The following is a 461,373-nucleotide window of genomic DNA, read 5'->3' on the forward strand; positions in this document are numbered from 1 at the left end:
ATGTCAAAAAAAGAAATTTGGGGAAAAGTTCTTGAATTAGCTAAAGACGAATTGACAGAAGTAAGTTATAACACTTGGTTTGAGCCGCCAAAAACAAAATTGGTAGGAATCGAAGATTCTGAGGCCATTATTTTAGTGAATGATGGATTTATCAAAGAATTTTTGAAAAAACAATATACCGGTATTGTTGAAAAATTATTCGAAAATGCGATTGGGACGCCGCTTAAGCCAAGATTTGTCATTCAAAATGATCTGACAGCTGATGCACAACTTAAAACTGATGTGAAAGAACAAAATAATGAAAAAGAAGCCGAAATACCAAGCTTCCAAAACAGCAGCGAAGACCAATTCAATGCGCATAATACATTTGAAACTTTCGTTATCGGACCTGGGAACCGCTTCCCGCACGCAGCAAGTTTGGCAGTAGCGGAAGCACCCGCAAAAGCTTATAACCCGTTGTTCATCTACGGAGGCGTTGGTTTAGGAAAGACACATTTAATGCACGCAATCGGGCATTACGTCTTGCAAAATAATAAAGATGCGAAAGTCATCTATACATCCAGCGAGAAGTTTACAAATGAATTCATTAAATCAATCCGAGATAATGAAACAGAAAGATTCAGAGAAAAATACAGAAATATCGATGTGCTGCTGATTGACGATATTCAATTCATCCAAAACAAAGAGCAGACACAAGAAGAATTCTTCCATACTTTCAATGAATTACATCAAGCTGAAAAACAAATTGTCATCTCAAGCGACCGACCTCCTAAAGAAATTTCAAAATTAGAAGATCGTTTGCGCTCTCGTTTCGAATGGGGCTTGATCGTTGATATCACGCCGCCTGATTACGAAACACGTATGGCAATTCTGCAGAAAAAGTTAGAAGAAGAAGATGTCGATATTCCGTTAGAATCTTTAACTTATATCGCAAACCAAATCCAATCCAACATCCGTGAATTAGAAGGTGCCTTAACTCGTGTTATCGCCTATTCCAGATTACAAGGCGAACCGATTACAACTGAACTCACTGCAGAAGCACTTAAAGATATTATTCAAACACCGAAATCTAAGAAAATAACAATCCAGGATATTCAAAAAGTGGTTGGACAATACTACAACGTGCGACTTGAAGATTTTATTGCGAAAAAACGTACAAAATCCATCGCCTATCCGCGTCAAATCGCAATGTATCTTTCTCGCGAACTGACTGATTTCTCACTACCGAAAATCGGAGAAGAATTCGGCGGCCGCGATCATACAACAGTGATTCATGCGCACAGAACTATTCGTGAAGATATGGAAAAAGATACATTATTCAAGCAAGAAGTAGAAAATCTGGAAAAAGAAATTCGAAATCAGTAAACATTTTAGAAATTTACTAGCAGATCAGGGTAAAATTAAGTGAGACAACCGAGCTGTTATACTACAGAGATAAAAAGGTGATTGTGGACAATGTGCAGAAGTTGTACACATCATACACAGATTATCCACATGTGTATAACTTCTCACAGCAAGGTTTTTACAGGATTATCCACTTATCCACAGCCCCTACTACTATTACTACGGTTTTAAAACCTATATAATTAATTTATAAACGACTGGAAGGAGTTTAAAATTTATGATGGAATTCACGATTAAAAGAGACTATTTCATAAATCAATTAAATGACACGCTAAAAGCAATTTCACCAAGAACAACATTGCCTATCTTAACTGGTATCAAAATCGATGCGAAAGAAGAAGGTATCATTTTGACTGGTTCAGATTCAGAGATTTCAATTGAAATTTCAATCCCTAAAGAAGTCGACGGAGAAGAGATTGTCACAATTTCAGAAACAGGATCAGTCGTACTTCCTGGTCGTTTCTTTGTAGATATTATTAAAAAATTACCAGGCAAAGATGTTAAGTTATCAACAAACGAACAGTTCCAAACTTTAATTACATCGGGTCATTCAGAGTTTAACTTAAGCGGCTTAGACCCAGATCAATATCCATTGCTGCCGCAAGTTTCTCAAGATGATGCAATTCAATTACCAATCAAAGTCTTAAAAAATGTCATCGCGCAAACAAACTTCGCAGTGTCCACCTCAGAAACACGGCCAGTTTTAACTGGTGTGAACTGGTTGATTCAAGATAATGAATTAATATGCACTGCGACAGACTCGCACCGTTTGGCTGTAAGAAAATTAAAATTAGAAGATGAGGACATCGAAAATAAAAATGTCATCATTCCTGGTAAAGCTTTAGCTGAATTAAACAAAATCGTAACGGACTCAGAAGATGACATCAATATCTTCTTTGCTTCAAACCAAGTGTTATTTAAAGTCGGACACATTAATTTCATTTCAAGATTGCTTGAAGGACATTATCCTGATACTTCTCGCTTGTTCCCTGAAAACTATGAAACAAAAATTGAAATGAGCAACAGCGACTTCTATCACGCAATTGATCGTGCTTCATTGCTTGCACGCGAAGGCGGCAATAATGTCATCAAACTAAGCACAGGCAATCAAGAAGTTGAACTTTCTTCTACATCACCTGAAATCGGTACGGTTAAAGAAGATGTAGACGCAAATAATGTTGAAGGCAGCAGCTTGAAGATTTCATTCAACTCTAAATACATGATGGACGCATTAAAAGCAATCGATAACGACGAAGTTGAAGTAGAATTCTTCGGTACCATGAAACCTTTCACTTTAAAACCTAAAGATGACGATTCAGTAGTTCAATTAATTCTTCCAATCAGAACTTACTAGTCCGAAAATAAACAGTGACATTCACGTAAAAAACGGAAATCCTTTTTGCAGGGTTTCCGTTTTTTCGTGTTGAAAATGAAATATGGAGTTTAAATCAATTTTAAAGGCCCTCAGATGTCGCACAGTGAACTTTAAAAATGATTTGGATAAAAATATCGGGACAACAAAATTTTTCAATGTCACCTTTTAAAATGCAAAAAATGAGCAATAGTGAGGTAAAAAAATCAAGTTTTTGAAAAACAGCTGAAATTTTATTGAGATAAGCCTAGAAATCAACCTGTAACACATGAAATTTATTACAAAAAAAGGTATAATATATTAATGACCTTACAAAGAAATGGAGTGAGTGTGTTGACTGAAAAAATCATGGTTGAAGGTGACATTACTTTAGGACAATTCCTGAAAACCGAAGGCATTATCGAATCAGGCGGACAGGCAAAATGGTTTTTAAAAGATTTCGAAGTTTTCTTGAACGGCGAAAGAGAAACGCGTCGCGGAAAGAAACTTGAAGATGGCGATCAAATTGAAATACCTGAAGTGGGTTCTTTTGTAATAGCACATCAAGGTGACCAATGAAATTAAATGCACTCCAGCTTGAAAATTACCGCAATTACGAAGCAGTCGCATTAGATTGCCATCCTGATGTAAACATTTTGATTGGTGAAAATGCGCAAGGCAAAACCAATTTATTAGAATCTATTTACACACTTGCATTAGCTAAAAGTCATCGAACAGCTAATGATAAAGAGCTTATTCGTTTTGGTGCTGAGTATGCTAAAATAGAGGGTGAGCTGAGTTATAGACATGGCAAGATGCCGCTTACGATGTTTATAACTAAAAAAGGCAAAAAGGTTAAAGTCAACCACTTGGAACAACATCGTCTGACACAGTATATCGGACACTTGAATGTTGTTCTTTTTGCCCCAGAGGACCTGAATATCGTCAAAGGATCTCCGCAAGTCAGACGCCGCTTTATCGATATGGAGCTGGGTCAGATGTCTGCGGTGTACCTCAACGACTTATCCCAGTACCAGCGTATTTTGAAACAAAAAAATAATTATTTAAAGCAATTGCAAACGAAACAAAAGACGGATCGTACCATGATTGAAGTCTTGAATCAGCAATTTGCGCAATATGCTTTGAAAGTGACACTTAAACGTGCCCATTTCATTGCAGAATTGGAAACACTCGCACAACCGATTCATGCCAGTATTACTGACGACAAAGAATCTTTAGAGGTCAATTACCGTCCAAGCTTGAAGCTGTCTGATACTGAGGATGAAGCAGCGTTGTTCGAAGAGGTACTTCAACTGCTGGCAGATAATATGGACAGAGAGATAGAACGCGGTGTGGCACTCTACGGCCCGCATCGTGATGATTTAGGTTTCAACGTAAATGGGATGGACGCACAAACGTATGGTTCGCAAGGACAGCAGCGTACATCTGCATTATCAATCAAGCTGGCTGAGATTGAACTGATCAACAAAGAAGTCGGCGAATACCCTATCTTATTGCTTGATGATGTGCTGAGTGAATTAGATGACTCCCGTCAGACTCACCTGCTGAGTACAATTCAAGATAAGGTACAGACCTTTGTGACAACAACGTCTGTAGAAGGTATTGATCATGAAATTATGAAACATGCAAAACTTTACCGAATAAACCAAGGTGAAATTATCAAGTGATAGAAAGTGAAGGTGGAAGCATTGTCAGATGTGAACAACACGGAAGATTATGGTGCTGGACAAATACAGGTATTAGAAGGGCTTGAAGCCGTTCGTAAACGTCCGGGTATGTATATCGGATCTACTTCAGAAAGAGGTCTGCACCATCTCGTATGGGAAATTGTAGATAATAGTATTGACGAAGCATTAGCTGGCTATGCTGATAGAATCGATGTCGTTATCGAAAAAGACAACTGGATTCGCGTAGAAGATAACGGTCGCGGCATTCCAGTAGATATTCAAGAAAAAATGGGCCGTCCTGCAGTTGAAGTTATTTTAACTGTTTTGCATGCCGGAGGTAAATTCGGCGGCGGCGGATATAAAGTATCAGGCGGTTTGCATGGTGTAGGCTCTTCTGTAGTTAACGCACTTTCAGAAACTTTAGAAGTTTATGTACACCGTAATGATAAAGTGTATAACCAAGCTTATAAACGCGGTATTCCGCAATACGACTTGAAAGTTGTAGGAGAAGCGGAAGGTACAGGTACAGTGATCCGTTTTAAAGCGGACCCTGAGATTTTCACTGAAACAACTGAGTATCAGTATGAAATCCTTCAAAAACGTATTCGTGAATTAGCTTTCTTAAACAAAGGCATTCAGATTACATTACGCGATGAACGCGAAGAAGAGGTAAGAGAAGATTCTTATCACTATGAAGGCGGTATTAAATCTTACGTTGAATTAATCAACGAAAACAAAGAACCGTTATTTGATGAGCCTGTTTATCTTCATGACCGCAAAGATGACGTAGAAGTCGAAATCGCATTGCAGTACAACAAAGGCTTTGCGACAAACTTATTATCTTATGCCAACAACATTCATACGTATGAAGGCGGTACGCACGAAGATGGATTCAAACGTGCGTTGACACGTATATTGAACAGCTATGGTACAAAACAAGGTATTATCAAAGAGGATAAAGAGCGTTTATCTGGTGAAGATACACGTGAAGGTTTAACAGCAATTGTGTCTATCAAACACAGTAATCCTCAATTCGAAGGACAAACGAAAACAAAATTAGGCAATACGGAAGTACGCCAGATTGTAGACAGACTCTTCACAGAAGATATGGAGCGTTTCTTGATGGAAAACCCTCAAGTAGCTCGTATTATCGTGGAGAAAGGCATTATGGCATCTCGTGCCCGTATCGCAGCTAAAAAAGCGCGTGAAGTAACACGCAGAAAATCAGCACTTGAAGTGTCCAGCTTACCTGGTAAATTAGCAGACTGTTCAAGCAAGAACCCGGACGAAAGTGAAATCTTCATAGTCGAAGGCGACTCTGCCGGAGGGTCTACAAAATTAGGCCGAGACTCTAGAACACAAGCGATTCTGCCATTACGAGGCAAGATTTTGAACGTTGAAAAATCACGCTTAGACAGAATCTTAAACAATAACGAAATCCGTGCCATGATTACAGCATTCGGTACAGGTATCGGCGGAGAATTCGATATTACGAAAGCGCGCTATCATAAAATCGTTATTATGACAGATGCCGATGTGGACGGTGCGCATATCAGAACGTTGTTATTGACATTCTTCTACCGTTTCATGCGTCCGTTGATTGAAGCGGGATATGTATATATTGCACAACCGCCGTTATTCAAATTAACGCAAGGCAAACAAAAGTATTATGTCTTTAACGAACGTGAATTAGAGAAATTAAAATCAGAATTGAAACCGACACCGAAATGGTCAATTTCTCGTTACAAAGGTTTAGGGGAAATGGATGCCGATCAATTATGGGAAACTACAATGAACCCTGAACACCGCTCAATGCTTCAAGTAACATTGGATGATGCGATTGAAGCGGATATGACATTCGAAATGCTGATGGGCGATGTCGTTGAAAACCGCCGTCAATTTATCGAAGACAATGCAGTCTATGCAAACTTGGATTTCTAATCTTAAAAGTATGTATCACTGCAACAGCTACGGAATTAATAACTTAAGGAGGCAATCTTGATGGCTGAATATCCTGAATCAAGAATAATTGAACGAAATATTAGTAACGAGATGCGTGAATCGTTCTTAGACTATGCGATGAGTGTTATCGTATCTCGTGCTTTGCCAGACGTCAGAGATGGTTTGAAACCGGTACATCGTCGTATATTATACGGTTTGAACGAACAAGGAATGACGCCTGATAAACCGTATAAGAAATCCGCACGTATCGTAGGTGACGTAATGGGTAAATACCACCCTCACGGGGACTCATCTATCTATGAGGCTATGGTGCGTATGGCTCAGGATTTCAGCTATCGTTATCCTCTTGTTGACGGTCAAGGCAACTTTGGTTCAATGGATGGCGATGGTGCAGCTGCAATGCGTTATACCGAAGCACGTATGACGAAACTTTCTACAGAACTATTAAGAGATATCAATAAAGATACAATCAACTTCATTGATAACTATGACGGGACAGAAAGAGAGCCGGAAGTCTTACCGGCACGTTTCCCGAACCTCTTAGTAAATGGTGCTTCAGGGATTGCAGTAGGTATGGCAACAAACATTCCGCCGCACAATATGACAGAGGTCATCAATGGTATTTTAAGCCTAAGCCACAATCCTGATATTACAATTGCGGAATTGATGGAAGATATTACAGGTCCTGACTTCCCGACTGCAGGTTTAATCCTAGGCAAGAGCGGTATTCGCCGTGCATATGAAACAGGACGCGGTTCTATTCAAATGCGTGCACGTGCTGAAATCGAAGAACGCGGCGGCGGTCGCCAACGTATCGTTGTGACTGAAATCCCGTTCCAAGTCAATAAAGCACGTATGATTGAAAAGATAGCAGAATTAGCACGTGATAAACGAATAGACGGTATTACAGACTTGCGTGACGAAACAAGTTTGCGTACAGGTGTCAGAGTAGTTATTGATATTCGAAAAGATGCCAACGCAAGTGTTATCTTGAATAACTTATATAAACAAACACCGCTGCAAACTTCATTTGGTGTGAATATGATTGCATTAATCAACGGCAGACCGAAATTAATCAATTTTAAAGAAGCGCTAGTTGAATACTTAGAACACCAAAAAGTAGTTGTACGCAGACGTACAGAATACAATTTGAAAAAAGCCGAAGATCGTGCACATATCTTAGAAGGTTTAAGAATTGCCTTAGACCATATCGATGAGATTATTACGACAATCCGTGAATCAGAAACAGATAAAGTCGCAATGGAACGTTTGCAAGAACGCTTCGAACTTTCTGAACGCCAAGCACAAGCTATCTTGGACATGCGTTTAAGACGTTTAACAGGTTTAGAAAGAGACAAAATCGAATCTGAATATAACGATTTGATTGCTTATATTGAAGAGTTGAGAGAAATCCTTGCGGACGAAGAAAAATTATTGCAATTAGTACGTGATGAATTAATTGATGTCAGAGAACGCTTCGGTGATGAACGCCGTACTGAAATTCAACTTGGCGGTCTTGATCAAATCGAAGATGAAGACTTGATTCCAGAAGAACAAATCGTTATTACATTAAGTCATAACAACTACATCAAACGTTTACCGGTTTCAACGTACCGTTCGCAAAATCGTGGCGGACGCGGTATACAAGGTATGAACATGCTGGATGAAGACTTTGTCAGTCAGATTGTTACGATGAGTACCCATGACCATGTATTGTTCTTTACAAACCAAGGCCGTGTCTACAAACTCAAAGGTTATGAGGTGCCGGAACTCTCACGTCAGTCTAAAGGTATCCCTGTAATCAACGCAATTGAGTTAGAAAATGATGAATCCATCAGTACGATGATTGCGGTGAAAGACCTAGAAAAAGAAGATGCTTATCTTGTTTTCGCAACGAAAAACGGTATTGTGAAACGTTCATCATTAAGCAACTTCTCGCACATTAACAGAAACGGTAAAATCGCAATCAACTTCAGAGATGAAGACGAACTTGTTGCGGTACGTCTAACAGACGGCACAAAAGATGTATTATTAGGTACTTCTCGTGCATCGCTCATCCGCTTCAGAGAATCACTCTTAAGACCACTCGGCCGTACAGCAGCAGGCGTAAAAGGTATCTCATTACGTGAAGGCGACTTTGTTGTGGGACTTGCAGTTGCGAATGGCGATAGTGAAGATGAAGTGCTTGTAGTCACTGAAAATGGTTACGGTAAACGTACACCGATTGGTGAATACCGTCTTTCTAATCGCGGCGGTAAAGGTATTAAAACAGCGACAATCACAGAGAAAAACGGTGATATCGTTTGTATCACTACCGTAACTGGCGAAGAAGACTTGATGATTGTGACAGATCATGGTGTCATTATCAGAATCGATGTCAGCGATATTTCTCAAAACGGACGTTCAGCACAAGGTGTCAGATTGATTCGTCTAGGCGAAGATCAATTTGTATCTACTGTCGCAAAAGTTCAAGAAGAACCAGAAGATGAATTAGAAGGTACTTCTGACAGCGGTGCACTTCCTGGAGAAGACGAACCGACACCGACAGTCGAAGAACAAGTGATTGAATCAGACGATGACGACCGTACAATTCATACAGAAGTTGTCGATGAAACTGAAGATGAAGACGGCGAAAGAAAAGAAGTAAGACAAGACTTCATGGATCGCGTGAATGAAGATATTGAAAATGCGGATTCAGAAGATGAAGATAACGAAGAAGAATAATTTAAGTGAATAGATAAAGTAAAAGCTTTCTGCAAAACCCATCGGTTAAGCAGAAAGCTTTTTTATTACTATAAATTCATTAAGTTTAATCTTCTTTTTCTTCTAAACGTTTCATCGCATATGGAATTTCCGCTATTAAGTTTGATGGCGGTACTACATACATTTCTTTAGATAAATACTCGCCAACATAACTGTGTACATAAGTACCTGCTTTAACCGCATAGTTGAAATCATCGAATTGGCCGATGAAGCTAGTAATGATACCAGAAAGTGTATCACCCATACCGCCTGTTGCCATCGCAGGTGTGCCGATTTCTAATTTGTAAGTTTTATCTTTTAAATAGATTTCAGTACCATGCTGCTTTAAGACTACCGCTGTGCCGATTTGATCAACTGCTTCGCGATTACGTTCATAAGTTTGTTCTTCAATCGGAATACCGCTCAATCTTTCCCATTCCATTTGGTGAGGTGTGAATACGATATTACGGCAGTCCGGAATCTCTACTTTCAATTTACTCATAATAGAAATTGCATCTCCGTCAATAATCAAGTTTTGATGCGGTTGAATATTTTGGAGTAAGAATGTCATTGCGTTATTACCTTTGAAATCTCTGCCTAGTCCAGGTCCGATTAAAATACTATCTGAGATTTCTATCATTTTCGTTAACATTTTTGTATCGTTGATATCAATAACCATTGCTTCTGGACAGCGTGAATGCAGTGCCGCATGGTTAGTCGGATGCGTTGCGACTGTGATCAGTCCGCTTCCGCTGTATATACATGAACGAGCAGCCATAATAATTGCGCCGCCTAAATTCGCATTACCGCCGATTAAAAGAATCTTGCCGTAGTCCCCTTTATGGGTTTCATCTTGTCTTTTTGGAATAGTAACATCTGTTAAAATTTCCACCATAATCCCTCCATATTCCCTATCAATTTTGAATCTTAAGCTTCATAAATGGAGCTTTAGGTTTCTCGATGTGTTGATGGTTGCTTATAAAATTTAAGCACATCTCAATCCAATGAGATGAGCCTGTTAGTCCATATTTTTTACTAATTTCTTAATGCATTAGAATATACTATACCTATCGAATGGGTAAGTCAATACATATAATTTAAGTATTTATTAACATTCGGTAAGCATGCGTCATGACAAGGATGAGCAGTCTTCTATCATCTGCATTTCTGCTTCTAGTATCGGCTTTACGACTATGTTCAACTCATGAAAGTAATGAAGAAGTCAAAAGCTGTATTTTAGCTTGTTAAAATAGTGACGTATTAACACGCTACGGCTTTCGCTAAAGCTATTGTCCTACCCAAAATGTAAGCGTATACTTGTGATAATTGTATACATTTATTTTACTGAGGGGGTAATTCAATTGACATTAGAATTAAACGGAGCATCGCTCACAATTGAAGATATCAAGACATTTTTACACCAGCAAGATAAGGTAGCAATCTCAGCTGAAGCAATGGAACGTGTAAAGCAGAGCCGTGCTATTGTGGAGGAAATCATTAAAAATAAAGAAACGATTTATGGTATTACAACAGGGTTCGGCTTATTCAGCGATGTCTTAATCGACCCTGAGCAATACAATCAATTACAAGTGAACTTAATTCGTTCCCATGCTTGTGGAACAGGGGATCCGTTTTCGCATGATGTGGCATTAGTGATGATGGTATTACGTCTGAATACTATGTTAAAAGGGCATTCAGGTGTAACAACTGACTTAGTAGATCAATTGATTTATTTCATCAATGAACGTATTATTCCGATTATTCCGCAACAAGGTTCGTTAGGTGCATCAGGTGATCTAGCACCGTTATCTCACCTTGCATTAGCATTAATCGGAGAAGGCAAGGTCTTTTATCAGCAAGAAGAAAGAGACAGTAAAGATGTACTTGAAATGCTAGGACGACAACCATTAGAACTTTCCGCAAAAGAAGGATTAGCTTTGATTAATGGAACGCAGGCAATGACAGCACAAGGTGTCATCAGCTGTATTGAAGCGGAAAGCCTGGCATATCAATCTGAATGGATTGCGGCACTGACACATCAAGCATTAAACGGCATTACAGATGCTTATCGTCCAGAAGTACATGATGTGCGCAACTTCCCAGAACAAAGTGCAGTAGCGGATCGTATGCTGTATTGGTTAGAAGATTCTCAGTTAACTACACATCAAGGTGAAATCCGAGTTCAAGATGCGTATACATTACGCTGTATTCCGCAAGTCCATGGTGCCAGCTTTGAAACATTGAAGTTTGTGAAACAGCAATTGGAACGTGAAATGAATGCGGCTAATGATAATCCGTTAATCTTCCATGAAGATGATGAAACCTTAGTGATTTCAGGCGGCAACTTCCATGGTCAGCCTGTTGCTTATGCGTTAGATTTCTTAAAAGTAGCAGTCAGCGAATTAGGCAATATCGCAGAACGCCGCTTAGAACGCTTAGTTAATCCGCAATTAAACGGTGGTTTGCCTGCTTTCTTAAGTCCTGAACCTGGATTGCAAAGCGGTGCGATGATTATGCAATATGCGGCTGCAAGTTTAGTTTCAGAAAATAAAACATTAGCACATCCGGCAAGTGTTGATTCCATTCCATCATCAGCTAACCAAGAAGATCATGTTTCAATGGGTACAATCGGATCAAGACATGGTTATCAGATTGTGGATAATACGCGCAGAGTGCTTTCAATCGAATTAATTATTGCGCTGCAAGCAGTGGAACTGAAAGGCATCGATCAATTATCGCCGCGTTCGCGTGAAAAATATGAGACATTAAGAAACATTACGCCTTCTATTACAGAAGACCGTCAATTCCATCAAGATATCACGCAAGTTTCGCGTTATTTACAGCAAGCTGCGTATACTGATGCAGAATGCAAATAACATGAATTTTTCTTGAATTCAGAAAAATTTTATATTTGAGTTGCAATTTAAAATAGTATTTGCTATAGTGAAGTTAAGTTAATAAAACATTGTTCGCAGGATAAGTAGTCCTAAGTAATAATTTCAGAGAGCTTATGGTTGGTGTGAATAAGCAATTAAGGCTTAGCGGTGAATCTACCTGCATATGAGTGAACAACCGGTTTTAACCGTTATTTTAGTGAGAGTGCAGTGTGCATCAATTTTTGATACATACTGTTAAATAGGGTGGCAACACGTATACCACGTCCCTTGTAGGGGCGTGGTATTTTTTTATCTTTTTTTAAAGCTACTCTAAAATATTATTAATTTTTATTATTATACCCCTACACATATTTCGAAAGGATGACTTAAACATGTTAGATATTAAATTGTTTAGAAATGAAACTGATCGCTTAAAAGAGAAAGTAAGATTACGTAATATGGATCCGAAAATCGTGGATGAAGTATTAGAACTTGATGGCAAACGTCGTGAATTAATCGGTAAAGCAGAAGAAATGAAAGCTGAACGCAACCGAGTAAGCGGTGAAATCGCTGAGAAAAAACGCAACAAAGAAAATGCGGATGACGCTATTAAAGAAATGAGAGAACTTGGCGATAAAATCAAAGATATTGATACTGAATTACATGAAGTGGATGATGCGTTGAATTATAGATTATCTACAATCCCTAATATCATGCATGATGATGTACCTGAAGGCGAAACTGATGAAGATAATATTGAAGTTAAAAAATGGGGTACACCACGCGAATTCGACTTCGAAGCAAAAGCACACTGGGATTTAGTCGAAGAATTAGGTATGGCTAATTTCGAACGTGCTGCACGCGTATCTGGTGCACGTTTCGTCTTCTTAACAAATGAAGGTGCACAATTAGAACGTGCGTTAATGAACTACATGTTAACAAAACATACAACTCAGCACGGCTATACTGAAATGATGGTACCTCAACTTGTAAATGCAAATGCAATGTATGGTACAGGTCAACTTCCAAAATTCGAAGAAGACTTATTCAAAATTGAAAAAGAAGGCTTCTACATGATTCCAACAGCAGAAGTACCTTTAACTAACTTCTACCGCGAAGAAGTTTTACCTGCAGATAAATTACCAGGTAAATTCACTGCACAGTCAGCATGCTTCAGAAGCGAAGCGGGTTCTGCCGGACGTGATACACGTGGTTTAATCCGTTTGCACCAATTCGATAAAGTTGAGTTGGTACGCTTTGAAAAACCTGAAGATTCTTGGGATGCATTAGAACAGTTAACAAGCAACGCAGAAGCAATCTTAGAAGAACTTGAATTACCATATCGTCGTGTCATCTTATGTACAGGCGACTTAGGATTCAGTTCAAGTAAAACATATGACTTAGAAGTTTGGCTTCCAAGTTATGATGACTACAAAGAAATCAGCTCATGTTCTAACATGACAGATTTCCAAGCACGTCGTGCTAACATTCGTTTCAAACGCGACAAAGATGCTAAACCTGAATTAGTTCATACATTGAACGGAAGCGGATTAGCAGTAGGTCGTACATTTGCAGCGATTGTTGAAAATTACCAAAATGCGGATGGTTCAATCACGATTCCAAAAGCATTAGTACCATTTATGGGCGGAAAAGAAAAAATCGGCCCAGCAACAAAATAAATGGGATCATCGAGTAGTTGGAAAATGAATTAAGATGATCCAACCTCGTTCCAATATATATATTTACCTACCACATGGACGCTATGCCTTACCAACATAGCGTCCGATTTTTTATTTCCTAAACCATTATTTCCTGATAAAAAGCAAAAAACCGACTACCCTCTAAGGATAATCGATTGAAATAGAATAGATTAAAAATACTGTATTGAAAGGGTTTGTTAGACATCAAGGTGTCTAACTTCAGACAAACGGAAGTCTACCCTTTTACCTTTTGTTTTTGAGCTTCTGAACGCTGTGAAGTATCGACATATAGAAATGCGATCAATGCCATAATGCTCAGTGTAACGAATGCAAAACCTAATGGAATCAGAAAATTTCCAGCGTTTAAAAAGACAAACCCAGTGATACTCATTCTAATCAAGGCATGCAATACGAAACATAATATGCTTGTGAAAAACAGCGCAAGGCTGCTTCCTGCTAAGAAAACTTTCTGCATATTCCGCTGCTCCTTCTTAATATAAAATCTTCTTTGACATACTCATTATATCGTGGTTTGCAACATATTTCGATAGCGTTTTCGTGAATTAATATAAATTTAACAAATTTTTGTCCTTGCACAGAGTATGTTAAGCGCCTGTCATCAATTGCATGATACCGAAAATCAAAATAATAAGTGAGGCAATTGCGTTTAAACTCAGAGAAAGTACTATCATTTTCTGGCTTATGTATCCTTTTTCTTTCTTCGATTCTCGAACAGAAAGGATAACTGAAACGACTAACAAAAGTAGTACAATGACATATGTAATGATTGCACCGGCTGACATATAACGCCTCCTTTAAGAATTTAAAAAATATGTATTTTATTAATTTATACCTCATTTAAAATCAATAGAAACATTAGGGAATTCTATGTCTCAGTTATGAAAATAAAAAGTGAGAATCAAAGAAGACCGACAGGCTTAAAAACATATAGGATACCAGTGATATCAAGTAGGTGATTCTTGCCAACTATGTTAAAATAATTCTTATAGTTACTAAAGTATAGGAGTGGCGAATTTGTTTGCAAAAATAGACCTGAAGGCGACGCTTCTAGCGACATTAGCTTTGCTGATAGTTGCTGCAGTCACCTATTTTTTACCGGTTGCCGGAATCATATTATTCTTCGTTGCAACGGTGCCTGGGATAATTCTATGGCATAAGTCTATTATGTCATTCGGTGTTGCCGCGTTGATTACAGTTGTATTGGCTGTTCTTTTCGGAAGTCAATTGGTACTAAGCTATATCATCTTTATCTTGATCTTAAGCTTGGTTGTAGGCCAATTATTGAAAGAACGTACTTCCAAAGAACGTATACTCTATATCGCGACTACATATATGAGTATTATTTCATTAGCAGCGTTTATGCTGCTTCAAGTCTTTGAAAAGCTGCCGCTTTCACAAGTACTTGTGAAGCCATTAAAAGATCAGTTATATCACGCAATGGCAATGAGCGGGTTGGACGCTTCTTCACGCGGTGTATTTGAAGAAGGCTTTAGACAATTAGCAGTCCAATTACCAAGTTATGCTATCATTATCATTTTTATCATGATTTTGGTTAACTTAATTGTTACGTTCCCGATATTACGTAAGTTCAAAATAGCAACCCCAGTATTTAAACCGCTGTATGCTTGGCATTTTAAACGTGTGATTGCATATATCTACTTTGTAGTACTGTTGTGTGTCATGTTCGCAACACAACCTGGTACATTCCAAAGTATTGTTTTAAATATGCAAGTCATCTTATCGTTTATTATGTTCATTCAAGGATTAAGTTTTATCGCATTCTTTGCTAAAGTAAAACGATTACCGGCAGCAGTGGGTATATTATTAATGATTGTCGGATTTTTAATTACACCTATCATACCTATCGTAGGCCTTTTAGGTGTTGTAGATTTATGTTTCAATCTGAAAAGATTTATCAAAAAATGATTTGAGGTGATAGAATGAATCGTCAATCCACGAAGAAAGCACTGATGATACCTTTTTTGCTGATGGTACTGACTGCAATCGCATTAGTAGTTGTATGGTTTATCTTTAATCAATTGATTGCAGGTATTGCTTCGGCAGTATTGATTGTCATGATTATTATCAGTGCATTTGCGTTGCGCAATGCATTCTTACGGTTGGATAATTATGTAGATGATTTGAGCGGACAAATTTCAGCAGGAAACAGTATCGCGATTAAAAGCTTGCCAATCGGAATTATTGTCCTTGATGAGAACGAAGATGTAGAATGGATGAACCATTTCATGTCTGATCGGTTAGATCGCAATGTTATCTCAGATCCGATAAATGAAGTGTATCCTAACATTCTGAAGCAATTAGAAAAGACACAAGAAATCGAAATTACAGACGGCAGTTATCATTACCGCGTTCGTTATTCTGAAGATGAACATGTATTGTATTTCTTCGACATTACAGAAGAAGTACAGACTTATGAGTTATATGAAGAATCGAAACCGATTATTGCGACGCTGTTCTTAGATAACTACGATGAAATTACACAAAATATGAATGATACACAACGTTCTGAAATCAACTCAATGGTGACACGTGTTATCAGCCGTTGGGCATCTGAATATGACATTTATTTCAAACGTTACAGTTCAGACCAATTCGTTGCGTATTTAAACAGACGTATCTTAGCACAATTAGAAGAGTCGAACTTTGATATCTTGCGTAATCTGCGTGAGAAAAGTGTGGGCTATCGTGCCCAATTAACTTTAAGTATCGGTGTCGGCGAAGGCTCAGAGAACTTGATTGATTTAGGGGATTTATCACAATCAGGTTTAGACCTTGCATTAGGCCGCGGCGGCGACCAAGTAGCCATCAAACATATTAACGGCAACGTTCGTTTCTATGGCGGTAAGACTGACCCGATGGAGAAACGTACACGTGTACGTGCACGCGTTATCTCTCATGCGTTGAAAGATATTTTAATGGAAGGCGACAAAGTCATCATCATGGGGCACAAACGTCCTGATTTAGATGCTATCGGTGCAGCAATCGGGGTATCGCGTTTTGCGATGATGAACAACTTAGATGCTTATGTTGTCTTAAACGATGAAGATATTGACCCGACATTGCGTCGTGTCATGGATGAAATCGATAAGAAACCAGAATTGAAAGACCGCTTTATCACATCTGATGAAGCATGGGATACTATGACATCGAAAACAACATTAGTAGTTGTCGATACGCACAAACCTGAAATGGTCTTAGATGAGAACATCTTAAATAAAGCCAACCGCAAAGTGGTCATCGACCACCATCGCCGCGGCGAAAGCTTTATCTCTCATCCGTTATTGGTATACATGGAACCTTATGCCAGCTCTACAGCAGAACTTGTGACAGAGCTGCTTGAATACCAACCGACAGAACAGCGTCTGACAAGACTTGAATCTACAATTATGTATGCAGGTATTATTGTGGATACACGCAACTTTACATTGCGTACAGGTTCAAGAACATTCGATGCGGCAAGTTATTTACGTGCACATGGTGCAGATACGATCTTGACGCAGCATTTCTTAAAAGACGATATTGATACGTATATCAATCGTTCAGAATTAATCCGAACTGTGAAATTGCAAGATAATGGTATTGCGATTGCACATGGTTCTAATGATAAAATTTATCATCCTGTTACAGTTGCACAAGCTGCAGATGAGTTGTTAAGTTTAGACGGTGTAGAGGCATCTTATGTGATTGCCCGCAGAGAAGACGACTTAGTTGGTATTTCTGCACGTTCACTCGGTTCTATCAACGTTCAGCTGACAATGGAAGCATTGGGCGGCGGCGGACATTTAACAAATGCGGCAACTCAAATTAAAGGTGTAACAGTAGACGAAGCAGTAGAACAATTACAACAAGCCATAGATGAACAAATCAGTAGGAGTGAAGGATAATGAAAGTAATTTTTACACAAGACGTTAAAGGCAAAGGCAAGAAAGGCGAAGTAAAAGACGTACCAGTAGGTTACGCAAACAACTTCTTATTCAAGAAAAATGTTGCTGTGGAAGCAACACCAGGCAACTTAAAACAATTAGAACAGCAAAACAAACGTGCTGAACAAGAAAGAGAACAAGAAATCGAAGATGCAAAAGCATTAGCAAAACGCCTTGAAGAAATCGAAGTAGAAGTGACTGCGAAATCAGGCGAAGGCGGTAAATTATTCGGTTCTGTAAGTACTAAACAAATTGCACAAGCACTACAAAAACAACATGATATTAAAATTGATAAACGTAAAATGGAATTGCCTAATGGTATCCATGCATTAGGTTATACAAATGTACCAGTAAAATTAGACAAAACTGTCGAAGGTACAATCCGTGTTCACACAGTTGAACAATAAGAAAGATTTGGAAATAATCAGAGGTGTAATCAAAAATGGATGGAATGTATGAACAAAACCAGATGCCCCATAACAATGAGGCTGAACAATCTGTCTTAGGTGCCATTATTATTGATCCGCAGCTCATCGGGGAAACTCAGGGAGTCTTGCTTCCTGAGTCCTTTTATAGAGGCGCTCACCAACACATATTCCGTGCGATGATGCACCTCTCTGAGGAAAACAGCGAAATTGATGTCGTAACCTTGATGGACCAGCTGACATCAGAAGGGACATTGAGCGAAGCGGGCGGACCGCAATATCTTGCTGAACTGGCAAGCAATGTACCGACTACACGCAATATTGAATACTATAGAGAAATTGTCTATAAATTAGCCGCGAAACGTAATTTGATTCGTGTTGCTGATCAAATCGCAAAAGACGGCTATGATTCAGAACTTGAACTTGATGATATCTTAAGCGATGCTGAGCGTAAGATTTTAGAACTTGCCTCAACGAGAGAATCAGAAGGCTTTAAAGACATCCGCGATGTCTTAGGCCAAGTTTATGAAAATGCTGAAGAACTTGACCAAAACAGTGGTCAGACACCAGGTATACCTACAGGTTATCGTGATTTAGACCAAATGACTGCAGGCTTTAACCGCAACGATTTAATCATATTGGCTGCACGTCCCTCTGTAGGTAAGACTGCCTTCGCATTAAATATTGCACAAAAAGTCGCAACACATGAAAGTAATTATACGGTAGGTATCTTCTCGCTTGAGATGGGTGCAGACCAGCTTGCAACACGTATGATCTGCAGCTCAGGCAACGTTGACTCTAACCGCTTGCGTACAGGTACGATGACTGAAGAAGACTGGAACCGTTTCACAGTTGCGGTCGGAAAGCTTTCACGTACGAAAATCTTTATTGATGATACGCCGGGTATCAGAATTACAGACTTGCGTTCAAAATGCCGCAGACTGAAACAAGAGCATGGTTTAGATATGATTGTAATCGACTACTTGCAGTTGATTATGGGAAGCGGTTCTCGTATGTCAGATAACCGCCAACAAGAAGTATCTGAGATTTCAAGAACACTTAAAGCTATTGCACGTGAGTTAGAATGTCCTGTTATTGCACTGAGTCAGTTATCTCGTGGTGTAGAACAGCGACAAGATAAACGTCCGATGATGAGTGATATTCGTGAATCCGGTTCGATTGAGCAAGATGCGGATATCGTTGCTTTCTTATATCGTGATGATTACTATAATCGCGAAGATGGAGAAGAAGATGACGACGGCGGAATGGAACCTGTAACCAATGATGATAACGGTGAGATAGAAGTCATTATTGCGAAGCAGCGTAACGGCCCGACCGGTACTGTCAAACTGCACTTCATGAAACAATATAATAAGTTTACGGATATAGATTATGCACATGCAGATATGATGTAATTTGCTTTTGCAATACCGTAATTAAAGGAAAGACCAAACTTGTGTTTTGGTCTTTTTTTAATGGGTATTTGGTATATTGAAGTTTGTGCGAAAAAATATTTTTACGTACAATAAAATGATGTTTATGTTTAATGTACGGTTTTAAGTCGGTTTAAAAGGTATGTTTTGTCAATAAGTATGTGTAATAAAAATGGATGAAACTTCGTTGAAATATTGGTGTTACAAGCATTAAGGGTGTTTTATATGAAAAATGCTTTTTATGTGATTGCCAAAAAACTGTAATATTTAATGTTCGTTTTCTATTTGCATTACACGCTTACAATTGATAGAATATTGAATGGTTAATTGAGAATAACTTGGAGGTGCTCTTATGTCATCAATCGTAGTTGTTGGGACACAATGGGGAGACGAAGGTAAAGGTAAAATCACAGACTTTTTAGCGGAACAAGCGGACGTTATCACACGCTTTTCAGGCGGAAATAACGCAGGACATACTATCAAATTCGGCGGGGAAACTTATAAATTGCACTTAGTACCGTCAGGAATTTTCTATCAAGATAAACTTTCTGTTATTGGTAACGGTGTTGTAGTAGATCCCGTTGCATTATTAAAAGAGTTGGACGCATTAAACGAACGCGGTATTCCAACAAATAATTTGCGTATTTCAAATCGTGCACAGGTCATTTTGCCTTACCACTTATTACAAGATGAGTATGAAGAACGTCTTCGTGGTGATAATAAAATCGGTACGACTAAGAAAGGTATCGGCCCAGCATACGTTGATAAAGCACAAAGAATCGGAATCCGTATGGCGGATTTATTAGACAAAGAAACATTTGAAAGATTATTAAAAGCTAATCTTGAATACAAAGCTGCTTACTTCAAAGGTATGTTCAATGAAGAAGTACCTGCTTTCGAAGACATCTTCGAAGAGTACTATGCGGCTGGTCAAAGATTAAAAGAATATGTGACAGACACACCTAAATTATTAGATGATGCTATTGTCGCAAACGAACGTGTTCTATTTGAAGGGGCACAAGGTGTAATGCTGGATATCGACCATGGTACATATCCATTTGTTACATCAAGCAACCCGATTGCTGGTAACGTAACAGTCGGCGGCGGCATCGGACCTACATTCGTATCTAAAGTTATCGGTGTATGCAAAGCTTATACATCACGTGTCGGCGATGGTCCGTTCCCAACTGAATTATTCGATGAAGATGGTCATCATATCCGTGAAGTCGGCCGTGAATACGGTACAACTACAGGACGTCCGCGTCGTGTAGGCTGGTTCGACTCAGTAGTGTTGCGCCACTCTCGTCGTGTGAGCGGTATTACAGATTTATCTATCAACTCTATCGACGTTTTAACTGGTTTAGATACAGTTAAAATCTGTGTTGCTTATGAGTTGGATGGCGAAGAAATCACAGAATACCCAGCAAACTTGAACGCATTAAACCGTTGTAAACCAATCTATGAAGAATTACCAGGCTGGACTGAAGACATTACAGGTGTTCAATCATTAGAAGAACTTCCAGATAATGCACGCCGTTACTTAGAACGTATTTCTGAACTATGCGGTGTCGGTATTTCAATCTTCTCTGTAGGTCCAGACCGTACACAAACAAACATGTTGAAACTATTATGGTAAGACGATAAAACAAAGCATGATAAATGTATGAACTAAAAAAGATGCGAGACAGGAATTTTCTTCTTGCATCGCATCTTTTTTGATTTGAAATCATATATTTTAATGGATTTTCTTCTTACGGTGATGACCGCCGCGTACTTCAGAAACATTACCGAAGGATAAGAAGGCTTTAGGATCGATTTGAAGCACAACCTCTTTGAGTTTGGCTTCTTCGACACGTGTAATGACCGTGAAGACGACTTTGCGCGGATCGCCGGTATAAGCACCTTCCGCATGCAAATATGTCACACCACGCCCTAAACGGTCGTTAATGGCTTCTCCGATTTCTTTATAGTCATCACTGATAATCCATACAGCTTTTGATTCATCTAAACCGACTAAGATCAAGTCAATCATTTTAAAGGCAATGAAATAAGCAACAACACTGTACATTGCACTTTCCCATGTAAAGACAAAACCTGCGACTGCGAAAATAAAGAAGTTGAAAATCATAACGATTTCACCGACTGAAAACGGCAGACGGTTATGTACAAGAATAGACATGATTTCTGTACCATCCATACTTCCCCTGGCACGTATTACTAATCCGACACCGATACCTACAATGGCACCCCCGAAGATAGTAATAAGCAGCGGTTCTTTGACAACTGCAGGAATACCGCTTAATAACATTGTTCCTACAGATATGACTGTAATTGCATAAAGTGTGGACACTGCAAAAGTTTTACCGATTTGCTTGTAGCCTAAAAAGAAGAATGGCAAGTTAAGTAAGAAAATAAATATACCAAGAGACCATCCTGTTAAATGAGATAAGATAATCGAGATACCGACAATCCCGCCATCTAACAATTTATTTGGAACTAAGAAGAGCTCAAGTCCTACGGCTGTAAGCATTGAACCGATAGTTAAGAAAAGAATACGAATGATGATTTGTGTGAGAGACAATCTTTTTTCTTTCTTAGCATGACCCCCAGAAGTAGTAGATTGATTCATAATTTACCTCCTAAAATGGGTTATGTAAAAATTATACAAAAAATCTTTGAAAAAGCTTGTCTTTTTTAAAATAGCTGTGCTATAATCTATCTTGTGCTTAAAAAACGGCTCCTTGGTCAAGCGGTTAAGACACCGCCCTTTCACGGCGGTAACACGGGTTCGAGTCCCGTAGGAGTCACCATTTAAGGTCTCGTAGTGTAGCGGTTAACACGCCTGCCTGTCACGCAGGAGATCGCGGGTTCGATTCCCGTCGAGACCGTATAATGCTCACCCAATAGGGTGGGCATTTTTATTTTGCCTTTTTTAGGTAAAGGCAATGTAAATACAGAATGCGAAACTTTTATTTTATTTACACTTCTGATACAAAGTATTCAAAACACGATTTTAGTATAAAAAGTAAAGAAGTGCTACAATAGCATGAACACACATGAATCCTCTCTTTTTTAGACATTCCCCCATTTTTGAAACGCCTCAAATTATAAATGACTTCTTAAAATATTGTTTTATATGGAAATCAGGTCGTGGATTACGCTATAAATTTGATATGAAAAATAGAATTGGCGTGTAAAAAATGGTAAATTATATAATAGATACTTATGTCTAAATAAAATTATTCATGTACGATTATGATTAGAAATGAGGTTTAGGATTATGGCGAGAAAAGTAGTTGTAGTAGACGATGAAAAACCTATTGCTGATATTCTAGAATTTAATTTGAAAAAAGAAGGTTATGAAGTCTTTTGTGCGTATGATGGTAATGATGCAATCGACTTAATTTATGATGAAGAACCAGATATCGTACTTCTAGATATTATGCTTCCTGGCAGAGATGGTATGGAAGTCTGCCGCGAAGTGCGTAAAAAATATGAAATGCCGATTATTATGTTAACGGCGAAAGACTCTGAAATTGATAAAGTGCTTGGTTTAGAACTTGGCGCAGACGACTATGTCACAAAACCGTTCAGTACACGTGAATTGATTGCACGTGTGAAAGCGAACTTGCGCCGTCGTTATACACAGCCGGCACAAGAAGCAAATAATGCGCCGAATGAAATTACAATCAAAGGTATTGTGATTTATCCGGATGCATACTCTATTAAGAAACGCGGAAAAGATATTGAATTAACACATCGTGAATTCGAACTTTTCCATTATCTGGCTAACCATATGGGACAAGTAATGACACGTGAACATTTACTTCAAACTGTATGGGGCTATGATTACTTCGGCGATGTGCGTACTGTCGATGTGACAATCCGTCGTTTAAGAGAAAAAATCGAGGATGATCCGTCACACCCAGAATATATTGTGACACGCCGCGGTGTTGGATACTTCCTGCAGCAGCATGACTGAGGCGGCGTTGTATGAAATGGCTTAAACAATTTCAATCCCTTCACACGAAACTCGTGATTGTTTATGTCTTATTAATTATTATCGGTATGCAGATTATTGGTTTATATTTCACTAATAACCTAGAACGAGAATTAACGCAGACATTTAAAAACAATATTGCGCAGTATGCAAAACAAATCGAGATCAACGTGGAAAAGGTAAATGAAGAAGACCGTTCAGTCAACGCGCAAAAAGAGATTCAAAATCTGCTTAATGAATATGCGAACCGCCAAGAAATCGAACAGATCAACTATATTGATAAGAATCAAATCATTGTCGCAACGACGAAACAATCTTCTAATAGTATTGTGAATCAAAAGGCAAATGATACTTATGTTCAAAAGGCGCTTTCATTAGGACAAGCCAATGACCACACTATACTAAAAGACTACGGCAAGGGTAAACAGCGTGTATGGATTTACAACTTGCCTGTAAAGTCTTCTAAAGGGGTTATCGGCGATATTTATATCGAAGCTGATATCGATAATGTGTATGATCAGCTGAACAACTTTAACCAAATCTTTATCGTAGGTACTGCAATTTCCCTCTTCATCACTGGTTTGCTTGGGTTCTTTATTGCCCGTACGATTACAAAACCGATTACGGATATGCGTAACCAAACTGTAGAGATGTCAAAAGGGAATTATACACAGCGCGTGAAGATTTATGGGAACGATGAAATCGGCGAACTTGCATTGGCCTTCAATAACTTGTCGAAGCGGGTACAAGAAGCACAAGCGAATACAGAAAGCGAGAAACGTCGTTTAGACTCTGTTATCACGCACATGAGTGATGGGGTTATTGCGACGGACAGACGCGGCCGTGTACGTATTGTGAATGATATGGCCTTGAAAATGCTGGGCATGGCTAAAGAAGATGTAATGGGTTATAACATGTTAAGTGTGCTTAACCTAGAAGATGAGTTCGCACTTGATGAAATGCAAGAAAACAATAATAGTTTCTTACTAGATATTAATGAAGCTGAAGGTATTATTGCGCGTGTAAGTTTCAGTACAATCGTTCAAGATACAGGTTTCGTGTCAGGTTATATTGCTGTGCTGCATGATGTAACTGAGCAGCAGCAAGTTGAACAAGAACGCCGCGAATTTGTTGCGAACGTTTCACACGAACTGCGTACACCGCTGACTTCTATGAACAGCTATCTTGAAGCCTTAGAAGAAGGTGCTTGGCAAGATCCTGAGATTGCGCCGCAATTCTTATCTGTCACAAGAGAAGAAACAGTACGTATGATTCGTTTGGTAAATGACTTGCTTAACTTATCGCGTATGGACAATGATTCAGAACAAATTACCAAAGAGATTGTAGATTTCAACATGTTTATTAATAAAATTATCAACCGTCATGAAATGGCGGCGAAAGATGTGACATTTGTACGAGATATTCCTGAAGAGACCATCTTTACAGAAATTGACCCGGATAAGATGACACAAGTATTTGATAATGTGATTACCAATGCGATGAAATATTCGCGCGGCAATAAACGAGTTGAGTTTCACGTGAAACCGAACCCATTATATAACCGTATGACAATTCGTATTAAAGATAATGGTATCGGTATTCCGATTAATAAAGTAGATAAAATCTTTGATCGCTTCTTCCGTGTAGATAAAGCACGTACACGCAAGATGGGCGGTACTGGTTTAGGGCTGGCGATTTCAAAAGAGATTGTGGAAGCACATAACGGCCGTATTTGGGCAAACAGCGTCGAGGGTCAAGGAACATCAATCTTCATCACGTTACCGTGTGAAGTTATAGAAGATGGTGATTGGGATGAGGCATAAAGAAGCCGCAAAATCAGTCATACTTACACTTTTGGTGCTGATGAGTATTGTCTTAACGTATTTGATGTGGAATTTCTCACCGGACTTGGCGAATCTTGAAAGTCAGGATAATAAGAAAGATACACAAAATACTATCGGCAAGGCGAACTCTGAATCTATGGAGAGTGTGATAACACCTTATCAAGTGGTTATCTCTGATAGTGATCAATCTGAAGGTGCATTAGAAACACGCCATATGAATCGGAAAATTGTCAAAGTATTAAAGAACCAAGAAATTAAGAATGCTAATGAGGTGTATCATGCGCATAACTTGTTTATTCCAGAGTTGAGCGATCGCTTCTTAGTTCTTGATTTTTCTTATGATATGCCTTTATCTATGTATTTAGGACAAGTCTTGAATATGGATGCGAAGGTCTCAAATAAATTCAATTTCAACCGTTTGATTATCGATGCTGATCAAAAGAATACTGCAGTGATTTATGCAATCGGCAGTGATCATCATCATGTAATGCGTATGAATACATCGATTTCAAGCAAGAATGTGAAAGATTTAGAAGACAAGATTCAACCGGATTTATCACCTTTCGCAGATATTATTACGAATAAAAATACAATAGATGCCTCTACGCATATTTTCGCACCAGAGAAGCCTAAACACTTAAAGACATATCGTACTATCTTTAACCATATCAGTGTAGAAGCGATGAACTCTATTCTCTTTAATGATTCTGTCGTGGTACGCAGTACTAAGAGCGGTAGCACGACTTATAATAACAATACAGGTGTTGCGAGCTATGATTCTAAAAATGAATCGTATCGTTACACGAATCTGTCTGAAGATGAATCGAAATCTAAAAATATGTTGGAAACTATACCAAGTACATTTGATTATATTAATGCACATGGCGGATTCACAGATGATTTCCGATTATTTGATACAGATGAAACTTCTGGTGAACTCACATATCAAAGTTTCTTAAACGGTGTGCCTGTCTTTAATAAAAATAATTTAAGTACGATTCAAGTCGCTTGGGGAGAGAAAGGCATTTTCAGTTATGCACGTGCCTTGCTTAAAACGAATATCACTATCGACAGCGATGAAGATAAGAAAGACTTGCCAGGTGCTGAAACGGTACGTTCCAACCTTGCGAATAACCCGAATATCGACTTTAAGAAAGTAACTAACATGACGATTGGTTATACGATGAAAGATAAAGAGAAAGACGATATTGAGGTACAGCGCAACAGTGAATATGAACCGCAATGGTATATTCAATACGATGGTGAATGGCATGCTTACTCGAATGGAGGTCTTGAAGAATGAACTGGAAATACGCAAAGACACTCTTTATATTCGTGTTTATCATCATCAACATCATGCTTGCTATTATGTATGTGAATAAAATCAATAAATCACATATCAATGAAGCGGATGATAATAATGAAGTGGATTTCAGACAAGAAGAAATCAGTATTCCTAAAGAGCTGCCGGATGTCAGAGGGCTGCAAGTGCAGTTGGTGACAGGACGCTCAAAAGATTTTACGAACTATGCTAAGTCTAAAGAAGATATTAAAGCAACTGATGACGGGAAAGTGGCAGAAGGTACAATCGACCCAGCCATCAGCGTGAGTAATGATCAAGTCACAAGTCTGAAAATGTTCATGAAAAAGAACATTTATAAAGGTGAAGATTATCAATTATTCAGTACAGATAATGATGAAGAAGTCTTTGAACAAACCTTTAAAGGCTTGCCGATTATGAATAATGATAAAGCTATGGTGAAATTCAAAGTAGATGATGAGGACAAGGTAAGCAGTTATCGTCAAACAGCTATGAATGAACTTAGTGCATCTAAAGGTGAAAATAATGATGAAGAAAAAGTAATCAGTGCACGCAATGCCATTGAAGCGTTGTACTTCAATCGTTATTTAAAGCGTAATGATGCTGTGACTAATATTCGACTCGGTTACTACTCTGTCGTACGTGAAACTAACGTTCAAGTCTTCCAGGCAAACTGGGAAATCAAAGTGAATCACGCAGACAGCAATGAAACTAAAACTTATTATGTCGAAGCAACGTCTAAAAACCCTAAAATTATCGTAAGATAGTAATAACGTTAAAAACGTAGAGAAACCAAACATAAGCAGCAGTTAACGAAAGAAGTGTCAGTGGCTCATTGAAGCTATTGATGCTTCTTTCTTTGCGGAGAAGCGGATAGGTGAATATCCTAAAGTATAAATAAGATTATTTTCCTTAGTACAGTGGGCAGAAAGGTCATTTAGGTGTACAATAGATAGGTGAAATTTTTAATTTATGAGGTCCGGCACTGTTCGGCCACTCAAACGGCAGTATGACCAAGCCGTATCTTTAACAAAGCCTCAATAATTTGAGATAATAATAGAAATGTACTCGGAAAAACATAATAGAGAAATAGTGAGTAACTTAGAAAGGGTGAATCGCTTGATACGTATGAGCGTACTAGCGAGTGGCAGTACAGGCAATGCCACTTATGTAGAAAGTGATAAAGGTAGCCTGCTCGTTGATGCTGGATTAACCGGCAAAAAAATGGAAGAACTCTTCAGTAAAATCGATAAAAATATAGCGGATTTAAATGGTATTTTAGTAACACATGAACATGTTGATCATATTAAAGGATTAGGCGTGCTTGCACGTAAATATCAATTGCCTATCTATGCGAATGAAAAGACATGGCAAGCCATTGAAAAGAAAGACAGCAAGATTCCAATGGACCAAAAATTCATCTTCAACCCCTATGAAACACATTCTTTAGCTGGGTTTGATATTGAATCATTCAATGTTTCGCATGATGCGATAGATCCGCAATTCTACATTTTCCATAATGATTATAAGAAATTTACAATGATTACGGATACAGGATATGTTTCAGATCGAATGAAAGGCATGATCAGAGGCAGTGATGCTTTCATGTTCGAAAGCAACCATGATGTCGACATGCTGCGTATGTGCCGTTATCCATGGAAAACAAAACAACGTATCTTAGGTGATATGGGACACGTTTCTAACGAAGATGCGGCTATGGCAATGTGTGATGTCATTACAGGCAATACAAAACGTATTTACTTATCCCATCTATCACAAGATAATAATATGAAAGACTTAGCACGTATGAGTGTAGGACAAGTCTTAAACCATCATGATATTGATACAAATAAAGAAGTTTTATTATGTGATACGGATAAGGCAGAACCCACACCGATTTACACAATATAGTTGAAACATTAATAATATATTTTAAAGGGTGATATGCTCCCCCTATAGTAGACACTAAAAAAACAAAACTATAGGGGGAGCATTCTTATGTCTAAATATCTCGAAAGTGACATTAAATTATTTCTCTTAACATTTAGTTTAATAGATGAAGGTTATAGTTGTAATGAAGCTATAGAAAAGAGTGGTATAGAATTAAATCGTAAACAGGTGATGTTTAAATATCACCAATATAAAGTACATGGCGTTGAGGTACTATTACCAAAGAAAAGCAATAATACTTATAGTAAAGCATTTAAAGAAACAATTGTTCAGGAATACTTAACTGAAGGTGTTTCTGCTGTTGATTTAGCAATAAAATATAATATTCCAGCATATTCTACTGTTAGGGATTGGATAAAACGATATACTTTAGGAAAAGAGAATGTTTCATATTCTCTATTACTAGGGGTGTATTCAATGAAAGCGAGAAAAACAACGTTCGAAGAACGTGTAGAAATAGTAGAAGCATGTATTGAGTCAGAAAAAGATTATAAGAAAACAGCTTTAAAATATAATGTTAATTATGGCCAAGTATATAGTTGGGTTAAAAAATATGAACAATTTGGAAGTGCCGGTCTTGTAGACGGAAGAGGTAAAGGTAAGCCAACTCAGACAATGACTGATGAAGAACAAGCATTAGCTAAAACAAAAGCTCTTGAAGAAAGAATCAAATACTTAGAAATGGAAAACAAGATTTTAAAAAAGTTGAAGGAGAAAGAAAGAGAGCTGATCAATCGCCGTTTAGACAAATAGTTGAGTACCTTGTAATAGAAGACTTAAAAAATGAATATCCAATAACTCTGTTATGTAAGGTGGTTGGAATTTCTAGAGCCAGTTATTATAAGTGGAGAAAGAGAAGAGAATTTAAAACACAGCGTGAAATTGAAGATGAAATATTAATGAAAGAAATCTTGTGGATTTTCAATAAATACAACGGTTTATATGGTTATCGTCGTATTCGTATATATATCTGTTTAAGACTGGATAAAAAAGTAAGTCGTAAACGAGTATATCGTTTAATGAAAAAATTAGGTCTAAAATCTTGCATACGTGCTGCAAGAAAAAGATATAGACCCTCAACACCTACTATTACTGCAGAGAATTTATTAGATAGAGAATTTAGTGAAACGGAAGCTAACAAAAAATGGGTAACAGATGTGACAGAACTTATTTTAGAAAATGGAAGGAAATTTTATTTAAGCGCTATCAGAGATCTCGGAACAGGTAAAATTGTAAGCTATGATATAAGTTATTCAAATAACAATCAGCTGGTTTTTAATACTTTCAATAAAGCGTTAAAGAAAGTGAAAAATATAAGCGGCTTAATACTACATAGCGACAGAGGTTTTCAATATACAAGCAAACATTTTAAATTCTTGCTCGATGAGCAAGGTGTTATTCAAAGCATGTCACGAGTCGGACGATGCATAGATAATAGTCCAATGGAATCATTTTGGGGAATAATGAAATCAGAAATTTATCGCGGTAATAGACATTATAAATTCAAGGATATAAAAACTGCACGCTCGCAGTTTAAAGAATACATTGATTTTTACAACAATGAGAGAATTACTTTGGAAATGGAAAGATTAATTGCTTAACTTCTAACTAATGTCTACCCTAAATAATCTGGTAAAAGAAGTAGTGTGCGTAGCGCACCACTTTTTTTACCAGATCAAGCAAACGATAGTGCGCTAGGAGAATAAAAAAACTGTACAAACGAGATTTATCAACTCATTTGTACAGTAACTTAAAATTTGTTTATCAGATTCCCAATAAATTATTTTTTGTTTTTTTCCTGTCTACTTGACAGGGAGCAGTTCAGGGACTCTAGTGAAAAACTAGGGTCTTTTTTTATGATTTAGTGTTCATTTAGTAAAAAAGAACATGCTATAATTTTTAGGGTAGTGTGCACGTAGGGTAGTTATTCACAATTTCGTGTAAAGAAAGCGCGTAACTGTGAATAACTATGTAAGACCTACCTGCAAGTTATGCACAAAATAAGGTTGAGTTATCCCCATTTGTGCACAATCCACATAGAAATACCCACATTATTAACAGAGTTATCCACATATCTACAAGTTATGTACAGAAATGTGAGTAAAATCCACAAGAATAGCTATGAATTTATATACATAACGTACTAATTAAGACAGTAACCTGTGAATAGGTGGATATCCTGTGGATAACTAGAATAAGTTCAAAATAAAAAGGAGAATGTGATGAAGATTACAATACTTGCCGTAGGCAAATTAAAAGAAAAATACTGGAAACAAGCCATTGCAGAATATCAAAAACGCTTAGGAGCTTACACAAAAATTGAGATTGTGGAAGTACCTGATGAAAAAGCACCGGAAAATATGAGCGACAAAGAGATAGAACAAGTAAAACAAAAAGAAGGACAACGGCTGCTAGCTAAAATCAAACCGCAATCCACAGTTATTACCTTAGAAATCAAAGGCAACATGTTAACATCTGAAGGATTAGCTAAAAATATCCAGCAGCGCATGATACAAGGTCAAAGCGACTTTACTTACATCATTGGAGGATCTAACGGCTTACATCAAGACGTCTTAGACAGAAGCAACTATGCCCTCTCCTTCAGCAAAATGACATTTCCGCACCAAATGATGCGTGTCATTCTGCTAGAACAGGTGTATAGATCGTTTAAGATTATGCGTGGCGAAGCGTATCATAAGTGATACGAATACCATTATGGATTAAGAATATTGATAAACAATGTAGAGAAGTATAATATTTTAATAGATAAATAATAATTTATTAAGTTCGAATATTAATAATAATGACGTCGTGATAAATTCTTTAAATATTGCGGGAAGTCATATTTTAGTAGTTATGCAAGTGTTAGAGAGCGTTTTGATAAAAGAACATGGTAAGAAACTCATGGGAAAAATATTATGAAGAATTTTTGGAAATTATTTTGCACTTTTATCATTTTTTTGAGCTGATACTAAAAGAATTACTGAAAAAAGAACATGAATTACTACCTTTAGAAATACCAAGGAATTCAGAAACTCTGATAAAGATCATTAAAAATAAACCTTCATATGACAACAAAGTGCTGAAATTTAATAGTTTAACGTTTAGCTCATTACTTGAAAAAACTTAAAAATTAATTAGCTTAGAACTGGGAATTCACTTTGATTTTATAAGAAATCATAAAGCTTCTTTAGAATTATTTGAACGAAATAAGAAATGATATATGGCATAAAGCGCAAAATATGCTTAAGTATGAAGCGTATGATTTTTTAATTGGTAAGTATATATTACCGTTGGCAGTTGAGGTTCTAGATTGTTCAAATTATATGGAAAAGTATAAAAAGGATTATATCAGCAGATTTATATTCATATAAGCAATATATTTAGCACATTGTTCAAAGGCAGTGTGCTTTTTTGTTATAATTAAAGAAAAATTAAAGCGGGTGACAATCAAGAGTATTTGGGAGAAATATAGAAAAGAAGGTCAAGATCAATATATTCAGTTTTTAAAAGTATATGGTGATTTATCAAATCTTTTCAGACAGAAAAAAAGGAGATATGATACCATGCCTAGACTCTAAATTTCAAGAAACAGTTTATGAAAAATCATTCAATTCTAAAAACTATTTATCAATGGAGAAGACAGTATGTCAGAGAAAATAAGGCAGGGGTAGTACCAACTTTAACTGCTAATATGGGAACAGGAGGCCACAATGTTCCAATTATTCTTTCTGATAGCGGTATAAGAAAATTAACTCCTAGAGAAACATTTAATGCACAAGGGTTTCCAATGGATTTCAAGTTACCTGAAAATATGTCGAATGGGCAATTATATAAACAAGCTGGCAATAGTGTCTTGGTTCCTGTTGTAAAAAGAATAGCAACGAATATAGAGAAAGCTCTGGATACAGTTACAAAAAATGAAAAAATCAGCTAAAGAATTTTATGGTAAGTATTATGTAATGTATACAAGTATGAAGGATCGATTTACAGGGGAAAGTTATTTGGCAAAAGTTTTGGATAGTGAAGAAGAATTAGAAAGTTTTACAAAAGGAAAAGAAATTAATTATTTAACTAAAAATAGATTTAGCAAGTTATGCAGAATTCTTATTTTGTATAGTTAACAAACTTTTATTAGCCTATGTGTACAATCTAGTTTGAAGAGGGGATTAAATGAGCATAAAAAACATTGAAATTAATAATAACTACTTACCTTACGACCAAATAAATTTAAACTTTGAAAAAGGAAATGGTGATATAATTAGGGATTTTCTTGTATTTGGAAGGAATGGTAGCGGAAAGTCCACTATAGCAAAAGCTTTAAGTGAATACAAAAATAACCAAGATGGAGAGTTATTTAATGAATCATTACAAATAAAAGTTGATTATTTTGAAAATGAAAACCCAGAACCAAGATTTTTTATATATGATAACGAATTTATAGAAAATAAAATTAAATTCAGTGAAAATGAAAACTTAGAAGCCATTGTGATGTTTGGTGATCAAGAAGACTTAACAAATTTACTAACGAACAACGAACAAACCCTTGAAAGAGTTGCAAGGTTAAAAAATAAATATCAAAATTTTGTTAATGAATTCGATAGAAAAAGAGAGATGAATAAAGTGTTAAAGATATTGAGAGGAGAGGACAGTTGGTCTGAGAGAGCAAATAGAATAGAAGCTAAATATAAACAAAATAAACGGGTAAGTGAAGATATCTTACGAAAAATTTTACAATACGAAAATGATAATAGTATAGAAATATTATTTAATAAACTTAATGAATATCAACAGATAATAGACTCTTTTGCAGATGTAGATAGAATTAATGAAGTAGAAAGATATAATAATTTTGAATCAGTCTTAAGAGACGAAATTAATGAGGTACTATCAGATAAATCATCAATCAGTTTTTCAAAAAACTTAGATGAAAATATGGAAGAAATATTTGAAAAATTCGGGAATAAATACCTAGAAGAATTAGATGACTATTTACAAGAAAATCCCAAAATATGCAAAACATGTTTTAGACCGTTAGATGAAGATTATGTGCTGGTTTTAAGAGAAAAGATAAAGCAAGTTTTTGAAGATGATATTATTGAGCAGAAAATCCAAAATATTAATACCGTGATGGAAAAACTCCCGAGAAAGTTTCAAAGATTTGAAATACCCAATATAGAAACTAGTAAAATTAATAATTTATTAGATAAGCTTGAAAAAGAAATTTGTAATATTGAATCTATTTTAAACTTAAAAATAAATAACCTTACTAACGAATACTCTTTCGATGACAGTAAATATAATGAAATTATTGAAGAGATAAATGTGGAAATTGAAGTTGTCAATAATGAAATAAGAAACTTTAATAAGCAAATAGATGAGTTAAGCGATCATAAAACAAATTATAATAAAACTAACAATATGATAGCTTATTTAGAAGTGAAAGATGAATATAGAGAATATCTAGAAAAAGTTTCTAGAAATGAATTTAATGAATATATGTTAAATAAAACCGAAAAAATTTATGAAAGAAGGGAAGAGCAAAAGAATATTATTGAGACAAAGTTAAATAAAACAGAAATAGCTTTGAACAATATTAATAATGAATTGGCCCTTATATTTTTCGATAAACAGCGTTTAGTTCTTGAACCAAGAACAGGATATTACACTCTTTTAGTGAGAGGGAAAAATGTCCCATTATCTAAGCTTTCTACTGGTGAAAAAAATGTATTATCATTGGTTTACTTTTTTTCAATAATAAATAAAGATAAACGAGTTAGCGAGTTCTTTAAAGAACATATTTTTTTAGTGTTAGATGATCCAATTTCAAGTTTTGACTTTGAAAATAAAATTGGTATATATAATTATATTAGAAGGCAATTCAACAAAATTTATGAAGGTAATATAAAATCTCAAATTTTAATTACTACACATGATATGGAAGTCTATTTCAACTTAGAAAAAGTTTTCTCAGATATAGTATTAAGAAACGGGGAAAAGTTAGCTTCTAAAGTTAATAAGTATGTATTATCAGAAAAAGGTTTGGATTCAGATAAAAACAATAAACTGAGTAATATGTATAAAAATCAACTAAATTTAATTTACGATTTTGCTAATGGGAATGCAAATGAAGCAGAAACTAATATTGGTAACTCAATGAGAAGGGTTTGCGAAGCATTTAGTACGTTTAAATATCGCTGTGGAATTGATGAGTTGAGGACAGAAAGAATCATAATAGAAAGTATAAAGCCAGAAAAACTAAGCTTATTTTTTGAAAATTACCTTTTCAGACTAATACTTAACAATGAAAGTCATGAAAGCGATAATATTAAAGGTATAACTGATAGAAACATATTTGATTATTTGAACTTAAATGAAAAAGTAAAGACAGCAAAGTTAATCATTTTATTTTTATATAAACTTGATGAAGTTCATGTATTAAGACAATTATCAATTAAAAGCGAAAAACATGCAGAAATTAAGGAAAAAATGAATGAATGGGACAATGAACTTTTAGAATTATTGTAAAATCATAACTAATAAATATCTAGTGGTTATGAACTTTTAATAAAGGTTTATAAATTTAACTAGAGATGGTTATAATACTCACACTTAATTCAAAAAACAATCAGAAGTTTGTCAGTCATCTTGTTTTTGAAGGCATGACGCTTACTAAAGAATAACAGCAATTACTCATGGATGCTTTCAACAATAAAAAAGAAATCATTAATGAGTTAATTAGGAAAGTAGCATATTATGAAGAAGCGGATCATATTTGATTTTTGGTTTTAATATGTTCTTTAAGCTATGATCAACATAGGTTGTTTGTAGCTTTTTTGGTGCGCTCGGCATGATTAGCAACTTGATGGTGAAAGTCCATTACAGGCTTGGCAGTAGGAACTGTTAACGAAAGACAGGCGCCCCTCAAGGTGGGGTTATATCTCCCTTGTTGTGTAATATCTATTTGCATGAACTGGATAAAGAATTAGAGAAGCGCGGACATCGTTTTGTGAGATACGCAGATGACTTCGTCATCTTTGTTAAATCAAAACGTGCCGGACAACGTGTCATGGAGAGTATCACAAACTTTATCGAAAAGGACCTGAAATTAACAGTGAATAAGGATAAAAGTAAGGTAGGTTCTCCCACACGTTTAAAGTTCTTGAGTTGTCTGATAACGAAAATAAATGGCACTTGTCGTTTCAGACCCACTATGGAAGCAAAAAGAAATTTAAAAGCCAAATTAAAGTGGGTCACAAGAAGAAATAGACATGGCACATTTACTGAGATTATAACAGAAATCAACGCGATTACTAGAGGTTGGATAAACTATTTTGGCAGAGGTTTTGTTAAAAAATTTATCCGCGAAATGCAAGAGTGGTTAAACCATCGAATCAGACAATTTATTCTAAAGCGATGGAAGAAGGTCAAAACAAAATACAAGATGCTTCGAAAATACGGATTAGACCATAATGGTGCTATGCGCATTGCGAATTCAAGAAAGAAGTATTGGAGACTTTCAAACTCGCATGAGGTTCATCATGCGCTTACAAAAAATAGACTCTACAAGTAGGGACTAGTACCACTAGCCCGACTCGCAGAGTCTGCTTTCGCAAGATATTGAACCGCCGTGTACGGAACCGTACGCACGGTGGTGAGAGGACGAGTATTCAATTAATGATTACTCTCCTACTCGCTTCTACTTAAGATTCGTGGTTGATATTGTATTTTCGTTTAGAGTCATCTTTGAAAATTGTTTGAAGTATGTTGAATGAAGTGTTCCAATCGTCTTCATTCATTAAACGATTGATTAAATTTGAATAGTCTATTCGACTGATATGTGTGATTTGTTTAGCAAGTAATGCTTCGTTTTGAGAGGCAGTTAAGAAATCACCAACTTCATGGATATCAAAGTAAAAGCCGATTTCATCTTGATATTTTTGACTATCTTCTTGTAATAGTAAAATAGGCAAGTTTAAATGTGCATAATCAAAGATAGTTGATGAGTAATCAGTTATCATGACATCGCTGATTAAATACAGTTCTTGAATATCTACGAACTCATTGAAAAAGCAATGAATACGAGGATCTAGCTGATTGTATTTAGTACGCAAGTTAGAATCATTAGGATGGAGTTTAACGATGATTTCATAATCACTAGGCAAATGATCTAATAAAGCTTTCAAGTCTACACCTGTTATACTGCTGCGCTTATCTTTTCTCCAAGTTGGACAATAAAGTACGAATTTCTTATCCTTCGCATCGACTTGCAGGTATTTCTTTCTGATTCTTGTACGTTCCGCTTCATTATTATTTTTTATTAAATATTCATTCCGCGGTGCCCCTAACTGAAGGACTTTTAACTTTTTATTCTTCTCCAAATCAAACGCCGACTCCAGCAGCATCTTATTCGTCTTAGAAGAAGTTAATAAATAATCCCATTTCTTCATTCTTGGTTTGAAAGCACGAAACTGCGCTTTTCTTTCTTGTTCATCATTGAGGTTATTCACCATTTTCTTCAATGGGAAGCCGTGCCATGTTTGAACAAAGACCTGTCTTTTATCCTTGTCGACTCTATCCCAAGAATTGCCGTTCATAAAGACATATTTGCAGGATCTGAATGTTTTCATGTAGTTCAACGAACCGAAACGCACAGGTATAAAGCCGTGATTTCTGATTTCAATATCTACTAAGGCATTTCTAGAGCTGACAAATATCTTCTTATTATTAAATTGATTTTGAATTGCAAGAGCAATGTATTTTGGATCACCGCTAAAATTACTGCCGTGGAATGACTCAATGAAAACTCTGTCTGACTTAGGTTTGATTTTATCTAAGTTGCGCTCTATCATACCGTTCTTTTGAACGTTGTAGATTTTCTTCATTCCTTTTCTGACAATGGATTTTGAAGATACTTTTCTGACACCTGGAAGGTTCATCATTTTCTTTTATACATTTTTCCGCTTGTTTAAAAATTTAAGACCGTTCGTATTAAACCCTTTGATTTTGCGTTCTAATTTAATCGGTAAAAGCGAGCGGTTCGACATAGCCTTATTAAATAAGGTTAGATAATCTTCTGCGTATGTTTCTGGTTGGAAATCTGCTTTCATTGCGTTAACATCTTCTAGACGTTCAGCATTCGTATATTTATGTTCTAACATGCTTTTTAATATTGAATAGTCATGTTCAACTTCTTTTTTCATAAAGTGAACGTTATGGTATTTCTCATATATCGCTTGTAACACATTGTCATCACCTGGATAAATAAGTGCTTGATTACCCGTTGCCATAGCTTCTAATATGGAGTAGCCCAAAGTTTCATAAGGCGATGAGGAAACATAGATATAGGTTTGAGGTACCTTTTGATTTAAATGCACATTATCTTCTAAGTTATAGTAGTGAATTAAGTTTTGATATAAAACTTCAGAAGGACCATAACCTTGAATATAAAGTTGAATAGCCTTATCTTGTTTTATGTTAACGATGTAGTCCATCAGTTTAATGACATAAGAAATGTCTTTGATGCCGTCTTCAAAGCGGGATTTGATGAACAAGTTGCGTTTAGTATTGATAGGGTGTTCATTGATTTGAATATGCGCAGCATTGACATAGTAATGGAAAACCGATGAATAATGGAATCTATTGCTAAATGCTTCTTGTATTTCTTTAGTGCTTACACGTACCGCATCGATCGCATCTAAAGCTAAGTCTGCATCGTCCTCAAGATACCATAATGGTCCATGAACCTCTCCGATAATTTTTATGTTTTTATTGTGTTTCTTAACATCTCTTGCAATTTTGAATAACGACTCTCTTGTCAGAATTAAAATATCCGCATCTGATAAGGCTTTCGTTTCTTTATGTGATTTGATTTCAAGACGCTTAGGGTTAATATTTTCATGGATTACTAATTTCATAATCGCCTCATCTTCATAATGTAAGTAATTAAAATATGTAACATCGTGCCCTGCTTGTTGGAACGCTTTAATGAGATTGATATTGCTTCTGGTTGTACCGCCTTTAGCGAACAAATTAAAACCTAATATATTAACTTTCATACTGTACTCCTTTCTAAATGATCACCTAAAACTTATATCTTAACGAAACACAAATAACGATAGACAGCCTTTTGAGGTATATCTATCACCACTTTTTTGAACTTGAACCACGTTGAGTGGTGTATTTTATATTGTTGTTTTCGACACGTTTTAAAGTTTCTATGAAATAAACTTAAATCTGATGTGACTACTCAATGTAAGTTTTTGTTTCAAATGAAGTGAGAACAAAAACGAAGAATTTATCAATTACGGTTGTAAATGATAGCAGAAAAAGTAGTAAGGCTAGGGAAAACCAAAGTATATATTTCCCTCAATTATATGCCTTTTTCTCTTAATACTAGCACACAGTTAAAACAATATATAGGTTTGATTAAGATAATTTTAATTATTGTAAAGAAATAATTGAGGAATTTTAGTAAATGGTCAAATAATGACTAGCATTGAAAGTTTAGACATATTTTGTCTGTTTCATTTGTTTTAACTCATAAGCTTAACTTTTGAATAAACAAATATGGACATATCATTTCATTGTATGACAGAAGGACTAAAATATACGAGCAACAAAAAGATAGAACAAGTAAATAAATTGCTAACTAGAAGAAGCTAATAACGCATAATACAAGATCCATGGAACTCCCCCTTAAATTATCAATGAATTTAACGATACATACTTAGGTGTTTTAATCGAAAATAACTTTCTCACATTATCAGATTTTGTAAACCACAGTATGTTGAATTATTTTGCTGACTTCTAGTATTAGCCAACTTGCACAGTGAAATACTAAATTAAATAAAACCATTGTTAAGTGATGGTAAAAGACGTATCATAAGTGATGAATGATTCGAAAACCTTGGTAAAGGTGTGTATCTTGTTGCTGTTAAAAGGGGATTTACTCAAGTCAAACTCTTGTATATATAGGTGGATTATGAAACGATGAAATAGTACTCAGAAGAGGGAAATTCAAAATAAATATAATGGAGATTATAAAATGCCAGAACAATCAGCTGAAAAAACTTTAGAGGTGTTTCGACAAGGCTCAAAATTTTTAAATACACTTCAAGATGAAAAGCGTCAACAAATACTCATTTTATTATGTAAAGAGAAGGAGTTAACAGTTAAAGAAATCACAGATTCTTTACCTATTTCTCGTCCCGCAGTGTCACATCATTTAAAAGTAATGTTAGATGCTGGACTGTTATCGGTAAGACAAGCAGGTCTTGAAAGATATTATAGTTCAGATTTAACAGATGCTTTAGATTGGTTAAAGACATTAACACATGAACTTGAGATGAATATCAAAAAATAAAGCATAGGCAAAGTGCTTTATTTTTTACAAACTAGGTTTATAGGTTTAAACTTATGGTTATAAAAATACTAGATTTACTAATTTGTTTATATTCAATTTTAAAGTAAGGAGCCGATGGTCTATGAATAAAAAAGTAGTTTTAGAAGCAGCAGCAAAGAATTTCAGTGATGAAAACAAACCGCACCCAAGAATCTATGAACTTGATCCTAAAGACGGGCGTGAATTACTTGAAGAAGTACAATCTTCTCCTGTTGATAAATATGACGTAGATATAAAAGATACTGTTTTTAATACTAAAGAATGGGGAGAAGTACCTGTGCGTTTTATTTCTCCTAAAGGCAACAATAAAAAACTTCCAGTTATATATTACATTCATGGTGCTGGCTGGGTCTTTGGCAGTCGACACACACATGATAAATTAGTTAGAGAATTAGCAGTTCGTACCAATTCAGTGGTCGTATTCCCTGAATATACACTTTCGCCAGAAGCTAAATATCCAACTGCGATTGAACAAAATTATGATGTTTTACAACAATTACCAGATGTAGCAGAAGAAGAAAATCTGAATCTTGATAAGTTAACTGTAGCGGGTGATTCAGTTGGCGGAAATATGGCAACAGTTATGACAATTATGACTAAGCAACGTAAAGGATTACCTATTCAACAACAACTGCTCTATTATCCAGTCACAAATGCGGCCTTTGACACTGAATCATATAATGAATTTGAAGAAGGCTATTATTTAACACGAGAAGGTATGGAATGGTTTTGGAATCAGTATACAACTGATCCAAATGAAAGAGCAGAAATCACTGCCTCTCCATTACGTGCTTCAGTTGAAGAGTTAGAGGGCTTACCACCCGCTATGATTTTGAATGCGGAAGCGGATGTATTACGTGATGAAGGCGAAGCATATGCAAACAAATTAAGAGAAGCTGGCGTAGAAGTGACACAAATGCGTTTCCAAGGTATCATTCATGATTTCGTAATGGTGAATGTTTTAGACCAAACAAATGCTGCACGAGCAGCTATGGATGTTTCAACGACATGGATTGATAAAAAGAATAATCAATAATATACGAACAAATGATAGAGAGAATCGATTCATTGAGTTGATTCTCTCTTTTTTAATTAATAATAAGCGGAGTGGTTAAAATGCAGACAGTATTAGGTAGTAATGGACAAATTGGTCAAGAAATTGCAAAAGAATTATATAGAAATTTCACAAAAGAAATTCGATTAGTCAGTCGAAAACCTAAAAAAATTCATGAAACTGATGAAGTTATACCTGCAGATTTAATGAACTATGAAGAAGCATTAAATGCCATTGAGGGTAGTGAGATTGTTTATTTTGCAGTAGGCCTTCCTGCTGATTCACAAATGTGGGAAACGCACTTTCCCAAAATGATGGAAAATGTCATTAAAGCATGTCAAGTTACTGGTGCAAAACTTGCATTCTTTGATAATACGTATATGTATGAAAAAAATGCTAACGTGCAAAAAGAAAATAGTCCGTTTCTTCCAGTAGGACGAAAATCAAAAGTTCGTGCAGATATGGCTCAAATGGTATTAGAGGCAATTGAAGATAAAACAATTGAAGCAGTCATTGGGCGTGCACCGGAATTCTATGGACCAGATCGCACACAAAGTATTACAAATACATTAGTGTTTAATAGAATTAAAGCAAACAAAAAACCTATAATTCCAGTAAGCGCTTCTGTCCTAAGAACATTAATATGGACGCCGGATGCCAGTCGTGCGCTTGCATTGCTTGGAAATACTCCAGATGCTTATGGTCAAACATGGCATTTGCCTACAGATAAAAGTATTACTTATAAAACCTTAATAGAAATAACAGAGGCTGTAACAGGACAAACTATTAAATACATGATATTGCCAATAGGCGTGTTTAAATTTGGCAGTTTCTTTAATAATCAGGTTAAAGAATTGATGGAATTATTACCGAGATATAAATATGACAATATTTTCAGCTCACAAAAATTTAAACAAAGATTTCCTGAGTTTAAAGTGACAACATTTAAAGAAGGCATCGAGCAAGTCTTTCATCAATAACTAAAAGGCAGGGAAAAACATGAAGAAAATAATGATAGTCGATACATCAAGTGCACAATTTGGAGAAAATGATAAACCAACTAGGTTATGGTTAGGTGAACTTGTTCATTTTTACGACTACTTTAATAACGATAACTATCAGATTGATATTTATAATATAAAAGGCGGAGAAACACCTATTGATCCAGTCAGTTTAAAGCCTTTTGTTTTTGATAGCTTAACTAAGAAGTATTTTGAGGATCAAGCATTTATGGCATTATTACAGAACTCACCATCGATTAGTGAAGCGAACTCATTAGATTATAACGTAATCTATTTTACAGGTGGGCATGGTGTGATGTTTGATTTTCTTGATAACGAAGTGATTCAAAATGCGGTCAATGAGATTTACAATCATGGCGGTGTAGTTTCTGCAGTATGCCATGGTATCGCAGCTTTATTAAATGTTAAGGATAAGAAGGGCAGATACTTTATTGATAATAAAGCACTTACGGGTTTCTCAAATGTGGAAGAAGTCTTAGCAAATCGTAAACAACTCGTTCCGTTTATGTTAGAAACTGAATTGAAAAAAAGAGATGCAAAATATAGTAAAGCTAAACTACCATTTAGACCTTATGTGGTTAAAGATGACCGCTTAGTTACTGGTCAAAACCCGCAATCACCTAAGAAAGTTGCTGAGGCAGTAGAAAGCATACTTAAATAGCATACATCATCTTAAAGTATGCTTACGTCTATATTGCGATAAGCAGCCATTACAGTACAAGCGTTGCGTTGTTAACTATTTGCAGGAAGCATGTATGACAGTAAGTATCAGACAAACTTTCAACCAAACTTGGAAATGAATATCACTATAAAGAATCTTATAAGGTGGTATTTATTTTCAAGTTTTTTTGTGTCTTCCTATCTTTAATAACTAAATCAATCTTCCTAAAAGTAAAAGAGGATGACATAAAGAGACCCTATTATTAATCCGCCAATAAAGCTAATGATTAACCATTTTTTAATATTTCTTAACTCTGCTGCTGTTTTCCCTGTTCTTTTTTCTATCCATTTACCGTCTAACCATTTAACTAAGGTAAATACTATGGCTGTTCCTATAATGATTAAAAATGCAATTATATATTTCATAAAATACTCCTTTCCATGATAGATATGAATGATTTAAAAATAATAAAAATTTATATTCATATTGATTTTAACGAAAATCAATATACTATACAAGTAGTGGCAGATAATGAAAACTAATCGCAAAATCTTAAAGCAACCTTCTATAAAACATAGTGAATGATTGTATGACAAAAGCCCCTTGTGTGATAATTGTATTGAATAAATATCTAAATAGAGGAGCATAGAAGAGATATGGATTTTAATGAGAACAATATAGATTTAGAAACCATTATCAGAGACGAAGTCAACAAGTATTTATCTAGAGATATTGGAGAGCTTCCAGCAACGCAGCAAGCGCCGCTTGAACTTAGAAAGAAATATGAGTATATGGAAGTGCCAAGTGAAGGACGTAATATCTACGATGTGCTGAAAGATCTGAATAACGAAGTATTGAATTACTTATATCGTCCGAATCATCCTCGTTCTTTCTCATTTATACCAGGTCCTGCATCACGTTTATCATGGCTTGGGGATATTTTGAGTACAGCTAACAATATACATGCCTCGAACTTTAAAAATGCGACATTGCCGATTAATATTGAACGTAATTTAATCAATTATCTGGCAGGTAAAATCGGATATGAAATCAAGCCGGCAGGCGGTGTGTTTGTGTCTGGCGGCTCAATGGCTAATTTAACCGCATTAGTTGCGGCTAGAGATGCACAAATCAATATGGAGGACATTAAGAAAGCGACTGTCTACTTAACCTCTCAAACACATCATTCTGTCGGTAAAGCATTACATGTCGCAGGATTCTTAAAGAAAAATATCCGAAGAATTGATTATAACGAAGACTTCACAATGAATACGGATAGTCTAAAAGCTGAAATAGAAAAGGATATAGAAGCAGGTTATAAGCCTGCGATTGTGATTTCAACTGCAGGTACAACCAATACAGGGTCAGTTGATGACTTTACAACACTTGGAGATATCTGTGATGCATACAACCTATGGCTTCATGTGGATGGTGCTTATGGTTTATCTCACATCCTCTCAGATAAAGCAGAACATCTATTTAAAGGTGTAGAACGTTCCGACAGTGTAAGCTGGGATGCACATAAACTATTATTCCAAACTTACAGTTGTGCAATGGTTGTTGTGAAAGAAAAACAACATCTGCTTCAAAGCTTTGGTGAAGATGCGGAATACTTAGATGACATTGCATCTGACGATGATGTGATTGATCCTGAAATGTTAGGTATAGAACTTACACGACCTGCTAGGGCATTGAAATTATGGATCACACTGCAAGTTATTGGTGAAGATGAAATTATTAAACGCATTAAATACGGTGAAGATTTAGCTGAGTACGCTGAAAGCTATGTATCACAACTTGATCATTGGCGTATCGTTTCTCATGCCAATCTCTCTATTGTTAACTTCAGATATGAAAATGAAGATTTAACTGAAGCACAAAACAACCAGCTCAATAGTATGGCTGCACAAAAGATAGCAGATTCCGGCTATGCGGTAGCATATACAACAGTACTAAACAATCAACGTGTGATTCGATTATGTACAACAAACCCATTAACAACAGAAGATGACATTAAAGAAACTATCAATAGACTCAATCTCTATATTAGTGAGGTGCATCTATGAAAAATCCTAGAGATTTAACTTTCTCAAAGCTTCTAAGTAAGAAATATAAAGTTTCAGAACTTCTAACGATTTGTGAGAATTTCAACATACCTGTGAGTTCTAAGCTCAAAAAACAAGAAATCATAGATAAAATTGTACAACGATTTCATAATCATCCAGATGAAATGATCGAATCTAATTTAGATGAAGATTTGATTGAAATGGTGTGTACAATGATTGTTTCAGGACATAATTCGAGTGGCTTCTTAAAAGATCAGCTAAAAAGTTATTTTGTGTATGAAAATAACTATGGATTAATGGTGCCAAAAGAAGTAATAGAGGCATTTAAAAGTTATTTTGAAAAGCATGGTATCAGTGTTATTAAATTCTTGGTTAAGCGAGGCTATCAATTTGAAAATGGTGTCATTAATGAAAATCTTCATTATCAACTCCCGAAAACAAGCAGACATATTAATGGTATTGCAGAAACTTTAAAAATCGATGAAGTCGCGAAAAAAGAGTATATTCAATGGTTGGAGCAACAAAAAAACTTGTCTCCAGAAGGTATGTTTTTATTAAAAGGTTTAATAGGTGAGTATCAAAATTTTGAAGACTATCTGCGATTTGTGAAGGTTCCTGACTTTCCTCTGAATGAAGAGGAAGCAATGGATACAATGGTGAAGAAAATGTACTTTTTTGGTGGGTTAGCAGAAATGTATGGCATTGTACCTATATCTATAGTAGTTAGATTATACAATCAATTCTTTCAAACAACATATACAGAAAGAGAATGGATGGTTGCTTTCGAGGAGGCAATTGAAAAAAGCGATATTGCCTTTTTAACGGTGACTGACTTGGTGCATAGCATGTTAAAAGATGATTATTATCAAGATGAAGACTATATCGATTATGATTGGGAAGATGATGATTCAGTCTATGAAGATGGTGATGTTAACTTTTATTTTGAAGTAGAAGAAGCACGTGCACAGATTGAGTATTATTTGCCAAAAACATTACAAGAAGTCGTGCATCTTGGTAAATATCAATATGAAAACACACCAGAACTCATCTCGTTATTACAACAGCTGAAAAGTTATTGCACTAGGGATGCGCATTATAAGGCAGTGGATACAATAGATGCTGTGGTATTTTCACTTAGAACAGATTTGAATCAAGATCGAATTCAAAGCTTTGCGAAGTCTCTCATCATAGCGAAGGATTTTGAAGGTATCAGCGAAGATGCATTAATCATATTATTAACTGAAATCAAAAGTCATCTGCATCTTTGGAAGTATCGCGGCCATACAAAAGCATCATTTAAACAACATAATAACTAATATCATGAACTACAGAAAAAAGGATGGTAATCTTTTTGATTAACTCCCTGTAGAGCAGGCATTTAAAAAATGAAAGCTTTATAGGGAGTTTTCATATGTAAATATATCTAAATTAATATAATACTTCTGGCCAGGAATTGCACGATTATCGTGTAGTATGGAAAAAAGTTTAAAGATATTATAGGTAAAATAAAACAAGAAGAGGCTTTATGAAGAAGAGATTAGGCTTAATAGGGAGTTGGAATTATTTATACATACAATTACCAATTACTTTGATAACGAAAGAAGAATTGGGAGTTAAAAAGGCAAGACTCCTGTAGAATACAGAAATCTTGCCTTTGGAAAGTTAGCTTAACCAAAAAGTACAACGTTTTAGGTTCGCTACAAACTCTTAGTTACTTTTATTTCCTTAAGGTAAAGTCACATGTTCTTCATGAAATTTTTCATTCATCATTCCATCCCAAAAAGAAACTCGACCATCTTGTTCAACTAAGAAAGTATAAGAGCCATGTCCTGATTTATTGTTTGCAGGGATTTTCCATACACCTTCTCCTTGTGCTGAGAACTCTGGTTGCTGAAATTTAATTTTTGAAGCGTCTCCATCTTCACTTTGATTAATGGCAGCTATTAGATAATCGAAAACATTATCTCTGTTGACTCTTAAATGTGCAAATTCATCTTTATTAGTCATTCGTTGTGAAGAACCTTCGTGTACTTTAACAATCTCACTTCCGTCAGTAGCTTGTGTATCCTGTTTATTAGTTGTTGTTTCAGTTGATTGATTTATATTCTCAGTATTATCAGACTCATGTTCTGATTCATCATGTGTGTTGTCATCATTTTCTTTATCATCTTTTAATTGAGCTTCCAGATTCTTTTTCTCTAGTTCAACTTCTTGATACTTATTATATCCAAAGAAACCGGTAGCACCTATGATTCCGAGTATTAATACTAAGGATACAGTTATTAAAAGCTTGTTCATATTATAGTTCTCCTTGTTATGTTCGTAATATCGTTAGATTATTGATTATCCGCTTCCATAGCATTCGTTCTTCTCTCTCTTTGTTCAGCTTCATCATTAGTTAGTGTACTTGGATCACGTTCCATCAATTCTGCATTGTCACCAGAAAGATCTGCACCTGGTTCAGGTATTTCTCCTCTGGCAGCTTTTTCGTACATTTCTTTTTGTTTAGCATATTCAGCATCTGCATCAAAAGCGCTGTCTGATGATTTAGACGTACTTTGAGAAGGTGCTTGGTTATTTTGAGATGGAGCAGGTTGTGATTCTTGTACAGGTGGTTGTGAAGATGCAGTATCATTTTGTGATTGATTATATACTTCTTGTGTATTGCTTTCTTCACTATAAACTGATTCTGTATTATTTTCATTTTCTTCCTGTTCTTTTTTCTTTTGTTTCTCTTTTGCTTTCTTCTCTTTTTCTTTAGCTATTTTAGTTTCTTCTTTTTTCAGTTCTAAATCTTTATAACTGCCATAAGCAAAGACGATCGCAATTCCTAATGCAGCTACAAGCGCTACAATTCCTAAACTCACAAAAATCTTTTTCAATATACTATCTCCCATCTATTTTTCTTATTAGTATTAGAATAATCTATTTACCAACAATTTGATAGAAGTTTTTAATAAATAGTGTGCTTTTTGGATTGGCATAATAGAGATAGAAAATAGTAATTTTAAATTTTAAAAATGTTGATATTTTGATAAAAGTAGTTTTGTGCGTGAAATTAACATTAATACTATTAATCCTATTTTTGAATGAACATGGTAAAATGGTTTGGGGAGTATAGAGAGACTAATAAGGAGAAAAGATAATGAACAGAGATGAGACAGCATTATTAGCATTTCTAAAAGATATTGATTGTTTGAAAGAAGTAGAAAAGCATTCTAATCAGTTTAACTTATTTGAAGTACTAGGTGTTGTGGATACTGAAATACGTCACAGCAATATGCTCGCTTGGTTGTTGGATCCGAATGAAATTCATGGGCTAAATGATACGTTCCTAAAAGAATTAATTAAGCTTTATATCGATGGAACAGAAAGATTCAGTTCGAATCAAACGCTTTTCAAGTTATTGTTAAATGATTTTGAGGATGCCGTTGTTTTAAGAGAGTGGAGAAATATAGATATACTTGTTGTATCAGAACAAAATCAAACAGTGATTGTGATTGAGAATAAGATCTGGAGTAAAGAATCCAAACATCAACTCAAAAAGTATCAAGCCATTGTTGATAGAGAATATCCTGGCTATGAGCAATTATTTTTATTTTTAACACCAGAAGGTGATGATGCTAGCGATAGTGCGACATGGTCTAGCATTGCTTACAGTCAGATTTTAGATTGTATCCATGCAATCTTAGAAAGCAAAGCTAATATTATCAACCCTAAAGTAGTAGATTTTATTAATCAATACATCGGTATTTTGAGGAGGCACATCGTGGGAGATGAAACATTAGAAAAATTCTGCGGTCAGATTTACGCAAAACACAAGAGAGCATTGGATTTAATCTTTGAATATAAACCAGATATCTTAAATGACATTTCTAAGATGCTGCAAGAACATATTGCTCAGAATGATGAGTTGGTTTTGGATCAATGCAGTAAATCATATATTCGCTTTACGACTAAAAGTCTAGACAGAGTAATGCCGCTTAATAAGACCGAGAACAAATGGACACCTAGTAATAGAGTAGTTTTATACGAAATTGTAAACACTCAAAAGTTTACTGGAATATATTTATTGATAGGGCCTGCAGAAACAGAAGAAAGAACATTGGTTTTTGAAACCGCAAAACGATGCGAACATCTAAAAACAAGAAAGTTATCCAAAGAATATACGAGAATTTATTCCAAAAATTTCTATCGACGTAATGATAGAAGTGAAATGAGTCATGAAGAAATTTTAGAAAAGGTGCTTCAGGCTTTTGATAAGTTTATCCAAAGTGATATGAAAACGGTAGAAGAAGAGTTATTATCACATTATTCACGTCATGCGTGATGTATGGATTTCTTTATAAGTGATACTAGTCATAAAAATAGAAGCAGTGCACGGCACGCTTCTATTCTTATGGCTTATTATTGTATTTTCATTTCTAATTGATGTATCAGATGTGTAATCATCGTATTCAATGGTGTAGGGACATTGAGTGCTTGACCATAAGCTGCGACTTGTCCGTTGAGGTAGTCGATTTCAGTCAGACGGCCATTGTTATAGTCTTGATGCATAGATGGATAATGCAGACCTTGTGTCTCTTTAGGATAGGCCGCTTCGATTTTATTTAAGAGTTCTGCACTGTCTAATTCAACACCTTTTGCTTTTGCGACAGTTACGATTTCTTCAATTAGCGGCACAATCATTTGTCGAGATTCTGGATAACTGCCGAATTCGTAAATGGTCTTATCTAAGATCGTGCAGAGCGGGTTTAATACACTATTTAACGTGGCTTTAGACCAAATGGATTTAAAGACATCTTCGCTGATTTGAGCATGAAGTCCAGCTTCATTGAGTACATTTAAAATGAAATCTGTACGTGCATCTTTCTCTCCGTCAGCACGCTGCAAATCAATCGTACCGTTTCCTTCTAGTAACAATTGTCCAGGACCGCGCAGTCCAGCAGTCCACATTGTGACCGCAAGATAAATTTGAGACATCGGCACAAATTTAGATAGACGCTCTTCATGGCCTAAACCATTCATCATACTTAAGATAGCTGTTTCATCATGGATACAGCCGATCGACTGCAAGTGTTCAAGCATAGCTTCTGACTGCATGGATTTCGTCAAAATAACAATTAAATCAAACTGCTCATTCACATCTTTAGAAAGCACTGCTGGAATTTCAACAGTATACGTATCTGTTTCAGTTTGTACTTCCATGCCTTGTGCATTGATACGATTCACATGTTCTTCCCAGTTATCAATCAATGTCACGTCATAACCTGCTTCTTTGATAGAGACCCCGATGCGTCCTCCCATCGCACCTGCGCCAGCGATTCCTACTTTATACATAACGCTTCACCCCTAAAATAATAAAATTATCCTAATAATAATATTGTCATTATATATAAATACCCTACTATTATTTGAAATAACAGATGTTTCTAAGACAATAAGATAGTGAGAGGGTATATAGGTTTCGTTTTGCTTTGCCGTCTTAGAAATGAATTGCATATTCATTGAATAGTAAAATTTAGGAGTTAAAGTATTAAACACTGTTTGAAAGTATACTGAAACCGAGATTTATGACTTGTTTTATTTCATGTGAATAAACAAAGAAGCACCTATGCTTTGATTTAAGCATAGGTACTTCAAAGGTAATATATAAGATTTTTAAATGTGTTTATTCTTTCGGTATGAAGACTTCAGCTTCACTCTCTTTTGGATAATAATAGCCATGAGGCAGTGTCTGTAATTCGATTAAGCTACCCCAAGGTGTTTTGATATAGATTGTTTGATTACCTAGTGTATCTTCATAGCGTGTGTTCTCATGAGGTTCTGAGACAGGTTCTCCGCCGGCTTGTATGATTTGATGCAGTGCTTTATCAAAATCGTCTACATAAAAGGAAATATGGGTAAAACCAATGTCTTGCAAGGCACTTGGTTTGTGCTGATGAGCATTCACAAATTCAAACATTTCTATATTAGGACCGTTCCCGAAGACCAGCATGCGTTTTTTGATGATTTTAGCACCTTGTTCAAGGTCTAAAAAGCGTTCTACTGCTTTACCGCCTCTGAGCGGATCCATTTCTGTTTGACTGTCGTAAGCCACCTTACCGTCTAAACCTGCTTTAAAGAATTGTGTCGCAGCTTCTATGTCTGGTACCGTTAATCCAATATGATTAATCCCTCTTGTTATATCCATCTGACTTACTTCTTTCTAACATACCTTGCTTATATATTAGCCGTTTAACAGATTTCTATGCTTCGTGTGTTACTGCTCGAACTTTAATATACTGACCGCAAGCCCGATTAAAATAACACCTACTACATAATCAAAGATAGATTTAAAGAGCGGTTGATTAAATAATTTCTTAATGTGTGTAAATAAGAAGCTGCATAAAAAGAACCAAATAAAGACAATAGCGATAAAGAGTGCAGATAAGAAAATGATTTTCAAAGAACCTTCATCCTTAGTCACAAATTGAGGCAAGACTGAGATGTAGAAGAGGATAGCTTTCGGATTAAGTATGGTACTCATGAAGCCTTGTCTGAATGATTTAAACAAACTGATATGCCTGATAGGATAGCTTGAAGTCGTAATCTTACTGGTTTTACGTGCATTCAATATAGTTTTAACACCTAGATACGCAATATAGACGGCACCCAAGAATTTGATAGCTGTAAATGCATAATACGAACTCGTGAGTATAAAGATTAAGCCAAGAGCGGCGATGGATGAATAGACCACATGTGCACTCGATATGCCAAGGGCTGACATAATTCCATTTTTAGTACTGCCTTTCATCGTATTGGTCGCAACGATGAAGAAGTCAGGACCAGGAATAATAATGATGAGTAGTGAAATGAGTATAAAACTGATAAGCGGATCCATAATCGAGCACTCCCTTGAAAATAGTAATGCCTCTATCTTAGCATGTCTGTTCATTCTATGAGATAAGAAATTCGACGTCAGTGTCAATTGCGCATAAAAAAAGATGAATGACGTCCTTTCAGCAACATCATTCATCTCAAGTTTTGGAGGTTGATTATAAATGATAATTATAAAGATTCGTTTAGTGTATATAAGGGATGAAGTCTAAAGGCATCGGTGTAGCGAAACCAAGCATGATAAAGTCTTCATCACCAGTATTAGTCATACCGTGTGCCTCGCCAGGTAATGATACAATGATGTCGCCCGCTTTGATGGTTCTTTCTCGTCCGTCATTTGTATAGAATGTGCCTTCGCCTTGTGTCACGATCCATACATCATCTGCGTTTTGGTGGGTATGACATTGCAAGTATTGGCCGGGTTTCATGCACCAAACGGCACCTGCAGAATGTTCAGATTGATAAAAGACAGTTTTTTGTGCTTCCTCCTCTGAGAAGCGTGGCAAATCTTCCATGTTAAAAAAGCGTTGTTGTGTGTCGACCATTGGTTATCACTCCTATTTATTTACAATATAATCCGGTGTTGCGCCTGTGAGTGCTTTGACAACGTTGCCTGCCGCAATTTCAGCCATCATATCACGTGCTTCGAATGTCGCATTGCCGATATGCGGTGTAATCACAACGTTATCCATAGATTTCAGTTCTTCAGTAATCTCTGGTTCGAATTCGAAGACGTCTAATGCGGCACCTTCGATTAATCTGTCTTGCAAGGCTTTGACTAATTCAGCTTCATAAACAATCGGACCTCTCGATGCGTTGATTAAGTACGCAGTAGGCTGCATCTTTTTAATTTCGTCATAATCAATCATGTGGCGCATGCTTTCATTGTAAGAACAGTTGATTGTGACAAAGTCTGCTTGTTTCAACAGTTCATCTTGCGAAACATAGCGTGCACCGAGTTCTTGTTCCTTATCTTCATGACGTGATGGACCAGAGTACAGAATATCCATATCGAAACCTTTTGCGCGTCGTGCAACTGCAGAACCGATTTCACCCAGACCGATGATACCGATTGTTTTGCCTGATACTTCACGTCCGCGGAAGAAGAGCGGGGACCAGCCGTTGAAACCTTTTGTGCGGCATAATTGATCGCCTTCAGGGATACGGCGTGCTACAGCTAATAAGATACCCATTGTCAGGTCAGCTGTGGCATTAGTGGAAGCAATCGGTGTATTAGTAACATCGATGCCGCGTGCTCTTGCTGCTTGAATGTCAATATTGTTGAATCCCGCACCATAGTTTGCGATAATTTTTAAGTTCGGTGCAGCTTCAATGACTTTTTCGCTTACATTTGTGGATAATAAACTGATTAAGCCGTCTGCATCTTTAATACGTTCGATTAATTCGTCTTCAGTAATTAATTTGTCTCCAGTATACATATCTACTTCAAAATGTGCTTTCAGTTGATTTAATCCCGCCTCTGGAATCGCACCTGCTACTAATACTTTTGTCATACTCAATCGCTCCTTATATTTACTTTGTGAAAATATTCACAATATTTATCTTTAGCTTATCATGGAATTGAAATAATAGAAGTGCATAAAATGATAAATTCATTGCTTTAATTTGTACGAAATGAACAAAATGTATAAACGGTTGGAGCATACTTGATGAAAGATGTATCAAAATCGTAATAAAATCCAGTGCCGTATATAGAAGAGATTCGTTATGATGAAAGGGAACACCCATCATTTTTAGTACAGATACAGCGATACAAATGATGAAAGGACTAAAATGAGGAGCAGACAATCATGAAAAAGACATTATATTTAATCAGACACGGACAAACTTTGTTTAACAAGAAACACCAAATTCAAGGTGCATCAGATTCGCCTTTAACTGAATTAGGAAAACAGCAAGCCGCAAAGGCTAAGCTGTATTTTGATCAATTAAATCTGACAGACTATGCATTGTTTTCATCTACACAAGAACGCGCATCTGATACGTTAGAAATTTTATTTCCTGATGAACCTTATACCAGATTAAAAGGAATTAAAGAATGGAATTATGGTTTGTTTGAAGGGGAGTCGGAGCTGTTGAATCCTCCGCATCCAAATGGGGTAGTAGATTTGGGAGCTTTCTTTGCGACTTATGGCGGGGAAACTGTGGAAGAGGTTCAAACACGTACAGTAAAGACTTTGCATCAAGTTGTAAAAGAGACACCGCATCAAAATGTCGTAGCAGCAAGTCATGGAGATATTTTATTCCTATTTGCACATCATTGTTTGCCGGTAGAAGCGGTCAAACAAATCAAAATTACAAATTGCTGTATTTTAAAATTTGAATATGAGGATGAAACTTTTACGTTTGTGGAAGCTATTCATCCTGCTTAAGCAAAAGAAAACGGGTTGGATGCCTCTATCAGAAGTGTCCAACCCGTTACTATCCAGATTTATTATTCATCTATTTTATGTTGCTTATTCAGGTTTTAAGTCTAAAGTACCCATTTCTTCGCGCAAGTTATAGATTTTATCTGGTGTAACGTCTTCACCAAGCGGATCTACAACTTTTAATGTTGAGAATGTGCTGACCACTTGGCCGCGAATCATTTTAAGGTATTCTTGTCTCAATTCATGTTGTTCTTGTTTTTCTTCAGTACTTAGTGCTACTTCTTTTTCTTTATTTGCAAGTGTATTAATTCTATCTAATAGTTCCATATTGTTTGTTCCTCCTTGAAATCATTTGGTGGGAAATGCGGAATCACATAATCGCCCAATTCGTTCATAATATCTTGGTACGTTCTCTCATGTGTATCGAGTTTCAGCATGATGTGATTAGTACCGATTCGTTCATAAGCTTTCAACACGTTAATCAATGTGTTTCTGCCTAGTCTATAGCCGCCTTTAACGGGTTTGATTTTTTCGTTTGGATCTTTGGATAAATCTATGACTAATGGATGCATGAATGGTTTGAATTCATCGTTGTCATGCCATGCCTCTAATAAGGCTTTTTGAAGTTGGAATTCTTGAGGGTAGAACATCCAGCCATCCATATTTTCTTTAATCCAGTTCAAGTCTTGCTTTGCGTTGCCTGTCGCAAATATCGGTATGTGATGATGCTTCGGCAATACTTGCAGACCTGAGTCTTCGTATAACTCAAAGATAGAGTTCGAAATCTCTGGAGAATGTGCTTGCCATAATGCGTTTAAAGACGCGACTGCGTCTTTGAAGCGGATATGCAAGTCTTTCGTTTCGACTTTGAAAGCTGGAAACTCGAAAGAACGGTCTCCAGTCGCAAGTCCCATTAATAAGCGCTCGCCAGATACCAAGTCAAGAGTTGCTGCAGCTTTGGCTACATGAATCGGATGACGCAATGTCGCAACAATACTCGCTGTTCCGAGCGCAATCTTATTGGTTTTGGCACTGAGATACGTTAAGAATACAAACGGATCGTAGTTTGTGGTTACTTTGCCTAAATGCGGACTGTATAATGGATTGTCTCGTACAAATAGGCTGGTAAATCCTAAGTTTTCCGCAAGCTGTGCCAACTGGGCTTGTTGTTCAAACGCTAACGCAACTGAATCATTATCATCAAAAGGAATACTTAAACCTAAAGTAAGATGTCCTTTTTGAAAGGTGCGTTTAAAGCCGTTGTGTTGTTGAATTGTTGTCACGTCTATCCCTCCTAACTTGAGTAATTTGACAAATAATGATTGCACTAATCAAGTTGTCTACAATTATTCTATAATGTTTACATAAATTAATCAAACCTTGTGCTCACGCGGTTTATCAATTTAGTCAAAAATAGTCAAAAACATTGATTTGATGCACTTTTGGCTAAAATTTAAAAGATGAACAAAGTGTTATTTTGAGTTTTTTAGAGAAGATGAATGCATGAGATTTACAATAACTTCATCTTCATTTTGAGCAAATCATTCCTTTTGCAGGGGAGGGCGGTGTTAAAGTGAAACATATTAATAAACAAGAGGTGAGACTCAAATGAAAAAGATTTTAGTCGCAGTCACAAATGTTTCGAAATATAAAGATTTAGAACGTCCTACAGGCGCATGGCTTGGAGAAGTTGTACATTTCGCAGATGAGTTCTATAAAGCAGGTTATGAAGTAGATTATGTGAGTCCAAAAGGCGGATTTGTGCCGATTGATCCGGCAAGCTTATCTGAAGAATTCATGACAGATGTGGATTGGAAATATTATACAGATCATCAATTCATGACAAAGCTTAATCAATCATTAAAACCAGAAGAAGTTAATCCAGAGGACTATGAAGTGATTTATTATGCTGGCGGTCATGGTGTAGTTTGGGACTTTGAAAAAGATAAAGGTTTAATTGAACTAGCAGAAAAAATCTATTCAAATAACGGTTACGTTACTGCTGTTTGTCATGGTCCCGCAGGATTATTGAATATTAAAGACAATGGCCAAAATTTAATCAAAGGCAAAAAAGTCGCAGGGTTCTCTAACAGTGAGGAATCTCAAATGGGTGTGACAGAAAACATGCCATTCTTGCTAGAAGATGCCTTAAAAGAAAAAGGCGGAGAATATGAAAAAGGTGAAGACTGGTCATCATTCGTTGTCGCAGACGGCAGACTGATCACAGGTCAAAACCCTCAATCTGCACAACAAGTAGCGTTAGATACGTTAAAAGCATTAGGTCAATAAATTTCAGTGTACGTGAAATAAGACTACCCCGGTGCAGGGTAGTCTTATTTTTATGCGTATATAAGCTCTAAAACTGTGATTTTATTGTTTATAGGATACCGCTAGGTTCTTCAGGCAATACTTGGCCGCCATCGATAATCAATGCTTGTCCAGTAATGAACTTAGCTTCTTTAGAAGCGAAGAAAGCTACTGCATAACCTATATCTTCAGGTTCTCCTAATTCATGTGTCGGTATAATCTGGCGTGTACCTTCTAAGTAATCCTCGCCTTGAGCTTTTAATCCTTCAGTTAATACGTTACCAGGCTGTACAGCATTTACAGTAATGCCGTATTTTGCATATTCTAATGCGGCACTGCGTACAAAGCCGAGTTGTCCAGCTTTTGATGCACCGTAATGTGCCCAGCCAGGATAGCCGGTATTCGGACCTGTAACTGAAGAAGTCACGATAACACGTCCGTATTTTTGTTTTTTCATTACTTTTAAGACAGCTTGCGTCACAAAGAACGTGCCTTTTAAGTTGATATTTTGTACATAATCCCAATCTTCTTCTGTTAAATCTTCGATGTTGATTTGAGGATAAACGCCTGTATTTGAAGCTAGAATATCAATCTTTCCAAATTGATGAACGATATCCCCGACAACTTTATTTACTTGAGTTGAGTCTGTCACATCGAGTTTGAAGAATACACCATTGAGTGCTTCAGCTGTTTGTTTGCCGTTGGTTTCATCAATGTCCCCGATAATCACTTTTGCGCCTGCTTCTGCCAATGTTTCAGAAATACCTTTGCCGATTCCGTTTGCGCCACCTGTCACGAATGCGATTTGATTATTTAAACTAAACATGTACAATCACCTCTTACTTACTCATTACCCTAGGTCGTGTTCAACCATACGTGAATAAATAAAATAGTGACATTATCTTAAAATAAAGCATAAAAAAACAGCCTTCATCAAAAAATCAGATGGAAGGCTGTTGGTTCAATAGGATTAGTCAATGTTATTAAGTGCATTGATGACGTTGACCATATCATCATGAATGACTAAATCTGCATCATGATCATAAGATGTCGCATCTTTATTGATGATGACTAAGTTTTCACCTTCAAAGTTGGAAATTAATCCAGCCGCAGGCTGTACAACGAGTGAAGAACCTAAGACCACTAAAGTATCCGCTTGTTTGATTTTGCTTAATGCGCTGAACATTGTCATTTGATTTAACATTTCACCGTATAAGACAATGGCCGGTCTGAGCGGACTGCCGTCTTTCTTACTATGACGCAAGTTATGGTCGATGATATCGAATTTTGAGTATTGATCATTCTCATCATTGATACTGTAGAAAATATTTAATGTACCATGCAGCTCATCTACATTTTCACTGCCTGCATCGGTATGCAGACCATCAATATTTTGGGTAACAACACCTAAAGATTTATGTTCCGCTTCAAGTTTTGCGATCCATTCATGTACAACGTTTGGTTTTTTATCCGCAAACAATAAATACTTATGACAAAAGTCCATGAAGCCGTCTGGGTTACTTTGCAAGTAATCATGACTCAAGATATATTCAGGCGATAAACCTTGCTTTGCGATTTCATCATTTAAACCGCCGATAGAACGGAAATCAGGAATACCACTTGCGACAGAAATACCTGCACCTGTAAAGAACGTAATCTTATTAGAATTATCAAAGATGTCTTTCAACTGTGTTATTTTAGTATCCACGCTTATCACTCCATTAATTATTCAATACATCTCGTGTATTGATTTACTCACATTAATTCTAAGATTAAGGAAATGTTTAAGCAAGTTAGATAGAAAAGGGTAAAGTTAAAATATATATAATTAGTGTGATGTATAAATAGGTGGATTATGAAAAAATAAAATATGGAGGTGCGATATGAGTAATAAATATTGGGTTATACCGTGTAATGTAAAATCATATGATGTAATTGGTGCATTTAATAAGTTAGAGGTTATAGATTGGAAACAAAGTAACAATATGAAGTCAGCGCGACCAGGCGATAAAGTATTTATATATGCTAGTAAGCCTTATTCGGGGATTATGTATATGTGTATAATTCAAAATGTAAACAAATCAACTGAGTCTATGGAAGATAAAGAGTTTATGACTAATACTGAAAACTATGGAAATTATGGAAATTACATGGAATTAAAATTATTAAAGAGTAAAACACAAACTCCTATAACATTAAAAGAACTTAAAAAGTATGGATTAAAAAGAAATATTCAAGGGCCGAGATCCTTAAAGGATGAATTGCTTAAATTTATTTTAGATAGTTTTGATAATGAACAAAACACTGCTTCTGAAGAAAGTGAATTAGAAAATTTCTTGTATAAAGAAGGGAAACTCATAAAAAGTTATGGCACTAGATTTGAGAGGGACCAATCTCTAAGAAGAAAAGCTATAGAAACTCATGGTATGACATGCAAAGTATGTGGGTTTAACTTTGAAGAATATTATGGAGAATTAGGTAAAGGATTCATTGAAGTGCATCATACTAAGCCAATGTACATTACTAGAAAAGAAGTTAGTGTAGATCCGCAAACTGATTTAGTTCCACTTTGTCCGAATTGCCATAGAATGATTCATAGAAAGAAAGACAGACCTTTAGAAATCGATGAATTAAAGCAATTAATAGTTTCCTCTTTGAATGATAGGTGTAAACTAATATAATGATAGCTGCATAGTGATGAGGAAAGGTGAAGTGAATGAAAAAAGAGAGATACCCTGATTCAAATCATAAAAATAAGTTCAGCCATTCATTTAAATTTACAAGTGCTGTTGTATTGTTAAGTACGACGTTATTTAGTTATAACTTAACGTCCACACCTGCTGTGGCAGTGGAAAACCAAACAGATATTAAAACCACACAAGATACTAATGCAACAACACTTAAGTCGCGTATAGAAGAAGCGAAAAAAGAAATTAATCTTATTAAAACAATGAATGATAGAGATAAAGCTAAATTCAAAACAGATATCGATAAAGCAGAGCGTGTATCGCAAATAGACGCAATTTTAAAAGATGTTAAAGAAAAAGAAACACAACTTAAAGAAGATAAAGCAGCTTCTGATTTAACAAAAAATAATGAAACACAATCAAATACTTCTACTCACAATGAAAATCAAACAACTCAAGGTAATGAAGCAGCGGATGTATCAGACCGATTAGAAAAAGTGCGTGAAGATTTGAATCAAACTTCACAACAAGCACAAACAAGTGATCCAAGTACTTCATCTCAAGTGGCAGATGCTCAATTAAAGCAGGAAAAGGCCAATCAAAGTATTGATGCATTTATCTCAGATTTAGAAGCACTCTCTCATAAAGTTGATAATGGGAAACTAAATGATGGTGAAAGAGACCTTTCTGACAATGAGGACGATAAAGCGGATGAAGTGAACACACAAGCTTCACAAGCATTAAGTACTATTAGACATGATATTGATCGTGTGACAACTGCACGAGAAACAACGAAACAAGATTTAGACCAATATGTTCAAAATAAAGAGGCCAACTTGCAGGAACTGGAAAATAGATTAGCTGAACGCCATGAACTTTCAAAATCAAAAGCCGACCATCTCATAAATGAAATTGAAACGACTAAAGAAAACTTAAAACAACAAGATAGTATTGTCTTAGACCGTCTGCAATCTGCTTCAGATAAACGAGAAGCAGTGAAATCCATTATCGGCAGTACTGTGGATGAACAACAAACACAGTCTATACTTGATCGTATTGAAACTAAAGGCAAAACAGACTCACAAATTGCGAGCCAAGTCTTAAGTCAATTAGATGGACTCTCTTCCTTCTCAAGCGACAGCTTATTAGAATCTATGTTTGATAAAGCAGAAGATAAAGAAGCGTTGATTCAGACTTTATTATCTACGAAATTTGAACAACAAGAAGCAGCGGATAAAGCTTCAGAAATCATGCGCAATCATCCAAACAGTGCACAAATTGTACAACTGCTTAAACAACATTATGGTTCAGATGTTTCAGGCGACGATATTCTTGGCAATGTGATTGACCAAGCACATAATCAGCGCCAAGCAATTGAAACGATATTAGCTTCTAAATTCAACGATGCTAAAGCACGTGCATTAGCGAATATCATCGTAAAGAAAGAAGATAAGAAGGCTGAACTATTAAAATTAATGACTTCTGATATTGATCGCCATTTGAATCATTTACTCAAAGTAGATAATGATATCAGTCGATTGAAATCAGATGTACGCGGTATCTTTGATCCGTTAAAAGACACACCAAGCTTATTGCAGCTGTCTAAAGAAAGCGGATTGGATAAACCATTGCTTGGCAGTCATACAGGCCTATTCAGCGGACCGAGTCTCCTAGATAAACTGTTAAGCAGAGACAGTGTGTTGGATAAAATTCCTGATATTCCAAATCCTTCGCAAGGACGTGCTTTATCTTTAGGCAATCCGTCTGATGACTTCTTAAGCGGTTTATTTGATGATGACGGCAACTTTGATTTGCCGGCAGCGGGTGAAGTCGCTAAACGCTCAGCATTGCCGCTAGGTATTGCATTCGTTATTATCGGAAGCGGTATTACATGGTTTGTGAAACGCCGTAAAACGAAATCATCTTAATCATTCAATTCATTGAAGAAAAATCATTATAAATAACGCTCCATTCAAAGGACCAATTGCTTGGTTTTGAATGGAGCGTTTTATCTTTGGAATATTTTATTTTTGGCCTTCAATATAACTTAATTCAGATGCATCTTGTGCGTCTATAGTTCTGTAAGAAATAACGCCTAAACCTTGAACGTTAGATTCAGAAATAACAATAGAACCATCTGGATTAACTTTTTCCACAAAGGCTACATGACCATAGATACCGTCTGCACCTTGCTGGCCAGCTTCAAAGACCACTGCACTATGTGCTTTTGGAGCATCAGAGACATGGTAACCTTTACGTTCTGCGCGATTATTCCAATTACGCGCATCACCTAAGTCGCCGCTGATAGATTGATTGAATTGTGCCATACGATTATAGACATACCATGTACATTGTCCATGCGGATAAGGTGTGTTGCCTGTCGTTTCTTCAAACGGTTTAAAGTCTCCATGGCTTTTTGTCGTACTTGGCTGGTAGTCAGATAGGTTAGGCATCTTTTGTTTGTCGAATTGTGTTAAATCATAATGACGGATCAGACTGTTCAATTTATCCGCATAACGTGTATCCGTCGCATAAGTTGTAGCTAAGTGTCTTGTTGCGGCACGATAGCTTGAAGCTTCGCTTTTCCAAGTCGGCTGATAAATCGTCGGATTGCCGTCAATGCCGTTTTTAATTAACGCCGCATAGTCTTCAAGTGATTCTTTTTCACTTGGATAACTGCGAAATTGTGCAGAGATTTGATACATACTGCTTCCGCTGTCTTCAAGCGTATTAAAAGTCGCAGACTGTCCTTGGTACGCACCCTTAATACCAAATAAGTTATAATGCGGTGCACGTGCTAGACTGCTATTGCCTGAGTCTGATTCTAAAATTGCTTGTGCAATCATGACAGAAGCATAAATATCTTCATCTTGTCCGATTTGATGTGCATCTTTCGCAATGGATTTAATAAAGTCGCGTGTAGCTTTATTTTCGTTGACTGCGAAATCACCAGACTGTTCTGAGCGGTTTGATACATTAGGCAACAATTGGAAGGTCGCAGTTGTTCTGAGGTTCGAACGTCTCAAATCACCTTCAAACGATTGTGCAGGTTTTTGTTTATGTTTCCTCTCTGATTGAGAAGGCAATTGCGGGTTTTTATGATTTTCTTTCGACTGTTTTGAAGATGCTTGTGGCGATTTGGATTGTTGAGGTGTCTTAGGCTGTGCTTGTTTTTCTTTTTGCGCATCATAATCTGCTTTGCTTTGTTTCGCATCTTCACTGTATTGATCTAGTATCGATTCTAAGACACGGTCATCTGCTTGTGATTCTGACTCAGGTGCTTTTGTGTCTTCTTGAGTATCTTGCGTTGTATCACTCTCTGATGAAGTGCCTGTATCAGTACCATCATTATCCGGTGTTTCGGTTGGATTGGATTCTGAAGGTTCTTGTGTATCTTTATCTATAGTTGCTGAATCATCAGCAGCGTTGGAACCGGCTTCGTCTAGTTGCTGGAGAATGTCATTGTCATCTTGTGAGACATCCGGTGAAGTTTCAGAGTCAGCGTTGTTATTTTGTGTATTAGAGTCTTGTGTCTCATTAGAGGATTCAGATACATCGTTGTTGTCTGTATCAGTTTCAGGCGCTGGTGTATCAGAATCGGTATCTGGTTGGGATGCTGTTTCATCTTCTGATGGCTGTACTGGTGTTGTTTGATTGTTGGTATCTTCATTCATGAAGAAAGTTTCATTAGAACCATTGGGTGCTGGGTTAGACGTTGTTTCCTGTTTGGTTGAAGGCGCTTGGTCTGTTTCATTTTGGCTGCTTTGGAAGAAGCGGCTGAACCAACTATGGAAACGATGATTGTTTGTACGTTGTTCTGCTGGTTTAAAGAAGTCTAACGTATATTTATCATAATCGCTTGTAGGTGTATCAGTGTTAGTTGATGGTTTTGTCGTGTTTTTTTCTTGTGCATTGTCCGCAGCTTTTTGTGCTGACGCTGTTTCATCATGTGTGGACGCTTTAGATTTTGGTTCTGTTGTTTTAGATGATCCTTTTTCTATGTCATCATCATTTTCAGAAGAAGCAGCTTTTGAGTCATCTGCTTTATCTTCTGTATGTGAAGTGTCCGATGATTTTGGTGTGCTGCTTTTCGAATCCTCTTGTGAAACATCAGGTGCAGTGATTTCATCTGAAGCCGCTGTGCTGATATTATTCAAGGGGAAAGATGGAAGGAGTAATGAAGTCGAAAGCATACAGACGAATAATTTTTGTTTCTTCATGAAAATACCTCGCTTAAATATTATACTTTACTATGTACAAACTATCGTTTGACTTGGTACACTGGTTACAGTCTTATGGTAAGTTGACACCGATTAACTATTTGAGATATACCCTTTCTAATGAAGCCATTATATCAATTTATACAAAATAAACAAATAGTGAATTTGAATTAATGTTAGGTTTAAAATAGATACAATTTTAGAGGTGTATAAATGAAGAATGCAATCCAGCTGTTTCTGATGGATTTAAAGAAAATCATTAAAAACCCAGGTGTGCTGGTGATTTTAGGCGGTATCGCCATACTGCCGTCTTTTTATGCATGGTTTAACTTGGATGCGACTTGGGATCCGTACGGAAACACAAAAAATATAAAAATTGCTGTGGTTAATGAGGATAAAGGAGATAAAGTCAAAGGCAAACAGATTAACGTAGGCGACACCATTGTCGATACCTTAAAGAAAGATGATCACTTTGACTGGGAATTTGTCAGCCGGAAGAAAGCTGACCATGACTTGAGGATGGGTAAATATTACGCTGCGATGTACATACCTGATAAGTTCACCCATCAAATTACAGGAACATTGAGAAAAGACCCTCAACAAGCAGATGTAGAATATAAAGTGAACCAAAAACTGAACGCAATTGCGCCTAAAATGACAGATGCAGGTACCAGTGCCATTGTCCAAAAGGCGAATGAGAAGTTTAATGAGACCGTCACAAAAGCCTTGTTAGACGAAGCCAACCGCTTAGGTATCAAACTGGAAAAAGAAATACCGACGATTAACAAGATTAAAAAAGCAGTCGGAACAGCCAACGATTCTATACCGAAAATCAATGAGTTCGCAAAGAAAATCTTATACTTGGATCAAAACCAAAATCAGCTTGATGGCTACGCTGATAAGTTCAGAGGTTTAGACAACTATAAAGGCGATGTCTTAGATGCGGTTGATAAATTAAACCGAGTGAATGCGGCAGTACCGGCATTGAATGAGAAAGCAAAACTGATTCTCGCACTGAATGAATACTTGCCGAATATAGAACGCGCTTTAAATATTGCATCGAATGACGTACCGCAAGCCTTCCCGCGCATTAACCGCGGTGTCGATATTGCGAGCGAAGGGGTTGAGACAGGCAAACAAGGTCTCAATGAAGCACAAGGTTACTTATCAGCTGTAGAGCAACGTGTCGGCAGTTATCAAGAAGTGCTGGATAATGCACAAAACGTGAACCAAAATGTAAATCAAAACTTGCAAGAACGTGCTGATACAGCACCGCAAAGCATGTCTGCATCAAGAAATTATCAAACTGCTCAAATGAGTACGAACGATAATTCCAGCAACGATACATTCAATCAAAATGATGTCAGTGCAATGGAATCGTCTCTCTCAACTGCATTGTTATCATTATCCAAACAGGCAGAGCAGCAAGCAGAAAGCAGTCAAAAAGATCTCAATGCGATGGAAAATATCACGTATGGTATTTTAGCTTCTGATCAGCCTAAAGACTTTAAAGGACCTTTAGACAATATGACAGAACGTCTTGAAGTGACAAGCAAGACTAACCAGCAGCTGATTGATATTCTTTCAGAGTTAGAAGAAAGAGAACATGTGGATTTATCTCAAGAGATACAAGCGTTAGAAGCCGCAAACAACAGAGTCAATCACTTGATTAAGAAACAAAACCAATTAAGAGATGCCTTAGCGAACGGCAGTTCAGGTAAAATCGAAGCGGTGGATTTATTAAAAGAATTGCCGCGTGTGGATAGTGCATTAAGCGACTGGAGAAATTATATCCGCTCTGATTTGAATCAACGTCTCATCAATGTCTCTAATGAAATTATGTCAGTGTTGAATGAAGGCGAAACAAAACTATCTGCAGTACAGTCTAAACTGAATACGATTCATCAAGTTATCGATGAAGGACAATCTATCTTAAATATTGCCGGCGATAGAATCGACACGATTCAAAGTGCATTGCCGGGACTTGAACAACGTTATATGGATGCGATGGCAGTTGCACAGCACTACTATCCAGAGTTCAAGCAAGGTGTAGAACGCGCAGCATCATTTATCAGAAACGACTTGCCTGAGTTGGAACAGCAGCTGGCAGATACAACTGCAACGGTAAACCAAAATGTACCGACATTGTTTAGCCGTTATGATCGTTTAGTGGACTTGCTGAATGAGAATCAGCCGCAAGCTAAAGAAGACTTGCATAACTTAGCAGAATTTATCCGTCATGATTTGCCTGATATCGAGAAGGATATCGCAAAAGCCAATAAACTCTTTAATGAAATTGAAGATGATGACGCAGTAGATAAAATGGTGGATTTACTGAAAAATGACTTGAAGAAACAAGCAGATGTCATCGCCAACCCGATTAATATTAAAGAGAAAGATATTTTCCCTGTTAAAGATTATGGTTCCGCAAGTACACCATTCTATACAGCACTTGCGATTTGGGTGGGAGCATTGCTGATGGTGAGCTTGCTTACGACAGATAACAAGCACACTGCCATGACGCAGCAGCTCACAACGAGAGAGACATATATTGGCAAGATGGGACTGTTCTACCTTATCGGTATTATTCAATCCTTGATTGTGTCTATCGGGGACTTGATTATCTTGAAAGCACAAGTGGAACACGTTGGATGGTTTATCGGACTTTCAGTCCTTTCATCACTCGTGTTCGTATCGATTGTGTACACCTTGGTGTCATTACTCGGCAACCCAGGGAAAGCCATTGCGATTATTATGTTAGTCCTGCAGATCGCAGGCGGCGGAGGTACATTCCCGATTGAAGTCACGCCGGAGTTCTTCCAAATGATACATCCGTTTATGCCGTTTTCGTATGCGATTGATGCGATGAGAGAAGCGGTCGGAGGTTATGTACCTGAAATCTTAACGAAGAAGGTTATATTCTTATCCTTATTCGGTATCGGCTTCTTGTTAATCGGTATTATCTTTAAACCGATGATTGATCCTGTGATGAGAAAAGTAGCAGAAAAAGCTGAGAAAAGTGATGTTATGGAATAAGGTTGATATCAAAGGAGTCTGGGTCAAACCAGGCTCTTTTTGATTGCGTAAAATACCTAAATTAAGATGTAAACTACATGAGAATTAACAAATAATTTACTAAAAATTAATTTGAGTTGCTTAACGCTATCTGTGTATAATGTTACTAAAGTAATGGGAGAGGAGCGCGTTATGAACCAATCTGAAAATCAAATCATTAAAAGTTATAAAGAATTTTGGACACGTTTTGTCGATGTAAAAGGACGTTCTCATCGTCCAGACTATTGGCATCCGTTTTGGATTAACATGGTCATTTCAACTATCTTAGGGGTACTTTCAGGCGGAATATTAAGTTCTATCTTCGGTCTTGCGATTATGATTCCATCATTTACAGTGATGGTAAGACGCTTGCATGATACCAACCGTTCTATGTTATTTGCGATTATTTCATATGTCAGCGGTATTATTGTGATGGTTGCAATGTTTATATTCTTCTTCGGCGCGATTTTAGCAGCCAACGACAGCAGCGGCGCAGCATTAAGCATATTATTCATTTTAGGTGTGCTAGGCTTTATTGCGGCAATTGCGATTTCTATCTACGTTATCTATTTATTGGTACTGCCTGGGGATCAAGCACCGAATAACTATGGCAGCGGCGGCAGTAACCAAACATTGCCAGAAGAATCTGTGCAGCATGAAGTTCAAATTTAATCAGTTGAAATTCTAATATATTAATAAAAGGCAGCTTACCAAGCTCAAAGAGCAGGTAGGCTGCCTGATTTTGTCATACAAGAATAATTGAGTATAAGTACTTGTGCTATGTTATGCATTTACAACGCTGTGATACCGCCATCAATCACAAATTCTGAACCTGTAGAATAAGATGCTTCATCAGAAGCTAAGAAACAAACAAGGTTAGAAACTTCTTCAGGTTGTGCAATACGGCGCATAGGAATAGATTTCTCAAAACGCTGTACGGCTTCTTTTACATCTTCTTGTTCTAACATTGGTGTTTGAATGACACCAGGGTGAACGGAATTAACTCGAATATTAAATGGTGACAAAGCGCTTGCGGCAGCTTTTGTCATACCTCTGACCGCAAATTTAGTGTCCGTATAGCCGATTGCACCGCCGACTAGTCCGTTCATAGAAGAGATATTAATAATAGAACCATTTTCTTGCTGCTTCATAACACGAGACACGGTTTTAATACCTAGAAATACTGAAACTTGGTTGATATTCACAATTTTCATATAGTCTTCTAATGAGAGTTCTTCAATAGATTGATTATAAGTAATACCTGCATTATTCACTAAAACATCGATTTTATCCCACTGTTTCAATACCTGATCAACAACACGTTCCCAGTCTTCTTGTTTTGTGACATCATGTTTGATAAACAGGGCTTGTTCCCCTAAAGCTTCTGATGTTTTTTGTCCTTTTTCCTCATTGATATCAGTAATCACAACTTTAGCACCTTCTGCTATTGCTTTCTTGGCATGTACTTCTCCCATACCTTGAGCACCGCCTGTAATAATCATAACTTTGTCTGTAAGTCTTCCCATATAGAACTTCCTTTCTGTATTATGTTCTCACTATAAGTGTAAACTTCTAACTCAGCGAGTTCTAATGAAAAGGTTTACATAATCAGGTTGATTCAGAGTTGAAATCTGTCGTAAAGGATTGAATAGCTGTGTCAATAAAACGTCTTGAAGCTTTAGTGAGTTTTCTGTTTTTAGGGTAAGCAATAGCAACCGTATTATTGTATTCTTGAATATCGAGCTTGAAGTAATAGGCACTTTTATGAATGTTGTTGTTTTTAACACTTTCAGGTACAAGGGTAATACCTAAACCTTCACTCGCAAGTTTTAATGCATTGTCGATACTCATGGTTTCCATAACGATATGCGGTTCAATGTTGTAAGTATTAAAGAAATGATTCATGACTTTTCTTAATGTCATATCAGATTTCAGCACGATAAACTTTTGGCGATTTAAATCGCTGTAAGAAAATGAAAATTGATAATCTAGTGTTTTAATATTTTTGGTGAACATATAATCGTTTGGAATCAATAGGTAGATAGGTTCCTTATACAGTACTTCATAGTCGATATTTTCGTTATCAATGGGAAGAATCGTAAGGCTCAAATCAATTTCATGCTGTTCTAATAGTTTTTCGATTTGTTTTGCATTGTCTTCAATCAGCTTAACGTCGATACCCGGATTCATTTTGATGAATTTCGGCAAGATATTATATAAATTATGGGATGCAAGTATTGGATTGACACCGATTTTAAGGCGTCCTCTCTTCAGGTTTGAAATCTCTTGGAGTTCATTCTCCATTTGATGGAAAAGCTGTTGCATTTGTTCGAGATAAGAGAGATAACGTTCACCAGCATAAGTTAAAGTAATAGGTGTATTTGTGCGGTCGATCAGCTGCACGCCTGCTTCTTCAATATCTTTAACAAACTTGCTTAAATAGGGCTGTGAAATGAAGAGTTGTTTTGCGGCATGAGAAATACTGCCATAAGCAGCAATCGCTTCTAAATATTGTTTTGCATTTTCTTTATACATACGACCACTTCCTAACCAATGATTGATGTCTACTATAACTAAATTGTTATAGATTTGATAGTTAAAAGCGTATTGTACAAATCAGCATACACAAGAGAGAATAGAGATGTAACGAAGACCAAATAACGTATTAACTTTCAGATAAATATAAAAACAAGGAGAATGGATTTATGACAAAAAATGTAATTATTACAGGGGCAGCACAAGGTATCGGTTATGCTATTGCTAAAGCTTTTGATAGCGAAGGTTACCGTGTCTTTATATTAGATATGAGTCAGGAAAAAGCAAAAGAAGCGGCAGACAGCTTAAAAGAAGGTCACGCTTATACTGTAGATGTAACGAATGAAACACATGTCGAAAATGCAGTTAAAGATATTAATGCTAATTACGGCTCTATTGATGTGCTTGTTAATAATGCAGGTATTCAATATATTTCCGCAACAGAGGACTTCCCATTAGAACAATGGAATAAAGTACTGGGTGTCATTCAAACAGGCACATTCTTAATGACAAAACATGTATTGCCGTTTATGAAACAACAAAAACAAGGGCGTATCATTGTTATTTCATCTGCACATGGTGAAAATGCAGACCCATACAAATCAGCTTATGTCGCTTCAAAATTTGCTCAAATCGGCTTTACAAAATCTGTCGCATTGGAAACAGTTGATGACGGTATTACAGTCAATGCAGTCTTACCAGGACCTGTCCGCACTGCACTTATCGAAAATCAATTAGCAAAACTAGCTGAACAAGATCAATCTACAGAACAAGAAGCCATGGAAAAACACATTACAGGCAAAATGCCTATGAACCGTTTATTAGAACCAGAAGAAATTGCGGATACAGTTGTCTTTTTAGCTTCTGATAAAGCTTCTGCCATCACTGGAGAAACAATCAGTGTATCAGGCGGTATGAACGCATAATTGAGTTTATAAAAGGAGAAATGTATTGATGTCACAACTTATGGAACAACTTATAGGAACATGGAAATTAGTTAAATATCAAGATGTTGCTGAAGATGGAAGTATTTATTATCCATTTGGCGAAGATGCAACAGGGTTTATTATGTATAACCCTGATGGTTATATGTCAGCGCAATTAATGAAACAAGGCAGACCTGCTTATGCTTCAGGCGACCTTCATAAAGGTACAACAGAAGAAATGGCAACAGCAGCTGAAGGCTATCTTGCTTATGCAGGCAACTTTGAAATAGACGAAGCACATTCAACCATTTACCATACTATGTTAGTAAGTATGAATCCGACATGGTTAGGTGATACACAGCCGCGTGAATTCTCACTTGAGGATGATATCCTGACTATCGTGAATGGTAATAATCGTAACCAAAAACTTGTGTGGCAACGTGTGAAGTAAATATCAAGTAAAACAGACTGCGTATCTCAAGGGATAAAAAGATACGCAGTCTGTTTTGATACATATTAAGCTTTCAACGCTTTATCTTTATAAATAGCATAGCGTCTGACTAATTCGATTGTCATCATCCAAACAATATGACCGAATAATTCTGATAGATGTTCATGGAAAGGTTGATCCCAAGGTGCAGGAACGGTTTGAATTAAAGGCATAAGTACAAGGTGGAACCCGATCCAAACGATGATACCGAAGACAGCACCATACCCTGCATAAATCCAGCTGTATTTTTTCGCTAAGTAGATATAGATTAAAGCAATAACGATAGAGAAGCTATAATGTACGATAAAGCTGACCCAAGGCAGCATCTGTTCTGAAAATTGGTAAGTTTGATGTGTAAAATCAGGTGAGAAACCTAATTGTTGAAGCAGTTGTTGAGGGGGATTAGTCGCATTACGCTCTGGTGTACGCGGCGGAAACATGACTTCCCATCCTAATTTAACAATCCCTGATAATAATCCAGCAATGACTGCTGTATAAATAAATTGCAAAGTGCTTTTGTTACGTGCTTGGTGCATGTGATCTCCTCCTTTTGAATAAGAGTATAATAACATGATTAGATTGCCGGAAATATAATAACTTATAATTATTTTGGAGAATTATGAATTTTATGTGAAATATTGTACTTTATCTAAGTATTAGGTATTTCTTATGAAATGGCTTACACTAAATGTAATAACATGAGGAGGCGGTTAGAATGATTGAAAGACATATTAATTTAATTCAGCTCTTTGTGAATAATGCCAATCATTTTTTAACATCTGATGATGTTGCTGCCTTCTTAAACGCGTCTAACAGAACGATACGTAATGATATAAAGTATGTGAATGCAGTGTTTTTGAAAGACTTGATTGTAAGTGTGAAATCGAGGGGTTATCAATTAAACACTGAACTTTACAGCGTTGAAACAGTTGAAACAAAACTCAAAGCGTATACAGATAGAGATCATAAAATTCTTGTGACATTAGGTTATCAGCTGTTAATGAATGAAATGCAATTAACAACACATCAATTAGAAAGCGACTATCATCTTTCAAAGAAGGAAGTTCTAGATTATATCAGCCGCATTCAAGCGTGGTGCGAAAAGTTTGATGTAGCTATCAAATTAAAGCCGCGCAAAGGCATTGAAGTAGTCGGAAGTCAGACTGACCTCAACAATGCAATTTTGCATTTGAATCAGCTGTCTACACACAATCATCGTGTAGAAGCTTTGATTTTAAATGAACTGCCTAATGCACATGTACAAACCATCGCACAGATTATTAAAGACAATTTGAAGCTGTTTAAGATTAATACGTCAGATATCCAAATTGAACAATTGCTGATCCATTTGATTTTGATTATAAAGCGAAGAGGAAATGATGAATATTTAGGCGGTTTAAATCAAGAAGCTTTAACCATTGCCCAGCAAATTGTTGAAGAGATCAACCATAAACTCAGCTACACACTTAATAAGCAAACCACTCAATTGTTTTCTTTCTTTATCAGTTATCACTTCAATAAGTTTGATTTAGGAGTTCAAAAGCTGTTTATTGAAAGTTACATCAATCGAATGATAGAGCGTATGGAAGAACGTATAGGTGTTTGTTTCACTCAAGACAAAATACTAAGAGAAAACTTATATTCTCATTTTGGACGTACGTATTTAAGAATTATGAAACAAGTCTATTTAAACAATCCGCTTACGAAAGAAATCAAAACATTGTATCCTTTTATTTTCAACGTACTTTACGACATCGGGCAACAGATGTCAGAAGATGCCGGAATAGAGCTTTCAGAAGACGAAATTGCATTTTTAACGATTCATTTTCAATCTTCTATAGACCGTAATGAACAAAATCATTTAAATGTCGTCATTGCTTGTTATTACGGTATTGGTATATCTCAACTGCTTGCGACAAAAGTATCAAAATTAAACGAGCATATCGTTGTAAAAGATACGATTAGATTAGAAGAAATTGAACAATATGATTTCTCCGATATTGATTTGTTAATCACAACACATGATATCAAAATCAAACATTTGCCGAAGGATGCAGAACTGCTTCAAGTATCGCCGCTGCTCAGCGAAGATGATAAACATCAGTTGGAAAGGTTGACCGCTAAGAAGTTGAAACCTGCAATGAAAGCAGATGAAATAGCGGGTTTCAACTTCATAGTTGAAGCTGAGGGCGATACGCCGTTCAATATGGCTGAAATTTTTGAAAGGGCACAAATGATTCTAGGTGAGAATCATGCTGTGTTAGAAGGCTATATCGAGAGTGCTTTAGAACGTGAAAGAATGTCTTCCACATATATCGGTAATCAAATTTCTATTCCGCTCGGGAATCCTGAAAAGGTGTTGAAGTCTCATGTACTGATATTCAAAAGCCAAAAAGGGTTCTATTGGAAAGAACATCAAGTCAAAATGGTCTTCTTCTTAGCGACTACAAAAAATGATATTCAACTGACGAAACGCATCATTCAAACGATTGCACAGTTTGAAGGAAATGCAATGGATGAATTACTTTATTTAGATGACCAGCCATTCAAAAACAAATTAATACAAATGATTCAAGGATAATTGCCGGTAGTAACGGTAATTATCTTTTTTTATGCCTCTTTGTTACCGCTTACAATCAAAGTAAGGAGTGTGATTCGGATGAAAATATTAGCAATTACGTCTTGTCCAAACGGTATTGCACACACATATATGGCGCAAGAAAAATTAGAACAAGCAGCCAAAGAAATGGGTGTAGAGATTAAAGTTGAAACACAAGGCGGCGTAGGTGCTGAAAACGTATTAACAGCTAAAGAAATAAAAGAAGCAGACGGTATTATTATCGCAGCTGACAGACAAGTAGACTTATCGCGTTTTAATGGAAAACGTTTGATTAACGAAAACGTAAGAGAAGGGATACATCATCCTAAACAATTAATTCAACGCATTATTGATCAAGATGCACGTATTTATCATCACGAAGGTGCTTCAGATGATGAAAGTTATGAAGAAGAAGAGAAGAAAAGCGGCGTGCAAATGGTCTATCAACACTTATTGAACGGTGTATCTTTCATGGTTCCGTTTATCGTTGTCGGCGGTTTGCTGATTGCAATTGCTTTAACACTTGGAGGAGAACTTTCCGCAAAAGGTTTAGTTATTCCAGATGATTCATTCTGGAAATCTATAGAAAAAATCGGGGGCTTATCATTCAGCTTTATGGTCCCTATCTTAGCAGGTTATATCGCCTATAGTATTGCGGATAAACCAGGGTTAGTTCCAGGTATGATCGGCGGTGCTATCGCAGCTGACGGAAGTTTCTACGGCAGTGAAGCAGGTGCAGGATTCTTAGGCGGTATCGTAGCCGGATTTATCGCAGGTTATGTAGCAAAATGGATTAAAAATGTCAAAGTGCCGAAAGCTATGGCACCGATTATGCCGATTATCATTATCCCGATTTTAGCTTCATTAGTGGTCGGTTTAATCTTCGTATTTATTATAGGTGCACCGATTTCTGGTGTATTCACAGCGTTAACAGGCTGGTTGAAAGGCATGCAAGAAGCCAATATTGTCCTTCTGGCATTGATTATCGGTGCAATGATTGCCTTTGATATGGGCGGCCCCGTTAACAAAGTTGCTTTCTTATTCGGTTCAGCATTAATTGCTGAAGGCAACTATGCAGTGATGGGTATGGTTGCGGTTGCAGTATGTACACCGCCAATCGGTTTAGGTTTAGCAACATTTATTCAAAAACGTAAATTCAATAACTCAGAACAAGAAATGGGTAAAGCCTCATTCACGATGGGTCTGTTCGGTATCACAGAAGGTGCTATTCCATTCGCAGCACAAGACCCGCTTCGTATCATCCCTGCCAACATGATCGGCGCTATGGTCGCTGCAGCTATCGCAGCTTTAGGCGGCGTAGGAGACAGAGTCGCACACGGCGGTCCTATTGTTGCAGTTTTAGGTGGCATTGAGCACGTATTATGGTTCTTCATTGCTGTCATTATCGGTAGTTTAATCACAACAGCAACTGTATTATTGTTCAAAAAAATGGACCAGCGGCTGTACTTGATGGAGCAGGTGCAACAACAGAACTTTCTGATAATCAAGAGGCTCACACACAAACAGAGCCGGTACATGCAGACACAACTGTACAAGAAACAAAGGAAAACAGTGTTTTCCATAAAAGCTTAATCGAATTAACAAACAGTGAAATGAAACGTGATGATGTGATTGATCGATTAATCACAGAACTGAAAAATCAAAATTATGTTGAAGACTTTGATTCAGTTAAAACATCAGTATTAAAACGTGAATCTGAATCTACAACAGCTATTGGTATGAATGTCGCAATTCCGCACGCGAAATCAGATGCAGTCAAACAACCTGTAGTCGCAGTATTGCAAAACAAACACGGTGTGGACTGGGAAAGTCTGGACGGCACATTGCCTAAGATTGTGTTCTTAATCGTCGTACCGAATAACAGTAACGATACACATCTTAAGTTATTACAAAGACTTTCTAAAACACTTATGGACGACGCAACACGAGACAGATTGATTAATGCAGATACGAAAGATGAAATCTACGACATTTTAAAAGCAATATAAAGGATGATAATGTATGGCACTATTTTTAAAACCAGTATTTCAAGAACGCATTTGGGGCGGTTCGGCTTTAACACAATTTAATTACGATATTCCAAATGATTTAACAGGCGAATGTTGGGCAATTTCAGCTTTGCCTCACGGATCAAATGAAATTGAAAATGGTCCGCACCAAGGTAAAACGTTAGAACAAGTATGGGAAGAAGATAAAGCATTGTTCGGTAATGACAAAAGAGATAAATTACCGTTACTGACAAAAATATTAGATGCAAATGATAAATTATCTGTACAAGTACATCCTGATGATGCTTATGCACAAGCACATGGAGAAGGTTACGGTAAGACTGAATGTTGGTATATTTTAGACGCCAAAGAAGATGCAGAAATTATTTACGGTGTGAATACAGATAACCAAGAAGAGCTGGAACGCATGATTGATAATAAAGCATTTGATGCTTTGTTCCATAAAGTAAAAGTAAAACCAGGCGACTTTTTCTATGTCCCTGCAGGTACCGTTCATGCTATCGGAGCAGGTATTATGATACTTGAAACGCAACAATCATCAGATACCACATATCGTATCTATGATTATAATCGTAAAGATAAAAACGGCAATACACGTGAATTACACTTAGAACAAAGTAAAGCTGTCATTGATGTTAAACAAACTAATCCTAATACAACGCCGAAACATGAAACACGTAATGGACAAGCCTATACACAATTTGTTTCAAACACATTCTTCACCGTTGAGAAATGGGATATTAAAGGTGAGTTAACATTTGAAAAGCCTTACGAGTACTGCTTGGTCTCTGTGATTGAGGGAAGCGGAGAGGTTATTATAGACGGAGAAACAAGCAATATAGAAAAAGGCACACACTTTATCATTACCTCAGAAGATTTAGATATTACTTTTAAAGGTGACATGAGTTTAATAGTAAGTCATTCATGATTGGAGTTTATATTATCATAAGGCTAATAATAGTCGTTGAATTGAAGTAAGGAAAACAAAACCTCCTCGATCCTTTAATGGAGACATCGAGGAGGTTTTGTACTACAAAAATTCATTTGAATTTTGAAAGTATGTGTTTGTTGGTATAGTTGCTTATGCACTAAAGACTGCTATCAATAAAATGATAAAAACAACTCTTGTACTTATTTGCCAAGACAGTACAGAAGTTATAGAACTATTAAGGTTCGTTAAAGTTTCACAACTACCATTTGTGAGCCTTTAATTCAGAGCTTAGTAAGCTTCCGACTTACTAGGCTCTTTTAATATATTGTTATATAAATTTTGCGCAATGTAAGTTAAACATAAAAGAGTGCTTTATAAGGGATTAATGAAATTATTTGTAACATTTGTAATATTATTATAATCTGAGAGTGAGAGGTTATCAAAATACGAGGAGTGTTAATCATGAAAAAGGTGATTATAGCGACAGGAGTAACTTTGACAACCGTACTTGGCGCAAGCCTAGCATCCCCGATTGACGTTGGTTCTCAAGCAGCATATGCCGAAAGTGAACAACCTTATTATAACTACACGGGTTATGCAAGTAATGACTCAAGCTTCATTTTGGATCCGAATTTTAAGAGAGCTATTGAACACGATAATGTAACGTTCAATGGACACAAAATTGATTTCAGCGAAGTCCCTGCTGGTAATTTAACTTCTACAATGGTTTATGACCAAGTGTTATTTATTAAGAAAGATTCAGGTAAAGTAGTATCTGCAGAATTCCCAGGCCATAGCATCACAAAAGCACAAATTGAAGAGGTATACGGTCCGCCTACTCATTTCAAAACGGGTGATGCTGTAACTCAAAAAGACTCAGGCACTATGTTCTATAATTTAGCCGGACGCTATATTGCATTTGATGTACATGAAGGTCAGCTGACAAATGTTTATCTTAACCCGCAATATTATTTAATTGAATAATTTATCGGACGTTCGCACATAGATTAAGCGCCTCTCAAATGTTAAGTGAGATAAGAAGTATGCTTTTTGCTTCTTATCTTGCTTCTTTATTTGTCTATAGGCTTTAAAGTGCATTAAATATGTGTTTGCTCAATGCGTTAAGTTTCTTTATTCTCTTATATGTTGTTAAAATTGAAGTGTGTTATTAAGAACATTGAATAATTTTTTGTTTATGTTGGTAAGAGAGAGATGGAGGGATTATATGAGCAAAAAATTTATTAACGCAACTATTTACAAGCATGATGATGCTTCTGAAATTTTAGTAGAGAATGGCAAGTTCGCCGCAATCGGTAAAGACTTAGGAGAAGCGGATGAAGTGATTGACTTGAAAGGACGTTTAGTATTACCGCCTTATGTTGATTCACACTTGCATTTAGATTACTACTTTACTGGACAAGATCCTAAAATCAAAAATGAATCAGGTACGTTATTTGAAGCGATTGATTTATGGAATGATTATAAAAAAGGTACAACTAAAGAAGAAATGAAAGAACGTATGCGTAAAGCTATCAATGATGTCGGGACTGTACAGACCCGAACTTAACAGGCATTAAAGCTGCGATTGAAATCAGAGATGAATTAAAAGACAATATCACAATTCAAGTAGTCGCATTCCCGCAAAACGGTATGTATTCATTCGAAGAAGACGGCAAAACAGGCCGCGACTTAGTAGAAGAAGCGCTGCAGCTTGGCGCAGACTGTGTCGGAGGTATTCCGCATAATGAGTGGAGTCCTGAAGACGGAGCGGAATCAGTAAAAGAAATTGTGCGTTTAGCGGTTAAGTATGACAAACTCATTGACGTACACTGTGATGAAACAGATGATGCAGAAGCACGCTACCTTGAACAATTGAACGCAGAAGCAATGAAACAAGGTTATGGTCCATACACTACTGCATCTCATACATGCTCATTCGGTTCAGCGGATGTTGCATATGCATTCAGAATGATGGGCTTATTCCGTCAATCTGGTTTAAACTTTGTATCATGCCCAACAGAAAACTTATTCTTGCAAGGACGTCAAGATACGTATCCTAAACGCCGCGGTTTAACACGCGTGAAAGAATTTGTAGATAATGATATCAACGTTGCTTTCGGACAAGATTCAATTGTGGACTTATGGTATCCGGCAGGTTCAGGCAACCTTATGAATATCTTAGATAATGGTCTGCATGCGACACAATTAATGCGCGAACAAGACTTCCCGCGCAACTTTGACCTTATCACTTACAACGGTGCGCAATTAATGCGTATTGAAGATGAATATGGTCTAGATGAAGGCAAACCAGCGAACTTCATCGTCGTTGATGCGCCGACAGTATTTGAAGCACAAAGACGCCGTTCAGACTGCCTTGCTTCAGTACGTAATGGCGAATATCTCTTCAAGAGAGCTTTACCTGAATATGAAACTGAATTAGATGTTACACGTAAAACAAAATAAACATCGTTGATATAAAAATGAGTGGAACAGCATTGATTTGCTGGGCCACTCATTTTTTATGTTCATTTCAGTCTTTTGAATAGGATGTATAAAATCAGACAACCCAGCACAATACCCCCGATGATCGTAAAAATCCAAGTCAGAATGAGACCTGTATGAGATACAGGCTCAACTGTTACACTTGGCGGGTATGCACCTTTTAGAAATTGACGGGGATAATCTGCTTGTACTTTGTCATCCTTCACACTTAAATGATAGCTGTCTTTATCTTTAGGTACGACATCATATAAATCTTGCTTCACGTCGTATTGCTTGCCATCGATTTCGTGTGTGCCTTTACTGAGGACTTTGCGATATTCATAATGCTTCATCGCATCTTTTGTTAAGGCATTAGCCAGTTTTTGACGCGCATGTTTCGCATGTTCGCTTGGATAGGGCAGTACATTGAGGATGACAGTATTGATACGCAGATTGTTTTGTTTTGCGGTCAAAACTAAATTATAGCCGTTTTCGCTTGTGCCGGTTTTCAAACCTTCTGCACTGCTTAAGCCGTCTTTCGCATGCGGTAAAGATAAGTTAGTGTTCTTTAACTTCTTATGGTATTGTTCATCCGTTTCTAATTTAGAGTAATCTAAAACTTTCGTATGTTCTTTAATGAGTTGCTGAGCTAATACAGCAATGTCTTGTGCTGAGCTTTTAGAAGCTGTTTCATGTTTATATTTTTTCGGCGCAAATTGCTTCAGCAACTTATTATTTGCGCCGCTAGGGTTCGTATAATGTGTTTGATGCATTCCCATTGCTTTTGCTTTTTCATTCATCCGATTTGTGAAGTGTTCAATATCGCCGTCGATATGGTCAGCCAAGATTAACGATGCTGCGTTGCTGGATTCTAACATCACTTGTTTAAGCAGCTGATCAATCGTATAAACTTGGTTCTTTTTAACAGGGAAAGTTGTTAAATTCGGTAATTGAGCCATTTCTTCATACTCAGATGTAATTTTGACTTTATCTGTGAGGTGAATCTTGTGATTTTGAACATCTTCTAAAATTAAATAAACCGTCATTAATTTTGCGGTTGATGCAGGATCAAGTTGACGTTGTCCATTGTAATCGTAAAGAATTTGTCCTTGCTGCGTAGTCACATAAGCGCTCTTTGGGTTGTATTTTTTGTCTATAGATTCATGATAGTGTTTGGCAATTTCAACAGGTGTTTCTATTGCTTGTGCACTTTGTGAGATCGTCATTGCCCAAAGTATCAAAATCGAAAGTACAATCCCGATACCTTTTTTCAAAGTTGTTCTTCCCTTCATTTTAGTGTATATCTAAAACCTTACTATAATAGTCTAAAGGGCTCAACTGTCTTTAGATAAAATATAATAAAAGTTTACAAAATAAAAAGCACTTCCATTTCCTTAGAACAGAAGTGCCATATTTGTTCAGTTTATTTACCGTCTAAAGTGTAGAACGGGTTGTCGCTCACATTTGTGCCGCCTTTTAGCAACGCACGGTTTAAATGTAATGTTTCACCATTATGATTTAGTGTGAATTCACCTTTGACAATGATTTGGTTATCATCGCCGATAGAAATTTCAGTATGATTATGGTGTTCATTAGGTTTGCCGTCTTTACGGTTATATTCTAATGCGCCGCTTGGGCAAAGTTCTACAACACGTGCAATTTCATCTGCGCTCGCTTTGCTTGGGTCAATCCATGGGCGTATTTTCGTATCGAATACTTGTGATAAGTTCTTAACACATTCAGCTGCATGAATACAACGTGCAGGTTCAAAAGAGACATCAATGGCTTCGCTCGTATAATTTTTTCTCATGTTATCACTCCTAAATTGAAAGAAAATTCGTAATTTCAATATAGCACAGGTATACAAAAATAAAATTAATTTATCTGTGATAATAAATGAGAATTATAATCAATTGTATAAAATGGTTTAATCACTTGCTTTTAGGATGAATTGCACGTAATATCTAAGTAATTAAAAAAGTAGGGGGCAACCTAAATGACAGAAGTTAAACATGGCAAGAATAGATTTTATGTAGGCAACAGCGAAAATGACTTTCAAGCATTGATGACATATGTACCGACTAGTCCGGATATGTTTATTATTGATCATACTGAGGTATCAGAAGCACTGCGCGGGCAACGTGTAGGTTACGCGCTTGTAGAAGCAGCGGTAAATTATGCAAGAGAGAATGATATGAAAATCGTTCCTTTATGCCCGTTTGCGAAAAGCGTATTCGATAAAACACCTGAATATGCGGATGTATTAAAAAAATAAAACCAATGTATCGACACACGGAGAAATGATATACAAGGCAGTACTCATTCAAGATGGGTGCTGCTTTTTTTATGATTAAACAGTTAATAAGATCATAGATTTTTATCAGTTGACGCAGTAAAGAGACAAAGGTATTATATTAATAATTATACATTTAAATAAATAAAGATGAATTTAAGTCAGAAGGTGACACCATGAGCAAACTATTTCAAAATTATAAACGTGCACAAATTGAATTCGTGAAGGCAGAAGGCAATGTATTAATCGATACCGAAGGCAAGCATTATTTAGATTTTTCTTCTGGTATCGGTGTAACGAACTTAGGCTTTCACCCCTATGTAGAAGCAGCACTCCAACAACAAGCAGATCAGATATGGCACACACCAAATATTTACTTAAACCAACTTCAAGAAGAAGTGACAGAGAAGTTGATGGGTGACACAGAGTATTTAGCTTTCTTTTGTAATAGCGGGGCAGAAGCGAATGAAGCAGCTATCAAACTTGCACGTAAAGCGACAGGAAAACAAGAAATCATAACCTTTAAACAATCTTTTCATGGCAGAACGTTTGGTTCTATGTCTGCGACAGGGCAAGATAAAATCAAACATGGCTTTGGAGATGGTGTACCGCACTTTAAATATGCGGCATTTAATGATTTAGAAAGTGTGAAACAACTGATTACAACAGATACGGCTGCTATTATGCTTGAGCTGATTCAAGGCGAGTCTGGGATTATTATTGCGGATCAAGCTTTTGTTCAAGGCCTTGTACAGCTCTGCAAAGATAAGAATATCTTGTTGATTGTTGATGAAGTACAAACAGGAATGGGACGTACGGGTAAACTTTTCGCATTCGAGCATTATCATATCGAACCTGATATCTATACTCTCGCAAAAGGTTTAGGCAATGGTGTACCAGTAGGGGCGATGTTAGGCAAAGCTGAATTAGGACCAGCTTTTGATTACGGCAGTCATGGTTCGACTTTCGGCGGTAATAAATTAGCAATGGCCGCAAGTTCTGCGACATTAAATGTGATGAAATCCCCTGACTTTCTTGCGAAAAGCTTTGAAAAAGGCGAATACCTGAAAAGACAATTACAAGAAAAACTGAAAGATAAATCCTCTGTCATTGAAGTACGCGGACTGGGACATATGATAGGTATAGAGACAACACAACCCCTGAACGAAGCAGTAGAAAACGCAAGATCAAAAGGATTGATTGTACTCACTGCAGGCACTAACGTCATTCGCTTACTGCCGCCTTTAACTTTAAGCAAAGAAGAAATTGATCAAGGTATCCATATATTAGTTGATGTTTTAACATAACGAAGAAAACTGAGGCACAGCAGTTTGTAATTGCTGGTCTCAGTTTTTATTTCATCAGCTCTACAAATTTAAATAGAGATGATATGATGAAAGAGATAAAAAGGCGGCACATTTGCGTAAGCGAGTCTGTCAGCATAAGGGGAATAAGCACTCATGAAGAAAGTATCAATTAAAGATGTCGCAAAAGAAGCAGGTGTATCCTTAACAACGGTTTCGCACATTTTAAATCATAAACAAGAACGCTTTTCTCAAGCGACAATTGATAAAGTTTTAACGGCTAAAGATAAATTAAATTACATACCAAATAAAAATGCCCAACAATTAAGAGGTCATACGATTAAATTGATCGGTGTCTTAGTACCTAGTTTAACGAATCCCTTCTTTTCAGCTATTATGCAAAGTATGGAACAACATAAACCGGATTACGTGGATTTATTCTTCTTAAGTACTTCAGGCGACCATTTAGAACACAACATCAAGCATTTAGTCGAAAGAGGAATGGATGGTTTAGTTATTGCCCGTTTAATCGACCAGCCTGAAAGTATGAACAACTATTTAGAACGGCATAATGTACCTTATGTTGTATTGGATCAAAGTGAAGATAATGGCTATACCGATATTATTCGAACTGATGAACAAACAGGCGGTGCTTTAGCCGCAGAGCATTTAATCCACCTCAACCATCAACACATAGCTATCGTTCACCCTAATGAAATGATGTCGAATATGCAAGCACGTGTAAAAGGTTTCGAAGATTACTGCAAAACACACAATATTCCTATGCCGGTAAAAATAGAAACAAAATTATCTCCATCCGGCGGTAAACAAATTGCAGAACAAATTATCCAAAGCAATGTGACAGCTGTTTTTGCGATTAATGATGAAATGGCTATCGGTATATTGCGTGGTCTAAGAGAACATGGGAAATCTGTCCCTGAAGATATCTCAGTAGTAGGCTATGACAATATCAGTTTCTCACAATACATGACACCTGCATTGACGACTGTGGCACAACCGATTGCGTTAATAGGCGAAACTGCATTAAGACTGATTGTGAAGAAAGTTACGGACAAAGCACAAGGTGTAGAACGTGTTGAACTGCCGAATAAATTGGTAATCAGAGAAACAACCGATTATTTAAATGAATAATTCTTATTAAAGACGAGGCGCTTATTTTAATATAAGTGCACTCGTTTTTTATTGTGGCGAAAATCTTAAATCGATATGAAAACGTATACAAATGAGTAGAAAAGTGCTAGTATGTGATTAAAGTAAAACGTTTTACTAAAACGACATTCAGAAAAAAATAGAGGTGTTAATCATGAATATAGTCGCTTTGCTTATTGGTTTAGGACCGTTGCTTGGTTGGGGTTTATTCCCGACAATAGCTTCTAAATTCGGAGGTAAGCCGGTTCACCAAATCATCGGTACAACCGTAGGGACGTTGATTTTCGCATTAGTCTTTGCGGGTATTACAGCACAGCATTTCCCTACAGGCATGAATCTAATCTTTGCACTGCTTTCAGGTGCAGGCTGGTGTTTCGGACAGATTTTAACGTTTAAAGCATTTGAATTAATCGGATCATCCAGAGCTATGCCGGTCACAACAGCCTTCCAGCTTTTAGGCGCATCTTTATGGGGTGTATTTGCCCTAGGGAACTGGCCGGGTGTGACAAATAAAATTATCGGCTTTGTCGCATTAATCGTTATTTTAATCGGTGCACGTATGACAGTTTGGAGTGAACATCCAGAAGCACAAAACAGTGGACAGTTAAGAAAAGCAGTTGTCATTTTACTGATTGGTGAAATCGGTTATTGGCTGTATTCAGCTGCACCGCAAGCGACAGACATCGGTGGTAAAGCAGCCTTTTTACCGCAAGCCATGGGTATGGTTTTAGTCGCAGTCATTTATGGCTTAGTCTTTATCAAAAAGGACAATCCATTTAAAAACAAAATTACTTGGCTTCAAATTATTTCAGGTTTCTTCTTCGCATTTGCGGCTTTAACTTATTTAATTTCAGCCCAACCGGATATGAACGGTTTAGCAACAGGCTTTATTTTATCTCAAACATCTGTAGTACTTGCGACATTAACAGGTATTTATTTCTTGAATCAACGCAAAACCAAAAAAGAAATGGCAATCACAGTCATTGGTTTGGTTCTGATTTTAGCTGCGGCTACAGTCACAGTCTTTATTAAATAAACATGGAGGGAATAGAAATGAAGAAAACCCCTGTATTAAATAGTTATGTATCTCAAGCTATCGCAACAATCGGACATTATGATTTACTTACAATTAATGATGCCGGCATGCCGATACCAAATGATGAACGCAGAATCGATTTAGCAGTAACGAAAGCACTGCCGCGTTTCATTGATGTATTAGAAACAGTGTTGAGCGAATTAAAAGTTCAAAAAATCTATTTAGCTGAAGAAATCAAAACAAATAATCCAAAACAATTAAAAGCGATTAAAGGATTGCTTGAAGAAGATGTGGAAATTGAATTTATTCCTCATTCAGAAATGAAAGCATATCTGAGTCATCCTTTAAATAAAGGTAATATCCGTACAGGCGAAATCACACCATTTTCAAATATTATTTTAGAATCTAATGTGACTTTTTAGATAAGGAGTGAACACGATGACGAATAAAGTAGTAATTTTAGGATCAACGAATGTGGATCAGTTCCTAACAGTTGAGCGTTATGCCAAACCAGGCGAAACGCTTCACGTCAAAGAAGGACAAAAGAAATACGGTGGCGGTAAAGGTGCCAACCAAGCGATTGCGACAGCACGTATGAACGCAGATACCACATTTATTTCAAAAGTCGGCAAAGATGGTTTAGCAGACTTTATGTTTGATGGTTTCAAAGAAGCAGGTATGAATACTGAATATATTACAGAATCAGAAACAGCAGATACCGGCCAAGCGTTTATTACAGTCGATAAAGACGGCAGTAATACAATTTACGTCTATGGCGGTGCGAATATGGATATTACACCTGAAGATGTAGAACAAGCTGAAGCAGTAATTAAAGCAGCGGATTATGTAGTGGCACAATTAGAAGTCCCTGTACCGGCAATCATCCGTGCATTTGAAATTGCACGCGAACACAACGTTACAACAATTTTAAACCCTGCACCTGCAAGTGAATTGCCAGAATCACTGTTAAAACTCATCGATGTGATTATTCCGAATGAATTTGAAGCTGAAATTCTATCAGGTATTCCAGTGAAAGATGAAAACTCAATGGCACAAAATGCAGACTACTTCTTAAACTTAGGCATTAAAGTCGTTTTGATTACAATAGGTGCACAAGGTACGTATTACGCTGTAAAAGGCAACTCTGGCCTTGTAAAAGCTTATAAAGTAGATGTAGTAGATACAACCGCTGCAGGCGATACATTCATCGGTGCCTTTGTCAGTGCTTTTGATATGAAACAAATGAATCTAGAAAAGGCCATTGATTTTGCGAATAAAGCAGCTTCTTACACAGTTCAAAAATCAGGTGCACAGATTTCAATTCCATTCGCAAAAGATATTAAGTAGAGCTGTAAAAATCATTAAATTTAAAATCAACGTCTCTTTATACAATTAAAAGAAAGACGTTGATTTTTTATTTATCCCTAAAATTGATTTTATGCATAATGATATTTATCCAACTGATAAGCAGTATAGGTAGTGTCACAAGATTCAGAGCTTCTATGTTCAGCATATGCAGAAGCTGCTGTGGATCCACATCTAAGGCTATCTTAGATATTGATTGCGTGACGACTTGGTATAAAGTTAAATATACTAGAAGCCATTGAATAAAGTACTCTGCAATAGTAAGTACTAAATCGTCATGAAACCACTTTTTGAAAAACGCATGCATTATGAAAAATTCAATGATACTGCTTGCTAAAACAGATAATAAACCGAGGGTAAACAAACTATTTCCTAAATTAATGAATGAATCTATACCTATTATAATAAGCAAACCTAATATAAGTGATAGGCTAGAACTCACAATGAGTATGATGATTAACATTGATGATTTAATAAATACATGCTTGCGCTTTCCTAAATTTGCAAAGTAATCAATTAAGAAGAACATAATGATAATTAAAATGAAATTCAACCAATTCATGGATACATAACCTTTCTTGTCTGGTTCGTGGGTGTGTACAAATTGTAGTAATTTTCTGTATATGAGATAATTACAATCTGTAATATAAATATTATATAATGGAGAACAACATATGAACAATCAATTTCAACAAGAGTATCAAGGCAATTGGTTAAAATTTTCGTTTATCACAGTAGGACTCTTTATTTTAGGCAGCTTTATAGCTGCACCATTTTATTGGCTGATAGCACAAAACCCAGTGAAAGATATATTAATGGTAGCAATAGCATTTTTAGCAGAATCCTTATTATTATTGGTCTTTGTGTTAAAAGTTGAAAAAAATGATTTAACAACAATAGGGATTAAGAAACTGAATATAGGAAGTAACTTAATGAGAGGCGGCAGTTTTGCATTTGTGTTTATGTTGTTAATTATTGTTGGTTTAACAGCAATGCACATGATTGAACTGAACTTAAATATCATGCACGCAGCATTGATAGTAAATGTTCTTTTGACATTTCCAGCATTTTGTATTCAAGCAACGACTGAAGAACTTTTCTTTCGAGGGTACTTACAAACGAGATTAACCAAAAGATATGGGGATGTCTTTTGGTTAATCTCGTTTCATCAATTATGTTTATGTTAGTACATGTGACTAATCCTAATATTACGTTGATTGGTATCGCAAATATTTTCTTGGCAGGTATCTTTTTAAGTTTGGTTTATAGATTAGACGGATCTATATGGTCAGTTGCAGGTTTCCATATCATCTGGAATTTTGTACAAAACTCACTATACGGTATCAATGTCAGCGGTAATTCATTGGGATTGAGTATCATGAATACACACTATCTGAAAGACAACTATTTAACAGGAGGAAGTATGGGAATTGAAGGCAGTATTTTTGTAACTGGATGCTTTGTTATAATCATTCTCTACCTTGTTAGAAAAATAAAAGTACAAAAGATACAATCATAGTACTAAGTAATATAACGTCCTTAGACAGATAAAGCACATCTGTTTAAGGACGTTATTTATTTCTGCTTATCCATATATGAAACAAATAACAACTGTAAGCAGTGTGAGTACCGCAAATATCGCAAAACAAGCACAACATTTAAGCCAAGAACTGATTTGACTTGTAACGATGGATTTAAAGAGATAGTAAGCAAGTATCAGAATAAGGGGAATCAAAACAGGAAGTATGAAAAACCAAATACCTGTCCACACATTTTTGAAAATATGATCAAGGATATTAACAAAGGTATCTCCGCCGATCAGCACTGGAATTATAAATATCAATAAAAAGATAGAAATAACAAACCAGCATCCATTTCCCATACCGCTAGACCGATAATACAAGGCGTTATAATTACGTTTCGTACGAACTTTATTCAATTTCTTCATAGCTGTCTCCTCTTGGTGTGATTTGTATTTGATTATATCACTGTCAAAATGAAAAACGTATATTAATAATGTAATAACAATTATAAGTTTTATAAATATGGATTAAGATTATTTGAGTTTCAACACACGCTGCATATGCATATAGTACACTTTGGTAGATTTTACAGTCTATGAAAGAGGAGAAATAGAAATGAAGAAAAAGATTATCTCAATAGTTATACTTACAATCGGTGTGATGTTGGGTTATGGCAATTACATGCAAGCACAAAATCATACATATCCTAATGACTTAAAGTTGACGACACACAACGTTTATTTCATGCCGCGTGCACTGTATCCTAATTGGGGGCAAGTTCAAAGAGCACAGTTAATACCCAAAGCAGACTATATGCAAAATCAAGATGTTGTTATCTTGAATGAACTTTTTGACGAAACCGCATCACAAGAACTTAGAAATCAATTAAAAGAACAGTACCCGTACCAAACACCAACAGTAGGTAAAGACCAAAGCGAAGCATGGCATCAGACTTCGGGGAATTATGTATCAGCACGATTTACGAGCGGAGGTGTGGGGCTTGTCAGTAAATGGCCGATTGAACGTCAAGAACAACATATCTATACTACAAAAGGATGCGGTGCGGATGCATTAGCTAATAAAGGATTTGCCTATATTAAAATTAATAAAAACGGACATCCATATCATATTATAGGAACACATCTTCAAGCAGAAGATAGTACATGTTCTAAAGGAAAAGATAAAGAAGTCCGAGCGAATCAAATGAAAGAGATTCAGCAGTTTATTAAAGAAAAACAAATTCCTGAAAATGAAGCGGTCTTTATTGGCGGAGATTTAAATGTGATTAAAGGGACAGAAGAATATCAAGCAATGTTCCAAAACTTAAATGCAGCACAACCTACAAGTTATCAAGGTGTACAGTATTCTTGGGATACAAGTACGAATGGTATTGCAAATTATAATTATCCGAAACTATCGCCGCAGCATTTGGATTACATCTTGCCTGAAAAAAATCATGCACAACCTGACACTTGGAATCAAAAAGTACATCAAGAAAAATCTCCGAAATGGACGGTTAAGTCTTGGGGTAAAACATACGAGTACAATGATTATTCGGATCATTACCCCGTTTCAGCATCATCTGATTAATATAACGCGTTGATGAAACACTAATAAATGAGCCGTTTTTGTAGGAATGGTTAAGTGATATGAGAATGAATATAGAAATGCTAAAAAGTTGAACTTTGCAGGTTCAACTTTTTGCGTTTTTAGAAAATCAATTGGAATAAATACATCACAAAGAATGCGCCGATAATCGTCGCAATAATACTTAAAATCTTACCGATAAAACTTAAATGACTAACGATGATACTTTTAATAATGAAAATGGCGATAATGAATAGTACAGGATAAAAAATAAGATAAATAATAAATGAAATAACAGCCCATATACCGCCGAATACATTTTTAGTCAGATTCATAGCATCGCTGTCGCCAGTGAAAAAGCCGACAACCATTATAAAAATCAATAATGCAAAACCACTTGTGCAGCCGCATCCACAACCTTTTTCGGTGGGTTTGAAAATTAACGTACCATCACTTTTCTTATAGAGCTTTCCCTCTACTTCTTCCATATATAACCTCCTATACAATAGATAAAAATAATTATAACATGGTGCAATGCGTTATAAGTATATCTTTTGATAGTTTATTATTATGTTAAAGCAGAGGTAAAAGCATTTGTTGCTATATATAACAGATGATTATACATTCACTCATATGAACATATAGTCGAGTATTTGCCTATATGGATAAGGTTATTTTAATTTTATTAACAATTATCTTAATCCAACTTAATATTCTATTAATATCAAATATCTACAATCAAAGTATCATGCTGAAAAGCAGACCTAACTATAGACAGAGAGGCTGAATTGAAGATGAAACAACATCCATATCGTATAAGTAAATTAACTATCGGTACATCATCTATGATTGCTGCGTCTTTATTCTTTGCAGATCATCATGCGGCGCATGCATCTGGAAGTGCACCTGTATCATCTGATTCATCTGCAGCACAAGCTACGACACAATCTATAGCACAACCAGATTCATCTGGTGAAAGTACTGAACAAACAAGTCGTTCAGAAGCTGTACAACCTTCACAAGGTGTAGTACATACTCAAATAGAAAATAACAATCAACCACAGAATACATCCTCAATTAATAGTGGACAAACAAATAAAGAACAACCGCAAACAACACAAGCGCCAACAACTGATACATCTCAATCAGAAACAACACCATCAAAAGAAACTGAGCCTTCGCCTGCACAATCACCAGAACCAACACAAAACGAGGAACAAGCACAAGTTGCACCGCAAACAGAAACTGAACATCCAGTACAAAATACTAAAGAAACAGAAGCGGATACTGAAGAAGTGGTTCAAACGCAAGCACCGACTGAATCACAACAAACAGTAAAAGTTCCTGAAAATAATACAACAACACAAACTCCTAAAAGTACTACTTCATCTGTAACACCTGAGACTGCACCGACTGCACAACAACAGCCAGAACCCAAATCAACAACAAATACCCAGTCTCAGCAGCAAGTCAAGGCACCTGACCAAACAGCAACAACTCAAAATTCAGGGCAAGTACAATACAAGAATCAAGATCCGATTATTTTAGTACATGGCTTTAATGGTTTAGTGGGTGATAATGCGGCACCTTCCAGCGGCAACTATTGGGGCGGCAACCGTACAGATATTCAACAGGACTTGCGCGATAATGGCTACAACGTACATGAAGCTAATGTCGGTGCCTACAGCAGCAACTATGACCGTGCAGTTGAACTTTATTACTATATTAAAGGCGGCAGAGTCGACTATGGTGCTGCACATTCTCAGAAATACGGACATGAACGTTACGGAAAGACTTATGAAGGGGTTTATCCCCAATGGCAGCCTGGTCAAAAGGTACATTTAGTCGGTCATAGTATGGGCGGTCAAACAATTCGCCAAATGGAAGAGTTCTTACGAAACGGCAACCAAGAAGAAATCGATTATCACCAGCAGCATGGCGGTACGATTTCACCGTTATTCGAAGGCGGGAAAGGCAATATGGTGAGCTCAATTTATACAGTGGCTTCACCGCATAATGGGACACATGCGGCTGACCTTCTAGGCAACGAAGCACTGATTCGCCAAATTCTATATGATAATGCGAAATTGCAAGGCAATAAATATTCGCAAGTAGACTACGGGTTGTCTCAATGGGGGATGAAACAAGGAGAGAATGAATCGTATACAGACTATGTAGACCGTGTCAGAGCGAAAAGTAAAATTTGGACAACAACAGACAATGCTTTATATGACCTCACACGTGAAGGGGCACAAAAGCTGAATGAAAATACGACACTTAACCCAAATATTGTTTATAAATCTTATTCAGGAGAATCGACACGTCCAGGAATCTTAGACAGACAACGTTCTGATATTCATATGGCAACTTCTAAAGTATTGACTGGGAATGTCATCGGCAAAGTAGATGACAAAGAATGGCGTGAAAATGACGGACTGGTTTCAGTGATTTCAGCGCAGCATCCATTTAACCAAAATGCTACACCTATGACAGAACAGCCTCAAAAAGGCGTGTGGCAAGTCAACGCGCTGCAGCATGATTGGGATCACGGAGACTTTGTAGGATCAGATGCACTGGAATCGCAAATTACACCAGAAACGCTGCGTGCTTATTGGTTGGATATCGCAGATGAACTCGTTCAAAACGAAGCTGTAACGAGATAAACAGCATAAAAAACGCATAAGGAGGAACAAACATGACAGGCACACCTCAAGAATTATGGGAATCATTTGTAAGAATCATGAAAGTGTTATTCTCATAAAGTGTATGCGTATCGCTTTTTAAAAGGAGTGATACGCATTTTTTAATAAAAAATAAAAAAAGATCAACTTTAGACTTTACAAAGCGACTATCGCCTATTATAACTTAGTTAAGTTAACTAAACTAAATAAAAAAAGGAAGGCGAAAATAGATGAAAACAAATCAAGCAAATAATAAAAGCAAATCAGGAAAATTCAAATTCGGTCTTATTCTCTTAGTCATTGGTCTCGCTATGTATGGTATTGCTGCAATAACAGGGTTCTTACCTATTGATCTAAAATTGAAAGGTATATTGATTGCTGCAATTCTTATCATTGCAGAGGTCGTTAATATTGTTGCAATTATATTACTTGGAAAAGAAGTCGTTAAAAGATATAAAAGCAAATTGAATCCGAAAAATTGGTTTAAAAAGAAAGAAACAGTACAAATTTCAGATGAACAAGTGAATATTGAGAAAACAGATGAAGACAAATATAATGAAGATAACGTCGTTGTTTTAAATAAAGAAGCTAAAGGAAGTCGTATATATGGAACAACAAAACATCTCTCAAATAGAAAGTATAGCCCAGGAAATAACTAAAATAAATGAAGCCATTGCTATAGAATATGTACAACAAGAAAGAGATGCTGCAAAGTTTAATCTAAACAATAAGCAACATGTGATTATGACTATTTTATCTGAACATCCTGATATGAAACCTAGTGAGTTAGCACAACGTTTAGGTGTTTCTAAAAGTGCTATCAGCCAACAACTTCAAAAGTTAAAAACCAGAGACTATATTTATCTTTATAAAGATGAAAATGATAAACGTGTCTCACTGATTGGACTAGGAAAAAATGGTTTGGCCTATCAACAAAGTATTGACGACTATGTTCAATCATTTACAAGAAATTGCGCAGAACAATTCAGTTATGAAGAGTTGATTGAAATACGAGACGCATTAACCAAATTGCAAAAAATTATATAAAGTGAAGAGGTGATCTTCCAGAGGTTGCCTCTTTTCATTTGTCACAATTAATTTCAGAATAGTTAAATTATTATATTGACAATTCCGAGTAAGTTACTATAATTAAGGTTATTCAACAACCGGAGGCAGACATCATGATTAAAACAATAGGTATTTCCGCAAATATTCTCGTAGACCAAGACGGCATGTTCCCAGGCTATAAGCGCTGTTATGTCAATCAAGACTACATTCGCACCATCGTTAAACACGGTGCAGTACCGGTCGTCTTACCGGTCACTAATGACGAAGCTGTGATAGAAGCACAGATTAAGCTGATTGACGGCTTATTACTCAGCGGGGGACAAGATGTATCACCGCAGCTATATGACGAAGATCCGCAAGATAAATTAGGTGAAACGCTGCTGATGAGAGATGAGTTCGACTTTAAGCTTATAGAGAAGGCTAAAGAACGCTATATTCCGATTTTAGGTATTTGTCGTGGTGCACAAGTATTAAATGTGTTTCATGGCGGCTCGCTTTACCAAGATACAAGTTATCGCCCAATCCAAACCATCAGACACTGGCAGCCGAAGAATCCAACCGAAAAGACGCATGAAATCAGAGTCTTTCCTAAAACCAGACTGTCAGCACTGTTTCCATCTGGCAGATTTTGTGTCAATTGCTTCCATCATCAAGTAATTAATAAACTTGCAGAAGGTTTTGTGGTAATGGGGCAATCTAATGACGGCGTCATTGAAGCATTCGAATCTACAACGTATCCCTATATGGTCGGTATTCAATGGCATCCCGAAATGTTATGGCATGAAAGCAGTATGGACGATTTATTCAAAGACTTTATAAACCAAGTAGAAGGAAGATGACATCATGAAGAAATTAGGATTTTGGTCTATTGTCTTATTGGCTATCAACTCTATTATAGGTTCTGGTATTTTCTTATCTCCAGGGGCTGTCATACAAAAGGCAGGGAAGTACACGATTCTTGTTTATTGTGCAGCAGCAGTCTTTGCGGCAGTCTTAGCAATTACATTTGCGGCTGCGGCGAAGTATGTGAATAAAAGCGGTGCAGCTTATGCCTACGCCACTTCTGCCTTTGGAGAAAACATCGGTTTTTATGTCGGAATCACGCGTTTCATCGCAGCAAGTATTGCGTGGGGTGTCATCGCAACTGCAGTGGTCAAAACAGCCATTGCTATTTTCGGCGGGGACAATAAAAATTTTCTATCTGTAACGATAGGATTACTGATACTGATGGTGATTTTATTATTAATCAACATCACCGGCAACAAAGTATTTGAGTTCTTTAATAATTTATCAACTATCGGCAAATTAGCCGCATTAGTCACAACAATCATTGTCGGATTTATTATCGTTATTACAACAGGTACATCACACTTCAATGATATTAATCAACTTGTCGATACGTCTCAATTAAACACTTCTGCCTTTGTTATGGCGGTCATTGCGGCCTTTTATGCCTTTGTCGGCTTCGAAAGTGTTGCGAGCGGTGCCGAAGATATGAAGCAGCCTGAGAAAAACTTGCCGAGAGCTATTCCGCTTGCGATTTTGATCATCGCAGCGATTTACATCAGTATCATTTCAGTGGTAATGATGATTAACCCGACTGCTGTGCTTCACAGCAAGCATGTGGTATCTCTAGTGACGGTCTTCCAGTCACCAGTAATCTCTAACATTATTTTATATGGTGCTTTGGTTTCTATGTTCGGAATCAGTATTGCAGGTTCTTTTTCTACACCAAGAATCTTAGAAGCGATTGCGAATGAAAACCAAGTGCCTTCTTGGTTCAAACAAAGAACACGCTATGATTGCCCATTCAATGCTTTCATCACAACATTCTTAGTTGCACTGATTATCCCTATGGCATTCCAATACAATATGGTCAGTATCATTGTCATCAGTTCGATTTCACGCTTTATCCAATTTTTAGTTGTGCCGATCGGTGTCATACTATTTTATTACGGAAAAGCAAAAGGACAAGTATTGCCGAATGTATATAAAAGCAAATTTACAGATGTCATCTTACCAAGTATCGCAGTGGTACTTACTGTAATATTACTGACAAAGTTTGATTGGAAAGGTCAATTTTCAATAGTGGAACATGGACAAGCAACACCAAACTACTTTGCGATTATCGCAATGCTTATCGGCTATGTATTATTGCCATTACTACTCTTCATAGCGAACAAAAAATATCAAAAACAACATTAAAAAAATTCATCCTGACTCGTTCAATGAGACAGGATGAATTTTTGTTATTTTATTTTTTTATAAACGTAATCAATATCCTTCTGAATTCCTGCAGGATCTAAGCCGATTTCATAATTGTATTCTAAAGTTAATTTAGCATTAGGCGTATATTTAAAGTACAGTTCAAAGAAGTTTTCAATATCTAGAGTGCCTTCATGTAAAAACTGATGGCTATCATGATAACCGTCATTATTGTGAAGATGGTAGAATTTAATTTTGTCTTTAAGCTCTGAAATAACATGTTCTAAGTTCCATTGATTTGCATTTACATGGCCAATATCTATAAGTACGGGGTTATCATGTTTTTTACAAAAATCGATAAATTCATTCTCATCTAAAAGCATGTTATTTCTAGAGGACACACCAACATTTTCTATGAGAATATCAATGACTTTTTCTTTTGCAAGTTGCGAAATTTTTTCTAGTTCTATAGAGGCATTTTTCATCATGGCTTCTTTATTGTGTACAGCTGCGTTATTAATATGATAAACAATATCTTTAATACCTAGATCTTGGCAATGAGATAAAGCAATAAGAATTTGTTCTAAGCTGTATGATGAGTTATTGCTTAATTCAGAATGCTCAACATCAAATATTTGTTCATGATATGTTAAGAAACGATTTTCTTGTTTTGCTATTGTAAGAAGTTGCTGAGTATATGCTTCATTTTGGTTGTTTGCAAAAAGTTCAATACCTAAATCCGGATTATTCTCTAATAAAGTGTAGATAGGATCTAAACCACTTTCAATATACGTGTTGGTGCTTAAAATTAAAGTCATATTAAAACTCCTTTATATTTTTTTCTGTAATAGGATCAAAGAAATTAATTTGGTCTAAGTCAAAATTTAAAAATATGTTTTGTTCAGTCGGATTGTTGCTTGTCTTTACAATGATTTATTGGACACCGATATTTCCGATAACACTAAAGGCTTCGCCTAAGTTTTCAACATCATTTACTTGAAAAGGGATACCAGAAGGGGTATCGCTGATATTAATATGCTCAGGACGTATACCTACAAGGATTTCTTTGTTTTCGTATGATTTCAATAACTCCATTATCTTATTATTAATATGAATATAGATTTTATCGCCGAATTCGATTTTGTCGTTAATATATTTCCCTTTAATGATATTCATCGGGGGTGAGCCAATGAATTTAGCAGTGAAAACATTTTGGGGAGAGTTATATATTTTTTCAGGGGTGTCATACATTTGAATTTCACCCTTATTAAATAGCACTATTTTATCGGCAATAGACATTGCTTCTAATTGATCATGTGTAACAAAAATAAAAGTGTGTTTATAGATTTGGTGTAAGTGTATAAGTTCACGGCGTGCTGTTGTTCTTAAAAGAGCATCTAAGTTAGACAAGGGTTCATCTAATAAAAAATACTTTGAATTTTTTACAACTGCTCTTGCTAAGGCTACTCTTTGACGTTGCCCCCCTGATAGTTCATTTGGTTTACGAGACTTCAAGTGTGATAAATCTAATATTTTTAAAACTTTTTCTAAGCGAGAGGCGATTTCATTTGCTGCGACTTTATTATGTTTTAAAGCATAAGTAATATTTTGTTCTACTGTCATATGAGGGTATAGTGCATAGTTTTGGAATACCATAGCAACATCTCTATTACCTGGAGGTGTTTGCGTCATATTCTTACCATCAAATAAAATTTCTCCTGAAGTAACACTTTCTATACCGGAAATCATTCTGAGAATTGTTGATTTACCACAGCCTGATGGTCCTAAGAATACAATTCTTTCACCATCCTCAATTTTTAAATTTAAGTTTTTAATAACCTCTTGATTATTGAATGATTTATTGACATTTTTAAGTTCTAAAGTTCCCATTGTTCAACCTCCTATTTAATTCCACTCGATGTAAAGGTATTGATAATAAAGCGTTGGAAGATTAAGAATAAAATCAATGGCACAGCCATTGTAATAACGCTTAACGCCATAGCAACTGTAAAGTCAGTACCGCCTTCTGAACTTACGAAAAGTTGTAAGGCAAGCGGTAAAGTATAGCTTTCTTGGCTTTTTAACATTAAGTTTGGCCAAATGTACTCATTCCATGACAATATAAAGAACCAAATGCTTGTCGATGTTATAGCTGGTTTAGAAATAGGTAAAACAAAATCTTTCATTGTATGCCATACTGAAACGTTATCGAGTTCTAATGATTCTAATAATGGTTTAGGAATATTTCTCATTGATTGTGTCAGCATAAATATTCCTGTTGCATCTGCAAGTTGCGGAAGTATTACGCCCCATGGTGTATCTATAAATTGCAGACGCGCCATTATTATATAGTTAGGAATCATAGTTACTGTAAAAGGGATGAAGATTGTAGCAACTAATGAAATATAGGTGAACCTTTTATATCGGAAAGCATAAAATACAAGTGCGTATGCTGCTAGAAATGATATAGATACTTTCACAATAGTGATAACACTTGCAATTAGAAACGTATTAAAAGTTATATGGAATAATGGAATGTCGTGAAATAACTTTTCGTAGTTTTCTAATGTAAACGGAATAGGTATTAAGTTGCTGGCTGATTTATAAGCTACACTTAATTTCTTGAATGAGTTACTGATCGCAAACACAATAGGATATAGAGAAATAATGATAAACGCTATAAGCAATATATTTACTAAATACTTTTTAATTTTCATAATCGACCCTCCGTTCAACAACTGCAAATTGAATAACTAGTAATGCAAAGAAGATAATCATAGTTATTGTAGATATTGCTGCTGATGTACCAGTGTTATATAAAGTAAAGCCTTCGTGGAAAGCATGATAAATTAAGTTGCTGCTTTTATAATCTGGTCCGCCCTTTGTGATTACACTGATAGGGGTAAATACATATTGAAGTCCTTGCACAATAGTAAGTATTAAGATATAGAAACCTGTACCTGAACTCATTGGGAGAACAATATTTAAAAATATTCTTGATGGACGAATGTTATCAATTTTTGCTGCTTCGATAACTTCTCTTGGAATACCGATAATACTTGAATAAAGTACTAAGAAGTTATATCCGAATACTTTCCAAGCCACAATCAAACTAATGACGAAAATAACCCAGCCATTTGAAATTGCCCAGTTCGGCATTGTTAGGCCAAACAATCCTAAGAATTTAGCAAATGGTCCAGAGACAGGATTGAGTATCCATAAAAATACCATTGATCCAACAACTAATGAGATTACTGAAGGTATGAATAATGCAGTTTCATAAATTCTCTTTCTTTTTGTTGCAAAGTAATCAACTATAAAAGCGAATATATAAGTAACAACGGTGTTGAAAAATATGAGAAGCAATATATACATCAGTGTTTGAGCAGTTACCATATAAAATATTTTATTTGTAAATAAGTCGATATAATTATCAAAGCCAACAAATTTCTTTTCAGGCTTAATCATATTCCAATCAAAGAAACTGAGATAAACCGTATAACACAGCGGTATTATTGAAAAGATTAAAATAATGATTACAGATGGAGCTAATAGAAAATAGGGTATCCATGTTTTCTTCATTAAGTATCACCTCACTTATTATTTTCGATTTCTAAGTTGATAGAATCCTGTGTTTCTTTCATTGTCTTTTCGACAGGTGCATCATCACTTAAAATTCGATTTCGCATATCCAGAAGTTTTTGTTCGCTTTCTAAGCCAGTCGCATCAGGGAATGATGCCCATGGAACAACATTTGTCATTTGGCGAATAGCAGGTTTTATCATTTCGTTCTTCTTAAGGTATTCTTGCAATCCTTTTGGATTATCAATGACATTTTTGGTAGGTGGAACATAACCTGTTCCTTTAGTCCATGCACTGACATTTTCAACTTTGTATAGATATTTCATAAATTCCCAAGAAGCTTTTTGTTCTTCTTTAGTTTTATCTGTAATAGCTAACATTGCACCGCCTGCTGGTGTTTTCTTTTCTTTGCCTTTCCAACCTGGCATCTCAGTTGAAGTTACATCAAACGAGGCATTCTTTCCGATGTGAGTCTGTTTTGCTACAGTCGTGAATAGCATCCCTACATTACCGTTAACGAAGTTTTGTTGACCTTGTTCATCGTTCATATGTAGAGCAGTTTTATTTTTAACCATATCTTGCATATATTTGTATACTTCGTATCCTTCTTTATTAGCAAAGGCTGCTTTATTATCTTTAACAATATGACTGCCATTACTATCTACCATTGCTTGCTGTGCCCAGCTATCTGCAGGTTCTTGGATGAAGACACCATATTTATTTGTCTTCTTTTTAATGATTTCGGAGTATTCTTTTACGTCCTCCCAAGTTTTAGGTGTTTTACCTTCAAGTCCAGCTTTTTTGAAAATATCTTTATTAATAAACAAGACAGGGCTGCTGATTGAATACGGTAAACCTATTTGCTCTCCTTTATCATCTTGAGCAATCTTCAACATCTTTGGTTCAAAGTTTTGACTAATAAAGTCTTTATCATTAGGTGCTGATTCCTTAATTACTTTTGAAGGAGACGTGTACGGAAAATTATCTTTAAAATAATTTTTGAAAGACCATCCTACTTGTACAACATCCGGTGTGCGTCCACCAGCAGCTTCAGACTGCAAGTTTTGCATCAACCCTTTATACATTTCAGGATTATATTTAGCAACTACATGAACATCTTTACTTTGCTTGTTAAAGTCATCTACTAATTGCTTAACTGTTTTACCTCCTTGAGTTTCAGCATTCACATGCCAATATTCGATTTTTATTTTTCCATCTGCTGTTTTCTTTGGTTCATTAGATGTCTTACATGCACTTAGTAATAATGTAAGTGTCAGAAATAATAAAAATAACCTCTTCATTAACTAATCCTCCTAAAATAAAAATAGCCGAATAAGCATATAAAATATGCTTACTCGGCTCTCCAGTGCCATGCATTCACTTTTCAATTTTATTCTAGGACATCAATATTAATTGATTATCTTTCTGTGGTTAAGAATTTGTAAATTCTGTTTTCCACATATTAATATTTCCAGTAGAAACACCTAATGCACCATGTTTTAATGCATTAGTAATATAGTCAGATTTATCTACTAAACCACCCATTATAATGGGGATTTCTAGTTCTTTGGTGAATATATCTAATAGGAATGAGGTAATTACAGGCATAATTTCAATCATATCAGGTTGGGAGGTTTTACAGTATCTAAAATATTGTTTTTCATATCATGATCCGCCAAGAAAAAGCGTTGGATAACAAAAATATTATGCTTTTTCGCAGATTTAACATGACTGTTTTTAGTTGTGATTATACCATCTGGTTTGAGTACTTTTTTGATGTAATTAAAGCCGAAATCATCTAATTTCAAACCTTTAATTTTTTCGATGTGTATGTAGACTTTTATTCCTTCAGACTTATATAGCTTGATATACTCTTTGACATTTAAAAATTTACCGGTGAGTATAAATACAGCTTTCAAGTTATCTTTATATTTAATTGCTTTTTCTAAGTTTTTCTCAGTGGTGATAGCTGCAATGACAACTTTATTACGCTTCATTTTTGTCCTCCTAAATAAATAGTTGCATTATTTTATATAACCTCTTTACAGATTTATTATAAATGATACTAACTCAGTTTAATTGATAAATGACAAAAAAATAACCGAGCTTTTATGCTCAGTTATTTAATCGCTTGATAAATCACATCATCTACAATGATTTCAACATTCGGATGATTATGCAGGATAGAAGCAGGCAAGGCCTCTGTTGTTTCACCATGTATTAGTTTTTGGATCGCATCAATTTTCTTGTCTCCGAAAGCTAATAAAATAATGCGTTTGGCACGCATAATAGATGCAAGACCCATAGAGAGTGCTTGTTTAGGCACATCATCTAAATGTGCGAAATGCACACTGTTCGCATGTAATGTAGAAGGTGTTAAGTCTACGACCCTTGTTACACTATTAAATGGTGTGCCGGGTTCATTAAAACCGATATGTCCATTTTCGCCGATACCTAATATTTGAATATCAGGTTGGCCGACAGCTTTAAGTGCTGCTTCATAATCTTCAGCCTCTTGTGATAAGTCAGCTGCGCTGCCGTTAGGAATATAAATGTTTTCAGGATTCCACTGTTCATTTTGGCCGAAAAAGCGTTGGTGCATATAAGCATGGTAGCTGTGCAAATCTGTAGGTTTGGCACCGACATATTCATCTAAGTTAAAGGTTCTGACACCACTCACATCAATGGTATTAGCATCTAGTAAATCAGAAAGCTGTGTATACAATTCGGTCATTGTTGAACCTGTAGCTAAACCTAACACAGCATCTGGACGATGTTTGATTTGTTTCAAGAATTCAGTTGCGACATATTGACTGGCAAGTTGTTTATTTCTTAAGTTGTAAAGTTGCATTTCCAATCCTCCGGATAGTTGATTATTCTTTTGCGGCATTCACAAAGCGTTCTGTGATCTGTTTAGGACGAGTAATCGCACCGCCGACCACTGTGCAATGTACACCTAAGCTGCTGACAGCTTGATACATTTCTGGTGTAATGACATTGCCTTCAGCGATGACCTTTGCTTTAACATTATCTAACACTTCTTTTAAAAATGCGAAGTTATTCTCATACAAAATATGACCTTTTGTATAGTCTGTATAGCCGCGTAATGTTGTACCCACGTAATCAAAGCCGAGTTGATCAGCGTGCACAGCCTCTTCGACTGTAGAGATATCAGCCATAATTTCAACACCAGGTGCGTTATCTCGAATGTATGAGACAAGTTCTTCTAATGATTCTTTAGGACGTTCTTGTTTTGTCGCATCTAATGCGATGACTTCGCATTTGCTTTCAATCAGTTCATCGACTTCTTTAGAAGTCGCAGTAATAAATACTTTAGAATCTGGATAATCCCTTTTAACGATTCCGATAACAGGTAATGGGACTTCTTCTTTAATCGCAATGATATCTTCTTTTGTATTTGCGCGAATACCGACAGCTCCGCCTTGATAAGCAGCTAATGCCATTTTAGACATAATAAATGATGAATGTAAGGGTTCATCAGGCAAAGCTTGGCATGAAACGATTAATCCATGAGGTAACATGACAACACACTCCAAAAAATTTGTATTTGTAAAAGTATTAACTAAGGGTCGTTTGATTTACTCATATCATAACACTAAGAAAATTTTATTCAATTCTTTACTACCAATTGAAAAAGTTTTTCATGTATACTATAGGCAACTACTGTATGAAATGGGAGTGAAACCGTATGAAGTTTGAAAATCGTGTTCAACGCAGCCGCCATCTATTAACTAAAATGGATAAGAAAATCATAGAATTTATACGTACGAATGAATTAGACGATCGCTTCTCTACCATCAACTCGCTAGCACATGCTATCGGTACTTCTCCAGCAACAATCACGCGTTTCAGCAACAAATTAGAGTACAGCAATTTTCAAGATATGAAATTCAGCTTGCAGCATGAGAAATCTGAAAAAGTAGTCGAGAACGCACCGATTGTCCAACTCATCCACCGTTACCATCAAAGTATCATCCAGCAAACTGGAGAGTTTATTTCTGAAGAAAAGATAAAACGCTTTGCACATTATCTGAAGACAAGCAGACAAGTGAGCTATGCAGGATTAGGCAGTTCAGGATTAACTGCCAGTGAATTCTATTATAGAACGATGCGTATGGGCATCCGAGGCAACGTTTCAACAGATGCACATCAAATGAAAATTTCAGCATCATTGTTATCTTCCCAAGATATGTTTGTAGCTATTTCAAACAGCGGAGAAACACAAGAGCTTGCGGATGCGGCTGAAATTGCTCATAAACAAGGTGCCTTCGTCGCAGTAATTACTAACTATAAAGGCAGCGTAATTACCAAGCATGCAGATTTAGTATTGATTACTTCCGCGAAATCCAATATCAATGATGCCCGTTTTATTAACACACAAACTGCGACAACCTTCTTAATGGATATCATTTGCTACTTATTATTAAACGATGATTATATGAATAAGCTTTATCAGCGTACGCGTAATACAGTACTGGGAAAGGATGATAGGTAAGACTGAGAGTTGTCTGAATTCAGACAACCGGACCACTAACAAACCGCATGTTCTCAACGATTACAGACAATCGCTGTTACAACATGCGGTTGTATTTTATCCTTTAGATATCGCCCCGAATAACGCTGCGTTATTCTTAGTTTGAGTTGTTTGAAGACGTGCATGGCCATAATTCGGTGGTAAGAACTGATTGAGTTTAGGCTCGATATAGCGGATTAAATTTTCACCTTGAGAAGAGATGCCGCCTCCGATTAAGATTAAGCCTGGATCATAAATGATTTGAAGTTGTGCAATACCTTCTGCGACATATTCAGACCATTCTTCTAAAATGGCTTCTGCTTTCGAATCACCAGCTTTAGCCGCATCAAATAATTTTGGTACATCTGTACCGTGTTCAAATCCATGAGCAGCCATCAACTGTTTTAAAGCTGACGTTGAAGCACGTTGTTCAAAAGTTTTATTGTCAGATGCTCTATAAAGCAGATATCCGATTTCATTGGCACGATGACGTTCACCGCCATAAACCCCTAATTGTGCATGATAAAATGCACCTCCGATGCCTGTTCCTAGAGTCAGGCAGAAAATCGTATCTTCTTGGTAATCATGAAAAGATAATTCACCTAGTAACGCCGCATCTACATCGTTATGTACAGTAATGTCAGATGACAAGTCTGCTAAAGCCTTTTTGAAGTTCGTACCATCGAAATTTTGGATAGTCGGACCAGTATAGACAATCTCTCCTAAATCACTATCTACCACACCTGCACTTGATATGCCGATAGGCGGATCACTGAGTTGATGCTTTTCTATCAACTGTGCAATGAGGCGATAAACTTCATCGATAATGAATACACTTTGATTATCCGGTGTATCAATCTTTTTATAATCTGTTATTTCTAGTTGCTTATTAATCACAGCTGCTTTTATATTGGTGCCGCCGATATCTACAGCAATCTTATACATGGTTCATTCCTCCTCTGATTCACTTTCATTATATAGAGAGACCTCTCAAGGGTGAAAGTGCAGGCTCTATTTTGAAAATTATTTTCATTAGTTTAAGGATATTTTGTTAAAACATTTCAAAATGAGTTGTATAGCAAAATGATAGCGTTTACAATTGGATTTGTAAATGTATTATAAACAAAGGGGAATTTGTTGGAGTTTAAATAAATAGCTGATTGCTATAAATACTTTATTTGGAGGAGTTAAACATGGAAGATCATTTAAAAGGATTATACGCTGCGTTACTCGTACCGTTTGACGAGCAAGGACAAGTCAAAGAAGAGGGTCTGAAACAAATTGCGAAAAACGCAATTGAAACAGAGAACTTAGATGGTTTATATGTCAACGGCAGTTCTGGCGAAAACTTCCTAATTAACACAGAACAGAAAAAACAAATTTTCAAACTTGCACAAGAAGCTGTAGGTAATGATGTGAAATTAATTGCGCAAGTAGGTTCATTAGATTTAAACGAAGCTATTGAGTTAGGTAAATACGCAACTGAACTTGGTTACGATGCTATTTCAGCGGTTACACCTTTCTATTATCCATTCTCTTTCGAAGAGATTAAACAATATTACTTCGATTTAATTGAAGCGACACAAAACAACTTAATTATTTATGCGATTCCTGGCTTAACAGGTGTAGATATCAGCATCGAGCAATTCGGTGAACTGTTCAATCATGAAAAAGTAGTAGGTGTGAAATACACTGCACCGGACTTCTTATTATTAGAACGTGTCAGAAAAGCATTCCCAGATAAACTGATCTTATCTGGATTCGATGAAATGCTGGTACAAGCTGCCATTTCAGGTGTCGATGGTGCAATCGGTTCAACATACAATGTGAACGGCCGTCGTGCACGCCAAATCTTCGATTTAGCGAAAGAAGGCAAAATTGAAGAAGCTTACCAAATTCAACATGATACAAACGACATTATCGAAACAGTGTTAGGCATGGGTATCTATCCAACATTAAAAGAAATCTTAAAATCACGCGGTATTGACGGTGGTGTACCGAAACGTCCATTTGCGCCATTCAACGAAGAAAACCGCGAAGCATTAAATCAACTTATTGATAAATACAACTTATAAAACAGATTAGAAAACATTAAGGGGTGTTGTTTATGCAACAAGTGGGATTTGGGACATGGAACTGGGTAGCACTTATAGGCTACCTGGTTGTCATGTTGCTGATTGGTGCATACTTTACAAAACGTGCTGGTCAAAGTAAGGACAGCTTCTTTACAGCCAGCGGACGCTTGCCTTCATGGGCAATTGGTTTTTCTATCTATGCGACGACGTTAAGTGCGATTACGTTCATGTCGACACCAGAGAAAGCATTCTTAACAGATTGGTCTTATATCGCAGGGAACATTGCGATTGTCGCAATTATTCCGTTATTGATTATCTTTTACGTACCATTCTTTAAGAAACTGCGTGTTACATCTGCGTATGAGTACTTAGAAGCACGTTTTGGACCAAGTGTACGTGTTATCGGATCATTGTTATTTGTGATTTTCCATTTGGGACGTATTGCAATTGTGATTTATTTACCGACACTGGCAATTACTGCAGTAACGGATATTAATCCGTATTTAGTCGCAAGCTTAGTAGGGATTTTATGTATCCTTTATACCTTCCTTGGCGGTTTCGAAGGTGTGGTATGGAGCGACTTTATTCAAGGTGTTATCTTATTAGGCGGCGCATTGATGATTATTGTCATTGGTGCATTAAACCTAAAAGACGGCTTCGGCACAATTATGACGGATGCTTTAGCAGATAAGAAGTTATTAAGTGCGGATAACTGGAAGTTTAATTCAGCCGCAGCGGCCTTGCCGATTATCTTCTTAGGGAACATCTTTAATAACTTGCATCAGTATACAGCCAGTCAAGATGTGGTACAACGTTATCAGGCTTCTGACACAATGTCTGAGACAAAGAAATCATTATGGGTTAATGGTTTGCTGGCATTGATTTCAGCGCCGATTTTCTACGGGATGGGAACAATGATGTATTCATTCTATAGTCATGAAGCAGCGTTGCCGAAGGACTTTAATACATCTTCTGTTGTACCGTATTTCATCATTACGCAAATGCCGCCATTTGTGGCAGGCTTATTGATCGCGGCGATCTTTGCGGCTGCACAATCCACAATTTCATCAAGTTTGAACTCTATTTCAGCGTGTATTTCTGAAGATATCAAAAGACGTTTCTTCAGCAGAGGTTCAGACAAAGACGAAGTACGTTTCGCACGTTTAACAATACTGATTGCTGGTTTGTTAAGTTACGGTATTGCGATGTATTTAATCGCATCTAAATCTAACAACTTGTGGGATCTATTCTTACTTGTGACAGGACTATTCGGTGTACCGCTCGCAGGTATCTTTGCGGTAGGTATTTTCACAAAACGTGCTAACACATTCGGCGTACTTGTCGGATTATTCACAGGTGTTATTGTTGCTTACTTACTAAGAGGTTTCGGCGGTGCAAGCTCACCATTCTATGTATCTACAATTTCATTCTTCATCGCATTCTTATTCGGATACATTGTAAGTCTCTTTGTACCAGGGAAATATACTAAAGATATTACTGGTTTAACAATCTATGATAAAGATAAACCATCTACTTTTATTTCTAAGGTGGCAAAATCTAAAGCTGAAACAAAGGCAACAGTTGAACCTTCATAATTGAATAATAAAATATAATAAAACACGTGATAGATTTGCTGAATAGAAATCCATCACGTGTTTTTGTATTCTCAAATGATTAGGTTAGATTAACTGCTTATTTGAACAGGTCGTTAAAAGATTCAGCCATAGTAGGGTGCGTATAGATATTGCTGCCAAGTACTGTGTAAGGTACTTTTTGGTCTATCGCAAGTTTAACGATATTGATTATTTCTTCTGATTCTTTACCGTACAAGCTCACACCAAGAATTTGGTCTGTGTCTTTGTCGATAACTGCTTTGAAGAGACCGCGCGGGTCGTTATTGATTTTATGACGCGGAATTGTTTTAACAGGTACTTTAGTTTCGTATACATTGTAGCCTTGTTCTTCAGCTTGTTGAGTTGTTAAGCCGACTCTTGATAATGGCGGATCAATGAAAACAGAGTAAGGGACTGCTCCGCGGTTTTCTGTTGAGCGTTCTCCATTGCCGAAAATTTGGTCTTTCACGATTCTGAAGTCATCTAATGAAATATAAGTGAATTGCATACCGCCTACAACGTCACCTGCAGCATAAACATGCGGTACGTCTGTTTGAAGGTGTGTATTTACGACAACTTCACCGCGTTCTCCGACTTTGATATCAGTGTTTTCTAAGCCTAAATCTTCTGTGTTAGGTTTGCGTCCAGTCGCAAGCAAGACTGCATCCGCATCAAAATTACCTTTTGAAGTGTATACTATTGTACCTTTTTCACCATCTTCGAAACGTTCTGTTTCAGCGTGAAATACTAATTCTACGCCAAGATTAGTTAAGTTTTCTTTCACAAGTTCTACCACTTCTGGATCTTCTTTCGGCATAATATCTGAATGATGTTCAAGTACTGTAACTTTAACACCTAAGTTCGCAAACATTGACGCAAATTCAAGTGCGATATAGCCGCCGCCGATAATGACTAAGTTTTCAGGTTGGAAAGGCAAGTCCATGATACCTGCAGAATCATAAAGGTGTTTTGAATCTTTGATACCTTCGATGTTCGGAATGTTAGGTGTTGCACCTGTATTGATTAAGATATCTGTCGCAGTGATTGTTTCTGTCTCTTGGCCAGATTCATCTAAAATAGCAACTTCATTATTAGATTTAAATTGTGCACGTGCATCAATAACATCTACAGTAGGTTCATCTGCCAGCATATGGTAGTTTTTATTGTTTAATGCACTGACAACTTCGCGTTTTCTGTCAAAGGCTTCTGCGAATGAACTGCCGTTTAAACTGTCATGAATTAATGTTTTAGAAGGGATACAGCCCACGTTGATACATGTGCCTCCGTACATTTTTTGGTCTTTTTCAATGACTGCTACTTTTTTACCTTGTCCTGCTGAAAATTTTGCTAAAGTTTTACCTGCTTTACCAAAACCAATGACTAATAAATCATATTGTTTCATCATAATCCTCCTCAAGATTGTGTTAAACAGAAGCTAATGTTTCATGTAAAACATCTTCTACTGTTAATGTTTTGTAATAGTTCATCAACAATGCATGTTCTTGTTTGCGGTGTTTCTCCATCGTATTCGCGATTTCTCGGGAAATCTCGCAATCACTGTGTGTATTGCCGGTGAAAAGGCGGCCTTGTGAACGATCAGCTGTGAAGAGATTGAATAAGTCAGCTAAATTCGCTGAGCGGGTTGTTTCATTGGCTTGATAGCCGCCGTATTTTCCGCGTACAGTTTCTACATACCCATGTTCGATGAGCTTTCCGGTTACTCTGCGTAATTGGACTGGATTAATACAAATCAATTCAGATAAAGTTTTACTGTTAAAACGCTCGTCTGCATGTTTCGTTAAGAAAGCAAGCAGATGCACAGCAATATTAAATTCTAAGTTCACGTAGTTCACCTTCTTAATGTAACTTTTACAATTACATTTAAACACATAAAGCGCATAACAGGAAATATTCTGTTCATTTCCCTTAAAAAGATAGCTTTTAAAAAAATATTGCCCCCTTTTTTAAGCGTTTTTGATATAAAGCGGAAGATAATAGGGTAACGGACAATATGCGTCCATATGCTCATGTATATTATGGTCCAAGGAGCTGATAGAAGAGTGGACAAAGCGACGAGAGTATTAAATTTATTCATACGTTTAGTCAATGGAGAAACAGTACGTAAAACAGATTTATCTGATTTTGGTCATGTCGGCGCAAAATCGATTCAAAGAGATATTAATACGATTAATCACTTCTTTTATGAAAGTGAGTATTGGAACAACAAAAATACGAAAGTCGTATACAAACGCAGTATAGACGGCTATCGGTTGATTAATAGTTCTTACAGCCAAAGCAGTTTGGCATTAATGGGTCTGATGATTAAAATGATCAGTCTGACACCGATTTTGCATATTGATATTTATAAATTATTCTTAAGAGAAATCGACAATAACCGTATTGAAGACAGACGTATATTAATGGATGTACTGAATCGTTTTCAAATTCGCAAAGAAGCATTGCCGGGCATTAATATGATGAACATCCATAAAGCCCTATTAACTAAAAAGACAATGTGGATGAAATTAAATGATCGCAACATTGAAGTGAAACCTTTATCGACGATGTACATGCATTTTGATTATTGGTTTACATACGAATACAACAAAGAAATCTATACCGAAAAAATGCGCAATATTTCGAATTTAAAAATTACAGAAAATACGATAGGCGCAACACAGCAGCAAGGAATAGTCATTTTCGAAGTAGATAATTCAATCTGGGATATGTTCAGACAGCAGTTTGCGATAAGAGAAATCATCAAACGTACGAACAATGATACCGTTATCGCTTATGTCTCTTGTACAGAACGCGACGCATTTTATGCATCATATCAACTCGCACCGTTAGCACGTATGTTAGGACCGCAAATTTATATTGACCGTTTCATCGACCGTTTAGATACTATCAAAAACAGTTATGTCTCATGAGCAGAAGAAAGACATTGCGACGTGCTTAATTTCAATTGAAAGTTGATATAGGATAACGATATAGCAAGCATAAAAAAGGAAAGCGAGCGGACTCACTTTCCTGATTTATGATGCATTGAACTATTCAGGTGTATTCAAGTTGCCGATAGACAAGTAGCGTTTTTCTAAATAAGGTTCAATACCTTCAATACCGCCTTCACGGCCATAGCCGCTTTCTTTCACACCGCCGAAAGGTGCGTGCGGTGCAGAAGGTGCACCATCGTTCCAACCGACAACACCATAATTTAATTCATCGTTTAAATAGATGCCTGTGCGATAGTCATTCGTGAAGTAATAAGCAGCTAAGCCGAATTGTGTATCCCGCTGCGAGTGCTGGTGCCATTTTACGTGTAATCATTGCGGAAGGGAAGTTCCATGGGGTAATAGCACCCACAACACCTACAGGGCATTGTCTGACAATCACATCTTTGTCAGGTGTATTGGCCGAAATAGTTCTGCCATACTTATCCGTTCCTACAATGATATTCTTCGTTAAGCTCAATATAAAAAGTAATGATATTTAACCTACTATCACTGAAAAGGTTTTTAAAACGAGAGGTACCAATATAGAAAAAAGTAATGATATAAAAATAAAAAAGTTGTTACTGTTTTAAGGTACTTTGTAATTCAAAGAGACAAGCAGAAGGGGGTAAGAAAGGCTTCTTTTTGAGGTGTGTATATAAGAATGGAAGCGGACCAACCGAAGTCGATCCACTGCTTCCACATCATGTTATGAATGTAACACATGATGAACAGTGGCAATGAACACATCTTTAGAATAAAAATGTCGTTTAGCGCCTTTTGGAAAGAAAGGCACTATTGAGCCCTCCTCTATCCACTTTTCTAAAAGGGTTAAAGGAAAGCCAGCCTCCACCAATTCGTCTTCATCAGTAATCAGCTGATCCCAAGCAAAATTAATATCTCTAAGATCTACCTTACTTTCTGAAGTCAAATATTGTTCCAACATATCACCCTTTCTTCTCATAGTGTTTATGGATAGAGGGCGTCAGCTGGAAGAGACCTGCAGTGCACTAACTCTCCATAATACGATACCCGTTGTTATTAATTTTAAATTCAAAACAAAAAAATAAGTGAAATCAATACAGTGTTATTATATTGTTCAGTGCTTTAAGAAAGAATGGTTTTGTTTTGGAGTTGAATGTAATGACTTCGTATGCCGAGAGCATATAAAATATGAGATAATATACTTCAATCTTATTTGGGAGCAGGTGACAGACATGAGAATCGGAACCATATCAGATTTACATATAGATCGGCCATCAGATTATACTGAAGATGAATATGCAAAACATTTAGCATTGCTGGTGCAGCAAGAAAACTTGGATATGTTGATAATTGCGGGCGATATTTCTAATCACTATCAAAAGTCATATGCGTTTGTAAAACAGATGAAGGCTTTGACAGGGGTAGATATTCGCTTTATTCCGGGTAATCATGATTATTGGTCGCCTGAAGGGCAGTCTACCAAGGATATTCATACATTCTTCTTAAACCAGCCTGAACAGTTGATGGGACGTCCTTATATCATTAATGATGAATGGGCAATTGTAGGCAACAGCGGCTGGTATGATTATAGTTATGCGAATCCTAAATATTCATTAGAACATTTGGAGCGCCGCCGTTTTAAAGGTGCCACTTGGCAAGATAAAGTTCATGTGGATTGGGGAATGTCTGATATTGAAGTATTGCGCAAAGCGGCAGAATTAGCTGAAAAAGATCTGCGCCAAGTAGGTCGTCGCAATATCATTTTAGTCACACATGTAGTGACAGACCCGAGTTTTAAAGTCCCTATGCCGCATCTAATCTTTGATTATTTCAATGCTTATATCGGCACTTCTGACTTTGAACCCTTCTATCAACGTTATCCGATTCACTATAGTTTGATGGGGCATGTTCATTTTCGAGGTGAAATATCGAAAAACGGGGTACAATACAAATGTGTATCTTTAGGTTATTTTAGAGAATGGCGTTCAAAAGATATAGATAAAGAAATCCGTCATGCTTTGAAAATTATAGAAATATAGAGGAGCAGAATCATGGAGGATCTCTTAAGCTTTGCTTGGAATATATTAATTATTGCTTTCTTTGTGCCATATTTTCTCATTGCGGTCGGCGGAATGGGTGTTTGTATCGTGAAGTTAACAAAAATGTATCAAGCACGCTTCAGCCGTATCTTTGAAAAGTATGACAATCAAGGAAGTTTGTACTATTCAATTTTAGTCATTTCGATTGGTTTAGCATTCATCTCATTTATTTTACCGTTTTATTTAGCGGCACAATTTTTAGGTAATGCCTTATTGTTTATATTTTTCCTAGTCGGTCTCTACTTTATCTTTAAAAGGTACAAGAAGCGAAAGCAGTCTTAGCTTTTTGTGCCTTTTTGTTGTACATTTTACTGAAACAAAGTTGTAAGTTTAATCTATTTCAGTGTGGGAAAATCACAACCATGTCTTTCAATCATACATAGAAATACGTCATTTTTTGTGTTAAATATTTCAATTTGATGATAAAACTTTAACACACTTGCCTCAAAAAGGTGTCGTTTATCCTATCTTCACAATGCTTACAACTTAGTAATAGTCCGGTAATTATATTACATGCAAAATACATTTGTTTACAAAATAGTTGTACGTCTTTATTTAGTGAACAACCCGTGTTACCTTTACTCTTGTAATTTTGATTTATCGAAAAAAATTCTAAGGACGGGAGTTAGTTTACATTATGAATAAATTAGTCACAGCTACTATTGTAGGTTTGGGAGTTTCATCAGTAGGATTCATCAGCCATCACGCAGATGCGGCTGAAAATAATCAAGCAGCACCAGCACAAGCGCAATCACAAGCACAAACGCAAACACAGCAAACAGCAGATCAAACTAAAGGTTATTCATATGGCTCATACTTCACGAAAGATGCACAAGGCAATTACCACCACACATTGGATGGCAATTGGGACCAATCAATGTTCGACAATAAAGAATATCAATTTACATTAACTGATTCAGAGGGTGCAACACACTATTTCTACTTCCCTCAAAGTTTATTAAACCCTAACTATCAGCAAGACGATAATAACTATTCAGCAAATGTATCAAGCGAAGATGTACAAAAGAATGGTTATGACGCGAACCAAGCACCTTCATCAGAAGATATCGCAAATAATCCAAACAAAGCATCTGAAAACCAAAATGCTTCAAATACACAATATGAAAACACATATAACCAAAATCAAGGACAAACAAACGCACCTGAACAAAATGCGACAGCAAACAACGGACAAAATGTTCAAGCAGCACAAGCACCAGCATCTCAAAGCAATTCTGGTCAAGCGAATGTCGCACAAACTTCAGCACCGCAAGCAAATACTGGCGGTTCTACACAAGGTTCTGACCAAGCGCAGCAAACATCAGGCGACAGTGCACCAAGCACATCAGCTGACGGTGCAACTGCAGATGATGCAAGCTGGTTAACAAAACACCCTAAAATCCAACCGTATGGTCAATACCACGGCGGCGGTGCACACTACGGTGTAGACTATGGTATGCCTGAAAACACACCAGTTTACTCATTAACAGACGGTACAGTAACACAAGCTGGCTGGAGTAACTACGGCGGCGGCAACCAAGTTACAATCCAAGAGAAAAACAGCGACAATTACCAATGGTATATGCACATGAATAAATTAAATGTTCAAGAAGGTCAAGATGTGAGTGCCGGCGATCAAATCGGTTTATCTGGCAACACTGGTAATTCAACTGCACCACACTTACACTTCCAACGCATGCAAGGTGGCGTAGGTAACCAATACAGTGTAAACCCAGACAGCTACATCAACAGCCAAGCATAAGACAAGCTATAATTATCATTATTTAATACGTTATCTCTGGTAAAAGTTCTGGAGATAACGTATTTTTTTATATTTTTAAGCGCAAAACCCGCTTTTATTAATTTGAATATTCCGGAAACTTAATAGGTGTGATACAATATATCTGATTGTAAGCGATTGCCGACAATTAAATCATAATTAAAGGGGACACATCATGAATTTAGCACTATTAGGATTTGTTATGATTATTGTTTTTATGGCATTGATCATGAGCAGGAAAATGTCAGCGCTGGTCGCATTAATTATTGTGCCAGTTGTATTCGGATTAGTTGGGGGATTTTATGACACTTTAGGAAAAGATATTATTAAAGGATTAACGACTGTTGCGCCGACAGGGATTATGCTGGTATTTGCGATTTTATACTTCGGCGTAATGATTGATGCGGGATTATTCAATCCGGTCATCAGCGTTATTATGAAAGGGGTTAAAGGCGACCCTGTTAAAATAACTATCGGTACAGTAGCGTTAGCATCCATTGTTGCTTTAGACGGAGACGGCACAACAACGTTTATTATTACCGTAACAGCTATGCTGCCGCTGTATAAGAAAATGGGTATGAATCCATACATATTATCAACTTTAGCATTATTATCAATCGGTGTGATGAATATGACACCTTGGGGCGGACCGACTGCACGTGGGATTTCAGCGCTGCAATTAACAACAGAAGAGGTCTTTACACCGTTGATTCCTGTCATGATTGCAGGGATTATCTTCGCATTTTGTGCTGCTTATGTCTTAGGAAAGAGAGAACGCAAGCGTGTAGGGATTAAAAATCATTTGTCTCTGACACTAGAAGAAATGCATGTTTCCAATGAAAAGGATGAAGATGAAATTGCATTGCTGCGACCAAAACTCACAATCGTGAATACGTTTCTGACATTCGCATTGTTAGTCGCGTTAATCACCGATTTCTTGCCGATTCCTGTACTTTTTATGCTCGGCTTTGCAATTGCGTTAATTATCAACTATCCAAAACTGCAAGTACAAGCTGATTTAGTGAAACGCCATGCAGGCAACATTTTAGCAGTAGTCAGTTTAGTGTTTGCGTCTGGTGTATTCACAGGTGTAATGAGCGGAACGAAAATGGTAGACCATATGGCAAGTGCACTTGTGCATATTGTTCCGGATGCAATGGGAAATCATTTTGCATTGCTGACTGCACTTTTGAGCATGCCTTTCACATACTTTATGGCAAATGATCCGTTCTACTATGGTATCTTGCCGATTCTTGCGGAATCTGCACAACAATTCGGAGTAACTAAAGCCATGATGGCCAGAGCCTCTATCTTAGGTCAGCCGGTACATGTATTAAGTCCGTTATATGCGGCAGGTTATTTACTTGTCGGTATGATTGGTATTGATTACGGTACAAACCAAAAAATGGTATTAAAATGGGCTGTCGGTTCTTCTTTATGCATGATTATTGTTGCGTGTATCATTGGTGTGCTGGCGTTTTAATCAACTCAATAAATCAAAATGTTTTACGTGAAACTTTAAACACTTCAGGAAACTGAGGTGTTTTTTTATGTGTCATTTGAAAATTTACAGTTTCTTAAAACTGTTATTGTAGAAAACTTTCTGAAAGTTGAATATAATTGAGTTGCAAAAGTTTTGTCGGGGGATAGAATATGAAGAAAATCTGTACAACATGTAAAAATAAATTGAACTCAAATGAAAAATATTGTACAAACTGCGGAACAGCGGCATCGCACAATCAATTTTCTCGTTCGGATATCTTGCATTATAAACAAGATAACAGCAACTTGAAGACATTCGTATGGTGCAGTGTACTCGTTGTGGTATTCTTAGCTCTGATTGCAGGCTTAATCTATTGGTTTTTCGTATTTTGTTCAAACCAGATCGGACAAGCACAGCCGAAAGCATCTGCTTTGCCGAAAACACATAAGGTTAATGTAGATGTGAACTCAGCGCAATTCAGCCAAGGTTATATGCATACACCTAATACAGAGGGTTATGAAGGATTTGAACTAGGCGAAACTAAAAATGGAATAGAGAAAGAATACGGCATCTCTGAAGGTACGAAGACAATTGATGGGAAGAAAGCAGAATTATACGGTGATATTGGTATCAGCTACAATAAGGACAATAAAGTCAATCATGTGTATGTGGTTCCGGATAAAATGACTAAAGATGCATTTACGGATTTCCACAACGCTCCAGATGAAATTTCGAACGGCATTTGGTATTACGATTTAGATAAGTCCAACGGTTTTACTATCAAAGCCTATACATCTAAGCACCACATAGAAGCCATCGAAAACATCACGCAAAGATAACAATAGAGAGAATAAATCAATCATATCAGCGCCTTGAACACAGAACAGTTCGAGGTGCTTTTATTATGACAGGTCAGACTTCCGTTTGTCTGAAGGAAGTGCGTAGGGTGTCTTAACCAAACTCTTTCTATCCCATTTACTCAATTAATTAATACATTCTATTTCGTACAAATGATTAATTAATTGTAAATTTAAAATAAACCATACTATTTAGATAAGTATTTTGGTAAACTAATTTATTGTATAGATGAATTGCATTAGGAAATTTGTAGTAAAGTGTGGGAAGTGTATGAAAAAGAAAATATACATAGTCATAGGGTTTGTGCTGATGAGTATTTTAACTTTTGCATCACCACTCTACGCAATCACACAACCCTTGCCGGAATTGAATCGAGACCACTTATTTATTCAAGATCATGCCCATCTGTTAAGTGATGATGAAATTAAAGAAATGAATGACTTGGGTAAAAAGCTTGAACGAGAAACAGGTATTGAAATGTTGATGGTTACTATGGAACAAGTAGAAGAACCTAGACGTGATTATGCGCTGCGTTTATTACGCGGATATGGTGTAGGGAAGAAAGACATTAATAACGGGATAGTGATATTTTTAACTTTAGATGAGAAAAATGGTGCATTAGACCGAGGGGTAGAAATTCAAATCGGCTATGGTTTGGAAGGCTATTTCACGGATGCCAGGGTGGGGGCTATTATAGATGATTATGGTCTTCAAGATTTTAAGAAAGGCAACTATAACACAGGTCTTAAGAATATTTATCGTGCCATGTATGATAAAAGCCAAACCGGCTATAAACATACTGATAAAAACGAACCGCTCTCTGATAGTATCGCGGCTAAATGGCATTTTTTAACACAGCGCAGTTCCAGTTTTTATTGGGGACGTATTAAAGAGTTGCTGCTGTTTTTCCTTTTGGGTATTCTTTATCCATTATTTGTAGGTATTTTAACTATAAAAGATGATGATGATCACAAAGGCGGCAAAAGCGGAGGCGGACGCCCATCTGATACGAACTATTATGGAGGCTTTGGAAGTATTGGTGATACAGGGACTTCAGCTGGTTATTCATCCGGTTCATCTGGCGGATTCTCTGGAGGCGGCGGCTTTGGCACGGTTCCGGCGGCGGAGGAGGTGCTGGCCGTGGTTTCTAAAAATATATTGAGAGTGCTCATGATCACGTTGGTGTTAGGGTTGGGAACAACGTATATCGCTAGCAGTGAAACAGAGTATAAACCATTACCGATGCTTAATGAAGACCATATTTATGTACAAGATAATGCACATATTTTGACTAGAGATCAAATTAATCATCTTCAAAAGCATTCAAGTGAAAATAGGTATAACTATGATTTGATGGTTGTGACAGAGAAAGATTTAGAAGGCAGCAAGCCTGAAAAATATGCTAAGCGTATTTATGAAGCTTATCAATTAGGTCTCTACCATTCTGGTGATTCTACCGAACCGATTAATGCTGCGGTTATTCTATTTAACGAAGCATCACCTGATTCGATCACAATTTATGCTGACCAGCAGCTTAAACATTATTTTACAAAGCGTAAAACCAAAGCACTGGTTAAGCAGACCGCTGAAGAAGCTTTCGAAAATAAACAATATGGTCAAGGTCTGGTAAGACTCTACGATAAAGTAGAAGAAGAAATACCTGTGGGCATTGATAAAGCTGAAGAAAAAGGTCATACACTTCCAAAGTTTGAATATCGAAATGAGCCGACAGCTTCTGAAAAGTTATCTGCTGCGTTTTGGGGCTTTATCAGAAATGGTACATGGTTCGGTGCTATTACGGGAACACTTATCCTGTTAACTTCTTTTTTATCAAGCGGAAAAGGAAAAGAAAAGGAAGAAAAACAAGATACACATTCAAGACTTAAGAGAATGCGAAAACTATCTAAGAAGCGTGCTAAGCTTAGAGAAAAGCGTAATGAAGAACGAAAAGAATCAGGTAAATTGCATGGCAGTGATAAAAAATACTCTAACTCCATGCGTAATTATAAATAATAATAACAAGCAAAAAGGTTCCACACAGCTTTTCATTAAGCCAGTGGAACCTTTTAATCTATATATTATCACCAAAGGGTGTTAAGCAAATTGTGATATTAATCTATTCAATCGTTTAATTATTTACGTCTGATACCAATTTGACGACCGAGTTCTTTAGGTTGTTCTAATCCTTCTTTATCTACAAGTTCAGCTTCTTTTTCAATATTTTGTGCGATGTCTTCAGGGAATGGGGCAGGACGTCCTGAATTGGTATCAATGCCCATCAACAATACTTCATATGTGGCACAGATATCTTCTGCTTGGTCATATAAAGTCATGAAGACATGAAGACGTTTCGCATCATGGTCAATAAGTTGTACGGCTACTGTTAAGTCTTCGCCTTTATTGACTTCTTTTTGGTACGTTTCATGATTTTCTAAAGTGAATACAGTGTATTGGCGGCGTTCGATTTCTGATTCGCTTAAACCAACGTGTCCCAGGTATGCATCTGTCGCATTACTGAATACGCGGTTGTATTCCGCATCATTCATGTGATTGTTATGATCTAGCCACTCGTCTTTGACTGTTGTTTGATAAGTGAATAAACGCGTCATAATTTAGACCTCCGTAGATTGAGGTTGGCGTTTTTTCATACCTGGTGTTTCAGTAGGCCAATATTCTTCTGCAAGTTTTTTCACTCTTACTAAGAATTCGTTACGTTTTTGGTCAAGTTCTGACATTGTGTAGCCTTGTGAACTTGTTTCGCAGCCTTCTACAACTGCATTGTATAAATCAGTAGTAAGTTCTGGTGCTACTAATTTTGTCCATGGTTTTTTCAATGCTGGACCGAATTGTTTTAACATATGACGCATACCGCCGTTGCCGCCTGCTAAATGGAATGTCATGAATGGACCATATTGTGCATAGCGTAAACCAGCTGCGTGTGTGAAGGCTTTATCAACTTCTTCAGTTGTCGCAATACCTTCGTTAACAATGTGTAATGATTCGCGCCATAATGCTTCCATCAGACGGTCAGCAATATGTCCTTCGATTTCATTACGGACATGAAGAACATCCATACCGATGTCTTCGTACATTTCTTCTGCTTTGACTACAATGTCTTCAGAAGTTTCTTTGCCTGGTACAATTTCAACTAAAGGCAAGATATATACAGGGTGGAATGGGTGAGCTACAACAAGGCGTTCTGGATGTTTTAAGCCTTCTTGCAGTTCAGTCGGCATAATCCCTGAAGTACTTGAACCGATAATTGCGTCAGGGCGTGCGTACGTATCGATTTCTTTCAGTACGCTTGCTTTGATTTCTTCTACTTCCGGCACGTTTTCTTGGATTAAGTCTGCATCTTTCACAGCTTCATCCAAATGCGGTGTGAAAGTAAGATTATCAATAGACGCATTTTCTGCTAGGCCCATTTCTTCTGCGTAAGGCCAATTTTGTTTGATTTGTGCCATCATTGCTTCTTGTGCGCCTTCGCCTGGATCAGTTGCGATCACTTCGTGACCGTGTGCTAACATACGTGTAATCCAGCCGCTGCCGATGACACCTGTTCCAACTACTGCAAATTTCATTTTACTGGTCTCCTTTAGGTTGTTTTAAGTTATATTTTTCACGTGCTTCTTGCGGTGTCATAGGTTCCATATCGATACCTTTTAAGATTTCAACCGCTTTTTCCACTAATTCTTCGTTTGTCGCTTTAACACCTTTTGATAAGTAGATGTTATCTTCTAAGCCGACACGTACGTTGCCGCCGCGTTTAGCTGCTTCTTCAACTGTAGGCAGCTGCATTTTACCGATACCGAATGCTGACCAATGCGCATTTTCTGGTAAACGTGTTTTGAAGTATTCGATTGTTTCTGCATCATTATCTGCACCCCATGGAATACCTAGGCAGAATTGATACATAGGTTCGCCTTCGATTAAACCTTCTGAAACTAATTGGTTCGCAAAACGGATATGTCCGCTATCGAAACATTCTAATTCAGGTTTAACACCTGCATCTTTGATTAATTGAGCTTGACGGCGCAACCAATCTGTCGGGCTGATATAAACCATATCTCCGAAGTTGACACTGCCGCAATCTAGTGTACAAATTTCTGGAAGTAGTTCGCCTACCGGCTCATGACGTTCATCTGGAGTTTGGATATCTGAACCCTCGCCTGCTTGGTAAGGGTTTTGCATATTCGGGATGAAGTCGCCGCCTCCGCCTGCAGTAATATTAATAACAATGTCTTCATCTGCTTCGCGGATTAAACGAACAGCTTCTCTATATAATTCTACGTCGTGACTTACGCCGCCTGTTTCTGGATCTCTTGCGTGAATATGTGCAACTGTTGCACCTGCACGTGCACATTTAATTGCAGAATCCGCAATTTCTTGAGGCGTTACGGGTACGTTTTTGTTTTTTTCTGTAGTATCGCCAGCACCTGTAATTGCTGCTGTAATCATAACTTTTTTCATTGACACGATTCCCTCCGAGTTTTTTATTTTTTTCGAGTGGTCATTTCTTCAACGTTGATTAGTGTACCAACTAGACGGTTTTATTTCAACCCTATTGCTTAAGAAAAATAAAAAAAGAAGGACTCTTTCTTTGAGAGCCCTTCATGACAAGGATTAAACCGATTTTTTTATTTTGAACTTAATGCTTTCAGACGATCTAAAACAGCTTCGCGCATCTCGTCATCGATAGATGTTAGACCGAAAATATCAGAAAGCCATAGACCATCGACAGCTAAACGATAAATTGTTGCGTCTACCGGATCTAAACCATCTGCTTGTATATGGTCTTGCCATTCTTGATAGGTTGCTTGCAGCGGCGCAAGCAAATTACGATCGTTGCCTTGTGCTGCTAAGATAGCTGAAGTTACAGCTTTGTTTTCTTTACGATGTTTGCGTGTCGCTTCGATAAATGCTTGAAGCCATTTGCCTTGCTGGTCTCCATCAACATAACTTCTGACATTCTCTCGATAGAGTTCATTCGCATGATCGACTAAACCTTGAATCAAAGCTTGTTTGTTATTGAAATGATATAATAATCCGCCTTTGCTGACTTCGGCACGCTGTGCCACTGCATCTAACGTTAAGGCACTCACACCTCGTTCATTAACTATATCGGCTGCTGCACGTAATAACATATCTCGTTTTTGATGCTTCGCCATAATTTCACCGCTTTCTATTTTGATGGGTCATTTACATGTCGTTATTATTTATTTTAGCTTACTTCGTCAGAGAGACAAGTTAAACCTAAAAGAGTAATTGGATAACTGCGAGGATAATGAGCAGACTGATAATCCATTTCTGTACAAAATTCGGCAGTTTGCGGCCGACCATTAAACCAATCGGTGCGAAACAGACACTGCCGATAATTAAGAACATCGCATTGCCTAAAGGTACATATCCTTGAACCAGTTTGACTAAAAAGGCACCGATAGAAGAAATGAAGGCTATGACTATACTGTTTGCGACTACCGTATTCATAGGCAATTTAAATAAAGCCAGTAAGACAGGAATGATAATGCATGCACCGCCGGCACCGACAATACCTGATACAACACCGATACATAATCCGACAATCATCAGTAAATAAGGATTGAAATGAATATTGGCTTCTGCACGAGGCTGGACTTTAATAACCATTAAGACTAAAGCGAGCAAAGCAATACAGATATACACACCATTGATGACAGGCGTAGTCAAAAGGTTGGTGAAGATTGCGCCGATTACACTGCCTGTAATCATACCGCCGCCCATATAAAAGACAAGAGAAGGATGAAATTCAGGTTTGCGTATCGCACTTAATGAACCGCTCAATGTACTGAATAGTACTTGGCTTGAAGTTAAACCGGATGCGATATATGCACTATACTCCGGTGTACCGAACAACGGCGGAAGCAATAATATAGCAGGATAGATAATGATCGCACCGCCGATACCTGCAAGTCCTGATATAAATCCGCCGAACACACCAATCAATAGCATTAACACTACATGAATTAAAGTCATCGCTGCCAACCTCTGCACACCATTTTCATCATACGCCTCCAACAATCTCTTCATTCTTACATAAATTCAAGTCATTATGCAGTAACAATTTAATTATAGAGTAAAAGGTCAAATCCGAACAAACGTGTCGACATTACACACACTGACCTTGAACCAAAAGAGAACTTACAATTCTGTCACTTCATGTCATATCAAATCACTACTTTTAAAAAAGATACTGGTAGTATAAGGCACAGGGTTGAAACACCAGCCCTTTAATTTTAAAGAGAAAAGTGTGAGGAGCAGAAAGATTTTGAAACAAATAACAAAAAGAATTGATGAGTTAGACTACTTACGAGGCTTTGCGCTGTTAGGTATTATTTTAGTGAATGTATACGCAATTATGCATGTCATCCCAGATTTTTCACAAGCAGATATTGCCTATCAAAAGTTTCTAGATATTTTTATTGAGAATAAGTTTTTTGCGATATTTACGTTCCTATTTGGTATAGGCTTTTATATTTTCATGAATCGCGCAGCACAAAAGAATAAACATCCATATATAGTCTATATACGACGTATAGTATTACTGGGAATTTTCGGTTATTTTCATATGCAATTGCAGCCAGGAGAAGCATTACTGATCTATGCGGTATTCGGCGTTATATTAATCCCATTCTATCGTTTCAATCGCTATTTCAACTTAGTATCAGGATTGCTGCTGCTTTTAGCCTGTGTTGTAATCGGAGATAAATTAATAATGGCGCTCGCGTATTTCATATTAGGTTTAGCAACGGCACAATTTCAACTCATTCATAAGTTTCAAACCTTGCGCAAACAATGGGCGCTGTTGACTGCACTCTTTTTCGCATTTGCGATAGGGGCGCTGATCACATTGGAATATTATTACGTACTGCCTAGCTTTGATTTATATAAAGCAGCCGGCGGTACACAATTGCAACAGTATCCAGAATTATGGAATGCATTCCACCATGCGATTGTCGCGACTTCTCCTTTATTGACGGGATTCTATGTACTATTCCTCCTGACTGTACTGAACACCCGAAAAGGCAGAAAACTCTTAAGCCCGCTTAAGTATTATGGACGGATGGCATTAACGAATTATATTGGACAGACTTTATTCCTTTATGCAGCAGGGCATTTGTTCTTCAGCCAAGGTATTCACTTAATACACACATTGATTTTATGTCTCATGATTTATTGCATCCAAATTGTCTTCAGTGTGGTTTGGCTGAAGTACTTCACACTTGGACCTTTAGAATATATTTGGAAACTTGGTACTTACCTTAAGCCAATACGATTAATAAAGAAATAAGCTGATTGAAAACACCTTGAATTGTAGCGGTTCAAGGTGTTTTTTTCGATTACTGGCTGATTTTAAAATACGGTCGGACGATTTGAACAATTTCATCAGTTTTATTGAGATAATCCACATCTTTTTTCATGGCTATTTCAATCATGATGCCTAACACTGCATTTGATAAGAAAGTAAGAATCGTCGAGGTAGAGATACATTGCTGTTGAAGATAGGCATGATTGAGGTAGCTTTGCATCATTTGAATGAGCGAAGTTTCAATTCGCTTTAAAAATAAACGAGAGATGGAGCTTTTATATAACAAGACAAATTTTTCATGATGCTCATAAATAAACTGAAACCCAATTTCTATATTTGCTTTGAAGCTGTGTTTTCCATAATCCGAAGTTGCTGCTTGAAAGTCAGTGATATAGTCTTCAATCAGCTGTTCAATCACTTCGAATTTGTTGCTGAAGTGGTCATAGAATGTACGTCTTCCTATTTGGCATGAATCACAAATGTCTGTAACTGATAGCTGTTCGATAGATTGATGTTTTAGTAGTTCTAATAACGTTTCTTTAATAGTTTTCTTAGTTTTCATTGAACGCGCGTCCATAATTCACCTCTTGCCGCACAGATTTCACACATATGTGCGATAAAAATAAGTGTTATCATTTTATTAATATCATCTTACGTGTTTTCTTTACTATACTCATATCAAATCAAGCTAATCAAGGAGGATGTTTAAAATGAAAGCAGCAGTTTGGTATGGGGAAAAGGACTTGCGCGTAGAAGAAAGAAAGCTTAAGGATTTAAAACCAGAAGATGTAAAGGTGAAGGTCGCATGGGCTGGAATATGTGGTTCTGATTTACACGCATATTTACATCCGGATGCAGTACCGATTGATCGCGAACGTACATTAGGGCATGAATTTTCAGGGATTATTGAAGAAGTCGGTTCAGAAGTTAAGGATTTAAAGCCTGGGGACCGAGTATGTATTTATCCGATGTTATTTAATGAACCTGATAATGCAATGACTGAACGTTTTATTACCTTAGATGCAGTCGGTGCACAAATGGATGGCGGTTTTGCGGAATATGCGGTTATGCCTAAAAAGGCAGTATTTAAAATTCCAGACAACTTGCCTTTAGATCTTGCAGCTATGGTAGAACCTGCGGCAGTGTCTTATCAAGGTGTTGAAGATGCAGGTGTAAAAACAGGGGACGATGTAGTTGTATATGGAGTAGGACCTATCGGTTTATTTGCAATTGCTGCCGCAAAAGCTAAGGGTGCAAAGCGTGTTATCGCAGTAGATATTAATGCAGCACGCTTAAAAATCGCTAGAGAAATGGGCGCCGATGAAATTATCAATTCAAGTGAAGTCGACCCAGTTCAACTTATTCATACAATGATACCTGACGGTGCGGATGTGACGATTGAAGCGGCAGGTGTAGAAAGTGCATTTAAACAAGCGGCACATTCAACTAAAATCCGCGGTGTTATGATGATTGTCAGTTTCTATACGAACACATTAGATATCAGTATCCCGGAGAGTATTTTATTTACAGGAATTCAAGTGATGGGATCAGTCGGCTATACAAAGGAAACGTATGATAATGTTATTGATGCACTCGCAAGCAGACAGTTAGCAGCAGAACCGATGATGACACATCGTACTACTTTAGAACACATTACAGAGGACGGAATTGAATTGCTTTTAAATGACCCGACACAAGCTAAAGTATTGATAAGTATAAGCGGTATAAAATAATAAATGTCATAAGAAACAAAAATGCCAAGTCTTCAAATTGATTGAACGACTTGGCATTTAAGCTATGAGTTGGATTATCGCAAAGATAATTAAAATACCGATAATCCACTTTTGAGCACTATTCGGCAATCTCTTTCCAATCATTAAACCAATCGGTGCGAAGATAATACTGCCTATCATCATAGGTATCACACTCTCAATAGGAATATAACCTTGAACGAATTTGATAATGAAAGATCCAATTGAAGAGATAAATGCAATGACAATACTATTTGTCACTACGGTATTCATTGGTAGTTTAAAGATAACCAGTAAAACCGGAATAATAATAAACGCACCTCCAGCACCTACAATGCCGGAAATCAATCCAATCACTAATCCAAACACTATTAATAAACTGCGATTTAAGTGCGGCTTTTCTTGTTTAGGCTTCGCTTTAATGATGAGTAAGACCAAAGCAAGCAAAGCTACAAAAATATAGACGCTATTTACAAAAGCTGCATTGAATAAGTTTGCTGACAAAGCTCCGATGGTACTACCTGCTAACATACTGACACCCATAAAACTAATCAATTGTGCATTGAATTCAGAACTGTTCTTTGCTTTCCATGAGCCGCTCATCGTACTAAAGAAGACTTGACTAGACGCTAGACCTGATGCGAGATAAGGCGTATAACTTTCCATCCCGAATAGGGGTGGTAGTATTAATACAGCAGGATAAATAATAATAGCGCCTCCTCTACCTGCAATACCAGCCAACAGGCCTCCAAATCCTCCGATTAGCAGCATCACAATAACGAGAGTAAAGAACGCCATTACTTACTTTTCACTAACAAATTAATCGCTTCTTCAATCATCTCTTGAGAATCTTCGTTGTTATCTTCAGCTAGTTTGACACATTCTACTAAATTTTCGCTTAATACAATTGCCATCAACCGCTATCTAAAATGAATATGTTCGGTTTAGGCAATATTATGATGCGTTACATCATGAAAAAGAAAAATGTGGCGACCTTGCCATCGTTGATAGATCAAGCGATAGAACAAGATATTCAATTGATAGCGTGCACAATGAGCATGGATGTCATGGGCATTGAAAAAGAAGAATTACGTGACGAAGTGTCATACGGCGGTGTAGGCAGCTATATCGGTGACACACAAAACGCAAGCCATAACTTATTTATCTAAAGAGAGACAAAACACAAATAAGTAAAGGAGTTTTAGAATGTTTTTCAAACAATTTTACGATAATCAATTATCACAAGCATCATATTTAATCGGCTGTCAACGTACGGGAGAAGCGATGGTGATTGACCCGATTAGAGATTTATCAAAATATCTAGAAGTCGCAAGTCAAGAAGGATTCACTATCACAAAAGCAGCAGAAACACATATTCACGCAGACTTTGCGTCAGGCATTCGAGATGCCGCAAGTCGTTTAAATGCGGAAATTTATGTTTCTGAAGAAGGTGATGAAACATTAGGCTATCGCAACATGCCTAAACAGACGCATTTTGTAAAAGACCAATCAATCATCCAAGTCGGTAATATTGAATTGAAAGTATTGCATACGCCAGGGCATACCCCGGAGAGTATCAGCTTTTTGCTGATGGATAAAGGCGGCAGTTCAGAGGTGCCTATGGGGCTGTTTACAGGAGACTTTATTTTCGTTGGTGACATCGGTCGCCCGGATTTATTAGAAAAATCAGTACAAGTTGAGGGTTCTACTGAAAAAGGGGCTAAACAAATGTATGCGTCTATTCAATCAGTAAGTGAATTACCAGACTATATCCAAATCTGGCCAAGTCATGGTGCAGGCAGTCCTTGTGGTAAATCACTAGGTGCTGTCCCAACATCTACACTCGGTTATGAACGTGTAAACAACTGGGCATTCAATGTGAATGATAAAGAAGCATTTGTGAAACAACTCACTTCAGAACAACCTGATCCACCACATCATTTTGGTCATATGAAATATATCAACCAAATGGGAACAGACGTATATACACCATATGATGTGTATCCAAGTCTTGACTCAGACCGTCTCGCATTCGACGTACGTTCACGCTCAGCGTATCATGGTGGTCATGAATACGGCACAATCAATATTCCATTCGATAAAGGTTTCATTAACCAAATTGGTTGGTATCTTGACTACGACAAAGACATCGATTTAATCGGTGACCGCGACTTAGTACAACAAGCGGCTTACCAACTTCAATTAATCGGTTATGATCGTGTCGCAGGTTATCGATTACCGAAATATGATGTCATGACACCTTCTGTACACAGTGCAGACATGACAGGTAAAGAAGAAAATGTATTAGACGTACGTACAAATGATGAATGGGATGCAGTTCATCTTGACCAAGCGAAACACATCAAACACGGTAAATTACTAGATGCTGATGTTCCATTTGATAAAGATGCGCCAATCTATGTACATTGCCAATCAGGTGTACGTAGTTCAATTGCAGTCGGTATTTTAGAAAATAAAGGCTTCACAAATGTGATCAACGTAAGAGAAGGTTACCAAGCAATTCCTGATTCTCTTAAAAATAAGTAATCATTAATAGGTAAAATCTAGTCTAACCGAGCACTCGTTTAAGGTTGTTCGGTTTTTTCGTTGTTTTGACAGAGATAAAAGAGACTTGTAAGATAGATTAAAGTAAATAATGAAGAAAGAGTGAAGATTATGTCTCAAAAACGCAACGATTTATTAGCAGTCGCAGAACAATTGTTTTATGAATATGGATTCAACGGTGTCGGATTGAAACAGATTATTCAAGAAGCGAACGTTGCGACAATGACATTGTATAATCACTTTGATTCAAAAGAGAAGTTGGTAGAAGCGGTTTTAAAACAACGTGAAGCGCGCTATTGGGAATATTTAGATGAGTATACAAAAACTAAACAAGTACAACCTCTAACCTGTATTGTGAAAGCTCATTGTAAGTGGCTGAAAGATTATTCTTATAAAGGTGATATGTTCTTAAGAGCGATTGAAGATTACGCTGAAAGTAATCAAGACATTGTTTCTATTGCTAGAGGACATAAACAACGTTTATTAGATTATTTAGAGCACCTCACTGCAGAACAAGGATTAGAAGATCAAGAAGCATTAGCGATTCAATATGCATTACTATTAGAAGGCACAACTTCTATGACCGCATTAGTCGGTGTGGATAAAGCAACAGATCACGCATTACGTATTGCGGAGATGTATTTAAGGGAAGCAGCATACAAATAGAATTTAAAAAGATAAGACTTCAGTATTTAAAAAATGCTGATTTTCTTTTACACTAAAGTAGAATGAACGTTATATCCAAAAGGAGAGAAGTTTATGAGGTTTTCTAAGCTGATTATACCTGGTATTTTAATGATAGCTGTGACATATGGACTGGGTCGGTTCAGCTTTGGTTTGTTTTTACCAGATATTTCAAAAGATTTAAGTCTGACACCGACACAGGCTGGTTTAATTTCATCACTGTTCTATTTATCTTATTGTTTTTCCATTATCTTTGCGACATTTAAAACTGATAAAGTCGGGCCGAAAAATATGATTATGGCCGCAGGTTTATCAGTATTAATCGGACTTATTTTAATTGGTATCTCACCTAATTTAATGATTCTTGCCTTAGGTGTGTTATTTGCGGGTGCTAGTACAGGATTCGTCTCACCGCCTTATGGTTATGTGATTTCATTATGGATTAAATTAGAGGAACAAAGTAAAGCGAACACTTGGATTAACTCAGGTACAAGTATTGGTTTGATGCTTGCTGGAGTCACTGCAATGATCGCATTTTTAGATTGGAGAACGATGTATCTCTCCTATGCAGTACTCGCGCTTATTATGTTGATGTGGAACTTTATAATTATTCCAAGTTTAAATCAACCTCTTGAAATTTATACAGGTTCATTTAATTTATTAGATGTTAAAAATGGCAGTCGTATTGCTTTAGCTTCTACCTTGCTAGGTATTGCGACTGCACCATTTTGGACATTCTCTAAATCTTTCGTTCAAGCCACAGATCTTTATACAAACTTTCAACTCTCTATTTTCTGGATTTTAATTGGGGTCTTCGGCATTATTGGAGGTGTTTCAGGCAACATCATTGAGCAAAAAGGCATACGTTTTGCTTATAATTTAGGTGTGATTGCGATTTCTGCCGCATCCATTTTACTCGCACTTGCGCAGTTGTTATGGATTACACCTTTTATTGCCTCTTCTTTATTTGGCATTAGCTATATTTTCTTAACAGGTGTACTAATGGTTTGGGGCATTCGTGTCTATGTTAGAAATGCGTCAATCGGTATCGGCATTCCTTTCTTACTCCTGGCAGTCGGACAAGTAATCGGTTCTATCCTAGCAGGACCACTAATAGTTTTCCTAAACTACAAAGCAACCTTTGTTGTATTTGGTTTAATCAGTTTAAGCGCGCTATGGATTTATCCTAAATTTAAACTCAAAGATAACCCAGTGCCAGAAGCAGAATACAGTAAATTGCAAGAAGATAATAAACATGTGTTGAAAGATTTTGAGGAAGAATAAAAAAAGAGAGTCGTGCTTATATGTTAGGTGTATGCATATATACTATGATAATTATTTGCTTTTCAATTAAAGTTTGGTGTAAATATGAGTAATCTAAAAACCTGAAAGCAGTGATATAAGCTAAATCGTATATTTTAAAGGAGCTGTTATAAAATTAAAAAACAAGTGTTTTGTAGTGTTATTATAAGCTGAAAATTTTAAAAATGAGAATTGATGATTTTGATTGATATCATAGGCTTGGGTACTTAAGGCATCAAACTACTGTATATAATAGCCGAACATAAAATAATATGGGAGAATAAATGACTGTTCTTGTTTGATTAACTTGATTAATAAACATATGTTGATTTTAGAATGAAAATTTCAAAGCATAAAGTGTAATCAACTTTTTAATTCTAATATTTAACATAATATGATATACTTTTCGAGAATAATTACACTTCAACCAAAATATCAAAGTTCAAAATATCTTAAAATGTTGAAGATAGTGAGATTTGAATTGCATCAATTTATAAGGGACACAGAAAATAGAATGGAGTCATTTTGAATCGATAAAATTGTTGAAGTTGTATAGGTTTAGACAAATGTTTACTATGGTTAGTTCGAAGAGTATTGGAAATCTATAAAGAAATCTAAATGAGTAAAAAAATAACAATTATTAAGGATTGATGCTAGATAAAAAATTTTGATTGAAAATAAATATATAAAAGAGGATGTCAGTAATTACTTAATAATAAAAAAAGGGTATAAGTATGAGTTTTAATACTGAAAACAGAACAATTAAGGATATATTTCAACGAGCAGCTGAATATAAAGTACCAAGATACCAAAGAACTTATGTATGGAAAGTAAATAATTGGTCAGAGCTTTTAACAGATGTTACTTTTACAATTAACACAGATTCTGACGCTAATTGGTCTCACTTTCTTGGAACAATAGTTTTAAATGATAAAAATAAAAATTTGGGAACAGCTAAGGATCCAGGGGTGGATTATTATGAGATTATTGATGGTCAACAACGTTTGACTACAATCTTTATTATTTTTGCAGTTATTGTAAAACACTTAAATGATATGGATAATGAAGAAGCTGAAAACCGTGCTAAATTTATAAAAAATACTTATTTAACAACTTTAAAATCGACTAATGAAACAATTTCTAAAATTAACAATCCAGATTTTCATTCGTCACTCCTTTCAATCTTAGATTATATAAGCAAAGACTCAAAAGTAAAGCTAGAAAAGAGCAACAACACTCTGTATCATGTTTTTAACTACTTTGATGATTATATAAAAGAGAAAAGCTTTGAAGAAACAGACATGTTTTTAAACCAACTACTAAAGATTAATATTGTCGAAATTGTATCTGGAGAAGAAGAGGAAATTTATAACATTTTCGAAGTGTTAAATGCTAGGGGACAAAAGTTGAAACAAATGGAGTTACTAAAGAATCATATAATGAAATATGTCCAGCCTAGAACGGATGATTTTATTGATCACTCAAAAAACAAGTGGAATGATTTAATAGAAATCACCAAAAATTTATCGGATATTGACAGTTTGATTAATCATTTTTCAAAATGCTATATAAAAAAAGGGCAGAAAATATAAACTCTGTATACAAATTAATAAAAGAAGAAGTTAGCATAGATAAACTTTCTGGTCTGTTAGATGATTTACATGAATTTGCAAAATCTTATATGGAAGTTAATAAGGTAGAAAAATCTAATACGGCAGTTGAATATTTTAATATCAAAAGAAATCAACAGATTCGTTCTCTTTTAGCAACAATAAATCTTCTGAAGAATATAATAGATACAAAAAGTTATTGGAAGAGGTTGAAAAGTAAAATTAAAACCTGTATAAAACCTAAAATAATGAAAAAGAAACTAAGAGAGCCCTCAATGCACTGAGGCTCTCTTTTACATTTATTCAACTATATTTTAATCATTATAAGAATCACTAGTAGAGGTTAGAAGGTTGGTCCTTTGGTTATTTCGATACGCCAGTCATTTCCTGTGCCAATATGATAGAGTTTAGAAAATGAATTTTGGTTGACCGCAACGCCTATATTAACGAGTGAGTTAATGTAAACTAGAGGTTCACCAATGTTGACGTCCGCAAAAGAACGTACGAATTTCATGATGTTTTGATAGACTTTGTTTTCACGGTTATAAATGGTCACAATCAGGTTATCTCCATGGTGTATATCATTCTCTTTAAAGTAAGAAAGTGGAATGTTGGTCCATAGAGAGCCGAAGCGGATATCTAAGACATCAATATAACCGATGAGTGTATCGCCTTCTTGTCTAGAATCGTTGATTGGAAGCTGTTTGATTGAGTCTAAATCAATAGACTGGCCTAAATCTTCAAATTCAATTTGACCGGCAGCTAAGCGAGCGCCATTATAGGCATAAATATCACGACCATGGAAAGTATGACTTTCTTCAGAATGCGGTAAACGACTTTTGACTTCATCTATCGCAATGACTGATTAAATGCCTTCATAATGCAGTATATGTGTCAGTGAACCGTTATCTGGTGTAATGATATAGTGACCTGTTTTGGTCAAGCAAGCAATACTTCTGCGATCACTGCCTACACCAGGGTCAACGACAGAAACAAAGACTGTGCTTTTTGGCCAGTATTTCACAGTTTGGTAGAGACGATAGGAAGCCACCCAAATATCATAAGGTGGAATGTCATGTGTTAAATCACTGATGAAGATATTGTCACTGACCATACGTGCAACACCTTTCATTGCGCTGACTGCACCGTCTTCTATACCAAAATCTGATTGTAAAATTAAGTTGTTACTCATCTTTATTCTCTCCTCTAATGTGTGATTCTTCAGATGACGGACTTATTATTTAAAAAATCTGAAAACTTTAAACGTATGCCTATATTATGCCCTTTTCATATGAAAGTCAATCTCCTTTTAAAATACTAGGAATTCAATATAAAAATATGCTTAGTATTTAAATTTTCTCAGTTTTAAAACTGAGGAGGCGTTTAACTTTAATTGGTAATATTATTTTTAGTAGTACGTATAGGCTCAATAAAAAATCGATGAAAACACTTAAGGTTTTCACCGACTTTTTGTTTGAGACTTGATTTATTACTTGTTTTTAACTAGTTTACATATCGCCGATAGATAAATATTTCGTTTCTAAATATGGCTGAATACCTTCAATGCCGCCTTCTCTGCCATAACCACTTTCTTTCATACCGCCGAATGGGGCATGTGCAGCAGAAGGGCCGCCATCGTTCCATCCAATAACACCATAATCTAAATTATTATAGATGTAGAAACCAGTTTTATAATTATTAGTGAAGAAGTAAGCAGCTAAACCGAATTCAGTGTCATTCGCCATTTTGATTGCGTCATCTAAATCAGCATAAGCCATAACAGGCGCTACAGGACCAAATGTTTCTTTATGCATAATTTCCATATCTTGATTCGCATTTGAAATGACGACTGGTTTTAAGAAATTGCCGCCTAGTGATTCAATTTCATCCAATGAACGAGATAATTGTCCGCCTTTAGTTTCTGCATCTTTAATCTGATGAACGACTTTATCTACTCCATCTTGGTTGATTAACGGACCGACATCTACTCCTTTATCTAAACCGTTACCTACTTTTAATTCATGTACTTTTTGTATTAATTTATCTACATATGTATCGACAATATCCTCATGTACATAAATACGGTTGGCACAAATACATGTTTGACCGGCATTTCTGAATTTAGTTGCGATTGTTTGATCGACAGCATCATCAATATTTGCGTCTTTGTGCACAATTACGGGTGCTAGACCACCGAGTTTCATAGTGACATTCTTAACAGAACTAGCAGCGCCTTCAATCAATTTCTTGCCGACAGGTGTAGAACCTGTAAAGGTAATCTTTTGAATGATTGGACTTTCAGTAAAAATACGTCCAGCATCTTTACCAGATATAATAACGTATTGAATAACATCTTTTGGGATGCCTGCTTCATGTGCTAGTTCTACTAAACGGATTGTAGTCAGTGGTGTTTGTACCGCTGGTTTACATACAATCGTACAACCTGCAGCTAAAGCAGGTGCCATTTTACGAGTAATCATTGTGGCAGGGAAGTTCCAAGGTGTAATCGCACCGACAACTCCGACAGGGAAAGATTGAACAATGATCTTTTTTGAAGCGGAATTTGCTGGAATAGTACGTCCATATAGACGTTTTGCTTCTTCTGCATACCAATCAACGTAGGAACGTGCATAATCAACTTCACCTAGAGCTTCTTTTAAAGGTTTGCCGCCTTCTTTTGTAATCAGTTCAGCGAGTTCCTCTTTATGTTCATCAATTAATTTTGACCAAGCCCATAATTTCTCAGAACGTGTATGGGCATCTACTTCACGCCAAGATAGAAAGGCATCATGTGCTTTTTCTATTTGCTTATTCATTGTAGCTTCATCCGTATACTCAAGTGTTTCAATCACTTCATTCGTTGCTGGGTTCAAAACTTCTAATTTTGTCATTTTCTACCACCTTATTTTTCCTTTTTTGTACATAATATAAAATCGCTGCTATTCCATACCAAACAAAGACAATTAGCCATTCAGAAGGCCATATTAATGATGATGGCATTCCTGGTAAGTAAATAATGATGAACGATAAACTTAAAATAATTGCAATGACACCTATTGCTTTACCATTCTTGATTTTATAAGGTCGTTTTAAATCTGGTGCTGCTTTTCTTAACTTTAAGAAAGAGAGTGCAACCAATAAATAACCAATTACTACTCCAATACCCCCAGCGTCCACAATCCACACTATAGCGGGATAAAAATAATAGGGTGATTTATTTAGGCGCATTCCCCCAAACATTGCCACCAAGTTTAAGAATCAGTTATATGATTTTATCTAAACTGTTGAAAAGCAATAGAATTTGTAATTACTCTTCAGAAAAGCCATCAAATGATTAAAATAGAAGAATTCATATTCCAGTATAAATAAGTAAAGAAGCTATCAACTCAGAAAAGATGATAGCTTCTTCTTTGTTATTAAAAGAATTAGTAGTACCTCAATATTGCACTAAAACTTTTAAAAGTTATTTTATTTGTGATATTACATAGTCTTTAAAGCTTTCAGCGCTGTCTTTGTTGAAGTCGGTTAATTTAAATGTGCCGATTTCAAACGTTAAGTTCAATGTATCGTCTTCAAGTTCAATGGCTTTGATTTCATTATAAGCGATATTGCGGTAATAAAATTCTCCTGCCATATCTACATTTAAAATCAGACGTTCATTCGTTGCGACATACGCTGCTTCAAAGATTTTGATTTCACCATTCATCGGATAACCCATTTTACCTAAGACTGAAGCTTGCTGAGATTCAGTAGGGAACAGGTCATCAGGATTTACTTTATCTAAAATCATAAGCTACCTCGCTTAATTAGTATTACCTAGGAAATAACAGGTTTAGTCTTCAGCGTTTAAATCGATGCTGTTGATATCGATACCCATTGCTTTTGCGACACCTTTACCATAGTCAGGATCTGCTTTATAGCAATGACGGATATGACGTTCTTTGACTTCTAAAGTGACACCGTCCATTTCGTTAGCAGTGTTTTGGAAGATATGTTCTTGTTGTTCTGGTGTTTGTAAACGGAATAATTTACCAGGTTGTTCGAAGTAGTTGTCGTCATCTTCACGGAAGTCGTATTCATATGCTGGGCCATCTACAACATCCATAGGTGGACGTTTATAGCCAGGTTGGCTTTCCATTGCGCCTGTGCTGTTAGGATAGTAGTGTGTGCTGCCGCCTTGGTTGCCGTCTAAGAAGCGGCCTTGTCCATCGCGTGCGAATGGACATAAGTTTTCAACACCGACACCTTTAGGTTGGTTGACTGGGATTTGCCAGTGGTTCACACCTAAACGGTAACGTTGTGCATCTCCATAAGAGAATAAACGCCCTTGCAACATTTTATCTGGTGAGAAGTCGATACCAGGTACAATGTTAGTTGGTGCGAAAGCAGCTTGTTCTACATCCATGAAGTAGTTGTCAGGGTTGCGGTTTAATTCGAATTCACCCACTTCGATTAATGGATATTCATCTTTAAACCAAACTTTTGTTAAGTCGAACGGATTGTCTTTATGATTGCGTGCTTGTTCTTCTGTCATCACTTGGATGTACATTTTCCATTTAGGGAAGTTACCTTCTTCAATCGCTTCGAATAAGTCGCGTTGTGAAGATTCGCGGTCTTTCGCAATCACTTGTTCTGCTTCTTCAGGTGAGAAGTTTTTAATGCCTTGTTGTGTACGGAAGTGGAATTTCACCCAAACACGTTCGTTATCTTTATTTAATAAAGAATAAGTATGAGAACCAAAACCATGCATATGTCTGAAGCCTCTTGGAATACCGCGGTCAGACATTAAGATAGTTACTTGATGTAAAGCTTCTGGTAATGAAGTCCAGAAATCCCAGTTGTTTTGTGCACTGCGCATGTTTGTACGCGGATCACGTTTAACAGCGTGGTTTAAACTTGGGAATAATTTAGGGTCTCTGAAGAAGAAGACAGGTGTATTGTTACCTACAAGGTCCCAGTTGCCTTCATCTGTATAGAATTTTAATGCGAAACCTCGGATATCACGTTCAGCATCAGCGGCACCGCGTTCACCTGCTACAGTAGAGAAACGTGCAAACATCGGTGTTTGTTTACCGACTTCTGCGAAGATACTTGCATCTGTATATTGTGTAATGTCATGGGTTACTGTGAAAGTACCGAAAGCACCTGAACCTTTAGCGTGCATACGGCGTTCTGGAATTACTTCACGATCAAAGTGAGATAATAGTTCTAAGAAATAAACGTCTTGCATTAATAATGGACCACGTCGCCCGGCAGTTGCTGAGTTTTCACGGTCTCCTACGGGATGGCCGAATAAGCCTGTCAGTTTCGACTTGTCTTTACTCATGTTCAACACTCCTTATTTATAATAATTCTAATCTGATTGTACCATGTTAAATAAGATTGAGTAATTGAATCGGCTCAATACTTTGAATATTTTAACAACTAATTTTGAAAGGTTTGTGAATTCTCAACAAAATACATATAAAATTAATAAAAAGGGGTAAAATATAAATGAAGAGAATATACGAGGAGGGTTTTAAAATGACTTATAACTTTGAAGACCAAGGCAAAAAACCAGTTGTAGATAATATTGAAGGTATGACACTAGAAAATGAAAATTATCGTACTACAATTTGGACAGGCTCTAACATTCAAGTGACATTAATGACTATTCAACCCGGAGATGACATCGGTTTAGAAATCCACCACGGAATCGAACAATTCTTACGTATTGAACAAGGTAAAGGCTTATGCCAAATGGGACCAAAAGAAGACGATTTAAACTTTGAAAAAGAAGTAGGTCCAGACGATGCAATCTTTGTACCTGCAGATACATGGCACAACGTTACTAATAAAGGCGACGAACCATTAAAATTATATTCTATCTACGGCGGACCAGATCATAAATTCGGCACAGTGCATAAAACACATGAAGATGCAGAAAATGATCCGAACGAACATTAATCAAATTCAATAGCTAAATAATAAACACAGAACACTTCACTATGCTAGCAATAGTATAATGGAGTGTTTTTACATTCAAAGCAAAAGTGTAGGTATGTATTTGAACCTTAGAGCTAACCATGTTTTTATACATGATTGAACTAGTTTTCTAAAAGAATGTTGGTAGAGCTTGAGATGCTAAATCGCCCATTTAACAATTTTTTATTTCGTTAAGAGTTCATAGGTGCGTTGTTAATTAATCGACATATAAGAACGAAAAGTCAACACTTGGGGAATCTTTGCCAATATATTTTGTTATTTTGATAGGATATATTAGTAATTAAATTATTAGTAAAGGAGAAAGGTTGAAAAGAGAAAAGAATTTTTGGGCAAAGTAGTCTTAAGTACTGTTGTTCTAACTGGTACAGTTATCGCTCCTGTTTTAGAAAATAGTCACTTTGTAAAAGCTGAAGAACAACAAAAAGAGGAATTTGGCCAGTTGGAGAAAATTAATAGTTCTGAAGCTACTATAAAATTAAACAAAGGTTTTACATATGCTGTAAATGATAATGGAACGGCATCTATAACAAAAGTAGCAACTGGAGAAACTAAAAATCTTCCAAGTTCTGCTAAAGATATGAATGGAAAGAGTGTTACTTTGAGTTATATTAAATCTGATAAAGGCTTGAAGATGATGGTTATAGATGATAGTCAATCTGTTCAACTTTACGGTTGGAAAAAAGGGTTAAAATGCGGTTTAGGCACAGCTGGTGGTGCAGGGACTGTAGGTTTAGCTGGATTTGGAGTTGATGGTCCAGTGGGGGGCGGTTGTTGGAGCTGTTTCTGGTGGAATGAGTGGAGCAGCAGCATCTTGTTTTTAAGTTTAAGAGGTGATGAATTATGTTTAACAAACCTAAGATAGTTTACACGCCTACTTTTAATATTATTTTGATTATTGTAGGTATACTTGCTTTTTTATTGTTCAATTTTATTATTGAGACGAGTTTTATTATTAGTTTAATAATGCTGATTGTTCCTATAACAATCGCAGTGGTAAACCTAAAAAAATTTAGAGACACATAACAAAGGGGCTGTATTTATGTCCCAGCCCCTTTTCATACATAATTGCAGAAGTAGGATGAAATCTACTACTGCTAAAAAGATATATTACATTTTTTCGATATCATCAATTGGCGTATCTACTGCTTTACGTGCTCTGCGTACCGCATCTTCATCTGGTGCATTATATAGGCAGACACATTTTGACATGTCTTCGCATACATACGTACGTTGTAATTGAACTTCTGGTACTTCTTCATAGTGTACTGAGTTTTTTCTTTTACGCTCAAGGTACTGATCCATTGTAATACCTTCAGGGATATTCCAAGTAACTAAATAATCTACTTTTGCATCGCCTTTTTTGATTTCATCTAAATCCTTGTCTACCAAACGTACTTCTTTAATCGTTTGAGGGGAAATCGATGCACTTTTTAAATGTTGTGTTGCGGCCTTCTCATCATCAGCTTCTACAATGAAATAACCATGACTTAAATCTTCAGTTGCTTGTACTTCTACTAAAGTGGGCGCATTTGTTTGAGATAAATCTTTCACTTTGCTTTCTAACTCTTCTTTAGAATTGATAGGTGATAAATCAGTGGTTTCTAATAAATATAAAGAAATGAATATAACCTCCAAATTCGATATTGGATTCATAGTACAACAATTCTTATCAGAATACAAAGAATTGAACGGTGCAATTAAAATGAAGCTGTGATTTAGAATAATATAATTACATATATAGATAATGATTTAGGCAATACTAATGAATGCTTGCCAATCTAATTCATGTTCTACGTGAAACACATTTGGATTTTAATGTTCTAAACTGCAATAAGTTTGCTAGTATGAAAGTGAAGCGAATGAAATACGAGGAGCGAACGTGATGAAACAAAGTGTAATTCGATTAATGGGTACACGCATTACCTTGCAAATAGAACATCCAAAAGCTGAAGTGTTATTGTCACATGCTGAAGAAATGCTTAAAGATTATGAACGACGTTTCAGCGCAAATGACAATACATCCGATTTAATGTGTGTGAATCAAAATGCAGGGATTCAACCTGTCCAAGTAGATGAAGATTTATTCGAGTTGATTGAACAAGCGCTTGCGGTGAGTTTATCATCTAATTCAAAATTTAATTTAACAATTGGACCTTTGGTGAAGTTGTGGAAAATCGGCTTTAAAGATGCACAATTACCAAGTGACGCAGAGATTCAAGAACGTTTACAGAAAATCCAGCCTGAAAATGTTGAGCTTGATCATGAAGCACGTACAGTGTATTTAAAAATACCAGGTATGGAAATTGATTTAGGTGCGATTGCGAAAGGTTATTTCGCAGATCAATTAAAAGCATATTTTGTCTCTCAAGGGGTTCAAACCGGCATTATTGATTTAGGCGGGAATGTATTGACAATCGGCCACCCTTTAGACAAAGAGAAGTGGACAGTTGGCATACAGCAACCGGAATCGAAGCGCGGACAAATGATGGGCGTCATTGAAATAGAAGGGCAATCGGTAGTGACCTCTGGTATCTATGAACGCTATTTCTATAAAGACGGTAGACTCTATCATCATATATTAGATTCTAAAACAGGCTATCCAGCAGAAGGGGATATCGCAAGTATTACGATTGTATCTGATCAATCCATTGATGGTGAAATCTGGACGACTGTCTGTTTTGCAATGTCGATTCAACAAGCAATTGCGGTGTTGAATGAGATTCCCGGGATTGAAGCGGTAATCATCAGTAAAGAGAATGAAGTATTTAAGACACAACGAATGACACACCTAACGCTGTTTTAAATCATTATGCAGTCTGGCATATATTATAACTTTAATATCAGTTATACTATAAGAAAAGCAGAGAGAAGAAGTATGAATTTAAACAGGGGGTATATCGATGAATCAGTTAGTACAAAACACTTTATCGGCATGGGCATTAATTGAAACACTACAACCTGGTGAAGTCGAGGGCATAGATGATTACTTAAGTGAAACAATGTTTGAACAGCGTGAAAAGCAAAAGGTTATGCGTAAGTTTGAAACTTTTGAGCCGTTATGGGAAGCAGATAAATTTAAGTTGTCTGAACCACAAGCCGTAAAAGCACAATTACAATTTCAAATGTATCGTCATTGTTTTAGATTTGCGGAGATTGAAAAAGAACTTCAACAAATGTTCGATGAGGAAGAAGTCTACAATGAAAGTTCTAAAATTTGTTACGGCTATACGTTTATGGTAGATAATCAAGGTAAAGTATTGCTTGATACACTTTATGTTCCAATGCTTATGAGCGCGATGAAAAATATGACGAAGAACCCGAATGAACAAATAGAATCTGTTTACGGGGATCATTTTGAACGTTTCAAACATGAATGTGACGAGATATTGGGAGATAATGTGCTGACAGAAGTTAAGTTGAATCATATGGATAGAGTATATGAACAATATTTTGCACGCTATGAAACCCGATTTTCAGGCTTTTTTAAACATGCGACCGCTGTTAGAGTGGTTAAGCCTGGAGATCAAATGAATGAATTGAATAGCTTTTACTTAAGTGATATAGAACAAGCCAAACAAGCACCTAGTACAACACTTACTCATTACATTGAAGGTGTTGCAGATATGGATAAAATTGAAATTGATGAAAACAGAGAAGGTAATGAAGCTATCTTACAGCCAAAGTATTATCCAGATGGCAGATGGCCATCACTTGTTGAACATAGACTTTCACTGATGCAGCAAGTGGCTGTGAATCAAATTACCAGTGGTCACCAACATGTCAGCTCTGTCAATGGGCCTCCTGGAACAGGTAAAACTACATTACTAAAAGATATATTTGCCCATAACATTGTTGAAAGAGCTAAGGTATTAGCGGAATTATCTTCTCCTAGAAAAGCCTTTGAGGCAAGAAAAATTCATGAGACGGATGCTAGAAAAATGTATTTTTTAAAGGACTCCATTGCGCAATTCAAAATGGTGGTCGCATCTAGTAATAATGGTGCTGTAGAAAACATCACAAAAGATTTGCCTAAAATAGCAGAAGTGATTCGACAAGGCGAAGATTCTTCATTTATGGAATATGAGTTGGCTTATCAAAAAGAAGCCTCTAAATTAAAAGATTTCAGCAAAATTGCTGAAAATATAATTGAAGAACCTGCATGTTGACTGTTTTCAGCTGCGATGGGCAAAAGAATAAATATCGATGTAGCGATAAAACATGCTTTGAAGGATAACTCGAACAATTTAGTTCAATTGTTAAAAGAACAAGAAAAAGAGATGGATGTCTCTCGATCATGGGAAGAGGCTCAGAATAATTTTAAAGAGACTTTAGATAAAATTAAACAACTAAAAGCAGATATCGAAAAAGGTATACAGCTTAATCACAGCTATCAAGATGCCATTGCAACATCTAAGCAGCTACAAGCGAAAAAAGCACACCACCAACAGCTGCTTGAACAAATAGATGCTGAAACTGCTCAAAATAAAACCCATCTAGAAGAAACAGAAAATGAACTCCAAGAAAATAAAATGGAACAAGAACTTTTAAATCATACATTATCACAAGAAAAAAGCAACAAGTCAGCGTTAGATAAACTCGTAGGTTTTTTCAAAGGTGACACGAACCAAGATTCAAAAAATCCTGATCTAAGCGAAAGAGTCACAAAACTTATAGATGATAGAGATAGTCTTAAACAAAAGCAAAAAACATTTAAGCAACAGGCAATTGAGTTAGAAAAACAAAAGCAAAACAGCACATCAAATATTGCACAAATTAAAAAGCAAGAACAAGCCCAAGAAGATGCAATCCAACAGTATGAAACATTTAAAGCGCAACATAGCAGTGTGCAATTTTCTGATGATGCCTTTTGGGCGAAAGAGAATTATAAGGTTCGACAAGAAAAAGTGCTTAACACTTCAGATGAGCTGCAATTTTATCGAGGACTGTTGTTTATTCAAGCCATGGTGCTGCATAAATTAGTGCTGTTAGGTAATGTGAAATCAGTTCAAGCTGGACTTTGGGACTTTGAACGACGCTATGAATATATCAAGGATAAACCAGAAAAAGTACAAAATGCATGGAATGTATTGCACCTTGTATATCCAGTTATCAGTACGACCTTTGCGAGTTTTAGAAATATGTATCGTGACATGCCTAAAGACTTTATAGACTATCTATATATTGATGAAGCAGGACAAGCGGTACCTCAAGCTGCGGTTGGCGCAATGCAACGTGCACGACAGGTTGTGGCAGTGGGCGATCCGATTCAAATTGAGCCTGTAGTGACGCTTGATAACCATCTAATCGATTTAGTCCGTAAAGCGTATCAAGTGCCGGAACGATTAGTCAGTGCAGAAGCGTCTGTACAAAGCATTGCTGATAATGCCAATGTTTTCGGCTATTGGAAAGGAACAGATTCGGGTAATCCAACATGGATAGGCATTCCATTGTGGGTACATAGAAGATGTCTGAATCCTATGTTTGATATTAGTAATATCATTGCATATGAAGAAAAGATGGTACTTCCAGATTACATTAAGAAAAAGCCAGGACAAGCATCATGGCTTGATATCAAAGGTAAAGCAGGGCCAAAACAATTTGTTAAAGAACAAGGAGAAGCAGTGGTTAATTGTCTATTAAAAGACTGGAAAAAAGCTCTGCAAAATGGTGAATCTGCACCAAGTACGTATGTAATTTCACCGTTTACCAAAGTGAAAGATGAAATTAGAAAATCTGTACGCAATGCATTACAAATAGAAATTAATTTAGATAGAAAAGCAGCTAGTGAATGGGCGAAAAAATCAATTGGAACAGTGCATACATTCCAAGGTAAAGAAGCGGATAAGGTTTATTTTGTGACAGGAACGGACGACACGCAAAATGGTGCCATTAAATGGTCATGTCAAAAACCTAATTTGATTAATGTTGCTGTCACACGTGCTAAAAAGGAATTTGTGATTATCGGAGATAAGGAAAGAATAAGTAAACTAGAAAATTATGAAATTATTGCAGAACATGTAAATTAAACAATAGTGTATTAACGAAATTAAAAGCCAGACCCCAAATGTGAGGTCTGGCTTCATTTATAATGATGATTAATGACGTAAATCAATGACCATACGACCGTTGATTTTACCTTCTTCCATTTCTTTAAAGATATCTTGAACATCTTCCATTGGACGTGTTTGTGTTTTAGGAACAACTAAGCCTTCAGCACCGAATTGGAAAGCTTCTTTTAAGTCTTCGCGTGTTCCGACTAAAGAACCTACGACATGGATACCGTCTAAGACTAAACGAGTAATAGATAAGTCCATAGATTCTGTAGGTAAACCTACAGCAACAACAGTACCGCCGGCACGAACAGATTCAACAGCTGAATTGAAAGCTTGTTTTGCTACGGCTGTAACTACAGCAGCATGTGCACCGCCAACATGTTCTTGGATATATTTTTCTACGTTCACTTCTTTAGGGTTTAATGTGATATCAGCATCATATTTTTTCGCAAATTCTAATTGACTTTCATTGATGTCTACTGCGATGACTTTCGCATTAAATACTTTTTTCGCATATTGCAATGCTAAGTTGCCAAGTCCGCCTAAGCCGAATAATACTAACCATTCTCCAGCTTTGACACCTGATTCTTTAATTGCTTTATAAGTTGTAACACCAGCACATGTGATACTGCTGGCAGCTTCGCTTGATAAACCATCAGGAACTTTTACTGAATAATCTGCAGTGACGATACATTCTTGTGCCATACCGCCATCAACAGTATAGCCGGCATTTTTAACTTCACGGCATAATGTTTCACGACCAGTTGTACAGTATTCACAATGACCGCATCCTTCAAAGAACCATGCGACACTTGCACGGTCGCCTACTTTTAAACTTGTGACGCCTTCGGCTACTTCTTTCACGATACCAATACCTTCATGACCTAAAATTGTACCTGTTACATCACCGAAGTCTGCATGTGCGACGTGTAAATCAGTGTGACATACACCGCAACATTCCATATCTAATAAGGCTTCTCCATATTTCAAAGGGCGTAATGTTCTCTCAGTAACTTGGGGTTGATGATCTTTACCTACTACGATTGCTTTCATTTAGAAAACCTCCTTACTTAATCACTTTTATTATATATAGGTTGCAAGCAATGTAGTTGTAAGAAATAAGGCTAAATTAGCAACTTTCAATACAAGGTTAGAATAGATGTTTGGATGCAAAGGGAGTAAGTCAAAAGTAAATTTAAAGTGTGAAAAGGTACATGTATAAATTGAGGTGAAACGATGAATGGAATAAATTCATAGAATTGTAAAATTTGTTTGAATATTTATTTGTTAACGTTTTCACAAAGGGTGTTCTATGTTATACTCTCAGTGAAAGTAAAAGAAATGAAAAATTAAGAAAATAAAAAATGAATCACTTGATATTGGACAACTTTCTCATATGCGATGTATGAGAAAAAAATTTTAGGCTATCATGTGAAATAATTCACAAAAGGAGAAGTTGGCATGACAAAGTCTTTATTTGAGAAGGTTAAATTATCATCGGGAGCTGAGTTGGATAATAGAATTTTAATGGCGCCCATGACGATACAATCTGCTTACTTTGATGGATCGGTAACGGCTGAGATGGTTGATTATTATCAACATCGTTCCGGAAAAGTAGGGGCGATTATTGTTGAGAGTTGTTTCGTAATGGATAACGGACGCGGTTTCCCTGGCGCAATCGGTATTGATACAGATGAAAAGATTCCTGGGTTGAAACGTTTAGCAGATGCAATTCATGAGAAAGGTTCTAAAGCCATTTTGCAATTGTATCATGCAGGACGTATGGCAGATCCTAAAATCAACGGCGGAGCAACTCCGATTTCTGCAAGTCCTGTTGCGGCACTTCGTCCGAATGCGGCTGTACCGCGTGAAATGACACCGCTGCAAGTAGAAGATATGATTCATCAATTTGGAGAAGCGACAAGAAGAGCGATTGAAGCAGGTTATGATGGTGTTGAAATCCACGGTGCGAACACTTATCTCTTGCAGCAATTCTTCTCACCTCATAGTAACCGCAGAACAGATGAGTGGGGCGGAAGCAGAAAGAAACGTACACACTTCCCTATGGCGGTATTAAAAGAAGTTCAAAAAGCAGTGAAAGAAAATAATGCAGAAAACTTTATTATCGGTTATCGTTTCTCTCCTGAAGAATTAGAAGAACCTGGTATCCGTTTTGACGATACTATGTATCTGTTAAATACATTGGCAGAAGCACATCCAGATTACTTCCACATTTCTGCGAATAGCTATAAACGTACATCTATTGTAGATACAGCAGATAAAGAACCGCTTATCACTAAATATTTAAAATTACGCAGTGAAACATTAGCTGAAATTCCAATCATGGGTGTCGGCAGTATCGGACAACGTGAAGATGCGGAAGATGCATTAGCACTCGGCTATGATTTATTAAGTGTAGGTAAAGCTTATTTAGTAGAACCGCACTGGGCTGAAAAAGTTGAGAAGAATGAAAAAATCGAAGACTTTGTGGATATTCATGATCAGCGTACATTACACATTCCATCACCATTATGGAAAGTGATGGACTTCATGATTGTCGATAAAGAGGAAGAGCAACGTAAATATGAACGCTTAAAAGCACTTCAAAATAAAAAAGTTAAATATAAACCAGGTACGTATGAAGTCTTCGCAAAAGGTCATAATGCGAACTTGCCTATGAAAGTAGTCTTCTCTGAAGATAAAATCTTATCAATCGATGTGGATGACAGTAATGAGTCTGAAGGTATCGCAAATCCGGCGTTCGAACGTTTGCCAGATGAAATCATTAACGGCCAAACATTAAACGTAGATGTGATTTCAGGTGCGACAGTGACATGCGAAGGTGTAATTGAAGGTGTTGCTGAAGCGATTAAACAAGCAGGTGAAAACCCTGATGTCTTACGTGCACGTCCAAAACCAGTTGTAGAATGGTCTGACGAAACAATTGAAGAAACAACAGATGTTGTAGTCATCGGTACCGGCGGTGCAGGTTTAAGTGCTGCGGCTTCAGTATTAGAACAAGGCAAAGAAGTAATTATGCTTGAGAAATTCGCAGCTATCGGCGGTAATACGATTCGTACCGGCGGACAAGTCAACGCACCAGAACCATCATGGCAAAACCAATTCCCATCATTACATGGTGAACAAGAAACGTTAGAAGCGTTAATGAATCATGATGAAAATGATATTGAAGCAGAATATCTAGAAGATTTCCGTACATTGAAACAACAAATCAAGGATTATCTTGAAACTCAAAAAGAAGGACAAGATTACTTGTTCGACTCTATTGAATTACACCGTATTCAAACTTATTTAGGCGGCCGTCGTGCAGATAGAAACGGCAAAGTGATTACAGGCCGATATGATTTAGTCAAAACACTAACAGACAATGTTCTTGAATCAGTGAAATGGTTAACAGAAAAAGGTGTTCATTTCGATAGAACAATTGTAGATATGCCTGTCGGTGCTTTATGGCGACGCGGCCATAAACCGATGAAAGCTCAAGGCTTAGAATTCATTGAGTCATTAAGCGACTTTGTACGTAAGAATCATGGTCAAATTATGACTGAAACAACAGCAGATCGTCTGATTAAAGAAGACGGCAAAATTGTGGGTGTAGAAGCAACAAAACATAATGGAGCAAAAGTGAAAATCCACACACGTTATGGTGTTGTTATCGCCGCAGGCGGTTTCGGAGCGAATACGCAAATGATTCAACAATACAATACGTATTGGGATAATATTCCTGACGATATTAAAACAACAAACTCTCCAGCCATTACAGGTGACGGTATTAAGCTAGGTGTACAAGTCGGCGCTGACTTAGTCGGTATGGGCTTCTCTCAAATGATGCCGATTTCTGACCCTAAAACAGGCGCATTATTCACTGGATTAATTGTGACACCTTCAAACTTCGTCTTCGTCAATAAAGACGGCGATCGCTTCGTCAACGAGTTTGAAAGCCGTGATGTCTTGTCTAAAGCAGCACTTGATCAAAAAGACGGACTGTTCTACATCATTGCGGATGAAAATATTAAAGAACTTGCGATGAACACATCTCAAGATAAAATTGATAAAGAAATCGAAGAGAAAGTCCTTTATAAAGCAGATACGCTAGAAGATTTAGCGAAACAATTGAATATGGACCCAGAACACTTTGTACAAACGATTGAACGTTATAACGCATTCGTAGATAAAGGACATGATGATGACTTCAGCAAGAATGCCTTTGACCTTAAAATCGAACGTGCACCGTTCTATGCAACACCGCGTAAACCTGCGGTTCACCATACAATGGGCGGCTTGAAAATCGATACGACAGCACAAGTCATTGATATCGATGACCAACCAATCAAAGGCTTATACGCAGCTGGTGAAGTGGCAGGCGGTATCCATGCCGGCAACCGTTTAGGCGGCAACGCACTTGCGGATATCTTCACTTACGGACGCATTGCAGGACAAAGTATTATTAAAAACCACTAGGCGAGGAGGATACAACAATGGCATCAAAAAAGGAACAACAAGCATTTAAACCTGGAACTCAGCTGATCGTTGCGATTATATTATCCATCCTCACTTATTGGTTGTTCGCACAATCATTTCTAAACATTGTGCCGCATGTGCAAAAAGATTATCACATAGATATGACCGTAGTGAATATTGCGGTAAGCTTAACTTCACTCTTTACAGGGATATTTATTGTAGTTGCTGGCGGCTTAGCAGATAAGCTGGGCCGTGTAAAAATGACACGTATCGGGATTATCCTTAGTATCGTCGGATCCATCGCAGTAATCATTTCAAGTATCCCGGCACTCTTAATTATCGGTCGTGTTTTGCAAGGGTTGTCTGCGGCATGTTTAATGCCGGCAACCATTGCGATTATCAACCAGTTCTATCATGATGAGGAACGCCAAAAAGCATTGAGTTTCTGGTCATTCGGTTCATATGGCGGAACTGGAATCGCATCATTCTTTGCTGGTTTAGTAGCGACATTCTTCGGATGGAAATGGATCTTCGTATTATCTATCATTCTATCTTTAGTCGCACTGTACTTATTTAGAGGTGTACCTGAATCAAAAGAACCCGGCGCTAAAAATATCAAATTCGACGTTGTTGGAATTACCATCTTCTTGATTATGATGTTAAGTATCAACGTCGTAACAACACAAGGGACAAGAATGGGATGGTTAAACCCGATTACATTAACACTAGACGCAATCTTTGTAATTTCAGTGATTGTCTTCTACTTCTTTGAGAAACAAAAGCATCAACCGTTTATCGACTTTAGTGTCTTCTCAAATAAAACGTATATCGGGACAGTATCAGCGAACTTCTTATTAAACACAGTTATCGGATCACTTGCGCTGTTTAATATCTATGCACAAGCAGGGCTTGGCTTCTCAGGCTTAAAAGCAGGTTTCGTTACAATTACCTACTTAATCGGAAGTCTGTCTATGATTCGTATCGGAGAACGTTATTTACAACGTAAAGGACCAAGATTCCCTATGATGGCAGGACCTATCTCGATTGCGATTGGTATCTTATTAATTTCAACTGTATTCCTACCGGATATTGTATATATCATCGTGTCAGTGATTGGTTTCTTATTCATAGGTTTAGGACTTGGCTTCTTCGCAACACCGGTTCTCGATACAGCTTTAACAAGTGTACCTGCAGAAAAAGTAGGTGTGGCATCTGGTATTATCAAAATGTCATCCACACTTGGCGCAGCATTTGGTATCGCAATACTCACAACAGTGTACTCATCACTAGAACCTAACCATACACCCGCCTTTGCGGCAGGCGTAGCCTTTGTGGTAGGTGCAGCAGTCATGTTAAGTGCATTTATCGCATCGTTTGTGACGATACCAAAAGGAAAAAACAGATAAGACGAGTAGTTAACTTTGAAAAATTAAATAAAGTCTGAACAAGAAAAGAATTGTTAATCTGGTATAGGTTAGCAGTTCTTTTTGCGTTATGATAGAAACAACTGATTATTTTGTTTGGAACTTAATGTTAATTCTATAAAAATAAATATTAAATGGAGTGAGTAGATGGCAGAATTAACTTATGAAAATATTCATGATTTTTATCATAAACATAAAGGACAAGATAATGTAGAAGTGCTTCAGAGCATGTCACGCTTAGATTTAATCGGCTTTCTTGCGACATTTTACCAATTGAAAAATCAAGTCAAAGCTTTAGAAGATGAATATGAAGCTTTATTGATTGAAAATGAAGAACAAAAATCAATAATGGCATCAGATATTGAGCAAAAGTATCAACAAAGTAAGCAAGTTATATATGATGATTATGTAGAACAAAAACAAAAGGGAAGTTTTCTTCAATCTCATTTGAATCAAAATGGACTTTTAAAATCCTATTTATGGATAGCACTCATTAGTACAGTGATTACAACGATAGTAGGTTCTATCTTCATAAACTTTATCGTGGCGATGCTTGGAGGAAGACCTATATTGATGAAAGAAGCCTTTTTCCTTGTTGTGACAAGTTTAATTTATAGTTTTGTGATTAACTTGATACTCGTCATGACCCCATTAAAATCGAAACAGGATTGGCGTACCAAGCATCAAACAACGCTTTTGAGAGGGAGTTCGATTGTTTTAGCAGCAGTGCTTGCTTTCCTTCCGATGGTCGTCATTACAATAATAGGCGGTGAAGCTTCGGACATGATTAAGTCCTTTACACAAATTTTATTCATGTTTGTAATTGTGCCGCTATTTATTTTAAGTTGGCTATGCCACTATATATTAAGTCATATTGTACCTAAGCATAATGAAGGAGTAACACAGCGTTATTATAAAGAGGCAGCTAAACGCTATCCTGATAATCAGCTTCGAGAACAACTCACTGTCAATCAAAGCTTAGCACAATTAGATCAAGACTTTTATCAAACGCAACAAGATATTGAGACGAATCCTAAATTTAGTGAAAATCTACCTCAATTACAAGAAAAGCTAGACTTACTGTCTAACTTCATCCCAATTAAATTTCAATCTGATGAATTATTAGCTGAGTTAGTGGCACATTTAAGTGAAGGGTATGCGGAAAACTGGAAAGAGGCCATTAAAGAAGCAAGAAATGAATCACACCATAGAGAAATCAGCAGTTACTTAGCCTCTTTGCATGATACGCTCAATCGTTTCTACCAAGACTCCGTGCGTTACTATCAAAATTCTATGCGAAATCAGCAACAAATCAATCAAACGCTTCAAGGCACACAAGTCTTATTGTCAGAAGTCAATCAACAAGCAGCTGAAACCACTGACGCCATAAACCATTTACGTAACAAAATGGATAATAACCATCGTCAACAGCAAGCATTGATCCAGAACATTGACCAAGAAGTGATGCTTCTCACGTCAAATCGAAAAGTGCGTATATATTTAGTTTAACCAGCAATGTATTGATTAAAGTGCATTGCTGGTATTTTTTGTGTTCAATCTATATACCATGCATAAGAATGGGTAGTATGAAAGTAAAATACATTCAATAGGAGGGGTTCAATGTCTTGCACAACAGAGTTGTTGGAGGCTTTAGTAGAGTTTAATAGTGCGAATCAAGCTATGGCGAATAAGACAATCGATTTTTGCGAACAATGGCTGAAAGACAAAGGATTAGAAGCTGAAGTGCTAATCAATGAAGGGTATAAGATGCTGGTTTGTACAGTAGGTAAAGGTGAACAGAAGATAATTTTCAATGGACATGTGGATGTGGTAAGCGGTGAACCATATCAATTTCAGCCTGAAGTAAAGGATGACAAAATGTATGGACGCGGAACTGCAGATATGAAAGGCGGACTTTCTGCCATGATGGCAGCCATCACTGAGTTGAGTACATTAGACTTAGGCAATACCTCAGTTCAGCTGCATATTGTGTCTGATGAAGAAACCGGAGGTAACTTCTGTACTTCTTATTTAGTCGATAACGGTTATTTAGGCGACTTTGCGATTTGCGGTGAACCTACGCAATTAGGTGTAGGCTATAAAGCAAAAGGTGTTTTGCAAATGGATATGTTCTTTGAAGGCAAACCTGCACACGGCAGCAGGCCGTGGGAAGGTGACAATGCGATCATAAAAGCTTTTAAGACATATGAAGCTATAAAAGAACTGCCGTTCGCAAAAGTTTCGAGTGATTTATATGATGCCCCTTCAATCAATCTTGCTAAAATACTCGGCGGTGATGCTTATAATAAAGTACCGCAAAAGTGTGAGATGAATGTTGATATACGCTATTTGCCAGAACAATCCAGTGCAGAGATACTTGAAGAAATAAAAGAGATTACAGATGCCAACGTCAAGATTCATTATGAAGCTGTGCCGGTTAATAATGATATTGAAAGCAAGCCTATGCAGCTAATGCTAAGTTGTATCGAAGCAGCAACCCATTCTTCACCAAAAGTCTTCGGTCAGCATGGTACTTCTGATGCGGCTTATTATTTAAAACATGATGTACCAGCAATAGAGTTCGGACCTTCTGGTTCAGATTGGCATGGGGAAGGGGAGTATGTTGAACTGAAATCTATAGAATCATACCAAACAATTCTCGTTAATTTCGTACAAAGCTTCAGCCGAAAATAAAAAAGAATGAAAAAATCTTAGGAAATTAAAAACAGTATAAGCCTTGTCAAATCAACACTTGTTACACGACCGTCACTCTTACTTCAGACAAACGGCAGTCTGACCTTTGGGTTTAAAATATTACTCTAAGCTAAAAAAGGAAGTATCGTTACCTAAATATAGGTATTGATACTTCAAGCTTTGTTTGTATTAAAAAGAAGAAAGAGGAAGGTAGTTATATTTATGTGATTATTATTGGTAGAGCATTGGGTTAGTGGATATTAATAATTGTTGCATCGTTATTAGCAAATTTATTCAAGGTCTCACAATGAGACATAATTGTGGCACTGTCCATATTTTTACGTGACTTGTTTCTTTGGATTTTCTTTCGGATTATCGTGCTCAATTCTTGTTCTGATGAAGGTGTTTCAACATACTTATAAGCATTGCCGACGAATAGTTCACCTTCTCCCCTATGGTTAAAATAAATAATGTTTTCGATGAAGTCAGTTTTTAGTACACTTTGGCAAAATGTTGTAGATTTCATTACTTGTTGGAAGGGATGTCCATATTTTTTGAATTGAAATTGATTGTTTTCATTACAAAGTATAAAGGTCATATAACTATCATCGTTGTCAGTGAATAAGTATTTTTTCAAACCATCAAGATTATAGTCTTTTAAATTATCTTTGTGGAAGTTAAAGTAAATATCGCCTTTCCAATGTTTGGTTTCTATTGCAAAGAAACCATGATCACAGATGACAAAGTGATCTACTTGATGAATTTCTTCTTCATTTTCAACAATAATATTATTATATATTGCATAGTTTTTTATAAGCTTTTCTTCTTTTAAATTGAGAAATAACTTTTGCAGATGATTACTTGTTATTTGCTCTCCGATATTGAGTGATGACTGTAACAAGTGTTCAAGTGTTTTCACCTTTTTATTTAGCTGTGTGTTTTGCTGCTGGAGTGATTCTAGTGAATTGTTGTGCATAGGCATGTATTCCCTCCGTAGTTAATAGTATTATAGAAAAAGTTTTTTGCAATAGTGTTTAATTACAAAAGTACAATGATACAATAGGGGTTGCATACAATTATTTGACCATCTGATTTAGTTCAAAGCTATTATGAATGGGAGGAGTTAAAGTGTCAATACCAAAGCTGATTGGACATCAAACTGAAATTCTATATGTGCCAGATAATCAAAACATGGTAATTACTGGTAGTGCTGGATGTGGTAAATCATTATTAGCTATTTATCGTATTTATTGGCTCTCTAAAAAGTATCCAACAGAAAGCATAGTATTGTTAACCTTTAATAGAGCAGTTAACGATGATATGAATCGTAAACTAAAATACTTAGCAGAGCAATGGGGAGATGGGTTACCTCAGAATTTGACAATAATGACCTATCATAAATTTATGAGAGAAGTATTACAGAAATTAGTTGCAAATTACTCTGACAGATACTATGAATTGAACAAATACATAGGTTCAAAAAAATTGATACCTTACAATAGTAATAGGAATGTACAAATTAAAGCAGCATTAGAAAAAGTTAAAGAAAAATATAGTGATGAAGATGAAAGTACGTTTAATCGCCCATTACAAACATTTATTGATGAAGTAATTTGGCTACAACAAATGTCAGTGGATTCATATGAGATGTATGAAGAAATGGAACGCATTGGCAGAAGAGGGACACGTGTAGAGCGGTCTAAACGCAAATATTTTTATGAAGTATATGAAGCGTATTTAGGGATAAGACAAGAGGAAAATCGTTATTTTGATTTTGAAGATATTGGATCGATAATTTGTAAAATTATTGAAAAGCTCAAAGATGAACCTAATATTGAAACACTTACGAGTTATAAGTATATATTAGTGGATGAGTTTCAAGATTTTACTTCGGATATGTTGAAAACAGTTAATGTATTAAGTGATAGCACAGGAGCAATGGTTCTATTGGGAGATATTAATCAAGGTGTATTCGGAAAAAGGATCTCTTATAAGTCTTTAGGTATAGATATGAGGAGTTATAAAAAGTATCAGCTCAATCAAAATTATCGAAATAGTAAGCCAATTAGTGAGTTTGCATTGAAACTATCTCAATCTAAGTATTTTGATAAAAGTAATGAGTTCTATGCAGAGGCTAAACTAGGGGTTGGAGAAGGACCTAAACCTAAAATTATGAAGTACGATAACGAAAGCGACGAACTAACAATGATGTATCAGTTTCTTTCAAGTAATACCATTCAGCAGACGGATAGAAGTGTTTGTGTCATTTTACCAACAATCAAAGCACAAGAATTTACAGGTTATATGAAACATCATGGGCTAAATGTAGTGAGTGTTAAAGATAAAAATAAATTTGAAATAAGTAAATTATTCTATGGAACATATCGAGAAATAAAAGGTCTGGAGTTTGATATTGTCATTATGCCATTTTTAAGCGAATCTATATTTATTGAAAGTATTATGAATGACAACAAAGAACTTGAAATTGATAAAGATGATTGGGACTTAGAAGATATAGACGATGAAATTTTAGAGGCATATATTGCTCAATATTATGTCGGTGTAACGCGTGCTAAGGAAAAGTTAGTGATTATTCATTCAGGAAATAGAACTCCACTTATGCCTGAAGATTTATTTGGTGAATATGTTGAAGAATAGGAGGTAAAAAATGTTTGAATCAATTTTAAAAGAGCGTGAAATTACGAGATTATGTCACTTCACTAAATCTAAAAACTTACCTTTTATTTTAGGTGAAGGCATAGATAGTGACGATGGTATTCTAGCGAACAATTTTATATCTGATACTTCCTTTCTCGATAAAACAGATAAAGATAGATATGATAAGCATGAAGATTACATATGCACTTCTGTGCAGTATCCGAACTGCTATTATTTTTCATCAGTATTAAAGAGAAGTATTAATCAGATTTTTAATGAATGGGTTATTTTATTAATAGATCCAAAAGTTATTGATCAAACTACTAAATTTTGTTCGGTTAATGCTGCTACGAAAGGGGGAACATTAATAGAAAAGGGTCCTGAAGCATTAGAAAAAATGTTTGATGAAGTAGTAGTAGGAAAAACCGACTTTTATAGACCAGATAGTTATCCAGATAATACCCCGACTAATATACAAGGTGAAGTATTGGTATACAAAAAAGTAGCAAAAGAAGATATTATTGGACTTGTCTTTCCAACTGATAAAATTGCTGAGAATGAATGTTTACGGTTAGAACTTTGTGGTGTGAATATCAAAGATTATGATATTGTTTCGTCCAGCGATTTATTTGAAAAGAAAGAAGTGGTGAAATTATTAAAAAAAGGTGAGTTGCCTTATGAAAAGGTGATGAAAATAAGTAATCATGGCTGATAGATATGTATATTATATAGATAATCAAAGCTCGAAATTTATGAAAGAAAACATTACATTTCAATGGTATCCTGGATTTGCAAAAAAGCAAAAACAAAAGAGCGTGGTTAGTTTACACGAAGCATTTTTGTCATGTTTTCCTACCTCCAATGTACTTGAAGTATCGAGTAAATCTACAAATTCGGTGGGGGTTCAGGCAAGTGCATTCAATCTCAGTATTCAGACGGTAAAAGGACACACATTTACAGTTGAACAATTATTTCAATCTAGTAAAGTTTATAAAAAAGCAGGACGACACAACTATATGTTGAGAGACGGCTATACATCACGAGAGATGAAATTAAAATTAAAGCAAATAGACTCAAATGATGTAATGATTAGTTACCACTGCTTCGGAAGAGATTTCAAGTTGGAGCCCAAAACACTTTTCTATAATTGGTTATATGTTAATGCGTTAACTCAAAATGAAAAACTCGCTAATGAAATTCTAAAATATGATGCGTTTACTGATATAGAATTCAACCCTAAACGTTCCTATAATTGTCAGGCAGAAGCATGCTCTATTTATGTTTCACTTGTTAAAAGAGGTTTGTTAAATAAAGCATTAGAGAATTTGGAATCATTTGAAAGTGTTGTTTATGGTAAAGGTGAGTGAAACTGAAATTTTATGATGAAAGATAATGAAATAGACAAGTAAGACTACGGATCCTTATACAAAATGAGTGGAAAACATCGTATAAATTTAATCGATATAACATTTCTTTACTTTAAAGGAATTATGATAATTTTAGTAATCTAATTCCAAATAACTTTAATAGAAAAACACATTTGGATAACTTAAAAAGACATCCTGACATGGTCAAATAGTAGTTTGAACTGCTCCCTGTCAAGTAGACAGGAAAAAAACAAAAAATAATTTATTGGGAATCTGATAAACAAATTTTAAGTTACTGTACAAATGAGTTGATAAATCTCGTTTGTACAGTTTTTTTATTCTCCTAGCGCACTATCGTTTGCTTGATCTGGTAAAAAAAGTGGTGCGCTACGCACACTACTTCTTTTACCAGATTATTTAGGGTAGACATTAGTTAGAAGTTAAGCAATTAATCTTTCCATTTCCAAAGTAATTCTCTCATTGTTGTAAAAATCAATGTATTCTTTAAACTGCGAGCGTGCAGTTTTTATATCCTTGAATTTATAATGTCTATTACCGCGATAAATTTCTGATTTCATTATTCCCCAAAATGATTCCATTGGACTATTATCTATGCATCGTCCGACTCGTGACATGCTTTGAATAACACCTTGCTCATCGAGCAAGAATTTAAAATGTTTGCTTGTATATTGAAAACCTCTGTCGCTATGTAGTATTAAGCCGCTTATATTTTTCACTTTCTTTAACGCTTTATTGAAAGTATTAAAAACCAGCTGATTGTTATTTGAATAACTTATATCATAGCTTACAATTTTACCTGTTCCGAGATCTCTGATAGCGCTTAAATAAAATTTCCTTCCATTTTCTAAAATAAGTTCTGTCACATCTGTTACCCATTTTTTGTTAGCTTCCGTTTCACTAAATTCTCTATCTAATAAATTCTCTGCAGTAATAGTAGGTGTTGAGGGTCTATATCTTTTTCTTGCAGCACGTATGCAAGATTTTAGACCTAATTTTTTCATTAAACGATATACTCGTTTACGACTTACTTTTTTATCCAGTCTTAAACAGATATATATACGAATACGACGATAACCATATTTACCGTTGTATTTATTGAAAATCCACAAGATTTCTTTCATTAATATTTCATCTTCAATTTCACGCTGTGTTTTAAATTCTCTTCTCTTTCTCCACTTATAATAACTGGCTCTAGAAATTCCAACCACCTTACATAACAGAGTTATTGGATATTCATTTTTTAAGTCTTCTATTACAAGGTACTCAACTATTTGTCTAAACGGCGATTGATCAGCTCTCTTTCTTTCTCCTTCAACTTTTTTAAAATCTTGTTTTCCATTTCTAAGTATTTGATTCTTTCTTCAAGAGCTTTTGTTTTAGCTAATGCTTGTTCTTCATCAGTCATTGTCTGAGTTGGCTTACCTTTACCTCTTCCGTCTACAAGACCGGCACTTCCAAATTGTTCATATTTTTTAACCCAACTATATACTTGGCCATAATTAACATTATATTTTAAAGCTGTTTTCTTATAATCTTTTTCTGACTCAATACATGCTTCTACTATTTCTACACGTTCTTCGAACGTTGTTTTTCTCGCTTTCATTGAATACACCCCTAGTAATGGAGAATATGAAACATTCTCTTTTCCTAAAGTATATCGTTTTATCCAATCCCTAACAGTAGAATATGCTGGAATATTATATTTTATTGCTAAATCAACAGCAGAAACACCTTCAGTTAAGTATTCCTGAACAATTGTTTCTTTAAATGCTTTACTATAAGTATTATTGCTTTTCTTTGGTAATAGTACCTCAACGCCATGTACTTTATATTGGTGATATTTAAACATCACCTGTTTACGATTTAATTCTATACCACTCTTTTCTATAGCTTCATTACAACTATAACCTTCATCTATTAAACTAAATGTTAAGAGAAATAATTTAATGTCACTTTCGAGATATTTAGACATAAGAATGCTCCCCCTATAGTTTTGTTTTTTTAGTGTCTACTATAGGGGGAGCATATCATCATAGGAGTCGGGTGCTTTATTTTATGGAATTACTACATGTTTAAGGAGAGAGATTTGTAAGGAAAAAAGAGATGATAATTATTCAGGTAATGGAAAATATTATATAATTATAAAGAGTAAAGATTTAATGGTGAGCAGGCTAAAATATCTAGGTCTATACGGGATTAGACTTTCAAAAATAAGTTGAAAAAACTATAAGGAAAGTGTATGTTTTTAACAATGGTTAAGCTTAATTTACAGTTTGGATGAGGGCAAATGTATACTGGGTATTTTAATGTTATTTGCAAATTAGTCTCTTTGTTACTGCGTTGTCAAAATGAATATACCGAAAAGTTTTTAAATAATTATACTACTACTTACAATTTGAAAAAGTATTGTGTGTATAAAATTATTGATAAAAAGAGTGAAGAATATATTTTTGATTGGAATTTCCTAACTTATCTCAATGGATATTGTGATAAGTTAATAGAAGTACAAATTGAACTTGAAGAAGAAATTGGAAATCACTTCAAAATAAGTATAGATAGTAGAGTTAAGCAACCAGAATCAAGGTTGTCTAAACTGTTAGTGTATAGGTTTGAAAAGATGAAAAAGGAAAGACACCATTACGTAAATGTTTAAATGACTTGTTTGGATGCAGGTTAATTTTAGATATTTCTAATTTGGAAGATTTTTTTGAACAACTAAACAAATATTTAGATAAAACATTAAATATTAAAACAACCTATAATGATAAAAACGGGTACAAAGCTGTCCATATTTATTTACGTGGTGAAAATAACAAGTGTTTTCCATGGGAAATACAAATTTGGAATAGCAAAGATGAAGAAAGTAATAGAGAATCGCATAGTAAATATAAACAAGATTATTTAAAATGGCCCAAAATAGTAAAGGAAATAATTGTGACAAAGGAGGGAAATTAAATGTTTAAACATTTTCTGTTGATAATACCTGATCATAAACATGGACGTAGGGTTGGATGGCATAAATTAATCACCGCTGCGGATGACTATAAATATATAAAACACACTGTGCAAAAGATAACTTCTGAAGTAGGGGGAGCACAACTTGCGTCACATATAATCACTACAGATTCAGATGAAATTAGTTCTATAAAACAAAAAGACACGTTTTTTTCAGATATTGATTTTTTTGAAAATGAGGATGACTTTATAAATTATTATAAAAATGAAAAAGAACTTACTGCTAATGATGTGGCTAACTACATTTTAAGTTATGGGAAAAATATTACTCATTTGAAACTACAAAAGTTAACGTATTTGTGTTATGAGAATGTATTAAAAAAATTAAATTTCAAACTTTTTGATGATAATATATATGCCTATAAACTTGGTCCTGTAATTGATAGCATATATTCAAGGTATAGAAATGGTGGTAAAGATATATTAGATATTGAAGAGGATGATAGTATTTACCTTTCTGAAAGTGATTTGTTAATAAAACCGTCCCTAAGCAGAGTATTGTTTTCAGAGAATGGAGTTAAGGTTTTGCAAGTTATTGATACTACATTAGAAGAATATATTGATTATTCAACGAGTGCATTGGTAAATATTACCCATGAAGAAGGAACTGCTTGGAATAACACATATATAGAAGGCGTAAAGAATAACATAATATCTGATGAACAGATATTAACAAGTAGTAAATAAAGTGATTAAATTCATATTTGTAAAACCAGCTTCTTCTATATTGAGGAAGTATGGTTTTATTTTTTTCTAATTAGTCATTGTAGTACTTGGTATGGAAGACTACTTGGCGGTGAAAATTCGTTACAAGTTTGACAGTATGAGCTATTAGTGAATGACAAGGAAGTCAATCGTGAGGTAGAACCTAAAGGAAGCCGGACGCAAAGACTCGTACTGAGGAACAAAGACTTCATAGAGAAGCCTCATAAAAAGAAACATATTCCAAAAAATTGAAAAGGAATTTATAGAAGCGCCACAAGAGTTAAAGTATCTATTATATTTTAAGAAACTAAATCATAAAGAAACGCAAGAGTTGTATGAACTGATGAACAATATATTGTACAAATATAGTAAACATCCCATTTGAAATGAAGCAGTGTATAAAAGGAATAAGAAGGTATTGTTAGGAAATACGATATTTTGTCCGTACTTTAAAAAATTTGAGTTAATAAATAAGGCAGACGGCAAAAGATATGAAAAGAATGCTGCATCCTAAAACAATGTATTATACGCACATAAAGTACCCCCTAAAGCTGGATAATGCGACTTTAGGGGGTAAATTCATTTTTAGGAAATTTTCGAATCCTATTTAATAAATCTGATTGATAGTGGTACTTCATAGTCTTCGCCTTGATTCGTTTTAACAATAGCGATGATGGAATAAACTGTTGAAGCAATAACAAGAATCGGAAGGATGAGGAATCCAATCAATATGAAACAAAGCAATGTGGCTGCGATTCCGTAAATAAAATAACTGATAACGTAATTCCAATAGTTTTTACCTTGTTGATTGATGAAAGGAGATTCATCCTTTTTGATAAGCCAGATGATGAGCGGGCCGATCAATCCAGTGAAAATGTTTAAAAGCCATAGTAGCATGGCCATTGTTCGTTCTTCTTGAGGAACAGGTTGAAATGCATTTTTTTGTGTTGAACTGTTAATTAGATCCATATTCTTCACCTATATTTTTGTATTTGAGATGTTGAAGTCAGGTTTCTATCTCAAAATAATAATCTCACAGTAAAAATAGGTTGTACAGTTAAAATTAGATGGATTTAATGAAGTTTTCGTAAGTTTCGATTGGAAATTAAATTGGATAGATATAGATGAGCATGATATAGAGATACAAAAACATCGACCTTTTTACAGGCCGATGTTTTATTATGCCGTTTTCTTCTTGCGTTTCACGAACTTAAGTATCAATGGATAAGTGAGTGAAAGTATGGTCATGATTGTCAGTACGATACTAATCGGTGAACCAAAGAAGATATCGAATATGTTGTTGTTGCTGGTGATTAAACTTTTACGGAAATTTTGTTCCATATCTGATCCGACAATGGCAGCGAGTATTAATGGTGCCATCGGGAAGTCTAACAGTTTTAAGCCTAAGCCGAGTAAACCGAAGACTAATAAGATATAGAAATCTACGACACTGTAGCCTAGTGTATAAGTTCCTAAGTATGCGAGTACTAAAATAATCGGATACAAGACTTTAGGCGGTGTACGCAAGATTTTAAGTAATAAACCGATTAAAGCAATGTTGATGATGACTAAGAAGATGTTGCCGATGAACATGCTGTTGATTAATGTCCAAATGGTTTCTGGTTCATTCTCAAAGAGAAGCGGTCCTGGCTGCAGACCTAACATAATGACTGCCCCTAAAATAACAGCGGTTGTACCTGAACCCGGCACGCCCATTGTCAGTAAGGGAATCAAAGCACCGACAGAAGCGGCGTTGTTGGATGCTTCTGGTGCGGCAACACCCTCAATAGCACCTTTACCGAAGTCTTTGCCGTTCTTGTTGACTTGGCGTTCTGTAGAGTAACTTAGCATAGATGCTATAGAACCTCCGGCACCAGGTAAGACACCGATCACAAAGCCTAATGGACTTTGTCTTAACATAGTCCACCATGTACGTTTCCAATCTGTTTTAGTCAGTTTCATAGCGCCTAGTTTGGCATCAGGCGGCTTTAAAGCTTCTAGATGCATATAATTGTATAGAACTTCTGCGACTGCATAGACACCGATGATAACAACTAAGAAGTTGATGCCTTCGCTCAGGTGAGGAATGTCGAAGGTGAAGCGGTAAACACTTGTCTGTAAATCGACACCTACAGTACTGACCATTAAGCCGATGGCAGTCGCAATAAAACCTTTAACCATCTTACCAATTGAAAGTGAAACAATGGTTGATAGTGTAAATAAGAATAAGACGAAGTATTCTCTTGGTCCGAATTGAAGCGAGAAGTCGGACAGCGGTTTGGCGAGAACGATAAATCCGATAACTGTGACAATCCCGCCGATTAATGATGCTACTGCAGAAATCGTTAATGCTTTACCCGCTTCTCCATTCTTCGTCATCGGATACCCATCAAATGTGGCTGCGATTGCGGAACCATCACCTGGTGTATTTAACAAGATGGAACTGCGAGATCCCCCATACATCGCGCCATAATAAATCGCAATCATTAAAATCAAGGCACTTACCGGTTCCATACCAAACGTGACAGGAATCAAGACCGCAACTGCAGTTGCAGGGCCCAACCCCGGCAGCATGCCTACTATTGTCCCTAAGAAACCGCCAATCAATACCCAAAGCAAATTCATGGGGTGAAAGGCAGTTGTGAGACCCTCTAAGAAAGTGTTGATATCTCCCATATTGCTCCCCCTTGTCTTATGGTAAACTCACATCTAATAATTGCGAGAAGGTATACCATGTAATTCCTGAAAATACGAGCGCAACAATAATATTTTGAAGCCAGTGTTTCACCCCATTAATTAAAAACAACACGCCTCCTAAGAAGAGGATAGTCGAAATTAAGAAACCTAAGCGTTCGAATATTAAAGCATAAATAATAATCATCACAATCGTTGCGCCTAAACGAATCAGTGTTTTCTTTTGAAGTAATAAATCGAGAATCTCAAAGTGCTCATGGCGACGTTTATATTCTTGGAAGAAATAAATCACACTCATCACAATGAGCAGCGTCGCAATGAGTAACGGAAAGTACATCGGACTGTTCGGGTCGCCGATACGAGACCGTTGTACATTAAGTGTCAGTACCAGATAAATAATCCCTAATAATGTAAGGAGAATCGGTGGTAAAAGTCGTGCCATACAATGTCCCCCCCTTAAAATCCAGCATCTTTAATGAGCTGATCATATTTTTTACGTTGTTCTTTTAAGAACTTTTCAGATTCATAGCTGTCTTTATAGAAATTGTCCCAATCATTGTTTTTGCGTAAATCTTGCCATCCTTTAGAACGGACAACTTTGCGCATAGTCTTATCCCAATAAGCACGTTCTTCTTTGGTCATATCTTTTGTGCCCATGACACCGCGCCAGTGCGGGAAGACCATATCGACGCTTTGTTCTTGCCAAGTAGGTACGTCTTTAATCCCTTTAATACGTTTCTCTGATGAAACTGCCAACATTTTGAGTTTATGTACTTGATGCTGCTCTTTTACTTCTGATACTGCAGTAGAAGCTACATCGACATGTCCTCCCAGCAATGCTGTCTGTAAATCTCCGCCGCTTTTATAGACGAGGAAGTCTAATTGATCGACATCCACACCGTATTGTTTAGCAGCTTGTACAAAAGCAAGATGGTCATTGTTGCCAAGACCTGGTGCGACACCGATAGTTAAGGATTTCGGATCCTTCTTCAGCTTGTCCATGACTTCTTTACCAGAATTCAAATTGGATTTGTTAGAAGCTGTTAAGCTGATCCATTCTGTTGCTAATATAGCAATCGGTGTGAAATCATCTTCACTTAAATCGCTGAGCCCCAGTTCTTTGTTTGAAAGCAATAAACTAGAGTTGATTGCGATGGTATTCGGCGAGCGAGACTTTAAATATTGCCAACCGACTTCACCGCCTCCGCCAGGTTTATTAATCACGGTGATGTTTTGTTTTGTCAGATTTTCATCTAACATGACTTTTTGAATCGCACGAGCTGTTGTATCCCAACCGCCGCCAGGCGATGCTGGCGCAATAATCTCTACTGTTTGATTCGGAAAGTCTATAGAAGCAGACTGCTTTTCATCATCTTGCTTGCCGCAGCTTGCTAAAAGTACTGTCAAAATTAACACGAAGCACCCCAATCTTCGCATAAAAATCCCCCTTTGTTTAAAAATATTCAATTTTCTAATAATTTATCACAATTTTCAAAAATCAACAATAAAGCATAGATGTTTTTAATATATAAATATTAAAGAGGATAATTATGGAAATAGATATAAACTGAGACGGGGAATAATAAGTGTTGCTACAATACTGATTAGTGTTAATAAGCAATGTGCTAATAATTCCTTTTAAACATTCATGTAATCAATTAAATAATAGTCAAAATATTTTTAATGACGAATTGTGATTATCTTCTGTTTGTGTTTTAATTAAACAAACGCTTGTTTGAGCAAGCGGGAAGGGGATTTATAATTCAACATGAAAACCAGGAAAGAAAAACATAGAAATATAGTTTATTTCACTTCGGTAGGTATTATCCTGCTAGCAACATTGGTTGCGGGAATTTTCCCAAAACTCTTCGGTAAATATGCACAAAGTACGTATGACGTGATTGCAGGGACATTCGGCTGGCTCTTCTTAGTTATTATCGTTGTACTGGATATCTTCTTAATTTCGTTAGCCGTATCACGTTTCGGACGTTTCAAACTTGGCGCAGATGATTCTGAACCGGAATTCTCATTCATGTCTTGGATCGGGATGTTATTCTCGGCAGGACTGGGTGTCGGTATTGTCTTTTGGGGTGTTGCAGAACCTTTAACACACTTCTTGCATTCGCCATTCCCAGGAACAGTGAAAGATCAGTCAGAAGAATCCGCACGTTTAGCCATGGGCTATACATTCTTCCACTGGGGTATCTCTCAATGGTCGATTTTCGCTATGGCAGGTTTAGTAGTGGCTTACTTCCAATTCCGTAAAAAGCGTAACGGATTAATTTCAACAGCGATGGAACCGGTATTCGGTGAAGCGTATCCTAGACCTGTTCGTAATCTGATTGATATTTTAGCGATTATCGCAACAGTAATGGGGATTGCGACATCAATCGGTTTAGGTATTATGCAAATCAGCGGCGGTTTGCATCATGTATTTAATGTACCGAATACAAACGTAACCAAAGTTGCGATTACAGTATTAATGGTATGTATCTTCCTAGGTTCAGCTTTAACCGGTCTAAACCGCGGTGTGAAATGGTTAAGTAATATTAATATCGGCCTTGGTGCTATTTTATTAATCTTTATCTTAATCTTCGGAGACTTAAAATTCGTATTAGAGTCTTATACATTAGCTATAGGTGATTACTTACGTCACTTTATTGAATACAGTTTACGTGTGAATCCATATTCAGGAGAGAACGGATGGGTTCAAAAATGGACAGTCTTCTATTGGGCATGGGTCATTGCGTGGTCGCCGTTTATCGGTGGTTTCGTTGCACGTGTATCAAGAGGACGTACTATTCGTGAATTCGTTATCGGCGTATTAATCATTCCGCCATTAATTTCATTTACATGGATTGCAGGTTTCGGCGGTACTGCACTTAAGATCGCATTAACGCAAAATACTGGAATTGAAAAGATTGTAGATAAAGATTACTCAGTCGCATTGTTCGAGTTGTTAAAACAATTCCCAATCTCAGACATTACAAGTATTTTAGCAATCGCACTTATCTTCATCTTTATCGTCACAAGTGCCGACTCTACGACACATATTGTCGCAAGTATGGCTACGGGCGGTGTAGATAACCCGAATATAAAAGACAAAGTTATTTGGGGTCTGCTTATCGGTGCTATCTCAGTCACAATGACCATTGCGGGCGGACTGACAAGTCTGCAGACTGCATCACTTGTGACAGGCTTGCCATTCTCGATCATTCTGATACTCATGATTGTGTCTATCATGCGTGCATTGCGCAGAGAACACACGAAACACTTCCAAATGTCTTATATCGATGACGATACAGACTACTCTATTCCATTAGAGAAACGTGAAAAAGAAATCGAGAAAGAAGAAGCAGAAGCAGCCAACGACACAAAAACCAATGATAAAGAACAATAAATGCATTAACAAAAAGACGCTGAAAGCCTTTGAGGTTGTCAGCGTCTTTCTTTCTGGAGAGATATGGATAATCATTTCCTTCACCAATTAAGTTAAGTGAATGTTTGTTTATCATATACATAAGCAAATGCGGCAATATGGTTGTGATGTTGTTCAAAGTAAACACCTTGGATTTCAGGTGCTAAACCTGGAAATCGGTTGATACATTCTTCTAAAGCCAGAAAATAAGATTGTGCATGTTCGTTCCAAACTTCTCCTGGGACCACACAGAATATACCTGGCGGATACGGCAAGGCACCTTCAAGTGCAGTTTCACCTTTGATTTCGGAAACTTTGACCAGTTTGCTGTGACCTTTTTTGAATGCAATATTCGCTGCTTTAGGAGACATGTTTTGGACTGGAAAGTGTGCTTTCAAAAATAAAAATTTCTGAAGCTCTTTGGAATCATGAAACTTATACATATCATGCATTTCTTGGCAGAGTTGTTTAATTGTATAGCCGTTGTAGCGCTCAGCATAATGGCTGTACAATTCCGGCAATACTTCTTCTAAAGGTGCATCTGTATGAATATAGTGTTCGAATTGAAGCAGGCGTGTAATCAGATTATCGATTTTTATCTCATCTTCTGCAGGTGTCATCAAAAATAATATAGAATTCAGGTTGTTCTTTTCTGCTATAATGCCGTGTTCTTTTAGGAAACATGTTAACACAGCTGCAGGAATACCGAAGTCAAGGTAAGTATCGTTTTCTGTGTTGATACCTGGCGTTGTTAAGATTAATTTAAATGGATCAATAAAATATTGTTCTTTCTCATATTCAGAGAACCCATGCCATTTTTCTTCAGGTCGGAACTTCCAATAATCAATATTCGACATGATATTTTCAGTCGCTGCTTTTTCCCAATTTTTCCCATTTACTTTTTCTGGAATGAAAGGCTTGATTAATGAACAGTATTTAGCAATTTTTTTCCGAGCACTGATAGAAGTTTTTAAACATGATTCCCACATCTTGCGTCCTAAGGCGCCTTCTTGCATTTTGGCATTGATATCCAACGACGCAAATAAAGGATAAAACGGCGACGTTGTAGCATATTGCATATATGCGTTATTGAAACACTTATGATTAATGTAGCGATGCTGTCCTTTGATATGTTTATCTTTTTTATGAATCTGCGATGTTTGCGAAAAACCCGCTTGCTGCTTATGCACAGATTGTACGACAAAGATGCCAGGGTCATTTTCATCTAAGTCCAAAAGCAGCGGAGATGCATGTTTCATCAAAGGAATAAATTGTTCATATCCTACCCAAGCTGAATCAAATAAGATGTAATCGCATAAAGGACCGATTTTTTCTACCACGTCTTTAGCGTTGTAAATTGTACCGTCATACGTACCAAGCTGTATTACCGCAAGTCTGAAAGGACGCTGCCACTCTGCACGCTCCGGATCTATTTTTCTAACCTCTTCACGCAAGAAGTTTTCATCAAAATCTTTGATATTGATTCCGCCGATTAATCCGTAATGGTCTCTTGCCGTCTGCATGTAAACAGGACGACCGCCTTCTTTGACTAATGCGGAAGTATAGACTGACTTATGGTTATTGCGGTCGAATAAGATTAAATCATCCGGTGACACTGCAGATGCGACGGCGATACTGTTAGATGTTGTAGAACCACCCATAACAAAATAAGTTTTGTCTGCGTTATATACTTTAGCCGCATGCTTTTGTGCTGCTTTTGCAGGCCCTTCATGAATCAATAAGTCCCCAAGGTCTGTATCAGCGTTACACAGGTCAGATCTGAAAATATTCTCACCGAAAAAGCGATAGAATTGTCTTCCGGCAGGTTGTTTCAAAAAGTAACGTCCGCCTTGATGTCCAGGACAATCAAATTGTATATTCCCTTGTGAAGTATAGGCTTTCAATGCTTTGAAAAATGGAGGGAGCAGACTGCTTTCATAATGTTCGATGAGTGATTCGATTTTTCGATTATCGAAATCTCTATTGCAAGTATGTTTTCCATCTATAAAGTAAGCAATGCAATTCAAATGCTTTTCAATAAGGTTTTGTGCATGTGCTTTGACAATAATCAAAGGTATCGAAATTTCCTCGGAAATATATTGCTCAATCATTCGTTTGTCGTTGTCTGTTAAAATAAACGCTCCGACATCCGTATAATCAAAACTACAACTTTCTATATTGATTACTCGTCGTTTTGAATCAAAATGTGGTCTAGCACTTTTGCTTGAAGCAATCATCAAATTTTCCATTAAGTCACCTCCAAAAAGTGATCATGATTGAATTTCTGAAAATCATGTTATAACTGGGTTAATGAAAGTTCAATCATAGAAGTGCCTTTAAAAGTAATCTTAGTAAGTCGCTAATAAAAGAACAGGCTTGTTTATATTTTATTAATAGTTAGTGGCAGGGAAGTGTAGAAAATGCGTACTAAACATTCCATAAAATTTAAATGAAGCAGTTAAAATGCTTCGTATCACTCTTATAACTGTTACCTATTTCACAATCTTGTGACAATTTGAAAAATGTGGTTCAATTAAGAAAACGCTTTCACAAAGTTGACACATCTAGAATCGCATCTGAAAGAGAAATAAAAGGGGGATTGTGGAATGGTTACTTTTATTGTTTCAATCATTTTACTGATTGTAGGTTATTTCACTTATGGGAAGTATATTGACAAGATGTTCGGTCCTAAAGAGGCAAGACCGACACCTGCACATCATCAGCGTGATAATGTGGACTATTTACCGATGAAGACATCATCCAACTCCTTGATTCAATTACTGAATATTGCAGGGGTGGGACCTATCTTCGGTCCGATTATGGGGGCATTATACGGACCAGTCGCATTCTTATGGATTGTCTTAGGATGTATCTTTGCAGGAGCGGTACATGATTATTTAACGGGTATGATTTCTATTCGAAATAAAGGGGCACATTTACCGGAACTTGCGAGTAAATTCTTAGGCAAGGTGATGAAACACTTCGTCAATGTCTTCTCGATTTTATTATTACTACTCACAGGGACAGTTTTCGTTACAAGTCCAGCCTTATTATTACATAATTTAATGGATGGACGTATTGCGTTAGGCATCATTATCTTCGTGATCTTCGTATACTATATTCTATCTACGATTTTACCGATTGATAAAATTATTGGTCGTATTTATCCGATTTTCGGCGCCTTATTATTAATCAGTGCTATCGGCATGGGTTTTCGTTTAATCCAAACAGGCGCACATATTCCTGAATTAAGTTTGCAGAATATGCATCCGGATGGTGCACCGATATTCCCATTATTGTTCTTCACAATTACATGCGGTGCGTTATCAGGCTTCCACGCGACACAAACACCTATTATTTCACGTACGACAAACAATGAAAAGAACGGTCGTTTTATCTTCTACGGCATGATGGTCGCAGAAGGTGTCATTGCGATGATTTGGGCAGCTGCGGGTATGAGTTTGTTCAATGGTTACGAAGGATTACAAAGTGTATTAGCACAAGGTGAAGCAGCATTAGTAGTAAGTAAAGCTTCTCATTTATTGCTAGGATCAGTACTAGGTACAATTGCGGTATTAGGTGTGATTGTATTACCTATTACTAGTGGTGATACATCATTTAGAAGTGCACGTATGATTATCGCAGACTACTTGAAGGTTAATCAGCGTTCATTATGGAAACGTATTATGGTTGCGGCACCATTATTCGTAGTTAGTTTCGCATTGACACGTATTGATTTCACTATCTTATGGCGCTACTTCTCGTGGGCTAACCAAACAACTGCGGTTGTTGCTTTATGGGTAGGAGCAATGTATCTATTGCTTGCGAAGAAGAACTTCTGGGTTGCGGCAGTACCTGCTACATTCATGACTTGGAATATCTTTGTATATATTTTAAGTCAGAAAATCGGCTTCGGTTTAGATTTAACATTAAGCTATTATCTCGGAGCGGTACTGACTCTATTATGGGTCGCATACTTTATTTATCAATATAAGAAAGTGACATCCGAAGTAAAATTTGAACTTGATCATCATATTTCAAATCAGCATACACAAGTCGTATAAATAATCACCCCGCTTCTTAAAGAAAGAGGCGGGGTGACACTATATGACCAAGTAGTTTTAATTTTTGTAAAAAATGTTATTCTTTTGCATACAAACTCTATGTAATTGAGAATAAAACCATAAAATTTTCCTATGTCTTAATGTAAAATGACTGTTCATAACTTATAATGAAAAAATGAGAAAGTTGAATAGATGGTGGCAAATCTGATGAGAAGGAGGTGGTGCCTATGGGACCGCTGAATTCTAAAGAAAGGTTTGTAATATGAGTGTATTTGAAGCTATTAGCCTCATGATCATGTTCTGTGAACTACAGTTCGTAATCGTGACGTTCATTATTTCATATATCTCAAAAAACGAAAAAAAATAACCCATCTAATCAATTTTGACTGAGTTAGATGGGTAAACCTATTAAAGCAATGTCACCGTCTTTTTAACGGTCTCAAGCGTCGTGTAAGAGCACGGCGCTATTTTTAATACAATAGTATTATCCCATGAAATAGATTAAAAGTATAGTGAGAAGATAAAAGGATTTAAAACCTTTAGAAAATGAGCGTTGATAAAATGACGAGAAAATAAGTTGAATGAGCATATTAGAAGCAATCAGTTTAAAGGTAATAATCTGTGAAGTGCAGTTCGTAATCGTAAAGTCCATTATTTCATTGGACTTGAAAAATAAAAAAACCCATCTAATCAATTTTGACAGAATTTAGATGGGGAAAACTTGTAATTAATGTTACCGTAATTTTAAAGATCTCAAGCGTCGTGTTGGAGCACGGCGCTCTATGAATACAAAAATATAAAAATGAGTGTATTTGAAGCAATTAGCCTCATGATAATATTCTGTGAATGACAGTTCATAATTGTGATGTTTATTAATTCATTCATCTCAAAAAAAGACAAAAAACAACTCATCTAATCACTTGGACAGTTTAGATGGTTTAAAAATCCTAATAAAATGTCACCGTCTTTTTAACGGTCTCAAGCATCGTGTTAGCGCACGTTGCCTGTAACATGGAAATATTATCGCATAAAATAATTAAAAAGTATAGTGTTTTATCTATAAAATTTTAAATTTTTTGAATTCTATCTCTGACAAAATAGCGAGGTGAAGTACTAAACCTTATAATCTGTGATTCAATTTGTTAAGCTCACCATAGAAATAAGCACGTTCCCCATGTTGTATATAATCCAGACCTACTTCTTCTTCTGTTGTGCCTAATTCACTAAAGCGGCCAATAATCTTAGCAATAAGGAAGGTCATGATACCACTGAAGAGCAGTGTCACAGCGACTGCGATGAACTGTACAACAACTGCATACCAATTGCCTCCTAATAGCAGACCATCCGCAATTTTAGAATTGATTTGATGGGATTGAAAGACACCTGTCAATAAAGCACCGATAATTCCACCCATACCATGTAAACCAAAAGCATCTAAAGCGTCGTTGTAGTTGAGCTTGACCTTAATATAATTAATGGTGAAGAAACAACCTATACCGCCGATACCAGATAAGATTAATGCACTGATTAAATGGACATATCCCGCAGCAGGCGTAATGGTGACAAGCCCTGCCAGCACACCAGATAACATACCCACTAAGCTGGTTGTACGTTTAGTGAGGTATTCCATTGCCATCCAAGAAAGCGCACCTGCACTTGCGCCGAGTACTGTGTTAACGAACGCAGTCATCGCAATTGCATTGAATGTGTATGCGCTGCCTACATTAAATCCATACCAGCCCAGCCAAACCATGATGGCGCCGATTAAACTAATAACCAGATTGTGCGGCGGTCTTTTATCAAAGGTGCGTCCTGCGCCAATCATCATAGCTAATACAAGTCCGGAAACACCAGATGAAATATGTACAACCGTACCGCCTGCATAATCAATTGCGCCAAGACGATCAATCCAACCGCCGCCCCATACCCAATGCGCGACAGGACTATATACCACAATGACCCAAACAAAGACAAAAATGAGGTAAGGGAAAAACTTCATCTTCTCAGAAATCGAACCAGATAAGATTGAAACAGCAATCGTACAAAACATAAGTTGGAAAATCATAAATAAAGCAAACGGAATATGCGGTGAAAGTTCCGTTTGTGTTGAAAAGCCGACATGCTGCGCAAAGAAATATTGAAGTCCGCCGATCCATGATGTTCCTGGCGCAAAACTAAGTGTAAAACCTAATACAATCCAAGCAACAGTCACAACCACAATGGCAGCCATACTTTGCATAATCGTATCTAAAACATTTTTAGACTGCACTAACCCTCCATAAAACAAACTCAACCCAGGTGTCATTAACCACACTAAAAGCGTACATAAGAAAATAAATAAAGTATCGTTGATATTCATGATGTCTTCACTCCTTAAAAAGAGCATAGCGTGTCACACTTTAAAGTGCAAAAATAGGTGAGAAAAACTAACACGATAGGTGAGAAAATATGACATGGCAGTCTAGCGGGATGACTATAGAGACTTCTTTATACTATATGTAAACTTATATAAAATAAAAGTTTACAATTGTGATTACTCCCCTTATTCTATTAGTAGCGACTATAAAATTACTTACAAAAGAGGGTATTTATGGACTTTCATCAAAAATTAAAAAATATTCAGCAACAAGGAAATTTAAGAACTTTAAAAACAGTGGATCAGTTAAAAGGAAAATACATAACCATGGAAGGTCGCACTTTTATTAATTTCACTTCGAATGATTATTTGGGACTGGGTCAGTTACCACTCGCTCATACTGAAGGTTTTGAACGCTGTAATTTATCTAGTTCAAGATTAGTAAGCGGTAACGATAATTTGTATCAGCAAACTGAAGAGGCTATAGCTGATGCATTACCATTTGAAGCATGCTTAATAACAAATAGTGGCTATGATGCTAACCTTGCAGTGTTTAATATATTTAAGGGAGAAAATGTAATAGTTTTATCTGATGCGGCGAACCATGCGAGCTTGATTGATGGTATTAAATTAAGTGGTTTAAATAAAATGATTTACTCTCATTTGGATTACAAGGCTTTAGATCATTTTATAGATGACTTGCCTAATGATATGACGAAAGTGATCGTGACGGACTCGGTATTTTCAACTGATGGTGACAAAGCGGATTTGAAGGAATTATTTCAAATCAAAGAGCGCCATTCCAATATATTGTTGCTTGTAGATGATTCTCATGGCTTCGGATTAGGACTAGATTTAGATTATAGTAAGGTTGATATTTTAACTGCAAGCTTGTCTAAAGGAATGGGGGCTTATGGCGGTGTTATTTTATGTCCTTCTATTGTTAGAGAACTTATAATCAATACAGGACGTGCAGTGATTTACTCTAGCGGTTTGCCGGGAGCAGTATTGGTGCAACTTAAACAGAAATATCAGGCGTTATTAGATGCTGATAAAAGCAGAGGGAAGTTGAAGCGTCTTAGCGACTGCTTTAATGATTATTTCCAACCGTTATGGACGGAATCGATATTTACAGACACACCTATCAAAGCAATTGAATTTAAAACCCATGAACAAGCAGAAAATATTTATCAAACATTGTTGGATCAAGGCATACTGGTCAGTTATTTCCGTTATCCTACAGTTTCACTTCCGACCTTACGTATTTCATTGAACACATACATTGATGAGGCAGATATCAAGCAGTTGTTTAATATAGTTAAAGGGGTGGTGACACATGTATAGTGTGAAAATGCGTGCAAACCGACACGATATCCATATCAGCGGAGCAGAAACACTATGTGAAGCTTCAGAACTTCCAACTGTATTACAAACTTTTTATCAAAAAGGTTTCTTTCATCAGAATGGGCAGCCTGACTTTATGAACTTAAAGATTGAGAAGGTGACATCACCTGTTTTAAGACTGCCGGCACTCTCGATTATTGATGATAGCAACGCAGATTTAACACAACTATGTCGTCAAAACGGTATTACAGAGAAAGCCTTAAACCAAGGGTGGTCTTATATCAAAAATGCCACATGTTACAGAGGTGCAGTCATTTTATGTGCTGAAACAGGTAAGCGTCTTGATAAAACAAATGAACGTGGGGTACGTGCAACGCGATTTGCGTTCAAACAAAATAGTGAAGAGGCAACACTTAATGATAGAGTTCAAGATGCCTTAGCGATTGCGACGATATTGTCACATAATCCTAATGTAAGGGGAGAACTTTGTGTATCTGATGATTTACATTATACGACTGGTTATTTTGCGACGAGTCAAACAGGTTATCATCGTTTGCATCATTTAAAAGAAGATAATACCAGAGAGGGAGGAAGAGTGATATTTGCGGATGAAAATATTGATATTCAAGACTACATCCATTTCATAGAAGAGATACCTAAGCTAATCACTTATTCAGAAATACTTAAAACATAAAATCCGCAAACAGTCAGGCATACGTTTGGGTCGAGTAGGTACACACCTCCGAACAACTGCAAAAATATGCTAGGGTGAAATCAGAGGTTTATGGTAAAAAAGAGGCAAGGACTTGAATTTGTCCTTGCCTCATCTTTAATCTCTTATTGTGTGACTAATGCATCAAAGTTTTTAAGACGTCTTTCTTTTTCCTCATCGCTGATGTTGTGTTTTGCGACATAGCGATTACGTTCGTGCTGTGCACATTCTTTACAGCAAGCACCTAAATAACGGTGTTCGTTTTCTTCTGAAACTAAGATTTGTTTATTGCAGTCAGGGTCGCTGCAATTGATATAGCGTTCGCATGGTGTACCGTCGAACCATTCTTTGCCGATGACTGTTTTTTCTACTTGGTTGACATCTACACTGATACGTTCGTCAAAGACGTACATTTTACCGTCCCATAATTCGCCTTGTGTTTCTGGATCTTTACCGTAAGTTGCGATACCGCCTTCTAATTGTGCTACATCTTCAAAGCCTTCTTTAAGCAAGAAGCCTGAGAATTTTTCACAGCGGATACCGCCGGTACAATAAGTGACAATTTTTTTGTCCATGAACATGTCTTTGTTTTCTTTGATCCAATCTGGCAAGTCACGAAAACGTGTAATGTTCGGACGTACTGCACCGCGGAAATGGCCTAAGTCGAATTCATAATCATTACGTGCATCAATAACGATTGTATCATCGTCTTGTAATGCTTCTCTGAATTCAACCGGAGATAAATATTTTCCTGTTGTTTCGCGCGGGTCAATATCATTTTCTAAGTCCAGTGCAACAATTTCTTTTCTTGGGCGTACATGCATTTTCTTGAATGCATGGCCTTCTGCTTCATCAATCTTGAATGTAATATCTTTGAAGCGTTCATCTGCACGCATATGTGCAATATAAGCATCCGTATCTTCTTTTGTGCCTGAAAGTGTACCGTTGATACCTTCAGTAGACACTAAAATACGGCCTTTTAAATTATGTGCTTTGCAGAAGTCTAAGTGTTCTGCCGCATAAGTTTCTGGGTCATCAATAGTGACATATTTATAATATAATAATACTCTATAATCCATAATATGATACTCCTCAATCTTTCTATCTATTTCTCATTATAAAAGAAAAAGCCAAGACATAAATGATGCATAAGACCTATTTTTCTCTCACGAGTTTCATTTTTCCACTATGATAGCTTAACAAATAATTGTAAATATGCAATAAGTTCGTTTCGAAAATTAAAATATATATGCCTAATTAACCCTTTAAGCATAATCCGATTGGTTTCACACTTAACCGGGTATAATAAATATATGAACAACTTTAAATGAGGTGAATAAGATGGCTGAAATTAAACACAATAATAATAGATTCTATGTAGGCGATGAATCTAAACCAACTGCAGAAATGGATTATACTCCAAATGGTGATGTAATGATTATTACGCATACAGGTGTAGATCCAAGTTTAAGAGGTCAAGGCGTAGGCAACCAGTTAGTTCAAGCAGGTGTAAAATACGCAAGAGAAAACAATATGAAAATCGACGCAAAATGCTGGTTTGCGAAGAAACTCATTGAAGATAATCCAAACGATAAAGACTTATTAGTTGAAGAATAAATTTAATAGTCAGTATAATAGGCAAACATTTTTAACAGGTGTTTGCCTAATTTTAATGGGTTATATCAAGGAATTAAAGAGTGCCTGGGTTGTCTAGAATGTTTGATGAAACCTTGTATAACAAGTACTCGTAGTATTACCTGGGAAATAACATGGCAGTCTAAAATGAAGTGTCTTTAAGGTAGAGTGTGTACTGTCGAGGAAGCTGCAGGCAATAGAAAACGCACACCATGAAGATGTGCGTTAACTGTTATTTATGGTTGCTTTCTTGATTTTGATTTGAGCTTTGTGCAGGCGGTGCCTGTTGCGGTTTTGCTTGTTCAGGTTTAGCCGGCTCAGGTTTTGGTTCTGGTTTAGGCTGTGGTTTCTCTTCAGCTTTTTCTTCTTGTTTCGGCTCTGAATTTGAGTCAGGCTGTGCTTTAGGTTGCGGTGCAGGTGCTTGGTAAACAGGTTGTTGCTGAGGCTGTTCATAGTGCACCTGTTCTTGTGCTGCTGTATCTTGCTGATTGTCGTTTTGTTCTTCTTTTTTCTTATGTTCTTTTTCTGGCTGCTTTTTATGTTCTTTCTTATCTTTGTTTTCAAAGTATTTAGCCGCATCGATATTACTGCTGTGTTTATATTTATCATAAGCGATCATACCGCATATGATGATTGCGGTGATTAATAGCGCTGTTATTACTACTGCTGCGATTCTCTTGAAAGCTTGTAACATAACTGATTGTCTCCCTATATCTATAGTTTACTCTTGATGCATGGTGTAGAGCTACATGTTAATTTTATAGAATTGTTCAAGGTATTTCCACCTTTTTATATGTTCTTTAGAATGAGGTGTCAGATATAAAAGGTTTGAGAAATATATTTGCGTGTAAAATGAATAAAGAATGAAAAGGTAAGACGTTTAGAAATAGTACTAAGTGGTATAGTTTTTATATCAAACAATTCATAAAGTGAGGTTGATACAATGGCAGAAGTAAAACATGGTAATAACAAGTTCTATGTAGGAGATTCTGAAGCACAACCCGATGCAGAAATGACATATGTACCGACAGGAGAAGACAAAATTATTATTGACCATACAGGTGTAGGAGAAAGCATGCAAGGTCAAGGTGTCGGGAAACAATTAGTAGAAGCAGGCGTTAATTGGGCACGTGAAAATAATGTGAAGATTTTAGCGACTTGCCCATTCGCTAAGAAAGTCTTAGAAGAAACACCTGAATATCATGATGTATTGATTAAACACTAGACTGAAGGGTGTCTTAAAAGCCTATCATAACAACCTTTTGGGTTATAATTATAATAAAGCAGCGTCCTAGTTTTTGAAGCTTAGGACGCTGCTTTTTAACGGTCTAAATGTCTGTATAAAGTTGCTCGGCTGATATTGGTTTTAGCTTTGATTTCATCAAGTGTATATTGTTTCGACATGTACATTTCAATCGCATCTTTCAAGTTTTTATCATTACGTTTTGGACGTCCAGGCGACTTGCCTTCTCTAACATATTTTTCGATACCGAGACGTGTTCTGAACTTAACGACATCGCTTTGAAATTGGGTTAAATATTTTAAATGCGTATGGAAATTTTGATGAGTATTGCCTGTAAGTGCTTGATTAAGATTAATAACATACAAGGAGATGTGCTGCTTTTCAAGCAAGTCTAAAATATCTAAAAGCTGACGTGTTGAATCTGCCAGGATACACAAGTCAGTGACATATAACGTATCGTTTGGTTTGAGTGTAGTATGCAGCAGTTCATCTAATACAATGCGCTTTTTAGCTTCAGCATGCTTTTCTTCTAAGAGTTTATCGGTATAATTTTGGGTTTTTTGACATTGTACGGTACATGTATCATTGATTTCTACAGGACGGAGATAGCCGTATTTCATTATATTCACCTAACTTATAGTCAATTAGTTTCAAAAAGGGATAGAAATATGAAACTTTTCTGTTATACTTGCTTAGTAGTATTTCACGTAAAGGAGATTCATTATGTTTGAGACATTTAAAACAGAATGGCTGCAGCAGCCTGGCAAGAACTTTATGGCCGGCTTAGTTGTTGCTTTGGCATTAATACCTGAAGCGATTGCCTTTTCAATTATCGCAGGTGTCGATCCGATGGTCGGCTTATATGCCGCGTTTAATATTGCGACTGTTACGGCAATTGCAGGCGGACGTCCAGCTATGATTTCCGGCGCTACAGGTGCTGTTGCCTTAGTTGTTACACCTTTAGTACGCGACCATGGTTTAGAGTATCTATTAGCAGCCACTATCTTAATGGGGCTGATTCAATTTATCTTAGGCGTACTTAAAATCGGACGCTTGATGAAGTTTATTCCGCGTTCTGTCATGATAGGATTTGTAAATGCTTTAGGTATCATGATCTTCATGTCTCAACTTGAACATATCTTTGGTATTTCGATTCATACTTATATCTACGTTATTGTAACACTTCTCATGGTATATATCATTCCGTTGTTTAAGCGTATCCGCATACCCGCACCGCTGATTGCGATTGTCGTATTGACTGCGATTTATATGATATTTGGGTCTGATGTTAGAACGGTAGGAGATTTAGGCAATATTCAACAGAAATTACCGCATTTCTTAATTCCTGATGTGCCTTATAATTTAGAAACTTTACGAATTATTTTCCCTTATGCGCTCTCAATGGCGATTGTAGGGTTAGTAGAAAGCTTATTAACAGCTAAAATTGTAGATGACTATACAGATACGTACTCTAACAAGAACAAAGAGTCCAGAGGCCAAGGGATTGCGAACATCATCACAGGATTATTTGGCGGTATGGGCGGTTGTGCAATGATTGGACAATCTGGTATCAACGTACGTTCTGGTGCCAACAGTCGTCTTTCTACACTGACTGCAGGAGTCATGCTGATGTTCATGATTATGGTCTTAGGGGATATTGTAGTTAAAATTCCAATGCCCATTTTAGCAGGTATTATGGTGATGGTTTCAGTAGGTACAGTCGATTGGGGCTCTTTCAAATATATTAAGAATGCTCCGAAAACAGACGCTGTTGTAATGCTGCTGACCGTTATCATTGTCTTATTTACGCACAATCTTGCGATTGGTGTAGTTGTCGGGGTTGTCTTCAGTGCCTTATTCTTTGCTGCAAAGATATCCCAAGTGGACGTGCAGCAACATCAGCAAGGCGATCATGTACAGCTGGCAATTAAAGGACAAATCTTCTTTGTTTCGATTGATAGTCTGATGGGACAAATCGATTTGAATCAGCACCATAAGACAATCACGATAAATTTAAGCCGAGCACACTTATGGGACGATTCTGCAGTAGATGCGATTGACAATCTCGTAAATAAACTTAAGCACAAACAGAATCATGTAACAGTGGTAGGGTTAAATGCACAGAGTCATAAAATCATTAAAGAACTCAGCCAATTAAATCACAATCATTTTAAAGTCTGAAGCGCTTTGCTTCAGGCTTTTTCTGTGCGCATAAAAAACACAAAGCACCAAAGAAAAACTCTGTGCTTTGTGCAGTAAAATTATTAAATTTCTTTTAATTGGCGTTCGATTTCATCACGTTTATGTTCAAGGAAGTCAGGTAATGTCAGTTTGCTTCCTAAGTCTTTAACATCAGTATCTACAGTGAAGCCAGGTGCTTCTGTCGCAAATTCATAAAGAATTTTGTTGTTGCGGTAGTAGATGGATTTAAAGAAGTAACGGTCGATAATACCAGAGTTGTTGCCAGGCAATTGATCTAATTTTTCAAGTACCGTCTGCAAAGCTTCATCAGTCGGGATACTGACAGCGATATGATGGACATAACCGCGGCCTGGTTTAACACTTTCGCCTTGTTCTTCCACTAAGACAAAGTCGCTGTAACGTCCGCTTTGGTCAAGTGTATATACATTTTCATCGCTTGGGTGTGCTTGGTAGCCTAATACGTTTGTTAAGAAATCGATGGTAGGCGCTAAATTACGCAAATGCAATTCTACTGGCCCCATACCTAGAATTTGATGTTCGCTCGGTACATCTGTATATGGATTATAATGCCATACTTTTGGAATCGTATGGTCGCCGTTAACCATTAATACTAACTTCAAACCGTCTGGATCTTCAAAAGCTAAAGCCGGTTGGTTTAAATACGTTGTTGTTTCAGCATCTACATTATGCTGGCTTAAACGCTCTTTAAAGTATGTGATAGCAGCTTCATCTGGTACTAATAAAACTAAACGTTCAATACTGTTTGTACCTGAATGATGTTTGCCCAGCATACTCATTTCAAAGAATGTTAATAATGTGCCCGGTGCACCTGTTTCATCCCCGTAGAAGATATGATACATCGATGGATTATCTTGGTTTACAGATTTTTCGATTAAGCGCAAACCTAATACTTCTGTGTAAAATTGTTTATTTTCACGTGCATCTTTTGTGTACATTGAGATATGGTGATGTCCTGTAATCAGTGTCATACTATCCCTCCTGCTTATCTAGTATAATTATTATACTTACATCATACAATGTTTCTACAAATAAAGAAAGCTTTATGTTCTTCTACCCGAATTGTTAATGATATATGACAAAACACATACTTGAAGGGGTATACTTTGTCGCACCTCACTGTATCCGTCATAATGGAATTAAGACCAAAGAGAGATAGATGGGGTGAAAGTATGAACTTTGTGAAGATATCACTCATAGTCGCGTTAATGTGCTTATTAGCACTGATTGAGATGATAGCAGCCGCAACAGTCGGTTTAAGTTATATAGTCGCAATAGCCATTTCTATTGTAATGGTTATATGTATCATCATTATTATCATGGAGATACTCAAAGGCAGGAAGAAGTCCTAGCATATACATAACCTGATCGCTGACAGTCCGTCACTGCTGGCAATCAGGTTATTTTTCTGTAGAAAATGAAAGAAAGTACTCGCACGCGTAACAGTGTTATGTTACATTATTCCTAGGAGGATAATTATGACAGAACAATTAATCAGCAAAAAGGACTTGCTCGTTGAATGCGATATTACGTATGGCCAACTGTATCGCTGGAAAAGAAAAAAATTAATCCCAGATGAATGGTTTATTCGAAAGTCTACATTTACCGGCCAAGAAACGTTCTTGCCTAAAACGAAAGTACTTCAAAGAATCAAAGCGATTCAACAATATAAAAATGACTATGCTTTAGACGAAATGGCCAAGTTATTCGAAGTAGCATCTAATGAGCCTAAAGCAGAATACTGGGATAATGAAGCACTCATTCAAACATGGGCTGGTTTCTTTAAACAAGAAATCGGTGAAAAATTGTTAGCGCAATATCCGGAAGATACAGCGGTTTATGTCGGTACGATTTTAAACGAAGTCATTACACGCAGTATCTTATCGATGGATGAAGCACAAGCGCTGCAAGCATTCCTATTGGAATCTGCGCATAACAATAAAACGGCAGAGTTGTATATTTGCCGCAAGTTCGCAGTCACATTCTACTTGCTTGTGGAACAGAATACTCCTATTCAATTAGATAACAGTGTGAGAGTAATAGAAATAATCAGCGCAGAAAACTTATTTAAGAAAGAAGGCTAAACATCATGAATCAGTCTATCAGAGGTATGGGAAAAAGAATCCTGGAAGCACACACCTATGACACTATTTTATTGCTTGGCGAAATAACAATATTAAACGAAGCCATCATCAATGACATCAAACTTACTGGTGACATTACCGCAGCGGATAATGTGGAAATCCGCAACTTGAAGCTGCTTGGCGAAATGAAATGCGATAAGAATGTGCGTATTACGCAAGCATCTATTATCGGTAAAGTCCAGATCGCAGAGGATTTGGACTTCACTGATTTCAAAGTGAAAGGCGAAGTGAATGTTTCAGGGCGTTTGCGCGGAGATAATATCGATATTATCGGTATGCTTCAAAGTACGCGCGATTGTGAAGTCGATAATTTTAATGTGAACGGCAAAGCGCAGATTGAAGGTATGTTAAATGCGGATTCAATAGAATTCAAAGTACAAGAAGACTCTTATATCCGAGAAATCGGCGGGGACCAAATTAAAATTCTTGAACAAAACAAAGAGAACAGTAAGAAGTCGTTCATCACTGTTGTTTCCAACCAAAAGACACCCGCTTATCTGACGGCAGAAATCATTGAAGGAGATACGATAGAGGTGAATGCGGTCAAAGCGAAAATGATCAGAGGCGACCATGTGGTCATTGGAGATAACGTCGAAGTGGATAAAGTAGAATATACCAATTCGCTGGAATGTGCGCCGCATGCACAAGTCAAAGAGGTCGTAAAATTATAACATTATAGGTGAATTATCAAAATTCCTCAAAAAATATCAGAATAATTAGATTGTTGTTACTATTATTTTGATTATGTGCTAAAATAAATTTTTATTATCAAACTAATCGTTGGTTGACGGTTAGTTTTTTATGATTAGGGGGAATTATGATGGGATTTTCTACTGAACCGATATTAATATGGTTTGTGTTAGGCTACGGTTTATTAATGATCGTATTAGGTTTTATTTATTCAAAGAAAGTTGAAAGTAACGAAGACTTTATCCTTGCGGGTAAATCGTTAGGGCCTGTGGTGTTGATGGGGACATTGCTTGCGACATGGGTCGGCAGTGGTTCTGTAACCGGCGGTCAAAACTCATTAGCCTACAGTTTCGGCTTATGGCCGGCAATCGGCTATATGATTCCGAGTATTATCGGTATTGGGACGATTTACATAATCAGCTCTAAGATTAGAAACAACGGGAAGTACACAGTAGCGGAAATCCTTGAGATGAAATATGGTAAAGTCGCAAGTTATATAGCTGCAGTGATTATTATTTTAGCTTTCGTAGGGATTGTTTCTTACCAATATCAAGGTTTAGCGTATGTCTTGCATGTCTCAACAGGCATCTCTGTTGAACTTGGCACGATTATTGCGGCCGTGATTATTATCTTGCTCGCGACAATGGGCGGTTTAATGTCAGTCGCACCGACAGATGCCTTAAGTGCATTCTTGATTACTATCGCATTGATTATTGCGGTACCTGTCAGTATCGCAGTTGCGGGCGGTTGGGACAGCATTGTCAGCCATGTACCAGATACACATTTAGAGCCGATGGGGACATTAAGCTTCATGCAGATTCTCGGCTTCTATATTCCAATGCTATTCTTATTATTAGGCGACCAGAACATATACCAGCGTCTTGCTTCATCAAAGGACAATAAAGTAACGCGCGTCGGTACGATCGGCTGGGTTGTCGGCTTATTGATTGTAACACCATTGATTTCACTTCTTGCGTTTATTGCACGTTCGATTTTCCCGAAAATCGAACCAGGGATGGCTTTAATCGCACTGACAAGTCAATTGCCGATTGTGATTGGAGGCGTCTTGATTGCGGCACTTACTGCATTCATTACGACAACAGGAACTCTTATTTATTATCCGCTGCGACAAGTGTGCTGTATGACTTGTTCGGCGAAAACTTTAAACATAAACACGAAAATAAAATGCTGATGATGACGAGAATATTAGTGCCGGTTTTAGGTGTCATTGCATTCATGCTGACGATGTACTTCCCGTCAGTCTTATCTGTACAAATGTATGCTTATACTGTTTACGGTGCAGGTATTACTCCGGCATTGCTTGCAGTATTCATTTATCCGAAAGTCACAAAACTTGCTGGTTTAGCTTCAATGGCTGTAGGATTAGTCGCAACACTGTTTTGGGAGTTTGTCTTTGTTCAAAGTACAGGTATCAACTCAGCATTGATTTCTGTACCGCTTGCGATTATCGTCTTAGTAGTTGTGACACTATTTACTTCTAAAGGAGGCAGTCAAAGTGAACTTGAAACAACGCATTGATGCGTTTAGAAAGACTATGAAACAAGACAACATTGATTTAAGTATTGTGATGAATTTTGAGAATCAGATGTATTTCACAGGATTTAAAGCAGTTATTTATTCTAGACCGATCATCTTATTTATTTCCCAGGAAAAGATTGAAGTGATTGCGCCGAAGTTAGAAGAAAATCACTTTAAGGATAAGACAGGTATTCACTCGATTCATACGTATACTGAAATTCCGACAGAAGATGACACACCGACACGTTATCAAGATGTATTTAATGACTTGCTGAAACAATATGAAGAGGCAAAAACGATTGGTATCGAAACAGCTTTCTTGCCGGCGCAATTCTATACTGCTGTCAAAGCACATGATTTCGAAGTAAAAGATATCAGTGAAGCATTAGTTAAACAAAGAACGTACAAGTACGAAGATGAACAAGCAGCGATTCGCGACAGCGGTAAGATTGTCAGTGAAGCGGTAGCAAAAACAATTGAAAATACAAAAGAAGGTTTGACTGAGATGGATATCGATAACTTTGGGAACAGTTATTTATTTGATACCATTTCTCAAAATTATCCTGATGCTGAATTTGGATTCTTCGTCATGTCGCCTTCAGGTATTAAACGTTCTACAATGCCGCATACCTTCTCTAATACGAAAGCCATTCACTCGGGAGATGTCATTGTACACAGCCGCCAGTTAGAACTGAATGGGTATCGTGCAGAGTGCGAGCGTACTTTCTTTGCTGGTCAGCCTAATCCTGATCAAAAGAAAGCCTTTGAGACTATGGTGAAAGCACATAAAGCTGCATTAAATTTCATCAAAGTGGGTGTAACCGCAAAAGAAGTCGACCAAGCAGCACGAGATGTGATTGAGAAGGCAGGATATGGAGATTATATCAGCCACCGTACAGGACACGGCATCGGTATCGGGCAACATGAAGAACCATCGCTTCGATTTGATAATGACCTTGTTTTAGAAGAAGGTATGGTCTTTTGTGTAGAACCTGGTATTTATATTCCTGGAGTAGGCGGATTCAGACATTCAGATACTGTCATCTTAAAAGCTTCAGGTACTGAAGTTGTGACAGATTATCCGCATGACTTAGAAGATTTGATACGATAAAACTTAATATGTGAAACAAAAACAACACCTGCATATTGTTATGCGGGTGTTGTGTAATTTTGTTTTCAATTCAATCTTATTTTGTTCTTTCTCTGATTAATAAACCGAGAATTGTAAACGTCGTAACCGCAAAGACGATGTTCATAATAGATAAAATCTCAATTATCACAACATCTTTATCAAGACGTTCAAATGCATTGTTTTGAAGTTCTTGATCAGTAGTGAATGTTTCTTCGCTGATACGAGGATCGTCTGTTAAATCTTCTTTCATTCTCTTTTTAACAAAAGGCATAATCAGTTCCTCCTTTATTGCTAGTAACATTCCCTAATCACAAAAAGCAAAACTTTTTAAACGGTTTTTTCATTGCGCAAAGCACGATAACTGATGACGCTGCTGATAAGTCCGATGATTAAAATGACTGTCGCAAACAAGAGTGCTGCATTGTAATTTTCTGATTCTCCGATTAAGAAGCCGGAAACAAACGGCGCAATCATTTGACCGATACTATAAATCACAGTCAATGTGGCGATAAAGTTAGACTTGCCTCCAGTCTCAAGCATCAACATTTGTCCTTTAGACATGAAGAGTGTCGTTAAGCCTAAGAATGTACTGCCGAAAATCAGAGAACTGATAATCAAGCTGACAATGTGATGCGAGAATATCGGTAAAGCTACACTGATAATCTGCAGGCCGAAGGCCATGTAAGTAGCTTTGCTGTAATCGATTTTCTCCGCAATCATAGACCAAACTACTGTAGAAGGTATGGCACCTAAACCGACAAACATCCAGCTTAAAGCCGCATATTCTGAGAAAGCAGGGATTGTTTTAACAATCGCAACTAAGAAAGTACCTGTAATAATATAGCCCGCACCTTCACAGAAATAGGCGATAGAATACCAGCGCATGAAGGTCGGGTTAAGACGGACGGCAGTCTTCTTTTCTGTTTTGGCAGTGTCATTGACTTTGATTTCCGGGTTCTCTCTCATGAATAGAATAACTAAAAGACTTAGCACTAAAGAAACAAGTCCTAAGATAATCCAAGTCATTTGCCACGTGTCGACGTTTGTATAGAAGAATACGTAGATACTGCTGGTAAAGAGTCCAATCCCTACAGCACTGTACAATAGTCCGGAAATCCCTTCTTTATGTGCTTGTCTTAACGCTTCTAAGACAACATTAGAGGCTAAAACAAAGACTGTACCGCTGGTAATTCCTGCGATTAAACGAAGCACTGACCATAGGAAGAAGTTGGATGTAAAGCCCATGAAGATAGTGGAGAGCACGTTTAGTATCAAGTAGATTTTGACATCTACGACTTTGCTTTTGAAGATAAACCACATTGGAATAATGGCACCGATCAAATAACCTAAGTAGTTAATTGTCGCAAGTAATCCGGCACCTTTACCATCCATATGTACCGCTTGCTGCATAAAAGGAAGAATAGGCGTATAGGCAAAACGGCCGATTGCCATCACCACAAATAAAGATGCCATCCCAAGTAATAATTGACGATGTGCGTGCTGAGACATAATCGTCACCTCTCATTCTAGATAGTTGCCCCTATTATACGCCGAGTTCAACATTAATAATAATGATAAAACGTGATAAGTATGATAAGTAAAAGTTATCGTAAGGAAATGATAGATAAATCAAAGCATAAATAAAACGTGTTGCTTTCAAAATTGAAAACAACACGCTCTATCAGTGAAAGGGTTGAAAAACAACCGCTTATTTATTGTCATCTTTATTTTCGTCTTTTTTGTCGCCGCCGCCGAATTTATCTTTAGCGATTTCTTTACCTTTTTCAATGTACTCGTCTTTATGTTCGTTTAAGTGGTCTTCGCCTTTTTTCTTGATATCATCAAAATTCATAATCAAATTCCTCCTTAAAATTTAAGTACAGTAATATGTTACCCCGCCTCGAGATTGTGAAACATGTCGTTTTCGATTGATTACTTATTTTTCTTGTTAAGGTGTAGCAAATCTAGTTGTACTAAGAGAGGATCATGGTCGCTTGCACGTCCAGACATGTCTGTGAAATCAGAGTTTACATGAACCATATCTAATTTTGCGTGCGGTGCGAGATGATTAGATACGAAAATATGATCTAGCGTTTGTGAATTGCCTTGATAGACATACGAATAACGCTGGTTCATCGGCACAAAATTAACAAGATTGGTCATTTGGCTGCTTTCTAATGTTTTTAATGGTTTCGACCATTGGAAATCATTAAAGTCGCCAAGTGCTACTACATTTGCTTTAGGATTGTCTTGTTTTACTTGAGTGATAAAGTTGGAAACTGTTTTGGCAATAGCTGTACGTTGTGCTTCGCTGCCAAGGTTGACTGGCTGGCGTTTGCCGAATAACGCATCATCACCGTTTTTAGAGTTCCAATGGTTCACAATCGCAATGACTTGTTTGCCTCTGAATTTAAACTGAGCTGCTAATGGTTTGCGTGAATCTTGGAAAGCTTGATTATCCGGATCGATACGACCAGGGTTATGTGTTAAGTTGCCTTTTTGATATGAAACAGCAGTGTGCGCATCGCCTGCAGGAACTTTTGTATCGAATTTCACTCGATTTGGATTATATAAGAAACCGACACGGATGTTCGCACCTGGCTGACCGCCGTCTTGATTCATCTCCGGATCAATATTGACGTATTTGTATTCTGGACCGCCTGCAGCTTTAATGGCTGCGATAAGACGTTCATAAGATTGGTCGCCTTGAGGGCCGCCTTTTCCAGGGCCATCATTATCTTGAACTTCAGTGACACCGATAATATCAGGCTGCTTCATATTTTTGACAATACCGTTCGCAAGCTTTTGGGCTTTATCATCAGAAGATGATTTTACGTTATTTGAGAAATTCTCTAAGTTGTAAGAGGCCATCGTCAGCTTTTGATGATCAGGTTGAATCGATGTCGGCTGCGGTGCTGTAGTCCCTTTTTGATGTGCATTCTGCATAGTGCTTAAGTCGACATTGATTTTATAGTTTTGGTAGCCGTAGTTCATGTAGCCGATGATAGGGCCTTTGAAGCGATCGCCTGTTTTTACATCAAAGTCGCGTGCTTGATAATTATCGTACATTTTGAATGGAATACGCTGACCGTTGGCACTATTGTGTTTCAGCAAAATTCCGCCGTTTTGAGTTTCTTTTGGTTCGTTGTCTAATACTGTGAAGATGTCTCCATGTTCTTGCGGTCCGACAGCACGGACATCACCTGTCTGCACGCGCATACCTTCTAATGACTCATAATAGTCCATCGCATAACGGTTGCGGTCGAATGTTTTCAACTGATCATTTGCGGAGATGGCTTTAGGAACTTGTTTAATTGTGTACGGCTTAGGCAGAGGCTGATTGCTTTGTGCCACAGTGATTTTGCCGCCGCGATCATCACGGGCCACAATTTCAGTGACCGGCAAATCTGTATTCGCTTTATCGTTATAACCATCAATGGCATATTCATTGACTGTTCCGGTTACTTTAATTAAATCGCCGACTTTTACATCAGCTTTATGTTTGCCTGTATAAACGATAATACCTTCTGATGTGTTGGCATTGTTGTCTGCTTCGCTATCAGGTGTCTGCATATGAAAATAATGCTGTCCGCGCAATTCATATTGATAAGTAACAATTCCTTTAACGTCTTGGACTTTCTTATTGTTATAAGGGGAGTAGTGACGTTCTCCTTGAATGTCGTGAATTGCGACAGATTGCGAGGTAGTTTCTGCACTTGCATCATTTGGCATCAATAATAATGCCGCAAGTGCAGATGTAGATAGAAGAGTTATTAATTTTTTCTTGTGCATAGTGTGCCTCCAAAATATATGTATTTAATTGTAATTATATCAACGGTTCAATTAATTTATTGTTAAATTTGAGTAAATGTTTTTTGGAGTACACATATATTTAAATTGTGATGAACAGGGAAAATACTCCATATATAGATTATGTTGGAGGGTGATAGTATGGATTATAACTTACTAGGTAATTCGGGACTGAATGTCTCGAAATATGCTTTAGGCTCTGTACCGTTTTCTGCCACAAATGGATTTGAGAATGCGGGCGGTCTGACAGAGAAAGAAGTAGAATATTTTGTAGATTATGCGTTAGATCAAGGGATTAATCAGTTTGATACTGCAAATCTTTATGCTAAAGGCGATGCAGAATTGGCATTAGGCAAAGGTATCCGAAATCATCGTGATGAAATGGTCATCAGTACAAAAACAGGCTTCCCATTCAACGATAACCCGAATAATGTCGGTGCAAGCCGTTTGAATATTGAACGTTCTATCGATCATTCCTTGAAGCGTTTAGGCACGGATTATGTAGATTTATATTATGTGCATACATGGGATGGACAAGTACCGGTCGAAGAAACGATTCAAACGATGAATGACTTAATCAGAAAAGGTAAAATCCGCTACTGGGGTGTATCGAACTACAGCGGCTGGAACTTAGCCAAAACATATACGACAGCAGTAGAAAATAATATGGCACCGCCGATTGCGCAGCAAATCTATTACACACCTGAAGCGAGAGAAGCGGAATATGAATTACTGCCTGCAGGCAAAGAACTGGGTGTAGGCAATAGTATCTGGTCTCCATTAGGAGAAGGGTTGCTAACAGGTAAAATCACACGTGATAAAAAAGGCGAGCCGAATACACGCCAAGGCGACGGCTGGGCTGAACCGTATGTAAAAGATCATGAATTATTCTATCGTTTGATTGAACTGGTTCAAGAAATTGCGCATAATCATCAAGCAACAGTACCGCAAGTTGTACTTGCTTGGTTAAGAGAACGTCCGAATGTAGATTCGCTCGTATTGGCTGCACGTAATAAAGAACAGCTGCAAGAAAATATTGCATCTTATCAGTTGCAGCTGACAAAAGAAGAAATTCAAATGATTACAGACTTAACGACACCAGAACCGATTTATCCGTTATGGCACCGTGCAATGAATTCTGCACAGAGAGGTTCTGAAGCTGAAAAAGTCTATCTAGAAGAATATCAAAGATTGATGGAACGAAAAGACAACTTGGTAGACTAGAAAATTTCTTCTTAATTGGATAGACGAAAAGTTAAAAAGTATATTAATTATTATTAAAAAAGAAGTAAGGATTTTAAGCGGAGTATGGACGTATAACCTGAGAATTAGTATACTGATGTTAATAATTATATTGATTTTATAATTTTACTATTTGCTATTACAATTAAGGAGGAACACAATGATTAAACGTACAGGTGAACACGTTTTAACATGGATTGGTGTTGGGCTTACAGCCTTAGCAGTTTTAATGACAGGTTTAATGCTTCCGTTAATGCATAGCGAGGACTTTATAACAGGTATGCAAGAAGGCAGCACAGGGGATATAACTTATGAGGAAATGATGCAATCAGCAACAGTTCTTCAAGGATTTATAACATTTGCTTTAATCATCAACCTTATTGCCCTTGTTTTAGCAGTCATCGGCGGTATCTTTATCAGTAAGAAAGCAAAAACAGCTGCAACTTTATTATTGATTGCTGGTATTATTTCATTATTAGGTAACTGGATTTCAGCAATCTTATGGATTATTGCCGCAATTATGTTATTCAGCAGAAAACCGAAAAACAATTCATTGACTGAAGATGGTTATTATAACTACGATAAAGCCAATGCCATTGCACAAGAACGTACAAGCGAACAAACAAAAGAAGAAGATCCATACAAATATTAATACACATGAGCCGTCTCATAAGAGGCGGCTTTTTAATACAAAAAGGCAGAGCATATGTTGGTAGATGCTCTGCCTTTATTCTGTCATTATGAGATTAAATCATTTCTCCGCCGCCGCTGACTGGAAGATAGCTGCCGGTAATATAAGCACTGTCTTCGCTTGCATAAAATGCTACTGCTTTAGCGACGTCTTCAGGTTGTGCCAATCTATGGATAGGAATGCTGTTGGCATAAGCTGTTTTAGCTTCTTCTGGTGTATGTGCAGTCGCGTCTGTATCGACCATACCAGGTGCTACGATATTTGAAGTAATACCTGTATCTGCAAACTCTTGAGCGATATATTTCGCAAAAGCGTTTAATGCACTTTTAGACGTCCCGTGGGCTAAGAAGTCGTCCATCGGCTGATGGCTGAGACCGCTTGAGATATAAACCAGTTTGCCGTAGCCTTGTTCTTTCATAATGGGTACAACTGCTTTCGTTGAAGTGAAGGCTGCTTTTAATTCATCATCAGTTTTAGCAATAAATTCGTCCCACTCCATGTCTTCAAATGATTTGAAAGGGAATTGCATTCCAGCGTTATGTACTAGAATATCAACACTGCCGAACGTCGCTAATGCTTGTTTGACAATATTTGCGACATCTTCAGTATCGCGTGCATCGCCTTTGACTGCGATGGCTTTACCGCCGTTATCTTCAATGTCTTTAACAACATTTTCTGCTGCTTGAGCGTTGCTGAAGTAATTAATTACGACATTTGCACCGCGTGATCCGAGCAAACGTGCTGTTTGAGCCCCGATACCGCGGCTTGATCCTGTAATAATTGCTGTTCTGCCTTTCATATTTATCTCTCCTTTAAATAAAAGTTCGATATATTAATTGTATGGCTGCCTATCTATTTTCTCAAATTATCAGGTAATAACCTTAAGTATTAACGCTTTTGATACCAGAAGTATTTCTCGAAACGTAGAATAAATGCGACTAAGAAAATAAAGATAGTATGCCCGAGCATCCAAACAAAATAGTCGCTCCAATAAAATTGATATTTTGGATTTACAGACCAATTAATCAATGACAGATAAATGACCGCAAACAGTACAATAATAATTAAAATTCCGGCAGGATAGACATAAGAATCGCGTATGCCTTGAAAGACAACGTAAATCAATGTGGTGAAAATAATGTGAAAGATAAATTTGAAACAGAAATTCGCATATTCAAATACAGGGATAAAATCAACATTCAGCAGCAAATCTGCGAGTGAATGGGTATAAAATAAGTCAGTAAGGCTAAAGAATGCATATAAAGATACGGATAAGATGAGTATCGCAACAATATGATACAGTGTTTTCATAAGAGGTCACACCCTTTTGTATGTGTCAGGTGACATTGAGCGTACCATACTTTAGTGAATTTTGGAAAAATATTGTAGAAAGCAGTTGTTTAAAATGAAGGAAATTATATATCTTGCAGGTGGATGCCTATGGGGTGTCCAAGCCTATGTTAAAACCTTGCCAGGTGTGCTGGATACGGAAGCGGGCCGTGCTAACGGAACCTCAAATCAATTAGAAAGCGACTATGATGGTTATGCAGAGTGCGTCAAAACTACTTTTGATACAACACAAACCAGCGCTAAAAAGTTAACAGCACAGCTTTTTAAAGCAATAGATCCTTATAGTATAAATGCACAAGGAGAAGATACAGGACCTAAATACCGTACAGGTATTTACAGTGAAAATCCTGAACATTTAGCACAAGCTAAAGCGTATATTAATCAAAGAGGTGACACTGCCCGCATAGTAGTGGAAGTCTTGCCTTTAACCAACTACATCCCGAGTGCGGATGGGCATCAAGACTATCTGGACCGTCATCCAGAGGCCTATTGCCATATCCCGAAAGCATTGTTTCAACAACACAAAGACTAGGAAAAGTATTCACAGTCAGAATGCTTTTCCTAGTCTCAGAAACAAAATACATAATTGTTTAAGTTGTGATATAGTAACGTTAATTTAGTTTCACTGTTTAGAAAAAGAAATGGAGTAATCTATAAAGTCCTAAACCGAGAACTACAATAAGCACGATTAATCTTGGTTTGGTGAAGATGATGCTTTTTTTCTTCTTTTCATCTTCTTTAGGGTCATAGTTTCTCAGCTCTTCTTCAATTTCTTGGTTGATTTGATCTAGACTTTTATCATTATCTGTTGCCATTATCAAAAGCCTCCAGTTTTTTTGAAGTTATTAACTATACATTAAACCATAGGGCTTTGAGAATGCAAAATTATCATTTACCGGGGGTCATCATGTATACATTAGAAACGATTGCACAAATCTTAGAGACAGAACTGCTGGATGCACAAGGAAAAGCACATCAAGTGATAGATGATTTTGAATATCAAATGCTGCATGTTAAGTCGCCTTCCACAGCGTTTATTTCTATTAGCGAAGCGTCGTGGCAAAAGTACTTGAAGAAATCAAAAGTCATGCGAGAAGGCAATGCGCAAATCCCTAAGGATGTTTCAAATATTGGTTTAATAATCACTGAACAGTATGTAGAAGACTTAACACATAAGATTCCGCAAATTGTAGTGAAGAACAGTATTAAAGCGATGAAAACTTTAGCCTTGCACATTAGAAGCCGTTACCGTAATCCATTAGTTGCCCTAACAGGTTCTATGGGAAAAAGCTCGACACGTTTAATGCTAGGGGCAGAGTTAGCACCTTTAAACGTCCAACAAAATCGAGGCAACAGTAATACGAGAAGTGCCATTTATTTACATATGTGCAAATTAGCTTCTAATCCTGATATTGCGATATTTGAAACCTCTTTAAATGCGTTGAATAATCGCGGAAACATGGCGAAAGTATTAAAGCCGCACATTGCAATTGTGACAGGTATCGGTTCAGCACATTTATCGACAATCGGTTCGACACAAGAGATTGTAAAATTCAAATCGCGTATTTTTGAAGGGCTGAACGCAGAAGGTATTGCAATCTATAATGGTGACACGCTGCATCATGATGTATTAAGAGAGACGGCCGCAACCTATACAAAGCACGTCTATCGCTATAGCACGAAAGATGCGACAGCGGATACTTATGCTGAAGAGATAACACCTGTTAAAAAAGCAGTAAAAGTCACGACTAATGACGGTTATACATTTGAAGTGCCTTCTGTCAGTAAAGGGATGGTTGAGAATGCTTTAGCAGTGTTATTGACGCTCAAACATTTGAATGTGGATGTGAAAGAAAAGCTCAATCATTTAGCTCAAACACAACTCTTTAAGAAAGTTTTGGAATTCAGAACCGTGAAAAGCGATTATGAACAGGCGACAGTCTTAGATGATACACATAATGCATCTTTACCGGCGATGTTGAATGCGATTGATGCCTTTAATTCACAAAGCCCATTTTTTAAGGGGCATAAAATTATAGCGTTGGGTCAAATCAGTGATTTAGGCGATCAAACAGATCGTGTTCACGCTGAATTGGTACCAGCTTTGGAACAATCAGAAGCGGATTATATTTTATGTATGGATAAGCCTTTGCGTAAAGTGGTTAATAAGGTCAAAGGAAAGCATATTACATGGTATCAAAATCAGGATTTGATGCTGAAAGACTTATGCTATTTGTTAAATCAGGATGCATTGGTGTTGATGAAATCTTCTGTTACACAAACAGACTTCCCGAAAGTTGCTGCACGTCTGCAAGGTGCGTTTTTGCATTATGAGAGAAGCGGCGCAGAAGATGCTCATTTTACAGAAACAGCACGAAAAGGCCGTGCTTATGTCATTTATGATTTAGAAACAGGCGAAATAGCAGCGCAAGATAACATGAATCAATCTGCGACAATCGAAGGACTTGCGCCTATTCTTTATTACTTAGATGCGAAACAGCGTGGGATCAATAATTACCACCTTAACCTCAAACAATGGCCGACGAATAACCACCAATTCTATGAAGGGCTTGAAATGACATGGGAGGCTTTAGTTGAAGCTATGACAGATACACCGCACGCATCGTTAGTCTATCAATTAGCAGATGAGCTTTATGAAAGTCATAAAGCGAGAAAAGCTTATGTGCAGTCTGTCATTAAGCAATTGCGTTTAACGGATTCTGTTGCGATTAATTTAACAGGACGTTTTAGAATAAAAGAGCGTCAAAATTTCACGGTTCGTGATTTGTCAACTTTACTAAAACAATATGGCGCGCAGTTATATGATAATTCTAAGAGCGGTATAGTAATAGGCGAATATGGTAAACACGGTATCTTGAAAGAAGGAAATAACGCGATAGTATTTACGGGTTTGGAAAACGAAGATGAAGCACGTCAGCTTCTTCAAAAAGTCTGAAGTAACATTCAGGCTTTTGTTTTTCCTTATAATTTAAAAGCAGCCTAGTAAATAAGGAGTTGCGGATGATTTTAATTTATTACATATAAATAATAAAACAATCTAAATATTAAAGTCTTTAATCAAATCCGATTAATTGCATGTTATTAGTCTTGTAAAATTTAATTGTGTCTGTTCTGAAACAATTGTACCAAATTAATAAAATTGCGTTTATTAGTTGTGCACTTGTGCAATTGTATAAGGTACCACTTTTTAATTTTTTTAGGAGGGATTTTTTGAATAATCAGGACTTTTTCAAGAAACGTAATCGCTATTCCATTCGTAAAATCACAGCAGGGGCAGCCTCAGTTATTGTAGGGGTGACTTTATTTGCGAATGCGAATGAGGCAGACGCAGCTGAAACAACGACAAACACCAATGAATCAACAAATCCTACTACACAAACAAGTACATCAGCTGACACAGCACCAACGACAGATACAAACCAAACACAAGATGCACAAGCACCAACAGCTGACACAGCAGCACAACAAGACACTGCCGCTCAAAAGCCAGCTGAAACAGACACAACAACAGCGCCTACTGAACAGTCGACAGACACAACTGCAGATCAAACTGCATCAACAGATGCACAAAAACCAGCAGCTGATACTGCGGCTTCAGAACAACCAGCGCCAGCTGAAAATACTGCAACATCAACAGAACAGCCAAAAGCTGATACAACTCAAACAACAGAACAACCGACAGAAAAAACAGCAGAACAACCAGCAACAGAGCAGCAATCAGCTACAGCATCAAAAACTGATAGTGCTCAACCAGCAGCTGATTCAGAAACAAATACATCAACACCAGCAGAACAACCAACACAAAATACATCTACTACAAGTGCAAAAGAAACAGCAGCACCTGCAGCGCCGACTGAAGCACCAACAACAGAACCTTCAGTTGCGCCAACTGCAGATAATCAAACAACACAAGCACCTAATGCGGATCAAGCACCGGCAGAACAACCAACAGCAGAACAATTTACTGCACAAGCAGCACCGACAGATGCTGTAAACCAACAACCTGCTTATGATCCGAATGCAGCACAAGTTTCAGATGAGAACACTGCTGAAAATGCGACTTTAGGCGATACTTCTGGTCAAACAGATTTAGCAAACGCTTCTAAATCAGCACAAGACTATTCAAATCAAAAAGACAGTTCTGAAGCACTTGCGACATCACCTAATACAACCGCAAGATTCGCAGCACCAACATCTCAAGAAGGTACAGCTGCACAAACATATGCATTAGCAGCCGCAACACCAACAGGTACTAATGTAAATGATCAAGTACAAGCTTCAGACATTCAATTAAGTCCAAACACTATCCAAGCTAACGACAGTGAATCAACTGCAATGTCTGCGAATTTACAAGTAAACGATAGTGTCAAATCAGGTGACTACTTCGATGTAAAATTCCCGCAGTATTTAAACTATTACGGTAATACAACACGGAACACTGCAATTATTCCTGACTTAATGAATGGCGAGGAAGTAGTCGCTTCAGGTCAATTCAATGAAGCTGACAATTCATTGCGTTATACATTTACAGATTATGTAGATACACATGATAATGTGACAGGTAAATTCAATATTCCGTTATATGCTGACCGTCAACAAGCACCAACTTCAGGTACTTACCCAGTTACTACAACAGTTGCCGGCGAGCCATACAGCACAAATGTTGATATCAATTACAGAGTTTCTGATTCTCAATATCCATCTAACGTAGACTCATTCATCGTATCAGCGGATAACCAAACAGGTGATTACCAACAAGTTGTATATGTGAACCCTCAAGGCAAACAATCTTACAATGCTAAAGTGAACTTATACAACTACTGGCCGAACACTGCAGATGGTACACCAGCTGACAGTTCAGCACAATTAAATCCAAGCGTAACTAACTACAAAATCTATGAAGTAAGAAATGGTGAAACACTTAACCCAAGTTTCTACTTTGACGAAACAAATCCAAACTTCGTAGATGTAACAGACAGAACAGATGGACCATATAACTTCAATCCGCAATACTCAACAACAGCTGACGGCGGACAAATGTTAACATTAGATTTCAAAGACTTGCCATCAAACGGCAGCCGTTATGTCATTGTATTAAACAGTAAAGCAGAAGAAGGTTCATACCAAGAAATCAAAACAAGAGCAGAAATGGTTTCTGATGCGACAAACGATGGGCAAGGTCACACTTACTACACTTGGGACAACTACAACGTATACAATAGTGGTTCAGGCGACTTAATCGGTGACGATACTGATGCCGACGCAGATGCCGACGCTGATGCAGATGCAGATGCCGACGCTGATGCCGATGCGGATGCTGACGCCGATGCGGATGCTGACGCTGACGCTGACGCCGATGCGGATGCTGACGCCGACGCAGATGCCGATGCTGATGCGGATGCCGAGGCCGATGCTGACGCCGATGCTGACGCCGATGCTGACGCCGATGCTGACGCCGATGCAGATGCAGATGCTGACGCCGATGCTGACGCCGATGCGGATGCGGATGCCGACGCTGACGCTGATGCCGACGCCGATGCTGACGCTGACGCCGATGCAGATGCTGACGCTGATGCCGATGCGGATGCGGATGCCGATGCTGATGCCGATGCCGACGCCGATGCTGACGCTGATGCAGATGCCGACGCTGATGCCGACGCTGACGCTGATGCGGATGCAGATGCTGACGCTGATGCCGATGCCGATGCCGACTCAGATTACCCTAATGAACCAACTGAACCAGTAAATCCTGATGAGCCGGGTGAACTAGGACAACCGTCTGAACCAGGACAACAAGGTGAACCTGCTGGTCCAACGCCAGAACAAGGTGTTGAAAATGGTTCAAATGGTGAACAACCAAGCCATGCTGAAGGTAATGGAGATAAAGAATTACCTGATTCAGGTGAAGAAAATAATAATAAACAAGCTACTTTATTCGGTAGTCTATTCGCAGCACTAGGTTCTGCACTATTATTAGGACGCCGTAAGAAAGATAAGAAACAATAATTCTATTTGAATAGTGGGCTGGACGATGTCCGGCCCATTTATACATATTTAATAAGAAGGGGTTTGGCCATGATGATAAACAACGAGATTGAACAAGTACTACAAAAAGCAGATCAACAATTGTTAGGCAAAGATTATGTGTTTGTGAGTTTAGGCAATCCAAATATGAAAGCGGTCGTTAAGCTGTTGAAAAACTCCAACAATCTTAAAAGAGATATTGTGAAACAATATGATCAGTTTAAAAAGAAAGCTGGAAAATATCCTCAATGGGTCAAGATTGATTTTGTTTATCGTACGAGGGATATTGTATTTGAAGAGGTCAAACGCGATTTGGAGGAAACACGTCGTAATTATATAGATTACGGTATCGCTTATGACCAAAATTGGAATTTGGCTTTTATGGCAGAAGAAATCAACATCAATGCATTTGTCAGACCTACGAAAGATAAAAAGAAATTCTTCTTATCAGAAGACAATATCAATAATTATTTAAAAAAGTATACGAAACATAAGCAGTTTTATAAACATCAAGATTATGCTGGAAAGCCTATCACAACGTTTTATACGAAAGGCTATTTTATCGAAAATCATGAAGTGTATGAGTTAGGAGCAGAGGGACGAGAAAAAGGATTGCGTAAAGTAGATAATTTATCTCGTGAGATTGATAAGATGTTAGAAACTTCTACGGATCATTTAGTGAATGAATTACAACCTAACGGAAAATTCTTCTATGGCTACTTCCCGCACTTTGATAAGAAAATCAGCTTTTATAACAATTTGAGACATGCTTCATCTACTTATGCTTTGATGGAAGGACTGCATTATTTAAATAAAGACATCAGTGTGGCTGAAAAGGCGATAGATTATTTAATAGATAATTATTTGTTTGAACAAAAAGGCATAGCACATATTTTCGATGACACTAAAAACATCAATGAAATTAAACTAGGTCAAAATGCGGCGTTTATCTTTGCGGTCTGCGAGTATTTGAAAATCAAACCTGATAATGAGAAGTATTTAGAAGCAGCACAAAAAGTGGCAGAAGGTATTCTCTCTATGATAAATCAAGAAACGGCTGAAACGATACATGTTTTGCATTATCCAAGCTTAGAAGTCAAAGAACAGTTTCGTGTGATTTATTATGATGGAGAAGCCGCATTAGGATTATTGCGTCTCTATCAAATCGATAACAACGAAAAATGGTTAGATACTGTAAGAAGTATGTTTGATCGATTTATTAAAATGAATTACTGGAAGAACCATGACCATTGGTTAGGTTATTGTACGAATGAATTAATTCAAATAGACCCTAAAAAAGAATATATTGAGTTCGGAATCAGAAATGTTTCCAGCTATCTAGACTTTATCAAACATCGTATTACAACGTTCCCGACTTTCTTAGAGATGCTGATGGCGACGTATCATATTATTAGAAAAGCAAGAGAAAATGGATATGGAACACTTGTCGACCAACTCATCAATGTAGATGCACTCATGGAAACCATTCATACCCGTGCAGATTACCAGCGAACAGGTTATTTCTATCCTGAACTAGCAATGTATTTTAAGAACCCAAAACGTATCCTAGGTTCATTCTTTATCAAACATCATGGTTACCGTGTCAGAATTGATGACATTGAGCACTATATTTCAGGTTACGTTCAATATCAAAAAGTATTTAAAGAGAATGAATAATACGATAGGCCATGCTTCACAGGGAGGCATGGCCTATTTATTAAACTCCTAAATGTTCTCTGAACGTATGTCCTTCATATGATGTACGGTAGATTCCGCGCTTTTGCAGTTCTGGAACAATGAGATTGACGAAATCTTCTAAGCTTCCTGGCAGAGTTGGAGGCATGAGATTGAAGCCATCTGCGACACCTTCGTTGAACCAGTGTTCCATTTCATCGACGATTTCTTTTGGTGTACCGATCAGTGTGAGATGACCGCCGCCTGCATTAAGGTAGCCGAGCAATTCACGTACGGTCGGATCTGTATCGCGGATGATTTCTAAGACTGTTTCATATCTTCCGACAGGTCCTGTAAATTCTGAAACAGGGGGCAGTTCTGGTACTTTCTCATCTAATGCCCATTTAGAACAATCTTGTTGAACAAAGAAGCTGAGTTGATTTAATGCTGTTTCAATAGGAAGCAGGTTGTCTAATTCAGCTTTCTTCGCAAGTGCTGCTTCACGTGTTTCAGCGACATAAGTCACAAGACCTGGGAATACTTTAAGTTCGCGGTCAGTCTGTCCAGAGGTCTTAATTTCATCATCTAAACGTTGTCTGAACTGCTTTGCTTGTTGGATATTCCATGACACAGAATAAACAGCATCCGCATATTTCACAGCTAAAGCGACACCTTGTTTAGAGGCACCTGCTTGCATGGCAACGGGTTTGCCCTGAGGACTGCTTGGTGTAGATAGCGGGCCGCGTACTTGGAAATTGTCGCCTTTATGCTGGAATGGTTGAATGTGTTCAGCGTCAATCAGCTGATTGTTTGTGCGGTCATGTTTAAAGTCATTCACAGACCAAGATTCGAATAATTGATTCATTACTTCTGCGAATTCATCTGCGACCGCATAACGTTCAGCGTGATTCGGAAGTCCTTCCATACTGTGATTTTGTGCTTCGATATCTGTCATGGATGTGACTAAGTTCCAACCTACACGTCCGTTAGTTATATGGTCCAAACTTAAAAGCTGCCTTGCGGCAGTGTAAGGATTAGAGAACGTACTGGAAATAGTAGACACCAAACCAACATGTTTTGTGACTTGTGATATCGCTGTTAAGTTGACGATAGGGTCAAACCAGAATGCGGGCATGGTTGTGTCGTTATTTGCGGGAAAAGATTGATTATCCGCAAAGAAAACAGCATCGAAATAACCGCGCTCTGCGATTTGTGCGAGTGTTTGATAATATTGGATGGTTCCGATTTGTTCAATACTGGAATCAGGCATTAACCAAGTTGCCTGATGATGGCCAGTACCATATAATAATACGCCTATATGCAACTGTCTCTCTTTTGGTACAGGCATGTTGTTTCACCTCTTAGTTCATTGTTAAGCCGCCATCGACTGTAATGTTTTGTCCTGTAATACCGTCTGCTTGTTTTGAAACTAAATACGCCACCATATTTGCGACATCTTGCGGTGTCGTTACTTTGCGCAGTGGTGTAGTTTGAGCAATTAAATCAAAGACTTCTGGTGTTGTTGCGGAACTTGCATCGGTAGTTTTAAGCAAACCGCCGGATACTACATTCGCATTGATACCGTATTGGCCTAATTCAGCGGCGATATTGCGCGTAAAACCGATTAAGGCAGCTTTTGCAGTTGTATATTCGTGATAAGGAACAACTGGGTTTTGATATAAATTAGTACCGATAGATACGACAGTACCGCGTTGGCGTTCCATAAATTGAGGGATGACACTTTGAACGACATTGAACGCAGCTTTTAAAGTGCCGTCGATTTGTGTTTGATAGTCTTCCCAATCCATATCTTTGAATGCTTTTTGGGCAGTCGGATCAAATTTGAATCCGATTAATGCATTATTGACAACGCCGTCAATTTGACCGAAAGCTTTCGTACCTTCTTGTACTAAGCGTTCTACATCTTCACGCTTTGTGACATCTGCTTGAATTGCGACGGCACGTTCATTACCGATTTCTTCTGCGAGTGCTTTTGCTGCTGCTTCGCTTTGATTGTAGTTAATGATGACATTAAAACCTTGTGTGCCTAAAGTACGGCTGATCGCTGCACCTAAGCCGCGTCCGCCGCCTGTTACTAATATTGTTCTTGCCATAATCATTCGCTCCCTTTATGAAATTAGACATAAAAAAATACACACCTGCAAAACAGCTGTGCGTAAAAGAGCGAGACAAAATCCTATTATAAGACATACTACATTTGCCGCTATCTCACACTTTCCTACGCTAGTTTCAGCTAGATCAGGTTCAAAGGGTCTGAGGCAAGGCCTCATCTCAGTTTTAAAACGCCCCTAGTGCATTATTCTTGTCATTACACTCAATGTATCGAGTTTCATATAACGTGTCAAGAAAGTGTGGTTTTGTTTCAAATAGTAAAAAAGCATGAACAGAAATGTTATGATGAAATGGAATAAAAAATATGGGATAACCCTGCAGAATTGGAGTGAGTGGAATGTTCTGGTTAGGTATGTCATTCCCTTTATTAGCAATTATCTTTATTGTGTTCGCAGTACGTGAAGAAAAGCAGCGTAAAATAAGACAACAAGAAAAAGAAGCTAAATGGGAAGCACAAAAACAACAAGAAGCAAAAGCTCAAAATGAAACACAGCGTGTCGAAAATGAAACAAAATCTGAGACACAAACTACAGAAGAAACGACAACTTCAGACAACCAAAAATAAGGAAAAAAAGCTGACCGAAAATACAACGGTCAGTTTTTATATGTAATGGCGCACGACTGTTCCTAAAAATTAATACGACTATTCCTGATGGATTAGGTTATATAATTTAAAATAAGAAAATTCAGATAATAACTGAGTTGGGGGAATGTGTATGAAAGAAAAGGGACAGAAGCATTCAGAGGATCAAACGTCTAAATTCAAACTGAAGACACCGCACACCTATGCATTATTAATGATGATTATTGCGGTGGCTTGCGTGTTAACTTACGTTATTCCGGCAGGTGAATACAAACGTGTAGATAAGGGCGGCCAGACTTTAGTGGTCCCGGGGTCTTATCATGAAATTGCACAGCATGGTGTCGGCTTTTTGGATTTGTTCAGAGCAGTACCTGAAGGGTTATTGACTGGTGGAGAGATTGTCTTTTACATCTTCTTAGTCGGCGGTGCATTTGGAATTGTACATCGAACAGGTGCGTTTGAAAACGGCATTAACCGTGCGATTCAAGTTTTAGGTTCTTCAAAAATTTTGATGATTCCTTTAACCATGATTGGCTTCTCGGTATTAGGTTTCTCTATAGGTTTAGCCGAAGAAACGATTATTTTTGTGCCGATCGGTGTCTTGATTGCACGTACGTTAGGTTATGATGCGATGACAGGTGCAGCGATGGTCATATTGGGTGCTGCAAGCGGATTTATCGGCGGTATGCTTAATCCATTTACGGTCGGAGTGGCTCAAACTGTCGCAGAATTACCGATGTTCTCAGGTTGGGGTTTACGTTCAATTATTTACTTATTCATACTGGCCGCCGCAATTACATGCGTCATGTTGTATGCACGTAAAGTAAAACGCAATCCAAAGAAAAGTATTGTCTATGAACTTGAACAATCTGAAGGCAACAGTCATGAAGCAGTAGATTATGGCCGCTTTACCAAACGACAAGCACTCGCTTTATTAATGATTATCTTTGCGATTATTTTTAATGTCTATGGTATCTTTACGTATGAATGGAGCTTTAATCAAATGAGTGCCAATTTTGTACTGGCAGGTTTAATTGCCGGACTGATCAGCGGATTAGGCTTGAATGGCACATTCGATGCAATGATTGAAGGCATGAAAGACATTTTATTCGGAGCGATGATTGTAGGATTTGCGAAAGGGATTGTCGTGATTTTAGAACAAGGGAAGATTATTGATACGATTATTCACGCTATGACAACCTTGCTCAATGATGTCCCGTCATCTATTGTGATTATTGTCATGTTTATTTTCCAATTCTTCTTAAACTTCTTTATTCCGTCAGGTTCAGGCCAAGCACTGACAACGATGCCATTGATGGTTCCGATTTCTGATTTGCTGGATATTAACCGACAGCTGACCGTTTTAGCATTCCAGTACGGTGATTCCATCAGCAACGTCTTATTCCCGACTTCTGCTATTTTGATGGGAGCGTTGGCAGTCGCGAAGATTTCATATATACAATGGCTCAAATTTGCGTGGAAACTGATTTTGCTTTGGGGTATTATTTGTGCCGTCGCGATGTCGATTGCGTTGCTTGTCGGCTATTAGTAAAGAGAAAACGAACGATAGAAGAGGAGCATAGATAGTGAGTCAATATACAAAAGAAAAGCTGTGGCGCACCTACAAATATGAAGTCATGTGGCACAGTCAAAAGCAGTATCAGCTGATTCGCGATAAGATGAAAGAAAATATCAGTGAAGCGGAATTAGACAATTTGATCACAGCTGCTTTAGCTATAACACCGACCTCAGGGTCTGTCATCAATACATCTGATCATATGTGGGGATACTTTAAGAAGACTGCGGATGAAAAAGAAAAAGCACAGCACAAAGTACTCAAATCAGAGTATCTTCAAGGACAAACTACACAGGAAGATTTACTGCGATTTATCAGAAATCTTGCACAAAAATACGATAGTACTTACTTGTTGAATAGCTCATTTTTGAAAAAAGGGTGACAATCTTTCATTCAGTCATAAATATTTACACAAATGTACAGGTTATTAAATGACATTCACAGTGTTTTCAATTAGTATGAGACACAAGTTCAAAATATATAAACCCAGCAAAAACTGCGGAATAACTTTATAAATATCCATTTAGGGTATATATCCCTGTGATGAATATAGACAACAAGGTGTGATTTGAGTGGAACAATTAATAAATGAGGATTATGAATATTGCAGGCAAATTATGGAGGAGTACTCTAAGACTTTCTCTTATGCTTTTAACAGTCTGCCTGAGGCAGAACGTAAAGCAGTCTGGGCAATTTATGCCGTTTGTCGAATGATAGACGACAGTATAGATGAATATGAAGATCCAAAACGCTTGGATCAAATTCGCCATGATTTAGAAATGATTTATCAAGGCAATTCACAAGATGCAGCATTTCAAAGCAATGCTTCCGTAATGCGTGCATTTCGCGATACTTTACAATCTTACCCAGTCCCATTACATGCATTTACTACATTAATGGACTATGTACAAAGCGATTTGACGATGACTGCTTTAGAGACAGATGAGGAACTTTATGCCTATTGCTACGGTGTGGCAGGTACCATCGGCGAACTTTTAACGCCGGTATTAGCTTATGAAGCACATTATAAAACTGCCGATAAAGTTGGAATCGAACTCGGTAAAGCACTTCAAATCACTAATATCTTACGTGATGTCGGAGAAGATTTTGAGAACGACCGTATTTATTTAAGTGCAGAACGCTTAAAAGCTTATAATGTGGATTTGAAGGAAAACTTCGAACATGGTGTGACACAAAACTATATTGATTTGTGGGAAAGCTATGCTAAAGATGCAGATGCTATGTATGAGAATGCATTAAGTCATTTGGATTACTTCCATGAAGAAGCACGTCCGATTATTGAAGTGGCCGCAAAAGCGTATCGCGAAATTTTAGAAGTTGTACGCAAGAAAAAATATTCCTTGCATCAACGTGCATACGTCAGTCGTTTGAAAAAAGGACAAATTTATCGACGTGTCATGAAATCTTATAAATAATATAAAATCAGCACGCAATTCTAGGAGTTGCGTGCTGATTTATGCGTTTTAAAGTTTAATCAAACTCTACTAATTGAGGTACGTCTTCACTGTCGCTGTTCATTAGGCGAATCGAACGCGGCATGGCACGAATGACACAGAGTCTCGGATCAGACTTATTGTTGAAGAAGCTTTTATCAGATTCTTCCCAAATCCAATCAATGACATCAGGATCTTCTGTGACTTCTAAGTCTGCATAGATTTCTAAGAAACTGTGATTTTTAGTATCGTCATATCCTAGTAAAATATGTGCAACTGGATTATTTTCTATCTCTTCGATTTTCAATGAATCTCTGCTTGTTTTCGTATATAAGTCGAATTCTTGGTCATAGAAAATCATATAACGGCTGTCAGGTACATTTTCATGTGCAGTAGAAAGTACCCCGATACGGGATTTTTTCATGATATCTTTAATCTTTTTCAATACAACTTGTCTGTCCATTTTTCTTCACCTCGACATTTAAATACCCAAGAATAATGTCACTTAAAAGTTGTGTCATATAAGCATATTTTGTGATGTATTAAAAAGCGGATATAATGAAGTTAAGTAAGGAGGAAGCGGTATGGTTATTCATAAAGTAGTGATTGCGCCGGATGCATTTAAAGAATCATTAACAGCAGCAAACGCAGCGCAAGCAATCGAACAAGGTATGCGTGCGGTGCTGTCGGATTCAGTCGTATATGATAAAGTTCCGATGGCAGACGGTGGAGAAGGGACGATGCAGTCCCTGCATGATGCTTTAGGCGGTACATTTCATACTGTAAAGGTCATAAACGCAGCAGGCGGTATTATCCCAGCGACGTATTCATATGTCTCGCATACAAAGACCGCAATCATTGAATTAGCAGAAGCCTCAGGGTTAGAAAAAGTTCGGCGTACCAAGCGTAATCCTTTAATAACATCGACCTATGGAACTGGACAATTAATTGCGGCTGCACTTGATCAAGGTGCAAAAAAAGTCATTTTAGGGATAGGCGGAAGTGCCACGAATGACAGCGGAACAGGTATGATGAAAGCTTTAGGTGTAAAGTTTTTAGATGATTTCTCTCATGAATTGCCTGAAGGCGGTGCTGCGCTTGCACACTTATCGCATATTGATATGTCACAATTGGATCCGCGTTTAACAGATGTCGTTTTTGAAGTAGTATGCGATGTAGACAATCCGTTGCTCGGGCCGCATGGCGCAACTCATACTTATGCGAAACAAAAAGGTGCGAATACAGATGATATTACACAGCTTGAAGCGGCACTGTCTCGCTATAATCAAGTACTTATACAAACGTTTAATCATGACTATTCGACAGTTCCGGGGGCCGGTGCTGCAGGCGGAACTGGAATTGCTTTAGTCGCATTTTTAGCTGCACAACTATCGAGAGGTATTGATGTCGTTTTACATGAAACAAAGTTAGAACAAAGACTCTCAGATGCTGATGTTTGTATAACCGGCGAAGGCAAAATCGATCAGCAGACCATTTACGGCAAGATCCCGATCGGTGTCGCAAAAGCTGCCAAACAATTCGACTTGCCTGTATATGCATTGTGCGGTGTGACAGGAGAAGGGTATGAAGCGGTAAAAGCACATGGGATTGATACCGTCATGAGTATTACAGGATTAGATGATCGCCCGCAAAGTATAAAACCGCATCCTCCTATTCACAAACAAGATGCGATAGACCATGCTTTTGAACATTTAGAACAATTAGGGTATGAAGCAGGAAAATGGATTAAAGAGAACGCTGAATAAAAGGCGTTCTCTTTATTTTTTCTTAAAAATTTTGTAACCGATTACTTGTTGAGCATGCAAGTCTTCAGGAGAAAACAGAAGAAATGTACTCGAAATAAGATGGGAGTTTATTGTTGACATTGATTAACTATGCGTTTATTATTATAAAATGTACACGGGGTGTACAATTAAAAATAACAATATTGAATGAGAAAAATACAACGTGAAAGTGCAGTGATTAGCCTTTTGCGTTTAAAAATCAATAATAGTACATGGGGTGTACTATAAAAGGAGTAAGTAATATGTGGAATGAATTCAAATTCATTAAAAACAATAAGATGTTAATTGTCGCATTGATTGCGATTGGTTTATTGCCGCTGATATATGTGGCACTCTTCGTAGGTTCGATATGGGATCCTTATGATAAAACAGACAATTTGAAAATAGCGATTGTAAACGAAGATAAAGCCGCAGAGTTTCAAGGCAAACAAATTACTATAGGCGATGACTTAGTAGATAAGCTGAAAGATAATAAAGACTTTAAATTCCAAGAGACATCTAAAGCAACAGCAAAGAAAGAACTAAGAAAAGGTAAATCTATCGGGACGATTATTATTCCAGAAGATACTTCTAAGAATGCGACTACATTATTAAGCAAGCATCCTAAGAAAATAGAGTTAGAAACACAAGTCAATCCAGGCTCCAGTTATACAGGCAGCCAAGCAGCGCAAAAAGCGATTGATACTGTGACTAAATCGATGCAGAACAATGTAAGAGCGAAATATTTAGATGAATTGTTTGCGGCGAATAAAGAGTCCAAACAAGGTTATGCGGACACTTCTAATGCACTAGGACAAATGTCAGATGCTGAAGGGCAATTAATCGATGGTAATGAACAAGTTACTTCAGGTTTAAAACAAATGGCACCTATGGCAGGTCCGCAAGGCGAACAACTCGTTCAAGGCAATGAAAAGGTAACAAACGGTTTAGAACAGTTGAAACAAAATAACGATCAACTTAAACAAAAAATCGATGACGCAGTGAAAAAACAAACGAATGTCCACTTTGAAAACGAAAATGAAAAAGCGTTGAATGACATTGAAAAAGTCACAGAAAACAATCCGACTAAAGCAGACCATTATGGCGAAACAGTCTTGCCTTACATGGCAAGTGTGGGACTCTTTGTAGGTGCAGTTTCCTTTGCGGCTATCTATCCGTTGACGAAAACATTACGTAAAGAGACAGCACCATGGAAACAATTTACCGGCAAAGTATTACTATATGTCTTGCAAGGGGCATTCAGTGCATTAATGTTAAGTCTGTGGGTCATCTTCGGACTTGGTTTAGAGATTCAAAATCTAGGCAAATTCTTGCTTGTCGGTTTCTTATGGGGCATTTCATCACTCGCAGTCACATCGTTATTGGTCTTATTCTTAGACCGTGTCGGACTGTTCTTGTCGATGTTATTGCTAGTCTTGCAGCTAAGTTCGAGTGAAGGTATGTTCCCGATTGAAATGTCAGCCGCATTCTTTAGATTTATTCACCCGTTCTCTCCTATGTCTTATGCGATATAAGGTTACAGAGAAGCGATATTTACTAATGCCGGACACTTCAGTTTCGGTTTCGTGATGGCAGTCTTAGGCGGTATTGCCATTGGTGCGTTATTGATACAATATCTTGTATTAGTTTGGTTCAATAAACGCGGCAAACCTTTAATTCAAATGAAATTCAACTAATGATAAATCTGTGCAGAACGATTAGAATAATAAGTGAATGAATATATAGAGAACGGAGGCGCACCGATGAGTTACGACATGGAAGAAGCACTGACAAGGTTTGATATTTCCTTAATGAATATTAATAAAACTATTTCAGAAATGCTTCAAGAAGCAGGGCTTCAGTATACAGTATCTCGTGAACAATTAGAGGCATTGATTATTATTCACACGTACCGCAGGCTGACGATTAATGAACTTGCTCAAAAGCAAGGTATCTTTAAGACAGCCGCATCTAAAAGAATTTACAAGCTTGAGAAAATCGGATTGGTGCAGCAAGCACCTTCTGAAAACAAACGCATCAAATTAATGGAAATGACAGAAGAAGGCGCACAATTTCTTGTCGATGTGAAACGCAAAATGGCACACATTGTAGAAGATGCGTTGGATGGCCAATTAACTACAAAAGAAATTGTCCGCTTTGTCGATCAGCTTCAAATTATTGAGGAAGCTTTGAAACATCGCAGAGCATCATTATAAGGTGACAAGCATCGCAAGGGTATGATTGCGGTGCTTTTTTATTTATACACAATTTTATGGTGAATTCAATTGAAGTAATATGAATATACGTAACAAGATAGTATTCCTCAAAATTTTTGTTGTATTGCAAGGAATATGTTTATATAATAAATTTATTGATACTGGCAACAGTTGAAGAGGTGTAATTTAATTTAGGAGCTGTTTAATATTATGGGATTTTTTGGAATGCTTTTGTTAGTAGGTATGTCTATACTGATATTTAAAAAACTAATTTTTCTTTAATAATTTCAATTGGTTTATCAATAGCTATATCTATTGCATTATCAATCTTAATGGGAGTTTTTATTTTAATTGGTTTTTTACCAATGTTAGTTTTAATTGTAGTAGGAATAGGAACGGTTTATTTTCTTTATAAGAAACAAGAAACGGATTGGAAGAAAAAAGAATTTTCCCAATTATCTGCTGTGGAAATAGCAAGGGAAATAACCGAGTTTGCAACTCAAGGGGATATGGTTTTAGAGAATATTCCTATAAATAGAGCAGAATATTTTAATATGGATTCAAAACTTAAATACTCAGATGATGTATATCCGATTATTTATAATGCTCAACCTGCGAAAAATGAAATGACTTTTGTAGAATACGGATATCTTATCACTACTAATGAGTTGGTATATAAGTGGCAAGTAAGAAATAAAGAATCGAAAAATAAAAATGATAAATATACTTTCGAAAAACATTCTATCTCTATGTCAGGGTTGTATAAACAGTATAGTTTGTTCAATCACTTGATTTTATTTTATATTGATAATCACAAACCGATTATAATAAAAAACCCTCCAGTCATATTTGAAAAAGTAATAGATTATGTTATAGCTTCTGGTTGGAGTAAGCAGGCTGAATCTATTTTGCAAGATAAAGCTATTGATATAGAGAAAACTGTTGAACTGGAACAACAGATTGAAAAAGTTGAGAAATCATTTTTAGAATTGAAAAAGCAAACCCAACAAAAAGAGTGGAATAAAAACTTCATCAACGCTCAAACGCTTTCCTATGTAAAAGGGAATATTGGAGAAATAAATGCCAATGCTATAAATTCAAGGTTTAGCAAACAATCAAAAAATCCTAATGTCAGTGCGAAAGGTCATGGATTTGTAGGTGAACAGGCAGGAAATGTATATGACCGTCTTTTCTTAAAAAATGCTATTCCTTTAGGAACGAAAAGAGATACTAAAACTCAGCGTATCATAAAAAACGGTGCAGATAGACAAGTCAACAATATGCTAATACAAACTAAATTTTGTAAGACTGCTGGAAAGTCTATTGGTCAGGCATTTTACAATGATGGTCCGAAATATATAAACCATAAAACTGGTAAAATGATGCAAATAGAAGTGCCTAAAGAACAGTATTCTCAAGCAGTCAAAATTGTAGAGAAAAAAATAAGACAGGGATTAGTACCGGGAGAAACTAAAGCGACAGCTTCCAAAAATGCACATAAATATGTTAAAAAATCCCCAATGACGTATGAGCAAGCTCAAATTGCTACTACTAGCATCTTTGATAGACGTAGTCAATCGCTTATTGAGACTGGATCAAATGTTAAAAAAGAAGTTACTTTTAGGCAAAAGCTAATGTATTCTGCTGGTTTAGATTTTTTCACAGGGGCTACTATTGCATTACCTTCAAGTATTATCTCAGGTGTTTGGGTATATTGTTCATGCAAATGGAATGGTTTAGAAGAGGAAGATGCTAGGAAGCAAGCTCTAATGGGTACAATTAAACCTATTGTGTTCTCTGGATTTACTTATATGATTGCAAGCCAATTTGCAGGAAGCCATATCGGAAAAAATATTGGTGAGAAAGCTATTGCTTCAAAATTTTTGAAAAATATTAATACTGATGGTCAAGCTACTAAAATGATTACAGGCAGTACCTTAACATTAATAAGTGTAGGTGTCACTGTAGGTCCTGATGTTTATAACTTTTTAAGAGGCAGAATATCTTCAAAAAAAATAATTAAAAATACATTAACTTCAGGTATAGGTGGGGTAAGTGGATTAGCTGTAGGTGCTGCGTTAGGGTCTTTCGTACCAGTAGTAGGGACTTTTGTCGGTGGAATGGCAGGAAGTGCAATGGGTACAATGATTAGTAAAAAAGTTTTTGATGGCTTTATTGAAGACGATGCTGTAGCTATGCTCAGAATTGCAAAAGAAGAATTTATTCAAAACGTAATTTTTGCCGGGCTTACACAAGAGGAATTTAATAAGATAATGGAAGATACATTCTTAAAGAAAGATTTTGATAAGGTATTGAAGATTATGTATGCGAGTGGTGATGCGCGAGAGTTTATTAAAAAAACTTACATGGATTTAATTAGCCAAGCATATAGTGCCAGACCATTACCTGATGCGGAAGAAGTGGGTGATTATCTCAGAGAAATGTACACTGCTCAAGCAGAAATAGCTTAGTTTATTATGATTTTATAAATTTTAAAAATTAAAATACAGTTTATAAGTATCGTGCATTGTAAAAATGTTGCGATACTTTTTTGGTTTACTATAGATTCTATAAGATTCTTGAAAGAAGTATAATTATTAATAATGTAGTAACTATATCTCTCATTATCATTTATGGTATAAAGCTATAGTTGAAACGCAATCATTAGTCCTTTTATTGTGCGGGTATTATGCATTACACACCACTTTTAAAATCATAGAATATCAGTAAATAAGGAGTGAGTTGTATGTCTGAAATGATGAAAGCGATGGCAGTGAAAAAATACGGAAAAAATCCTGTAGAAATGATAGATGTTCCTGTACCTGAAATCAATGCAGAAGAAGTATTGATCAGGGTGAAAGCCGCAAGTATTAATCCGGTGGATTTCAAAATCAGGGACGGTAAATTAAAACAAGTGATGAAACATCAATTTCCGCTTATTCTTGGTAATGATTTAGCAGGTGTAGTGGAAAAGGTCGGTAAAGATGTGACACAGTTTAAAGTAGGAGATAAAGTATACGGACGTCCGGATAAAACAAAAATCGGGACATTCGCGCAATATTTTGCGATAGATCAGCATGATATAGCGTTGATGCCGAGTAATTTAGATTTCGTAGAAGCCGCAAGTATTCCGTTAGTCGGCTTAACAACGTATCAAGCCTTTCATGAGGTCATGCATCTTAAAGAAGGAGACAAGGTATTGGTACAAGCAGGTTCTGGCGGTGTCGGTACTTTTGCGATTCAGCTTGGACGTGTGATGGGCTTGCATGTCGCAACGACAGTCAGTGAAAAAGGTGAGCGCTTAGTTCATGAACTGGGCGCAGATGAAATCATCAACTATAAACAAACTAACTTTTGGGATGTATTATCTGATTATGACGGAGTGTTTGATTTGATGGGCGGCGAAAACCTGAAACAATCGTTTACCATCTTAAAACGCGGCGGTGCGATTGCATCATTAGTCGGCCCTCCTACTGAAAAGTTCACAGATGAATGGCATTTAGGTGTAACAAAGCGTGCAGGTATTTGGTTTTTATCAAGAGATGTGCGCAAGTGGGCCAAACAATACGGCGTGCATTATGAGTTCTTCTTAATGCATCCGAGCGGAAAGCAACTGCGTACGATTAAGAATCTGATTGAAGAAAATGAAATCAGACCGGTCATTGATCGTGTCTATCCTTTCCATGAAACACAAAAAGCCCTTGAATACTCAGAACAAGGTCATGCGAAAGGTAAAATTGTCGTTAAAATAGAAGACTGACCGAGACGTAGGGAAGTCTAAAGATAATGTAAAAGGCGCACCGCAATGGCGCGCCTTTTAAGTATGCTTACATGAATATTAATGTGATTAAAATAACTACACTTGCTGTAGCGTTATTGAGTACATGGACCATATAACTGTCCCAGATATTTTTGCGTCGGTGATAAGCAAGATAGAAACAAGCACCCATTCCCATATATAAGAAGAAGCCTATAATGTTGCCAGTGGCGTGGTTGAGTGAGAATATCGCAGAGGATATCAGCATCGGCCACCAAAATGAAAACTTAGAGAAGAGTGTTTCTTTGAATATGCCTCTGAATGTGATTTCTTCAAAAAACGGACCTACAAAAGAGATGTGCACAAGAAAGATAACTAAAGCAATAACGATGATAGGATTGCTGAAATCTTTCAAGTTTTGTACTTGCTGCAAGAGTGCTTCGTCATTAGGGGAACTTTGTTCCTTAAAGATCAATGCAATTAAAATCATGCAAACAGCGGTCCAAATGCGTGTCGCTATGAAGTATAAAATATTCCAAGCGATATCGACGAGACGAAGCGGTTTCATTTTTTCATAACCTTTTTTGTGGTAATACCAGACGAGCAGTAAAGCTACGAGTCCGGACCAAACAATATATAATGCGACCAATGCGATAAACGGTATAGCATTCATATTCGGTTTAGAAGCAGCAAAACCAACCATCAGCATCGCAACAATTGTAGGTGTTGTGCATACAAACATAAAGACAATCCACAAAATAATGTTTAACCAGCGTCTGCCTTTAGGACGAATATTGTCTGGATGATTGCGCTGCTTGGGTCTGTGCTGTTTGGGTTCAGATGGTGTTATGTAAGAGGGGTCAGAATGCTCGGATTCTGTATGATAAATATAATCGTTGTTTTGTTCGCGCATGATGCGACTCCTTTCTCTATCTAGTTACTTCAAGTCTATCATATGAAAAGTGTTTATCGGTAAGTCTAGCGCAAGTGGCTGTTTTTTCTTCTTAAGCGTAGATAAGTTTAAGATGAGCTGAAATAGAGAATGAATAAAAGTAAGCGTCTAGTTATTAAAAAAAGTTCTGTTAATCCCTAAAATCAAATAATTTATAAACAAAATGTTTTGGAATTTTGTCACAAATGGTTTAAGATAGATAAGTAAAGCAATGAAGGTCAAGTCATCTGATGACCGGATAATTAAAATGAGGAAGGTGGTTTCAAATGAGTCAAGAATCAAAAAACGTTATTTTGATTGGTGCAGGGGTCTTAAGCACAACATTTGGTTCATTTTTAAAAGAAATTCAACCTGACTGGAACATTAAGTTATTTGAACGCTTAGATGGTCCTGGGTTGGAAAGTTCTTATGATACAAGTAATGCTGGTACTGGGCATGCCGCATTATGCGAATTAAACTATACGGTAGAACAACCGGATGGTTCAGTAGATGTAGAGAAAGCAAAAGAGATTAATGAGCAGTTCGAGATTTCTAAGCAATTTTGGTCTCACTTAGTGAAAACCAATGCGATTGAAAATCCGCGCGAATTTATCCATCCATTACCGCACATCAGTTTCGTGCAAGGAATTAAAAACGTACAATTCTTGAAAAAACGTTATGAAGCGTTAAAAGATTTACCGATGTTCTCTGATATCGAATATACTGAAGATCGCGAAAAACTCGCTCAATGGATGCCATTGATGATGCATGAACGTTCACCGCATCTTGCGATTGCGGCAAGTAAAATCGATAAAGGTACAGACGTGAACTTCGGGGAATTAACGCGTAAATTAGCGAAAAACTTAGAAGCACATCCGAATGCGGAATTAAACTATCGTCATGAAGTTTTCTCATTCGAACAACGTGCTGACAAAAAATGGGAAGTGCAAGTCCGCGACTTAGATGCAGATACAGTTAAAACATATGTAGCTGACTATATCTTCATCGGTGCCGGCGGTGCAGCAATTCCATTACTTCAAAAAACACGTATTGAAGAAAGCAAACACTTAGGCGGTTTCCCTATCAGCGGTGCTTTCTTAGTCTGCAACAAACCAGAAATCGTACAGCAGCACGATGCGAAAGTTTACGGCAAAGAGCCGCCAGGCACACCGCCGATGACAGTTCCGCACTTAGACCGTCGTTATGTACGCGGAAAAGAAAGTCTGTTATTCGGACCATTCGCAGCTATCGGACCTAAATTCTTAAAACACGGTTCTAACTTGGATTTATTCCGCTCACTTAACCGCGATAACTTATTAACAATGGCTGCGGCGGGTGCGAAAAACTTATCATTAGTGAAATACTCAATCCAGCAAATGCTGATGAAAAAAGAAGACCGTATGAAAGAATTACGTCGTTTCGTTCCAGATGCGAAAGACGAAGATTGGGATTTACACATTGCCGGCAAACGTGTTCAAGTCATTAAAGATACAAAAGAACATGGCCGCGGCTTTATCCAATTCGGTACAGAAGTCGTACACTCTAAAGACCATACAGTGGTCGCAATGTTAGGTGAATCACCAGGGGCTTCAACTTCAGTGTCTGTTGCTTTAGAAATTATCGAACAAAACTTCCCAGACTATTTAGATCAATGGTCAGGCAAGTTGAAAGAAATGATTCCATCTTATGGTCAATCATTAATCGAAGATACGAACTTATTAAACAAAGTACGTAAAGCATCTGCAGAAACATTGGAATTAAATAAAAAATAAGATACATGCGCAGTATAAAGAAGCGTAGTTGTCTGTAATAGACAGCTCCGCTTTTGTTATGCAGAATTATATTTTTGAGAGAAAAGGGTGTATATTCAATTACCTACTTATATTCCCCGGATCGTGTAAGATAACCGTATTAATTTCAATTTTCAGAATTATTTGCACAATTGATTTAATTCTGTATATAATAACCCCAACTCGCATAAAACAGGGGGGACTGTGTATGAAAGAGAATGCAAAGAAAAAGGGGTTTATGGACAAATTTCTGGATATCATTGAGAAGTCGGGGAACAAACTTCCAGATCCAGTCGTTATCTTTATTTCATTATGTGTGATTATTTTAATTGCTTCGTTTATTACAGGGAGCTTAGGTGTAAAAGCGAAGAATCCGGCTGATGGGAAAGTCGTTGAAGCAGTGAACTTATTAACACCTAGCGGTATTGCGAAAATGATTTCTGAAGCTGTTAACAACTTCGCAACCTTCCCGCCGCTCGGCTTAGTACTGGTCGTTATGATCGGGGTAGGGATAGCAGAAAAGACAGGCTACTTTGAAACTGTGATGAAATACACAATTGAAAAAGCACCTAAACAAATTATTGTACCGGTGATTATATTTGTCGGGATTTTAGGGAACGCAGCCGGGGATGCAGCACCGATTGTATTGCCTCCGATTGCGGCGATGGTCTTTATTAAATTAGGCTATCATCCGATTGCTGGGCTGGTAATGGCTTATGCCTCAGCACTCGGCGGATTTTCAGCCAGTTTAGTCATCGGGATGACTGACGCATTAGTGGTTTCCTTTACAGAACCCGCAGCTAAATTGGTCAGCGACGCTGTCCATGTGAATGCGGCGATGAACTATTATTTCTTATGTGCTTCTACAGTATTAGTGTTAGTTGTGGCTTGGTTTGTGACGGTAAAAATTGTCATACCGAGATTCGGACATTACGAGAACCGTGTAGAAGAAGCTGAAGCAGATGTAACACCGCTTGAACGCCGTGCCATGATTTGGTCGAACATTGCTTTAGTTGTGGTATTACTTGTCATTGCGGCACTGACAATTCCAGAAAACGGTTTGCTGAGAAATCCGAAGACAGGCAGTATTATCAATGACTCGCCGTTAATGGATGGCATTGTACCGATTATTACGATTTTATTCTTAGTACCTGGTTTAGTGTATGGGTTTGTCGCAAAGACGATGCGTACGTCACGCCAATTTGCTGAAATGCTTGGCGAAGCGATGAGTACAATGGGACCATTTATCGTGATTGTCTTCTTCGCATCGCAGATGCTCGCATACTTTACTTGGAGTAATTTAGGAACAATCTTAGCCATCAAAGGCGCAGATGCCTTGCAAGGTCAAAATGGTGTAGTACTTATTTTAGGAGTCCTGATTCTTTCAGCCGGTATTAATATGCTGATGGGAAGCGCCTCTGCGAAATGGGCTATCTTAGCACCGATACTGATACCTATGCTGATGCTGCTCGGTTACCATCCGGCATTTACACAAACAATTTATCGTGTCGGGGATTCGATTACGAACCCGATTACACCGATGATGCCGTACTTGCCGTTGTTGTTATCCTTTGCACAAAAATACCAAAAGAATATCGGCTTAGGTACATTGATTGCAGGGCTTATGCCGTATTCTGTCGCATTCGGTATCTTTTGGACGTTATTGCTTGTGATTTGGTATCTGCTAGGTATTCCAGTAGGACCGGGCGGACCGATTCACTTGAAGTAAGGATGAGCTGTTAAGGGGGACAAATTATGAACTATGAACAATACAAAGATCGCATTATCGCATATCGCAGACATCTGCATGCACATCCTGAAGTCTCATTTCAGGAATACGAAACAGCCGCATTTATTCGCGAGCAGCTTTATAACATGGACTGCAAAGTGGTAGAACTGACTGAAACAAGTACAGTTGCGGTATTTAACGAAGGCAAAGGTAAAAAGATTGGTCTGCGTGCCGATATTGATGCTTTGCCGATGCAAGAACAACGTACCGATTTAGAATTTATGTCGCAAAACAAAGGGGTGATGCATGCATGCGGGCATGACGGCCACACTGCTGTATTACTCGGTGCAGCTCATTATTTTGATGAACATCGTGCTTCGATTCCAAATGAAGTCCATTGTATCTTCCAGCACGCAGAAGAACTGATTCCGGGCGGTGCGAGAGAAATGGTGGCGACAGGGTATTTTGATGACTTTGACTTTATATACGGCCATCATTTATGGACGCCTTTAGAATTAGGATTCATTGATATTAAAGAAGGTCCGGCCAGTGCCAACTCAGATATCTATCATATTACGATTAAAGGGCATGGCGGACATGCCAGTCAGCCGAATTTGGCATTAGATCCGCTAGTGCTTGGTGCACAATTCGTCAATAACTTGCAGACGATTGTTTCAAGAGATGTCTACCCGTTTGATCCGGTAGTAGTCTCCAATACTATCTTTCAAGCCGGTAATATAGGTGCTGAAAATGTCATCGCTGATAAAATCACACTTGGCGGTTCTGTCCGTACAACGAAAGAAGAAAACAGACAATTGGTTAAAAGACAAATGGAACGTCTGCTCGCAACGACATGCGAAAGTGTTGGTGCAACGTACAAGTTAGATTATCTTGTCGGTTACGATGGTGTTTATAATGACCCGGAAAAGACACGCTTTGTAAAACAATTAGCAGAAACTTATTTCCCAGGAAAAGTCGTCACGAAAGATCCGATGATGGGCGGAGAAGATTTTAGTGCCTTTTCTAATATTGTGCCGAGTACGTATGTCTTTATCGGTGCAGGCACAAAAGCAGGAGAATATGACAGACCGCATCATCATCCAAGGTTTGCTTTGAATGAAGATGCATTCGAAATGGCTTTTGATATGTTTGTGGAAGTGGCGAAACATTATAAATAATGTATGATAAGTCAATGTTTTTGTAACAAATATAAGGGTTTTTACAATTAATTAATATTTCACTTCACCTTGTAAAAACAATTAAACTATTTCCAAAATCTTATATATACATGATTAATAGGTTGTGTTACGATATAAATAACTGACAGGCTATTATGTGTGTCCTCAATACTTCAATGCTATTGAGGACTTTTTTTTATAGCATCTAACATCAATCATTGATAGGTATCTATTACTTTAATTAAAAACTTGAGTATTCTGATAAAATAAGTGTAGTTTATGACCATCAGTATAAATAATGAACCATGCGTTGAACTACTTGAGCCGCCATCTTTAAGGTGCTTGAGCGTTTGATATAAATATATAAATAAAAAGTACTGGAGGAGTAAAGTTGAAATTTACGAAATTAGGAATTTTTATTGGATTTATCGCATTATTTATTATTTTAGCCGGATGTCAAAGCCAAGAGGACAAAGAGAAAGAGTTTAAAAAGCAAACCAACCTATACATTGATAAACTAGCAAAAAATGTAGACAAAGTAGATAAAGCAGGTACAGATAACCCTGAGGACCATAAGAAAATCATCAGTGCTACAGACAAAGCGAATAAACAAATCAAATCTGACTTTAAAAAGTATAAAGAAGACTTCAACAAAGATGCATTAGATAATAAAGATAACAAGAAGATCTATCAAACTGTAAGCAACATCACAGATATCTATACACAGTCTTATGATAACTTGCACAAAATTTCAAAAGCAGAAGGCTTAGATAAAGAATCATTTGCGAAACATGCATTGAATGAATTTACCAATTCATATGTGGCATTAGGAACACAAATGAGCAACTTAGAGAAAAGCAAAGCGAAGAAAATTTTAAATGAAAAAGCGTATGACCACTTAAAGAGCACGATTGATCGTTCAACGAATGAAGTGGATACAGTAGCTAAAGGCTATGCGATGCTTCAAGGACAAGGATTTGATCTAAAAGCAGAAGATATGCCGAAGTTCGACGCTGTGAAGTATGGAAAATATCATAAAGACGGCGAAACGAAAGAAGTTTCTGCAGATAAATACAACCAACTTGCGGACAAAGCCAACAAAATCTATGACAAAGACTCGCAAGTACCGCATGTCGATAAAAGTGTGAATGAACTTTCATACAAACTCTTAGAAGAAAAATACAACTATGCAAAAGCAGTGAAAGAATTAGTCGACAGTTTATCAGAAGCAGCATAAAAATTTTGATATCAGAATGAAACACAGCCTCCGTACTGAATGCGGGGGCTGTGTTTGCCTTTAATATAATCTATACTTCAACTTTGAAATCTGTCACATTCGGAATATCCAATTCAGGATGTGCTTGCAAGTAATCAATAATAAGCTGTGCACCTTCAGTCGTGATCGATTTGATAATTTTATCTTCACTGAACATTGGATAGTTGCCGCCGCCGACAGCACGGTAATTATTCAGTACGACTTCATAAGTTTGATGCATAGCAATCGGCTGTCCTTGATGTGTCAAACGTGTAATACGTTCGCCTTTAGGATTGCCTGCTTTGATAGTATAGGCAATACCTGACCAAATATCATAATTGTAATGCTGAGGCTTGGGTTCAACATATTCAGGGTTCACAATGACTTCTTGGTCTTGTACTTCAAAGTATTCAGCTGTTTGTTCCAAAGCATCTTTAATATCTTGTCCGCTGAGCTTCAGTACATTGAACGTATTAGGGAAGGGATAGTTGTTTAAGACATCCCGCATTGTGACTTCACCTTTAAAGCCGCGCGATAAATCAAATAAGGCAGATGCCGCAATAGGAGCGTTGCTTGCTTCCATTAAGATGTAATTCAAGAAGTTAAGGTATGGATGCGGTGCAGTGCGTGCTTTAAATTGATCTTCAACGACCATATCTTCAGACAATAAAGTGATTGGTGCATCCAGCCATTGTTCAATATAATCGCTGAATTGCTGAAGCTCATCTGTCAGTACAGCCTTATCAGGATTATCATCAGTTAAAAGCTGCGCAGTCGCATGATGCACACCTTGATCATGGTAGTCTAAGACAATTTTGCCGACAGTATTGCCTTTAGAACCAGGCTGAATGACTGGGACACCGTGAATGACTTGTGCGATTTCACGATGCTGGTGGCCGGTGATTAAGAGGTCGATGTCGGTGTGGAAGCGGTCGAGCAATGCATAACCTTCATTTTCTCCAGTTAAGGCTTCCGTAGGTGCACCGCTTTCTAAATCTCTTTCAAACCCGCCGTGGTAACATACTGCTACAATATCAGATTTGGCTCTGACTTCAGGCAGCCACTGTGCCAATGTGCTTTTAGCACTTTCAAATGTCAGATTTTCAATGTATTCTGCTTTCTCCCAGTGCGGGATATATTGTGTAGTTAAACCAATCACGCCAATCGTTAATCCCTCTCTTTGTAAATACGTGACACCATGACCGGTGAAGGGTTCGCCGTTTTCTAAAATGTTCGCAGATAAGACTGGATAATCTAAATCCGCTAATGTGTCTTTGAGATAATTTAAACCGAAGTTAAACTCATGATTTCCGATTACACCTAAGTCAAAACTGAATTGATTATAAATCGCCGCCAGCTGTTCTGCAGATTCTCTTTCTTTCGCAAGATAATGTCCGATAGGCGATCCTTGAAGAAAGTCGCCGTTATCTATACGAATCGTGTTTTTGTACTGTGCACTATCTTCTTCTATGATGGCTTTGGTATGCAAGAGCCCCATCGGTAATCGTTGTGTCTTGTCTTGATAGTCAGTTGGAAAGAGATAGCCGTGTACATCGCTGACGATATAGAATGCAAGTTGTGTCAATGTAAAATCCCCCTATGTGCGTATCAGTTAATCGTTATAGATTGTGTTTTCAGGTTATGCGAACCTTGTTTTAAACGCAAGTGTGCAGACCCTGAAGCATCAGATATTGTTTGACCTTTCAATGTCAGTGTCGCATTGCCGTCACTGTCTGTTTGAACAGATTGTGCTGCACTATAACCTGGTGAAGATTGTGTGCCGAATGTCGCAAGCTGGCGTCCGCCATCTGCGTAAATACCGGCACGCAAATCTTTTAAAGTTTGGTTGGCAGGCTGATCTTTAAATTGAATTTTGATAGTAAATGTCTGTCCTGCTTGCAGCTGTTCAGGCACATCGAATGTAATGCCATTCGTATTGATAGATGTACTGCTTGTATCCTCATCTGGTGATGAAGGCTGTTCTTCTTTTGGAGTTTCAGATTGCGAGCCTCCATAGCTGCCAGCCGCAAAAGTTGATGAGTCGTACCATTTATAGCCTGCTTTAGGTTCTGACCAAGGTTCTTTTTGCGGTTCTGTTGATTGCTGTGGCTGTTCGAAATCTTTCAATGGTGTGGCTTGGTCTTTTGAAACACCAAGCGCTGTTATCGTTTCGGCATCTTCTTGTTTGCCGAGCCATGTTGTTAAGTTAGAGAGCAATTGCTGATTATCTGCTTCTTTAAAGCCGTCATAAGTTTTCTTTGTATCTCCGCTGTCTTCTCGTTTATATTTCGGTGTACTGTCTTCAACTAAAGATGAATCGCCGATGAATGCCGCTTTGCCTTTGCCGACTTTAGACACCGCGACATAAGGTCCTTCAGCTTTACCGCCTCTGGCATAGACACCTTGATCTACCGCATGCGACCATTTTTGTTCTGAAGATAAACCTTCAGGAGTATAAATAATACCTTTTGCTTTATCAGGGTCAGTAATGGCTAACGTTGAGCCTGCATGCATAGACACACTGTTGACATTATCTGTGATGCCCATCGCATCTTTGCCTGTTACCATATTTTTCGTTGTAAGATTATTTAAACCATTGTATCTAAAGCGTACACCAAAGTTTTCAGCTAACCAATCAGAACTGTTTACGCCTTGCATAGCCTCTGACTGCTTTTCATCTTGCAACATATCTTTGGTCATATCGTTGTATGCACCGCGGCGATAGCCGTTCATGGCTTCAGATGAATCAATTCGGTTCAAGTTGCGGTCTGCGTTATAGTGATCAGAAATGAAAATAATACTGCCGCCTTGTTTTGCAAAATCAACCATAGCCTGTTGTTCAGAAGATTTGAAAGGTGTATTCGCTTCAGGAATGACTAGAATCTTTGTATCTTTTAATTTTTCAGGCGTGATACTTGCCTGTCCGCGTAATTCTTTCACTTGATAACCTTTCTTTGCGATTTGGTTAGCATAATCAGAAAAGCCGCCGTCTAAGACCCAATCTGCCGCACCTGCGGTTTGGGCATGTGAATTATCCATAAGTACTTTGCCTTTTTCAGCTTCTCCGATAGTCGGTGCATCAGTTGTACTTTGTGCGTATGTATCAGGTGATGCACTGAGTAGTGTAGATGCAATTAAAACAGAACTTGCGACGTAACGATGGATTACTTTCAATTGAATGTTCCTCCTAAAATGGTTATGTATTTATTTTTATTTACTTGTCCTTTCATTATATTCGTAATCTTAGAAAGTTACATTGGATAAATTTAAGATTTACGATAACTTAACTAAAGTTTCAAATAATTTAAAGCTAATCAACATCGCATAAATTATTTACTCAATCTACACAAATATTGTGTTGTTTCTCACTTTAATTCACTCATATAATAAATGTGTAACACATCACAATACATATGGAGGAATGTTGAATGAGAAAGAAACATGCGTTAAAGTCACTCTTCGCTTTAATGATGGCAGTTATTTTATTCGTATCCGCTTGCGGCAACGGCAGTTCTTTAGACAATAAGAAAGAAAGTGATAAAGAGGGAGGCAGCGGGGATTACAAACCTAAAGAATTAACAGTTCAATTCGTCCCTTCTCAAAACGCAGATAAGTTGGAAGCGAAAGCAAAACCGTTAGAAAAATTATTATCTAAAGAGTTAGATATCCCAGTGAAAGTTTCAGTTTCAACGAACTACAATACAATTGTTGAAGCAATGAAATCTAAAAAAGTAGATGTTGGTTTCTTACCTCCGACAGCTTATACATTAGCGCATGATCAAAAAGCGGCGGATGTATTGCTTCAAGCACAACGTTTCGGAGTGAATAAGGACGGTTCAGATTCAAAAGAACTTACAAAGGACTATAAATCAGAAATTCTTGTTAAAAAAGATTCAGGTATTAAAAGTGTTAAAGATTTAAAAGGCAAAAAAATCGCGCTGCAAGATGTGACTTCAACTGCAGGGTATACTTTCCCGCTTGTTGAATTAGACAAAGAAGGCGTAAATGTCTTAAAAGACATGAAAGTTGTGAACATGAAAGGTCATGACCAAGCAGTCATTTCATTAATGAACGGCGATGTAGATGCGGCAGCTGTATTCAATGATGCACGTAAAATCGTGAAAAAAGACGAACCGAAAGTCTTTGACGAAACTAAAATTTTAAAATTAACTAAACCGATTCCAAACGACACAATCTCAGTGCGCAGTGATATGGATTCAAAATTCCGCGACAAACTGAAAAAAGCCTTTAAAGATATTGCGAAAACAAAAGAAGGACACAAAGTCATCAGTGAAGTTTACTCTCATGAAAACTACGTAGACAGCAAAGATGAAAACTTCGATATCGTTAGAGAATACGATAAAAAAGTAAAAGAAATGAAGTAAGCACAAAGCAAACAGATGTGCACTATCACACCATTTTAATGAGCGTATTTCAACGCAGTGAGGCTTGCAAGAGCACATTGAGTCCGTTGAATACGCTCGCTTTGTATTAAAGCGAGAAGGAAAGGAAATGAGTATGAGTCAAATTGAATTTAAAGATGTACGCAAAGTTTATAGTAACGGTCATGTCGGTTTAGACCGTATTAATTTAAATATTGAAAAGGGTGATTTCGCAGTCATTGTCGGATTGTCAGGTTCAGGAAAATCGACATTACTGCGTTCTATCAATCGGCTGCATGATATTACAGAAGGGGAAATTCTGATTGACGGCAAATCGATGACTAAAGCCAGCGGCAATCAACTGCTTGAAATGCGCAGAAATATCGGTATGATTTTCCAAAATTTCAACTTAGTCAAACGTTCTTCGGTGATGCGTAATGTACTCAGCGGACGTGTCGGCTATCATCCGACTTGGAAAATGATTCTCGGTCTATTTCCGAAGGAAGACAAAATCAAAGCATTAGAAGCTTTAGACCGCGTCAATATTTTGGATAAGTATAAATCACGTTCTGATGAATTATCCGGCGGGCAGCAACAGCGTATTTCTATCGCCAGAGCGTTATGCCAAGAACCTGCGATTATTTTAGCAGATGAGCCTGTCGCTTCATTAGACCCCTTAACAACTAAACAAGTGATGGATGATTTGAAACGTATCAATCAAGAATTAGGTATCACAATTATTATCAACTTGCACTTTGTGGATTTAGCACGTGAATACGGCACACGTATTATTGGTTTGCGCGATGGTCAATTGGTCTTTGACGGGCCTGTTGAGCGTGCAACAGATGAAGCCTTTAATGAAATTTACGGCCGTTCTATTCAAGACGAAGAGAAGTTAGGAGTGAATTAACATGGATCATGCGAAAGATTATGCGTCGATGTTAAATAACAAGAAATCGTTTAAGACGACTTTTAGTGCAGTCCTTGTACTCTTCTTAGTAATATGGAGTTTGAATTATACGGGATTTAGTATCGGTGATTTATTATACGGCTTGCCTCAAATCGGTGTCTTATTTACAGATATGTTTCCGCCGGATTTAAGTTATTTATCTCACATATTGAATCCAATGTTAGATACGATTCGTATGGCAATCGTAGGTACATTTATCGGTTCTATTATTGCAGTACCTATTGCTTTATTATGTGCCAAGAATATCTCACGTACGAAGTGGATTGCGATGCCGGCACGTTTCGTACTGAACATTGTGCGTACGATACCGGATTTATTACTTGCGGCTATTTTCGTTGCGGTTTTTGGGATTGGCCAAATTCCAGGGGTGCTCGCGGTAATTGTATTAACTATCAGTATCGTCGCAAAATTATTATATGAAGTTTTAGAAGCGATTGATCCAGGCCCTTTAGAAGCCATGACGGCAGTAGGGGCGAATAAAACCAAATGGATTTTGTTCGGTGTCGTTCCGCAGGCACTCGCTTCTTATGTGTCTTATGTATTATTCGCTTTTGAAATCAATATTCGTGCAGCTGCGGTACTTGGTTTAGTCGGTGCCGGCGGTATCGGTCTCTTTTATGACCAAACACTCGGCCTGTTCCAATACGATAAAACGGCAGTGATTATCTTATTTACATTATTGATTGTAGTCATTATTGACTTCATCAGTTCGAAAGTGAGGGAACAACTCACATGACGACAATGAGTAAAACAGAGTTATTGAACAACTACAGCAATAAGCAGAAGAAAATCAAATATACCTTAACAGCACTAGTGGTTGCGGCACTTTTGATTTGGGCTTTTGCCGGTATGCCGGCTTTAGAAATCAAAGACAAATCCCGGCAGATTCTCGGTTCTATCTTACAAGGATTAACTCACCCGGATTGGGGCTTTGTCTATCAAAAAGGCGGAGAAGACTTGCTTCATGGTTTGTTAGAAACCTTTGCGATTGCGGTAGTCGGAACAATATTAGCTGCGATTATCTGTATTCCTTTAGCGTTCTTAGGCGCAAAGAATATTGTCAAACTCCGTCCAGTCACAGGCACAAGCAAATTTATCTTAAGTATTATCAGAGTCTTTCCTGAAATTGTAATGGCTTTAATCTTTATCAAAGCAGTAGGACCAGGATCATTTTCAGGGGTATTGGCACTCGGTATCCATTCAGTAGGGATGCTTGGAAAACTCTTCGCAGAGGATATTGAAAATATCGATTTAAGTGCAACCGAATCGCTTAAAGCAAGCGGCGCAAATAAAATTAAAACATTAGTATTTGCGGTCATCCCGCAAATCTTGCCGACGTTCATGTCATTAATTCTTTACCGTTTTGAGTTGAACTTGCGTTCAGCATCTATCTTAGGCTTAATCGGTGCAGGAGGTATTGGTACACCATTAATCTTTGCCTTGCAGACACGCTCATGGGATCGTGTTGGAATTATCTTAATCGGCTTAGTAATCATGGTCGGTATCGTGGATTACATCTCTGGCAAGATTAGAGAGAAAATTGTATAAGTTAAATAATTATTGTGCGCTCAATCATTGCGGTTGAGCGCTTTCTTGCATTTAAGACACTATTTGAGGTCAGACTGAAGTTTGTCTGAAGGGACAAAGCGGGGTGTCTAAAAATACAAATAAAAAGACCACTCCCTAAGCCTAGGAAGTGGTAAGAGTATGTGGTTTTAAGTATCTTAAATTCTCTGATATCTATTTAATTGCTTTGTTCATAACCATAAACGTCTTGTGCTTGTTCTGAGGTGATGATGCCGTTTTTCAAATCGCGTGCGACAGCTTCTCGGCTGCGTGCTTTCGGATCGCCATAACCGCCGCCTGTCGCTGTGCGCAAGACTACTTTATCGCCTTTGTTTAACGGATATTGATTGTATTTGCCGTAAGGACCGTCTACTGTACCGTCTGCTTTGACGAATAAGAATTCATTGTTTGAGCCTTCATGACCTCCGTCTGCGCCCCATGTATTGCTTTTATGGTGGCCGAAGCTGCCTGTGAAGAATTGACCATCTGTCAGTGCTTTGTAAGTACGAATTGCACCAGAACCGCCGCGGTGTTTACCGGCACCTTTGCCGTCTGTACGCATTGAGAATTCTTCCACTTCAATCCCGTAAGTGTGTTCAGCAATTTCAACAGGTACATTAAAGGTTTGACCGTCAGAGATACAGAATTGACCCGTATCACCATCAAAGTCATCTGCTGCACCCCAACCGCCGACAGAAGGTTCGACGATTAAGAAATTCTCATCTTTTTCAGGCAGTTTGCCTCCCATAATGACTACACATACAGAAAGCAAGTGGCCTGCAGTTAAGCGTTTAGGTAAGACAGGTGCTAAGGCACGCCAAATCATTTCTGTACCGTATAACATAGATTCCCAATACATTGAGACTGGGGCAGGACGTTTTGCTGAAATAATAGACCCTTCGTCTGTGATGATTTTAAGTGGTCGAAAGGCGCCGTCATTCACTTCTTGTGAAGGATTTGTGATGGCTAGGAAGATGGTTCTGACTGCTGAAACAAGTCCAGTATAGGAACTGTTGATCGGACCTTGGACTTGCGGTGAGGAACCTCTGAAATCACAAATGAATTCATCATCTGTAATTGTCAATTTCAGCTGTACTGGAATTAAATCATCAGTAATACCGTCATCATCAATCCATTCTTCAACTTCATAGACACCGTTCGGCAGTTTGGCAATTTCTTTAAGTGTCAATGTTTCGCCTTGGTCTAAGAAACGATCCATGCTTTCTAAAATGGCATCTGTAGAATACTTTTTGCATAAGCCTTTAATCCGGCGTTCTCCTGTTTTTAAAGAGGCGATTTGCGCCCACATATCACCAATAGAGAGTTGCGGGAAACGTACATTGGATTCGATGATTTTAATAATCGCTTCGTTTTTAACTCCTTTATCGAACAGCTTGATACAAGGGAACTGCAGTCCTTCTTGATAGACTTCTGTAGAGTTGGTAGACATAGAGCCTGTATCTTTACCGCCGACTTCTGTCCAGTGTGCTTTGTTTGCGACAAAAGCAACCAGTTCGCCGTCTTCGAAAATCGGCAATACTAATCCGACGTCGCATAGGTGAGAACCTCCGCCGTTATAAGGATCGTTAAGGATAAAGACATCACCTTCATGAATATCGTCGCCATACGTCTTCAATGTTTCTTTGACCATAAACGACAGCATGCCGATAAACCCAGTGACACCATTGCCTAATGTCACGAGTTCACCTTTTTTATTCGTTAATCCACATGCATAATCCAATACTTCATAGATAATCGGACTCATAGATGTTCTTGCTAAAGCGATGAACATTTCTTCACCGGTAGAGATTAATGAGTCTTTAATCACTTCATACGTAAACGGATCTGTGTTATAGCTCATAATTATCGCCTCCAATGTGAATCAATAGGTTGCCGTATTCATCTTTGATTAACCGGTCATCAGGGTTAAGCGGGATTGTCGTAGATTTTTCTTCGATCACTGCAGGTCCTTTAACCGTTTCGTTAATCGGCAATTTGTCACGATCGTAAACTTTAACATGTTCCCAACCTGTTGCTTCGAAGTAGACATCGCGTTCTTCTTTAACAGGGTCGCCATGTGCAGCTTCGGCTTTTTTGATGACAGGTTTCTCGATTTTACCAAGCACTGAAATCTTAACATTTACAATTTCGATGCCATTACCTGGAAGTGTGTATGTGTATAACTGTTCGTGTTTTTGATGGAAGGCTTCAATAACTTTGTTTAAGTTGTCTTCTGTCAATGTGTCGAAAGGCACAGACACTTCTACTGGATGGTCTTGGCCTTGGTAGCGCATATCGATTGTTTTATAAACCACAATGTTGTTCTCGTCTACGTTTTCGTGCTGTAATGTTTCAGTGGCTTCGTCGATTAATGTTTGATACATTGAATTAATTTCTGAAAAGTCTAAATTTTGTGTGTTCGCAAGATAAGTTTGAGCATAGTCATGACGTAAGTCAGACATTAACATGCCCCATGAAGCGAAGACACTGGAAGCGGAAGGAACAATGACTTTTTTCACGCCTAATTCGCGTGCTAAGTCTTGAGAGTGCATAGGACCGCCGCCTCCGATTGCGACCATAGTAAAGTCTCTAGGGTCATGCCCTTTACGTACTGAAATCAATTTCAACGCATTCAGCATGTTGGAATTCGCAATTTTGATAATTCCCATGGCTGCTGTATCCAAGTCCACATCTAAGTGATTGGTAATAGATTGTTCGAATTGTTTTTTCAAGGTGCTGATCGGTGTATTGGTATCGAAGTTTTTCAAATCAAGACGGCCTAATAATAGATTGGCATCTGTGGTGGTAGGTTCTGTACCGCCTTTGCCGTAGGCAATCGGTCCAGGTTCTGCGCCTGCAGATTTAGGCCCGACTTTAATCGAACCGCTGTCATCGAACCAGGCGATTGAACCGCCGCCATTGCCGATTTCTACAATATCTACTACAGGCACCTTCATCGGATAACCTGCATAGTTATGCGTTTGTTCAAGGTGATAGTCTGTAGAGACTTTGACATGATTGTTTTCAATCAGAGAACATTTCGCAGTTGTACCTCCGATATCTAATACAATTAAATTCTCTTCTCCGATTAATTCTCCAAGTACGGCTGCGCCGAAAATACCGGAAACAGGTCCGGATTCCACCATGTTGATCGGTGCCCTTTTCGCATGTTCAAAAGTACTGGTACCGCCGTTCGACTGCATGACATAGTTGTTGGAACTATTGCTTTGTTCGGTAATATGCCGCTCTAAATTAGACAAATAGTCGTTTGCGATAGGTTTAACATATGCGTTCAGCACTGCAGTCGATGTGCGCTCATATTCTCGCCACTCATTATTCAATTCGGTGGAATAGGTAATTGAAAATTCTGGATGATAGCGATTGATATAGTATGCAATCGCACGCTCGTGGTCGTTGTTTTGGTAACTATGCAATAATGAAATTGCGACTGCTTTAACGCCTTCACATTTGAAATCTTGTAGAATTTCTTCAACTTCATCAAAGACCAGACCTGACGTAATTTCACCTTTATGGTTCATACGTTCAGAAACTTCTCTTCTAAGATGGCGTTCTACGAAGGGGTCGGGTTTCTTATAGCGTGCATTAAAAAGGTCTGAACGATTGCCGCGTGCAAGTTCTAAAACATCTCTAAAGCCTTTTGTCGTAATTAATCCTGTTTTGACGCCTTTCTTTTCTGTTAAAGCGTTGATTACGATTGTAGTACCGTGAATAAACATGTTCATATCTTTTAAATTCACTTTTGCTTGGTTGAGTACGTTGAAGATACCTTCTTCGAAGTTTTTCGGTGTTGTATCTGCCTTTCCTAGAATTAATTCCCCGTTTTTATTTAATGCGACTAAATCTGTAAAAGTACCGCCAATATCTGTTGCCACTCGCATAATAAATTCCCCTTTCAAGTTTGGAAGTTAAAACAGTTTCGGTGTGACTACACTTAATACTGTAGCTGGAGATTCTGATTCGTTACTGCAATAGTGTTTAAATCGAGAAGGGTAGTGAAGTACTTCTCCTTCTTTCACTGTGTACTTTCTGCTGTTGACATAAAACGTTAACTCTCCGGATATCATATAATAAAATTCTTCGCCCCCATGCATTGAATTCTCGCTGCGATCACCGGGTAGAAGTGTAATAATAAATGTTTCTAAGTTGCGATTTTCAAATTCGCTGGAAACGCGTTTGATTGTTAAATTAGAATGGTTAATGTTTAATGGCTTCATTTTCTGGGGTTGTACATGGAAGTCGTTATTCTCTGCTGGTGAAAAAAATGAAGTAATATTAACATCTAAAGCTTTTGCAATTTTGTCGAGTGATGTAATCGCGATTGATGATTCACCCCGTTCGACTTGAGACAAGAAACTCGTTGATAATCCTGTCAGAGTGCTGAGTTGTTTCAAAGTTTGCTGCTGTTGATTCCTAATGAGTTTGATTTGAAAACCAACTTCCTCAATCATTTGCTATCCCTCTTTCAGTTACAGTATTAGTGTAATTTTGTTTAATATTACCACAATTAGATGTATTTTCAACAAATATTCCGAATATTACAATTAATAAAACCGCATTAAGTACTGTGATGACAACGGTTGTGCTTGTTTAAATTTTTTACAATATTTTAGTTGATTTTTGGTTAAAAAGCAGGTCAAACTAAATTTTTTTCAAAAAATTTTAGTATTCGCTGTAACCACTGATATTTGAATAACGAACGAGGAAAAAACTTTTGAAAAAACCCTAAGAAAACGGGGGTTTTTGCCAATCTGAATTTGCGTAAAATCTTCATTGTGTTAAGCTAAGAAACATCTTTGCTAAAAAGTTAAAAGCAATTTTTTGAAAGGGAAAAAGGATTTCAGGTTAATATTTTGGTCAGGTAAAAGGTTCTCAATCCATAAAAAAGGGTATGAGAAAATAGCTTTTCTAAAAAAAGTTTCTCGAACAGTATTTTATACAACGTTACATAAACAAAGGACTTTGATTTAGGACATTGGGGGAAGTCTGTTTGAGAGACAGTTCAACATGGATTGAGCAGTTCGAGAGGGGCGAGTACATTTCATGTACTTTTCGAACGCTGATTGCTGATCAAAATAAAATTTCAGGGTGAATGGGGCTGTATGAAGTCATTCAAACACTTGGCTTCTAAGCTTTAAATGGATTCTGAACCTTGTCATTGCAATGCCTAAGAACGATCCGTACATTTTATTCCAATAATTTGAAAGGATGTTTATTTTAGACATGTTTACTTTAGGAGCAACATTGAGACAACAGGTACAACCAGACTGGCAGACTTATATCATGATTGGATTATACTTCTTAATCCTTCTTGTGATAGGGTATTACGGCTATAAGAAAGCTACAGGCAATGTCGGTGAATATATGCTAGGCGGACGCAGCATTGGGCCATACGTTACAGCACTTTCTGCAGGGGCATCCGACATGAGTGGTTGGATGATTATGGGCTTGCCCGGCGAAGTTTATACTACTGGACTTTCAGCCGCATGGCTCGCAATTGGTTTAACACTAGGTGCATACATTAACTACTTCGTAGTAGCACCGAGGCTTCGTGTATATACTGAACAAGCAGGAGACGCAATTACGCTTCCTGACTTCTTCAAGAACCGTTTAGATGACAAATCAAATATTATTAAAATTATTTCTGGCGGTATTATCGTCGTATTCTTTACCCTTTATACACACGCGGGTATGGTATCAGGCGGTAAACTGTTCAACAGTGCATTTGGAATCGACTATCGTTGGGGACTTATTATAATTTCAGTGATTGTTATTGCATATACATTCTTCGGAGGTTACTTAGCTGTATCGCTGACAGACTTCTTCCAAGGTGTCATTATGTTAATCGCAATGATTATGGTGCCGGTAGTAGCGCTATTGAAATTAAATGGATTAGATACATTCCAAACTGTCACAGACTTGAAACCGACAAACTTGGATCTGTTTAAAGGGACAACAATCATCGGTATTATCTCATTCTTCGCATGGGGCTTAGGTTACTTCGGTCAACCGCATATTATCGTGCGCTTTATGAGTATTAAATCAGTAAGACAATTAAAAACTGCGCGCCGTTTCGGTATCGGCTGGATGGCTGTCAGTTTAATCGGTGCAGTATTCGTTGGTTTAATCGGTATTGCATTCGTTAAAGATAAAGGCGTGGAATTAAAAGACCCGGAAACATTATTCATCTTGATGGGCCAAATCTTATTCCATCCGTTAGTGGGCGGTTTCTTATTAGCCGCAATCTTAGCTGCGATTATGAGTACGATTTCTTCACAATTATTAGTAACTTCAAGTTCATTGACTGAAGACTTCTACAAATTAATCCGCGGTGAAGAAGCAGCAAGAAAACGCGAAAAAGAATTCTTGATGGTAGGTCGTTTATCAGTACTGCTTGTCGCAATCATCTCAATTGCGATTGCATGGTCTCCAAACGACACAATCTTAAACCTTGTAGGTAATGCATGGGCAGGCTTCGGTGCCGCATTCGGTCCGTTAGTTGTAATGTCATTATATTGGAAAGGTTTAAGCCGTACAGGCGCAATCAGCGGTATGGTTGCAGGAGCAGTAGTAGTTATCTTGTGGATTGTATTCGCTAAACCACTAGGTGAAACTAACGACTTCTTCAACTTATACGAAATCATTCCAGGCGTGATTGCCAGCGTATTAGTTACAATTATCGTATCTAAATTTACTAAAAAACCAGCAATCGATGTTTCAGGCGACATTGATCGTGTGAAAGCAACGGTTGATAAACAAATGAAAGCTTAAGTGTTTATAAAATGACTCGGCAGATGTAATATCTGTCGAGTTTTTTATATCCCAGGAAATAATAACAAGCATTAAAAAGGCCCCGCCAAGAGGCAGGGCACATCATAAAGTTAATTTTGGTTATTTTCGTATTTCGCTTTTTCAGCGTCACGTAATTCTACGCGGCGGATTTTGCCTGAGTTTGTTTTAGGCAAATCTTCCACAAATTCGATGGCACGCGGATATTTATAAGGTGCGACATCGTATTTTACATAATTTTGAAGTTCTTTGACTAAATCATCGCTTGCTTCATAACCGTCTTGCAAGATAATGAAAGCTTTAACAATATTACCCCGTAACTCATGCGGACTTGCGACAACTGCACATTCTTTAACAGCCGGATGTTTTGTTAGAGAATCTTCAACTTCGAAAGGTCCGATTGTATAACCGGAACTGATGATAATATCATCTTTACGGCCTTCAAACCAGAAGTAGCCGTCTTCATCGATTTTCGCTAAATCGCCTGTCATAAAGTAATTGCCGACAACACGTTCGCGTGTACGTTCTTGATCTTTAAAGTAACCTTTAAAGAGTGCAGGCAAGTCAACGGGTACTGCAATATTTCCGACTTCACCGACTTTTGCAAGATTGCCGTCATCGTCGATAATCGTTGTTTCACTGCCGGGGATGGCTTTACCCATTGAACCTGGACGGCCTTCGACATCTTTAAGCAAGCCGATAAGCAAAGTACTCTCAGTTTGGCCGTAGCCGTCACGTACAGTAATATTGAAAGTATCTTGGAACTTTTCTACGACTTCTTGATTCAGCGGTTCTCCGGCTGATACAGCGTCATGCAAGTGTGATAGGTCATATTGGCCTAAATCTTTGAGTTTCGCCATAATACGGTACTCAGTAGGCGTACAGCATAACACGTTGATTTTGTACTTCTCTAGCAGCTCTAAATAGATAGTGCCGTTGAAGCGTCCGTTGAATACAAATGCTGTCGCACCAGAAGTCATTGTAGATAAGAATGGACTCCAAACCCATTTTTGCCAACCAGGTGCTGCAGTAGCCCAAACAATGTCATCTTCTTTAATATTCAACCAATGTTTCGGCGCCATTTGCATATGCGCATAGCCCCAACCATGCGTATGTACAACTGCTTTTGGATTGCCTGTTGTACCTGAAGTATACGGCAAGAATGCGACGTCATCACGTTTTGTCGGTGTGATTTCAAGCTCATCGCTCATTGTTTGTTTGCCGTCTTCGACGTTAATCCAATCTTCTTTGTGTTCCCCGATGATGAACTTAGTCAAGTCATCATACTCTTTAACGCCTTCAAATTCGTCTGCACCTGAAGCGATAGATAATACAGCATCTACTTCACCGTTCGTAATACGGTATTGCAAATCTTTAGTTCTAAGCATCTCTGATGCCGGGATTAAAGCAACACCTAGTTTTAAGGCCGCAATATAGACTTCATATGTCTCGATACTGCGTTCCATTTTGATTAATAAGGTATCCCCTTTTTTCAAACCGTTTTCTTTAAATAAGTTGCCGATACGGTTTGCGCTTTTAATCAATTCTTTATAAGTAACTTTAGTAGTTTCACCTGCATTGTTTTCAAAGATAATTGCTAATTTAGACGGATCTTTCGCATACATTTCAATTTCTGAAACGATATTAAAATCCTCAGGTGCTACCAAATCGGGTTTATTCATTCTTTACTCCTCCTAACACTAACGCACGTTTCCATGATTTTGGAAATAGAATACTTCTCCATTCTATCAATCTTCAGCTTATAAGATAAGTAAACCACCTTTTATTTTGCTTAGAAAACGTTTTCTTAACGTGTTTTAATGGTCTTATATCCTTATATGAGCAACGTTATAATCCTTTTGAATATAAATAGAAATGATTAGGGTTATCCGAGAAAATAATTATCGTTTGAATTCGACTAATAATGAAGGTTCTCAAAATATGTAAGTCAAAAGGCTGTTTTCATACAAAGAAGACACCCTCATAAAGAGGGTGCGCATCTTTAGGTATTGTATTAATTCGAAATATTTTGATAATTATTATGCTAAATTCGTATCGTTAGGCAAGACCGCTTTCTTTTTTCCAGCATCCGCACGCTTGTCCTTAGGCAATTTCACAATCTTGAAGCCAGTGTAAGCGAAGATGATAGAAATGATCGGTACTAAATAGTTTACAATCGCAAATGGTGCATATTCCATAACACCGACACCTAAAGTCGAAGCGATGAAAACACCGCAAGTGTTCCACGGTACGAAGACAGAAGTCAATGTTCCGCCGTCTTCTAATGCACGTGATAAGTTTTTCGGATGCAATCCTTTTTCATTGAATGTTTTTGCGTACATACGTCCTGGAACAATAATTGAAATGTATTGTTCAGAACAAGTGACGTTGGTACCGATACAAGATAAAATAACTGAAGTTAACAGTGAACCTGTATTCTTTGCCCAACGTAAAATGATACTGATTAATGAATCCAGCATACCTGAATATTCTAAGACCCCGCCAAAAGTCATCGCAACTAATGTTAATGAAATGGTATAGAACATAGATTCTAAACCGCCGCGGTTAAAGAGTTCATCTACCATTTTATTACCAGACTCCATTGTATAGCCCGTTTGCAGCGCTGTCAGTGCTTCTATTAAAGAACCGCCTTGTACAAAGATTTGTGCAAAGAAACCTAAGATAATACCGGCACAAATCGCTGGAATTGCAGGTACCTTCAACATAACTAAGACAATTACTGCTAATGGAATCAATAATAACCAAGGTGAAATCAAGAATTGATCTTGCATTGTAGTAAGGATTTTATTGATATTTTTCGGATTAAAGTTTTTATTTCCGTATTGCATACCGATAAAGAAGAATGCGACAAGAGAAATCAGTAATGCAGGTATTGTTGTAAACATCATGTGTTTAATATGTTCGAATAAATCTACTTTTGTCAGTCCTGATGCTAAGTTCGTCGTATCTGATAGAGGACTCATCTTATCACCGAAGTATGAACCGGAAATAACTGCCCCGGCAACCATTCCAGGATTGATTCCCATACTCATACCAATCCCCATAGAAGCAACCCCCACAGTTGCCATGGTAGACCAAGAACTTCCGATGGCCAGTGCGACAATCCCGCAAAGCAGTACAACGACCGCTAAGAAGAATCTCGGATCAATTAACTGCAACCCGTAGTAAATCATTGTCGCAACAACACCGCTGCCGATCCAAGAACCGATAATCAAACCGACTAAGATGATGATGACAATCGCAGGCAATGCGTGTCTGATCCCCTTATACATCATCTGTTCGACATCATCGAATTTATAACCATGCAGCATGGCTACCCCAATCGCAACCGCTGTCCCAATCATAAGCGGTATATGCGGTTCTTTCTTTAAGACTGCTACAGTAAATAGCATGACTGCAATCATCAAGCCTAAAGTGAATAATGATGGCCAAATACCAATGTGCTTTTTCTCTTTTTCTTCAACAACTTGTCCATTTTTCTCTTCTCCTTGCATAACATCAACCACGCCCCTTTTATATCTTTAGTGTCATAATACATAAATTTGAAATCGCTTTCAACACTAATATGGCAAGGGAATTGCCACTTCAAGACAGCCTTCTGTATTTTTAAGGAAAACACTGTCATTTCACAAAACGCTAGAAAGCTAGTTATATCAAGTGTTTTGATAATTCTGACAAATTTAAAAATGAATGAATTTGACACCATTTTAAGTGCTGAAAAAATTAAAATTATTTTTGATGTGTTCATGACCCTTTGAGAATTATTACAACATTTAAGATTTATGTAAATATAGTTTTGTATCTGCTTCTAATTATTATGGAGGACCAATTTAATGGTGATATTCAAATTATGTAAAATCACCGAGCTGAGATGTAATATATAGAAGCTGCAGTGAAAGGGGACTATAATAGTAGTAAACAAATGCTAAGTCAAACAACTAGGAGAAAATCAGATGATAAACTTGCTGACCATATCTTGTATAGAGCACATACTATCAATGTTCCAATTACCAATCTCCAATTACAAAAGGTTTGGTATTTCGCTTTAGGATATATAATTGATCAAGGTGATATCAATCTTGCAAAAGCAACCTTTAATAACTCACAATTAGAGGCTTGGTTGTATGGACCAGTGGTCCCAAAACTTTATGAAGAGTATCAAGAATATCGAAATAAACCCATTTCTGATAAAGGAGAAAACCATTCAGAATTTGAGAAATATGATAATATGATAGATAAATTAATCCGCTTTAACCCATTTGATTTAGTTTCAATGAGTCATACACATACACATTGGAAGAAAAACGAAAGAAACATTAGAGTTTATGGTAAACGCCCACAATACAAATTTGAAGATTTATTGGAAAGTTTTCATACGTAATGCTAATACAAACACTGAGTATAAACTTGGTGTTTTTTTGTTGCTATCTTCTTTCTTCTGAGAATCAGACTAATCTTTGAATGTCATCAACATATATACTTCCGCTTATTTCATTACTTCTCTAATTATTATTAATTCAGATTCATATATTTAAGTTAAAAAAATATGATTATTTAACGTCATAATGGAAAGAATAATAATGTTAGGAATGATCTTGTGATTGTTCTTATATGTTGAAAAGTAAGTGAGCCATATGGAAATGTAACAATTTCAAATTACAAGGGGCGTTGTCTATGACAAAGACTTTGAAAAATCCGTTGGTAGTGTGTGCAAGTGCAGTAGCGGCGATTGTGATCGGAATAATATTAATTGCACCTTCTGATGCAGGTGCAGCGGATCGTTATCAATCGATGACAGAATTACAGCAGCAAACACAAGAAGGTGTAGATTGGCAGATAGATACGAAACAAGGGACAAATAACACAGTCATTATGGCACCGCACGGCGGAGGCATTGAACCAGGGACAAGTCAAATTGCAGAAGAAGTAGCAAATAAAAACAATGCAAGTTATTATTCATTCCAAGGTATCAGACCGACGAATAATAAAGAGTTGCATGTCACTTCTATCCATTATGATGAACCTAAAGCACAAGAAATGGTGAATCAATCTCAAAGAACAGTCACAATCCATAAAACAGCGTACTCAGGAAATGATATTTATGTAGGCGGACGCGATGCACAATTACGCAACAATATTTCACAATCACTTACTCAAAGAGGATTCGATGTTGCACCTGCGACAGGTAATATTGCGGGACAAAGTTTAAATAATATTACCAATCAGAACCAGCAGCAAGCAGGTGTACAAATTGAATTGAATAATCAGTTTGCCAACCAGTTCTTCAAAAACGGCAATGTTTACCGACCTGAACGTGAAAATCCTGAAAACTATACTCAGCAAATGCATTCATTTACGGATGGTGTTAATGAAGGATTGAATCAATCGCAGCAATAAGAAGAACATGTAAAAGCAGTGTGTTGTTATCAGCACGCTGCTTTTACATGTATTAAGGCAAATACAAAAATCAATTGCCACAATACATGTCCTATCGTACTAACTTAGACAGTCTTATAATTCTTGTACCGAAAAATTGAGACGTGTATCATGGGCAGTAACCGAAATTATGAGCAAGGAGGCCAGGCGTATGACCAATCACGCCTACATAAAATGGATTGCCGCAGCAGTGTTAGTTATCGGTATCATCGTGATTATTATCGTGATGATGCTGTCGTACACTTCTCGTACAGGATGTGCCGCTGATAAATACAATTCTATGACAGATCTTAAAAGTGATACTGAGGAATGCAAAGATTGGGAGATAGAAACACGCAATGAAACCAACCCAACGGTGATTGCGGCGATACACGGCGGCGGTATCGAACCGGGAACGACTGAAATCGCAAGAGAACTTGCTGATCAAACAGGTTCTGGCTTCTATTCATTCAGAGGAATACGCTATGAGAATAACCGAGACTTGCATGTCACAGCTATTCATTATGATGAGCCGAAAGCACAAAAGATGGTCAGACAATCTGAACGTACCATTACTATTCATAAAGCAAGCTTGAGTGACAGCGATGTCTATATCGGCGGTCGCGACATAGCATTAAGAAACCGCATTGCACGTGTTTTATCTGAGAGAGGTATCTCAGTCACAAGAGCAGAAGGGAAGCTTGGCGGTAAGAACCCTCATAATATCGTGAATCAAAATAAAAATCGTGCAGGGGTTCAAATGGAGTTATCCAATCAATTTGTCAGAAACTTTTTCAAAGATGGCGATATGTCTAAAGCATCCAGAGAAGATTCAGACAACTGGACGTCTAACTTCTATGAATTTATTGACGGTATGGATGAAGCGTTAAATGAAAATGAATAATGAAAAGAGAGCAGTGAAGCTTCGTTAATAAACAAAGCGGCACTGCTCTTTTTAGTCGGTTAATCTTGAGAGTGAGGTTTTCCTTTTTTATAAACAAAACGTGTAAAGAAGATAGAAAGGATAATACCAGCTAAACTGATGAATAATAATAGGTAGAGATGCGGCGGTGTGTAAGACAGTTCAATCTGTTCTTGTCCTTTTTTAACAGGAATGACTGTTTGAATACCGTTGCCTTTTTTAACCTCTACATCTTCTCCATCAGCTTTGGCTTTCATACCTTTTTCGTAAGGTGTCGGTACGACGAGATAGCCTTTATCGTTTTTGTCTTTAGTGAATCGATAACCATGATCGGTTTGTTTGATTTTAACTTTATCTTCCTCTTTAGCGGCAGATTTCAATGTTTTATAGTCTTCGCCGTAAACGCCTTTTAATTGATATTTGTACTTGCCTTTTTGAAGGTTCAATCGTACTTTATCATCAGCTTTTACGCGAATCGTAATCGGGTTGACGACACGGCGGTATGAGTAGTTGAGTGAAGAACGCTGTTGTCTGGCTTCATTCAACTTCACTTTGTGCGGCTTGTCTGGTGATTTTAATTCCAGTTCCATCTCGAAATACAAGTCTTTGTATTTGTTTTTAATGTTATCAGGGACTTCATAATCAATACCGCCGTTTTTCTCTTTGACGTGCAGTGTATGGTCATCTGGTTCCCAATCTGCATCGTCGGACTGCTCTTTGATATCGTCTTTTAAGTTAACATTATGTTCAATGTCTGGTGTGGTTGTCTTAGGATGGTCTAACACAACACCTTTTAACATTGCATGTTCACGGTCAATCGGTGTTTTCAGTGATTGTTTGTCATACACTTTATCTGTGATGTGTGTGGCTGGATAATCAATGGTACTTTCTGAATGTTTGTATTTATGTTCATTGCCTTCGACGACTTTCTTCGTTTTGAAGCCGTAAGGCATAGTAGTGTCAGGCGGGTTCTTGAAGCGGTCTTGTACATTCCATAGTGCCATTAAGTTGGCGCGATTGCCTAAGAAGCGGTGATTACTGTTCTTATCAATCGGTTGCTGAATCTGCATGATGTTATCGTAATAGTCCAAGACATCTCCGTTGAATAAACTTGAATATAAAGCCACGCCTCTAAAGCCGTAAATCAATGGAGAGTTTTGTGCCGGGAATGAAAGGTATTCAATACGGCTGAACGGATCTTTGGTTTTCTGTAGATGATCAAACTGCTTTTGAAGCTTTTCGCTGTTGTAATTATCTTTCTCCATAGAGGCGATAGGGCGTTCATAAATGTCCATATGTGTATCATGATAGTTCTTTATCATTACGGCTTGCTGGATAAAGATTAAGCCGATCATGATATAAGGTGTATATTTCATTGTCAGCAGTTCTTTGTTTTGAAGCAGGACATACATAAACAGCATGATAATGAAAGTTACAATCATAAAGCTGTTATCGCCATCATAGTTGGTAAACATATACAGCATAACGCAAACACATAATGCACAAGTGATAACAAATTGCTTAATCGACACTTCAGCTAAGTGCTTAATGAATAACGCAATGAGTAAGCTGGATGAGAACCCTAACAGATAGATCCATCTTCTGGCTGGTAAGGAAAAGCCATTAAAGAAACTATCGAAATAAGGGGTCAATGAACCAATCAGCATAATCCAAGTGACAATCGCAGATAAGCGATAGAAATAATATTTATATAAGTTGAATGCGCATAGTGCAACAAAGGTAAGCATCGAAATCGTGATATAGAAACCATCTGAAAAGATATGGTATTTCTCTTGGAAATCAATGAACCATGAGAGTTTCAAATTAGGATTGATTTGACGGTCATTAGCCATGACACCTGAAACACCTGTGTAAAAACCGACGATACTGACCATTAAACTGAGTACAGCCGCAATAGCTAATACATAAACCTTTTGTACACGATTGACCACATCTTTGCGATAAGGCCAAATGATACGATAAAGGAAATAGAACCCTAATGTAATGAACTCATAATAACTGAAATAGAAATTAGAGAATAAAGTCAGTGCGACTGCGATAATAAATAATCCGATTTTACGTTCTCGAAAGAAGCGTTCCATCCCTAATAGAGATAGAGGGAAGAATATTAATACATCTCCGTAAAATGACCAAGTAAAGTTGAAATAAATGGTTACGACAGAGATGGCATACATTAAAGTCGCACAAATCGCAATCGTTCTCTTGTTGATAAGATATCTGAATAAGTAGTAACTGACCGCAACGGTTAAGAAGACACGAATATAACATAAGAAAATTTGCGTGCCTGCCCAAAACTTGATGTCATGTGTCGGCAGGTGAAAAAGCTGTTCGCCTATCCAAATGAAAAAGAAATAAATCAATATGATCGGTGATGTCGCATAGTAATAGGATAGACTCTTGGTATAATCACCGCCTAAACCAAATGACACATCATAGAAACTTCTAAAGTGTGTATATTGATGATACAAATACTTCTGAAAAGGAATTAACTGTGAAAATCCATCGCCTTTACCAGCAAAAGCCAGCCCTTTTGAAAATGAGTTGATGAAAAAAGGGATAAAGATGATGGTGGTCAGTGCTAAACTGGCCAGCAAGATTGCGAGTAATCGCAATGCCTTAGTTTTATGATCTTGTGAAATGGCGATGCTACCTCCTTTAAAATGAAAGAAGCGAGGTATGAGATACAATCTTGCCATTGCTTTACTCATTGCCTCGCTTGCTTTTTGTACATAATCAGGTGAGAGAGGGCAGGAAGTCCCGCCGTCTTTTGCACCTTATCTGATTTCTACGTCGTGTCCTGTTTCGACTTTTTTGTCTTTCTTGAAGTAAGTGGCACCTTGAAGACTTCCGAAGTTAGGGTTGTCTGAACTATTGACAGGTTTATAACCGAGGTCTTTGAAGTTTTTGATTTGTTCATCATCCATACCGTCTTCATAATACATTTTCTTACCATCGTTATAGAAACGCGGTTTCTCAATTGCTTTTTGCAGCGAGTCGCCGTTACGCAAGTAAGAAGATAAGAATTCATGTGTTAATGTCGGTACCTTGTTGCCGCCTGGTGTACCTGCACCTACGTAATAATCATCACCTACAACGATTGTCGGTGAGATATAAGAACGCGGTGATTTATGCGGCTCTCCTTTATTATCGCTTTTTGGCGCTGTTGAGAAGCGTTTCAGCGAGTTGTTTAGGAAGAAGCCTTGTTCAGTATACTTGCCGTTACCAAAGAAGTTATTCAATGTGTTCGTTGTACTTGTCATTTTGCCTTTTTTATCAATGACAACGAAGTGTGAACCTGCTGTATTGACTTGTCCTTGCAATCCGAAGTTGTTTTCTTGGTTTTTGTATTTGTTCGCACGTTTCAGTACGTATTCATCTTCAACTTTCTTCATGTCGTTAGGCACTTTATCGTTGATTAAATATCTGTTTTTGAAGTTGACGTTTCTTGCGTTGGCTACACTTTCTGCGAAGTCTTTCGGTGTATCTTCGCCATAGTTGCCGTTTAAGGATTGATCGATTTTCAATGCCTGTAATGATAAGAACCCGCTTGTCGGGTTAGGTGTGGTATAGACTTTATTGTTGAGATAGTCTGTAGAAATCGGTTGTTTCTTTTTAGTGCCATAGTCGTTAAAGTCTTTTTCTTCTAAGTTGCCGTCCGTTTGTTTAGCGATACTTGAACCCAGCTTTTTATAGAAGTAGTCGTCACCATGATCTCTGATGCCTTTTAAAGTATCTGCTAAGTCTTCTTGTTTTACAACGTCACCGCTGCTCACGACTTTATTGTCTTTGAAGAAAGGTGAGTCTTTATCGATGGTTGCGCTGTATTTTGAAAGAATTTTGGCTAAGTCTGTGTTGACTTGGAACCCATCCTCAGCTAACGGAATCACATAATTCAAGATTTTTTTCTCGCTCATTTTTCCCTCTTTGTCATGCATGTCGTGCATACCTTTAACAAAACCAGGTACGCCGACTTGGTCGCCGTTTTTGTAGTGGTAAGATGAAACGGCACTATAGTCGTATACGCTTGGTTTAGAGCCTTTCTTTCCATCATATGTCATGGAAGCCCCTTCGCCGCCTAAACCAGCAGCATAAGGCTCTGTTACTGCTAACGTATATGCAACACCATAGGCTGCATCGGCAGAGTTCCCGCCGTCTTCTAAAATTTTATTACCAACTTCTCTGGCGATTTTATTGTTCGTCGATACCCCATATTTTTTATCTGCGCTTTTATGGTTTTGCGACGCTAATTTGTTTTCATACAATTTATCTTTATCTACTGTATCTTCTTTGTTCACGAAGTAGAAGACCGTCGAAATGATAAGGGTGACTACAAAGATAACACCCAAAACCTTTTTGCTATAAATACTCATGGAAGATGACGCCTCCATTTAGACTTACTTTTTGTTCGATTTTAAGGTCTTGCTTTTCATATTTATCTAAAGGCTCGTTTGCGTTACTCATGATAATCATCAGAAAGATAGCCGCAATTACCAGCACGATTACACCATAAAGAATGTAATTTTTAACTTTCATATTGGTAACCTCCTTTAGTTTGTTTTAATTTGATCGACGGATCTGAGATACGGTTTGTTAATTTTTGTTTTTCAATGAAATTCATATTATCTTTCGTAATTTGGTCTCCTGATGTCTTAATCGGTGTGATCATGAATTTACTTTTATCTCCGTCCCATGATTGCTGTAATGCGAGTCCTTTTTTGTTCTCTGATAAGAACTTGTCGGAAGTCACATTACCGAGACTGTAGAAGATATCTGTATCTTTATGCTTCTCGATTTTTTGTACGACTGAGTTATGACCAACAACGACATCAGCGCCGGCATCTGCCAGGGCGTGACCGTATGTACGTTGACGGCTTGTAACGTTCGGCTCATCTGGGATACCCCAATCTACATTAACAATGACCATGTCATTATCTTTCTTTAATTGCTGGATTAACGGTACAAAGATTTTAGGGTCTAAAGCAATCGAAGTCGTCGCTTTTCTAGGGTCCATATATTTTGAATTCACATCTGTAAAGGACACACTGGCGATTTTCTTGCCTTTGACTGTCTTATGCGACACTTTACTGTTAATCGCATTTGAACCGTTACCCGTAATAAAGTTATAGCCGAAGCGTGAACTTGTCTGTTTCTCGATTTGTTTGATTTGTTCTAAATCAACAGAGTTGTTCGTTAAGTTTAAGTTTTTAAAGCCTTGATGTTTTAAGAAACTAATATTTCTCATGTTCTTTTTGATATTTTTTTTAGGATCCTCAGCAAAGTTATTCACATTCAAGCTTGCTGTTGAATAATCACTGTCTTCAATGATGTCTGAAATTGAACTGAACATATCATGCAAACTGTTTTGGCGGATATGTTTGTTTAAAGTGACGTTGCCGAAATAAGCAAGGTGTACATCGTCTTTTTTGTCTTTCGCAAATACGTCTACTTTATCTGTTTTGAACGTTACCATAAGGGTAATGAGCAAAACGAGAGCAATGACAGTGACACCAATCATATATTTAGAATTATGCTTTTTCTGGTTTTTAGACTTTTTTAGAATCCAATTCTCTATATTGAAAGGTTCTTTATTCGCCATAATGCATCTCCTTTTTATTTAATGAAGCTATATGCAAATAAAACAACGTAAGTCATGCAAGTCAGCAACATACATGAAGCTAATGTTGTAATTGTGCCTTGTTTTTGAATTGTATTTGCGATGATACCAGGAATGACGATACCGATACCGGATATCTGTATGACCTCAAATGGGGTCAGTGGATAAATCAAGTCGAATATGAACTTGATAATCATACCGGTTAAAATCATTGCTGCGAACTTACGACGACCGTATAGCAATGCAACTCTGCTAATACCGTGTGCAACGATGAAGTATGTTAAACAACTGATCAGAAGCACGGATAATAACATAATCGGCTGATCGAAGATTAATGCTAAGTAACCTGGAACAACCAGACCGGCTGGTGTAATCCCGAATTTCTCAGCGAATATCAAACTCAGCACGATGCCTACGAATAATGAAAAATACAACTCTGAACCTACCAAAATTAATCCAACCCTTCTAATAAATTGACAACTTTCTTACCATTGCCGTGTATATTTCCGACACAAAATACCAGTGCAGATTTTGATTCTTCAAAAATAGCTTGTTCTACTTCTTCGAACGGCTTCCCTTCAAAGTTCAAGTATTTCTTATCCGGGCGCTCATTCTTCATGACTTCTGTTACTAATTGCGTACTCTTACCGACACAAATCAATGTGTCGTAATCGACTTTAGTAATGAAATCTTCAGCGAAGAGTTTCGTGCGGTCTAATCTATCGCCACGACAGTTTAAGATAATGACTTTCTTTTCGTGAGGATATTTATAATCGATGACTTTCTGTAAGATGGCTTTTGAAGATTGAGGTTCGTTTGCCGCGAAGGCGTTAACGAAAATATTCTTCGTATCATTCTTGTGGTAATAATGTATATGAACAGCACCGCTGTCTGGCGGAGCATTCAGCATACCTTCAAGTGCTACTTCTTTGTTAGCACCGATTGCTTCAGCAACACCCATCGCGATTGCGACGTTATCTGGGAAAACAATGTAATCGAACTGACGAAGGAGGGACTCTTCTACTTCGTCTCTGTCAACGATAATCGTTTCTGTGTTGCGTTTGTCAGCAACCTTTTTGAAAAAGTCTGTGTAGTCGTCTTTCATGATGACTAATTTGCCGTTGTATGGAATCGTAGCTGTAAATGCTTCTGCCACTTCATCCAAAGTAGGGCCGAGTGTTTCCATATGGTCTTCCATAACGTTCACAATGACACCTACATTGGCACGTAATAACTTCTCCTGGAATGTGATTTGATAGTCAGGGTTAACAGCCATACATTCGTTAACGATAGCTTCGCCATTATTATCAATCACATTTTGAAGAATTTCTTTTTGCTCACCGATGTTAGGGCCTTGCGGCTTACGAACAACGGGATACTCTTTCTCATCAAACCAATACAGCATACGTGCATCGGTTCCTGTCGTCTTACCGATTACTTTGTAGTGATCTTCGCGCATAATGCCGTAAATCAAACGTGTAATGGTAGATTTTCCGCGGATACCGTTGATGTTGATACGTAATGGGATTTTATCAATACGTTTTCGATGTTTGCGCATTTCTAAGATGCCTAGAACCAAGATTAAAGCAGAAAAAATTACAACTAGTAACAACTATTTCACCTCATTCTTTTTTGTCCCCGAACAGATTAACATATTAGATTCTTAAAAAATACAATTTTACCGAAATGTAAAAATGTTTATAATCTGTTAATAATCGTTAATAAAAATAGTATTAATATTAGTAGTTGATAACTAAAATAGTAATTATCTAAATAGAGGGGGAATTCGGAAAATTTTATAATGACCATAAAGCAAGACACGACAATTGTTAACATGAGTCATCTTTACCTTCTGCCTAACAATTGTTTGACAATGGTAATATTTGTAATATATGTAATATATTTAGTGTATTTAAGAAAAATAATAGAAATAGTTTATAAGTATCAATTTATATTTACACAAAAGAGGAAAGAATTTTAGCGTGCAAGGCTTTAATTAGCTGCTATGTATTATGGCGTTAGATTCTATCGCAGACGATAAAAAAGGAGTCAGAAGATAAAAAATACCCGCGTACTTCTATTGAAATAAGCGGGTTAAATATTAAAAGAAAAAGAACATTAAGCCTAAAATCGCCAGGATGCATGCGAGTATTTTGCTTTCTTCAAAAATATAAACAGCGAAGCTGACTAACATGATAAGGCGTGAGCTTCTGAAGATGAAACTCGCACCAGGAATATGCATCAGGTGTGTACGATTTAAGATCATAATAATGAAGACGATTATCATAGCTATAATACCTAAGCATAATGTGATTTTCTGGTAATTTTTCATACGTTCGAAACGACTAAGTACGGCCATCGGTGTACCTCCTTTAAGATGTGAAAAACTGTGATATGTATGAATGTATTTAACCTATAAGATATACAAAGGATTAATGTTTTTCAATGCAATTTACATTAAAAATATATTAGTGCAATAATCCGCAAAAAACCTTTACATTTGCGTGTTTTACGTGAAACATCACTGATTTTGCATGATTTGAAGAATTTAGGGAAACGATTGGCATATCAAACTTTAAATGGCTTCACAGCATTTATATAGAGAAAGGGAATGAATATGGAAACTTTAAATTTAAAGGGCACCAACTTGCATTACCATAAACTCGGACAAGGACCTGTCTTAATATTAATTCCAGGTGCTAATGGTACTGGAGATATCTTTTTGCCGATGGCAAAAACATTAGCAGAGGATTATACTGTCATTGCGGTAGATCGCAGAGGTTTTGGACAAAGTCACCTTACAGCACCGCTGCTTGCAGAAGTCAGCAGTTCGAAAAGCGAATACCGTGTTAAACAAGATGCAAAAGATATTGTACGATTAGCAGAACATGAAAGCAAAGATGCGCCGGTTAATATTTTCGGTACAAGCACAGGCGCAATTATTGCGATGCACCTCTTGCAAGACCATCCATATATCGTGAAAACAGCAGCGTTGCATGAACCGCTTATCAATTCATTCTTGCCTGATGCAAAATATTGGCAAGATAAGAATCAAGCAATTGTAGAAACTGAAAATGATGAAGGCATGTCAGATGCGATGGAATTATTGGGAGAAACATTACGTGTTACATCTCTTGATCAAGAAATGATGACACAACCAGTAGAAGATGCGGAAGATGAAGTAACAGTACAACATCTGAAAGAAATGGAAAATTGGTTTGAATATGAATTGCGCCAATATACTGCATCTCAAGTGACAATCGAAACGCTGCGAAAACTGAAAGAGAAAATCATACTCTTAAACGGCACAAATGCCGCAGGATCATTTCCGCAAGAAGTGAACAATTATCTTGCGGCAGCATTATCCATTGAAATAAACAGAATGTCGGGCGGTCATCTCGGATATGTCCAAGAACCGCATGACTTCGCTGAAACACTTAAAAAAATCTATCAATAAAGCACATTCAATAATCTCGCGCTGTATCCATTAAGTGATACAGCGTATTTTTTATGTTCGTCTATTGTAATTTATAGAAAATATTTATTGACAAAAACAAATAATTAATTAATTATGATAAAAGTATTGTTGATTGATGATGGGTAATCTAAATATATAAGAAAGCGCTTGCGTAGTTTAACCTTGTGATGACAGTGTTATAGATATACAACTTGTGAGCAATTGTATGTTATAAACATACAATGTTTAATAATATGTACAATTAAATATTTCGTTTTACCATTATGATAAAGGTGTGAGGCAAAAGAAACTTCGTTTTAACTAGGAGGTCTTTGATTAGAAATGAAAGAAACAGCAATTTTAAAATCGCTTCACGTATGTTTAGGCATAAATGTTAAAGCATACGATTCTAATCTGAATGAGATACAGGAGTATACATCGAAGAAACACATAAGCCCGCAATATAATGAACTTGATCTTATTAAGTCAGTTGAGCGTGAGAAAGAGAGGCTGAATTGTTTTATTTTGACAGGCAGTTTAGATGAAGTATTTCTACTGCACTATTTTGAAGAAAAATATTATTTATTCGGACCGCTCAAAGTAAACTGCTTGCCGTCTGAGGATTGTTTTGAAAAGTATCTGAAAGACCAAAACATCAACATTAAATTTAAGCACGCAATCAATGATTATGTACAAGCGTTGAGAGTTTATTCACTTGAAGATCTTAAAGACATCATTAAATTGGTAGATTACCTATTTACACCAGACACAACCGACAAATCTTTTGAGCCTATACATAATTATGCGATGAAATTGCAGAAAATGTTGGATGAAGCAGGGCTGGAAAAATTATTCTTTATTGAAAATGACACTGAAAGAAACAAATTGGAGTATGAAAAGCAAATACTGAAACTAGTAAGACAAGGTTCGATGAAAAAGTTAAAAAAATCTCTGTCAGATTTGGAAGGAGGAATCATGCCTTTAAGCAAAAGAGATTCGATTCGCAGCGAGAAAAACTATTCAATCATTGTATTTGAAAAGTTATAACAACTTGCAATTGAATCAGGCATGGATGTTTTAGAAGCTACACGCACAAGAGATCAAATGATGGTTGATAATAAAGCCGCAAAAAGCTTCTCTGAAATTATGAAAGTTAGAAATGGTGCCATTGTCTTCTTTACTAAAAAGATAAGTGAAATCGTAGATGAAGAAATTTCACCATTTCTATCTTCTATACTCAGTTATATCAATAAGAACTTGTATAATGAGCTGACTATAGAATCTATCGCAAAGGAATTCAACATTAGCCAAACGACATTAAATTTAAATTTTAAAAATGAACTCGGAATGACAGTGAAGAAATATATCACTAAATCTAAATTGGAAGATGCTAAGAAATTACTAGATAGAAATCTAAGTATAAGTGAAATCTCCCAAATGTTAGGTTATGCCGATTCGTCTCACTTTTGTAAAAAGTTCAAAAAGGAATTTCAAATGACACCTACGCAATACAGAAGAAATACGAAATCTTAATTTTCAAAATTCCACAGTAATAGTACAGTTTTCACTATTAAATACAATATTTTTTATTTGGGTTTAAATATCATTAAATTAAGTCGATTAATTTGTAATTGTACGCAACTCATGATGTGAGTCCCCAGGGATGAAGAGAGTCTGTCTATTTCACTATAAAACCTTCTCCGACGTTCTTTTAGTACATAGCAGATTAGTTCGGCTCTTTTTTAGCATTATGGGAGTTATAAATATTAACAAAATTTTGCTATCGAAAGGGGTAATGACATGAACAAAAGTTCAAATGGGTTTGACGCAAGACGTCAAAACAAATATTCCATCCGCAGGTTCACGGTTGGAACAGCATCAATTATCGTAGGAGCAACATTATTATCCGGATTAGGTCAAGAGGCAAGAGCAGCTGAAACAACAGCAAACGACTCTAGTCAATCTACAGGCAGTACATCAGAACAGCCTAATACGCCAACAGATCAACCAACTCCAGATGCACAAACTACTCAAACAGAAACAACTCAAACAACAGAAACACAAACAAATACTGCAGCTCAAACAGAAACACAACCTGCAGAAACATCTAAGGAAACAGCACCGACGACTGCACCAGAAACTGCAGAACAACCAGCACCAACACAAGATGCAGCGCAACCAGAAGCTCAACAAACAGAAACAACTGCTGCAAAAGAAGCGGCACCAGAAACTGCAAATCAACCGGCACCAGAACAAGAGTCAGCAACACAAGAAGCACCAGCTGAACAACCGGTACCTGCTAAAGAAGAAACAGCAGCAAAAACTGAAGAACTGCAGTACAAGCACCAAAAGTACAAGAAACAGCACAAACTGAAACAGCACAAAAAGAAACGTCAACTGCTAACGAAACAGCAGCACCAGAACAAAATAACACAACAGCACCAGCAGAAAATACAGTGACAGAAACAGCGCCAAAACAAGAGAGTGCACCAGAACAAAATGTAACTTCAACACCGCAAGCAGATACTGTTGAAAACACAGCATTAACAGCAGCACCGCAACAACTTACAGCGACAGAACCGACTAATGCTGAAGTAACAGGTACAAATACTGATGCAGCGACACAACAATTAGCTGAACAAGCAGGTGTAACACCTCAAGACTCACCTGAAGTTGCAGCGGCTAAATTGTTGCAGCAGTCATCTCAAAATAAAGATGCAAACACAATTGAAACAGTAGCAGAAACAACACCAGTGTTAAGATCCGCATCAGCTTTCACTGCAGGAGCACCTAACGATACATTAGTGACGCAAACAGGTGCCAATGTTAATGATTTAGTAACTGTTTCAAATGCGCAAATCACTGAAACAGCAATTGATCCTAACCAAGGCGGTCACTTTGCTTTAACAGGAGATTACACAGTAAACGGTACGGTTAAACAAGGAGATTACTTTACTTTCCAATTCCCAGATAATGTTAATTTAGATGGCGCATTGGACTACACAGGCAATGATAATAAAATGGTCTTCTCTCTTGATTCTCCAGCAGGCTTTACTATTGCGGATGGTTCTTATGACACAAATACTAAAACATTAACATACACCTTTACTGACTGGGTGAATGGCAAAGACAACATTGCAGGAAGCTTTAATATTGCCCAATTCCCTGACCGTCAAGATGCACAATCAGTGGGAACTTACCCATTAAACTATGATTTAGCGGGAGAAGCATATAGCCCTGAAATCACTTATAATTATTCACCTGTAGATGAAGGTTTTGAATCAGCAAGCTTATCTTCTTCAATATCAGATGTGGATAACACGAATACAACAAATACGTTCAAACAAACGATTTATGTTAACCCTCAAGATAAAACTTTAAACGATGCTTTTGTAACTTTAGCGCCTAAAGAGGTAAGCAGTGCCATTATTAATACTACTGATTCAAAATTCCAAATTTATAAAGTGGATGATCCGAATACGCTGACAAACAGCTATTATTTCGATACAACAGGAAAACAAGATTTAGCAGCAGACTTCCAAAATGCTGACCAAATCCACACAAATCAAGATGGCTTAGTTCAAATTGACTTTGGCGCAATCGATTCACCATATGTCATTATTATGGAAACACCATTCGATACAACAATCGGCAATGAAATTACTACTAGAGACACTATCTATACTACAGACACTAATAACATCAAAAACAGCTACTATTGGGATAATGGTGTCATTGTATCTGATAGTTCAGGTACTGGTGACGGTACAGAACAAACATATCGTTTAGGCGACTATGTTTGGGAAGATACAAATAAAGACGGTATCTAAGATGCAGGTGAAAGTGCACTTCAAGGTGTTAACGTTACCCTTAAAGATGAAGGCGGCAATGTATTGCAAAATGCAGTAACTGACCAATACGGCAACTATTTATTTACAGACTTAGCAAATGGCAACTATGTAGTTGAATTTGCGACACCAGAAGGTTATGAACCAACAGTTCAAGGCGATGGTACGAATGCAGATGTTGATTCAAATGGTTTAGTTGCGAAAGCAACAATTCAAGATGGCGACAATCTAACAATTGATTCAGGTTTCTACAAACCAACACCAGTTCCAGCAACATATAACTTAGGCGACTACGTTTGGGAAGACTCAAATAAAGACGGTATCCAAAACTCAAACGAAGTGGGTATCGGAAATGTAACTGTTACTCTAACAAAACCGGACGGTACAACAGAAACAGCGACAACAGATGCACAAGGTAAATACAACTTTACTGGTTTAGAAAACGGAGAATATACAGTTGAGTTCACAGCTCCAGAAGGTTATGAAGCAACACTAACAAACGTTGGTGATCAAGCATTAGATTCAAACGGATTGAAAACAACAGCGACAATCAACAACGCAGACAATAAAACAATCGACTCAGGTTTCTACAAACCGACGGTTGAACCGACACCAGTTCCAGCAACATATAACTTAGGCGACTATGTTTGGGAAGACTCAAATAAAGACGGTATCCAAAATTCAAACGAGGTTGGTATCGCAAACGTAACAGTGACTCTAACAAAACCAGACGGTACAACAGAGACAGCGACAACAGACGCACAAGGTAAATACAACTTTACTGGTTTAGAGAACGGAGAATATACAGTAGAATTCACAGCACCAGAAGGTTATGAAGCAACTCAAACAAACGTTGGCGATCAAGCATTAGACTCAAACGGCTTGAAAACAACAGCGACAATCAATAATGCGGATAATAAAACAATCGACTCAGGTTTCTACAAACCGACGGTTGAACCACAACCAGAACCAGCGAAATATAATCTAGGCGACTATGTTTGGGAAGATTCAAACAAAGACGGTATCCAAAACTCAAACGAAGTGGGTATCGCAAACGTAACAGTGACTCTAACAAAACCAGATGGCACAACAGAAACAGCAACAACAGACGCACAAGGTAAATACAACTTCACTGGCTTAGAAAACGGAGAATATACAGTTGAGTTCACAGCCCCAGAAGGTTACGAAGCAACTCAAACAAACGTTGGTGATCAAGCATTAGATTCAAACGGCTTGAAAACAACAGCGACAATCAACAACGCAGATAACAAAACAATTGACTCAGGTTTCTATAAACCGACGGTTGAACCACAACCAGAACCAGCAACATACACAATCGGAGATAAAGTATGGGACGACAGCAATAAAGATGGTGTTCAAAACTCAAATGAAAAAGGCATTGAAGGCGTAAAAGTAACGTTGACAGATAAAGCAGGCAAAACAACAGAAACAACAACAGACACAAACGGAAATTACAAATTCACAGGTCTATACAACGGAGAGTACACAGTAACATTTGAAACACCAGAAGGTTACGAAGGTACAAAAGTAAATGTGGGAGACAAAGCATTAGATTCAGATGGATCAACAGTGAAAGTAGTAGTAGATAACGCAGACGACTTCACAATCGACAGCGGCTTCTACAAACCGACGGTTGAACCAACACCAGTACCAGCAACATACACAATCGGAGATAAAGTATGGGACGACAGTAATAAAGACGGTGTTCAAAACTCAAATGAGAAAGGCATTGAAGGCGTAAAAGTAACGTTGACAGATAAAGCAGGCACAACAACAGAAACAACAACAGATGTAAACGGAAATTACAAATTCACAGGTCTATACAACGGGGAATACACAGTAACATTTGAAACACCAGAAGGTTACGAAGGCATAAAAGTAAATGTTGGAGACAAAGCGTTAGATTCAGATGGATCAACAGTGAAAGTAGTAGTAGATAACGCAGACGACTTCACAATCGACAGCGGCTTCTATAAACCGACGGTTGAACCAACACCAGTACCAGCAACATACACAATCGGAGATAAAGTATGGGACGACAGTAATAAAGATGGTGTTCAAAACTCAAATGAAAAAGGCATTGAAGGCGTAAAAGTAACGTTGACAGATAAAGACGGCACAACAACAGAAACAACAACAGACGCAAACGGAAATTATAAATTCACAGGTCTATACAACGGAGAGTACACAGTAACATTTGAAACACCAGAAGGTTACGAAGGCACAAAAGTAAACGTTGGAGACAAAGCGCTAGATTCAGATGGATCAACAGTGAAAGTAGTAGTAGATAACGCAGACGACTTCACAATCGACAGCGGCTTCTATAAACCAGTGGTTGAACCAGAGAAACCGGAAGTGCCAGAAGAGCCAAATACACCGGAACAACCAGAGAAACCAGAAGTACCGGAAGAGCCAAATACACCGGAACAACCAGAGAAACCAGAAGTACCGGAAGAACCAAATACACCAGAACAACCAGAGAAACCGGAAGTACCGGAAGAACCAAATACACCGGAACAACCAGAGAAACCAGAAGTACCGGAAGAGCCAAATACACCAGAACAACCAGAGAAACCGGAAGTACCAGAAGAGCCAAATACACCGGAACAACCAGAACAGCCTGAAGTACCGGTACAACCAAATACGCCAGAAGAACCAAGTGAACCAGTTAAACCTTCAGTAGACACACCAGCGGTGTCTAAAGAAGCTGAACAACTTACAGCACCGGCTAAGGAACAACCAGCTAAAACGCAAGAAACTGAAGAATTACCTGATACAGGTAACTCAACTGGTAATGCAACATTATTCGGCGGACTATTTGCGGCATTAGGTAGTGTGTTCTTATTTAATCGTCGTAAAAAAGACTCAAAAGAAAATAAATAATTTGTTATGCCATATGTATAGTAAATTTCTCTCTAATTTTACTAATGCATAAGCAAAGCCTCCTTAGCGCACGTAAGTGTCTGCATAAGGAGGCTTCTTTTTAATGTAAATTCAATTCATCTGTATAAAGTGTTTCTGAGGCCCTTGGCAACCATGGTCTGCCGGACATAAATCCTGCATGTTTACCTTCAAATTCTGTGTTCATAAGTTCATCTATAGCTTGTCTTTGCCATTCTCTTTCTCTTTTAATACAAAACTTTTCGTGTTCACTCATTTCAAATTGGTAGAGCCATTCAGGAATAAATTTCTTCGGCTTTCTCTTTTTCGTTCCTGCATACTCATTGAGTTCAATCGTTATGGCTTTTTTCTCATAATAAAATGTGTCTTTCAAAAATATTAATTCAATGGGTGCTGCTTTTGGTAAAGGCAGTCCCAATTCTTTGTACTTTGCTAAAGCAAAACCTAAACAATCTTCAGCTGGCAGCATTTCAATCGGCGGCATTAATTCATGTAATGATTCTACATCGAAATCTATAAAGAAGTATTTTCCTTCAAGCTTTGGATCGTTTTTATAATAAATAGCGACATATGTGACTTTCATAAATAAGTACCTCTCTATCATTAGAATATTAGATGGTTTATGTTTATAGAGAGTAAGCAGTTTGAATTAGTGATGTAGTCATTATAAAAAACGAAAGCCGACGAGACAATCGACTTTCGTTTACATATAAGGTAAAATCATTGGTTTGTATTAAATAATGCCTTGCAGCTTCAAAACAATATGTGCAACTACTGCTGAGCCAACATAAGTTCCCATTAAAACAACCATTCCTACTACAATGGTCTTCCAGCCCAGTTTAGCAAAATCTGCCCAAGAGTTTCCTATAGAAATTCCAGCATAAGCAACGACAGGTGTAGCAAGTGCCATCAGCTCTACGTTATGTGTCCAACTAACAATGTAAGGTGCCGTCGGCACTCCAGGAATTGTTAAGATTAGTGCCAAAATCCCTATATAAGCAATGCTGGGGATATTAAGCGGTATTAATTGCTGAAGAATCATACCTATCAAAGCAATGCCCATTAGTGCAAGCACTCCTGGTACTGCCTTTGCAGGCATAATGTTTTGACCAATCCAATTACTGATCACTGCGATAATTCCAACAACTACAAGTGTCAAAGACCAATTAATAATATTAGATGTGAGTTTCATGAGTATCCCTCTTTTCTGGTACGTTTCGTTTAATCTTTGCTTTGAGTTTCATAACGCCATTGTAATAACGGATCGTTAACGGTAATGCGATTAAGATACCCATGCCCATGTATAATCCGGTTACTGATGTTAAAAGATTACTTACACCAGAAAAGGCTTTGATATCACTAGCATAAGTTGGAAACATTTCAATAATAGGACCTACTGCTGCCGCAGACATAACTCCGCTGCCGACACCTGTTGCCATAGCATAAGCCAATGGGTGTAGCGGAAGAACAGAAGCGATAAGCCCTGAAAAGATACTGAAGAAAATCGCACCGAAAATTGTACCAAAGATATACATAGACATGACACCGCGCCATTCAGGCGATTCGATGCCGAACTTCTCTGTGATCAAAGCCATGTTGGCTTCACGTCCGATTGAATGCGTCATACCAATTGATTCACGACGAAGTCCTAACATAATTGCTAAAGGCAAAGATAAGAAAATCGTTCTAAGGTTACCTAACTCCTGCAAAATCAAAGCAGGACCTGCCGCAATGATTTTCGGTAATGCAGGACCAGCTTCTGTACCAAATTTCGCAATTAGAATGGCCACCGAAATAAATACCATAGGTTCAGAATTCTTTGCCTGTTTCTTTTTGACTAAAGGAGTGAAATAAGCTAATAAACCTAAGACAACTCCATAAACTACAGGTAATAATAAAATTGATGTTACTCCAAGTGGAATATCGAACGGTCCGATGAGTTCACAAACAACAACAATGGCTAATACTAAAGTATGTAATCGCCAATCTTTCCAATAATGTTGTCTTTGATTCATAGTTATCTCCTCCTATTAAAATATATTCACAATAATCAGAATATTGCGTGAATGAACTCATTGTAACTCTATTGAGTGAGAAAGTGAAGAGGTAAAAGCATTAATTTTACTTATTTAGCAAAGGAAAATCAGTACATTATCCCGTAAAATAAGAATTGTATAATTAATAAGAGAAAGAGAGTTGATGAATTTTCAATAGCTGATTCAAATTTAAGGATGGAGTGTGATTTTCAAATGGGCGAATAATACTAAAATAGCAAACTAAAAATAGAAAATAGCAAACTAAAAATAGGTAATATAAAAAATTGATAGAGAGAGACAACAATGAAAAATCATAATGTTAACATAACAACTACTAAGAAAAATCAATATTCCAAAGCTGATACCTATCATAACAATATGGAGTATTTAACAGAATTAAAAGATTGTACTGATGAAAAGAGAAAGGCATGTTTGACTGAAAAGCTTATATACGTCAATCGCAAAAGTGTCTGTTATTTTGCAAGAAGGTTATTAAAACTTGCTAATGGAACGATAACGGATATAGACGATTTGATTTCAATAGGAAATATGGGAATCGTCTATACGATTGAGCGATTTGATATGGATAAAAAATATCAGTTTTCTAGTTACTTATTCAGCAATATCCACTTCTTGATGCTCAAGGCAATTTCAGCCAATAGAACAACTATAAAACTTCCAGCCGAAAAGATGACGAAACTCAACAAGATGAGTACTATTATGGTTCGAAATCCATACCTACTCTCAAATGAGTTAGATCAATTGCTTATCGAACAAATGAGAATAAGTGAAAATGAATTAATGGAGCTGCGAGGGTATTATCATACTCATTTTAAAGGGTTAATTTCTTTAGATGCAGAATATGAAAAAATTCAAGAAGAAGAGTGTATTGAACGTGCCTTAGGCTTTCTAGATATAGACTTAAGCCATTCAACTGAAACTACAGTCGTAAGTAAGATTATGTATGAAGATGTAGAACGCATCGCTAAAGAGAATCTAACTGAATCAGAATGGAAATTATTAGAAAGATACTTTGGATTAAACGGGTATGAAGCCACACCAACAGCACAAATCGCCCGTGAAGAAGGGTGCTCCAAATCCTGTGGCAGCTACAGAAAGAACAACGCTATAAGAAAATTAAAGAAGGCATTAAGACAAAAAGGATATTTTAGAAACTAACAGAATAATATAAGAAACAAGAGCCATGTACTTTATGTAAGAAATTACAGAAGTACATGGCTTTTGTGATTACAGAGATGTAATTTTAAGCAAGTAAATATTTGTAAGCCAAGATATTGGGCGATATAAATAACATAACTTTGATTGTGAAAGTGATGAAGGTTTATTAGATAAAGAAAAGTTACTAAAAATGTATTAAGGTTTAATTATTGAGTGAAAGGTTACATAGTCTACTAATTAGAAATAAAAAATGATAATATAGAGCACCTCATTACAGTAATATGCTTAAAATCAACAATAATTTACTACTAAGATGTTGAAATATAGTTTAAAATAAAAGATAGAAATGCATATGTTTGAAGGAGAGAATGAATTGGTTGAATTAAAAGAACTAGAAAAAATTTATTTTGGTCTTTAAGAAAAAATGGAATACATCTAAAAGCAACTAAAATTAGTAATGTCAATATAGTGGACTTCAATAAAGAAATTTTACAATTAAAAATGAAAAATAGCATTGATAATACAACTTTAGAAATAATGAGAAATATTAGAACAGGGATAGCAGATTTTAATAAATTTAATGACACTCAAAGCATTCAAACTATCAAAAATCAGCTAGACAGATTGATAAAATATACTAATAATAAATCTAGTATAGCTAGTGATCGCTTTAAAGAAATCATGAAACATCTAAGTGTTACTTCAAGAGAATCAATAGTAAACTCTCAGGCCTTTACAAAGTTTAATGAGTATATGCATATTGATAGACCAATAGGACAACGATTAATAAACACGATAAAAAAATTAAATGAAAAAGGATCAGGGATTGTTCTTTTAGTGGGCTCAGTCGGGGATGGTAAGTCACACTTACTTGCACACTTAAATAAAAACCATCCTGAACTATTGGACGGAACAACTGTTTATAATGATGCCACAGAGAGTGACAATCCTTATAGAACAGCTCAGGAGACCCTCATTGAAATATTTAAGAAGTATAAGAATGAAGATGGAAAAATAATAATCGCTATAAATATAGGTATGCTACATAAATTAACAGAAAGTCTTTCTGAAATTTCTGATATATCTTATTTAGGAGAGATAATTGAAGAGACAAATATTTTTTTAGAAAGTACGTCTGATCTAAATGAAAAAGATAACGAAGAAGTATCTGTTGTCTCATTTTTAAGTGAAAAGCCTTTTGAAATAGGCGAAAATGGAATCTATAGTGATTTTTACAATCAAGTAATGGATAAGGTATTTAAAAAAGAGCTAAACAACCCAATTTATGCTGCTTTTATTCAAGATGATGGCTTTAACAGGTCTGAAAGTTTATATAAAAACTACAAATTAATGTTAAACAAAGAAGTGCAAAGTGCAGTAATTCACCTACTCATAAAGATCCAAATTGAAAATAAAAGGATTATCTCAACCAGAGCACTTTTTAACTTTATACACGATATTATAGTTCCTGATAACAATAAAGAAAATAATAACCTATTAATGAACTTATTGTTTGAAAGTGCGGATAGATCCCCGTTATTAAAGTCTATAAGTAGCCAAGATCCAAGTAAGATTCAGAATTATAAGATAGATAAACTTAATGTTGAATTATATAATGCCTTAGATTTTTATGGTAAATGTCAACATTTCTTTGGTGACAAAGTATATAGCTTTATAGAAGAATATATCATGCTGATTGAAGGATTAAAGCATATAAGACGATTTAAAATGCTTATTAGGTTACATTACCTTTTTAATCATAAAGATTATGGATAATCAGGAATATATTGAATTTCTGCAATTGCTAAGGGATGTGGAAACAAATAAAGCCTCACAAAAATCGATATTGTTAAAGATCCAAAAAGCTATATATCACTCGAATGGAAGTCCGCAAACAGGATTTATTTACAATGAAAACTTTGAATTCAACTCTAAGATGAGAATAGGATTAGAACTGAAATATAAGCATGAATATATCAAAACAACTGACCATTATACGATTAAAGTTGGAATAAATGTTAATGGAAAAAGTATGGAAATAGTAATCGACTATAACCTATACAAACTTCTATTTAAAATTGAAAAAGGATATGTTCTTAAATCCAAGGATAAAAAAGATGCGGTAGTTTTTTCAGAATTTGTAGAGAATATTTTGAATAACTTAGTTTCTAAAGACAAAACAATTGTAAGTCTTGTAGAAAGTAATAAAAAATTTGAAGTGCAAAAAGGCTTCTTAGGATATGAAATTAAGGAGATAAGATAGATGGCAGAGTTAAGTGCACAATTAATAAACAAATTGAAGTTAATTGAAGGTAAACCTAGTTTCAAAAGAAATTTTCACAAGGATTTGACCCAGTGATAGGTGCTTTATCAAGAATAAGTATCGGGTGGAATCCGGTTTATTTAAAAGATGAATATACTATAGAAGATATTGCAGAAAACATTGACAGTGTCCAGTTAATCAATGGTGAGGAAATGGACGAAGACGAAAAGGTTCGATTTCTTTCGAATATGTTTGATCAATCTTATATAAAAGCATTTAATCATCCTTATCTGCTCAATTATTATGCTGTGAGTGAAAACAATGAAAAAAAGGGTGAAATCGACATTGCAAAATACTTATGTCGAATCTTTGACTTAAATAACCATAATGAATGGAAACAATTTATTAATGATCGGTCAACTTCTAATTTGGTTGAAGATCTATTAATAGATTCTCTAGGTGAAATGAATAGTACAGAGGTGGATAATAACTTTGTCGTAATTTCTGAAGATATTCTTAGAGAAAGGTTTGAAGATTTGTCTTATTTATTGAAACATAAGGATTTTGCTATAAAAAATATGAGCTTGTTTTTTGCATTTTATTATTTCCAGTTTTTAATGCAAACAGTGCTAAAAGTTGATCGACTTAACATCAATGATGATCGCGTTTTTGAGTTATATTACACATTAGACTCAGAAAAAATAACAAGTACAAGAATAACTAATAAAAGTGGCTTTAATTTATTGAAAAAAACATACAAAAACATTCAGGCTAATGACAACTTAATAGGATATTTGAACGAACTGATTGAAAGTAATGAATTTCACTCAATACAAGATATTAAAAATATGGAAGATAATCGTAAAGAATATCTAAATGCTGAGTTTAAAGAGTTTCTAGACAAATATAAGGTTTCTACTGATAGAAATGAAATCTTACCTTCTGATTTAGAAAGTAAAATTTCAATGTTTAGGGATTGGCTAGTCAAAGATCTTCCGAGTGAAACAGTATCTCGTTTTCCTAAACCGATTGAAGAGATAGGTGACTTATATTTCTTGAAACGTAGAGGGCAACTAGGGAAAGTACTGACACTTAGAAAAGAATTGATTATTTTGTTAACAGCATTAATAGTTAAAGATAAAAAAATGATTATAAGAGATGTATTTGTTGAATTTGAGAAACGTGGAGTATTTTTAGATAGATATTCTAAAGAAGAAATTATTGAGTTATATGAAAGAATGAATATTTTAGATAAGAAAAGTGACAGCGGGGAGGCTAAGTATGTCAAGCCAATACTATAATTTTTTAAGTGGTAAGCTCGTAGAATTTTTAGAACACAGTACCCTTAATGAAGGTGATAGGTATTATTTAATTTTAAATAGCGAGAAAGAAATTGAAAAATTGCAAAATGCAATCATCAATTCTGAGTCGAACAAATTAGAAACATTTCAAAGCGAAGAGTTTCAATTTACAACTGAAAGTATAGATGTTCAAGGGTTAAATGCGATTTTTGTATTTGCCAAACAAGGTGTGAAAAATGATTTCTTAGTAACTATTCGTAATAAAGTGTCTTTACAAGAGAAAGAATGGAAAAACTCCATAGTAATATTTGTGATAAACGAGGATCTCGATAGTATAACAGGGGGTGCATTTGATTTAGCTAAACAAGGTGCGCCCTTCCATACACGTACGTTGCGTAATAATTTAAAAAAGCAAGTTGAAAACACACAAAACAATCTAAAAGATCACGAAAAAATAATTATGAACTTTGTAATAGAAAATACCTTCGATGATGAATTGGTTAAATATACATTGATGGATTTTGAAGCGGTTTTCAGTATTATAGAACAAGGATCTATCAATAAAGAAAACTATCATCAACTAGGGCTTTTTGAAGATAAACAAATAGATACATTTGCCGATAAAGAGATACAAACACGACTAGAAACTAATAAAACATTATTTGACGATGTTAACTATTATCATGATCGAGGAAACCCAAGAGAAAGTTTAGAGGAGAACTTTGATCGAGACAGTGTCGTGAATGAACTTGCCAAAGACGACTGGTACGAAATGGATTTTGAAACTGTAAAAAACAGTAAAGAGGCAATGGACAAATTAAAAAAAGTTGATATGGATTATCTTGAAGAAGACTTTTTAAAACAATTTAAAAATATAGAAGTATGGGATAAACCAAAAGGAAAAACCAGAGTACAAAGAAGAGAACGTAGTATAATCATCTTTAAAAAAAAGCACAATAGAGAGAATAAAGCTTCCGTTTTCTAATAATATTAAAATAGATACTAATTCAATCATTAAACGTGGACAAAAACTCTTCAATCTTACGAACAACTCTAAAATAGAGATCGAAATGAAAGGTAACAAAAATAATATTATAATAAACACTGCGAACCTTAATGATAACGATGATTACTACCTGGAATTTAGCTATAAACATAAAAATAACACGTCTTTAACTTTTAAATTCAGAATACTTATCGTTAACTTTGAAAGTCATTTAATTGAAAAGCTAAGAACGAACTATACGTTAAAATATGATACAAAAACTAAAATGGTAGAAGTATCAGTAAAAGATGTAGAAAATGAGTTAGTATTAAATGATTCAGAATTTAAAGAAGCTGTTGTAAAAGAAAACGGTCAGGCATTTAACGTTGATTATACTAACGTATTTAAATTTAATGAACTGATTTCAGAAGATGAAACTAACATTTATATTCAGCTATTAATTAATAATGTCTTCTATAAGGTGAAGTTGAATGAGGTTACACAAAAGCCGGTTCCTGTTTCAGGAAGCTTTTTGATGAAGGAATTATATAATAAAAAAATCTCAATGGAAAATGAAAAAGGAAAAGTAATTCAAGGTAATAGTGAATACTATCCTTTTGCTGCTTTTAAAAAGATGCTGAACATTGAAGAAGAAATGATCAACAATGGTTTTATGTATGGAATACTAACTAGCGAAAGCTTTTATGGTGAGAGGTTGGATTTAAAACCTGAAATTATAGAAGCGTATGATAATTTAGTTGAGGAGATAAAAAAGAGAAACTCATTGCCTAGTTTAGTGTATTTGGATAACGAATTATTGGAAAGCGCTGAAAAATATTGTTCTTTATTTGAAAACGAGTTAGATGAATTAAGAGATAATGAAAAGATTGTTGATATTCAGACTCAAAACATTCATAAAGTTGGCATGATTAAGGGGAATGACTTGTTATATTTAACTCCGTTACATCCTTTGGTTCTTAGATATGAAATTCAAAAATCTAAAGCTATTCAAGACAACAAGTTACCTGAAAAAATTATAAAAAAATATAATCCAGCGGGGTTATTACCGTATTTTGTAGATGAAGAACATTATTATTTCTCAAATAATGAAGACGACTATCCTAGAGGTATCATTTATAAACAATACACTTCGAAAAGTAAAACAAATGCTGAAAAAATGAGTTTAATTATCAAGTCTAGATTAAATGATTTTAAGACACACTTCGAATATCTGTTTAATATAAGTGATGAATTCGCATTGAATACTAGGTTTATTGATGTAGATGACTATAAGATGATATTAAAAGGTGTATGTGAATATATCTTTAATGAATTCTCTAATAGCCAGTATATAAGCCTTATCAATCCGATAAATGTATTTATTGATAATACATCAGAAAATAGATTTAAGGATACTAACCGCAACAACGACATATTATTTGAAGAATTTTACAACATCAGTAATTATAAAGAATTAGTTGAAATGCTTGGAATCAAAGTACCGAGCAAAGTTAGAAATAATAATGAGGAAGAAGATGTTATAAAAGCATTAAAGGACAAGGTGAACATCTTCTTTAATCAAAATGATAATTTATTCCATATAACATTCCTGAATTTTGATCAAAAGCCACAATTTAGTATAAATGATTTTAATAAGTTGAACAGTTCTATTGCTAATAATGGATTGTTATCGGATCTGACGTATACAGAATTGGGAAATAGCTTTGTATCAGGTTTTGGTGTTAATGGTCTTACTTCACATAGCACACTAGTAAATAGTGCAAAACTTTGGAACAGCTTTGTATCAGGTTTTGGTGTTAATGGTCTTACTTCACATAGCACACTAGTAAATAGTGCAAAACTTTGGAACAGCTTTGTATCTAACAATCAGAATAAACGGTTGAATCCATTTAAGAAAAATGAAGTTATAGCAAATAATGTTATTAGTTTATCAGAGCAAAATCTACAACCAATATTTGATACATCAAACTGGGTTACCTTTATAGATCCTTCAGTAGATTTATCTTATTTTAATGATAGTGAACATGAACTATATGTTATTCACTACAATGATCAAACTTCATCGTTTAATTATGAGTCAATTACTGTTACGAACAACACTTCACAATATGAGAATGTATTGAAAGAGTTTTTAGCTAAGGTTAATGTTGATTTTAAACCTGAGAATATGGAGTCTATTATTCGTTCATTTAATATTTTAAACGGCGAGTGGTTATTATCTATTATAGGTACTCGAAATAGCCGCAGTCATAATGTTGATAATAAGGTAAGAGAAAAATTAAGCATAATTGCTGCCTATAAAACACTATTATCGCTACTGGATAAAAGTTCAATTACATGGATACCGGTCTCTTTAGAAGAAATCATCAGAGTAAGTAGACAACAAGGATTAGACGCGAGTACTGATATTTTTTCAGCAAAAGAGTTAAAACATAAAGGATCTATTTCTGATGATTTGCTATTTATTGGCTTTGAGATCAATGAAGAAAATGAAGGCGTATTTTATTTGCTGCCAGCTGAAGTGAAAGTAGGACAAAATGATTCTTCAGTTATGAATAAGGCATCAATTCAAGTGTCAGAGTTGTACAAGGTGTTAAATAAACAACTAATAAATGAAGATGAATTATCATTCACAAGAGATTATTATAGACTCTTTTTCGCTAATATATATTTTGGAAATTTGAAGAAGTTTATAGATAACGGTGTTATTCAAGATGAAAATAAGATTGAAATGCTACAACATAAAACAGATGTGCTAAATAATAAAATCCACTTCAGTAATACCTTTAACCATACAATTGCTAAAGGCGCAGCGGTATTCTTTACTGATGGTAATAGCTTTAGAAAAGTATTAAAGCAACCGAATAGTAATATTTTAGAATTGCATCTAACTGAAAGGGATGCATATATCGATGCTGAAAAAGGATATGAAGTCTTAAAAGAAGAAATCCAAATTGGTAAAAGAGGTATTTCATTAAACTTATTAGAAGAAAATATTGACTATAATAGAACGGAAAATGAGGATATAGAAGTTAGAGAAGAGAATGAATCACAATATCAAATAGATGATAGTGAGTCTGAATTAAAGACGACTAATCAAGAGACAGGAGATTCATCAGAAGACGTTAATGGAACTATCAAAAATGAATCTATGAACGATACTTTTATTCCTGATCAAGATAATCATGAAGAACTTGAAAATAGAGAACAAATTAATAAAGTTGATGGCAAAAGAATTTTATTAGGTAATATCCACGGTAGCACTGAACAATCTTATTGGGAATACGGAGATAAAGGTTTACCTAATAGACATCTGCTAATCAGCGGGAAATCAGGCCAAGGAAAGACATATTTTATGCAATGCCTTTTATATGAAATGTCCAAAAATAAAATTGACAGTCTTGTTGTAGATTATACTGATGGTTTCTTGATTCCGCAATTAGAGGATGAGTTTGTTGAAAAATTACAAGATCATCTTAAGCCTAAATATATTTATAAAGATAAATTACCAATAAACCCATTCAAACGTAATACTATTGATCTAGGCGGTTTAGTCGTCGAGGAAACAAATGATGATATTGCTGACAGAGTAGTTCAAATTGTCGATTTTGTATTTAGTTTAGGTATTCAACAAAGCAGTTTACTAAAAGAGCATATAAGAAGTGGTTTAGATATTTTTGATGAAGATCTTACTTTTGGAATAATTAAACAAAGACTATTAGATGATGAAAGTAACCATGCTTTGACATTGCATGGCAGAATAAGCAATTTGTTAAATAAAGATCCATTTGCTTATAAAGACAATGCATTCAGCTGGAAAGATATATTTAATTTCAATGGAGATGTAAATATTTTTCAGTTGAAAGGATATAGTCCAGAAATCCAAAAAATTATCACAGAATTCTTATTATGGGACTTGTATAATTTTACCGAAAGAGAAGGAAACAAAAACTATCCAATACCAGTATTACTGGATGAGATGCAAAATCTAAATCACAAAACTTCTTCGCCAACTACAAAAATTCTTAAAGAAGGACGTAAATTTGGCTGGTCATCTTGGTTAGCAACCCAATCTATTAGTTCTATTAAAAATGCTGGGGGAGAAACAGATGCATTATATAATGCGGCATTACAAATTCATTTCGCTCCACCAGAAGACCAAATAGTTAGTGTGAGTAAGACGATGGCAACTGATAAAAATACTAGGCAACGTATTGAAGAACAACTGGCTTCTCTAAATAAAGGACAGTGTTTAATTAATGGTTATGCTTTAATTAATAATGAGTTAAAGAAAGTTAATGAAGTGGTCGACATTACGCCTCTTGAAGAAAGATAAATAAAAAAACAAAATGAAACAGGGATGCGATCTTAAATAATACGCATCCCTGTTTTGCAATTTATAGGATTAACAAATATGGATTTTCAATATATTTAGCTAAAACTTTTAAGAATTCAGCAGCATCTGCTCCATCTAGCAACTGATGATCGAATGTTAAACTGAAAGGCAGACGCTGTATTTGTCTGACGTTTCCGTCTTGAATAACGACTTCAGATTGCATTGAACCGACTCCGAGAATACCCGCTTCTCCAACATTCAATATTGGCGTAAAGTACTCTATCTCGCTCGCTCCCATGTTTGTAATAGTAAATGTGGAACCTGATAATGCAATATCATCTGTCTCGCCATTTCTCACTTTATCAGCTAATGATTTAATTTCATTTGCTAGTGCTCCGATGCTTTTGCCATCTGCGTTTTCGATAACTGGGACCATGAGTCCGTCTTCTAATGAAGTAGCAATACCTAGATGCACTTCTTCAAATTCCTTAAGTTCACCACTTTCGTATCTGACATTGATTTTTTGATACTCTTGAAGGGCAAGTACAACAGCCTTAGCCAATAAAGCAGTGACTGATAGTTTTACTTCTTGTCCAGCGTCTTCTAACTCTTTTGATAACTTCTCTTTAAATGATAATAAAGCATCTGCAGTTACTTTTCGATGCAATGTAAGTTGTGCCGTTTGGTCTAAGCTTTGACGCATGTTTTGAGCAATGCGTTTACGCATAGGATTCAAACCTTCTCCAATAGAAGTAGAAGAAGCGGATGCAATGGCTTCAGATTCAGTTTGTTCAGCTTTTTTATCTAAACCATTTTCAAGTACACGCTGAATATCAAGTTTTGTAATTCTTCCATTTCCGCCTGTTCCTTTAATACGTTTGATGTCTAAGTCGTTTTTATCTGCCATATTGCGAGCAAGAGGGGAGATGAAAATTCGATCGCCTTGATTTTGAGTAGGTTGTTCATCTGCTTTAGATGATTGAACTTCTTTTTTATTCTTCTCTTTGTCATCAGATTCGTTTTCTGTCTTTTCTGTCTCTACCTTTTGATCTGTATCAGGTGAATCTTCAACAGTTTCACCTTCTTCGCCGATCACGCCGATAGGTGTTTTTACTTTTACGTCTTCGCCGGCTTGAGCAGTGATTTTTAATATTGTACCGTCAGCAGGCGCTTCGATGTCTTGTGTCAGCTTTTCCGAACTGATCGAGGCTACGATATCACCTTTGCTGACAACATCGCCTTCTTGTACATGCCATTCTTCAATTGTGCCTTCTTTCATTGTCATTCCAAGTTTTGGCATCATAATATTTGTGCTCATCTATTACACCCCCTTGGCTTAAGATTTTACTTGTTTTAAGTCTTCAATAAGTTCACTTGCTACATCTAACACTTTATCAACACTAGGAATATAAGCTTGTTCAAGGTTTTGTGCGAAAGGTACTGGTGTATCAGGTGCAGTAACCTTTTTAATAGGTCCGTCTAAATAGTCAAAGCCGATATCTCCAATGACTGAAGCGACATCGCCTGCAATGTTGCACTGAGGATTTGATTCATCGATTACAATTAAGCGTCCAGTTTTCTTAACAGAGTCTAAAACTGTTTCTTCATCCCATGGAGAAATGGAGCGCAAGTCGATTACCTCAGTTGAAACATTATCTTCAGATAATTGTTCTGCAGTTTCTAAAGCAGTTTGAACCATTTTACCAATAGCAACAATTGTTAAATCTTCACCTTCTTGAACTACATTGGCTTTACCGATTTCTACAGTATATTCTTCTTCAGGTACTTCGCCTTTCATGCTAAGCAGAGTTTTGTCTTCAGAAAAGACAACTAAATTATCATCTTGGATTGCTGCTGATAATAACCCTTTAGCATCATAAGGATTGGACGGTACTACGACTTTAACACCTGGTATACTAGCGAAAATGTTATAAAGTGTTTGAGAGTGCTGTGCTGCAGCGCCAGCACCAGCTCCATGAACTGTTCGAAGCACCATAGGGACTTTCGCTTTTCCTCCAAACATATAACGCATTTTTGCACCTTGGTTTAAAATCGGATCTAAGCCGAATCCGATAAAATCATTGAACATTAATTCAGCAATTGGTCGTAAACCAGTAGCAGCAGCACCGACTGCTGAACTTAGTGTGATATGTTCTGCGATAGGTGTATCAATGACACGATTTCTTCCATATTTTTTCACAAGACCTTTAGTTACACCGAAAACACCGCCGAATGAGTCATCGTCTTGCAAGTGGTCAACATCTGCACCGCCAGCAACATCAGTACCGATTAAAATAACATTTTCGTCTTGCTGCATTGCAGAATCAATGGCTTCATTAATGGCAGTCATAAATGTAATTTCACGTTTTTCACTCATTGTTAGTCCCCCTTTAACTTAAGCAAATACATCTTTGTATAATGAATCTAAATCAGGTAATTCACTGTTTTCACCAAACTCGACAGCGTCTTGTACTGCTTTCTTGGCTGCCTCTTCAATTTCATCTGCTTCGTCTTCAGTTAATAAGTCGTTTTCAATCGCATATTTACGGAATTCTTCAGTCGGATTACGATCAGCATTGCGGTCATCTTTGGATTTAACCTTTTGCTCATCACCTTCAAAGTGTCCGAATTTACGATATGTGTCGCATTCGATAAGCGTAGGTCCATCACCATTTTTAGCACGTTCGACCGCTTCTTTAGCAGCTTCATAAACTTCTACAACATTCATACCGTCTACATAGACACCGGGCATATTATAGGCACTTGCACGTTCGGCAATTGTTTCTGAAGCACTAGCGTATTTATGTGTTGTACCTTCGCCGAATTGGTTGTTTTCACAAACGAATATCACAGGTAAGTTCAAAATAGACGCAAAGTTTAATCCTTCGTGGAAGTTGCCTTCGTTGGCAGCACCATCACCGAAGAAACAGACTGCCACATTATTTTTACCTTGATTTCGAAGTGAGATACCAGCGCCAGTAGCTAAACCAAATCCGCCGCTTACGATACCGTTTGCGCCGAGCATACCTTTATCAATTTCGGCTACGTGCATGGATCCGCCTTTACCGTGACCTAAGCCATCTCTTTTCCCCATAATTTCAGCCATCATACCATTTAAATCGCATCCTTTTGCGATAGCGTGTCCATGACCACGGTGTGTACTTGTAATATAATCATCATCTTCTAACAATGACATGACTCCAGTAGCAACACCTTCTTCACCTACGTATAAGTGAACGAAACCAGGAATTTCACCTTTACCAAAGATTTCATGTACCGTTTCTTCAAAATTTCTAATTTCATTCATTGTCTTATAAATCCAGCGTGCTCTTTCTTTATCCATAACTAATTCCCCCTTATAGAAAATTACTGCTTATGAATTGCTTTCTTTAAGTAGTCATCTGCAGCTTCCCCCATAACTTCAAGCAAGGAAGGGTGCGGCTGAATCACTTGAGATAATTCTTCAATCGTTCCTTCTGAGACTTTGACACCTAGCAGCTCTCCGATTAATTCAGTAGCATTCGGACCTGTAATAAAACCACCTAGAATTTCACCATATCGAGTATCAATCACTAGTTGAATAAAACCGTCAGTTTCACCTTCAATCATTGATTTGGCATTACTTTGAAACGGGGCTTCAACAGTTTTAACTTGATAACCTTGTGCCTCTGCTTGTGATTGAGAAAGACCGACAGATGCAGCTTCAACGCGTGTGTAAATGCATCGAGGTATCATTTCCTTATTCACAGGGTTAGGTTTCAGACCAGCTATTGCTTCAACGGCTGTGATGCCTTCAATACTTGCGGCATGTGCAAGTTGATAACTATCGATCAAATCGCCTACAGCATAAAGGTGCGGAATACTTGTTTGATAAGTCTCATCCACTTCTATAAAGGACCCCTTATTACTTTGTTTTAAATTCAGGTTTTCAGCAACTTGAAGGTTAGACTTTCGTCCGGTTGCTACTAAGAGAGTGTCAAAATTTACAGAGTCTTGATGCTCTAATTCAATTTGGCTTTGAGTAACTTTACTAATATTGCATTGCGTTAATACATTAATACCTTGGGATTCTAAATGTGCTTTTAAAATAGAACGGATTTCATCAGTTTCAGTAAGTAAAATATCATCAGCAATTTCAATGATTGATACTTCGACACCAAGGTCTGCCATTGAGGATGCGATTTCAGTTGCGATCACACCGCCACCGATGACAGCTAATGATTTAGGAAGTGATTGCATGTTAAAAATAGTGTCGGTAGTATGATATTTCACTTTATCTAAGCCGGAAATAGGAGGAACAAAAGGAGTACTGCCAGTCGCAAGAATAATATCTTTGGCCTGGAGCTTTTGGTCATCTACGTGAATAGTAAGGTCATCATGCACAATTGCTTCACCTTTAATAAGGTCAACTTCGTTTGATTTAAGCAGATGTTCAACACCGCCTGTTAGTTGTGAAATTACTTTCTTTGATCTAGAAGATAACTTTGAATAATCAATGTCTAATTTCCCAGTGTTAATACCCCAGGAGTTAGAAAGATGAATGTTATGAACTTTCTTACCATATTCTAAAAGTAATTTAGATGGAATACAGCCTACGTTTAAACAAGTTCCCCCGTAATATTGTTTTTCAACGATTGCTGTTTTTAATCCCAATTGTGCTGCACGTATTGCTGAAACATAACCGCCAGGACCAGCACCAATGATCACTAAATCATATTGCTTCAAATTATCGCCCCCCTTTAAAACAAATAAATAGAAAAACATAAACTATAAATGTAAGCGCTTACTTAGTTTAAGTTTATTCTACTTAATGTATTCGCAATATTCAAATAATTAACATTGGAAACAAAAATAATTTTTAATGTTGAAGTTAGTAAGCGTTAGTAAATTCATTTATCTTTAGTATATACATTAATTTAATATGAAATTATTGCTATAATGGCATCAATAATAGCAGTCAAAAAAGTTTGTGTTGCGTAAGTATGAAGGTTTGAAACAGAAACAATAATTTATCATACAGGTGGGATGAACATGAAAGAAATGGTTAGAAAAGCGTTGAAATTAAAGAAGGAAATTTTAGATAGATCAATTAGTTCAAAAAAACAATGGGATAAAGGAGAGGAATATAATAATCTGGTTGAAACGCAATTACCAGAATATATAAAGAAGAACTTTAATGTTGAAGATAAAAAGATAGGTGGTAGTGCTGGTACAGGGAGGTATAGTAGTGTCCCTTGGATTGCAATTTTTAATCCTGAAATAAGTACTACAACACAAGAAGGTTATTATCTCGTCTATTTATTCCATCCTGAAGGTAAAGGGGTTTATCTTGTTTTAGAACAAGGATGGAAAGCGATAAACAAGATATATAACAAAACAGCAAAAGAGAATGCACTTGTGTTATCTAAAGAAATGCTGAAATATGTTGAGGATAACGATTATAAGGAAGGGAGGTTTTATTATAGTGAAAATGGAGATAGCACATATGACATTACAAAAGGTCTTCCATCAGGCTACGCACTTACATCAATTATTTATAAATATTATGCGTTTGATGAATTAGATAATGAAGAGCTACATCGAGACTTAAATAATTTTATTGACATATATGATGATCTAGCGAAGAAAGTTACAAGGGAATTTTATGATTCAATGCTTTACGGATTAAATGAAAAAGCAGAGGAACAAAAGATAAAACAAATAAGAGAAAAAAACAAAAATACGACTTTAGCTATGGTTGATCCTCCTACAACAACGAAATACAGTAAAAAGAAAAAGGTGAGTGCCAAGAAAGTTAAAGATAGTGAAATAGAAGAAGCTAACAGAGAACAAAAATTAACGGGTGATATAGGGGAAGAACTAGCATACAAGTACTTTAAACAATTAATAGAAGATAAAGTAAAAGATGAAGAGAAAAAACAAGAGTTTTATAAACTTATAGATACTTCAATGGGTAAGAATCATGGTGCTGGTTACGATATGGAAGCATTTGATCCATTTGATATGAAAAATCCAACAAAGAAATATATAGAGGTTAAAACAACTAAATAAAAAGATAAAACTGAGCCTTATTATATATCTCTAAATGAATTATTCTCTATTTACGAAAACCCCGGTGACTATCTTATATTACGTATTTACGATATAGAAAGCGATCAACCACAGGCTTTCATTGTAGATCCTTATAAAAATCATAGTGAATTTAAAGATGTTCAAGATATGATAAGTAAAGTGTTTGACGCAGAGGCGATACAATATAAAATCTTCCGAACATACGATGATTAAATTTTTCCATTTATGTTATAAGAATGCATATCACTTACTTTTATTGAAAATCAATGAGTGAAAATGATATATTCCATGTTTGTAATTGTGCAAATAAAGGTTTATAACCATTGTATTCCTCTTTATCGACAACTATAATTATCTTAAATACCATTGTAGTAAATCATTACTACAATAATTACACGGTGCGATAGGTGATTAACATGAATAGGAAACGGAAACCTATAGTAAGGAACATAGGGTATTCGATGCGTGATTTGAATGATTCTGTGAATACGTGGAGACAATCTGATGATGAGAAGTATCTGTTGAGTTACCCAACTGTCTATATTATCAATAGTCAGGAGAAAAAAGATGGTTTTAAGGTATATGTAGGGGAGACGTCTGATATAAGAGGACGTACCTCGACTCATATTAATACGGATGCGAGAATGAAAGAATATTGGTAAGACTTTTCATTATCGTTAACTTCAAATATGTATGTGATCGGTCATTATTATTTCAATAAGTCTTTAACATTGGATATAGAGAATCGACTAATGCAATATTTATCAAGTGTTCAAAGTATCGAAAAAATCTTTAATAGTAGAACGAATCAGCAGAATGAGTATTATACTTCTGATCAATTAGATACGATTTTTACAGATATTTGGAAAGAGCTTAACAGAGAGAATGATATCCTGTTTCCGGTTGAAAGTATTATTAGAGATTCAGCGATATTCAAAGCTTCTCCATTCCATAAATTGACGCGAGAACAAAATATAGCGAAAGAAATGATTATAGGGAAGATTAAAGTAGCGTTACATAATCATTTAGAAGAACAGTTAGTGCTGGTAGAAGGTGAAGCGGGGTCTGGTAAAACAGTATTAATGAGCAGTTTGTTTTTTGATTTAAAGCGTGATGCTTTAGAAGAAAATGACAATCAACCTTTGAATGTTTACTTGCTTGTAAATCATGATGAACAATTAAAGGTCTATCAAGAAATCGCTAAGAAGTTAGGACTTTATGATGAGAAAGATAAGAAACATGCTATTGTAAATAAGCCTACGAGTTTTATTAATCAACGCAGCCCAGAAGATAAGGTTGATGTTGTAATCGTGGATGAGGCGCATTTATTATGGACACAAGGCAAGCAATCTTATCGCGGTAAGAACCAGCTCAATGATTTGATTGAACGTGCTAAGGTTGTTGTTGCGGTATTTGATAGAAATCAAATCTTAAGTACTGAACAAGTGATAGAAGCAGATCAGTTAGAAAAATGATTAAGGAAACTAAAGCAAATAGTAATCACATACAGCTTAATAATCAAATGCGTATCAATAGTAACGAAGACACTGTCAATTGGATTCGCAGTCTTATAGATAAACAAAGCATAAATAATATTCCTGAAGATGAAAAGTATGACCTTAAAGTATTTGATCAACCTATACAGCTAGAACAAGCGATACGAAATAAAGCTCGATCTCAAGAATCTGGTATTTCACGATTACTTGCGACTTATGACTGGAAGTATAGCAGCAACAAGCCTGAAGACTCGGATTATTGGCGTGTACGTATTGGTGAATGGAGCATGCCTTGGAATAGTCAACTTAAAGTCCAAAAACGAGAAAAATCTTTATCTTGGCCCGAGCAAAGTCAAACTATCGATGAAGTAGGTTCAACATTTACCATACAAGGTTTCGATTTAAATTATGCAGGTGTGATTATTGGTCCGTCTGTGAAATTCAGAGATGGAAAAATTATTTTTGATGGTTCAGAGAGTTATAATAAAAAAGCAACTAGAAATAGAACACTCTCAGATAATACTAAAGCTAAATTCACAGAAGAATTGCTTAAGAATGAATTAAACGTCTTATTAACACGCGGCGTTAATGGCTTATATATTTACGCAGTTGACGAAGCCTTGCAAAACGAACTTAAACGTGCCGCAAACGGAGGTATAGACCATGAATAATGCAGAACAACTGATTCAAGAAATTAATGATTTTCGCAATGCACGTAATTGGCGTCCTTTTCATAATGAAAAGGATTTAGCAATTTCATTATCGCTGGAAGCTTCTGAGCTTTTAGAATTGTATCAGTGGAAACAACCTGAAGAGGTCAATGATACAAAACGTGAGCGCATAGCAGAAGAACTCGCAGATGTTCTCATTTACAGTTATATGATTGCGGATAATCTGGATATGGATATCGATGACATCATCAGACAAAAGCTGAAGAAGAATGCGATCAAGTATCCTGTTGAGAAAAGTAAAGACTCAAATAAAAAATATACTGAACTATAGAAGTGTGGACTGCTCGAAATTTCAACGAGCAGTCCTTTCATTTTTAATTTGATTGGTTAGTCTCTAACTGCAAGTTTCAGAGTTTTAAAGAACATTTCTTGTTCTAAATACATCATGTGGCAGTTAATAGCTGTTTCAGCAGATTCAATACTTGCATAGACCATCGGGCATTCGTTCTTGCGCTTGATTTCATTGTTTATTTTTTGCGCATTGTTGCTTGTAAGGGTGTAGTTTTGATTAGGTCTTACAGGTAATGAAAGATATGTGAAACAATCCTCAAAGTGGCGATTTAATAGCGCGATGCCTGATTGATATTGTGGTTGACCGTCGGTCAACTGAATCAGTTCTTCTTTCAATTGGACATTGATAGCGTAATCCGTTCTGTGATGGTACAGTGCAGTGACCAGTTTATGTGCCCGTTTAGATACATCAGGCAGATTCGGGTCTGTAGGCTGATCTGTATTCAATTGCTTATCAAACTCAGTTTTGATTGCAGTACGCATTGCTATCGAACAGATTTGATATTTCATCTTCGGATAGTAAGTTTGTGCAGCTGCTTTTAAATCATCAGATACACCGCCTGAAAGCAACAGGGGTTCATTCAGCCCTCTATCAAAGAGTTCTTCAAACAGAGACTTCCATACCTTTTCTTCTGTCTCAAATGAGAGACGTGTAGTTAAGATGCTTTGTCGGCCATTCTTATCGATACCTGTGATTGTATATAAATTAGCAAAGTCGATTTCGTCACCTTTAAACACAGGGACTTTAAGCATATCAGCATGCAAGAAGTAGTAGTGTGATTCAGAATATGAACGGCAGCGCCAAGGGGCAACCACAGTGTTCAAATGGTCTTTCATTACTTGGACAGCATCTTTAGTAACTGATGCACCCCAAAAGTTGAATATCGCATCATGTGCTTTGTTTAAAGTAAGGCCATTGACGTGATTATCAAGCAAGTACGTCAGCATCACCGCATGCGGCAATTCATAATTGTGCATGATTTCTGGATCGAATACAGTATAAAGGTGTTCTGGTACCTTGATATCTAATTGACCGATTTTAGTAAAATATGCGGACTTAAACGATGCTTTCTTTAGCTTTGTGACGTTAATAACTTCTGAATCAAGCTTTTGGATAATATCAAAAGGGTATTCTTTTTGCAGATATGTGAGCATTATTTTAAGACATTTCTTATCCTGCAATTCTAAATTACTATTGTCTATTGCATTTGTTAATGCAGTGAATTGATGGTAGGGATGATCATATAAACAATTCGCATTTAAAAATTCATCTAGTTTGTCTTTGTCTTCTACGAAGTCATAATCTAAAAAATGATAATTAAAATTCATAATAAACACCCCGAGGCAAGTTTTTTTCTGTTACGTTTAATGAATTGCATAATAATTTATTAAGAAGGTGCTGCTCTAAAAACAGCGATATAAGCAGAGTAATACTAGAAAGCCCTAGTAAAAGTAAGTATTTAAGCGGCTGCAAATAACAGAAGTTATATTTGCGGATACGCTTTATAAAATTTTTAAAATCTTTAATCATAAATCAGTACTCCTTTCTTGGATGTTGTATATTGTGTCGTTACTGACACGAATTTTAGTATTTATTTGAGCACTGTTATTAGTCATCTTAGCTATGAACACAAAGATGTATGACTCACAAGAGAAAAGAAGATTGTTAAAGAGGAGTTTTTAGCTTCCCTCATGAGATATTCGAATTATAGAATGATTTTTAAAGCTTGTAAATACTTTTTTAAAGAAAAAATTAAAATAGTTTGACAATTCTAAGTGGTAAACATTGAATGAACCCTTTAAACATAAGGGAAGTGCATTGTTTGAACTTTTGAAGAAAAATTACGAGTGAAAGCTTCTGAAACTTTAAAATTATACAACGAGATATGTTCCATAATTTTGATTTTTAGTACATATTGTAAGCAATAAGTGTAAATATTTTGTTAATGAGACAAAAGCGTTATTAAACTCGATACAAAAATTAAAATATTAGATTGACAAAAGAATTGTGGTAATGCTAAGATTTTAGCATGCAGTTTCGAAAGAAACTACATATCCACTACTAGTATTAAGTTTTTCTTAATGCTAGACATTCTATTCTGAGGGTCTGATCACAAGGCATCTGCTTTGTGATTGGGCCTTTTTATTTTGTCTATGAATATAAAAAAGCCGCCCAAGCAGGGCGGCAGCCAGAAAAATAGGCCTACTGTATAAGGACTTAAGAGCGAGACAAATTGACAGCAGCAGGTGAATTTTCTGGTTTATTGAAATAGGATTACAGGATTAACTAACGCATATGTTAGTACCTCGCTCTTAAGATAAGCAAAATTATATATTAACTTTTGAGGCATGTAAAGAAATTTTATCAAAAGGATGTACTAAAAAATTTCTAATTATATATTTATAAAAATGTGGTAAACAATAAATAAGTTATCTTTATAACAAAAGTAACTGCGTTACTAATTTAGTAACAAAATACTGAAAAAAGTCTTTTGAAAGCTGATGTAAAGCGATTTTGTAAATGTATCGATTGTGGGTATTTCTTAAACTTGATCGCCTAGAAATTGCGGTGAAATGTAATGTTTTTAATAAAACCTATAAAAATTTTAAGATTTTTGTTGACTATCAAAAAAAGAGGTGTTAATATTTATCCATGCACAAGCCCAGTGCTTGCAAAATAGAATCTCAAACAAAGATTAAAGTTGGTGTTTGTAAGGCCAACATATCCCAACTTATGTTTGCATACACAGAAGGTTAAGGCTTGTGCAAGATTGAATCATCAAACAAGAAAATAGTAACTAACTTCATGAGGTTTGACAGTAAGATGATCAATCAACTATTTGTTTATCGGACAGCTGGTAAAAAAATAACTTATGAAAGGCAATCTATTTCATAACGGTTATGTTATTTCCAGTTAAAAATCCAGTTGGACATAAACACGCACACATCTATTAGTCACTTAGAACTCGAAAAGTATATGATTTTTTGTAAAACAGACATAGAAACATTACAGAACGCAGTTGTAGAAAGAGAGAACATAACTACGATGAAATGCCTGATAGATAAATAAAGGCTGATCATAATTATATGCAACTAGAAACATGGATGCAGAAAAGATAAAGAGGAAAACTGCATTTCAAAAATTATATGATTGATCACAGCGCTTTCTCCTGTGTATCAGTCATCCAACTGCTAGGCTTTATAGTATGAAAGATAGAGAATTGCTGTAAAGCCTATCCCAATTTAACATTTGATTTCAAAGCAGCATTTTAATGGTTGGTGCTGCCTGAAAGAAATCAACTGATACAGGTCCCACTTCACACAGAACTACTAAGTATTCAGACAGGATGTAAATTCTATATTTAGTTCTACAGATTTTTCCAACTAGGTTAACGCAGTATTTTTTCCAATTAAGATACTGCGTTGGCCGCTATAATTGCTCTAAAGATGTAAACTCTACATCAGCCCTTAGGAAGGGATTTTTGTTGCTTGCATAGCATGCATACACATAATAGTTGATTCTTTTCTTTATGAGGGGAGCAGTGTTCAGCTGTTCCCCTTATATAGTTTTATTGTGCTTATAGAGATAAGCATTTTGAATTAGTGCATCACTTTCACTACTTTTTTCTTTAAAATAAATTGAAGCCTGTTGCTTAAATTAAGCAGCGGGCTTTTATTATGCCAAGTTATATGTAAAATGCAGATAAAAAAGGTGGATAGGGGATAAAATTACGAGTTTCTTCCTATATAAATGTAAAAAGCGGAGATTCTTTCGAACCTCCGCTTAGATTTAAGGTATAATATTTTTTATCTTTGGTTATGAATAAATCAATACTTGTGTTACTAACATGGCACCACCGAATACCAGTACGAATACTACAACCGGCCATACAAATCGGAACCAGTGAGAGTATTTCATATCAAGCATTTGCAATGTAGCCATTACAAGTCCAGTTGGTGCTAAGAATAGCATTGCGTATTGTCCGAATTGGTATGCAGTAACAATAACGAATCTTGGAATACCTACTGTGTCCGCTAGCGGCGCAAAGATAGGCATAGATAGTACTGCTAAACCAGAAGATGACGGTACGATAAATCCTAAGAAGAAGAAGATTATTAATAAGATAATGATAAAGATCGGACCGCTCACATGAGATACGATATCAGAAGAGAATTTCAAGATAGTATCTGAAATTAAGCCTTCATTCATAACAAGGTTGATACCGCGGGCTAAACCGATGATTAATGATACACCTACTAAACTTGATGCACCGTTGACAAAGGCATCGACGGTTCCTTTTTCTCCTAATCCATGTTTACCCATACCGGCAATGAACATGATGATGATTGTGACAGATAAGAACATTGCGGCCATAACAGGGAACCACCAACCTTGTGTCATAACGCCCCAAACCATTAATGGGAATGGGATAACGAACAAGATTAAAATGATTTTTTTACGCCATGTAAATTGATCCGCGTGTTCGTCTTTACCCATAACTGACCATTGTTCATTAAATTTATCTCGGTCTTCATATGAGTAAGATGCTTTTGGATCTTTCTTGATTTTTTGAGTATACCAATATAAGTATCCGATAACGAATATGGCACCGACAATACAACCTGCTAAACGCCAATACAATCCTTCTGTAAATGTAGTACCTGCAGCGTTAGAGGCAATTACTACAGAGAATGGGTTGATTGTTGAGAACGTAGTTCCGACGGAACTTGCCAAGAATATGGCACCCACACAGACGATAGAGTCATAGCCCATGGCTATAAAGATAGGCACCAGTATTGGATAGAAGGCGACGGCCTCTTCCTCGATACCACATAAGGTACCGCCTAGAACCATGAGGATAGATACCATAAATATGAGCACAAACTCATGTCCTTTTGTTTTCTTCGTTAGGGCTAACAGTCCAGATTCGAATGAACCGCTTGCGCTAACGACCCCAATTAATCCACCAAGTACAAAGATAAATACCATGATATCTACGGCTTCGATTGTACCGTGTACCATTGCATTTGTGATTTGTGCTGGTCCTGCTGGATTTTGTTCTAATCGTTCATAAGTATCAGGAATGGAAATCGGCTTGTTAATTGCGCCGGATTCAAACTGCTCGATATTGATTTTAACTCCGAGTTTATCCAATTGTTCTTGTGTACCAGGTACTTTCTTAATTTCTTTCTGAGGATTCTCGATTTTCAACTGATCAGAACCAGGCTCATAGGAAAGTTTAGAATAGGCACCGGCTGGAATGAGCCAAGTTGCGATGACTGCTACTACTGTTAAAATGAATAAAATGGCAAAGGCGCCAGGCATTCGCAGTTTAAATTTTTTCTTTTTAGGTGGTTCAGTTGATTCTTTTGCAGCATTCATTTCATTTGCATGATCCATACTAATCATCTCCTTATAAGCAAAGGAGCGAAAAATGCAGCTAGTATATTTAAAGATAGAATAGAAAGACAAGATGCATTTTTTGTCCCTTACTATTAATCGCTTTTCAAGCTATGCTTAAAAAGCAGTGTTAAATTTATATTCAAACGTTATTCAAGCAGGGATAGTGTGAGGTGCAGTTATCATATTAACTGAGTGTAAGAATACTCTTTTTTAAAACGTAAAATTTTTTTGTCAGTGATGAGAACTGACAACCTAATACCTATTTGCGATAGAATATGAATATAAATTATGTAATGAAAATTTATAAAAAAGCCTGAACAAGTTGTAACAAAAGTTGAATTGTTCAATCGTGTTCAGGCAATTTTTATAATCAATTTAATATACTAATCACTTAGTTGTAAGTGAAAATGGTCTACTTCTTGATCACTGTACCCACTTTGCCTTCTAATGCAGCATCTAGATTTTCTAGAGAAGTGATGAGTACTTCGCCTTCTGGGTTCTTTTCAATAAATTGCAGAGAAGCTTCAACTTTAGGTAACATACTACCTTTTGCGAATTGACCTTCTTCAATATATTTTTCCATATCAGAAGTTGTGACTTCAGTTAATTTTTCTTCGTTTTCTTTACCGAAGTTGATGAAGATATAATCAACTGCAGTTAAGATAATCAATTTATCAGATTTGATATGTGCTGCAAGAATAGCACTTGATTTGTCTTTATCGATAACTGCGTCTACACCTTGTAAATCACCGCGGTCGTTTTTAACAACTGGGATACCGCCACCGCCGCCGGCGATAACAAGAGATCCGTTATTGATTAAGTCTTCGATACTTGGTAATTCCACAATTTCAATCGGTTGAGGTGATGGTACCACTCTGCGGTAACCGCGACCTGAGTCTTCTACGAATGTGTAATCACGTTCTTTAGAGATTGTATCTGCTAAATCTTTGTCGTAGAATTTACCGATTGGTTTTGTTGGGTTCTCGAAAGCTGGGTCTTCTTTAGATACAACTGTTTGTGTGACTAAAGTCACAACAGGTTTTTTGATATCTAAATTGTGTAGTTCGTTTTGTAAACTTTGTTGTAGTTGATAACCAATGTAAGCTTGACTCATTGCGCCGCATTCTGGGAATGGGAAAGCTGGACCTTGATCATGTTCTGCCGCAAAGTTTAATCCTAGGTTGATACTGCCGACTTGCGGTCCGTTGCCGTGACTGATGACTACTTCGTGCCCTTTTTGAATCAATGCGACAAGTGATTTTGATGTGTTTTTCACTAGCTCTAATTGTTCTTGTGGGGAATTGCCTAAGGCATTTCCGCCTAATGCTACTACGATTTTAGCCATGCTTTATGTCCTCCTTATCCAATATCTCCTAGAGTTGCTACCATTACAGCCTTGATAGTGTGCATACGGTTTTCAGCTTCTTGGAATACTACTGAGTGTTTGCCTTCGAAGACTTCGTCAGTTACTTCCATTTCTTTTAAGCCGAATTTTTCGTAGATATCTTTACCGACTTTAGTGTCAGTGTTGTGGAATGATGGTAAGCAGTGTTCAAAGATAACATGAGGGTTGCCAGTTTTTTCGATCATTGCTTGGTCCACTTGGTAAGGTTTTAATAATTTAATACGTTCTTCCCAAACTTCATCAGGTTCACCCATAGATACCCAAACGTCTGTGTAAAGAACGTCTGATCCTTTAACACCTTCGTCAACGTTGTCAGTTACTAAGATTTCGCCGCCGTTTTCTTTAGCGATATCTTTACAACGGTTTAATAATTCGTCAGTTGGGTTTAATTCTTTTGGACAAACTAAGTTGAATTTCATACCCATGATTGCTGCACCTTGCATTAATGCGTTCGCAACGTTGTTGCGTCCGTCACCAACGTAAGTGAAGTTGATTTCATGGTAAGGTTTTTTCAATACTTCTTTAGCTGTTAAGAAGTCAGCTAATACTTGAGTAGGGTGATCTTCGTCTGTAAGACCGTTCCATACTGGAACACCTGATTCTTTTGCAAGTACTTCAACAGTACGTTGAGAGAATCCGCGGTATTCGATGCCGTCATACATGCCGCCTAAAACGCGTGCTGTATCTGCTGCTGTTTCTTTTTTGCCCATTTGAGAACCAGTTGGTCCTAAGTAAGTAGTACTTGCACCTTGGTCTGCTGCTGCAACTTCAAATGCGCAACGAGTACGAGTTGAGTCTTTTTCAAAAATTAATGCAATGTTTTTTCCTTTAAGCGTTTGCTGTTCGATTCCAGCGTATTTAGCTCGTTTTAAATCTTCGGATAGGTTCAATAGGAACTCCATCTCTCTGTTTGAAAAATCTAATAATGTTAGGAAATGTCTGTTTCTTAAGTTTTGCATTCTAATACAACTCCTCTATGTGATTGATTTCACATTAATTGTAAACGCTTTCCATTGGTTTCGTCAATGCAATGTTGCACAATTATTATAAATTTATCGTTAAATTTGTCAGAGAAGTTACCATTATGCATTAGGTAACTTCAAACGTGCATTTATCGCAAATGCAAAAAGGAAATTATTCATTAAATTGTATGAATAAATATCCCGCTTTTATATGTATTTCCTAATAGAAAAGTCTTAATCCTAATTTCTACAAAAATTACAAATTTACACAGTCATATTCACACAAACCTTGCAAGATACATGGGTTATAGCGTTTAAATCACGCTAAATTTATTATTTCTTAACAAAAACTCAAAAATAGATTGCTTTGTGTTAAAAGTATTATAAAATGTTGTTATACAGATAATTTGATGTCGAATACATTAGCTATCTAAGAATTTTTACAACTAAATACAGAGTGGAGAGAGACAGATGAAGAGACTTTGGTTTTTATTGGTAAGTGTATTATTTTTATTAGCAGCCTGCAGCGGCGCAAAGTCTGAAGAAAAGACTGAAACAACAGAAAGCAGAGGAAAGGCAACAGAACAAATGAAAACTTTCCGGGTGGGTCAAATCGTAGACGCCGACGGCGTCGATGTACGTGTCGTTAAAGTAGAGTACATTAATGATTATGATGAATACAGTGCACCTGAAAACGGCAAAGCATTAAAAGTAACTTTGAAATTTAAAAATAACAACAGTGATCAAGTACTTGTAGATTCAAGTGCATTTACAATGAACGTCAGAGGAGAAACTTATCCTGATTGGTATGGCGGCGACGGTACAGACGGTATGTTCTCACATCAATTAAATCAAGGTAAAACAGCTACAGATACATTAGTATTTGATGTGCCGGACGCAAAAGTCTATACCTTAGAGATGGATACGTACTTCAAAGACAGCAATGTAAAAGCAAAATGGAATCTGCATCAAGCACTTATCAGAGAAGGCAAATCACATGACAGCGAGACAGAAGCAGCATCAGAAGAAAAACCTTCTAAAACAAAAGATGATTCTGAAGATTATCCTTATACAGCAGAAGAATACAATGCATTAGTAGATGAGTATAATGCACTGACAGATGGAGAAAAAATGAATCATGTGACACGTGGAGTAACCAATAAAGAATACAATGATTTAGCAGCACGTGTTGAGAAACTCTATGAAGCATTAGGTGAAGAATGGGAAAAAGAATATCAAAAACAATTAGATCGCGAAGAAGCCGAATGGCAAAAAGAACAAGACCGTCTCGATAAGGAATTCGATGCGGAAATGAAGCACCAAGATGAGGCTTATCAACGTGAAGAAGCTGCACGTCAAAAGCAAGAAGAAGCCGATCAACGTGCTTATGAAGCTGAAATGAAACGTCAAGATGAACAAGCCGCAAGAGAAGAAGAAGCAATGAGAAGACAAGAAGCTGAACTTCAAAGGCAAGAAGAAGCTGCAGCTGAGTCAGAAGAATATTAGTGTAAATGAATATGCAAGAAAGAGCTGCCGAAGTAGGCAGCTTTTTTATGCTTTAAAAGATGCGAGTGTTATTTATTAAACGATATTGCTTTGATATACTAATCTAACTAAGACTAGAAAGAAGGTAACTTATGCTGTTTTTATTCTTATTAGGTTTGGCAGCTGGTATGGTTGTACCGGTTCAAACATCTATTAATACAAAGCTGATACGATTTACACATTCGTCCTTTTATTCATCAGCGATTTCATTTTCAGTAGGGGCTATTTTCTTACTGTTAGTTAATTTAATCGTGACACCGAGTCACTTTACGCCGAGCTTTTTTGCCAATCAATCTTTGAATTATACATGGTTTGTAGGCGGATTGTTAGGTGTTATATTTTTAACAGGAAATTTATTGTTATTTCCGCGTTTAGATGCATCGTTAACAGTGATTATTACCATTGCCGGACAAATTATTATGGGAGTTATTATAGATACTTTCGGATGGTTTAATGCGGATGTTCAGGCATTTACATTTTTAAAATTCGTCGGTGTCTTACTGTTATTTATCGGCATTATTGTGATGAATTATGTGCGTAATAAGCAGAAAACTGAACCTTCAGCAATGGTATTGCCATGGCTGGTTATCGGCTTTATGTTCGGATTTGCGCCTCCGATTCAAACCGCGATTAACAGTCAGTTAGGTCAGCAAGTACATAGTTCGCTGTTTGCTTCGCTTATCTCATTTTGTATTGGTGCGATTGCACTGATAATCATTACAGCGTTTGTAAATCGTTCATTTAAACTTTCAAAATTCGAACCGAATATCGGCAAGATTAAACCGATTTATTTTATCGGCGGTATATTAGGTGTGGTATTCGTAACAGCCAATATTATTTTAATGCCGCATCTTGGCGCTGCACTGACGACCATTGTCGGAATGCTTGGTCAAATGTTAATGGGTGTGATTATTGACCACTTCGGTATATTAGGTGCGAAACAGAATAGAATCAATGCCCGTAAAATTGCAGGTATTATTTGTATTTTTATCGGTATCATTTTACTGCGTTTCTTTTAAAGACAGTTGAATATTAAGACATAAGTATAGCCCGGGAAATAACGACTTCCCGGGCTTTAGTATTGCTTATTTTTTCTTTTTCTTCTTAGCAACGACTTTTGTATTTTTAGGCTTTTTATCTTTGCCTTCTTTTTTCGCTTGTTCGCGTTTAATACGTGCCACTTCTTCATCTGCGACTTTACTGTAATATCTATTCGCAAAGAACATTTGAACAATCATAAAGATGGCACTGACTGACCAATAAAGGCCAAGTGCAGATGCTGATGTTAATGAAATATATACGATGAAGATAGGTGAAATGATCATCATCATATAACCCATTTGACGTTGTTCTTTAGGCATGTTCTCTAAACTTACAAGTGATTGCAAGAAGTAAAGTACACCGGCAATAATCGTAATCCAAATATCTGGTTCAGTCAGTTTGAACCATAAGAAGTTCGGATGATCTAAAATGCCGCCTTGAGATGGCCATTTTAATGCGACATATAAACCGAATAGTACAGGCATTTGAATTAAGATTGGAAGACAGCCTAACATGTTTTTCATCGGATTGATGTCATATTTTTTATAGACTTTCATCATTTCTTGCTGTGCTTCCATTTTTTCTTCTTGTGTACGCGCACGTTTAACTTTTTCTTGTGCTTCTTTCATATCTGGTTTTGCAAATTCCATCACTTTACGCATGATTTGACCGTTCTTAGTTTGGCTTAACATAAACGGAAGCATTACCAAACGAATCACTAAGACAATGACGATGATTGCAAGTCCATAGTTATTGTTAAGGTTATGACCTAACCAATGCAGCAACTGATCCATTGGTTTTGCGAATGTGTTAAAGAAGAAACCGTCTCGGTTGGAACTCTTCGAATAATCACAACCCGCAAGCAGTACCGTCGTGAGTGCAAGCAACAGTATGTATTTGATTTTCATATTTCTCTGCCTTTCTCTCTTTAATTGAAAAATAATCAGGACTTATTCCCTAGAAACTCATTGAAAAAGCAACCCGCTCTCAGGTTGCATCTCGCATTTACACTATATCATGTACACTTACAAGATATAATCCTAACATAGAAAGTGATGCGATTAAAGAGAAGAAAGACAGCTGTTTATTCCTTGCTGGCTTTCGCTTGTTTTTCACGTTTTTCTTTTTCAGCTTCAGCGACTGCGGCACTCCAAATAATAAGATTTCCAACAAGTGTTAAGACAAAAGCACCGATGATTAAAGGCGTATTAAATGGAATATGCAGCGGCATAATTATCAGCAATAAGTAGTAAATCAATCCTCCGATAATGATTTGTCCAAGCAGATTAAATATACGGCTAAGCATAGTAGGTGCGTACATAATCATTATTGATGGAATGTTGAAAACACTGTAAACCGCATAACAAATTAATATCATTTCGCCTATTGCCAAAGTAGAAGTGTCAATAATTTTTAAAAACGGAATAACGGTAAGTATATGTATAAACGCAATGAAAAAGTAAATGAATGCCAATGTTTCTATTATCGATTCTATGAGATTTTTCAATAAATTAATAATTGGGTTTAAATCAGTTAAACGATTCATTTCATAGATATAATCAATTGAAAAATTGAGCAGAAATGATATGACGAGAATGATGATAAAAGCAGTCGATACTTGTCCAGTGAATAATTGGCCTAGAAATTGGATGCCTGTTTGCCATGCCTCATTCATCTTAATATGACCTCCTGTTTCTTTGTATGTTATCAGTATATATGTAAATTTAAACCTAAATCAATTGTTATTTTATTCAGTTTATCTATATAGGTATTAATCAGTTGTTTGAAAATTTATAAGAAGTTAAATCTAGACAAGTCAAAGCTTTATATTTTAAAGGTACATTGAAACTGGAGGTGGAGTTATGAAATCAATACTTTTAAAATCAAGCTGCGCCATCGGCGCAATGTTCATGTTGCTGCCAAGTGGCCAAAGTCACGCACAAGTTGATCAATATGAAGTGAAGGTGTATGCGAAAGCAGACAAAATTGTGAAAGATAATCGTCATATTCAACACGACATTTTAGAACAGTTAGGTTCAGAAGATAAGGATGAAGACTTCTCTGTACAATACATAGATGACGCAAAGCGTACAAACTATGGTCAAAACATCACTTATCGTGTCAGAAAATCCGAAGAAGATACAGAGACTAAACTACAGTATAAGAAACGTTATCCCATCATGAATGGCGATGTAGAAAGTGCAGTATCTAAAGCAAAGCAAGACGGCTTTCAAACAGATGAATATGAAGTAGAGTATGGAGAAGGCAAGCAAACATTAAGTGCTTCTAACGAAGCAAAAGTCAGCTTAGGCAGTCAATTACCGGATGTCTCAAAAAGTTTAGAAGTGTTGCAAGCGAATGCTAAATCACCGTTTAAATCATTGCTTCAATTTTCAAATCCGTCACTTATCGGTCCTGTTCATTTTGAACGCCATAAAGGAAATATAGGTGGCAATGAAGTGAAGATTGAAAACTGGGATATCGGTTCAAACAATGTCGTTGAAATCTCTTCTAAAGTATCAAGTGAATCAGAGGCTAAAAGCGTTCAGCAATCTATCATTCATAAATTAGATACAATGGGTATTCACGAAACTAACGATCAATTAAAGACAGATATGATCTTTTTAAATTATTAAAGATTAACGCTAAACGGCATAACAAAGGTATTAGATGTATAGAGGTAAGGCTTCCCGGTCAGTGACGTGAGACTGACGGGAGGCCTCTTTTTATTTTAGTTGATACAACAATGAAATGAAGTTTTGAATGATAGGAGTAATGACACGGTCAGACTTATAAGCGATTGAAATATGACGTTCTGCCGGTGCATCCGGAATCGCTTTGCTGATGATATTAGGGTGTGCCACAGCACTGGCACTTAACAAACTGATGAAGTGTGAATCTCGAATTGTCTCGATAATACTGCTCATGCTGTTCGACTGCATGACGGGATACAGCTGGATGAGATTTGTATGTTTCCATTCATCAATTTTTTCTTTAGTAGAACCGCTGCTATGAATAATCAGCGGATAGGATTGAATATCTGAAACGGTGATTTCAGGTTTGTCGGCTAACGGGTGCTGCTGATCCATGACTAGCATTAACGGATCTGAAAGCAGTCGTTTGATTTCAATATCATGGTCTTCAAGTCCGCTCTCAGAAATCACCGCAATTTCTACATCTCTATGTTTTACTTTTTGTATGGTATTCGGTGCCGTATCGACTTCTAGTTGAATATCGATATCCGGATAACGTTCCATAAATGCTTTTAAAGTTTGAGGCAAAATCCCATAAATCGGTGCGTGACTAGCGCCGATTCTAAGTGTTCCTCTCTTAGAAGTATTATAGTCTCCTAATATGTTTTCAGTTTCCTCAACTAACGCTAAAATTTTAATGCTGTTTTGATACAGTATTTGACCCGCTTGTGTTAATGTAATCAGCTTTCCCTTTTTATGATAGAGCGGCACATGATGTGCAGCACTTAAATTCTTTAAATGAAACGTCACAGTAGGCTGTGTGATATTCAGCTTCTCTGCGACCACATTCACATTTTGATCTTCAACGAACTGTTTAAATATCATCATTTGCTTAATATTCATCATTAGTCTCCTCTATCTATGTAGTGACATCACAATATATAAAAAGACATAGAGAAACTCTATATCAATATACATACTACATTGAAAATATTGATAGTTTGTTAATGCTGTATTTAATATGCATTAATATCTGTTGTTTATAGTTGGCATTGAAGAGAGGTGAAAGCAGTGGCACTTGAAATTCGTCATTTGAAAAAAGCATTTGGTACTCAATCGGTTATTAAAGGTGTGGACTTAGATATTGCTGAAGGTGAGTTTGTTGCTTTGCTTGGCGCATCCGGCAGCGGTAAAACTACATTACTGCGTTTAATTGCCGGCTTAGAAAAAGCAGACAGCGGACATATTGAACAAAACGGTCGTGTCTTCTTTTCAAATCAAGACAAAAACATCAGTCTGGTTCCTTCACGCCGCAATATCGGAATGGTCTTTCAAGACTTTGCCTTATGGCCGCATATGACAGTCTTTGAAAATGTTGCCTATCCTTTACGAGTTAAAAAAGATACCAAAGGATTAAAACAATGTGTCAATGAAGTCTTGAAAGAAGTTCATTTAGAAGGTTATGGGAAACGTAAAATCCATGAATTATCCGGCGGACAGCAACAACGTGTCTCTTTAGCACGTGCGATTGTTTCAAAATGCGAACTGATATTAATGGATGAGCCCTTATCTGCTTTAGATGCAGGGCTGCGAGAAGATATGCGTCTGTTAATACAGCGCTTAGTGAAACAATACAACATGACCGCAATATTCGTAACACATGACCAATACGAAGCTATGACTATGTCAGACCGTATCGCAGTCATGCAAAACGGCACAATCGAGCAGTTTGATACACCGGAAAATTTATATGCACATCCGAACACCGAAGCAGTCGCACGCTTTATAGGAAAAGGGACATTCCTAAAAGGCACATTATCCGAACAGAATATGCATATTGACCAGACAGCGCTTAAATTGCCGGTGAACCATACACAAGGAACAGGGCGCAAAGGTTTGCTACTTAGACCAGAACACATTTACAGAGCACAAAAGGGTTATGAAGCTGTAATTGCTACAGTGAGTTATACAGGTGAACGTTATGAATATACCGCATACATAGAAGGTGTCACGGTTATGTTTTACGATGACGCCTACTTTGATGAAGGTGACAAAGTGACTTTGCAGTTTAATATATCGCAACACTATCTCATTAATTTGGAGGAGAAATAAAAATGAAACGTATTGTACAGTTCAGTATCGCAGTGATCGCAATGGTGTTTATACTCGCAGGTTGTCAAAATAAACCAGAAGGAGACAAAGCACAATCATCAGAAAGTAAAGATTCAGGAGACAGTAAGGACAAACTTGTACTTTATACTGCAGGTCCTGATGCATTAGTAAAAGATATGGTAAAAGACTTTGAGAAAGAATCAGGCAAGAAAGTTCAAGTATATCAAGGCACAACAGGTGAAATCTTAGGACGTATAGAAGCAGAAAAGGATAATCCGAAAGCAGACGTCGTTCAGTTAGCTTCATTACCTGCAGCGCTGGATTATAAGAAACAAGACAAGATTGAACCGTATAAAGTTAAAAATGCTGATAAGCTGTATCCAGATTGGCAAGACAAAGAGGGTTATTGGTACGGTATCGGCGGCAGTGCACTTGGTATCTCTTACAATACTAATAAAGTCAAAACAGCACCTAAAGATGTTAAAGACTTATTAAACAAAGAATATAAAGATGCATTAGCGATTCCGAACCCATCTGAATCAGGTACTGCTTTAGATATGTTATCTATCAAAGTTCATAACAATGACAAACAAGCATGGAGCGACTACCAAGCATTAAAAGATAACGGTATGAAATTAGCGGGTGCGAACAAACCTGCACTTGAAACAGTAATCAAAGGCGAAAATAAAGCTGTCTACGGCGGTGTAGACTATATGGTCTATAAAGCGAAGAAAAAAGGCGAACCTGTAAATATTACTTTCCCAGAATCAGGTACTGCAATTTCACCGCGCCCAGCATTCATTTTGAAATCATCACAACATAAAGAAGCCGCAAAAGCGTATATGGATTATGCGACAGGTGAAAAAGGACAAAAACAAGTTGATGCGCACTTCTTGATTCCAAATGATAAATCAGCGCATAAGAATAAAGAGACAAAAGCACGTGAAGACATCAAAGAATTGAAATACGACTGGCCATCATTATCAGGAGAAAGCGAAAAAGTACTTAAAAAATTCATGAGCATGATGAAAGGTTAAAACAAAGTGATGAAAAGGTGGTCCAACCAGCAAAACAAACAGACATTGTTTTGTTGTTGTACCGCCTACTTTTTTACAGATTGGAGTAATAGAAAGTGAAAGAACCGCATTCAAGTTTTGCTGAAAGCCGAGGTATAGCACAAAGTATGAATCGCCTGCTTGCGATTGTTATTTTAGTGTGTTTAATTGTCATGCCTTTATGCATGATTTTGATTAAAGGTTTTATGCCGAGTGCTGAAGCGGGATTTCTAGATAATATAAAACAATTAGTTCAAGCAGACAATTTAAAGATATTGTGGAATTCTATCATTTTGGGACTTGCGGTCGTTGTCCTTTCTACGCTGATCGCATTGCCTTTAAGTTTCATTATGGTAAAGACTGCATTAGCACGTCATCAATGGCTGGATATATTAATTATGATTCCATTTATGACACCGCCGTATATCGGTGCGATGGGATGGATGCTGACAATGCAGCACAATGGCTTACTAGAACAGTTGATTCCAGGTATTGATAAGGTCACGCCGTTGTTCTTTTCATTCTTTGGGATGGCATTGATTATGAGTTGTCATTTAGCACCTTTCTTGTATGTCATTCTTAAAAAGGCGCTATTAAATCTTCAACAGTCTCAAGAAGAGGCCGCATTAATTTACGGCGGCTCATTTATGTATCGTTTTCGCAGAGTGATGCTGCCGATGTTTGTTTCTGGCTATAGTATGGGCGCTTTATTAGTCTTTGTGAAGACCATCGGCGAGTTCGGTACACCGGTCACAATGGGGAATCGTATCGGCTATGCTGTATTAACTTCTGAAATTCATCATAGCGCATCGATATGGCCGATAGACTTTCAACATGCCGCATTATTGTCTTCGCTCTTATTAGGTGTCAGTATGACCGTTTGGGCTTTTCAAACATGGTTTCAAACACGTACTGCAGTTGCTGGAGACAGTGGCAAAGGCAGAAAGACGATGCAGCAGTCTAAAAGCAAATGGGATAGTCTCCTTTACGGTATTGTAGGGCTATTGTTATTCATGATGATTGTGATGCCTTATGCCAGTATTATTGTAAATGCCTTTGTGAAACAGTTATCTAGAGGATTAAAACTGCATAATATTACCTTAGAAAACTTTGTATTAGTTTTATCAGGCAATGGCGGTATTGCACTGTTGAATAGTGTCATGCTGGCTCTAGCAGCCGCAACTATTGCGAGTGCATTAGGATTATGGTTTGTTTTAGCATCTGAACAAACAAAAGCCAAAATACCATGGAGCAGTAAGTTGATCGACTTTTTTAGTTTATTACCGAATACAGTACCAGGCATTATTGTAGTGATAGGTTTGATACTCTTTTGGAATAACGCTAATAACCCGATACCTGCGTATAATACGATTGCGATATTAGTGATTACGTACACTGTGCTTTATATTCCGTATGCCGTTCAAAATATCAAGAATGTGAATCAAACTATTGGCAAGAATTTGATGGAAGCGGCTGATATGAGCGGCAGTACAGGCTGGACACGCTTTAGAACGATTAAGTTTCCATTATTATTACCTGGCATTATTTCAGGATGGATTTTAATCTTTTGTATTTCCATGCGTGAACTTGTCGGTTCATTAATGTTGAGGCCGCCGAATACAGATACATCTGCGACTTATATTTACCGACAATTCGAACAAGGCGAATCGGCACAAGGGATGGTCATGGCCTTATTATCTGTCGGTATTACGTCAGTCATTCTTATTTTGATGGATATTTGGCAGAAGAGAAGGGAGCGTTAAGTATTGCATAAGAGATTATTGGCCGCTTCAGACATTCACGGCCATGGCGCATCCTTAAAACTGCTCTTAGACAAAGCACAATATAACCCAGGAAATGATCAACTGGTATTATGCGGAGACTATGTTAACAAAGGACCGGATTCTGAAGGTACGTTAGCCTTGATTCAACAGCTCCAGCAAGATGGCGCCATTGTCTTGCTCGGGAACCACGAATTGCAGTGGTTAGCTGATATGCAGCATATTGAACAAGCCATGCATCATAAACTGGCTATGACTTATCAGCGCCTCCAACAAGATGGACGCAAATTAAAATGGCGGCCGCTGATTGAATCATTCCAAACTTACTATGAGACAGCAGACTATCTCTTTGTTCATGCAGGTATCGCACCGAATATTCCTATCACATCCCAAACACCTGTACAATTGACCGGGTTCTATCATAATGCCTTTGTTAATTATATCCCTGGCAAAATAATGATACACGGTCATGTACCTACCTTCAGGAAAGTAAATCAAAAAGGCATCATCTATAAAACAAAAGACGCCATTAACATAGATACAGGGGCAGGGCATGGCGAATATTTAACATTATATGATGTGACGAATGATAAACAATATAGGGTAAAGTTAAAAAAGGTATCAATTTGAGATACTTTGAACTCATGTTATACTAAACAAAAAATTGGAGGGCTTATCATGGCAAAAATCAGCCAAAGACAAGCAATGCAAATCGGCAAAATCGTTTTTCGTATTGTGCGTAAAATCATGAATGATCGTAAAGGTCGTCGTTAATCTCATAAATGATATATCACCCGCTCATTTCAAACTCAGAAGTGTGCGGGTGATTTTTCTATTTCACCGCAAAAAGCAGAAACCATTATGAAAAAAGGGGCAATTTTTTTCGGAAAGGTATTAAAATTTTGATGCATTATGAAAAAAACAGCCCTTTTTTTCGGAAAGGTGTATAATAATAAAAAATCGTATAGAGGTGGTAATTTTGAAATACAAGCCCTTGAAGACAATATTCCATATGGAAAATGAACAAAAATGTAATGAAGCTTATCAAAGCAGATTGAATCATTACGCTACAATTACTTTTGAGATTGCCATTCACCCTATAAGAGATCAAAAACAACTGCTTGATGTGAAATATCCTTTGTTTATTTGTATGACTAAAGAAATACTAAGTAAAACTGATGAAATCTACCGCAATGCATTAAAAATCGAAAGACTGACACATCGATTGCCTAACATCGCACTGCGCTCATATGTTCGCAAGTTATTATTAAATGAACTGCAAGGTACCAACGAAAAAGAAAATATCAAAGTTTCTAAAAAAGAGTTGGCATACATACTTAATAATCCACAGACAATTAAACAAAATAAACGCTTTATCGGACTAGTGAATCAATACAAATTATTAGGCGATCCGGACATATTAATAGAACAAGTTGAAGATTTCAGAAAGGTCTATGATGCACTTTTATCTAATGATATTGAAGCGGATAATCAACCTGACGGCCAATACTTTAGAGCGAAAGGGATTGGTGTGCATGATACATCTAGAGGTAAATGGCTTCACAGAAATGAATATGATGAGCAGGCAATCCATGAATTTTTAGAAAAGCTGTTGAATATTTTGTGTGATAAGACGCTGCCTGATTTGGTAAAGATAATGGCAACGCATTATATGTTTGAGTACCTCCATCCATTTTATGACGGTAATGGACGTTTAGGGCGATACTTGTTGGCAAAGTTGTTGCATGACAATTTAGATGAGTTATCTGCATTAACGTTTTCATATACTGTAAATAGAAATCGCAAGGCATATGACAAGGCTTTTGAAGCAACATCTGAATATTATAATAAAGGTGATATGACATGCTTTGTATTAAGTATGTTTGATTTACTGATTAAAGGACAGCAGCGTACATTATTTGAACTCAATCAAAATCTTGAGCTTTTAAATAAGTTGTATAAAGCGTTGCAAAAAATGGGGTGTGAAAAAGAGGAAAGACAGTTCTTCTTTGTATTGCTGCAAGACAAAATATTCGGTACACAGTATTCCCGTTTGAGTTTAATTGATTTAGCTGATGTATTGAAGATTTCAAGACCGACGCTTAATAAGCTGATTCAAAAGCATGAAAATGTATTAATCAAGCTACAGTCTAGACCTGCAGTATATGAACTAGACGATGCATTCATTGAGCATTTATCAGCTCAAGAATAAAACTAAATTAATGAATAAACAGCGCTTCCACTGGTTTTTAGTGAAAGCGCTGAATTTCTTTTATTTATTATTTTGAGAAGATGTTTTGTCAGAAGTTGAATGCAGGATTTCTGAACGGTTCACTTTAGGGGCTAAAGTTAATCCTAAAGCTTTACGTTCTCTGTTAGCATCTTTATAGAATGAAATGGTCATTAATATGACTACAATACTGAATGGGAGAGCTGAGATAATCGCCGCTGACTGCAAAGCATCTAAGCCTGTTTCGCCGCCGGCTAATAATAAGACGTAGGCGATAGCTGAAAGTGCAAGTCCCCAAACAATTTTAACGAAGCCTGCAGGTGTTAAATTACCGTAAGATGTCTGCATACCTAAAACGAAAGTTGCGGAATCGGCAGAAGTGATAAAGAATGAACCGATTAATGCAAGTGCGACAATGGATAGGATAATACCCATAGGCAATTCATTAAAGATACCGAACAGTTGTGTTTCTGGCGGCAGCTTGAAGATTTCTTTATGCTCTTGTCCAATACTAATACCTGTTAAGCCGAATACACTGAACCAGAAAATACTGATAACTGTAGGGACAAGCAGTACAGCAATAACGAATTCTCTGATAGTACATCCTTTAGAAATACGTGCGATGAAGACACCGACGAAAGGACTCCAACTCATCCACCAGCCCCAATAATAGACAGTCCATGTCTGCATCCAGTCATGCTTTTGCTTGTTTAACGGTGCAGTATCTAAACTGTTGAAAATCAATGTATTTAAATATTCACCTGTGGCAGAAGTCATGAGGTTCATAATCAGTAATGTTGGACCTACAATAAGCAAGATAGCGAATAATATTGCGGCCAGCAGCATATTCAAGTTGCTTAAGAACTGAATACCTTTGCTTAATCCGCTCCATGCACTGTAGAGGAACAACACTGTCACGACTGCGATAATAATCCCTTGAACTAACTTATTGTTCGGAATATTAAAGAGGTAGTTCAAACCTCCGTTAATCTGCATTGCGCCGACACCTAATGAGACTGCTACACCGATAATCGTCGCAAAGACTGCCAACACATCGACAATTGCACCTGGTGTGCGGTCGACACGATTGCCGAGCAGCGGGCGCAATGTAGTAGAGATCAAACCGACTTCGCCTTTACGGAATTGGAAATAAGCTAAAGATAAAGCCACAATACCGTAAACGGACCAAGGGTGGAAACCGTAATGTAAATAGCTTGCACGTAATGCATCCGCAAGTGCAGCTTTGGTTTCAGCCTTTGCGGTAGGCGGTGTTAAATAATGCGAAATAGGTTCAGAAGCGCCGTAGAACACCAGTCCGATACCCATCCCGGCACTAAATAACATTGCGAGCCAAGATACTGTACGAAACTCAGGTTTATCAGTGGGTTTGCCCAATTACAATTTGCCGATCGGGCTGAAAACTAAGAAGACACAGAAGATGAAAATACCAAAGAAGATAAGCATGTAATACCAGCCGAAAGTTTCGGTAATCCATGCACCGAGTGCACCTGAAACGTTACCGAATTGGTCTGGGAAAACCGCCCCGATTAAGACTAAGAAGCCGACTAAAATCGAGGCATACGTAAATACCGGAGAAAATGTTTTTTGTTTATGTGTTGTATCTTTCAATTGTTTAGCACCCTTTCTATCTTTGATTATTAAACAAAGTAAAGACGTTATACATACTATCATAGTCCACTGCTAAGTCAAAAAGCGTCACGTCAGACGACACAACGCTTATTTCTCAGCTTTATTCTCTTCAATCGCCTTTTTGATTTCAGCGATACATGCATCCATATCTTTGAAGACTTCGTGTTTTTCCCAAAAGCGCAAGACGGTGTAGCCCATGTCTTTGAGCTGTTGTGTGACTTCTTGGTCGCGTTCCATATTGCGCTCGATTTTCGGTATCCAGTAATCACGATGGGTATGGATACGTTTTTGTTTTTGATTTTCCCAATCATAGCCGTGCCAGAATTCTCCGTCCACAAAGACTAGTACATTGTATTTAGTAATGGCTATATCTGGTTTGCCTGGAAGTTTCTTATAGTTTTTGAAGTAACGGATGCCCTCATGCCATAACGCTTTTGCGAGTTGTGTTTCTGCTTTGCCTCCGGTTGCGCGAATCTTAGACATCATTTTTGAACGATAAGCTTTAGATTCTGTCATGCTGCATCACCTCGCTTATAGTGTTCCCGTTCTCGGCTATGGTTATGCTGCTAAGTGAGATGCATCATTTGGTAGCCGATTCTCGGATGTGTTTGAATCAGCTTTTTATCATTGTATTCGGAAGCATCAATCGCAAGTTTCTTTCTGAGCGAAGCCATATGGACACGTAAAGCCGCCATTTCAGTTTTATTGACATAGCCATAAAGTGCTTTTAACAGTGTTTGGTAGGTCAGTACTTTGCCGACATGATGGCTTAAGACATCCAGCAATTGGAATTCGTTAGGTGTCAGACGGACTTCTTGTCCTTCTATAAAGACCGTTTTAGCGTTGAAGTCGACATAGAGAGGACCGTTTTCGAAGCGGTCTTCGATTTCTTCGTTGCGGTTATACATCCGCAAGACCACACGAATACGTGCACGCAATTCATCAATACTGAAAGGTTTAGTCATATAATCATTGGCACCGCGGTCTAAGGCTTCGACAATGATATGTTCTTCATGTCTTGCACTGATGACAATAATCGGTATATCTGATTCTTTACGGATATTATGAATGACATCTAAGCCATCCATATCCGGCAATCCTAAATCTAATAGAATCAAATTCGGATGTTCTGTACGGATTCTGAAATCGACTTCTTTGCCTTGTTGGGCTTTGACGACTTTATAATAGTCCATGGTTAAAGACACATCGATCAGATGCAGTATTGATTCATCATCTTCTACAATCAATACGGTTGTATTCATGGTTCCACCTTCTCACTTTGGTTGATAGGTAATGCAAAATAAAAGATACTGCCATGCGGCTGATTTTCTTTATAATGCAGCTGACTGTTGTGCTGCTTGAGAATCAGCTGGACTAAATAGAGTCCTAACCCTAAACTATCTTTCTTATTATCTTTAAAGTAATCTCCAGAATAATAAGGTTCAAAGATTAATGCACGTTCTTTCTCATGAATACCGACGCCATTATCATACAGCGCAAATTCAATGCGCTCTTCCTTTTGTACGACTTTTAAAGTCACTGGCTGACTGGCTTGTGCATGTTTAATCGCATTATCTGTCAGATTGAACAGGACCTGCAAGATTAATTTACTATCGATATCGATGAGTTCAATAATATCTTCTGCTTCAATCTGAACTTTTCTGCTTTGGTGTCTGCGCCCCAAACCTTCTTCATATTCTTCAATTAATTCATCTACAAGGTAAGGATAACGCAAGACTTTGATTTCAGAGCTCTCTAACTTCGTTAAAGATAAGATGTTGCTGACGAGGGTGTGAAGATATTGTGCCTCTTCATACGATGCACTCAGCAGCTGATCTGACTCTTGTGCTTTCATATTATCTCTATGATACAACATCATATCCAAGTTGCCGATAATCGAAGTAAGCGGTGTTCTGATGTCATGCGAAATAGAGTGCAAGAAGTTAGAACGTGTCGTTTCTCGTTCCGCTTTAATCATAGATTGCCGTGTTTGTTTTAAGAGATACACATTCTCTACAGCCAGGGTCAAATCATTAATCATCGACTCTAAAATAGAGTTGTCATAAGCATCTACTTCATCTGTGTCTGTGAAATGAATCGAGATAATGCCTTTTACCGGTGCGGTACCGATAGGGATACACATGGCTTTACTGCCAGGAAATGTATCGGTTAGCCGGCCGGCACGTTTTTCATTTTCAATCACCCAATCTAAAGTTTCAGTATCTGACAAGTGTTGTATATCTTTTGAGCCGAAGGTCGCTTGAGACACAATCCGTTGTTGTTTCACTTCGAATGCTGTGACGGTTTGATTGAGCAGCTGATGGATCTGTTCAGCAGAGACATTCAGTAATTGTTCAATAGTATAAGACTGTTTAATCGTCTGGTTGAAGTGCAGCATTGTATTCGTACGGTAGAGCTGGCGTTCTGTCAAAGTGTGCTGATACTTTAAATTCTTCAACAAAGCACTCGTCAATAAACTCGCAAAGATACTCGTCGCAAAAGTAATCGGATAAGCGAAGCGATACATCTCTAAAGTAAAGCGCGGTACGGTAAAGAAATAGTTGAAGACAAACACATTTAAAATCGAAGCCGCAAACCCTATGAGATAAGACTGTGTCCAAATCGATAATATGATAATCCCGATGAGGAACATCAAGAGAATAATCGTACTCGACTCGCTTTTATCAAAGGAATAGACCCACATACCGATTAAGACGCAAAGTGTTTGAATGACAATCATTTTGAAAATATCAATCGACCATCTCGTTGTCGGCGCAGTATTGGTTTGAAGCTTAGGTTTAGGCTTGGTGCGTACATACTTAATCGGAATAATTTCTATCTTATAATGATGCGGCTGTTCTGTCAGTGCATCTAATAATGACTTCTTAAAGTAATCCTTCCATTTTGGTCGTTCTGCTTGACCTAAGACCAGTTTTGTTACATGTGCATGTTCGCACCAATGATTAAGTTCTGAAGCAATGTTTTGTGCATACAGCACTTTGATTTCTGCACCTAATGATTTCGCAAGCATTAAATTTTTATGTGCATGGTGTCCCGGCTGCTGGTCTGAAGACTTCTCAAAGATATCAATATATATCGCGGTGAATCTCGCATGTTCTTTGTAGGCTGCTCTGCGCGCTTCTCGGATGACGCCTTCATTATAAATACTGCCGCTGACTGCCACTGCGATATGCGGTGTGACGTCTGTATGTTTGGTTTTATATCTTTGTTCCTTCTGACTCATAATATCTGCGACAGTACGTAAAGTTAATTCACGCAGCTCTGTTAAGTTTTCATACGTAAAGAAATGCGAAAAAGCAGTTTCCAAACGTTCTTTCTTATACACCTTTCCAGCTTTCAATCTTTGTATCAGCAAATCTGGAGAAATATCGACCACTTCAATAGCATCTGCCGACATAATGAATTGATCAGAGACCCGTTCCTTTACTTGAACGCCTGTCATTAAGGAAATCTGTCCGCTTAAGCTTTCTATATGCTGAATGTTGATAGTCGTCCATACATCTATACCTTGGGCTAAAATTTCTTCAATATCCATATAACGCTTCAAATGCCGATTCTTTGAGACGTTGGTATGGGCGAGTTCATCAATCAATACAATATCCGGCTGTGCTTCGATAATCGTATTAACATCTACATAATTAAACGTATGACTGCCGAATTGATGCGAACGTGTTTCGATTTGCGGCAGCTGTTCAGCCAAACGGCTGGTTTCAATTCTTTGGTGCGGTTCAATATAACCGATTTTAATATCAATACCGTCATGATAGGCATCAATACCATTCGATAACATTTCATATGTTTTTCCTACGCCTGGGCTGTAGCCTAAATATAATGTCAGCTTGCCGCGTTTGATGGACTCTTCTTGCATTCTGACTCACCACGCTTTTGTTTATTTTATCTATAGTATATACAACTTTTGACAGACCTCACGTCTTTGTTCTTCATCTTTATAACTTCTTTATAACTTTCCTGAAACGTTAATACTTCCGTTATACATTGCTTGGTAAACTTTGGCTTGAAAGTAAGGAGGGACGACAAATGGGAGGAGTACTTGTCGCGGTGATTATCGCGCTTATTGTGTATTTATGCTATGCGCTGTTGTACAGTGAAAAATTTTAATTAATGAAAGAAGGTCAGTTTGAGATGAGTATCGTTATCTTTATAGGTGTCTTCATTGCGTTGACATACATCGTCAGCAGATATCTCTATTCTGTCGCACTGGTGACACCCTCAAAAATGGATAAAGTATTTCAGCCGATTGAACATGTGATCTACCGCATTATCGGCACAAAGCTTGAACATATGTCAGGCAAAACTTACATTAAACACTTTTTAATTGTGAATGGGTTGATGGGTTTAATTTCATTTTTATTCTTATTAGCTCAGCAATGGCTGTTTTTAAACCCGACCCATAATATGAACCAATCCGTATCACTTGCCTTTAATACTATGGCATCGTTCTTAACCAATACGAACTTGCAGCACTATGCAGGTGAAACAGGTTTGACGTACTTAACACAAATGTGTGTCATTACTTTCTTAATGTTCACATCTGCAGCATCTGGTTATGCGGTATGTATTGCGATGTTAAGACGATTAACAGGCGTGACGGATGTCATCGGCAACTATTATCAAGATATGACGCGCTTTATTTTACGCGTACTGATTCCGTTTGCGTTTATCATCAGTTTATTCTTAATCAGCCAAGGCACACCGCAAACGTTAAAAGGCAATTTGGTCATCGATACACTTTCTGGTGTAAAACAAACGATTGCCTACGGTCCGATGGCTTCCTTGGAATCGATTAAACACTTAGGTACGAACGGCGGCGGTTTCTTAGGTGCTAACTCGTCTACACCGTTTGAAAACCCGACTTATTGGTCTAACTATGCGGAAGCATTAAGCATGATGTTATTACCCGGGTCATTAGTATTCTTATTCGGACGTATGTTGATGAAAGATAAAGCGCATATTCATAAACATGCATGGATGATTTTCATCGCAATGCTTGCGATGTTTATCGGCTTTTTAAGTTTATGCTTATTCGCAGAATATGCAGGCAATCCGATCTTGCATCAATTAGGCATTGACGGCGGCAATATGGAAGGGAAAGAAACACGATTCGGTATCGGGCTTTCTGCACTCTTCACAACGATTACGACTGCCTTTACAACTGGAACAGTCAACAACATGCATGACAGTTTGACACCGCTTGGCGGTTTAGTACCGATGGTACTGATGATGCTGAATGCTGTGTTCGGCGGTGAAGGTGTCGGACTGATGAACATGATTATTTATGTGATGTTAACCGTATTTATCTGCAGTTTGATGATTGGGAAAACACCAAGTTATTTAGGCATGAAAATTGAAGGCAAAGAAATGAAATTAATCGCGCTATCATTCTTAGTGCATCCGCTGCTGATTTTAATCTTCAGTGCACTTGCCTTTGTGGTACCGGGCGCACAAGACACGATTACAAATCCATCGTTTCACGGTGTATCGCAAGTGTTGTATGAATTTACATCTTCTTCTGCGAACAATGGTTCTGGCTTTGAAGGTTTAGGAGACGATACAACATTTTGGAACATTTCTACAGGGGTAGTGATGCTGCTGGCACGCTTTGTTCCGATTGTGCTGCAACTGTTAATTGTTTCAAGTCTAGTCAGTAAGAAGACGTATCAAAACCAGCATCAAGATGTACCGATCGACAATGTCTTTTTCAGTGCGGTACTGATTATCTTTATTATCTTGTTAAGCGGTTTGACATTCTTGCCGGACTTATTGCTTGGACCTATCGGAGAACATTTATTACTGCATGGATAACCATGACGATGAAGAGATAAGGAGGAACATACGATGGCACAATCCGCTCAAAGTATGCAAAAGGATTTGATGAAACAAGCCTTTAAAGAAAGTTTCGTCAAAATGAATCCTAAATATATGATTAAGAACCCGATTATGTTTGTAGTTGAAGTAGGAATGGTTTTGGCATTTATTTTGATTTTTGTACCAGATTTATTTGCACAAGAATCTGTATCGCGCCTTTATCTGCTCAGTATCTTTATCGTTTTATTACTGACAATTTTATTTGCGAACTTCTCAGAAGCACTCGCAGAAGGCAGAGGGAAAGCACAAGCCAATGCATTGCGCCAAACGCAAACCAATATGACTGCACGCCGTATTCAATCTGACGGCAGTTACGAAACGATTGATGCATCTGATTTAAAGAAAGGGGATATCGTCCGTGTTGAAACGGGAGAACAAATCCCGAATGACGGCACAGTCATCAAAGGTATTGCGACAGTCGATGAATCGGCAATTACAGGGGAATCTGCGCCTGTCATCAAAGAATCCGGCGGCGATTTCGACAATGTTATCGGCGGTACAGTGGTCGCATCTGACTGGCTGGAAGTCGAAATTACATCTGAACCTGGTCATTCGTTCTTAGATAAAATGATTGGACTGGTTGAAGGTGCAACACGTAAGAAAACACCGAATGAAATTGCATTGTTTACGCTGTTGATGACCCTGACAATTATTTTCTTAGTGGTAATTTTAACGATGTTTCCGCTTGCGAAGTTCTTACACTTAGATTTATCTATCGCGATGCTGATCGCATTAACAGTCTGCTTGATTCCGACAACCATCGGCGGCTTGCTTTCTGCGATCGGTATCGCCGGAATGGACCGTGTCACACAGTTCAACATTTTAGCGAAAAGCGGGCGTGCTGTAGAAACATGCGGTGATGTCAACGTCTTGATTCTAGATAAAACTGGAACAATTACTTACGGCAACCGTATGGCAGATGCTTTTCTGCCTGTAAAGACATGCGATTATGAACGTTTAGTCAAAGCAGCTTATGAAACATCTGTCGCAGACGATACGCCTGAAGGCAAAAGTATCGTTAAACTCGCATACAAAGAAGGCATTGATTTACCGCAAGAAGTCGGCGAATATCAGCCGTTCAAAGCAGAAACACGTATGAGCGGTGTCGTCTTCAGTGATAGAGAAGTCTATAAAGGTGCACCGAACAGTATGTTAAAGCGCGTAAAAGATGCTGGCGGTACGATTCCGCCGGATATCGAAAGTATCGTGAAATCTGTCTCTAAAAAAGGCGGTACACCGTTAGTGGTAATCGAAAATACAGAAATCTTAGGGGTCGTTTATTTAAAAGACGTGATTAAAGAGGGACTCGTTGAACGTTTCCAGGCTTTACGCAACATGGGGATTGAAACAGTTATGTGTACCGGAGACAACGAATTAACAGCCGCAACTATTGCCAAAGAAGCAGGCGTTGATCGCTTTGTGGCAGAGTGCAAACCAGAAGATAAAATCAATGTTATCAGAGAAGAACAAGCCAAAGGCCATATTGTCGCAATGACGGGGGACGGTACGAATGATGCACCGGCACTGGCTGAAGCGAATGTCGGGCTTGCGATGAACTCTGGAACAATGAGTGCCAAAGAAGCCGCGAATTTAATCGACTTAGATTCTAACCCGACAAAACTTATTGAAGTGGTGATGATCGGCAAACAATTATTGATGACACGCGGTTCATTGACAACGTTCAGTATTGCGAATGATATTGCGAAATACTTTGCGATTCTACCGGCAATGTTTATGGCTGCAATGCCGCAAATGCAGCACTTGAACATTATGCAGCTGCATTCTCCGGAATCAGCGGTATTATCTGCACTGATCTTCAATGCATTGATTATTGTATTGCTGATACCGATTGCGATGCGCGGTGTAAAATTCAAAGGCGCATCTACACAAACGATTTTAATGAAAAATATGCTGGTCTATGGGCTTGGCGGAATGATTGTACCGTTTATCGGTATTAAACTCATAGATTTAGTCATTCAATTCTTTGTATAGGAGGCAATTGCCATGCATGTATTCAGAAATAGTTTAGGACTGGTCATCATGATGCTGCTGCTGTACGGTTTTATCTTTCCGTTAGCAGTAACCGGGGCAGGACAAGTACTCTTTAACGAACAAGCCAACGGCAGTCTGGTAAAGCAGGATGGTAAAGTGGTCGGCTCGAAATTAATCGGCCAACAATGGACAGAAGCGAAATACTTCCACGGCCGTATCAGTGCTGTGGATTACAATATGGATGAAAAAGCAGTCAAAGAAAACGGCGGACCGGCTTCAGGCGGTTCCAACTTCGGCAATACGAACCCTGCATTAAAAGAACGTGTTGAACAAACTATCGATAAAGAAGGCAAAGGGCTGCCTGTAGATGCAGTGACTGCTTCAGGTTCAGGTTTAGACCCGGATATTACGGTTCAAAATGCGAACAGACAAGCAGAACGTATTGCTAAAGAACGTAATATTTCACCAGATAAAGTCAAACAAATTATTGAACACCACAAACAAACGTCGCCTATGGCAGACCCATATGTGAACGTCTTGAAAATGAATATCGCATTAGATCAATTAAAGGCATAGGAGATGATGCATATGTGGATAATCAGTACGCTGATCTTATTTATCATAGTCCTCATTTTAGTCATTGATGATTTAAGAAAGACAGATGATCTGCACGCAAAGGATTACGAGCTGGAAATGATTGAAAAAGGCTTGATTGCTCAAAAACAATACTTTGACGAAAGATAAACGCACTTACATCAAAGGGGGTGGTGCTTTATATGTGAGATGAGATTTTATCGTACTGTGCAAAGCACAGTAAAGGAGGCGATGATGTCCTGATAAACGCTTGATAGGAAAACATACTGAACAATACCTAACATCCAAACTGTTCAGACAACCTATAAAGATAACACATTTTTTCAGTGCATAAGACTTCATGTTCCTCCCCTAAAAAAGCATGAAGTCATAATCCCAAAATAAAAATAAACTTGTTATGAAAGTAAACTCTATTCAATTCTATCCAATCCTTACAGCCGGTACGCTGCTAAAACAGCTGCCGGCTGTTTCTTGTACACTTAAGCATACATAACTGTTTAAAAGTAAAGCAGATAAAAAGACTGGGCAGGCAATAAAACGACTTAGGCACTAAGCCCCAAAATCAACTGTAATAGGATTATACTCGCCTTATCCAAAAGCGGAGGTGAACTTCATGTTAGAAAGTATCATTGCGATTATTAAACAAATTGTTGCACAATTCATTTCTGGCGGAAAACAAGACATTCATTAAGCTTTTTGTTCATTACGGTCGTCTTACTGATTTCAGTAAGGCGGCTTTTTCAATTATTAAGGGTTGAGAAATAGGGTAGAGGAAACTTAAGCGTAATATTGCAAGTTTGTACGTATGCATGTAAGAGACAACCTTAAATTGTTGAATGAAAGTAGTGATAGATATGGATAAGTCAGCTTTAGTACTTGGCGGCGGCAGTCATTATGCGATAGCTTGGCAGATTGGCTACTTGAAGGGGATGTCAGACTGCGGCATTGAATTAAGAGATGTGAAAGAAGTAGTGGGAACTTCTGCAGGGGCGCAAGTCGGTGCATTGATCACCTCTGATTTGCATTGGAATACGATATGGGAAGAACAAATCGAACAGCCGATTCAAGAAGATTCACCGCTGGCAGACGAAGCCATGGCACAGCTGCAGCAAAAAATAAGAACGATTGCACAAGACGCAGAAACTGAGACAGCATGGGTAAATGGATTAAGCACTTTATCCAAGGCTGCACACCCTGACATCACACAAGCAGAGCGTTTTGAAATGATTCGCAAGCGTTTAGGCAGTGCGTCATGCGAAACATGGCCGAAAGCCCTGCATATTGTAACAACGGAATCAGAGACCAATGCACGTCATCTGTTCTCTTTTGATGAAGGAGAAGATTTGATTAAAGCAGTCACTGCCAGTTCTGCTTTCCCGGGTGTTTGGGCACCGGTTGAGATGAACGGCAGACATTATTATGACGGCGCCTCATATTCTGCAGAAAATGCAGACTTGGCAAAAGATGCCAAAACGGTAGTCATTTTAGCTGCGGATTTGCCGATTGCCTATCCTTATGCTTTAGATGAATTAGTGGATAAGATGCGTGTTAAAGGACAGCGAGTACGTGTAGTGACACCGGATAAGCATGTTAAACAAATATTAACAGACTTTAAAGAAAATGCGATGAATCCTAAACTTAGGACTAAGATTGCTGAAGCAGGTGCGAAACAAGGTTATAATGATGTGGATGCTATGTACCAATTTTGGAATCAACATTAATGAGGAGGTAGAACAGTGACACAATTTACTGATCGATTGTATCAACGCGTTGAGCCTATTTGGGCATCTTATATGGAACATCCTTTTATCAAAGGATTGGCAGATGGTTCTTTGGATGAGGAGAAATTCAAACATTGGTTAAAACAAGATTATATTTACTTAATTGAATATGCACGCTTATTCGCAATCGGTGCAGCAAAAGCAACCGATTTAACGATGATGTCGACATATGCACAATTAATGGACGGTACGTTGAATACCGAAATGAATCTGCATCGCAACTATGCCAAATCATTCGGCATCAGCGAATCAGAATTAGAAGCGACAGAGCCTGCCGAAACAACAACGGCTTATACAAGTTATATGCTGAATATGGCGCAAATCGGCGGTGTTGAAAATGTCATTGCGGCTATTTTGACGTGCACATGGAGTTACAACTATATCGGCTTGAAACTCGATGAACAAGATGCCGCAAAAGATCACCCGCTGTATCGAGAATGGGTAGATATGTATGCATCAGAGGAATTTACACAATTCAAAGAAGACTGTGTACAATTGATGAATCAAGTGACAGAGGGACGTACAGAAGCGGAACTTCAAGCTTTAGAAGATATCGTCGTACGTACAAGTTACTATGAATATAAATTCTGGGACATGGCAGAACATCTTCAAAAATGGGATGTCCCGGTAAAATAAAACAAAATAGTTTTAATGATGACTCTTATGCTCAATGGCTGACGCTGTTGAGCATTTTTTTTGCATGTTGTTACGACAAGCAACTTTAAATGTAAACTAAATAATAAAATAAGTTTACATTTAAGAAACAGAGTACTAAAATAACTTTTGAGGTGATTAACATCAAGACAAGAGATTTAGTATTTATCAGTTTATTTACAGCACTTACGATCGTTTCAAGCATGCTGCACTTTACATTAGGGCCGATTCCCTTCTCGCTTCAAATTGTCACTGTCTTTATTGTGGCGCATTTGTTCAGTGTGAAAATCGCATTTTGGAGTCAGGCTTTGTATGTGGTGATGGGCTTGCTCGGGCTGCCGATCTTCGCAAGCGGTGGAGGGCTTTTTTATGTAATGAAACCGACGTTTGGATTCTTAATCGGTTTTGTCGTTGCGGCTTTAGTGATGGCCATACTGAAACAAAAATGGACACAACGCAATTTTGTGACAACGTTTCTGATTAATTTAGCAGGAACTGTGATTATCTATGTGTTCGGATGTGTTTATTTTTATTTCATTATGAATTTTGTATTACATACACCGATAACAGCAAGTCAGACTTTCAGCGGAATCGTCTTGCTCAGCGGTCCTGGAGACATCATTTTAGGTGCGGTATCAGCGGTATTGATTTTACGTTTAGAGAAAGTAATGAAAGGAGCTGGCATTCGTGAAGGTCTTCATCACTAGTACAGGTACAGATGCAGGCAAGACTTATGTGACTTTATTGCTGTATCGTGCTTTATCAGCGCATGGTTATCATGTCGGTTTGTATAAACCTTTTCAAACCGAAGAACAAGCAGACGGGACGTATCCTGACTTAGAAGCATATCGCAAAGTCAGCGGTTTAGATTATGAGACGACTTCGTTGTATCGTTTCCATGAACCGGTATCTCCGCACTTAGGATTTAAATTAGAACCCCATCAGCAACTCAACAGATCAGCTGTCATAGAGAAAGCCGATCAGCTTGCGGCACACTTTGATGTGGTGCTGATTGAAGGTGCAGGCGGTCTAGGCGTACCGATTTATCAAGACCAAGATACATTTTACATGACCGAAGATTTAATCAAAGATACTGCAAATAAAGTGATTAGTGTGGTACCGTCTCAACTCGGTGCCATCAGCGATATCATTATGCATCAGTATTATTTAACAGCGCATCATTTACCAGAGAATATTTTGATTATGAATCGTTTCAGTACTTCTATGATTGCTCAAGATAATTACGAAACATTAACCCGATATTTAGCACGCCCTATCTACACATTAAGCGAAGGGGCAGAAGTCCGAGAAGTGTCTGAGGCCCTGATAGAAACTATAATGAAAGGTGAAGTGTCATGAATAAACAAGCATTAATTCAAGCAGACCGTGATTATGTCTGGCATCCGTTTACGCAAATGGGTGTGTACCGCGAACATGATCCGATTATTATTGAACGCGGAGAAGGCAGTTATTTATATGATATTGATAATAATGCCTATTTAGACGGTTATGCCTCTTTATGGGTCAATGTCCATGGGCATAACCATCCGAAATTAAATCAAGCAATTACAGAGCAACTAGGAAAAATTGCCCATTCGACGTTGCTGGGCTCTTCTAATGTACCTTCGATAGAACTTGCGAAGCGTTTAGTTGAAATTACGCCAGAGCGATTACAGAAAGTCTTCTATTCTGATACAGGCAGTGCCGCAGTGGAAATTGCGATTAAGATGGCGTATCAATATTGGAAGAATTTAGATGCAGAACGTTACGCTGAGAAGAAGAAATTTATTACGCTGAAGAATGGATATCACGGCGATACGATCGGTGCGGTCAGTGTCGGAGGAATTGATACGTTCCATGCGATTTTTAAAGATTTAATCTTTGAGAATATTCAAATCAGCTGTCCGTCTTTATTCCAATCAGAGTATGAAACAGAAGCGGCGTTAGTTGAAGGTTTAGTAGAGGAAATCAGAACTGTCTTAGAGCATCATGGCGATGAAATCTGCGGCTTTGTGTTAGAACCTTTGATTCAAGGCGCGACAGGAATCTATGCCCAACCGCCGCATTTTATCAAAGCAGTGGAACAACTTTGCCGAGAATATAATATCTTATTGATTGTGGATGAAGTAGCGACAGGTTTTGGCCGTACGGGAACGATGTTTGCGTGTGAACGTGCAGATGTGAACCCGGACATTATGTGTCTTGCAAAAGGTATCACAGGGGGATACTTGCCGCTGGCCGCAACGATGACTTCTCAAGCTGTGTATGATGCCTTCATAAGCAATCGCCACGCAGATAAAACATTCTTCCATGGCCACACATATACTGGCAACCCTGTCGTATGTGCTGTGGCGATTGAAAGCTTGAATCTGTTTGAAGAAACACATTTAATCGACCATATCAGTAAGACATCCGCGTTACTAGAAGACAATCTGAATGCTCTTAAAACATTAGATTATGTCGGGAATGTCCGCGGTTACGGTTTGATGTTCGGTGTAGAATTGGCAGACCCGTCAGATCCTGCACAACCGCTTGCGATTCCAACGGTGGAACGCATCATTCAAACGTGTAAGGAAAATGGTTTGATGATTCGTAATTTAGAAAATGTAATTACCTTTGTGCCGGTCTTGAATATGAGTTTATCTGAGATACAAAAGATGACAGATATCTTTAAAGCCGCATTAGCGCAAGTATTAGAAAACCAAACCGTTTAAAGAATAATTCTGTACATAAATGCCGTAATCTTTCGTTTAGATTGAATCCGCTTGATAAAGTCTATAAGGTTAGAGTAGATAGAGAAAATCAAGGAGGAAGTTGCGTGAATAAAAAAGAATTATTCGATATGGCGTCTACACCTGTCAATGCGCCGACGTATTCTAAAGTAGATGTGCATTTTCGAAACCGCGAATTTTTAAACATTGTATATAGAACAGATATAGAGAAATTGAAAGCTGTAGTACCGGAGCCGTTAAAGGTGACAAGTGATTTAATTAAATTTGAAGTCATCGATATGCCTGATAGTACAGGACTTGGCTCTTATACAGAATGCGGACAAGTGATTCCGGTCGAGTATAACGGTGAACAAGGCGAGTATTACTTAGCGATGTATTTAAACAACCAGCCTGCGATTGCGTTAGGCAGAGAGTTGTCGACGTTCCCTAAGAAATACGGCGAACCAAGACTTTATGTCGATAATGACACATTAGTCGGTACATTGGATTATCATTCATTACGTGTGGCACAAGCGACGATGACGTATAAATATCATCCGATTGAAGAAGCGGAAGCAAAAGAGCTGATTACAAAACCAAGCTTTATGCTGAAACAATTGCCGAACTATGACGGGACACCTAGAATTTTAGAAATGACACGTTCTCAAATTACAGATATTCAAATTAAAGAAGCATTCAGAGGCGATGCACGCTTGCAACTATTTGAACATGTCAATGCACCGTTAGCAGACTTCCCAGTCAAAGAAATCGTAGATGCACAACACATTCTTGCAGACTTAAGATTAGGCAAACCAGAAGTTGTACATGATTATTTAAATGAATAATAAATAGATTAGGAGAAATGAGACACGAGGTCTTGTTTCTCCTTTTACTTGTTATACAGATGATAAGTGGACAGTATGTGTCTACCATTAGAAATACATATCTTTGTTGTGTTCGATTAGGGTATAATGCAATTAAGTATCGAAAAATAGAATATACGAAAGCAGGGGACATGTATGAAATTCAGATATATAGGTGCAAGTCTTGCCGCGTCTGCATTATTATTGACGGCATGCGGACAAAAGGAACAAAACGAAGATACAAAACAAGAAGAAAAATCAAATCACAACCAAGATAGTTCAAACCAGCAAGAACAAAACAATCACAATGAATCAGACAGTCATGAGAACAATAATGACACACAAAATGAATCTTCAAAAGAATCATCTTCTAAGGAAAAATTCAGTGATTTGAATACCAACAGTAAAGAATATTTAGCACGTGTTTGGTTAGGTGTGTTAGAGAGTTATCAAGATGGCGGCAGTGATTTTGATTCCATCACAATTGACCATTTAGATGTATCTGGTCAGCATATGTATAACCAATATACTGTACGTTATGACGAAGGAACATATGTATTAGCAGCTACTCCGACAGCTGCCGGTCATGTCGTATATAAAAACAATGGAGACGGCACAGTAACGATTTATCCTGTACCGAGCCATTTCCAAGATCGCCGCTGGATAGAGCCTGGATACAGCCGCAGCGAATCACAAAGTATTATGAACCAAGGCAAAGTAGTACCGCTTTATGATGGCGATGATGCATTGGTACATCAAGTAGAAGGCTGGATCAGCGACGGCACAAAAGTACCTGAGTCTAATGCGGGCATATTGAAACAGAAACTTCTGAAAGTACTTCTGATGAAGGTACAGTAACACGCGAAAATGTAATTGATAAAGTTGAAGAATATGAAGGTCATACATTAGACACCAGCACGTATACATTCAAAAAACCTGAAAAACGCAGCGACGGCGGTTGGGGCTTCTCTATTTTAGATAAACAAGGCAACCTTGTCGGTTCTTATATCATTGATGCGGACGGTACTGTGACAAAGTATGATGAAAACGGCGATGAAGTGTAAGCATGCTTCATCATCAAAATAAAGAATGATAAAAAATAATGAAACAAAAAGCAACGAGACAAAACACTCCCCTATGGTTAATATTAAAACCATAAGGGAGTGTTTTATTCATATTAATAAAGTTTGATGCTGCCGCCATCTACCATAAGTGTTTGACCTGTAATGTATTGAGAATCGCTGCTGCCTAAAAATACCGCAACAGGTCCGATATCTTTTTCGACATCACCGAATTTTTGAAGCGGAATGCCGTTAACTACCTTTTCATAATACTCAGGGTTGTTTTGTCTCCACTGGTCGACACCTTCAGAGTAAGCAATTGGAGAAATAATATTGGCGTTGATACCGTATTCACCGAATTCGTTAGCTATCACACGTGTGATGCCTCGAATCGCTTCTTTTGCGGCAACATAAGCACCTTGATTTTTATCTCCTTTCATCGCTGCACCAGAACCGAAGTTGATAATGTTTCCTTTAGTTTCTTTTAAATAAGGAATTGTCATCTGGCATAAATGAAATGTCGCAAAAAATCCAGTGTTGAATGATAAATTCAAGTCGTCTTCTGTGATATCTAAAAAGCTGTTCATGCGAGATGCGTGTGCATTATTAACCAATATATCAATCTGATGATATTTCTCTATTGTTTGATCTACACATGTCTGCAGCGAGGCTTTATCAGTTAAATCTGTTTTGATGAATGTTGTTTCATAGCCTTGCTGGTTTAATTCCTCGCTTAAGTTTTGTCCTTTTTCTTCAGCGATATCCGCAATCACTACACGTGCATTTTCCTTTGCATATGCACGGACAATACCGGAACCTATACCGCCTGCGCCGCCTGTCACAATTGCTACTTTATTTTCTAATTTTGCCATTTAAGATAACCATCCTTTGAATATATTTTTTCTGTGTGCATCTGATTACGTTTGTTTACTGAGTTATCTTAGGTGTGTCTTAATTGTTTTCATTTAATTTTTTGACGTGATTAAATAGTTTGTTTTGAATGTTTAACAGTTGCTCGACTTCTTCTTCATTTAAAACAGAGTAGATTTCTTGGTTCATTTTTTGACCTTGTTCTTGAGCTTTGTTTAATAATTTTTGTCCATTTTCTGTGATGGAAATTAAGAAGACGCGTCGATCATGCGGGTGTGCTTTACGTTCTACATAGTGGTTGCGTAGTAAGTTGTTGATTAATTTAGTGACTGCACCAGATGTATAGCCTAACGAATGTGCAATATCTGTCGGCTTTTGAGGTCCTTCTTTTTCTAACTTCGACAGCACTAGAATTTGAGAAATATTTACATTTTCATCAAATCTTTTGATAAAGAGTGTCATAGTGGCAGAATTCAAAAGGTCTGAATGATGAATGAGTTCAAAAAAATTGTTGTTTGTCATAATCTCTCCTCAGTTAAAGTATTGTATAATATTATTATACCGGTAAGATACTTACTGATAAACTATTTAGGCATATGGTTACGATTTGATTGTTTTTGCGAAAGCGAATGAGATGATATTAATCACTAACATAAAACAGGAAGGTTTTCACTTTATAATCATGAAAACCTTCCTGTTCTGCGTTTTGAATTTTTAATTTGAACTTCTGTATTATTTTCGGTATTGATTGAAATCAATGATGTTGCTCTGTGATGGGTGATTAGATTTATTTTTTTTGTGTCGTTTTGGTTGTTTCGGTTCATCATCATGAAGTTCTGATAAGAATTGGTCTAATTCATCTTGAGAGGTGATTTTACCGTCTAAAATAGCATTCATGACTTTGGCATCATCTGAACCATCGTCTTCAAATGCGAGTAATTCTTTAACGACTTCGCGCATGTCTTCATCTTGTCCTGCTTCTGAGAATGCCGCAATGGCACCTTCGATATTTTTAGGCATCTCTGAAGTGAGTGCGTTCAATTTCTGCATTTTATTAATTTCTTCAAGGATTTCTCGGTCGTCAGGATCGATGTAATCTAATGGATCAATATTGTTTTGTTCGAAATAATCGACTAAGAATTCAAAGATATCAATCGGCATATAAAGCACACTATAATCCCAGTCAGCAGCAACCATAAAGACGTCTAAATCCAAGTTTGATACATGCGTAAATGGAATGACGTTGCTTCCTTCCACAATAAAATAAGCAATTAAGCTGCGTGCATCTTCAGTGAGATAATCGAAACGTTCGAAAGGATCCTCCATGAAGGCATCCTCAATCAATTCAATTAATTCATCACTATTGCATTTTGAGAAACCTTTGATTTTAAAGTTGCGGCAGATTTGTTTGAGTTCTTTTACTGTGAAGTCGCATAATCTGAAAGGCAAGTGATAAAGTCCGTATTCTTGTCTTGCTTCATGAAGCTCCTGCATTTCTAGAATTGCATCTTCTTCATCGTCATCTAACTGCGGTAAAGGCTTGTATTGACTATTAAGTACATATTGGTTGTAATTATTGATGAAATCAATATCTACAAACCAGCCTTCATCATCTAATGGAAAGATAAAATTGGTCGCTGATAATAATGGCATGTATCTGGCATCTTTCTCAGAGATTACAGGTACTTCTATTTGATTGGAAAGAATGAAATCCAGTACTTGTTTTTCTTTTTTATTACTGTATTTCGCATAATCAGCGAAAATTTCTGCTTCAGTCATTTGCATAGAATCTTCTTTTTTGTAGTTCGGATTTTTAATTTGTATTGCGTAAAGGAGTCGGTCGTAATTATCATATTTATCAGAGAAGTCGTACATATATCTGTCACCTCATGCGTTAATTAATCTTATTTATCTATTTTATACTAAAATCAAGATGATAACTAATAATTCTATCATTCAATTTTACCATAGTGATGTTCAGCTTTTAATGTTGATATGATGCTTTTTAAAGTACTTGCTGAGGATGAAATAGATATCTTGCGGGACACTGATCATGTGCTTCTTTTTATTGTAATTGACCATAAAAGCATCATCGATGGCAGAAGGTACCGGGCCTTTTAGACTGACCGCATTATGTTCATGAACAAAGAACAGCGAAAGCAATGCGACGGCTTCATCATCTTCTAATAAGATATCCAGCATTTCATCAGGCTCTTCGTAGAACGTTTTAGATATCATTAAGGCAATTTCATTTTTTCTGGTGTTCGCAAAACCATGAATATGATATTTTCTGCAAATATTCTTAAGTTCAGGCAAACTATATTTTCTTGTCATAATTTGGGCGATTGTTAAATATTCTTGAAGCATGTCTCTATCCTTTCTTCAATGTTACATCTAGACGAATGTGCGGATGATTCATATAGGATTGTACCGCAGGTTATGGTACATTAATGAATAAGAATTATAAAATGAAGGAGAACTTCAATGGATGTTACAACATTTGTCTATGTATTGATTATAGTCATCAGTTTTCTGGTAACGAACGCGATTTCAAACCGATTTATCAAAAACCGTTCCAATACTGGACTGTATCTTTTAAAACGCGTCGGTATTTTCATGGCTGTCTATCTTGTATTATTTACAATCTATTTTATCTTATTCCAGCCTAAATTCTAAAGTAATCTGCGGGGTGCTAAGTTAATCTTAGTACCTTTTTTAATACGACTGCATCTATGTAAAAGCATAAGCCAAGGCTGCCCTCGGCTTATGACTCATTTCCTAAGTGTTTCGTATATCTCTTTTTTATACAGGACGTACTGTGACTTCATTAACATTGACATGACCTGGTTGTGTTAAGGCATATACAACAGCATTTGCGATGTCTTTAGGTTCTAACATTTTACGGTTGCCCCAATCTGTATCGCTTGTCATTGCAGTGTCTACCATACCTGGTGAAATGCTTGTAGAACGGATACCGGTTTTAGCCAGTTCTTTTTCTAAGCCCTGTGTAATAGCGTGAACAGCTGCTTTTGTGGCACTGTAGAGTGCACTTGTCTTACTGACTTCAAATCCCGAAATTGAAGCAATATTGACAATGTGTCCGCTGGATTGTTTTTGGAAGTGGGGCATGACTGCGTTGATTGCGTATAGTGTACCTTTAAAGTTCACATCAATCATGTCATCCCAAGCTTCTACTTGTCCGTCTGTGATTTGCGATGATTTCATTTGTCCTGCACTGTTGACTAAGATGTCTACTTTGCCGAATTCTTCTACAGCTTGTGCAACGGCACGATCGATCTCTTCGCGTTTTGTGACATCTGCACTGATGATTTCAAAGTTCTTCGCACCTGCTTTTCTTAATTCAGTAGAAACCGCATCTAATTTGTTTTCATCACGTGCAACAAGTACGACCGTTGCGCCTTCATTTGATAGTTTAAGTGCGATGCCTTTCCCGATACCGCTGCTCGCACCCGTAACTACAGCGACTTTCTTGTTTAATTCTGTCATGAGTAAATCCGCCTTTCTCTCTCTTATTTAACTACACTTTAACATATTCCCTTAATTGTTCTGTGTATAAGCATTGTGTACACATAAGAAAGACTAAATAATCCGAACATTTGAAAACTTTCAAACCCTGTTTTGATTAGGTTAGAGATATGTTAGATTAAATACGGTGTTGGAATTTATTACATTTCTAGTGTAGAAAATGCGATTAAAAGCATCCTTTCATAAATATTTCTTCAAAAATGTAAACGTTTTCTAAAAGCATAATGAAACTAGATAGATTTTGGTATACAATGAAATTATGTTTAAATTATGTGCAATTTCAGCAGAGTGGGCTGCTGAGAATTGAAGTAAATAGAGTTAAGGCATATCAATAGAGAGAGGGGAACAAAAATGCTATTGCTTACGATTCTTCAATTCATACTCAACATTTTCATCGCTATCGTTGTCGTGGGATTGTTGATTTCTGGATTGGTTTTGTTAATCAGAGATAAGCGCCAGCAACAACACAGTGTCCTAAGAAACTACCCTGTGCTTGCACGTGTGCGCTATTTCTTCGAAAAGATCGGACCTGAGCTGCGTCAATATTTATTCTCAGAGGATACGAAAGGCAAGCCGTTTTCACGCAGACAATATACGGATATTGTTAAAGCGGGTAAATACAAATCGCGTATGGCAAGTTTTGGGACATTAATGGATTATGAAGATGGGTTCTTCATTCAAAATACAATGTTTCCGAAACAAGCAACTGAAATGCGTATCGATCAATCGAACTTGATTTCTACTTTCTTGTATAAAGTAGATAATGAACGCTTATTCGACCGTGAAGAACATCGCGAATCGGATGAAGTTGATCCTTATTACCTTTCAGATGAGGATGCGGTGGTATTAGGCGAAGGCCTCAAACATCCTTATGTGGTAAAACGTTTAGTCGGTCAATCTGGTATGAGTTATGGTGCACTCGGTAAGAATGCGATTACTGCACTTTCAATGGGATTAGGACGTGCAGGGACTTGGATGAATACCGGAGAGGGCGGTTTGTCTGACCACCATCTTAAAGGCGGCGGAGATTTAATTTATCAAATCGGACCAGGTCTATTCGGTGTACGTACCGCTGACGGAGATTTTGACATAGACAAATTCAAACAAAAAGCGGGCATGGACCAAGTGAAAGCCTTTGAAGTGAAGTTGGCACAAGGGGCTAAAACACGCGGCGGTCACATGGAAGGTGCTAAAGTAACAGAAGAAATCGCAGAAATAAGAAGTGTAGAAGTCGGTAAAACAATCAATTCACCAAACCGTTTTGAATTCATTCATAATTATGATGACTTGTTAGATTGGATTATGCAGCTGCAAGAAGCAGGACAAAAACCTGTAGGATTCAAAATTGTAGTCAGCCGTGTATCAGAAATTGAAGGCTTGGTTAAAACAATGAAAGAACGTAATCAATTCCCAAGTTTCATTACAATTGACGGCGGTGAAGGCGGTACGGGTGCCACTTATCAAGAGCTTCAAGATAGTGTCGGCTTGCCGCTGTTTACAGCACTGCCGATTGTGACAGGTATGCTTGAGAAATACGGCATCCGCGATAAGATGAAAATCTTCGCATCAGGCAAATTGGTGACACCAGATAAAATCGCAATTGCACTCGGTCTAGGAGCAGACTTAGTCAATGTAGCGCGCGGTATGATGATCAGTGTCGGCTGTATCATGAGTCAGCAATGCCACTTGAATACATGCCCAGTCGGTGTTGCGACAACCAACCCTAAATTAGAGCGCGGTTTATTTGTAGACGAGAAGAACTACCGTGTCACAAACTATGTGACAAGCTTACATGAAGGGTTATTTAACTTAGCAGCGGCAGTCGGTGTCAATAGTCCGACTGAAATTACGCAAGATCATTTAATACTTAAAAACAAGAGCGGCGACCTTCAATCGATATATGATTATAAACTTAAACTGATTGAAGCTTCATAAAGATAATCTATAACTGAAGCGTTATGTCTATTAAGCGACATTTTCCATGAGATGTAAGTGGAAAATGTCGCTTTTTGTATGGGACAATATTCCATGGCAAACGAAATAATCCAATGTACTATCCGCCAGTCGACTGATTTTACTAGATTTAACACTTAATTAAACTGGAATCAATCTTTTTAAGGCACAGTTGTGGTATGATAAATTGCATTATTTAAAAATGGGAATGAAAAGACGGTTTTACATAGAGGAGATGAAATATGTCACATAAAACAAAACTAGTGATGATTATAACAATGCTGATGGGCGGATTTTTCGGTTTGTTGAACGAAACTTTGCTTGCGACAGCATTGCCGAGTATTATGAGAGATTTCAATATTGAATTTACACAAGTACAGTGGTTAACGACTGCTTTCTTACTTACAAATGGTGTAGTTATACCGTTATCAGCGATGGTTATCCAGCGCTTTACAACACGCCAAGTCTTCACGACGGCGATTTTAATCTTTTTAATCGGAACAATAGCAGCTGGATTCAGTCCAAACTTTACAGTGCTGTTAATTGCACGTATTGTACAAGCACTTGGCTCAGGTATGATGATGCCATTAATGATGACAACAATCTTGGATATTTTTGAACCGCATGAACGCGGAAAATATATGGGGATTTTCGGTTTAGTGATTGGTTTAGCACCTGCAATCGGACCGACATTGTCAGGTTACTTAGTAGAATACTTTAATTGGCGTTCATTGTTCCATGTTGTAGCGCCGATAGCGGTGCTTACTTTCTTGGCCAGTTTAAAATTTGTGATTAACGTAGGAACCACAAAGAAAGTACCGATTGATGTATTATCGATGATACTTTCTGTCTTAGGTTTCGGCGGTTTATTATACGGTACTAGTTCAATTTCAAGAGACGGCTTTGATGATCCGATCGTCTTAACAACGATCATCGGCGGTTTGATTTTGGTGGTCATCTTTATCATCAGACAAACACGTTTAACGACACCGCTGCTTGATTTCAGAGTCTTTAAAGAAGGCCAGTTTGCGGTAGGTATATTGATAATGGCCTTTGTGATGATTGCGATGATTGGTTCAGAAACAGTATTACCGATTTTCGTACAAAATATTATGGGCAAGCCGGCACTTGAATCCGGACTTATTTTATTGCCGGGTGCGATTGTAATGGGAATTATGTCTGTCTTGTCTGGCTTTCTATTTCAGAAATTCGGTGCCAAAATACTTGCGATTATCGGTTTATCGATAGTTGTTATTACAACATTGTACTTCGTCTTTATGGATGGCGATACATCTTCAGGTATGCTGGCAACGGTTTACGCTATTCGTATGGTTGGTATTGCTTTAGGTTTAATGCCTTTAATGACGCATATTATGAATCAGTTGCCGATGCATTTGAATGCGCATGCTTCTTCAATGACGAATACCGTACAACAAATTGCGGCATCTATCGGTACAGCCGCATTATTCACGATCATGAGCCATTATGCTGAAGCATTCAAACCTGATATGGCAGATTATCAAGGTATGGGCAAGAAGGCTGTGATGCAAGCTGTGCAGCACGATGCGTTATTGAATGGTTATCATGCAGCCTTCTGGTTTACAGTAATTATTGCGGTGATTAGTTTAATCAGTGTGTTCTTGTTAAAAGGCAAGAAAGCCGCAGATGCCGCATCACCGCTTACTTCAGAAGAACAACATATGCAATAAACGAAAATATTGAAATAATGCTTTATTACAAGTCTTGGATGTGTACTTACAATGTATCCAAGACTTTTTTGTTTGTTATTGAAATGAAATTGCTTTAATTGTTTTATCAGAATATTTTCGCAACTCCATACAACAGGTAATGTTTCATGATAGAATAGTTCAAAAGAGAGACAAAGGGGATGTAGTTTTATGACAGTACAAGATTATCAAAATGCGACACCAAAAGAGATTCGCGACGCCATTGCGAAAGGGGAAATCACAGGGCATACGAGCGGTATGGCTAAGGGGTACATTCAAGCGAATGTGGTTATTCTGCCTGAAAAGTATGCATATGATTTCTTGAAGTTTTGTTTTAAGAATCCTAAGACATGTCCATTATTAGACGTGTCAGAAGTCGGGGAGAAACATTTTACGAAGTATGGAAGAGAAGCGGATATCACACAAGACGTGTCATTATATCGCGTGTATCGAGATGGAGAGTTAGTTGAAACACCGACAGATATCGGACATGTCTTTACAGAAGATATGGTCAGCTTCTTAATCGGATGCAGTTTTACGTTTGAACATGCGCTGCTTGAAGCGGGTATTCCTATCCGCCACATTGAAGAAGGACACAATGTGCCGATGTATATTACAAACATTCCAGCAGAACCAAGCGGCCGCTTTGACGGTAATATTACTGTAAGCATGCGCCCTATGACAATGGCAGAAGCAATTAAAGCGACAGAAATTACAACACACTTTAAGAACGTACATGGTACACCGATTCATATCGGAGATCCGAAAGCAATCGGCGTGACGGATTTGGAAAACCCTGATTTCGGCGAACCGGTTCAGTTTAAACCAGGTGAAGTGCCTGTATTTTGGGGATGCGGTGTTACTCCGCAATCTGTCGCATTAGATGCCAAACCAGAACTCATCATCACACATGCGCCTGGTCATATGTTTATCACAGATGTTAAAGATAGCGAATTGAGTGATTAAGGGTAAAAAAATAGATGTTGCTTAGTGGTTCATACAATCATTTAACTAACGGGATATGGTATAATATTTAAAAATATTGGAGGAGGCAACGCCATGATCAAACGTATTGCACTTAATAAACAAGTGTTTAATGCGTATATTCAAGAAGCAAATGTGCCTCTCTCCGCTATTAAAGAGAAGGTTGAAAAGATAGATGACATCATGAGCGGAGAGATTGACCCAACATTTAATCAGCTTATCAAAATAGCGAAAATTATAAATGTACCCGTTGGTGCATTATTGTTGAATGAGAAAATGACTGAGCCGAAAGAAAGATTGGACTTTAGAGTGATTCAATCGAAAATGGAAGAAAATAAAAGCGAAGAGCTTAAAGCAACAATACAAGAAATGCGAATGAAACAAGCGTTTTTAAAAGAAGAAATAGAATATGAACTTCCGTGTATCCATCTTTTTAAAGCACAAACAGATGTACTTCAAGTTGCACATGAAATTCGTAAAATTTTAGATGTTCCAAAAGATTATATGGGACAAGCAAAGCCTGATGCATTTAACTATTTCAGGGAAAAAATCAATCGAATCGGAGTTTTTGTTTTCTTAAATGGAAAAGTAAAAGACAACACACACCGTCCGCTCAATATTAAAGAATTTAGAGGCTTTGTATTAAGCGATAAACAGGCACCGATCATCTTTATTAATCAAACAGACACTAAAAACGGACGTTTGTTCACATTGATTCATGAACTGGTTCATTTGTTTGTAGGTAATGAAGGTATTTTCAATAGCGATGCATTGGAAGAAAGTACGCAATCATTCGAAGCATATATTAATAAAATCACAGCTGAACTGCTTGTACCTTTAGCCGTATTTGAGAAGATCAAGACAAATGATATTCATATTCTAGAAACAATATTTCCAGTAAGTCAATATGTCTTATATAGAAGATTATTAGATACAAATAGAATAAGCCGCACCGCTTATCAAGTTGCTGTAAAGGAACTCGAAGAGGCATATACAAAAGCACAAAAGAATAAAAAGCTTAGTTCTGAATCCGGCGGAAACTTTAATAACAACCTGAAGTACAGAATGGACAGTGTCTTCTTCAGATATGTCGACAATGCTTTAAAACAAAATAAAATTTCTTATACTGATGCTTTTCAGTTAGTAGGTGTTGGTTATAAGGGATATAAATTTTTGGCAAAATAAATATGAATACTTAGTGAAGTCTTAGTTGAAAAACTAAGGCTTTTTTCTTTTTGATATCACAAAATCAGCAACGGATAAAATTGTTATTGTTCCACTTTTAATTTATATTACCTATTTTGTATCTATATACATTTTATGACAATTTGCGAGTTTATTACATAATAAAATCGATTGTAACAGCAATGAAAGCGCTTAACCTCTAGGATAGTTAAATTATATAAATATTCTGATTATGTTTAAAATTTAAAGTTTGTTAAAAAAATAACAAAATCAATTTGACTTTATAATATTTTAGAGGTACATTCTATGTGAATAAATTCACAAGTAGAGATGATCATGGAAATTGGTATTATCAAGGAACTAAAACCAGGTGAAGGACGTGTCGCGTGTACACCCGAAAACGTTAAAAAAACTTGTGTTAGAAGGACACCGTGTTGTGGTTGAATATAATGCTGGTACAGGCTCTGGATTTGATGATGAACAGTATAAAAGAGCAGGTGCGTTTTTAGTGGATCATGAAGAAGCTTGGCAAGCAGATTTAATTGTGAAAGTAAAAGAACCGGATGAGAAAGAATTCCGTTATTTTAAAGAAGGACAAGTGATTTGGGGTTTCCAACACTTAGCATCATCTAAAGCAACGGTAGAGGCAATGAAAGAAGCAGGTGTCACAGCAATCGGCGGCGAAACTATTGTTAAAGATGGACAAGCTCCATTACTTGCGCCTATGAGTGCGATTGCCGGCAGACGCTCAATGTTGATGGGTGCGTATTATTTAGAAAAACAACATGAAGGAGAAGGTATTTTAATCTCAGGTATCGATGCCATTGATGGTATTCCAGCGGGTAAAGTGGTTATCTTCGGCGGAGGTTCAGCTGCAGTAAACGCTGCGACAATCGCATTGGGCTTACAAACAAATGTATCGATTATTGAGTTGAAAGATGAACGTATTGCATGGCTGAAAGACCACTTTAAAGGTGAAAAAGCCGAAGTGATTAAATCGACAAAAGAAAATCTAGCTGAAGAAATTAAAACAGCTGATGTCTTTATTTCAACTATTCTAATCCCTGGTTCTAAACCTCCGAAACTTGTTACTAAAGACATGATTCAATCTATGAAAAAAGGATCAGTGCTTATTGATATTGCGATTGACCAAGGCGGAACAATTGAAGGCATTAAACCGACAACAATTGATAATCCGGTGTATGTAGAAGATGGAAAAGTATTTTATGCAGTACCTAACCAACCAGGTGCAGTTCCAAGAACTTCTACAATGGCACTTGCTTTAGGCAATATTGAGTACTTATTAGAAATCAGTAAAAAAGGTATAGCACAAGCGATCAAAGATAATCCAGTTCTAGCATCTGGCGTCAATATATACAGAGGTCATATTACTAACGAAGGTTTAGCACAATCTCACGATATGAAATACGAAGCACTTAGCGATGTTATTGATTGACTAAATAAAGAAATGGAGTGTTAAGCATGACAGTTAACAGTGCAATTATGCAAACAGAAAAATATTGCAACATTCACGATATCAAAGAAGCCAAAATGAAAATACGAGATTATGTACGTAAAACGCCTTTAATACAATCTATGTTTCTAAGCAATAATGTGACACATGGCAATGTCTATTTAAAATTAGAAAACATGCAATTTACAGGTTCCTTTAAATACAGAGGAGCACTTAATAAAATCTTGCATCTCACAGATGAACAAAAAGATAAAGGAATTATAACTGCTTCAGCTGTCAACCATGCACAAGGATTAGCTTTAACAGGTAAATTACTAGACATCAAAACAACAGTGATTATGCCTGAAGAAGAACCTATTGCGAAACAAGAAGCAACCCGCGGTTATGGTGCAGAAGTAATTTTAAAAGGTGAAACGTTTAATGACTCTCGTTTGTATATGGAAGAACTTGCAGAAGAAACAGGAAAAACGATTGTTCATCCTTATGATGATAATGAGGTAATGGCTGGTCAAGGTACCATTGGTCTCGAAATTCTGGATTCAATTTGGAATGTAGATACAGTGATTGTTCCTGTCGGCGGCGGACTTATTTCTGGAGTAGCGACCGCTTTGAAATCATTTAATCCGTCTATTCATATTATCGGAGTACAATCAGAAAATGTACATGGTATGGCTGAATCAGTAAAAGAAGGACATATCGTATCGCAATTTACTAATCATACGATTGCAGATGGCACAGAAGTCGCAATACCTGGAGATAAAACATATGAAGTAGCAGATAAGCTGGTAGATGAATTTATCTTAGTCAGTGAAGATGAAATTTCAGATGCAATGCGTCATTTAATGCAACGTGCAAAAATTATCACAGAAGGTGCAGGCGCATTACCTACAGCAGCACTTATCAGCGGTAAGATTGATCCGAAATGGTTAAAAGACAAAAATATAGTAGCACTTGTTTCAGGCGGAAACGTAGACTTAACACGTGTTTCACATATCATCGATACTTTGCTTAAACCAGCAGATACAAGTGAAGGTGTAGTCGGCTAACTTAATATAAGCAGAACGGAGGTACCCCAATGAATAGTGACAAAGCCTTAAAGAAAAACATAGGTTTTTTTGCTGCCCTTTCACTGGTGATGGGGTCTGTGATTGGTGCAGGTGTCTTCTTTAAAGTATCGAGTGTAACAGAAGTGACAGGTTCTACAAGTATGGCGATGCTTGTTTGGTTCTTAGGCGGACTTATTACAATCTGTGCAGGGCTGACAGGTGCTGAGCTTGCTGCCGCAATTCCAGAGACGGGCGGTCTAACAAAATACATCGAATATACTTATGGTGATTTTTGGGGCTTCTTATCTGGATGGGCCCAAGGCTTTATATATTTTCCAGCTAACGTAGCAGCGTTAGCCATCGTATTTGGTACACAAGTGATTAACTTATTTCATCTTAACGCATTTTATTTGATTCCTATTTCAGTTTTGAGTGCATTATCGATTTTGCTCATTAACTTGTTAGGTTCAAAGGCAGGCGGCTTGCTTCAAACAGTGACATTGGTGATTAAATTAATCCCGATTGCATTGATTGTAGTGTTTGGCTTCTTTCAAAGCAGTGAAGTTTCCTTTTCATTGTTCCCAGTAGTAAATGGAACATCATCAGGATGGTTTGAAGCCATAGGAAGCGGTTTGCTAGCAACAATGTTCGCATATGACGGATGGATTCATGTTGGTAATATTGCCGGGGAAATGAAGCATCCTAAGAAAGATCTGCCTGGCGCAATCGCATTAGGCATCGGCTTGATTATGGTAGTTTATCTGCTTATCAATGCTACGTTCTTAATGACATTGCCTATTGATCATATTATCGGTAATTTAAACGCCGCAAGCGATGCATCTTCTATATTATTTGGTGCTAATGGCGGTAAATTAATCACAATCGGCATTTTAATCTCCGTATATGGAACAATGAACGGTTATACAATGACAGGAATGAGAATTCCTTATGCTATGGCACAACTGAATCAACTTCCTTTTAAACGTGCATTCTTAAGTCTGACACCATCAGATACACCTTGGTTAGGCGGTGTCATCCAACTGATCGTGGCTGTAGTCATGATGTTATTAGGCGCATTCGATACAATTACAAACATGTTGATATTTGTGATTTGGACATTTTATTGTATGGCGTTTCTCGCAGTTATTTTGCTTAGAAAGCGAAAACCTGATTTGCAACGTCCTTACAAAGTACCGTTATATCCGGTTATCCCAATTATCGCATTAGCTGCAGGTGTATTCGTATTAATTAATACGTTGATGACTCAACCTGTATTAGCAATGATTGGTATAGGGGTAACATTGATAGGTATTCCTATTTATTACTATAAAAAGGCTAAAGTATAAAGTTCTAGGCATCTGAGGCTTTGAGTGATTGAAGCTTCGGATGCTTTTTCTTATATCTTGATAAACTCTCAATGTAAATCCATACAAATACTTTATAAGATATTTATAAAAAGTGTGAATAAAGTGTAAAAATGTTTTGCTTAAAAGGTGCGGGGAATTGTAGGAGTAAGACATGATTTTTGAGGAGGTTTTTTGAAGTGAGCGAACACAAAAACAAAAAGCAAGAGCAGTTGGATCAATTCAGAAAAAACCATCAAGATGAAGCAATGACGACGAATAATGGTACAAAAGTCAGTGAAGATGAATTAACATTAACCGCTGGTGAAAGAGGACCGAGTCTACTTGAGGACTTCCATTTCCGTGAAAAGATTATGCATTTCGACCATGAGCGTATTCCAGAACGTGTTGTACATGCGCGAGGCTTTGGTGCACATGGTGAATTCGAATTATATGAAGATTTATCTAAGTATACTTCTGCGGATTTCCTAACGAATACAGATAAAGTAACACCTGTATTTGTGCGTATTTCTACTGTACAAGGTTCAAAAGGTTCACCGGATACTGTACGAGACGTACGCGGTTTTGCGACGAAATTCTATACAGATGAAGGTATCTTTGACTTAGTAGGGAACGATATTCCGGTATTCTTCGTTCAAGATGCGATTAAATTCCCTGACTTAATTCACGCAGTAAAACCTGAGCCAGATACTGAAACACCGCAAGGCGGGTCAGCACATGATACATTTTGGGACTTTTTCGCAGAAAACCCTGAAACATCACATACTGCAGTATGGGCAATGAGTGACCGCGGTATTCCTAAGAATATCAGACAAATTGAAGGATTCGGTGTACATACATTCCGATTAGTCAACGCAGAAGGGGAATCTTTCTTTGTTAAATTCCATTGGCGCCCAACACACGGCTTAGAATCATTAGTATGGGATGAAGCACAAATCTTGCAAGGTAAAGATATCGACTTCCATCGCAAAGACTTGCATGAATCTATTCAAAAAGGCGACTATCCTGCATGGGAATTAGGCTTGCAGATTATTAGAGAAGACCAAGAGTTCGACTTTGATTTCGACATCTTAGACCCTACTAAGATTTGGCCGGAAGATGAAATTCCAGTTAAAGTTGTAGGTAAAATGACATTGAACCGCAACGTAGATAATGTGTTTGATGAAATAGAACAAGTCGCATTTCATCCAGGTCATGTAGTACCAGGTATCGACTTCTCAAATGACCCGTTATTACAAGGCAGACTATTCTCTTATACAGATACACAAATTTCTCGACTTGGCGGACCGAACTTCAACCAGATTCCAATCAACCGTCCTGTAAATAAAGTACGTAATAATCAACGTGATGCGATGCATCAAATGAATATTCATGAAGGTCAGACTTCTTATCATAAGAACAAATTAGAAGGCAATTGTCCGTTTACAAGTTCTAAATCTGAAGGCGGTTATGAACATTATCCAGAAAAAGTAGAAGGACATAAAATCAGACGCCGCAGCGACAGTTTCAAAGACTATTATTCACAACCAAGATTATATCTGAACAGTTTAACGCAAGCGGAATATGATCATACTGTAGACGGCTTCTCATTTGAAATCGGTAAATGTAAAAGCATGGACGTACGTCAGCGTGCAGTGAATCAATTGAATAAAATTGACAGAGAATTAGCTGAACGTGTTGCGGCGAATGTCGGTGTTGAAGTACCAGAAGAAAATGAAGAAGTAAAAACAGATAAGCAAGACAGTCAATTAACAATGGAAAAATATGATATTCCATTACCTGGCCACTCTGTCGCTATCTTAATCAATGGCGATGTGGATCCAGAAACATTAAAATCTTATGCGAAAAGTGCAGCGGATAATCAATTGAACTATGCATTTGTCGGCAAGCAGCAAAAATCATTATCAGAAGATATTTCTGTGAATGAGACTTATGATACTGCACATGCGACATTATTCGACAGTCTGGTTATATTATCAGATGGTTCAGAGCTTGAACCAGAAGCAGAAGAATTTGCGGCACTTTCTTATAAGCATAAGAAACCGATTCTCTTTAATGAAGCAGCTTCAAAAGTATTGCAAGATAAAAAAGTGAAATTAGATGCGCCTGGTGTTATCGTTTCAGATAATCCAGAAGATATCTTAAAAGCATTCAAACAATATCGCTATTGGGATAGAGCGTAAGTTAATCATTTGGTCCTCGGTGTAACAGCCGAGGGCTTTTTTATGTTTAAGCAGAAAATATCATGTGTTATAAATTGTTAATTGAAACAATATAAAGCATTAGACTTTCACTAAATTTTCATTTTTGACGATTGTGTTACACTGCACAGCGGTGAAGAATCATGATAAACTAGAGTATGTTATTTTTTTCACAAGAAAGAGAAATTAAGTGAGGCGTTAACATGTTCTTGTTTATTTTAGAAATTATCATTATGATTGCCGCGATATTACTCGGGCTGCGTGCAGCAGGTGCATTAGGCTGCGGTATCTTTGCGATTGTGGCGCAATTGATCATGATTTTTATATTTGGATTACCACCGGGTTCTGCGCCGGTAACTGCAGTCTTGATTATATTATCTATCGGTATTGCCGGCGGTACATTGCAAGCAACGGGCGGTATTGATTATTTAGTTCATTTGGCATCAAAAATTATTGAACGTTTTCCTAAGTCGATTATCTTTATCGCACCGATGATTGTGTTTCTCTTTGTATTCGGAATCGGAACAGCGAATATTGCTTTATCGCTTGAACCGATTATTGCGAAAACCGCAAAGCGTGCAGGTATTCAGCCAAAGCGTCCTTTAACAGCCTCAGTACTGACTGCGAATTTGGCTTTATTATGCAGTCCTGCAGCTTCAGCGACTGCCTATATTATCTCCGTTGTCGCAGTGTCCGGTATTACCATGGGCAAATACTTATCCATCGTCTTGCCGACAGCACTGATCAGTATGTTAGCGCTGAGTGTTTATTGTACAGTCGTCGGCAGACGCAAACCGCATCCGAGTCAATTTGCGGAACAGCTTTTAGAAGAGATAGAAGATACAGAACCGCGCCCTGAATTTACAAAAAGAGTGAAAATCGGTGTAGCAGCTTTCTTAACAGGAGTTGCGTGTATTTTATTCTTTGGTATCTTTTCAGATTTTGTCCCTTCGTTCAAAGTGAATGGAGAGACGGTTAAATTAGAAACAACAGAGATAGTACAATTGTTTATGTATGCGAGTGCCGCAATCAACTTAGTGCTGATTAAATTGAATACAAGAGACATTTTAAACGCACACATTACGCAATCAGCGATTGGCGCACTCTTTGCGGTCCTCGGCCCCGGCTGGTTAGGTGCGACAATTTTCAGTGCACCGAGCAACCAAAAGATTATGACCCAGGAAATAGGGGGCATTATTGAACAAGTCCCATGGCTGGTCATTATTTTAGTCTCCATGGTGACGATGATAGTGATATCGCAATCTGCGACAGCTTCGATTATGCTGCCGATATTGATGAGTATCGGTGTGCCTCCGATGTACTTTATTGCGATGGTTCAAACATTAAACGTAAACTTCGTGATTCCGGCACAGCCTACATTACTCTTTGCGGTAGATCTAGACGAAACGAAACAAACACGACCGACCAGCTTTATTCTTCCGGGCTTCTTTGTTATTACAGTTTCGATTATAGTCGGTTTCACATTGAAAGCTCTTTTGGGTTACTAACAGATAATTGCATGAAAAGCATATAAACATAAATATAAGCGCGCAATCACTTTTAAAGGTTGCGCGCTTTTGGTTTGCTTATTGTCCTAACATCTTTTTCATTTGTTTCACGGCCATTTTAGTTTGTTCTGCTTTCGGCATAGATTGCATCATGGCCATTTGTTTTTGCTGGCTGCTGGAATCTTTTTGTTTCGCTTGCAGCTGTTTTAATTGTTCTGGCGATGCTGCAACCCATTCATCTTTAGGCAAGGTAATGATTGTAGTTTCTTTAATCAATGCTTTGCGGTCATCGCCGAAGCTCATCAATGCTTGATAGAAATCATTTTCGAATACCCAAGCTGTTGTTTTGGTTTTGACTTCAGGCTGTTTGACGTCTTTAAGTTGATACGTCGCTGATTTTTTCACAGTTTCCACTTGCTTCTCTTTGCTGAAGTCAGGTTTGAAATGAGCTTGTGCTTTCTTTTGATCTTTGTGATCGCGATAAATCAAAACATAATTGTTTGTATCTTTGCCGAGTTCTTTCGCAATCATTAGATTAGCAGGGTTTTGTTTATCACCTGCAGAGTAAACATTATGGTGTACTTTAGTTGTTGTGACTTGTTTCATGCCGAAGTGATGATGCAGGTTCATACCGATTAAGATACCTTGAATCAGTAACAAGGCCATTAACAGACTGCCTATCGCAATACGAACAGTTTTCGGCTTGATAAACATCCAAGCGAGGAAGACAGCAAGTGTAAGTATTATTAAGATAATCATTTTGTTTCCTCGCTTTCTTTAGAAAGATTGTTGCCTAAGAATGGTACCAGCGCAAGACCAAGAATTGCGAAGACTAAACCAATCGCAAAGGCAGTATTGAAACCGTCAATCATCGCATGTTGGAATTGACGCATGAATTCAAACGGGTCGGTATCTTTTAAAGATGCTTTCGGCTCGTTGTTGTTAATGATGTTTTGTGTCACAGATGTTAATAATGCAACACCGATAGAAGATGCCATTTGACGTGCAGTGTTATTAACTGCTGTACCGTGTGTTCCGACTTCTGTAGGAATCGAATCCATCGCAAAAGCAGTGAGCGGCATCATAATCAATGCAATTGAGAATATGCGGATAGCATATAACACTGTAATAAGTGTTGTCGATGTTTCGCCAGATAAAAAGGCGAAAGGAATTGTAGATACACTAAGGATAAAGAAACCTACAAATGCTAAACGTTTCACACCGACTTTATTGTATAAAGCACCTGAAATCGGTGAAGTGATACCCATTAAGAGTGCACCAGGCAATAAAGTCAAACCTGCGACAAGCGGTGAGAAACCATGGATATTCTGCAAGTATGTCGGCAGCATCATTTCTACACCAAACATAGCCATTGTGATTAATACAATGCCCAATGTGGCGAAGGTGAAGTTTCTGTTTTTAAACACGCGCAAGTCTAAGAATGGATCTTTCATTTTCAATTGACGCACTACAAAGAAGGTCAAGATGAACAGACTTGCGATAATCGGCAAGATGACCCACCAAAAGCTGCCCCATCCTTCTGAAGCCACGTTTGAAAAGCCCCAAAGGAACAGGCCGAAGCCGAATACCGATAAGATAAATGATGGAATATCTAATTTTAGTTTTCTGTTAGGAATAATATCTTTCATTAAGAAGATACAAAGCACTAGTGCAATGACCATCACAGCGATCGGAACGATAAAGATATTTCTCCATGAATTGCTTAAAGTCAGACCTAAAATAATATGGTCCTTATCTAAAATCCAACCGGCAAAAGTTGGGCCGATGGCGGGTGCTAAACCAATCGCAAGACCTGTGAGTCCCATTGCGACACCACGCTTTTTCGGCGGATACATATTAATAATCAGCATTTGCATCAGCGGCATCATCATGCCGACAGAGACAGCTGAAATAATACGGCCGACTAAGAATACGAACCAATAGTGATGACTGCTGGGTGCTAAAGCGGTAATTGCTAAGCCGATTAATAAAATACTATATGCTAGGATATGCAGTAATTTTGTAGGGAATCGTGTTGCGAAGAACGCAGATAATGGAATCATGACACCATTTGCGAGCAAGAACCATGTTGTGGCTTGTTGTGCTGTTGCGAAATCTATATCAAAGTCGTGCATAAGTGTCGGTAACGCTGTGCCGAGCGATGTCTGCATTAACACACCTGAGAATGTGGCCAGCAGCATAGTCACCATAATCAACGTCGGGTTATAAGGTTTGCCATGTATATCGACAGGGCGAGTTGAGTGGTTTGAGGTCATATTTTCCTCCTGATTAATTATTATTCAAAAATTGACGTTTTCCAATATAACACCTCACCTTGAAGATAAAAAGTACACATTGTTACAAAGTGTCCAAAATAGGACAGTCTATTTGATTTTGTGTTATATTGAATGCAAATGGAGGGGTGTGCATGCCTTACGCTAGAAAAACGAATCAAACCAAACGAAAGATTAAAGAGGCGTTGATTCAATTAATGAAACAAACACATTTCGATTTGATTGCGATTCATCAGATTGCGGAAGCGGCAGAGATCACACGCAGTACATTTTATCGGTATTATGATGATAAATATGAACTGCTGGAGGAAATTGAGGATGAAGTTATCCAAAGGCTGAATGAACTGCGCAAACAATTCAAATCGAAAAGCGACGGTACTGAGTTTTATGAAAAAGTATTAATCAAAGAAATGTTTGATGCACTGTATCCTTATGCGGATACAATACATCTTTTATTAAGTTTCAATACCCATGCCAGCTTTGAAATGAAGTTGAAGAATGATATGAAACAGCGCTTTGATATCATTCGTCAAAATACAAAGCTGACTAAAGTCGAAAGAGACTTGCTGAAAGAATATATTTTCAACATGTTTATTACGACTTTCAAATATTGGGCAGGACATAAAGAGGAAGTGACTTCTGAAGAAGTTGCTGACATCATTATTAAAGTACAATGGAACGGCTTTAAAAATATTTTAGAAGACAGTCAAAAACAACAGCGTTAAATCTGATCACTTCCATAGATTAATTACCGCGTAACTGCGTAGTGGGCGCCAAGCTTCAGCGTAAGCAAGGCGTTTTTTCTTGTCTTTACGTTCAATCTCCGGATAAATGTCTCGCATACGGTTGATGACACCGATATCTGTTTCTAAGAAAGCATCAGGATAACCTAAAGCACGCATCGCAATGGCATGCATAGACCAAGGACCAATACCTTTAATGGCAGATAATTGTTTCATGATATGTTCTGCTTTCATGATGGCATCGTAATTAAGTGCACCGCTTTGCCAAATCGGCAGAGGTGCTAAAGCAATTTCACCGGATTGAACAGCTTTTGCGACTGCCTCGATAGTTGCGGCACGGCGACCGGTTATACCTAAAGGACCAAGTACATCACCAATGCCCGTACCGCCTTCTAAAAGGTTTTGTCTGCCGGCTTCAATGATAATTGAAGCATTTGGAAAGAGGTATTGCAGATGAGGGTGACCGTAATTAAAAGGTGTCCCAAGATGTTTAACCAAACGTCCTGCTAAAGTGGTTGCGGCACTGACAGTAATTTGCTGGCCTAAAATGGTACGCACACTTACTTCAAAGCCGTCCATACCGCCAGGTAAACGCAAGTGCGGATCAATCCATGGTTCTTTGAGTTCTGTTTTAATAACTTCTGGATTGAAATCTAAATCAAACAGATGACGCAGGCGTATAAGAATATTACACAATTCGGGATAACAGCTGGCACTCATTTCGACTTTTAATTGGTTATGTTCGAAATCGTGTGTAACTGAACCCCATCCTTTAAGCGAAACATGATATTCAGACTGCGGAATAAGCAGTGTACGCGCATAAGAAGATGCATCCGCAAATTCTACACCTGGTATTGCACGGCGTTCTAAAAATGCAAGCAAAGTTTCCCATAAATACGGTGGATGATAGAGCAGATGTATTGTAAAGGTATGTTGATACCAGCTTTCATGGGCAGGGATAGTGATATAAGGATTCTCTAATATTTTAAGTATATCTATTATGAAGTTTGTTTTGAGATGCATCATCGAAACCTCCTTAGAACCATACTATGTGATACTGCATGGTCTAAGCAAAGGTTTTGAAATCATGTCGCAAAAGTTTTAGTGTAAATAATGTTGGTGATGGATATTATCAATTTGCATGTACGTCAACCAACTCATAACGAAGGAGAAGTACCCAAGTTCGGCTGAAGGGACTGGTCTCGAAAACCAGCAGGAGTCGAAAGGCTCGCAAGGGTTCAAATCCCTTCTTCTCCGCTGTATAACCGCTAGTCCAAGGTTGGATTGGCGGTTTTTGTGTACTGTGAATAAAGAGAAAAATAAAAAAGTTCCAGAAACTGCGTATGCAGCTTCTAGAGCTCAGTAAAAATATTATTTATTATCTGTATTTTTTTGTTTTCTTCTGAAAGCAAGGAGACCAAACAATGTAATTATTGAACCAAATAATGTTGTGTTTGTATGGTTATTATCTGAACCTGTTTCAGGTAAAGCTTTTGCTTCAATATGTTTAGAATTTGATTTACCTGTTGTTTTAGGTTTTGATTTTTCACCTTTCACTACTTGTGATTTTGTAATCTCATCAGCTTTATGCAAGATATTAGCTGAATGTTTTTTAGGTTCTACTCTGTCTTTTGTAACAGTTTGAACTTCAGGAGCCACTTCAACAACAGGAACTTCATGTTTAACAGGAGGTTCAGGCTCTGTAGTAACAGAAGTATCAGGTTTCGGCTCAGGCACCACATTGACAACAGGAACTTCATGCTTAACAGGAGGTTCAGGCTCTGTAGTAACAGAAGTATCAGGTTTCGGCTCAGGTACCACATTGACTACAGGAACTTCATGTTTAACAGGAGGTTCAGGTTCTGTAGTAACAGAAGTATCAGGTTTCGGCTCAGGCACCACATCGACTACAGGAACTTCATGTTTAACAGGAGGTTCAGGTTCTGTTGTATCACAAGTATCAGGTTGAGGTTCCGGAGTTACAGGAATTACATTAGGTGTGTATTTAGCAGTAACTGGTGTACCGTTTTTATCCACACGTTTCACTTCAACACCTGTACCGTCGCCTTTGAATTGAGGTTCCGGAGTGAAAGTTACTAGACCGTTTTCATCGATAGTATAAGTACCTTCGTCAGGAATTGTAATATTTGAAACTTCTTCACCTGTTTTTGGATCAACCAATTTAGGAACAACAGTATTGTCGATAGGGACTGCAGGGTCTCCACCTTCAAATGTCGGAGTACCTGTTTGAGTTTGACCTTGAACACCTGTTGAATCAACCGGCGTACCAGTTGGTGTAACCGGAGTCACCGTAGGTGTATAAGTTGTTTGAACCGGTGTACCGTTAGTATCTACACGTTCAACAGAAACCGGAGTGGCTTCACCTGTAAACTGAGGTACTGGTTGGAATGTCACAGTGCCATCAGGGTTAGCAGTATAAGTACCTTGATCCGGAACAGTGACAGAGCTTACTTTTTCATGAGTAGTCGGATCAACTAATTTCGGTGGAACACTTTCATTGATTGGCACACTAGTATCGCCGCCGTTAAAAGTAGGTGTACCTGTTTGCGGTTGCCCTTGAACACCAGAAGTCACAGCAGGTTCGGCCGTAGGCGCTACAGCAGTAACCGTAGGTGTATAAGTAGTTTGAGCCGGCGTACCGTTAGTATCAACACGAACAACAGAAATAGGAGTTGCTGTACCAACAAAACCAGGATCTGGAGTAAAAGTAACCGTACCATTATCATTAGCGGTATAAGTGCCTTGACCTGGAACAGTGACAGAGTTTACTTTTTCATGAGTAGTCGGATCAACTAATTTCGGTGGAACACTTTCATTGATTGGCACACTAGTATCGCCGCCGTTAAAAGTAGGTGTACCTGTTTGCGGTTGCCCTTGAACACCAGAAGTCACAGCAGGTTCGGCCGTAGGCGCTACAGCAGTAACCGTAGGTGTATAAGTAGTTTGAGCCGGCGTACCGTTAGTATCAACACGAACAACAGAAATAGGAGTTGCTGTACCAACAAAACCAGGATCTGGAGTAAAAGTAACCGTACCATTATCATTAGCGGTATAAGTGCCTTGACCTGGAACAGTGACAGAGTTTACTTTTTCATGAGTAGTCGGATCAACTAATTTCGGTGGAACACTTTCATTGATTGGCACACTAGTATCGCCACCGTTAAAAGTAGGTGTACCTGTTTGCGGTTGCCCTTGAACACCAGAAGTCACAGTAGGTTCTGCTGAAGGTGTAACTCTAGTAACAGTTGGAATATATACGCTGTCCATTGTATTAGTTCCATTAATACCTTTGTTTATATTTTCTAAATTATTCGCAACTGTATTACTATCCCAGCCTGAAGTATTGCCGTTTAAATCTGTGCCTCTAAGAACAATACCTTTAGCAGTTCCAACAAATGAAGGTTCTGGAGTAAATGAGACTGTGCCGTCTGGTGCAACATCATATTTTCCTTCACCTGGTACTGTTAATGTAGATACAAGATTACCTGATGAATCTACTATTTTTACAGGTTGATTAGTATCAATAGCATTTTCTTTTGGCCAGTCACGCTCAACTTTTCCGTAAGCTGTGAAATCAACTTTTGCAGATTGTGTTTGGCCTTGCATGCCTGTAGTTTCTTCTTTTTCACCTCTCGGAGGGTGTATAACTTTAATTTCAAAGTCTTCAACTTCACCAGAATAGGCTACACCCACTGGTTTTAAAATTGAATCTTTTGCAAGTGATGTTCTTACACGAACTCCTAAATAATCCAAATCTGTATTTGTGATTTGCGGACTATTTTTAAATACTAATTTAATAGTTGAGCCGTTTGCCCCAGTTCTAGGAACTGTAACAACTTCAGAAGCTTCTCCTTCATCAAAGACACCATTGTTATTAAAATCAACCCATCCACGTACAAAAGATGTGTCGTTATTGCCTGTATTAGCAATGACATCAAGCGTATGTGTTTGATTAGATGCAAGGTAATTGAAATAATTATTATTTTGACCAGTAAGTTCTTGTTCTCCTTCATCTGGTCCTGATGAAGAAACAGGTGTGTTAATATCATCTGTTTTCCATGGTTCTTTCACTTTATTAGGTGTGTCAATGTCAACATCTGCTTTAACAGTACCTAAATAAGGTTGACTGACAGTGCCGTTTTCTGTGATTGCATGAACTGCTTCACCATATGATGAAGGTGCATCACCTTTATCTAATACAACAAAACCCATTTGAACTGTTTGAATACCTGCTGTATTAACGAAGAAAGATACTTCTGTAGCATCAGTAGTTAATACAATAGGTACACTGTTTTGATCTTGTCTTGTTTGGTTAGGTCCAAATACTTGAGTGCCAAGACCGCCAAAGTTAGGATCTGGTGTAGCATAGTATTGTCCTTTTCCATAACCACCTTTATCAACCGCATTAATAAATTCTTGATTGTCCTTAGAAAGCGGAATGTAGTTATGTGTATTATAAATGTTTCGTACATTAGCAAATAACTGCCATCCTGTACCATTAGTAGTATAGATAAGCGATTCAGTGCCCTTAGCTTCTTCGCCATCTGACATGATGATATTTGCAGGTACTTCAACTCCATCTAATGTAACTTTAACGTCAAAAGTTGCCCCAACATTACCGTAGTTTTTATTAGAACTAAAGTTTGTTAGGTGCGAACCAGTATCAACACCTGCGCGTTTCAAATGAGACCAATAAGCGTCTTGTGGAAATAAAACAATATGCGCAGGTTCACTTGGAACATATTCACTATCTTTTCTAGTGATATTTATTGCATGTGGGTCATAACCACTTTCTGGATCACTTTCTGCTCTACGAGCATAGATAGGTGTTGCTTGGAAAGGCTGCAACGATTTGACAGTAGCAGTTACTACTAAACCAGGCATGATTTCTTTTTGAAATTGGGTCCCAACTTTCAAAGCGATTTGACCTTCAGGTGTCGTCTCAGCATTTTTAATTGAAGATTTATCTGAGAAATCCAACCATGTAATTTGATGGTTTATATTTTTAATTTGATCCTGTGACAGCACTGGTAATTCAGATGAATTTTGAACACCGGTTTGCGTTACTGGATTTGGACCAATCATGTCGTCAGTAGCATTTAAACTTGAGCCAGGTACACCATCTTGAACGCTTCTTGTAGTATATTGGTGACCTTCACCTTGATCTGTATTTGCTGTGCTTGAAGTTTTAGATTCTGATGGTGCAGGTTGTACAGTAGTTTTCTCTGACGTTTGCTCTACTGAAGTTGAATTATCAGTTGTTTGAACTTTTGATGGTGCTGCATGAGTATCGGTTTGTCCTGTAGTTTGATTATCAGTTTGAGCAGTAACAGGTTGGCTTTCAGTATTTTTAGGTTGCTCAGCTGCTTTTGTTTGTACAGCATTACTTTCTGGTTGAGCAGTTGCAGTGTCAGAAGGTGGTGATTCTACATTTGCTTTAGTTGTGTTTGTATTAGAAGTATCACTTTCGGTGCTTGCACTTGCATCGTTTGAAATGCCTAAAAATAATAAACTGCTGACTAAAATTGATGCTGTTCCTACAGTAAATTTTCTTATCGAATACTTGTTGAGAATATTCGGAAGAAAATCTAAAGGTTTATTATTTTTCTTCATAATTTTTTTCCCCCTAAAATTATTTGGCGCAAATTGAATTTGCATGAATGTTTAAAGCTGATTTTAAGAGCATCAATTCTTTAGGCAGCTTTAAGTATTAGCGCGATTTTAATAATTCAAAATAACTGAACAGATAGGGAGAGCAATAGAGAGTTCAATGCACATAACGAATTTTATGTGGATAGTGTAACTCCGAATATCGACTTCAATTGACAGTGATTTGTTTTATTACTAGATGTGCTTTTCTAGGTGTCTATCTTATCTGATTTAAAACGTGCTTTATGCTCAAAGCGAGGTGAATAATCAGAAACAATATTATTACTCAAGTAACGCCCATCCAATTACGTTTATCAACTTTGAATAGTGTGACATTACCGAACAATAATAGATATCTACAAAATAATAGTATCACACAATATTAATTAAGTCTTTAATTCTACATTAAACAATAAAAAATATATATCATAAAATAACTTCAGGTAATACAGCTCTTGATATAAGTGTTGTGAGAACTATAAAATGGGTAGAAAATGAAAAATTTTGTACTAAAACGTGCAAAATTTTGTTATAATAATTCAGTATGTATTATACAAAAAATGATACACAACAATTTGGCGTTATGAAGTACAAAACTTATTACTAAACGGAGGACATCATGAGAAAACGAAACAAACGTTTAGACTTCTTGCCGAATATTCATAACAAATATTCGATTAGAAAATTTACAGTAGGAACGGCATCTATTTTATTAGGGACCACATTAATTTTTGGGGCTAGCCGTGATGCAGAAGCAGCTGAAGAGAACGGTTCTCAGCAAGCAACAGAACCAGCAGAAAATTCAGCAAATCAAACTGCAGCACCTGCCGAACAAAATACGAAAGCTGTAACTGCAGAAGCTAAACCAGAACAGTCTAGCACAGAAAAAAACCAGAAGTTTCACAACCTAGAACAACAGTTGAAACAAGCCAAAAGACTAGTACGACACAAGCTGTAGCAGAACAAAAAGAAGTTGCTGTAAAAATAGAGCAGCCTCAACAAAATACTGCAGCACATGCAAACACAGAAACTACGCATGCTGCAGAAAAGAAAACAACTACAGAAACAAATGACAATTTAGTAAGTTCTAAAACTAGAACAATTCCAAGTGAAGAATCTGAAAATGTAAGTACAAGATCGATAAAAGCAGAGTCTATAGATTTTACAATGATGAATGATGGGCAAAAAGCACCTGTAGAATTTGTAGAACAATATTTGCATACATCGGACAAACAAGGATTAGTACGTCAATTATTGGCAGACAACTATGGTCCAAATGATGTAGACGGTATCATGAGTAAAATTAACGTAGACTATAATACAGTTTCTGCGGAAGATTTATTCCAAGATATTTTACGAGCTGGTATTGAGTATGCAAATGAACAAACTTCTAAATATACTGTTTATGCAGTAAGAGCAGCAGGGACAGAAACAAGTACGGCTACCACTAATAATGTTACTTATCCCTACGTAGATAATACATCAAATGTAACTATTCCAAAGACTGGGACTGCTGCGGAAGTAGTAGGTGCGCTAAAAGCAAGTGTGCAGATTCCTGATAGTGGCAGAACTATTGTTGGAAATGGAACAACCTATGCTGGTCAGAAACCAGCCCGCTATGAAGTTACAGCAACGCCAGACAAACAACACAGAGTGATTAAGATCCGTGTAAAATACACTGTTACTGGTGGGACAGGGACTCATGTTGTTGATTTTGGAGGGCTGACTTTAGGTAATGGTTTTGCAAAACAAGCGGAAATTCCATATGTTTTTACTCAATTTGGAACTACAAATAGACATGGATCGGGAACTCCATTATCTGATCGTTTGATTCTTGGCGCAGCTAAACCAGGATATCCTGAGGGTTATGCAATGCGTTCTAGACCAACTATTACTGAGGCCATGATTCAAAATGGTGGCTATGGTTTGCTTGAATTTTCTTTGCCAGTTAAAAATTGGAATGGCGATTTGAGTATATCTGCTTTTCCAATGATGTTCTCGCAAAATATGCCATATGCAGACACACCGGATCCATTCTCAACTGATAACTATTTCTATAAAAATATGGAAGTTGTATTAGATAAGAATCCAGATGCTAATATAAGACACAAAACCGCAACAATTACAGAGCCCATCCCATTTATAACGGATTATGTAACAACGGATGCATTAAATGTGGGACAACAACGTGTTCAATCAGAAGGTGTACTTGGTGAAAAAACATATCAGCAATCAGATGTTTTGTATAAGGGACATTTGATTAGTCGCGCCACTGATGTAGGCTCAATCACACGTCAACCAGTAAATAAAGTTATTGAATTAGGTGTGCGTCAACCGGCTAATACACCGAGCTTGTTGTTACCGCCAGTTGTAGATCCTAAATTATCAGGAGCTCAAATAGTAACTGGTCAAGCAGTACCTAATGCACATATTACGTTATCAGTAGGTCCAACAACATATAATACACAATCAGATGGTAGAGGAAACTTTACTCAAAATTTAAACACCCCATTAAGAGAAGCAGATATTGTATCAGCAACTGTTACTAAAAATGGTACAACAAGTTTACCTGGAAAAATGATTGTACCTCGAGATGGACATACTCCTAACATAAGTACCACACAAGTTCGAACTACTCAAAATGGTAAACAGGGTACATTATTAACAATTTTAAATGCAGAAACGAACCAACCAATCAGCAGTGTGTTTATTCCTGATGGAGCGACTGGTCCAAGAGGTGATCGAGGTCAAGCAGGGTCAAATGGTCGAGACGCAACACCTTTAACAGTAACGAGAGAAGAAAAGGATGCACACGGTAATACAGTTGTTCATTTCAGCGATGGTCATACAGCAACAATCTCTAAGGGGGATACAGGCGCACGCGGTGCCCAAGGTTCTAAAGGAGATAAGGGCGACCGAGGCTTAACAGGTGCAACGGGAGCGAATGGACGAGATGCTGCACCTTTAACAGTATCAAGAGAAGAAAAAGATGCGCATGGTAATACAGTCGTACACTTCAGCGATGGTTCACATGTGACGATTTCTAAAGGTGATGTTGGTGCAAGAGGTGCCCAAGGAGCAGCGGGCCGAAACGGCACATCGGTAACAATAACAAATACGAGAACAATGCCGAACGGCAATGTTGAAGTGACATTCTCAGACGGACACAAAATAGAAGTGCCGAAAGGCGCCAAAGGAGATAAGGGAGATAAAGGCGATCGAGGCTTAACAGGTGCAACGGGAGCAAATGGTCGAGACGCAGCACCTTTAACAGTAACGAGAGAAGAAAAGGATGCCCATGGCAATACAGTTGTTCACTTCAGCGATGGTCATACAGCGACAATCTCTAAAGGAGATACGGGAGCTCGAGGTGCACAAGGTGCCAAAGGTGACACTGGCTTAACAGGAGCCCAAGGTCCAAAAGGAGATAAGGGCGATAAAGGTGATCGAGGTTTGACCGGAGCAAATGGCCGAGATGCAGCGCCGTTGACAGTAACGAGAGAAGGAAAAGATGCACATGGCAATACAGTTGTTCACTTCAGCGATGGTACAAAAGTAGTTGTACCTAAAGGCCAAGATGGAACTAATGGTACAAATGGCACATCTGTCACAATTACAGATACTGCAGTTCAACCAGATGGATCTACTAAAGTCACATTCAGCGACGGTCATGAAATCTCTATTCCAAAAGGTGAAAAAGGAGATAAAGGTGACGCTGGTGCAGCCGGTCAAGACGGCACATCAGTAACTGTTGAAAGTACAACAGTACAACCTGACGGTTCTACGAAAGTAGTCTTCAGTGATGGTAAATCAGTTGTAATTCCTAAAGGCCAAGCTGGCGCAGATGGCACAAATGGTAAATCAATTACAGTTGAATCTTCAGCTCCAGATGAAAATGGCAACACTGTTGTTAGATTCAGCGATGGTTCATCTGTCGTTATTCCAAAAGGTGCTAAAGGTGACACAGGTGCAGCAGGAGCACGAGGCGAAAACGGTACAAACGGTCAATCGATTACGATTACTGGTACAACTCAAACTCCAGAAGGAACTGAAGTCACATTCAGCGATGGTACTAAAGTTGTTATCCCTAAAGCACAAGATGGTGTGAATGGTAAAGATGGCAAATCGATTACTGTTCAAACTTCAGAAACAACACCAGAAGGCAATACAAAAGTAACCTTCTCAGATGGATCTGTTATTACGATTCAAAAAGGTGCTAAAGGTGATACAGGTGAAGCCGGGGCTCAAGGTGCAGCTGGTACAAATGGTATTGATGGTAAATCAATCACAGTATCAAGTACTAAACAAACACCAGAAGGTAATACTGAAGTTACATTCAGCGACGGTTCAAAAGTAGTCATTCCTAAAGGCCAAGACGGCACAAACGGTACGAATGGCACAAATGGAACATCTGTCACAATTACAAGCACGCAAGTTCAACCAGATGGTTCAACAAAAGTAGTCTTCAGTGACGGTCATGAAGTTTCTATTCCTAAAGGTGAAAAAGGAGATAAAGGCGACACTGGTGCAGCTGGACATGATGGAACATCAGTAACAGTAACAGGCACAGAGGTTCAACCAGACGGATCTACTAAAGTGACATTCAGTGATGACACAACAATTACTATTCCAAAAGGAGACAAAGGTGATGCAGGTGAAGCTGGAGATAAAGGTGCAGATGGTAAATCTATCAGTATCTCTAGCACAAAAGCTGTTCCAGAAGGAACTGAAGTCACATTCAGCGACGGCACAAAAGTAGTCGTACCTAAAGGTCAAGATGGCGTTAACGGTCAATCGATTACTGTTCAAACTTCAGAAACAACACCAGAAGGCAATACAAAAGTAACCTTCTCTGATGGTTCAGTAGTTACAATTCAAAAAGGTGCTAAAGGTGATACGGGTGAAACAGGTGCCCAAGGTGCAGCTGGTACAAACGGCATTGATGGTAAATCAATTACAGTATCAAGTACTAAACAAACACCAGAAGGCAACACTGAAGTCACATTCAGCGACGGTTCAAAAGTAGTGATTCCTAAAGGCCAAGACGGCACAAATGGTACGAATGGCACAAACGGAACATCTGTCACAATTACAAGTACTCAAGTTCAACCAGATGGTTCAACAAAAGTAGTCTTCAGTGACGGTCATGAAGTTTCTATTCCTAAAGGTGAAAAAGGAGATAAAGGCGACGCTGGTGCAGCTGGTCAAAACGGTACTTCAGTAACTGTATCAAGTACAGAAGTACAACCAGACGGATCGACTAAAGTGACATTCAGCGATGGACGAGAAATTTCTATTCCAAAAGGTCAAAATGGCGCAGACGGAAAAGCAATTACGGTTAAATCAACATCAACTGATCCAGATGGAAATAAAGTTGTGACATTCAGTGATGACACAACAATTACTATTCCAAAAGGAGATAAAGGAGATACAGGTGCAGCCGGCACAAATGGTGTTGACGGTAAATCAATCACTGTTCAAAGCACAGAAACAACACCAGAAGGTAACACGAAAGTTACATTCTCAGATGGTACAACAGTAACTGTTGAAAAAGGTGCTAAAGGTGATGCTGGGGATACTGGCGCAACAGGTGCGAACGGTAAATCAATTACTGTCACATCAACAGCTCCGGATGCGGAAGGCAATACAGTTGTCAACTTCAGTGATGGTACTTCAATCACAGTACCAAAAGGTGCTAAAGGTGATACGGGTGAAACAGGTGCCCAAGGTGCAGCCGGTACAAATGGTGCAGATGGAAAATCAATCACTATTACTGGTACAACTCAAACACCAGAAGGCAATACTGAAGTTACATTCAGTGACGGCTCTAAAGTAGTTATTCCTAAAGCAAAAGACGGTGTGAATGGTACATCAGTTACTATTACAAGCTCAGAAGTACAACCAGACGGCTCAACTAAACTTGTCTTCAGTGATGGTCATGAAGTCACTATTCCAAAAGGCCAAAAAGGCGATAAAGGTCAAGATGGCACTTCAATCACTATTACAAATACAGAAGTACAACCAGATGGTTCTACTAAAGTAACGTTCAGCGATGGAAGAGAAATCACTATTCCAAAAGGTCAAAATGGCGCAGACGGCAAAGCAATTACTGTTAAATCTACAGCTCCAGATGCGGACGGTAATACAGTTGTGACATTCAGCGATGACACAACAATTACAATCCCTAAAGGTGCAAAAGGTGATCGTGGTGAAACAGGTGCTCAAGGTGCAGCTGGCACAAACGGTACGGATGGTAAATCAATTACTGTTCAAAGCACTGAAACAACACCAGAAGGTAATACAAAAGTTACATTCTCAGACGGTACAACAGTAACTGTTGAAAAAGGTGCCAAAGGCGATACAGGTGAAGCTGGCGCAACAGGTGCAAACGGTCAATCAATCACTGTTACATCAACAGCTCCGGATGCGGAAGGCAATACAGTAGTCAACTTCAGTGATGGTACTTCAATCACAGTTCCAAAAGGAGCTAAAGGAGACAAAGGAGATACAGGCGCAGCCGGCACAAATGGTAAAGATGGAAAATCAATCACTATTACCGGCACAACGCAAACACCAGAAGGCAACACAGAAGTGACATTTAGTGACGGTACAAAAGTAGTTGTTCCTAAAGGAAACAAAGGAGATAAAGGTGAAGACGGTACATCTGTCACAATCACAAACTCTGAAGTACAACCAGACGGCTCAACTAAAGTTACATTCAGCGATGGTCGAGAAATCACTATCCCTAAAGGTGAAAAAGGCGATAAAGGCGATACTGGTGCAGCAGGTCAAAACGGAACTTCAGTAACAGTAACAAATACAGAAGTTCAACCTGACGGTTCAACGAAAGTAGTCTTCAGTGACGGTAAATCTCTAGTTATCCCTAAAGGTCAAAATGGTGAGGATGGTCAATCTATTACAGTAAGATCAACAGCACCAGATGCGGATGGTAATACAGTTGTGACATTCTCTGATGGCTCAACAATCACTATCCCTAAAGGCGTTAAAGGAGACAAAGGAGATACAGGTGCAGCCGGCACAAATGGTGTGGATGGAAAATCAGTCACTATTACTGGTACAACGCAAACACCAGACGGTAACACAGAAGTAACGTTCAGCGATGGCACAAAAGTAGTCGTTCCTAAAGGAAACAAAGGTGATAAAGGTGAAGACGGTACGTCTGTCACAATCACAAACTCTGAAGTACAACCAGATGGCTCAACTAAAGTGACGTTCAGTGATGGCAGAGAAATCACTATCCCTAAAGGTGAAAAAGGCGATAAAGGTGACGCAGGTGAAAACGGAACTTCAGTAACAGTATCAAGTACAGAAGTTCAACCTGACGGTTCAACAAAAGTAGTCTTCAGCGATGGCAAATCTCTTGTTATTCCAAAAGGTGAAAAAGGTGATGATGGCCAATCAATCACAGTAAGATCAACAGCACCAGACGCTGATGGCAATACAGTTGTAACATTCTCAGATGGTTCACATGCTGTGATTCCTAAAGGAGATAGAGGTGCAGATGGTACTTCAGTAACTATTACAGGAACTGAAACATTACCTAGCGGTGATATCAAAGTTACATTCAGTGATGGTCATGAAATTATCGTTCCAAAAGGTGCGAAAGGCGATGCTGGTCAATCTGTTACAGTCGTAAGACATTCTAAAACTCCTGAAGGCAACACAGTTGTTGATTTCAGTGACGGCAGCAGCATTACTATTCCAAAAGGCGACAAAGGCGATAAAGGTGAAGACGGTACATCTGTAACAGTCAAAGATTCACATCCTGATGCGGATGGCAACACAGTTGTAGAATTCAGCGATGGCAATACTATCACAGTCTTAAAAGGCAAAGATGGCAAAGACGGTAAAGATGGCAAATCAATTACTGTAGTCGGACAAAAAGTTGATCCAAACGGAAACACAATCGTTGTCTTCAGTGACGGTCGTGAAATCACAATTCCAAAAGGCAAAGATGGTGCATCAGTATCTGTAAAAGATTACCACTTTGACCATGATGGCAATACAATTGTTGAGTTCAGCGACGGTAATACAATTACAGTCTTAAGAGGTAACGACGGTCTTGACGGTCGTGATGGCCGCGACGGCAGAGATGGACGTGATGGCAGAAACGCAGTACCGACTCCACCTGCATATATCGTTAATAACTACATTGATGCATATAACACAAATGTAATCATCTTCAGTGATGGTCAACGTGTTGAAATTCCATGCAATGCTTATGGATATCCTGTTGCAATTGTAGGATATAACCATGATGCAATTGGTAATGTGGTATTACAATGTGCAGATAATACAAGAATTATCGTACCTTGTACAAAACCAGTCACACCAAAAGTGTCAATTCCAATGATTCCATTGGTACCAGCACAACCAAGTGTTCCTGTACAACCACAAGTACCTGTAACACCACAAGTACCAGTAACACCGCAAGTACCTGTAACACCACAAATACCGGTGGCACCGCAAGTACCAGTGGCACCGCAAGTATCAGTGGCACCGCAAGTACCGGTGACACCGACAACAAACAGAAATAAAAATGTACCAACAGGTACTGTTGAAACTACTCCAGTACAACCAAAATCTGTTGGACATACACATTACGTGAATGTGGGTCAAAAAGATACGAATAAATTTGCTGGTAAACACCTTGAACATAAAGTGGTTTATCACAATGTAGAACAACCTAAAGCAGCACCAGTACAACAACCAGAAAAATCAGCGCAATCATTACCTGATACAGGTTCTGACGAAACAGCACCATTATTATATGGTTCATTGCTTGCTGGTTTAGGTGCAGCATCAGTACTTGGATCAAAACGTCGTAAAGATGAAGAATAATACTATGATTTGAGTATAAAAGGAATCAGGCTTCGGCCTGGTTCTTTTTTAATAGTGAATGAAAACGCTTTCTTATTTTAGGATTTTTGAATTGAATAAATTTAAGTAACTTTCTGAAAAATAATGTTGACTTTTTCACTCAGTGTTTGTAAGATATGGAATATAAATGAATTGAATATAACTCTTATCCAGAGAGGCGGAGGGACAGGCCCTGTGAAGCCTCGGCAACAGAATTAATGATGATCATTAATAACTGTGCCAATTCCTGCAGTGAGATACTGTGAAGATGAGACGAGCCGATATATTATATCCCGAGGACTTGTTTCATTAGTCCTCGGGATTTTCTTCTTTTGGAATTATCACAAATTAAGAAAAATTCATTCATTTCAAATTATTAGAGGGGGATTTACCTATGATTGAGTTCAAGGATGTCAATAAAACATTCCGTAAACGCTCAACAAAAATTCAAGCTTTAAAAGATGTCAGTTTCACTGTAGAACGACAAGAAATTTTTGGGGTTATCGGGTACAGTGGTGCAGGTAAAAGTACTTTAATCCGACTAGTGAATAAGCTTGAAGATGCAACATCAGGAGACATTATTGTAGATGGTCATAACATTAATCAATATAACAAAAAAGAATTGCGCAAAGTTAAAAAGAATATAGGAATGATTTTCCAGCATTTCAACTTGCTTAATTCTAAAACAGTATTCAATAACGTAGCAATGCCGCTCATCCTTGAAGGCAAGAAGAAGCAATACATACAAGCAAAAGTCGAAGAAATGCTTGATTTCGTAGGGTTAGCTGATAAAGGGTCACAGTATCCTAATGAGCTTTCAGGCGGTCAAAAGCAAAGAGTTGCGATTGCACGTTGCATTAGTGACGGATCCTAAAATCTTGTTATGTGATGAAGCAACAAGTGCGTTAGACCCTGCAACAACGGATTCGATTCTGCATTTGTTAAAACGCGTCAATCAAACATTTGATGTCACAATTTTGTTAATTACACACGAAATGAGTGTGATTCAACAGATTTGCGATAAAGTTGCGGTAATGGAACAAGGCAGTGTTATAGAACTCGGCAGTGTCTTAGATGTTTTCAGCCATCCTAAGACAAAGACAGCTAAGAGCTTCGTCTCAACCGTTATCAGTACAGATATCAGCGATAAAATGATTCATCAATTACCAACTGATGATAATAATTATTTAGATGTCAAAGTGTACTTAGAAGGTTCGCAGCTTGGTCTCTCAGTGATTCAGACATTAATTAAAGATTTCAAGCTGGATGTGAATGTTATCTATGCATCGATGTCAGACATTCAAGATACTTCAGTGGGTTATCTGACATTACGAATTAAAGGTTCAGATGAAGAAAAGCAACGTGCCTTTGATTACTTGAAGCAAAATAATATTGAATTTGAGGAGGTAAAATAACATGCTCGGTTCAACTTTAGATTCTTCTCAATTACTTGAAGCTTTATATCAAACACTGCTAATGGTTTCTATTTCGTTAGTTATCGGTGCATTAATCGGTATTCCATTAGGTGTGTTACTAGTTGTCACAAAGAAAGACGGCATTTGGGAAAATAAAGTAATTTATCATGTTCTTAATCCGGTGATTAACGTACTGCGTTCTGTACCTTTCATCATCTTATTGATTGCGATTGTACCATTCACGAAATTAGTTGTAGGTACATCAATCGGAACAGCAGCTGCAATAGTACCGCTTACTGTTTATGTAGCGCCCTATATTGCAAGACTCGTTGAGAACTCATTGCTTGAAGTGAGTTCAGGTGTGATTGAAGCAGCGAATGCGATGGGAGCATCTCCTATTCAAATTATCCGCTACTTCTTATTACCAGAGGCATTAGGATCATTAATTTTAGCATTAACCACAGCAATTATCGGTTTAATCGGAGCTACTGCGATGGCAGGTGCTGTCGGAGGCGGCGGTATTGGTGACTTAGCTTTAGCTTATGGTTACCAGCGTTTCGATACAATCGTCATTGTGATTACAGTCATTATCTTAGTTATTATGGTTCAGCTGATTCAATCTCTAGGGAATGTATTAGCTAAGAAAATCAGAAGAAATTAATTTAAAAAGGGGCAATTCGTTCAATGAAGAAATTATTAGTACTAGCAATCGCATTTGTCGTTATTCTTGCGGCATGCGGGAAGAAAGATGATAACAAAACAGTTACAGTCGGTGTAGCATCTAACGAAACAAAAGTTTGGGATAAAGTCGCAGAATTAGCGGAAAAAGATGGTATTACAGTAAAAGTAAAACAATTCTCAGATTATAACGTACCGAACAAAGCGCTGAACGATGGGGATATCGATATGAACGCATTCCAACACTTTGCATTCTTAGATCAATATGAAAAAGCTAACAAAGGTACAAAGATTACGCCAATCCGTACAACAGTATTCGCACCATTAGGTATTTACTCTAAAAAAATCAAAGATATTAAAGAACTGAAAGACGGAGCTAAAGTGATTATTCCTAACGACGTATCTAACCAAGCACGTGCGTTAAAACTTTTAGAAAAAGCTGGCTATATCAAACTTTCTAAAGACTTCGGCTTAAAAGGCGGAATCAAAGATATCGTTGAAAATAAGAAAAAATTAGATATTAAAGCAGTAGATGCGCAACAAACAGCACGTGCATTAGACGATGTGGATATTTCAGTTATCAACAATGGTGTAGCAACTAAAGCTGGTTTAGATGCGAAAAAAGATCCAATCTACTTAGAAAGTGATGACGCGAAAGCTTCACAACCATACATCAACATTATCGCTGTTAACTCTAAAGACAAAGATAATAAAACATTGAAAAAAGTTGCGGAACTTTACCACTCTAAAGAAGCACGCAAAGCATTAAAAAAAGAAACAAAAGACGGTGAAATCATCGTTGACTTAAAACAAGATGAAATCAAAAAAATCAGTGATGATTTGAAAAAATAAATTAATCTAGTTTTCTTGAAAGCATACTTAATTTAGGTATGCTTTTTTTTTATCTGGTATCTTATTGATAAAGATATTTTAAAATCTAAAGATTAAAGTAATTAAGGGACAGTAAATGAAAAGGGATATGCAGTATAAACTAAGCCATAGCTAGTTTTAAAGGTCGTAATCTTTATTGAGTGCGACCTTTTTTTAATGTTATAGGGAAATCCCTGATTTTGTATTTAATTTTAATTAATTTTTGAAAAGTATTCAATTCTGAACAACTTTGTTATATGATAGTTAGGTTAATTCTCACAAGAGAACCCCTTTAACACACACTTCGCAAACGACCCTTTTTGTTTGCATTTCACTTTTAACTACACTTTTTATTCACTTTTATATCCATTTTTATGATTTATCTTGCGTTATTTTATCAACTTAATAGGAGCAGCAACTATGGACTGTACATACAATATTTTTACTTCAACTTTTTGTAATTTCGAATTAATGCATAACAGCCAGTACATTACAGTATATTTTGTGATAAGCGGCAGAGCAAAAATGATCATGGATGAAAGGAAAGCTGAGTATTCGGCAGGAGATATCTTTATCACTACGCCGGAAATGAGAGTCTCGCATATCCAAAGTATTAAAGGCAGTATTATTTGTCTGTCTATTAATAAAATCCACTTTAATAAATACTATTTAAGAATCTCGGGGAAAATCAAGAAAACACATGAAATCAAATGCGGCATGAAGAAAGCTATGCTGAACTATATTCGTTATGTGTATGAGGAAGATCTGCTGATGGCAGATATTAATGTCATTAAACTGATTAATTATATGCATATATATTATAGTGAATTTGATAGTTATATATTTAACTTCACGAGAAATGAAATAATAGTTAAAGCGATTACACATATTAATAATAACTATAAAGCACCTTTGGCATTGGGGGATGTTGCACAATGTTTATTTGTGAACAGCAGCTTTCTTTCGAGAAAGTTTAAAGCTGAAATGCGCATGGGTTTTAGTGAATATGTCAGACGCATCAAACTTTATCGTTTCGCAGAAGACTTGCTGGTCAGCGGTAATGAAAAAGAACTGTGGAAAACGTATCATTTTGCTAGTTACCGTACCTTTTTGAAGAACTTTAAATCGCAATTCAACATGACACCGACAGAGTTTATATTGCAATCAAAACAATGCAAAATCGAAGAAAAAACAGTAACTGAAAACATTTACAAACAAGCTTTAGAATATTTAAAAGAATAAATAAAACTAAATAATAATCATATTCTAGTTGGTTACACTTTTTTACTTTAGACATACACTATTTTTACTATTCATTTGATGTTCATCTTTTTTTGTCGAAAATACGTTAATATAAATTTTGTTCTCTTAACGAGCAACAGTTAAGGGATGAAAATAAAGTCATCATTTTCAGCATATAGACAAAGATACAACGGAGGAACCATCAATGAAACAACAATCAAAGAGAAGACTTGATTTTCTGCCGAATAAGCAAAACAAGTATTCAATCCGTAAATTTACGGTAGGCACCGCTTCTATCCTCGTAGGAGCAACATTCTTGTTTGGACTCAGCCATGAGGCGCAAGCAGCAGAAGAACAAACACCAAATGACGTTACAGTACAATCTCAATCTGTAAATACACATTCAAACAATGAATCAGCGTCTCAACCATCCCAAGAGACATCTGATACAGCAGCCGTTACACCGCCCGTAACAACAGAGGCCCCTGCTTCTGAAACAGCTGCACCAACAAATCCAAATGCAACACCAACTACATCACAAGAATCAACTTCACAACAAAAAGCTCCAACATCAGAAACGAATGAAGTTTCAACTCAAACAACAACCGCTTCACAAACAACACCAACATCATCAGAATCAACACCAGTTGTCGAACAGCAACCAACTTCAGAAACAATCGCGAAACCGCGTACAAGACGTGCTTTAGAAACTGCAGATACATTTGAAAGTATACCTGCACCTGTAAACAATGAAACATATAACGGGAAAATTATTGATTATAGTGGCGATTTAGTTAAGAAAGTAGAAAATCCAGGAAAAACCGTTGCTCCGGATTACATCAACTTTTCTCCTAAATTTACAAACTATGATAGTAAATCATACTCGTTCTTAACAAATGGAACAAACGTAACAAGCAAGAAGCTTACAAATACAAATGATGGAGCTATTCATGCTTATTTAGGTGATTACATTACTTTAAATAACACAAGCCCAGAAGCTTATGTATATATCAATAATGTGGGTATAGCAGATGGTCATAAAGTAGATGCATTAGTTCATGTTACAAGAGATCAAGCTTCAACAAACTTTCCGACTGATATTAGATATTTCTTCACTTCAGGACGTGATATGTTGTCTATGACTTCTCAAGACGGAGGAGGCACAACAGCAAATATTAAGTTCTTGCAAAACATTGAAGAAGCAAGACTTGATGAATTTTACAATACGATTCAAAATGGAACATCGATTTCTTCAGTGGTTGATGGTTTAAATGCATTGAATAGCGAAGCACATCCAGTCAGCGGGTTACTTAATATTTATGATTTAGATGATTATGATAGAAACAAAGCAGTTGATGTTAGAAAATCTGTAACATTCAATCGCAATGAAATTAATGAACTTTATGTAAGTAATCAACAACCATTTCCTGCTACAGCTAATTTAGAGTTGAAAGATGGGAAAATAATTATCTCTACTGGTGAACAGCCAAGAGGCGGAGTAGAAGAATATCCTAACCGAGTAACAGCCACATTCCAAGACAAGAGTGAACTGACATACAGTATGACAGGAAGAAATGCATCAGGGACTGCTTTTCATGTTAAAGGAATTTTGTTAGTTCCGATTCAACCTTATACAACACAAGTCGTTAATCCGGTTAACGGAACAGATGGAAAAGTTACAGTTACTCAGTATATCCCGACAAGAGAAGTGTCTCAACCTGCTACTTTACCATCAAAAGTAGAAATTTCAGCAGAGTTTCCACAAGGCATTAGTGCAACGGCACAGCCGAACACAAGTGATTTCGCAGCTTCGCAGAATGGTACGAATAAAGTGATCTTAACCAGCACTACACAAGCTTTATCTAAACCAAGTTTTTATGACCACACTTATGTGCTTCCAATTACTTTAAAACATGAATTAACAGTTAATGATATCAGTTCAAATTCAGAAAAGTGGTTGAAATTAAAAGAATATTACGATGGTGATGTTTTAAATGTTCCTGTGAAATGGTCATTTGATAATGGTGATAAACAGTGGGATAACCTTACAACAGACCATTCAACAGTACCGTTAAAACTTTCAGACGAATTAAAAAGGGAAATCGATAAACAAATTATGGCAGAAGCAACAGCTTCAGTTGAAGAAGCGAAGATTGCACATGCACAAGCTAAAGAAAAGGCACAAGCGATTGTTTCAGATCAATTAGTGAACAGCAATGAAGCAACAGAACTTCAAACAAGTATTCAATCAGCAACAGATAAAAAATCAATTGCACAAGAAAAAGTGAATCAGCTGCCAGAACGTTTAAAAATACAATTACAAGCAGAATTAGATCAACTTACTCCAATTGCAGTACCGGATATCAATGATAAAAATAATAACAATATCAGCGATGAACAAGATGAGCTGATTGCACAAGCGGAAGCATTGATTGCGGATGCATCCAAAGCGGAAGAAACAGCAAAATCAGCATTAAATCAATTAAATGCTGATAACGCGATTTCACCAGAAGACAATACTCAGCTTACTCAATTGCAAAATGACTTTACAGAGAAAAAACAAGCAGCAAAAGATAAAATCGCATCTATTCAACAGCCGCATCAAGGTCCATTAACTGAAAAGCTAAACAAACTCTTAGGTATTCATGTACCAGAGGTTAATGACAGAGATGGTAACGGAAAACCGGATGACTTAGATGCTCAAGAGCAGAAAAATACAGATTTGCTTAACGCAGCAGCTGATTTGGTAGCTAAAGCGGAAGAAGCAGACAAAACAGCTCAAACAAAACTTCAATCAGCGGTTGATAATAATTTAATCACACCAGAAGAAAGTACAGACTTAATTTCAGCAAAAGATAATGCAGCAGCGACAAAGGCAAAAGCAGAAGAAGCGGTACATGCGTTACCTCAAGATATGCAAAATTCATTATTAGACCGTTTGAATAAATTACATGGTATTGAAGTACCTAGCATCAACGATAAAAACAAAAATGATATTCCAGACACTCAAGATGAATTGATAGAAGCAGCAAAACTCTCAATTAAAGAAGTGCAAGATGCAGATGCAACAGCGAAATCAGAACTTGCGACAGCACAAGCAGATCAATTAATTAATCCAACAGAACATAGCAACTTAGACAGATTGCAAAATGGTTTTACTACTAAGAAACAATCAGCAACAGATAAAGTGAATGCAATTGATCCAAAATATCGCAAAGATTTACCAGAACAACTTCAAGCATTAACAGGTATAACAGTGCCAGAAGTGAATGATGCTAATAGCAACGGCAAACCTGATAGTGAAGAACAACAAGAACAACAAGATGTAGCATTGCAAGCAGCAACAGATTTAGTAGAGAAAGCAGAAGCAGCAGATAGAGCAGCGCAAGAACAACTTCTATCAGCAAATGACAATAACTTAATTACACCAGAAGAGCATACAAGTTTAACAGCAGCTAAAGATAGCGCATTAACAACAAAGACAGCAGCTGAAGCAGTTAAAGCATTACCTCAAAATGTACAAGAATCATTATTAGAGCGTCTGAACAAATTACATGGTATTGAAGTGCCTAGTATCAATGATAAGAATAGTAACGGTATTCCAGACGATCAAGATGCGTTAATTAATGAGGCGACGAAAGCTTATGAATATGCAAAAGCAGGAGAAGACATCGTAAAAACCGAACTTGCCAAAGCACAAGCAGACAGTGTGATTAATCCTGAAGAACACACAATGGTGGGTGCATTACAAGATGCATTCGGTCAAAAGAAAGCAGAGGCAGAATCAAAGGTTAATGCAATAGATGAAAAGTATCGTGGTGAATTGCCGGAAAAAGTTGCAGCATTAATAGGCGTAACAGTACCGGAAGTGAATGATGCTAATAGCAACGCCAAGCTTGATAGCCAAGAACAACAAGAGCAAAAAGCACAACAAGAAGCAGCATTGCAAGCAGCGACAGATTTAGTAGAGAAAGCAGAAGCAGCAGATAGAGCAGCGCAAGAACAACTTCAATCAGCAAATGACAATAAATTAATTACACCAGAAGAGCATACAAGTTTAACAACCGCTAAAGATAGCGCAGCAACAACAAAATCAGCAGCAGATGAAGCAGTTAAAGCATTACCTCAAGATGTACAAGAATCATTATTAGAGCGTCTGAACAAACTACATGGTATTGAAGTGCCTAGTATCAATGATAAGAATAGTAACGGTATTCCAGATAATCAAGATGAGTTAATCAAAGCAGCAGAACTTTCAATTAAAGAGGCACAAAATGCAGATGCCTTAGCTAAATCAGAACTTGCGACAGCACAGGCAGATCAAGTAATTAATCCAACAGAGCATAACAACTTAGATGAATTACAAAATGATTTTACTACTAAGAAACAAGCAGCAACAGATAAAGTGAATGCGATTGATGAAAAGTATCGCAGAGATTTACCAGAACAACTTCAAGCATTAACAGGTATAACAGTGCCAAAAGTGAATGACGCAAATAATAATGGTCAATCTGATGATGCGGAACAAGCAGCACTCGATACATTACTTGCAGATGCAAAGGCAGCACTAGAGAAAGCTAAAGCTGCAGATCAAGCGGCGAAAGCACAATTAAGCGAAACGGAACAAGATCAAGTGATTAATCCTGTTGAACACGAAGGTTTAGAAGCAGCGAAAACGACAGCAGCAACTACGAAGTCAGAAGCAGCAGACAAAATCAATGCATTACCAGAAACATTACGAGCACCGCTTCAAGCAGAATTAGATCAACTTAACGGTATCACTATCCCTAGTATCAATGATAAAAATACAAATCAAATCCCAGATGATCAAGATGCATTAATTGAAGCAGCAAAAGCAGCTATCCAAGCAGCCGAAGCAGCAGATGCTTTTGCAAAAGCAGCATTGAATAAAGCTGATGAAAACCAAGCTATTACACCAGAAGAACATCAACAACTTTCAGGTTTGCAAGCAGACTTTGTTCAAAAGAAAGCAGCAGAGCAAGCAGTCAATGCAATTAACGAAGCCTTCCGTGGAGTATTACCTGGGAAATTAGCAGCATTAACAGGTATTGATGTTCCAGAAGTGAACGATGCTGACAGTAATGGCAAACTTGATGCAGCAGAAGCACAAGAACTTCAAGATGCATTACAAGCAGCAACAGAATTAGTAGAGAAAGCAGAAGCGGCAGATAGAGCAGCGCAAGAACAACTTCAATCAGCGAATACAAATGATTTAATTACACCAGAAGAACATACAAGTTTAACAGCAGCCAAAGACAATGCAGCAACAACAAAATCAGCAGCTGATGAAGCAGTTAAAGCATTACCAGAAGCAGTAGAAGGACCATTGCTTGAAAGATTGAATCAGCTTCATAACATCCAAGTACCAAGTATCAACGATGAGAACAACAATAATATACCAGACAACCAAGATGAATTAATTAAAGAAGCAGAAGTATCACTTAAAGAGGTACAAGAAGCGGATGCTTCAGCCAACTCAGAATTAACAAAAGCACAAGCAGACCAGGTCATTAATTCAACAGAACATGACAACTTAGACGGATTGCAAAATAATTTCACAACTAAGAAACAAGAAGCAGAAGAAAAAGTGAATGCGATTGATGAAAGATATCGCGGAGGTTTACCGCAACAACTTGCAGCTTTAAATGGTATTAATGTGCCTTCAGTCAATGATGAGAATTCAAACGGTATTGAAGACAGCATAGACAGCTTGTTAGCAGATGCACAAAAATCAATTGATGCAGCGAAAGAGATGGCAGGTCAAGCACAAGACAAACTCAACGAAGCTAAAGCAGATCAATTAATTAATCCTAAAGAGCTAGAAGCACTTACAGGTATTAAGAATTTAGCGGAAGCGAATAAACAAGCAGCACAAGCTAAAATCAACAACTTGCCTCAACAATATCAAGCACCGTTGCAAGCACAATTGGATCAAATCAACACAATTGCATTACCTGAAGTCAACGATAAAGATGCGAATCAAATCGATGACCACACTGATGAACTTAAAGCTGCAGTTCAAGCTTTAGTAGATGAAGCAAAAGCCGCAAATCAAGCTGCACACCAAGAGAAATCAGATATCGAAAAAGATAACTTGGTAACACCTTTGGAACAAGCACAATTAAAAGATAAAGCGCGTTATGCAGCAGAAGCAAAACAATTAGCACAAAGAGCTGTGGATATGATTTCAGAAACATTGAGACCTGAATTCCAAACACAATTAGATGCGTTAATTCCAGTTGAAATGACAAACATTAATGACCAAAATTCAAATGGCATTAATGATGTACAAGACCGATTGATTGAAGATGCGCAAAAAGCAATTAAAGCAGCACAAGATGCAGAAGCAGCAGCTCAAATCGGATTAAACGCTGCATTAGACAATGAAGTAATCACTGATAGCGAACAAAACATTTTAGATGCACTTCAAAAAGATTTCGCAGCTAAGAAAGCAATTGCACAAGAAAAAGTAGGTTTAGTCGAGGATGCTTTAAAAGGTGATATGCCACGTACATTAGAGCAATTACACGGTATCACTGTACCTGAAGTCAATGACAAAAATCATAACGATGTTGATGATGCTTTAGATGCAGCACTGCAGGCATTGATTCAAAAAGCAGAAGATGCAAATCAAGATGCGCATAAACATTTAGCAGAAGCGAATACAGACAGCTTAATAACACCAAAAGAATATGAAGCATTAGTTTCAGATCAAACAAAAGCTGATACTACTAAAGAAGAAGCGGTTGCGGCAGTCAAAGAAAGCCATATTCCAGAAACAGTTAAAGCAGAATTGCTAGAGGTATTGGCACAATTAGACAACATTGATGTACCGAAAATCAATGACGCAAACAACAACAAGATTGCTGATGATGTAGATGCACAATTAGCCGAAGCTGAGGAATTAGTGAAAAAGGCAGAAGCATTGAATGAAGCAGCACAAAATGAATTGGCAAAAGCAGAAGCTGACCAATTAATAACACCATCAGAACATCAAGCATTAACACAACAACAAGTATTATTTGAAGGTGCAAAAGCTGCGGCAGAACAATGGGTTGCTCAATTACCAAAAGGATATCAATCACAATTCGAAGCACGCCTAAATCCGCTTCACGGCATCAACATTCCAGACATCAACGATCAAAACAGCAACAACATCAAAGATTCAGATGATGCTGCACGAGCAGAGGCTGAAGAATTTGTGAAGGTCGCTCAATTAATGGATACGAAATTACAAGAAAAATTAAAGGCTTTAACATCAGATGCATTAATCAACCCAGAAGAATACGCTCAATTAGCACAACTCAATGCAATTTATGAAGATGTTAAAGAACAAGCAGCAGCTAAAGTCAGTCAATTACCAGCAACACTAAAAGGCGATTTACCATCGATTTTAGCATCATTAAAAGGTATTGCTTTACCTCAAGTGAATGACAAAAATAATAATGATATTGATGATGCAACAGATCAAAACATCAATGAAGCAAACGTTGCGTTAGAGGCAGCAAAAGCAGCGGATAAAGCAGCAAAAGCAGCTTTCAACGAAGCAGTGTCTGACAACTTAGTTACACCAGAAGAACAAGCAACATTGAAGGCACAACAAGCTAACGCCCAAACTACAAAAGCAATAGCCCAAAGTAAAGTTGAACCATTGCCAACAGAATTAAAAGGCAGCTTAGAAGAAGAGTTAGCACAACTTACAGGTATAGATGTACTGGAAATCAATGATGCGAATGCAAACGGCACAAACGACATCCAAGACCAATGGTTGAATGATGCAATAGAAGCAGTCAACACTGCTAAAGTTGCAGATCAAACAGCTAAAGCACACTACAACGAAGCCGTTACAGACAACTTAGTTACACCAGAAGAACAAGCAACATTGAAAGAGCAACAAGCCAACGCCCAAAACACAAAAGCAATAGCCCAAAGTAAAGTCGACAGCTTGCCAACAGAATTAAAAGGCAGCTTAGAAGATGAGTTAGCACAACTTACAGGTATCGTTGTACCAAACGTAAGTGAACACCATGTATCAGAAGCATCATCTGAAGTTTCATCAGAAGTAAACCATGATGCAGCATCAGTAAATACAGATGAAGTTTTGAATACAGACAATCATCATACTCCAAGTGAAACATCTGAGGTTCATAATCAAAGCGAAAATACTCATGTGAATCAATCAAGCAAAGACACTGATACAAATGAGGAAACAGTCACAAAAGAACTTGTCCAAGTTGAAACTGGCAACAATGAAGCTGCAGCGGTACATGAACAAGTGAAAACTGAACAATCAACTCAGTTGAACTTAGATAAAAATATATAAAAAGATAGTATTCAAGCAGGAAACAATGATCGTGTTGTGAATACTGCTGCTGAAATCACACATCAAGAAGTACAAAACAACAACACTCACACATCAGAGAAAGCAACAAAAGTTGTGAAACCAGCATCATCTCAATCAAAACAAACATTGCCGAAAACAGGAAGCACAGCTTCTAATGGTTTATTATTAGGCGGTATTGTCGCATTAATCGGTGCTGCATTCGTATTAAGAAATCGCCGCAGTACAAATGAATAAGTGGATTTAATAAGCAAGTGGAAGTCGTACTCTTTATGAGTGCGGCTTTTTTTATGTAGGTCATGTATCAAAGGTAATGGTTATTTTAAGTTTATGAAGGTGTTCGTATAGTGAAAGAAGAGGATAAAACAAAAAAAGCCGAGATACAATTAAGTATCTCGACTTCTATAAGTAGCGGAGAAAGAGGGATTCGAACCCCCGCGAGCCGTTAAGCCCCTGTCGGTTTTCAAGACCGATCCCTTCAGCCGGACTTGGGTATTTCTCCATACGTTTTTAACACAAGATTTATTATATAGCAGAATAGGGAGAGCGTCAATAATTTTTTTAATAATCCTTACAAAAAATTGAAACCCTGTTAATCTAGTTTTCATGTAAAGGAAAATAGAAGAAAATGCATGAACGTTTTGGAAAAAGTTGTAAAAAAACAGTCAAATTAACATAAAAACCATTCAATTATCTGAAGATTTAGTTTATTATTATAGAGTGAAGCATAAACTGAAACAATTATGTTTAAAAGCTATTTTATCCCTCTAAAAATAGTGGTTGAAACTTCATTTCTCTCACTTGATTCACTTTCAGCTTTTCCTTTTGATTTAAAACTATCCAAAACACATATTGATAGGAGGAACATCATTGGATTACAACTATTATGTTTTTACGGCGCCGATATGTATAAAAGACTGCGCACGTTATGACGAATACTTTAATATCTACTTTGTTTTATCTGGTAAAGTTATCGTAAACAAACTCAATCATGTATTTCATTACAGAGCTGGGGATATCTTTATTCAGGCACCTAACTTCACATCTCCCGAAATTGAAGTCAAGAAAGGAAAAGTCGCATGCTTATCTATTCATAAAGTCTACTTTGGACAAGTCTACTTAAAAGATGTACCGAAAGTCGAAAGCAATTTTGAAGTTTATAACTTCATTAAACGCGACTACATTGATGCATTACGATTGGTATATGATAAGAAAATGGTAAAGGCCAATACTGTCATATTAAGATTGATTAAATACTTGCGCGTCTATGTGGAAAATTTTGATAACTGTCTCTACGGCATTACGAAACACTCAACCATTAATAAAGTGATTCGCTACGTCAATAATAATTTCCACGAACCATTAAAGCTGTCTAGTATGTCCGCAAGGTTTCATGTCAACCATAGTTATCTTTCGCGTAAATTCAAACAAGAATTGCATATGACTTATCAAGAGTATGTGAACAAGGTGAAACTCTATAATGCGGCAGAGTATTTAGCATTGAATACTGATGCCATATCGATGCTGGAAACGATGTGGGAAAAATATGCTTTTGCCAGTCAAAGAGCTTATCTTGGCCACTTTATCAATCAGTTTAAACTGGCACCTGAAGAATTTTATATCAAAGCACGCGAAAAACGCCTTAAAGATCAAGAACTTACAAACAAGGTCTATCGAGAAATTATGAAATTTATAGATTAGCAGTGCCTATTAAAAAGTGTGTACATAATGTACCGCTTTTTATTTTTGCCTTTTATTTAAAATAATTAGTAAACAAGCAAGGTACACGTGCTATGCTTATGGATAAGGGGTCTTATAGTTCTATCGCAATTAGAGTCAAATTAAATAAAATCTTAATTTTATTTGGTGAGTGATAGGGTATAAGTTACTAATGAAATGCGAGAACTAACCAAATGGGGGAATAGTTATGAAAGTAAATGTAGCAGATTTTTTAACAAAGCGCTTATCTAAACTAGAAAGCAACTTTAAAAATTACAGTGACGATATGGCGTATTTAACTTTAACAACGCGCAGTGATAATGCTTTGAAAGATTTATTAGCGATTCAAACTTTGCGTAACGCAAAAACAGAAACAGTCGCAAGAGAAATCGCAAGATTAGATTTAGCTGTCTTAGATCAAAATGAACTGACAGACATTATTAAATTAAAATCAGTCTTTGCGCATGATTTCGAACCGAATACTAATGCACAAGTATCGCCGGCTGTTCAACAGATTCAACGGGATTTAAAAGATAACCTTAATAAATTAGTCAATCCGCCGAAATCATGGACATATACTGTAGCTGAAAAAGCAAAGCTGCATTACGCGGCAGTTTATGTTGATGTACAAGCTGATAAAAACTTTGAATTACCGGAAACTAAAGCTGCATTCTTAAAACAATATCCAGAATTAAAAGCTGCAGATTTAGTTTATAAGAGTATTCAAAATCATGCGCACGAACGCGATCATTCGATTGAAGAAATTGTAGACGCACCGCTTCAAAACGAAGTCTTTGAACCTATCTTAACTGAACACACAGAACTTCAAATCAGAAAAGGCGACATCCGTACACTCTATGTAGGCCATTACAGCGACTTCAAAGTCGCAGTTTACTTGCAAGTGTTTGAAATCGGTCAGTATCTTGATGAAGAAGAGCCTGAACCAGTCAAAGAGATTGAAACAATTACTGCAGATGAAGCAGGCAATATTGTGACGACAGATGAAGCGAAAAAAGAAAACACACAAGCAGACACAGCTGAACAAAAAGAAGAGGCACAAGAAGCACCAAAAGAAGAAACAAAAGAGAAATCAGATAAGAAAAAGAAAGACAAAAAAGAAGATAAGAAATCAGACAGCAAGAACAAGAAGAAAAAAGACAAAGACAGCAAAGATAAAAACAAAAAGAAAGATAAAAAAGACAACAAGAAAGAAGATAAGAAAAAGGACAAAAAGAAAAAAGATAACAAGAAAAAAGGCAGTAAGAAGAAAAAGTAAGCCATATAATAAGAATATCCGCCTTCAAGTACATGCTTGAAAGCGGATATTTTTAAGTGCGCTCGGCATGATTAGCAACTTGATGGTGAAAGTCCATTACAGGCTTGGCAGTAGGAACTGTTAGCGAAAGACAAGGGTGTCGATCGCGAGGTGGAATCTGAAGGAAGTCGGACGCAAACACTCGCATTGACGAATAGAAACATCATATCAAGGCTTATGCGAACGGATGAGTTTGCTTAACAAAACAAAGTCCGATACTGCCCGAATTCGTATGAGTAAATGATGCAATGACATGAGTGGAAAGTGGTTAATCTTACCCGAGGAGGTCTCATAAGCGATTCTTCGAATCGTAGTAACAACGAATTATGAGAAGTCAGCAGAAGTCATAGTAGGGAAAATGTACCGAAGGACTGAACAATATTAAATACAAAGTAAAGAATGGAGGTTATAGATTTACGAAGTACCGAAAACAATGCAAATTGGCAGTCTGTGGAAGATAAGTAGTGGAACGAAAAAGATAAGCAGATGTGTACAGTAAATCTTAGTTGATATGAAAGAAATGTATCGTGAGACTCCATCACTGATGGAACTTGTTGTAAGAAAGAACAACATAGAGAAAGCAATCAAGAAAGTTGTTAAAAATAATGGCTCTCCTGGAATCGATGGGATGAAGGTTAAAGAGTTACATGCTCACTTCAGAGAATTCTATCCACAGATAAAAGGAAAACTGCTTAACGGTACGTATAAACCGCAAGCAGTTAAGAAAGTAGCCATTCCAAAACCGAATGGCAAAAAGAGAATTCTTGGAATTCCCGTCGCAAGGGATAGAGTTATCCAACAAGCAATCAAACAAGTTATCGAACCGATGATAAATCGCCAGTTTTCGAAACATAGTCATGGGTTTAGACCAAATCATAGTACAGGTACTGCATTAAAACAATGTATCCAATACTATGAGGAGGGTTATCACACAGTCGTAGACTGTGACTTAAAACAATGTTTTGACACGTTGAACCATGACAAATTGATGTACTTGTTTGAACGCTTTATACAAGATAAAGCTATCTCTAAATTTATCCGCAAAAGTTTACAAAGCGGGTCTGCAGACCTGTCTGGCGAATACGCAGAAAGAAAGACAGACGCCCCTCAAGGTGGGGTTATATCTCCCTTGTTGTGTAATATCTATTTGCATGAGCTGGATAAAGAATTAGAGAAGCGCGGACATCGTTTTGTGAGATACGCAGATGACTTCGTCATCTTTGTTAAATCAAAACGTGCCGGACAACGTGTTATGGAGAGTATCACAAACTTTATCGAAAAGGACCTGAAATTAACAGTGAATAAAGATAAAAGTAAGGTAGGCTCTCCCACACGTTTAAAGTTCTTGAGTTGTCTGATAACGAAAATAAATGGCACTTGTCGTTTCAGACCCACTATGGAAGCAAAAAGAAATTTAAAAGCCAAATTAAAGTGGGTCACAAGAAGAAATAGACCTGGCACATTTACTGAACATTATAACAGGAATCAACGCGATTACTAGAGGTTGGATAAACTATTTTGGCAGAGGTTTTGTTAAAGGATTTATCCGCGAAATGCAAGAGTGGTTGAACCATCGAATCAGACAACTTATTTTAAAGCGATGGAAGAAGGTCAAAACAAAATACAAAATGCTTCGAAAATACGGATTAGACCACAATGGTGCCATGCGTATTGCGAACTCAAGAAAGAAGTATTGGAGGCTTTCCAAAACGCATGAGGTTCATCATGCGCTTACAACAAATAGACTCTACAAGTGGGGTCTAGTACCACTAGCCCGACTCGCAGAGTCTGCTTACGCAAGATATTGAACCGCCGTGTACGGAACCGTACGCACGGTGGTGTGAGAGGACGAGTATTCAATTAATGATTACTCTCCTACTCGATTGCATTGAATGGCTAGACGGTGATTTTGTCTTTTTCGGATTGCTTGCGCTATTCAAACATTGGGTTCAAGATGAACAGAGAGTAGATGTAGATACATTGATCGCATATATCGCGAAGCTTTCCTTTAATGGACCGCTGCGCTTGATTGCATCTGATAATATATAGAATAAGTATGAAGGAGGGATACCATGCATCAACTTTATGCCATAGGAGAAGCCTTGATTGATTTTATTCCTAAAGAAAGAGATGCCAAATTAAAAGAAGTGACGCAATTTGGACCGCAAGTCGGCGGAGCACCTGCGAATGTCGCAAGCTGTGTTGCTAAATTAGGACGACATGCTTCGCTCATTACACAAGTAGGAGAGGATGCTTTCGGCGAAAAGATTATCGATACCTTAACTGAAGTAGGCGTCGATACACGTTATATCCTTCAAACCAGCCAAGCGAATACTGCTTTAGCTTTTGTGAGTTTAACTCAAACAGGAGAACGTGATTTTGCCTTTTACCGTAAGCCTTCAGCGGATATGCTTCTAAAAGCAGAACAAGTACAAGATATCCATTTCGATAAAACAGACATCTTGCATTTCTGTTCTGTTGACCTTGTACCGAGTGCAATGAAGACAACGCATGAAGCGATTATAGAGAAAATGATAGAAGACCAAGGTACAATAGTATTTGATCCGAATTTACGTTTCCCGCTTTGGGATTCAAAAGAAGAATTGAAACATACTGTTCGTGCCTTTATACCGAAAGCCCATGTTTTAAAAATTGCGGATGATGAACTTGAATTTATTACCGGTATAACTGATCAAGAAGCAGCCGTACAATCTTTATTTGAAGGTAATGTGGAAATTGTGATTGTGACACAAGGCAAAGACGGCGCATCCTTATATACCAATGCAGGAAAAGCAGCTGAACATCCAGGTTTTAATATTGAGGTCAAAGACACAACTGGTGCAGGCGATGCTTTTATCGGTGCGATATTATACCAATTGCTTGGAAACAGCCGTGAAGAGTTAGCGGAATCAGCACATGATTTCATCAAGTTTGCTAATGCAGTCGGTGCATTGACGACAATGCATTATGGTGCGATAGGAAGCTTGCCGGAATTATCAAAAGTAAATGCATTTTTAGAAGAACACTAAACACCATTGTTAGCAACCGTGTTTCAGATAAACCGCAATCTAATTGAAATCGATCATAAAATTTGGTAAGATTTAGTTGTAATAAAATAGCCCCCAGTCATGTAGGACTGAAGGCTAGAGTAAAGGCTCACAACGCACGATTGTGATTACCAAACGAACCTTATAGGAGACTAGTTATGTTGCCGCATAGCTAGTCTTTTTTGTTGTTCTTTTTGCTGATAAGGAACTTGATAGCCGTTGTTAACACTGCAATTTGAACAATTGAGGAGAAATTAATTGTGAGCTCATGGATAATAATCTCCATCCACATCACCTCACTTTCATTACCAATTCAAGGCACGTGAGGTACTCACAATAAAGTAAGGCGACCTTTACTCATAAACTTATTTTAGCATTTTACGAACACGTTTTCAAAGAAAAATACGAACAAATGTTCGATATAAATCTTAGCACATTAGTTCAGTGTCTGCCAAGTGATAAGAAAAGCCTCCGTCCTTTTTCAGAACAGAGACTGATATAGTGCAGAGCAGTATATTTTAATGATTTGTCTTAAATAAACAGATTATGTTTGGCTTGTTCTGTATCCCCGATGTACGTACCGACACCGCCGATTTGAACTTCAGGACGCAATTCTTCACGTTTGATGCCCATTACATCCATACTCATTGTACATGCGATTAGTTTAATATCATTTTCGATGGCTTTATCGATGAGTGACGGCAGAGAATCTACATTCTTTTGTTTCATGAGTAATTTCATCATGAAGCGGCCGAGTCCGAACATATTCATTTTAGATAAAGGCATGCTTTCTGGACCTTTCGGCAGCATCATATCAAAGAGTTTTTCTAAGCCTTGTTTCTTCACTTTAGGTGCGTCTGTGCGTTTTAAAGCATTTAATCCCCAGAAAGTGAAGAAGATAGAGACATCTCTGCCTGCAGCACGTGCACCGTTAGCAATAATCAGTGCAGCTAATGCTTTATCTAGTTCTCCGCTGAATAACACAATGGTTGTGCCGTTGTCTGATTCATGGACAGTCATGTCTTTAGATTTCTTTTCTCCTTTTTCAATTACAGCTGTTACTTTTTCATTGTTAGTGTTTAAGTTAATCAGATGATGGCCTGTTTGTTTGACCCAGCTTTGAATATCACTCGCAAAACCAGGGTCTGTTACTGTCGCTTCGATTTGCTGACCTGGGTTCAGCTGTTTGATTTCTCTGCTTAAATTCATAATCGGACCAGGACATTGCAAACCGCTGTAATTTACTTGCTTGCGATCAGGCTGTATAGTCTTTGTATCTTCAGATACTGCTTGTTGAGGCGTATCTGTCTCATTTGTATTAGTGTTGTCAGGTGTGTGTTTAGCTTCTTGTTGTTCGCTGTATGCTTGGTAACCGCCGTTTAGATTCACGACTTCAAAACCGCTGTCGCTTAACATTTGGCTGGCTTGCTGGCTGCGTTTGCCGGCTTGGCAGTAAATATAATAAGTTTTGCCTTGGTCTAACGGAAATTTTGTATTCAATTTCGATAGCGGATAGTTTAATGCATCTTCAATATGACCTGCTTCGTATTCGTCTGCTTCCCTTACATCTATGAGTTGTCCTTGAGCACCCATTGCTTGTAAATCTTCATCTGTTAAATCAGTAATTTGAACCGTCTTAAATCGTACCATCCTAGCATCTCCCTTTAAGTTCGTGTTGATGTCATTGTACAAAGAATAGATGAAAATTCACAACAACATGCCTAAAACTCTGTGGTATAATGAGTAATATTATACTATGGGAAGTGATGCATATGAAAAAACATAAAATATTAATTTTAAACAGCTTGGCAGTCCTCACCGTAGTACTCATCTCCATTCAGTTATTAGACTTGTTCAAATTTATTACTATCAAAAATGCACTTTCCAATCTGTTGAGTGATCTCGTGATAGTGTTGATCGGCACACTCTTTTACAGCAGGCGCAAAAACAAATTTGCATTGGCGATCATTATCATTGGGTTATTCGGGTGTGCTTTAGCTCTGATTGAACTCTTGCTATAATGAAGTTAATTGTCAGAAAATACATAATGAGAAGAATATGAAGTAAAGGAATGTATAGAATGTCCACGTATAATAACGATTACGAACACCTGCTGTTTTATTTTGCCTACAAAACATTTATCCATACTGCGGATGAGATCATAGAGAAGAAAGGTATGAGCCGCCAGCATCATCGCTTCTTATTCTTCATCGACAAAGTACCAGGGATTACCATCAAAGATTTGCTTAAAAGCATGGAAATTTCTAAACAAGGCAGCCACCAAACACTTAAAAAACTAAAAGATGAAGGTTTAGTCATCGAAAAGAAATCTCAAACAGACGGCAGAGTCAAAGAACTCTTTGTGACTGATAAAGGTCATAACTTAGTTACTGAAATCAATCAAGCCCAAAATGATTTACTTCAAAGTATCAAAAGTAAAGTCGGTAATAACTGGAATGCGATGATGGAAGAACTCGCAAGCAAACGTCCCGGCTTCCAAGAAGTAAAGTATTTAAAAGGGGATTTAGAAGAATAACGTTGATATAAAGGGAAGTATCTGTATGATATGCGGTTGCTTTCGTTAAAAAGGATACATCATTAAAAAGCAAAATCCGCACCTTTTATCAAGAAGGCGGATTATATCATGAAAAAGCAATAGACTTTGGCGGCGCGGTCGGCAAAGAAGTTTTTTAACATCGATACAAGTTTATAGAATAATTTAAATGTCTTGCGATTTCGCAAGGCTTTTTATTTGGCCATTTGGTAATATTTCAACGTATTAGATTGAAAATTGCGACTTATATAAGTCAACTTTATTGACCGAATTAATGTAAATAAGTTATTCTAGTAGTGTATTAGAAATAGAGACAAAGGTGGAATGAATGATGAATAAACGTGTAGGGGAGTATTTAATGGACTGCTTGAGCGCCGCTGGAGTAGATAAAGTATTCGGCGTTCCTGGCGATTTCAACTTAGCATTCTTGGATGATATTATCAGCAGAAAAGATATTGAATGGATTGGTAATACAAACGAATTAAACGCAAGTTATGCGGCTGACGGTTATGCACGTATGAACGGTTTAAGTGCAATGGTCACAACATTTGGTGTAGGTGAATTATCTGCAGTGAATGGTGTTGCAGGCCCTTATGCAGAACGTGTACCTGTGATCGCAATTACAGGTGCACCGACACGTGCAGTTGAAGAAGCGGGCAAATATGTCCACCATTCACTTGGCGAAGGCGAGTTCGACAACTATCGCAAAATGTTCAAAGAAATTACGACAGCACAAGGCTACATTACACCTGAAAATGCACAAACAGAAATTCCGCGCTTAATCGATGCGGCATTAGCTGAAAAACGACCTGTACACTTGCACTTGCCGATTGATGTGGCAATGAGTGAAATCGAGGTTGAAGCAGCATATGAATTACCAAAACGCCAATCAGAAGATGTCTCAAAATATATTGATATGGTCAAAGATAAATTAAACAGTGCATCACAACCTGTGATTATTGCAGGACATGAAATCAATAGTTTCAAACTGCATGAAAAACTAGAAAAATTCGTGAACCAAACACAAATTCCAGTTGCACAATTGTCACTCGGCAAAGGTGCTTTCAACGAAGAAAATCCTTATTACATGGGTATTTACGATGGCTCTATCGCAGAAGAAAACATCAGAGACTATGTAGATAACAGTGACGCAATCTTAAATATCGGTGCGAAAATTACCGATTCAGCAACTGCAGGCTTCTCATACAAATTCGATATCGATGATGTAGTGATGTTAAATCAACACAACTTCAAAATGAATGATACAGAAGCTAGTGATGTAACATTGCCTGGTTTATTAGACGGCTTATTAGAAATGGATTATGTGAATAAAGCAGATTATCCAAAATATGTACGTCCAGAAGAAGGCAACTACACATTATCAAATGAACCATTAACACAAGAAACTTACTTCAAGATGATGCAAGACTTTATTGCGCCGGATGATGTGATTTTAGCTGAACAAGGTACTTCATTCTTTGGTGCTTATGACTTAGCATTATATAAAAACAATATGTTCGTAGGCCAACCATTATGGGGCTCAATCGGCTATACACTGCCGGCAACATTAGGTACGCAAATTGCGGATCAAAACCGCCGCAACTTATTACTCATCGGTGATGGTTCATTACAATTAACAGTACAAAGTATTTCAACAATGATTCGCGAACAAATCAAACCTGTATTGTTCGTCATTAATAACGATGGTTATACGGTTGAACGTAAAATTCATGGTGAAAACGAACCTTATAACGACATCTTTATGTGGGATTACAAAGCACTGCCAGCAGTATTCGGTGCTAAAGATGAAGTGAAAATCCATGATGTTTCAACAAGCGAAGAATTGAAAAAAGCATTTGAAGCGATTAATGCTTATCCAGATATGATGCACTTTGTGGAAGTGAAAATGGGTATGCATGATGCACCGCACAAATTAGAAGCAATCGGTAAAGCTTTCGCAAAACAAAACAGCTGATCAACTCACAAATTTAATATTGATTAAAGCATCAATACACTGCACTTTTTCCTCGGCTCTTTAGAGAGTCGGGGATTTTTTGTCTGTTTTCAATGAATCAGACAGAAACGTTGTACTTTTTGAGAGGATTTCGGTCTGTTCTTCAATAATATCGAACTTTTTAAAAAGAATATTTATGCATTATTTTGGTATATTAAGTTCATTCGATTCGTTAAATTTTAACTTAACAGTGCATGATTGACGCTATTGATGCATGTCTCACTTGTGTGAAATATATATTTATTCATTCTGAGCCAAATATTTATCTGCATGAATTTGCATTTTTATAAATAATTCGTTACTGTCTTTATGTAACGTTCGAAAAGAAGTTTGAGTGAATTGATTGTAAAAATGGTGGTTAATGATCAAGTGCATCAACTTCAATAAATTAAATAGGGAGTGCAAGACTAGTGCAAAAAGCTAAAAAACAAAACAAAGCTAAAAAGTCCCAGATTATGGACTGGACGACGTTTTATGGTACGGTCTTTATTTTGCTTTTAGCAGTTGTTCCAATGATGGCTTTTCCAAAAGCCAGTCAAAAAGTAATTACAGACATTAACGCCGCAGTTTCAGATTCATTAGGTGCGGTTTACTTATCTCTAGGTTTAGTTGTATTAGGGTTCGTGCTGTATATTGCCTTCGGAAAATACGGCAATGTAACTTTGGGGAGAGCCAGCGATAAACCGGAGTTCGGCAACTTTACTTGGGCTGCGATGCTGTTTTGCGCCGGCATTGGTTCAGATATTTTATATTGGGGTGTCATTGAATGGGCATTCTATTATCAAGTACCGCCGCATGGCGGAAAAGGTATGACAGATTCTGCGTTAGAATATGCGACAATGTACGGCATGTTCCACTGGGGCCCGATTGCGTGGGCAATTTATGTCTTACCAGCATTGCCGATCGGTTACTTGGTATTCGTTAAGAAAAAGCCTGTTTATAAAATCAGTCAGGCATGCCGTCCTATCTTAAAAGGACAGACAGAAAAGCTGCCGGGTAAAATTGTAGATATTCTCTTTATCTTCGGTCTGCTTGGCGGTGCCGCAACATCATTAGGGCTAGGTGTTCCGATGATTTCTGCAGGAATTGAACGCTTAACTGGTATTGATGGACAAAATATGGTGCTGCGTTCAGCAATCTTAGTAACAATTACATTAATTTTTGCGATCAGTTCTTATACAGGACTGAAAAAAGGGATTCAATACTTAAGTGATGTCAACGTATGGTTGTCATTCTTACTCTTAGCCTTTGTCTTTATTGTCGGACCGACAGTGTTCATTATGGAAACGACAGTAACAGGCTTTGGGAATATGTTGAAAAACTTCTTCCAAATGGCAACATGGTTAGAACCCTTCGGCGGTATTGACGGTCGCAAGGAAACCAACTTCCCGCAGCAATGGACAATTTTCTATTGGTCATGGTGGGTAGTTTATGCACCGTTTATCGGATTATTCATTGCTCGTATTTCTAAAGGACGCACATTAAAAGAAGTGGTTTTAGGAACAATCATTTATGGTACTTTAGGCTGCGTATTATTCTTTGGTATTTTCGGGAACTATGCAGTGTACTTGCAAATTACACATCAATTCGATGTCATTCAATTCTTAAATGCTAACGGTACTGAAGCGACAATCATTGAAGTCATGCATCAACTGCCATTCCATAATATTATTGTGGTGCTGTTCTTAATTTCAGCCTTCTTATTCTTAGCCACAACATTTGATTCAGGTTCATACATCTTAGCATCTGCTTCTCAAAAGAAAGTGATCGGCGAGCCATTACGTGCAAACCGCTTATTCTGGGCATTTGCTTTATGTTTATTACCATTCTCATTAATGTTAGTCGGCGGACAGCGTGCACTGGATGTCTTAAAAACAGCATCTATACTTGCCAGTGTGCCGCTGATAGTAATCTTCGTCTTTATGATGATTTCCTTTATCATCACCTTGTCGCGAGATCGGATTAAGCTGCAATTAAGGGCAGAACGATTAAGAAAAGCAGAACATCGCTTACTGAAAATCAATCAAATCGCAGAAGAACGAGAAGAGGCACAATCGACAAACAGTAAAGAATAGACTGATGAAGTATTCATCATATAATTAAAACGGCCCGTACGCATTGGATTTTTGCGTACGGGCCGTTTTATGTTCTGCAAGTTGTCTCAGAACCATTATGATAAATTTTTAGGCTCGGGAATTGGGAAATATTTAAAGATTTCACCTGTACGAATTGCTTCGTTGATTTGAGATAGCCATTCGTAATAAATACGAGAGTGCTCAAGCTGGTCGCAAACCTGTTGCGCATAAGCTCTTGTCTCTTCATCAACATCATCAGCATTTAATACGTCGTGAATAATTTTTTCAGCTTCATCAAGCGAAGCCATATTGACATTGATTTCTCGCGAGAACTTTACATCAAAGAAATGTCTGAAGAACACAAAGAAATCTTTCTCTGCCACAAAGTGCTGTTTGCGGCTGCCGCGTGTAAACTGCTGCTTCACTAAATCATATTCTTGAAGCCTTTTGACCCCTGTACTCATACTAGGCTTGCTCATCTGCAATTTCTCACGCATTTGATCTAATGTCATATTATCTTCAAAGACCATAGTCCCGTAAAGGTTGCCGACACTGCGATTAATGCCGTATAAATCCATCGTTTCGCCAATCGCGCTGATTACTAAATCTTTAGCTTCTTCGATGGCGTGTTCATATTGATTTGAACCTGTCATAACTTAAACCTCCGTCCACTACATTTATATTCATTTTAGAGTTAATTCGCTGATTCGTCCAATATTGATAATTGATACGTAGACAGCTGAATTATCATGTTACTGCTATTTGCGCACAATGCTTAGTTTGCATTTGCAATTATACATAATTTCATAGTTTGACATGTTCTCTTATTCCATGCTAACATAAACTTTGTAAAATTAGTTAAATAAAAATTTAACAAAGTTAACGGAGGTCGAAATGATGGAACTTGTAGAACGTTTATCTCGCCAGCAATTTATTGATGGTGAATGGGTAGACAGTGCAAATAAAGCCACAAGAGAAATAATCAATCCTTATAATCAAGAAGTAATCTTTGAAGTCTCAGAAGCCGCACCAGAAGATGCAGAACGTGCAGTGAAAGCTGCGAGACGTGCTTTCGATCAAGGTGACTATGCGAATGAAACAAGTGAAGTCAAAGGACAAAAAGTCAGAGCAGTCGCTGATAAAATTAAAGAAAACAGAGAAGAATTAGCAAAACTTGAAACATTGGATACAGGCAAAACTTACGAAGAATCCTTAGCAGATATGGATGACATTCATAATGTTTTCATGTACTTTGCAGGTTTAGCAGATAAAGACGGCGGTGAAATCATCAATTCACCGATTCCAGGAACTGAAAGTAAAATTGTGAAAGAACCAGTTGGGGTGGTTACACAAATTACACCTTGGAACTATCCGTTATTGCAAGCTTCATGGAAAATCGCACCGGCACTTGCGACAGGTTGTTCATTAGTGATGAAGCCAAGCGAAATCACACCACTAACAACAATTCGTGTCTTTGAATTAATGGAAGAAGTCGGTTTCCCTAAAGGTGTTATCAATTTAGTATTAGGTGCCGGATCAGTTGTTGGCGACGTATTATCAGGTTCTCCTGAAGTCGACCTAGTATCATTTACCGGCGGAATTCAAACTGGTAAACACATTATGAAACAAGCAGCGAACCATGTTACGAATGTTGCATTAGAACTTGGCGGCAAGAACCCTAATGTGATATTCGAAGATGCAGACTTTGATTTGGCAGTAGACCAAGCACTAAACGGCGGTTACTTCCATGCCGGACAAGTTTGTTCAGCAGGTTCACGCATCATTGTTCAAAATTCAATTAAAGAGAAATTCGAAAAAGCATTAGTAGAACGTGTTGAAAAAATCCGTTTAGGCAACGGCTTTGATGACACAACAGAAGTCGGCCCGTTAATTTCAGCTGAACATCTGGCTAAAGTAGAAGGCTACATGGATGTTGCAAAAGAAGACGGCGCAACAATTGCGACAGGGGGCAAACGTCCAACAAGAGAAGACTTGAAAGACGGTTTTTTCTTTGAACCGACAGTGATTACAAATTGCGATACGTCAATGCGTATTGTACAAGAAGAAGTATTCGGACCAGTTGTGACAGTAGAAGGATTCGAAGATGAAGCAGATGCTGTGCGTCTTGCGAATGATTCTATCTACGGTTTAGCAGGTGCAGTGTTCTCTCAAGACATCGGTAAAGCACAACGTGTTGCGAACCGTTTACGTATGGGAACAGTTTGGATTAACGATTTCCATCCTTACTTTGCACAAGCACCATGGGGCGGCTATAAACAATCAGGTATCGGCCGTGAACTTGGCAAAGAAGGTTTAGAAGAGTACTTGGTTTCAAAACATGTATTAACGAACTATCAACCAGAACCAGTGAATTGGTTTAAAGGATAATAATTTTAAATAAAGCGAGAATACAGGCAAAGCAGAGGTACAAGTCCTCATATTTGCCCCTCTGTTCTCGCCATTTTTATGACAAATCATGGATAAAAAGGAGAAAGAGCTATGACGAAATCGTATGATTATGATTATATTATTATCGGCGGAGGCAGTGCCGGTTCAGTATTAGGCAATCGTTTAAGTGTGAACAAGAACAATGAAGTATTGGTATTAGAAGCAGGACGCAGCGACTATTTCTGGGATTTGTTTATTCAAATGCCGGCAGCGCTGATGTATCCATCAGGCAATCGTTTCTATGACTGGATTTATGCGACAAACAACGAACCGCATATGGGCGGACGCCAAGTTGCACACGCCCGCGGTAAAGTATTAGGCGGATCAAGTTCAATCAACGGTATGATTTATCAGCGCGGCAATCCTATGGACTATGAAAAATGGGGTGCGCCAAAAGGTATGGAAACATGGGACTTTGCGCATTGCTTACCATATTTCAAACGTTTAGAAACAACATTCGGTTCTAAGAAAGATGACAAATACCGCGGCCACCATGGTCCAATCAAATTAAAACGCGGACCGGCTAAGAATCCGTTATTCCAAGCATTCTTCGATGCTGGGGTACAAGCAGGCTACAATAAAACACCTGATGTGAATGGTTTTCGTCAAGAAGGTTTCGGACCTTTCGACAGCCAAGTGCATAACGGCCGCCGTGTATCAGCTTCACGTGCTTACTTGCATCCGGTAATGAAACGTAAAAACTTGCATGTGAAAACACGTGCATTCGTTACAAAACTGAACTTTGACGGCAACAAAGTAACAGGCGTTACTTTCAAACGCAACGGTAAACTTCATACTGTTACAGCAAAAGAAGTGATTTTATCAGGCGGCGCATTCAATACACCGCAAATACTTCAATTGTCAGGTATCGGTGATTCTGAACACTTGAAATCATTAGGAATTGAACCGCGTATCCACTTGCCAGGTGTCGGCGAAAACTTTGAAGACCACTTAGAAGTGTACATTCAGCACGCAGCGTCTCAACCAGTTTCAGAACAACCGAGCTTGAATCCGTTGAAGATGCCTTGGATTGGTCTGCAATGGATCTTCAGCCGTACAGGCCCAGCCGCAACTAACCACTTTGAAGGCGGAGGTTTCGTACGTTCTAATGATGACGTGAAATATCCAAACTTGATGTTCCACTTCTTGCCGTTAGCTGTACGTTATGATGGACAAAAAGCAGAAACACAACACGGTTTCCAAGTACACGTCGGACCAATGTATTCTAACTCACGCGGCAGCTTGAAGATTAAATCGAAGGATCCTTTTGAACATCCAGACTTTGTCTTCAATTACTTATCAACTAAAGAAGATGAACGCGAGTGGGTAGAAGCCATCCGCGTTGCGAGAAATATTTTATCTCAACCAGCATTAGCACCTTATAATGCAGGAGAAATCTCACCTGGACCAGAGGTACAAACAGATGAAGAGATTTTAGATTGGGTTCGCCGCGACGCAGAAACGGCATTGCATCCATCATGCAGTGCGAAAATGGGACCTGCTTCAGATCCTATGGCAGTTGTCGATCCGTTAACAATGAAAGTACACGGCATGGAAAACTTGCGTGTTGTGGATGCATCAGTAATGCCTACAACAACAAACGGCAACATTCATGCGCCAGTATTAATGATTGCTGAGAAAGCTGCAGATATCATTTTAGGCAACACACCAATGGAACCTGAATATATGGATTACTACCAACATGGCAAGCATGACAAAAATGCGGGTACAGTATAATATTACTCATTTAGAGGTTTTCTACTTTGTAGAGAACCTCTTTTTTTAAATTTATAAAAACTTTTTTTCAGATTTTAAAGTAATCTAACAAATGTTTGGTAAAAAACCTTGAATGCCTTGTCATTTCTAAATTTGCTGAAATAGTGTTTATAATTACACGTTTGTACAAATATTAAGTTATTGTAAATTTGCTTTAGTAAAACCTAATAATTATGAAAAGTTTGTTCTATTTATGCAATGATTATTCAGAAATTTTAGACTTGTCAAATAAATCTAGTAGACATTGATTTAGAATGTTGTATAATTGGTTCATGGTTACTAATTGCGAAAAGAAAATAAAACTAAATAAAATCAATTATGCTTAATTCGATAGAAAGCAACTTGGGTTTGTGTAATGATTTTGATTTAGCAAAATTGACAGTAACCGTTTTATTTAAAAGTAAATAGGGGGAAATTTCATGAAGAAATTGGATTTTTTACCTAATAGACAAAACAAGTATTCTATCCGTAAATTCACGGTAGGTACTGCGTCTATCTTATTAGGAACAATCTTGATTTCCGGGGCAACTGAAGAAGCAAAAGCTGCTGAAACAACAGATACAGGCAGCCAAACATCAACTTCTGATACTACCGGATCAACTGACACTTCAAGCACACAAGCTGCAGAAACAGGGGCACAAACGACAAATACACAAACTGAGTCAAATATTCAACCTACCGATAGTTCGAAAGAGGCATCGTCTTCTACAGAAACACAAGCACCATCATCAAGTACTTCAGGTACAGCAGATTCTACAACTGCACCGAAAACATCAGATGCACCGACAGCTGATAGTACACAAACAACTGACAATTCAACATCAGCTACACAAGCACCTGATGCTGCGCCAGCACCAGAAACTAAAGCGGACGCAACTAACGACCAGTTGGCAGGCGACACTGCAGCTGATACATCAAAAACACAAACTGATTCAGGATCATCAGCGGATACAGCTCAACCATCAACCGACCAACCATCAGGTCAAAATGATACATCAAATACAACTGCACCTGATTCAGCTTCAGGTACAACTTCAGGCACAACTGAAGCACCAAAAGCAGATGCACAAGCACCATCAGGCGACTCAACTACAACGTCTCAAACTACTGAAGCGCCAAAAACAGATGCACCAAAAACAGATGCACCAAAAGCAGATGCGCCGACTGGTACTACTGACAATACAACGTCAGAAACACAAGCACCAGAAGCACCAACATCTTAAAGCAATACAACACAACAACAATCAGGTACAGCTGACAGCACGCCGACATCAGGCACACAAACTACATTATCAGCACCAGAATCTGGTCAAACAACAGCACCTGATACAAGCACTGTAACTTCAGCGCCTTTAGCGCAAGATGTGACGTCTGCATTAGAAGGCAGCACAGATCAATCAAAAGCGTTAACTGATTACTTAGCGACTGAAAACAACTTGTCACCAGAAACAGCACAACAAGTTGTGGATGGTATGAATGTTGATTTAGCAAGTGCATCTAACGAAGAAATCTCAAATGCATTGATTTCATCATACTTGCTTAATTCACAAAATGCGCCTGGAAGCGAACCTTTAGCAGATGCTTCAACATTGCAAGCACCAGCTCAAAGTTCACAAACTTCACCAACAGGTACAACAATGTTCCGTTCATTAGCAGCGGTACAAGAACCTGCAACACAAGTTGGAACTTGGGATGAATATGTTGCAGCGATGAACGATACTTCAGTATCTAACATCCAGTTGACAGGTGATATTACTGCGAACAAACTTGGTTCTTTAACTGCAGGTACTGGACGCAGCGTGACAGTTGACGGCGGCGGTTATACATTAGACACTGCTAACTATTACTTGAACGCACCAGTTAACAGCGGCAACTGGGATATCAAATTGCAAAATACAAATCTTAAAACGAACATTTCATAAGGATTTGTAAACTTTGCGCCAAGCACAACAACTCAACATACATTAACTTTAAGAGATGTGACACACACTGGTAAGAACATTATTAATGACACGAATATTAATAATAATGTGACAGTCAACCTTGAAGGCAATGTAACATCTACAAGTACAGATAATGTGGTTGCGAATGCGACAATCGGTGCGAAGAATATCAACATTGCACCTTACGCGACTGTAGATATGACACGTACTGGCTTAGGAAGTGCTTTCCAAGCATCAGATAACGGTTCAATCACTACAGGTACAGGTTCAACAGTGAATGTGGACGTTTCAGCTTCAAATCCATGGGGCGTTTCAAACGGCAACACTGCATTCAAATCAGGCAACAATGTCACTGTTCAATTAGGTGACGGCTCAACTACAAATGTTACAGGCCAAAATATCTTTGATTTCGGCAACGGCGGTACTTTAAATACAGGTATCGGTTCAACAGTGAACGTTGACCAAAAAGGTAACGGCAACATTGTGAACATGGGCAAAAACAGTACATTTGAAGTTGCACAAGACTCTAAATTCATCGCATACTCTGACGGACACCGTATCGGTAACTGGGAGCAAGATAACTTAATCGGTTTAGACGGCAACTCACAAATCTTAGTTGATGAAAATGCGACATTGTTCTTAGATGCGAAAAACCATCAATGGAACCCTGATACGCAAACACAAGTCGGCGCTTACAACGACTTAGTGAACATTAACGCAGTAGGTGATGAAACAGCATTACTACACGTTAAAGATAACGCAACATTAGATTTGCGTACGGATAACTGCAACTACTATGCAGAGATTATTTCAATTCCTCTAGGCGGTACAAACCCAGACCGCAGATATATCTTTGATGATGCATACTATGTGAACTTGCAAAAAACAAGCAAAGTCACAAGCGGTCAAAGTGCGAATGGTGAAAAACCAAACTTAATCTTTATGGATCCAGGTTCACCAGGTTACTTCCAATGGAACGGTTCATACATTGCGAAAACTTGGGATCCGTTACACTTCAGCGATCCTAACCAACACGCTGATGCGGATAACGTATGGCAAGATGTTGTTGACTTAAGAGCAGAACAAGAAGGTTTCTCTACAGGTGTTCCGACTTATAATGAGCAAGAGTCTACATTAACAAGTACTACAGGTACACCATTATCTGAATTAAACTTAAACTATGCACAACGTTTAGTATTAATCAGTAACAACTCAACAAACCCTGAAGCTGTTCCGCCAGAAACAACAACAGAAGTGATTCCTCCGGGAACAACTTATCAGCCAAATCCAGATCCGACACAACCAATCGGAACTGAAACAGTTATTACACCAGGTACGCCAGGCGAACAAACTGTTACAACTGAACCAGGTAAAGATCCAGTTGTAGTCGTAACAACTCCGCCGCAAGATGAAGTAGTAGGTGTAAATAACCAAGAAGTTGCGACAACACCGATTCCGCATGACACAACGTATGTAGGTGTAGAACAACCAGTGGGCTATACAAATGTACGAACACCTGGTCAAGACGGTTCAACAACAACGACAACTACGTACACAGTTGATCCTAATACTGGCGAATTAACTAACCCAGTTACAGATACAACAACTGTAGATCCAGTAACACAAGTGAATGAAGTAGGTACTCAAGAAGTTACAACTGAACAAGTACCATACACAACACTTATTCGTGAAAACCCTGAATTACCGCAAGGTACACAAGTTGAAGTACAACCTGGTATCACAGGCGAAACTCAAACAACTACAACTTATACAGTAAATCCAACAACTGGCGCATTGGAAAACCCAACTTCTAATACGGTCACAACAGTTGAAAAACAAGACCGCATTATTGAAGTAGGCGTAGGTACAACTGCAGTTGTGACGAACCCGATTCCGCTAGAAACAACATACGAACCAAATCCAGATCCGAACCCTGAAACAGGTACAACAACTGTTATCACACCAGGTCAACCAGGTGAAGAAACAGTAACAACTGAACCAGGCAAAGACCCTGTAACTGAAGTAACAACACCACCAGTAACAGAAGTTATCGGAGTGGACAACGAAAGTTCAGTAACAACACCGATTCCGCATGATGTAATCGACCGTTACAACCCTAACTTACCTGTAGGTTCAAAAGATGTATTAGTACAACAAGGTAAAGATGGTTCAACAACAACGACAACTACGTATACAGTTGATCCGAATACAGGTGAATTGTCTAACCCAGTAACAAATACAACGACTACTCCGCCAGTAGATCACATTACAGAATACGGTCCGGTTGAAGGCGGCACAGTATACCAACCAGATCCGAACTTACCAGTTGGCGAAACAAGCACAACACCAGGTACACCTGGAGATCCGAACGACCCTAATAACCCGCCGACAGATACAGTAGTGAATGTAGGTAACGTTCAAACTGAAACAACACCGATTCCGCATGATGTAATCGATCGTTACAACCCTAATTTACCTGTAGGTTCTAAAGACGTATTAGTACAATAAGGTAAAGATGGTTCAACAACGACAACAACAACTTACGATGTGGATCCTAAGACTGGAGAGTTAATCAACCCTCAAACAACAACTGAAACAACACCACCTGTAGACCACATTACAGAGTACGGTCCAGTTGAAGGCGGCACAGTTTATCAGCCAGATCCGAACTTGCCAGTTGGCGAAACAAGCACAACACCAGGTAAGCCAGGAGATCCGAACGACCCTAACAACCCGCCGACAGATACAGTAGTGAATGTAGGTAATGTTGAAACTAATACAACACCAGTACCGCATGACACAACGTATGTAGGTGTAGATCAACCAGTAGGTTATACAAATGTACAAACACCTGGTAAAGATGGTTCAACAACAACTACAACAACTTATGAAGTGGATCCTAATACTGGCGAATTAACTAACCCAGTAACTAATACAACAACTGTAGATCCAGTAACACAAGTGAATGAAGTAGGTACTAAGCAAGTTACAACTGAACAAGTACCATACACAACAATCACAAGAGAAAACCCTGACTTGCCAGCAGGTACTCAAATTGAAGTACAACCTGGTATCACAGGCGAAAATGAAACAACAACTTATACAGTGAACCCTGAAACAGGTGCACTGGAAAACCCAACTTCAAATACGGTAACTAAAGTTGAAAAACAAGACCGCATTATTGAAGTAGGTGTAGGTACTACTTCTGTAGTGACGAATCCGATTCCGCCAGAAACAACGTACCAGCCAAATCCAGATCCAAACCCTGAAACAGGTACAACAACTGTTATCACACCAGGTGAAGAAACAGTAACAACTGAACCAGGTAAAGACCCTGTAACTGAAGTGACAACACCACCAGTAACAGAAGTCGTTGGTGTAGATAACGAAAGCACAGTTACAACACCGATTCCGCACAAAGAAATCAACCGTTACAATCCTGATTTACCAGTTGGTTCTAAAGATGTGTTAGTTCAAGAAGGTAAAGATGGTTCAACAACAACTACAACGACTTACGATGTAGATCCTAAGACAGGAGAGTTGACGAACCCTCAAACTTCAACGACTACAACACCACCGGTAGACCGCATTACAGAATACGGTCCAGTCGAAGGCGGCACAGTTTACAAACCGGATCCGAACTTACCAGTTGGCGAAACAAGCACAACACCAGGTAAGCCTGGAGATCCGAACGACCCTAACAACCCGCCAACAGATACAATCGTACATGTCGGCAATAAAACAACAGAAACAACACCGATTCCTTACAACACAATCGACCGTTATAACCCAGAATTACCTGTAGGTGCGAAAGATGTAGTAGTTCAAGAAGGTCAAAACGGTTCTACAACGACAACAACAACTTACGATGTAGATCCTAAGACTGGCGAATTAATCAACCCACGTACAGAAACTTCAACAACACCAGCAGTTGACCGCATCACAGAATACGGTCCAGTCGAAGGCGGCACAGTTTACAAACCGGATCCAAACTTACCAGTTGGCGAAACAAGCACAACACCAGGTAAGCCAGGTAATCCAAATGATCCGAACAACCCGCCGACAGACACAGTGATTCACGTTGGTAATAAAGTAGTGGAAGAAAATGATGTACCATATGAAACAATCTATCAAGATAATCCAAACTTACCAGTTGGAACTGAAAGAGAAATTCAACCAGGTATTACTGGCAAAACTCAAACAGTAACAACTTACGATGTGGATCCTAAGACAGGTGAATTGATTAACCCGCGTACTGAAACAGTAACTGTGACAGATAAACAAGATCGCATTATTGAAAGAGGTACAGGTCAACCAGCACCTGAACAGCCTGGTGAAACACCTAACCAACCAGAAGTTCCTGGTGAGACACCAGAACAACTAGAAGCACCAGTTGAAACACCAGAACAACCAGAAGCACCAGCTGAGACACCGGCACAACCAGAAGCACCAGCTGAGACACCAGCACAACCGGAAGCACCAGCTGAAACACCGGCACAACCAGAAGCACCAGCTGAGACACCGGCACAACCAGAAGCACCAGCTGAGACACCGGCACAACCAGAAGCACCAGCTGAAACACCGGCACAGCCACAAGCACCAGCAACACAAGCACCTGGCAATGACGTAGCTCAAGATGAGTCTGTCCCAACTCAATCTCAAGAACGTCAAGCTGCCAAATCAGATAAAGAAGCTTTACCTGATACAGGTCAAAATGAAAACAAAGGTGCATTATTCGGCTCACTATTCGCTGGATTAGGCGCATTGTTCTTACTTGGTAAGAACCGTCGCCGCAAAGACAATAAATAAGTCCCAAACAGCTTACTGTCAAAAAAATGTAAAAGAAATTTCAAAACTCCTATAGAAATATGAAATTGATACTGGCGTCCCTCTTAAATGAGGGGCGTTTTTTGGTTCTTCATCTTTTATGGTGGGAAGGTAAAACTTCCCGCCTTTTTCGATACACAAAAAGCGCAATTGCCTCTATAATTTAAAGTGACCAAACCCAAATTAAAGGAGACAAGTGCGCCTATGTGTAATGATACATTAGAAATACTAAGAATAAAAGATAAAAATATCAAATCTGTTAGCCAAGATATTGATGTAATAGTAAAAGGAAAGAAGTCTACGGTTGTTAATGCTGTACTTACGTATAAGCCTTCGGCTTGTCCTTGCTGCGGAATTAAAAATGAAGGACAAATTCATAAGCATGGTAAACGAGTTTCTCGTATTACCTTGCTTAAAACTCAAGGCTATAATACATATCTAAACTTAGCCAAACAGCGCTTTAAGTGTTTAGAGTGTAATACAACTTTTACTGCTGAAACTGATGTCGTAGATAAGACACGATTTATTTCTAATTATGTGAATCAAAAAATAATTGAAGAAGCCACGAAAGTCAAAACAGAAATAGATACTGCAGAAGACAACTGTGTTTCTCCATCTACAGTACGTCGTATTCGAAATAAAGCAGTCAATACTTTACTTATCAAGCCTTTCGATAATCTACCTGAACATTTGGCAATCGATGAATTTAGAAGTGTAAAGAGTGTGACTGGCTTAATGAGTTTTATATTTATTAACAATGACACACATGAAGTTCTAGATGTTTTAGAAAACAGAACTTCGGGTTATTTAAAAGCTTATTTTGAACGCTTTGATCGAAAAAATAGACTTAAAGTTAAAACAATCACTATTGATATGTTTGAACCCTATTTATTCTTATTTAAAAAGCTCTTTCCTAATGCATCTATAATCTTTGATAGATTTCATATCGTTCAGCACATGAATAGAGAGTTAAACTTCTATCGCAGAGAAGTAATGAATCGTTATAAAGACAAAGATGGAAGGGAATACCCTGTTTTAAAGAACAAATGGAGGCTTCTTTTAACAGACAAACGTAAACTCTTCATGATGGATGGTATTTGGGACGGTTCCTTTAGATGTTATAAAAAAGGTTATGATCTAGTGAATTTTATGCTTCAAACAGATGAAAAGTTAAAAAATTCATACGAACTAGTACATGATTTACGCGAAAGTTTAAAATTATGTAATTGGAAAGATTTTATCAATCGTTTGAACGACGTTGATAAAAACTCAATCAGTAAAAACATATGGAAAGTAGTAACATTTTTTAGAAAGCATCAAGAAATACTTCGAAATACGATTTACAATCCCTTATTAAATAACGGTGCAATAGAGGGTATTAACAATAAAATAAAGTTAATTAAGCGAATTTCATATGGATACAGAAGCTTTAATAACTTAAGAAACCGTATAATGCTGGTATTTAGTTTATTTAAAAACAAAAAGAAAAAGACAACCAGACCCGTACATCGGATGGTTGTCTAAATGATAGAATTCGAAGAATTCCAATCAAAATTAAGTTCTTTAAATTATTCACCCACCACAAATGGTGGAGAACCCGTTTTTTTGATGTTTAATAAGGAAGTTTCTTCAATTATTTGTCATTAATTTGTATGTTTAGTTTTATTAGTGTGTGATAAAAGAAGATATAAGGATAAGTACAACCTGTTTGCCAAATATTAAGATTTTGTTCAACATTGCTAAATGCAATATATACTTATAGACATTTATTGAGTAACAGGTATAATTATTACAATTAACAAAAATTCAAGGGCAGCATCGTTTTTAAACAAAGGGATAAAGTTAAGGTTTTTTAATCATGAGGAGGAATTTTTTCTATGAAAAAATTAGATTTTCTTCCTAATAGACGTAATAAATACTCTATTCGTAAATTTACGGTGGGTACGGCTTCGATACTATTAGGAACAATGTTGATTTTAGGCACGAATGATGAAGCAAAAGCTGCGGAAACAAGCAGTTCTAGTTCATCAGGCAGTGATTCAAGTACTGGCAGCGGCAGTGAAGGTTCAACTGATCCGACCGCAACACCAACAACAGACAGTGCATCAACACCTGAACCAAAGACGCAAACTGCGCCATCAGATACAACAGTGCCGGCAGAAAGCCAACCAGCTGCAGAGAGCCAGCCAACAACAGAAGCACCGACGACTGAAACTGCGCCATCGACTGGTACAGAGACAACACCGGCTGAGCAGACACCGGCAACAGAAGCACCGGCTGGTGAAAGTTCGGCAGGCACATCTGAACCTACACCTGATACGGCAGCACCAACGCAAGAATCAAATTCAACAACGACAAAAACACCAGCAACAGAAACAAATTCAAATACGACAGCACCTGTTGCTTATGACACGATTTATCAAGAAAATCCTGACTTGCCTGTAGGCGTTCAAAATGAATTGCAAGCAGGGATTACAGGGGAGACGACAACAACGACTACGTATACAGTTAATCCTGAGACAGGTGCGTTGTAAAATCCGACATCTGCAGATACGACTACTATCGCAAAACAAGATCGTATTGTGGAAGTAGGTACAGGTACAACTGTAGTTACAACAGCACCGATTGCGCCGACAACAAGCTATGTAGCTGACCCGAATCCAGATGCTGGTGCAGGGGATCAAACAGTAGTCACACCGGGTACACCAGGTGAAGCTACAACGACAAAAGAACCAGGTCAAGACCCAGTCACAGAAGTGACAACACCGCCGGTAAATGAAGTGATCAGTGTCGATAATGTAGACACAGCAACAAGTACGCAAAGCTTTGACACTATCACACGTTATAACCCGAATTTACCAGTCGGCAGTACCAATGTGATTGCACAACAAGGTCAAGACGGCGTAACAACAACGACAACAACATACGATGTAGATCCGAATACTGGCCAATTATCGAATCCGCAAATTTCAACACAAACAACACCGCCAGTAACACAAATTGTGGAATACGGTCCAGTCGCAGGAGACACGGTCTATCAAGCAGACCCAAGCTTGCCTTATAATCAAACGACGACGATTGAAGGTACACCAGGAGATCCGAACGACCCGAATAACTTGCCTACTGATACTATTATTAAAGTCGGCAACACAACACATGAGGTTGCGCCGATTCCATATGATGTTGAATATGTAGGTGTCAGTCAGCCGACAGATTATACGAATGTCAGAACAGAAGGACAAGCAGGTTCAACTGCGACAACAACGACGTATGATGTCGATCCGAATACAGGTGCCTTATCTAATCCAGTCACAACGCTTCAAACAGTACCGCCGATTACACAAGTCGTTGAAAAAGGTACAGTTCAAGTTACGACTGATACGGTAGCTTATGACACGATTTATAAAGAGAACCCTGATTTGCCTGAAGGTACACAAAACGTTGTACAACAAGGTGTAACAGGACAAACACAAACGACAACAACATATACAGTTAATCCTGAAACAGGTGCGTTGGAAAATCCGACATCTGATACAGTGACAACGCAATACAAACAAGATCAAATCATTGAAGTCGGTACAGGTGTCACAACAAGTACGACATCTCCAATATTGCCTGAAACTATTTATCAAGCTAACCCAGATGCAGATGCGGGTACAGGCGACTTAACAGTCTTGGTACCAGGACAAGAAGGGGTTGCGACAACGGTAAAAGAACCAGGCAAAGAAGCAGTAACGACAACAACGACTGAACCGGTGAATGAAGTGATTGGTGTCGATAATGTGGACACAACAACAAGTACGCAAAGCTTTGACACTATCACACGTTATAATCCGAATTTACCAGTCGGCAGTACCAATGTGATTGTGCAGCAAGGCCAAGATGGTGTGACAACGACGACAACAGTTTATGATGTGGATCCGAATACAGGACAATTATCGAATCCTCAAGTTTCTACAACGACGACACCGCCAGTCAGCCAAATTGTAGAATACGGGCCAGTCGCAGGCGGTACAGTTTATCAGCCGGATGCTAATGTTCCTTACAATCAAACACAAACGGTTGAAGGAACACCAGGCGAACCGAATGATCCGAATAACTTACCGACAGATACAATTATTAAAGTCGGTAATGTACAAACAGATGTGACACAACAACCGTATGACACAACGTATGTTGGGGTAAATGAACCGACAACATACACGAATGTACAAACGCAAGGTCAAGACGGTACAACAATCACAACTACAACTTATACTGTGAACCCTGAAACAGGCGCACTTGAAAATCCAGTCGATACCACAACAACGCTTGTGGAAAACAAGACCAGATTATTGAAGTCGGTACAGGTGTTACAACATCTACGACGACGCCGATACCTCCGTCTACAACATATCAAGCCAACCCTGATACAGATGCTGGTGTAGGTGATCAAACAATTGTGACACAAGGACAACCGGGCGTTTCTACAACTGTGAAAGAACCAGGTCAACCAGCGGTTACTACAACAACGACAGAACCAGTGACAGAAGTGATTGGTGTCGATAACGTGGATGTAGCTGAACAGCCGATTCCTTTCAATACGATTGAACGTTATAATCCGAACTTGCCTGTCGGTACAACCAACGCAGTCGCACAAGAAGGACAAAACGGTGTCACAACAACAACGACAACATATGAAATCGATCCGAATACAGGCGCATTGTTGAACCCTGTTGTTGAAACGACACAAACAGCACCGACTGACCGAATCATTGAATACGGTCCTGTCGCAGGAGAAATTATTTATCAGCCAGATCCAAGTCTTCCAATCGGGCAAACAACGACAACAGAAGGCACACCAGGCGACCCGAATGACCCGAACAACTTGCCTGCAGATACGATTGTTAACGTTGGCAATGTGGATACAGCAACAACAGTATTACCGCATGACACACAATATGTCGGTGTTACTCAACCAACCGGCTATACTAATGTACAAACAGCAGGTATAGATGGTGCAACGACGACAACAACAACGTATACAGTAGATCCAGCAACAGGAACTTTAAGCAATCCAGTTGCAGCATCAACAACAACTGAACCTGTGACAGAAGTGGTTGAAATCGGTACACAACAAGTGACAACATCAGATGTTCCTTATACGACAATCTATAGAGAGAACCCAGATTTAGCACAAGGTACACAAAATGAAATCCAAGCGGGTATCATTGGGCAAACACAAACGACAACGACTTATTCTGTGAATCCTGAAACGGGCGCATTGTATAATCCGATCGCAAATACAGTGACTTTAACAGAGAAACAAGACAGAATTGTCGAAGTCGGAACAGGTGTGACGGTGACAGAAACAACAGTGATTCCGCCGCAAACAGTGTATGAAGCAGCACCGAACCCTGACCCAGGCGCAGGAGATACAACAGTCATCACACCAGGTGCTGCAGGAGAGTCTACGACAGTCAAAGAACCAGGACAAGACGCAGTCACAACTGTAACAACACCGCCGGTTAATGAAGTGATTGGTGTCGATAATGTCGATACACAAACAACAACATTACCGTTCGATACACAATATGTAGCAGTAGATCAGCCGATTGGATATGAAAACGTTGCGACAACAGGTCAAAATGGTACAACAACGACGACAACGACATATCAAGTGGATCCGAATACAGGTGCGTTGATTTATCCAACGACAACCACAGCAACAACTGAACCTGTGACACAAGTGATTGAAATCGGTACGAAACAAGTCACAGTGAATGATATTCAGTACGATACGATTTACAGAGATAACCCGAACTTGCCTGTAGGAACTGAGAATGAAGTCCAAGCAGGTGTGGTTGGACATGAAGAAGTGACAACAACGTACAGCGTGAATCCGACAACTGGATTATTAGAAAACGGTGTATCTGTAACGACAACATTAGTTGAAAAACAAGACCGTATTATTGAACGCGGTACAGGTGTGACAACGACACAAACAACAGAAATTCCGCCGAAAACAGTATACGTTGCTGATCCTGACAGTGATGCAGGTATTGGCGGTACAACTGTACTGACACCTGGACAAGCTGGTTCTCAAACTGTAACGACAGAACCAGGTCAAGCACCTGTGACACAAACAACACCTGCAGTCGATCAAGTGGTGGGTGTCGATAATGTGGATATCAATACAACAACAGTGCCGTACGATACACGTTATGTAGGTGTCAATGAAGCGGTCGGCTATGAAAATGTATTAACACCGGGACAAGATGGTACCACTACAACGACAACCACTTATGAGGTTAATCCAGATACCGGCGAATTGGTAAATCCGCAAACTGCGACATCCAATACACCAGGTACGACACAAGTCATTGAAGTCGGTACAACGCAAGTGACGACAGATGAAGTGAATTTCGAAACGATTTATGTAGAGAATCCAGACTTGCCGCAAGGTACACAAAATGAAGTACAAGCAGGCATTGTCGGACAAACACAAACAACAACGACTTATACAGTCAATCCTGAAACAGGTGTATTATCTAATCCGACAACGAATACTGTCACAACAAAAGAAGCTCAAAATCGTATTATCGAAGTCGGTACAGGTGTGACAACATCTACAACAACACCGATTGCGCCGACAACAAGCTATCAGCCGCAGCCGGATGTGACACAGCCGATTGGCGAACAAACAGTGATTACTCAAGGTGTGCCAGGAGAATCGACAACAACGAAAGCACCAGGACAACCTGCAGAAACTGTGGTAACAACACAACCGGTTAATGAAGTCATCGGTGTCAATAACGTGACGCAAACAGAAACAGAAATTGCGTACGATACGATTGAACGTTATAACCCGAACTTGCCGACAGGTACAACAAATTATATTGCACAAGCAGGTCAAAACGGTTCCACAGTTGAGACAACAACATATGAAGTCGATCCAAATACAGGTGCGTTATCTAATCTGACAACACAAACGCATACGATTGACCCAGTGACACAAATTGTGGAATACGGTCCAGTCGCAGGCGGTACGATTTATCAACCTGATTCAACGTTGCCGGCAGGACAAACATCAACAGTGCCAGGAACACCAGGCGACCCGAATGATCCGAATAACTTGCCGACAGATACAGTAGTTAAAGTAGGTAATGTGACAACAGAAACAAGTCCAGTACCATACAACACACAATATGTAGCAGTGGATCAGCCGACGACTTATACGAATGTACAAACACCAGGCGTTAATGGTTCGACAACAACAACGACAACGTAAAAAGTAGATCCAAAAACTGGTGCACTGCAAAATCCAGTCACTACAACGACAACATCACCCGCAACAACACAAGTGATTGAAAAAGGCACAATTCAAATTGCGACAACGGATATTGCATATGACACGGTTTACAGAGAAAATCCAGATTTACCAGTCGGTACGCAAAACGAAATTCAAGCAGGTATTGTCGGAACAACACAAACAACAACGACATATCAAGTGAATGCAGGTACCGGCGCATTAGAGAATTCGACATCTGAAACAACAGTCTTGCAGAGTGCGCAAACAAGAATTATCGAAGTAGGTGTCGGTACGACAACAACTACAACAAATGAAATTCCGCCTAGCACGAATTATGTCGCAAATCCAAATACTGACCCAGGCGCTGGCGACCACACAGTATTAACACCAGGTGTGGCAGGCGAATCAACAACAACGAAAGTACCAGGTCAAGATCCGGTTACTGAAGTCACTACACCTGCAGTAGATGAAGTGATTGGTGTCGATAATGTAGATACACAAACAACGACACAGCCTTATGACACAATTGTGCGCTATAATCCGGATTTACCAGTCGGTACAGTGAATCAAGTAGTTCAAGAAGGACAAAACGGTACAACGACTATCACGACAACGTATGAAGTTGATGCAACAACAGGTACACTGTACAATCCGCAGACAACTGAAAGTACAACAGCGCCAGTGAATCGTATTATTGAATACGGTCCGGTTGAAGGTACTGTAGTTTACCAGCCGGATACTAGCCTGCCGTATGGCGAAACTGAAACAATTCCAGGTACACCAGGCGACCCGAACGACCCGAATAATCCGCCGACAGAAACAGTAGTGAAAGTCGGTAATCAGATGACCGAAAGTAGCGTATTGCCGTTTGATACACAATATGTTCCGGTTACTGAAGCGGTCGGTTATGAAAATGTGAAAGTCGCAGGCCAAGAGGGTACGACAACAACGACAAAAGTTTATGATGTAGATCCGCAAACAGGTGCATTATTGAATCCGATTGTCACAACGAATACGACACCTGCAGTGACACAAGTCGTTGAAAAAGGTACGACACAAGTCGCTACATCTGATTTACCGTATGAAACAGTTTATGTAGAAAATCCGAACTTGCCTGAAGGTACGCAAAATGAACTTCAAGCAGGCAGTGTCGGAACAACACAAACAACAACAGTTTATACGTTGAATCAAGATACAGGTGCACTTGAAAATCCAACTTCAACAACCGTGACAACACAAGAAGCGAAACAACGTATTATCGAGGTCGGAACAGGTGTCACAGCATCTACGAAAACTCCGATTGCGCCGACAACTTCATATGAAGCGAATCCAGATGTTACGCAGCCTATCGGCGAACAAACGGTTACAGTACCTGGACAAGCAGGAGAAACAACGACGACGAAAGTACCAGGTCAAGAAGCGGTGACAGAAGTGACGCTTCCAGTTGTAAATGAAATCATCGGTGTCAATAACGTTGAACGTTCAGAAACAGAAGTACCGTATGACACAATTATCCGCTACAATCCGAGCCTGCCTGTCGGCACAACAGATTATGTGGCACAAGAAGGTCAAAACGGTACAGTCACAACGACAACAACGTATGAAGTAGATCCGGAAACAGGCGCATTATTGAATCCAACAACACAAACGACAACGATTGATGCGGTGAATCGTATTGTGGAATACGGACCAGTCGCAGGCGGTATTGTTTACCTGCCTGATGCGACATTACCAGCAGGTCAAACTACGACAGTTCCCGGACAACCAGGCGATCCGAACGACCCGGATAACTTGCCGACAGATACGATTGTGAAAGTCGGCAATGTCACAACAGATACTGAACAAGTGCCTTACAGTACAACTTATACAGGTGCTGCACAGCCGACAACGTATACAAATGTAGCAACACCTGGTCAAACAGGTACAACTACTACGACAACAACGTATACAGTAAACCCATCAACAGGTGCGTTAAGCAATCCGCAAATCACAACGACAACAACACCGCCTGTGAATGAAGTGGTTGAAAAAGGTACAATCCAAGTCGCAACAACAGACAACCCTTACAATGTGATTTACCGTGAAAATCCTGACTTGCCTGTCGGTACACAAAATGAAATTCAACCAGGTATTGCAGGATTGACAGAAACAACAACGACTTACACAGTGAATCCGCAAACAGGAGAATTAGAACACCCAATCACAACAGATAAAGTCTTAACAGAAACACAAGACCAAATCATTGAAATCGGTGGCGGCACAACAGCGGCAACAACAACTGAAATTCCTCCTGAGACAACATATGTCGCAAACCCAGATCCGAATGCCGGAACAGGAGAGACTAATGTGGTGACACCAGGTGTACCAGGCGTCTCAACTACAACGAAAGAACCTGGCAAAACTGCAGTCACTGAAATCACAACGCCGGCAGTGAATGAAGTTATCGGTGTCGACAATGTGGATACGACAACACAAACAGTTCCGTATGACACAATTGTCAGATACAACCCTAACCTGCCGGTCGGTACTACAGATCATGTGGCGCAAGAAGGACAAAACGGCACAATCACTACGACAACAACGTATGAAGTCGACCCAGAAACAGGCGCTTTAAGCAATCCGCAATCTGAGACAACAACAGTGAATCCGACACAGCGTATTGTGGAATACGGACCAGTCGCAGGCGGCACAGTGTATCAACCAGATACAAGTCTGCCATATGGCGAAACTGAAACGATTCCAGGTACACCAGGGGATCCGAATGATCCGAATAATCCGCCGACAGAAACAATTGTGAAAGTGGGCAATATGGCGACTGAATCTGAACCGATTGCTTACGACACACAATATGTACCTTCTGACCAAGCTGTCGGTTATGAAAATGTGGTAACGCCAGGACAAGACGGTATATTGACGACAACAACAACGTATGAAGTCGATCCGGTTACGGGTGCTTTAATCAATCCAGATGTCACATCATCTAAAGTACCGCCAGTCACTCAAGTGGTTGAAAAAGGTACAACACAAACAACAACGAATGATGTACCTTTCGAAACGATTTACAGAGAAAATCCTGACTTGCCTCAAGGTACGCAAAATGAAATACAAGCAGGTGTGACAGGACAAACAGAAACAACAACAACGTATACAGTAAATGCTGAAACGGGTATATTAGAAAATCCTGTTTCAAATACAACAACACGCACGCCAGCACAAAACAGAATTATCGAAATCGGTGTAGGAACGACATCTACAGTCACAACAGAAATCCCGCCAGAAACAACTTACGAACCGAAACCAGACCTATCACAACCGATTGGTACACAAACAGTGACAACACCAGGACAGCCAGGCATTGAAACAACAACGAAAGCACCTGGCAAAGAAGCGGTTACCGAAATCACTACACCGCCAGTTAATGAAGTTATCGGAATCAATAATGTTGAACAGACAACGACAGCGATTCCATTTGAAACGGAAGTTCGATACAATCCAAACTTGCCTGTCGGCACAGTGAACCATGTTGCACAAGAAGGGCAAACAGGTACAAGCCAAACAACGACAACGTACGAAGTCGATCCAACTACAGGTGCATTAATCAATCCGACAACAAAAGAAACAATCACACAAACACCGGTGAATCGCATTGTAGAATACGGCCCTGTCGCACCTTCTGTAACTTATAAACCGAACCTTGATTTACCAGTAGGCGAAACACAAGTTATAGAAGAAGGCACACCAGGCGACCCGAATGATCCGAACAACCTGCCTAAAGACAGAGTTATCAGTGTCGGAACAAAAGTGGTAGTCGTAGAAGATATACCATTTGAAACAATCTACAGAGATAATCCGAACTTGCCGGTCGGCACAGAATACGAAGTTCAAATCGGTAAGACAGGTCAAAAACAAACAACAACAGTTTACGGTGTAGATCCTAAGACTGGAGAACTGATCAATCCGGATACAACATCTATTATCGTGATTGAGAAAACAGACAGAATTATTGAACGCGGTACAGGTGCAGTACCTGAACAACCGGAAGAACCGGGTACACCGGAACAACCAGAAGTACCAAGTACACCAGAGCAGCCATCTGCACCAAGTGTGACACCGCCAAGTGAAAGCGAAGGCACTATCGATACACCTAAAGTACCAACTGAACCTCAAACAACTGAGCAACGGACAGAGGTGCAAGAAGGGCATGTTGAAAAAGAAGGCACACCTTCAAAAGATGACCGTAAAGTAAAATCTAAGGGTGCAGGCAGTGTAATCGTGAAAGCGAAAGATAAGGTATTGCCTGATACTGGTCAAGATGATGTGAAGAAAACATTATTCGGAACATTATTTTCAGGACTAGGTGCTTGGTTGTTATTCGGCAAACGCCGCAAGAAAGATAATAAAGACCAGTAAGATAATAGTAGTAAAATCGAATAAGTAAGCTGAGGCGTCCTTTGTATTCAAAGGGCGTCTTCTTTTTTGTGATATTGGAAAATGGTGTGCGGTTTTGTTAATTGCATGTAAAGTTTGTTAAGTGAATATTGATTTTATAATTAGTTTATTAATGTCATGTAATTCTAAATTTAGGATTGTTAAATAATAATTTTGATTACGAATATTGCTTGAATACTTTTTAGTTGGTGGATTATACTGTTACTAAATTGGAACATAATATCTAATCAGAATATTTGCGGAGTTATTACGAAAATGAGTACAAATCTTAATAAAAGAGACAGATTTGAAAACAGTCGCTGATATATGTACATAGATATGAAGCACCTCATTGGCAAATGTTCGGAGTATTATTTCTTCTTATTGTTTGCAAGAGATAATAGTTAGAGGATAAAGGAGAAGATAGATATGCAAATACCATTTAGCCCGCCACAAATTTCTGAAGAGGCAATTGAAAGTGTCGTTGAAACATTAAGAAGCGGATGGATCACAACGGGTCCTAAGACACAAGCATTTGAAGAGGCTTTGACTGACTACATGGGAACATCAGGTACAGTCGCAATGAATTCTGCGACAGCAGCTTTAGAAGTCACGTTACGTTTGTTAGGCATCGGAGCGGGTGATGAGGTGATTACATCAGCGTATACGTATACAGCTTCAGCATCTATCATTGCGCATGTTGGTGCGAAGATTGTATTAGTCGATACGCAAGAAGACTCATTAGAAATGGACTATGAGCAGTTAGCATCTAAAATCACTTCGCGTACAAAAGCCATTATTCCTGTAGATATTGCAGGACAATTGTGCGATTATGATAAAATTTTTGAAATTGTACAACGCAAACAAGACTTGTTCAGCACTGAAAATCCTGTACATGCTTTATTAAACCGTATTGCGATTATTGATGATGGTGCACATTCATTTGGTGCGAGAAAAGGTACAAGATGCAGCGGCAGTTTTGCGGACTTCACTACGTTTTCATTCCATGCGGTGAAGAACCTGACAACAGCTGAAGGCGGTGCCGTGACTTGGACGAGAGATTATGAAGCAGATGGCTACAATCTGCCGAAATTGTTCAAAACATCTATTCTGCACGGCCAAAGCAAAGATGCGTTATCTAAAATGCAAAAAGGCAACTGGGAATATGACATTACTGAACTTGGCTATAAATTTAATATGACAGATATTAATGCGGCAATCGGATTAGATCAGCTGAGCAAATACGAGGATAATTTATCCCGCCGTAAAGAAATCGTACGTTTGTATGAAGCGCATTTGAATCCTGAATTTATTCAGACATTAAAGCATTTTGATAATGATAAAGAGTCCAGCTGCCACCTTTATATCACTTGGATAAAAGGCGCAACTGAAGCACAGCGCAACGATATTATTCAGCGTTTGGCAGAGCAAGGCATCGCAACGAATGTACACTACAAACCTTTACCGATGTTTTCAGTGTACCAAGCCTACGGCTTCAATATTGAAGACTATCCGAATGCTTATGCGCACTATGTTAACGAATTGACGCTGCCATTATATCCGCAGCTGACAGATGAACAAGTAGAATTTATCGTTCAGCAAGTCAATGAAGCAGTCGGCGGGGTATTAGTATGAAGAAGGTCTTAATTTTAGGTGTGGCACCTGTACAAGCAGAAGCGATTGAAAAGCTGAATGACTTAGGTTATGAAACACATGCGATTGCGATGAAGAAAGATGGTCCAGGTGCAGATCAAGCGGATTACTTCAGCGAAATTAATATCATTGATCAGCCAGCAGTCAAAGCGTATATCACTGAACATGGTATCGATGCAGTATATTCTGTCGGTTCTGATTTAGCAATGCCTGTCGCTAATCAATTATCTGAAGCATTGGATTTACCGCATTTTGTAAGCTATGAAACAGCTTATGCTTGTAATCATAAAGATGAAATGCGTGCGCAGACAAAGGGGATCAAAGGGTCTGTACCTTTTGAAATTACTACAGATCCAAAGCATCAAACACAAATAGACTATCCCGTGTTCGTCAAACCGACAGATGGTCAAGGCCAACGCGGTATCACGCTTGTTGAACAGCCATCAGATTTACCGGATGCGATTCAATTTGCGGTGGAGCATTCAAGAGAAGGTGCGGCAATTATCGAACGTTATATTGATGGGTATGAAATTTCCGTCAATGGTTATGTTGTTAATGGGAAGCTGGAATTTACATTAGTATCTATGCGCGAAACTTGGCCTAAGCATCCAGGATTGATTCATAAGCATATTATTGATCCGGATTATGATTATCCGCTGGATTCCATTCAACAAGCTATCCAAGCACATCTTGAAACTTTGAAGATAGATAATGGACCCGTCTATGCGCAAGTGAAAGTCATGGATGATGAAGCATTTATTATTGAAATCACACCGCGCTTTGATGGTTGCCATATGCATAAATTAATTCAATACTATAATCAAGACGAATTGCTGGAAAAGACATTCAAACATTTGCTGGATGGAGAGACACCAGAATTCATAACGCCGTATACGGTACAGCCGATTGTGCTGGAATTCATGTGCGAAACGCCGAATCAAGCGATTGATTACGACCAATTCACTACACCGGATGGGACATTAGAAAGTTATCGCTATTATCATCAAGGCGACCACATCCGCCCGGTCAATGGCGTCTATGACAAGGTAGGTTTTTATATCTATCCTCTTAAAAAGGAGGACAATTAAATGGCATTCAGAATTACAGGCGGGACAGGTTTATTAGGCAGATACTTCACAACATTGCTTGAAGAAAAAGGCGAAGACTATACAGTATTGTCTCGCCAAGGCAATGATGATGCACAGCGTATTCAAACAGATTATACAAAAGGTTCGCTTGAAATGGTCTTTCAAGAAGGCGATGTCATTGTACATTTAGCCGGAAACAGAGGTCCGACCGCTGAAATCAGCACGTATACATCCGAACTTCAAATGGCGCAGAATATTTTTGAAGCCGCAATAGCTAAAAAGTGCCGGCACGTTATTGTCGCATCTTCGATTTCAGTGTACGCAGATGAAACAACACTGCCGTGGAAAGAGTCAGATGCGAAACAAGATGTGCCTAAATCATTGTACGGTTTAAACAAGGGGTATGTTGAGGCACTTGCGGCGTACTATAGAGAACGTAAGCAGCTCAATACGACTTGCCTGCGCTTCTCGCATTTATTCGGTGCGAATGAAAAGAATAATTATATGATCAATTATTTTATGCGCTTGGCTTGTTTAGGCAAACCATTGACAGTGATGGGAGAAAGTACAGTGCCGCGTGAATTCTTATATGCAAAAGATGCTGCACAAGCCATTTGGCAAACTGCAGTACAACCGCCGTCATCCTTAGTCCTTAATGTCAAAGGCAGCGAAGCTTTAACCAACTTAGAAGCAGCCCAGCAGATTAATGAAGCCTTTCATAATCAAGCCGGCATAGAACGTAAAGATGAAGATGTGCCTGATTTCTTTACACCGTCTTATATGGATGGGACAAAAGCACAGGCTGAAATCAGCTTTGTGCCGCAATATAGTTTCTTACAGGCGCAGCAAGAAATTTATCAAGAAATGGAGCGACTAAGCGATGAGTTACCAGAAAAATATTAAAAGAATCCTGGATGTAGCTTTGTTTATTGCGTTATTGCCGATACTGATTGTTGTCGCATTGCCTGTCAGTCTTGCGATTAAGAAAGAAGATAAAGGCAGTATTTTATATAACGGGCAACGCCTGGGTGTAGGGATGCTGCCGTTTAAGATGCATAAATTCAGAACGATGAAAGAAAATGCTGAAGATATCAGAAACGCAGACGGCAGTACGTTCAACAGCGACCAAGATCCGCGTGTCACAAAGATTGGACAATTCTTGCGTAAATCAAGTATTGATGAATTACCGCAATTATTGAATGTGTTAAAAGGCGACATGAGCTTTGTCGGTCCGCGTCCAAGTCCGTTAGGCAATGAACACCGCTACCCGGATTACTATAAGACAAAGTTTCATGTGAAACCCGGTATTACTGGCTTAACACAAGCGTTACTGCGCAATAGTGCATCAATGGAAGAACGCATGCGTTTAGATGCTTTTTATGCTGCGAATGTAAGCTTTACAATGGATGCGTTTGTGATTTATAAGACGATTTCAACTGTGCTGCTTCAAAAGAATATTAATCAGAAGTAAGAAAGGAATAGAACCCATGCGAAAAGAATTGATTCTGTTAACCAATTACTTCCCGTATTATAAAGGCGAGGAGTATTTAGAAGAAGAAATAGATTATCTTGCTGAAGCATTTGATCATATCATTATTATTCCCACAATGGTCAGCCCTAAGATGAAGTTAACACGCGAAGTGCCGGATGAGGCAACGGTATTAGATTTGCCTTTTCCGCAAGGTTTAAAAGATAAAGCGGTCAATTTTTTCAAAACAGCACCGAATATTCTGCTGAAACATCATCGTGTGTTAGGCATCGGTGAAAATGCTGGGTCTTTAAATCCCTATAAGTGGATGTACAATCTTTATTTCGAAGCGAGAACAGATGCTATCTATCAAGATTTAGTACGTTCGCATCTGCTGCCTGAAAATAACGGCACTACGCAATTGTATATTTATAGTTACTGGTTTTATATTACAGCCAATTTAGGTGCGAAGCTGAAACATGATTATTACGGCGATGCATCGATTCCGTTTATTTCCAGAGGCCACGGCTATGATGTTAATGATTATATTAAACCTTTCAGCTTCTTGCCGATGCGCCAAAGCATGCTGGCACGTGTCGATGCACTCTTTCCTGTTTCAGATACGAGCACACGCTACTTGAGAGAAAAGTTTCCGAAGTATGCGGATAAAGTCGAAACAAGACGGTTAGGAGTCGGAGAAGGGGACTTCCAAGTCTCAGAACGCAAGCCTAACTTGTTTGTCAGCTGTTCCACAATCCGCAAACTGAAACGCTTAGATGTCATTATCGATGCACTCGCACAATTAAGCGAAAAAGGTTATGACTTTAAGTGGGTACATATCGGAGACGGCCCTGATGCTGAAAAGATTGCGGAACTGGCAAAGGAAAAATTAAAGCCCGAACAATATGAATTGATTGGGCGCTTACCAAACGTTGAAGTCAGAAAATGGTATCATGACCATAACCCGACACTGTTCTTGAACACGTCTGAATCTGAAGGTGTGCCGGTGTCTGTAATGGAAGCGATGGCGAATGCGATTCCTGTCGTTGCGTCAGATGTAGGCGGTACGTCAGAAATTGTAAAACCTGAACAAAATGGTTTGCTGATCAGCGACGCTTTAAATCCAGATGATGCAGCTGAAGCAATTGAATATTTCATCAACCTTTCAGATGAAGCATATTACAATTATGCACAAGGTGCGTATCAATCATGGCAGACACTCAGTGATTCTGAAACATTATATACAGCGTTTGCACATGCATTGGCACAAAGGTAACGCGAAAGTACGGCGATACAGTACTTGGAGAGGCAGGTTGGGATAATTGGTGGAAAGAAGTCTATGCATTTTTGTGAGATGTATCAGAACTACACCTATGACACAACGAGAGACAAGACTTTAATGAGGTAATCAATCACAAATAAGTAATGAATGAGTGAGTAGGTGGAAGTTTGGTCAGATTATTAAGATGGAGCATACTGGGCATTGCGGTAATTATGCTCGCCTTGGGCATTATTTTCTCGAATATTACGCTGTTATTCAGTGCGCTCTTATTATTTTTTCTGAACAATATCATATATGGATTGGAATCCTTCAACCAGCGGGTCATCTTCTTTATGTTTAATGTGACCTTCTTTGTCTTCTTAATGGGAAGAATGGTCGTAAGCAAACTCTTCCATTATCATGAGAAAGACTTTAAGTTGCTGGGAACATATTTTACAGATCAATCCATTATCTTCAATATTTTAATCATGTTGAGTTTAAGTCTGTTTTGTCTTTTCTTAGGCTATGCACTGTTAGATCGCGAAGTACATCGCGGATTCGATCAGTTCCAACCGATAGAGACAAAGTATAAACAAAATATCAGAACCATCAGCTTGTTTGTGTTTGCGGTTGCGATTGTCTTCAAATTGGTTTACTTAGCTGAAGCTATTCAAGCATCACAAGCACAAGGGTACTATGCATTCTTTTCTAACTTTAAGTCTAACTTGCCAGGCGCATTTGTATTAATCAGCAGAATGTTCCCGGTCGCATTCTTTATCTACCTTGCGACTTTACCGGCAAAGAAGAAAGCATGGCTTGCGATTGCGGCCTTTTTGCTTGTGGATAGTTTATCCGTTATGACAGGTTCAAGATCTGACTTTATGCTGGATGTGCTGATACTCTTTATCTATTTCTGTTACCGCAACCGTTTGGCTAAAGATACACAGACAGACAAATGGTTCGGCAAGAAGACGATTATTACAGGTGTCGTATTGGCACCGATTTTGCTTGCGGTTATGAACTTTGTCGGAAACAACCGCGGCGGTACTAAAACAGAAGGCGGTTTCTTTGATGCATTGCTGTCATTCTTCTTCTCACAAGGTATCAGTGTGAATGTTATCGGTTATACGATTGAAAAAGCTAAAGAAATTCCAGATAAGATTTATTCCATCGGTCCTTTGACAGAATATGCGGTATTTAATATTTGGGGCAATTTGACGGGCGGCCAAGGCGGTTGGTCAGGCCAATCTGTTGAACGTGCTTTAGACGGCTACCAATATTCTCATACTATTTCCTATGTCATTATGAAGGATTTGTATTTAAAGGGTGTAGGCTATGGTTCAAGTTTCGTTGCGGAAACGTATCATGATTTCGGTTATGTTGGCATGATGTTTGCGAGTTTGATAATCGGGATTCTCATCGCTTTATTTACACGCATGCTTACTGCTAAACATATTATGTTTATTGCGGCAGCACTGATTATGGCGCGTATGATGTTATTCATTCCGCGTGCAAGTACTATCGCATTTATTATTGATACTTTTTCACCCGCGAACATTTTCACAGTGATTGTCATCTTTGGTTTAGAACGTGTCTTGCGTCCGTATCTCAATCGACGCCGCAATCACCGTAAACAGGAGTTATGAGTATGAATCAAAGAAGAGCTGGAGCGGTTTTATCCTACATATCTATATTCGGAAATATTTTAGTCGCAGTACTGTATACACCTTTCTTTATCAGAACACTCGGCACTTCGGAATATGGATTGTATAACTTAGTATTATCTTTCTTAGTCTATTTGAATATTATGGACTTGGCGTTTGGTAATACCATTGCGAAATTCCTATCGCAAAATCGAGTGAAAGGCTCGAAAGCACAAGAAGCACGTATTCTTGGTAATATCTTGAATATCTATTTCTTGTGTTCATTAATAGTCGGATTAATGGGTATCGTGCTGTACTTTAATGCAGAGGCAGTCTTCGGCAATGCTTTAGCACCTAAGCAGCTCTCTGAATTAAAGCTGATGTTAATCTTTATTATCATCAATATTATGATTTCATTTTATCCGGGTATCTTTAACGGTATTTTGCAAGCATATGAATACTTTGTAATCGCAAAGAGTATGCTGCTGATTCGTGTCGTGACACCATCGATTTTAGCGACACCTTTCTTATTGATGGGCTATGGTGCCGTTACGATTATTTTAATCACTTTAATCGTGAACTTTGCATGTATTTTCTTAGGTATGATTTTATGCAAACGCAAAGTCGCTATCCGCTTTGATTGGAAAGGTGCACTCTCTATCTCGCACTTAAGCCAACAGAAACAATTGAATCTGTATTTAGGTTTAGTGTTGTTTTCAATTGCTATCGAGCAATTAACACTGAATTCAGGACAAATGATTTTAGGTGCGATTAACGGTACTGTCGCCGTCGCAATATATGTAATTGCCGTACAGTTTGTTAAGATTTTCCAACAGTTCGCAACTTCTATCAATAACGTCACGTTTCCAGGGTTTTCAATGCTGGTTGTAGAAGGTGCAGATAATGATCGATTATTGAAACAAATGGTTAGAATCAGCCGGATTCAGTTAATCGTTCTATCCTTTATTCTATCTGGATTTGTGATTTTCGGTGAGAATTTCATTGTCATTTGGGCAGGACCTGATTTTCGTCCAGCTTATATTATGACAGTACTCTTAATGTTTACGATTACGTTCCAACTTTCGCAACTGCCGGCTGTCAGTATTATTCAAGCACATAACCGCCAAACATTTCGTTTCATTGCACTTGCGGTCACACTTGTTTTAGCAATGGGTGCCGCCGCATTATTAGCACCGAAATACAGCGGTTACGGTGTATCGATTTCGATTGCTGGTTTCAGCTTTATCGGCTATACGCTGATTATGAACTGGTATTACCACTATAAAATCGGTTTGAATATGTATCGTTTCTGGTTTGAAATGGGTAAAATATGGCTGCCGATGTTAATTGTGACAGCGATATATTATTTCATTTATCAATGGATAGCGGAAGCATTAGGCAAAGGTTTAGTAATTTTAGGTATCAATATCATTATATATTCTATGCTGTATTCGGCAGTCTTATGGCTCGTGATTATGAATCAAAGTGAGCAGCAGATTGCAAAGAATATCTTGAAGCGTTTTAAACGCAAATAAGCATAATTTATTAATTTCATAGCTGTTATGACAAATGAAAAAGGTCGTTGTAAGTACAGTACTGCAACGACCTTTTGCGACCTGGAAAACCGATTCATCAGAACATGCTTTTCAGAACTTGTATGAAGTGAAGCGCATAACAGATATACCAGATACCTGAGATGCATAAGGCAAATGCGATGGCGGCTAAACCGTTTTGAATCCATTTGCTTGGAATTAAAGTGAAACAGCGGGTACGGCCGTTCCAATTAATGTTGAAGCGGTTGAAGTACACAATGAACAAGAAAGGCATTGTGACATACAGCGCTCTAAACATAGGACTCAGCAACAAACCTTTCAAAGCATCTTTTTGCTGACCGGTTATCCGGTTATGCAGCTGATGCAAGAAGGCATCCGGTTTTGTTTGACCGAAACTTTCCAGCCACCAATCCGCAAAGAAAATCGCAAAGCATCCGATAAAAGCAGAAAGTACAATCACCAGACGGATGACAAAATCAGCCCATGGGCGTTTGACAGCGGATGCTTTCAAAACGAGACGCTGTGTCAAAAGGAGCTGAATCAAACAAAGCAGGCATCCGATGGCACAGGCTGCTGCGCTATATTCTAACGCAAAGAAACTATGATAGAGTTTCGGCAATAAGGCATTAGGTTTATGTAATAACAGTATCAGTGTCCCTAATAATACTGTGTTGATCAGCACAGTATAAAATAAAAAGGCAGTTATCCATTTCATAATACGCGTTTCGCGCCGGATGAAGTATAAATCCAAAATAGTAAAGATAAGGCCGATGAAGAGATATAAACTGATTTGTATAATCATGATGTGTTGGCTCCTTATAGGTTGAAAATGATGTTTTTTAGTTGACTCTATTGATAATAAATAATTTTACTATTAAAAACAAAAATTGTCAGTAAGGAAGTGTTCCCGGTATGAATTTCACTTCAGTATTTGATTATATTAAAACAACAAGGAGCATGGCATCATGAATTTTTTAAAACAGCAAAAACAATATGTCATCATTATTTTAATTGCAGCTTTTTATTTTGTATTTGCGTCAGTGATTCCATTAGCACAAGACGATTGGGAATGGTATGTGACGGGATTTGATCAATGATTCAATCGTCATTTTGAGGATTTGAATGGGCGCTATATCGGTAATATATTAGAAATTTTAGTCGTCAGAAATTTATTGCTGCGGATGGTTGTGTATACAGTCGTCTCAATGCTGGTATTATGGATGATTTTGCGGCTGATACATAAAGATAACAGCCGTGCTTTTTTAGTCATGACCTTTACAGCGTTATTGTTGATGCCGAATCCGATTTTCAAACAAACATACGCTTGGTTTGCCGGATTCAATAACTATGTGACCAGTGCATTATGTGCTTTAGTAATTTTAGGCATGGTGATTCAAATTGTGACCTATCGCGGCCAGCAGCCTAAGCATTACCAAAAGATTGAACTTATTTTGTTTTATCTCGCTTGTCTTGCAGGACAGTTATTAATGGAGTCTGTGACACTTTATAATATGGCGATTATCGGTGTGGGATTAATTGTATATTGGATGATGTATCGTAAAATCAATACTAAGTTATTAATAGGATTAGGCTTTGCTTGTATTGGATCAGTCATCATGTTCAGTAATCCGAATTATTTAAATATGTTAAGCGGCAATACGTCTTATCAAAAAGTAGGGGCTGCGACGTCGCTGTCTGATAAAGTGATAGAAACGATGCTGAGAACGATTCCGTATCATGGCTATTTCACGAGTGGAGTTTTCTTAACGGTACTGGCTTTGGTATTGCTTTATGTCCTTTACCATAGTCCGAAGTTTTTGAATTTGGCAGCGCGCTATAAAATCATACTGACACTTGGAATTGTATGTTTTACGGTTTATAAATACATTGTTTATGACGGCTTTAAACTGACTGACATGGTACATGTGCCATGGATTGCTTTGTTGAACAGCAGTGTATGTTTGATTTACTTTTGTGCAATAGCAATCGGTGTTTACTTTGTCGGTTTGCCGAGACCGGCGTTATTGACGGTATATTTTTGTTTCGCCTCGATTGTTATAGTGGAACTGCCGTTATTTGTTGTTTCTCCGGTCGGACCAAGAAGCTTTTATTTTGTCTATTTATTATGGGTGATTGTCTTACTGACATTGTTGAAACAAATACATCTGCCGATGCGAAGAACCACTGTGATTTTCGGCAGTATCGCATTGGTTTCGAGTCTCTTATTCCTAAGCGTCTTTTCATTTATGACCTATACGAATCATCAACGTATTGAAAAGCTGAAAGATGAAGCGGCACATGCACAAAAAGGACAAGTCATTACTGTCGAAAACTTGCCCTTTGAAGCATATACGCAGCATACTTCGCCATGGTCTGAAGAAACACAGCGTGTCTTTAAACAATATTGGCACATTCCAAATAAGGTTCAATTGAAGTTTGTGCCTTATGGTGAAACGTACAAACAAGAGAAAGAAGAAAAGATAAAGAAAGCAAAAGAACAAAAGCAAGCTGAACAAGAAAAGAAGCAAGAATAAGAAAAGAAAATGAAATAAAGATAAAAATCAGAACGCATGATGATGAACAATGTCATAATGTGCGTTCTGATTTTTTTATTGTTTTAACTTGATATTGACGAGTTGGTTAAAGATTTTATCGAGCTTTTCTGGATACTCCATAGAAAATAAGCTGCAGTTTTCATCGAAATCGCTTTGATAATTCCATTCTCCGATAGCTGTAATCACTGAATCGAAGACACGTGCGACAAGTTCAATCGGGACTTCATTCGGAATTTCGATTTTATCTTCGTTATCGATAATATCTTGGCGCAATTTTTGAATAAATAAAGACGTGACCGTTTCAAAGAATTCTTTGTCATGACGCTGTTTAATATCGATTTTGTCTACAGGGTGGCTCATGAAAATATTGAGTGATTGGAAAGGCTGTCTGATACGTTCTCGGATGTCTGTTTCAAAGTAGTCTTGTGTAATATCATTCATCAAATAGGTTAATAGGTCGTATTTATCATAAAAGTGCTTATAGAAAGTAGTGCGGTGAACCAGTGCTGTTTGGCAGATCATATTTACAGTGATATTTGAAAACATCTTCTCTTCAAGCAATTGAAAGAGTGATTGGGATAATGCACGTTTGGTTTTTATAACACGCAAATCATTTTGATTCATAAATAATCTACATCTCCTTTATCTTGTTGTCTAAGTATATAGAACAGCTGAATTATAGCTAGAAATTTATAGCTCAGCCTGTACAATATGAATTATAAATATACTACTGTGTAGAATAAACTATACTGTATATTTAAGAGGGAGGCAATGAATTGGCAAATTTTCTTTATAAACTCGGGTCATTTATCGCAAAGCATAAATGGTGGGCTATAGTCGCATGGATTGTAGTCTTGTTGGCTGTTATCGTACCGATGACATTCAACGCGCCGAAATTTGATAACGATATCAAAATGACCGGGCTGAAATCGATAGATACGAATAAGAAAATTGAGAAGCATTTTGATATAGATAGTGAAAAAGCAACCATACGTGTTGTCATGAAATCTCATACTAAAGACGGCATCGTTAAAGAAGGTGTCATGAAAGATGTGAAACAAACACTAGATGACATCAAGAAAGATGACAAGCATGTTGAAAAAGTTGCAGATCCTTATAAGAACAAACAAATCAGTAAAGATAAAACGACCTTGTTTACAGACATTCAATATGATTTGAGCATGACATCCATTGAAGACAAAAACATAGATAAAGTCAAAGATCACTTAGATGATTTAAAAGATAAACATAATATACAAACTGAATTGACAGGCAATGGTATGAGCGGCAATGTCGAAGTCGGCGGTATGTCAGAAGTAATCGGTATTGTTGTAGCGTTTATTGTGCTTCTGATTACATTCGGTTCCTTTGTCGCAGCAGGTCTGCCGATTATTTCTGCGGTCCTTGGTTTAGTCACAAGTGTCGGTATTATCGGCTTTATGACGCACTTTACAGATATACCGAATGTCACATTGACGTTGGCAGTAATGATAGGACTAGCAGTCGGTATCGACTATGCACTCTTCATCCTCTTCCGCTACAGACAAATCATTAAAAAGGAATCCAGTGTTCCTAAAGCGGTCGGTTTAGCACTAGGGACAGCCGGCGGTGCTGTTATTTTCGCAGGACTGACTGTCATTATCGCAGTCTGCGGTCTTGGTTTAGTCGGTATTAAGTTCTTAGGTATTATGGGTTATATGTCTGCGATCAGTGTACTCTTTGCGGTCTTAAGTGCATTGACACTGGTACCTGCATTGATCAGCTTATTCCATAAATACATTCATCCTAAAGTAGAAGGACAAGGCCGTAAATCAGCAGATACCGGCTGGTCTAAATTTATAGTCAAAAGTCCATTAGCTGCAGTGCTGATCGGCTTGATTATTTTAGTTACGGTTTCTGTACCTGTATCGCATATGCGCTTAGGAATTCCTGATGACGGTGTTAAACCTGAAAGCACGACACAAAAGAAAGCTTACGACATTATGAGTGATAAATTCGGAGAAGGCTTTAATGGTCAAATTCCGATGATTATCAATGTGAAAGATAAAAAAGATGATCCGCAAGCTATGCAGAAGGATTTAAAACAGCTTATGGGCGATATCAATGATATGGACAATGTGGAATTAGTTTCACCGCCGCAAATGAGCAAGCATAATGACTATGCTTTAATTACAGTTATTCCAAAAAATGGTCCGCAAGCCAAAAGTACAGATGACTTAGTAAAAGATTTAAGAGATTATAATGATGATGCAAAAGATAAATATGGTTTCTTAACTGAAATCTCAGGTACCAATGTAATCAACATTGATATGTCTAAGAAACTTAATGACGCAATTCCAGTCTTTGCGGGCATTATTGTCTTATTAGCATTTGTATTATTAATGCTCGTCTTTCGTTCGATTATTATTCCGCTTAAAGCGGTACTCGGTTTCATCTTATCCTTAACTGCCACACTCGGCTTTACGACATTAGTGATGCAAGACGGCTTTATGAAAGAACTATTCGGTATTCATGAAACAGCACCGGTATTGGCCTTCTTGCCAGTCATTGTTATCGGTATATTATTCGGACTTGCGATGGACTATGAAGTATTCTTAATGTCTCGTGTACATGAAGAATACAGCAGAACCCGCGATAATGAGCATGCGATCAAAGTAGGATTGAAAGAAAGCGGTCCGGTTATCATTGCTGCAGCCTTGATTATGTTCAGTGTCTTCTTAGCCTTTGTGACACAAGAAGATGTGATGATTAAAACAATGGGTATGGCTTTAGCCTTCGGGGTACTGTTTGATGCCTTTGTGGTAAGGTTGATGATTATTCCGGCATTGACATTACTATTTGGCAAAGCCTCATGGTATCTGCCGGCATGGCTGAACCGTATCTTGCCGAAATTCGATATTGAAGGACATGCTTTATCATCTATGATGACACATGAAACATATATGCCAAAACAGTCATCGCAAGCGCAGCATAATTCTGCAGTAATGTCTCAAGCATCCTCTCAAACACACGAACTTTACAATGCATTGCGTCAGCAATCCAACTCAGATGATGTGTTATATGCGGCGTTGTTAATGTATGCGAAAACGCATCATAAAGACATTTATTATAGATTTGCGGGTGCGTCGGATACAGCACATCCTAAACCGACAGCAGCACCGAGCATGAACAAGGATTCACAAGAGCAGCAAGCACTATATGACTTGCTTCAAAGTCAGAACCGAAATATCAGCGAGATGAACACAATCATTAAACAATTCATGGACAAAGATAATCACAAGCATTAGAACAAGAAGAATGCCTTGTATAAATCAAACCATTTTATTAAAAGCTGGCCTTTGCAGGCCGGCTTTTTTTGTGTTCGTTTCAAAACTTAATAGCATCATGATATAATTCTTTTTAAAATATCATTGAGTGATCAAGAAAGAGAGAAGGATACTATGCTATATACAATCACTTCAACTTTGCCTCCGGATCATGGCGGCAGGACGAAAGCATTGTTAAAGAGAATTAAGTTTCTCTATGAAGAATTAGGGATTCAACAAACGATCTTAACGACGAATTACAACATAGAATATCCACAAGTATTATCAGAATTCAGAGCACAGGGGACTTTGAATTCAGCAACCGAAGTTATTAATATTTATGACTGGCTGTCTGGCTTTAATTTGTTTAATATTCCAAAAACACGCTTTAAACGTGAATTTAAATATGCTGAACAGCCGGTTCGTTTATCTGGTTATACCTCTAAGGCGAATAAAAAAGGCGACGTTGTGCGTTATTATGATGCAAAGACAGAAACATTTTTAATGTATCGCAAGTATTACCAAGACTCAGATGTAGTGAAGTTTGAAGATATGATGTCGCCAGATACGAAACATAAGCTGATCCGCTATGAATATAATCCGTACGGTTATTTGCATAAAGAAAGCCGCTATGCAGCCGCAAGCAATATAAAAGTTTCAGAAACACTGTATGATTTGGACGGCAATGCTTATTGCCAAAAATTCTTTGAAACCAGCAAGCCGCATCAAGCACATACGATTTTGCTGCTGCATCAAGGGCGTATTACGCATAGTTTCAAATCAGATAAAGCACTCTTTGCTTATTTCTATAATGCGTTATTCAAAGACGGGGATATTGTCTTTAATGACGCGCGTTTGCTTGATCGTCCGCTGCTTGATACACAACATGATATTAAACGTTTAATGGTCTTTCACAGTACGCATTTAACAGAAGAAGGGAACATAAAAGGGTCATTCAAAACAGCACTTCTGAATCCTCAGCACGTCGCTTATTATTTAGTGCTGACAGAGCAGCAGAAAGCAGATATTCTTGCTGAAACTGATGTGCCGAAAAATCAGATTGCAGTTATGCCGCACTTTATCGAAGCGAGTGAACTGAAGGAAGTTGAAAGGAAAGATCAGTTTGTTTATTTAGGGCGTTTCTCTAAAGAAAAACAAATCGACCATATTGTTAAAGCATTTAAAACCTTTAAAGATAACGGTTATTCAACAAAATTGAAGCTTTATGGTGCAGTGCCAGGGGCAGAACGTGATAGAATTGAACAATGCATTAATGACAATCAGCTGGAAACAGAGGTTGAAATCAAAAGTTTCACGTCTGACCCGAATCAAGTCTTTCGCGAATCGCTGGCATCCTTCTTAACAAGTACGTATGAAGGTTTCGGTTTAGCGATGATGGAAAGCATTAATGAAGGGTGTCCGGTGATTGCTTATGATGTCCGTTATGGTCCGAATGAAGTGATTATCGACGGCGAGAACGGGTATTTAATAGAGCCCAATAATATAAAACAATTAGCACAAGCAATGATGCAGGCAGCAGATCAGCCGCTCAAAGCTGTGCACACGCGGGAAAAGTTGACGCCAGAAGCCGCAAAAAATAATTTTGAAGCATTGTTCCAAGCTCTGGTAAAATAGAAAACGTGTGAAAAAAATAATATGCATCACAAAACGTTATGCGTAGAAATGTGACAGAACACATAGATAAAAAGTAAGGAGTTCCTAATACCATGAATGAGTTAACGGTAATTATCACATACTACAACAAAGAAGAGTATATTCAAGCTTGTATCGACAGCTTGAAACACCAACGCAATCAAGATTTTGATATGATTATTGTCAATGATGGTTCTAATGATGGTTCTAAAGCTATTTTAGACGAAGCATTGAAAGACTATGACAAGAACGTTCAAGTTATTGATTTTGACAACAACCAAGGACATGCCCATGCACGTAATGTCGCAATGGAACATGTACAAACACCCTATTTTATGTTCTTAGATGCGGATGATGAATTAGCATCTTATGCGATTCAATATTATCTTAAGCACGTGAACGGCTTAGATGCACTGATTGCGCCGATTAATAACTTTACATTGAATCAGCCGCAATATATTGATCAGAATAAAATCAGATTAGAATATATGAACACGAAAACAAACCCGAATTCATTCTTAAGAAAGAACACTGCATGTAATATTTTATTCAAAACATCGATTGTACGTGCACATCACATTGAATTCGATGAAAGTTTGAAGACATATATTGATAATTCATTTGTTGTGAATTACATCAATTATGCAGAGCGCTTTGTGCGTATTTTAGGTTTCCCATTCTACTTCAGAGGGGAAGTTTATGATCCGTTTGAAACTGAACAGCTGACGCAGCAAAGTTTTGATCAGTTATTCGAAGATTATGCGGATGCCTACCTTCAAACAATAAGCAAAACCAAAAATAAAAAAGTACGCCAATTTATGACTAAGAAATTGTCTTCTCGAATCCGCAAAGGTTTCGACCCTGCGAACAGAGAGAATATAAAGCATTACAAAGCGCATCAAGATACGTTGATTCGTCTTGCGAAAAAATCAAAATGGTCATTGTTAAATGAAGGCGGCACATTATTTAAAATAGAAATGCTTGCTTTGATGCTTAATCAGCCTGACTTTGCCTATTCATTGAATAAATACCGCGGTATGCTGCGCCATGTAAAAAATATTGTACTGAGAAATAAAAACAAAAACCGTTCGATGTATCAGTTAACAGACCAGCAAGAAAATGTGTCTGATCAAACCATTGTATTTGAAACATTCGGCGGTAAGAATTACAGCGATAGTCCAAAATATATTTATGAATATATGCAGAAGTATTATCCGTACTATAACTATGTATGGGTATTGAAAAATCCAGATAAAACTTATGTGCCTGGTAATGCACAAAAAGTTAAAAAAGGTTCAAAAGCATACTATGAAGCGTATTCTAAAGCACGTTATTGGGTCGCAAATGCCAGAACACCATTGTATTTGAATAAAAAAGCGAACCAAACTTATATTCAAACATGGCACGGAACACCTTTAAAACGTTTGGCAAATGATATGAAAGTCGTACGTATGCCGGGTACAACAACACCTGCTTATAAACGTAATTTCAGAGAAGAAACAGAACGTTGGGATTATTTAGTTTCACCGAACCGTTATTCTACTGAAATCTTTGAATCAGCATTCTGGATGGATAGAGAACGTATTCATGAAATCGGCTATCCGCGTAACGATGTCCTCGTGAATCGTCATGATGATAAAGCATATATCGAAGAAATTCGCGAGAAACTTAATATTCCTGAAGGTAAAAAAGTTATTACGTACGCTCCGACATGGCGCGATGATGAATTTATTAAAAAAGGCAAGTATACGTTCCAGCTTAAAATCGATTTAGAGAACCTTTATGAACAGCTTGGCGATGACTATGTCATCTTATTACGTATGCATTATCTGATTGCGAATGCCTTAGACTTAACAGGTTATGAAGACTTTGCGATAGATGTCTCTAACTATGATGATGTTTCAGAAATCTTCTTGATTTCAGATGCCTTGATTACGGATTATTCATCTGTGATGTTCGATTACGGTATCTTAAAACGTCCGCAATTCTTCTTTGCCTATGATATTGAAAAATATGATAAAGGCTTGCGCGGTTTCTATATGGACTATAAAAACGACTTGCCGGGTCCTATCTGTACAGATCCGCATACCTTAGCAGAAAGTTTGAAAGACTTGCCGAAAGTTCAAGCACAATATCAAGATAAAATCGATGCATTCTATAATCGTTTCTGCAGTATTGAAAACGGTCAAGCATCAAAATATATCGGCGAAATGATTCATGAAGGAATTGAGAAAGAATAGTCATCAGCATAAAACTGTCCATTCGGGAAGTTTTTTTGCGTTGATATATCTATTTGAGGCTATAGTAAGTATGAGGTGAAAGTTATGAGCCGCACGAAAACAAAAGTTATCTATACAATCGGGCATTCTAATCATGATGAGGCTGCCTTTTTAGAGATGCTGCAAGCGCATGATATTAAGGTTTTAGCGGATATACGTGCATTTACAAAGAGTCGCAAACATCCGCAATTTAAAGATGACAATATGAAAGCATGGCTGAGCAAAGCAGGCATCGCTTATCAGCAAATCCCGTTATTAGGCGGACGCAGACAGCCGAGTGAAACAGCGGATGGCAGAATGAATCCTTTCATAATTATGCCGATTATACGTTAACAGATGATTTTAAATCTGGTATTCAAGCATTAGAGGAAACTGCACAAAGCAAACCTGTTGCATATATGTGTTCAGAACATCATCCTGCACGCTGTCATCGTCTCATCGTCAGCAACTATTTAGCTGCACATGGCTGGGATGTGTATCATATTATGCAGAATAACAAGGGAGAAATCATCGCAACACCACACAAGCTGGGACAATGGGGCGCAATGCCGATTCTTGAAGATGACGGTGAAGTAGTCTATCCAAAGGAAACAGATTAAAGCACTCGTGTTTAGACAGGTTATGCCTGTCTATTTTTTATGAAAAAATTAAAAAATTGCTGCAATTGTGTGGCAATCTTTTATAAAAAATGAGATCCTGCATATAAGTAATGAAATATTTATGTGAGCGGAGGATACATATGAAAAAGTTAATCAGAGTTGTAGGTGCAGTGATAGAACACCAAGGTAAAATTTTATGTGCACAACGCAGTAAACAAATGAGCTTGCCGTTATTATGGGAATTTCCGGGCGGTAAAATTGAACAAGGCGAAACAGATATTGAAGCGTTAAAACGTGAAATTCAAGAAGAAATGAAATGTGATTTAGAAGTAGGAGAAAAGGTAACTACTACCACACATGAATATGATTTTGCGATTATCGAATTGACAACGTATCGTTGTACTTTGCAGAAAACAATGCCGACATTAACTGAACATAGCCAAATTCAATGGCTGGCACCTGCGGATTTACATCAATTAGAATGGGCGCCAGCAGATATTCCTGCAGTCGACTTGCTTGTTGAACAAGGGTAATGCTTATGGAACATTTAATTGATGATTTGACCCAATCGCTTCATAAAGGGTTTATTGATCGTTCTCTTGTACATCAAGGACATCATGTACCGAAACTGGTACTTAATAATCGAGAAGAGAATGTCCTGGCAACACTGATTGATGAGCTTGAAAAATGTCAGTTGTTTATGATTTCAGTCGCCTTTATTACCCCAAGCGGTCTGCAAAGTCTGAAGTCGCATTTGCTTGATATGGCACAACGCGGAGTTAAAGGTAAGATATTAACGTCCAATTATTTAGGTTTCAACACTCCGAAAGTGTATGAAGAATTGATGAAACTCGATAATGTCGAAGTACGTGTGACAGATGTCTCAGGTTTTCATGCGAAAGGTTATATTTTTGATCATGAGGCTTATTCTACATTAGTCGTAGGAAGTTCGAATCTAACTTCTAATGCTTTGAAGGTCAATTATGAACATAATATTTTATTATCTTCTCATCAAAACGGTGACTTAGTCCATAAAGTGAAAGACCAATTCAATGACTTGTGGGAAGAGAGTACGCCTTTAACAGAAACTTGGATTGACGCATATCGAGACGTCTATCAGCCCCAAATGACCCAACGTTTGTTTGAAGAAAGTCAGAAACAAACGCTGTTAGAAAATAGAATACATGAAGCAGTTAAAATCGAACCGAATCTGATGCAGGTAGAAGCATTGAAAGGGTTAGATGCAATGCGTGCACAAGGAGAAGATAAGGCACTGATTATTTCTGCGACAGGAACAGGTAAGACGATTATGTCTGCGTTAGATGTCCGTGCATTTAAGCCTAAGCGTTTTTTATTTGTTGTGCATAGTGAAACCATCTTAAATGATGCATTGGCAGCGTATCGCAAAGTGTTGGCAGATGAAAATGAAGCGGACTTTGCGAAATTGACAGGGACTGAGAAGCATTTGGATGCGAAGTATTTATTCGCGACAGTTCAAACGATGTCAAAACCTGACATCTATCAACAGTTTGACCCAACAACCTTTGATTACATTGTCTTTGATGAAGCACACCGTTCAGCAGCTGCTACATATCAACGAATTTTCCATTATTTCACACCGAAGTTTATGTTAGGTATGACAGCGACACCTGAACGAAGCGACGATTTAAGTGTCTTTGCGCAATTTAATCATAATGTGGCATATGAAATCAGACTTCAAAAGGCACTAGAAAGTGAAATTTTATGTCCATTCCATTATTTTGGTGTTTCAGATTATATTCAAGACGGCCAAGTTGTGAGTGATAATACGAAAGATTTGAAGCTGTTAGCATCTGAAGACCGAGTGAAATATATTTTAGAGAAAACACATTATTATGGATATTCTGGTGATGAATTAAAAGGCTTAATCTTTGTCAGCCTCAAAAAAGAAGCAAAAGCTTTAGCACAAAAGTTAAATGACAAAGGCATACCGACAGAAGCCTTAACCGGTTCAGATTCGCAAAAACATCGTAATGCAGTGATTCAGCAATTAAGAGATGGAAGCTTGAATTACATTATTACCGTGGATTTGTTTAACGAAGGGATCGATATTCCTGAAATCAACCAAGTCGTGATGTTGCGGAGTACGCAATCGAGTATTATCTTTGTTCAGCAACTCGGACGCGGTCTGCGCAAGAGTGCGAATAAAGATTTTGTGACAGTCATTGATTTCATTGGAAACTATAAAAATAACTATATGATTCCGATAGCACTGTCAGGTGACCATTCCCATAATAAAGATAGTTATCGAAAATTCATTTCAGACTATGCACCATTAAAAGGCGTTTCAACAATTAATTTTGAAGAAGTTGCTCAAAAGAGAATTTTTGATTCGATTCAATCTGCGACTTTAAATAAGAAAGCTATGATTTTACAAGCATTCAATGAAGTGAAAGCACGCATTGGTCGTACGCCAAGTTTAATGGATTTCATTCATCAACATTCGATTGATCCAGAAGTGATTCTTTCGAAGTATGGGAATTATGAACAATTTCTAGTGGAGAAAACAGATATTCCCACAAGAATCCCTGAAAATGCCTCTAAGAATTTGACTTTCATTTCTCAAGAATTAGCGAAAGGTTTGAAGAATACTGATTATATAGCACTAGAGTTGTTGATGAGCCAAGATGAAAGTTTTGAACGTTTAGTTGAAAAGCTTCAACATAGAGATAGTGAAATTGAAGAAGCGGATGTGCGTACCAGTTTGAAGGTATTAGATGAAACTTTCTTCAGCAAGAATATAGATAAAAGATATGGCACACCGATGGTTGAATGGGATAAAAAGACTAATCTTATCGGCCTTACCGAACCGTTTAAAATGAACTTGAAAAATGAAGCCTTTTGTCATCACGTCAATGATTTGATCGAAGTAGCCCAATATAAACATAAGCATGTCTATCAAAATCAAAATGACTTTATCTTGTATGAACGTTATTCGAGAAAAGATTTTGTGAAAGTGATGAACTGGGATAAAGATGAGTCTGCAGTTATTAACGGTTATAAACAAAAACATCATACATTGTCGATTTTCATTACGTATCACAAAAGTGAAGATATCAGCGACAATACAGCGTATGAAGATCAATTCATTAATCAAAATGAGCTGAAATGGTTCACGCGTTCACCAAGAAAGTTAAGTTCTGATGAAGTTCAAAAAGTAATGCGACACCAAGAACTCAATACACCAATGTATCTTTTCGTGAAGAAAGAAGACGGTGAAGGAACAGACTTCTATTATTTAGGTAAAGCTCGCTTTATGCCGGGTACTGAAGCACAAACGAAGATAACGGATGGCAAAGATGTAGTCACAATGCATCTTGCTTTAGATACGCCAGTTCGAGATGATATTTACCGTTATTTAGTTGAAAAATAAATGAACAAAGCCCGAGAGTATGAAATAAGTTTTTATTTTGTACCTTGGGCTTTTAGCATGAAAAAAGCGAACCTCATAAGAGATTCGCTTAAACAGTCTAACTGTTAATTATGCTTTGTTTACAGATGCATCAAAGATAGAATCGATAGCATCTTGTAATTTACTGTTGAATTCTTCGTCTGATTGTTTAACGTTCAAGTCAGTCACTAATGCACGAGAGAAGCTTGCGATTAATCCGTCATTTTGTTTTAAGATTTTGTTTGCTTCTTCACGGCTGTAACCGCCAGATAATGCAACAACGCGTACCACTTGAGGGTGGTCGATAAGTGCTTTGTAAGTGTTGGCTTTAGTAGGAATTGTTAATTTCAACATTACAAATTCGTCTTTGCTTAAGTTATCTAATTCAGCTTTGATAGCTTCAGCTAAGTTCGCTTCGATAGCTTCTTTGTCTTTTGAATGAATGTTGACTTCTGGTTCGATGATAGGTACTAAACCAGCCGCAATGATTTCTTTTGCAACTTCGAATTGTTGTTTAACAACTTTTTCGATACCTTCTTTGTTGTTTTCTAAAATGTTAGAACGCATTTTAGTACCGAAGATATGACGTTCGTTAGCACGTTTCAATAATTTGTCTAAGTCAGGAATAGGTTTCATGACTTGAACGCCTTCGCTTTCTTCAGCTAAACCTTTGTCGACTTTCAAGAATGGAACAATGCCTTTGCTTGCTAAGAAATCACCTGTGTATTGTCCTTCGATTTCACGATCCATTGTTTGTTCGAATAAGATAGCTCCTAAGATTTTGTCTCCGTTGAAAGCAGGTGAAGTGATGATGCGTGTACGCATTTCATGTACAAGGTCAAACATTTCGTCGTCGTTTGAGTATTCATTTTCTTCAACGCCATAAGCTTTAAGCGCTTTAGGAGTACTTCCACCGCTTTGGTCTAATGCTGCGATAAATCCTTTACCATTTTTAATTTTGTCAAATTGTTCTTGGTTCATTTATTGACACTCCTCTTTTTCGCATTATGCTATATCTCTTTCATCTATAGTATGGTAAAAATCAGCCGATTTCGCAAATGCTTCAACTCACATTTGAAAAATAAATCACAAAGATACAAATTATCCTAAAATTTATAACAAAGAAGGACATAATGCGTCTTAGTTATATTCAATCAGAGTGAAATTAAGTTACAATGAGGACAAGGGAAAGTAGAAAGGGTGAAGCAGATGCGTACAATTGAAACTTTGTTTGCAGGCGGTGTTGAAACAGTAGGCCATGCGGATGCTGTGAACAAATTAGAACAACAATGGATGACTGCTGCATTTAAAAAGCCGATGAAAAATCCGGTATTTTTGACTCATACTGGATTAGAAGGCGATGATGTCGGAGATAAGAAACATCATGGCGGGCCTGAAAAAGCCTTGTTTGCTTATAGTGTAATACATTATGAGAAATGGAGAGAAGAATATCCTGATACAACATTCGACGCAGGAACGAATGGAGAAAATGTATCGGTGTCTGATATGGATGAAACAACGGTTTGTATCGGGGACATTTATCGTGTCGGAGAAGCACTCGTACAAGTGTCGCAGCCGCGCAGACCTTGCTGGAAGCCGGGACGCCGCGTCGGCTGGATAGAGTTCGGCAGCCGTATTCAAGAGACAGGACGTACAGGCTGGTATTTCCGTGTCTTAGAAGAAGGACGTATTCAACAAGGCGATACATTTGAATTAGTAGAACGGCCTTGTCCAAAATGGTCGATTGCTGAAATGAATGATGTCTTATATCATCACACGGACAATGTGCCTTTAATGCGTCGTTTAATGGAATGCAAATACACACCAGAATCATGGCAGCACGAATTAAAGCAGCTGATTGAAGGTCAAACTGTGGACCATACACCGAGATTATATGGACCTAACATTTAATTGATAGACAATAAAAGACACATGCGCCAAAAAATGGTCGCATGTGTCTTTCTTTTGCAGGTTAAAACCTGTCCGTATCACCGAAAACGAAGGGGAGACAATAGACGGTGATACGTGTGTGACAGGTTAATGTTGTGATTGGCAGTGATTGGATAGGTTAAAATTATCCAGTGTGGTTGCACGCTAACATCTTCAATTAATCATTGGGCTTTGATCTGTGCAACTTTCTTATGCCATTTTTTTATGGAACATCGAATGCCATTTCATTGAGGAGGGTTATTACTCAACGATAGGACGAATGTACCTGTTTTGTATCAAATATGAGCTTTCTTTTTTGCATAAAATCGGGCTGTGGTATTTTATGCAATGTAATTCGTATCATTGATTTATATGGGTTTTTCTAAATCATCCAAGGACGGTTATTCGGAACACGCCGTTTCTGCTGGGTTGGGAGTTTATCTTTAGAAACAATTCGCGGTTCCTGACCGGCTTCGATTCTCTTTTTTAATTTTGAATCAATCTTTGAAGTATGAAATGGGACAAAGACGCGTTTTGCATCTTGATGGCAGTCAGGGCAAACTGCAAAATCATGGTTATCATTCATAGATTGATTTAAGGTAAATTCTCCGTGATCAGGACATGCATAAGTGTAATTCGGCATTACTCATCAGGCTCCAAACTCGGGACGATATCATCTTTAAAGATTTCACGCGGGATTGCGATGGTACAACATGCGTTCGGAACGTCAACGATACCAGCAACAGTACCTTGAACGGGAGCAGTTCCTAACAACATGTAAGCTTGTTCGCCTGTAAAGCCGCGTGTTTTCAAGAATTCAATAGCATTTAAGCACGCGTTGCGATATGCAGTATTCGCATCGAGATATTGCTGCTTGCCGCTGAATTCATCTACCGAAATACCTTCGAATACAATGTAATCTGTGTAATTCGGCATAACTGGTCCAGGTTTGAAAGCTGGGTTTTGTTTGATTTGATATTTTTCCATGCCGTTTTTAATCACGTTGACACGTAAATCAATCCATCCCGGCATTTCAATTCCGCCGCAGAATGTGATTTCGCCGTCGCCTTGCGAGAAGTGCAGGTCGCCTACAGATAATTTCGCGCCTTCAACGAAGACAGGGAAATATACACGCGAACTTTAGATAAGTTTTTAATATCGCAGTTACCGCCATTTTCTCTTGGTGGGACGGTTCTTGCGCCTTCTTTAGCAACACGGTCGAAATCTTTACCTTCTAACGTACCAAGCACTACAGCATCTTCTTCCGGTAAGTTGGCTAATACCGGTTCTCTGTTCGGATCTGTATCTACCAATGCTTGTTCACGTCGGTTCCATTCATCCAACATTTCTTGTGATGGCGCAACGCCGATTAATCCTGGGTGGATTAACCCGACAAATTCTACGCCGGGTACGTGACGACTTGTCGCATAAATACCGTTGAAATCCCAAATGGACTTTTGAGCATTCGGATAATGGTCGACTAAGAAACTGCCGCCATTCGTTTTATCGAAAATACCGTTAAAGCCCCATTCATGTTCTGGGAATGCACCGATATCTAAAATATCAACGACTAACAAATCGCCAGGTTCTACGCCGTTTACATATACGGGACCGCTTAATACATGTACACGGTTTAAATTGACGTATTTGATGTCGCTCGGGTCGTCATTGTTTGAAACTTGACCATCGGTCCAGTCCAAACACTCCATACGAAATGACTCTCCTGGCTCAACTGAAAATGCAGCCGGAATATCCGGATGCCATCGGTTGTGTCCGGGATGCGCTTGCTGATCCATTTTCTTATTCAAATCCACACTAAATAATTTCTTAGGCATATGCCTACCCCCTTGCCGAAATAATTTGTGACTGAATGATTCTGACTAAAATTACTATTCCCAAAAAGTTACATTTTAAACTAAATATTCAGAATTTTTGTAAAAGTTTTTAATGTTTTGTTAAGAACAGGGTGAATATGAAATAATAAAATCGAAAATAAAAAGAAGAAGGTGACTTCCTTGAGAAAGGTAATGCGTTATGGTTTGGCAGGCTTGTTTGGTTTAGCAGGAATCATGCACTTCGTACGTTTAGAAGGTTTTACACGTATTGTGCCGAAGTATTTGCCTTTACGCAAAACAGCAGTAGTTGTGACAGGCATCATCGAGTTATGGATCAGTGCAGTACTGTTCATCAAACGCCCAAGTCAGAAATTCAAACAAGGCATAAATGCCTTGTTGCTTGCGGTCTTTCCGGCTAACATCTATATGGCACGCAAACAATTGCCGCTAGGGGATATACAGCCGCCTAAATGGGCACTTTATAGTCGTTTGCCGTTACAATTTATTTTAATGGCAATAATCCGCAAACTATAAATCAGGCTTCATCTTGCTTAAGTGCAGGATGAAGTTTTTTTATATTGCAAATTATTTTTAGAATACGCTTACATACGCATGGTTGCTAATCTCGACGGTTTTTCATAAAATGACGCGTTCACAAAAGTGTTGGAAATTGAAAGGAAATAAATAGAATTTCGTTTACTCTTTGAGGAAATTAAGCTATTCTGTTTGCGAAATAATTCACAAATTAAAAACAATCGGATTTGAACTTTGAGGAGGAATCGAAATGACTGAATCAACACAAGCTCAGAATGAAAAACCAGAAACAGAAGTGAACCTGACACAACAAATGATTGATACGCTGGCAGATAACGGTCAGCGTGCGTTGCATCAATTAGCAAAGTTGAATCAAGAACAAATTGATAAGATTGTACATGCGATGGCAATGGCAGCTGTGGATAAACACATGGAAATAGCCAAAGCAGCATACGAAGAAACAGGACGCGGTATCTATGAAGATAAAGCAATCAAGAATCTCTATGCTTCAGAGTACATTTGGGAATCTATCAAATACAACAAGACTATCGGTGTCATCAAAGAAGATGAACAACGCGGTTTAACGTATGTCGCATCGCCGGTAGGTGTAGTGTGCGGTGTAACACCGACGACCAATCCGACTTCTACTACTATTTTCAAAGCGATGATTGCGATTAAAACAGGTAATCCGATTGTATTTGCTTTCCATCCAAGTGCGCAGCAATCTTCAACACTTGCGGCAGAAGTAATTTATGAAGCAGCACTCAAAGCAGGTGCGCCTGAACATGTTATCCAATGGATCACACAACCTTCATTGGAAGCCACTAAATTATTAATGAATCACGATAAAATTGCGTTAGTGCTTGCGACAGGCGGCGCTGCGATGGTGAAATCAGCTTATTCTACAGGTAAACCGGCCTTAGGTGTAGGACCTGGTAATGTACCGGCCTATATTGAAAAGTCAGCGAAAATCAAACGTGCTGTGAATGATGTAATTGTATCTAAGACATTTGATAACGGTATGATTTGTGCATCTGAACAAGGGGTTATCGTAGATAAAGCAATTTATAACGAAGTGAAAAAAGAATTTGAAGCCCATCAATGTTATGTTGTGAAGAAAAATGAATTACCTAAACTCGAAAGCATTGTCATGCGTGAAGATCGCTGTGCAGTCAATGCGAATATTGTAGGAAAACCTGCCGCAGAAATCGCAGCGTCTGTCGGTATTAAAGTACCAGAAGGAACAAAAATGCTGATTGCGGAACTTGAAGGTGTAGGTCCTGATTATCCATTGTCTCGCGAAAAATTATCTCCTGTACTTGCGATGGTAAAAGCAGAGAATCGCGAAGAAGCGTTAGAATTATGCGAGAGTATGTTGAATTTAGGCGGTTTAGGACATACTGCAGTAGTGCATACAGAAGACGAAGCACTTCAAAAAGCTTTCGGTATTCTTATGAATGCATGCCGTGTATTGATTAATTCACCATCAGCTGAAGGCGGTATCGGCGGAATTTATAATGAAATGATTCCATCTTTAACCTTAGGTTGCGGTTCTTATGGACACAACTCTGTTTCTCATAATGTTTCTGCAGTCGATTTGATTAATGTCAAAACAATCGCTAAAAGGAGAAATAATATGCAATGGTTCAAACTGCCATCAAAAATTTACTTTGAGAAAAATTCGCTTTTGTATTTAACACACATGAAAGACATTGAACGTGTCATGATTGTAACGGATGCAGGCATGGTAAATTTAGGTTATGCCAAACGTGTACAAGAAGTGCTTGCGAGCAGAACAGACGTGCCTGATGTACGTATATTCAGCGATGTAGAACCGAACCCTTCTACGAATACAGTATATAAAGGTTTAGAACTGATGATTGAATTCCAGCCAGATGTCATTATCGCAATCGGCGGCGGTTCTGTAATGGATGCCGCTAAAGGCATGTGGGCATTCTTTGAACATCCGGATTTATCATTCTTCGGCGCTAAACAAAAATTCTTAGATATCCGCAAGCGTACGTATAAAATTTTACCGGCACAACGTGCACAAATGGTTTGTATTCCGACAACTTCTGGTACAGGTTCAGAAGTGACACCGTTTGCGGTCATTACTGACAGTGATACACATGTGAAATATCCTTTAGCAGATTATTCATTAACACCGGATATCGCAATTGTAGATTCGCAATTTGTGTTAAGTGTACCGCGTTCAGTGACTGCCGATACAGGTATGGACGTATTAACACATGCGATTGAATCTTATGTTTCTGTGTTAGCCAACGACTATACAAGAGTCTTAAGTCTTCAAGCGATACAAATTGTCTTTAATTATTTGAAAGCTTCCGCAAATGACGGCGATCCTGAAGCACGAGAAAGAATGCATAATGCGTCTACTTTAGCAGGTATGGCCTTTGCGAATGCGTTCTTAGGTGTCAGTCACACTATCGCACATAAAATAGGCGGAGAATATAATATTCCGCATGGACGTACCAATGCGATTTTATTACCGCATGTCATCAGATATAATGCGAAAGATCCGCAAAAACATGCGTTATTCCCTAAATATGATTACTTCAGAGCAGACGAAGATTATGCGGATATCGCACGCTTCTTAGGATTAAAAGGCAAAACAACAGAAGCTTTAGTCGAAGCACTTGCCGATGCAGTTTATGAATTAGGCCAAAGTGTCGGTATTGAAATGAACCTTAAAGCCCAAGGTGTGACACAAGAAGTGTTAGATGCGACAGTAGATCGTATGGCAGAACTTGCATATGAAGATCAATGTACAACAGCGAACCCTAAAGAACCATTAATCAGTGAATTAAAAGATATTATTATCACAGCTTATGATTATCAAAAATAATTAAGACCACACGACTAAAATTCAATGATGTATTTCTAAGCACGCGCCTTTTTAAGAGGGGCGTGCTTTTTATATAATTATTAAGTTTGGAACTTTGTTACAAAATAAAGTTATTTATATGCATATATTGTAATGTTATTTCATATGTGTGATAATGTAAGCGATTTCATAAATGTTTGCTTCTATTTTTGGGGTACATGGATAATGAATGAATCTAAAAAGAGGTGAATCAAATGGAATTAGGTTTTTCTGTATATTTAGGAGAACCCTTTGATGAAGACTATATTGAAACAATGCTAGATCAAGGCTGCCGTTATATTTTTACGTCGCTACAAATCCCTGAAGAAGATGAAAAAGTGTATTTAACACGCTTAGCACAATTGGCACAAATCAATGCGCATCGTGCACGTATTATTGCGGATGTGAATACAGATACATTAGCACGTCTGGATCTTTCTTTAGAAGACCCGCAAGGGATTGAAGATGCAGGTATTGATATTGTGCGTTTGGATGAGGGTGCAGAGCTTGATGTCTTGGCAGAATATGTGGAACAAAAACATGCGGTGATGCTGAATGCGAGTACGGATGCTTTTCGTATTTTAAGAGCGCTGAGCGACCGCGCCATCTCACAAGAGAACATTCTTGTAGCGCATAATTATTATCCGCGACCTGAAACAGGTTTAGACCGTTCTTTTTTTCAGCACATCAATGAACGCTTAAAAGGTGCATTCCCGGAAATTCAAATTATGGCATTTGTGCAAGGAACAAAACTGCGAGGTCCGATTTATCGCGGCTTGCCGACGCTTGAAGCCCATCGCAATATGCATCCTTTAGCCGCTGCAGCGGAACTTGAAAGTGATTTATGCGATATCGCTTGTATCGGTGATAGTCAAATCGATGCCTTTTTAATTAAGCAATTCAATCATTACGTCAAACAACGAAAAGTGTTATTACGTACTGACTTAAATCAAGAGAGTCCCTATTTAGGTACGTATCATAACCGTTTAGATGTTGCGCGTGATGTGGTCAGAGCAGAAGAAGCACGACGTCAATTTAAAGATGAAGTCTTGCCGCAAAATGCCGTAGAGCGTCCGACAGGTACCATTACTTTAGATAATCATCTGTATGGCCGTTATATGAATGAGCTTCAAATTACACGTACAGATTTGCCGGCAGATGCGGCAGTAAATGTCTTAGGGCATATTGAGCCGAAAGATATTGATTGTCTCAACTTAATCGCATCCGGTACAACATTTCAATTAATAGGAAGAGAGGAGGAAGACCATGGACTTTAAGAAAATGACAACAGAACAGCGTAATGAGAAAACAAAAAACTTAGATCAATTAAGCACATCAGAGTTTGTGACCTTGATGAATCAAGAAGATCAGATTGTGGCACAAGCAATTGCACAAGAACAGGATTATATCACGCAGGTGATTGATAACGTGATTGCTTCTTTTAAACGAGGCGGACGTTTGATTTATATGGGTGCAGGTACCAGCGGACGCTTAGGTGTTTTGGATGCGGCGGAGTGTGTACCGACGTTCGGTGTTACGAGAGATGATGTTATCGGTTTGATTGCGGGCGGTTCTAAAGCTATGACTGAAGCGATTGAAGGTGCTGAAGATAATTTAGGGCTGGGTGCACAAGATTTGCAAGAAATCGAATTGACGAAAGATGACATCGTGATTGGGTTAGCCGCAAGCGGCAGAACACCTTATGTTATCGGCGGTTTAGAATACGCACAGTCCGTCGGTGCCAAAACAGCAGCCATCGCATGCAATAAGGATACGAAAATCGGAGCGATAGCTGATGTCGCTATCGAAGTGGAAGTCGGCCCTGAGATTTTAACAGGTTCGACACGCTTGAAATCCGGTACAGCACAAAAGCTGGTCCTGAATATGATATCGACAGGTGCCATGATCGGTATCGGCAAAGTGTATGAAAATTTAATGGTAGATGTTAAACCTACGAATGAAAAATTGAAACAGCGTGCTTTCAATATCATTTCAGAAGTGACAGGTGCCAGCGAAGAACAAGCGAAGCAGCTCTTCTACAGCAGCAGAGGCAATGTTAAAGCTGCGATAGTTATGGGGCTGCATGATATTAAATATGCGGAAGCATTAGATCGATTGAAAAAGGCAGATGGTTTTATCAGAAGGACTTAAGGAGCGTGAAACGCAATGACAAAAGAGAGAAAGATTGCCGAGGAAATATTAAAGCATGTAGGAGGTAAAGAGAACTTAGAACGTGTGATTCACTGTATGACACGTGTCCGTATGAATATTATCGATTATTCAAAGGTCGATATCGAAGGTTTAAAAGCTATTGATGGTGTCATGGGTGTAGTTGAAGATGATACCCTTCAAGTCATTGTCGGACCCGGTACAGTGAATAAAGTGGCTAATGAAATGAGCGAGATGATCAAAACACCATTAGGAGAAGATATTTCGCATCATGCACATCAATCTGACAAAGCGCGCGTAGAAGAAGAAGCGATGCTGTTTAAAACGCAGATGAAAAAGAATCAAAAGCAGTCTAAATGGAAGAAAGTACTGCGTACGATTGCGAATATCTTTGTGCCGTTGATTCCAGCCTTTGTCGGTGCAGGACTTATCGGCGGGATTGCGGCTGTATTGACGAACATGTTATCAGCGGGTGTGATAGAAGGCGCAGTATGGAAACAGCTCACTTTAGTATTTGATATTATCAAGAGCGGTTTGCTTGCGTACTTAGTCATTTATGTCGGTATTAATGCAGCACGAGAATTCGGTGCGACTCCAGGACTAGGCGGTGTTATCGGCGGTACGACGATGCTGACAGGGATGACGCCTGAACAGCCCCTCCATAATATCTTTAACGGCGAAGCATTAGCGCCAGGACAAGGCGGTGTGATTGGTGTTATCTTTGCGGTTTGGCTGCTTGCGATGGTTGAGAAGCGTCTGCATAAAATTATTCCGAATGCGGTGGACATTATTGTCACACCTACCATTACCTTATTGATTATGGGTCTGGTCACAATTTTCTTAATCATGCCGATAGCAGGTGTAGTATCTGAAGGGCTATTAGGCATTATCAAGTGGGTATTAGATATCGGCGGTGCCTTCAGCGGCTTTATTCTCGGTGCGACATTCTTGCCGCTCGTAATGTTCGGCTTGCACCAAGTGCTTACACCGATTCATATTGAAATGATCAACCAAGATCATGCGACTTTCTTATTGCCGGTACTTGCGATGGCAGGTGCAGGACAAGTCGGCGCAGCTTTAGCGTTATGGGTGAAATGCCGTAAGAATAAGAAAATTATCCGCTTATTAAAAGGCGCATTGCCTGCAGGTATTTTGGGCATCGGAGAACCATTGATTTATGGTGTGACTTTACCATTAGGCCGTCCGTTTATTACAGCTTGTATCGGCGGCGGTATCGGAGGTGCAGTGATCGGAGGCATCGGTCATATCGGTGCGGTCGCAATCGGGCCTAGCGGACTATCATTGATTCCGCTGATTTATGATAATATGTATCTCGGTTATATCGCAGGGATTCTTGCAGCGTACGCAGGCGGTTTTGCGGCGACTTATTTCTTCGGGACAACGAAGGAAATGACAACACCACAAGAAATTGATGATTAGGACGTGAAACAGATGGCCAGTGAACAAATATTAATTTATATTCAAGAACATATGACGCAGCTGACAAAACAAGAACAGTTGGTCGCAAAGTATATGGTTGAAGCACCAAAAGCGGTGCTTGCTATGAGTGCACAAGCCATCGGACGACAAACAAAGACCAGTTCTGCAACAGTGATCCGCTGTGTGCATAAATTAGGGTTTAAAGGTTTAGTAGAATTAAAACTTGCGCTGTCGCGTGATTTGCCGAAGCATCAAGAAAATGTCTATCAAGAAATTGCACAAGATGCATCGCCATCTGAAATAAAACGAACGCTTTTTTCTAGAGCGGAATATACATTGAAAACCACAGAAGATTTATTGGAAAACCAAGTGCTGAATCAAGCAGTACAGCGCTTGAGACAATGCAAGAAACTGGTGGTCTTCGGTGTAGGCGCCAGCCATATTGTCGCGGAAGACATCTTTCAAAAGTTTACACGTGCAGGCATGCATGTCGTACAGAGTTCTGATGCACATATTATTGCGACAGTTTTGGCAGGCGGAGATGATGAGACACTTATGATAGGCATATCGAATTCAGGACGTAATCAAGAAACATTGCGCTTAGCTGAAGTTGCACAACACTACGGTGTGCCGGTCATAGGTATGACGAGCGGATTAGATTCAAAGCTAGCACAGGTTTCTGATATTTGTTTAGCACATGGTGCGAGTTCTGAGCGGAGTTTGCGTTTAGCCGCAACAAGTTCGTTGATTGCTCAGTTAATGACAGTTGATACATTATTTTATTCTTACTTGTCAAAAGACTATGCATCGCATTTAGAACATCTGAGTCAGACACGTGAAGCGGTTGATTTATATAAACATGACGAATAAGGTATGATGGCAGTAATGACTAGAGCGAAAGGAACGAGAGAGATGTATGCTTTAGAAACAGACCAAGCTGTACTGCGTTATGACATGATTGGACAAGGGCCTATCTTGCTTTTTATTCCAGGTGCCAGCGGTATCAATGACAGTTATATAGAAGGAGCACAAGCATTGAAACAAGATTATACAGTCATCCTGCCTGATAGAAGAGGCTACGGCGCAAGCGAACTCACTGCACCGCTGCCGGCTTCTATTGCGAATCCGAAAGATACGTATCGGCTGAAACAAGATGTGCAGGATATGAAGGCTATCTTGGAGTCGATAACAGATCAGCCTGTGACAGTCTTTGCGACAGATACGGGTGCTGCAGCGGCACTGCAGTTTGCACTGGATTATCCAGAATGGATAGAAACTTTATTGCTTCATGAGCCTTTAAATGTGTCAGTTCTGCCAGATGCAGAAGCTTATGCATCACAGGCAGAACAAATCGTACGGACTGCTATGATTGAAGGTGTACCCGCTGCGATGCGTCAATATGAAAGTATGGTACAGTCCACGCAAGCGGATATGAACGTACTGGTAGAAAATACAATTGCACCTTGTGCAGTTTGTTCACCAGATACTGCACAATTACGAAGCAGGGCCTCTACTGAAATCTGGCTTCAATATGAATTACGACAGTACATGAATTACTCGTTTGTTTTTACACAAGATAAAGCGTTAGCTACAAACATTATCGTGGCACAAGGAGAAGATTCGAAAGGATCGCTAGGTTATGAAGCAGCGCGTTATTTCAGTCACGTGTTAAAAGCACCGATGGTACAAGTCCCAGGCGGACATTATGGTTATGCACAACAACCTGAAGCATTTGCACAAGCTGTCAAAGCGTTATTAACGAAATAATAGATTTAAAAGACTTTTGCGGATGCGAAAGTCTTTTTTACATTCAAAAATAAATTTGAATGTAAAACTTGAAAGTGCTATGCTATATTCAAATCCAGATTTGAATGAGGTGGAGAGATGTTTCAAACCGCATTGACTGCGGTGGTACTCTATACCGCCACAGCCTTAGATTTATTGGTCATTTTATTAATTTATTTTGCACGTGCGCATACGAAAAAAGAATACAGAGATATTTATATCGGACAGTTTCTCGGTTCAGGCGCATTGATTGTTATTAGTTTATTCTTTGCTTTTGTCTTGCATTATGTACCTGAAAAATGGATGTTAGGTCTATTAGGTTTGATTCCATTATATTTAGGAATTAAAGTTGCTTTGTTTGATGATTGCGAAGGGGAAGAACGTGCGAAAAAAGAATTGGATGAAAAAGGGATGTCGAAACTTATAGGAATTGTCGCATTGGTGACACTTGCCAGCTGCGGCGCTGATAACATTGGATTGTTCGTCCCTTATTTTGTGAGTTTAACGCTGCCTAAGCTGATTGTGACACTGATTGTATTTGTGATCATGATTTACTTGCTGGTCCTTTCAGCGCAAAAGTTGTCAAAAGTACCGGGAATAGGAGAAACGGTTGAAAAGTATAATCGTTGGATTATGGCTGTCATCTATATTGGTTTAGGCCTATATATCATTATTGAAAACAGAACCATTCAAACATTATTAAGTTTCATTTTCTAGAAAGCGAGTGAAATAACTTGGCAGAAGATCAATGTGAGATTAAATACGTGCATGAAGATAAAGTCAAAGACGCAAAAGCTTTTCTGAATACACCGCATACTTTAGAGGTGCTGGATTTATTCAGTGCTATCGGAGACAGTAAGAAGCTGACCATTCTATTGGCTTTGTTTAAAGAAGAAAGGCTATGTGTATGCGATATTGCGACGTTATTGAATATGAGTATTGCGTCTACTTCTCATCATTTGCGTACTTTGTATAAAAAAGACATTGTTGCTTTTGAGAAAGAAGGAAAGATGGCTTATTACAGCATACAAAATCAAGCAGTTAAACAGTTATTACAATATGCATTAGCCTTGGAAAGTGATTAACAGAACTGCACATTGGAGGTTATGCAGCGATATAACTTCCAGTGTGTTTGTTATAAGATGAGCTATATATGCAAAATTAAGCATATTGTGGAATGTATATAATATGAAACAGCACGCCTTAACAATGTAATTTGTTAGGGCGTGCTGACTTTAGTTAAAAGTTAAATGAAGTCGTTAAGATTGTTCGCGGTCTTTCATTTCACTTTCCCACCATAATGCATCTTTAGGATTCTCTACTACATTTTGGTATTCAGATTGTGAAGCGACGTTCGGGTAAGAACCTCTTAATGATTTGTTGGATGTAGATTTGAACATTAAACCGAAAATAATCAATCCTAATACGTTGATGAGTGTCAGATAGTATGACGGCGCAATGCGTTGTCCTGTTGTTTCGACAAGCAGTGACAAAATAAATGGTGTCAAACCGCCGAAGATTGCGGCACCGATATTATAAACAAGTGATAATGAACGCAATCTGATTTTAGTATAGAACATGCTCGGCAAGACTGAAGGCATCACGCCTTCAAACGTTGACATGAATAAAGCGATAAGCATTAGTCCAGCAATTATCATTGGTATCGATGGGTTGGTCATCAGCCAAAATGCGACAACAGAGAATAAACTGTAGCCGATTAAGCCGAACATAACGGTGCGTTTGTTTCCGATTTTGTCGCTGTACCAGCCGAAGAAGAAGACAAACGGAATCATCACGGCCATTGTCAGTGTACTGAGGATACTGCCGACAGTACCGCCAAGGTAGATAGTTGAGTTTAGGAATGACGGCATATAGGACAGAACCATGTAGTTTGCGACATTTAAGAATGCGACGCCTGTAAAGGCAACAATGATGTCTTTCCAATAATATTTAAAGATGTCCTTGTAAGTATAAGTTTGTTCTTGTTCATCTTCGAGCGATGTTTCATAAGCCGGACTTTCATCCAAGTGTGTACGAAGTAACACACCGACAATGCCGAGCGGAGCTGCGATGATAAATGGAATTCTCCATCCCCATGAAGCCATTTGGTCATCTGTCAGTAACGAATACATAATCCCTGCAAGCGCAGCAGCGAGAATATTACCGGCAAGTGTGCCGATTTCAAGACCGCTCCCGAGTTTGCCTCTTGCACGGTCAGGTGAAGTTTCTGCGATATAAGTCATCGCACCTGCATATTCGCCTCCAGTTGAAAATGATTGAACTAAGCGCACAATGAGCAATAAGATAGGTGCCCATATCCCAATGCTGTGCTGGGTAGGCAGCAGTCCTAATACCAATGTTGACCCGGCCATCAAGATAATGGTCCAAGACAATACAGCTTTTCTTCCGTGTTTATCTCCGACATGGCTGAAGAAGATACCGCCGATCGGCCGGACGATAAACGCAAAGGCAAAGACTGCGAACGTTGAAACGAGTTGAATTTCTTTTGGCATATTACCGAAAAAGTTAGCACTGATTATCACGGCCATCTGTGCGTATAAACCGAAATCAAACCATTCAATCGCATTGCCGATGCCGGTTGCGACAACACTTTTCTTAGCTTGACTTGAGTCAACGCGGTTAATATGTTGTTTGTTAAATTTCATCTCTTTTCCCCCTCTTTAAGTCCCTTAGTTATAGCATAGCCTATACCGTTAAGTGTAAACGGTAACATTTATTTCCTTTCAAGTCAGTACCACAAGCAGAGATAGCACATAACTTTTAAAAACATTGATGTAATGGGGTTTTAAGAGGGTAGAGGGGTCTGACTTCAGACAACCCGAAGGCTTATCTTGTAGAAAAAGATAAAGAAAAAGAATCAAGACACAGTTGATCTTGATTCTTTCAAGTGATTATTGCATATGATTGCGCTCTTTAAAGAGTGCTTTTCTCATTTGCTGTCTTGCGCCATATGTGCTTTCACGTACTAATTTTTCGTTGCGCATACCTGCACCGATTGCGCCTGCGATGGTTGAAAGTGAAGCTGCGAACCATGCGATAGAACAATAAAGTGTGAAAGGTGCTGGATGCGAAAGCTCTAATGCATTGCCTAAAAAGCTTGGCGGCAATAGTATCAGTGATGCGATTAAATAGATAATAAGCAAGGTAATATAATAAATCAATACTGATGTCGTAAGTGTCGTCAATGTGGTTAAGTTATACAGCCTGGTTATTAATTTATTTTCACTATAGCGCTCGCTTTCCCATAAGTTATGAGCCAATATAATCCAAAGAATCATACCGAATACCGCAAGCAAGGACATAATCGTCAATCTTAATGCGGTAAAGGTATTGCTTAGCTGCCACATTGTAGAGAAGATCAGTCCGGAAGCACCTGTCGTAAAGGCGATAGCGATAACACTGTTCATACTTTTCATTAATCGCAACGGGTTGTTCGCAAACGTCATACCGCTTAATAAACGGAAATACCCTGAAGCTTTTGAAGCGACAATATAACGAATGTGCATCGTATGCGTATCATCGGTATAAGTTCTCAACTTTCTTAAGTTGGAGAAAGGGAAGATGTTGCGGTAAGCATCTTGATGATTTTCATGATTATTATTTTGATTCGGATGGTCGCGAAACAGAACATTGATTTCATGTATCACGGTAATGACGGTTTTTTCTAACCGTTTTGTCAATGGACGCCATCCGTATGCAGGGATAGAAATAATACTTGCGCCGTTTTCTTCGTTGATATCGACGGCTATAACAGATTCGTTATCATGAAACAGAGGCAAATCCGTTAAGCTGATAATATAATGCCAGTTATATTTATCTAAGAAGTCTTCTGTTTTTTGGTATGCTAAATCAGCTTCTTCAGCTGAACCGGTCAACTCATCAACAACGACTTCGATTTTCCATTGGAATTGCGAAGAGATATTATCCTGCAGAAGTTGAGGCAAAGTATCCACAAGTTTGCGCGAAAGCTGATTTGCGATACCCGGCGCTGCGACGATACCCACTACAAGCTCTTGCATAAAATGCGTCCTCCTTTCTTAATTATGAGATTGTGATTGATTGTTTGTATCATCTGATGAATAGTAATTGGAAGCTTCCCATCGTTTAGCTTCTTCGTAACGTGCACGTTGACGATAAGAATAAGTCATTGCACGAATCTTTTGTTCGTTCTCTACAGATGCACCGAGTGCACCTGCTAAGAATCCAAGCGACGTCACAAACCATGTCAGATATAAAAACTGAGCTATCGTACGTGTACCTTCGTTGGATGTACTCATGTTATATAAATCATTAGGCACGAACAATGCGACACTGATCATTAAGAGTGCAAATAGAATTAAATAACTTAATACGATAATAATGAGCAGTGTAAACACCGTTGTGATGTTATAAACAGTACGATAGGTTCTTGTCGTCATTGTAGTAGGATATTCCCATAACGAATGGGCGTACATAATCCATAAGACCATACCGCCGATGGCCAGCGTGGTCATGAAAATAAAGCGTAAATTAGAATATTCAATACTCAATTGCCAAGGTGTTGAGAAAATCGTCAAATAAGTTGCGGTCGCAAAAGAGAGTGAAATAATCTTTTTGAAATTGGGGATTTCTTTCCAAGGCTGATTCGCTCTGATCATTCCTGCTAAGAGTAAAATCCAGCTGATTATCAGAGGACTTAAGATAAATTTAGTCGTAGTTTTAGAATGAGAGGTTTGATCGCCTTCTTCTTGTTCATCCTCCGTTAACATATCATTTTCTTGTTTTTCATCCAGTATCGTATGTTCGGGTTTGATGCGGGTGAATAAAGACAAGTTCAAATTGCGTTTGGTTTTATCTTGTTCATTATGGTAAAGATAAACTGTTTCCGCAAAGTAAAGCAGACATTGTTTAAGCTTTTGTTTTACCCTGATGAAACCTAAGGCAGGTATCGAAACCAAACCTGTTCCCATCGGTTCATCTAAGTTTCCGACAACTACCTTTTTCCCTTCTACAATAGGTAAATCTGTTACGACAATCGCATAGTCCCATTGATGTTCATCCTGTATGGATTTCGCAAAGTCTAAACTCTTATTAACGTCTTCCGCTGAACCGATGAGCGGATTTTCGACACATTGGAAATTCCAAGTGATGTCTTGTTCTAGTGCTCGGTTCAAAGTAGAGGGAAGATCAGCTGATAGTTTTTCGGATAACTGCATAGGAAAACTAGGTGCCGCAATGATACCGACTTTTATTTCAGTCATGTGCTGCCTCCTTTCTATTTAAAAAGTGTAGAAAGTGAAATTTAATTTTATTTCATTTCAAATTTCATTATTATTAACTTCCCATATAAATGCATTATAAAACCTAGTAAAAAGGGGATTAAGCTAAGAAATAAGCGTTGAGCGTATTATATAAATTGTGTAATATATAATTAACAAAATGTATTGGAGGGTAACATCATGAAATTACATCATTTGATGACAGGTTTGCTTGCTTTTGCAGTTTTATTAGCCGGCTGCGGCCATAAAGAAGATACACACAAGCAAGCAGATAATCAAAAAGAACAATCAACCGAATCCAAGTCACAAGACACAACATCTAATGACCAAAACCAAACTAACAAAGACGACAATACGAAACAAGAGAAAAAAGTTGTAGTTAAAGAAGAAAAAACAGAAACACACACAAAAGAAACAACAAAAGAAAAATCAAACACAGACCATCAAAAAAGCGAATCTGACAAACAAACATCTGAAAAAGCCGACACATCGTCACAAAACAATAATGAACCATCTTTAGAATTCAAAGGCAAAGCCAAAGATCCTGCACAAATTTTTCCTGGTGCTGAAGCGGCAGTAGATCGTAAACACGTTGCGATGATGTTAATGGATGGCAAATTAAACAAGAAATTTGTGACAGCTGGGGATTTAGATCGTAAATCTTACACAACAGTGGATGGAGAAGAAAAAAACTTTGCTAATTTTATACTCTTCAGTTCTGGATGGGTTCCTCAGTTAAAGAACAGTCCCAATGGTATGTATTACTACTACTTGATACCGCAGAAAGAAAGCGAAAAGCGTATACTAGTGGGTATTAGCAATGACGAGATTGTAATCAGAACATCAAACATCAGTGATCAAGACGGCATGGCGCAAAACTTTGACCTTGATTATAATGGTTTCACTCAACAAGCAGACACACAAATCTTTAAAGTGAAAGATTTAGAGAAAAAGAACTTAAATCAAGCTAAATTAGACGCACTGACAAAACATGTTTACCAAGTAACACCGCATACTTTACAGTACGTACCTGAAAATTAAGGAGATAAGCCATGAAACAACTAAGAATCATCACCATTGCAAGTTTGTTAGTGTTATTACTTTCAGCGTGCGGACATAAAGACGAAGAGAGTAAACAAACAGAAAAGCCGAAACAAGAAAAACAAGAAACTCAAACAACTGATAAAGATATAGCGAAAGCTGAAGACAGTAAAAAAGAAGAGGAAAAGGAAAATGTTAAACAAGAAACAAAGACAGAAGCTAAAACAGCTGATGTACAAAAAACAGGACCTTTAACACAAGAAGAAATAAAGCATAATGTAGCTTTGATGTTGTTAAATCCTAATTTGGAAGAACATTTTATCAGCGGCCAAGAACTTTTAAGCGGAAAGTATAAAGGTTCTGAACGCGCTCAAATACATGTGTTTAAAATTAATGAAATACGATTACTGCAAGGTGGAGAATTTAATACAACAGTGAGTAACGCACCTGAAGGTATGTTGTTTTATGAGTGTGATCCATATGCAGGTCCTTTTGCGGTTAAAATAGGTGTCTCACGTGATAAAGTTGCGATTGGGGAGGACATTCAGGATTAGCAAATTATCCGCAAGATGTCGCATCAGGTTATATAACTGAATATAAAATTTCTGATTTGGAGAAACAAGGGATTCCTAAAGCACAAGTAAATGCAGTGGCGAGCAAGATTGTGTTGGGTAATAATGAGAGTCAACCAATTATAAGATTAGATTAATAGAAGCGGGCTTCGGCTCGCTTTTTTGTTTTTTGAAAATAAGTAAATGTGAAAAAAATTTTAAAATTAGGCTTTCTGTCTTTAATGTTACTTAAATATGAATTATAATATTTATGTATCATTAGGATATTTAAATTAATTGAGGGAGTGGCTGCTTTTGGAATGTGTGTTGCCTATTAAAGATAAAGCACAAATTGAAGCGATGTGCCGAACGTTGTCAGAGCATAATCAGCGTGATTATTTATTATTTCGTTTAGCGATACATACGGGTATCAAGATCAGTGCGTTGATTGATTTAAAGGGGTTAGATGTTATGGAGAGTGACTCCAACTCAGCGATTATCAAAGTTTGGCCGCATGAAAAAGAATCTGAAATTGTAGTGCCGCTTTCTGAACATTTGTGTGAAGCGTTGGCACGTTATATAGAATCTGAATGTATCGGTCCTGAAGATTATTTGTTTAAGTCTGCGAAGACAAAGCGCGCTTTATCTCGCCAACAAGCTTATCGTATTATTCATGATGCCGCTGTCCGCAATGGTCTTTCTCATATCGGTTTGCAGTCGCTGCGCAAAACGTTTGCTTATCATGCGTATCAATCAGGTACACCACTTACTGTGATACAAAAATACCTCGGTCATCAGACGTTGTCTGAGACACTTAAATTTATAGATATTCCTAAACAAGAACGTACGATTACGATTCAATTAGATATTTAGAACGATAAGAAAATCAAACTCACAAATAGAAAGGAGTCTTATTTCTTATGAGCCTCATTTGGCTGTTTGCCTTTATTATCCTCATTATGCTTTTAGTGCTCATTACGAATTTACCCAGCCGCTCGGCTGGATTAACCACAGCCTCAGAGCAGGCGCCAACAGAAATTACACATAATACAAGTAGATATCGGACGTTATTAAGCAGACAAGCAGGGTGGGTTGCTTTGTTTGCGCCGTTAGTCAGTGCAATATACTTTATAACTCAGCTTCCTCGTGTTGCATCGGGCAAGGTATTAGAAGTGGTTATACCTTGGATGCCTTCCATCGACGTCAATTTCACTTTTAGATTAGACGGATTATCACTGATATTTGCTTTGCTGATAACGATCATCGGTACAGGTATCGTATTATATGCCAACGCATATCTTTCTAAAGCACATGATGATTTGCCTAGGTTTTATGTTTATTTGCTGATGTTCATGTTTGCGATGTTAGGGGTAGTGTTAGCAGATAATACTATATTGCTGTACGTGTTCTGGGAATTGACCAGCATTGCTTCATTCTTGCTGATTGCTTATTGGTATAACCGAAAAGCAAGTCAAGCAGGTGCGATGAAATCCTTCTTAATTACCGTTTTCGGCGGTATGTTCATGCTGGTCGGTTTTATTTTAATGTTCAACATTACAGGGACAAATACGATTTCGGAACTTGTTCAAATTCCGATGCGTCAAATGTTATATCAGTCTCCTTGGTTCCCCTTAGCAGTCATTTGTATATTAATCGGTGCATTTACTAAATCTGCTCAGTTTCCGTTCCATATTTGGCTGCCGGATGCGATGGAAGCACCGACACCTGTCAGTGCCTATCTGCATTCCGCAACGATGGTAAAAGCCGGCTTATACCTGCTTTTTCGTTTTACACCTATTTTAGGATATGAATCATGGGTTGCTTATATTGTGATTACCATCGGTATTACGACTTTGCTGGTCGGTTCTTTTGTAGCCGTCGGCCAAAGAGACCAAAAAGGTTTGTTAGCGTATTCTACTATCAGTCAACTCGGCATGATTATGTCGATGGTCGGATTCGGAATGCTGGCATACAGTTATCATGCACAAACCTTCCAAGCTTTCTATGTAGTGAGTTTATTTGCGGGACTTTTCCATTTAATCAACCACGCAATGTTCAAGAGTGTGTTGTTCATGGGTGTCGGTATTGTCGACCATGAGACAGGGACACGTGATTTAATGCGTTTAGGCGGATTGCGCAAAGTACTGCCGGTTACTGCAGTCATGATGACAATCAGCGCCATGGCAATGGCAGGCTTGCCGTTATTCAATGGTTTCTTATCAAAAGAAATGTTCTTTGCGACATTAGTAAGTGCCAAACAGCTTTCTGTCTTTGACCAAGTCTTTGCGACAGTGACTCTGATTATCGGAGTTATCGCAAGTATCTTGACGTTTATTTACAGCTTGCGTTTGGTTAAAGATACATTTTTCGGAAAGTTGAAGAAAGATCAGCTGCCGCAACTGCCGGACCATGAACCATTAGGTCTTTATATTGCGCCGGTGGTCATTACATTAGGCATGCCGTTGTTCTTTATCATTCCTAACGTGTTAGGTACGTACTTGATTGAGCCTGCTTTACGCGACATAGGCCAAACAGATTATGTATCAAAATACATTCCGCACATTACGGCATGGCATGGGTTAAGTCCTGAGTTATGGATTACACTTACGATTTATGTGCTGGGTGTCTTGTTATTATGGCGTACACGTTGGATGAAGGTATATAACAAAATTCCAACCGGCTTATCCATCAATAGTTTGTATCAAGGCATGTTAAATGTCAGTGAACGTACAAGTAAGTTCGGTATGCAAGGCATGATGAATAACAAACTGAACCAATACTTGCATGTTATTTATTTCATGTTCTTCTGTATGATAGCTTACGGATTGATTCGAGTAGGGTGGATTAATGTGGAAGGTTTTGAAATCAAACCTGTCACATGGTTTGAAATCTTAGTTGCGGCAAATATTGCCTTTTTATCAATTGCGCTGGTTTTCCTGCGCGAACGAATGGCTATGATTATTATCAATGGTGTTATCGGTTATACGATTGCGATTGTCTTTGTGCTGATGAAAGCACCGGACTTAGCGATGACACAGTTAGTTATTGAGACCATCTCAACGATTTTATTTTTGCTGGTCTTTTATCATTTGCCGAACGTCAGACGAGATAAAGCACATAAAGGCAAAGAAGCACTTAAGCTGGTTATTGCATTTTTAATGTCAGCGTTTGTAGTGACGTTTGTGATTATTGCCCAGCAAGAACAAGCTTTCCAAAAGATTTCCAGCTTCTATGAAAATAGTTATAAGCTTGCTGGATCTAAAAATATCGTCAATGCGATATTAGGAGATTTCAGAGCATTAGATACTATGCTTGAAGGTATAGTGATTATGATTGTCGGTTTAGGAATTTATTCCTTGATTAAATTCAATATTAGAAAGGGTGATTCAAATGAAAGAAAATGACATTGTATTAGAGACCATCTCGAAAGTCGCAGTCTTTATTATTTTAACGTTCGGTTCTTATATCTTTTTAGCCGGACATGACAATCCAGGCGGCGGTTTCATTGGCGGCTTAGTATTCAGTTCAGCCTTTATCTTAATGTTTTTAGCTTTCGATGTGAAAAAGGTTGTACGGTCACTGCCGATCGACTTTCGTGCTGTAACAATTTCTGGTTGTTTATTATCTATTGCTACAGCGATTGCGCCTATTTTCTTTGGTCACCCTATGCTTTCGCATGAAGATATTTATGTAACTCTGCCTTATTTAGAGAAGATACACCTTTCGAGTGTGACGTTGTTTGAATTTGGTATTTTGTTAACAGTGGTCGGTTCAATCACAACGATTATGCTTGCGATAAGTGGTGATAAAAGTTGAATATTATACTGATTACCATTATCGGCATTTTAACTTTTGCAGGCACGTATATGATTCTATCGAAAAACTTAATCCGTATTGTTTTAGGCACTGCGATTTATACGCACGTCGCAAACTTAGTCATATTGGCTATGAGCGGTTTTGATGGAACGAATGTCCCGATTATTAACGGGGAAGGCAAGAACTATGTGGATCCTTTACCGCAAGCATTGATTTTAACAGCGATTGTAATCGGTTTTGCGGTAACAGCTTTCTTATTAGTGTTGGTGTACAGAACTTATAAAGTGACGAGAGTCAACCGAATTGAGGCATTGCGCGGTGAGGATGATGATGTTGATGAATAATTTATTGCTTATACCGTTGCTGCTGCCTTTAGTTACCGGACTCGTACTGTTCTTCTTCAAAGAACGTTTAATGGTCACAAGACGTATTGCTATCACTGTACAAGTGATTAATACACTGATTTCTGTGTATTTATTAGTGTATGTTTACCAACATAACCCGCTGGTCATCAACTTTGGTGATTGGCAGCCGCCATTCGGTATCCAGTTTGTCGGAGATACATTAGGACTGTTTTTCGTGATGATTGCGAACTTAGTAGTCACAGTAGTGATTTTCTTCGGCTTTGGTAAACGCGAACATTTAGCCAACCGCTATTTCCTGCCGTCATTCATTTTATTTATGTTAACAGGTGTGGCAGGCAGCTTTTTAACAGCAGATATTTTCAACTTGTATGTCATGTTTGAAATCATGCTGATTTCATCATTTGTGTTATTAACACTTGGGCGTACACTTGAACAATTGCGTGCCAGTGTCATTTATGTAGTGATGAACGTAGTAAGTTCATGGTTCTTCTTAATCGGTATTGCTTATTTATACGGCACATTAGGTACTCTGAACTTTGGTCATTTGTCGATGCGTATTTCAGAGAGCGGCCAACCTCCGGCGATGACTATGGTCGCTATTATTATGATCTTTGTCTTCGGAGGCAAGGCAGCACTCGTAATGTTTATGTGGCTGCCGAAAGCTTATGCGGCACTCAATACCGAGTTAGCAGCACTGTTTGCGGGATTAATGACCAAAGTCGGTGTTTATGCGTTGATACGTGTAATGGTCTTGCTCTTTGATCAGCAGCCGGATGTGACACATCAATTAATGTATTATAATGCGATTATCACAATGATTATCGGCGCAATCGGTGTGTTAGGGTACGAAGATGTGAAGAAAATTGCGGCGTACCAAGTTATTTTATCTATCGGCTTTTCAGTATTAGGCATTAGCGCACTTAATGAGGCCGGTATCACAGGTGCCATTTTCTATGCAGGCCATGACATGATCATTAAAACACTGTTATTCCTTGTTATGGGTATCTTCGTGGTGATTTGCCAAACAAGAAGCTATAAAGAAATGGGCGGTTTGATTCACACCCATCCGTCTTTAGGTATTGTGTTGTTTATTCTTACGCTATCGATTGGCGGCGTACCGCCGTTCAGCGGATTTCCTGGGAAATTATTGATTATCCAAGGCGCACTTGCACAAGGTTATGTTGCAGGTGTAGTGGTGATGATTATTACCAGCTTGATTGCCATGTATAGTTTGCTCAGAGTATTCTTCTATATGTATTTTGGTCGAGAAGGGATGCCTGTAGTGCAGAAACAAACTATTTTACCGCATAAAATCGCAGCGATGCTGCTATTGACCATTGCGACGATAGTGATGGGGTTTGGTGCAGAATGGTTCTTAGATATTGCCCATCAAGCAGCAGGAATGAATTTAAATCCAGGTGATTATCAAGAAGCGGTAGTCCCTCATTTGGAGGTGGACTGATGTTAGCCCAATTAACGTTGAATATATTAATCGCGATTTTATGGACACTTTTCCAAGACGAAGATAAGTTTCATTTATCTACATTTATTTCAGGATACATCATCGGTATTATGATTGTGTATTTGATTCACAGGTTCTTCTTTAAACGCGTATTCTATTTAAAGAAAGTTTGGGTCATCTTCAAATTCATAGTGGTGTATAACGTACAGTTATTGATTTCCAGTCTTTCAACGATTGTATACATTTTATTCAAGTCGCATGATATGAACCCGGGATTATTGATTTATGAAACATCTTTAAAACGAGACTGGGCGATTACTTTATTAACATTACTGATTATGCTGACGCCGGGATCATTAGTGTTGAGGGTGTCGCCTGACGGCAGTCGTTTCTTTATTCACGCGATTGATGTTTCAGAAAGAGACAAAGCTATTTTGACGAAACAGATTAAGAAATATGAACGTTTGATATGGGAGGTGCTCAAATGATTGAAATCATAATAGATTGGATGATTCGTTCGGCCTTGATTATCTTTGGAATTGCGGTGATTATCTCATTGATTCGTGTCATCAAAGGACCGACAACACCCAGCCGCGTTGTCGCATTTGATAGTATCGGTGCGATGATTATTTCGATTGTAGGTTTATTAAGTATCGTATTAGACAGTTTGAGTTTCTTAGATGCGAGTCTAATCATTGCGATTTTGGCCTTCTTGAGTACCATCGGTATATCACGCTTTGTAGAAGGGGGACGAATCTTTGATAATGAGCGAAATCGCTAGTTTATTTGCTGCTGTCCTTATTCTGCTAGGCTCTATCGTTGCTTTAATCAGTGCGATAGGTATTTTGAAATTCAAAGACATCTTTTTAAGAGCACATGCCGCAACTAAGAGTTCGACATTATCTGTGCTGTTATCATTAATCGGTGTCTTTATCTACTTTTTATTTACAAGAGATTATTTCAGTGTCAGAACACTGTTAACCATTCTCTTCTTATACATGACATCACCTGTAGCAGGTCAAATGATTGTACGCACAGCGTACAATGTCGGTTCCTATATGTATATGAAAGACAATACACAAAAAGGCGCATCATTAAATATTGCTTATAACAAAAAAGAAGCCGCAAAGAATCGCAAACTACGTGCAGAGCGCAGACGTAAAGCAACCGAAGCATTCAAAAAGGGCGATCGACAACCGACCATACGCTATAAGAAAATGGACGACTGAAAAAGTCGTTCATTTTTATTTTTCATGCGTATGTTTCTCTTTTTGTGCTTTATCTTTGCGATAGAAATAGCTGTCAATCAACAGATAACCGCCGAACACAATTACTAAAAAAATTACAGTACGGATACTAAAGTGATAAGACTCTGTTATCAGAAACAAGGTAAACCATAATAGAAACCAAATTGCTTTGAGATAAAATTTCTTTCTCTTCATCATTCAACCTCCATTTCATGTTGAGTGTATCATATAAATTTATTGTATAAAGACGGCTGTCTGGGACTAGAAAAATATGAGTTGCTGCAGCAATGAAGTGAAGACAACACTATATGTTAGAGGATTAATTATTAAAATATCTAATAGAGGTACAATTTGATGTGCAAATAAGCACAAAAAGCGTATAATAATAATTGTTAACAGATTATTCAGAATTATAATAAACCCCTTGACTTTGTGAAATAATTCACATAGAATACTAAGTGAGATAAGAATTAATCAAATTTATCAATTTTTTTAGAATCGAGGAAGTAATTATGACAAAAATTAAATTTTTCGGTACACGCGATTATGAGAAAGATGTAGCTTTAAATTGGGCAAAAGAGAATAATGTAGAAGTTTCATTCTCAGATGACTTTTTAAGCTATGATACTTTAGATCAACTTGAAGGTTTTGACGGTGTAACAACAATGCAATTCGGCAAATTAGAAAAAGAAGCCTATCCTAAACTAGAAGAAATGGGTATCAAACAAATCGCTCAACGTACTGCAGGTTTTGACATGTACGACTTAGATTTAGCTAAAAAACACGGCATCATCGTGTCAAACGTTCCTAGCTACTCTCCTGAAACTATTGCTGAATATGCGGTAGCAGCAGCACTTAACTTAGTGCGTAAATTCCCGCAAATTGAAAAACGTGTTCAAGATTACAACTTCACTTGGGAATCTTCAATTATGGCGAAACCTGTTAAAAATATGACAGTAGCAATTCTTGGTACAGGGCGTATCGGTGCATTCGCTGGTAAAATCTTTGCTGGATTCGGCGCTAAAGTCGTAGGCTATGATTTATATCCAAATGATTCATTAGATTTCTTAGAGTACAAAGATACAATTGAAGAAGCAATCAAATATGCAGATATTGTTTCATTACACATGCCGGCTTCTAAAGAAAACCACCACATCTTCGATAAAGAAATGTTCGCTAAATTTAAAGACGGCGCAGTATTAGTCAACGCAGCACGTGGTGCAGTTATCGATACTGAAGCTTTAATCGATGCTGTTAACAGCGGTAAATTATCAGGTGCAGCTGTAGACACTTACGAATTCGAAATGCCTTACTTCACATTTGATTGGACAGGTAAAGCATTAGAAGATGAAACGTTCAAAAAATTAATCGAAAACGAAAAAATCCAATTAACTCCGCATATCGCATTCTTCTCTGATGAAGCGGTAAGAAACTTAGTTGAAGGCGGATTAAACGCAGCTTTAAACGTGATTACAAAAGGCGACACACCTACACGTTTAAACTAATCAATCGTGAGTCGAGGTTATTTTAATATATAGGGTGAATCAGTATATGCTGGTTCGCCTTTTTGTTATACATAAAATAAATCCCCCTCTGCAATTTGAGCAGAGAGGGTGAAGTTAATCGTTTTAGTTGTTGGAATGATAGTTTTTAATACCGCGATTTTTAAAGTTGCCTGCTTTATAAGCAATCCATAAAAGGATGAGCCAGAATGGAGAGAAGTATAAAGCAATTCTCGTATCTTCAGCAAGGAATAATACCGCAATGACAATCACGAAGAAAGCAAGGGTACAATATGATCCGGTAACACCGAAGAAGTTTTTGAATTTTGATTGGGCATGCAATTCTGGATGCTGTTTACGATATTTGATATAACACACTAAAATGATAGTCCAAATAAAGATAAAGAAGATAGTCGCAACTGTTGTTACAACTGTGAATACAGTATCTGGAATCACATAGTTTAATAAAGCAGCCAAGAATAATACCACACCAGAGAAAATCAAGGCATTATAAGGTACACCATGACGGTTGGCTTTACCGAGTGATTTCGGTGCGCTGTCTGATACAGCTAAACCATAAACCATACGGCTGTTACTGAAGAGACCGCTGTTTGCGGCACTTGAAGCTGAAGTCAAGACCACAAAGTTGACGATACCTGCCGCTGCTGGGATACCAGCTAATACAAACAAGTTAACGAAAGGACTTTCTTTAGGATCTAATTTATCCCAAGGTGTGATACTCATAATTACCATTAAACTTAGTACGTAGAAGATGATAATACGAATACCGACACTGTTGATGGCTTTCGGCAAGTTATGTTCAGGATCTTTGGTTTCACGTGCTGTGACACCGACAAGCTCAATACCCACAAAACTGAATACTGCCATTTGGAAGGCAAGCAAGAAGCCCATGACCCCGTTAGGGAAGAAGCCGCCGTGTGAATAAAGGTTAGAAAAACCGCTTTGAATATGGTTCGGTGATTGGAAACCTGTAAAGATAAGGTACAATCCGATTACGATTAAGAATAAAATCGCAATGACTTTAATAATCGCAAACCAGAATTCGACTTCGCCATACGCTTTAACCGTCATTAAGTTCAAAGCCAGCAATAAAATAACAGTGACAATGGCAGTTAAGTACGGCGGAACATTCGGCCACCAGAAATTAATATATTTGGTTACGGCTGTGATATCTGCGATACCTGTTGCGACCCAGCAGAACCAATAAGTCCAACCGGTGAAGAAGCCGGCCATATGGCCTAAGTAATCTTCAGCAATGTCAATGAAGGAATTGTATTCGCTGTTAGACAGCAGCAATTCGCCTAATGCACGCATCATAATGAATAAGAAGAACCCGATAATGATGTAGGCTAATAAGATAGATGGTCCAGCTAACGCAATGCTTTTCCCGGCCCCCAAGAAGAGTCCTGTACCGATAGCGCCCCCGATGGCAATCAGTTGAATGTGCCGGTTTGTCATACTGCGTTTTAAATCATTGTTTTCCATGATGTTACACCTCTTTGTAGTTTATGCAGAGAATGGATGGCGTGCAGGAAAACTGCTCAGCTGCATTTCATCTATTTTCTTTTTATGTTGCACGGAATAGAATCTGTGTATGGAAGTATTATACACTAACTTTAATGAGATGCGTGTCTATTTTTAATTTTTTCTAAATATTATGTAAATGAAAGCGGTTTAAATTTTAATTTTTTCTTATTGAAGACCTTTCACAGCGCTGAAATAGGGTAATAGTGTTATGAATCGTACTTTGGGAGAAAAGTTGAATTCGAGTGAATCAGACAAAAAGGAGAATGTCACAGTGAAGAAAATCGTATCCTCACTTATCGCAGCACTCTTAGTGTTTTCATCTGCAGGATGCGCTCAACAAACAGCGCCGACAAAGAAACAGACAGAATCATCGCCTGAAAGACAAGAACAAAAAGAAGATGCAGTCTCATCAGAACCTCAAGACAGCAAACTCGATTTAAATCCGAAAATCTTTAATAAAGACGTGAAGAACAAAACAATATCTAAAGCAGAAATGAAAAAAGATATTCAAACGTACTTGAATGCAGATCATGACATTACACGTATCTACGAACATTACCAACAAAAACTGCATTCGGATAAGGGACTGTCTAAAGAAGATGCTAAACAGCTGAAGAAAGCCAGCAAACTAGCAGGCGATAACGATAACAACTTTGCCAACTATATTAATGAAAATCGAATGCCTAAAGGCTATGACGGCAAATTGCATAAAATCAATCGTTATATCATGTCATCTAATCAGTATTTAAGAGATATCGATGAAAAGATTGATAATGCTTTAGCTGCTTCAAAAGGCAAACGTCTGTCTAAACAAGAAATCGGCGATATCGCAAAAGGCAGTGATACGATGAGTGAAAGAGAACAAAAAAAGATTAAAGGATTTGTGGAAGACGAACAAATTGATACACGAGCATTTAAATAATGTGTATGAAAGAGCTGGGAGATGATCTCAGCTCTTTTGCTTTTCTGCTCTATTTCAGTTTGTCATTAATGTTTGAGCAAGTTGCTGAAACGATTAAAATAATGTTTAGTTTGACGTATTTTAATTCGTGTATCTCTGGTTTTACATCCCTCTGCAAACTTTGAATATGAGGTGTATAATGGAGGCAAACTAATTATTGAAAACGCTTTATAAATAGAAAATCGGCAGGTGATTCTGATGTCATATGTAGTAGAGATAGAAGATTTAACAAAACGTTTTGGGAAGTTTGAAGCATTATCGCATTTGAATATGACACTTCATGAAGGAGAAATCTTTGGCTTTATCGGACCGAATGGTGCCGGCAAATCGACAACGATTAAGACATTGTTAGGTATGCTGAAACCAAGTCAAGGCAGTGTACAACTGTTTGGTCAAGATGCATTTAAAAAGCCGGTTTCAATTCATGAACGTATTGCATATGTACCCGGTGATGTGAATTTATGGCCGAACTTGACTGGCGGAGAAGTAATCGACTTTCTATTGAGTCTTCAAAAGCATGTTGATCATGAACGCAAACAAGCATTGATAAAAGACTTCGAATTAGATGTACGCAAAAAATGCGGTGCCTATTCAAAAGGGAATCGACAAAAGGTAGCGCTGGTTGCGGCGTTGAGTATGGAAGCGGACTTGTATATTTTCGATGAGCCGACATCAGGTCTGGACCCATTGATGGAAAGAATCTTCCAATCACATGTAAAAGCGTGTAAAGCACGGGGCAAGACGGTCTTATTATCCAGTCATATCTTGTCAGAAGTTGAACAACTGTGCGACAGGGTCGGTATTATACGAAAAGGCGAATTAGTAGAAGTCGGCACACTGGATGAAATGCGCCACTTAACACGTATGCGTTATACCGTTGAAACAGATGAAACACTCACACAGCTAGAGACACAAGAGGGCATTCATGATGTGAGTGCACAACAAGGTGTCTATCGCTTCCAAGTAGATGCTGATAAAACAGCGGATGTGCTTCAATATTTAAGCCGTTTTAATATTAAGAAATTAGAAAGCCAACCGCCGACATTAGAAGACTTGTTTATGCGTCATTATGGAGAAAGCCTTAAAGAAGGTGAGTAAAATGAAACAAGCGACGTATCATACATTCAAACTGATGAAGTTTTATTTGAAGCGCAATCGATGGAAAACGGCTTTTTGGCTGCTGGGTTTAATTGTTTTAACGTTGATTATTCCGCAATCATTTGCGAATTTATACCCGAATGAGAAGGAATTGATTCCTGTATTTGAAATGTTTAAAAGCCCTGCGATGGAAGCGATGTTAGGCCAAGCGCATTTGAGCCAAGTCAATCTTGCGACCATGTTCGGTTATGAAATGCAGCTGTTTACAGTAATTTTAGTCGGCATTATGAATATCTTGTTTGTGTCGAAAGATACGAGAGGCGACGAAGAGGATGGGCGTTTAGAAATATTAAGTGCTTTGCCGATTGGACGCCATGCAGTGATTTTAAGTACGGTGTTCCAACAAGTCTTGATTAACGTTGTATTAGGCTGTGTCATTGCATTAGGACTGATGTTTACCGGTATTGATCATTTTACAGCTGAAGGTGCTTGGCTTTACGGCTTATCTTTGACTGCATCCGGTTTTATGCTGGGCATGATGACATTAGTTATCGCTCAGCTGGCTTCAACGTATAGCCAAACGATGGGAATCAGTATGGGCTTATTATTAATCATGTATTTGCTTCGTGCTGTTGGAGATGTATCTCTGTCTTGGTTATCTGATGTTGTGCCGCTTGGATGGATTCCGCAAACTGCTGTTTACAGCGAGAACAATTGGTGGCCGGTTTTTGCATTGTTGGGATTAGCCGCAGTGTTATGTATTTCAGCATTTGCCCTAAACGGACGGCGTGATGCACAAGCAGGCTTGCTGCCTGAACGTAAAGGACATGCGCATGCATCTTCATTATTGAAGTCGCCCTTAGGGCTTCAACTGCGCTTGCAGCGTACAGGATTGATTGTATGGAGTATCGGCATGCTGGTCTTAGGATTGTCTTATGGTTCGGTCTTTGGAGACTTGGAAAGCTTCTTTAAGACAAATCCGATGCTGCAGCGCATGCTGACAGGCAAAGGAGATAACTATGCCGAACAATTTGTACCGATTTTAATGGCAATTATGGGGATGGTATCTACGATACCGGTCTTAATGGCTGTATTTAAAATCCGCAAAGCAATGCGCTTAAGCCATACGGAAATTGTATTGTCGCATGCAGTTTCACGCGTACGCTATGTGATGAGTTTTATTTGGATTGGACTGTTCAATAGTGTTGCGATGATCAGCCTTGCTGCGTTAGGTATGTATGTTGGTGCAGCATCCAGTATGAAGACCTCGATTGCTTTCGAAAAGATTATGTATGCAGGCTGGGTCTTTATTCCTGCTATCGTAATATTCTTAGGTTTAGCTGTGTTTGTTATGGGCAGGATTGAAAAGGCAAGTTTATTAGTGTATTTATATTTAGGTTATACCTTCTTCGTTATTTATCTTGGACAACTGCTCAATGTGAAACAGTGGATGAAAGATTTAACACCTTTTGGCCATGTGCCGCGTTTGCCGATTGCGGATATGGATTGGCCGGCAGCGTTGGTTATGCTTGTTATCGCATTGCTGCTGCTTGTATTCGGAGTCATTGGATTCAAACGCAAAGATATTGGCTGATTATCTAAGTTATAGTCAATCCAAATCTATCTGATTCTATTAAAGGATATATCTTTTTAGTGAGAAATATGTTAGATTAAGAGGGCTATTATTGATCATGGAGGAGAAAATGGAACAAACATTACCTAATTGCCCGAGCTGCGGTTCGGAATATACGTATTTAGATGGTGCGTTATTTGTATGTCCGATGTGCGGACATGAATGTACACAAGATTCAGTGGAAGAAGCAGAAGAAGCTTTGAAAGTCCGAGATGCCAACGGACAAGAATTACAAGACGGAGACACGGTCACAGTCATTAAAGACTTGAAAGTAAAAGGTGCTTCAAATGTAATCAAACAAGGCACTAAAGTAAAAGGTATCCGCTTAGTGGATCCTGATGATGGGCATGATATCGATTGTAAAATTCCAGGATTCGGCCAAATCGGTTTGAAATCCATTTACGTAAAGAAAATCAAATAACAGTATTTAAAAAGACAACCTCCTATTCATTACATATGAACAAGAGGTTGTTTTTGTTTACATCGTTTGAAGTTTTTGACGTTTTAAAATCGTGCTGACAATATCGCTGGCTATACTGATTAATAATAGTGCAATGAGCCATGATATTTGAGCCGTACTATTCAATTGGAAACCAGCACTAAAACCGTCGGCATGCGAATGGAAATAAAAATTGAATGCAATCAGTGCAATCATAGCGATAAAACTGACAATCGTTATGATATCCGCAATACGTTTAGCAACAGGGTGTTGAATCGCATAATGTTTCATTGTGATGCACCTCCGATTGATACAAAATTTAAACTTTGTCTTATTTGTAATATAACATGAATACTAAAAGATGAAAATGAGACATTAACTTCTTTTTGCATGAATAATGCTACTTCAAACTATATAATAGAAGTGTATACATGAAATTAAAGAAAGTATCTTTACATTAAAGGGGTTGTGGATGATGAAGAAATTAATTCAAGATAAAACGACAATACTTTCAGATATGCTGGAAGGCTTCGCATTATCAAACGCAGACAATGAAGTGATTTCAGAAACAGTAGTAGTACGTAAAGATAAAAAACAAAAAGGTGTGGCTTTGGTATCAGGCGGCGGCAGCGGTCATGAACCGGCACATGCAGGCTATGTCGCAGAAGGTATGCTTGATGCGGCAGTATGCGGAGAAATCTTTACTTCTCCGACACCAGATAAAATCTTAGATGCGATTAAAGCAGTAGATAACGGCGACGGTGTCTTGCTGATTATTAAAAACTATGCCGGAGATGTCATGAACTTTGAAATGGCTCAAGAAATGGCTGAAATGGAAGACATTAAAGTCAATAAAGTGATTGTACGCGATGATATCGCTGTAGAAGATCATGATATGCGCCGCGGTGTCGCAGGTACTGTCTTTGTGCACAAATATGCAGGCTATTTAGCTGAGCAAGGGGAGGATTTAGATACCATTGTTAAGAAAACAGAACAGCTGCTTACTGATATGCGTACAATCGGCATGGCTTTAACACCGCCGATGGTACCTTCTACAGGCAAATACGGCTTTGATTTAGAAGAAGGGGATATGGAAATCGGTATCGGGATTCATGGCGAACGCGGATTAAAACGAGAAGCAGTTCAACCGATTACAACGATTGTGACGGAATTAGTGCAAGCCCTCCAACAAGAAATCCAATCATCTGAAGTGATTGTGATGGTTAATGGTATGGGCGGTACACCGTTATCTGAATTAAATATTACTGCGAAATATGTGAATGAAGTGCTTGCGGATCATGATATTGCGGTCAAACATTGGTTTGTCGGAGATTATATGACTTCATTAGATATGCAAGGCTTCTCATTAACGCTGCTTGAAAGTAATGATGAGCGCTTAACCGCATTACAAGCACCGACAAAAAGCCGCTATTTCGGATAAACACAAGGAGGATTTTTTATGAATGCAGAAACGCTGAAACAGCGCTTAATACAATTAAAAGAAACATTCCAAGAAAGAGAAGATTCACTGACTGAGTTAGACCGAGCAATCGGCGACGGCGACCATGGTGTCAATATGGTCAGAGGCTTTAATGCGCTGCCTGATGCTTTGGAAGACAAAACAACGGTTCAAGATATACTTAAAACAACAGGTATGACATTAATGTCTAAGATCGGAGGGGCATCTGGTCCTTTATACGGCTTTAGTTTCGTTAAAATGGCTCAAGTTGCACAAGATGAAATTACTGAAGACAATTTACCGGAATTATTAAAAGCATTTTCTGAAGCAGTACATCAAAGAGGTAAAGTCGAGTTAGATGAGAAGACAATGTACGATGTCATTGAAAGAGCGAGACAAGCTGTTGAAGAAGGCGAAAAAGTCGATATTGCTTACTTGCAGACATTAGCAGACAACACATTAGATTTAGTCGCAAAAAAAGGACGCGCAGCCTACTTCAAAGAAGCATCTAGAGGCTATACGGATCCTGGTGCACAAAGCAGTGTATATATTTTAAATGCATTGATAGGAGATGAATAAGTAAATGACAACGCTTATTGTAGTCAGTCATAGCGAAGAAATCGCAAACGGCATCAAAAAGTTAATCGGTCAAATGGCTGATGGTGTACAAGTTATTCCAGTAGGCGGAAGCGATGGGACTATCGGAACATCCTTCGAACACATCCAACAAGCAATAGAAGGTTTAAAAGACGACGCAATTTGTTTCTTTGATTTAGGTTCAGCCGAAATGAATTTAGATATGGCCATTGAAATGTATGAAGGCGCATATCGTGTAGAAAAAGTAGAAGCACCTATCGTTGAAGGCAGTTTCCTAGCCAGTGTCAACATCTCAACAGGCCTAGCATTCGAAGAAGTCATCGAAGCAGTAGAAAATGAATATTGTTAAACGCAAGCGGCGCATTTGTGGAGAACAGGTGCGTCGTTATTTTTTGGCAAAAAGAGAGTGGAGCATCATTTCATATAGTGATATAATTTTGTAAAGGAATTGTAAAAGATAGTATTTATTAAATTTTGCGCAATGATGAGCGAACAACAAATGAGAGAGTGATAATATGAAACGCGTAATTACTTATGGAACATATGACTTACTGCATTATGGCCATATCGAATTATTAAGAAGAGCAAGAGAAATGGGAGATTATTTAATTGTCGCACTTTCGACAGATGAATTTAATAAGCTTAAAAATAAGAAATCATACTATAATTATGAACAAAGAAAAATGATGTTGGAGTCTATCAGATATGTAGACTTGGTCATCCCTGAAAATGAATGGGACCAAAAATCCAGAGATGTTGAAAAATATGAAGTTGATACTTTTATCATGGGACATGATTGGGAAGGAGAATTCGATTTCTTAAAAGACCAATGCGAAGTTATTTATTTAAAACGTACAGAAGGTATTTCAACAACTCAAATCAAAAGGGAACTTTATGGCAAGGATGTAAAATAAAGAAAAACAAACACCAGAAAAAACATTGAACAGATAAGATATCAGGAGTGTGTAAAAGTGAATAGTTTAAAACAAATTTTAAAGAACCAAGTTAAACGTAAATATAAATTTATAAGCGATCCTTTGAAAGCAAAACTAAAAAGCAATTTAGTTTCTAAGGTATCAAAATATGCATTTTACTATAAGCATTTTGATACGAATAATTCATTGATTTTGTATGAATCAAGAGATGGTAAAAGCATGACCGACAGCCCTTATGCAGTCTTTTTAAAGCTGCTTTCATCACATGAACATAAAGACTTAACGCATGTATGGGTGGCGGATTCTAAACAAAAGATAAAAGCATTTGAGCAAAAGATGAATTCAGATAAACAAACGATTAAGTACGTGATTAAGGGCAGTGATGCTTACCTCAAAATGCTGGCAACTGCAAAATATCTCGTTAATAATTCTACTTTCCCAAATTATTTTTCAAAGAAACCAGACCAAGTATATGTCAATACATGGCATGGAACTCCTATCAAGGCAATGGGATTGGACATGCATGATAACTTGCTTGCATCTCAAAATGTCATTAAAAACTTTTTAAGTGCAGACATCATAGTAAGTCCTAATACACATACAACTAATATTTTTAAACATGCATACAAGCTAGAAGGTTTGTATAACGGTGAAATCGCAGAAATCGGGTATCCGCGAATAGATTTAACAATTAACAGCGATAAATCAAAAGTGGTTGAAGAACTTGAACAATATGGCATTCAACTAGAGGGTAAACAGCTTTTAGTATTTGCGCCTACTTGGCGCGGTGATGATAATAATCATCCTGAAGACAGCCTAGAGGATCTTTATAAGATTATAGAATCATTATCTGAAACAACACGCTATAAACCGCTTATCAAAGTGCATCCTTTTATTTACGATAAAGCAAAATCATATGCACCGTTAAAACCGTATTTGATACCTGATGCATTTGATACGAACAGATTGTTAAGTGTCACAGATGTATTAGTGACGGATTACTCGAGTATATTCTGTGATTATCTTGTAACAGGCAATCCAATCATCTTTTATGCACCGGATTTTGAAGCGTACAAACATAATAGAGAGCTTTATATAGATACAAAATTATTGCCTGGTCCTACTACAACCAATGCAGAACAGCTTATCGAAGCGGTTAAAGATATTGAAGCAGTTAAAAGTAATTACCAAGATAAATATGCAAACTTCCAAAAATTATATGTGCCGTATGATGATGGGAATGTTACGGATAAATTGATAGAGAAAATGTTCAAAACGCAACCTGTCCATAGACCGCAGAACAAAGAAAATATTTTAATTTATCCTGGCGGAATGATTAATAATGGTATTACTTCATCAATGTTAAACTTACTGGAAAATATTGATTACACTAAATATGATGTGACATTATTCTTAGGGTTTACGAATAAAATAGAAACATTGAATAATCTGAAAAGAGTCAACCCTAATGTGAGAATCATATTAAGACAAGGTCCTTTACTAGCAACGACTTTCGAAAAGTACCAAGATACTATTGTAAGAAATAGAGGACTTCAAACTGATATTGAAAAAGCTGTTTATCCAAAAGCATTATATGAACGAGAGTTTAGAAAGATTTTTGGAAGAGTTGCTTTCGATACTGTAATTGATTTCAGCGGCTATTCAATGTTTTGGTCTAAAATACTCTTAGGTACTGCCTCTCGTAAAAAATTAATCTATCTCCATAGTGACATGGAAAATGATATGAACCGAACTGTAAACGGGGTCAAACCACATTATCAAAACTTAAAAGGTGTCATGAGTTTATATTACAAATTTGATTATCTGGTAAGTGTTTCAGAAGAAACGAAAAGGGTTAACCAAAGTAAAATCAGTACGCCGTTAACTGAAAACAAGTTTGTTTCGGCAATGAATGTGATCAATTTGAAAAAGATTCATGAATTATCAAATGATGATAGTGACTTATTTACTCAAAATAACGAAGAAGTATTAGCATATACAAAAAATCTTGAAGTGAAGTCTGTTCCTTTCAATAAAACTGATTTTAAAATCATGGCGATGGGACGCTTATCTCCTGAAAAAGGATTTGATATCTTAATCTCTGCATTTTACAAAGTGAATCAGACACATCAAAACAGCAAGCTTTATATACTGGGAGAAGGTCCGCTTAGAAATGAACTGCAAAAACAAATTGAGCGTTACGACTTGCAAGACAGCGTATTTTTATTAGGACAGAAAAGCAATCCTTTCTATATTATGAAGCAGTGTGACTTATTTGCGCTTACATCGCATTATGAGGGACAATCAATGGTTCTGTTAGAAGCGTTGACTTTAGGCAAACATATTATCGCATCTGATATTCCAGCTAATAGATATGTCTTGCAAGATGGTGCTTTAGGTTTACTGACAGAAAATATGATAGATGCTGTTGCTGAAAATATTGAAGCATTTATTAAAAATGAAGTGCCAGAGTACGGTGCATTCAACTATGAAGCTTATAATAAAGAAGCGATGGAACAGTTTTATCAATTGCTAAAATAATATTCCATATAATGAACTCTGCTTGAAAATTTTAAGCAGAGTTCTTTTTTTATAATTGAATGTAAATGCTTTCAATAAGTGTTATAATTTTATGAAAGAAACTATGATTTAAGTGAAATTTAAGATGTATTCTTAAATTTAATGTATTTTCGAAAAAACATGAGGATTTAATATTTTACATATGTTTTTTTAGGTATCATGTCAAATGTTTTCGATGATGTAAACATAAAGAGAGATAGAGGTGTTTTCATTGAATAAAATCAGTGGGTTTATACTTAATCAAGCGAAAAGGAAATATAAGTTTATCGAGCAGCCGGTAAGGTCAAAATTGAAAAGCAAGTATGTGGCAAAAACAACAAAGTATGCCAATTTCTATAAGAAGAATGAAGTGAAGGATCATCAAGTGTTGTATCAAGCTAGAGACGGCAAGAGTATGACAGATAGCCCTTATGCGGTATTCAAGTATTTGCTTCAAGATAAGCAATATAAAAAGCTTGAGCATATTTGGATCGTGGATTCACAAAAGAAACAAAAAGAGTATACGAAAAAATTTAAATCAGTGAAGCATGTCCGTTTTATTGTTAAGGAAAGTGATGAATATTTAGAGGCACTGACAACTGCTAAATATATTATTAACAATTCAACATTCCCTGCTTACTTTACGAAAAAGCCGAATCAAGTGTATGTGAATACATGGCATGGGACACCGATTAAAGCAATGGGGCTTGATGTAGAAGATAATTTAGCCGGTTCCCAAAATATCATTAAGAACTTTTTGAGTTCGGATATTTTAATCAGTCCTAATCCGCATACGACTGAAGTATTCAAAAGAGCGTTCAGTCTAAAAGGGTTATATAACGGAGATTTAGCTGAGATCGGCTATCCGCGTATTGACTTAACATTAAATAGTGATAAAAAAGCCGTGCATAAGCGATTGAAACAAAGCGGCTTGAAACTTAAGAAGAAAAAGACATTATTATTCGCACCTACTTGGCGCGGTACTAATGTGAATCAACCAGAAGACAGTGTCGCAGATGTTTATGAAATGGTACAGCAACTTGAAAAACAAACAGACTATCAAGTGATTGTGAAAGTACATCCGTTTGTATATCGAACAGCCTTGAAATATAAAGAATTGAAGCCGTATTTAGTGCCGGATGCTTTTGATACGAATGAATTACTTGGTGCAGTAGATTTATTAGTCACAGATTACTCTAGTATTTTCTTTGATTATTTAGTTACAGATCAGCCGATTGTCTTTTATGCGCCAGACTATGAAGACTATCACAGTGATCGCGGTTTATATATCGAGACTGATTTATTACCAGGACCTTCTGTTTATAATGTGGAAGATTTAGTATCTGCGGTAAATGCGGCAGAAGATAACGAAGCGGTATATCGCGACAAATATGCACGCTTCAAATCACTTTATGTTCCTTATGAAGATGGAAAGGTCACACAACGTTTAGTTGAAAAGATGTTCCAACCGATTACCAGCAATCAAATCAATAACAAAAAGAAAATATTAATGTATCCAGGCGGAATGAAGAATAATGGTATTACGACTTCAGCGATAAATCTGCTTGAAAACATTGATTACGATGTCTACGACGTGACGATCTTTTTAAATAATACGAAAAACCGTGAAATCATCAGCAACTTAAAAGAAGTGAATGAGAATGTTCGTATTATTTTACGAAAAGGACCTTTATTAGCAACTACACTTGAGAAGTACAGAGATACCTTTGTGAAGAACAGAGGGGTTAAGTCAGTGTTGGAAGAAGCGGTTTATCCTGATGAGGCATTTGAACGTGAGTTCAGAAAGATTTTTGGTATTTCAGAGTTTGATGATGTGATTGATTTCAGCGGATACTCTATGTTTTGGTCTAAGATCTTATTAGCCACAAACTCTAAGAGAAAACTGATTTATCTGCACAGTGATATTAAGAGCGATATGAATCGTACAGTGAAGGGTGTCCGCCCGCACTATCAAAATTTAAAAGGTGTCATCAGTCTTTACAATCGCTTTGATTATTTAGTGAGTGTATCTGAAGAGACATGTCGTATTAACAAAGCGAACTTAGCTACATCTAAAACTAAAGATAAATTTACGTCAGCAATGAATACCATTAACCTGACACGCATTAATCAATTAAAAGATGAAGCAACAGACTTCTTTATGCATAAAGGGCAAAAGGTCTTAGCGTATTTAAACAAGGGTGAAATTGCGAGTGTGCCGTTTAATGAAGAAGACTTTAAAGTGATGGCAATGGGACGTTTATCACCTGAGCAAGGGTTCGATATTTTAATTGAAGGCTTTGCGGATGCGGTAAAAGAAAATCCAAATGCGAAGCTTTATATTTTAGGCGATGGTCCTTTGCGCGGCCAATTGGAAAAACTGATCGCCAAATTAGATTTAGAAGCGCATGTGTTCTTAGTCGGGCAAAAACGCAATCCATTCAATATTATGAACCAATGTGACTTATTTGCGTTAACATCGCATTATGAAGGACAGTCTATGGACTTGCTTGAAGCGTTGACAATCGGTGTGCATACATTGGCTTCTAACATTCCGGCTAACCGTTATGTATTGAGATATGGTGATTTCGGAA

Annotated in this window: 369 protein-coding genes, 4 tRNA genes, 21 pseudogenes, 2 riboswitches and 1 other annotated feature (1 of these 397 only partly in view); of the genes and pseudogenes, 259 read left to right on the top strand and 135 right to left on the bottom strand. The window is 37.6% G+C overall.

Annotation, left to right across the window (positions count from 1 at the left end; all coding sequences use genetic code 11):
- The 6 genes from dnaA (at position 1) to gyrA (ending at position 9,129) form a co-directional block, all read left to right on the top strand.
- Positions 1 to 1,365 (top strand): chromosomal replication initiator protein DnaA, encoded by a 1,365-nt coding sequence (dnaA, locus tag MUA90_RS00005; protein WP_262587479.1) that lies wholly within the window; start codon positions 1 to 3, stop codon positions 1,363 to 1,365.
- A 256-nt stretch (positions 1,366 to 1,621) separates the two neighbouring features.
- Complete coding sequence (gene dnaN, locus MUA90_RS00010; protein ID WP_105994065.1) at positions 1,622 to 2,758, top strand: DNA polymerase III subunit beta; 1,137 nt, start codon at positions 1,622 to 1,624, stop codon at positions 2,756 to 2,758.
- 366 nt (positions 2,759 to 3,124) lie between these two features.
- Entirely contained in the window at positions 3,125 to 3,334 is a 210-nt protein-coding gene (gene yaaA, locus MUA90_RS00015) for a S4 domain-containing protein YaaA (protein WP_199790672.1), read from the top strand.
- The gene (recF, locus tag MUA90_RS00020; protein WP_262587482.1) at positions 3,331 to 4,443 is read left to right on the top strand and encodes a DNA replication/repair protein RecF; all 1,113 of its coding nucleotides are present in this window, start codon (positions 3,331 to 3,333) and stop codon (positions 4,441 to 4,443) included. Before yaaA ends, recF begins: the two co-directional genes overlap by 4 nt.
- Positions 4,444 to 4,455: 12 nt before the next feature.
- On the top strand, positions 4,456 to 6,384 hold the full coding sequence (gene gyrB, locus MUA90_RS00025) for a DNA topoisomerase (ATP-hydrolyzing) subunit B (RefSeq protein ID WP_262587483.1): 1,929 nt from the start codon (positions 4,456 to 4,458) through the stop codon (positions 6,382 to 6,384).
- A 60-nt stretch (positions 6,385 to 6,444) separates the two neighbouring features.
- Positions 6,445 to 9,129, top strand: coding sequence for a DNA gyrase subunit A (gene gyrA / locus MUA90_RS00030; protein WP_262587485.1), 2,685 nt, complete (start codon positions 6,445 to 6,447; stop codon positions 9,127 to 9,129).
- Positions 9,130 to 9,214: 85 nt separating this feature from the next.
- On the opposite strand, the gene MUA90_RS00035 is transcribed toward gyrA, so the two are convergent.
- Positions 9,215 to 10,039, bottom strand: a complete 825-nt coding sequence (locus tag MUA90_RS00035) for an NAD(P)H-hydrate dehydratase (protein WP_262587486.1) — start codon at positions 10,037 to 10,039, stop codon at positions 9,215 to 9,217.
- A gap of 469 nt (positions 10,040 to 10,508) precedes the next feature.
- Here MUA90_RS00035 and hutH point away from each other — a divergent pair, with 469 nt between their 5' ends.
- A complete protein-coding gene (hutH, locus tag MUA90_RS00040; RefSeq protein ID WP_105994061.1) occupies positions 10,509 to 12,023 on the top strand; it encodes a histidine ammonia-lyase in 1,515 nt (504 codons plus the stop codon).
- An 82-nt stretch (positions 12,024 to 12,105) separates the two neighbouring features.
- Positions 12,106 to 12,315 (top strand) — a binding site (T-box leader).
- A 100-nt stretch (positions 12,316 to 12,415) separates the two neighbouring features.
- Positions 12,416 to 13,702: a serine--tRNA ligase gene (gene serS, locus MUA90_RS00045; protein ID WP_262587490.1), complete on the top strand. Its 1,287-nt coding sequence runs from the start codon at positions 12,416 to 12,418 to the stop codon at positions 13,700 to 13,702.
- A 256-nt stretch (positions 13,703 to 13,958) separates the two neighbouring features.
- On the opposite strand, the gene MUA90_RS00050 is transcribed toward serS, so the two are convergent.
- Positions 13,959 to 14,198 carry a hypothetical protein gene (locus MUA90_RS00050; protein WP_105994059.1) on the bottom strand — a complete coding sequence of 80 codons (240 nt, stop codon included), beginning with the start codon at positions 14,196 to 14,198 and terminating at the stop codon, positions 13,959 to 13,961.
- A 130-nt stretch (positions 14,199 to 14,328) separates the two neighbouring features.
- Positions 14,329 to 14,526, bottom strand: a complete 198-nt coding sequence (locus MUA90_RS00055) for a hypothetical protein (protein WP_262587495.1) — start codon at positions 14,524 to 14,526, stop codon at positions 14,329 to 14,331.
- Between the two features lie 217 nt (positions 14,527 to 14,743).
- On the opposite strand from MUA90_RS00055, the gene MUA90_RS00060 reads away from it, so the two are divergent.
- The 5 genes from MUA90_RS00060 (at position 14,744) to MUA90_RS00080 (ending at position 21,182) form a co-directional block, all read left to right on the top strand.
- Positions 14,744 to 15,670, top strand: coding sequence for a DUF2232 domain-containing protein (locus tag MUA90_RS00060; RefSeq protein ID WP_262588768.1), 927 nt, complete (start codon positions 14,744 to 14,746; stop codon positions 15,668 to 15,670).
- Between the two features lie 14 nt (positions 15,671 to 15,684).
- A complete protein-coding gene (locus MUA90_RS00065; protein ID WP_262587497.1) occupies positions 15,685 to 17,649 on the top strand; it encodes a DHH family phosphoesterase in 1,965 nt (654 codons plus the stop codon).
- Positions 17,649 to 18,095, top strand: a complete 447-nt coding sequence (gene rplI, locus MUA90_RS00070; RefSeq protein ID WP_105994055.1) for a 50S ribosomal protein L9 — start codon at positions 17,649 to 17,651, stop codon at positions 18,093 to 18,095. The genes MUA90_RS00065 and rplI overlap by 1 nt, the downstream gene beginning before the upstream one ends.
- Before the next feature lie 35 nt (positions 18,096 to 18,130).
- The gene (gene dnaB, locus MUA90_RS00075) at positions 18,131 to 19,528 is read left to right on the top strand and encodes a replicative DNA helicase (protein WP_114604116.1); all 1,398 of its coding nucleotides are present in this window, start codon (positions 18,131 to 18,133) and stop codon (positions 19,526 to 19,528) included.
- 370 nt (positions 19,529 to 19,898) lie between these two features.
- A complete protein-coding gene (locus MUA90_RS00080) occupies positions 19,899 to 21,182 on the top strand; it encodes an adenylosuccinate synthase (RefSeq protein WP_262587500.1) in 1,284 nt (427 codons plus the stop codon).
- Positions 21,183 to 21,281: 99 nt separating this feature from the next.
- On the opposite strand, the gene MUA90_RS00085 is transcribed toward MUA90_RS00080, so the two are convergent.
- Positions 21,282 to 22,175: a YitT family protein gene (locus tag MUA90_RS00085; protein ID WP_262587504.1), complete on the bottom strand. Its 894-nt coding sequence runs from the start codon at positions 22,173 to 22,175 to the stop codon at positions 21,282 to 21,284.
- 106 nt (positions 22,176 to 22,281) lie between these two features.
- Between MUA90_RS00085 and MUA90_RS00090 the strand changes: the two genes are divergently transcribed.
- The 13 genes and pseudogenes from MUA90_RS00090 to MUA90_RS00155 all read left to right on the top strand — a co-directional run.
- Positions 22,282 to 22,356: transfer RNA gene (locus tag MUA90_RS00090), tRNA-Glu, on the top strand.
- A 5-nt stretch (positions 22,357 to 22,361) separates the two neighbouring features.
- Positions 22,362 to 22,434 (top strand) — tRNA-Asp (locus tag MUA90_RS00095).
- A 392-nt stretch (positions 22,435 to 22,826) separates the two neighbouring features.
- Complete coding sequence (yycF, locus tag MUA90_RS00100; protein ID WP_262587506.1) at positions 22,827 to 23,528, top strand: response regulator YycF; 702 nt, start codon at positions 22,827 to 22,829, stop codon at positions 23,526 to 23,528.
- 11 nt (positions 23,529 to 23,539) lie between these two features.
- Entirely contained in the window at positions 23,540 to 25,369 is a 1,830-nt protein-coding gene (gene walK / locus MUA90_RS00105; protein ID WP_262587508.1) for a cell wall metabolism sensor histidine kinase WalK, read from the top strand.
- Positions 25,359 to 26,693, top strand: coding sequence for a YycH family regulatory protein (locus tag MUA90_RS00110; protein WP_262587510.1), 1,335 nt, complete (start codon positions 25,359 to 25,361; stop codon positions 26,691 to 26,693). Before walK ends, MUA90_RS00110 begins: the two co-directional genes overlap by 11 nt.
- On the top strand, positions 26,690 to 27,478 hold the full coding sequence (locus tag MUA90_RS00115) for a two-component system regulatory protein YycI (RefSeq protein WP_105994048.1): 789 nt from the start codon (positions 26,690 to 26,692) through the stop codon (positions 27,476 to 27,478). Before MUA90_RS00110 ends, MUA90_RS00115 begins: the two co-directional genes overlap by 4 nt.
- 343 nt (positions 27,479 to 27,821) lie before the next feature.
- Complete coding sequence (locus MUA90_RS00120) at positions 27,822 to 28,622, top strand: MBL fold metallo-hydrolase (protein WP_105994095.1); 801 nt, start codon at positions 27,822 to 27,824, stop codon at positions 28,620 to 28,622.
- Between the two features lie 87 nt (positions 28,623 to 28,709).
- A protein-coding gene (locus MUA90_RS13990) for an IS3 family transposase (protein WP_398577359.1) occupies positions 28,710 to 30,262 on the top strand; the annotation gives its coding sequence in 2 pieces (ribosomal slippage) (positions 28,710 to 29,387 and positions 29,390 to 30,262; 1,551 coding nt in all).
- Positions 30,263 to 30,883: 621 nt separating this feature from the next.
- Entirely contained in the window at positions 30,884 to 31,363 is a 480-nt protein-coding gene (gene rlmH / locus MUA90_RS00135; protein ID WP_105994047.1) for a 23S rRNA (pseudouridine(1915)-N(3))-methyltransferase RlmH, read from the top strand.
- Between the two features lie 896 nt (positions 31,364 to 32,259).
- Positions 32,260 to 32,598 carry a DNA cytosine methyltransferase gene (locus tag MUA90_RS00140; RefSeq protein ID WP_262587516.1) on the top strand — a complete coding sequence of 113 codons (339 nt, stop codon included), beginning with the start codon at positions 32,260 to 32,262 and terminating at the stop codon, positions 32,596 to 32,598.
- The gene (locus MUA90_RS00145) at positions 32,582 to 32,785 is read left to right on the top strand and encodes a hypothetical protein (RefSeq protein WP_262587518.1); all 204 of its coding nucleotides are present in this window, start codon (positions 32,582 to 32,584) and stop codon (positions 32,783 to 32,785) included. Before MUA90_RS00140 ends, MUA90_RS00145 begins: the two co-directional genes overlap by 17 nt.
- A gap of 49 nt (positions 32,786 to 32,834) precedes the next feature.
- Positions 32,835 to 35,189: an AAA family ATPase gene (locus MUA90_RS00150; protein ID WP_262587520.1), complete on the top strand. Its 2,355-nt coding sequence runs from the start codon at positions 32,835 to 32,837 to the stop codon at positions 35,187 to 35,189.
- Between the two features lie 379 nt (positions 35,190 to 35,568).
- Positions 35,569 to 36,234: pseudogene (locus MUA90_RS00155) on the top strand (reverse transcriptase domain-containing protein); the annotation flags it as partial.
- A gap of 130 nt (positions 36,235 to 36,364) precedes the next feature.
- Here the strand turns inward: MUA90_RS00155 and MUA90_RS00160 are convergent.
- The gene (locus MUA90_RS00160) at positions 36,365 to 37,603 is read right to left on the bottom strand and encodes a CDP-glycerol glycerophosphotransferase family protein (RefSeq protein WP_262587524.1); all 1,239 of its coding nucleotides are present in this window, start codon (positions 37,601 to 37,603) and stop codon (positions 36,365 to 36,367) included.
- 6 nt (positions 37,604 to 37,609) lie between these two features.
- Positions 37,610 to 38,719, bottom strand: a complete 1,110-nt coding sequence (locus tag MUA90_RS00165) for a glycosyltransferase (protein ID WP_262587526.1) — start codon at positions 38,717 to 38,719, stop codon at positions 37,610 to 37,612.
- Positions 38,720 to 39,708: 989 nt separating this feature from the next.
- Here MUA90_RS00165 and MUA90_RS00170 point away from each other — a divergent pair.
- The 4 genes from MUA90_RS00170 (at position 39,709) to MUA90_RS00185 (ending at position 42,802) form a co-directional block, all read left to right on the top strand.
- Positions 39,709 to 40,026, top strand: a complete 318-nt coding sequence (locus MUA90_RS00170; protein ID WP_262587528.1) for an ArsR/SmtB family transcription factor — start codon at positions 39,709 to 39,711, stop codon at positions 40,024 to 40,026.
- A gap of 121 nt (positions 40,027 to 40,147) precedes the next feature.
- Positions 40,148 to 41,101 carry an alpha/beta hydrolase gene (locus MUA90_RS00175; protein WP_262587530.1) on the top strand — a complete coding sequence of 318 codons (954 nt, stop codon included), beginning with the start codon at positions 40,148 to 40,150 and terminating at the stop codon, positions 41,099 to 41,101.
- A gap of 80 nt (positions 41,102 to 41,181) precedes the next feature.
- Positions 41,182 to 42,099 carry an NAD-dependent epimerase/dehydratase family protein gene (locus MUA90_RS00180; RefSeq protein ID WP_262587532.1) on the top strand — a complete coding sequence of 306 codons (918 nt, stop codon included), beginning with the start codon at positions 41,182 to 41,184 and terminating at the stop codon, positions 42,097 to 42,099.
- A gap of 19 nt (positions 42,100 to 42,118) precedes the next feature.
- The gene (locus tag MUA90_RS00185; RefSeq protein WP_262587534.1) at positions 42,119 to 42,802 is read left to right on the top strand and encodes a type 1 glutamine amidotransferase domain-containing protein; all 684 of its coding nucleotides are present in this window, start codon (positions 42,119 to 42,121) and stop codon (positions 42,800 to 42,802) included.
- Positions 42,803 to 43,026: 224 nt separating this feature from the next.
- On the opposite strand, the gene MUA90_RS00190 is transcribed toward MUA90_RS00185, so the two are convergent.
- On the bottom strand, positions 43,027 to 43,227 hold the full coding sequence (locus tag MUA90_RS00190) for a hypothetical protein (RefSeq protein WP_262587536.1): 201 nt from the start codon (positions 43,225 to 43,227) through the stop codon (positions 43,027 to 43,029).
- Between the two features lie 231 nt (positions 43,228 to 43,458).
- Here MUA90_RS00190 and MUA90_RS00195 point away from each other — a divergent pair, with 231 nt between their 5' ends.
- A complete protein-coding gene (locus MUA90_RS00195) occupies positions 43,459 to 44,868 on the top strand; it encodes a pyridoxal phosphate-dependent decarboxylase family protein (RefSeq protein ID WP_262587538.1) in 1,410 nt (469 codons plus the stop codon).
- Positions 44,865 to 46,184, top strand: coding sequence for a Rho termination factor N-terminal domain-containing protein (locus tag MUA90_RS00200; RefSeq protein WP_262587540.1), 1,320 nt, complete (start codon positions 44,865 to 44,867; stop codon positions 46,182 to 46,184). Before MUA90_RS00195 ends, MUA90_RS00200 begins: the two co-directional genes overlap by 4 nt.
- Before the next feature lie 409 nt (positions 46,185 to 46,593).
- On the opposite strand, the gene MUA90_RS00205 is transcribed toward MUA90_RS00200, so the two are convergent.
- Positions 46,594 to 47,166, bottom strand: a complete 573-nt coding sequence (locus MUA90_RS00205; protein WP_262587542.1) for a hypothetical protein — start codon at positions 47,164 to 47,166, stop codon at positions 46,594 to 46,596.
- Positions 47,167 to 47,204: 38 nt separating this feature from the next.
- Entirely contained in the window at positions 47,205 to 47,750 is a 546-nt protein-coding gene (locus tag MUA90_RS00210) for a hypothetical protein (RefSeq protein ID WP_262587544.1), read from the bottom strand.
- A 263-nt stretch (positions 47,751 to 48,013) separates the two neighbouring features.
- On the opposite strand from MUA90_RS00210, the gene MUA90_RS00215 reads away from it, so the two are divergent.
- Complete coding sequence (locus MUA90_RS00215) at positions 48,014 to 49,198, top strand: PDDEXK-like family protein (protein WP_262587546.1); 1,185 nt, start codon at positions 48,014 to 48,016, stop codon at positions 49,196 to 49,198.
- A gap of 77 nt (positions 49,199 to 49,275) precedes the next feature.
- On the opposite strand, the gene MUA90_RS00220 is transcribed toward MUA90_RS00215, so the two are convergent.
- The 5 genes from MUA90_RS00220 to MUA90_RS00240 all read right to left on the bottom strand — a co-directional run bounded on the left by MUA90_RS00220 (position 49,276) and on the right by MUA90_RS00240 (position 53,261).
- The gene (locus MUA90_RS00220) at positions 49,276 to 50,208 is read right to left on the bottom strand and encodes a ketopantoate reductase family protein (RefSeq protein WP_262587548.1); all 933 of its coding nucleotides are present in this window, start codon (positions 50,206 to 50,208) and stop codon (positions 49,276 to 49,278) included.
- Positions 50,209 to 50,539: 331 nt separating this feature from the next.
- Entirely contained in the window at positions 50,540 to 51,061 is a 522-nt protein-coding gene (locus MUA90_RS00225; protein ID WP_262587550.1) for a VOC family protein, read from the bottom strand.
- Positions 51,062 to 51,130: 69 nt separating this feature from the next.
- On the bottom strand, positions 51,131 to 51,751 hold the full coding sequence (locus MUA90_RS00230; RefSeq protein WP_105994040.1) for a LysE family translocator: 621 nt from the start codon (positions 51,749 to 51,751) through the stop codon (positions 51,131 to 51,133).
- Between the two features lie 181 nt (positions 51,752 to 51,932).
- Entirely contained in the window at positions 51,933 to 52,292 is a 360-nt protein-coding gene (locus tag MUA90_RS00235; protein WP_262587553.1) for a cupin domain-containing protein, read from the bottom strand.
- 12 nt (positions 52,293 to 52,304) lie between these two features.
- A complete protein-coding gene (locus MUA90_RS00240) occupies positions 52,305 to 53,261 on the bottom strand; it encodes an NAD(P)-dependent oxidoreductase (protein WP_262587555.1) in 957 nt (318 codons plus the stop codon).
- A 297-nt stretch (positions 53,262 to 53,558) separates the two neighbouring features.
- Here MUA90_RS00240 and MUA90_RS00245 point away from each other — a divergent pair, with 297 nt between their 5' ends.
- Positions 53,559 to 54,140 carry a histidine phosphatase family protein gene (locus MUA90_RS00245; protein WP_262587557.1) on the top strand — a complete coding sequence of 194 codons (582 nt, stop codon included), beginning with the start codon at positions 53,559 to 53,561 and terminating at the stop codon, positions 54,138 to 54,140.
- Between the two features lie 84 nt (positions 54,141 to 54,224).
- Here MUA90_RS00245 and MUA90_RS00250 read toward each other — a convergent pair whose 3' ends face one another.
- The gene (locus MUA90_RS00250) at positions 54,225 to 54,464 is read right to left on the bottom strand and encodes a DUF896 domain-containing protein (protein WP_262587559.1); all 240 of its coding nucleotides are present in this window, start codon (positions 54,462 to 54,464) and stop codon (positions 54,225 to 54,227) included.
- Positions 54,452 to 55,420 carry an LLM class oxidoreductase gene (locus tag MUA90_RS00255; RefSeq protein WP_262587561.1) on the bottom strand — a complete coding sequence of 323 codons (969 nt, stop codon included), beginning with the start codon at positions 55,418 to 55,420 and terminating at the stop codon, positions 54,452 to 54,454. The genes MUA90_RS00250 and MUA90_RS00255 overlap by 13 nt, the downstream gene beginning before the upstream one ends.
- Positions 55,421 to 55,745: 325 nt before the next feature.
- On the opposite strand from MUA90_RS00255, the gene MUA90_RS00260 reads away from it, so the two are divergent.
- On the top strand, positions 55,746 to 56,426 hold the full coding sequence (locus MUA90_RS00260) for a type 1 glutamine amidotransferase domain-containing protein (RefSeq protein ID WP_262587562.1): 681 nt from the start codon (positions 55,746 to 55,748) through the stop codon (positions 56,424 to 56,426).
- Positions 56,427 to 56,514: 88 nt separating this feature from the next.
- Here the strand turns inward: MUA90_RS00260 and MUA90_RS00265 are convergent, their stop codons facing one another.
- Both MUA90_RS00265 and MUA90_RS00270 read right to left on the bottom strand, forming a co-directional pair.
- Complete coding sequence (locus MUA90_RS00265) at positions 56,515 to 57,270, bottom strand: SDR family oxidoreductase (protein WP_114604162.1); 756 nt, start codon at positions 57,268 to 57,270, stop codon at positions 56,515 to 56,517.
- Between the two features lie 144 nt (positions 57,271 to 57,414).
- A complete protein-coding gene (locus MUA90_RS00270) occupies positions 57,415 to 58,152 on the bottom strand; it encodes an NAD-dependent protein deacylase (RefSeq protein WP_262587565.1) in 738 nt (245 codons plus the stop codon).
- Between the two features lie 175 nt (positions 58,153 to 58,327).
- Between MUA90_RS00270 and MUA90_RS00275 the strand changes: the two genes are divergently transcribed.
- Together MUA90_RS00275 and MUA90_RS00280 are read left to right on the top strand one after the other, a co-directional pair.
- Positions 58,328 to 59,125 (top strand): HNH endonuclease, encoded by a 798-nt coding sequence (locus MUA90_RS00275; protein ID WP_262587566.1) that lies wholly within the window; start codon positions 58,328 to 58,330, stop codon positions 59,123 to 59,125.
- A gap of 35 nt (positions 59,126 to 59,160) precedes the next feature.
- Positions 59,161 to 61,059, top strand: a complete 1,899-nt coding sequence (locus MUA90_RS00280) for a hypothetical protein (RefSeq protein WP_262587569.1) — start codon at positions 59,161 to 59,163, stop codon at positions 61,057 to 61,059.
- Between the two features lie 96 nt (positions 61,060 to 61,155).
- Here the strand turns inward: MUA90_RS00280 and MUA90_RS00285 are convergent, their stop codons facing one another.
- Positions 61,156 to 63,351 (bottom strand): amidase domain-containing protein, encoded by a 2,196-nt coding sequence (locus MUA90_RS00285; protein ID WP_262587570.1) that lies wholly within the window; start codon positions 63,349 to 63,351, stop codon positions 61,156 to 61,158.
- Positions 63,352 to 63,564: 213 nt separating this feature from the next.
- Here MUA90_RS00285 and MUA90_RS00290 point away from each other — a divergent pair, with 213 nt between their 5' ends.
- Both MUA90_RS00290 and MUA90_RS00295 read left to right on the top strand, forming a co-directional pair.
- The gene (locus MUA90_RS00290; protein ID WP_262587572.1) at positions 63,565 to 66,387 is read left to right on the top strand and encodes a YhgE/Pip domain-containing protein; all 2,823 of its coding nucleotides are present in this window, start codon (positions 63,565 to 63,567) and stop codon (positions 66,385 to 66,387) included.
- A 171-nt stretch (positions 66,388 to 66,558) separates the two neighbouring features.
- On the top strand, positions 66,559 to 67,077 hold the full coding sequence (locus tag MUA90_RS00295; protein ID WP_262587574.1) for a DUF805 domain-containing protein: 519 nt from the start codon (positions 66,559 to 66,561) through the stop codon (positions 67,075 to 67,077).
- Between the two features lie 119 nt (positions 67,078 to 67,196).
- On the opposite strand, the gene MUA90_RS00300 is transcribed toward MUA90_RS00295, so the two are convergent.
- Positions 67,197 to 67,931, bottom strand: coding sequence for a glucose 1-dehydrogenase (locus tag MUA90_RS00300; RefSeq protein WP_262587576.1), 735 nt, complete (start codon positions 67,929 to 67,931; stop codon positions 67,197 to 67,199).
- 82 nt (positions 67,932 to 68,013) lie between these two features.
- Positions 68,014 to 68,940, bottom strand: coding sequence for a LysR family transcriptional regulator (locus MUA90_RS00305; RefSeq protein ID WP_262587578.1), 927 nt, complete (start codon positions 68,938 to 68,940; stop codon positions 68,014 to 68,016).
- Positions 68,941 to 69,110: 170 nt separating this feature from the next.
- On the opposite strand from MUA90_RS00305, the gene MUA90_RS00310 reads away from it, so the two are divergent.
- Together MUA90_RS00310 and MUA90_RS00315 are read left to right on the top strand one after the other, a co-directional pair.
- A complete protein-coding gene (locus tag MUA90_RS00310) occupies positions 69,111 to 69,866 on the top strand; it encodes an SDR family NAD(P)-dependent oxidoreductase (RefSeq protein WP_262587580.1) in 756 nt (251 codons plus the stop codon).
- Positions 69,867 to 69,894: 28 nt separating this feature from the next.
- Positions 69,895 to 70,317: a lipocalin-like domain-containing protein gene (locus MUA90_RS00315; RefSeq protein WP_105994023.1), complete on the top strand. Its 423-nt coding sequence runs from the start codon at positions 69,895 to 69,897 to the stop codon at positions 70,315 to 70,317.
- A 65-nt stretch (positions 70,318 to 70,382) separates the two neighbouring features.
- On the opposite strand, the gene MUA90_RS00320 is transcribed toward MUA90_RS00315, so the two are convergent.
- Positions 70,383 to 70,892, bottom strand: a complete 510-nt coding sequence (locus MUA90_RS00320; protein ID WP_105994022.1) for a YagU family protein — start codon at positions 70,890 to 70,892, stop codon at positions 70,383 to 70,385.
- A 179-nt stretch (positions 70,893 to 71,071) separates the two neighbouring features.
- Here MUA90_RS00320 and MUA90_RS00325 point away from each other — a divergent pair, with 179 nt between their 5' ends.
- The 6 genes and pseudogenes from MUA90_RS00325 (at position 71,072) to MUA90_RS00350 (ending at position 78,379) form a co-directional block, all read left to right on the top strand.
- The gene (locus MUA90_RS00325) at positions 71,072 to 72,937 is read left to right on the top strand and encodes a BglG family transcription antiterminator (protein ID WP_262587583.1); all 1,866 of its coding nucleotides are present in this window, start codon (positions 71,072 to 71,074) and stop codon (positions 72,935 to 72,937) included.
- A 78-nt stretch (positions 72,938 to 73,015) separates the two neighbouring features.
- Positions 73,016 to 74,964, top strand: a pseudogene (locus tag MUA90_RS00330) (fructose-specific PTS transporter subunit EIIC).
- A 13-nt stretch (positions 74,965 to 74,977) separates the two neighbouring features.
- Positions 74,978 to 75,913 (top strand): mannose-6-phosphate isomerase, class I, encoded by a 936-nt coding sequence (gene manA, locus MUA90_RS00335; protein WP_262587585.1) that lies wholly within the window; start codon positions 74,978 to 74,980, stop codon positions 75,911 to 75,913.
- 465 nt (positions 75,914 to 76,378) lie between these two features.
- A complete protein-coding gene (gene isaB, locus MUA90_RS00340; RefSeq protein ID WP_262587586.1) occupies positions 76,379 to 76,900 on the top strand; it encodes an immunodominant staphylococcal antigen IsaB family protein in 522 nt (173 codons plus the stop codon).
- 241 nt (positions 76,901 to 77,141) lie between these two features.
- Positions 77,142 to 77,483, top strand: a complete 342-nt coding sequence (locus MUA90_RS00345) for an amidohydrolase family protein (protein ID WP_262587588.1) — start codon at positions 77,142 to 77,144, stop codon at positions 77,481 to 77,483.
- Positions 77,484 to 77,566: 83 nt separating this feature from the next.
- Positions 77,567 to 78,379 (top strand): amidohydrolase family protein, encoded by an 813-nt coding sequence (locus MUA90_RS00350; RefSeq protein ID WP_262587589.1) that lies wholly within the window; start codon positions 77,567 to 77,569, stop codon positions 78,377 to 78,379.
- Positions 78,380 to 78,441: 62 nt separating this feature from the next.
- Here the strand turns inward: MUA90_RS00350 and pbp4 are convergent, their stop codons facing one another.
- The gene (pbp4, locus tag MUA90_RS00355; protein ID WP_262587590.1) at positions 78,442 to 79,671 is read right to left on the bottom strand and encodes a penicillin-binding protein PBP4; all 1,230 of its coding nucleotides are present in this window, start codon (positions 79,669 to 79,671) and stop codon (positions 78,442 to 78,444) included.
- 149 nt (positions 79,672 to 79,820) lie between these two features.
- Entirely contained in the window at positions 79,821 to 80,207 is a 387-nt protein-coding gene (locus tag MUA90_RS00360) for a (4Fe-4S)-binding protein (protein WP_262587592.1), read from the bottom strand.
- A 186-nt stretch (positions 80,208 to 80,393) separates the two neighbouring features.
- On the opposite strand from MUA90_RS00360, the gene MUA90_RS00365 reads away from it, so the two are divergent.
- The 8 genes from MUA90_RS00365 to MUA90_RS00400 all read left to right on the top strand — a co-directional run bounded on the left by MUA90_RS00365 (position 80,394) and on the right by MUA90_RS00400 (position 87,084).
- Positions 80,394 to 80,672: a GNAT family N-acetyltransferase gene (locus MUA90_RS00365; RefSeq protein WP_105994014.1), complete on the top strand. Its 279-nt coding sequence runs from the start codon at positions 80,394 to 80,396 to the stop codon at positions 80,670 to 80,672.
- A 194-nt stretch (positions 80,673 to 80,866) separates the two neighbouring features.
- Positions 80,867 to 81,997 carry an acetylornithine transaminase gene (locus tag MUA90_RS00370; protein WP_262587596.1) on the top strand — a complete coding sequence of 377 codons (1,131 nt, stop codon included), beginning with the start codon at positions 80,867 to 80,869 and terminating at the stop codon, positions 81,995 to 81,997.
- A 153-nt stretch (positions 81,998 to 82,150) separates the two neighbouring features.
- Complete coding sequence (rbsR, locus tag MUA90_RS00375; protein WP_262587598.1) at positions 82,151 to 83,146, top strand: ribose utilization transcriptional repressor RbsR; 996 nt, start codon at positions 82,151 to 82,153, stop codon at positions 83,144 to 83,146.
- A gap of 172 nt (positions 83,147 to 83,318) precedes the next feature.
- Positions 83,319 to 84,200: a ribose/proton symporter RbsU gene (rbsU, locus tag MUA90_RS00380; protein WP_262587600.1), complete on the top strand. Its 882-nt coding sequence runs from the start codon at positions 83,319 to 83,321 to the stop codon at positions 84,198 to 84,200.
- Positions 84,201 to 84,217: 17 nt separating this feature from the next.
- Positions 84,218 to 84,622 (top strand): D-ribose pyranase, encoded by a 405-nt coding sequence (gene rbsD / locus MUA90_RS00385; protein ID WP_262587602.1) that lies wholly within the window; start codon positions 84,218 to 84,220, stop codon positions 84,620 to 84,622.
- 16 nt (positions 84,623 to 84,638) lie between these two features.
- Positions 84,639 to 85,547, top strand: coding sequence for a ribokinase (gene rbsK / locus MUA90_RS00390; RefSeq protein ID WP_262587604.1), 909 nt, complete (start codon positions 84,639 to 84,641; stop codon positions 85,545 to 85,547).
- A gap of 692 nt (positions 85,548 to 86,239) precedes the next feature.
- Positions 86,240 to 86,752, top strand: coding sequence for a CPBP family glutamic-type intramembrane protease (locus MUA90_RS00395; protein ID WP_262587606.1), 513 nt, complete (start codon positions 86,240 to 86,242; stop codon positions 86,750 to 86,752).
- Positions 86,716 to 87,084, top strand: a complete 369-nt coding sequence (locus MUA90_RS00400; protein WP_262587608.1) for a CPBP family intramembrane glutamic endopeptidase — start codon at positions 86,716 to 86,718, stop codon at positions 87,082 to 87,084. The genes MUA90_RS00395 and MUA90_RS00400 overlap by 37 nt, the downstream gene beginning before the upstream one ends.
- 66 nt (positions 87,085 to 87,150) lie before the next feature.
- Here the strand turns inward: MUA90_RS00400 and MUA90_RS00405 are convergent, their stop codons facing one another.
- Positions 87,151 to 87,513, bottom strand: coding sequence for a hypothetical protein (locus tag MUA90_RS00405; RefSeq protein ID WP_262587610.1), 363 nt, complete (start codon positions 87,511 to 87,513; stop codon positions 87,151 to 87,153).
- A gap of 235 nt (positions 87,514 to 87,748) precedes the next feature.
- Between MUA90_RS00405 and sph the strand changes: the two genes are divergently transcribed.
- A complete protein-coding gene (gene sph / locus MUA90_RS00410) occupies positions 87,749 to 88,678 on the top strand; it encodes a sphingomyelin phosphodiesterase (RefSeq protein WP_262588770.1) in 930 nt (309 codons plus the stop codon).
- A gap of 119 nt (positions 88,679 to 88,797) precedes the next feature.
- Here the strand turns inward: sph and MUA90_RS00415 are convergent, their stop codons facing one another.
- The gene (locus MUA90_RS00415; protein WP_114604197.1) at positions 88,798 to 89,163 is read right to left on the bottom strand and encodes a hypothetical protein; all 366 of its coding nucleotides are present in this window, start codon (positions 89,161 to 89,163) and stop codon (positions 88,798 to 88,800) included.
- A 306-nt stretch (positions 89,164 to 89,469) separates the two neighbouring features.
- Between MUA90_RS00415 and lip the strand changes: the two genes are divergently transcribed.
- The 5 genes from lip (at position 89,470) to MUA90_RS00440 (ending at position 94,629) form a co-directional block, all read left to right on the top strand.
- On the top strand, positions 89,470 to 91,338 hold the full coding sequence (gene lip, locus MUA90_RS00420) for a YSIRK-targeted triacylglycerol lipase (protein WP_262587613.1): 1,869 nt from the start codon (positions 89,470 to 89,472) through the stop codon (positions 91,336 to 91,338).
- Between the two features lie 248 nt (positions 91,339 to 91,586).
- Positions 91,587 to 92,015, top strand: coding sequence for a transporter suffix domain-containing protein (locus MUA90_RS00425; RefSeq protein WP_114604199.1), 429 nt, complete (start codon positions 91,587 to 91,589; stop codon positions 92,013 to 92,015).
- Positions 91,963 to 92,403, top strand: coding sequence for a MarR family winged helix-turn-helix transcriptional regulator (locus tag MUA90_RS00430; RefSeq protein WP_262587616.1), 441 nt, complete (start codon positions 91,963 to 91,965; stop codon positions 92,401 to 92,403). Before MUA90_RS00425 ends, MUA90_RS00430 begins: the two co-directional genes overlap by 53 nt.
- A gap of 134 nt (positions 92,404 to 92,537) precedes the next feature.
- On the top strand, positions 92,538 to 93,263 hold the full coding sequence (locus tag MUA90_RS00435) for a gamma-glutamyl-gamma-aminobutyrate hydrolase family protein (RefSeq protein WP_262587617.1): 726 nt from the start codon (positions 92,538 to 92,540) through the stop codon (positions 93,261 to 93,263).
- A gap of 4 nt (positions 93,264 to 93,267) precedes the next feature.
- Entirely contained in the window at positions 93,268 to 94,629 is a 1,362-nt protein-coding gene (locus MUA90_RS00440; protein ID WP_242244498.1) for an APC family permease, read from the top strand.
- A 44-nt stretch (positions 94,630 to 94,673) separates the two neighbouring features.
- Here the strand turns inward: MUA90_RS00440 and MUA90_RS00445 are convergent, their stop codons facing one another.
- From MUA90_RS00445 to MUA90_RS00480, 8 genes and pseudogenes are all read right to left on the bottom strand, one after another.
- Positions 94,674 to 95,447, bottom strand: coding sequence for a sugar phosphate isomerase/epimerase family protein (locus MUA90_RS00445; RefSeq protein WP_262587620.1), 774 nt, complete (start codon positions 95,445 to 95,447; stop codon positions 94,674 to 94,676).
- A 115-nt stretch (positions 95,448 to 95,562) separates the two neighbouring features.
- The gene (locus MUA90_RS00450) at positions 95,563 to 96,519 is read right to left on the bottom strand and encodes an ABC transporter ATP-binding protein (protein ID WP_262587622.1); all 957 of its coding nucleotides are present in this window, start codon (positions 96,517 to 96,519) and stop codon (positions 95,563 to 95,565) included.
- 11 nt (positions 96,520 to 96,530) lie between these two features.
- Positions 96,531 to 97,346 carry a carbohydrate ABC transporter permease gene (locus tag MUA90_RS00455; RefSeq protein WP_145380118.1) on the bottom strand — a complete coding sequence of 272 codons (816 nt, stop codon included), beginning with the start codon at positions 97,344 to 97,346 and terminating at the stop codon, positions 96,531 to 96,533.
- Positions 97,336 to 98,211, bottom strand: a complete 876-nt coding sequence (locus MUA90_RS00460; RefSeq protein WP_114604205.1) for a carbohydrate ABC transporter permease — start codon at positions 98,209 to 98,211, stop codon at positions 97,336 to 97,338. Before MUA90_RS00460 ends, MUA90_RS00455 begins: the two co-directional genes overlap by 11 nt.
- 11 nt (positions 98,212 to 98,222) lie before the next feature.
- Positions 98,223 to 99,512, bottom strand: coding sequence for an ABC transporter substrate-binding protein (locus tag MUA90_RS00465; protein WP_262587624.1), 1,290 nt, complete (start codon positions 99,510 to 99,512; stop codon positions 98,223 to 98,225).
- A gap of 130 nt (positions 99,513 to 99,642) precedes the next feature.
- Positions 99,643 to 100,208: pseudogene (locus MUA90_RS00470) on the bottom strand (glycerol-3-phosphate responsive antiterminator).
- Between the two features lie 122 nt (positions 100,209 to 100,330).
- Positions 100,331 to 101,062 (bottom strand): glucosamine-6-phosphate deaminase, encoded by a 732-nt coding sequence (locus MUA90_RS00475; protein WP_145380124.1) that lies wholly within the window; start codon positions 101,060 to 101,062, stop codon positions 100,331 to 100,333.
- A gap of 22 nt (positions 101,063 to 101,084) precedes the next feature.
- The gene (locus MUA90_RS00480) at positions 101,085 to 101,753 is read right to left on the bottom strand and encodes an N-acetylmannosamine-6-phosphate 2-epimerase (protein WP_114604209.1); all 669 of its coding nucleotides are present in this window, start codon (positions 101,751 to 101,753) and stop codon (positions 101,085 to 101,087) included.
- A gap of 167 nt (positions 101,754 to 101,920) precedes the next feature.
- Between MUA90_RS00480 and MUA90_RS00485 the strand changes: the two genes are divergently transcribed.
- Complete coding sequence (locus MUA90_RS00485) at positions 101,921 to 102,727, top strand: MurR/RpiR family transcriptional regulator (protein WP_105994000.1); 807 nt, start codon at positions 101,921 to 101,923, stop codon at positions 102,725 to 102,727.
- Between the two features lie 96 nt (positions 102,728 to 102,823).
- Here the strand turns inward: MUA90_RS00485 and MUA90_RS00490 are convergent, their stop codons facing one another.
- On the bottom strand, positions 102,824 to 103,690 hold the full coding sequence (locus MUA90_RS00490) for an ROK family protein (protein WP_262587631.1): 867 nt from the start codon (positions 103,688 to 103,690) through the stop codon (positions 102,824 to 102,826).
- 248 nt (positions 103,691 to 103,938) lie between these two features.
- Between MUA90_RS00490 and MUA90_RS00495 the strand changes: the two genes are divergently transcribed.
- Positions 103,939 to 104,820, top strand: a complete 882-nt coding sequence (locus MUA90_RS00495; protein ID WP_262587634.1) for an N-acetylneuraminate lyase — start codon at positions 103,939 to 103,941, stop codon at positions 104,818 to 104,820.
- Positions 104,821 to 104,852: 32 nt separating this feature from the next.
- The gene (locus MUA90_RS00500) at positions 104,853 to 106,415 is read left to right on the top strand and encodes a sodium:solute symporter family protein (protein WP_262587635.1); all 1,563 of its coding nucleotides are present in this window, start codon (positions 104,853 to 104,855) and stop codon (positions 106,413 to 106,415) included.
- Positions 106,416 to 106,512: 97 nt separating this feature from the next.
- On the opposite strand, the gene merA is transcribed toward MUA90_RS00500, so the two are convergent.
- Complete coding sequence (gene merA, locus MUA90_RS00505; protein WP_262587637.1) at positions 106,513 to 107,835, bottom strand: hypothiocyanous acid reductase MerA; 1,323 nt, start codon at positions 107,833 to 107,835, stop codon at positions 106,513 to 106,515.
- A gap of 22 nt (positions 107,836 to 107,857) precedes the next feature.
- Positions 107,858 to 108,277, bottom strand: coding sequence for a redox-sensitive transcriptional regulator HypR (gene hypR / locus MUA90_RS00510; protein ID WP_105993995.1), 420 nt, complete (start codon positions 108,275 to 108,277; stop codon positions 107,858 to 107,860).
- A gap of 216 nt (positions 108,278 to 108,493) precedes the next feature.
- On the opposite strand from hypR, the gene MUA90_RS00515 reads away from it, so the two are divergent.
- The gene (locus MUA90_RS00515; protein WP_114604216.1) at positions 108,494 to 109,363 is read left to right on the top strand and encodes a hypothetical protein; all 870 of its coding nucleotides are present in this window, start codon (positions 108,494 to 108,496) and stop codon (positions 109,361 to 109,363) included.
- A gap of 120 nt (positions 109,364 to 109,483) precedes the next feature.
- On the opposite strand, the pseudogene MUA90_RS00520 reads toward MUA90_RS00515, so the two are convergent.
- The 3 genes and pseudogenes from MUA90_RS00520 to MUA90_RS00530 all read right to left on the bottom strand — a co-directional run.
- A pseudogene (locus MUA90_RS00520) lies at positions 109,484 to 109,723 on the bottom strand (aldehyde dehydrogenase family protein); the annotation flags it as partial.
- Positions 109,683 to 109,826, bottom strand: coding sequence for an aldehyde dehydrogenase family protein (locus MUA90_RS00525; protein ID WP_262588771.1), 144 nt, complete (start codon positions 109,824 to 109,826; stop codon positions 109,683 to 109,685). The pseudogene MUA90_RS00520 and the gene MUA90_RS00525, both read right to left, overlap by 41 nt.
- Positions 109,827 to 110,132: 306 nt before the next feature.
- Positions 110,133 to 110,369, bottom strand: a complete 237-nt coding sequence (locus tag MUA90_RS00530; protein ID WP_262587640.1) for a hypothetical protein — start codon at positions 110,367 to 110,369, stop codon at positions 110,133 to 110,135.
- A 271-nt stretch (positions 110,370 to 110,640) separates the two neighbouring features.
- On the opposite strand from MUA90_RS00530, the gene MUA90_RS00535 reads away from it, so the two are divergent.
- The 6 genes from MUA90_RS00535 (at position 110,641) to MUA90_RS00560 (ending at position 117,641) form a co-directional block, all read left to right on the top strand.
- On the top strand, positions 110,641 to 111,447 hold the full coding sequence (locus MUA90_RS00535; protein WP_262587641.1) for a metallophosphoesterase: 807 nt from the start codon (positions 110,641 to 110,643) through the stop codon (positions 111,445 to 111,447).
- A 12-nt stretch (positions 111,448 to 111,459) separates the two neighbouring features.
- The gene (locus tag MUA90_RS00540) at positions 111,460 to 111,789 is read left to right on the top strand and encodes a hypothetical protein (protein ID WP_262587643.1); all 330 of its coding nucleotides are present in this window, start codon (positions 111,460 to 111,462) and stop codon (positions 111,787 to 111,789) included.
- 355 nt (positions 111,790 to 112,144) lie between these two features.
- Complete coding sequence (locus tag MUA90_RS00545) at positions 112,145 to 113,269, top strand: M23 family metallopeptidase (RefSeq protein ID WP_262587645.1); 1,125 nt, start codon at positions 112,145 to 112,147, stop codon at positions 113,267 to 113,269.
- 193 nt (positions 113,270 to 113,462) lie between these two features.
- Entirely contained in the window at positions 113,463 to 114,770 is a 1,308-nt protein-coding gene (locus MUA90_RS00550) for a CitMHS family transporter (RefSeq protein WP_262587648.1), read from the top strand.
- A gap of 170 nt (positions 114,771 to 114,940) precedes the next feature.
- Positions 114,941 to 115,609, top strand: a complete 669-nt coding sequence (locus tag MUA90_RS00555) for a zinc ribbon domain-containing protein (protein WP_262587650.1) — start codon at positions 114,941 to 114,943, stop codon at positions 115,607 to 115,609.
- A 289-nt stretch (positions 115,610 to 115,898) separates the two neighbouring features.
- Entirely contained in the window at positions 115,899 to 117,641 is a 1,743-nt protein-coding gene (locus tag MUA90_RS00560) for a TPM domain-containing protein (RefSeq protein WP_262587651.1), read from the top strand.
- Between the two features lie 119 nt (positions 117,642 to 117,760).
- Here the strand turns inward: MUA90_RS00560 and MUA90_RS00565 are convergent, their stop codons facing one another.
- The 5 genes from MUA90_RS00565 to MUA90_RS00585 all read right to left on the bottom strand — a co-directional run bounded on the left by MUA90_RS00565 (position 117,761) and on the right by MUA90_RS00585 (position 121,640).
- Positions 117,761 to 118,237, bottom strand: a complete 477-nt coding sequence (locus MUA90_RS00565) for a thioesterase family protein (protein ID WP_262587654.1) — start codon at positions 118,235 to 118,237, stop codon at positions 117,761 to 117,763.
- A gap of 3 nt (positions 118,238 to 118,240) precedes the next feature.
- On the bottom strand, positions 118,241 to 119,209 hold the full coding sequence (locus MUA90_RS00570; protein WP_105993981.1) for a 3-hydroxyacyl-CoA dehydrogenase NAD-binding domain-containing protein: 969 nt from the start codon (positions 119,207 to 119,209) through the stop codon (positions 118,241 to 118,243).
- 1 nt (position 119,210) lies between these two features.
- A complete protein-coding gene (locus MUA90_RS00575) occupies positions 119,211 to 120,098 on the bottom strand; it encodes a beta-keto acid cleavage family enzyme (protein WP_114604227.1) in 888 nt (295 codons plus the stop codon).
- A gap of 167 nt (positions 120,099 to 120,265) precedes the next feature.
- Entirely contained in the window at positions 120,266 to 120,796 is a 531-nt protein-coding gene (locus MUA90_RS00580) for a TetR/AcrR family transcriptional regulator (protein ID WP_262587658.1), read from the bottom strand.
- A gap of 85 nt (positions 120,797 to 120,881) precedes the next feature.
- The gene (locus MUA90_RS00585; RefSeq protein ID WP_262587661.1) at positions 120,882 to 121,640 is read right to left on the bottom strand and encodes a sulfite exporter TauE/SafE family protein; all 759 of its coding nucleotides are present in this window, start codon (positions 121,638 to 121,640) and stop codon (positions 120,882 to 120,884) included.
- Positions 121,641 to 121,932: 292 nt separating this feature from the next.
- Between MUA90_RS00585 and MUA90_RS00590 the strand changes: the two genes are divergently transcribed.
- The gene (locus MUA90_RS00590; RefSeq protein WP_262587663.1) at positions 121,933 to 122,955 is read left to right on the top strand and encodes a DUF418 domain-containing protein; all 1,023 of its coding nucleotides are present in this window, start codon (positions 121,933 to 121,935) and stop codon (positions 122,953 to 122,955) included.
- Positions 122,956 to 123,004: 49 nt separating this feature from the next.
- Here MUA90_RS00590 and MUA90_RS00595 read toward each other — a convergent pair whose 3' ends face one another.
- Complete coding sequence (locus MUA90_RS00595; RefSeq protein WP_262587665.1) at positions 123,005 to 123,550, bottom strand: TetR/AcrR family transcriptional regulator; 546 nt, start codon at positions 123,548 to 123,550, stop codon at positions 123,005 to 123,007.
- A 133-nt stretch (positions 123,551 to 123,683) separates the two neighbouring features.
- Here MUA90_RS00595 and MUA90_RS00600 point away from each other — a divergent pair, with 133 nt between their 5' ends.
- Positions 123,684 to 124,706, top strand: a complete 1,023-nt coding sequence (locus tag MUA90_RS00600) for a zinc-binding dehydrogenase (protein WP_114604231.1) — start codon at positions 123,684 to 123,686, stop codon at positions 124,704 to 124,706.
- A 57-nt stretch (positions 124,707 to 124,763) separates the two neighbouring features.
- Here MUA90_RS00600 and MUA90_RS00605 read toward each other — a convergent pair whose 3' ends face one another.
- Both MUA90_RS00605 and MUA90_RS00610 read right to left on the bottom strand, forming a co-directional pair.
- Positions 124,764 to 125,522, bottom strand: coding sequence for a sulfite exporter TauE/SafE family protein (locus MUA90_RS00605; protein WP_262587669.1), 759 nt, complete (start codon positions 125,520 to 125,522; stop codon positions 124,764 to 124,766).
- Positions 125,522 to 125,644 (bottom strand): annotated as a pseudogene (locus tag MUA90_RS00610) (metal-sensitive transcriptional regulator); the annotation flags it as partial. The pseudogene MUA90_RS00610 and the gene MUA90_RS00605, both read right to left, overlap by 1 nt.
- On the opposite strand from MUA90_RS00610, the pseudogene MUA90_RS00615 reads away from it, so the two are divergent.
- The 5 genes and pseudogenes from MUA90_RS00615 to MUA90_RS00635 form a co-directional block, all read left to right on the top strand.
- Positions 125,642 to 125,893: pseudogene (locus tag MUA90_RS00615) on the top strand (DsrE/DsrF/DrsH-like family protein); the annotation flags it as partial. The pseudogenes MUA90_RS00610 and MUA90_RS00615 sit on opposite strands and share 3 nt — an antisense overlap.
- Positions 125,894 to 125,930: 37 nt before the next feature.
- Positions 125,931 to 127,271, top strand: coding sequence for a persulfide dioxygenase-sulfurtransferase CstB (gene cstB / locus MUA90_RS00620; protein ID WP_262587672.1), 1,341 nt, complete (start codon positions 125,931 to 125,933; stop codon positions 127,269 to 127,271).
- 129 nt (positions 127,272 to 127,400) lie between these two features.
- Positions 127,401 to 127,955 carry a TetR/AcrR family transcriptional regulator gene (locus MUA90_RS00625; RefSeq protein WP_023014806.1) on the top strand — a complete coding sequence of 185 codons (555 nt, stop codon included), beginning with the start codon at positions 127,401 to 127,403 and terminating at the stop codon, positions 127,953 to 127,955.
- 93 nt (positions 127,956 to 128,048) lie between these two features.
- Positions 128,049 to 129,257: an MFS transporter gene (locus MUA90_RS00630; protein WP_262587675.1), complete on the top strand. Its 1,209-nt coding sequence runs from the start codon at positions 128,049 to 128,051 to the stop codon at positions 129,255 to 129,257.
- 752 nt (positions 129,258 to 130,009) lie between these two features.
- Positions 130,010 to 130,867 (top strand): DUF262 domain-containing protein, encoded by an 858-nt coding sequence (locus MUA90_RS00635; protein ID WP_262587677.1) that lies wholly within the window; start codon positions 130,010 to 130,012, stop codon positions 130,865 to 130,867.
- A gap of 361 nt (positions 130,868 to 131,228) precedes the next feature.
- Here MUA90_RS00635 and MUA90_RS00640 read toward each other — a convergent pair.
- The 3 genes and pseudogenes from MUA90_RS00640 to MUA90_RS00650 form a co-directional block, all read right to left on the bottom strand.
- Positions 131,229 to 132,077: pseudogene (locus tag MUA90_RS00640) on the bottom strand (S-adenosyl-l-methionine hydroxide adenosyltransferase family protein).
- A 316-nt stretch (positions 132,078 to 132,393) separates the two neighbouring features.
- Positions 132,394 to 133,776 carry an NAD-dependent succinate-semialdehyde dehydrogenase gene (locus tag MUA90_RS00645; protein ID WP_262587678.1) on the bottom strand — a complete coding sequence of 461 codons (1,383 nt, stop codon included), beginning with the start codon at positions 133,774 to 133,776 and terminating at the stop codon, positions 132,394 to 132,396.
- Complete coding sequence (locus tag MUA90_RS00650) at positions 133,739 to 134,113, bottom strand: APC family permease (protein ID WP_398577360.1); 375 nt, start codon at positions 134,111 to 134,113, stop codon at positions 133,739 to 133,741. Before MUA90_RS00650 ends, MUA90_RS00645 begins: the two co-directional genes overlap by 38 nt.
- On the opposite strand from MUA90_RS00650, the pseudogene MUA90_RS00655 reads away from it, so the two are divergent.
- Positions 134,080 to 134,175: pseudogene (locus tag MUA90_RS00655) on the top strand (hypothetical protein); the annotation flags it as partial. The gene MUA90_RS00650 and the pseudogene MUA90_RS00655 sit on opposite strands and share 34 nt — an antisense overlap.
- Before the next feature lie 173 nt (positions 134,176 to 134,348).
- Here the strand turns inward: MUA90_RS00655 and MUA90_RS00660 are convergent.
- Both MUA90_RS00660 and MUA90_RS00665 read right to left on the bottom strand, forming a co-directional pair.
- Positions 134,349 to 134,675: a PH domain-containing protein gene (locus MUA90_RS00660; protein ID WP_262587681.1), complete on the bottom strand. Its 327-nt coding sequence runs from the start codon at positions 134,673 to 134,675 to the stop codon at positions 134,349 to 134,351.
- Between the two features lie 42 nt (positions 134,676 to 134,717).
- Complete coding sequence (locus MUA90_RS00665; RefSeq protein WP_262587684.1) at positions 134,718 to 136,211, bottom strand: catalase; 1,494 nt, start codon at positions 136,209 to 136,211, stop codon at positions 134,718 to 134,720.
- 197 nt (positions 136,212 to 136,408) lie between these two features.
- On the opposite strand from MUA90_RS00665, the gene MUA90_RS00670 reads away from it, so the two are divergent.
- A complete protein-coding gene (locus MUA90_RS00670) occupies positions 136,409 to 136,831 on the top strand; it encodes a cupin domain-containing protein (protein WP_105993971.1) in 423 nt (140 codons plus the stop codon).
- A gap of 364 nt (positions 136,832 to 137,195) precedes the next feature.
- The gene (locus MUA90_RS00675) at positions 137,196 to 137,732 is read left to right on the top strand and encodes a hypothetical protein (RefSeq protein WP_262587686.1); all 537 of its coding nucleotides are present in this window, start codon (positions 137,196 to 137,198) and stop codon (positions 137,730 to 137,732) included.
- Between the two features lie 245 nt (positions 137,733 to 137,977).
- On the opposite strand, the gene MUA90_RS00680 is transcribed toward MUA90_RS00675, so the two are convergent.
- A complete protein-coding gene (locus MUA90_RS00680; RefSeq protein ID WP_262588772.1) occupies positions 137,978 to 138,490 on the bottom strand; it encodes a DUF4242 domain-containing protein in 513 nt (170 codons plus the stop codon).
- A gap of 262 nt (positions 138,491 to 138,752) precedes the next feature.
- Between MUA90_RS00680 and MUA90_RS00685 the strand changes: the two genes are divergently transcribed.
- The 3 genes from MUA90_RS00685 to MUA90_RS00695 all read left to right on the top strand — a co-directional run bounded on the left by MUA90_RS00685 (position 138,753) and on the right by MUA90_RS00695 (position 142,896).
- The gene (locus MUA90_RS00685) at positions 138,753 to 139,673 is read left to right on the top strand and encodes an FAD:protein FMN transferase (protein ID WP_262587687.1); all 921 of its coding nucleotides are present in this window, start codon (positions 138,753 to 138,755) and stop codon (positions 139,671 to 139,673) included.
- Between the two features lie 97 nt (positions 139,674 to 139,770).
- Positions 139,771 to 141,036, top strand: a complete 1,266-nt coding sequence (locus MUA90_RS00690; RefSeq protein WP_262587689.1) for a DEAD/DEAH box helicase family protein — start codon at positions 139,771 to 139,773, stop codon at positions 141,034 to 141,036.
- Positions 141,037 to 141,123: 87 nt separating this feature from the next.
- Positions 141,124 to 142,896 carry a DEAD/DEAH box helicase gene (locus MUA90_RS00695; RefSeq protein WP_262587690.1) on the top strand — a complete coding sequence of 591 codons (1,773 nt, stop codon included), beginning with the start codon at positions 141,124 to 141,126 and terminating at the stop codon, positions 142,894 to 142,896.
- Between the two features lie 69 nt (positions 142,897 to 142,965).
- On the opposite strand, the gene adhP is transcribed toward MUA90_RS00695, so the two are convergent.
- Positions 142,966 to 143,976: an alcohol dehydrogenase AdhP gene (gene adhP / locus MUA90_RS00700; RefSeq protein WP_262587692.1), complete on the bottom strand. Its 1,011-nt coding sequence runs from the start codon at positions 143,974 to 143,976 to the stop codon at positions 142,966 to 142,968.
- Between the two features lie 408 nt (positions 143,977 to 144,384).
- Between adhP and MUA90_RS00705 the strand changes: the two genes are divergently transcribed.
- From MUA90_RS00705 to MUA90_RS00720, 4 genes are all read left to right on the top strand, one after another.
- A complete protein-coding gene (locus MUA90_RS00705; RefSeq protein ID WP_262587693.1) occupies positions 144,385 to 147,405 on the top strand; it encodes an NADH-dependent flavin oxidoreductase in 3,021 nt (1,006 codons plus the stop codon).
- 17 nt (positions 147,406 to 147,422) lie between these two features.
- Positions 147,423 to 148,811 carry an MFS transporter gene (locus MUA90_RS00710; RefSeq protein WP_262587695.1) on the top strand — a complete coding sequence of 463 codons (1,389 nt, stop codon included), beginning with the start codon at positions 147,423 to 147,425 and terminating at the stop codon, positions 148,809 to 148,811.
- Between the two features lie 165 nt (positions 148,812 to 148,976).
- On the top strand, positions 148,977 to 150,338 hold the full coding sequence (locus tag MUA90_RS00715; RefSeq protein ID WP_262587697.1) for a hypothetical protein: 1,362 nt from the start codon (positions 148,977 to 148,979) through the stop codon (positions 150,336 to 150,338).
- Between the two features lie 111 nt (positions 150,339 to 150,449).
- A complete protein-coding gene (locus MUA90_RS00720) occupies positions 150,450 to 151,523 on the top strand; it encodes a M20 family metallopeptidase (protein WP_262587698.1) in 1,074 nt (357 codons plus the stop codon).
- Positions 151,524 to 151,773: 250 nt separating this feature from the next.
- Here the strand turns inward: MUA90_RS00720 and MUA90_RS00725 are convergent, their stop codons facing one another.
- The gene (locus MUA90_RS00725) at positions 151,774 to 152,505 is read right to left on the bottom strand and encodes a nuclease-related domain-containing protein (protein WP_262587699.1); all 732 of its coding nucleotides are present in this window, start codon (positions 152,503 to 152,505) and stop codon (positions 151,774 to 151,776) included.
- A gap of 146 nt (positions 152,506 to 152,651) precedes the next feature.
- Here MUA90_RS00725 and MUA90_RS00730 point away from each other — a divergent pair, with 146 nt between their 5' ends.
- From MUA90_RS00730 to MUA90_RS00740, 3 genes are read left to right on the top strand one after another with little or no spacing between them, the layout of a single operon-like run.
- Positions 152,652 to 154,181 (top strand): UvrD-helicase domain-containing protein, encoded by a 1,530-nt coding sequence (locus MUA90_RS00730; protein WP_262587701.1) that lies wholly within the window; start codon positions 152,652 to 152,654, stop codon positions 154,179 to 154,181.
- A gap of 10 nt (positions 154,182 to 154,191) precedes the next feature.
- Positions 154,192 to 154,893 carry a DUF4433 domain-containing protein gene (locus MUA90_RS00735; protein ID WP_262587703.1) on the top strand — a complete coding sequence of 234 codons (702 nt, stop codon included), beginning with the start codon at positions 154,192 to 154,194 and terminating at the stop codon, positions 154,891 to 154,893.
- On the top strand, positions 154,886 to 155,548 hold the full coding sequence (locus tag MUA90_RS00740; RefSeq protein WP_262587704.1) for a DarT1-associated NADAR antitoxin family protein: 663 nt from the start codon (positions 154,886 to 154,888) through the stop codon (positions 155,546 to 155,548). Before MUA90_RS00735 ends, MUA90_RS00740 begins: the two co-directional genes overlap by 8 nt.
- 440 nt (positions 155,549 to 155,988) lie before the next feature.
- On the opposite strand, the gene MUA90_RS13995 is transcribed toward MUA90_RS00740, so the two are convergent.
- Positions 155,989 to 157,541 (bottom strand): IS3 family transposase gene (locus MUA90_RS13995; protein WP_398577361.1). Its coding sequence is split into 2 segments (ribosomal slippage): positions 155,989 to 156,861 and positions 156,864 to 157,541, totalling 1,551 coding nucleotides; the frame shifts between segments, so codons are not numbered across the junction.
- Positions 157,542 to 157,856: 315 nt separating this feature from the next.
- Between MUA90_RS13995 and MUA90_RS00755 the strand changes: the two genes are divergently transcribed.
- From MUA90_RS00755 to MUA90_RS00765, 3 genes are read left to right on the top strand one after another with little or no spacing between them, the layout of a single operon-like run.
- On the top strand, positions 157,857 to 158,222 hold the full coding sequence (locus MUA90_RS00755; RefSeq protein ID WP_262587705.1) for a hypothetical protein: 366 nt from the start codon (positions 157,857 to 157,859) through the stop codon (positions 158,220 to 158,222).
- A gap of 41 nt (positions 158,223 to 158,263) precedes the next feature.
- Positions 158,264 to 158,524 (top strand): hypothetical protein, encoded by a 261-nt coding sequence (locus MUA90_RS00760; protein ID WP_262587706.1) that lies wholly within the window; start codon positions 158,264 to 158,266, stop codon positions 158,522 to 158,524.
- Positions 158,525 to 159,271 (top strand): Panacea domain-containing protein, encoded by a 747-nt coding sequence (locus MUA90_RS00765; protein ID WP_262587707.1) that lies wholly within the window; start codon positions 158,525 to 158,527, stop codon positions 159,269 to 159,271.
- A gap of 621 nt (positions 159,272 to 159,892) precedes the next feature.
- Here the strand turns inward: MUA90_RS00765 and MUA90_RS00770 are convergent.
- From MUA90_RS00770 to MUA90_RS00785, 4 genes are all read right to left on the bottom strand, one after another.
- Entirely contained in the window at positions 159,893 to 160,258 is a 366-nt protein-coding gene (locus MUA90_RS00770; RefSeq protein WP_262587708.1) for a DUF4870 domain-containing protein, read from the bottom strand.
- A 210-nt stretch (positions 160,259 to 160,468) separates the two neighbouring features.
- Positions 160,469 to 161,965, bottom strand: a complete 1,497-nt coding sequence (locus tag MUA90_RS00775; protein WP_262587709.1) for a tripartite tricarboxylate transporter permease — start codon at positions 161,963 to 161,965, stop codon at positions 160,469 to 160,471.
- Positions 161,966 to 161,981: 16 nt separating this feature from the next.
- Positions 161,982 to 162,425 carry a tripartite tricarboxylate transporter TctB family protein gene (locus tag MUA90_RS00780; protein ID WP_262587710.1) on the bottom strand — a complete coding sequence of 148 codons (444 nt, stop codon included), beginning with the start codon at positions 162,423 to 162,425 and terminating at the stop codon, positions 161,982 to 161,984.
- Between the two features lie 14 nt (positions 162,426 to 162,439).
- Positions 162,440 to 163,420, bottom strand: a complete 981-nt coding sequence (locus MUA90_RS00785) for a tripartite tricarboxylate transporter substrate binding protein (RefSeq protein ID WP_262587712.1) — start codon at positions 163,418 to 163,420, stop codon at positions 162,440 to 162,442.
- Between the two features lie 331 nt (positions 163,421 to 163,751).
- Here MUA90_RS00785 and MUA90_RS00790 point away from each other — a divergent pair, with 331 nt between their 5' ends.
- Complete coding sequence (locus MUA90_RS00790) at positions 163,752 to 165,383, top strand: BCCT family transporter (RefSeq protein ID WP_114604254.1); 1,632 nt, start codon at positions 163,752 to 163,754, stop codon at positions 165,381 to 165,383.
- Between the two features lie 92 nt (positions 165,384 to 165,475).
- Here the strand turns inward: MUA90_RS00790 and speC are convergent, their stop codons facing one another.
- Positions 165,476 to 167,650, bottom strand: a complete 2,175-nt coding sequence (gene speC, locus MUA90_RS00795) for an ornithine decarboxylase (RefSeq protein WP_262587714.1) — start codon at positions 167,648 to 167,650, stop codon at positions 165,476 to 165,478.
- 357 nt (positions 167,651 to 168,007) lie between these two features.
- Here speC and MUA90_RS00800 point away from each other — a divergent pair, with 357 nt between their 5' ends.
- A complete protein-coding gene (locus MUA90_RS00800; protein WP_105993935.1) occupies positions 168,008 to 169,465 on the top strand; it encodes a carbon starvation CstA family protein in 1,458 nt (485 codons plus the stop codon).
- Positions 169,466 to 169,727: 262 nt separating this feature from the next.
- The gene (locus MUA90_RS14000; RefSeq protein ID WP_398577362.1) at positions 169,728 to 169,832 is read left to right on the top strand and encodes a putative holin-like toxin; all 105 of its coding nucleotides are present in this window, start codon (positions 169,728 to 169,730) and stop codon (positions 169,830 to 169,832) included.
- A gap of 753 nt (positions 169,833 to 170,585) precedes the next feature.
- Here the strand turns inward: MUA90_RS14000 and MUA90_RS00805 are convergent.
- Positions 170,586 to 171,824, bottom strand: coding sequence for an ammonium transporter (locus MUA90_RS00805; RefSeq protein WP_262587717.1), 1,239 nt, complete (start codon positions 171,822 to 171,824; stop codon positions 170,586 to 170,588).
- A gap of 231 nt (positions 171,825 to 172,055) precedes the next feature.
- On the opposite strand from MUA90_RS00805, the gene MUA90_RS00810 reads away from it, so the two are divergent.
- Together MUA90_RS00810 and MUA90_RS00815 are read left to right on the top strand one after the other, a co-directional pair.
- Positions 172,056 to 173,165, top strand: coding sequence for an aminotransferase class I/II-fold pyridoxal phosphate-dependent enzyme (locus MUA90_RS00810; RefSeq protein ID WP_262587719.1), 1,110 nt, complete (start codon positions 172,056 to 172,058; stop codon positions 173,163 to 173,165).
- Positions 173,158 to 173,859 carry a 6-carboxyhexanoate--CoA ligase gene (locus MUA90_RS00815; RefSeq protein WP_262587721.1) on the top strand — a complete coding sequence of 234 codons (702 nt, stop codon included), beginning with the start codon at positions 173,158 to 173,160 and terminating at the stop codon, positions 173,857 to 173,859. Before MUA90_RS00810 ends, MUA90_RS00815 begins: the two co-directional genes overlap by 8 nt.
- Before the next feature lie 143 nt (positions 173,860 to 174,002).
- Here MUA90_RS00815 and MUA90_RS00820 read toward each other — a convergent pair whose 3' ends face one another.
- A complete protein-coding gene (locus MUA90_RS00820; RefSeq protein ID WP_114604258.1) occupies positions 174,003 to 174,956 on the bottom strand; it encodes an oxygen-dependent tRNA uridine(34) hydroxylase TrhO in 954 nt (317 codons plus the stop codon).
- Between the two features lie 262 nt (positions 174,957 to 175,218).
- Here MUA90_RS00820 and MUA90_RS00825 point away from each other — a divergent pair, with 262 nt between their 5' ends.
- Entirely contained in the window at positions 175,219 to 175,494 is a 276-nt protein-coding gene (locus tag MUA90_RS00825; RefSeq protein ID WP_262587723.1) for a GNAT family N-acetyltransferase, read from the top strand.
- 250 nt (positions 175,495 to 175,744) lie between these two features.
- Here the strand turns inward: MUA90_RS00825 and MUA90_RS00830 are convergent, their stop codons facing one another.
- Positions 175,745 to 176,206: a hypothetical protein gene (locus tag MUA90_RS00830; RefSeq protein ID WP_262587725.1), complete on the bottom strand. Its 462-nt coding sequence runs from the start codon at positions 176,204 to 176,206 to the stop codon at positions 175,745 to 175,747.
- A 249-nt stretch (positions 176,207 to 176,455) separates the two neighbouring features.
- Here MUA90_RS00830 and MUA90_RS00835 point away from each other — a divergent pair, with 249 nt between their 5' ends.
- A complete protein-coding gene (locus MUA90_RS00835; protein ID WP_114604260.1) occupies positions 176,456 to 176,737 on the top strand; it encodes a GNAT family N-acetyltransferase in 282 nt (93 codons plus the stop codon).
- Positions 176,738 to 176,832: 95 nt separating this feature from the next.
- Here MUA90_RS00835 and MUA90_RS00840 read toward each other — a convergent pair whose 3' ends face one another.
- Positions 176,833 to 177,375, bottom strand: coding sequence for a recombinase family protein (locus MUA90_RS00840; RefSeq protein WP_262587727.1), 543 nt, complete (start codon positions 177,373 to 177,375; stop codon positions 176,833 to 176,835).
- Between the two features lie 103 nt (positions 177,376 to 177,478).
- Here MUA90_RS00840 and MUA90_RS00845 point away from each other — a divergent pair, with 103 nt between their 5' ends.
- On the top strand, positions 177,479 to 178,936 hold the full coding sequence (locus tag MUA90_RS00845; RefSeq protein WP_262587728.1) for a SulP family inorganic anion transporter: 1,458 nt from the start codon (positions 177,479 to 177,481) through the stop codon (positions 178,934 to 178,936).
- Between the two features lie 83 nt (positions 178,937 to 179,019).
- Here the strand turns inward: MUA90_RS00845 and MUA90_RS00850 are convergent, their stop codons facing one another.
- On the bottom strand, positions 179,020 to 179,946 hold the full coding sequence (locus MUA90_RS00850; RefSeq protein ID WP_262587729.1) for a VOC family protein: 927 nt from the start codon (positions 179,944 to 179,946) through the stop codon (positions 179,020 to 179,022).
- A 201-nt stretch (positions 179,947 to 180,147) separates the two neighbouring features.
- Here MUA90_RS00850 and MUA90_RS00855 point away from each other — a divergent pair, with 201 nt between their 5' ends.
- The 6 genes from MUA90_RS00855 to MUA90_RS00875 all read left to right on the top strand — a co-directional run bounded on the left by MUA90_RS00855 (position 180,148) and on the right by MUA90_RS00875 (position 184,459).
- Positions 180,148 to 180,327, top strand: coding sequence for a hypothetical protein (locus MUA90_RS00855; protein WP_114604264.1), 180 nt, complete (start codon positions 180,148 to 180,150; stop codon positions 180,325 to 180,327).
- 126 nt (positions 180,328 to 180,453) lie between these two features.
- A complete protein-coding gene (locus MUA90_RS00860; RefSeq protein WP_262587730.1) occupies positions 180,454 to 181,059 on the top strand; it encodes a YhbD family protein in 606 nt (201 codons plus the stop codon).
- 5 nt (positions 181,060 to 181,064) lie between these two features.
- Positions 181,065 to 181,790 (top strand): hypothetical protein, encoded by a 726-nt coding sequence (locus MUA90_RS00865; protein WP_262587731.1) that lies wholly within the window; start codon positions 181,065 to 181,067, stop codon positions 181,788 to 181,790.
- A 149-nt stretch (positions 181,791 to 181,939) separates the two neighbouring features.
- Positions 181,940 to 183,001, top strand: a complete 1,062-nt coding sequence (locus tag MUA90_RS00870; protein WP_316959793.1) for a sodium:solute symporter family protein — start codon at positions 181,940 to 181,942, stop codon at positions 182,999 to 183,001.
- Between the two features lie 2 nt (positions 183,002 to 183,003).
- Positions 183,004 to 183,348, top strand: a complete 345-nt coding sequence (locus tag MUA90_RS13920) for an SLC5/6 family protein (RefSeq protein WP_316959794.1) — start codon at positions 183,004 to 183,006, stop codon at positions 183,346 to 183,348.
- Positions 183,326 to 184,459 (top strand): M24 family metallopeptidase, encoded by a 1,134-nt coding sequence (locus MUA90_RS00875; RefSeq protein WP_262587732.1) that lies wholly within the window; start codon positions 183,326 to 183,328, stop codon positions 184,457 to 184,459. The genes MUA90_RS13920 and MUA90_RS00875 overlap by 23 nt, the downstream gene beginning before the upstream one ends.
- Before the next feature lie 76 nt (positions 184,460 to 184,535).
- On the opposite strand, the gene MUA90_RS00880 is transcribed toward MUA90_RS00875, so the two are convergent.
- The 4 genes from MUA90_RS00880 to MUA90_RS00895 form a co-directional block, all read right to left on the bottom strand.
- Positions 184,536 to 184,751 (bottom strand): hypothetical protein, encoded by a 216-nt coding sequence (locus tag MUA90_RS00880; protein WP_262587734.1) that lies wholly within the window; start codon positions 184,749 to 184,751, stop codon positions 184,536 to 184,538.
- 56 nt (positions 184,752 to 184,807) lie between these two features.
- Positions 184,808 to 185,989 (bottom strand): YbfB/YjiJ family MFS transporter, encoded by a 1,182-nt coding sequence (locus tag MUA90_RS00885; protein WP_262587736.1) that lies wholly within the window; start codon positions 185,987 to 185,989, stop codon positions 184,808 to 184,810.
- Between the two features lie 199 nt (positions 185,990 to 186,188).
- The gene (locus MUA90_RS00890; protein WP_262587737.1) at positions 186,189 to 186,332 is read right to left on the bottom strand and encodes a hypothetical protein; all 144 of its coding nucleotides are present in this window, start codon (positions 186,330 to 186,332) and stop codon (positions 186,189 to 186,191) included.
- Between the two features lie 80 nt (positions 186,333 to 186,412).
- Positions 186,413 to 188,272, bottom strand: a complete 1,860-nt coding sequence (locus MUA90_RS00895; RefSeq protein WP_398577363.1) for an endonuclease/exonuclease/phosphatase family protein — start codon at positions 188,270 to 188,272, stop codon at positions 186,413 to 186,415.
- Between the two features lie 159 nt (positions 188,273 to 188,431).
- On the opposite strand from MUA90_RS00895, the gene MUA90_RS00900 reads away from it, so the two are divergent.
- Both MUA90_RS00900 and MUA90_RS00905 read left to right on the top strand, forming a co-directional pair.
- Positions 188,432 to 189,514 carry an aldo/keto reductase gene (locus tag MUA90_RS00900; RefSeq protein ID WP_262587738.1) on the top strand — a complete coding sequence of 361 codons (1,083 nt, stop codon included), beginning with the start codon at positions 188,432 to 188,434 and terminating at the stop codon, positions 189,512 to 189,514.
- A 178-nt stretch (positions 189,515 to 189,692) separates the two neighbouring features.
- Positions 189,693 to 190,184, top strand: coding sequence for a DUF4064 domain-containing protein (locus tag MUA90_RS00905; RefSeq protein ID WP_262587740.1), 492 nt, complete (start codon positions 189,693 to 189,695; stop codon positions 190,182 to 190,184).
- A gap of 94 nt (positions 190,185 to 190,278) precedes the next feature.
- Here the strand turns inward: MUA90_RS00905 and MUA90_RS00910 are convergent, their stop codons facing one another.
- Together MUA90_RS00910 and MUA90_RS00915 are read right to left on the bottom strand one after the other, a co-directional pair.
- Positions 190,279 to 191,022, bottom strand: a complete 744-nt coding sequence (locus tag MUA90_RS00910; RefSeq protein ID WP_262587742.1) for an SDR family NAD(P)-dependent oxidoreductase — start codon at positions 191,020 to 191,022, stop codon at positions 190,279 to 190,281.
- Positions 191,023 to 191,111: 89 nt separating this feature from the next.
- Positions 191,112 to 191,534 (bottom strand): hypothetical protein, encoded by a 423-nt coding sequence (locus MUA90_RS00915; RefSeq protein WP_262587743.1) that lies wholly within the window; start codon positions 191,532 to 191,534, stop codon positions 191,112 to 191,114.
- Positions 191,535 to 191,628: 94 nt separating this feature from the next.
- Here MUA90_RS00915 and MUA90_RS00920 point away from each other — a divergent pair, with 94 nt between their 5' ends.
- Positions 191,629 to 192,105 carry a peptide-methionine (S)-S-oxide reductase gene (locus MUA90_RS00920; protein WP_262587744.1) on the top strand — a complete coding sequence of 159 codons (477 nt, stop codon included), beginning with the start codon at positions 191,629 to 191,631 and terminating at the stop codon, positions 192,103 to 192,105.
- Between the two features lie 97 nt (positions 192,106 to 192,202).
- On the opposite strand, the gene MUA90_RS00925 is transcribed toward MUA90_RS00920, so the two are convergent.
- Positions 192,203 to 192,388: a hypothetical protein gene (locus tag MUA90_RS00925; protein WP_105993909.1), complete on the bottom strand. Its 186-nt coding sequence runs from the start codon at positions 192,386 to 192,388 to the stop codon at positions 192,203 to 192,205.
- Positions 192,389 to 192,480: 92 nt separating this feature from the next.
- On the opposite strand from MUA90_RS00925, the gene MUA90_RS00930 reads away from it, so the two are divergent.
- The 3 genes from MUA90_RS00930 to MUA90_RS00940 all read left to right on the top strand — a co-directional run bounded on the left by MUA90_RS00930 (position 192,481) and on the right by MUA90_RS00940 (position 199,295).
- A complete protein-coding gene (locus MUA90_RS00930; protein ID WP_262587746.1) occupies positions 192,481 to 194,529 on the top strand; it encodes a Mur ligase family protein in 2,049 nt (682 codons plus the stop codon).
- Between the two features lie 275 nt (positions 194,530 to 194,804).
- Positions 194,805 to 197,600: a fibrinogen-binding adhesin SdrG C-terminal domain-containing protein gene (locus tag MUA90_RS00935; RefSeq protein ID WP_262587747.1), complete on the top strand. Its 2,796-nt coding sequence runs from the start codon at positions 194,805 to 194,807 to the stop codon at positions 197,598 to 197,600.
- Positions 197,601 to 197,669: 69 nt separating this feature from the next.
- On the top strand, positions 197,670 to 199,295 hold the full coding sequence (locus MUA90_RS00940; RefSeq protein ID WP_262587749.1) for a poly(glycerol-phosphate) alpha-glucosyltransferase: 1,626 nt from the start codon (positions 197,670 to 197,672) through the stop codon (positions 199,293 to 199,295).
- Between the two features lie 40 nt (positions 199,296 to 199,335).
- On the opposite strand, the gene MUA90_RS00945 is transcribed toward MUA90_RS00940, so the two are convergent.
- Together MUA90_RS00945 and MUA90_RS00950 are read right to left on the bottom strand one after the other, a co-directional pair.
- Positions 199,336 to 200,640, bottom strand: a complete 1,305-nt coding sequence (locus MUA90_RS00945) for an LLM class flavin-dependent oxidoreductase (RefSeq protein WP_262587751.1) — start codon at positions 200,638 to 200,640, stop codon at positions 199,336 to 199,338.
- Between the two features lie 13 nt (positions 200,641 to 200,653).
- Positions 200,654 to 201,406 carry a 3-oxoacyl-ACP reductase gene (locus MUA90_RS00950; RefSeq protein WP_262587752.1) on the bottom strand — a complete coding sequence of 251 codons (753 nt, stop codon included), beginning with the start codon at positions 201,404 to 201,406 and terminating at the stop codon, positions 200,654 to 200,656.
- 105 nt (positions 201,407 to 201,511) lie between these two features.
- Positions 201,512 to 201,613, bottom strand: a riboswitch (TPP riboswitch).
- Positions 201,614 to 201,762: 149 nt separating this feature from the next.
- Between MUA90_RS00950 and MUA90_RS00955 the strand changes: the two genes are divergently transcribed.
- From MUA90_RS00955 to MUA90_RS00970, 4 genes are all read left to right on the top strand, one after another.
- Positions 201,763 to 201,990, top strand: coding sequence for a hypothetical protein (locus MUA90_RS00955; protein WP_262587753.1), 228 nt, complete (start codon positions 201,763 to 201,765; stop codon positions 201,988 to 201,990).
- 151 nt (positions 201,991 to 202,141) lie between these two features.
- Positions 202,142 to 203,557: a YfcC family protein gene (locus MUA90_RS00960; protein WP_262587755.1), complete on the top strand. Its 1,416-nt coding sequence runs from the start codon at positions 202,142 to 202,144 to the stop codon at positions 203,555 to 203,557.
- A 37-nt stretch (positions 203,558 to 203,594) separates the two neighbouring features.
- The gene (locus MUA90_RS00965; RefSeq protein WP_262587756.1) at positions 203,595 to 203,966 is read left to right on the top strand and encodes a YbgA family protein; all 372 of its coding nucleotides are present in this window, start codon (positions 203,595 to 203,597) and stop codon (positions 203,964 to 203,966) included.
- A 190-nt stretch (positions 203,967 to 204,156) separates the two neighbouring features.
- Positions 204,157 to 205,020: a phytoene/squalene synthase family protein gene (locus tag MUA90_RS00970; protein ID WP_240430844.1), complete on the top strand. Its 864-nt coding sequence runs from the start codon at positions 204,157 to 204,159 to the stop codon at positions 205,018 to 205,020.
- Between the two features lie 55 nt (positions 205,021 to 205,075).
- On the opposite strand, the gene MUA90_RS00975 is transcribed toward MUA90_RS00970, so the two are convergent.
- The gene (locus tag MUA90_RS00975) at positions 205,076 to 205,501 is read right to left on the bottom strand and encodes a pyridoxamine 5'-phosphate oxidase family protein (RefSeq protein ID WP_262587758.1); all 426 of its coding nucleotides are present in this window, start codon (positions 205,499 to 205,501) and stop codon (positions 205,076 to 205,078) included.
- Positions 205,502 to 205,622: 121 nt separating this feature from the next.
- On the opposite strand from MUA90_RS00975, the gene MUA90_RS00980 reads away from it, so the two are divergent.
- From MUA90_RS00980 to MUA90_RS01000, 5 genes are all read left to right on the top strand, one after another.
- Positions 205,623 to 206,804 carry a glycerate kinase gene (locus MUA90_RS00980; protein ID WP_262587759.1) on the top strand — a complete coding sequence of 394 codons (1,182 nt, stop codon included), beginning with the start codon at positions 205,623 to 205,625 and terminating at the stop codon, positions 206,802 to 206,804.
- A gap of 281 nt (positions 206,805 to 207,085) precedes the next feature.
- Entirely contained in the window at positions 207,086 to 208,357 is a 1,272-nt protein-coding gene (locus tag MUA90_RS00985) for a YhgE/Pip family protein (RefSeq protein WP_262587761.1), read from the top strand.
- A 228-nt stretch (positions 208,358 to 208,585) separates the two neighbouring features.
- Entirely contained in the window at positions 208,586 to 209,038 is a 453-nt protein-coding gene (locus tag MUA90_RS00990; protein WP_262587763.1) for a MarR family winged helix-turn-helix transcriptional regulator, read from the top strand.
- 365 nt (positions 209,039 to 209,403) lie between these two features.
- Positions 209,404 to 211,509, top strand: coding sequence for a hypothetical protein (locus MUA90_RS00995; protein ID WP_262587765.1), 2,106 nt, complete (start codon positions 209,404 to 209,406; stop codon positions 211,507 to 211,509).
- Positions 211,510 to 211,796: 287 nt separating this feature from the next.
- On the top strand, positions 211,797 to 212,798 hold the full coding sequence (locus MUA90_RS01000; RefSeq protein ID WP_262588775.1) for an NADP-dependent oxidoreductase: 1,002 nt from the start codon (positions 211,797 to 211,799) through the stop codon (positions 212,796 to 212,798).
- Positions 212,799 to 212,865: 67 nt separating this feature from the next.
- Here the strand turns inward: MUA90_RS01000 and MUA90_RS01005 are convergent, their stop codons facing one another.
- Positions 212,866 to 213,708 (bottom strand): CPBP family intramembrane glutamic endopeptidase, encoded by an 843-nt coding sequence (locus MUA90_RS01005; RefSeq protein ID WP_262587767.1) that lies wholly within the window; start codon positions 213,706 to 213,708, stop codon positions 212,866 to 212,868.
- Between the two features lie 305 nt (positions 213,709 to 214,013).
- On the opposite strand from MUA90_RS01005, the gene mqo reads away from it, so the two are divergent.
- From mqo to MUA90_RS01025, 4 genes are all read left to right on the top strand, one after another.
- On the top strand, positions 214,014 to 215,498 hold the full coding sequence (mqo, locus tag MUA90_RS01010; protein WP_105994529.1) for a malate dehydrogenase (quinone): 1,485 nt from the start codon (positions 214,014 to 214,016) through the stop codon (positions 215,496 to 215,498).
- Positions 215,499 to 215,724: 226 nt separating this feature from the next.
- Positions 215,725 to 217,245 (top strand): AbgT family transporter, encoded by a 1,521-nt coding sequence (locus tag MUA90_RS01015; RefSeq protein WP_262587769.1) that lies wholly within the window; start codon positions 215,725 to 215,727, stop codon positions 217,243 to 217,245.
- 26 nt (positions 217,246 to 217,271) lie between these two features.
- The gene (locus MUA90_RS01020) at positions 217,272 to 218,423 is read left to right on the top strand and encodes a M20 metallopeptidase family protein (protein WP_262587771.1); all 1,152 of its coding nucleotides are present in this window, start codon (positions 217,272 to 217,274) and stop codon (positions 218,421 to 218,423) included.
- Positions 218,424 to 218,814: 391 nt separating this feature from the next.
- Positions 218,815 to 219,660, top strand: a complete 846-nt coding sequence (locus tag MUA90_RS01025; RefSeq protein WP_262587773.1) for a hypothetical protein — start codon at positions 218,815 to 218,817, stop codon at positions 219,658 to 219,660.
- 70 nt (positions 219,661 to 219,730) lie between these two features.
- Here MUA90_RS01025 and MUA90_RS01030 read toward each other — a convergent pair whose 3' ends face one another.
- Both MUA90_RS01030 and MUA90_RS01035 read right to left on the bottom strand, forming a co-directional pair.
- Complete coding sequence (locus MUA90_RS01030) at positions 219,731 to 221,263, bottom strand: bifunctional metallophosphatase/5'-nucleotidase (RefSeq protein WP_262587775.1); 1,533 nt, start codon at positions 221,261 to 221,263, stop codon at positions 219,731 to 219,733.
- A gap of 23 nt (positions 221,264 to 221,286) precedes the next feature.
- A complete protein-coding gene (locus MUA90_RS01035) occupies positions 221,287 to 222,852 on the bottom strand; it encodes a DNA-binding protein (protein ID WP_262587777.1) in 1,566 nt (521 codons plus the stop codon).
- Between the two features lie 254 nt (positions 222,853 to 223,106).
- On the opposite strand from MUA90_RS01035, the gene MUA90_RS01040 reads away from it, so the two are divergent.
- The 4 genes from MUA90_RS01040 to phnE (MUA90_RS01055) all read left to right on the top strand — a co-directional run bounded on the left by MUA90_RS01040 (position 223,107) and on the right by phnE (MUA90_RS01055) (position 226,578).
- Complete coding sequence (locus MUA90_RS01040; protein ID WP_011303198.1) at positions 223,107 to 224,063, top strand: phosphate/phosphite/phosphonate ABC transporter substrate-binding protein; 957 nt, start codon at positions 223,107 to 223,109, stop codon at positions 224,061 to 224,063.
- Between the two features lie 133 nt (positions 224,064 to 224,196).
- Positions 224,197 to 224,970: a phosphonate ABC transporter ATP-binding protein gene (phnC, locus tag MUA90_RS01045; RefSeq protein WP_026034723.1), complete on the top strand. Its 774-nt coding sequence runs from the start codon at positions 224,197 to 224,199 to the stop codon at positions 224,968 to 224,970.
- A 1-nt stretch (position 224,971) separates the two neighbouring features.
- Positions 224,972 to 225,766: a phosphonate ABC transporter, permease protein PhnE gene (phnE, locus tag MUA90_RS01050; protein WP_262587780.1), complete on the top strand. Its 795-nt coding sequence runs from the start codon at positions 224,972 to 224,974 to the stop codon at positions 225,764 to 225,766.
- On the top strand, positions 225,763 to 226,578 hold the full coding sequence (gene phnE, locus MUA90_RS01055; RefSeq protein ID WP_114604295.1) for a phosphonate ABC transporter, permease protein PhnE: 816 nt from the start codon (positions 225,763 to 225,765) through the stop codon (positions 226,576 to 226,578). Before phnE (MUA90_RS01050) ends, phnE (MUA90_RS01055) begins: the two co-directional genes overlap by 4 nt.
- 196 nt (positions 226,579 to 226,774) lie before the next feature.
- Here phnE (MUA90_RS01055) and MUA90_RS01060 read toward each other — a convergent pair whose 3' ends face one another.
- Genes MUA90_RS01060 through MUA90_RS01070 form a run of 3 tightly spaced genes read right to left on the bottom strand, consistent with a single transcriptional unit; the run spans position 226,775 to position 231,065 of the window.
- Entirely contained in the window at positions 226,775 to 228,457 is a 1,683-nt protein-coding gene (locus MUA90_RS01060) for a hydantoinase B/oxoprolinase family protein (protein WP_262587783.1), read from the bottom strand.
- Positions 228,447 to 230,495, bottom strand: coding sequence for a hydantoinase/oxoprolinase family protein (locus MUA90_RS01065; RefSeq protein ID WP_262587785.1), 2,049 nt, complete (start codon positions 230,493 to 230,495; stop codon positions 228,447 to 228,449). The genes MUA90_RS01060 and MUA90_RS01065 overlap by 11 nt, the downstream gene beginning before the upstream one ends.
- Positions 230,496 to 230,522: 27 nt before the next feature.
- Entirely contained in the window at positions 230,523 to 231,065 is a 543-nt protein-coding gene (locus MUA90_RS01070; RefSeq protein ID WP_240430846.1) for a helix-turn-helix domain-containing protein, read from the bottom strand.
- 772 nt (positions 231,066 to 231,837) lie between these two features.
- Between MUA90_RS01070 and putP the strand changes: the two genes are divergently transcribed.
- Positions 231,838 to 233,385 (top strand): sodium/proline symporter PutP, encoded by a 1,548-nt coding sequence (gene putP / locus MUA90_RS01075; protein WP_262587788.1) that lies wholly within the window; start codon positions 231,838 to 231,840, stop codon positions 233,383 to 233,385.
- 110 nt (positions 233,386 to 233,495) lie between these two features.
- On the opposite strand, the gene mbcS is transcribed toward putP, so the two are convergent.
- Both mbcS and nhaC read right to left on the bottom strand, forming a co-directional pair.
- Positions 233,496 to 235,085, bottom strand: a complete 1,590-nt coding sequence (mbcS, locus tag MUA90_RS01080; protein ID WP_262587790.1) for an acyl-CoA synthetase MbcS — start codon at positions 235,083 to 235,085, stop codon at positions 233,496 to 233,498.
- A gap of 357 nt (positions 235,086 to 235,442) precedes the next feature.
- Positions 235,443 to 236,918 (bottom strand): Na+/H+ antiporter NhaC, encoded by a 1,476-nt coding sequence (gene nhaC / locus MUA90_RS01085; protein ID WP_262588776.1) that lies wholly within the window; start codon positions 236,916 to 236,918, stop codon positions 235,443 to 235,445.
- Between the two features lie 428 nt (positions 236,919 to 237,346).
- Between nhaC and MUA90_RS01090 the strand changes: the two genes are divergently transcribed.
- The 3 genes from MUA90_RS01090 (at position 237,347) to MUA90_RS01100 (ending at position 239,743) form a co-directional block, all read left to right on the top strand.
- On the top strand, positions 237,347 to 237,805 hold the full coding sequence (locus MUA90_RS01090; protein ID WP_262587792.1) for a Panacea domain-containing protein: 459 nt from the start codon (positions 237,347 to 237,349) through the stop codon (positions 237,803 to 237,805).
- A gap of 293 nt (positions 237,806 to 238,098) precedes the next feature.
- Positions 238,099 to 238,821: a poly-gamma-glutamate hydrolase family protein gene (locus MUA90_RS01095; RefSeq protein WP_262587794.1), complete on the top strand. Its 723-nt coding sequence runs from the start codon at positions 238,099 to 238,101 to the stop codon at positions 238,819 to 238,821.
- A gap of 190 nt (positions 238,822 to 239,011) precedes the next feature.
- Positions 239,012 to 239,743 carry a poly-gamma-glutamate hydrolase family protein gene (locus MUA90_RS01100; protein ID WP_162912196.1) on the top strand — a complete coding sequence of 244 codons (732 nt, stop codon included), beginning with the start codon at positions 239,012 to 239,014 and terminating at the stop codon, positions 239,741 to 239,743.
- 59 nt (positions 239,744 to 239,802) lie between these two features.
- Here MUA90_RS01100 and MUA90_RS01105 read toward each other — a convergent pair whose 3' ends face one another.
- From MUA90_RS01105 to MUA90_RS01135, 7 genes are all read right to left on the bottom strand, one after another.
- Positions 239,803 to 242,490 carry a YfhO family protein gene (locus tag MUA90_RS01105; RefSeq protein ID WP_262587796.1) on the bottom strand — a complete coding sequence of 896 codons (2,688 nt, stop codon included), beginning with the start codon at positions 242,488 to 242,490 and terminating at the stop codon, positions 239,803 to 239,805.
- Between the two features lie 66 nt (positions 242,491 to 242,556).
- Positions 242,557 to 244,152 (bottom strand): gamma-glutamyltransferase, encoded by a 1,596-nt coding sequence (locus MUA90_RS01110; RefSeq protein ID WP_262587798.1) that lies wholly within the window; start codon positions 244,150 to 244,152, stop codon positions 242,557 to 242,559.
- Positions 244,139 to 244,315 carry a hypothetical protein gene (locus tag MUA90_RS01115; RefSeq protein WP_158698128.1) on the bottom strand — a complete coding sequence of 59 codons (177 nt, stop codon included), beginning with the start codon at positions 244,313 to 244,315 and terminating at the stop codon, positions 244,139 to 244,141. Before MUA90_RS01115 ends, MUA90_RS01110 begins: the two co-directional genes overlap by 14 nt.
- Positions 244,305 to 245,378, bottom strand: coding sequence for a CapA family protein (locus MUA90_RS01120; protein ID WP_262587802.1), 1,074 nt, complete (start codon positions 245,376 to 245,378; stop codon positions 244,305 to 244,307). Before MUA90_RS01120 ends, MUA90_RS01115 begins: the two co-directional genes overlap by 11 nt.
- A 14-nt stretch (positions 245,379 to 245,392) precedes the next feature.
- Entirely contained in the window at positions 245,393 to 245,845 is a 453-nt protein-coding gene (gene pgsC, locus MUA90_RS01125) for a poly-gamma-glutamate biosynthesis protein PgsC (protein ID WP_105994548.1), read from the bottom strand.
- Between the two features lie 2 nt (positions 245,846 to 245,847).
- Positions 245,848 to 247,008 (bottom strand): poly-gamma-glutamate synthase PgsB, encoded by a 1,161-nt coding sequence (gene pgsB, locus MUA90_RS01130; RefSeq protein WP_262587804.1) that lies wholly within the window; start codon positions 247,006 to 247,008, stop codon positions 245,848 to 245,850.
- 489 nt (positions 247,009 to 247,497) lie between these two features.
- Positions 247,498 to 247,755, bottom strand: coding sequence for a hypothetical protein (locus MUA90_RS01135; protein ID WP_114604306.1), 258 nt, complete (start codon positions 247,753 to 247,755; stop codon positions 247,498 to 247,500).
- A gap of 258 nt (positions 247,756 to 248,013) precedes the next feature.
- Here MUA90_RS01135 and MUA90_RS01140 point away from each other — a divergent pair, with 258 nt between their 5' ends.
- The 7 genes and pseudogenes from MUA90_RS01140 (at position 248,014) to MUA90_RS01175 (ending at position 255,605) form a co-directional block, all read left to right on the top strand.
- Positions 248,014 to 248,853 (top strand): alpha/beta fold hydrolase, encoded by an 840-nt coding sequence (locus MUA90_RS01140; RefSeq protein ID WP_262587808.1) that lies wholly within the window; start codon positions 248,014 to 248,016, stop codon positions 248,851 to 248,853.
- Positions 248,854 to 249,195: 342 nt separating this feature from the next.
- Complete coding sequence (locus MUA90_RS01145; protein ID WP_262587810.1) at positions 249,196 to 249,900, top strand: hypothetical protein; 705 nt, start codon at positions 249,196 to 249,198, stop codon at positions 249,898 to 249,900.
- 60 nt (positions 249,901 to 249,960) lie between these two features.
- Positions 249,961 to 250,386: a helix-turn-helix domain-containing protein gene (locus MUA90_RS01150; RefSeq protein ID WP_262587812.1), complete on the top strand. Its 426-nt coding sequence runs from the start codon at positions 249,961 to 249,963 to the stop codon at positions 250,384 to 250,386.
- Between the two features lie 267 nt (positions 250,387 to 250,653).
- Positions 250,654 to 250,798 (top strand): annotated as a pseudogene (locus MUA90_RS01155) (YSIRK-type signal peptide-containing protein); the annotation flags it as partial.
- A gap of 511 nt (positions 250,799 to 251,309) precedes the next feature.
- Positions 251,310 to 252,683 (top strand): fibrinogen-binding adhesin SdrG C-terminal domain-containing protein, encoded by a 1,374-nt coding sequence (locus MUA90_RS01160; RefSeq protein WP_262587813.1) that lies wholly within the window; start codon positions 251,310 to 251,312, stop codon positions 252,681 to 252,683.
- A 12-nt stretch (positions 252,684 to 252,695) separates the two neighbouring features.
- Positions 252,696 to 255,029, top strand: a pseudogene (locus tag MUA90_RS13925) (SdrD B-like domain-containing protein); the annotation flags it as partial.
- Positions 255,030 to 255,416: 387 nt separating this feature from the next.
- Positions 255,417 to 255,605 carry an LPXTG cell wall anchor domain-containing protein gene (locus MUA90_RS01175; protein WP_262588777.1) on the top strand — a complete coding sequence of 63 codons (189 nt, stop codon included), beginning with the start codon at positions 255,417 to 255,419 and terminating at the stop codon, positions 255,603 to 255,605.
- Between the two features lie 100 nt (positions 255,606 to 255,705).
- Here MUA90_RS01175 and MUA90_RS01180 read toward each other — a convergent pair whose 3' ends face one another.
- From MUA90_RS01180 to MUA90_RS01190, 3 genes are all read right to left on the bottom strand, one after another.
- Positions 255,706 to 256,206 (bottom strand): hypothetical protein, encoded by a 501-nt coding sequence (locus tag MUA90_RS01180; protein ID WP_262587814.1) that lies wholly within the window; start codon positions 256,204 to 256,206, stop codon positions 255,706 to 255,708.
- A gap of 150 nt (positions 256,207 to 256,356) precedes the next feature.
- Positions 256,357 to 256,815, bottom strand: a complete 459-nt coding sequence (locus MUA90_RS01185) for a hypothetical protein (RefSeq protein WP_114604319.1) — start codon at positions 256,813 to 256,815, stop codon at positions 256,357 to 256,359.
- Positions 256,799 to 257,638 carry a DUF3100 domain-containing protein gene (locus MUA90_RS01190; RefSeq protein ID WP_262587816.1) on the bottom strand — a complete coding sequence of 280 codons (840 nt, stop codon included), beginning with the start codon at positions 257,636 to 257,638 and terminating at the stop codon, positions 256,799 to 256,801. The genes MUA90_RS01185 and MUA90_RS01190 overlap by 17 nt, the downstream gene beginning before the upstream one ends.
- Before the next feature lie 324 nt (positions 257,639 to 257,962).
- On the opposite strand from MUA90_RS01190, the gene MUA90_RS01195 reads away from it, so the two are divergent.
- The 6 genes from MUA90_RS01195 to MUA90_RS01220 all read left to right on the top strand — a co-directional run bounded on the left by MUA90_RS01195 (position 257,963) and on the right by MUA90_RS01220 (position 267,744).
- Positions 257,963 to 258,838, top strand: a complete 876-nt coding sequence (locus tag MUA90_RS01195; protein WP_262587818.1) for a sigma-70 family RNA polymerase sigma factor — start codon at positions 257,963 to 257,965, stop codon at positions 258,836 to 258,838.
- A 468-nt stretch (positions 258,839 to 259,306) separates the two neighbouring features.
- Positions 259,307 to 260,614, top strand: coding sequence for a DNA phosphorothioation-dependent restriction protein DptF (dptF, locus tag MUA90_RS01200; protein ID WP_262587820.1), 1,308 nt, complete (start codon positions 259,307 to 259,309; stop codon positions 260,612 to 260,614).
- Complete coding sequence (locus MUA90_RS01205) at positions 260,607 to 261,101, top strand: hypothetical protein (RefSeq protein ID WP_262587822.1); 495 nt, start codon at positions 260,607 to 260,609, stop codon at positions 261,099 to 261,101. Before dptF ends, MUA90_RS01205 begins: the two co-directional genes overlap by 8 nt.
- Before the next feature lie 92 nt (positions 261,102 to 261,193).
- A complete protein-coding gene (gene dptG, locus MUA90_RS01210; protein WP_262587824.1) occupies positions 261,194 to 262,402 on the top strand; it encodes a DNA phosphorothioation-dependent restriction protein DptG in 1,209 nt (402 codons plus the stop codon).
- Positions 262,383 to 263,387 (top strand): hypothetical protein, encoded by a 1,005-nt coding sequence (locus MUA90_RS01215; RefSeq protein ID WP_262587826.1) that lies wholly within the window; start codon positions 262,383 to 262,385, stop codon positions 263,385 to 263,387. Before dptG ends, MUA90_RS01215 begins: the two co-directional genes overlap by 20 nt.
- 85 nt (positions 263,388 to 263,472) lie before the next feature.
- Entirely contained in the window at positions 263,473 to 267,744 is a 4,272-nt protein-coding gene (locus MUA90_RS01220; RefSeq protein ID WP_262587827.1) for a helicase HerA domain-containing protein, read from the top strand.
- A 61-nt stretch (positions 267,745 to 267,805) separates the two neighbouring features.
- Here the strand turns inward: MUA90_RS01220 and MUA90_RS14005 are convergent, their stop codons facing one another.
- The 5 genes and pseudogenes from MUA90_RS14005 to lpdA form a co-directional block, all read right to left on the bottom strand.
- On the bottom strand, positions 267,806 to 268,471 hold the full coding sequence (locus MUA90_RS14005) for a dihydrolipoamide acetyltransferase family protein (protein WP_398577376.1): 666 nt from the start codon (positions 268,469 to 268,471) through the stop codon (positions 267,806 to 267,808).
- A 74-nt stretch (positions 268,472 to 268,545) separates the two neighbouring features.
- Positions 268,546 to 269,062 (bottom strand): annotated as a pseudogene (locus MUA90_RS14010) (biotin/lipoyl-containing protein); the annotation flags it as partial.
- 18 nt (positions 269,063 to 269,080) lie between these two features.
- Positions 269,081 to 270,121, bottom strand: a complete 1,041-nt coding sequence (locus MUA90_RS01230; protein WP_262587831.1) for an alpha-ketoacid dehydrogenase subunit beta — start codon at positions 270,119 to 270,121, stop codon at positions 269,081 to 269,083.
- 18 nt (positions 270,122 to 270,139) lie between these two features.
- A complete protein-coding gene (locus MUA90_RS01235; protein WP_262587834.1) occupies positions 270,140 to 271,087 on the bottom strand; it encodes a thiamine pyrophosphate-dependent dehydrogenase E1 component subunit alpha in 948 nt (315 codons plus the stop codon).
- Between the two features lie 23 nt (positions 271,088 to 271,110).
- Complete coding sequence (lpdA, locus tag MUA90_RS01240; RefSeq protein ID WP_262587836.1) at positions 271,111 to 272,508, bottom strand: dihydrolipoyl dehydrogenase; 1,398 nt, start codon at positions 272,506 to 272,508, stop codon at positions 271,111 to 271,113.
- A gap of 267 nt (positions 272,509 to 272,775) precedes the next feature.
- On the opposite strand from lpdA, the gene MUA90_RS01245 reads away from it, so the two are divergent.
- The 4 genes and pseudogenes from MUA90_RS01245 to MUA90_RS01260 all read left to right on the top strand — a co-directional run bounded on the left by MUA90_RS01245 (position 272,776) and on the right by MUA90_RS01260 (position 276,314).
- Positions 272,776 to 273,795, top strand: coding sequence for an MrcB family domain-containing protein (locus tag MUA90_RS01245; protein WP_262587838.1), 1,020 nt, complete (start codon positions 272,776 to 272,778; stop codon positions 273,793 to 273,795).
- A 482-nt stretch (positions 273,796 to 274,277) separates the two neighbouring features.
- Positions 274,278 to 274,478 carry a GIY-YIG nuclease family protein gene (locus tag MUA90_RS01250; protein WP_262587840.1) on the top strand — a complete coding sequence of 67 codons (201 nt, stop codon included), beginning with the start codon at positions 274,278 to 274,280 and terminating at the stop codon, positions 274,476 to 274,478.
- A gap of 324 nt (positions 274,479 to 274,802) precedes the next feature.
- Positions 274,803 to 275,983, top strand: a pseudogene (locus MUA90_RS01255) (DUF2075 domain-containing protein).
- Positions 275,976 to 276,314 carry a nucleotide pyrophosphohydrolase gene (locus MUA90_RS01260; protein WP_262587841.1) on the top strand — a complete coding sequence of 113 codons (339 nt, stop codon included), beginning with the start codon at positions 275,976 to 275,978 and terminating at the stop codon, positions 276,312 to 276,314. Before MUA90_RS01255 ends, MUA90_RS01260 begins: the two are co-directional and overlap by 8 nt.
- 56 nt (positions 276,315 to 276,370) lie before the next feature.
- Here the strand turns inward: MUA90_RS01260 and MUA90_RS01265 are convergent, their stop codons facing one another.
- The 5 genes from MUA90_RS01265 to argF all read right to left on the bottom strand — a co-directional run bounded on the left by MUA90_RS01265 (position 276,371) and on the right by argF (position 284,102).
- Positions 276,371 to 277,663, bottom strand: a complete 1,293-nt coding sequence (locus MUA90_RS01265) for a transposase (protein WP_262587843.1) — start codon at positions 277,661 to 277,663, stop codon at positions 276,371 to 276,373.
- Positions 277,653 to 277,865, bottom strand: a complete 213-nt coding sequence (locus tag MUA90_RS01270; RefSeq protein WP_262587845.1) for a hypothetical protein — start codon at positions 277,863 to 277,865, stop codon at positions 277,653 to 277,655. Before MUA90_RS01270 ends, MUA90_RS01265 begins: the two co-directional genes overlap by 11 nt.
- 2,286 nt (positions 277,866 to 280,151) lie before the next feature.
- Entirely contained in the window at positions 280,152 to 281,717 is a 1,566-nt protein-coding gene (locus tag MUA90_RS01275; RefSeq protein WP_199790685.1) for a YfcC family protein, read from the bottom strand.
- A gap of 433 nt (positions 281,718 to 282,150) precedes the next feature.
- On the bottom strand, positions 282,151 to 283,083 hold the full coding sequence (gene arcC, locus MUA90_RS01280; protein WP_105994402.1) for a carbamate kinase: 933 nt from the start codon (positions 283,081 to 283,083) through the stop codon (positions 282,151 to 282,153).
- 14 nt (positions 283,084 to 283,097) lie between these two features.
- Positions 283,098 to 284,102 (bottom strand): ornithine carbamoyltransferase, encoded by a 1,005-nt coding sequence (argF, locus tag MUA90_RS01285; protein WP_262587847.1) that lies wholly within the window; start codon positions 284,100 to 284,102, stop codon positions 283,098 to 283,100.
- 474 nt (positions 284,103 to 284,576) lie between these two features.
- Between argF and MUA90_RS01290 the strand changes: the two genes are divergently transcribed.
- The gene (locus MUA90_RS01290; RefSeq protein WP_262587849.1) at positions 284,577 to 285,611 is read left to right on the top strand and encodes a DUF4352 domain-containing protein; all 1,035 of its coding nucleotides are present in this window, start codon (positions 284,577 to 284,579) and stop codon (positions 285,609 to 285,611) included.
- A 131-nt stretch (positions 285,612 to 285,742) separates the two neighbouring features.
- The gene (locus MUA90_RS01295) at positions 285,743 to 286,669 is read left to right on the top strand and encodes a DMT family transporter (protein ID WP_262587850.1); all 927 of its coding nucleotides are present in this window, start codon (positions 285,743 to 285,745) and stop codon (positions 286,667 to 286,669) included.
- A 66-nt stretch (positions 286,670 to 286,735) separates the two neighbouring features.
- Here MUA90_RS01295 and yidC read toward each other — a convergent pair whose 3' ends face one another.
- Both yidC and MUA90_RS01305 read right to left on the bottom strand, forming a co-directional pair.
- A complete protein-coding gene (yidC, locus tag MUA90_RS01300) occupies positions 286,736 to 287,599 on the bottom strand; it encodes a membrane protein insertase YidC (RefSeq protein ID WP_114604337.1) in 864 nt (287 codons plus the stop codon).
- Positions 287,600 to 287,775: 176 nt separating this feature from the next.
- A complete protein-coding gene (locus MUA90_RS01305) occupies positions 287,776 to 288,366 on the bottom strand; it encodes a hypothetical protein (protein ID WP_262587852.1) in 591 nt (196 codons plus the stop codon).
- A gap of 187 nt (positions 288,367 to 288,553) precedes the next feature.
- On the opposite strand from MUA90_RS01305, the gene MUA90_RS01310 reads away from it, so the two are divergent.
- Entirely contained in the window at positions 288,554 to 289,327 is a 774-nt protein-coding gene (locus MUA90_RS01310; protein ID WP_262587853.1) for a hypothetical protein, read from the top strand.
- 90 nt (positions 289,328 to 289,417) lie between these two features.
- Here MUA90_RS01310 and MUA90_RS01315 read toward each other — a convergent pair whose 3' ends face one another.
- Complete coding sequence (locus MUA90_RS01315; protein ID WP_262587854.1) at positions 289,418 to 290,287, bottom strand: LysR family transcriptional regulator; 870 nt, start codon at positions 290,285 to 290,287, stop codon at positions 289,418 to 289,420.
- Between the two features lie 168 nt (positions 290,288 to 290,455).
- Between MUA90_RS01315 and MUA90_RS01320 the strand changes: the two genes are divergently transcribed.
- The 5 genes from MUA90_RS01320 (at position 290,456) to MUA90_RS01340 (ending at position 296,544) form a co-directional block, all read left to right on the top strand.
- Positions 290,456 to 291,496: an ABC transporter ATP-binding protein gene (locus MUA90_RS01320; protein WP_262587856.1), complete on the top strand. Its 1,041-nt coding sequence runs from the start codon at positions 290,456 to 290,458 to the stop codon at positions 291,494 to 291,496.
- Between the two features lie 2 nt (positions 291,497 to 291,498).
- Positions 291,499 to 292,533 (top strand): extracellular solute-binding protein, encoded by a 1,035-nt coding sequence (locus MUA90_RS01325; protein ID WP_262587858.1) that lies wholly within the window; start codon positions 291,499 to 291,501, stop codon positions 292,531 to 292,533.
- A gap of 146 nt (positions 292,534 to 292,679) precedes the next feature.
- Positions 292,680 to 294,314, top strand: a complete 1,635-nt coding sequence (locus MUA90_RS01330) for an ABC transporter permease (RefSeq protein ID WP_262588778.1) — start codon at positions 292,680 to 292,682, stop codon at positions 294,312 to 294,314.
- A 3-nt stretch (positions 294,315 to 294,317) separates the two neighbouring features.
- Entirely contained in the window at positions 294,318 to 294,962 is a 645-nt protein-coding gene (locus MUA90_RS01335) for a metallophosphoesterase (protein ID WP_262587860.1), read from the top strand.
- Positions 294,963 to 295,344: 382 nt separating this feature from the next.
- Positions 295,345 to 296,544: a Fic family protein gene (locus MUA90_RS01340; RefSeq protein ID WP_262587862.1), complete on the top strand. Its 1,200-nt coding sequence runs from the start codon at positions 295,345 to 295,347 to the stop codon at positions 296,542 to 296,544.
- Positions 296,545 to 296,604: 60 nt separating this feature from the next.
- On the opposite strand, the pseudogene MUA90_RS01345 reads toward MUA90_RS01340, so the two are convergent.
- The 4 genes and pseudogenes from MUA90_RS01345 to MUA90_RS01360 form a co-directional block, all read right to left on the bottom strand.
- A pseudogene (locus MUA90_RS01345) lies at positions 296,605 to 298,191 on the bottom strand (BCCT family transporter).
- Between the two features lie 108 nt (positions 298,192 to 298,299).
- Complete coding sequence (locus MUA90_RS01350) at positions 298,300 to 298,728, bottom strand: very short patch repair endonuclease (RefSeq protein ID WP_262587863.1); 429 nt, start codon at positions 298,726 to 298,728, stop codon at positions 298,300 to 298,302.
- A 50-nt stretch (positions 298,729 to 298,778) separates the two neighbouring features.
- A complete protein-coding gene (locus MUA90_RS01355) occupies positions 298,779 to 299,474 on the bottom strand; it encodes a response regulator transcription factor (protein WP_114604347.1) in 696 nt (231 codons plus the stop codon).
- A complete protein-coding gene (locus tag MUA90_RS01360) occupies positions 299,471 to 302,101 on the bottom strand; it encodes a sensor histidine kinase (RefSeq protein ID WP_262587866.1) in 2,631 nt (876 codons plus the stop codon). Before MUA90_RS01360 ends, MUA90_RS01355 begins: the two co-directional genes overlap by 4 nt.
- A 170-nt stretch (positions 302,102 to 302,271) precedes the next feature.
- On the opposite strand from MUA90_RS01360, the gene kdpF reads away from it, so the two are divergent.
- The 13 genes and pseudogenes from kdpF to MUA90_RS01425 form a co-directional block, all read left to right on the top strand.
- Positions 302,272 to 302,352 carry a K(+)-transporting ATPase subunit F gene (kdpF, locus tag MUA90_RS01365; protein ID WP_105994417.1) on the top strand — a complete coding sequence of 27 codons (81 nt, stop codon included), beginning with the start codon at positions 302,272 to 302,274 and terminating at the stop codon, positions 302,350 to 302,352.
- Between the two features lie 24 nt (positions 302,353 to 302,376).
- The gene (gene kdpA, locus MUA90_RS01370) at positions 302,377 to 304,056 is read left to right on the top strand and encodes a potassium-transporting ATPase subunit KdpA (RefSeq protein ID WP_262587868.1); all 1,680 of its coding nucleotides are present in this window, start codon (positions 302,377 to 302,379) and stop codon (positions 304,054 to 304,056) included.
- Between the two features lie 33 nt (positions 304,057 to 304,089).
- The gene (locus tag MUA90_RS01375) at positions 304,090 to 306,111 is read left to right on the top strand and encodes a K(+)-transporting ATPase subunit B (protein WP_262587870.1); all 2,022 of its coding nucleotides are present in this window, start codon (positions 304,090 to 304,092) and stop codon (positions 306,109 to 306,111) included.
- Between the two features lie 12 nt (positions 306,112 to 306,123).
- The gene (gene kdpC / locus MUA90_RS01380; protein ID WP_262587871.1) at positions 306,124 to 306,687 is read left to right on the top strand and encodes a potassium-transporting ATPase subunit KdpC; all 564 of its coding nucleotides are present in this window, start codon (positions 306,124 to 306,126) and stop codon (positions 306,685 to 306,687) included.
- A 12-nt stretch (positions 306,688 to 306,699) separates the two neighbouring features.
- Positions 306,700 to 306,855, top strand: coding sequence for a hypothetical protein (locus MUA90_RS01385; protein ID WP_162912203.1), 156 nt, complete (start codon positions 306,700 to 306,702; stop codon positions 306,853 to 306,855).
- 704 nt (positions 306,856 to 307,559) lie between these two features.
- Positions 307,560 to 308,426: a patatin-like phospholipase family protein gene (locus MUA90_RS01390; RefSeq protein WP_262587874.1), complete on the top strand. Its 867-nt coding sequence runs from the start codon at positions 307,560 to 307,562 to the stop codon at positions 308,424 to 308,426.
- A gap of 15 nt (positions 308,427 to 308,441) precedes the next feature.
- Positions 308,442 to 309,122 (top strand): thiaminase II, encoded by a 681-nt coding sequence (gene tenA, locus MUA90_RS01395; RefSeq protein WP_262587876.1) that lies wholly within the window; start codon positions 308,442 to 308,444, stop codon positions 309,120 to 309,122.
- 152 nt (positions 309,123 to 309,274) lie between these two features.
- Positions 309,275 to 309,847, top strand: coding sequence for a biotin transporter BioY (locus MUA90_RS01400; protein WP_232168104.1), 573 nt, complete (start codon positions 309,275 to 309,277; stop codon positions 309,845 to 309,847).
- Positions 309,828 to 310,499 carry a dethiobiotin synthase gene (bioD, locus tag MUA90_RS01405; protein ID WP_262587879.1) on the top strand — a complete coding sequence of 224 codons (672 nt, stop codon included), beginning with the start codon at positions 309,828 to 309,830 and terminating at the stop codon, positions 310,497 to 310,499. The genes MUA90_RS01400 and bioD overlap by 20 nt, the downstream gene beginning before the upstream one ends.
- Positions 310,496 to 311,854, top strand: coding sequence for an adenosylmethionine--8-amino-7-oxononanoate transaminase (bioA, locus tag MUA90_RS01410; protein ID WP_262587881.1), 1,359 nt, complete (start codon positions 310,496 to 310,498; stop codon positions 311,852 to 311,854). Before bioD ends, bioA begins: the two co-directional genes overlap by 4 nt.
- Positions 311,855 to 311,958: 104 nt before the next feature.
- Positions 311,959 to 312,696 (top strand): acetoacetate decarboxylase, encoded by a 738-nt coding sequence (locus MUA90_RS01415; protein ID WP_114604356.1) that lies wholly within the window; start codon positions 311,959 to 311,961, stop codon positions 312,694 to 312,696.
- Positions 312,697 to 312,870: 174 nt separating this feature from the next.
- On the top strand, positions 312,871 to 313,572 hold the full coding sequence (locus MUA90_RS01420; RefSeq protein WP_262587882.1) for a hypothetical protein: 702 nt from the start codon (positions 312,871 to 312,873) through the stop codon (positions 313,570 to 313,572).
- Positions 313,533 to 313,778, top strand: a pseudogene (locus MUA90_RS01425) (hypothetical protein); the annotation flags it as partial. The gene MUA90_RS01420 and the pseudogene MUA90_RS01425, both read left to right, overlap by 40 nt.
- Positions 313,779 to 313,891: 113 nt before the next feature.
- On the opposite strand, the gene MUA90_RS01430 reads toward MUA90_RS01425, so the two are convergent.
- The 4 genes from MUA90_RS01430 to MUA90_RS01445 form a co-directional block, all read right to left on the bottom strand.
- Entirely contained in the window at positions 313,892 to 314,647 is a 756-nt protein-coding gene (locus tag MUA90_RS01430; protein WP_262587883.1) for an SDR family NAD(P)-dependent oxidoreductase, read from the bottom strand.
- A 79-nt stretch (positions 314,648 to 314,726) separates the two neighbouring features.
- Positions 314,727 to 315,167: a MarR family winged helix-turn-helix transcriptional regulator gene (locus MUA90_RS01435; RefSeq protein WP_262587884.1), complete on the bottom strand. Its 441-nt coding sequence runs from the start codon at positions 315,165 to 315,167 to the stop codon at positions 314,727 to 314,729.
- Positions 315,168 to 315,377: 210 nt separating this feature from the next.
- A complete protein-coding gene (locus MUA90_RS01440; RefSeq protein WP_262587885.1) occupies positions 315,378 to 316,520 on the bottom strand; it encodes a hypothetical protein in 1,143 nt (380 codons plus the stop codon).
- A gap of 102 nt (positions 316,521 to 316,622) precedes the next feature.
- The gene (locus tag MUA90_RS01445) at positions 316,623 to 317,012 is read right to left on the bottom strand and encodes a hypothetical protein (protein WP_262587887.1); all 390 of its coding nucleotides are present in this window, start codon (positions 317,010 to 317,012) and stop codon (positions 316,623 to 316,625) included.
- Positions 317,013 to 317,129: 117 nt separating this feature from the next.
- On the opposite strand from MUA90_RS01445, the gene MUA90_RS01450 reads away from it, so the two are divergent.
- Positions 317,130 to 317,321, top strand: coding sequence for a hypothetical protein (locus tag MUA90_RS01450; protein WP_114604363.1), 192 nt, complete (start codon positions 317,130 to 317,132; stop codon positions 317,319 to 317,321).
- Between the two features lie 126 nt (positions 317,322 to 317,447).
- On the opposite strand, the gene MUA90_RS01455 is transcribed toward MUA90_RS01450, so the two are convergent.
- Positions 317,448 to 318,152 carry an SDR family oxidoreductase gene (locus MUA90_RS01455; RefSeq protein ID WP_262587889.1) on the bottom strand — a complete coding sequence of 235 codons (705 nt, stop codon included), beginning with the start codon at positions 318,150 to 318,152 and terminating at the stop codon, positions 317,448 to 317,450.
- 390 nt (positions 318,153 to 318,542) lie between these two features.
- On the opposite strand from MUA90_RS01455, the gene MUA90_RS01460 reads away from it, so the two are divergent.
- From MUA90_RS01460 to MUA90_RS01500, 9 genes and pseudogenes are all read left to right on the top strand, one after another.
- On the top strand, positions 318,543 to 320,126 hold the full coding sequence (locus MUA90_RS01460; RefSeq protein WP_262587891.1) for an FMN-binding glutamate synthase family protein: 1,584 nt from the start codon (positions 318,543 to 318,545) through the stop codon (positions 320,124 to 320,126).
- Positions 320,127 to 320,386: 260 nt separating this feature from the next.
- Positions 320,387 to 321,853, top strand: coding sequence for an MDR family MFS transporter (locus MUA90_RS01465; protein WP_262587893.1), 1,467 nt, complete (start codon positions 320,387 to 320,389; stop codon positions 321,851 to 321,853).
- Positions 321,854 to 322,042: 189 nt separating this feature from the next.
- Positions 322,043 to 322,837: a putative hydro-lyase gene (locus MUA90_RS01470; protein ID WP_232168115.1), complete on the top strand. Its 795-nt coding sequence runs from the start codon at positions 322,043 to 322,045 to the stop codon at positions 322,835 to 322,837.
- 93 nt (positions 322,838 to 322,930) lie between these two features.
- The gene (locus MUA90_RS01475; RefSeq protein WP_262587896.1) at positions 322,931 to 324,040 is read left to right on the top strand and encodes an ImmA/IrrE family metallo-endopeptidase; all 1,110 of its coding nucleotides are present in this window, start codon (positions 322,931 to 322,933) and stop codon (positions 324,038 to 324,040) included.
- Positions 324,041 to 324,376: 336 nt separating this feature from the next.
- Positions 324,377 to 325,496: pseudogene (locus tag MUA90_RS01480) on the top strand (alanine dehydrogenase).
- Between the two features lie 26 nt (positions 325,497 to 325,522).
- Complete coding sequence (gene tdcB, locus MUA90_RS01485; RefSeq protein WP_262587897.1) at positions 325,523 to 326,560, top strand: bifunctional threonine ammonia-lyase/L-serine ammonia-lyase TdcB; 1,038 nt, start codon at positions 325,523 to 325,525, stop codon at positions 326,558 to 326,560.
- Positions 326,561 to 326,589: 29 nt separating this feature from the next.
- Entirely contained in the window at positions 326,590 to 327,906 is a 1,317-nt protein-coding gene (locus MUA90_RS01490; protein WP_262587898.1) for an APC family permease, read from the top strand.
- A gap of 266 nt (positions 327,907 to 328,172) precedes the next feature.
- Positions 328,173 to 330,107: a catalase gene (locus MUA90_RS01495; RefSeq protein ID WP_262588779.1), complete on the top strand. Its 1,935-nt coding sequence runs from the start codon at positions 328,173 to 328,175 to the stop codon at positions 330,105 to 330,107.
- Positions 330,108 to 330,328: 221 nt separating this feature from the next.
- Entirely contained in the window at positions 330,329 to 331,633 is a 1,305-nt protein-coding gene (locus MUA90_RS01500; RefSeq protein ID WP_262587899.1) for an anaerobic C4-dicarboxylate transporter family protein, read from the top strand.
- Positions 331,634 to 331,711: 78 nt separating this feature from the next.
- Here the strand turns inward: MUA90_RS01500 and MUA90_RS01505 are convergent, their stop codons facing one another.
- Together MUA90_RS01505 and MUA90_RS01510 are read right to left on the bottom strand one after the other, a co-directional pair.
- Complete coding sequence (locus tag MUA90_RS01505) at positions 331,712 to 332,392, bottom strand: DUF4811 domain-containing protein (RefSeq protein ID WP_262587901.1); 681 nt, start codon at positions 332,390 to 332,392, stop codon at positions 331,712 to 331,714.
- The gene (locus tag MUA90_RS01510; protein WP_105994439.1) at positions 332,389 to 333,909 is read right to left on the bottom strand and encodes an MDR family MFS transporter; all 1,521 of its coding nucleotides are present in this window, start codon (positions 333,907 to 333,909) and stop codon (positions 332,389 to 332,391) included. The genes MUA90_RS01505 and MUA90_RS01510 overlap by 4 nt, the downstream gene beginning before the upstream one ends.
- 152 nt (positions 333,910 to 334,061) lie before the next feature.
- Here MUA90_RS01510 and MUA90_RS01515 point away from each other — a divergent pair, with 152 nt between their 5' ends.
- Entirely contained in the window at positions 334,062 to 334,652 is a 591-nt protein-coding gene (locus MUA90_RS01515) for a TetR/AcrR family transcriptional regulator (RefSeq protein ID WP_262587903.1), read from the top strand.
- Positions 334,653 to 334,658: 6 nt separating this feature from the next.
- On the opposite strand, the gene MUA90_RS01520 is transcribed toward MUA90_RS01515, so the two are convergent.
- Complete coding sequence (locus tag MUA90_RS01520; protein ID WP_262587904.1) at positions 334,659 to 335,696, bottom strand: AlkA N-terminal domain-containing protein; 1,038 nt, start codon at positions 335,694 to 335,696, stop codon at positions 334,659 to 334,661.
- A gap of 141 nt (positions 335,697 to 335,837) precedes the next feature.
- Here MUA90_RS01520 and MUA90_RS01525 point away from each other — a divergent pair.
- A tRNA-Ser gene (locus MUA90_RS01525) sits at positions 335,838 to 335,927 on the top strand.
- Positions 335,928 to 336,041: 114 nt separating this feature from the next.
- Here MUA90_RS01525 and MUA90_RS01530 read toward each other — a convergent pair.
- Complete coding sequence (locus MUA90_RS01530) at positions 336,042 to 340,304, bottom strand: YSIRK-type signal peptide-containing protein (protein ID WP_316959795.1); 4,263 nt, start codon at positions 340,302 to 340,304, stop codon at positions 336,042 to 336,044.
- Between the two features lie 655 nt (positions 340,305 to 340,959).
- On the opposite strand from MUA90_RS01530, the pseudogene MUA90_RS14015 reads away from it, so the two are divergent.
- The 8 genes and pseudogenes from MUA90_RS14015 to MUA90_RS01570 form a co-directional block, all read left to right on the top strand.
- Positions 340,960 to 341,077 (top strand): annotated as a pseudogene (locus tag MUA90_RS14015) (YSIRK-type signal peptide-containing protein); the annotation flags it as partial.
- Positions 341,078 to 341,507: 430 nt separating this feature from the next.
- Positions 341,508 to 349,202: an LPXTG cell wall anchor domain-containing protein gene (locus MUA90_RS01540; RefSeq protein ID WP_262587907.1), complete on the top strand. Its 7,695-nt coding sequence runs from the start codon at positions 341,508 to 341,510 to the stop codon at positions 349,200 to 349,202.
- Between the two features lie 181 nt (positions 349,203 to 349,383).
- Positions 349,384 to 349,495, top strand: a riboswitch (SAM riboswitch).
- Between the two features lie 119 nt (positions 349,496 to 349,614).
- Positions 349,615 to 350,635: pseudogene (locus MUA90_RS01545) on the top strand (methionine ABC transporter ATP-binding protein).
- A gap of 1 nt (position 350,636) precedes the next feature.
- Positions 350,637 to 351,296, top strand: a complete 660-nt coding sequence (locus MUA90_RS01550; protein WP_105994750.1) for a methionine ABC transporter permease — start codon at positions 350,637 to 350,639, stop codon at positions 351,294 to 351,296.
- A 23-nt stretch (positions 351,297 to 351,319) separates the two neighbouring features.
- Positions 351,320 to 352,165: a dipeptide ABC transporter glycylmethionine-binding lipoprotein gene (gene gmpC / locus MUA90_RS01555; RefSeq protein WP_262587908.1), complete on the top strand. Its 846-nt coding sequence runs from the start codon at positions 351,320 to 351,322 to the stop codon at positions 352,163 to 352,165.
- Between the two features lie 549 nt (positions 352,166 to 352,714).
- A complete protein-coding gene (locus MUA90_RS01560; protein ID WP_262587909.1) occupies positions 352,715 to 353,425 on the top strand; it encodes a helix-turn-helix domain-containing protein in 711 nt (236 codons plus the stop codon).
- Between the two features lie 205 nt (positions 353,426 to 353,630).
- Complete coding sequence (locus tag MUA90_RS01565; protein ID WP_262588857.1) at positions 353,631 to 361,769, top strand: GA-like domain-containing protein; 8,139 nt, start codon at positions 353,631 to 353,633, stop codon at positions 361,767 to 361,769.
- A 36-nt stretch (positions 361,770 to 361,805) separates the two neighbouring features.
- On the top strand, positions 361,806 to 362,024 hold the full coding sequence (locus tag MUA90_RS01570) for an LPXTG cell wall anchor domain-containing protein (protein WP_262587910.1): 219 nt from the start codon (positions 361,806 to 361,808) through the stop codon (positions 362,022 to 362,024).
- 175 nt (positions 362,025 to 362,199) lie between these two features.
- On the opposite strand, the gene MUA90_RS01575 is transcribed toward MUA90_RS01570, so the two are convergent.
- Positions 362,200 to 362,289, bottom strand: a tRNA-Ser gene (locus tag MUA90_RS01575).
- A 368-nt stretch (positions 362,290 to 362,657) separates the two neighbouring features.
- On the opposite strand from MUA90_RS01575, the gene MUA90_RS01580 reads away from it, so the two are divergent.
- From MUA90_RS01580 to MUA90_RS01605, 5 genes and pseudogenes are all read left to right on the top strand, one after another.
- The gene (locus MUA90_RS01580; RefSeq protein ID WP_114604388.1) at positions 362,658 to 363,488 is read left to right on the top strand and encodes a helix-turn-helix domain-containing protein; all 831 of its coding nucleotides are present in this window, start codon (positions 362,658 to 362,660) and stop codon (positions 363,486 to 363,488) included.
- A gap of 226 nt (positions 363,489 to 363,714) precedes the next feature.
- Positions 363,715 to 364,782 carry a hypothetical protein gene (locus tag MUA90_RS01585; RefSeq protein WP_262587911.1) on the top strand — a complete coding sequence of 356 codons (1,068 nt, stop codon included), beginning with the start codon at positions 363,715 to 363,717 and terminating at the stop codon, positions 364,780 to 364,782.
- Between the two features lie 559 nt (positions 364,783 to 365,341).
- Positions 365,342 to 366,629, top strand: a pseudogene (gene ltrA, locus MUA90_RS01590) (group II intron reverse transcriptase/maturase).
- Positions 366,630 to 366,684: 55 nt separating this feature from the next.
- Positions 366,685 to 366,870 (top strand): hypothetical protein, encoded by a 186-nt coding sequence (locus MUA90_RS01600; RefSeq protein ID WP_262587913.1) that lies wholly within the window; start codon positions 366,685 to 366,687, stop codon positions 366,868 to 366,870.
- A gap of 23 nt (positions 366,871 to 366,893) precedes the next feature.
- Positions 366,894 to 367,850 carry a carbohydrate kinase family protein gene (locus tag MUA90_RS01605; protein WP_262587915.1) on the top strand — a complete coding sequence of 319 codons (957 nt, stop codon included), beginning with the start codon at positions 366,894 to 366,896 and terminating at the stop codon, positions 367,848 to 367,850.
- 549 nt (positions 367,851 to 368,399) lie between these two features.
- Here MUA90_RS01605 and MUA90_RS01610 read toward each other — a convergent pair.
- Positions 368,400 to 369,518, bottom strand: coding sequence for a DsrE/DsrF/DrsH-like family protein (locus tag MUA90_RS01610; protein ID WP_262587916.1), 1,119 nt, complete (start codon positions 369,516 to 369,518; stop codon positions 368,400 to 368,402).
- A gap of 430 nt (positions 369,519 to 369,948) precedes the next feature.
- On the opposite strand from MUA90_RS01610, the gene MUA90_RS01615 reads away from it, so the two are divergent.
- The 3 genes from MUA90_RS01615 (at position 369,949) to MUA90_RS01625 (ending at position 374,511) form a co-directional block, all read left to right on the top strand.
- A complete protein-coding gene (locus MUA90_RS01615) occupies positions 369,949 to 370,404 on the top strand; it encodes a MarR family winged helix-turn-helix transcriptional regulator (RefSeq protein ID WP_262588781.1) in 456 nt (151 codons plus the stop codon).
- Positions 370,405 to 370,753: 349 nt separating this feature from the next.
- Positions 370,754 to 372,397, top strand: a complete 1,644-nt coding sequence (locus MUA90_RS01620) for an alpha-keto acid decarboxylase family protein (protein ID WP_262588782.1) — start codon at positions 370,754 to 370,756, stop codon at positions 372,395 to 372,397.
- 494 nt (positions 372,398 to 372,891) lie between these two features.
- A complete protein-coding gene (locus MUA90_RS01625) occupies positions 372,892 to 374,511 on the top strand; it encodes a BCCT family transporter (RefSeq protein WP_262588783.1) in 1,620 nt (539 codons plus the stop codon).
- Positions 374,512 to 374,606: 95 nt separating this feature from the next.
- Here the strand turns inward: MUA90_RS01625 and cudC are convergent, their stop codons facing one another.
- A complete protein-coding gene (gene cudC / locus MUA90_RS01630) occupies positions 374,607 to 375,164 on the bottom strand; it encodes a choline uptake/conversion transcriptional regulator CudC (RefSeq protein ID WP_262587917.1) in 558 nt (185 codons plus the stop codon).
- 244 nt (positions 375,165 to 375,408) lie between these two features.
- Between cudC and betB the strand changes: the two genes are divergently transcribed.
- The 18 genes and pseudogenes from betB to MUA90_RS01725 all read left to right on the top strand — a co-directional run bounded on the left by betB (position 375,409) and on the right by MUA90_RS01725 (position 405,872).
- Positions 375,409 to 376,899: a betaine-aldehyde dehydrogenase gene (gene betB, locus MUA90_RS01635; RefSeq protein WP_262588784.1), complete on the top strand. Its 1,491-nt coding sequence runs from the start codon at positions 375,409 to 375,411 to the stop codon at positions 376,897 to 376,899.
- 111 nt (positions 376,900 to 377,010) lie between these two features.
- Positions 377,011 to 378,696: a choline dehydrogenase gene (gene betA / locus MUA90_RS01640; RefSeq protein WP_262587919.1), complete on the top strand. Its 1,686-nt coding sequence runs from the start codon at positions 377,011 to 377,013 to the stop codon at positions 378,694 to 378,696.
- 458 nt (positions 378,697 to 379,154) lie between these two features.
- Complete coding sequence (locus MUA90_RS01645; protein WP_262587921.1) at positions 379,155 to 379,958, top strand: YSIRK-type signal peptide-containing protein; 804 nt, start codon at positions 379,155 to 379,157, stop codon at positions 379,956 to 379,958.
- A 141-nt stretch (positions 379,959 to 380,099) separates the two neighbouring features.
- Positions 380,100 to 380,657 (top strand): pectate lyase-like adhesive domain-containing protein, encoded by a 558-nt coding sequence (locus MUA90_RS01650; RefSeq protein WP_262587922.1) that lies wholly within the window; start codon positions 380,100 to 380,102, stop codon positions 380,655 to 380,657.
- A gap of 57 nt (positions 380,658 to 380,714) precedes the next feature.
- Complete coding sequence (locus MUA90_RS01655; protein WP_262587923.1) at positions 380,715 to 383,186, top strand: G5 domain-containing protein; 2,472 nt, start codon at positions 380,715 to 380,717, stop codon at positions 383,184 to 383,186.
- 39 nt (positions 383,187 to 383,225) lie between these two features.
- Entirely contained in the window at positions 383,226 to 385,487 is a 2,262-nt protein-coding gene (locus MUA90_RS01660; RefSeq protein WP_262587924.1) for a G5 domain-containing protein, read from the top strand.
- A 222-nt stretch (positions 385,488 to 385,709) separates the two neighbouring features.
- Positions 385,710 to 387,029, top strand: coding sequence for an ISL3 family transposase (locus tag MUA90_RS01665; RefSeq protein ID WP_262587925.1), 1,320 nt, complete (start codon positions 385,710 to 385,712; stop codon positions 387,027 to 387,029).
- Positions 387,030 to 387,382: 353 nt separating this feature from the next.
- A pseudogene (locus MUA90_RS14020) lies at positions 387,383 to 387,518 on the top strand (YSIRK-type signal peptide-containing protein); the annotation flags it as partial.
- Between the two features lie 569 nt (positions 387,519 to 388,087).
- On the top strand, positions 388,088 to 389,932 hold the full coding sequence (locus MUA90_RS01680) for a G5 domain-containing protein (RefSeq protein WP_262587926.1): 1,845 nt from the start codon (positions 388,088 to 388,090) through the stop codon (positions 389,930 to 389,932).
- Positions 389,933 to 389,946: 14 nt separating this feature from the next.
- Entirely contained in the window at positions 389,947 to 392,775 is a 2,829-nt protein-coding gene (locus MUA90_RS01685) for a G5 domain-containing protein (RefSeq protein WP_262587927.1), read from the top strand.
- Positions 392,776 to 392,847: 72 nt separating this feature from the next.
- Positions 392,848 to 397,206 carry a G5 domain-containing protein gene (locus MUA90_RS01690; RefSeq protein ID WP_262587928.1) on the top strand — a complete coding sequence of 1,453 codons (4,359 nt, stop codon included), beginning with the start codon at positions 392,848 to 392,850 and terminating at the stop codon, positions 397,204 to 397,206.
- Positions 397,207 to 397,653: 447 nt separating this feature from the next.
- Positions 397,654 to 398,859, top strand: coding sequence for a DegT/DnrJ/EryC1/StrS family aminotransferase (locus MUA90_RS01695; RefSeq protein WP_262587929.1), 1,206 nt, complete (start codon positions 397,654 to 397,656; stop codon positions 398,857 to 398,859).
- Complete coding sequence (locus MUA90_RS01700; protein WP_262587930.1) at positions 398,856 to 399,965, top strand: ATP-grasp domain-containing protein; 1,110 nt, start codon at positions 398,856 to 398,858, stop codon at positions 399,963 to 399,965. Before MUA90_RS01695 ends, MUA90_RS01700 begins: the two co-directional genes overlap by 4 nt.
- Entirely contained in the window at positions 399,966 to 400,868 is a 903-nt protein-coding gene (locus MUA90_RS01705) for an NAD-dependent epimerase/dehydratase family protein (RefSeq protein ID WP_262587931.1), read from the top strand.
- Entirely contained in the window at positions 400,846 to 401,436 is a 591-nt protein-coding gene (locus tag MUA90_RS01710; protein ID WP_105994102.1) for a sugar transferase, read from the top strand. The genes MUA90_RS01705 and MUA90_RS01710 overlap by 23 nt, the downstream gene beginning before the upstream one ends.
- 16 nt (positions 401,437 to 401,452) lie before the next feature.
- A complete protein-coding gene (locus MUA90_RS01715; protein ID WP_262587932.1) occupies positions 401,453 to 402,709 on the top strand; it encodes a glycosyltransferase in 1,257 nt (418 codons plus the stop codon).
- Between the two features lie 173 nt (positions 402,710 to 402,882).
- Entirely contained in the window at positions 402,883 to 404,340 is a 1,458-nt protein-coding gene (locus MUA90_RS01720; protein WP_262587933.1) for an O-antigen polysaccharide polymerase Wzy family protein, read from the top strand.
- Between the two features lie 2 nt (positions 404,341 to 404,342).
- Positions 404,343 to 405,872 (top strand): oligosaccharide flippase family protein, encoded by a 1,530-nt coding sequence (locus tag MUA90_RS01725; RefSeq protein ID WP_262587934.1) that lies wholly within the window; start codon positions 404,343 to 404,345, stop codon positions 405,870 to 405,872.
- Positions 405,873 to 405,969: 97 nt separating this feature from the next.
- Here the strand turns inward: MUA90_RS01725 and MUA90_RS01730 are convergent, their stop codons facing one another.
- Positions 405,970 to 406,692, bottom strand: a complete 723-nt coding sequence (locus MUA90_RS01730; protein WP_262587935.1) for a hypothetical protein — start codon at positions 406,690 to 406,692, stop codon at positions 405,970 to 405,972.
- A 163-nt stretch (positions 406,693 to 406,855) separates the two neighbouring features.
- Here MUA90_RS01730 and MUA90_RS01735 point away from each other — a divergent pair, with 163 nt between their 5' ends.
- Positions 406,856 to 406,987: a hypothetical protein gene (locus MUA90_RS01735; RefSeq protein ID WP_262587936.1), complete on the top strand. Its 132-nt coding sequence runs from the start codon at positions 406,856 to 406,858 to the stop codon at positions 406,985 to 406,987.
- Between the two features lie 18 nt (positions 406,988 to 407,005).
- Positions 407,006 to 408,424, top strand: a pseudogene (locus MUA90_RS01740) (DUF6056 family protein); the annotation flags it as partial.
- 75 nt (positions 408,425 to 408,499) lie between these two features.
- Here MUA90_RS01740 and MUA90_RS01745 read toward each other — a convergent pair.
- Complete coding sequence (locus MUA90_RS01745; protein WP_262587937.1) at positions 408,500 to 409,069, bottom strand: TetR/AcrR family transcriptional regulator; 570 nt, start codon at positions 409,067 to 409,069, stop codon at positions 408,500 to 408,502.
- A gap of 152 nt (positions 409,070 to 409,221) precedes the next feature.
- On the opposite strand from MUA90_RS01745, the gene MUA90_RS01750 reads away from it, so the two are divergent.
- The 7 genes from MUA90_RS01750 to MUA90_RS01775 all read left to right on the top strand — a co-directional run bounded on the left by MUA90_RS01750 (position 409,222) and on the right by MUA90_RS01775 (position 419,693).
- Positions 409,222 to 411,732 carry an MMPL family transporter gene (locus tag MUA90_RS01750; RefSeq protein ID WP_262587938.1) on the top strand — a complete coding sequence of 837 codons (2,511 nt, stop codon included), beginning with the start codon at positions 409,222 to 409,224 and terminating at the stop codon, positions 411,730 to 411,732.
- Positions 411,733 to 411,885: 153 nt separating this feature from the next.
- The gene (locus MUA90_RS01755; protein WP_262587939.1) at positions 411,886 to 413,385 is read left to right on the top strand and encodes a glycosyltransferase; all 1,500 of its coding nucleotides are present in this window, start codon (positions 411,886 to 411,888) and stop codon (positions 413,383 to 413,385) included.
- Between the two features lie 92 nt (positions 413,386 to 413,477).
- Positions 413,478 to 415,643: a bifunctional glycosyltransferase/CDP-glycerol:glycerophosphate glycerophosphotransferase gene (locus tag MUA90_RS01760; protein WP_262587940.1), complete on the top strand. Its 2,166-nt coding sequence runs from the start codon at positions 413,478 to 413,480 to the stop codon at positions 415,641 to 415,643.
- An 84-nt stretch (positions 415,644 to 415,727) separates the two neighbouring features.
- The gene (locus MUA90_RS13935; RefSeq protein ID WP_316959797.1) at positions 415,728 to 416,015 is read left to right on the top strand and encodes a DUF488 domain-containing protein; all 288 of its coding nucleotides are present in this window, start codon (positions 415,728 to 415,730) and stop codon (positions 416,013 to 416,015) included.
- A 65-nt stretch (positions 416,016 to 416,080) separates the two neighbouring features.
- Positions 416,081 to 416,281 carry a hypothetical protein gene (locus tag MUA90_RS13940; protein WP_316959798.1) on the top strand — a complete coding sequence of 67 codons (201 nt, stop codon included), beginning with the start codon at positions 416,081 to 416,083 and terminating at the stop codon, positions 416,279 to 416,281.
- Positions 416,282 to 416,421: 140 nt separating this feature from the next.
- Positions 416,422 to 416,814 carry a (deoxy)nucleoside triphosphate pyrophosphohydrolase gene (locus tag MUA90_RS01770; RefSeq protein WP_262587941.1) on the top strand — a complete coding sequence of 131 codons (393 nt, stop codon included), beginning with the start codon at positions 416,422 to 416,424 and terminating at the stop codon, positions 416,812 to 416,814.
- Between the two features lie 5 nt (positions 416,815 to 416,819).
- Positions 416,820 to 419,693 carry a DEAD/DEAH box helicase gene (locus MUA90_RS01775; RefSeq protein WP_262587942.1) on the top strand — a complete coding sequence of 958 codons (2,874 nt, stop codon included), beginning with the start codon at positions 416,820 to 416,822 and terminating at the stop codon, positions 419,691 to 419,693.
- A 108-nt stretch (positions 419,694 to 419,801) separates the two neighbouring features.
- On the opposite strand, the gene MUA90_RS01780 is transcribed toward MUA90_RS01775, so the two are convergent.
- The gene (locus tag MUA90_RS01780) at positions 419,802 to 420,692 is read right to left on the bottom strand and encodes a fructose bisphosphate aldolase (RefSeq protein ID WP_105994115.1); all 891 of its coding nucleotides are present in this window, start codon (positions 420,690 to 420,692) and stop codon (positions 419,802 to 419,804) included.
- 228 nt (positions 420,693 to 420,920) lie between these two features.
- Here MUA90_RS01780 and MUA90_RS01785 point away from each other — a divergent pair, with 228 nt between their 5' ends.
- Positions 420,921 to 421,622, top strand: a complete 702-nt coding sequence (locus MUA90_RS01785) for an MOSC domain-containing protein (RefSeq protein ID WP_262587943.1) — start codon at positions 420,921 to 420,923, stop codon at positions 421,620 to 421,622.
- Between the two features lie 400 nt (positions 421,623 to 422,022).
- Here the strand turns inward: MUA90_RS01785 and MUA90_RS01790 are convergent, their stop codons facing one another.
- Complete coding sequence (locus MUA90_RS01790; RefSeq protein WP_105994117.1) at positions 422,023 to 422,283, bottom strand: zinc ribbon domain-containing protein; 261 nt, start codon at positions 422,281 to 422,283, stop codon at positions 422,023 to 422,025.
- Positions 422,283 to 423,475 (bottom strand): annotated as a pseudogene (fmdA, locus tag MUA90_RS01795) (formamidase). The gene MUA90_RS01790 and the pseudogene fmdA overlap by 1 nt, the downstream one beginning before the upstream one ends.
- A gap of 192 nt (positions 423,476 to 423,667) precedes the next feature.
- Between fmdA and MUA90_RS01800 the strand changes: the two are divergent.
- From MUA90_RS01800 to MUA90_RS01840, 9 genes are all read left to right on the top strand, one after another.
- Positions 423,668 to 424,009, top strand: a complete 342-nt coding sequence (locus MUA90_RS01800; protein ID WP_262588786.1) for a DoxX family protein — start codon at positions 423,668 to 423,670, stop codon at positions 424,007 to 424,009.
- A 250-nt stretch (positions 424,010 to 424,259) separates the two neighbouring features.
- Positions 424,260 to 426,875 carry a bifunctional acetaldehyde-CoA/alcohol dehydrogenase gene (gene adhE, locus MUA90_RS01805; RefSeq protein WP_262587944.1) on the top strand — a complete coding sequence of 872 codons (2,616 nt, stop codon included), beginning with the start codon at positions 424,260 to 424,262 and terminating at the stop codon, positions 426,873 to 426,875.
- Between the two features lie 233 nt (positions 426,876 to 427,108).
- Positions 427,109 to 428,170, top strand: coding sequence for a MupG family TIM beta-alpha barrel fold protein (locus MUA90_RS01810; protein WP_262587945.1), 1,062 nt, complete (start codon positions 427,109 to 427,111; stop codon positions 428,168 to 428,170).
- On the top strand, positions 428,160 to 429,044 hold the full coding sequence (gene murQ / locus MUA90_RS01815; protein ID WP_262587946.1) for an N-acetylmuramic acid 6-phosphate etherase: 885 nt from the start codon (positions 428,160 to 428,162) through the stop codon (positions 429,042 to 429,044). The genes MUA90_RS01810 and murQ overlap by 11 nt, the downstream gene beginning before the upstream one ends.
- Positions 429,045 to 429,059: 15 nt before the next feature.
- Entirely contained in the window at positions 429,060 to 430,502 is a 1,443-nt protein-coding gene (locus MUA90_RS01820) for a PTS transporter subunit EIIC (protein WP_262587947.1), read from the top strand.
- 12 nt (positions 430,503 to 430,514) lie between these two features.
- Entirely contained in the window at positions 430,515 to 431,372 is an 858-nt protein-coding gene (locus MUA90_RS01825; RefSeq protein WP_262587949.1) for a MurR/RpiR family transcriptional regulator, read from the top strand.
- A gap of 15 nt (positions 431,373 to 431,387) precedes the next feature.
- Positions 431,388 to 432,269 carry an alpha/beta fold hydrolase gene (locus MUA90_RS01830; RefSeq protein ID WP_262587950.1) on the top strand — a complete coding sequence of 294 codons (882 nt, stop codon included), beginning with the start codon at positions 431,388 to 431,390 and terminating at the stop codon, positions 432,267 to 432,269.
- 117 nt (positions 432,270 to 432,386) lie between these two features.
- Complete coding sequence (locus MUA90_RS01835; RefSeq protein WP_262587952.1) at positions 432,387 to 433,004, top strand: CadD family cadmium resistance transporter; 618 nt, start codon at positions 432,387 to 432,389, stop codon at positions 433,002 to 433,004.
- A 17-nt stretch (positions 433,005 to 433,021) separates the two neighbouring features.
- Complete coding sequence (locus tag MUA90_RS01840; protein WP_262587954.1) at positions 433,022 to 433,372, top strand: ArsR/SmtB family transcription factor; 351 nt, start codon at positions 433,022 to 433,024, stop codon at positions 433,370 to 433,372.
- Between the two features lie 174 nt (positions 433,373 to 433,546).
- Here the strand turns inward: MUA90_RS01840 and MUA90_RS01845 are convergent, their stop codons facing one another.
- From MUA90_RS01845 to MUA90_RS01855, 3 genes are all read right to left on the bottom strand, one after another.
- Entirely contained in the window at positions 433,547 to 434,953 is a 1,407-nt protein-coding gene (locus MUA90_RS01845; RefSeq protein WP_262587956.1) for an MFS transporter, read from the bottom strand.
- A 246-nt stretch (positions 434,954 to 435,199) separates the two neighbouring features.
- Entirely contained in the window at positions 435,200 to 436,327 is a 1,128-nt protein-coding gene (locus MUA90_RS01850) for a 5,10-methylene-tetrahydrofolate dehydrogenase (RefSeq protein WP_262587958.1), read from the bottom strand.
- 18 nt (positions 436,328 to 436,345) lie between these two features.
- Positions 436,346 to 437,548 (bottom strand): hypothetical protein, encoded by a 1,203-nt coding sequence (locus MUA90_RS01855; RefSeq protein ID WP_262587960.1) that lies wholly within the window; start codon positions 437,546 to 437,548, stop codon positions 436,346 to 436,348.
- A gap of 198 nt (positions 437,549 to 437,746) precedes the next feature.
- Here MUA90_RS01855 and MUA90_RS01860 point away from each other — a divergent pair, with 198 nt between their 5' ends.
- The 10 genes from MUA90_RS01860 to MUA90_RS01905 all read left to right on the top strand — a co-directional run bounded on the left by MUA90_RS01860 (position 437,747) and on the right by MUA90_RS01905 (position 446,030).
- Positions 437,747 to 438,607: a hypothetical protein gene (locus tag MUA90_RS01860; protein WP_262587961.1), complete on the top strand. Its 861-nt coding sequence runs from the start codon at positions 437,747 to 437,749 to the stop codon at positions 438,605 to 438,607.
- Between the two features lie 11 nt (positions 438,608 to 438,618).
- A complete protein-coding gene (locus MUA90_RS01865) occupies positions 438,619 to 439,161 on the top strand; it encodes a hypothetical protein (protein WP_262587962.1) in 543 nt (180 codons plus the stop codon).
- Positions 439,162 to 439,482: 321 nt separating this feature from the next.
- A complete protein-coding gene (locus MUA90_RS01870; RefSeq protein WP_262588787.1) occupies positions 439,483 to 440,031 on the top strand; it encodes a tyrosine-type recombinase/integrase in 549 nt (182 codons plus the stop codon).
- Positions 440,032 to 440,078: 47 nt separating this feature from the next.
- Complete coding sequence (locus tag MUA90_RS01875; protein ID WP_262587964.1) at positions 440,079 to 442,562, top strand: DUF4040 family protein; 2,484 nt, start codon at positions 440,079 to 440,081, stop codon at positions 442,560 to 442,562.
- The gene (locus MUA90_RS01880) at positions 442,549 to 442,974 is read left to right on the top strand and encodes a monovalent cation/H+ antiporter subunit B (RefSeq protein WP_262587966.1); all 426 of its coding nucleotides are present in this window, start codon (positions 442,549 to 442,551) and stop codon (positions 442,972 to 442,974) included. Before MUA90_RS01875 ends, MUA90_RS01880 begins: the two co-directional genes overlap by 14 nt.
- Positions 442,971 to 443,318: a Na(+)/H(+) antiporter subunit C gene (locus tag MUA90_RS01885; RefSeq protein ID WP_105994133.1), complete on the top strand. Its 348-nt coding sequence runs from the start codon at positions 442,971 to 442,973 to the stop codon at positions 443,316 to 443,318. The genes MUA90_RS01880 and MUA90_RS01885 overlap by 4 nt, the downstream gene beginning before the upstream one ends.
- Positions 443,311 to 444,801: a Na+/H+ antiporter subunit D gene (locus MUA90_RS01890; RefSeq protein ID WP_262587968.1), complete on the top strand. Its 1,491-nt coding sequence runs from the start codon at positions 443,311 to 443,313 to the stop codon at positions 444,799 to 444,801. Before MUA90_RS01885 ends, MUA90_RS01890 begins: the two co-directional genes overlap by 8 nt.
- Positions 444,801 to 445,289 carry a Na+/H+ antiporter subunit E gene (locus MUA90_RS01895; RefSeq protein WP_114604434.1) on the top strand — a complete coding sequence of 163 codons (489 nt, stop codon included), beginning with the start codon at positions 444,801 to 444,803 and terminating at the stop codon, positions 445,287 to 445,289. The genes MUA90_RS01890 and MUA90_RS01895 overlap by 1 nt, the downstream gene beginning before the upstream one ends.
- On the top strand, positions 445,286 to 445,582 hold the full coding sequence (locus MUA90_RS01900) for a monovalent cation/H+ antiporter complex subunit F (RefSeq protein WP_105994136.1): 297 nt from the start codon (positions 445,286 to 445,288) through the stop codon (positions 445,580 to 445,582). Before MUA90_RS01895 ends, MUA90_RS01900 begins: the two co-directional genes overlap by 4 nt.
- Positions 445,560 to 446,030: a Na+/H+ antiporter subunit G gene (locus tag MUA90_RS01905; RefSeq protein ID WP_105994137.1), complete on the top strand. Its 471-nt coding sequence runs from the start codon at positions 445,560 to 445,562 to the stop codon at positions 446,028 to 446,030. The genes MUA90_RS01900 and MUA90_RS01905 overlap by 23 nt, the downstream gene beginning before the upstream one ends.
- A 15-nt stretch (positions 446,031 to 446,045) precedes the next feature.
- Here the strand turns inward: MUA90_RS01905 and MUA90_RS01910 are convergent, their stop codons facing one another.
- Positions 446,046 to 446,243, bottom strand: a complete 198-nt coding sequence (locus MUA90_RS01910) for a hypothetical protein (protein WP_262587970.1) — start codon at positions 446,241 to 446,243, stop codon at positions 446,046 to 446,048.
- A 317-nt stretch (positions 446,244 to 446,560) separates the two neighbouring features.
- On the opposite strand from MUA90_RS01910, the gene MUA90_RS01915 reads away from it, so the two are divergent.
- A complete protein-coding gene (locus tag MUA90_RS01915; RefSeq protein WP_262587971.1) occupies positions 446,561 to 447,553 on the top strand; it encodes a D-lactate dehydrogenase in 993 nt (330 codons plus the stop codon).
- Positions 447,554 to 447,676: 123 nt separating this feature from the next.
- Here MUA90_RS01915 and MUA90_RS01920 read toward each other — a convergent pair whose 3' ends face one another.
- The gene (locus MUA90_RS01920; RefSeq protein ID WP_262587972.1) at positions 447,677 to 449,056 is read right to left on the bottom strand and encodes an amino acid permease; all 1,380 of its coding nucleotides are present in this window, start codon (positions 449,054 to 449,056) and stop codon (positions 447,677 to 447,679) included.
- Positions 449,057 to 449,369: 313 nt separating this feature from the next.
- Here MUA90_RS01920 and MUA90_RS01925 point away from each other — a divergent pair, with 313 nt between their 5' ends.
- The 4 genes from MUA90_RS01925 (at position 449,370) to MUA90_RS01940 (ending at position 453,211) form a co-directional block, all read left to right on the top strand.
- The gene (locus MUA90_RS01925) at positions 449,370 to 450,020 is read left to right on the top strand and encodes an NDxxF motif lipoprotein (RefSeq protein WP_262587974.1); all 651 of its coding nucleotides are present in this window, start codon (positions 449,370 to 449,372) and stop codon (positions 450,018 to 450,020) included.
- A gap of 237 nt (positions 450,021 to 450,257) precedes the next feature.
- On the top strand, positions 450,258 to 451,157 hold the full coding sequence (locus MUA90_RS01930; RefSeq protein WP_262587975.1) for an ABC transporter ATP-binding protein: 900 nt from the start codon (positions 450,258 to 450,260) through the stop codon (positions 451,155 to 451,157).
- A gap of 1 nt (position 451,158) precedes the next feature.
- Complete coding sequence (locus tag MUA90_RS01935) at positions 451,159 to 452,751, top strand: ABC transporter permease (RefSeq protein ID WP_262587976.1); 1,593 nt, start codon at positions 451,159 to 451,161, stop codon at positions 452,749 to 452,751.
- Between the two features lie 109 nt (positions 452,752 to 452,860).
- Positions 452,861 to 453,211 carry a zinc ribbon domain-containing protein YjdM gene (locus MUA90_RS01940; RefSeq protein WP_262587978.1) on the top strand — a complete coding sequence of 117 codons (351 nt, stop codon included), beginning with the start codon at positions 452,861 to 452,863 and terminating at the stop codon, positions 453,209 to 453,211.
- A 57-nt stretch (positions 453,212 to 453,268) separates the two neighbouring features.
- Here the strand turns inward: MUA90_RS01940 and MUA90_RS01945 are convergent, their stop codons facing one another.
- Positions 453,269 to 453,520 (bottom strand): hypothetical protein, encoded by a 252-nt coding sequence (locus MUA90_RS01945; RefSeq protein WP_262587980.1) that lies wholly within the window; start codon positions 453,518 to 453,520, stop codon positions 453,269 to 453,271.
- A 184-nt stretch (positions 453,521 to 453,704) separates the two neighbouring features.
- Between MUA90_RS01945 and dhaK the strand changes: the two genes are divergently transcribed.
- From dhaK to MUA90_RS01975, 6 genes are all read left to right on the top strand, one after another.
- Positions 453,705 to 454,670: a dihydroxyacetone kinase subunit DhaK gene (gene dhaK, locus MUA90_RS01950; RefSeq protein ID WP_262587981.1), complete on the top strand. Its 966-nt coding sequence runs from the start codon at positions 453,705 to 453,707 to the stop codon at positions 454,668 to 454,670.
- Between the two features lie 18 nt (positions 454,671 to 454,688).
- Positions 454,689 to 455,267, top strand: a complete 579-nt coding sequence (dhaL, locus tag MUA90_RS01955) for a dihydroxyacetone kinase subunit DhaL (protein WP_114604444.1) — start codon at positions 454,689 to 454,691, stop codon at positions 455,265 to 455,267.
- A gap of 4 nt (positions 455,268 to 455,271) precedes the next feature.
- Positions 455,272 to 455,634 (top strand): dihydroxyacetone kinase phosphoryl donor subunit DhaM, encoded by a 363-nt coding sequence (gene dhaM, locus MUA90_RS01960; RefSeq protein ID WP_262587983.1) that lies wholly within the window; start codon positions 455,272 to 455,274, stop codon positions 455,632 to 455,634.
- 166 nt (positions 455,635 to 455,800) lie between these two features.
- Positions 455,801 to 456,199 carry a glycerol-3-phosphate cytidylyltransferase gene (gene tagD, locus MUA90_RS01965; protein ID WP_262587984.1) on the top strand — a complete coding sequence of 133 codons (399 nt, stop codon included), beginning with the start codon at positions 455,801 to 455,803 and terminating at the stop codon, positions 456,197 to 456,199.
- 57 nt (positions 456,200 to 456,256) lie between these two features.
- Positions 456,257 to 458,761, top strand: a complete 2,505-nt coding sequence (locus tag MUA90_RS01970) for a glycosyltransferase (RefSeq protein ID WP_262587985.1) — start codon at positions 456,257 to 456,259, stop codon at positions 458,759 to 458,761.
- A 250-nt stretch (positions 458,762 to 459,011) separates the two neighbouring features.
- A protein-coding gene (locus tag MUA90_RS01975) for a glycosyltransferase (RefSeq protein WP_262587987.1) crosses the window boundary here: on the top strand, positions 459,012 to 461,373 show its 5' portion. 137 nt of this gene lie beyond the right edge of the window; the window shows 2,362 of its 2,499 coding nt (coding positions 1-2,362); it begins with the start codon at positions 459,012 to 459,014; its stop codon lies beyond the right edge, outside the window.

Origin of the sequence: Staphylococcus sp. IVB6181, from assembly GCF_025561445.1 — a bacterium.
Taxonomy (GTDB): Bacteria; Bacillota; Bacilli; order Staphylococcales; family Staphylococcaceae; genus Staphylococcus; species Staphylococcus simulans_B.

What these genes read in the sequence shown, in the direction of transcription:
- MUA90_RS00650 (WP_398577360.1), bottom strand. Translation starts at nt 134,113, where the DNA reads ATGCGCCTAAATAAATCACCCTATTATTTTTATCCCGCTATAGTGTGG.
- MUA90_RS00175 (WP_262587530.1), top strand. Translation starts at nt 40,148, where the DNA reads ATGAATAAAAAAGTAGTTTTAGAAGCAGCAGCAAAGAATTTCAGTGAT.
- MUA90_RS00425 (WP_114604199.1), top strand. Translation starts at nt 91,587, where the DNA reads ATGAAAACAAATCAAGCAAATAATAAAAGCAAATCAGGAAAATTCAAA.
- MUA90_RS01195 (WP_262587818.1), top strand. Translation starts at nt 257,963, where the DNA reads ATGAAAAATCATAATGTTAACATAACAACTACTAAGAAAAATCAATAT.
- betA (WP_262587919.1), top strand. Translation starts at nt 377,011, where the DNA reads ATGACGAAATCGTATGATTATGATTATATTATTATCGGCGGAGGCAGT.
- MUA90_RS00300 (WP_262587576.1), bottom strand. Translation starts at nt 67,931, where the DNA reads ATGGGAAGACTTACAGACAAAGTTATGATTATTACAGGCGGTGCTCAA.
- MUA90_RS01505 (WP_262587901.1), bottom strand. Translation starts at nt 332,392, where the DNA reads ATGATTATCTTAATAATACTTACACTTGCTGTCTTCCTCGCTTGGATG.
- tdcB (WP_262587897.1), top strand. Translation starts at nt 325,523, where the DNA reads ATGACAGTTAACAGTGCAATTATGCAAACAGAAAAATATTGCAACATT.
- kdpF (WP_105994417.1), top strand. Translation starts at nt 302,272, where the DNA reads ATGGGAGGAGTACTTGTCGCGGTGATTATCGCGCTTATTGTGTATTTA.
- rbsD (WP_262587602.1), top strand. Translation starts at nt 84,218, where the DNA reads ATGAAGAAAACCCCTGTATTAAATAGTTATGTATCTCAAGCTATCGCA.
- MUA90_RS01890 (WP_262587968.1), top strand. Translation starts at nt 443,311, where the DNA reads ATGAATAATTTATTGCTTATACCGTTGCTGCTGCCTTTAGTTACCGGA.
- MUA90_RS00395 (WP_262587606.1), top strand. Translation starts at nt 86,240, where the DNA reads ATGAACAATCAATTTCAACAAGAGTATCAAGGCAATTGGTTAAAATTT.
- serS (WP_262587490.1), top strand. Translation starts at nt 12,416, where the DNA reads ATGTTAGATATTAAATTGTTTAGAAATGAAACTGATCGCTTAAAAGAG.
- MUA90_RS01715 (WP_262587932.1), top strand. Translation starts at nt 401,453, where the DNA reads ATGCGAAAAGAATTGATTCTGTTAACCAATTACTTCCCGTATTATAAA.
- MUA90_RS01920 (WP_262587972.1), bottom strand. Translation starts at nt 449,056, where the DNA reads ATGGAAAACAATGATTTAAAACGCAGTATGACAAACCGGCACATTCAA.
- MUA90_RS00915 (WP_262587743.1), bottom strand. Translation starts at nt 191,534, where the DNA reads ATGAAAACACTGTATCATATTGTTGCGATACTCATCTTATCCGTATCT.
- MUA90_RS00940 (WP_262587749.1), top strand. Translation starts at nt 197,670, where the DNA reads ATGATGATAAACAACGAGATTGAACAAGTACTACAAAAAGCAGATCAA.
- MUA90_RS00885 (WP_262587736.1), bottom strand. Translation starts at nt 185,989, where the DNA reads ATGTCTCAGCACGCACATCGTCAATTATTACTTGGGATGGCATCTTTA.
- MUA90_RS00710 (WP_262587695.1), top strand. Translation starts at nt 147,423, where the DNA reads ATGGCATCAAAAAAGGAACAACAAGCATTTAAACCTGGAACTCAGCTG.
- phnE (WP_114604295.1), top strand. Translation starts at nt 225,763, where the DNA reads ATGACGACAATGAGTAAAACAGAGTTATTGAACAACTACAGCAATAAG.
- MUA90_RS00350 (WP_262587589.1), top strand. Translation starts at nt 77,567, where the DNA reads ATGTATTCATTCGAAGAAGACGGCAAAACAGGCCGCGACTTAGTAGAA.
- MUA90_RS00575 (WP_114604227.1), bottom strand. Translation starts at nt 120,098, where the DNA reads ATGAAAAAAGTTATGATTACAGCAGCAATTACAGGTGCTGGCGATACT.
- MUA90_RS00775 (WP_262587709.1), bottom strand. Translation starts at nt 161,965, where the DNA reads ATGGGAGATATCAACACTTTCTTAGAGGGTCTCACAACTGCCTTTCAC.
- MUA90_RS00405 (WP_262587610.1), bottom strand. Translation starts at nt 87,513, where the DNA reads ATGAAGAAATTGAATAAAGTTCGTACGAAACGTAATTATAACGCCTTG.
- MUA90_RS01945 (WP_262587980.1), bottom strand. Translation starts at nt 453,520, where the DNA reads ATGAAACATTATGCGATTCAACACCCTGTTGCTAAACGTATTGCGGAT.
- MUA90_RS00765 (WP_262587707.1), top strand. Translation starts at nt 158,525, where the DNA reads ATGTTTAAACATTTTCTGTTGATAATACCTGATCATAAACATGGACGT.
- MUA90_RS00820 (WP_114604258.1), bottom strand. Translation starts at nt 174,956, where the DNA reads ATGGATTATAGAGTATTATTATATTATAAATATGTCACTATTGATGAC.
- MUA90_RS01145 (WP_262587810.1), top strand. Translation starts at nt 249,196, where the DNA reads ATGAAAGAAACAGCAATTTTAAAATCGCTTCACGTATGTTTAGGCATA.
- MUA90_RS00840 (WP_262587727.1), bottom strand. Translation starts at nt 177,375, where the DNA reads ATGAAATACGGCTATCTCCGTCCTGTAGAAATCAATGATACATGTACC.
- MUA90_RS01940 (WP_262587978.1), top strand. Translation starts at nt 452,861, where the DNA reads ATGGAACAAACATTACCTAATTGCCCGAGCTGCGGTTCGGAATATACG.
- MUA90_RS00160 (WP_262587524.1), bottom strand. Translation starts at nt 37,603, where the DNA reads ATGATGAACCTTCCAGGTGTCAGAAAAGTATCTTCAAAATCCATTGTC.
- MUA90_RS01880 (WP_262587966.1), top strand. Translation starts at nt 442,549, where the DNA reads ATGAAAGAAAATGACATTGTATTAGAGACCATCTCGAAAGTCGCAGTC.
- MUA90_RS00545 (WP_262587645.1), top strand. Translation starts at nt 112,145, where the DNA reads ATGAATAAATTAGTCACAGCTACTATTGTAGGTTTGGGAGTTTCATCA.
- MUA90_RS00055 (WP_262587495.1), bottom strand. Translation starts at nt 14,526, where the DNA reads ATGTCAGCCGGTGCAATCATTACATATGTCATTGTACTACTTTTGTTA.
- MUA90_RS00785 (WP_262587712.1), bottom strand. Translation starts at nt 163,420, where the DNA reads ATGCGAAGATTGGGGTGCTTCGTGTTAATTTTGACAGTACTTTTAGCA.
- MUA90_RS00170 (WP_262587528.1), top strand. Translation starts at nt 39,709, where the DNA reads ATGCCAGAACAATCAGCTGAAAAAACTTTAGAGGTGTTTCGACAAGGC.
- MUA90_RS00285 (WP_262587570.1), bottom strand. Translation starts at nt 63,351, where the DNA reads ATGAAGAAACAAAAATTATTCGTCTGTATGCTTTCGACTTCATTACTC.
- MUA90_RS01315 (WP_262587854.1), bottom strand. Translation starts at nt 290,287, where the DNA reads ATGAATATTAAGCAAATGATGATATTTAAACAGTTCGTTGAAGATCAA.
- MUA90_RS00455 (WP_145380118.1), bottom strand. Translation starts at nt 97,346, where the DNA reads ATGAAAATTAAAAAGTATTTAGTAAATATATTGCTTATAGCGTTTATC.
- MUA90_RS00450 (WP_262587622.1), bottom strand. Translation starts at nt 96,519, where the DNA reads ATGGGAACTTTAGAACTTAAAAATGTCAATAAATCATTCAATAATCAA.
- MUA90_RS00200 (WP_262587540.1), top strand. Translation starts at nt 44,865, where the DNA reads ATGAAAAATCCTAGAGATTTAACTTTCTCAAAGCTTCTAAGTAAGAAA.
- MUA90_RS01275 (WP_199790685.1), bottom strand. Translation starts at nt 281,717, where the DNA reads ATGAATGCTGCAAAAGAATCAACTGAACCACCTAAAAAGAAAAAATTT.
- MUA90_RS00190 (WP_262587536.1), bottom strand. Translation starts at nt 43,227, where the DNA reads ATGAAATATATAATTGCATTTTTAATCATTATAGGAACAGCCATAGTA.
- MUA90_RS00245 (WP_262587557.1), top strand. Translation starts at nt 53,559, where the DNA reads ATGAAAAAGACATTATATTTAATCAGACACGGACAAACTTTGTTTAAC.
- MUA90_RS00955 (WP_262587753.1), top strand. Translation starts at nt 201,763, where the DNA reads ATGTTCTGGTTAGGTATGTCATTCCCTTTATTAGCAATTATCTTTATT.
- MUA90_RS00180 (WP_262587532.1), top strand. Translation starts at nt 41,182, where the DNA reads ATGCAGACAGTATTAGGTAGTAATGGACAAATTGGTCAAGAAATTGCA.
- MUA90_RS00465 (WP_262587624.1), bottom strand. Translation starts at nt 99,512, where the DNA reads ATGAAGAGGTTATTTTTATTATTTCTGACACTTACATTATTACTAAGT.
- MUA90_RS00065 (WP_262587497.1), top strand. Translation starts at nt 15,685, where the DNA reads ATGAATCGTCAATCCACGAAGAAAGCACTGATGATACCTTTTTTGCTG.
- MUA90_RS00925 (WP_105993909.1), bottom strand. Translation starts at nt 192,388, where the DNA reads ATGGCAACAGATAATGATAAAAGTCTAGATCAAATCAACCAAGAAATT.
- MUA90_RS01115 (WP_158698128.1), bottom strand. Translation starts at nt 244,315, where the DNA reads ATGAAAGTTAAAAATTACATTCTTTATGGTGTAATCGTGCTGGTAATT.
- MUA90_RS00910 (WP_262587742.1), bottom strand. Translation starts at nt 191,022, where the DNA reads ATGAAAGGCAGAACAGCAATTATTACAGGATCAAGCCGCGGTATCGGG.
- MUA90_RS01095 (WP_262587794.1), top strand. Translation starts at nt 238,099, where the DNA reads ATGACAAAGACTTTGAAAAATCCGTTGGTAGTGTGTGCAAGTGCAGTA.
- MUA90_RS14000 (WP_398577362.1), top strand. Translation starts at nt 169,728, where the DNA reads ATGAGTGTATTTGAAGCTATTAGCCTCATGATCATGTTCTGTGAACTA.
- MUA90_RS01360 (WP_262587866.1), bottom strand. Translation starts at nt 302,101, where the DNA reads ATGCAAGAAGAGTCCATCAAACGCGGCAAGCTGACATTATATTTAGGC.
- manA (WP_262587585.1), top strand. Translation starts at nt 74,978, where the DNA reads ATGGCACTATTTTTAAAACCAGTATTTCAAGAACGCATTTGGGGCGGT.
- MUA90_RS01445 (WP_262587887.1), bottom strand. Translation starts at nt 317,012, where the DNA reads ATGCTTCAAGAATATTTAACAATCGCCCAAATTATGACAAGAAAATAT.
- MUA90_RS01355 (WP_114604347.1), bottom strand. Translation starts at nt 299,474, where the DNA reads ATGAATACAACCGTATTGATTGTAGAAGATGATGAATCAATACTGCAT.
- MUA90_RS00235 (WP_262587553.1), bottom strand. Translation starts at nt 52,292, where the DNA reads ATGGTCGACACACAACAACGCTTTTTTAACATGGAAGATTTGCCACGC.
- MUA90_RS00415 (WP_114604197.1), bottom strand. Translation starts at nt 89,163, where the DNA reads ATGGAAGAAGTAGAGGGAAAGCTCTATAAGAAAAGTGATGGTACGTTA.
- MUA90_RS14005 (WP_398577376.1), bottom strand. Translation starts at nt 268,471, where the DNA reads ATGCGTAAACGCATTGCTCAAAACATGCGTCAAAGCTTAGACCAAACG.
- MUA90_RS01540 (WP_262587907.1), top strand. Translation starts at nt 341,508, where the DNA reads ATGATGAATGATGGGCAAAAAGCACCTGTAGAATTTGTAGAACAATAT.
- MUA90_RS00260 (WP_262587562.1), top strand. Translation starts at nt 55,746, where the DNA reads ATGAAAAAGATTTTAGTCGCAGTCACAAATGTTTCGAAATATAAAGAT.
- nhaC (WP_262588776.1), bottom strand. Translation starts at nt 236,918, where the DNA reads ATGCAAGGAGAAGAGAAAAATGGACAAGTTGTTGAAGAAAAAGAGAAA.
- MUA90_RS00580 (WP_262587658.1), bottom strand. Translation starts at nt 120,796, where the DNA reads ATGGCGAAGCATCAAAAACGAGATATGTTATTACGTGCAGCAGCCGAT.
- MUA90_RS00905 (WP_262587740.1), top strand. Translation starts at nt 189,693, where the DNA reads ATGATTAAACGTACAGGTGAACACGTTTTAACATGGATTGGTGTTGGG.
- MUA90_RS00645 (WP_262587678.1), bottom strand. Translation starts at nt 133,776, where the DNA reads ATGACAAAATTAGAAGTTTTGAACCCAGCAACGAATGAAGTGATTGAA.
- MUA90_RS00360 (WP_262587592.1), bottom strand. Translation starts at nt 80,207, where the DNA reads ATGAGAAAAAATTATACGAGCGAAGCCATTGATGTCTCTTTTGAACCT.
- MUA90_RS00490 (WP_262587631.1), bottom strand. Translation starts at nt 103,690, where the DNA reads ATGTATAAGATTGCTGTAGATATCGGCGGCACCAATATAAAAGCAGCT.
- MUA90_RS00165 (WP_262587526.1), bottom strand. Translation starts at nt 38,719, where the DNA reads ATGAAAGTTAATATATTAGGTTTTAATTTGTTCGCTAAAGGCGGTACA.
- MUA90_RS01855 (WP_262587960.1), bottom strand. Translation starts at nt 437,548, where the DNA reads ATGACTGAAATAAAAGTCGGTATCATTGCGGCACCTAGTTTTCCTATG.
- MUA90_RS00345 (WP_262587588.1), top strand. Translation starts at nt 77,142, where the DNA reads ATGAGCAAAAAATTTATTAACGCAACTATTTACAAGCATGATGATGCT.
- MUA90_RS01295 (WP_262587850.1), top strand. Translation starts at nt 285,743, where the DNA reads ATGCTGTTTTTATTCTTATTAGGTTTGGCAGCTGGTATGGTTGTACCG.
- MUA90_RS00310 (WP_262587580.1), top strand. Translation starts at nt 69,111, where the DNA reads ATGACAAAAAATGTAATTATTACAGGGGCAGCACAAGGTATCGGTTAT.
- yycF (WP_262587506.1), top strand. Translation starts at nt 22,827, where the DNA reads ATGGCGAGAAAAGTAGTTGTAGTAGACGATGAAAAACCTATTGCTGAT.
- MUA90_RS00530 (WP_262587640.1), bottom strand. Translation starts at nt 110,369, where the DNA reads ATGTTGGAACAATATTTGACTTCAGAAAGTAAGGTAGATCTTAGAGAT.
- MUA90_RS00665 (WP_262587684.1), bottom strand. Translation starts at nt 136,211, where the DNA reads ATGAGTAAAGACAAGTCGAAACTGACAGGCTTATTCGGCCATCCCGTA.
- MUA90_RS00495 (WP_262587634.1), top strand. Translation starts at nt 103,939, where the DNA reads ATGGAAGATCATTTAAAAGGATTATACGCTGCGTTACTCGTACCGTTT.
- MUA90_RS00660 (WP_262587681.1), bottom strand. Translation starts at nt 134,675, where the DNA reads ATGATTTTAGATAAAGTAAATCCTGATGACCTGTTCCCTACTGAATCT.
- rbsK (WP_262587604.1), top strand. Translation starts at nt 84,639, where the DNA reads ATGACGAATAAAGTAGTAATTTTAGGATCAACGAATGTGGATCAGTTC.
- MUA90_RS00195 (WP_262587538.1), top strand. Translation starts at nt 43,459, where the DNA reads ATGGATTTTAATGAGAACAATATAGATTTAGAAACCATTATCAGAGAC.
- MUA90_RS00445 (WP_262587620.1), bottom strand. Translation starts at nt 95,447, where the DNA reads ATGACTTTAATTTTAAGCACCAACACGTATATTGAAAGTGGTTTAGAT.
- MUA90_RS01495 (WP_262588779.1), top strand. Translation starts at nt 328,173, where the DNA reads ATGACGACGAATAATGGTACAAAAGTCAGTGAAGATGAATTAACATTA.
- MUA90_RS01185 (WP_114604319.1), bottom strand. Translation starts at nt 256,815, where the DNA reads ATGAAACTCACATCTAATATTATTAATTGGTCTTTGACACTTGTAGTT.
- MUA90_RS00715 (WP_262587697.1), top strand. Translation starts at nt 148,977, where the DNA reads ATGGCAGAATTAACTTATGAAAATATTCATGATTTTTATCATAAACAT.
- MUA90_RS01565 (WP_262588857.1), top strand. Translation starts at nt 353,631, where the DNA reads ATGAAACAACAATCAAAGAGAAGACTTGATTTTCTGCCGAATAAGCAA.
- MUA90_RS01930 (WP_262587975.1), top strand. Translation starts at nt 450,258, where the DNA reads ATGTCATATGTAGTAGAGATAGAAGATTTAACAAAACGTTTTGGGAAG.
- MUA90_RS00215 (WP_262587546.1), top strand. Translation starts at nt 48,014, where the DNA reads ATGAACAGAGATGAGACAGCATTATTAGCATTTCTAAAAGATATTGAT.
- MUA90_RS00600 (WP_114604231.1), top strand. Translation starts at nt 123,684, where the DNA reads ATGAAAGCAGCAGTTTGGTATGGGGAAAAGGACTTGCGCGTAGAAGAA.
- MUA90_RS00550 (WP_262587648.1), top strand. Translation starts at nt 113,463, where the DNA reads ATGAATTTAGCACTATTAGGATTTGTTATGATTATTGTTTTTATGGCA.
- MUA90_RS01835 (WP_262587952.1), top strand. Translation starts at nt 432,387, where the DNA reads ATGTTTCAAACCGCATTGACTGCGGTGGTACTCTATACCGCCACAGCC.
- MUA90_RS01465 (WP_262587893.1), top strand. Translation starts at nt 320,387, where the DNA reads ATGTCACATAAAACAAAACTAGTGATGATTATAACAATGCTGATGGGC.
- MUA90_RS01005 (WP_262587767.1), bottom strand. Translation starts at nt 213,708, where the DNA reads ATGCGCGAACAAAACAACGATTATATTTATCATACAGAATCCGAGCAT.
- MUA90_RS01190 (WP_262587816.1), bottom strand. Translation starts at nt 257,638, where the DNA reads ATGAATCAAAGACAACATTATTGGAAAGATTGGCGATTACATACTTTA.
- MUA90_RS00870 (WP_316959793.1), top strand. Translation starts at nt 181,940, where the DNA reads ATGGGATTTTCTACTGAACCGATATTAATATGGTTTGTGTTAGGCTAC.
- MUA90_RS01745 (WP_262587937.1), bottom strand. Translation starts at nt 409,069, where the DNA reads ATGAATCAAAATGATTTGCGTGTTATAAAAACCAAACGTGCATTATCC.
- MUA90_RS00670 (WP_105993971.1), top strand. Translation starts at nt 136,409, where the DNA reads ATGACTTATAACTTTGAAGACCAAGGCAAAAAACCAGTTGTAGATAAT.
- dhaL (WP_114604444.1), top strand. Translation starts at nt 454,689, where the DNA reads ATGAATGCAGAAACGCTGAAACAGCGCTTAATACAATTAAAAGAAACA.
- MUA90_RS00755 (WP_262587705.1), top strand. Translation starts at nt 157,857, where the DNA reads ATGTATACTGGGTATTTTAATGTTATTTGCAAATTAGTCTCTTTGTTA.
- MUA90_RS01620 (WP_262588782.1), top strand. Translation starts at nt 370,754, where the DNA reads ATGAATAAACGTGTAGGGGAGTATTTAATGGACTGCTTGAGCGCCGCT.
- MUA90_RS01820 (WP_262587947.1), top strand. Translation starts at nt 429,060, where the DNA reads ATGACAAAAGAGAGAAAGATTGCCGAGGAAATATTAAAGCATGTAGGA.
- MUA90_RS01695 (WP_262587929.1), top strand. Translation starts at nt 397,654, where the DNA reads ATGCAAATACCATTTAGCCCGCCACAAATTTCTGAAGAGGCAATTGAA.
- MUA90_RS00860 (WP_262587730.1), top strand. Translation starts at nt 180,454, where the DNA reads ATGACAGAACAATTAATCAGCAAAAAGGACTTGCTCGTTGAATGCGAT.
- mqo (WP_105994529.1), top strand. Translation starts at nt 214,014, where the DNA reads ATGAGTCAAGAATCAAAAAACGTTATTTTGATTGGTGCAGGGGTCTTA.
- MUA90_RS00050 (WP_105994059.1), bottom strand. Translation starts at nt 14,198, where the DNA reads ATGCAGAAAGTTTTCTTAGCAGGAAGCAGCCTTGCGCTGTTTTTCACA.
- MUA90_RS01070 (WP_240430846.1), bottom strand. Translation starts at nt 231,065, where the DNA reads ATGATTGAGGAAGTTGGTTTTCAAATCAAACTCATTAGGAATCAACAG.
- MUA90_RS00805 (WP_262587717.1), bottom strand. Translation starts at nt 171,824, where the DNA reads ATGAATATCAACGATACTTTATTTATTTTCTTATGTACGCTTTTAGTG.
- MUA90_RS01060 (WP_262587783.1), bottom strand. Translation starts at nt 228,457, where the DNA reads ATGAGCTATAACACAGATCCGTTTACGTATGAAGTGATTAAAGACTCA.
- MUA90_RS00920 (WP_262587744.1), top strand. Translation starts at nt 191,629, where the DNA reads ATGAAGGAAATTATATATCTTGCAGGTGGATGCCTATGGGGTGTCCAA.
- MUA90_RS01140 (WP_262587808.1), top strand. Translation starts at nt 248,014, where the DNA reads ATGGAAACTTTAAATTTAAAGGGCACCAACTTGCATTACCATAAACTC.
- MUA90_RS01895 (WP_114604434.1), top strand. Translation starts at nt 444,801, where the DNA reads ATGTTAGCCCAATTAACGTTGAATATATTAATCGCGATTTTATGGACA.
- MUA90_RS01510 (WP_105994439.1), bottom strand. Translation starts at nt 333,909, where the DNA reads ATGACCTCAAACCACTCAACTCGCCCTGTCGATATACATGGCAAACCT.
- MUA90_RS00930 (WP_262587746.1), top strand. Translation starts at nt 192,481, where the DNA reads ATGTATACATTAGAAACGATTGCACAAATCTTAGAGACAGAACTGCTG.
- MUA90_RS00290 (WP_262587572.1), top strand. Translation starts at nt 63,565, where the DNA reads ATGAAGAATGCAATCCAGCTGTTTCTGATGGATTTAAAGAAAATCATT.
- MUA90_RS01110 (WP_262587798.1), bottom strand. Translation starts at nt 244,152, where the DNA reads ATGAGTATTTATAGCAAAAAGGTTTTGGGTGTTATCTTTGTAGTCACC.
- MUA90_RS00950 (WP_262587752.1), bottom strand. Translation starts at nt 201,406, where the DNA reads ATGGCAAGAACAATATTAGTAACAGGCGGCGGACGCGGCTTAGGTGCA.
- MUA90_RS00960 (WP_262587755.1), top strand. Translation starts at nt 202,142, where the DNA reads ATGAAAGAAAAGGGACAGAAGCATTCAGAGGATCAAACGTCTAAATTC.
- MUA90_RS01135 (WP_114604306.1), bottom strand. Translation starts at nt 247,755, where the DNA reads ATGGCCGTACTTAGTCGTTTCGAACGTATGAAAAATTACCAGAAAATC.
- MUA90_RS01390 (WP_262587874.1), top strand. Translation starts at nt 307,560, where the DNA reads ATGGATAAGTCAGCTTTAGTACTTGGCGGCGGCAGTCATTATGCGATA.
- MUA90_RS01270 (WP_262587845.1), bottom strand. Translation starts at nt 277,865, where the DNA reads ATGATTAAAGATTTTAAAAATTTTATAAAGCGTATCCGCAAATATAAC.
- MUA90_RS00605 (WP_262587669.1), bottom strand. Translation starts at nt 125,522, where the DNA reads ATGGCGTTCTTTACTCTCGTTATTGTGATGCTGCTAATCGGAGGATTT.
- MUA90_RS01490 (WP_262587898.1), top strand. Translation starts at nt 326,590, where the DNA reads ATGAATAGTGACAAAGCCTTAAAGAAAAACATAGGTTTTTTTGCTGCC.
- argF (WP_262587847.1), bottom strand. Translation starts at nt 284,102, where the DNA reads ATGCAAAACTTAAGAAACAGACATTTCCTAACATTATTAGATTTTTCA.
- MUA90_RS01710 (WP_105994102.1), top strand. Translation starts at nt 400,846, where the DNA reads ATGAGTTACCAGAAAAATATTAAAAGAATCCTGGATGTAGCTTTGTTT.
- murQ (WP_262587946.1), top strand. Translation starts at nt 428,160, where the DNA reads ATGGACTTTAAGAAAATGACAACAGAACAGCGTAATGAGAAAACAAAA.
- MUA90_RS01150 (WP_262587812.1), top strand. Translation starts at nt 249,961, where the DNA reads ATGGTTGATAATAAAGCCGCAAAAAGCTTCTCTGAAATTATGAAAGTT.
- MUA90_RS01530 (WP_316959795.1), bottom strand. Translation starts at nt 340,304, where the DNA reads ATGAAGAAAAATAATAAACCTTTAGATTTTCTTCCGAATATTCTCAAC.
- MUA90_RS00705 (WP_262587693.1), top strand. Translation starts at nt 144,385, where the DNA reads ATGACAAAGTCTTTATTTGAGAAGGTTAAATTATCATCGGGAGCTGAG.
- recF (WP_262587482.1), top strand. Translation starts at nt 3,331, where the DNA reads ATGAAATTAAATGCACTCCAGCTTGAAAATTACCGCAATTACGAAGCA.
- MUA90_RS00690 (WP_262587689.1), top strand. Translation starts at nt 139,771, where the DNA reads ATGAATCAGTTAGTACAAAACACTTTATCGGCATGGGCATTAATTGAA.
- MUA90_RS01475 (WP_262587896.1), top strand. Translation starts at nt 322,931, where the DNA reads ATGATCAAACGTATTGCACTTAATAAACAAGTGTTTAATGCGTATATT.
- MUA90_RS00720 (WP_262587698.1), top strand. Translation starts at nt 150,450, where the DNA reads ATGTCTTGCACAACAGAGTTGTTGGAGGCTTTAGTAGAGTTTAATAGT.
- MUA90_RS00865 (WP_262587731.1), top strand. Translation starts at nt 181,065, where the DNA reads ATGAATCAGTCTATCAGAGGTATGGGAAAAAGAATCCTGGAAGCACAC.
- MUA90_RS00115 (WP_105994048.1), top strand. Translation starts at nt 26,690, where the DNA reads ATGAACTGGAAATACGCAAAGACACTCTTTATATTCGTGTTTATCATC.
- MUA90_RS00980 (WP_262587759.1), top strand. Translation starts at nt 205,623, where the DNA reads ATGGTTATTCATAAAGTAGTGATTGCGCCGGATGCATTTAAAGAATCA.
- MUA90_RS00305 (WP_262587578.1), bottom strand. Translation starts at nt 68,940, where the DNA reads ATGTATAAAGAAAATGCAAAACAATATTTAGAAGCGATTGCTGCTTAT.
- MUA90_RS00830 (WP_262587725.1), bottom strand. Translation starts at nt 176,206, where the DNA reads ATGTTACAAGCTTTCAAGAGAATCGCAGCAGTAGTAATAACAGCGCTA.
- MUA90_RS00630 (WP_262587675.1), top strand. Translation starts at nt 128,049, where the DNA reads ATGAGGTTTTCTAAGCTGATTATACCTGGTATTTTAATGATAGCTGTG.
- MUA90_RS01020 (WP_262587771.1), top strand. Translation starts at nt 217,272, where the DNA reads ATGAACTATGAACAATACAAAGATCGCATTATCGCATATCGCAGACAT.
- MUA90_RS00990 (WP_262587763.1), top strand. Translation starts at nt 208,586, where the DNA reads ATGAGTTACGACATGGAAGAAGCACTGACAAGGTTTGATATTTCCTTA.
- dnaN (WP_105994065.1), top strand. Translation starts at nt 1,622, where the DNA reads ATGATGGAATTCACGATTAAAAGAGACTATTTCATAAATCAATTAAAT.
- MUA90_RS00440 (WP_242244498.1), top strand. Translation starts at nt 93,268, where the DNA reads ATGAAGAAATTAGGATTTTGGTCTATTGTCTTATTGGCTATCAACTCT.
- MUA90_RS00475 (WP_145380124.1), bottom strand. Translation starts at nt 101,062, where the DNA reads ATGCAACTTTACAACTTAAGAAATAAACAACTTGCCAGTCAATATGTC.
- MUA90_RS00325 (WP_262587583.1), top strand. Translation starts at nt 71,072, where the DNA reads ATGATTGAAAGACATATTAATTTAATTCAGCTCTTTGTGAATAATGCC.
- MUA90_RS00740 (WP_262587704.1), top strand. Translation starts at nt 154,886, where the DNA reads ATGGCTGATAGATATGTATATTATATAGATAATCAAAGCTCGAAATTT.
- MUA90_RS00540 (WP_262587643.1), top strand. Translation starts at nt 111,460, where the DNA reads ATGGAGGATCTCTTAAGCTTTGCTTGGAATATATTAATTATTGCTTTC.
- putP (WP_262587788.1), top strand. Translation starts at nt 231,838, where the DNA reads ATGTTTACTTTAGGAGCAACATTGAGACAACAGGTACAACCAGACTGG.
- MUA90_RS00315 (WP_105994023.1), top strand. Translation starts at nt 69,895, where the DNA reads ATGTCACAACTTATGGAACAACTTATAGGAACATGGAAATTAGTTAAA.
- MUA90_RS00815 (WP_262587721.1), top strand. Translation starts at nt 173,158, where the DNA reads ATGTATAGTGTGAAAATGCGTGCAAACCGACACGATATCCATATCAGC.
- MUA90_RS01550 (WP_105994750.1), top strand. Translation starts at nt 350,637, where the DNA reads ATGCTCGGTTCAACTTTAGATTCTTCTCAATTACTTGAAGCTTTATAT.
- rplI (WP_105994055.1), top strand. Translation starts at nt 17,649, where the DNA reads ATGAAAGTAATTTTTACACAAGACGTTAAAGGCAAAGGCAAGAAAGGC.
- MUA90_RS01065 (WP_262587785.1), bottom strand. Translation starts at nt 230,495, where the DNA reads ATGCGAGTGGCAACAGATATTGGCGGTACTTTTACAGATTTAGTCGCA.
- tagD (WP_262587984.1), top strand. Translation starts at nt 455,801, where the DNA reads ATGAAACGCGTAATTACTTATGGAACATATGACTTACTGCATTATGGC.
- isaB (WP_262587586.1), top strand. Translation starts at nt 76,379, where the DNA reads ATGAAAAAGGTGATTATAGCGACAGGAGTAACTTTGACAACCGTACTT.
- MUA90_RS01600 (WP_262587913.1), top strand. Translation starts at nt 366,685, where the DNA reads ATGATTACTCTCCTACTCGATTGCATTGAATGGCTAGACGGTGATTTT.
- MUA90_RS01460 (WP_262587891.1), top strand. Translation starts at nt 318,543, where the DNA reads ATGCTATTGCTTACGATTCTTCAATTCATACTCAACATTTTCATCGCT.
- betB (WP_262588784.1), top strand. Translation starts at nt 375,409, where the DNA reads ATGGAACTTGTAGAACGTTTATCTCGCCAGCAATTTATTGATGGTGAA.
- MUA90_RS01205 (WP_262587822.1), top strand. Translation starts at nt 260,607, where the DNA reads ATGGATAATCAGGAATATATTGAATTTCTGCAATTGCTAAGGGATGTG.
- rbsR (WP_262587598.1), top strand. Translation starts at nt 82,151, where the DNA reads ATGAAGAAAGTATCAATTAAAGATGTCGCAAAAGAAGCAGGTGTATCC.
- lip (WP_262587613.1), top strand. Translation starts at nt 89,470, where the DNA reads ATGAAACAACATCCATATCGTATAAGTAAATTAACTATCGGTACATCA.
- walK (WP_262587508.1), top strand. Translation starts at nt 23,540, where the DNA reads ATGAAATGGCTTAAACAATTTCAATCCCTTCACACGAAACTCGTGATT.
- MUA90_RS01435 (WP_262587884.1), bottom strand. Translation starts at nt 315,167, where the DNA reads ATGACAAACAACAATTTTTTTGAACTCATTCATCATTCAGACCTTTTG.
- MUA90_RS00890 (WP_262587737.1), bottom strand. Translation starts at nt 186,332, where the DNA reads ATGAATTTTGATGATATCAAGAAAAAAGGCGAAGACCACTTAAACGAA.
- dhaM (WP_262587983.1), top strand. Translation starts at nt 455,272, where the DNA reads ATGACAACGCTTATTGTAGTCAGTCATAGCGAAGAAATCGCAAACGGC.
- rlmH (WP_105994047.1), top strand. Translation starts at nt 30,884, where the DNA reads ATGAAGATTACAATACTTGCCGTAGGCAAATTAAAAGAAAAATACTGG.
- MUA90_RS01265 (WP_262587843.1), bottom strand. Translation starts at nt 277,663, where the DNA reads ATGAATTTTAATTATCATTTTTTAGATTATGACTTCGTAGAAGACAAA.
- MUA90_RS01935 (WP_262587976.1), top strand. Translation starts at nt 451,159, where the DNA reads ATGAAACAAGCGACGTATCATACATTCAAACTGATGAAGTTTTATTTG.
- adhE (WP_262587944.1), top strand. Translation starts at nt 424,260, where the DNA reads ATGACTGAATCAACACAAGCTCAGAATGAAAAACCAGAAACAGAAGTG.
- MUA90_RS00435 (WP_262587617.1), top strand. Translation starts at nt 92,538, where the DNA reads ATGATTAAAACAATAGGTATTTCCGCAAATATTCTCGTAGACCAAGAC.
- MUA90_RS00500 (WP_262587635.1), top strand. Translation starts at nt 104,853, where the DNA reads ATGCAACAAGTGGGATTTGGGACATGGAACTGGGTAGCACTTATAGGC.
- MUA90_RS00895 (WP_398577363.1), bottom strand. Translation starts at nt 188,272, where the DNA reads ATGCACAAGAAAAAATTAATAACTCTTCTATCTACATCTGCACTTGCG.
- MUA90_RS01330 (WP_262588778.1), top strand. Translation starts at nt 292,680, where the DNA reads ATGAATCGCCTGCTTGCGATTGTTATTTTAGTGTGTTTAATTGTCATG.
- lpdA (WP_262587836.1), bottom strand. Translation starts at nt 272,508, where the DNA reads ATGTTTTTCTATTTATTTGTTTTAAAGGGGGGCGATAATTTGAAGCAA.
- MUA90_RS01865 (WP_262587962.1), top strand. Translation starts at nt 438,619, where the DNA reads ATGAAACAACTAAGAATCATCACCATTGCAAGTTTGTTAGTGTTATTA.
- MUA90_RS00855 (WP_114604264.1), top strand. Translation starts at nt 180,148, where the DNA reads ATGAACTTTGTGAAGATATCACTCATAGTCGCGTTAATGTGCTTATTA.
- MUA90_RS00225 (WP_262587550.1), bottom strand. Translation starts at nt 51,061, where the DNA reads ATGGATATAACAAGAGGGATTAATCATATTGGATTAACGGTACCAGAC.
- MUA90_RS00975 (WP_262587758.1), bottom strand. Translation starts at nt 205,501, where the DNA reads ATGGACAGACAAGTTGTATTGAAAAAGATTAAAGATATCATGAAAAAA.
- MUA90_RS00085 (WP_262587504.1), bottom strand. Translation starts at nt 22,175, where the DNA reads ATGAATCAATCTACTACTTCTGGGGGTCATGCTAAGAAAGAAAAAAGA.
- MUA90_RS00080 (WP_262587500.1), top strand. Translation starts at nt 19,899, where the DNA reads ATGTCATCAATCGTAGTTGTTGGGACACAATGGGGAGACGAAGGTAAA.
- MUA90_RS00560 (WP_262587651.1), top strand. Translation starts at nt 115,899, where the DNA reads ATGAAAAAGAAAATATACATAGTCATAGGGTTTGTGCTGATGAGTATT.
- MUA90_RS01015 (WP_262587769.1), top strand. Translation starts at nt 215,725, where the DNA reads ATGAAAGAGAATGCAAAGAAAAAGGGGTTTATGGACAAATTTCTGGAT.
- MUA90_RS01850 (WP_262587958.1), bottom strand. Translation starts at nt 436,327, where the DNA reads ATGCAAGAGCTTGTAGTGGGTATCGTCGCAGCGCCGGGTATCGCAAAT.
- MUA90_RS01325 (WP_262587858.1), top strand. Translation starts at nt 291,499, where the DNA reads ATGAAACGTATTGTACAGTTCAGTATCGCAGTGATCGCAATGGTGTTT.
- MUA90_RS01245 (WP_262587838.1), top strand. Translation starts at nt 272,776, where the DNA reads ATGAAAGAAATGGTTAGAAAAGCGTTGAAATTAAAGAAGGAAATTTTA.
- MUA90_RS00835 (WP_114604260.1), top strand. Translation starts at nt 176,456, where the DNA reads ATGGCAGAAGTAAAACATGGTAATAACAAGTTCTATGTAGGAGATTCT.
- MUA90_RS00945 (WP_262587751.1), bottom strand. Translation starts at nt 200,640, where the DNA reads ATGCCTGTACCAAAAGAGAGACAGTTGCATATAGGCGTATTATTATAT.
- MUA90_RS01180 (WP_262587814.1), bottom strand. Translation starts at nt 256,206, where the DNA reads ATGAAAGTCACATATGTCGCTATTTATTATAAAAACGATCCAAAGCTT.
- MUA90_RS01440 (WP_262587885.1), bottom strand. Translation starts at nt 316,520, where the DNA reads ATGTACGACTTCTCTGATAAATATGATAATTACGACCGACTCCTTTAC.
- rbsU (WP_262587600.1), top strand. Translation starts at nt 83,319, where the DNA reads ATGAATATAGTCGCTTTGCTTATTGGTTTAGGACCGTTGCTTGGTTGG.
- MUA90_RS01100 (WP_162912196.1), top strand. Translation starts at nt 239,012, where the DNA reads ATGACCAATCACGCCTACATAAAATGGATTGCCGCAGCAGTGTTAGTT.
- MUA90_RS00220 (WP_262587548.1), bottom strand. Translation starts at nt 50,208, where the DNA reads ATGTATAAAGTAGGAATCGCTGGCGCAGGTGCGATGGGAGGACGCATC.
- MUA90_RS13920 (WP_316959794.1), top strand. Translation starts at nt 183,004, where the DNA reads ATGACGAGAATATTAGTGCCGGTTTTAGGTGTCATTGCATTCATGCTG.
- MUA90_RS01860 (WP_262587961.1), top strand. Translation starts at nt 437,747, where the DNA reads ATGAAATTACATCATTTGATGACAGGTTTGCTTGCTTTTGCAGTTTTA.
- MUA90_RS00485 (WP_105994000.1), top strand. Translation starts at nt 101,921, where the DNA reads ATGAAGTTTGAAAATCGTGTTCAACGCAGCCGCCATCTATTAACTAAA.
- bioA (WP_262587881.1), top strand. Translation starts at nt 310,496, where the DNA reads ATGAATAAACAAGCATTAATTCAAGCAGACCGTGATTATGTCTGGCAT.
- MUA90_RS01455 (WP_262587889.1), bottom strand. Translation starts at nt 318,152, where the DNA reads ATGACAGAATTAAACAAGAAAGTCGCTGTAGTTACGGGTGCGAGCAGC.
- MUA90_RS13940 (WP_316959798.1), top strand. Translation starts at nt 416,081, where the DNA reads ATGTGTTCAGAACATCATCCTGCACGCTGTCATCGTCTCATCGTCAGC.
- MUA90_RS01470 (WP_232168115.1), top strand. Translation starts at nt 322,043, where the DNA reads ATGACAGTACAAGATTATCAAAATGCGACACCAAAAGAGATTCGCGAC.
- kdpC (WP_262587871.1), top strand. Translation starts at nt 306,124, where the DNA reads ATGCATGTATTCAGAAATAGTTTAGGACTGGTCATCATGATGCTGCTG.
- yidC (WP_114604337.1), bottom strand. Translation starts at nt 287,599, where the DNA reads ATGAAAATCAAATACATACTGTTGCTTGCACTCACGACGGTACTGCTT.
- kdpA (WP_262587868.1), top strand. Translation starts at nt 302,377, where the DNA reads ATGAGTATCGTTATCTTTATAGGTGTCTTCATTGCGTTGACATACATC.
- dhaK (WP_262587981.1), top strand. Translation starts at nt 453,705, where the DNA reads ATGAAGAAATTAATTCAAGATAAAACGACAATACTTTCAGATATGCTG.
- MUA90_RS01515 (WP_262587903.1), top strand. Translation starts at nt 334,062, where the DNA reads ATGCCTTACGCTAGAAAAACGAATCAAACCAAACGAAAGATTAAAGAG.
- cstB (WP_262587672.1), top strand. Translation starts at nt 125,931, where the DNA reads ATGTTTTTCAAACAATTTTACGATAATCAATTATCACAAGCATCATAT.
- MUA90_RS00985 (WP_262587761.1), top strand. Translation starts at nt 207,086, where the DNA reads ATGTGGAATGAATTCAAATTCATTAAAAACAATAAGATGTTAATTGTC.
- MUA90_RS01235 (WP_262587834.1), bottom strand. Translation starts at nt 271,087, where the DNA reads ATGGATAAAGAAAGAGCACGCTGGATTTATAAGACAATGAATGAAATT.
- MUA90_RS00110 (WP_262587510.1), top strand. Translation starts at nt 25,359, where the DNA reads ATGAGGCATAAAGAAGCCGCAAAATCAGTCATACTTACACTTTTGGTG.
- MUA90_RS01665 (WP_262587925.1), top strand. Translation starts at nt 385,710, where the DNA reads ATGTGTAATGATACATTAGAAATACTAAGAATAAAAGATAAAAATATC.
- MUA90_RS00800 (WP_105993935.1), top strand. Translation starts at nt 168,008, where the DNA reads ATGGTTACTTTTATTGTTTCAATCATTTTACTGATTGTAGGTTATTTC.
- phnE (WP_262587780.1), top strand. Translation starts at nt 224,972, where the DNA reads ATGGATCATGCGAAAGATTATGCGTCGATGTTAAATAACAAGAAATCG.
- MUA90_RS01725 (WP_262587934.1), top strand. Translation starts at nt 404,343, where the DNA reads ATGAATCAAAGAAGAGCTGGAGCGGTTTTATCCTACATATCTATATTC.
- MUA90_RS00850 (WP_262587729.1), bottom strand. Translation starts at nt 179,946, where the DNA reads ATGACACTGATTACAGGACATCACCATATCTCAATGTACACAAAAGAT.
- MUA90_RS01310 (WP_262587853.1), top strand. Translation starts at nt 288,554, where the DNA reads ATGAAATCAATACTTTTAAAATCAAGCTGCGCCATCGGCGCAATGTTC.
- MUA90_RS01090 (WP_262587792.1), top strand. Translation starts at nt 237,347, where the DNA reads ATGCTAAGTCAAACAACTAGGAGAAAATCAGATGATAAACTTGCTGAC.
- MUA90_RS00565 (WP_262587654.1), bottom strand. Translation starts at nt 118,237, where the DNA reads ATGACGCGTTTATTCACTTATCAAACAACAGTCAAAGACGAGTGGCTA.
- phnC (WP_026034723.1), top strand. Translation starts at nt 224,197, where the DNA reads ATGAGTCAAATTGAATTTAAAGATGTACGCAAAGTTTATAGTAACGGT.
- MUA90_RS00295 (WP_262587574.1), top strand. Translation starts at nt 66,559, where the DNA reads ATGAACCAATCTGAAAATCAAATCATTAAAAGTTATAAAGAATTTTGG.
- MUA90_RS00240 (WP_262587555.1), bottom strand. Translation starts at nt 53,261, where the DNA reads ATGACAAAAGTATTAGTAGCAGGTGCGATTCCAGAGGCGGGATTAAAT.
- MUA90_RS01220 (WP_262587827.1), top strand. Translation starts at nt 263,473, where the DNA reads ATGAAAGGTAACAAAAATAATATTATAATAAACACTGCGAACCTTAAT.
- MUA90_RS01790 (WP_105994117.1), bottom strand. Translation starts at nt 422,283, where the DNA reads ATGCCGAATTACACTTATGCATGTCCTGATCACGGAGAATTTACCTTA.
- speC (WP_262587714.1), bottom strand. Translation starts at nt 167,650, where the DNA reads ATGGAAAATTTGATGATTGCTTCAAGCAAAAGTGCTAGACCACATTTT.
- MUA90_RS00685 (WP_262587687.1), top strand. Translation starts at nt 138,753, where the DNA reads ATGAAACAAAGTGTAATTCGATTAATGGGTACACGCATTACCTTGCAA.
- MUA90_RS00810 (WP_262587719.1), top strand. Translation starts at nt 172,056, where the DNA reads ATGGACTTTCATCAAAAATTAAAAAATATTCAGCAACAAGGAAATTTA.
- MUA90_RS01810 (WP_262587945.1), top strand. Translation starts at nt 427,109, where the DNA reads ATGGAATTAGGTTTTTCTGTATATTTAGGAGAACCCTTTGATGAAGAC.
- MUA90_RS01350 (WP_262587863.1), bottom strand. Translation starts at nt 298,728, where the DNA reads ATGACAGAATCTAAAGCTTATCGTTCAAAAATGATGTCTAAGATTCGC.
- MUA90_RS01775 (WP_262587942.1), top strand. Translation starts at nt 416,820, where the DNA reads ATGGAACATTTAATTGATGATTTGACCCAATCGCTTCATAAAGGGTTT.
- MUA90_RS00825 (WP_262587723.1), top strand. Translation starts at nt 175,219, where the DNA reads ATGGCTGAAATTAAACACAATAATAATAGATTCTATGTAGGCGATGAA.
- MUA90_RS00570 (WP_105993981.1), bottom strand. Translation starts at nt 119,209, where the DNA reads ATGAAATTTGCAGTAGTTGGAACAGGTGTCATCGGCAGCGGCTGGATT.
- MUA90_RS01450 (WP_114604363.1), top strand. Translation starts at nt 317,130, where the DNA reads ATGGATGTTACAACATTTGTCTATGTATTGATTATAGTCATCAGTTTT.
- MUA90_RS01420 (WP_262587882.1), top strand. Translation starts at nt 312,871, where the DNA reads ATGAAATTCAGATATATAGGTGCAAGTCTTGCCGCGTCTGCATTATTA.
- MUA90_RS01645 (WP_262587921.1), top strand. Translation starts at nt 379,155, where the DNA reads ATGAAGAAATTGGATTTTTTACCTAATAGACAAAACAAGTATTCTATC.
- MUA90_RS00635 (WP_262587677.1), top strand. Translation starts at nt 130,010, where the DNA reads ATGAGTTTTAATACTGAAAACAGAACAATTAAGGATATATTTCAACGA.
- MUA90_RS00535 (WP_262587641.1), top strand. Translation starts at nt 110,641, where the DNA reads ATGAGAATCGGAACCATATCAGATTTACATATAGATCGGCCATCAGAT.
- MUA90_RS01755 (WP_262587939.1), top strand. Translation starts at nt 411,886, where the DNA reads ATGCTATATACAATCACTTCAACTTTGCCTCCGGATCATGGCGGCAGG.
- MUA90_RS00230 (WP_105994040.1), bottom strand. Translation starts at nt 51,751, where the DNA reads ATGGATCCGCTTATCAGTTTTATACTCATTTCACTACTCATCATTATT.
- cudC (WP_262587917.1), bottom strand. Translation starts at nt 375,164, where the DNA reads ATGACAGGTTCAAATCAATATGAACACGCCATCGAAGAAGCTAAAGAT.
- MUA90_RS00780 (WP_262587710.1), bottom strand. Translation starts at nt 162,425, where the DNA reads ATGGCACGACTTTTACCACCGATTCTCCTTACATTATTAGGGATTATT.
- MUA90_RS00845 (WP_262587728.1), top strand. Translation starts at nt 177,479, where the DNA reads ATGTTTGAGACATTTAAAACAGAATGGCTGCAGCAGCCTGGCAAGAAC.
- MUA90_RS00725 (WP_262587699.1), bottom strand. Translation starts at nt 152,505, where the DNA reads ATGCCTATGCACAACAATTCACTAGAATCACTCCAGCAGCAAAACACA.
- MUA90_RS01120 (WP_262587802.1), bottom strand. Translation starts at nt 245,378, where the DNA reads ATGGCGAATAAAGAACCTTTCAATATAGAGAATTGGATTCTAAAAAAG.
- MUA90_RS13935 (WP_316959797.1), top strand. Translation starts at nt 415,728, where the DNA reads ATGAGCCGCACGAAAACAAAAGTTATCTATACAATCGGGCATTCTAAT.
- MUA90_RS01735 (WP_262587936.1), top strand. Translation starts at nt 406,856, where the DNA reads ATGAATTTTTTAAAACAGCAAAAACAATATGTCATCATTATTTTAATT.
- MUA90_RS00790 (WP_114604254.1), top strand. Translation starts at nt 163,752, where the DNA reads ATGAAAACCAGGAAAGAAAAACATAGAAATATAGTTTATTTCACTTCG.
- MUA90_RS01520 (WP_262587904.1), bottom strand. Translation starts at nt 335,696, where the DNA reads ATGATGCATCTCAAAACAAACTTCATAATAGATATACTTAAAATATTA.
- dnaA (WP_262587479.1), top strand. Translation starts at nt 1, where the DNA reads ATGTCAAAAAAAGAAATTTGGGGAAAAGTTCTTGAATTAGCTAAAGAC.
- MUA90_RS01830 (WP_262587950.1), top strand. Translation starts at nt 431,388, where the DNA reads ATGACTAGAGCGAAAGGAACGAGAGAGATGTATGCTTTAGAAACAGAC.
- MUA90_RS00995 (WP_262587765.1), top strand. Translation starts at nt 209,404, where the DNA reads ATGTTAGTTTTAATTGTAGTAGGAATAGGAACGGTTTATTTTCTTTAT.
- MUA90_RS01305 (WP_262587852.1), bottom strand. Translation starts at nt 288,366, where the DNA reads ATGAATGAGGCATGGCAAACAGGCATCCAATTTCTAGGCCAATTATTC.
- MUA90_RS01040 (WP_011303198.1), top strand. Translation starts at nt 223,107, where the DNA reads ATGAGAAAGAAACATGCGTTAAAGTCACTCTTCGCTTTAATGATGGCA.
- MUA90_RS01340 (WP_262587862.1), top strand. Translation starts at nt 295,345, where the DNA reads ATGGAAAATGAACAAAAATGTAATGAAGCTTATCAAAGCAGATTGAAT.
- yaaA (WP_199790672.1), top strand. Translation starts at nt 3,125, where the DNA reads ATGGTTGAAGGTGACATTACTTTAGGACAATTCCTGAAAACCGAAGGC.
- MUA90_RS00735 (WP_262587703.1), top strand. Translation starts at nt 154,192, where the DNA reads ATGTTTGAATCAATTTTAAAAGAGCGTGAAATTACGAGATTATGTCAC.
- MUA90_RS01705 (WP_262587931.1), top strand. Translation starts at nt 399,966, where the DNA reads ATGGCATTCAGAATTACAGGCGGGACAGGTTTATTAGGCAGATACTTC.
- MUA90_RS00595 (WP_262587665.1), bottom strand. Translation starts at nt 123,550, where the DNA reads ATGGACGCGCGTTCAATGAAAACTAAGAAAACTATTAAAGAAACGTTA.
- MUA90_RS01800 (WP_262588786.1), top strand. Translation starts at nt 423,668, where the DNA reads ATGCGTTATGGTTTGGCAGGCTTGTTTGGTTTAGCAGGAATCATGCAC.
- MUA90_RS00880 (WP_262587734.1), bottom strand. Translation starts at nt 184,751, where the DNA reads ATGCCTTTTGTTAAAAAGAGAATGAAAGAAGATTTAACAGACGATCCT.
- dnaB (WP_114604116.1), top strand. Translation starts at nt 18,131, where the DNA reads ATGGATGGAATGTATGAACAAAACCAGATGCCCCATAACAATGAGGCT.
- MUA90_RS01000 (WP_262588775.1), top strand. Translation starts at nt 211,797, where the DNA reads ATGAAAGCGATGGCAGTGAAAAAATACGGAAAAAATCCTGTAGAAATG.
- MUA90_RS00145 (WP_262587518.1), top strand. Translation starts at nt 32,582, where the DNA reads ATGAAAAAATCAGCTAAAGAATTTTATGGTAAGTATTATGTAATGTAT.
- MUA90_RS01780 (WP_105994115.1), bottom strand. Translation starts at nt 420,692, where the DNA reads ATGAACCAAGAACAATTTGACAAAATTAAAAATGGTAAAGGATTTATC.
- MUA90_RS01290 (WP_262587849.1), top strand. Translation starts at nt 284,577, where the DNA reads ATGAAGAGACTTTGGTTTTTATTGGTAAGTGTATTATTTTTATTAGCA.
- MUA90_RS00320 (WP_105994022.1), bottom strand. Translation starts at nt 70,892, where the DNA reads ATGCACCAAGCACGTAACAAAAGCACTTTGCAATTTATTTATACAGCA.
- MUA90_RS00275 (WP_262587566.1), top strand. Translation starts at nt 58,328, where the DNA reads ATGAGTAATAAATATTGGGTTATACCGTGTAATGTAAAATCATATGAT.
- MUA90_RS01910 (WP_262587970.1), bottom strand. Translation starts at nt 446,243, where the DNA reads ATGAAGAGAAAGAAATTTTATCTCAAAGCAATTTGGTTTCTATTATGG.
- MUA90_RS01700 (WP_262587930.1), top strand. Translation starts at nt 398,856, where the DNA reads ATGAAGAAGGTCTTAATTTTAGGTGTGGCACCTGTACAAGCAGAAGCG.
- MUA90_RS00365 (WP_105994014.1), top strand. Translation starts at nt 80,394, where the DNA reads ATGACAGAAGTTAAACATGGCAAGAATAGATTTTATGTAGGCAACAGC.
- merA (WP_262587637.1), bottom strand. Translation starts at nt 107,835, where the DNA reads ATGAAACAATATGATTTATTAGTCATTGGTTTTGGTAAAGCAGGTAAA.
- MUA90_RS01915 (WP_262587971.1), top strand. Translation starts at nt 446,561, where the DNA reads ATGACAAAAATTAAATTTTTCGGTACACGCGATTATGAGAAAGATGTA.
- sph (WP_262588770.1), top strand. Translation starts at nt 87,749, where the DNA reads ATGTTGGGTTATGGCAATTACATGCAAGCACAAAATCATACATATCCT.
- MUA90_RS01610 (WP_262587916.1), bottom strand. Translation starts at nt 369,518, where the DNA reads ATGGTACGATTTAAGACGGTTCAAATTACTGATTTAACAGATGAAGAT.
- MUA90_RS01260 (WP_262587841.1), top strand. Translation starts at nt 275,976, where the DNA reads ATGAATAATGCAGAACAACTGATTCAAGAAATTAATGATTTTCGCAAT.
- MUA90_RS01615 (WP_262588781.1), top strand. Translation starts at nt 369,949, where the DNA reads ATGTCCACGTATAATAACGATTACGAACACCTGCTGTTTTATTTTGCC.
- MUA90_RS00770 (WP_262587708.1), bottom strand. Translation starts at nt 160,258, where the DNA reads ATGGATCTAATTAACAGTTCAACACAAAAAAATGCATTTCAACCTGTT.
- MUA90_RS01105 (WP_262587796.1), bottom strand. Translation starts at nt 242,490, where the DNA reads ATGAGTAAAGCAATGGCAAGATTGTATCTCATACCTCGCTTCTTTCAT.
- MUA90_RS01625 (WP_262588783.1), top strand. Translation starts at nt 372,892, where the DNA reads ATGGACTGGACGACGTTTTATGGTACGGTCTTTATTTTGCTTTTAGCA.
- MUA90_RS00370 (WP_262587596.1), top strand. Translation starts at nt 80,867, where the DNA reads ATGAGCAAACTATTTCAAAATTATAAACGTGCACAAATTGAATTCGTG.
- MUA90_RS00460 (WP_114604205.1), bottom strand. Translation starts at nt 98,211, where the DNA reads ATGAAGAAAACATGGATACCCTATTTTCTATTAGCTCCATCTGTAATC.
- MUA90_RS01500 (WP_262587899.1), top strand. Translation starts at nt 330,329, where the DNA reads ATGTTCTTGTTTATTTTAGAAATTATCATTATGATTGCCGCGATATTA.
- MUA90_RS01785 (WP_262587943.1), top strand. Translation starts at nt 420,921, where the DNA reads ATGCGTACAATTGAAACTTTGTTTGCAGGCGGTGTTGAAACAGTAGGC.
- MUA90_RS01875 (WP_262587964.1), top strand. Translation starts at nt 440,079, where the DNA reads ATGAGCCTCATTTGGCTGTTTGCCTTTATTATCCTCATTATGCTTTTA.
- MUA90_RS01250 (WP_262587840.1), top strand. Translation starts at nt 274,278, where the DNA reads ATGCGTGATTTGAATGATTCTGTGAATACGTGGAGACAATCTGATGAT.
- MUA90_RS00555 (WP_262587650.1), top strand. Translation starts at nt 114,941, where the DNA reads ATGAAGAAAATCTGTACAACATGTAAAAATAAATTGAACTCAAATGAA.
- MUA90_RS01825 (WP_262587949.1), top strand. Translation starts at nt 430,515, where the DNA reads ATGGCCAGTGAACAAATATTAATTTATATTCAAGAACATATGACGCAG.
- MUA90_RS00625 (WP_023014806.1), top strand. Translation starts at nt 127,401, where the DNA reads ATGTCTCAAAAACGCAACGATTTATTAGCAGTCGCAGAACAATTGTTT.
- MUA90_RS00480 (WP_114604209.1), bottom strand. Translation starts at nt 101,753, where the DNA reads ATGTTACCTCATGGATTAATCGTTTCATGCCAAGCTTTGCCTGATGAA.
- MUA90_RS01760 (WP_262587940.1), top strand. Translation starts at nt 413,478, where the DNA reads ATGAATGAGTTAACGGTAATTATCACATACTACAACAAAGAAGAGTAT.
- MUA90_RS00140 (WP_262587516.1), top strand. Translation starts at nt 32,260, where the DNA reads ATGAAAAATCATTCAATTCTAAAAACTATTTATCAATGGAGAAGACAG.
- MUA90_RS01585 (WP_262587911.1), top strand. Translation starts at nt 363,715, where the DNA reads ATGAAAGTAAATGTAGCAGATTTTTTAACAAAGCGCTTATCTAAACTA.
- MUA90_RS00280 (WP_262587569.1), top strand. Translation starts at nt 59,161, where the DNA reads ATGAAAAAAGAGAGATACCCTGATTCAAATCATAAAAATAAGTTCAGC.
- gyrA (WP_262587485.1), top strand. Translation starts at nt 6,445, where the DNA reads ATGGCTGAATATCCTGAATCAAGAATAATTGAACGAAATATTAGTAAC.
- MUA90_RS00430 (WP_262587616.1), top strand. Translation starts at nt 91,963, where the DNA reads ATGGAACAACAAAACATCTCTCAAATAGAAAGTATAGCCCAGGAAATA.
- MUA90_RS01375 (WP_262587870.1), top strand. Translation starts at nt 304,090, where the DNA reads ATGGCACAATCCGCTCAAAGTATGCAAAAGGATTTGATGAAACAAGCC.
- MUA90_RS01230 (WP_262587831.1), bottom strand. Translation starts at nt 270,121, where the DNA reads ATGAGTGAAAAACGTGAAATTACATTTATGACTGCCATTAATGAAGCC.
- MUA90_RS01730 (WP_262587935.1), bottom strand. Translation starts at nt 406,692, where the DNA reads ATGATTATACAAATCAGTTTATATCTCTTCATCGGCCTTATCTTTACT.
- MUA90_RS00205 (WP_262587542.1), bottom strand. Translation starts at nt 47,166, where the DNA reads ATGAACAAGCTTTTAATAACTGTATCCTTAGTATTAATACTCGGAATC.
- MUA90_RS01560 (WP_262587909.1), top strand. Translation starts at nt 352,715, where the DNA reads ATGGATGAAAGGAAAGCTGAGTATTCGGCAGGAGATATCTTTATCACT.
- adhP (WP_262587692.1), bottom strand. Translation starts at nt 143,976, where the DNA reads ATGAAAGCAATCGTAGTAGGTAAAGATCATCAACCCCAAGTTACTGAG.
- MUA90_RS00900 (WP_262587738.1), top strand. Translation starts at nt 188,432, where the DNA reads ATGGATTATAACTTACTAGGTAATTCGGGACTGAATGTCTCGAAATAT.
- MUA90_RS01845 (WP_262587956.1), bottom strand. Translation starts at nt 434,953, where the DNA reads ATGAAATTTAACAAACAACATATTAACCGCGTTGACTCAAGTCAAGCT.
- gmpC (WP_262587908.1), top strand. Translation starts at nt 351,320, where the DNA reads ATGAAGAAATTATTAGTACTAGCAATCGCATTTGTCGTTATTCTTGCG.
- MUA90_RS00585 (WP_262587661.1), bottom strand. Translation starts at nt 121,640, where the DNA reads ATGACTTTAATTCATGTAGTGTTAATGCTATTGATTGGTGTGTTCGGC.
- MUA90_RS01900 (WP_105994136.1), top strand. Translation starts at nt 445,286, where the DNA reads ATGATTGAAATCATAATAGATTGGATGATTCGTTCGGCCTTGATTATC.
- MUA90_RS01385 (WP_162912203.1), top strand. Translation starts at nt 306,700, where the DNA reads ATGTGGATAATCAGTACGCTGATCTTATTTATCATAGTCCTCATTTTA.
- MUA90_RS00265 (WP_114604162.1), bottom strand. Translation starts at nt 57,270, where the DNA reads ATGTTTAGTTTAAATAATCAAATCGCATTCGTGACAGGTGGCGCAAAC.
- MUA90_RS00150 (WP_262587520.1), top strand. Translation starts at nt 32,835, where the DNA reads ATGAGCATAAAAAACATTGAAATTAATAATAACTACTTACCTTACGAC.
- MUA90_RS01430 (WP_262587883.1), bottom strand. Translation starts at nt 314,647, where the DNA reads ATGGCAAAATTAGAAAATAAAGTAGCAATTGTGACAGGCGGCGCAGGC.
- MUA90_RS01605 (WP_262587915.1), top strand. Translation starts at nt 366,894, where the DNA reads ATGCATCAACTTTATGCCATAGGAGAAGCCTTGATTGATTTTATTCCT.
- arcC (WP_105994402.1), bottom strand. Translation starts at nt 283,083, where the DNA reads ATGGCTAAAATCGTAGTAGCATTAGGCGGAAATGCCTTAGGCAATTCC.
- MUA90_RS01770 (WP_262587941.1), top strand. Translation starts at nt 416,422, where the DNA reads ATGAAAAAGTTAATCAGAGTTGTAGGTGCAGTGATAGAACACCAAGGT.
- MUA90_RS00250 (WP_262587559.1), bottom strand. Translation starts at nt 54,464, where the DNA reads ATGGAACTATTAGATAGAATTAATACACTTGCAAATAAAGAAAAAGAA.
- MUA90_RS00185 (WP_262587534.1), top strand. Translation starts at nt 42,119, where the DNA reads ATGAAGAAAATAATGATAGTCGATACATCAAGTGCACAATTTGGAGAA.
- mbcS (WP_262587790.1), bottom strand. Translation starts at nt 235,085, where the DNA reads ATGAATAAACCCGATTTGGTAGCACCTGAGGATTTTAATATCGTTTCA.
- MUA90_RS01215 (WP_262587826.1), top strand. Translation starts at nt 262,383, where the DNA reads ATGTCAAGCCAATACTATAATTTTTTAAGTGGTAAGCTCGTAGAATTT.